Origin of the sequence: Actinocorallia sp. B10E7 (assembly GCF_039871655.1) — a bacterium.
GTDB lineage: Bacteria > Actinomycetota > Actinomycetes > Streptosporangiales > Streptosporangiaceae > Actinocorallia.
Window position 1 is genome coordinate 221,944 of the sequence record NZ_JBDPLZ010000003.1, and the last position, 442,208, is coordinate 664,151.

At 71.1% G+C, this 442,208-nt stretch carries 458 protein-coding genes, 7 pseudogenes and 1 riboswitch (2 of these 466 only partly in view); of the genes and pseudogenes, 230 read left to right on the forward strand and 235 right to left on the reverse strand.

Annotation, left to right across the window (positions count from 1 at the left end):
* Positions 1–467 carry the 3' portion of an XRE family transcriptional regulator gene (locus tag ABGB12_RS10840; RefSeq protein WP_347676561.1) on the forward strand. 103 nt of this gene lie to the left of the window's left edge, so 467 of the gene's 570 nt are visible here — the last part of the coding sequence; the start codon falls outside the window, past its left edge; its stop codon occupies positions 465–467.
* Positions 468–473: 6 nt separating this feature from the next.
* Here ABGB12_RS10840 and ABGB12_RS10845 read toward each other — a convergent pair whose 3' ends face one another.
* The 14 genes from ABGB12_RS10845 to ABGB12_RS10910 form a co-directional block, all read right to left on the reverse strand.
* The gene (locus tag ABGB12_RS10845) at positions 474–1,652 is read right to left on the reverse strand and encodes an FAD-binding oxidoreductase (protein ID WP_347676563.1); all 1,179 of its coding nucleotides are present in this window, start codon (positions 1,650–1,652) and stop codon (positions 474–476) included.
* Positions 1,649–2,965 carry an FMN-binding glutamate synthase family protein gene (locus ABGB12_RS10850; protein WP_347676565.1) on the reverse strand — a complete coding sequence of 439 codons (1,317 nt, stop codon included), beginning with the start codon at positions 2,963–2,965 and terminating at the stop codon, positions 1,649–1,651. Before ABGB12_RS10850 ends, ABGB12_RS10845 begins: the two co-directional genes overlap by 4 nt.
* A 16-nt stretch (positions 2,966–2,981) precedes the next feature.
* A complete protein-coding gene (locus ABGB12_RS10855) occupies positions 2,982–3,656 on the reverse strand; it encodes a hypothetical protein (RefSeq protein ID WP_347676567.1) in 675 nt (224 codons plus the stop codon).
* Positions 3,644–4,402 (reverse strand): hypothetical protein, encoded by a 759-nt coding sequence (locus ABGB12_RS10860; protein WP_347676569.1) that lies wholly within the window; start codon positions 4,400–4,402, stop codon positions 3,644–3,646. The genes ABGB12_RS10855 and ABGB12_RS10860 overlap by 13 nt, the downstream gene beginning before the upstream one ends.
* 12 nt (positions 4,403–4,414) lie before the next feature.
* A complete protein-coding gene (gene glnT / locus ABGB12_RS10865; RefSeq protein ID WP_347676571.1) occupies positions 4,415–5,737 on the reverse strand; it encodes a type III glutamate--ammonia ligase in 1,323 nt (440 codons plus the stop codon).
* A 166-nt stretch (positions 5,738–5,903) separates the two neighbouring features.
* Entirely contained in the window at positions 5,904–7,217 is a 1,314-nt protein-coding gene (locus tag ABGB12_RS10870) for an ammonium transporter (RefSeq protein WP_347676573.1), read from the reverse strand.
* A gap of 132 nt (positions 7,218–7,349) precedes the next feature.
* On the reverse strand, positions 7,350–8,117 hold the full coding sequence (locus ABGB12_RS10875; protein ID WP_347676575.1) for an enoyl-CoA hydratase: 768 nt from the start codon (positions 8,115–8,117) through the stop codon (positions 7,350–7,352).
* The gene (locus tag ABGB12_RS10880) at positions 8,110–10,347 is read right to left on the reverse strand and encodes an acyl-CoA dehydrogenase family protein (protein WP_347676576.1); all 2,238 of its coding nucleotides are present in this window, start codon (positions 10,345–10,347) and stop codon (positions 8,110–8,112) included. The genes ABGB12_RS10875 and ABGB12_RS10880 overlap by 8 nt, the downstream gene beginning before the upstream one ends.
* A 127-nt stretch (positions 10,348–10,474) precedes the next feature.
* On the reverse strand, positions 10,475–12,418 hold the full coding sequence (locus tag ABGB12_RS10885) for an acetoacetate--CoA ligase (protein ID WP_347676578.1): 1,944 nt from the start codon (positions 12,416–12,418) through the stop codon (positions 10,475–10,477).
* A gap of 125 nt (positions 12,419–12,543) precedes the next feature.
* Positions 12,544–13,311: an enoyl-CoA hydratase-related protein gene (locus ABGB12_RS10890; RefSeq protein WP_347676580.1), complete on the reverse strand. Its 768-nt coding sequence runs from the start codon at positions 13,309–13,311 to the stop codon at positions 12,544–12,546.
* Positions 13,308–14,450 (reverse strand): acyl-CoA dehydrogenase family protein, encoded by a 1,143-nt coding sequence (locus ABGB12_RS10895; RefSeq protein ID WP_347676582.1) that lies wholly within the window; start codon positions 14,448–14,450, stop codon positions 13,308–13,310. The genes ABGB12_RS10890 and ABGB12_RS10895 overlap by 4 nt, the downstream gene beginning before the upstream one ends.
* Positions 14,447–15,337 carry a hydroxymethylglutaryl-CoA lyase gene (locus ABGB12_RS10900; RefSeq protein WP_347676584.1) on the reverse strand — a complete coding sequence of 297 codons (891 nt, stop codon included), beginning with the start codon at positions 15,335–15,337 and terminating at the stop codon, positions 14,447–14,449. Before ABGB12_RS10900 ends, ABGB12_RS10895 begins: the two co-directional genes overlap by 4 nt.
* The gene (locus ABGB12_RS10905) at positions 15,334–17,271 is read right to left on the reverse strand and encodes a biotin carboxylase N-terminal domain-containing protein (RefSeq protein WP_347676586.1); all 1,938 of its coding nucleotides are present in this window, start codon (positions 17,269–17,271) and stop codon (positions 15,334–15,336) included. The genes ABGB12_RS10900 and ABGB12_RS10905 overlap by 4 nt, the downstream gene beginning before the upstream one ends.
* A 5-nt stretch (positions 17,272–17,276) precedes the next feature.
* Positions 17,277–18,836: a carboxyl transferase domain-containing protein gene (locus ABGB12_RS10910; protein ID WP_347676588.1), complete on the reverse strand. Its 1,560-nt coding sequence runs from the start codon at positions 18,834–18,836 to the stop codon at positions 17,277–17,279.
* A gap of 110 nt (positions 18,837–18,946) precedes the next feature.
* Between ABGB12_RS10910 and ABGB12_RS10915 the strand changes: the two genes are divergently transcribed.
* From ABGB12_RS10915 to ABGB12_RS10930, 4 genes are all read left to right on the forward strand, one after another.
* Entirely contained in the window at positions 18,947–19,507 is a 561-nt protein-coding gene (locus ABGB12_RS10915) for a TetR/AcrR family transcriptional regulator (protein WP_347676590.1), read from the forward strand.
* Positions 19,508–19,554: 47 nt separating this feature from the next.
* Positions 19,555–20,862, forward strand: a complete 1,308-nt coding sequence (locus ABGB12_RS10920; protein ID WP_347676592.1) for a serine/threonine-protein kinase — start codon at positions 19,555–19,557, stop codon at positions 20,860–20,862.
* A 22-nt stretch (positions 20,863–20,884) separates the two neighbouring features.
* Entirely contained in the window at positions 20,885–22,675 is a 1,791-nt protein-coding gene (gene glsA / locus ABGB12_RS10925; RefSeq protein ID WP_347676594.1) for a glutaminase A, read from the forward strand.
* Positions 22,676–22,837: 162 nt separating this feature from the next.
* Positions 22,838–23,218, forward strand: a complete 381-nt coding sequence (locus tag ABGB12_RS10930) for a signal peptidase I (RefSeq protein WP_347676596.1) — start codon at positions 22,838–22,840, stop codon at positions 23,216–23,218.
* Here the strand turns inward: ABGB12_RS10930 and ABGB12_RS10935 are convergent.
* Entirely contained in the window at positions 23,185–23,544 is a 360-nt protein-coding gene (locus ABGB12_RS10935; protein ID WP_347676598.1) for a hypothetical protein, read from the reverse strand. The two genes, ABGB12_RS10930 and ABGB12_RS10935, sit on opposite strands and share 34 nt — an antisense overlap.
* 25 nt (positions 23,545–23,569) lie before the next feature.
* Between ABGB12_RS10935 and ABGB12_RS10940 the strand changes: the two genes are divergently transcribed.
* Entirely contained in the window at positions 23,570–23,959 is a 390-nt protein-coding gene (locus ABGB12_RS10940; protein ID WP_347676600.1) for a YchJ family metal-binding protein, read from the forward strand.
* Here the strand turns inward: ABGB12_RS10940 and ABGB12_RS10945 are convergent.
* Entirely contained in the window at positions 23,941–24,927 is a 987-nt protein-coding gene (locus ABGB12_RS10945) for a reductase (protein ID WP_347676602.1), read from the reverse strand. The two genes, ABGB12_RS10940 and ABGB12_RS10945, sit on opposite strands and share 19 nt — an antisense overlap.
* Positions 24,928–25,283: 356 nt before the next feature.
* Positions 25,284–25,904 carry a TetR/AcrR family transcriptional regulator C-terminal domain-containing protein gene (locus ABGB12_RS10950; RefSeq protein WP_347676604.1) on the reverse strand — a complete coding sequence of 207 codons (621 nt, stop codon included), beginning with the start codon at positions 25,902–25,904 and terminating at the stop codon, positions 25,284–25,286.
* An 83-nt stretch (positions 25,905–25,987) separates the two neighbouring features.
* Here ABGB12_RS10950 and ABGB12_RS10955 point away from each other — a divergent pair, with 83 nt between their 5' ends.
* Positions 25,988–27,097 (forward strand): ferritin-like domain-containing protein, encoded by a 1,110-nt coding sequence (locus ABGB12_RS10955; protein ID WP_347676606.1) that lies wholly within the window; start codon positions 25,988–25,990, stop codon positions 27,095–27,097.
* A 68-nt stretch (positions 27,098–27,165) separates the two neighbouring features.
* Complete coding sequence (locus ABGB12_RS10960) at positions 27,166–27,978, forward strand: universal stress protein (RefSeq protein WP_347676608.1); 813 nt, start codon at positions 27,166–27,168, stop codon at positions 27,976–27,978.
* Positions 27,979–27,986: 8 nt separating this feature from the next.
* On the opposite strand, the gene ABGB12_RS10965 is transcribed toward ABGB12_RS10960, so the two are convergent.
* The gene (locus ABGB12_RS10965; protein WP_347677705.1) at positions 27,987–28,811 is read right to left on the reverse strand and encodes a helix-turn-helix transcriptional regulator; all 825 of its coding nucleotides are present in this window, start codon (positions 28,809–28,811) and stop codon (positions 27,987–27,989) included.
* A gap of 326 nt (positions 28,812–29,137) precedes the next feature.
* Complete coding sequence (locus tag ABGB12_RS10970) at positions 29,138–29,662, reverse strand: Lrp/AsnC family transcriptional regulator (RefSeq protein WP_347676610.1); 525 nt, start codon at positions 29,660–29,662, stop codon at positions 29,138–29,140.
* A 130-nt stretch (positions 29,663–29,792) separates the two neighbouring features.
* Between ABGB12_RS10970 and hppD the strand changes: the two genes are divergently transcribed.
* Genes hppD through fahA form a run of 3 tightly spaced genes read left to right on the forward strand, consistent with a single transcriptional unit; the run spans position 29,793 to position 33,261 of the window.
* Positions 29,793–30,959: a 4-hydroxyphenylpyruvate dioxygenase gene (hppD, locus tag ABGB12_RS10975; RefSeq protein WP_347676612.1), complete on the forward strand. Its 1,167-nt coding sequence runs from the start codon at positions 29,793–29,795 to the stop codon at positions 30,957–30,959.
* Positions 30,960–30,962: 3 nt separating this feature from the next.
* A complete protein-coding gene (locus ABGB12_RS10980; protein ID WP_347676614.1) occupies positions 30,963–32,132 on the forward strand; it encodes a homogentisate 1,2-dioxygenase in 1,170 nt (389 codons plus the stop codon).
* Positions 32,119–33,261, forward strand: a complete 1,143-nt coding sequence (fahA, locus tag ABGB12_RS10985) for a fumarylacetoacetase (protein WP_347676616.1) — start codon at positions 32,119–32,121, stop codon at positions 33,259–33,261. Before ABGB12_RS10980 ends, fahA begins: the two co-directional genes overlap by 14 nt.
* On the opposite strand, the gene ABGB12_RS10990 is transcribed toward fahA, so the two are convergent.
* Genes ABGB12_RS10990 through ABGB12_RS11000 form a run of 3 tightly spaced genes read right to left on the reverse strand, consistent with a single transcriptional unit; the run spans position 33,251 to position 34,616 of the window.
* Positions 33,251–33,544 carry a hypothetical protein gene (locus tag ABGB12_RS10990; RefSeq protein ID WP_347676618.1) on the reverse strand — a complete coding sequence of 98 codons (294 nt, stop codon included), beginning with the start codon at positions 33,542–33,544 and terminating at the stop codon, positions 33,251–33,253. The two genes, fahA and ABGB12_RS10990, sit on opposite strands and share 11 nt — an antisense overlap.
* 32 nt (positions 33,545–33,576) lie before the next feature.
* On the reverse strand, positions 33,577–34,032 hold the full coding sequence (locus tag ABGB12_RS10995; protein WP_347676620.1) for a PaaI family thioesterase: 456 nt from the start codon (positions 34,030–34,032) through the stop codon (positions 33,577–33,579).
* 38 nt (positions 34,033–34,070) lie between these two features.
* Positions 34,071–34,616 carry a TetR/AcrR family transcriptional regulator gene (locus tag ABGB12_RS11000; protein ID WP_347676622.1) on the reverse strand — a complete coding sequence of 182 codons (546 nt, stop codon included), beginning with the start codon at positions 34,614–34,616 and terminating at the stop codon, positions 34,071–34,073.
* A gap of 90 nt (positions 34,617–34,706) precedes the next feature.
* Here ABGB12_RS11000 and ABGB12_RS11005 point away from each other — a divergent pair, with 90 nt between their 5' ends.
* Positions 34,707–35,153, forward strand: a complete 447-nt coding sequence (locus ABGB12_RS11005; protein ID WP_347676624.1) for a nuclear transport factor 2 family protein — start codon at positions 34,707–34,709, stop codon at positions 35,151–35,153.
* Between the two features lies 1 nt (position 35,154).
* On the opposite strand, the gene ABGB12_RS11010 is transcribed toward ABGB12_RS11005, so the two are convergent.
* Together ABGB12_RS11010 and ABGB12_RS11015 are read right to left on the reverse strand one after the other, a co-directional pair.
* Entirely contained in the window at positions 35,155–36,171 is a 1,017-nt protein-coding gene (locus ABGB12_RS11010) for an acyl-CoA desaturase (protein WP_347676626.1), read from the reverse strand.
* Between the two features lie 140 nt (positions 36,172–36,311).
* Positions 36,312–36,800 carry a MarR family transcriptional regulator gene (locus ABGB12_RS11015; protein ID WP_347676628.1) on the reverse strand — a complete coding sequence of 163 codons (489 nt, stop codon included), beginning with the start codon at positions 36,798–36,800 and terminating at the stop codon, positions 36,312–36,314.
* Between the two features lie 130 nt (positions 36,801–36,930).
* On the opposite strand from ABGB12_RS11015, the gene icmF reads away from it, so the two are divergent.
* Both icmF and ABGB12_RS11025 read left to right on the forward strand, forming a co-directional pair.
* Complete coding sequence (gene icmF / locus ABGB12_RS11020; RefSeq protein ID WP_347676630.1) at positions 36,931–40,137, forward strand: fused isobutyryl-CoA mutase/GTPase IcmF; 3,207 nt, start codon at positions 36,931–36,933, stop codon at positions 40,135–40,137.
* A 74-nt stretch (positions 40,138–40,211) separates the two neighbouring features.
* Entirely contained in the window at positions 40,212–41,270 is a 1,059-nt protein-coding gene (locus ABGB12_RS11025; RefSeq protein ID WP_347676632.1) for an exo-alpha-sialidase, read from the forward strand.
* Positions 41,271–41,365: 95 nt separating this feature from the next.
* Here the strand turns inward: ABGB12_RS11025 and ABGB12_RS11030 are convergent, their stop codons facing one another.
* Positions 41,366–43,807, reverse strand: coding sequence for a PASTA domain-containing protein (locus tag ABGB12_RS11030; RefSeq protein ID WP_347676634.1), 2,442 nt, complete (start codon positions 43,805–43,807; stop codon positions 41,366–41,368).
* Between the two features lie 404 nt (positions 43,808–44,211).
* Between ABGB12_RS11030 and ABGB12_RS11035 the strand changes: the two genes are divergently transcribed.
* The 4 genes from ABGB12_RS11035 (at position 44,212) to ABGB12_RS11050 (ending at position 47,117) form a co-directional block, all read left to right on the forward strand.
* A complete protein-coding gene (locus tag ABGB12_RS11035) occupies positions 44,212–44,751 on the forward strand; it encodes a GNAT family protein (protein WP_347676636.1) in 540 nt (179 codons plus the stop codon).
* Positions 44,752–44,770: 19 nt separating this feature from the next.
* Entirely contained in the window at positions 44,771–45,184 is a 414-nt protein-coding gene (locus tag ABGB12_RS11040) for a PPOX class F420-dependent oxidoreductase (RefSeq protein WP_347676638.1), read from the forward strand.
* A gap of 79 nt (positions 45,185–45,263) precedes the next feature.
* Entirely contained in the window at positions 45,264–46,217 is a 954-nt protein-coding gene (locus ABGB12_RS11045) for an aldo/keto reductase (RefSeq protein ID WP_347676640.1), read from the forward strand.
* A gap of 36 nt (positions 46,218–46,253) precedes the next feature.
* Positions 46,254–47,117, forward strand: coding sequence for a DMT family transporter (locus tag ABGB12_RS11050; RefSeq protein ID WP_347676642.1), 864 nt, complete (start codon positions 46,254–46,256; stop codon positions 47,115–47,117).
* An 83-nt stretch (positions 47,118–47,200) separates the two neighbouring features.
* Here ABGB12_RS11050 and ABGB12_RS11055 read toward each other — a convergent pair whose 3' ends face one another.
* The gene (locus ABGB12_RS11055) at positions 47,201–47,803 is read right to left on the reverse strand and encodes a TetR family transcriptional regulator (protein WP_347676644.1); all 603 of its coding nucleotides are present in this window, start codon (positions 47,801–47,803) and stop codon (positions 47,201–47,203) included.
* 91 nt (positions 47,804–47,894) lie between these two features.
* Between ABGB12_RS11055 and ABGB12_RS11060 the strand changes: the two genes are divergently transcribed.
* Genes ABGB12_RS11060 through ABGB12_RS11070 form a run of 3 tightly spaced genes read left to right on the forward strand, consistent with a single transcriptional unit; the run spans position 47,895 to position 49,371 of the window.
* Positions 47,895–49,034, forward strand: a complete 1,140-nt coding sequence (locus tag ABGB12_RS11060) for an alkane 1-monooxygenase (protein WP_347676646.1) — start codon at positions 47,895–47,897, stop codon at positions 49,032–49,034.
* Positions 49,031–49,192 (forward strand): rubredoxin, encoded by a 162-nt coding sequence (locus tag ABGB12_RS11065; protein WP_347676648.1) that lies wholly within the window; start codon positions 49,031–49,033, stop codon positions 49,190–49,192. The genes ABGB12_RS11060 and ABGB12_RS11065 overlap by 4 nt, the downstream gene beginning before the upstream one ends.
* On the forward strand, positions 49,192–49,371 hold the full coding sequence (locus ABGB12_RS11070; protein WP_347676650.1) for a rubredoxin: 180 nt from the start codon (positions 49,192–49,194) through the stop codon (positions 49,369–49,371). The genes ABGB12_RS11065 and ABGB12_RS11070 overlap by 1 nt, the downstream gene beginning before the upstream one ends.
* A gap of 34 nt (positions 49,372–49,405) precedes the next feature.
* On the opposite strand, the gene ABGB12_RS11075 is transcribed toward ABGB12_RS11070, so the two are convergent.
* Positions 49,406–50,296 (reverse strand): hypothetical protein, encoded by an 891-nt coding sequence (locus ABGB12_RS11075; RefSeq protein WP_347676652.1) that lies wholly within the window; start codon positions 50,294–50,296, stop codon positions 49,406–49,408.
* Positions 50,297–50,437: 141 nt separating this feature from the next.
* On the opposite strand from ABGB12_RS11075, the gene ABGB12_RS11080 reads away from it, so the two are divergent.
* From ABGB12_RS11080 to ABGB12_RS11090, 3 genes are all read left to right on the forward strand, one after another.
* On the forward strand, positions 50,438–51,523 hold the full coding sequence (locus tag ABGB12_RS11080) for an RNA ligase (protein ID WP_347676654.1): 1,086 nt from the start codon (positions 50,438–50,440) through the stop codon (positions 51,521–51,523).
* A gap of 1 nt (position 51,524) precedes the next feature.
* A complete protein-coding gene (locus ABGB12_RS11085) occupies positions 51,525–52,427 on the forward strand; it encodes an AAA family ATPase (protein WP_347676656.1) in 903 nt (300 codons plus the stop codon).
* 71 nt (positions 52,428–52,498) lie between these two features.
* The gene (locus ABGB12_RS11090; RefSeq protein ID WP_347676658.1) at positions 52,499–53,644 is read left to right on the forward strand and encodes a phosphatidylinositol-specific phospholipase C1-like protein; all 1,146 of its coding nucleotides are present in this window, start codon (positions 52,499–52,501) and stop codon (positions 53,642–53,644) included.
* A 4-nt stretch (positions 53,645–53,648) separates the two neighbouring features.
* On the opposite strand, the gene ABGB12_RS11095 is transcribed toward ABGB12_RS11090, so the two are convergent.
* Entirely contained in the window at positions 53,649–54,722 is a 1,074-nt protein-coding gene (locus ABGB12_RS11095) for a hypothetical protein (protein ID WP_347676660.1), read from the reverse strand.
* Positions 54,723–54,903: 181 nt separating this feature from the next.
* Between ABGB12_RS11095 and ABGB12_RS11100 the strand changes: the two genes are divergently transcribed.
* Genes ABGB12_RS11100 through ABGB12_RS11110 form a run of 3 tightly spaced genes read left to right on the forward strand, consistent with a single transcriptional unit; the run spans position 54,904 to position 57,907 of the window.
* Positions 54,904–55,704: a maleylpyruvate isomerase family mycothiol-dependent enzyme gene (locus tag ABGB12_RS11100; RefSeq protein WP_347676662.1), complete on the forward strand. Its 801-nt coding sequence runs from the start codon at positions 54,904–54,906 to the stop codon at positions 55,702–55,704.
* Positions 55,701–56,873, forward strand: coding sequence for an acyl-CoA dehydrogenase family protein (locus tag ABGB12_RS11105; protein WP_347676664.1), 1,173 nt, complete (start codon positions 55,701–55,703; stop codon positions 56,871–56,873). The genes ABGB12_RS11100 and ABGB12_RS11105 overlap by 4 nt, the downstream gene beginning before the upstream one ends.
* The gene (locus ABGB12_RS11110) at positions 56,870–57,907 is read left to right on the forward strand and encodes an acyl-CoA dehydrogenase family protein (protein ID WP_347676666.1); all 1,038 of its coding nucleotides are present in this window, start codon (positions 56,870–56,872) and stop codon (positions 57,905–57,907) included. Before ABGB12_RS11105 ends, ABGB12_RS11110 begins: the two co-directional genes overlap by 4 nt.
* 27 nt (positions 57,908–57,934) lie before the next feature.
* Here the strand turns inward: ABGB12_RS11110 and ABGB12_RS11115 are convergent, their stop codons facing one another.
* Together ABGB12_RS11115 and ABGB12_RS11120 are read right to left on the reverse strand one after the other, a co-directional pair.
* Positions 57,935–58,903 carry a 2-oxoglutarate and iron-dependent oxygenase domain-containing protein gene (locus ABGB12_RS11115; protein ID WP_347676668.1) on the reverse strand — a complete coding sequence of 323 codons (969 nt, stop codon included), beginning with the start codon at positions 58,901–58,903 and terminating at the stop codon, positions 57,935–57,937.
* Positions 58,904–58,994: 91 nt separating this feature from the next.
* Complete coding sequence (locus ABGB12_RS11120; RefSeq protein ID WP_347676670.1) at positions 58,995–60,527, reverse strand: long-chain fatty acid--CoA ligase; 1,533 nt, start codon at positions 60,525–60,527, stop codon at positions 58,995–58,997.
* 147 nt (positions 60,528–60,674) lie between these two features.
* Here ABGB12_RS11120 and ABGB12_RS11125 point away from each other — a divergent pair, with 147 nt between their 5' ends.
* Entirely contained in the window at positions 60,675–61,319 is a 645-nt protein-coding gene (locus ABGB12_RS11125; RefSeq protein WP_347676672.1) for a TetR/AcrR family transcriptional regulator C-terminal domain-containing protein, read from the forward strand.
* Positions 61,320–61,321: 2 nt separating this feature from the next.
* Here the strand turns inward: ABGB12_RS11125 and ABGB12_RS11130 are convergent, their stop codons facing one another.
* Positions 61,322–62,617 carry a TIGR04013 family B12-binding domain/radical SAM domain-containing protein gene (locus tag ABGB12_RS11130; RefSeq protein ID WP_347676674.1) on the reverse strand — a complete coding sequence of 432 codons (1,296 nt, stop codon included), beginning with the start codon at positions 62,615–62,617 and terminating at the stop codon, positions 61,322–61,324.
* An 85-nt stretch (positions 62,618–62,702) separates the two neighbouring features.
* Here ABGB12_RS11130 and ABGB12_RS11135 point away from each other — a divergent pair, with 85 nt between their 5' ends.
* From ABGB12_RS11135 to ABGB12_RS11145, 3 genes are all read left to right on the forward strand, one after another.
* Complete coding sequence (locus tag ABGB12_RS11135) at positions 62,703–63,389, forward strand: MerR family transcriptional regulator (protein ID WP_347676676.1); 687 nt, start codon at positions 62,703–62,705, stop codon at positions 63,387–63,389.
* Between the two features lie 57 nt (positions 63,390–63,446).
* Positions 63,447–64,334, forward strand: a complete 888-nt coding sequence (locus ABGB12_RS11140) for an SDR family oxidoreductase (protein WP_347676678.1) — start codon at positions 63,447–63,449, stop codon at positions 64,332–64,334.
* An 87-nt stretch (positions 64,335–64,421) separates the two neighbouring features.
* A complete protein-coding gene (locus tag ABGB12_RS11145) occupies positions 64,422–65,708 on the forward strand; it encodes a lysine N(6)-hydroxylase/L-ornithine N(5)-oxygenase family protein (RefSeq protein ID WP_347676680.1) in 1,287 nt (428 codons plus the stop codon).
* A gap of 31 nt (positions 65,709–65,739) precedes the next feature.
* Here the strand turns inward: ABGB12_RS11145 and ABGB12_RS11150 are convergent, their stop codons facing one another.
* Both ABGB12_RS11150 and ABGB12_RS11155 read right to left on the reverse strand, forming a co-directional pair.
* Positions 65,740–66,291: a TetR family transcriptional regulator gene (locus tag ABGB12_RS11150; protein WP_347676682.1), complete on the reverse strand. Its 552-nt coding sequence runs from the start codon at positions 66,289–66,291 to the stop codon at positions 65,740–65,742.
* Positions 66,288–67,676, reverse strand: a complete 1,389-nt coding sequence (locus ABGB12_RS11155) for an MFS transporter (RefSeq protein WP_347676684.1) — start codon at positions 67,674–67,676, stop codon at positions 66,288–66,290. The genes ABGB12_RS11150 and ABGB12_RS11155 overlap by 4 nt, the downstream gene beginning before the upstream one ends.
* Before the next feature lie 91 nt (positions 67,677–67,767).
* Between ABGB12_RS11155 and sulP the strand changes: the two genes are divergently transcribed.
* The gene (sulP, locus tag ABGB12_RS11160) at positions 67,768–69,414 is read left to right on the forward strand and encodes a sulfate permease (RefSeq protein ID WP_347676686.1); all 1,647 of its coding nucleotides are present in this window, start codon (positions 67,768–67,770) and stop codon (positions 69,412–69,414) included.
* A gap of 4 nt (positions 69,415–69,418) precedes the next feature.
* On the opposite strand, the gene ppk2 is transcribed toward sulP, so the two are convergent.
* A complete protein-coding gene (gene ppk2 / locus ABGB12_RS11165; protein ID WP_347676688.1) occupies positions 69,419–70,213 on the reverse strand; it encodes a polyphosphate kinase 2 in 795 nt (264 codons plus the stop codon).
* Between the two features lie 257 nt (positions 70,214–70,470).
* Here ppk2 and ABGB12_RS11170 point away from each other — a divergent pair, with 257 nt between their 5' ends.
* From ABGB12_RS11170 to ABGB12_RS11200, 7 genes are all read left to right on the forward strand, one after another.
* Positions 70,471–71,085 carry a hypothetical protein gene (locus ABGB12_RS11170; protein WP_347676690.1) on the forward strand — a complete coding sequence of 205 codons (615 nt, stop codon included), beginning with the start codon at positions 70,471–70,473 and terminating at the stop codon, positions 71,083–71,085.
* 133 nt (positions 71,086–71,218) lie between these two features.
* Positions 71,219–71,824, forward strand: a complete 606-nt coding sequence (locus ABGB12_RS11175; protein WP_347676692.1) for a CDP-alcohol phosphatidyltransferase family protein — start codon at positions 71,219–71,221, stop codon at positions 71,822–71,824.
* Positions 71,821–74,319: a mannose-1-phosphate guanyltransferase gene (locus ABGB12_RS11180; protein WP_347676694.1), complete on the forward strand. Its 2,499-nt coding sequence runs from the start codon at positions 71,821–71,823 to the stop codon at positions 74,317–74,319. Before ABGB12_RS11175 ends, ABGB12_RS11180 begins: the two co-directional genes overlap by 4 nt.
* Positions 74,320–74,589: 270 nt before the next feature.
* Complete coding sequence (locus tag ABGB12_RS11185) at positions 74,590–75,117, forward strand: FHA domain-containing protein (RefSeq protein WP_347676696.1); 528 nt, start codon at positions 74,590–74,592, stop codon at positions 75,115–75,117.
* Entirely contained in the window at positions 75,114–75,776 is a 663-nt protein-coding gene (locus tag ABGB12_RS11190; RefSeq protein ID WP_347676698.1) for a MerR family transcriptional regulator, read from the forward strand. Before ABGB12_RS11185 ends, ABGB12_RS11190 begins: the two co-directional genes overlap by 4 nt.
* 54 nt (positions 75,777–75,830) lie before the next feature.
* Positions 75,831–76,301, forward strand: a complete 471-nt coding sequence (locus ABGB12_RS11195; protein ID WP_347676700.1) for a bifunctional nuclease family protein — start codon at positions 75,831–75,833, stop codon at positions 76,299–76,301.
* A 252-nt stretch (positions 76,302–76,553) separates the two neighbouring features.
* Positions 76,554–77,153, forward strand: a complete 600-nt coding sequence (locus ABGB12_RS11200; protein WP_347676702.1) for a MerR family transcriptional regulator — start codon at positions 76,554–76,556, stop codon at positions 77,151–77,153.
* Positions 77,154–77,235: 82 nt separating this feature from the next.
* Here ABGB12_RS11200 and ABGB12_RS11205 read toward each other — a convergent pair whose 3' ends face one another.
* On the reverse strand, positions 77,236–79,644 hold the full coding sequence (locus tag ABGB12_RS11205; RefSeq protein WP_347676704.1) for a lysylphosphatidylglycerol synthase transmembrane domain-containing protein: 2,409 nt from the start codon (positions 79,642–79,644) through the stop codon (positions 77,236–77,238).
* Between the two features lie 183 nt (positions 79,645–79,827).
* Positions 79,828–79,923, forward strand: a riboswitch (glycine riboswitch).
* A gap of 140 nt (positions 79,924–80,063) precedes the next feature.
* Here ABGB12_RS11205 and gcvP point away from each other — a divergent pair.
* From gcvP to ABGB12_RS11220, 3 genes are all read left to right on the forward strand, one after another.
* Entirely contained in the window at positions 80,064–82,934 is a 2,871-nt protein-coding gene (gene gcvP / locus ABGB12_RS11210) for an aminomethyl-transferring glycine dehydrogenase (RefSeq protein WP_347676706.1), read from the forward strand.
* A 105-nt stretch (positions 82,935–83,039) separates the two neighbouring features.
* Complete coding sequence (locus ABGB12_RS11215; RefSeq protein ID WP_347676708.1) at positions 83,040–83,822, forward strand: tetratricopeptide repeat protein; 783 nt, start codon at positions 83,040–83,042, stop codon at positions 83,820–83,822.
* Between the two features lie 79 nt (positions 83,823–83,901).
* A complete protein-coding gene (locus ABGB12_RS11220) occupies positions 83,902–84,459 on the forward strand; it encodes a flavin reductase family protein (protein ID WP_347676710.1) in 558 nt (185 codons plus the stop codon).
* Between the two features lie 161 nt (positions 84,460–84,620).
* Here ABGB12_RS11220 and ABGB12_RS11225 read toward each other — a convergent pair whose 3' ends face one another.
* Positions 84,621–85,574 carry an exonuclease domain-containing protein gene (locus tag ABGB12_RS11225; RefSeq protein ID WP_347676712.1) on the reverse strand — a complete coding sequence of 318 codons (954 nt, stop codon included), beginning with the start codon at positions 85,572–85,574 and terminating at the stop codon, positions 84,621–84,623.
* Positions 85,575–85,766: 192 nt separating this feature from the next.
* Here ABGB12_RS11225 and ABGB12_RS11230 point away from each other — a divergent pair, with 192 nt between their 5' ends.
* Positions 85,767–86,138, forward strand: a complete 372-nt coding sequence (locus ABGB12_RS11230) for a group 1 truncated hemoglobin (RefSeq protein ID WP_347676714.1) — start codon at positions 85,767–85,769, stop codon at positions 86,136–86,138.
* 41 nt (positions 86,139–86,179) lie between these two features.
* Here the strand turns inward: ABGB12_RS11230 and ABGB12_RS11235 are convergent, their stop codons facing one another.
* Together ABGB12_RS11235 and ABGB12_RS11240 are read right to left on the reverse strand one after the other, a co-directional pair.
* Complete coding sequence (locus ABGB12_RS11235; protein ID WP_347676716.1) at positions 86,180–87,442, reverse strand: isoprenylcysteine carboxylmethyltransferase family protein; 1,263 nt, start codon at positions 87,440–87,442, stop codon at positions 86,180–86,182.
* Positions 87,439–88,329 (reverse strand): hypothetical protein, encoded by an 891-nt coding sequence (locus ABGB12_RS11240; RefSeq protein WP_347676718.1) that lies wholly within the window; start codon positions 88,327–88,329, stop codon positions 87,439–87,441. The genes ABGB12_RS11235 and ABGB12_RS11240 overlap by 4 nt, the downstream gene beginning before the upstream one ends.
* Before the next feature lie 105 nt (positions 88,330–88,434).
* On the opposite strand from ABGB12_RS11240, the gene ABGB12_RS11245 reads away from it, so the two are divergent.
* The 3 genes from ABGB12_RS11245 (at position 88,435) to ABGB12_RS11255 (ending at position 90,531) form a co-directional block, all read left to right on the forward strand.
* Complete coding sequence (locus ABGB12_RS11245) at positions 88,435–89,058, forward strand: TetR family transcriptional regulator (RefSeq protein WP_347676720.1); 624 nt, start codon at positions 88,435–88,437, stop codon at positions 89,056–89,058.
* 107 nt (positions 89,059–89,165) lie between these two features.
* On the forward strand, positions 89,166–89,456 hold the full coding sequence (locus tag ABGB12_RS11250; protein WP_347676722.1) for a hypothetical protein: 291 nt from the start codon (positions 89,166–89,168) through the stop codon (positions 89,454–89,456).
* A 94-nt stretch (positions 89,457–89,550) separates the two neighbouring features.
* Complete coding sequence (locus ABGB12_RS11255; protein WP_347676723.1) at positions 89,551–90,531, forward strand: phosphotriesterase-related protein; 981 nt, start codon at positions 89,551–89,553, stop codon at positions 90,529–90,531.
* Between the two features lie 56 nt (positions 90,532–90,587).
* Here ABGB12_RS11255 and ABGB12_RS11260 read toward each other — a convergent pair whose 3' ends face one another.
* Together ABGB12_RS11260 and ABGB12_RS11265 are read right to left on the reverse strand one after the other, a co-directional pair.
* The gene (locus ABGB12_RS11260) at positions 90,588–91,214 is read right to left on the reverse strand and encodes a PaaI family thioesterase (RefSeq protein ID WP_347676724.1); all 627 of its coding nucleotides are present in this window, start codon (positions 91,212–91,214) and stop codon (positions 90,588–90,590) included.
* A 95-nt stretch (positions 91,215–91,309) separates the two neighbouring features.
* Entirely contained in the window at positions 91,310–92,539 is a 1,230-nt protein-coding gene (locus ABGB12_RS11265; protein WP_347676725.1) for a CoA transferase, read from the reverse strand.
* Positions 92,540–92,607: 68 nt separating this feature from the next.
* On the opposite strand from ABGB12_RS11265, the gene ABGB12_RS11270 reads away from it, so the two are divergent.
* Positions 92,608–93,660, forward strand: coding sequence for an enoyl-CoA hydratase/isomerase family protein (locus ABGB12_RS11270; RefSeq protein ID WP_347676726.1), 1,053 nt, complete (start codon positions 92,608–92,610; stop codon positions 93,658–93,660).
* A gap of 98 nt (positions 93,661–93,758) precedes the next feature.
* Positions 93,759–94,352, forward strand: a complete 594-nt coding sequence (locus ABGB12_RS11275; RefSeq protein WP_347676727.1) for an alpha/beta family hydrolase — start codon at positions 93,759–93,761, stop codon at positions 94,350–94,352.
* Positions 94,353–94,416: 64 nt separating this feature from the next.
* Here ABGB12_RS11275 and ABGB12_RS11280 read toward each other — a convergent pair whose 3' ends face one another.
* Positions 94,417–94,620 carry a DUF5999 family protein gene (locus ABGB12_RS11280; protein ID WP_347676728.1) on the reverse strand — a complete coding sequence of 68 codons (204 nt, stop codon included), beginning with the start codon at positions 94,618–94,620 and terminating at the stop codon, positions 94,417–94,419.
* A gap of 304 nt (positions 94,621–94,924) precedes the next feature.
* Here ABGB12_RS11280 and ABGB12_RS11285 point away from each other — a divergent pair, with 304 nt between their 5' ends.
* Genes ABGB12_RS11285 through ABGB12_RS11295 form a run of 3 tightly spaced genes read left to right on the forward strand, consistent with a single transcriptional unit; the run spans position 94,925 to position 97,508 of the window.
* Positions 94,925–95,635, forward strand: coding sequence for a (Fe-S)-binding protein (locus ABGB12_RS11285; protein WP_347676729.1), 711 nt, complete (start codon positions 94,925–94,927; stop codon positions 95,633–95,635).
* Entirely contained in the window at positions 95,632–96,894 is a 1,263-nt protein-coding gene (locus ABGB12_RS11290) for an LUD domain-containing protein (protein WP_347676730.1), read from the forward strand. Before ABGB12_RS11285 ends, ABGB12_RS11290 begins: the two co-directional genes overlap by 4 nt.
* Complete coding sequence (locus tag ABGB12_RS11295) at positions 96,891–97,508, forward strand: LUD domain-containing protein (RefSeq protein WP_347676732.1); 618 nt, start codon at positions 96,891–96,893, stop codon at positions 97,506–97,508. The genes ABGB12_RS11290 and ABGB12_RS11295 overlap by 4 nt, the downstream gene beginning before the upstream one ends.
* Before the next feature lie 6 nt (positions 97,509–97,514).
* Here ABGB12_RS11295 and ABGB12_RS11300 read toward each other — a convergent pair whose 3' ends face one another.
* Entirely contained in the window at positions 97,515–98,075 is a 561-nt protein-coding gene (locus tag ABGB12_RS11300) for a TetR/AcrR family transcriptional regulator C-terminal domain-containing protein (protein WP_347676734.1), read from the reverse strand.
* Positions 98,076–98,242: 167 nt separating this feature from the next.
* Here ABGB12_RS11300 and ABGB12_RS11305 point away from each other — a divergent pair, with 167 nt between their 5' ends.
* The 3 genes from ABGB12_RS11305 (at position 98,243) to ABGB12_RS11315 (ending at position 99,785) form a co-directional block, all read left to right on the forward strand.
* Positions 98,243–98,632 carry a plectin gene (locus tag ABGB12_RS11305; RefSeq protein WP_347676736.1) on the forward strand — a complete coding sequence of 130 codons (390 nt, stop codon included), beginning with the start codon at positions 98,243–98,245 and terminating at the stop codon, positions 98,630–98,632.
* Positions 98,633–98,810: 178 nt separating this feature from the next.
* On the forward strand, positions 98,811–99,464 hold the full coding sequence (locus tag ABGB12_RS11310; protein WP_347676738.1) for a hypothetical protein: 654 nt from the start codon (positions 98,811–98,813) through the stop codon (positions 99,462–99,464).
* A 72-nt stretch (positions 99,465–99,536) separates the two neighbouring features.
* Positions 99,537–99,785: a hypothetical protein gene (locus ABGB12_RS11315; protein WP_347676740.1), complete on the forward strand. Its 249-nt coding sequence runs from the start codon at positions 99,537–99,539 to the stop codon at positions 99,783–99,785.
* 20 nt (positions 99,786–99,805) lie between these two features.
* Here ABGB12_RS11315 and ABGB12_RS11320 read toward each other — a convergent pair whose 3' ends face one another.
* Positions 99,806–100,300: an NUDIX hydrolase gene (locus ABGB12_RS11320; protein WP_347676742.1), complete on the reverse strand. Its 495-nt coding sequence runs from the start codon at positions 100,298–100,300 to the stop codon at positions 99,806–99,808.
* 144 nt (positions 100,301–100,444) lie between these two features.
* On the opposite strand from ABGB12_RS11320, the gene ABGB12_RS11325 reads away from it, so the two are divergent.
* The 6 genes from ABGB12_RS11325 to ABGB12_RS11350 all read left to right on the forward strand — a co-directional run bounded on the left by ABGB12_RS11325 (position 100,445) and on the right by ABGB12_RS11350 (position 109,050).
* The gene (locus ABGB12_RS11325; RefSeq protein WP_347676744.1) at positions 100,445–102,568 is read left to right on the forward strand and encodes a molybdopterin-dependent oxidoreductase; all 2,124 of its coding nucleotides are present in this window, start codon (positions 100,445–100,447) and stop codon (positions 102,566–102,568) included.
* Positions 102,568–104,070: an FAD-dependent oxidoreductase gene (locus tag ABGB12_RS11330; protein WP_347676746.1), complete on the forward strand. Its 1,503-nt coding sequence runs from the start codon at positions 102,568–102,570 to the stop codon at positions 104,068–104,070. The genes ABGB12_RS11325 and ABGB12_RS11330 overlap by 1 nt, the downstream gene beginning before the upstream one ends.
* A gap of 187 nt (positions 104,071–104,257) precedes the next feature.
* Entirely contained in the window at positions 104,258–106,786 is a 2,529-nt protein-coding gene (gene nirB / locus ABGB12_RS11335) for a nitrite reductase large subunit NirB (protein ID WP_347676748.1), read from the forward strand.
* 2 nt (positions 106,787–106,788) lie between these two features.
* Positions 106,789–107,121, forward strand: a complete 333-nt coding sequence (nirD, locus tag ABGB12_RS11340; RefSeq protein ID WP_347676750.1) for a nitrite reductase small subunit NirD — start codon at positions 106,789–106,791, stop codon at positions 107,119–107,121.
* A 14-nt stretch (positions 107,122–107,135) separates the two neighbouring features.
* Positions 107,136–108,311 carry a uroporphyrinogen-III synthase gene (locus ABGB12_RS11345; protein WP_347677707.1) on the forward strand — a complete coding sequence of 392 codons (1,176 nt, stop codon included), beginning with the start codon at positions 107,136–107,138 and terminating at the stop codon, positions 108,309–108,311.
* A gap of 40 nt (positions 108,312–108,351) precedes the next feature.
* On the forward strand, positions 108,352–109,050 hold the full coding sequence (locus tag ABGB12_RS11350; protein ID WP_347676752.1) for a CbiX/SirB N-terminal domain-containing protein: 699 nt from the start codon (positions 108,352–108,354) through the stop codon (positions 109,048–109,050).
* A 7-nt stretch (positions 109,051–109,057) separates the two neighbouring features.
* On the opposite strand, the gene ABGB12_RS11355 is transcribed toward ABGB12_RS11350, so the two are convergent.
* From ABGB12_RS11355 to ABGB12_RS11365, 3 genes are all read right to left on the reverse strand, one after another.
* Positions 109,058–109,522 carry an SRPBCC family protein gene (locus ABGB12_RS11355; protein WP_347676754.1) on the reverse strand — a complete coding sequence of 155 codons (465 nt, stop codon included), beginning with the start codon at positions 109,520–109,522 and terminating at the stop codon, positions 109,058–109,060.
* Between the two features lie 73 nt (positions 109,523–109,595).
* The gene (locus ABGB12_RS11360; RefSeq protein WP_347676756.1) at positions 109,596–110,981 is read right to left on the reverse strand and encodes an RNA polymerase sigma factor; all 1,386 of its coding nucleotides are present in this window, start codon (positions 110,979–110,981) and stop codon (positions 109,596–109,598) included.
* Positions 110,982–111,272: 291 nt separating this feature from the next.
* Complete coding sequence (locus ABGB12_RS11365) at positions 111,273–112,418, reverse strand: AMP-binding protein (protein WP_347676758.1); 1,146 nt, start codon at positions 112,416–112,418, stop codon at positions 111,273–111,275.
* Between the two features lie 58 nt (positions 112,419–112,476).
* Between ABGB12_RS11365 and ABGB12_RS11370 the strand changes: the two genes are divergently transcribed.
* The 6 genes from ABGB12_RS11370 (at position 112,477) to ABGB12_RS11395 (ending at position 119,710) form a co-directional block, all read left to right on the forward strand.
* The gene (locus tag ABGB12_RS11370) at positions 112,477–113,376 is read left to right on the forward strand and encodes a 1,4-dihydroxy-2-naphthoyl-CoA synthase (protein WP_347676760.1); all 900 of its coding nucleotides are present in this window, start codon (positions 112,477–112,479) and stop codon (positions 113,374–113,376) included.
* Positions 113,376–114,293 (forward strand): o-succinylbenzoate synthase, encoded by a 918-nt coding sequence (locus ABGB12_RS11375; RefSeq protein ID WP_347676762.1) that lies wholly within the window; start codon positions 113,376–113,378, stop codon positions 114,291–114,293. The genes ABGB12_RS11370 and ABGB12_RS11375 overlap by 1 nt, the downstream gene beginning before the upstream one ends.
* Positions 114,290–115,957: a 2-succinyl-5-enolpyruvyl-6-hydroxy-3-cyclohexene-1-carboxylic-acid synthase gene (gene menD, locus ABGB12_RS11380; protein WP_347676764.1), complete on the forward strand. Its 1,668-nt coding sequence runs from the start codon at positions 114,290–114,292 to the stop codon at positions 115,955–115,957. The genes ABGB12_RS11375 and menD overlap by 4 nt, the downstream gene beginning before the upstream one ends.
* A 212-nt stretch (positions 115,958–116,169) precedes the next feature.
* A complete protein-coding gene (locus ABGB12_RS11385) occupies positions 116,170–117,516 on the forward strand; it encodes an NAD(P)-binding domain-containing protein (protein WP_347676766.1) in 1,347 nt (448 codons plus the stop codon).
* Complete coding sequence (locus tag ABGB12_RS11390) at positions 117,513–118,304, forward strand: SDR family oxidoreductase (protein WP_347676768.1); 792 nt, start codon at positions 117,513–117,515, stop codon at positions 118,302–118,304. Before ABGB12_RS11385 ends, ABGB12_RS11390 begins: the two co-directional genes overlap by 4 nt.
* Positions 118,301–119,710: an amidase gene (locus tag ABGB12_RS11395; protein WP_347676770.1), complete on the forward strand. Its 1,410-nt coding sequence runs from the start codon at positions 118,301–118,303 to the stop codon at positions 119,708–119,710. Before ABGB12_RS11390 ends, ABGB12_RS11395 begins: the two co-directional genes overlap by 4 nt.
* On the opposite strand, the gene ABGB12_RS11400 is transcribed toward ABGB12_RS11395, so the two are convergent.
* Both ABGB12_RS11400 and ABGB12_RS11405 read right to left on the reverse strand, forming a co-directional pair.
* The gene (locus tag ABGB12_RS11400) at positions 119,682–119,867 is read right to left on the reverse strand and encodes a hypothetical protein (RefSeq protein WP_347676772.1); all 186 of its coding nucleotides are present in this window, start codon (positions 119,865–119,867) and stop codon (positions 119,682–119,684) included. The genes ABGB12_RS11395 and ABGB12_RS11400 overlap by 29 nt on opposite strands.
* A gap of 108 nt (positions 119,868–119,975) precedes the next feature.
* Positions 119,976–120,374, reverse strand: coding sequence for a MerR family transcriptional regulator (locus tag ABGB12_RS11405; RefSeq protein ID WP_347677708.1), 399 nt, complete (start codon positions 120,372–120,374; stop codon positions 119,976–119,978).
* Positions 120,375–120,744: 370 nt separating this feature from the next.
* Here ABGB12_RS11405 and ABGB12_RS11410 point away from each other — a divergent pair, with 370 nt between their 5' ends.
* Both ABGB12_RS11410 and ABGB12_RS11415 read left to right on the forward strand, forming a co-directional pair.
* Positions 120,745–122,217, forward strand: coding sequence for a SulP family inorganic anion transporter (locus tag ABGB12_RS11410; protein WP_347677709.1), 1,473 nt, complete (start codon positions 120,745–120,747; stop codon positions 122,215–122,217).
* 339 nt (positions 122,218–122,556) lie between these two features.
* A complete protein-coding gene (locus tag ABGB12_RS11415; protein ID WP_347676774.1) occupies positions 122,557–123,594 on the forward strand; it encodes an alcohol dehydrogenase catalytic domain-containing protein in 1,038 nt (345 codons plus the stop codon).
* A gap of 130 nt (positions 123,595–123,724) precedes the next feature.
* On the opposite strand, the gene ABGB12_RS11420 is transcribed toward ABGB12_RS11415, so the two are convergent.
* A complete protein-coding gene (locus tag ABGB12_RS11420) occupies positions 123,725–124,654 on the reverse strand; it encodes a LysR family transcriptional regulator (protein WP_347676776.1) in 930 nt (309 codons plus the stop codon).
* 70 nt (positions 124,655–124,724) lie between these two features.
* Between ABGB12_RS11420 and ABGB12_RS11425 the strand changes: the two genes are divergently transcribed.
* The 4 genes from ABGB12_RS11425 (at position 124,725) to ABGB12_RS11440 (ending at position 128,431) form a co-directional block, all read left to right on the forward strand.
* On the forward strand, positions 124,725–125,579 hold the full coding sequence (locus ABGB12_RS11425; RefSeq protein WP_347676778.1) for a dihydrodipicolinate synthase family protein: 855 nt from the start codon (positions 124,725–124,727) through the stop codon (positions 125,577–125,579).
* 68 nt (positions 125,580–125,647) lie between these two features.
* Positions 125,648–126,553 (forward strand): aminoglycoside phosphotransferase family protein, encoded by a 906-nt coding sequence (locus ABGB12_RS11430; RefSeq protein WP_347676780.1) that lies wholly within the window; start codon positions 125,648–125,650, stop codon positions 126,551–126,553.
* 239 nt (positions 126,554–126,792) lie between these two features.
* Positions 126,793–127,644, forward strand: a complete 852-nt coding sequence (locus tag ABGB12_RS11435) for an alpha/beta fold hydrolase (protein ID WP_347676782.1) — start codon at positions 126,793–126,795, stop codon at positions 127,642–127,644.
* Between the two features lie 487 nt (positions 127,645–128,131).
* Positions 128,132–128,431 (forward strand): hypothetical protein, encoded by a 300-nt coding sequence (locus ABGB12_RS11440; RefSeq protein WP_347676784.1) that lies wholly within the window; start codon positions 128,132–128,134, stop codon positions 128,429–128,431.
* A gap of 306 nt (positions 128,432–128,737) precedes the next feature.
* On the opposite strand, the gene ABGB12_RS11445 is transcribed toward ABGB12_RS11440, so the two are convergent.
* Positions 128,738–129,325 carry a TetR/AcrR family transcriptional regulator gene (locus ABGB12_RS11445; protein WP_347676786.1) on the reverse strand — a complete coding sequence of 196 codons (588 nt, stop codon included), beginning with the start codon at positions 129,323–129,325 and terminating at the stop codon, positions 128,738–128,740.
* Positions 129,326–129,399: 74 nt separating this feature from the next.
* Between ABGB12_RS11445 and ABGB12_RS11450 the strand changes: the two genes are divergently transcribed.
* Positions 129,400–130,380, forward strand: a complete 981-nt coding sequence (locus ABGB12_RS11450) for a DsbA family protein (protein ID WP_347676788.1) — start codon at positions 129,400–129,402, stop codon at positions 130,378–130,380.
* A 6-nt stretch (positions 130,381–130,386) separates the two neighbouring features.
* Here the strand turns inward: ABGB12_RS11450 and ABGB12_RS11455 are convergent, their stop codons facing one another.
* On the reverse strand, positions 130,387–131,685 hold the full coding sequence (locus tag ABGB12_RS11455) for a deoxyribodipyrimidine photo-lyase (RefSeq protein WP_347676790.1): 1,299 nt from the start codon (positions 131,683–131,685) through the stop codon (positions 130,387–130,389).
* A 145-nt stretch (positions 131,686–131,830) separates the two neighbouring features.
* Here ABGB12_RS11455 and ABGB12_RS11460 point away from each other — a divergent pair, with 145 nt between their 5' ends.
* Entirely contained in the window at positions 131,831–132,790 is a 960-nt protein-coding gene (locus ABGB12_RS11460) for a DUF523 and DUF1722 domain-containing protein (protein ID WP_347676792.1), read from the forward strand.
* Positions 132,791–133,072: 282 nt separating this feature from the next.
* On the forward strand, positions 133,073–133,654 hold the full coding sequence (locus ABGB12_RS11465; protein WP_347676794.1) for a TMEM165/GDT1 family protein: 582 nt from the start codon (positions 133,073–133,075) through the stop codon (positions 133,652–133,654).
* An 85-nt stretch (positions 133,655–133,739) separates the two neighbouring features.
* Here ABGB12_RS11465 and ABGB12_RS11470 read toward each other — a convergent pair whose 3' ends face one another.
* The 3 genes from ABGB12_RS11470 to ABGB12_RS11480 form a co-directional block, all read right to left on the reverse strand.
* Positions 133,740–134,756, reverse strand: a complete 1,017-nt coding sequence (locus ABGB12_RS11470; RefSeq protein WP_347676796.1) for a tyrosine-type recombinase/integrase — start codon at positions 134,754–134,756, stop codon at positions 133,740–133,742.
* 33 nt (positions 134,757–134,789) lie between these two features.
* Entirely contained in the window at positions 134,790–135,341 is a 552-nt protein-coding gene (locus ABGB12_RS11475) for a PASTA domain-containing protein (protein WP_347676798.1), read from the reverse strand.
* Positions 135,342–135,430: 89 nt separating this feature from the next.
* A complete protein-coding gene (locus ABGB12_RS11480) occupies positions 135,431–135,856 on the reverse strand; it encodes a MarR family winged helix-turn-helix transcriptional regulator (RefSeq protein WP_347676800.1) in 426 nt (141 codons plus the stop codon).
* Positions 135,857–135,923: 67 nt separating this feature from the next.
* Between ABGB12_RS11480 and ABGB12_RS11485 the strand changes: the two genes are divergently transcribed.
* Complete coding sequence (locus ABGB12_RS11485) at positions 135,924–136,334, forward strand: PaaI family thioesterase (protein WP_347676802.1); 411 nt, start codon at positions 135,924–135,926, stop codon at positions 136,332–136,334.
* Between the two features lie 7 nt (positions 136,335–136,341).
* Here the strand turns inward: ABGB12_RS11485 and ABGB12_RS11490 are convergent, their stop codons facing one another.
* The 4 genes from ABGB12_RS11490 to ABGB12_RS11505 all read right to left on the reverse strand — a co-directional run bounded on the left by ABGB12_RS11490 (position 136,342) and on the right by ABGB12_RS11505 (position 139,289).
* A complete protein-coding gene (locus ABGB12_RS11490; protein WP_347676804.1) occupies positions 136,342–136,464 on the reverse strand; it encodes a hypothetical protein in 123 nt (40 codons plus the stop codon).
* A 618-nt stretch (positions 136,465–137,082) separates the two neighbouring features.
* The gene (locus tag ABGB12_RS11495) at positions 137,083–137,937 is read right to left on the reverse strand and encodes a hypothetical protein (RefSeq protein ID WP_347676806.1); all 855 of its coding nucleotides are present in this window, start codon (positions 137,935–137,937) and stop codon (positions 137,083–137,085) included.
* Positions 137,934–138,536 carry a hypothetical protein gene (locus ABGB12_RS11500; RefSeq protein WP_347676808.1) on the reverse strand — a complete coding sequence of 201 codons (603 nt, stop codon included), beginning with the start codon at positions 138,534–138,536 and terminating at the stop codon, positions 137,934–137,936. Before ABGB12_RS11500 ends, ABGB12_RS11495 begins: the two co-directional genes overlap by 4 nt.
* 114 nt (positions 138,537–138,650) lie before the next feature.
* Positions 138,651–139,289, reverse strand: a complete 639-nt coding sequence (locus tag ABGB12_RS11505) for a maleylpyruvate isomerase family mycothiol-dependent enzyme (protein ID WP_347676810.1) — start codon at positions 139,287–139,289, stop codon at positions 138,651–138,653.
* Between the two features lie 98 nt (positions 139,290–139,387).
* On the opposite strand from ABGB12_RS11505, the gene ABGB12_RS11510 reads away from it, so the two are divergent.
* A complete protein-coding gene (locus tag ABGB12_RS11510) occupies positions 139,388–139,828 on the forward strand; it encodes a MarR family transcriptional regulator (RefSeq protein WP_347676812.1) in 441 nt (146 codons plus the stop codon).
* A gap of 110 nt (positions 139,829–139,938) precedes the next feature.
* Here ABGB12_RS11510 and ABGB12_RS11515 read toward each other — a convergent pair.
* Positions 139,939–140,259, reverse strand: a pseudogene (locus tag ABGB12_RS11515) (transposase); the annotation flags it as partial.
* Between the two features lie 138 nt (positions 140,260–140,397).
* On the opposite strand from ABGB12_RS11515, the gene ABGB12_RS11520 reads away from it, so the two are divergent.
* Positions 140,398–140,850, forward strand: a complete 453-nt coding sequence (locus ABGB12_RS11520; protein WP_347676814.1) for a hypothetical protein — start codon at positions 140,398–140,400, stop codon at positions 140,848–140,850.
* A gap of 79 nt (positions 140,851–140,929) precedes the next feature.
* Here ABGB12_RS11520 and ABGB12_RS11525 read toward each other — a convergent pair.
* Positions 140,930–141,243: pseudogene (locus ABGB12_RS11525) on the reverse strand (Tn3 family transposase); the annotation flags it as partial.
* Positions 141,244–141,511: 268 nt separating this feature from the next.
* A complete protein-coding gene (locus ABGB12_RS11530; RefSeq protein ID WP_347676816.1) occupies positions 141,512–142,093 on the reverse strand; it encodes an XRE family transcriptional regulator in 582 nt (193 codons plus the stop codon).
* Positions 142,094–142,170: 77 nt separating this feature from the next.
* Here ABGB12_RS11530 and ABGB12_RS11535 point away from each other — a divergent pair, with 77 nt between their 5' ends.
* Together ABGB12_RS11535 and ABGB12_RS11540 are read left to right on the forward strand one after the other, a co-directional pair.
* Entirely contained in the window at positions 142,171–142,902 is a 732-nt protein-coding gene (locus tag ABGB12_RS11535) for an AzlC family ABC transporter permease (protein WP_347676818.1), read from the forward strand.
* A complete protein-coding gene (locus tag ABGB12_RS11540) occupies positions 142,899–143,219 on the forward strand; it encodes an AzlD domain-containing protein (RefSeq protein WP_347676820.1) in 321 nt (106 codons plus the stop codon). Before ABGB12_RS11535 ends, ABGB12_RS11540 begins: the two co-directional genes overlap by 4 nt.
* 303 nt (positions 143,220–143,522) lie before the next feature.
* Here the strand turns inward: ABGB12_RS11540 and ABGB12_RS11545 are convergent, their stop codons facing one another.
* The 7 genes from ABGB12_RS11545 to ABGB12_RS11575 all read right to left on the reverse strand — a co-directional run bounded on the left by ABGB12_RS11545 (position 143,523) and on the right by ABGB12_RS11575 (position 149,233).
* On the reverse strand, positions 143,523–144,173 hold the full coding sequence (locus tag ABGB12_RS11545) for a hypothetical protein (RefSeq protein ID WP_347676822.1): 651 nt from the start codon (positions 144,171–144,173) through the stop codon (positions 143,523–143,525).
* 11 nt (positions 144,174–144,184) lie between these two features.
* Positions 144,185–145,270, reverse strand: a complete 1,086-nt coding sequence (locus tag ABGB12_RS11550; protein ID WP_347676824.1) for a MerR family transcriptional regulator — start codon at positions 145,268–145,270, stop codon at positions 144,185–144,187.
* 120 nt (positions 145,271–145,390) lie between these two features.
* The gene (locus tag ABGB12_RS11555) at positions 145,391–145,882 is read right to left on the reverse strand and encodes a hypothetical protein (RefSeq protein WP_347676826.1); all 492 of its coding nucleotides are present in this window, start codon (positions 145,880–145,882) and stop codon (positions 145,391–145,393) included.
* 174 nt (positions 145,883–146,056) lie between these two features.
* Complete coding sequence (locus ABGB12_RS11560) at positions 146,057–146,893, reverse strand: aldo/keto reductase (RefSeq protein WP_347676828.1); 837 nt, start codon at positions 146,891–146,893, stop codon at positions 146,057–146,059.
* 172 nt (positions 146,894–147,065) lie between these two features.
* Entirely contained in the window at positions 147,066–147,695 is a 630-nt protein-coding gene (locus tag ABGB12_RS11565) for a dihydrofolate reductase family protein (RefSeq protein WP_347676830.1), read from the reverse strand.
* A 54-nt stretch (positions 147,696–147,749) separates the two neighbouring features.
* The gene (locus ABGB12_RS11570) at positions 147,750–148,331 is read right to left on the reverse strand and encodes a TetR family transcriptional regulator (protein WP_347676832.1); all 582 of its coding nucleotides are present in this window, start codon (positions 148,329–148,331) and stop codon (positions 147,750–147,752) included.
* Between the two features lie 95 nt (positions 148,332–148,426).
* The gene (locus tag ABGB12_RS11575; protein ID WP_347676834.1) at positions 148,427–149,233 is read right to left on the reverse strand and encodes a hypothetical protein; all 807 of its coding nucleotides are present in this window, start codon (positions 149,231–149,233) and stop codon (positions 148,427–148,429) included.
* Here ABGB12_RS11575 and ABGB12_RS11580 point away from each other — a divergent pair.
* On the forward strand, positions 149,208–149,654 hold the full coding sequence (locus tag ABGB12_RS11580; RefSeq protein WP_347676836.1) for a MarR family transcriptional regulator: 447 nt from the start codon (positions 149,208–149,210) through the stop codon (positions 149,652–149,654). The genes ABGB12_RS11575 and ABGB12_RS11580 overlap by 26 nt on opposite strands.
* A gap of 11 nt (positions 149,655–149,665) precedes the next feature.
* Here ABGB12_RS11580 and ABGB12_RS11585 read toward each other — a convergent pair whose 3' ends face one another.
* Positions 149,666–150,709, reverse strand: coding sequence for a TerC family protein (locus ABGB12_RS11585; protein ID WP_347676838.1), 1,044 nt, complete (start codon positions 150,707–150,709; stop codon positions 149,666–149,668).
* A gap of 187 nt (positions 150,710–150,896) precedes the next feature.
* On the opposite strand from ABGB12_RS11585, the gene ABGB12_RS11590 reads away from it, so the two are divergent.
* Positions 150,897–151,241 (forward strand): helix-turn-helix domain-containing protein, encoded by a 345-nt coding sequence (locus ABGB12_RS11590; protein ID WP_347676840.1) that lies wholly within the window; start codon positions 150,897–150,899, stop codon positions 151,239–151,241.
* A gap of 21 nt (positions 151,242–151,262) precedes the next feature.
* Here ABGB12_RS11590 and ABGB12_RS11595 read toward each other — a convergent pair whose 3' ends face one another.
* On the reverse strand, positions 151,263–152,363 hold the full coding sequence (locus ABGB12_RS11595; protein WP_347676842.1) for a winged helix DNA-binding domain-containing protein: 1,101 nt from the start codon (positions 152,361–152,363) through the stop codon (positions 151,263–151,265).
* Between the two features lie 169 nt (positions 152,364–152,532).
* Here ABGB12_RS11595 and ABGB12_RS11600 point away from each other — a divergent pair, with 169 nt between their 5' ends.
* Positions 152,533–153,321, forward strand: a complete 789-nt coding sequence (locus ABGB12_RS11600) for a DUF3152 domain-containing protein (RefSeq protein ID WP_347676844.1) — start codon at positions 152,533–152,535, stop codon at positions 153,319–153,321.
* A gap of 26 nt (positions 153,322–153,347) precedes the next feature.
* Here the strand turns inward: ABGB12_RS11600 and ABGB12_RS11605 are convergent, their stop codons facing one another.
* The 4 genes from ABGB12_RS11605 to ABGB12_RS11620 all read right to left on the reverse strand — a co-directional run bounded on the left by ABGB12_RS11605 (position 153,348) and on the right by ABGB12_RS11620 (position 157,354).
* The gene (locus tag ABGB12_RS11605) at positions 153,348–154,820 is read right to left on the reverse strand and encodes an SDR family oxidoreductase (RefSeq protein WP_347677710.1); all 1,473 of its coding nucleotides are present in this window, start codon (positions 154,818–154,820) and stop codon (positions 153,348–153,350) included.
* Positions 154,821–154,941: 121 nt separating this feature from the next.
* Entirely contained in the window at positions 154,942–155,583 is a 642-nt protein-coding gene (locus tag ABGB12_RS11610) for a DUF5701 family protein (protein WP_347676846.1), read from the reverse strand.
* A 44-nt stretch (positions 155,584–155,627) separates the two neighbouring features.
* Positions 155,628–156,419, reverse strand: a complete 792-nt coding sequence (locus ABGB12_RS11615) for an ABC transporter permease (RefSeq protein ID WP_347676848.1) — start codon at positions 156,417–156,419, stop codon at positions 155,628–155,630.
* Positions 156,416–157,354, reverse strand: a complete 939-nt coding sequence (locus ABGB12_RS11620) for an ATP-binding cassette domain-containing protein (RefSeq protein ID WP_347676850.1) — start codon at positions 157,352–157,354, stop codon at positions 156,416–156,418. The genes ABGB12_RS11615 and ABGB12_RS11620 overlap by 4 nt, the downstream gene beginning before the upstream one ends.
* A gap of 105 nt (positions 157,355–157,459) precedes the next feature.
* Between ABGB12_RS11620 and ABGB12_RS11625 the strand changes: the two genes are divergently transcribed.
* From ABGB12_RS11625 to ABGB12_RS11640, 4 genes are all read left to right on the forward strand, one after another.
* Complete coding sequence (locus tag ABGB12_RS11625; RefSeq protein WP_347676852.1) at positions 157,460–158,221, forward strand: TetR/AcrR family transcriptional regulator; 762 nt, start codon at positions 157,460–157,462, stop codon at positions 158,219–158,221.
* A gap of 531 nt (positions 158,222–158,752) precedes the next feature.
* Positions 158,753–160,033, forward strand: a complete 1,281-nt coding sequence (locus ABGB12_RS11630; RefSeq protein WP_347676853.1) for an MFS transporter — start codon at positions 158,753–158,755, stop codon at positions 160,031–160,033.
* A gap of 93 nt (positions 160,034–160,126) precedes the next feature.
* Positions 160,127–161,965: a RiPP maturation radical SAM C-methyltransferase gene (locus ABGB12_RS11635; protein WP_347676854.1), complete on the forward strand. Its 1,839-nt coding sequence runs from the start codon at positions 160,127–160,129 to the stop codon at positions 161,963–161,965.
* Positions 161,956–162,534 (forward strand): DUF5825 family protein, encoded by a 579-nt coding sequence (locus ABGB12_RS11640; RefSeq protein WP_347676856.1) that lies wholly within the window; start codon positions 161,956–161,958, stop codon positions 162,532–162,534. Before ABGB12_RS11635 ends, ABGB12_RS11640 begins: the two co-directional genes overlap by 10 nt.
* Before the next feature lie 37 nt (positions 162,535–162,571).
* Here the strand turns inward: ABGB12_RS11640 and ABGB12_RS11645 are convergent, their stop codons facing one another.
* On the reverse strand, positions 162,572–163,441 hold the full coding sequence (locus ABGB12_RS11645; protein WP_347676858.1) for a DUF72 domain-containing protein: 870 nt from the start codon (positions 163,439–163,441) through the stop codon (positions 162,572–162,574).
* Between the two features lie 533 nt (positions 163,442–163,974).
* Between ABGB12_RS11645 and ABGB12_RS11650 the strand changes: the two genes are divergently transcribed.
* Positions 163,975–164,499: a hypothetical protein gene (locus tag ABGB12_RS11650; RefSeq protein ID WP_347676860.1), complete on the forward strand. Its 525-nt coding sequence runs from the start codon at positions 163,975–163,977 to the stop codon at positions 164,497–164,499.
* A gap of 151 nt (positions 164,500–164,650) precedes the next feature.
* Here the strand turns inward: ABGB12_RS11650 and ABGB12_RS11655 are convergent.
* Positions 164,651–164,806, reverse strand: a pseudogene (locus tag ABGB12_RS11655) (iron chelate uptake ABC transporter family permease subunit); the annotation flags it as partial.
* 148 nt (positions 164,807–164,954) lie between these two features.
* Here ABGB12_RS11655 and ABGB12_RS11660 point away from each other — a divergent pair.
* Together ABGB12_RS11660 and ABGB12_RS11665 are read left to right on the forward strand one after the other, a co-directional pair.
* Positions 164,955–165,545, forward strand: a complete 591-nt coding sequence (locus ABGB12_RS11660) for a TetR family transcriptional regulator (RefSeq protein ID WP_347676862.1) — start codon at positions 164,955–164,957, stop codon at positions 165,543–165,545.
* Positions 165,546–165,598: 53 nt separating this feature from the next.
* Positions 165,599–166,315 (forward strand): maleylpyruvate isomerase family mycothiol-dependent enzyme, encoded by a 717-nt coding sequence (locus tag ABGB12_RS11665; protein ID WP_347676864.1) that lies wholly within the window; start codon positions 165,599–165,601, stop codon positions 166,313–166,315.
* On the opposite strand, the gene ABGB12_RS11670 is transcribed toward ABGB12_RS11665, so the two are convergent.
* The 3 genes from ABGB12_RS11670 to ABGB12_RS11680 form a co-directional block, all read right to left on the reverse strand.
* Positions 166,312–167,601, reverse strand: a complete 1,290-nt coding sequence (locus ABGB12_RS11670) for a phosphoribosyltransferase (protein ID WP_347676866.1) — start codon at positions 167,599–167,601, stop codon at positions 166,312–166,314. The genes ABGB12_RS11665 and ABGB12_RS11670 overlap by 4 nt on opposite strands.
* 14 nt (positions 167,602–167,615) lie before the next feature.
* On the reverse strand, positions 167,616–168,386 hold the full coding sequence (locus ABGB12_RS11675; RefSeq protein ID WP_347676868.1) for an HPF/RaiA family ribosome-associated protein: 771 nt from the start codon (positions 168,384–168,386) through the stop codon (positions 167,616–167,618).
* A 261-nt stretch (positions 168,387–168,647) separates the two neighbouring features.
* Positions 168,648–169,811, reverse strand: a complete 1,164-nt coding sequence (locus ABGB12_RS11680; protein WP_347676870.1) for an NADH:flavin oxidoreductase — start codon at positions 169,809–169,811, stop codon at positions 168,648–168,650.
* 148 nt (positions 169,812–169,959) lie between these two features.
* Between ABGB12_RS11680 and ABGB12_RS11685 the strand changes: the two genes are divergently transcribed.
* Positions 169,960–170,640 carry a TetR/AcrR family transcriptional regulator gene (locus ABGB12_RS11685; protein ID WP_347676872.1) on the forward strand — a complete coding sequence of 227 codons (681 nt, stop codon included), beginning with the start codon at positions 169,960–169,962 and terminating at the stop codon, positions 170,638–170,640.
* Here ABGB12_RS11685 and ABGB12_RS11690 read toward each other — a convergent pair.
* From ABGB12_RS11690 to ABGB12_RS11740, 11 genes and pseudogenes are all read right to left on the reverse strand, one after another.
* Positions 170,585–170,848: a glycosyltransferase family 9 protein gene (locus ABGB12_RS11690; protein ID WP_347676874.1), complete on the reverse strand. Its 264-nt coding sequence runs from the start codon at positions 170,846–170,848 to the stop codon at positions 170,585–170,587. The genes ABGB12_RS11685 and ABGB12_RS11690 overlap by 56 nt on opposite strands.
* Positions 170,849–171,037: 189 nt before the next feature.
* Positions 171,038–171,172, reverse strand: coding sequence for a hypothetical protein (locus ABGB12_RS11695; protein ID WP_347676876.1), 135 nt, complete (start codon positions 171,170–171,172; stop codon positions 171,038–171,040).
* Positions 171,169–172,674 (reverse strand): HAD-IIIA family hydrolase, encoded by a 1,506-nt coding sequence (locus tag ABGB12_RS11700; RefSeq protein WP_347676878.1) that lies wholly within the window; start codon positions 172,672–172,674, stop codon positions 171,169–171,171. Before ABGB12_RS11700 ends, ABGB12_RS11695 begins: the two co-directional genes overlap by 4 nt.
* A pseudogene (locus ABGB12_RS11705) lies at positions 172,671–173,042 on the reverse strand (carbamoyltransferase C-terminal domain-containing protein); the annotation flags it as partial. The gene ABGB12_RS11700 and the pseudogene ABGB12_RS11705, both read right to left, overlap by 4 nt.
* Before the next feature lie 172 nt (positions 173,043–173,214).
* Positions 173,215–174,171 carry a UDP-glucuronic acid decarboxylase family protein gene (locus ABGB12_RS11710; RefSeq protein ID WP_347676880.1) on the reverse strand — a complete coding sequence of 319 codons (957 nt, stop codon included), beginning with the start codon at positions 174,169–174,171 and terminating at the stop codon, positions 173,215–173,217.
* A complete protein-coding gene (locus ABGB12_RS11715) occupies positions 174,168–175,562 on the reverse strand; it encodes a PfkB family carbohydrate kinase (RefSeq protein ID WP_347676882.1) in 1,395 nt (464 codons plus the stop codon). The genes ABGB12_RS11710 and ABGB12_RS11715 overlap by 4 nt, the downstream gene beginning before the upstream one ends.
* On the reverse strand, positions 175,559–176,140 hold the full coding sequence (locus ABGB12_RS11720) for an SIS domain-containing protein (protein WP_347677711.1): 582 nt from the start codon (positions 176,138–176,140) through the stop codon (positions 175,559–175,561). Before ABGB12_RS11720 ends, ABGB12_RS11715 begins: the two co-directional genes overlap by 4 nt.
* Positions 176,137–176,262 carry a hypothetical protein gene (locus tag ABGB12_RS11725; protein ID WP_347677739.1) on the reverse strand — a complete coding sequence of 42 codons (126 nt, stop codon included), beginning with the start codon at positions 176,260–176,262 and terminating at the stop codon, positions 176,137–176,139. The genes ABGB12_RS11720 and ABGB12_RS11725 overlap by 4 nt, the downstream gene beginning before the upstream one ends.
* A gap of 521 nt (positions 176,263–176,783) precedes the next feature.
* Entirely contained in the window at positions 176,784–177,203 is a 420-nt protein-coding gene (locus tag ABGB12_RS11730) for a hypothetical protein (protein WP_347676884.1), read from the reverse strand.
* A gap of 120 nt (positions 177,204–177,323) precedes the next feature.
* Positions 177,324–177,623, reverse strand: coding sequence for a MerR family DNA-binding protein (locus ABGB12_RS11735; protein WP_347676886.1), 300 nt, complete (start codon positions 177,621–177,623; stop codon positions 177,324–177,326).
* A gap of 16 nt (positions 177,624–177,639) precedes the next feature.
* Positions 177,640–178,245: a TetR family transcriptional regulator gene (locus ABGB12_RS11740; protein WP_347676888.1), complete on the reverse strand. Its 606-nt coding sequence runs from the start codon at positions 178,243–178,245 to the stop codon at positions 177,640–177,642.
* A 125-nt stretch (positions 178,246–178,370) separates the two neighbouring features.
* Here ABGB12_RS11740 and ABGB12_RS11745 point away from each other — a divergent pair, with 125 nt between their 5' ends.
* The 17 genes from ABGB12_RS11745 to ABGB12_RS11825 all read left to right on the forward strand — a co-directional run bounded on the left by ABGB12_RS11745 (position 178,371) and on the right by ABGB12_RS11825 (position 196,919).
* Entirely contained in the window at positions 178,371–179,984 is a 1,614-nt protein-coding gene (locus ABGB12_RS11745) for an ABC transporter substrate-binding protein (protein WP_347676890.1), read from the forward strand.
* Between the two features lie 32 nt (positions 179,985–180,016).
* Positions 180,017–180,901 (forward strand): aspartate/glutamate racemase family protein, encoded by an 885-nt coding sequence (locus tag ABGB12_RS11750; RefSeq protein WP_347676892.1) that lies wholly within the window; start codon positions 180,017–180,019, stop codon positions 180,899–180,901.
* A 51-nt stretch (positions 180,902–180,952) separates the two neighbouring features.
* On the forward strand, positions 180,953–182,584 hold the full coding sequence (locus ABGB12_RS11755) for an acyl-CoA synthetase (RefSeq protein ID WP_347676894.1): 1,632 nt from the start codon (positions 180,953–180,955) through the stop codon (positions 182,582–182,584).
* Positions 182,581–183,537, forward strand: a complete 957-nt coding sequence (locus ABGB12_RS11760; RefSeq protein WP_347676896.1) for an ABC transporter permease — start codon at positions 182,581–182,583, stop codon at positions 183,535–183,537. The genes ABGB12_RS11755 and ABGB12_RS11760 overlap by 4 nt, the downstream gene beginning before the upstream one ends.
* A complete protein-coding gene (locus tag ABGB12_RS11765; protein WP_347676898.1) occupies positions 183,530–184,567 on the forward strand; it encodes an ABC transporter permease in 1,038 nt (345 codons plus the stop codon). The genes ABGB12_RS11760 and ABGB12_RS11765 overlap by 8 nt, the downstream gene beginning before the upstream one ends.
* On the forward strand, positions 184,564–185,571 hold the full coding sequence (locus ABGB12_RS11770) for an ABC transporter ATP-binding protein (protein ID WP_347676900.1): 1,008 nt from the start codon (positions 184,564–184,566) through the stop codon (positions 185,569–185,571). The genes ABGB12_RS11765 and ABGB12_RS11770 overlap by 4 nt, the downstream gene beginning before the upstream one ends.
* On the forward strand, positions 185,571–186,587 hold the full coding sequence (locus ABGB12_RS11775; RefSeq protein WP_347676902.1) for an oligopeptide/dipeptide ABC transporter ATP-binding protein: 1,017 nt from the start codon (positions 185,571–185,573) through the stop codon (positions 186,585–186,587). The genes ABGB12_RS11770 and ABGB12_RS11775 overlap by 1 nt, the downstream gene beginning before the upstream one ends.
* Complete coding sequence (locus tag ABGB12_RS11780) at positions 186,584–186,931, forward strand: hypothetical protein (RefSeq protein ID WP_347676904.1); 348 nt, start codon at positions 186,584–186,586, stop codon at positions 186,929–186,931. The genes ABGB12_RS11775 and ABGB12_RS11780 overlap by 4 nt, the downstream gene beginning before the upstream one ends.
* The gene (locus tag ABGB12_RS11785) at positions 186,865–188,025 is read left to right on the forward strand and encodes an amidase (protein ID WP_347676906.1); all 1,161 of its coding nucleotides are present in this window, start codon (positions 186,865–186,867) and stop codon (positions 188,023–188,025) included. The genes ABGB12_RS11780 and ABGB12_RS11785 overlap by 67 nt, the downstream gene beginning before the upstream one ends.
* Before the next feature lie 143 nt (positions 188,026–188,168).
* Positions 188,169–188,753, forward strand: a complete 585-nt coding sequence (locus ABGB12_RS11790; RefSeq protein WP_347676908.1) for a TetR/AcrR family transcriptional regulator — start codon at positions 188,169–188,171, stop codon at positions 188,751–188,753.
* Positions 188,754–188,933: 180 nt separating this feature from the next.
* The gene (locus tag ABGB12_RS11795) at positions 188,934–189,704 is read left to right on the forward strand and encodes a glucose 1-dehydrogenase (protein WP_347676910.1); all 771 of its coding nucleotides are present in this window, start codon (positions 188,934–188,936) and stop codon (positions 189,702–189,704) included.
* Positions 189,705–189,780: 76 nt separating this feature from the next.
* Complete coding sequence (locus ABGB12_RS11800) at positions 189,781–191,958, forward strand: acyl-CoA dehydrogenase (protein WP_347676912.1); 2,178 nt, start codon at positions 189,781–189,783, stop codon at positions 191,956–191,958.
* A gap of 37 nt (positions 191,959–191,995) precedes the next feature.
* A complete protein-coding gene (locus tag ABGB12_RS11805) occupies positions 191,996–192,868 on the forward strand; it encodes an enoyl-CoA hydratase/isomerase family protein (protein WP_347675228.1) in 873 nt (290 codons plus the stop codon).
* Between the two features lie 29 nt (positions 192,869–192,897).
* Positions 192,898–193,776: an SMP-30/gluconolactonase/LRE family protein gene (locus ABGB12_RS11810; RefSeq protein ID WP_347676914.1), complete on the forward strand. Its 879-nt coding sequence runs from the start codon at positions 192,898–192,900 to the stop codon at positions 193,774–193,776.
* 138 nt (positions 193,777–193,914) lie between these two features.
* Positions 193,915–195,117 carry an FAD-dependent oxidoreductase gene (locus tag ABGB12_RS11815; protein WP_347676916.1) on the forward strand — a complete coding sequence of 401 codons (1,203 nt, stop codon included), beginning with the start codon at positions 193,915–193,917 and terminating at the stop codon, positions 195,115–195,117.
* A gap of 83 nt (positions 195,118–195,200) precedes the next feature.
* Entirely contained in the window at positions 195,201–196,097 is an 897-nt protein-coding gene (locus ABGB12_RS11820) for an RNA polymerase sigma-70 factor (RefSeq protein WP_347676918.1), read from the forward strand.
* A 285-nt stretch (positions 196,098–196,382) separates the two neighbouring features.
* Complete coding sequence (locus ABGB12_RS11825; RefSeq protein ID WP_347676920.1) at positions 196,383–196,919, forward strand: AAA family ATPase; 537 nt, start codon at positions 196,383–196,385, stop codon at positions 196,917–196,919.
* Between the two features lie 134 nt (positions 196,920–197,053).
* Here ABGB12_RS11825 and ABGB12_RS11830 read toward each other — a convergent pair whose 3' ends face one another.
* Positions 197,054–197,854 (reverse strand): nucleotidyltransferase, encoded by an 801-nt coding sequence (locus ABGB12_RS11830; RefSeq protein ID WP_347676922.1) that lies wholly within the window; start codon positions 197,852–197,854, stop codon positions 197,054–197,056.
* Between the two features lie 323 nt (positions 197,855–198,177).
* Between ABGB12_RS11830 and ABGB12_RS11835 the strand changes: the two genes are divergently transcribed.
* Positions 198,178–199,425: a GNAT family N-acetyltransferase gene (locus ABGB12_RS11835; protein ID WP_347676924.1), complete on the forward strand. Its 1,248-nt coding sequence runs from the start codon at positions 198,178–198,180 to the stop codon at positions 199,423–199,425.
* A 12-nt stretch (positions 199,426–199,437) separates the two neighbouring features.
* Here ABGB12_RS11835 and ABGB12_RS11840 read toward each other — a convergent pair whose 3' ends face one another.
* The 3 genes from ABGB12_RS11840 to ABGB12_RS11850 form a co-directional block, all read right to left on the reverse strand.
* On the reverse strand, positions 199,438–199,809 hold the full coding sequence (locus ABGB12_RS11840; RefSeq protein WP_347676926.1) for a hypothetical protein: 372 nt from the start codon (positions 199,807–199,809) through the stop codon (positions 199,438–199,440).
* A gap of 330 nt (positions 199,810–200,139) precedes the next feature.
* A complete protein-coding gene (locus tag ABGB12_RS11845; RefSeq protein WP_347676928.1) occupies positions 200,140–200,922 on the reverse strand; it encodes an HAD-IIA family hydrolase in 783 nt (260 codons plus the stop codon).
* A gap of 162 nt (positions 200,923–201,084) precedes the next feature.
* Positions 201,085–201,675, reverse strand: coding sequence for a TetR/AcrR family transcriptional regulator (locus tag ABGB12_RS11850; protein WP_347676930.1), 591 nt, complete (start codon positions 201,673–201,675; stop codon positions 201,085–201,087).
* An 85-nt stretch (positions 201,676–201,760) separates the two neighbouring features.
* Here ABGB12_RS11850 and ABGB12_RS11855 point away from each other — a divergent pair, with 85 nt between their 5' ends.
* A complete protein-coding gene (locus ABGB12_RS11855; protein ID WP_347676932.1) occupies positions 201,761–202,225 on the forward strand; it encodes a flavodoxin family protein in 465 nt (154 codons plus the stop codon).
* Positions 202,225–203,253, forward strand: a complete 1,029-nt coding sequence (locus ABGB12_RS11860; protein WP_347676934.1) for a nitronate monooxygenase — start codon at positions 202,225–202,227, stop codon at positions 203,251–203,253. The genes ABGB12_RS11855 and ABGB12_RS11860 overlap by 1 nt, the downstream gene beginning before the upstream one ends.
* A 159-nt stretch (positions 203,254–203,412) precedes the next feature.
* Here the strand turns inward: ABGB12_RS11860 and ABGB12_RS11865 are convergent, their stop codons facing one another.
* Both ABGB12_RS11865 and ABGB12_RS11870 read right to left on the reverse strand, forming a co-directional pair.
* Positions 203,413–203,601 (reverse strand): hypothetical protein, encoded by a 189-nt coding sequence (locus ABGB12_RS11865; RefSeq protein ID WP_347676936.1) that lies wholly within the window; start codon positions 203,599–203,601, stop codon positions 203,413–203,415.
* 12 nt (positions 203,602–203,613) lie between these two features.
* Positions 203,614–204,240 carry a TetR/AcrR family transcriptional regulator gene (locus tag ABGB12_RS11870; protein ID WP_347676938.1) on the reverse strand — a complete coding sequence of 209 codons (627 nt, stop codon included), beginning with the start codon at positions 204,238–204,240 and terminating at the stop codon, positions 203,614–203,616.
* Between the two features lie 124 nt (positions 204,241–204,364).
* Between ABGB12_RS11870 and ABGB12_RS11875 the strand changes: the two genes are divergently transcribed.
* The gene (locus tag ABGB12_RS11875) at positions 204,365–205,555 is read left to right on the forward strand and encodes an aromatic ring-hydroxylating dioxygenase subunit alpha (protein WP_347676940.1); all 1,191 of its coding nucleotides are present in this window, start codon (positions 204,365–204,367) and stop codon (positions 205,553–205,555) included.
* A 157-nt stretch (positions 205,556–205,712) separates the two neighbouring features.
* Positions 205,713–206,171, forward strand: coding sequence for a nitroreductase family deazaflavin-dependent oxidoreductase (locus ABGB12_RS11880; RefSeq protein ID WP_347676942.1), 459 nt, complete (start codon positions 205,713–205,715; stop codon positions 206,169–206,171).
* 73 nt (positions 206,172–206,244) lie between these two features.
* Here the strand turns inward: ABGB12_RS11880 and ABGB12_RS11885 are convergent, their stop codons facing one another.
* Complete coding sequence (locus tag ABGB12_RS11885; RefSeq protein ID WP_347676944.1) at positions 206,245–207,204, reverse strand: SDR family NAD(P)-dependent oxidoreductase; 960 nt, start codon at positions 207,202–207,204, stop codon at positions 206,245–206,247.
* Between the two features lie 771 nt (positions 207,205–207,975).
* Between ABGB12_RS11885 and ABGB12_RS11890 the strand changes: the two genes are divergently transcribed.
* The gene (locus ABGB12_RS11890) at positions 207,976–208,554 is read left to right on the forward strand and encodes a hypothetical protein (protein WP_347676946.1); all 579 of its coding nucleotides are present in this window, start codon (positions 207,976–207,978) and stop codon (positions 208,552–208,554) included.
* A gap of 83 nt (positions 208,555–208,637) precedes the next feature.
* Here the strand turns inward: ABGB12_RS11890 and ABGB12_RS11895 are convergent, their stop codons facing one another.
* From ABGB12_RS11895 to ABGB12_RS11905, 3 genes are read right to left on the reverse strand one after another with little or no spacing between them, the layout of a single operon-like run.
* A complete protein-coding gene (locus ABGB12_RS11895) occupies positions 208,638–209,585 on the reverse strand; it encodes an acyl-CoA dehydrogenase family protein (protein WP_347676948.1) in 948 nt (315 codons plus the stop codon).
* The gene (locus tag ABGB12_RS11900; protein ID WP_347676950.1) at positions 209,582–210,754 is read right to left on the reverse strand and encodes an acyl-CoA dehydrogenase family protein; all 1,173 of its coding nucleotides are present in this window, start codon (positions 210,752–210,754) and stop codon (positions 209,582–209,584) included. The genes ABGB12_RS11895 and ABGB12_RS11900 overlap by 4 nt, the downstream gene beginning before the upstream one ends.
* Positions 210,755–210,784: 30 nt before the next feature.
* Positions 210,785–211,537, reverse strand: a complete 753-nt coding sequence (locus ABGB12_RS11905) for an SDR family oxidoreductase (RefSeq protein WP_347676952.1) — start codon at positions 211,535–211,537, stop codon at positions 210,785–210,787.
* A 174-nt stretch (positions 211,538–211,711) separates the two neighbouring features.
* Between ABGB12_RS11905 and ABGB12_RS11910 the strand changes: the two genes are divergently transcribed.
* Entirely contained in the window at positions 211,712–212,941 is a 1,230-nt protein-coding gene (locus ABGB12_RS11910) for an acetyl-CoA C-acetyltransferase (RefSeq protein ID WP_347676954.1), read from the forward strand.
* Between the two features lie 67 nt (positions 212,942–213,008).
* On the opposite strand, the gene ABGB12_RS11915 is transcribed toward ABGB12_RS11910, so the two are convergent.
* Positions 213,009–213,773: an FCD domain-containing protein gene (locus tag ABGB12_RS11915; RefSeq protein WP_347676956.1), complete on the reverse strand. Its 765-nt coding sequence runs from the start codon at positions 213,771–213,773 to the stop codon at positions 213,009–213,011.
* A gap of 296 nt (positions 213,774–214,069) precedes the next feature.
* Here ABGB12_RS11915 and ABGB12_RS11920 point away from each other — a divergent pair, with 296 nt between their 5' ends.
* Positions 214,070–214,501: a PPOX class F420-dependent oxidoreductase gene (locus ABGB12_RS11920; RefSeq protein ID WP_347676958.1), complete on the forward strand. Its 432-nt coding sequence runs from the start codon at positions 214,070–214,072 to the stop codon at positions 214,499–214,501.
* Positions 214,502–214,606: 105 nt separating this feature from the next.
* On the opposite strand, the gene ABGB12_RS11925 is transcribed toward ABGB12_RS11920, so the two are convergent.
* Both ABGB12_RS11925 and ABGB12_RS11930 read right to left on the reverse strand, forming a co-directional pair.
* On the reverse strand, positions 214,607–215,146 hold the full coding sequence (locus ABGB12_RS11925) for a hypothetical protein (protein WP_347676960.1): 540 nt from the start codon (positions 215,144–215,146) through the stop codon (positions 214,607–214,609).
* 56 nt (positions 215,147–215,202) lie between these two features.
* Positions 215,203–215,682: a MarR family transcriptional regulator gene (locus ABGB12_RS11930; protein WP_347676962.1), complete on the reverse strand. Its 480-nt coding sequence runs from the start codon at positions 215,680–215,682 to the stop codon at positions 215,203–215,205.
* A 40-nt stretch (positions 215,683–215,722) separates the two neighbouring features.
* On the opposite strand from ABGB12_RS11930, the gene ABGB12_RS11935 reads away from it, so the two are divergent.
* Positions 215,723–216,562 carry an alpha/beta hydrolase gene (locus ABGB12_RS11935; RefSeq protein WP_347676964.1) on the forward strand — a complete coding sequence of 280 codons (840 nt, stop codon included), beginning with the start codon at positions 215,723–215,725 and terminating at the stop codon, positions 216,560–216,562.
* A gap of 72 nt (positions 216,563–216,634) precedes the next feature.
* Here ABGB12_RS11935 and ABGB12_RS11940 read toward each other — a convergent pair whose 3' ends face one another.
* Positions 216,635–217,573: an NADP-dependent oxidoreductase gene (locus tag ABGB12_RS11940; protein WP_347676966.1), complete on the reverse strand. Its 939-nt coding sequence runs from the start codon at positions 217,571–217,573 to the stop codon at positions 216,635–216,637.
* A gap of 108 nt (positions 217,574–217,681) precedes the next feature.
* Between ABGB12_RS11940 and ABGB12_RS11945 the strand changes: the two genes are divergently transcribed.
* A complete protein-coding gene (locus ABGB12_RS11945; RefSeq protein ID WP_347676968.1) occupies positions 217,682–218,083 on the forward strand; it encodes a helix-turn-helix domain-containing protein in 402 nt (133 codons plus the stop codon).
* A gap of 151 nt (positions 218,084–218,234) precedes the next feature.
* Here the strand turns inward: ABGB12_RS11945 and ABGB12_RS11950 are convergent, their stop codons facing one another.
* The 5 genes from ABGB12_RS11950 to ABGB12_RS11970 all read right to left on the reverse strand — a co-directional run bounded on the left by ABGB12_RS11950 (position 218,235) and on the right by ABGB12_RS11970 (position 222,453).
* Positions 218,235–218,873 (reverse strand): hypothetical protein, encoded by a 639-nt coding sequence (locus ABGB12_RS11950; protein ID WP_347676970.1) that lies wholly within the window; start codon positions 218,871–218,873, stop codon positions 218,235–218,237.
* 148 nt (positions 218,874–219,021) lie between these two features.
* Entirely contained in the window at positions 219,022–220,023 is a 1,002-nt protein-coding gene (locus ABGB12_RS11955; RefSeq protein ID WP_347676972.1) for a hypothetical protein, read from the reverse strand.
* Between the two features lie 187 nt (positions 220,024–220,210).
* On the reverse strand, positions 220,211–220,585 hold the full coding sequence (locus ABGB12_RS11960) for a DUF1801 domain-containing protein (RefSeq protein ID WP_347676974.1): 375 nt from the start codon (positions 220,583–220,585) through the stop codon (positions 220,211–220,213).
* A 60-nt stretch (positions 220,586–220,645) separates the two neighbouring features.
* Positions 220,646–221,368 carry an ABC transporter ATP-binding protein gene (locus ABGB12_RS11965; RefSeq protein ID WP_347676976.1) on the reverse strand — a complete coding sequence of 241 codons (723 nt, stop codon included), beginning with the start codon at positions 221,366–221,368 and terminating at the stop codon, positions 220,646–220,648.
* Positions 221,365–222,453 carry an ABC transporter permease gene (locus tag ABGB12_RS11970; RefSeq protein WP_347676978.1) on the reverse strand — a complete coding sequence of 363 codons (1,089 nt, stop codon included), beginning with the start codon at positions 222,451–222,453 and terminating at the stop codon, positions 221,365–221,367. Before ABGB12_RS11970 ends, ABGB12_RS11965 begins: the two co-directional genes overlap by 4 nt.
* 170 nt (positions 222,454–222,623) lie before the next feature.
* On the opposite strand from ABGB12_RS11970, the gene ABGB12_RS11975 reads away from it, so the two are divergent.
* Both ABGB12_RS11975 and ABGB12_RS11980 read left to right on the forward strand, forming a co-directional pair.
* Complete coding sequence (locus ABGB12_RS11975; protein WP_347676980.1) at positions 222,624–223,820, forward strand: sensor histidine kinase; 1,197 nt, start codon at positions 222,624–222,626, stop codon at positions 223,818–223,820.
* Positions 223,817–224,452 carry a response regulator transcription factor gene (locus tag ABGB12_RS11980; RefSeq protein ID WP_347676982.1) on the forward strand — a complete coding sequence of 212 codons (636 nt, stop codon included), beginning with the start codon at positions 223,817–223,819 and terminating at the stop codon, positions 224,450–224,452. The genes ABGB12_RS11975 and ABGB12_RS11980 overlap by 4 nt, the downstream gene beginning before the upstream one ends.
* Positions 224,453–224,519: 67 nt before the next feature.
* Here ABGB12_RS11980 and ABGB12_RS11985 read toward each other — a convergent pair whose 3' ends face one another.
* Positions 224,520–224,933: a DUF6069 family protein gene (locus ABGB12_RS11985; protein ID WP_347676984.1), complete on the reverse strand. Its 414-nt coding sequence runs from the start codon at positions 224,931–224,933 to the stop codon at positions 224,520–224,522.
* 113 nt (positions 224,934–225,046) lie between these two features.
* On the opposite strand from ABGB12_RS11985, the gene ABGB12_RS11990 reads away from it, so the two are divergent.
* Entirely contained in the window at positions 225,047–225,523 is a 477-nt protein-coding gene (locus ABGB12_RS11990; RefSeq protein ID WP_347676986.1) for a MarR family transcriptional regulator, read from the forward strand.
* A gap of 33 nt (positions 225,524–225,556) precedes the next feature.
* Here the strand turns inward: ABGB12_RS11990 and ABGB12_RS11995 are convergent, their stop codons facing one another.
* Positions 225,557–226,045 carry a hypothetical protein gene (locus ABGB12_RS11995; protein ID WP_347676988.1) on the reverse strand — a complete coding sequence of 163 codons (489 nt, stop codon included), beginning with the start codon at positions 226,043–226,045 and terminating at the stop codon, positions 225,557–225,559.
* Between the two features lie 22 nt (positions 226,046–226,067).
* Entirely contained in the window at positions 226,068–226,559 is a 492-nt protein-coding gene (locus ABGB12_RS12000) for a hypothetical protein (protein ID WP_347676990.1), read from the reverse strand.
* 517 nt (positions 226,560–227,076) lie between these two features.
* On the opposite strand from ABGB12_RS12000, the gene ABGB12_RS12005 reads away from it, so the two are divergent.
* Entirely contained in the window at positions 227,077–227,952 is an 876-nt protein-coding gene (locus ABGB12_RS12005) for an SDR family NAD(P)-dependent oxidoreductase (protein ID WP_347676992.1), read from the forward strand.
* Positions 227,953–227,961: 9 nt separating this feature from the next.
* Positions 227,962–228,447: a MerR family transcriptional regulator gene (locus ABGB12_RS12010; RefSeq protein ID WP_347676994.1), complete on the forward strand. Its 486-nt coding sequence runs from the start codon at positions 227,962–227,964 to the stop codon at positions 228,445–228,447.
* Positions 228,448–228,753: 306 nt separating this feature from the next.
* Here the strand turns inward: ABGB12_RS12010 and ABGB12_RS12015 are convergent, their stop codons facing one another.
* The gene (locus ABGB12_RS12015) at positions 228,754–229,020 is read right to left on the reverse strand and encodes a hypothetical protein (protein ID WP_347677712.1); all 267 of its coding nucleotides are present in this window, start codon (positions 229,018–229,020) and stop codon (positions 228,754–228,756) included.
* Positions 229,021–229,089: 69 nt separating this feature from the next.
* Between ABGB12_RS12015 and ABGB12_RS12020 the strand changes: the two genes are divergently transcribed.
* A complete protein-coding gene (locus tag ABGB12_RS12020; RefSeq protein ID WP_347676996.1) occupies positions 229,090–229,320 on the forward strand; it encodes a hypothetical protein in 231 nt (76 codons plus the stop codon).
* Between the two features lie 168 nt (positions 229,321–229,488).
* On the opposite strand, the gene ABGB12_RS12025 is transcribed toward ABGB12_RS12020, so the two are convergent.
* Positions 229,489–229,836, reverse strand: coding sequence for an ArsR family transcriptional regulator (locus ABGB12_RS12025; RefSeq protein ID WP_347676998.1), 348 nt, complete (start codon positions 229,834–229,836; stop codon positions 229,489–229,491).
* Positions 229,837–229,890: 54 nt separating this feature from the next.
* Between ABGB12_RS12025 and ABGB12_RS12030 the strand changes: the two genes are divergently transcribed.
* Positions 229,891–230,646, forward strand: coding sequence for an SDR family oxidoreductase (locus ABGB12_RS12030; RefSeq protein WP_347677000.1), 756 nt, complete (start codon positions 229,891–229,893; stop codon positions 230,644–230,646).
* A 79-nt stretch (positions 230,647–230,725) separates the two neighbouring features.
* Here ABGB12_RS12030 and ABGB12_RS12035 read toward each other — a convergent pair whose 3' ends face one another.
* Positions 230,726–231,493, reverse strand: a complete 768-nt coding sequence (locus ABGB12_RS12035; protein ID WP_347677002.1) for an arylamine N-acetyltransferase — start codon at positions 231,491–231,493, stop codon at positions 230,726–230,728.
* Between the two features lie 124 nt (positions 231,494–231,617).
* Entirely contained in the window at positions 231,618–232,565 is a 948-nt protein-coding gene (locus tag ABGB12_RS12040; RefSeq protein ID WP_347677004.1) for a LysR family transcriptional regulator, read from the reverse strand.
* Positions 232,566–232,637: 72 nt separating this feature from the next.
* On the opposite strand from ABGB12_RS12040, the gene ABGB12_RS12045 reads away from it, so the two are divergent.
* Complete coding sequence (locus ABGB12_RS12045) at positions 232,638–233,045, forward strand: nuclear transport factor 2 family protein (RefSeq protein ID WP_347677006.1); 408 nt, start codon at positions 232,638–232,640, stop codon at positions 233,043–233,045.
* A gap of 93 nt (positions 233,046–233,138) precedes the next feature.
* Here ABGB12_RS12045 and ABGB12_RS12050 read toward each other — a convergent pair whose 3' ends face one another.
* The 4 genes from ABGB12_RS12050 to ABGB12_RS12065 form a co-directional block, all read right to left on the reverse strand.
* Positions 233,139–233,621: a VOC family protein gene (locus ABGB12_RS12050; RefSeq protein ID WP_347677008.1), complete on the reverse strand. Its 483-nt coding sequence runs from the start codon at positions 233,619–233,621 to the stop codon at positions 233,139–233,141.
* 116 nt (positions 233,622–233,737) lie between these two features.
* Positions 233,738–234,424 carry a hypothetical protein gene (locus ABGB12_RS12055; RefSeq protein ID WP_347677010.1) on the reverse strand — a complete coding sequence of 229 codons (687 nt, stop codon included), beginning with the start codon at positions 234,422–234,424 and terminating at the stop codon, positions 233,738–233,740.
* Positions 234,421–234,960: a helix-turn-helix domain-containing protein gene (locus tag ABGB12_RS12060; RefSeq protein ID WP_347677012.1), complete on the reverse strand. Its 540-nt coding sequence runs from the start codon at positions 234,958–234,960 to the stop codon at positions 234,421–234,423. Before ABGB12_RS12060 ends, ABGB12_RS12055 begins: the two co-directional genes overlap by 4 nt.
* Positions 234,961–235,048: 88 nt before the next feature.
* Entirely contained in the window at positions 235,049–236,605 is a 1,557-nt protein-coding gene (locus tag ABGB12_RS12065) for a long-chain-fatty-acid--CoA ligase (RefSeq protein WP_347677014.1), read from the reverse strand.
* A 618-nt stretch (positions 236,606–237,223) separates the two neighbouring features.
* Here ABGB12_RS12065 and ABGB12_RS12070 point away from each other — a divergent pair.
* From ABGB12_RS12070 to ABGB12_RS12085, 4 genes are all read left to right on the forward strand, one after another.
* The gene (locus ABGB12_RS12070; RefSeq protein WP_347677016.1) at positions 237,224–237,454 is read left to right on the forward strand and encodes a hypothetical protein; all 231 of its coding nucleotides are present in this window, start codon (positions 237,224–237,226) and stop codon (positions 237,452–237,454) included.
* Between the two features lie 208 nt (positions 237,455–237,662).
* Complete coding sequence (locus ABGB12_RS12075; protein WP_347677018.1) at positions 237,663–238,574, forward strand: hypothetical protein; 912 nt, start codon at positions 237,663–237,665, stop codon at positions 238,572–238,574.
* Between the two features lie 139 nt (positions 238,575–238,713).
* A complete protein-coding gene (locus tag ABGB12_RS12080) occupies positions 238,714–240,021 on the forward strand; it encodes a chitinase (RefSeq protein ID WP_347677020.1) in 1,308 nt (435 codons plus the stop codon).
* A gap of 97 nt (positions 240,022–240,118) precedes the next feature.
* Entirely contained in the window at positions 240,119–241,465 is a 1,347-nt protein-coding gene (locus ABGB12_RS12085) for a chitinase (protein ID WP_347677022.1), read from the forward strand.
* A gap of 21 nt (positions 241,466–241,486) precedes the next feature.
* Here the strand turns inward: ABGB12_RS12085 and fdhF are convergent, their stop codons facing one another.
* Both fdhF and ABGB12_RS12095 read right to left on the reverse strand, forming a co-directional pair.
* A complete protein-coding gene (gene fdhF / locus ABGB12_RS12090; protein ID WP_347677024.1) occupies positions 241,487–244,174 on the reverse strand; it encodes a formate dehydrogenase subunit alpha in 2,688 nt (895 codons plus the stop codon).
* Positions 244,171–245,877 carry an NADH-ubiquinone oxidoreductase-F iron-sulfur binding region domain-containing protein gene (locus ABGB12_RS12095; protein ID WP_347677026.1) on the reverse strand — a complete coding sequence of 569 codons (1,707 nt, stop codon included), beginning with the start codon at positions 245,875–245,877 and terminating at the stop codon, positions 244,171–244,173. The genes fdhF and ABGB12_RS12095 overlap by 4 nt, the downstream gene beginning before the upstream one ends.
* 298 nt (positions 245,878–246,175) lie before the next feature.
* Between ABGB12_RS12095 and ABGB12_RS12100 the strand changes: the two genes are divergently transcribed.
* From ABGB12_RS12100 to ABGB12_RS12110, 3 genes are read left to right on the forward strand one after another with little or no spacing between them, the layout of a single operon-like run.
* On the forward strand, positions 246,176–247,201 hold the full coding sequence (locus ABGB12_RS12100) for an EamA family transporter (protein WP_347677027.1): 1,026 nt from the start codon (positions 246,176–246,178) through the stop codon (positions 247,199–247,201).
* Entirely contained in the window at positions 247,198–247,548 is a 351-nt protein-coding gene (locus ABGB12_RS12105; RefSeq protein ID WP_347677029.1) for a YciI family protein, read from the forward strand. The genes ABGB12_RS12100 and ABGB12_RS12105 overlap by 4 nt, the downstream gene beginning before the upstream one ends.
* Positions 247,549–247,553: 5 nt before the next feature.
* Positions 247,554–248,807 (forward strand): RNA polymerase sigma factor, encoded by a 1,254-nt coding sequence (locus tag ABGB12_RS12110; protein WP_347677031.1) that lies wholly within the window; start codon positions 247,554–247,556, stop codon positions 248,805–248,807.
* 19 nt (positions 248,808–248,826) lie between these two features.
* Here ABGB12_RS12110 and ABGB12_RS12115 read toward each other — a convergent pair whose 3' ends face one another.
* Complete coding sequence (locus tag ABGB12_RS12115) at positions 248,827–249,894, reverse strand: hypothetical protein (RefSeq protein WP_347677033.1); 1,068 nt, start codon at positions 249,892–249,894, stop codon at positions 248,827–248,829.
* Between the two features lie 119 nt (positions 249,895–250,013).
* Here ABGB12_RS12115 and ABGB12_RS12120 point away from each other — a divergent pair, with 119 nt between their 5' ends.
* Positions 250,014–250,622, forward strand: a complete 609-nt coding sequence (locus ABGB12_RS12120; RefSeq protein WP_347677035.1) for a TetR/AcrR family transcriptional regulator — start codon at positions 250,014–250,016, stop codon at positions 250,620–250,622.
* Positions 250,623–250,728: 106 nt separating this feature from the next.
* Here ABGB12_RS12120 and ABGB12_RS12125 read toward each other — a convergent pair whose 3' ends face one another.
* The 4 genes from ABGB12_RS12125 to ABGB12_RS12140 form a co-directional block, all read right to left on the reverse strand.
* Positions 250,729–251,088, reverse strand: a complete 360-nt coding sequence (locus tag ABGB12_RS12125) for a hypothetical protein (protein ID WP_347677037.1) — start codon at positions 251,086–251,088, stop codon at positions 250,729–250,731.
* 323 nt (positions 251,089–251,411) lie between these two features.
* The gene (locus tag ABGB12_RS12130) at positions 251,412–251,708 is read right to left on the reverse strand and encodes a hypothetical protein (protein WP_347677039.1); all 297 of its coding nucleotides are present in this window, start codon (positions 251,706–251,708) and stop codon (positions 251,412–251,414) included.
* A gap of 185 nt (positions 251,709–251,893) precedes the next feature.
* Positions 251,894–252,691 carry an SDR family oxidoreductase gene (locus ABGB12_RS12135; protein ID WP_347677041.1) on the reverse strand — a complete coding sequence of 266 codons (798 nt, stop codon included), beginning with the start codon at positions 252,689–252,691 and terminating at the stop codon, positions 251,894–251,896.
* A gap of 37 nt (positions 252,692–252,728) precedes the next feature.
* Positions 252,729–253,298 (reverse strand): hypothetical protein, encoded by a 570-nt coding sequence (locus ABGB12_RS12140; RefSeq protein ID WP_347677043.1) that lies wholly within the window; start codon positions 253,296–253,298, stop codon positions 252,729–252,731.
* Positions 253,299–253,376: 78 nt separating this feature from the next.
* Between ABGB12_RS12140 and ABGB12_RS12145 the strand changes: the two genes are divergently transcribed.
* A complete protein-coding gene (locus tag ABGB12_RS12145) occupies positions 253,377–253,940 on the forward strand; it encodes a TetR/AcrR family transcriptional regulator (protein ID WP_347677045.1) in 564 nt (187 codons plus the stop codon).
* Positions 253,941–254,055: 115 nt separating this feature from the next.
* On the opposite strand, the gene ABGB12_RS12150 is transcribed toward ABGB12_RS12145, so the two are convergent.
* Both ABGB12_RS12150 and ABGB12_RS12155 read right to left on the reverse strand, forming a co-directional pair.
* The gene (locus ABGB12_RS12150; RefSeq protein ID WP_347677047.1) at positions 254,056–255,030 is read right to left on the reverse strand and encodes a TIGR03557 family F420-dependent LLM class oxidoreductase; all 975 of its coding nucleotides are present in this window, start codon (positions 255,028–255,030) and stop codon (positions 254,056–254,058) included.
* Positions 255,031–255,112: 82 nt separating this feature from the next.
* Entirely contained in the window at positions 255,113–255,943 is an 831-nt protein-coding gene (locus ABGB12_RS12155; protein WP_347677049.1) for an MBL fold metallo-hydrolase, read from the reverse strand.
* A gap of 156 nt (positions 255,944–256,099) precedes the next feature.
* On the opposite strand from ABGB12_RS12155, the gene ABGB12_RS12160 reads away from it, so the two are divergent.
* On the forward strand, positions 256,100–256,654 hold the full coding sequence (locus ABGB12_RS12160; RefSeq protein WP_347677051.1) for a GNAT family N-acetyltransferase: 555 nt from the start codon (positions 256,100–256,102) through the stop codon (positions 256,652–256,654).
* Positions 256,655–256,720: 66 nt separating this feature from the next.
* Here ABGB12_RS12160 and ABGB12_RS12165 read toward each other — a convergent pair whose 3' ends face one another.
* The gene (locus ABGB12_RS12165; protein WP_347677053.1) at positions 256,721–257,449 is read right to left on the reverse strand and encodes a Crp/Fnr family transcriptional regulator; all 729 of its coding nucleotides are present in this window, start codon (positions 257,447–257,449) and stop codon (positions 256,721–256,723) included.
* Between the two features lie 69 nt (positions 257,450–257,518).
* On the opposite strand from ABGB12_RS12165, the gene ABGB12_RS12170 reads away from it, so the two are divergent.
* Together ABGB12_RS12170 and ABGB12_RS12175 are read left to right on the forward strand one after the other, a co-directional pair.
* Positions 257,519–257,878, forward strand: a complete 360-nt coding sequence (locus ABGB12_RS12170; protein WP_347677055.1) for a DUF427 domain-containing protein — start codon at positions 257,519–257,521, stop codon at positions 257,876–257,878.
* Positions 257,875–258,249, forward strand: coding sequence for a hypothetical protein (locus ABGB12_RS12175; protein WP_347677057.1), 375 nt, complete (start codon positions 257,875–257,877; stop codon positions 258,247–258,249). The genes ABGB12_RS12170 and ABGB12_RS12175 overlap by 4 nt, the downstream gene beginning before the upstream one ends.
* A 16-nt stretch (positions 258,250–258,265) precedes the next feature.
* Here ABGB12_RS12175 and ABGB12_RS12180 read toward each other — a convergent pair whose 3' ends face one another.
* Positions 258,266–259,057 carry a class I SAM-dependent methyltransferase gene (locus tag ABGB12_RS12180; protein ID WP_347677059.1) on the reverse strand — a complete coding sequence of 264 codons (792 nt, stop codon included), beginning with the start codon at positions 259,055–259,057 and terminating at the stop codon, positions 258,266–258,268.
* On the reverse strand, positions 259,054–260,577 hold the full coding sequence (locus tag ABGB12_RS12185) for a radical SAM protein (protein WP_347677061.1): 1,524 nt from the start codon (positions 260,575–260,577) through the stop codon (positions 259,054–259,056). The genes ABGB12_RS12180 and ABGB12_RS12185 overlap by 4 nt, the downstream gene beginning before the upstream one ends.
* A 168-nt stretch (positions 260,578–260,745) precedes the next feature.
* Here ABGB12_RS12185 and ABGB12_RS12190 point away from each other — a divergent pair, with 168 nt between their 5' ends.
* The 3 genes from ABGB12_RS12190 to ABGB12_RS12200 all read left to right on the forward strand — a co-directional run bounded on the left by ABGB12_RS12190 (position 260,746) and on the right by ABGB12_RS12200 (position 263,570).
* Positions 260,746–262,122: an FAD-dependent oxidoreductase gene (locus ABGB12_RS12190; protein ID WP_347677063.1), complete on the forward strand. Its 1,377-nt coding sequence runs from the start codon at positions 260,746–260,748 to the stop codon at positions 262,120–262,122.
* Entirely contained in the window at positions 262,112–262,900 is a 789-nt protein-coding gene (locus ABGB12_RS12195; RefSeq protein WP_347677065.1) for a class I SAM-dependent methyltransferase, read from the forward strand. Before ABGB12_RS12190 ends, ABGB12_RS12195 begins: the two co-directional genes overlap by 11 nt.
* A 157-nt stretch (positions 262,901–263,057) precedes the next feature.
* A complete protein-coding gene (locus ABGB12_RS12200) occupies positions 263,058–263,570 on the forward strand; it encodes a hypothetical protein (protein WP_347677067.1) in 513 nt (170 codons plus the stop codon).
* Here the strand turns inward: ABGB12_RS12200 and ABGB12_RS12205 are convergent.
* A complete protein-coding gene (locus tag ABGB12_RS12205) occupies positions 263,492–264,733 on the reverse strand; it encodes a glycosyltransferase 87 family protein (RefSeq protein WP_347677069.1) in 1,242 nt (413 codons plus the stop codon). The genes ABGB12_RS12200 and ABGB12_RS12205 overlap by 79 nt on opposite strands.
* Before the next feature lie 200 nt (positions 264,734–264,933).
* Between ABGB12_RS12205 and ABGB12_RS12210 the strand changes: the two genes are divergently transcribed.
* Positions 264,934–266,100, forward strand: a complete 1,167-nt coding sequence (locus ABGB12_RS12210) for a histidine kinase (protein WP_347677071.1) — start codon at positions 264,934–264,936, stop codon at positions 266,098–266,100.
* Positions 266,097–266,759, forward strand: coding sequence for a response regulator transcription factor (locus ABGB12_RS12215; protein ID WP_347677073.1), 663 nt, complete (start codon positions 266,097–266,099; stop codon positions 266,757–266,759). The genes ABGB12_RS12210 and ABGB12_RS12215 overlap by 4 nt, the downstream gene beginning before the upstream one ends.
* Positions 266,760–266,772: 13 nt before the next feature.
* Here the strand turns inward: ABGB12_RS12215 and ABGB12_RS12220 are convergent, their stop codons facing one another.
* Both ABGB12_RS12220 and ABGB12_RS12225 read right to left on the reverse strand, forming a co-directional pair.
* Positions 266,773–268,071, reverse strand: a complete 1,299-nt coding sequence (locus ABGB12_RS12220; protein WP_347677075.1) for an erythromycin esterase family protein — start codon at positions 268,069–268,071, stop codon at positions 266,773–266,775.
* A 150-nt stretch (positions 268,072–268,221) separates the two neighbouring features.
* The gene (locus tag ABGB12_RS12225) at positions 268,222–269,235 is read right to left on the reverse strand and encodes a zinc-dependent alcohol dehydrogenase family protein (protein WP_347677077.1); all 1,014 of its coding nucleotides are present in this window, start codon (positions 269,233–269,235) and stop codon (positions 268,222–268,224) included.
* A 147-nt stretch (positions 269,236–269,382) separates the two neighbouring features.
* Here ABGB12_RS12225 and ABGB12_RS12230 point away from each other — a divergent pair, with 147 nt between their 5' ends.
* Both ABGB12_RS12230 and ABGB12_RS12235 read left to right on the forward strand, forming a co-directional pair.
* On the forward strand, positions 269,383–269,739 hold the full coding sequence (locus ABGB12_RS12230; RefSeq protein WP_347677079.1) for a helix-turn-helix transcriptional regulator: 357 nt from the start codon (positions 269,383–269,385) through the stop codon (positions 269,737–269,739).
* Positions 269,739–270,251 carry a DUF3995 domain-containing protein gene (locus ABGB12_RS12235; RefSeq protein ID WP_347677081.1) on the forward strand — a complete coding sequence of 171 codons (513 nt, stop codon included), beginning with the start codon at positions 269,739–269,741 and terminating at the stop codon, positions 270,249–270,251. The genes ABGB12_RS12230 and ABGB12_RS12235 overlap by 1 nt, the downstream gene beginning before the upstream one ends.
* 34 nt (positions 270,252–270,285) lie before the next feature.
* On the opposite strand, the gene ABGB12_RS12240 is transcribed toward ABGB12_RS12235, so the two are convergent.
* Positions 270,286–270,819: a DUF488 domain-containing protein gene (locus ABGB12_RS12240; RefSeq protein ID WP_347677083.1), complete on the reverse strand. Its 534-nt coding sequence runs from the start codon at positions 270,817–270,819 to the stop codon at positions 270,286–270,288.
* Between the two features lie 138 nt (positions 270,820–270,957).
* Between ABGB12_RS12240 and ABGB12_RS12245 the strand changes: the two genes are divergently transcribed.
* On the forward strand, positions 270,958–271,464 hold the full coding sequence (locus ABGB12_RS12245; protein ID WP_347677085.1) for a hypothetical protein: 507 nt from the start codon (positions 270,958–270,960) through the stop codon (positions 271,462–271,464).
* Between the two features lie 160 nt (positions 271,465–271,624).
* Positions 271,625–271,957 carry a YnfA family protein gene (locus ABGB12_RS12250; RefSeq protein WP_347677087.1) on the forward strand — a complete coding sequence of 111 codons (333 nt, stop codon included), beginning with the start codon at positions 271,625–271,627 and terminating at the stop codon, positions 271,955–271,957.
* Positions 271,958–272,011: 54 nt separating this feature from the next.
* Here ABGB12_RS12250 and ABGB12_RS12255 read toward each other — a convergent pair whose 3' ends face one another.
* Positions 272,012–272,587, reverse strand: a complete 576-nt coding sequence (locus tag ABGB12_RS12255) for a WHG domain-containing protein (protein ID WP_347677089.1) — start codon at positions 272,585–272,587, stop codon at positions 272,012–272,014.
* A gap of 65 nt (positions 272,588–272,652) precedes the next feature.
* Here ABGB12_RS12255 and ABGB12_RS12260 point away from each other — a divergent pair, with 65 nt between their 5' ends.
* Entirely contained in the window at positions 272,653–273,171 is a 519-nt protein-coding gene (locus ABGB12_RS12260; RefSeq protein WP_347677091.1) for an FBP domain-containing protein, read from the forward strand.
* Between the two features lie 179 nt (positions 273,172–273,350).
* A complete protein-coding gene (locus ABGB12_RS12265; RefSeq protein ID WP_347677093.1) occupies positions 273,351–273,833 on the forward strand; it encodes a hypothetical protein in 483 nt (160 codons plus the stop codon).
* Positions 273,834–273,962: 129 nt separating this feature from the next.
* Here the strand turns inward: ABGB12_RS12265 and ABGB12_RS12270 are convergent, their stop codons facing one another.
* Positions 273,963–275,204, reverse strand: coding sequence for a DNA-directed RNA polymerase subunit alpha C-terminal domain-containing protein (locus ABGB12_RS12270; RefSeq protein ID WP_347677095.1), 1,242 nt, complete (start codon positions 275,202–275,204; stop codon positions 273,963–273,965).
* A gap of 158 nt (positions 275,205–275,362) precedes the next feature.
* Complete coding sequence (locus ABGB12_RS12275; RefSeq protein ID WP_347677097.1) at positions 275,363–275,641, reverse strand: hypothetical protein; 279 nt, start codon at positions 275,639–275,641, stop codon at positions 275,363–275,365.
* Between the two features lie 4 nt (positions 275,642–275,645).
* Between ABGB12_RS12275 and ABGB12_RS12280 the strand changes: the two genes are divergently transcribed.
* Positions 275,646–275,831, forward strand: coding sequence for a hypothetical protein (locus ABGB12_RS12280; protein WP_347677099.1), 186 nt, complete (start codon positions 275,646–275,648; stop codon positions 275,829–275,831).
* 96 nt (positions 275,832–275,927) lie between these two features.
* Here ABGB12_RS12280 and ABGB12_RS12285 read toward each other — a convergent pair whose 3' ends face one another.
* On the reverse strand, positions 275,928–276,392 hold the full coding sequence (locus ABGB12_RS12285; RefSeq protein ID WP_347677101.1) for a MarR family transcriptional regulator: 465 nt from the start codon (positions 276,390–276,392) through the stop codon (positions 275,928–275,930).
* 96 nt (positions 276,393–276,488) lie between these two features.
* On the opposite strand from ABGB12_RS12285, the gene ABGB12_RS12290 reads away from it, so the two are divergent.
* A complete protein-coding gene (locus ABGB12_RS12290; RefSeq protein WP_347677103.1) occupies positions 276,489–276,923 on the forward strand; it encodes a VOC family protein in 435 nt (144 codons plus the stop codon).
* Positions 276,924–277,640: 717 nt separating this feature from the next.
* The gene (rox, locus tag ABGB12_RS12295; protein WP_347677105.1) at positions 277,641–279,074 is read left to right on the forward strand and encodes a rifampin monooxygenase; all 1,434 of its coding nucleotides are present in this window, start codon (positions 277,641–277,643) and stop codon (positions 279,072–279,074) included.
* Positions 279,075–279,192: 118 nt separating this feature from the next.
* On the opposite strand, the gene ABGB12_RS12300 is transcribed toward rox, so the two are convergent.
* From ABGB12_RS12300 to ABGB12_RS12335, 8 genes and pseudogenes are all read right to left on the reverse strand, one after another.
* On the reverse strand, positions 279,193–279,666 hold the full coding sequence (locus ABGB12_RS12300) for a carboxymuconolactone decarboxylase family protein (protein ID WP_347677107.1): 474 nt from the start codon (positions 279,664–279,666) through the stop codon (positions 279,193–279,195).
* Positions 279,667–279,742: 76 nt separating this feature from the next.
* Entirely contained in the window at positions 279,743–280,699 is a 957-nt protein-coding gene (gene sigJ, locus ABGB12_RS12305; protein ID WP_347677109.1) for an RNA polymerase sigma factor SigJ, read from the reverse strand.
* 350 nt (positions 280,700–281,049) lie between these two features.
* Positions 281,050–281,652, reverse strand: coding sequence for a TetR/AcrR family transcriptional regulator (locus ABGB12_RS12310; RefSeq protein ID WP_347677111.1), 603 nt, complete (start codon positions 281,650–281,652; stop codon positions 281,050–281,052).
* Positions 281,649–282,848 (reverse strand): cytochrome P450, encoded by a 1,200-nt coding sequence (locus ABGB12_RS12315; RefSeq protein ID WP_347677113.1) that lies wholly within the window; start codon positions 282,846–282,848, stop codon positions 281,649–281,651. The genes ABGB12_RS12310 and ABGB12_RS12315 overlap by 4 nt, the downstream gene beginning before the upstream one ends.
* A complete protein-coding gene (locus ABGB12_RS12320) occupies positions 282,845–283,105 on the reverse strand; it encodes a tryptophan synthase subunit alpha (protein ID WP_347677713.1) in 261 nt (86 codons plus the stop codon). Before ABGB12_RS12320 ends, ABGB12_RS12315 begins: the two co-directional genes overlap by 4 nt.
* Positions 283,105–283,293 (reverse strand): annotated as a pseudogene (locus tag ABGB12_RS12325) (pyridoxal-phosphate dependent enzyme); the annotation flags it as partial. The pseudogene ABGB12_RS12325 and the gene ABGB12_RS12320, both read right to left, overlap by 1 nt.
* Positions 283,294–283,507: 214 nt before the next feature.
* Positions 283,508–284,287 carry an ABC transporter permease gene (locus tag ABGB12_RS12330; protein ID WP_347677115.1) on the reverse strand — a complete coding sequence of 260 codons (780 nt, stop codon included), beginning with the start codon at positions 284,285–284,287 and terminating at the stop codon, positions 283,508–283,510.
* Positions 284,284–285,192: an ATP-binding cassette domain-containing protein gene (locus ABGB12_RS12335; protein ID WP_347677117.1), complete on the reverse strand. Its 909-nt coding sequence runs from the start codon at positions 285,190–285,192 to the stop codon at positions 284,284–284,286. Before ABGB12_RS12335 ends, ABGB12_RS12330 begins: the two co-directional genes overlap by 4 nt.
* A gap of 131 nt (positions 285,193–285,323) precedes the next feature.
* Here ABGB12_RS12335 and ABGB12_RS12340 point away from each other — a divergent pair, with 131 nt between their 5' ends.
* Both ABGB12_RS12340 and ABGB12_RS12345 read left to right on the forward strand, forming a co-directional pair.
* Complete coding sequence (locus ABGB12_RS12340; RefSeq protein ID WP_347677715.1) at positions 285,324–286,436, forward strand: histidine kinase; 1,113 nt, start codon at positions 285,324–285,326, stop codon at positions 286,434–286,436.
* Positions 286,433–287,104: a response regulator transcription factor gene (locus tag ABGB12_RS12345; protein ID WP_347677119.1), complete on the forward strand. Its 672-nt coding sequence runs from the start codon at positions 286,433–286,435 to the stop codon at positions 287,102–287,104. The genes ABGB12_RS12340 and ABGB12_RS12345 overlap by 4 nt, the downstream gene beginning before the upstream one ends.
* A gap of 114 nt (positions 287,105–287,218) precedes the next feature.
* On the opposite strand, the gene ABGB12_RS12350 is transcribed toward ABGB12_RS12345, so the two are convergent.
* Positions 287,219–287,782 carry a TetR/AcrR family transcriptional regulator gene (locus ABGB12_RS12350; protein ID WP_347677121.1) on the reverse strand — a complete coding sequence of 188 codons (564 nt, stop codon included), beginning with the start codon at positions 287,780–287,782 and terminating at the stop codon, positions 287,219–287,221.
* Positions 287,783–288,019: 237 nt separating this feature from the next.
* On the opposite strand from ABGB12_RS12350, the gene abc-f reads away from it, so the two are divergent.
* The 3 genes from abc-f to ABGB12_RS12365 all read left to right on the forward strand — a co-directional run bounded on the left by abc-f (position 288,020) and on the right by ABGB12_RS12365 (position 291,507).
* Positions 288,020–289,663: a ribosomal protection-like ABC-F family protein gene (abc-f, locus tag ABGB12_RS12355; RefSeq protein WP_347677123.1), complete on the forward strand. Its 1,644-nt coding sequence runs from the start codon at positions 288,020–288,022 to the stop codon at positions 289,661–289,663.
* 282 nt (positions 289,664–289,945) lie between these two features.
* Positions 289,946–290,353 (forward strand): YciI family protein, encoded by a 408-nt coding sequence (locus ABGB12_RS12360; RefSeq protein ID WP_347677125.1) that lies wholly within the window; start codon positions 289,946–289,948, stop codon positions 290,351–290,353.
* A gap of 8 nt (positions 290,354–290,361) precedes the next feature.
* Positions 290,362–291,507 carry a sigma-70 family RNA polymerase sigma factor gene (locus ABGB12_RS12365; RefSeq protein WP_347677717.1) on the forward strand — a complete coding sequence of 382 codons (1,146 nt, stop codon included), beginning with the start codon at positions 290,362–290,364 and terminating at the stop codon, positions 291,505–291,507.
* Between the two features lie 229 nt (positions 291,508–291,736).
* Here ABGB12_RS12365 and ABGB12_RS12370 read toward each other — a convergent pair whose 3' ends face one another.
* The 5 genes from ABGB12_RS12370 to ABGB12_RS12390 form a co-directional block, all read right to left on the reverse strand.
* Complete coding sequence (locus tag ABGB12_RS12370; protein WP_347677127.1) at positions 291,737–291,946, reverse strand: hypothetical protein; 210 nt, start codon at positions 291,944–291,946, stop codon at positions 291,737–291,739.
* Between the two features lie 528 nt (positions 291,947–292,474).
* On the reverse strand, positions 292,475–293,278 hold the full coding sequence (locus ABGB12_RS12375) for an ABC transporter permease (protein ID WP_347677129.1): 804 nt from the start codon (positions 293,276–293,278) through the stop codon (positions 292,475–292,477).
* Positions 293,278–294,249, reverse strand: a complete 972-nt coding sequence (locus ABGB12_RS12380; RefSeq protein ID WP_347677131.1) for an ATP-binding cassette domain-containing protein — start codon at positions 294,247–294,249, stop codon at positions 293,278–293,280. The genes ABGB12_RS12375 and ABGB12_RS12380 overlap by 1 nt, the downstream gene beginning before the upstream one ends.
* Before the next feature lie 29 nt (positions 294,250–294,278).
* Complete coding sequence (locus ABGB12_RS12385) at positions 294,279–295,121, reverse strand: DUF4097 family beta strand repeat-containing protein (protein ID WP_347677133.1); 843 nt, start codon at positions 295,119–295,121, stop codon at positions 294,279–294,281.
* 89 nt (positions 295,122–295,210) lie between these two features.
* Entirely contained in the window at positions 295,211–295,732 is a 522-nt protein-coding gene (locus ABGB12_RS12390; RefSeq protein WP_347677135.1) for a toxin-antitoxin system HicB family antitoxin, read from the reverse strand.
* A gap of 441 nt (positions 295,733–296,173) precedes the next feature.
* Between ABGB12_RS12390 and ABGB12_RS12395 the strand changes: the two genes are divergently transcribed.
* On the forward strand, positions 296,174–297,376 hold the full coding sequence (locus ABGB12_RS12395; RefSeq protein ID WP_347677137.1) for an erythromycin esterase family protein: 1,203 nt from the start codon (positions 296,174–296,176) through the stop codon (positions 297,374–297,376).
* A gap of 84 nt (positions 297,377–297,460) precedes the next feature.
* The gene (locus tag ABGB12_RS12400; protein WP_347677138.1) at positions 297,461–297,622 is read left to right on the forward strand and encodes a hypothetical protein; all 162 of its coding nucleotides are present in this window, start codon (positions 297,461–297,463) and stop codon (positions 297,620–297,622) included.
* 48 nt (positions 297,623–297,670) lie between these two features.
* Here the strand turns inward: ABGB12_RS12400 and ABGB12_RS12405 are convergent, their stop codons facing one another.
* Positions 297,671–298,789 carry a hypothetical protein gene (locus ABGB12_RS12405; protein ID WP_347677140.1) on the reverse strand — a complete coding sequence of 373 codons (1,119 nt, stop codon included), beginning with the start codon at positions 298,787–298,789 and terminating at the stop codon, positions 297,671–297,673.
* Between the two features lie 121 nt (positions 298,790–298,910).
* Between ABGB12_RS12405 and ABGB12_RS12410 the strand changes: the two genes are divergently transcribed.
* Positions 298,911–300,068, forward strand: a complete 1,158-nt coding sequence (locus tag ABGB12_RS12410; RefSeq protein ID WP_347677142.1) for a tyrosine-type recombinase/integrase — start codon at positions 298,911–298,913, stop codon at positions 300,066–300,068.
* 202 nt (positions 300,069–300,270) lie between these two features.
* Here the strand turns inward: ABGB12_RS12410 and ABGB12_RS12415 are convergent, their stop codons facing one another.
* The 4 genes from ABGB12_RS12415 to ABGB12_RS12430 form a co-directional block, all read right to left on the reverse strand.
* Positions 300,271–300,738, reverse strand: a complete 468-nt coding sequence (locus ABGB12_RS12415) for a hemerythrin domain-containing protein (protein WP_347677144.1) — start codon at positions 300,736–300,738, stop codon at positions 300,271–300,273.
* Positions 300,739–300,991: 253 nt separating this feature from the next.
* Positions 300,992–301,231, reverse strand: a complete 240-nt coding sequence (locus ABGB12_RS12420) for a hypothetical protein (RefSeq protein ID WP_347677146.1) — start codon at positions 301,229–301,231, stop codon at positions 300,992–300,994.
* 12 nt (positions 301,232–301,243) lie between these two features.
* A complete protein-coding gene (locus ABGB12_RS12425; protein WP_347677148.1) occupies positions 301,244–301,393 on the reverse strand; it encodes a helix-turn-helix domain-containing protein in 150 nt (49 codons plus the stop codon).
* 146 nt (positions 301,394–301,539) lie between these two features.
* The gene (locus ABGB12_RS12430) at positions 301,540–301,998 is read right to left on the reverse strand and encodes a DUF1801 domain-containing protein (RefSeq protein WP_347677150.1); all 459 of its coding nucleotides are present in this window, start codon (positions 301,996–301,998) and stop codon (positions 301,540–301,542) included.
* A gap of 244 nt (positions 301,999–302,242) precedes the next feature.
* Here ABGB12_RS12430 and ABGB12_RS12435 point away from each other — a divergent pair, with 244 nt between their 5' ends.
* A complete protein-coding gene (locus tag ABGB12_RS12435; RefSeq protein WP_347677152.1) occupies positions 302,243–302,398 on the forward strand; it encodes a hypothetical protein in 156 nt (51 codons plus the stop codon).
* A 391-nt stretch (positions 302,399–302,789) separates the two neighbouring features.
* A complete protein-coding gene (locus ABGB12_RS12440; RefSeq protein WP_347677154.1) occupies positions 302,790–303,455 on the forward strand; it encodes a VOC family protein in 666 nt (221 codons plus the stop codon).
* A gap of 34 nt (positions 303,456–303,489) precedes the next feature.
* Here ABGB12_RS12440 and ABGB12_RS12445 read toward each other — a convergent pair whose 3' ends face one another.
* Entirely contained in the window at positions 303,490–304,338 is an 849-nt protein-coding gene (locus ABGB12_RS12445) for an alpha/beta hydrolase (RefSeq protein ID WP_347677156.1), read from the reverse strand.
* 89 nt (positions 304,339–304,427) lie between these two features.
* Between ABGB12_RS12445 and ABGB12_RS12450 the strand changes: the two genes are divergently transcribed.
* From ABGB12_RS12450 to ABGB12_RS12460, 3 genes are all read left to right on the forward strand, one after another.
* A complete protein-coding gene (locus ABGB12_RS12450; protein ID WP_347677158.1) occupies positions 304,428–305,147 on the forward strand; it encodes a TetR/AcrR family transcriptional regulator in 720 nt (239 codons plus the stop codon).
* A gap of 117 nt (positions 305,148–305,264) precedes the next feature.
* Positions 305,265–307,481, forward strand: a complete 2,217-nt coding sequence (locus ABGB12_RS12455; protein WP_347677160.1) for an AAA family ATPase — start codon at positions 305,265–305,267, stop codon at positions 307,479–307,481.
* Positions 307,478–307,615, forward strand: a complete 138-nt coding sequence (locus ABGB12_RS12460) for a hypothetical protein (RefSeq protein WP_347677162.1) — start codon at positions 307,478–307,480, stop codon at positions 307,613–307,615. Before ABGB12_RS12455 ends, ABGB12_RS12460 begins: the two co-directional genes overlap by 4 nt.
* A 6-nt stretch (positions 307,616–307,621) precedes the next feature.
* On the opposite strand, the gene ABGB12_RS12465 is transcribed toward ABGB12_RS12460, so the two are convergent.
* A complete protein-coding gene (locus ABGB12_RS12465) occupies positions 307,622–307,963 on the reverse strand; it encodes a DUF1330 domain-containing protein (RefSeq protein ID WP_347677164.1) in 342 nt (113 codons plus the stop codon).
* 14 nt (positions 307,964–307,977) lie between these two features.
* Complete coding sequence (locus tag ABGB12_RS12470) at positions 307,978–308,346, reverse strand: nuclear transport factor 2 family protein (RefSeq protein WP_347677166.1); 369 nt, start codon at positions 308,344–308,346, stop codon at positions 307,978–307,980.
* 428 nt (positions 308,347–308,774) lie between these two features.
* Between ABGB12_RS12470 and ABGB12_RS12475 the strand changes: the two genes are divergently transcribed.
* Complete coding sequence (locus ABGB12_RS12475; protein WP_347677168.1) at positions 308,775–310,040, forward strand: beta-ketoacyl-[acyl-carrier-protein] synthase family protein; 1,266 nt, start codon at positions 308,775–308,777, stop codon at positions 310,038–310,040.
* 15 nt (positions 310,041–310,055) lie between these two features.
* On the opposite strand, the gene ABGB12_RS12480 is transcribed toward ABGB12_RS12475, so the two are convergent.
* The 6 genes from ABGB12_RS12480 to ABGB12_RS12505 all read right to left on the reverse strand — a co-directional run bounded on the left by ABGB12_RS12480 (position 310,056) and on the right by ABGB12_RS12505 (position 317,293).
* Positions 310,056–310,994 carry an alpha/beta hydrolase gene (locus ABGB12_RS12480; RefSeq protein ID WP_347677170.1) on the reverse strand — a complete coding sequence of 313 codons (939 nt, stop codon included), beginning with the start codon at positions 310,992–310,994 and terminating at the stop codon, positions 310,056–310,058.
* 88 nt (positions 310,995–311,082) lie between these two features.
* On the reverse strand, positions 311,083–311,532 hold the full coding sequence (locus ABGB12_RS12485; protein ID WP_347677172.1) for a DUF3592 domain-containing protein: 450 nt from the start codon (positions 311,530–311,532) through the stop codon (positions 311,083–311,085).
* Positions 311,533–311,662: 130 nt separating this feature from the next.
* The gene (locus ABGB12_RS12490; RefSeq protein WP_347677174.1) at positions 311,663–313,282 is read right to left on the reverse strand and encodes a bifunctional 3-(3-hydroxy-phenyl)propionate/3-hydroxycinnamic acid hydroxylase; all 1,620 of its coding nucleotides are present in this window, start codon (positions 313,280–313,282) and stop codon (positions 311,663–311,665) included.
* Positions 313,279–315,171 (reverse strand): acyl-CoA synthetase, encoded by a 1,893-nt coding sequence (locus tag ABGB12_RS12495; protein WP_347677176.1) that lies wholly within the window; start codon positions 315,169–315,171, stop codon positions 313,279–313,281. The genes ABGB12_RS12490 and ABGB12_RS12495 overlap by 4 nt, the downstream gene beginning before the upstream one ends.
* 20 nt (positions 315,172–315,191) lie before the next feature.
* Complete coding sequence (locus tag ABGB12_RS12500) at positions 315,192–316,307, reverse strand: 2,3-dihydroxybiphenyl 1,2-dioxygenase (protein WP_347677178.1); 1,116 nt, start codon at positions 316,305–316,307, stop codon at positions 315,192–315,194.
* A gap of 38 nt (positions 316,308–316,345) precedes the next feature.
* Entirely contained in the window at positions 316,346–317,293 is a 948-nt protein-coding gene (locus tag ABGB12_RS12505; protein ID WP_347677180.1) for a fumarylacetoacetate hydrolase family protein, read from the reverse strand.
* Positions 317,294–317,416: 123 nt separating this feature from the next.
* Between ABGB12_RS12505 and ABGB12_RS12510 the strand changes: the two genes are divergently transcribed.
* Positions 317,417–318,070 carry a helix-turn-helix domain-containing protein gene (locus ABGB12_RS12510; RefSeq protein ID WP_347677181.1) on the forward strand — a complete coding sequence of 218 codons (654 nt, stop codon included), beginning with the start codon at positions 317,417–317,419 and terminating at the stop codon, positions 318,068–318,070.
* Between the two features lie 120 nt (positions 318,071–318,190).
* Entirely contained in the window at positions 318,191–319,138 is a 948-nt protein-coding gene (locus ABGB12_RS12515; protein WP_347677182.1) for a hypothetical protein, read from the forward strand.
* A 93-nt stretch (positions 319,139–319,231) separates the two neighbouring features.
* Here the strand turns inward: ABGB12_RS12515 and ABGB12_RS12520 are convergent, their stop codons facing one another.
* The 3 genes from ABGB12_RS12520 to ABGB12_RS12530 form a co-directional block, all read right to left on the reverse strand.
* Positions 319,232–319,903 (reverse strand): hypothetical protein, encoded by a 672-nt coding sequence (locus tag ABGB12_RS12520; protein WP_347677183.1) that lies wholly within the window; start codon positions 319,901–319,903, stop codon positions 319,232–319,234.
* A gap of 219 nt (positions 319,904–320,122) precedes the next feature.
* The gene (locus tag ABGB12_RS12525) at positions 320,123–320,854 is read right to left on the reverse strand and encodes an HAD family hydrolase (protein WP_347677184.1); all 732 of its coding nucleotides are present in this window, start codon (positions 320,852–320,854) and stop codon (positions 320,123–320,125) included.
* A gap of 198 nt (positions 320,855–321,052) precedes the next feature.
* Positions 321,053–323,827 (reverse strand): AAA family ATPase, encoded by a 2,775-nt coding sequence (locus tag ABGB12_RS12530; protein ID WP_347677185.1) that lies wholly within the window; start codon positions 323,825–323,827, stop codon positions 321,053–321,055.
* A gap of 382 nt (positions 323,828–324,209) precedes the next feature.
* Between ABGB12_RS12530 and ABGB12_RS12535 the strand changes: the two genes are divergently transcribed.
* The 4 genes from ABGB12_RS12535 (at position 324,210) to ABGB12_RS12550 (ending at position 327,257) form a co-directional block, all read left to right on the forward strand.
* Complete coding sequence (locus tag ABGB12_RS12535) at positions 324,210–324,869, forward strand: alpha/beta fold hydrolase (RefSeq protein WP_347677186.1); 660 nt, start codon at positions 324,210–324,212, stop codon at positions 324,867–324,869.
* Between the two features lie 85 nt (positions 324,870–324,954).
* Positions 324,955–325,941 (forward strand): zinc-dependent alcohol dehydrogenase family protein, encoded by a 987-nt coding sequence (locus tag ABGB12_RS12540; RefSeq protein ID WP_347677188.1) that lies wholly within the window; start codon positions 324,955–324,957, stop codon positions 325,939–325,941.
* A gap of 320 nt (positions 325,942–326,261) precedes the next feature.
* Positions 326,262–326,450 (forward strand): hypothetical protein, encoded by a 189-nt coding sequence (locus ABGB12_RS12545; protein ID WP_347677190.1) that lies wholly within the window; start codon positions 326,262–326,264, stop codon positions 326,448–326,450.
* Positions 326,451–326,702: 252 nt separating this feature from the next.
* Complete coding sequence (locus ABGB12_RS12550; RefSeq protein ID WP_347677192.1) at positions 326,703–327,257, forward strand: hypothetical protein; 555 nt, start codon at positions 326,703–326,705, stop codon at positions 327,255–327,257.
* Between the two features lie 295 nt (positions 327,258–327,552).
* On the opposite strand, the gene ABGB12_RS12555 is transcribed toward ABGB12_RS12550, so the two are convergent.
* The 8 genes from ABGB12_RS12555 to ABGB12_RS12590 all read right to left on the reverse strand — a co-directional run bounded on the left by ABGB12_RS12555 (position 327,553) and on the right by ABGB12_RS12590 (position 333,750).
* Positions 327,553–328,287, reverse strand: a complete 735-nt coding sequence (locus ABGB12_RS12555; protein ID WP_347677194.1) for an alpha/beta hydrolase — start codon at positions 328,285–328,287, stop codon at positions 327,553–327,555.
* Positions 328,288–329,111: 824 nt separating this feature from the next.
* Positions 329,112–330,347 (reverse strand): sigma-70 family RNA polymerase sigma factor, encoded by a 1,236-nt coding sequence (locus tag ABGB12_RS12560; RefSeq protein ID WP_347677196.1) that lies wholly within the window; start codon positions 330,345–330,347, stop codon positions 329,112–329,114.
* The gene (locus ABGB12_RS12565; RefSeq protein ID WP_347677198.1) at positions 330,344–330,667 is read right to left on the reverse strand and encodes a YciI family protein; all 324 of its coding nucleotides are present in this window, start codon (positions 330,665–330,667) and stop codon (positions 330,344–330,346) included. Before ABGB12_RS12565 ends, ABGB12_RS12560 begins: the two co-directional genes overlap by 4 nt.
* A gap of 53 nt (positions 330,668–330,720) precedes the next feature.
* Complete coding sequence (locus ABGB12_RS12570) at positions 330,721–331,329, reverse strand: dihydrofolate reductase family protein (protein WP_347677200.1); 609 nt, start codon at positions 331,327–331,329, stop codon at positions 330,721–330,723.
* Between the two features lie 495 nt (positions 331,330–331,824).
* On the reverse strand, positions 331,825–332,232 hold the full coding sequence (locus ABGB12_RS12575; protein WP_347677202.1) for a hypothetical protein: 408 nt from the start codon (positions 332,230–332,232) through the stop codon (positions 331,825–331,827).
* Positions 332,232–332,408: a hypothetical protein gene (locus ABGB12_RS12580; protein ID WP_347677204.1), complete on the reverse strand. Its 177-nt coding sequence runs from the start codon at positions 332,406–332,408 to the stop codon at positions 332,232–332,234. Before ABGB12_RS12580 ends, ABGB12_RS12575 begins: the two co-directional genes overlap by 1 nt.
* A 182-nt stretch (positions 332,409–332,590) precedes the next feature.
* Positions 332,591–332,728 carry a hypothetical protein gene (locus ABGB12_RS12585; RefSeq protein WP_347677206.1) on the reverse strand — a complete coding sequence of 46 codons (138 nt, stop codon included), beginning with the start codon at positions 332,726–332,728 and terminating at the stop codon, positions 332,591–332,593.
* A gap of 179 nt (positions 332,729–332,907) precedes the next feature.
* A complete protein-coding gene (locus ABGB12_RS12590) occupies positions 332,908–333,750 on the reverse strand; it encodes a helix-turn-helix transcriptional regulator (protein WP_347677208.1) in 843 nt (280 codons plus the stop codon).
* 127 nt (positions 333,751–333,877) lie between these two features.
* On the opposite strand from ABGB12_RS12590, the gene ABGB12_RS12595 reads away from it, so the two are divergent.
* Positions 333,878–334,657: an NAD(P)H-dependent oxidoreductase gene (locus tag ABGB12_RS12595; protein ID WP_347677210.1), complete on the forward strand. Its 780-nt coding sequence runs from the start codon at positions 333,878–333,880 to the stop codon at positions 334,655–334,657.
* A gap of 250 nt (positions 334,658–334,907) precedes the next feature.
* Positions 334,908–335,693 (forward strand): DUF4184 family protein, encoded by a 786-nt coding sequence (locus ABGB12_RS12600; protein ID WP_347677212.1) that lies wholly within the window; start codon positions 334,908–334,910, stop codon positions 335,691–335,693.
* A gap of 9 nt (positions 335,694–335,702) precedes the next feature.
* Here the strand turns inward: ABGB12_RS12600 and ABGB12_RS12605 are convergent, their stop codons facing one another.
* Positions 335,703–336,689 carry a helix-turn-helix domain-containing protein gene (locus ABGB12_RS12605; protein ID WP_347677214.1) on the reverse strand — a complete coding sequence of 329 codons (987 nt, stop codon included), beginning with the start codon at positions 336,687–336,689 and terminating at the stop codon, positions 335,703–335,705.
* Between the two features lie 113 nt (positions 336,690–336,802).
* Here ABGB12_RS12605 and ABGB12_RS12610 point away from each other — a divergent pair, with 113 nt between their 5' ends.
* Positions 336,803–337,831 (forward strand): saccharopine dehydrogenase NADP-binding domain-containing protein, encoded by a 1,029-nt coding sequence (locus ABGB12_RS12610; protein ID WP_347677216.1) that lies wholly within the window; start codon positions 336,803–336,805, stop codon positions 337,829–337,831.
* A 50-nt stretch (positions 337,832–337,881) separates the two neighbouring features.
* On the opposite strand, the gene ABGB12_RS12615 is transcribed toward ABGB12_RS12610, so the two are convergent.
* Positions 337,882–338,637, reverse strand: a complete 756-nt coding sequence (locus ABGB12_RS12615; protein WP_347677719.1) for a helix-turn-helix domain-containing protein — start codon at positions 338,635–338,637, stop codon at positions 337,882–337,884.
* Between the two features lie 222 nt (positions 338,638–338,859).
* Here ABGB12_RS12615 and ABGB12_RS12620 point away from each other — a divergent pair, with 222 nt between their 5' ends.
* From ABGB12_RS12620 to ABGB12_RS12630, 3 genes are read left to right on the forward strand one after another with little or no spacing between them, the layout of a single operon-like run.
* Positions 338,860–339,522, forward strand: a complete 663-nt coding sequence (locus ABGB12_RS12620; RefSeq protein WP_347677218.1) for a DUF4097 family beta strand repeat-containing protein — start codon at positions 338,860–338,862, stop codon at positions 339,520–339,522.
* Between the two features lie 12 nt (positions 339,523–339,534).
* Entirely contained in the window at positions 339,535–339,663 is a 129-nt protein-coding gene (locus tag ABGB12_RS12625) for a hypothetical protein (protein ID WP_347677220.1), read from the forward strand.
* The gene (locus ABGB12_RS12630; protein WP_347677222.1) at positions 339,660–339,941 is read left to right on the forward strand and encodes a hypothetical protein; all 282 of its coding nucleotides are present in this window, start codon (positions 339,660–339,662) and stop codon (positions 339,939–339,941) included. The genes ABGB12_RS12625 and ABGB12_RS12630 overlap by 4 nt, the downstream gene beginning before the upstream one ends.
* Positions 339,942–340,176: 235 nt before the next feature.
* On the opposite strand, the gene ABGB12_RS12635 is transcribed toward ABGB12_RS12630, so the two are convergent.
* Complete coding sequence (locus ABGB12_RS12635; protein WP_347677224.1) at positions 340,177–340,716, reverse strand: helix-turn-helix domain-containing protein; 540 nt, start codon at positions 340,714–340,716, stop codon at positions 340,177–340,179.
* A 63-nt stretch (positions 340,717–340,779) separates the two neighbouring features.
* On the opposite strand from ABGB12_RS12635, the gene ABGB12_RS12640 reads away from it, so the two are divergent.
* From ABGB12_RS12640 to ABGB12_RS12655, 4 genes are all read left to right on the forward strand, one after another.
* Entirely contained in the window at positions 340,780–342,150 is a 1,371-nt protein-coding gene (locus tag ABGB12_RS12640; protein ID WP_347677226.1) for an erythromycin esterase family protein, read from the forward strand.
* A gap of 194 nt (positions 342,151–342,344) precedes the next feature.
* Positions 342,345–342,734, forward strand: a complete 390-nt coding sequence (locus ABGB12_RS12645; RefSeq protein WP_347677228.1) for a hypothetical protein — start codon at positions 342,345–342,347, stop codon at positions 342,732–342,734.
* Entirely contained in the window at positions 342,722–343,186 is a 465-nt protein-coding gene (locus ABGB12_RS12650) for a MerR family transcriptional regulator (protein WP_347677230.1), read from the forward strand. Before ABGB12_RS12645 ends, ABGB12_RS12650 begins: the two co-directional genes overlap by 13 nt.
* The gene (locus ABGB12_RS12655) at positions 343,183–343,479 is read left to right on the forward strand and encodes a hypothetical protein (RefSeq protein WP_347677232.1); all 297 of its coding nucleotides are present in this window, start codon (positions 343,183–343,185) and stop codon (positions 343,477–343,479) included. The genes ABGB12_RS12650 and ABGB12_RS12655 overlap by 4 nt, the downstream gene beginning before the upstream one ends.
* A gap of 31 nt (positions 343,480–343,510) precedes the next feature.
* Here ABGB12_RS12655 and ABGB12_RS12660 read toward each other — a convergent pair whose 3' ends face one another.
* Entirely contained in the window at positions 343,511–344,404 is an 894-nt protein-coding gene (locus ABGB12_RS12660) for a LysR family transcriptional regulator (RefSeq protein WP_347677234.1), read from the reverse strand.
* A 128-nt stretch (positions 344,405–344,532) separates the two neighbouring features.
* Between ABGB12_RS12660 and ABGB12_RS12665 the strand changes: the two genes are divergently transcribed.
* Positions 344,533–345,069: a DUF6817 domain-containing protein gene (locus tag ABGB12_RS12665; RefSeq protein ID WP_347677236.1), complete on the forward strand. Its 537-nt coding sequence runs from the start codon at positions 344,533–344,535 to the stop codon at positions 345,067–345,069.
* A gap of 104 nt (positions 345,070–345,173) precedes the next feature.
* Positions 345,174–345,380: a hypothetical protein gene (locus ABGB12_RS12670; RefSeq protein ID WP_347677238.1), complete on the forward strand. Its 207-nt coding sequence runs from the start codon at positions 345,174–345,176 to the stop codon at positions 345,378–345,380.
* Positions 345,381–345,403: 23 nt separating this feature from the next.
* Here the strand turns inward: ABGB12_RS12670 and ABGB12_RS12675 are convergent, their stop codons facing one another.
* A complete protein-coding gene (locus ABGB12_RS12675) occupies positions 345,404–345,538 on the reverse strand; it encodes a hypothetical protein (protein WP_347677240.1) in 135 nt (44 codons plus the stop codon).
* 182 nt (positions 345,539–345,720) lie between these two features.
* On the reverse strand, positions 345,721–346,083 hold the full coding sequence (locus ABGB12_RS12680) for a hypothetical protein (protein WP_347677242.1): 363 nt from the start codon (positions 346,081–346,083) through the stop codon (positions 345,721–345,723).
* Between the two features lie 255 nt (positions 346,084–346,338).
* On the opposite strand from ABGB12_RS12680, the gene ABGB12_RS12685 reads away from it, so the two are divergent.
* Complete coding sequence (locus tag ABGB12_RS12685; protein WP_347677244.1) at positions 346,339–347,346, forward strand: RNA polymerase subunit sigma-70; 1,008 nt, start codon at positions 346,339–346,341, stop codon at positions 347,344–347,346.
* A 326-nt stretch (positions 347,347–347,672) separates the two neighbouring features.
* On the opposite strand, the gene ABGB12_RS12690 is transcribed toward ABGB12_RS12685, so the two are convergent.
* On the reverse strand, positions 347,673–348,236 hold the full coding sequence (locus ABGB12_RS12690; protein ID WP_347677246.1) for a dihydrofolate reductase family protein: 564 nt from the start codon (positions 348,234–348,236) through the stop codon (positions 347,673–347,675).
* Between the two features lie 318 nt (positions 348,237–348,554).
* Here ABGB12_RS12690 and ABGB12_RS12695 point away from each other — a divergent pair, with 318 nt between their 5' ends.
* On the forward strand, positions 348,555–350,234 hold the full coding sequence (locus ABGB12_RS12695; protein ID WP_347677248.1) for a lamin tail domain-containing protein: 1,680 nt from the start codon (positions 348,555–348,557) through the stop codon (positions 350,232–350,234).
* A gap of 58 nt (positions 350,235–350,292) precedes the next feature.
* Positions 350,293–351,276: pseudogene (locus tag ABGB12_RS12700) on the forward strand (IS256 family transposase); the annotation flags it as partial.
* A 176-nt stretch (positions 351,277–351,452) separates the two neighbouring features.
* Here the strand turns inward: ABGB12_RS12700 and helR are convergent.
* A complete protein-coding gene (helR, locus tag ABGB12_RS12705) occupies positions 351,453–353,618 on the reverse strand; it encodes an RNA polymerase recycling motor ATPase HelR (RefSeq protein ID WP_347677250.1) in 2,166 nt (721 codons plus the stop codon).
* Positions 353,619–354,074: 456 nt separating this feature from the next.
* On the opposite strand from helR, the gene ABGB12_RS12710 reads away from it, so the two are divergent.
* Both ABGB12_RS12710 and ABGB12_RS12715 read left to right on the forward strand, forming a co-directional pair.
* Positions 354,075–354,755, forward strand: coding sequence for an HAD family hydrolase (locus ABGB12_RS12710; RefSeq protein WP_347677252.1), 681 nt, complete (start codon positions 354,075–354,077; stop codon positions 354,753–354,755).
* A gap of 66 nt (positions 354,756–354,821) precedes the next feature.
* A complete protein-coding gene (locus ABGB12_RS12715) occupies positions 354,822–355,676 on the forward strand; it encodes an SPFH domain-containing protein (protein ID WP_347677254.1) in 855 nt (284 codons plus the stop codon).
* Positions 355,677–355,841: 165 nt separating this feature from the next.
* On the opposite strand, the gene ABGB12_RS12720 is transcribed toward ABGB12_RS12715, so the two are convergent.
* The 3 genes from ABGB12_RS12720 to ABGB12_RS12730 all read right to left on the reverse strand — a co-directional run bounded on the left by ABGB12_RS12720 (position 355,842) and on the right by ABGB12_RS12730 (position 359,379).
* Positions 355,842–356,537, reverse strand: coding sequence for a DedA family protein (locus ABGB12_RS12720; protein WP_347677256.1), 696 nt, complete (start codon positions 356,535–356,537; stop codon positions 355,842–355,844).
* 152 nt (positions 356,538–356,689) lie between these two features.
* Positions 356,690–358,942, reverse strand: coding sequence for a protein translocase subunit SecD (gene secD, locus ABGB12_RS12725; protein ID WP_347677258.1), 2,253 nt, complete (start codon positions 358,940–358,942; stop codon positions 356,690–356,692).
* Positions 358,943–359,007: 65 nt separating this feature from the next.
* Positions 359,008–359,379 (reverse strand): hypothetical protein, encoded by a 372-nt coding sequence (locus ABGB12_RS12730; protein WP_347677260.1) that lies wholly within the window; start codon positions 359,377–359,379, stop codon positions 359,008–359,010.
* A 267-nt stretch (positions 359,380–359,646) separates the two neighbouring features.
* Here ABGB12_RS12730 and ABGB12_RS12735 point away from each other — a divergent pair, with 267 nt between their 5' ends.
* Positions 359,647–360,546 (forward strand): oxygenase MpaB family protein, encoded by a 900-nt coding sequence (locus tag ABGB12_RS12735; protein WP_347677262.1) that lies wholly within the window; start codon positions 359,647–359,649, stop codon positions 360,544–360,546.
* Here ABGB12_RS12735 and ABGB12_RS12740 read toward each other — a convergent pair.
* Together ABGB12_RS12740 and ABGB12_RS12745 are read right to left on the reverse strand one after the other, a co-directional pair.
* Positions 360,509–361,336, reverse strand: a complete 828-nt coding sequence (locus ABGB12_RS12740) for a putative protein N(5)-glutamine methyltransferase (RefSeq protein WP_347677264.1) — start codon at positions 361,334–361,336, stop codon at positions 360,509–360,511. The two genes, ABGB12_RS12735 and ABGB12_RS12740, sit on opposite strands and share 38 nt — an antisense overlap.
* A gap of 179 nt (positions 361,337–361,515) precedes the next feature.
* Positions 361,516–361,749 (reverse strand): DUF2630 family protein, encoded by a 234-nt coding sequence (locus tag ABGB12_RS12745; RefSeq protein WP_347677266.1) that lies wholly within the window; start codon positions 361,747–361,749, stop codon positions 361,516–361,518.
* A 196-nt stretch (positions 361,750–361,945) separates the two neighbouring features.
* On the opposite strand from ABGB12_RS12745, the gene ABGB12_RS12750 reads away from it, so the two are divergent.
* Positions 361,946–362,743, forward strand: coding sequence for a methylenetetrahydrofolate reductase (locus ABGB12_RS12750; RefSeq protein WP_347677268.1), 798 nt, complete (start codon positions 361,946–361,948; stop codon positions 362,741–362,743).
* Between the two features lie 200 nt (positions 362,744–362,943).
* On the opposite strand, the gene ABGB12_RS12755 is transcribed toward ABGB12_RS12750, so the two are convergent.
* The 4 genes from ABGB12_RS12755 to ABGB12_RS12770 form a co-directional block, all read right to left on the reverse strand.
* Positions 362,944–363,303, reverse strand: a complete 360-nt coding sequence (locus ABGB12_RS12755) for a hypothetical protein (RefSeq protein ID WP_347677270.1) — start codon at positions 363,301–363,303, stop codon at positions 362,944–362,946.
* 46 nt (positions 363,304–363,349) lie between these two features.
* Positions 363,350–364,129 (reverse strand): hypothetical protein, encoded by a 780-nt coding sequence (locus ABGB12_RS12760; RefSeq protein WP_347677272.1) that lies wholly within the window; start codon positions 364,127–364,129, stop codon positions 363,350–363,352.
* A gap of 325 nt (positions 364,130–364,454) precedes the next feature.
* Complete coding sequence (locus ABGB12_RS12765) at positions 364,455–365,288, reverse strand: class I SAM-dependent methyltransferase (RefSeq protein WP_347677274.1); 834 nt, start codon at positions 365,286–365,288, stop codon at positions 364,455–364,457.
* 72 nt (positions 365,289–365,360) lie between these two features.
* The gene (locus tag ABGB12_RS12770; protein ID WP_347677276.1) at positions 365,361–365,588 is read right to left on the reverse strand and encodes a hypothetical protein; all 228 of its coding nucleotides are present in this window, start codon (positions 365,586–365,588) and stop codon (positions 365,361–365,363) included.
* Between the two features lie 141 nt (positions 365,589–365,729).
* Here ABGB12_RS12770 and ABGB12_RS12775 point away from each other — a divergent pair, with 141 nt between their 5' ends.
* Positions 365,730–365,990 carry a hypothetical protein gene (locus tag ABGB12_RS12775; protein WP_347677741.1) on the forward strand — a complete coding sequence of 87 codons (261 nt, stop codon included), beginning with the start codon at positions 365,730–365,732 and terminating at the stop codon, positions 365,988–365,990.
* A 63-nt stretch (positions 365,991–366,053) separates the two neighbouring features.
* Here ABGB12_RS12775 and ABGB12_RS12780 read toward each other — a convergent pair.
* Positions 366,054–366,209 (reverse strand): annotated as a pseudogene (locus ABGB12_RS12780) (hypothetical protein); the annotation flags it as partial.
* 83 nt (positions 366,210–366,292) lie between these two features.
* Between ABGB12_RS12780 and ABGB12_RS12785 the strand changes: the two are divergent.
* The 3 genes from ABGB12_RS12785 to ABGB12_RS12795 are packed head-to-tail and all read left to right on the forward strand — an operon-like array spanning position 366,293 to position 369,398.
* Positions 366,293–366,820 (forward strand): PadR family transcriptional regulator, encoded by a 528-nt coding sequence (locus ABGB12_RS12785; RefSeq protein ID WP_347677278.1) that lies wholly within the window; start codon positions 366,293–366,295, stop codon positions 366,818–366,820.
* The gene (locus ABGB12_RS12790; RefSeq protein WP_347677280.1) at positions 366,817–367,563 is read left to right on the forward strand and encodes an ABC transporter ATP-binding protein; all 747 of its coding nucleotides are present in this window, start codon (positions 366,817–366,819) and stop codon (positions 367,561–367,563) included. The genes ABGB12_RS12785 and ABGB12_RS12790 overlap by 4 nt, the downstream gene beginning before the upstream one ends.
* 5 nt (positions 367,564–367,568) lie before the next feature.
* Complete coding sequence (locus ABGB12_RS12795) at positions 367,569–369,398, forward strand: FtsX-like permease family protein (protein ID WP_347677282.1); 1,830 nt, start codon at positions 367,569–367,571, stop codon at positions 369,396–369,398.
* An 82-nt stretch (positions 369,399–369,480) separates the two neighbouring features.
* Here ABGB12_RS12795 and ABGB12_RS12800 read toward each other — a convergent pair whose 3' ends face one another.
* Both ABGB12_RS12800 and ABGB12_RS12805 read right to left on the reverse strand, forming a co-directional pair.
* On the reverse strand, positions 369,481–370,128 hold the full coding sequence (locus tag ABGB12_RS12800; protein ID WP_347677284.1) for a response regulator transcription factor: 648 nt from the start codon (positions 370,126–370,128) through the stop codon (positions 369,481–369,483).
* Positions 370,125–371,273 (reverse strand): histidine kinase, encoded by a 1,149-nt coding sequence (locus ABGB12_RS12805; protein ID WP_347677286.1) that lies wholly within the window; start codon positions 371,271–371,273, stop codon positions 370,125–370,127. Before ABGB12_RS12805 ends, ABGB12_RS12800 begins: the two co-directional genes overlap by 4 nt.
* A 123-nt stretch (positions 371,274–371,396) precedes the next feature.
* Here ABGB12_RS12805 and ABGB12_RS12810 point away from each other — a divergent pair, with 123 nt between their 5' ends.
* From ABGB12_RS12810 to ABGB12_RS12820, 3 genes are all read left to right on the forward strand, one after another.
* Positions 371,397–372,308 carry an ATP-binding cassette domain-containing protein gene (locus tag ABGB12_RS12810; RefSeq protein ID WP_347677288.1) on the forward strand — a complete coding sequence of 304 codons (912 nt, stop codon included), beginning with the start codon at positions 371,397–371,399 and terminating at the stop codon, positions 372,306–372,308.
* The gene (locus tag ABGB12_RS12815; RefSeq protein ID WP_347677290.1) at positions 372,305–373,096 is read left to right on the forward strand and encodes a hypothetical protein; all 792 of its coding nucleotides are present in this window, start codon (positions 372,305–372,307) and stop codon (positions 373,094–373,096) included. The genes ABGB12_RS12810 and ABGB12_RS12815 overlap by 4 nt, the downstream gene beginning before the upstream one ends.
* Before the next feature lie 73 nt (positions 373,097–373,169).
* Positions 373,170–373,940, forward strand: a complete 771-nt coding sequence (locus ABGB12_RS12820) for a glucose 1-dehydrogenase (RefSeq protein ID WP_347677292.1) — start codon at positions 373,170–373,172, stop codon at positions 373,938–373,940.
* 2 nt (positions 373,941–373,942) lie between these two features.
* On the opposite strand, the gene ABGB12_RS12825 is transcribed toward ABGB12_RS12820, so the two are convergent.
* Complete coding sequence (locus tag ABGB12_RS12825; protein ID WP_347677294.1) at positions 373,943–374,593, reverse strand: response regulator transcription factor; 651 nt, start codon at positions 374,591–374,593, stop codon at positions 373,943–373,945.
* Complete coding sequence (locus tag ABGB12_RS12830) at positions 374,590–376,704, reverse strand: sensor histidine kinase (RefSeq protein WP_347677296.1); 2,115 nt, start codon at positions 376,702–376,704, stop codon at positions 374,590–374,592. Before ABGB12_RS12830 ends, ABGB12_RS12825 begins: the two co-directional genes overlap by 4 nt.
* Before the next feature lie 191 nt (positions 376,705–376,895).
* Between ABGB12_RS12830 and ABGB12_RS12835 the strand changes: the two genes are divergently transcribed.
* On the forward strand, positions 376,896–377,522 hold the full coding sequence (locus tag ABGB12_RS12835) for a hypothetical protein (protein ID WP_347677298.1): 627 nt from the start codon (positions 376,896–376,898) through the stop codon (positions 377,520–377,522).
* Between the two features lie 20 nt (positions 377,523–377,542).
* Here ABGB12_RS12835 and ABGB12_RS12840 read toward each other — a convergent pair whose 3' ends face one another.
* The gene (locus ABGB12_RS12840) at positions 377,543–378,295 is read right to left on the reverse strand and encodes a maleylpyruvate isomerase family mycothiol-dependent enzyme (RefSeq protein WP_347677300.1); all 753 of its coding nucleotides are present in this window, start codon (positions 378,293–378,295) and stop codon (positions 377,543–377,545) included.
* A gap of 265 nt (positions 378,296–378,560) precedes the next feature.
* On the opposite strand from ABGB12_RS12840, the gene ABGB12_RS12845 reads away from it, so the two are divergent.
* Positions 378,561–379,103 (forward strand): hypothetical protein, encoded by a 543-nt coding sequence (locus ABGB12_RS12845; protein ID WP_347677302.1) that lies wholly within the window; start codon positions 378,561–378,563, stop codon positions 379,101–379,103.
* 83 nt (positions 379,104–379,186) lie between these two features.
* On the opposite strand, the gene ABGB12_RS12850 is transcribed toward ABGB12_RS12845, so the two are convergent.
* The 4 genes from ABGB12_RS12850 to ABGB12_RS12865 form a co-directional block, all read right to left on the reverse strand.
* Positions 379,187–381,952, reverse strand: a complete 2,766-nt coding sequence (locus ABGB12_RS12850) for a hypothetical protein (protein ID WP_347677306.1) — start codon at positions 381,950–381,952, stop codon at positions 379,187–379,189.
* A 41-nt stretch (positions 381,953–381,993) separates the two neighbouring features.
* Entirely contained in the window at positions 381,994–382,434 is a 441-nt protein-coding gene (locus tag ABGB12_RS12855; protein WP_347677308.1) for an ATP-binding protein, read from the reverse strand.
* Positions 382,435–382,967: 533 nt separating this feature from the next.
* Positions 382,968–383,174, reverse strand: a complete 207-nt coding sequence (locus ABGB12_RS12860; protein ID WP_347677309.1) for a DUF3040 domain-containing protein — start codon at positions 383,172–383,174, stop codon at positions 382,968–382,970.
* Between the two features lie 77 nt (positions 383,175–383,251).
* Positions 383,252–384,838: a family 10 glycosylhydrolase gene (locus tag ABGB12_RS12865; protein ID WP_347677311.1), complete on the reverse strand. Its 1,587-nt coding sequence runs from the start codon at positions 384,836–384,838 to the stop codon at positions 383,252–383,254.
* 79 nt (positions 384,839–384,917) lie between these two features.
* On the opposite strand from ABGB12_RS12865, the gene ABGB12_RS12870 reads away from it, so the two are divergent.
* Both ABGB12_RS12870 and ABGB12_RS12875 read left to right on the forward strand, forming a co-directional pair.
* Complete coding sequence (locus ABGB12_RS12870; protein ID WP_347677313.1) at positions 384,918–385,409, forward strand: pyridoxamine 5'-phosphate oxidase family protein; 492 nt, start codon at positions 384,918–384,920, stop codon at positions 385,407–385,409.
* A gap of 133 nt (positions 385,410–385,542) precedes the next feature.
* The gene (locus ABGB12_RS12875; RefSeq protein WP_347677315.1) at positions 385,543–386,202 is read left to right on the forward strand and encodes a TetR/AcrR family transcriptional regulator; all 660 of its coding nucleotides are present in this window, start codon (positions 385,543–385,545) and stop codon (positions 386,200–386,202) included.
* Here ABGB12_RS12875 and ABGB12_RS12880 read toward each other — a convergent pair.
* Positions 386,184–387,419 carry an isochorismate synthase gene (locus ABGB12_RS12880; protein ID WP_347677317.1) on the reverse strand — a complete coding sequence of 412 codons (1,236 nt, stop codon included), beginning with the start codon at positions 387,417–387,419 and terminating at the stop codon, positions 386,184–386,186. The two genes, ABGB12_RS12875 and ABGB12_RS12880, sit on opposite strands and share 19 nt — an antisense overlap.
* 109 nt (positions 387,420–387,528) lie before the next feature.
* On the opposite strand from ABGB12_RS12880, the gene ABGB12_RS12885 reads away from it, so the two are divergent.
* Both ABGB12_RS12885 and ABGB12_RS12890 read left to right on the forward strand, forming a co-directional pair.
* The gene (locus tag ABGB12_RS12885; RefSeq protein ID WP_347677721.1) at positions 387,529–388,308 is read left to right on the forward strand and encodes a tyrosine-protein phosphatase; all 780 of its coding nucleotides are present in this window, start codon (positions 387,529–387,531) and stop codon (positions 388,306–388,308) included.
* Positions 388,309–388,524: 216 nt separating this feature from the next.
* Positions 388,525–390,285 (forward strand): hypothetical protein, encoded by a 1,761-nt coding sequence (locus ABGB12_RS12890; protein WP_347677319.1) that lies wholly within the window; start codon positions 388,525–388,527, stop codon positions 390,283–390,285.
* A gap of 131 nt (positions 390,286–390,416) precedes the next feature.
* Here ABGB12_RS12890 and ABGB12_RS12895 read toward each other — a convergent pair whose 3' ends face one another.
* From ABGB12_RS12895 to ABGB12_RS12910, 4 genes are all read right to left on the reverse strand, one after another.
* Complete coding sequence (locus ABGB12_RS12895) at positions 390,417–391,310, reverse strand: DMT family transporter (protein ID WP_347677321.1); 894 nt, start codon at positions 391,308–391,310, stop codon at positions 390,417–390,419.
* Positions 391,311–391,402: 92 nt separating this feature from the next.
* Positions 391,403–392,422: a Gfo/Idh/MocA family oxidoreductase gene (locus tag ABGB12_RS12900; protein ID WP_347677323.1), complete on the reverse strand. Its 1,020-nt coding sequence runs from the start codon at positions 392,420–392,422 to the stop codon at positions 391,403–391,405.
* Between the two features lie 75 nt (positions 392,423–392,497).
* Positions 392,498–393,418: an endonuclease/exonuclease/phosphatase family protein gene (locus ABGB12_RS12905; RefSeq protein ID WP_347677325.1), complete on the reverse strand. Its 921-nt coding sequence runs from the start codon at positions 393,416–393,418 to the stop codon at positions 392,498–392,500.
* Between the two features lie 100 nt (positions 393,419–393,518).
* On the reverse strand, positions 393,519–394,895 hold the full coding sequence (locus ABGB12_RS12910) for an MFS transporter (protein ID WP_347677327.1): 1,377 nt from the start codon (positions 394,893–394,895) through the stop codon (positions 393,519–393,521).
* A gap of 98 nt (positions 394,896–394,993) precedes the next feature.
* Here ABGB12_RS12910 and ABGB12_RS12915 point away from each other — a divergent pair, with 98 nt between their 5' ends.
* Genes ABGB12_RS12915 through ABGB12_RS12930 form a run of 4 tightly spaced genes read left to right on the forward strand, consistent with a single transcriptional unit; the run spans position 394,994 to position 397,984 of the window.
* The gene (locus ABGB12_RS12915; RefSeq protein ID WP_347677329.1) at positions 394,994–395,449 is read left to right on the forward strand and encodes a helix-turn-helix domain-containing protein; all 456 of its coding nucleotides are present in this window, start codon (positions 394,994–394,996) and stop codon (positions 395,447–395,449) included.
* A gap of 51 nt (positions 395,450–395,500) precedes the next feature.
* Complete coding sequence (locus ABGB12_RS12920) at positions 395,501–396,049, forward strand: NADAR family protein (protein WP_347677331.1); 549 nt, start codon at positions 395,501–395,503, stop codon at positions 396,047–396,049.
* A gap of 41 nt (positions 396,050–396,090) precedes the next feature.
* Positions 396,091–396,879, forward strand: coding sequence for an RNA ligase family protein (locus tag ABGB12_RS12925; protein WP_347677333.1), 789 nt, complete (start codon positions 396,091–396,093; stop codon positions 396,877–396,879).
* The gene (locus ABGB12_RS12930; RefSeq protein WP_347677335.1) at positions 396,863–397,984 is read left to right on the forward strand and encodes an AAA family ATPase; all 1,122 of its coding nucleotides are present in this window, start codon (positions 396,863–396,865) and stop codon (positions 397,982–397,984) included. Before ABGB12_RS12925 ends, ABGB12_RS12930 begins: the two co-directional genes overlap by 17 nt.
* A 7-nt stretch (positions 397,985–397,991) precedes the next feature.
* Here the strand turns inward: ABGB12_RS12930 and ABGB12_RS12935 are convergent, their stop codons facing one another.
* The 3 genes from ABGB12_RS12935 to ABGB12_RS12945 all read right to left on the reverse strand — a co-directional run bounded on the left by ABGB12_RS12935 (position 397,992) and on the right by ABGB12_RS12945 (position 399,910).
* Entirely contained in the window at positions 397,992–398,642 is a 651-nt protein-coding gene (locus ABGB12_RS12935) for a hypothetical protein (RefSeq protein WP_347677337.1), read from the reverse strand.
* Entirely contained in the window at positions 398,635–399,138 is a 504-nt protein-coding gene (locus tag ABGB12_RS12940) for a SigE family RNA polymerase sigma factor (RefSeq protein WP_347677339.1), read from the reverse strand. Before ABGB12_RS12940 ends, ABGB12_RS12935 begins: the two co-directional genes overlap by 8 nt.
* Positions 399,139–399,250: 112 nt before the next feature.
* Entirely contained in the window at positions 399,251–399,910 is a 660-nt protein-coding gene (locus ABGB12_RS12945; protein ID WP_347677341.1) for a 50S ribosomal protein L11 methyltransferase, read from the reverse strand.
* A 90-nt stretch (positions 399,911–400,000) separates the two neighbouring features.
* Here ABGB12_RS12945 and ABGB12_RS12950 point away from each other — a divergent pair, with 90 nt between their 5' ends.
* Complete coding sequence (locus ABGB12_RS12950; protein ID WP_347677343.1) at positions 400,001–401,140, forward strand: MFS transporter; 1,140 nt, start codon at positions 400,001–400,003, stop codon at positions 401,138–401,140.
* On the opposite strand, the gene ABGB12_RS12955 is transcribed toward ABGB12_RS12950, so the two are convergent.
* Entirely contained in the window at positions 401,137–402,246 is a 1,110-nt protein-coding gene (locus ABGB12_RS12955; protein WP_347677345.1) for a hypothetical protein, read from the reverse strand. The two genes, ABGB12_RS12950 and ABGB12_RS12955, sit on opposite strands and share 4 nt — an antisense overlap.
* A 142-nt stretch (positions 402,247–402,388) precedes the next feature.
* Between ABGB12_RS12955 and ABGB12_RS12960 the strand changes: the two genes are divergently transcribed.
* Positions 402,389–403,351, forward strand: a complete 963-nt coding sequence (locus tag ABGB12_RS12960; RefSeq protein ID WP_347677347.1) for a pirin family protein — start codon at positions 402,389–402,391, stop codon at positions 403,349–403,351.
* Positions 403,352–403,355: 4 nt separating this feature from the next.
* Here ABGB12_RS12960 and ABGB12_RS12965 read toward each other — a convergent pair whose 3' ends face one another.
* From ABGB12_RS12965 to ABGB12_RS12975, 3 genes are all read right to left on the reverse strand, one after another.
* Complete coding sequence (locus tag ABGB12_RS12965) at positions 403,356–404,306, reverse strand: hypothetical protein (protein WP_347677349.1); 951 nt, start codon at positions 404,304–404,306, stop codon at positions 403,356–403,358.
* Positions 404,307–404,447: 141 nt separating this feature from the next.
* Entirely contained in the window at positions 404,448–405,419 is a 972-nt protein-coding gene (locus ABGB12_RS12970; RefSeq protein ID WP_347677351.1) for a hypothetical protein, read from the reverse strand.
* 3 nt (positions 405,420–405,422) lie between these two features.
* Positions 405,423–406,262, reverse strand: a complete 840-nt coding sequence (locus ABGB12_RS12975) for a DUF4253 domain-containing protein (protein ID WP_347677353.1) — start codon at positions 406,260–406,262, stop codon at positions 405,423–405,425.
* Between the two features lie 119 nt (positions 406,263–406,381).
* Between ABGB12_RS12975 and ABGB12_RS12980 the strand changes: the two genes are divergently transcribed.
* Positions 406,382–407,170 (forward strand): type II CAAX endopeptidase family protein, encoded by a 789-nt coding sequence (locus ABGB12_RS12980; protein ID WP_347677355.1) that lies wholly within the window; start codon positions 406,382–406,384, stop codon positions 407,168–407,170.
* 58 nt (positions 407,171–407,228) lie between these two features.
* On the forward strand, positions 407,229–407,837 hold the full coding sequence (locus tag ABGB12_RS12985; protein ID WP_347677357.1) for a LysE family transporter: 609 nt from the start codon (positions 407,229–407,231) through the stop codon (positions 407,835–407,837).
* Positions 407,838–407,857: 20 nt separating this feature from the next.
* Here the strand turns inward: ABGB12_RS12985 and glpK are convergent, their stop codons facing one another.
* On the reverse strand, positions 407,858–409,333 hold the full coding sequence (glpK, locus tag ABGB12_RS12990) for a glycerol kinase GlpK (RefSeq protein WP_347677359.1): 1,476 nt from the start codon (positions 409,331–409,333) through the stop codon (positions 407,858–407,860).
* A 47-nt stretch (positions 409,334–409,380) separates the two neighbouring features.
* Positions 409,381–410,130 carry a hypothetical protein gene (locus ABGB12_RS12995; protein ID WP_347677361.1) on the reverse strand — a complete coding sequence of 250 codons (750 nt, stop codon included), beginning with the start codon at positions 410,128–410,130 and terminating at the stop codon, positions 409,381–409,383.
* A 123-nt stretch (positions 410,131–410,253) separates the two neighbouring features.
* On the opposite strand from ABGB12_RS12995, the gene ABGB12_RS13000 reads away from it, so the two are divergent.
* The 7 genes from ABGB12_RS13000 to ABGB12_RS13030 all read left to right on the forward strand — a co-directional run bounded on the left by ABGB12_RS13000 (position 410,254) and on the right by ABGB12_RS13030 (position 415,581).
* The gene (locus tag ABGB12_RS13000) at positions 410,254–411,234 is read left to right on the forward strand and encodes a MoxR family ATPase (protein ID WP_347677723.1); all 981 of its coding nucleotides are present in this window, start codon (positions 410,254–410,256) and stop codon (positions 411,232–411,234) included.
* The gene (locus ABGB12_RS13005; RefSeq protein ID WP_347677363.1) at positions 411,234–412,118 is read left to right on the forward strand and encodes a DUF58 domain-containing protein; all 885 of its coding nucleotides are present in this window, start codon (positions 411,234–411,236) and stop codon (positions 412,116–412,118) included. Before ABGB12_RS13000 ends, ABGB12_RS13005 begins: the two co-directional genes overlap by 1 nt.
* Positions 412,115–413,062, forward strand: coding sequence for a VWA domain-containing protein (locus ABGB12_RS13010; protein ID WP_347677365.1), 948 nt, complete (start codon positions 412,115–412,117; stop codon positions 413,060–413,062). Before ABGB12_RS13005 ends, ABGB12_RS13010 begins: the two co-directional genes overlap by 4 nt.
* 48 nt (positions 413,063–413,110) lie before the next feature.
* Entirely contained in the window at positions 413,111–413,710 is a 600-nt protein-coding gene (locus ABGB12_RS13015; protein ID WP_347677367.1) for a methyltransferase, read from the forward strand.
* On the forward strand, positions 413,703–414,260 hold the full coding sequence (locus ABGB12_RS13020) for a TrmH family RNA methyltransferase (RefSeq protein WP_347677369.1): 558 nt from the start codon (positions 413,703–413,705) through the stop codon (positions 414,258–414,260). Before ABGB12_RS13015 ends, ABGB12_RS13020 begins: the two co-directional genes overlap by 8 nt.
* A gap of 78 nt (positions 414,261–414,338) precedes the next feature.
* Positions 414,339–415,115, forward strand: a complete 777-nt coding sequence (locus ABGB12_RS13025; RefSeq protein WP_347677370.1) for a glycerophosphodiester phosphodiesterase family protein — start codon at positions 414,339–414,341, stop codon at positions 415,113–415,115.
* A gap of 121 nt (positions 415,116–415,236) precedes the next feature.
* On the forward strand, positions 415,237–415,581 hold the full coding sequence (locus tag ABGB12_RS13030) for an RNA polymerase-binding protein RbpA (protein WP_347677372.1): 345 nt from the start codon (positions 415,237–415,239) through the stop codon (positions 415,579–415,581).
* 77 nt (positions 415,582–415,658) lie between these two features.
* Here ABGB12_RS13030 and ABGB12_RS13035 read toward each other — a convergent pair whose 3' ends face one another.
* Positions 415,659–416,231: an FxsA family protein gene (locus ABGB12_RS13035; RefSeq protein WP_347677374.1), complete on the reverse strand. Its 573-nt coding sequence runs from the start codon at positions 416,229–416,231 to the stop codon at positions 415,659–415,661.
* Positions 416,232–416,508: 277 nt separating this feature from the next.
* Here ABGB12_RS13035 and lnt point away from each other — a divergent pair, with 277 nt between their 5' ends.
* The 3 genes from lnt (at position 416,509) to ABGB12_RS13050 (ending at position 420,098) form a co-directional block, all read left to right on the forward strand.
* A complete protein-coding gene (gene lnt, locus ABGB12_RS13040) occupies positions 416,509–418,125 on the forward strand; it encodes an apolipoprotein N-acyltransferase (protein ID WP_347677376.1) in 1,617 nt (538 codons plus the stop codon).
* Position 418,126: 1 nt separating this feature from the next.
* Entirely contained in the window at positions 418,127–418,858 is a 732-nt protein-coding gene (locus ABGB12_RS13045; RefSeq protein ID WP_347677378.1) for a polyprenol monophosphomannose synthase, read from the forward strand.
* A gap of 256 nt (positions 418,859–419,114) precedes the next feature.
* Positions 419,115–420,098, forward strand: coding sequence for a hypothetical protein (locus ABGB12_RS13050; RefSeq protein ID WP_347677380.1), 984 nt, complete (start codon positions 419,115–419,117; stop codon positions 420,096–420,098).
* Between the two features lie 141 nt (positions 420,099–420,239).
* Here ABGB12_RS13050 and ABGB12_RS13055 read toward each other — a convergent pair whose 3' ends face one another.
* The 8 genes from ABGB12_RS13055 to ABGB12_RS13090 form a co-directional block, all read right to left on the reverse strand.
* A complete protein-coding gene (locus ABGB12_RS13055) occupies positions 420,240–421,592 on the reverse strand; it encodes a VCBS repeat-containing protein (protein WP_347677382.1) in 1,353 nt (450 codons plus the stop codon).
* A 107-nt stretch (positions 421,593–421,699) separates the two neighbouring features.
* Complete coding sequence (locus ABGB12_RS13060; protein WP_347677384.1) at positions 421,700–422,101, reverse strand: hypothetical protein; 402 nt, start codon at positions 422,099–422,101, stop codon at positions 421,700–421,702.
* A gap of 122 nt (positions 422,102–422,223) precedes the next feature.
* Entirely contained in the window at positions 422,224–423,126 is a 903-nt protein-coding gene (locus ABGB12_RS13065; protein ID WP_347677386.1) for a carbohydrate ABC transporter permease, read from the reverse strand.
* Positions 423,127–423,137: 11 nt separating this feature from the next.
* Positions 423,138–424,145 (reverse strand): sugar ABC transporter permease, encoded by a 1,008-nt coding sequence (locus tag ABGB12_RS13070; protein WP_347677388.1) that lies wholly within the window; start codon positions 424,143–424,145, stop codon positions 423,138–423,140.
* Positions 424,146–424,177: 32 nt separating this feature from the next.
* Positions 424,178–425,626: an N-acetylglucosamine/diacetylchitobiose ABC transporter substrate-binding protein gene (gene ngcE / locus ABGB12_RS13075; protein ID WP_347677390.1), complete on the reverse strand. Its 1,449-nt coding sequence runs from the start codon at positions 425,624–425,626 to the stop codon at positions 424,178–424,180.
* 50 nt (positions 425,627–425,676) lie between these two features.
* Positions 425,677–426,867, reverse strand: a complete 1,191-nt coding sequence (locus ABGB12_RS13080) for an ROK family transcriptional regulator (protein WP_347677392.1) — start codon at positions 426,865–426,867, stop codon at positions 425,677–425,679.
* 331 nt (positions 426,868–427,198) lie between these two features.
* On the reverse strand, positions 427,199–428,545 hold the full coding sequence (locus ABGB12_RS13085) for a DUF2252 domain-containing protein (protein WP_347677394.1): 1,347 nt from the start codon (positions 428,543–428,545) through the stop codon (positions 427,199–427,201).
* A gap of 73 nt (positions 428,546–428,618) precedes the next feature.
* Positions 428,619–428,939 (reverse strand): MazG-like family protein, encoded by a 321-nt coding sequence (locus tag ABGB12_RS13090; protein ID WP_347677396.1) that lies wholly within the window; start codon positions 428,937–428,939, stop codon positions 428,619–428,621.
* 100 nt (positions 428,940–429,039) lie between these two features.
* Here ABGB12_RS13090 and ABGB12_RS13095 point away from each other — a divergent pair, with 100 nt between their 5' ends.
* Positions 429,040–430,245 carry an acyl-CoA dehydrogenase family protein gene (locus ABGB12_RS13095; RefSeq protein WP_347677398.1) on the forward strand — a complete coding sequence of 402 codons (1,206 nt, stop codon included), beginning with the start codon at positions 429,040–429,042 and terminating at the stop codon, positions 430,243–430,245.
* Positions 430,246–430,310: 65 nt separating this feature from the next.
* Entirely contained in the window at positions 430,311–430,850 is a 540-nt protein-coding gene (locus ABGB12_RS13100) for a DUF1707 and FHA domain-containing protein (protein WP_347677400.1), read from the forward strand.
* 16 nt (positions 430,851–430,866) lie between these two features.
* Here ABGB12_RS13100 and ABGB12_RS13105 read toward each other — a convergent pair whose 3' ends face one another.
* Both ABGB12_RS13105 and ABGB12_RS13110 read right to left on the reverse strand, forming a co-directional pair.
* Positions 430,867–431,307, reverse strand: coding sequence for an Lrp/AsnC family transcriptional regulator (locus ABGB12_RS13105; RefSeq protein WP_347677402.1), 441 nt, complete (start codon positions 431,305–431,307; stop codon positions 430,867–430,869).
* A gap of 10 nt (positions 431,308–431,317) precedes the next feature.
* Positions 431,318–432,346: a LacI family DNA-binding transcriptional regulator gene (locus ABGB12_RS13110; protein WP_347677404.1), complete on the reverse strand. Its 1,029-nt coding sequence runs from the start codon at positions 432,344–432,346 to the stop codon at positions 431,318–431,320.
* 223 nt (positions 432,347–432,569) lie between these two features.
* On the opposite strand from ABGB12_RS13110, the gene ugpC reads away from it, so the two are divergent.
* From ugpC to ABGB12_RS13130, 4 genes are all read left to right on the forward strand, one after another.
* The gene (ugpC, locus tag ABGB12_RS13115) at positions 432,570–433,829 is read left to right on the forward strand and encodes a sn-glycerol-3-phosphate ABC transporter ATP-binding protein UgpC (protein ID WP_347677406.1); all 1,260 of its coding nucleotides are present in this window, start codon (positions 432,570–432,572) and stop codon (positions 433,827–433,829) included.
* Positions 433,830–434,682: 853 nt separating this feature from the next.
* Positions 434,683–435,207: a hypothetical protein gene (locus tag ABGB12_RS13120; RefSeq protein ID WP_347677408.1), complete on the forward strand. Its 525-nt coding sequence runs from the start codon at positions 434,683–434,685 to the stop codon at positions 435,205–435,207.
* 87 nt (positions 435,208–435,294) lie between these two features.
* Positions 435,295–435,792, forward strand: coding sequence for a hypothetical protein (locus tag ABGB12_RS13125; RefSeq protein WP_347677410.1), 498 nt, complete (start codon positions 435,295–435,297; stop codon positions 435,790–435,792).
* A 97-nt stretch (positions 435,793–435,889) separates the two neighbouring features.
* Complete coding sequence (locus tag ABGB12_RS13130) at positions 435,890–436,114, forward strand: hypothetical protein (RefSeq protein WP_347677411.1); 225 nt, start codon at positions 435,890–435,892, stop codon at positions 436,112–436,114.
* A gap of 102 nt (positions 436,115–436,216) precedes the next feature.
* Here the strand turns inward: ABGB12_RS13130 and ABGB12_RS13135 are convergent, their stop codons facing one another.
* From ABGB12_RS13135 to ABGB12_RS13150, 4 genes are all read right to left on the reverse strand, one after another.
* The gene (locus ABGB12_RS13135; protein WP_347677413.1) at positions 436,217–437,059 is read right to left on the reverse strand and encodes a carbohydrate ABC transporter permease; all 843 of its coding nucleotides are present in this window, start codon (positions 437,057–437,059) and stop codon (positions 436,217–436,219) included.
* Positions 437,056–438,372 (reverse strand): sugar ABC transporter permease, encoded by a 1,317-nt coding sequence (locus ABGB12_RS13140; protein WP_347677415.1) that lies wholly within the window; start codon positions 438,370–438,372, stop codon positions 437,056–437,058. The genes ABGB12_RS13135 and ABGB12_RS13140 overlap by 4 nt, the downstream gene beginning before the upstream one ends.
* Positions 438,372–439,679, reverse strand: coding sequence for an ABC transporter substrate-binding protein (locus ABGB12_RS13145; RefSeq protein ID WP_347677417.1), 1,308 nt, complete (start codon positions 439,677–439,679; stop codon positions 438,372–438,374). Before ABGB12_RS13145 ends, ABGB12_RS13140 begins: the two co-directional genes overlap by 1 nt.
* Positions 439,680–439,851: 172 nt before the next feature.
* A complete protein-coding gene (locus ABGB12_RS13150) occupies positions 439,852–440,976 on the reverse strand; it encodes a Xaa-Pro peptidase family protein (RefSeq protein ID WP_347677419.1) in 1,125 nt (374 codons plus the stop codon).
* A 57-nt stretch (positions 440,977–441,033) separates the two neighbouring features.
* Between ABGB12_RS13150 and ABGB12_RS13155 the strand changes: the two genes are divergently transcribed.
* Together ABGB12_RS13155 and ABGB12_RS13160 are read left to right on the forward strand one after the other, a co-directional pair.
* Entirely contained in the window at positions 441,034–441,948 is a 915-nt protein-coding gene (locus tag ABGB12_RS13155; protein WP_347677421.1) for a 5'-3' exonuclease, read from the forward strand.
* A gap of 145 nt (positions 441,949–442,093) precedes the next feature.
* A protein-coding gene (locus ABGB12_RS13160) for a hypothetical protein (protein WP_347677423.1) crosses the window boundary here: on the forward strand, positions 442,094–442,208 show its start. 293 nt of this gene lie beyond the right edge of the window; only the first 115 of its 408 coding nucleotides appear in the window; it begins with the start codon at positions 442,094–442,096; its stop codon lies beyond the right edge, outside the window.

The window sequence follows — 442,208 nt, forward strand, 5'->3', positions numbered from 1 at the left end:
TGCTCTCCAAGATCGAGAACGCGCAGACGTCGTGCAGTCTCTCCACCCTGGGCAAACTGGCCGAGGCGCTGAACGTGCCGGTGACGGCGCTCTTCCGCGGTGTGGACGCCGAACGCGAGGCGGTGTTCGTCCCGGCCGGACACGGGGCGCGGATCTCCCGGCGGGGCAGCGACGTCGGCCACCTCTACCAGCTGCTCGGCTCGCTGCGCGGCGAGCACAAGCGCATCGAGCCGCTGCTGGTGACGCTCACCGAGGCCAGCGAGGTGTTCCCGCTCTTCCAGCACTCGGGCACCGAGTTCCTCTACATGCTCGAAGGCGTCATGGTCTACGGCCACGGCGACGCCCGCTACGAGATGAGGCCGGGGGACTCCCTCCAGTTCGACGGGGAGGGGCCCCACGGCCCGGTCGAGCTCGTGGAGCTCCCCATCGTCTTCCTGTCCGTCACCGCCTACGGCTCGGTCGGCTGAGTCCGGTCAGCGCATCTCGCCCGCGCCGACGTAGGGGTTGGAGCTGGTCAGGGGTTCTCCTTCGGCGAAGCGTTCGAAGCGGAAGTCCCGGGCGGGGACGAGGGGATCGCCGCTGTCGCCGTCGAGGACCAGGTCGGCGACGAGTTCCCCCACGGCGGGGGAGATCTTGAAGCCGTGCCCGGAGAAGCCCGCGGCCACGACGAGGCCGTCCACCGGCAGGGGGGCGATGATCGGGTTGAAGTCCGGGGTGACGTCGTAGCAGCCGGCGTAGTCGCCGACGAAGCCCGCGTTCTCCAGGCCGGGGAAGCGGTGGGCGAGGCGGGCGGCGGTGCGGTCGACGAAGGACGCCTCGGCGCGGTTGCCGTAGGAGTCGGGGTCGGCCCACTCCGGTTCGGACAGGTCGCTGTTGCCGAACAGGAGCCTGCCGCCCGTTTCGGCCCGGACGTACTGGAGCGAGACCAGGTCGGAGAAGACGGGGACGCCGCCGAGGTCCGTGCCGGGGTCGATGAGCATGATCTGCTCGCGCATCGCGCGGATCGGCAGGTCGATCCCGAGCGGGGCGGCCAGGGCGACCGACCACGGTCCGGCGGCCAGGACGACCGTCCCGGCGGACAGCTCCGTGCCGTCGGCCAGGCGCACTCCGGTGACCTTGCCGCCGTCGGCCGTCAGAGCCGCGACGGGCGTGCCCTGGCGGATGGCGGCTCCGTCGCGGCGCGCTGCCGCCGCGAACGCCTGGGCCGTCTGGTAGGCGTCGCCATGGCCGCCGCGCGGCTCATAGCCGAAGGCCGCGAAGTCGTCCAGGTACGCCGACGGCCACAGCTCGGCGACCTCGTCACGGCTGATCTCAAAGGACTCGATGCCCAGGCTCCGGTGCATCTGGAGGTTGGCGCGCAGCGCCGCGACGTTCTGCCCGCCCACGCCGACGACGTAGCCGCTCTGGCGGAAGCCGATGTCCACGCCCAGGATGTCCTCGGCGTTCTCGAACAGGGCGGTGCCCTTCCACGCCATCGCGGCCAGGGACGGCACGCCGTAGTGGCAGCGGACGATGCCGCTGGACTTGCCGGTGCCTCCCGAGCCGACGGTGTCGCGTTCCAGCACTGTCACCGAGACGCCCCGGGAGGCCAGGGAACGGGCGGCGGCCGTGCCCTCCAAGCCGCCGCCGACGATGATGACGTCCGGGTTCATACCGGCTGCCCCGGGATCCAGGACGTCCCGGCGAGCGGGACGCGGGCCATGGCGGCGGCCTCGACGGTGAGGGCCACCAGGTCCTCCGGCTCGAGGCGGTGCACGTCGGACTTGCCGCAGGCACGGGCCAGCATCGTGGTCTCCATGGCCAGCGACCGCAGGTAGTTCGCCACGCGCGTCGCGCCGAGCCCGGGGTCCAGGCGCCGGGAGAGCAGGTCGTCCTGGGTGGCGATGCCGACGGGGCAGGCGCCGGTGTGGCAGGCCGAGCAGTCGCCGGGGGCCACGCCGAGCCTGCGGTAGTCGGCGGTGACGTCGACCTTCGCGCCCGTCTCGTCCGGGTGGCCGCTGTCGTTGCAGCCGAGCGCGATGAGCGCGCCCACCCCGATCGAGACGGCGTCGGCGCCCAGGGCCAGGGCCTTGGCGACGTCCGCGCCGCTGCGGATGCCGCCGGAGACGATGAGCTGGACGTCCGCGCCGACCTCGGCGATCGCGTCGGCCGCCAGCCGGACGGCCGCCAGCGTGGGGATGCCGGTGTGCTCGATGAAGGCGTCCTGGGTGGCGGCGGTGCCGCCCTGCATGCCGTCGACGACCACGACGTCGGCTCCGGCGGCGATCGCGAGCTTCACGTCGTGCTCGGTGCGGGTCGCGCCGACCTTCACGTAGACGGGGATGCGCCAGTCGGTGGCCTCACGCAGTTCGAGGATCTTGATGGCGAGGTCATCGGGGCCGGTCCAGTCGGGGTGGCGGCTGGCCGAGCGCTGGTCGATGCCCTCCGGGAGGGTGCGCATCCGGGCCACGCGGGGGCCGACCTTCTGGCCGAGCAGCATGCCGCCGCCGCCCGGCTTGGCGCCCTGGCCGAGCACGACCTCCACGGCGTCCGCCTGGCGCAGGTCGTCGGGATCGAAGCCGTAGCGGGACGGAAGGCACTGGTAGACGAGGGTCTTGGACGAGGCCCGCTCCTCGGGCGTCATCCCGCCGTCGCCGGTCGTCGTGGACGTGCCGACCTCGCTCGCGGCCCGGCCGAGCGCGTCCTTGGCGGCGGCCGACAGGGCGCCGAACGACATGCCCGCGATGGTGATCGGGATGTCCAGCACGACCGGCTCGCTCGCGTTGCGGGCGCCCAGGACGGTCCTGGTCTCGCAGCGCTCCCGGTAGCCCTCCAGCGGGTAGCGGGAGGCGCTCGCGGTGAGCAGCAGCAGGTCGTCGAAGCTGGGCACGGCCCGCCGGGCGCCCAGGCCGCGGATCGCGTACCGGCCGAGGGAGGCGCGCTCCTGGATCTCGGCGATGACCGAGGGCGGGAAGGTGTGGTTCACGGGGTGGCTCCCTGGCTCAGTAGGCGTCGTGGTTCTGGGTGTCGAAGTGGTAGAGCGTCCGGGCCGAGGCGACCTTGGTGACGTTCTCCGGGTCGATGTGGTCGAACCCGCAGGTCTTCACCAGGTCCCGGACGGTCTTCACGTCGGTCTCGGTGAGCTCCTCGATCCGGGCGTCGGTGCCCAGGCTGGCGATCCGCCCCGCGACGTAGACGACCGCCTCGTACAGGGAGTCGCCCAGGCCGTCCCCGGCGTCGCCGCCGACGAGGATCGTCCCGGCCTGCGCCATGAAGCCGCAGTACGCGCCGACACTCCCGCCGACGGCCAGCGTCGCGCCCTTCAGCGAGATCGCGGCCCGCAGCGAGGCGTTGCCGTCCACGACGACGAGCCCGCCGCGGGCGGTGGCGGCGGCCGACTGGCTGGCGTCGCCCTTGACGTGGACGCGCCCGGACATCAGGTTCTCCCCGACACCCCAGCCGACCGGACCGTTCACGGTGATGTCGGCCTTCTTGCCCAGGCCGCCGATGTAGTACCCGGCGGGTCCGTCGATCGTCACCTTGACCTCGGCGTCCAGCCCGACGGCGAGGTTGTGCCGGCCGCGCGGGTCGGCGACGGTCGCCGCCGCCCCGTCCGGCAGGGCGCGCAGCGCCCGGTTGATCTCGCGGACCTCTCCCGTCAGGGTCAGCGCTTCCACAGGTGAACCTCCTCGGGGCCGGGCTCGAACACCCGGGCGTTCTCGAATCCGGGCAGGCCGACCAGCGCCCGGTACTCCGAGACCATCGCGACCCACCGGTCGGTCTCGGCGATGATCGCGGGCTTGCAGGCGACGGCGTCCCGGACGACGGCGAACTCGCTGTCGGTGGTGACCAGCAGCGTGTAGAAGCCGTCGAACACGTCGCAGACCAGGCGCAGCGCCTTCTCCAAGTCGTCGCCCAGGTCGAGGCGGTGGCCGACGAACCGGGCGGCGACCTCGGAGTCGTTGTCGGTCTCGAAGACGACGCCCTCGGCCTCCAGCGCGCGCCGGACCGTGGCGTGGTTGGCGAACGAGCCGTTGTGCACCAGGCACAGGCCGGGCCGTGGCGAGAACGGGTGGCTGCCCTCGGTGGTGACGGCCGACTCGGTGGCCATCCGGGTGTGCCCGACGGCCTGGTGGCCGCTCATCCCGGCCAGCCCGAACTCCTCGGCCAGCGCCACGGGGTCGCCGACGCCCTTGAGGACGGTCAGCCCGGTTGCATCCGTCTGGGGGGCGACCCCCAGGCCCCCGGGGGTCGGTCCGGCCGATCCTCGCTCCGCTCCGATCGTCCGGACCGGGCCGTAGACGCCGACTCCGGCGGAGTCGGGGCCGCGTTCGCGGACCTGGGCGAGCATGCCGGCGAGGAGTTCGCCGAGCCGCCCGCCGAGCCCGTCGTCCTTCAGGTGCAGGCCGACGATGCCGCACATGGGGTGCTCCTTTCAGAAGGCGGTCAGGTAGGTGTCGGTCTCCCAGGAGCTGACCTGGCTGTGCCAGGCGAGGAACTCCTCCCGCTTGACCTTCGCGTAGTAGGCGGCGACGTCCGGTCCCGCGGCGTCGAGCGCGCCCGTGACGACGGGGTCGGCCTCCAGCGCCTCGATCGCGTGCAGCAGGGTCGGCGGCAGGTCGGCGCTGCCGGAGCCGGGCTCGCCCGGGTCGGTGCCGGAGTCGAGGCCGTCCAGGCCCGCGGTGAGCAGCGCCGCCATCGCCAGGTAGGGGTTGGCCGAGCCGTCGGCCAGGCGCACCTCGACCCGGTCGCCGTCGGGCACCCGCACCAGGTGGGTGCGGTCGTTGCCGCCGTAGGTGGCCTTGCGCGGCGCCCAGGTCGCGCCGGACGCGGTCGTCGCGGCGGTGGTGCGCTTGAAGGAGTTGACGGTCGGGGTGACGACGGCCGACAGGGCGGGGGCGTGCGCGAGCAGCCCGGAGACGAACCGGTAGGCGACGGGGGAGAGGCCCAGTCCGCGCGGGTCGTCGGCGGACGGGAACAGAGGGGTCTCGCCCTCCCAAAGCGACATGTGCATGTGCAGGCCGGAGCCGGTGCGGTCGGTGAAAGGTTTGGGCATGAACGTGGCGGTCATGCCGCGCCGCTCGGCGAGCATCTGCACCAGGTACCGGAAGGCGATGAGCCGGTCCGCGGTGGCGAGGGCCTCGGCGTACTCGAAGTTCTGCTCGAACTGGCCGTTGCCGTCCTCGTGGTCGTTGGCGTAGTTCGTCCAGCCGAGGCCGTTGAGGACTGCGGAGACCTCGGTGAGGTGGTCGTACATCCGGGTCAGGTCACGGGCGTCGTAGCAGGGCCGGCCGGAGGTGTCCTTGTCGTCGGCGACCTCGATGCCGCCGGAGGGTTTGCGGCGGACCAGGAAGTATTCGGCCTCGGCGCCGACCATCGCGGTCATGCCGCGCTCGGCGAGGCGGGTCAGGACGGTCTTGAGGATGACGCGCGGCGCGTACTTCCACGGCTCGCCGCCGACGTGCGGGTCGCACTGGACCATGGCCAGGCCGGGCTTGATCTGGTGCAGCGGGGTGAAGGAGGAGGCGTCGGGGAGGGTGATGAGGTCGGGGTCGGACGGCCGCTGGCCGATCGCGCCGGCCGCGTAGCCCGCGAACCCGACGCCCTCGTCCTGCAGCATCTTCACGGCCGAAGCGGGGACGAGCTTGGCGCAGGGCTTGCCGGTCATGTCGACGAAGGTCGCCAGGACGAACCTGATCCCCTCCGCTTCGACCAGCTCGGCCAGCGTGGCCGTCCGGGGGGCCGCCGGAGTGCTCATCGATCACCTCTGTTCACTGTGATGAATCATCGTTACTTCACAGTGAACCAAGAGAACTTTGCCGGTGAACGGCTCCGGTGTAACGGTGCGGTTAAACGCGCCGAGTCCCCGCCCGGGGCGCTCCGGGCGGGGACTCGGGGTCCTGCGAGGGGGGTCTCGAAGAGGATTACGCCTCCGCGGCCTCCTTGACGGGCTCCTCCTCCTCGGAGACCTCGATGACGGCCTCCATGATCTCGATCTCGAGGTGGTCGTAGGCGAGCTCCTTGTGGAGGGCCAGGTCCACGCCGGAGGCCTCGACGCCGCCCTCCAGCCTCAGGCCCATCGTCTTGTCGAGGACGAAGGCGATGGCGAACGTCACCACGAAGGAGTAGGCGAGCACCGCGACGGCCGCGACCGCCTGGGTGCCCAGCAGCCCGAAGCCGCCGCCGTAGAACAGGCCGTCCTTGCCGTTGGGGGCGTCGGCGCTGGCCAGCAGGCCGATGAGCAGGGTGCCGACGACGCCGCCGACCAGGTGGACGCCGACCACGTCGAGGGCGTCGTCGTAGCCGAACTTGTACTTCAGGCCCACCGCCAGAGGGCAGACGAGACCGGCGACCGCGCCGAGGATCAGCGCGCCCACCGGGGTGACCGCGCCGCAGGACGGGGTGATGGCGACCAGGCCGGCGATCGCGCCGGACGCCGCGCCGAGGGTGGTGGCGTGACCGTCACGGAGCTTCTCGACCAGCATCCAGGCCAACATCGCCGCGCAGGTGGCGTTGAAGGTGGTCATCAGCACCACGCTGGCGGAGTTGCCGGCCGCCAGGGCCGACCCGCCGTTGAAGCCCATCCAGCCGAACCACAGGACGCCCGCGCCGAGCATCATCAGCGGCAGGTTGCCGGGACGGTGCGGCTGGGGGAAGTGGCCGCGCTTGCCGAGCACCAGGACGACCGCGAGCGCGGCGATGCCGGCGTTGATGTGGACCGCGGTACCGCCCGCGAAGTCGATCGCGCCGAGCGTGTTGGCGATCCAGCCGCCCTCGGCGGTGTCGGAGTCGAAGGCGAACACCCAGTGCGCGACCGGGAAGTACACCAGCAGAGCCCACAGGCCCGCCAGCGCCAGCCAGGCGCCGAACTTGATGCGGTCGGCGAGCGCGCCGGAGATCAGCGCGACGGTGATGCAGGCGAACAACGCCTGGAAGATGGCGAAGAGCATCGGAGGAATCGTCGCCTCCGTGTCCTCGGCCATGAGGTCGCCCAGGCCGATGTACTCGGTGACGTTCCCCAGCAGGCCGAGCCCGCCGTAGGAGTCACCGAAGGCCATCGAGTAGCCGACGACCGTCCACAGGACGCCCACGACGGCGACGGCGCCGAAGGTCATCATGATCATATTGAGAATGCTGCGGGTGCCCGCCATGCCGCCGTAGAAGAGCGCGAGACCGGGCACCATGAGGAGCACGGCTGCCGTGCTCGTCAGGATCCACGCTGTACTTCCAGTGTCCACACCGTCTCCTGTAAGTGTGCCGAGTTGCACAGCAGTAGACGGCCGGTGTGTTGCGTGATTCGGCGCACGCGGTGAACTCTGGGTTTCGAAGAGGGCTCCGGCCTGCCGAAGCCCCCCTCGAACCGTCGGTCCTCAGGGACGGCGGAAGGCCCGGGCCAGGTTCTCGCGGGTGGCCGGGCGGGTGGAGGAGTCGGCCTGCGCCCACGCCTCGAACGCCAGGGTCGCCTCGAAGCCCTGGGTCGCGGCGAGCCCGACCGCCGTCTTGATGTCGCGGGCCAGGCCGGACGGCACGGCGGCGAACCTGCGGGCCAGCTCCAGCGCGGCGGCCAGCGGGTCGTCGTGCAGCTCCAGCGCCAGACCGTGCCGGACGGCCTGCTCTCCGGCGAGAGTGCCGCCCTCCAGCAGGACGGCCAAGGCCCGCTGCCGGCCCAGCGCCTCCACCAGGAAGTAGGTGCAGCCGCCGCCGGGGTGCAGCCCGATCCGGCTGAACGTCGCGCTGAACTTCGCCCCGGGCGCGGCCAGCCGGATGTCGCAGGACATCGCCAGGTTCAGGCCCGCGCCGATCGCATGGCCCTGCACCGCCGCGATCGTCGGGACGGGCAGGTCCCGCACGGCCAGGAAGGCGTCGTACATGCGGGCGGCGTCGTCCCGGATCTCCCGTACCGGCAGGCCCTCCTCACCGAACAGCTCTCCCAGGTCGGCGCCGGAGCAGAACGACCGCCCCGCCCCGGTGACCACCAGGACCCGGGCGTCCCGGTCGGCCCTGACACGCGCGGCGCACTCGACGAGCTCGTCCCGCATCGCGAAGCTGATGGCGTTGTGCCGCGCGGGGTCGTCCAGCGTCAGCACCCGCACCCCGTCGTCGTGGCTCTCCAGCCGCAGGGTCTTCCACTCAGACATCTCGTTCTCCGATCTCACGCGTCTTCCCCGTCGGGGCGTCGGTCAGCTCCCACAGAGGGTCGGAGCTTTTCCGGGGGGCGACCCCCAGATCCCCGTGGGCCGGTTCGGCCGATCCTCGCTTCGCTCCGGTCGTCCGAGGTGTGCCGGTCTCTTCACGGAGGGCGCGGACCAGCAGGACGGCCCAGTGCCGGGACGGGGCCCACTCGTCGCGCCAGGACCACAGCCTGCGGGTGGCGTGGTGCAGCGGGTACTCGCGGGTGATCCCCATCGCGCCGTGCAGCTGGTGGGCGGCGGAGGCCACCTCTGAGGCCGCGTCGGCCAGCCAGAGCCGCAGCGTCGCCACCGACGGACCCGAGCCGGCGTCCGCCACCGCCCTCGCCAGGGCGGTCTCGGCGCCTTCGAGCCGGGCGGCGGCCCCGGCGAGGGCCAGCGAGACGGCCTGGAACGAGGCGAGGGGACGGCCGAACTGCTCGCGCGCCCCCGTGTACTCGACGGCCAGACGCAGCGCGGTGCGCAGGGCGCCGACGAGCTGCGCGGCCTGCAGCAGCGCGGCTCGCTCGACGATTCGCTCACGCGGGAGGGGACAGGCGATCCGATGCTCGGAGGGGACGCGGCAGCCGGACAGCAGCAGGGTGTCGCGGGGCTCGTCCGCCAGGTTCCGGCCGGGTTCGACGCTCCAGCCGGGGGTGCCGCGCTCCAGCAGGAGGAGTTCGCCGTCCGCCGGGATGACGATGAGGTCCGCCGCGGACGCCCAGGGCACCCGCTCGATCGTCCCCTCCAGCGTCTCGCCCGTGCTGAGGCCGGGTCCGGGCAGCGCGACCGTCGCGGTCAGGCCGTCCGGGACGGGCCGGCCGGCCTCGGCGAGGAGCCAGGAGGCCAGGGAGGTCTCCAGCAGGGGCGCCGAGACGCAGTGCTCGCCGACCGCCGCCAGCAGGGTCAGCAGGTCTTCCAGGGTGCCGCCGTCGCCGCCGATCCCTTCGGGCAGGCCGGCCTTCGCCCAGCCGAGCTCCCGGAGCTCGGCCCACACCGCCGGATCCGGGCCCGGCTCGCGGGCGGCCAGGACGGCCGAGGCCAGCTCGCCGAGTTCGGAACGCTTCGGGCGGGCCGAGGACAGTCCCTTGGCGACGATCGTGCCGAGGATCTCGGTCGTCCCGCCGCGCAGGCTGAAACCCGGTGCGGCGGGCACCGCCTGGGCCATCAGCCGTTCGAGTTCGTCCCCGCCGGGGTCGGGCGGTGTCCCGCGCACCCGCCGGACGGTCTCGGCGACGTCCTTCTCGAAGGCCGTGCCCAGGGCCTTCAGCAGGGCGGCCTCCCGGATCGGGGCGCGCCCGTGGTCCATCTCGGCGGCCACGCGCCGCGCCATCGCGCGCAGCACGCCGAGCCGGGCGGCCAGCTCCCCGGCGGACTGGACGGCCAGGGCGTCGTCCGGGTCGAGGCGGGAGACGAACGCCGCCAGCAGGGGATAGGTGCTGAGGACGCGTTCGGCCCCGCCCCGCTCGAAGGACAGCTGCTCGGTGACCTGCCTCCAGCCTTCGCCCTCGACGCCGAGGAGCTGGTCCTCGGGGATGAGGACGTCGTCGAAGAGGACCTCGTTGAAGTGGTGCTCTCCGGACAGGTCGTGGATCGGGCGGACGGTCACTCCCGGCGTCGCCAGGTCCAGGAGGAACTCGCTGAGGCCCTCGTGCTTGCGGCCGGTGGCCGAGGTGCGGGCCAGGAGGTAGGCGTGGGTGGAGCGGTGGGCGTGGCTCGTCCAGACCTTGCGCCCGTTGACGAGCCAGCCGCCGTCGACGCGGACGGCGGTGGTGCGCACCGACGCCAGGTCGCTGCCGGCCTCGGTCTCGCTCATCGCGACGCAGAAGGTGATCTCGCCCCGGACGATGCCGGGCAGGAAACGCTTCTTCAGCTCCTGTGAGCCGTGCCGCAGGATCGCGGGGCCGATCTGCCGGTCGGCCATCCAGTGCGCGGCCACGGGCGCGCCCGCCCGCAGCAGTTCCTCGGTGACGACGAGCCGGGCGAGGTTGGAGCGCTCCGACCCGCCGTACTCGCGGGGCCAGGTGAGGCCGATCCAGCCGCGTCCGGCCAGGGCGCGGGAGAAGGCGGGGTCGTGCTCGCGCAGCCAGGAGTCGCAGCGGGGCGTGAACCGCCCCGCGTCCAGCCACTCCTGGACGAATGCCCTGACCTCGTGTCTCAGCTCCCGCAGACCCTGGACCGAATCACGTTCTGTTCTCATGCGGAGAAGTCTGCCGCTTCCGGCAGGTAGCGGTCGAGTGAGGGGAGGCCGCCACGGTGATCGACCGCCGTGTCGGGGCCCGTTCCCCGCGGGATCCCGCGGGGAACGGTCGGCCCGTGCTCTGCTCTCATGCGCGGGAGTCCGTCGCTTCCGGCAGGTAGTGGTCGAGCACCGACGGGTCGGCCAGAGAGCCGCGGTTGACCGCCTTGGAAGGGTCGGCCCCCTGCAGGATCTTGCGGACCGGGACCTCCAGCTTCTTGCCCGACAGCGTGCGCGGCACCCCGGGGACCGGGATGAAGCGGTCGGGGACGTGCCTGGGCGACAGGTCGGTGCGCAGGGCCGTGCGCAGCCGGCCGAGCAGGTCCTCGGTCAGCTCCGCGCCCGGCGCGAGCTGCACGTACAGGATCAGTTCGCCCTCCGCGCCGAGTCTGCCGGTGTCGATGACCAGGCTGTCGGCGATCTCGTCGAACGACTCCACCACCCGGTAGAAGTCGCTCGTGCCCATGCGGATGCCGCCCCTGTTGAGGGTGGAGTCCGACCGGCCGTAGATGATGCAGCCCCCGTCGGGGAGCACCTTCACCCAGTCGCCGTGCCGCCACACGCCGGGGAAGTCCTCGAAGTAGGCCTCGCGGTACCGGGTGTCGCCCGGGTCGTTCCAGAACCCGACCGGCATGCACGGCATCGGCTCGGTCAGCACCAGTTCACCGACCTCGTCCACGACGGGGCGGCCCGCCTCGTCGAACGCCTCGATCTTCGCGCCGAGCGCCCGGCACTGGATCACCCCGGCGCGGACCGGCAGCAGCGGCACCGGCCCCACGAACCCCGAGCACACGTCCGTGCCGCCCGACAGGGAACCCAGCAGCACGTCCCGCTTGACCTCCTCGTACACCCAGGAGAACCCCTCCGGCGGCAGCGGCGATCCGGTCGAGCCGATCAGCCGCAGCGCCGACAGGTCGAGGCTCGCGCCCGGGGTGAGCCCCGCCTTGCGGGAGGCCATGATGTACGGGGCGCCCAGACCCAGATGGGTGGTGCCGGTCTCGGCGGCCAGCCGCCACAGCACGTCCCCGGTGGGGGCCCCGTCGAAGAGGACGATGGTCGCGCCGACCATCAGCCCGCTGACGAGGTAGTTCCACATCATCCAGCCGGTGGTGGTGAACCAGAGGAAGACGTCTTCCGGGCCGATGTCCTGGTGCAGGGCCAGCGACTTGACGTGCTCGAGCACCATCCCGCCGTGCCCGTGGACGATCGGCTTGGGCAGGCCCGTCGTCCCGGACGAGTACAGGATCCACAGCGGCTGGTCGAACGGCACCCGGTCGAAGGCGGGTTCGCCGTCCCGGAAGAGCTCCGGGTAGGGGAGCGCGCCCTCCACCGGGTCTGGAGAGACGACGTTGACGAGCACGGTGGTGCTCACCGACGGCAGCGCCGCCCGGATCTCCCCGAGCGTTCCGCGCCGGTCGAAGACCTTGCCGTTGTGGACGTAGCCGTCCACGGCCAGCAGCACCTTCGGCTCGATCTGCTGGAACCGGTCGATGACGCTCGGCGCCCCGAAGTCCGGCGAGCACGACGACCAGGCCGCGCCCAGGGAGGCCGCGGCGAGCATGACGACCAGGGCCTCGGGCCGGTTCGGCAGGTACCCGGCGACCCGGTCGCCCCGGCCGACGCCGAGCGCGGCGAGCCCGGCGCGGGCCCGGCCGACCTGCTCGGCGAGCTGCGCCCAGGTCAGCTCCAGCCCCGATCCGTCGTCGGTCCGGTAGACGACCGCCGTGCGGTCGGGCCGTTCGGCGGCGTGCCGCAGTATGTTCTCGGCGTAGTTCAGCCGCGCCGAGGGGAACCAGCGCAGCCCGTCCACCGGCATCGGCCCGCCCTCGCGCACCGGTCCGTCGCCCCGGTCGCCGACGATCCCGAAGTGGTCCCAGACCTTCTGCCAGAACCCGTCGAGATCCTCCACCGACCAGCGCCACAGCTCGTCGTAGTTCCGGGGGCTTCCCGGCGCCGCGCGCATGAACGCGCTGATCCGCGCCCGCTCCACGGTCTCCCGCGACGGCTCCCACAGGGTGGTGCCCTCCTGCACGGCGGCCTCCTCGCTGATCGGACGCCCGTCCGGGACGTCGTTCCTCGTGATCCCGATGATCCCGCTTTTTCGCGGTGGTCGCGGAGGGGCTGTGGACAGCGGGCGGCCCGGCGCCCTCCGGAGGTTCAGACGCCCGGCCAGTCCGGGCGCCGCTTCTCGTTGAACGCCGCGATGCCCTCGCGCCGGTCCCCCGACAGGGCGGTGGTGCGCCAGGCGGAGTCCTCGACGTCCAGGGCCGCGCCCAGGTCCAGCGGAGCGCCGTGGCGCAGGGCCCGCTTGGCGGCGCGGGTCGCGACCGGGGAATTGGCGGCGATGACGGCCGCCAGCTCCAGGGCCGTCTCGCGGTCCCGGCCCTCGGGCGCGGGACGGTCCACCAGTCCCAGGGAGACCGCCTCGTCGAACCCGACCTTGCGGCCGGTGAAGATGAGGTCGGCGGCCCTGGCCGCGCCTACCCTGCGCTGGAGCAGCTGGGTGCCGCCGCCGCCCGGGACCAGTCCGACGCCGACCTCGGGCAGCCCGAAGACGGCGGTGGGGTCGGCGACGACGAGGTCGCAGGACAGGGCGAACTCGGTGCCGCCGCCGAGTGCGAACCCGTGGACGGCGGCGACGACGGGCTGCGGCAGATTCAGGACGGAACCGAAGGCCGAACGGAAGACCGGGCGCTGGCGCATCAGGTCGTCATCGGTCATCGACGCGCGTTCCTTCAGGTCCGCGCCCACGCAGAAGGACCTCTCGGCGGAGGACGACAGGACGACGGCGCGGGCGTCGGAGCCGGCGACCTCCGCGCACGTCGCGGCCAGCTGCACGGCCATCCCGGTGGACAGCACGTTGTGCGCCTTCGGCCGGTCCAGGACGATCTCGGCGACGTGCCCGTGCCGGTTCAGGGTGATCACGAGAGCCCCAGCTGACGGGAGATGATCATGCGCTGGACCTCGGAGGTGCCCTCGCCGATCTCCAGGATCTTGGCGTCCCGGTAGAAGCGGCCGACCGGGAACTCGTTCATGAAGCCGTAGCCGCCGAAGATCTGCGTGGCGTCCCGGCTGTTGTCCATGGCCGCGTCGGAGGCGGTCAGCTTGGCGATCGCCGCCTCCTTCTTGAACGGCTCGCCGCGCAGCATCTTGGCCGCCGCCGCGTAGTAGGCGACGCGGGCGGTCCAGACCCTCCGCTCCATGTCGGCGATCTTGAACTGGATGGCCTGGTACTCGCCGATCGCCCGGCCGAACGCCTTGCGCTCCTTGACGTAGCGCAGGCACTCGTCGACGCAGCCCTGCGCCAGCCCGACCGACAGGGCCGCGATCGCGATGCGGCCCTCGTCCAGAATGCGCAGGAACTGGGCGTAGCCCCGGCCGCGCGGACCCACCAGGTTCTCCTCCGGGACCCGCACGTCGTCGAAGAACAGCTCGTGGGTGTCGGAGGCCAGCCAGCCGACCTTGGAGTACTCCGGCCCCACGGTGAAGCCGGGCGTGCCGTGCGGGACGATGATCGTGGAGATCTCGTTCTCGCCGGTCAGCGCGGTGACCGTGACGAACTCGCTGATGTCGGTGCCGGAGTTGGTGATGAAGCACTTCGAGCCGTTGATCACCCACTGGCCGTCCTCGAGCCGGGCCGTGGTGCGCATGCCGCCCGGCACGTCCGAGCCGCCGCCCGGCTCGGTCAGGCCGAACGCGGCCAGCCGCTCGCCGGTCACCAGCTTCGGCAGATAGCGGCGCTTCTGCTCCTCGGTGCCGAACCGGTAGATCGGCATCGCGCCCAGGGAGACCCCGGCCTCCAGGGTGATGGCGACCGAGGAGTCCACCCGGGCCAGTTCCTCCAGCGCCAGGCAGAGCGTGAAGTAGTCGCCGCCCATGCCGCCGTGCTCCTCGGAGAACGGCAGCCCGAACAGGCCCATCTTGCCCATGCCGGCGACGAGTTCGTAGGGGAACTCGCCCCGCTCGTAGTGGCCGCCGATCACCGGCGCGACGGCCTCGCGGGCGAAAGCCGCGACGCTCTCCTTCAGCGCCGTCTGCTCCTCGGTGAGGGTGAAGTCGATCATGAGTTGCTCCTTGCGGTGACGACGCGGGAAGGGGAGGGGCGGCCGAGTCGGGAGGCCATCCAGAGGCTGGTCTCGACGAGGGCGTCCAGGGACACCCCGTGGCGGACGCCGAGGCCGTCGAGCATCCACACCAGGTCTTCGGTGGCCAGGTTGCCGGTGGCGCTCTTGGCGTACGGGCAGCCGCCGAGCCCGCCGGTCGAGGCGTCCACGGTGGTGACACCCGCCTGCAGCGCGGCCAGGGTGTTGGCCAGCGCCTGCCCGTAGGTGTCGTGGAAGTGCACGGCGAGCCGCTCCGGGCCGCCGAACGCCGAGATGAGCTCCTGGACGTGCCCGGCGGTGCCGACGCCTATGGTGTCGCCGAGGCTGAGCTGGTAGCAGCCCATCTCCAGCAGGCGCTTCCCTGCCGCGACGACCTGCGGGATCGGGACGTCGCCCTCCCAGGGGTCGCCGAAGGCCATCGACAGGTACGCCCGCACCCGCAGGCCCTCGGCCAGCGCCCGGGAGACGACCGGCTCGAACATGGCGTACTGCTCGTCCATGGAGCGGTTGAGGTTCTTGCGGGCGAACGCCTCGGTGGCGCTGGCGAAGATCGCGATCTCCTCGACCCCGGCGGCCAGGGCGCGGCCCATGCCGCGCTCGTTGGGCACCAGCACCGGGTAGTTCACGCCGGGCCTGCGCTCCAGCCCCGCCATCAGCTCGTCCGCGTCGGCCAGCTGCGGCACCCACTTCGGGTGGACGAAGCTGGTCGCCTCGATGGTGGTCAGCCCCGCGTCGGCGAGCCTGCCGATGAACTCGGCCTTCACCTCCACGGGAACCGCGGTCTTCTCGTTCTGCAGGCCGTCGCGGGCGCCGACCTCGTAGATGGTCACCTGTTCGGGCAGGTTCATCGCACCTCCTCCTGGGGCGTGATCTCGGCCAGGACGGCGTCGAGCGCCACCTGCGCCCCGGCGCGGACCGGCAGCCGGGCGACGGTCCCGGCGACGGCCGCGACGACGGTGTGCTCCATCTTCATCGCCTCGACGATCACGACCGGCTGGCCTTCGGCCACCGGGTCGCCCTCGGCCACCTTGACGGCCAGGACGGTGCCGGGCATCGGGCTGCGCAGGACGCCTCCGGCCGCGGCGGACGTCCCGCCGCCCAGCAGCCGCTCCTGCTCCCGGACGGACCACGCGCGTCCGTCCGCGCCGATCCAGACGGCGCTGTCGGGGGCGGTGGCCCGGTGGTGGGGGTGGCGGCGCCCGTCGAGCAGCAGGGCGTTCGAAGAAAGGACGGCCCGCCGGGGAGCGCCGTCGCCGACGGCGACCTCCTCGCCCCGGGTCCGCACCTCGACCGGTTCGCCCCCGTCCACGACCAGCGTATGCGGGGTCCACGCGGCCTCTCCGAGCCGCCAGCCGTCCATGGCGTCCCAAGGATCGGTCCCGGACGGCGCGACCGCGCACATGCGCTCCAGCGCGGCGGCGGCCAGGACCCAGTCCGGGACGGAGGCCCCGGCGGTCAGCTCGGGGAGCACCCGCTCGACCAGACCGGTGTCCAACTCGCCGGAGACGACCTCGGGCCGCGCCAGCAGCCCCCGCAGGAACCCGACGTTGGTGTGCACGCCCAGCAGCGTGTAACCGGCCAGGGCCCGGTCCATCGCCCGCAGCGCCTCGGCCCGGTCCTTGCCGTGCACGATCACCTTGGCGATCATCGGGTCGTACCGGCTGCCGATCTCGTCGCCCGCGTCCACGCCGGAGTCCACCCGCGCCCCGGCGGGCTCGGCGAGCACGAGGATCCGCCCGCCGGTCGGCAGGAAGTTCCGGGCGGGGTCCTCGGCGTAGACACGGGCCTCGATCGCGTGGCCGTCGAGGGCGACGTCGTCCTGAGTGAACGGCAGCGGCTCGCCGGACGCCACCCGCAGCTGGAGCTCGACCAGGTCCAGTCCGGTCACCAGCTCGGTCACCGGGTGCTCGACCTGGAGCCGGGTGTTCATCTCCATGAAGTAGCGCTCGTCGGGCCGCTCGCCCGCGACGATGAACTCCACGGTGCCCGCACCGACGTAGCCGATGGAGCGGGCCGCGTTCACCGCGTGCGCGCCGATCTCCGCCCTCTGCCCGGCGTCGAGCAGGGGAGAGGGCGCCTCCTCCACGATCTTCTGGTGGCGGCGCTGGAGGCTGCACTCCCGCTCGCCCAGGTGCACGACGTTGCCGTGGCCGTCGGCGAAGACCTGCACCTCGATGTGGCGGGGTCCGTCGATGAACCGCTCGACCAGCAGGGTGTCGTCGCCGAACGCGCCGCGCGCCTCGCGCCGGGCCGAGGAGATCGCCCCGGCCAGCTCCTCGGCGGAGCGCACCAGGCGCATGCCCTTGCCCCCGCCGCCGGCGGACGGCTTGATCAGCACCGGCAGCCCGATCTCCAGGGCGGCTTCGGCGAGCACCTCGTCGCTCAGCCCCCGCTCGTCGCGGCCGGGAACGACGGGCACCCCGGCGGCGGCGACGGTCAGCTTCGCCTCGATCTTGTCGCCCATGGCGTCGATGGCCGAGGGCGGAGGGCCGACGAACACCAGCCCCGCCTCGGCGCAGGCGCGGGCGAACGCGGCGTTCTCGGCGAGGAACCCGTAACCGGGGTGCACGGCCTGCGCCCCGGTGGCCAGTGCCGCCTCGATGATCGCTGCGCCGTCCAGATAGGACGGGACCGGCACGGCCTCGTCGGCCTGGCGGACGTGGACGGAACCGGCGTCGTCGGGCGCGTACACGGCGACGGAGCGGACGCCGAGCCCGCGCAGGGTGCGCTGGACGCGGACGGCGACCTCGCCGCGGTTGGCGATGAGGACTGCGGTGAACATGGACCTCACATCCGGAAGACGCCGTAGCCGACGTCGGCGAGAGGGGCGTTGGCGGCGGCGGACAGGGCGAGGCCGAGGACCCGGCGGGTGTCCGCCGGGTCGATCACGCCGTCGTCCCACAGCCGCGCGGTGGAGTAGTACGGGTTCCCCTGTGTCTCGTACTGCTCCCGGATCGCGTCCGCGTCCGCGTCGCCGACGGTGGTGAGTACGGAGGCGGCCTGCTCGCCGCCCATCACCGAGATCCGGGCGTTCGGCCACATCCACAGGAACCGGGGCGAATAGGCGCGGCCGCACATGGCGTAGTTGCCCGCGCCGTAGGAGCCGCCGATGACCACGGTGAACTTCGGCACCCGGGCGCAGGAGACGGCGGTGACCATCTTGGCCCCGTGCTTGGCGATGCCGCCGTGCTCATAGTCGCGGCCGACCATGAAGCCGGAGATGTTCTGCAGGAAGACCAGCGGGATCGAACGGCGGTCGCACAGTTCGATGAAATGCGCGCCCTTCATCGCCGACTCGGCGAACAGGATGCCGTTGTTGGCGAGGATGCCGACCGGGTGGCCCTGAATATGGGCGAATCCGGTGACGAGTGTCGGCCCGTACTCCTTCTTGAACTCGGTGAACTCACTGCCGTCGACGACGCGGGCGATGACCTCGCGCACGTCGTAGGGAGTCCGCGGGTCCGGCGGGACGATCCCGTACAGCTCGGACGGGTCGTAGAGCGGTTCGACGGGCGTGCTCACGTCCCACGGCCGGGGGGCGCGCGGCCCGAGCGTCGCGACGATCTCGCGCAGGATGCGCAGGGCGTCGGCGTCGTCCTCGGCCAGGTGGTCGGTGACGCCGGAGATCCGGGAGTGAACCTCGCCTCCGCCGAGTTCCTCGGCCGTCACGACCTCGCCGGTCGCGGCCTTCACCAGCGGCGGGCCGCCCAGGAAGATCGTCCCCTGGTTCCGGACGATGACGTTCTCGTCGCTCATCGCCGGCACGTACGCCCCGCCCGCGGTGCACGAGCCCATGACGGCGGCCAACTGTGCCACGCCGAGGGCCGAGAGATTGGCCTGGTTGTAGAAGATCCGGCCGAAGTGCTCCCGGTCGGGGAAGACGTCGTCCTGCATCGGCAGGAACGCGCCGCCGGAGTCGACGAGGGCGATGGACGGCAGCCGGTTGTGCAGCGCCACCTCCTGGGCCCGCAGGTGCTTCTTCACGGTCATGGGGAAGTAGGTCCCGCCCTTGACCGTCGCGTCGTTGGCGATGATCACGCACTCGCGGCCCGAGACCCGGCCCACCCCCGTGATCATCCCGGCGCCGGGGGCGGCGTCCCCGTACAGCCCGTAGGCGGCCAGCGGCGACAGCTCCAGGAAGGGCGACCCCGGATCCAGCAGCCGGTCGACCCGCTCGCGGGGCAGGAGCTTGCCCCGCGACACGTGCCGTTCGCGGGCTCGGGCGGGGCCGCCCAAAGCCGCCGTCGCGAGCCGTTCCCGCAGCCGCGCGACGAGTTCGGCGTTCGCCGCGGCATTGCTCTTGTAGGGCTCGCTCGCGACGTCGGCGCGGCTCGGCAGTGCTCCCAATGCCCCTCCTCGGTCGATCCGGTGGTGGTCCGCCCGGAGGCGGCAGTCATGTTAATGAACGCTAACAACAGATGTTAATCATCATTAACACCGTCGTCTACACTGGGGGCATGGAGATCGATACCCGGGCGAGGCGGACCCAGATCCTCGCCGCGGCGGCCGGGCTGTTCGCCAGGCGCGGCTACCACGGGGTGTCCATCGGCGAACTCGGCGCGTCCGTCGGGCTCACCGGGCCCGCGCTCTACCGGCACTTCGCCGGCAAGGAGGCACTGCTGGCCGAGGTCCTGCTGGACATCAGCGCCCGGCTGCACGACGAGGGGTTCCGGCGCGCGGCCGTCGCCGCCGACCCGCTGGGCGCGCTCCTTGACTGGCACATCTCCTTCGCGCTCGACAACCCCGCGCTCATCACCGTGCACGAACGCGAGCTGGAGAACGTCCCAGAGGCCCCGCGCCGCGAGATCCGCCGCCTCCAGCGCGCCTACGTCGAGGAATGGGTGCGGGTGCTGTGCGAGCAGCGGCCGCGGCCGCGGGAGGAGGCCAGGGCCGCCGTCCACGCGGTGTTCGGCCTGCTCAACTCCACCCCGCACAGTGCCGGGGAGCTCGACCGCGAGGCCATGGCGCGGCTGCTGCGCCGGATGGCCGAGGCGGCGCTGCTGGCCGGCGCCGGGTGATCCAGATATTCCTCTCCGAAGGAGAGCTTCGCGGGTTATCTTGAGGCATGTCCGCTCCTCTGGGGCCAGGCGACCCCCGCCGGCTCAGCGAGTACGACCTGGTCCGCCGGCTCGGCGAAGGCGGCCAGGGCACGGTCTATCTCGGCGTCGGCCCCGACGGGGGCAAGGTCGCCGTCAAAGTACTCAAAGGGCACACCGATCCGGCCACCCAGCGGAGGTTGGCCCGCGAGTTCGAGGTCCTCAAGCGCGTCAACCCGTTCTGCACGGCGCGGCTGATCTCCTACGAGGAAGGCCACATCGTCAGCGAGTACGTCGACGGGCCGTCCCTGCAGGAGCGGGTGCAGGCGCAGGGGGCGCTGCGCGGGGGAGAGCTGGTCCGCCTGGCGATCGGGACGGCCTCGGCGCTGGCCGCCATCCACGACGCCGGGGTGGTGCACCGCGACTTCAAGCCCGCCAACGTGCTGCTGGGCCCGGACGGCCCCCGCGTCGTGGACTTCGGCATCGCCCGCCCGGTGGACGCCGGGAGTTCGGTGACGTCCTCCGTGGGAACGCCCGGCTACCTCGCCCCGGAACTGCTGCGCGGCGAGAGCGTCACGGCGGCGTCCGACCTGTTCTCCTGGGCCGCGACCATCGTCTACGCCGCCACCGGAGCCCACCCGTTCGGGGCCGAGAGCGTCGCGCTCATCTACCAGCGCATCCTCACCCACGAGCCGGACCTGAGCGCGGTTCCCCCCGAACTGCTGCCCCTGGTCCGCGCCTGCCTGGCCAAGGACCCGGCGGCCCGGCCCGACGCGCACGACGTCCTGGTCGGGCTGGTCTCACCGCAGACCGCAGGACGGCTGAGGGAGCCGACGGTCCCCGTGCCCGAGCGCGGGCCGCGTGTTCGGCGGCCGTCTCGTACGGCCTGGACGGCCGGAGGGGCCGGTGTGCTGGCCGTGCTGCTGGTCGCCGCCTTCCTGCTGTGGCCTCGGGGCGGTGACAAGCCGGACGAGAAAGGCTCCGCCGCGACCCCTCGGCCTTCCTCGACGGGTACGGCGCTCTCGGCCGGAGTGCCTTCGGCATACGCGGGGTCCTGGAGCGGCACCGCCCGCTCCAACGCCCCGGCCGATCCCAACCCGACGGAGATCACCCTCACGCTCGCGGCGGGCACGGCCGAGGCGACCTGGCGGGACGGCGGGGGCTGCGTGCAGCCGATGCGGTACCTGCGCGAGGAGGGCGGCTCGATCCTGTTCCAGCATCTGGCGGCCACCGGATGCAGCGGCGGGACGATCACGCTCACGCCGTCGGGCGACGTTCTGAGGTACCTGTGGAGCGACGGACAGGGCCTGACCTATTCCGGTGATCTCACTCGGTAACCTGCTTGGTTACCCTAACGGGGTGAACGCACCTTTTGTCAGTCCGATTCAGGATCTGCTGGACGACCTGCACGCCCGCCTCATCGAACTGCGCGCCGGTGAGGTCGCCACCTACATCCCGGAACTGGGCAAAGCCGACCCCGAATGGTTCGGCCTCGCCATCGCGACCCTCGACGGCACTCTCTACGAGGCCGGGGACAGCCAAGTGCCGTTCACCATCCAGTCGGTGTCCAAGCCGTTCGTCTACGCCCTGGCCCTGCAGGACCTCGGCCTGCCCGACGTGCTCAAGCAGGTCGGCGTCGAACCCACCGGCGACGCCTTCAACGCCGTCCGGCTCGAGCCGTCCACCGGCCGCCCCTACAACCCCATGGTCAACTCCGGTGCCATCGTCACCTCCACTCTCGTCGGCGGCGACACCTTCGAGGAGCGCAGGACGCGCATCCTCTCCGGCCTGTCGGCCTTCGCCGGACGGGAACTGGCCGTCGACCGCAAGGTGATGGAATCGGAGGCCGCCACCGGCGACCGCAACCGGGCCCTGGCCTACCTCATGCACGGCGCCGGCACCCTCACGTGCGACGTCGAGGAATCCCTGGAGCTGTACTTCGAGCAGTGCGCCGCGCTGGTGACCACCCGCGACCTGGCCGTCATGACCGCGACCCTGGCCGGAGGCGGCATCAACCCGCTGACCGGCGAGACCGTCGTGTCGGTGGAGGCCGCGGCCAAGGCGCTGACCGTCATGGCGACCTGCGGCACCTACGACTACGCGGGGGAGTGGCTGGTCCGCGCGGGGCTGCCCGCCAAGAGCGGCGTGTCCGGCGGCCTCATCGCCGCGCTGCCCTCCCAGCTCGGACTCGGCTTCTTCAGCCCGCGCCTGGACTCGCGAGGTAACAGCGTGCGCGGCGTCGCCGCCTGCGAGGAGCTGTCCGAGCGGTTCGGGCTGCACCTGATGCGCCCCGCCGAGCGCTCCGGCCCGGTCTTCCACCGCACCCTGCGCGGCGACACCGCGCACTCCTCCCGCGTGCGCGCCCACGACGAACGCACCGCCCTGACCCGCCTTGGCGGTGCCATCCGCGTCTACGTGCTCCGCGGCGACCTCGCCTTCAGCAGCGCCGAGGCGATCGTGCGCACCATCAGCGAGGACACCGACTCCGTCCGCTGGGTCGTCCTGGACCTCAAGCGCGCGGGCAGGGTCGCGTCCGTCGCCGAGGCACTGCTGGAAGGGCTGGCCGCCAAGCTGAAGGAACGCGGCATCACCACGGTCGTCGTCGACACCGAGAAGGGCGTCACCATCCCGTCGGCGGTCATCTCCGAGACCAGGGACGCCGCCCTGGAATGGTGCGAGGACGCCCTGCTGGAGTCCGCCGGCGCCTCCCGCATGACGGTGCCCCTGGCCGAACAGGACCTGCTGCGCAGCCTCGACCCGTTCCTGGTCACCGCCCTGGAGGCCTACCTGGAGCCGCGCGAGTACGCCACCGGCGAGCGCCTCATGGAGGACGTCGCCGCGCTGTGCTTCATCATCTCCGGCGGCCTGGCCCGCCAGATCACGATCGGAAACCCGCCGCGCCCCTTCCGGGAGACGTCCATGGGCCCCGGCACCGCCGTGGGACGCCTCGCCCTGATCGACGACGCCGAGCACACCCACCGCATCGTCGCCGAGTGCCCCACCTCCTGCCTGGTCCTCACCACCCAGTCCCTGGCCCGCCTGGAACGCGACTCCCCCCGCCTGGCCGACTCCCTGCGCTGGTCCATCGCCAACGCCATCGCCACCCGCCTCCGCCGCACCGACGCCGAGAACCACGCCCTCATCCACTGACGGACGTTCGCCTGGCGGCGTACTTCCGGTGGCTGAACGCGCGCTTACGCGCGCTGAACGATCCACTGACGGACGTCCGTCTGGCGGCGTACTTCCGGTGGCTGAACGCGCGCTTACGCGCGCTGAACGATCCACCGGCGATCTCGGTTAGTCTCGCTGGCCGTGACAGACGACATCTACGTGGGCAACGCCAACATCGACGCGCCCGAGGAGCGCGGCTGGCTCCTCGGGCACTTCATGCCCGAGGGCGACGCTCGGCACAGCACCGACGTGGAGATCAAGTGGGGCGTGCACCCGCCCGGCGACACGCGCGCCGCGTGGGTGCACGGCGAACACCGCACCGCCCTCCTGGTCCTGATCAGCGGCCGCTTCCGCATGGAGTTCCCCGGCCGCGACGTGGTGCTGAGCAAGCAGGGCGACTACGTCGTCTGGGGCCGGGGCGTCGACCACTCCTGGTACGCCGAGGAGGAGTCGGTCGTCCTCACCGTCCGCTGGCCGTCCATCCCCGGCTACAAGGTCGAGGCGGCCGAGACCGGGCCCTGACGGGAAGGGCGCAGCACGGCCACCGCCGCGAGCCCCAGCAGCGCGGCGGCGGGCACGACGATGGAGATCCGGAAGAACTCGCCCGCAGCCCCCGCGGCGGCGAAGCCCAGGCCCTGGAAGAACATCAGCCCTGTGGTCCGCAGGGCCAGGGCCCGCGAACGCAGGTGCTCGGGCGCGACCTGGAGCAGATGGCGGTCCTGGCCGAGGTGGTGGACGATGCCCGTCCCGGCCAGGAACAGCAGGAGCGCCGCAGGGGCGAAACCGGGCCGCAGCGCGTAGCCCGAGCAACGCCGGCACCGGCATGGCGACGCGCTGGTGAACGGCACGGGGAGTAAGAGGGAGAATGAAGGAATGTCTTCGAAGTGTCCGTGCGGGCTTTCCGAGCCCTACGAGCGGTGTTGCGGCCGGTTCCACAAAGGGGAGGGCTGCGCGCCCACGGCCGAGGCGCTGATGCGCTCGCGGTACAGCGCGTTCAACGTGGGCGACTCGGACTATTTGCTGCGGACGTGGCACCCCGTCACCCGGCCCGTCGACGCGGGGGCCGACCGGCGGACCAGGTGGACGGGGCTGGAGGTGCTGGAGACCGCCAAAGGCGGGCCGTTCGACACCGAGGGCACCGTCAGGTTCCGGGCCCATTACGTCGAGCGGGGACGCAGGGGGCAACTGGAGGAGAACAGCAGGTTCGTCCGGCACGGTGGCGACTGGGTGTACGTGGGGCCGGTTCAGGCTCCGCCGAGCTGAGCCAGCAGGACCTTCTCCTGGGCGGGTGCCAGCCCTACCCGACGGCCGAAGACGACGTCGGGCGCCGTCCAGCCGGACGAGTGCATCCAGGCCCAGGTGTCGGAGGCGGTCTCGGCGACGGGGCGGCAGGTCAGGCCGTGGGCCAGCGCCTTGGCGGGGTTCCCCTGGTGCATGGTGTCGTGGAGTTCGCCCGGCGGGAGCCAGATCGGAAGGTCCGACCACGGCTCCACGCCCGCGGCCTCGACCTGCTCGGGGGAGAGCCAGCGGAGGTCCGGTGAGGAGCCGGTGGCCTTGGCGCAGGCCTCCAGCAGTTCCCGCGTCGTGGTGTGGCCGGGCGGGCTGATCAGGTCGAAGGCGCCGCCGGTGGCGGGGTTGTCCAGCAGGAAGCGGGCCAGGTCCCGGCAGTCCAGGTACTGCAGGGGCAGGTCGGCGGGCCCCGGCGCGGGGACGGCGCCGCCCCGGGAGATCCGGTCGAGCCACCAGGGGAGCCGACCGACGTTCTCGTACGGGCCGAGGATGAGCCCGGCGCGGGCGAACAGGGCACGATCTCCGAAGGATTCGGCCACGGCCAGTTCTCCGCCGAGTTTGGCTTGCGGGTAGGGGACGTCGCCGGCGTCGGGTGAGGCGCCCTCGACGAGGGGCCCGCTCTCGTCGCCTCCAGAGGGCGCGGGCTGGGCGTAAACGGATCTGGACGAGACGTATGTGTAGTGGCCGGCCCGGCCGGCCAGCAGCCGTGCGCTCTCCCGGACGGCGCGGGGCGCGCCCTTCCAGGTGTCGACGACCAGGTCCCAGGTGCCGGTGGTGAGCGCGCTCAGATCGCCGAGCCGGTCGCCTGCCAGCGCGGTGGCTCCGGCGGGGGCGGGCCGGGTGCCCCGGTTGAACACGGTGACCTGCCACCCCCGGGCGAGCGCCTCTTGCGTCGTTGCCGCCCCGACGAACTGGGTGCCTCCCAGAATTAGAACTTTCATGACATATATCCTTATACTGGACAAATGGTCGTTTCAATGGAGATCGCGATGGGCGAACAGCAGTATCGGCGGTCGGGGTCAAGTGTCATTTGTCTCACCTTTTGAAACAGAAGTCGCACTTCGGGTGTAAAGCATGGAATTGTTAGCTCCCGTCCGGGTTGTCATTCTCCAGGAGGGACCCCCATGAAGAAGATCCTGATCCACCGGCCGGGAACTGTGAGCCTGCGCGGAGCCGCCAGCGCCAAGCATTCCGGCTGATTTTCCCCGCGGCGCGGACGGACCGGTCGTGGACCGCTCCAGTCGGAGGAGTGGAGGCCTGCGCCGGGGCCGTTCCCCGGCCCGTCCGCGCCGGACGTTCAGCGGGGCAGCGCGTCGATCGCGCTGATGAACAGCTCGAGCCCGAACTCGAAGTCCGACTCCGGGTCGTGCGCGGTGAGCTCCTTGGCCAGCGCCGTCACATGGGGGAACTTCACCGGGTCGAGTTCGGCGAACGCCGCCGCGGGGTCCGGCGGCAGGTAGTCCAGCATCTTCACCATGTCGGTCTCGCGCAGCTGGGCGCCCAGCGCGTAGGCGATGATCGCGCGCATGACCTTGACCGAGGTGGGCCCGTCGAAGCCGGCGGTGTCCGTGATGGCCAGGGCCCGCTCGACCGGCTTGATGCCGAACGGCAGTTCCACGCTGTGGGTGACGATGAGGTTCATGCAGGCCGGATACTCGCGCGCCACCCGGCGGAAGGCCCGGATGAGGGTGCGCGCCTGGGTCTTCCAGTCGACACCGGGGTCGTCGTCCAGCTCCAGCCCTGACATCACCCGGTAGGCGATGCCGTCCAGCAGGGCCGCCTTGTTGGGGACGTGGTTGTAGAGCGACATGACGGCGACGTCGAGCTCCGCGGCGACCGCCCGCATGGACAGCGCGGCTTCACCATGCCGTTCGACCAGTGCGATGGCGGCGTCGACGATCCGCTTCCTGGTGAGCAACCGTTGACACCTTTCAAACCCTGTGCGACTTTACGTACATCGTACGTTCTACGTACGTTGTACGTCACAGACGGGAGTACAGCGTGTCGACCCACGAGCTTTACACCACCCCTGTTTCCCGGGAGAACTGGAATGTGCCGCTGGCCGGCGACACCAGGTTCACCTGGGAATACGACGAAGGTCGCGACAAGCTCCTCAACCTGTACCAGAAGGGCAAGGACAAGCAGTGGGACGCCGTCAAGCGCATCGACTGGAGCCTTGACGTCGACCGGGACAACCCCCTCGGCCTTCCCGACCAGGCCAATGCCATCTACGGCACGCCTTATTGGGAGAAGATGAACGAGAAGGAGAGGGGACAGCTGCGCCTGCACCTCACCTCCTGGCAATTCTCCCAGTTCCTGCACGGCGAGCAGGGCGCGATGATCACCGGTGCGCGGATCGTGGAGACCGTCCCCGACCTCGACTCCAAGTTCTACTCCGCCACCCAGACCATGGACGAGGCCCGCCACGTCGAGCTGTTCGGCAAGTTCCTCCACGAGAAGCTCGAACTGGTCTACCCGATCAACGACCACCTCCAGACGCTGCTCAACGACACCCTCACCGACAGCCGCTGGGACATGCCCTACCTGGGCATGCAGGTGCTCATCGAGGGCCTGGCACTGGCGGCGTTCGGCCTGGTGCGGGACATGACCACGGTCGAGCTGCCCAAGCAGATGCTCACCTACGTCATGCAGGACGAGGCCCGCCACGTGGCCTTCGGACGGCTCGCGCTGCGCGACTACTACCGCCAGCTCACCGACGCCGAGCGCCGGGAACGGGAGGAGTTCGTCATCGAGGGCTGCTACCTCATGCGCGACCGCTTCCAGGCACTGGAGGTCTGGGAGAACTTCGGCATCCCCAAGGCCGAGGCAGGCCGCCTGGCGACGGAGTCGGAGTACATGAAGATCTTCCAGAGCCTCCTGTTCAGCCGGATCGTCCCGTGCGTGAAGGACATCGGGCTGTGGGGCGAACGCGTCCAGAAGGCCTATGCCGACATGGGCGTCCTGGACATGTCCAAGGCCGACCTGGAGGCGCTCATGGCCCAGGACGAGGAGCTCGCCGACAAGCTCGACGCCGAGCGGTTCGCGGCCGAGGAGACCGCGCGCCGCGAGGAGGTCGACGCGGTCATCGCCGAGGCGGCCGCCTCCTCCTGAACCGGCGGCCCGCCCCGATCGTCGTCGGTCTCCCCGCTGGGTAGGAGAGCGGGGAGACGGAGGCGCTGATGGAGGAGATCCTGGTCGGCGTGGACGGGTCGGAACCCGGAAACGCCGCGCTGGAATGGGCGGCGGTGCAGGCCGGACGGCGCGCGGCACGGCTGAGGCTGCTGCACGCGGCCGGCCCGGCCGACGGGTACGAGCTGATGGAGGACGCCGCCGCGCTGGCCCGCAGAGCCGCGGAACCGGCCGATCTCGTCACCGAGGTCCTCCCGGGACATCCGGGCCGGGTGCTGCTGGAGCGGGCCGCAGGAGCGGATCTGGTGGTGCTGGGCACGCACGGGCACGGTTCGGTGGCCAGCCTGATGGCCGGTTCCGTCGCGCTGGCAGTGGCGGGCTGCTGCCCCGTCCCGGCGGTGCTGGTCAAGACGGACGCCTCCGCGCTGCACGACGCGCCGGTCGTGGTGGGGGTGAGCGCCGAGCCGTCCGCCGCGGTGCTGGGGGCCGGCTGCCGGGAGGCCCGGCTGCGCGGCCTGGCCCCCCGTCTCGTCCACGCCTGGTTCCAGCCTCCGGTGGAGGGCTTCGGCGCCCCCGCCTGGGTCCCGCCTCTGGACACCGCTCCGCTCCTGGAGGGGGTGCGCGAGCACCTGTCCCGCGAGCTGGAGCCCTGGCTGTCCGGCCGGCCGGACGCGGCGCTGGTCGTCGCGCAGGGGTTCGCCCACGACGTGCTGCTGGAGGCGTCGGCAGAGGCCGGGCTGCTGGTGCTGGGACGGCACGAGCGGCCCGGCTGGCGACTGCGCGCGCTGGGCGCGACCACCCGGGACCTGATCAGGGACGCCCCCTGCCCGGTCATGGTGGTCGGGGAGCCGTCTCCCGCCTGAGGGGAGGCTCAGCCGGAGCGGCCCAGCACCCGGGAGAGCATCTCGCGGGAGTCGCCCGGCTGGGCGGCCTCCAGGGCGAGCCGGTTCATCACCTGGAGGTAGCGGTCGATGTCGGCCGGCTTGTCCAGGTACAGGGCGCTGGTGAGCTGCTCGAGGTAGACGATGTCGGGCAGCGTCTCCTCGGGGAAGCGCAGGAGGCTGAAGGCGCCGGAGACCGCCGCGTGCCCGCCCGCGTTGAAGGGCAGCACCTGGATGGTGACGTTGCGGCGTCCGCTGAGGTCGATGAGGTGCTCGACCTGTGTCCGCATGACGGACTTGCCGCCGATGGGGCGGCGCAGCGCGTTCTCGTCCACGACCGCCCACACGCGCAGGTCGCCCGCGAGGAGCCTGCGCTGCCGGCGCATCCGCAGCTGGACGCGCCGCTCGAGCTCCTCGCCGGAGATCTCGGGGAAGCCCAGCGGGATGAGCGCCCGCGCGTAGTCCTCGGTCTGCAGCAACCCGGGGATGAACTGCAGCTCGTAGGTGCGGATGATGGAGGCCGCGCCCTCGAGGCCCATGTAGACCTCGAACCAGCCGGGCAGCAGGTCGCTGTAGTTGTACCACCAGCCGGGCTCGTTGGCCTTGCCCACCAGGTCCAGGATCGGCGCGCGCTCGGCCTCGTCGATCACGCCGTAGAGGGTGAGGAGGTCGGCGACGTCGCGCTCCTTGAACCCCACCCTGCCGAGCTCCATACGGGAGATTTTGGAGTGGGAGGCGCGGATGGTGTAGCCGGCCTTCTCCGCGGAGATGCCCTTCTCCTCGCGCAGTCTCCGCAACTGGGCGCCGAGCATCATGCGCAGCACGGTGGGCCCGCCGTCGAGCGGAGAGGGATGGCCCTCCGGATGGTCCGGAAGACTCGCTGAAGCGTTCACACGAGACCTGCCTGATCGGGGGAATGCGTTGCTTTCCTACATGATCGTTACCCGCGAGGCAACCTTACCCGGCAGTTGTAAATGGAGCGTGACATTGAAGACTACCGAGACGTTACGTGAATCGCCAGAGCCCCAGGTCAGGTTCGATCTCACTGGTATCTCATACTGGTGAAGTATGGAATATGCCGTGGTCGTCGGTAAGGAGCCCCGACGGCGCTGTGGAAGCCGGGTGCAGGCGGCGACGCTCGTCACGGCCTGATCTCGCTGCGGTAGGAGGGGGCGCGGGACGGCTGGGGGCGCTCCACCGATTCCAGCAGGGGCAGGACGCGGGGTGCGACCACCTCCGACAGCGCGATGACGCTGGTGGTCCGCACCACGGCGGGGATGCGGTTGAGGTCCAGCAGAGCCTTCTGCAGCCCCTCGTGGGAGGGCGCCGCCAGTCGGCAGTGCAGGTCGTCCTGGCCGGTGGTGGCGTGGGCCTCCAGGACGGCGGGCAGGGCGCGCAGGCGGTCGGCGACCTCGGCCAAAGCGCCCTGGGAGATCTGCAGGGTCACGAACGCCAGGACCGGATAACCGGCCTTCGGGAGGTCGATCTGCGGGGCGTGGCCGCGGATCACGCCCGCCTCCTCCAGCCGTTCCAGCCGGGCCTGGACCGTCACCCGGGAGGTGCCGGTGATCCGGGACAGCTCCAGGAAGCCGGCGCGGGGGTGGTCGCTCAGCGCGCGCAGGAGCCGGATGTCGAGTTGGTCGAGAGTGACGGGCAGGTTGGGCATATTGGACACTTGACGACCACCTGAACCCTATTTTGCTTTCCATTCTGCACAGCTGATGTCAGACAGCTTGTCATCCTGGGTAGACAGGGGTCAAGGTGGGCCGCATCCGGTACGGAGAGGGAGGCGCACCATGACCCAGCTGAGCCGCTCTGCTGACGAGGACGTCCTCATCGGAGCCGTTCCCCACGACTTCTCCGCGGACCCCTTCCCGGTCAGGGGCCTGGACCACGTACGGTTCCTCGTCGGCAACGCGCGGCAGACCGCCCACTACTACTCCACCGCCTTCGGCATGAGCTGTGTCGCCTACCGGGGCCCGGAGACGGGCTGCCGCGACTACGCCGAATACGTCCTGGCCTCGGGCAGGGCCCGGTTCCGCATCACCGGAGAGGTCCACGCGGGCACCGAGGTGGGAGCCTCGGTCGCGGCGCACGGAGACGGCGTCAGCGACCTGGCGCTGGAGGTCTCCGACGTGGACGCCGCCGTCGAGCACGCCCGGAGCCAGGGCGCGCGGATCCTGGAGGAGCCCTACGAGCTCTCCGACGACCACGGCGTCGTCCGGCTGGCCGCTCTGGCGGCCTACGGCGACACTCGCCACACCCTGGTCGACCGGTCCCGCTACGAGGGTCCCTTCCTCCCCGGGTTCGTCGTGTCAGGACCGCTGTTCCAGGGGCTGACCGATCATACGAAGCACTACTTCCAGGCGATCGACCACTGCGTGGGCAACGTCGAGCTCGGCCGGATGGACGAGTGGGTGGACTTCTACCGCCGCGTCATGGGCTTCACCAACATGAAGGAGTTCGTCGGCGACGACATCGCCACCGAGTACTCGGCGCTGATGTCCAAGGTCGTGGCCAGCGGCGACCACCGGGTGAAGTTCCCTCTCAACGAGCCCGCCCTGAGCCGGCGCAAGTCCCAGATCGAGGAGTACCTGGAGTTCTACGGCGGGCCCGGCGTCCAGCACGTCGCCCTGGCGACCTCCGACATCGTGACGGCCGTCAGGGAGATGCGGGCGATGGGCGTGCAGTTCCTGGAGACGCCCGACGCCTACTACGACACCCTCGGTGAGTGGGTGGGTGACACCCGTGTGCCCGTCTCCACGCTGCGGGAGCTGCGGATCCTGGCGGACCGGGACGAGGACGGCTACCTCCTGCAGATCTTCACCAAGCCGGTCCAGGACCGGCCGACCGTCTTCTTCGAGCTCATCGAGCGGCATGGTTCGCTCGGCTTCGGGAAGGGCAACTTCAAGGCGCTCTTCGAGGCGATCGAACGGGAACAGGCGAGGCGGGGGAACCTCTGACCCATGGCGTACTACCGGCGGATCGGAGAGGTCCCGGACAAGCGGCACACCCAGCACCGCGGGCCGGACGGGACGCTTTACCGCGAGGAACTCGTGGGCGAGGAGGGTTTCAGCGCGGACTCCTCCCTGCTCTACCACCGGGGCAACCCCTCCGCGCTGTCGGACGCCCGCCCCTGGGATCCGCCCGCCGAGGGCTACCGCCGCAACCATCCGCTGCTGCCCCGGCACCTGCGCCCCTACGCGCTCTTCCCCGAGGGAGGGGAGGGGACGGACGCGGTGACGGGGCGGCGCGTCCTGCTCGGCAACGCCGACGTGCGGATCTCCTACGTCGTGGCGGACACCCCGTCACCCCTCTACAAGGACGCCGTCGGCGACCAGTGCGTGTACGTGGAGGAGGGCGAGGCGGTCGTCGAGACGGTGTTCGGCGCGCTGAACGTCTGGTCGGGCGACTACGTGATCCTTCCCAGGGGGACGATCCACCGCTGGCTCCCGTCCGGGCGGGTCCGGCTCTACTGCATCGAGGGGGCTGGCCACATCGGCCCGCCGAGCCGCTACCTGTCGCGTCAGGGCCAGTTCCTCGAACACGCCCCCTACTGCGAACGCGACCTGCGTGCCCCCGCCGAGCCGCTGCTGCGGGAAGGCCGGGACGTGGAGGTCCATCTCAGGCACCGGGGAGGCGGGACGGTCCACGTCCACTCCACCCATCCGTTCGACGTGGTCGGCTGGGACGGCTGCCTGTACCCCTACGCGTTCAGCATCCACGACTTCGAACCCGTCACGGGCCGCGTTCACCAGCCTCCTCCCGTCCACCAGGTCTTCGCGGGGCGTAACTTCGTGGTCTGCAACTTCGTGCCGCGCAAGGTCGACTACCACCCGTTGGCGGTCCCAGTCCCCTATTCGCATTCCAACGTCGACAGCGACGAGGTCATGTTCTATTGCGGAGGTGACTACGAGGCCCGCCGGGGCTCGGGCATCGAGCGGGGGTCGATCTCGCTGCACCCCGGAGGGCACACCCACGGCCCGCACCCGGGGGTGCCCGAGCGTAGTCTCGGCCTGGAATCCGTCGACGAGCTGGCGGTCATGGTCGACACCTTCGCCCCGCTGGAACTCGGCGAGGGCGGATCCGCCTGCGAGGACTCCGACTATGCCTGGACGTGGGATGTTCGACGCTGAGACCCTTCCCTACGGTGTGTTCACCACTCTCGACCGGCCCGGTGTCCGCCGGGTCGGCGTCGCGGCGGAGGACGGGATCCTCGACCTGTCGCAGGCGCACGTGCCGCACCCCGCGCTGTTCGCCTACGGCACGCTCGACCCGTTCCTGGTCGCGGGCCCCGAGGTGTGGGACGAGGTGCGCGAGGCGCTGCTCGGCGGGCTGCGCGGCCCGTACGTGCCGATGTCCGAGGCGACGCTGCACCTGCCGTTCTCCGTCGCCGACTACGTGGACTTCTATGCCTCCGAGCACCACGCCGCCAACGTGGGAAGGATCTTCCGGCCGGGAAGGCACCCGCTGACCCCGAACTGGATGCATCTGCCCATCGCCTACCACGGGCGGGCCGGCACGGTCGTCGTCTCCGGGACCGAGATCCACCGCCCGTCGGGGCAGTTCCGGCCGGAGGGCTCGGTGGAGCCGTTCTTCGGCCCGACCCGGCGGCTGGACTTCGAGGCCGAGCTGGGGTTCGTCGTCGGAGCCCCCAGCGCGATGGGCGCGCCGGTGCCCGTCTCGGACTTCGCACGGCATGTCTTCGGGGTCTGCGTGGTCAACGACTGGTCGGCCCGCGACCTGCAGTCCTGGGAGTACGTGCCGCTGGGGCCGTTCCTCGGCAAGTCGTTCGCGACCTCGGTCAGCCCGTGGGTCGTGCCGCTCGCGGCGCTGGACGGCTTCCGCGTCCCCGCCCCGTCGGGGGAGACCCCGCTGCTGCCCTATCTGCGCGAGACCGAGGACCGGGGCCTGGACCTGACCCTGGAGGTCGAGCTCAACGGCCAGGTGGTGTCGCGGCCGCCGTACTCCGCCATGCACTGGAGCCCGGCCCAGATGCTGGCCCACCTGACGGCGAACGGCGCCTGCCTGCGCCCCGGCGACCTGTTCGCCTCCGGGACGGTCAGCGGACCGGGCCCGGACGAGGCGGGTTCGCTCATCGAGCTGACCGCCGGGGGAGAGAAGGGCCTGGTCCTGCCCGACGGTTCGGTGCGCACCTGGCTGGAGGACGGCGACGAGGTGAGGATCTCCGCGGCCCTGCCGGACGGCCGGTTCCTGGGCTCGGTGAGCGGACGGATCGGCAGGTCCGCCCCGGTCACGGTCTGAGCGCGTCCTTCCGCCGCCTGGCCATCTGCTCCAGCGCCGCGACGCACGCCAGGACGATGCCGATGTCGTCGATGAGGACGGGGTCGGGCAGGAGGTCGACCGGGCTGAGCGCGTAGATCCAGGCGGCGTAGTAGGCGGCCTTGGCGGTGCCGGGGGAGCCCGGCGAGTGCACGAACCCCCGCAGCCTGCGCAGCCGTCTCAGCACCCGGACGACGACGTACAGGGTGACCAGCACGACGACGGCGCCGGCCGCGATGAGCCAGGGCAGGTTTCCGTCCAGCAAGATCGCCTCCTTCGAGGGCACCCGTGGAGGTTTTACCCAACCTTGGGGGGAATCACCCGGTAAACATGCCATCCTTCGGCGATCAGCTCGCCCTCGGAGTCGCGGACCTCGGCCTGGCAGAACACCGTGGACTTGCCGCGCCTGGTGATCCAGCCCTCGGCGATCAGATCGCGCTCCCGGGCCGCCCCCAGGTAGCGCAGCTGCATGTCGATGGTGAGCATGATCGGCACCTGCGGGTAGGCGCTGCCGACGGCGGGGACGACCACGGTGTCGATGAGGGTGGCGATCGCCCCGCCGTGCACGACCCCGGCCGGCTGGTTGAGCTCGGGCCGGTAGGGCAGGCGCATCCGCGCGTAGTCCGTCCGGACCTCCTCGATCAGCAGCCCCACGAAGCCGGCGAAGTACTTGGCGTTCCGCTCGCCGTTGAAGAAGCCCTTCCAGTGTTCTTCCTGGTTCCCGGGGAGGGGTTCGTGCAGATGCGCGCGCACCGTTCACCTTCTACATCATCAGTGACAGACCGGACAGGTCATACTCGCACGTCGGGCAGGGCCAGCCGCAGGGCGGCCCCCGCGGCGTTCGGACGGCCCAGCATCGCGGTCACCGTGGCGCCGTCCACCAGGATGAGCAGCTGGTCGGCCCGCAGGTCGGGATCGGGCGCCCCCTCCCGTACCGCCAGTTCCCGCAGGTAGGCGTGCAGCCGGTCCTTGTGGCGGCGGACCGGCCGGACGACCTGGTCGCCGAGCTCGCCGAAGGCGTTGAGGAACGCGCAGCCCCGGAAGTCCTCGGAGCCGAACCACTGCACCAGCCAGGCGAAGACCTCCAGGACGCCGCCGTCGCCGACGAACGTCCGCAACGAGGAGAGCCAGCGCTCGTCGCGCCGGTCGAGATAGGCGGCGACCAGGGCCTCCTTGGACGGGAAGCTCTGGTAGAGCCGTTTGAGCGACACCCCGGCGGCCGTGCGCAGCTCGTCCATGCCCACGGCCTGGATGCCGCGGGAGTAGAAGAGGCGCTCGGCGGCGTCCAGGACGCGCGTCTCGTGATCGCTGCCGCCGCTGATGTCCACAGGTTCCATGCGGATCGCCCTTGCACTGGAGAACGGTCGTTCTCTACTCTACCGGAGAACGACCGTTCTCCGTATCGTCCGCTGCCGAAGGGAAGACGCATGAAGCCCCCGTTCACCGAAGAGTCGGCCAGGGCCAAGGTCCAGGCCGCCGAGGACGCCTGGAACACCCGGGACCCCGAGCGGGTCTCGCTCGCCTACACCGAGGACACCGTCTGGCGGAACCGCTCGGAGTTCGTCACCGGCAGGACCGAGGTGGTGGGCCTCCTCACCCGCAAGTGGGAGAGGGAACTGGACTACGCCCTGCGCAAGGAGCTCTGGGCGTACGGCGACACCCGGATCGCCGTACGGTTCCAGTACGAGTGGCATGACGCCGAGGGCCGCTGGTGGCGCAGCCACGGCAACGAGCAGTGGGAGTTCGACGCCTCGGGTCTGATGCGGCGCAGGGAGGCGAGCATCAACGACGTGCCCATCCGCGAGGACGAGCGCCGGATCTTCGGGCCGCGCCCCGAGTCGGAGCGCGGCGTGGACGTGCTCCCGGTCCGCTGAGTCAGGCCACGGAGTCGAGGTAGCGCAGGGCCTGGGCGTAGGAGGCGACCAGACCCGTCTCGGTGTAGGGCAGTCCCAGCTCGGCGCAGTGGGCGCGGACCATGGGCTGCACCTCGCGCAGGGCGGGGCGGGGCAGGCCGGGGAAGAGGTGGTGTTCGACCTGGTAGTTGAGGCCGCCGAGGAGCCAGTCGGTGACCCGGCCGCCCCGGATGTTGCGGGAGGTGAGCACCTGGCGGCGCAGGTGGTCCCAGTCGTCGTCCGGGCCCGGCATCGGCATGCCCTTGTGGTTGGGCGCGAACGCGCAGCCCAGGTGGAACCCGAACAGGCCCTGGTGGGCGGCGATGAAGACCACCGCGACGGCCGGGGGCATCAGCAGGAAGGCCAGGGCCAGGTAGCCGACGAGGTGCAGGGCCAGCAGGACGCCTTCGACGCGGCGCTCACGCGGGTCGCGGTTCTTCAGGTCGCGGATGCTGGAGACCTGCAGGCTCAGCCCCTCCAGCAGCAGCATCGGGAAGAAGAGCCGGGCCTGGTTGCGGCTCAGCCAGCCCAGCACCCCGCTGCTGCGCTCCGCGGCCTGCTCGGGCGTCCACACCAGGGCGCCGGCCCCGACGTCGGGGTCCTTCTCGGCGTGGTTGGGGTGGGCGTGGTGCAGGTTGTGCTTGGCGTTCCACCAGCCGTGGCTCATCCCCAGCATGAGGTCGCCCAGCAGCAGGCCCAGCCTGCGGTTGGTCCTGGCGGACGAGGCGATCTGCTTGTGGCCGGCGTCGTGCCCGAGGAAGCCCGTCCTGGAGGAGAGGAGCGCGGCGGGGACGGCCAGCAGGACCGACCACCAGGAGCCGGTCAGGGCCACCCCGACCCAGACGGCGGCGGTGCCCAGCAGGTTCAGGGCGATCGAGGCGGTGTAGTAGCCGGTGCGGCGGCGCATCAGTCCGCTCTCGCGGACCCTTCGGGCCAGCGGGGTGAAGTCGCTGCCCCTGGCGGAAGCGGGGAGCACAGGGGGAAGCTCGGTCGTCGTCATGTTCCTCCTCGGGAGACCTGAAGTCCGACGTTACGGAGCCGAAGATCGCGGGCGGACCGGTCGTGAGAGCCAATCGAGGACTGGCTCTCAGGAGGGTGGACACCTCACTCTCAAGGACTAGGTCCTCGGGGGGTGGGGGTTCATTCGACGTCGTCGACCGAGGCACGCAGTGTGTGCAGGACGCTGGTGACGGCCCGCGCGTCCTCCTGGCTGAGCCCGGGCAGGGTGAAGCGGGCCCGGTGCATGGTCTCGGTGGCCTCCTCCGCCAGGGCGCGGCCCTCGGGGGTGAGGGAGGCCAGGACGACCCGGCGGTCGTGCGGGCTGGGGGAGCGGGTGACCAGGCCGCGCGCCTCCAGCCGGCTGATCACGTTGGTGACACTGGCGGGGTGGACCAGCAGGCGCTGTCCCATCTTGCCCATGGGCAGCGAGCCGGTGCTGCTGAAGGCCAGCAGGCGCAGCGCCTCGTAGGCGGCGAAGGTCAGGCCGTGCGGTTTGAGGATGTTCTCGATACGGCTGAGCAGCAGCTGCTGGGCGCGCATGACCGAGGTGACCGCGGCCATGTGGTCGGCCTGGTCGGGCCAGCGGGCGCTCCACTGTCGGTGCGCCTCGGCGAGGGGATCGAAGGTCACGGCTCCACCGTAGGGGAGGGGGCCGGTTGACGGCCCGCCTGTTCTAGAATTACTTTAGCTTCAAAATATTGGACTTCAAAGCTCTTGGCTTCCAAGTCCTTCGTCCAGACGGGAAACCGGAGGGTTCGCAATGGATCTGCACAGGCCGCGGCACCCGGTGCGGTTCGTGACGGCGGCGTCGTTGTTCGACGGGCACGACGCGTCGATCAACATCATGCGCCGCATCCTGCAGGCGCAGGGCGCCGAGGTGGTGCACCTCGGGCACGACCGCTCGGTACGGGAGGTCGTCGCGGCCGTCGTGGAGGAGGACGCCCAGGGTGTGGCCGTCAGCTCCTACCAGGGCGGGCACGTCGAGTACTTCGAGTACCTGGGGCGGGCGCTGAAGGAGGCGGGCGCCGACCACGCCAAGGTCTTCGGCGGCGGCGGAGGCGTGATCGTCCCGGCCGAGATCGAGCGGCTGGCCGCGGCCGGGGTGCGGATCTTCTCCCCCGAGGACGGGCAGCGCCTCGGCCTGCCCGGCATGATCAACGAACTGGTCAGGGACTGCGACGTCGACCTGGCCGAGCGGCCCGCGCCGGCCGAGGCGGTGCTGGCGGGCGAGCGCGCCGCGCTGGCCCGCACCATCACCTGCCTCCAGCAGGGGGCCCCGCTGGACCCGGCGCTGGCCGGGGCCGCCCGCAGGGTGCCGGTACTGGGCATCACCGGCACGGGCGGCTCGGGCAAGTCCTCGCTGACCGACGAGTTCCTGCGCCGGCTGCGCGTCGATCAGCAGGACAAGCTGCGCGTGGCGGTGCTGGCCGTCGACCCGACCCGGCGCCGCGGCGGCGGGGCGCTGCTGGGCGACCGCATCCGGATGAACTCCCTGGACGGCGACCGGGTCTTCTTCCGCTCGCTGGCGACCCGGGGCGGCCGGGAGCTGCCCGAGCACATCGAGGCGATCATCACCGCCTGCAAGGCCACGCATGATCTGGTGATCCTGGAGACCCCGGGCATCGGCCAGGGTGACGCCGCGATCGTCCCGTATGTGGACGTCTCGTTGTATGTGATGACGCCGGAGTTCGGCGCGGCCTCCCAGCTCGAGAAGATCGACATGCTGGACTTCGCCGACGTGGTGGCGGTCAACAAGTTCGAGCGCCGGGGCGCGGCGGACGCGCTGCGCGACGTCTCCCGCCAGATGATCCGCAACCGCGAGGCGTTCGGCTCCAGGCCGGAGGACATGCCGGTGTTCGGCACCAGCGCCGCGACCTTCGACGACGACGGGGTGACCGCCCTCTACCAGCATCTGCTGGGGCTGCTGGCCGGCAAGGGGCTGCCGGTGGAGGAGGGCGTGCTGCCCCGGGTGGAGGTCAAGGCCAGCACCCGGACCGCGCAGATCATCCCGCCCGCCCGCATCCGCTACCTGTCGGAGATCTCCGAGACCGTCCGCGGCTACCACGCCGAGACCGAACGGCAGGCCGAAGCCGTCCGCAAGATCCAGCACCTGGGCACCGCGCGGGCCGCGCTGGAGGCGGGCTCCGGCGACGCGGCCCGGCAGGTGGAGGCGCTGATCACCGAGGCCGAGCAGGACGTCTCGCCCGAAGCCACGGGCCTGCTGGCCGAGTGGCCCGAACGCGTCGCCTCCTACACCGGCGACGAGCACGTCTTCAAGGTGCGCGATCGGGAGGTGCGGGTGGCGCTGACCCGTGAATCCCTGTCGGGCAACAAGATCCCGCGGGTGGCGCTGCCGCGCTTGGCCGACCACGGGGACCTGCTGCGGTTCCTGCGCTCGGAGAACCTGCCGGGCTTCTTCCCTTTCACCGCCGGGGTGTTCCCCTTCAAGCGCGACGGCGAGGACCCGGCCCGGATGTTCGCCGGCGAGGGTGACCCGTTCCGCACCAACCGCCGCTTCAAGCTCCTGTCGGCCGACGCACCCGCCACCCGCCTGTCGACGGCGTTCGACTCCGTCACCCTGTACGGCCGCGACCCTGACGAGCGCCCCGACGTCTACGGCAAGGTCGGCACCTCGGGTGTCTCCGTGGCGACCCTGGAGGACATGAAGGCCCTCTACGCCGGGTTCGACCTGGCCTCGCCCACCACCTCGGTGTCGATGACCATCAACGGCCCGGCGCCGACGATCCTGGCGTTCTTCCTCAACACCGCGATCGACCAGGGCCTGGAGGCCTTCCGCACCGAGGAGGGGCGGGAGCCGTCGCAGGAGGAGGCGGCCCGGATCCGTGCGGGCGTGCTCCAGACGGTGCGCGGCACGGTGCAGGCCGACATCCTCAAGGAGGACCAGGGCCAGAACACCTGCATCTTCTCCACGGAGTTCTCCCTGCGCATGATGGGCGACATCCAGGAGTGGTTCATCGCCAACCGCGTGCGCAACTTCTACTCCGTCTCCATCTCCGGCTACCACATCGCTGAAGCCGGCGCCAATCCCATCAGCCAGCTCGCCTTCACCCTCGCCAACGGGTTCACCTACGTCGAGGCCTACCTCGCGCGCGGGATGGACATCGACGACTTCGCGCCGAACCTGTCGTTCTTCTTCTCCAACGGCATGGACCCCGAATACAGCGTGCTCGGCCGCGTCGCCAGAAGGATCTGGGCCGTCGCCATGCGGGAGCGCTACGGCGCCGATGAGCGCTCGCAGAAGCTGAAGTACCACATCCAGACCTCGGGCCGCTCCCTGCACGCCCAGGAGATGGACTTCAACGACATCCGCACCACCCTGCAGGCCCTCATCGCCCTCTACGACAACTGCAACAGCCTGCACACCAACGCCTACGACGAGGCCGTCACCACCCCGACCGCCGAATCGGTGCGCCGCGCCCTGGCCATCCAGCTGATCATCAACCGGGAATGGGGCCTGGCGATGAACGAGAACCCCCTGCAGGGGTCGTTCATCATCGACCAGCTCACCGACCTCGTCGAAGAAGCCGTCCTCACCGAATTCGACCGCATCAGCGAACGCGGAGGCGTCCTGGGCGCCATGGAGACCGGCTACCAGCGCGGCCGGATCCAGGACGAGTCGATGCTGTACGAGCAGCGCAAGCACGACGGGACACTGCCCATCATCGGCGTCAACACCTTCCGGTCCCCGGACACGCAGGCCTCTCCGCCCGTCATCGAACTGGCCCGCGCCACCGAGACCGAGAAGCGCTCGCAGCTCACCCGCGTCCGCGACTTCCAGGCCGGGAACCGGGCGGAGGCCGAGGCCGCGCTGGCGCGGCTGAAGCAGACCGTCCGCGAGGGCGGCAACGTGTTCGCCGAACTCATGGACACCGCCCGCGTCTGCTCCTTGCAGCAGATCACCGACGCGTTCTTCGAGGTCGGAGGCCAGTACCGGCGCAACGTCTGACTGCGGAAAGTGACGGACCGGAGGCGCTCGGCCAACTAGGCTCGGGCGGAAACGAACCCGTCCGGGAGGTCGCGATGTCCGTCCTGCTCGCCATCGGAACCGTCAAGGGCCTTTTCCTGGCCCGCAGTGAGAACCGGCGCACCTGGGAGGTGGAGGAGCCGAGGTTCCCGATGTCGGAGGTCTACAGCCTCTGCTTCGACGGGCCCCGGCTCCTGGCCGGGCTGAGCGACCCGGTCTACGGGCCCGTCGTGTCGGCGAGCGAGGACGGCGGCGCCACCTGGAACGAGCTCGGCCGTCCCGTCTTCCCCGAGGACACGGGCACCTCGCTGGAACGGGTGTGGCAGCTGGCGGTCGGGCCGTCCGGGCGACTCTACGCCGGCACCCAGCCGTCCGCCCTGTTCACCTCCGACGACGGGGGCCGGACGTTCGAACTCGTCAAGCCGTTGTGGGACCACCCGCACCGGCCGCGCTGGGAGGCGGGGTTCGGCGGGCAGGCCATCCACACGATCCTGCCGCACCCGGAGGATCCGTCCGAGGTGCTCGTGGCCATGTCCACGGGCGGGGTCTACCGCACCCGTGACGGCGGAGACTCCTGGACGGCGTCCAACACCGGCGTCCAGGCCGACTTCCTGCCCGACCCCCAGCCGGAGTTCGGGCAGTGCGTGCACAAGGTCGCGCGGGACTGCGGGGACCCGCGACGGCTCTACCTGCAGAACCACGGAGGCGTCTACCGCTCCGACGACGGCGGTTCCACCTGGGTGTCCATCGCCGACGGGCTGCCCGGCGACTTCGGGTTCGCCATGGTCGCCCACCCGCACCGCCCAGGGACGATCTACACCTTCCCCATCAACGGGGACGAGCGCGGACGCTATCCCTGCGATCACCGCTGCCGGGTGTTCCGCTCCCGCGACGCCGGAGCCTCCTGGGAGGCGCTCACCGAGGGCCTGCCCCAGGAGTCCTTCTACCCGTCGGTCCTGCGGGACGCCATGTGCGCGGACGACGCCGCCCCCGCCGGCGTCTACTTCGGCAGCCGGTCCGGCGAGGTCTTCGCCTCCGCCGACGAAGGCGGCTCCTGGACGACCGTCGCCGCGCACCTGCCCGACGTCTGCTGTGTGCGGGCGACGACCGTGTGACCCCGCACGCCGCCCGGCCCCTCGATCCTGCGGGGCCGGGCGGCGTGCGGGGTCTTGCGTGGGCCGGGTGAGCGGGAACCGCTCCCGGCCCCGCGTCATCCCGTGGGCTCGGTGGAGGGCGGGTCCGACGGCTTCGGTTCCGGCTCGGGCTTGGGGTCCGGCTTCTCCGTAGGGGGCGCGGCCAGGGCGAAGGTGACGGCCGTGCCCTTGGCCACGGCGGTGCCCGCGGCGGGCGACTGGCCCTTCACGGTGCAGCCCGAGCACTCGCCGCCGCTCGCACGGCCGGTCAGTCCCCTGGCCTGCAGCGCGGACCGGGCCTGCGCGGCGCTCATGCCCGACAGGTCCGGCACCACTACGGGGGCGGCCTTGGCGACGTCGACGGTCACCCGTGAACCGGGGGCGACCCTCGTCCCGGCGGCGGGGTCGGTGCCCAGCACGCTTCCCTCGGCGAGGTCGCTCTCCACCGGGTGCCGGACCGGCTCCAACCCGGCCCCGCTCAGCTGCCGCGCGGCGTCCTCCCAGCTCAGCCCGCGCACCGACGGCACCTGCACGCGGGGCGCCCTGGCCACGTAGACGGTCACCTTGCTGCCGGGGTCGGCCGGCTGCCCGGCCGCGGGGGACGAGGCGGCGACCCGGCCTTCGGGGACGTCCGTGGTCTCCCGCACCGCGCGGATCACTCCCAGGTCCGTCCGGCGCAGCGCGGCGGAGGCCTCGGCGGCGGTCAGCCCGGTGAGGTCGGGCACCAGCACCTGGTCGGGCTCCAGCGAGACGACGAGGGCCACGGTGGAGCCCGCGGTGACCGTCGTGCCCGAGCCCGGCGCGGTGGAGAGCACCAGCCCGGGCGGATGCTCCCTGGTCTTCTGCGGCCTCTGGGTGACCTTGAGCTTCAGCCGCCGCAGCGTGGCGACCGCCTCCTCGACCGGCTTGCCGGTCAGGTCCGGCAGCTTGACCTTGGCCGGGGGCGGCGCCTTGGCGATGGTGAGCAGCACCCTGCCGCCCTGGTCGACCAGGCGTCCGGTCGACGGGTCGGTGGCGATGACCATGCCCTGCTCCACCTCGTCGGTCTCCTTGACCGTCCAGGCGAAGGTGAGTTTGAGGGCCTTCAGCGCGCTGACGGCGTCCTCGTAGGTGAGTCCGCGCAGCGGCGGGACGCTCACCTGCTCGCCGGGCGGGACATCCGCGACGGTCAGGGTCACCGTGGAGCCGCGCGGCACCCGCGTCCCGGACTTGGGGTCGGCGGCGACGACGGTGCCGGGCGGCCGCTTGGAGCCCGAGCCCTCGATCCTGGCCACCAGCCCGGCCTGCCGGATGCGCTGCAGTGCGGTGATCTGGCCGAGCCCGACGACGTCGGGGACAGAGGTGGTCCGGCCGGCGGCGGGGGAGGGGACGACCACCGGCGGAGGCTTGACCTCGTCGGTGCTGGTGTACGTCGGTACGGGCTGGGACTGCCGCCCGGCCGACTCCGAACGGTTCACCGCGACCAGCGCCCCGCCCACCATGACACCGCTCACCAGGATGACGCCCGCGGCCTTGCCGAGGGCCGCGCGGGAGACCCTGGAAGGCTGGAAGCCCGGCAGGTTCGGGCGGATCCGGCGGTTCCTGAGCCTGGTCACCACGTGCGAGATCTGGCCGGGGCCGCCGATCTCGGGCAGCGTCCTGTCCTGCTCGGGAGTGCTCAGGACGGTGGAGACCGCGGTGGCCAGGAAGAACAGGGCGCGGCGCTCCCACTCCTTGCCGTAGGCGGCCTCGGCGACGACCTGGAGCTCCTCGACGAAGGCCACCGCGCTCTGCGGGCGTTCCTCCGGGTCCTTGGCCAGCCCGCGCCGGATCAGCCAGCGCACCGGCTCGGGCGCCTCCTTGTCGGGGATCGGCGCCTGCCGGTGCTTGAGGGCCAGAGCCTCCAGGGAGGGGGCGCGGAAGGGGCGGCGGCCGGTCACGCACTCGAAGAAGACGGCGGTGGCGGAGTAGATGTCCCCGGCGGGGGTGGCCGCGCCGTTCTCCCACTGCTCCGGCGGCATGTACGAGGGGGTGCCCGCGACTTGGGGCGTGCTGCCGGAGCGCACCGCGATGCCGAAGTCGACCAGCGTGGAGACGCCGGTCCTGGCGATGAGGACGTTCTCGGGTTTGTAGTCGCGGTGGACGACGCCCGCGGCGTGCGCGTCGGCCAGCCCCAGCAGGGAGCCTTTGAGGACGGCCAGCGCGGCCTCCGGGATGGCGGCCCCGTTGTGGTCCAGCACCTGCCGCAGGGACACCCCGTCGACCAGGTCCATGACGATGGCGGCCCCGTCGAGGGTCTCGACGTACTCGCGCAGCCGGACGACGTGCTGGGAGTCCAGGTCCGACAGCAGCCTGGCCTCGGCGCGGAACTCCGACCGGAACCGCTCGTCGGTCACCAGCGGTTCCGACAGGTACTTCACGGCGACTTGGTCCCCGTGCTCCTTGTGCTCGGCGAGTATCACCCGTCCGAAGGCACCCGAGCCCAGTTCCCCGAGCTCGGTATAACCCGGGATCTGCCAGCCCCGTGTAATCGTCGACATTCTAGCCTCCTTCTGCGACCTCTCAAAATAAGAGTCCGGGGATGGCGTTGGGACGAGCCTCGCGAAAGAAATACGGGATTCGTCTCCCTGTTTTCCTCTGTGACCTCGTCAGGCAACTATGTACCATGACGAAATGTATAAATCACAATTCATGCGATTTGAGCATGCTGTCTGACATGCTAGAACATGGTGTTATCGGACCTGTGATGGGTCTCCGGAGGTTCTCGTCGATATTTCTCGATTTATTGGTCTTTGGTTTTTATGATTTGCCGGAATTGGGGGCATTTTCCGTGTTCTGGATTTTTGCAAGAGGGAGGAGTGGGAAATATTAACTCTCGCGTGAAATCCATTGATCGTGGGACATCCGGGTGAAACGACCGGGCGGTGGTGGCACAATCACCCGGGTGGACAGGATCGAGCACACCGAGATCACCGCGGGCCTGTGGCACCTGAGGCCGCCCCGGGAGAGCGAAGCCGCGGACCTGCTGGACCTGGCGGCCGACCCGGGGGTGCGGCTGTACACCCCCAGGCTGAACAGCGTGACCACAGAGGAGCAGGCCCGCGAACAGCTGCTCCAGTGGACGGGCTGGGAGGACCGGATCGTCTTCTCGATCCTGGAGTCCACCACCGAGCGGTACGCCGGCCATGTCATGGTCTTCGACCTCGACGAGGAGAACTCCGCGGCCGAGATCGGCTACCGCGTCGCCCCCTGGGCGCGGGGCCGGGGGGCGGCGAGCACCGCGGTCCGCTGCGTCACCGGCTGGGTGTTCGCCACCCTCGGACTGGCCCGGCTGACCCTGATCCACTCGGTCGGCAACGACGCCTCCTGCAGGGTCGCCGAGAAGAACGGCTACCTGCTGGAGGGCGTGCAGCGCTCCCAGTTCCGGGGCGGGGACGGGCTGCTGCACGACACTCACCTGCACGCTCGGCTGGCCACCGACTGAACCGGCTTATGATGCGGTAATGGATCAATCACCGCTGGCGCGGCTCGCGAGCGAGAAGTACGTGCTGGTGACCACCTACCGCAAGGACGGCCGGGCGGTCCCCACTCCCGTCTGGGTCGTCAGGGACGGCGACGCGCTGGGGATCTGGACGGCGGCGGACTCCGGCAAGGTGAAGCGGATCCGCAACCGCTCCGATGTCCTGGTCGCCCCCTGCGACATGCGGGGAAACCCGACGGGGGACGCGCTGCCCGGCACCGCCGAGGTGTGCAGCGCGGAGGACAGCCAGGCCTACCGGACGCTGATCCGCAGCAAGTACGGGCTGATGGGAACGCTCACCCTGTTCGGCAGCCGGCTGAGGCGCGGCGACACGGGCACCGTGGGCGTCCGGATCCGGCTCGATGAGCCGGCGGAGGAGGCGGAAGGGCCCGCTTGAGGCCGAAGTCCCGGAGAAGCGCGGGAGAAGATCCGGTAACGACGGGAATGACACTCCTCCGGTCGTGGTTCGGGCGGTCATGACCTTGAAGCGCATCGGTGATTCCGACCTGCTCGTACACCCGCTCAACCTCGGCGGGAACGTCTTCGGCTGGACGGCGGACGAACAGGCCTCCTTCGCCGTCCTGGACTCCTACGCGGCGGCGGGCGGCAACTTCGTCGACACCGCCGACTCCTACGCGGCGTGGGTGCCGGGCAACTCCGGCGGCGAGTCCGAGCTGATCATCGGACGCTGGATGGCGGCGCGGGGCAACCGGGACGAGATCGTGGTGGCCACCAAGGTCGGCTCACATCCGGAGTTCAAGGGGCTGCGCTCCGAGACGATCCGGGCGGGGGCCGAGGCGTCGCTGCGGCGGCTCGGCACCGACCGCATCGACCTCTACTACACGCACTTCGACGACGAGAGCGTGCCGGTGGAGGACATCATCACCGCCTTGGACGGCCTGGTCAGGGAGGGGAAGGTCCGCCACATCGCCGTCTCGAACATCTCGCCCGAACGGTTGAGGGCGTCGCTGGAGTTCTCCGACCGGGAGGGCCTGGCCAAGTACATAGCGATCCAGCCGCACTACAACCTGGTGTCCCGGGAGACCTATGAGGGAGAGAAGGCGGAGCTGGCCGCCGAGCACGGCCTGTCCGCCATCCCTTACTACGCGCTGGCCATGGGCTTCCTCACCGGCAAGTACCGGCCGGGCGGCCCGGACGTCGGCAGCGCCCGCGCCCGGGGCGCCGTCCGGCACCTGGAGACGGCACGGGGAGCGAAGGTGCTGGAGGCCCTCGACGCGGCGGCCGCGGCCCACGGCGTCGAGGTGGCGACCGTGGCGCTGGCCTGGCTGGCCGCGCAGCCGACGGTCGTCGCCCCCCTGGCGAGCGCCCGCGTTCCCGAGCAGCTGCCGCCGCTCCTGGCCTTCGCCGACCTGGAGCTGACCCGCGAGGAGCTCACCGCCCTCACCGAGGCCTCCTCGGTCACCGGGTAGGAGCCGTAGTATTCACCCCCCCTTCTGAGGAGTCGGATGAGCCGCCGAGGCTGGGTCCTCTTCCTGGCGATGAGCGTGATCTGGGGCGTTCCCTATCTGTTCATCAAGGTGGCCGTGGAGGAGGTGTCGGCTTCGGTCCTGGTCTTCACTCGGACCGCTGTCGGCGCGCTCCTCCTGCTGCCGTTCGCCCTGCCCGGGATCCGCCGGGTCCCCTGGCGCCGGTACTGGCGCCCGGCCGCCGCCTTCGCGGCCTTGGAGATCGTCATCTCCTGGGTGCTGCTGGCCCACGCGGAGCAGGAGATCTCCAGTTCCTTCGCCGGCCTGCTGGTGGCCTTCACCCCCGTTCTCAGCGTCCTGCTGGCCAAGGCCACCGGCGGAGCCGAGCGCCTGAGCCCGCGCCGCTGGGCCGGGCTCGCCCTGGGCTTCGGCGGCGTCGCCCTGCTGGCAGCGCCGGGTCTGGCCGGGGGCGAGGCACTGGCCGTCGCCGAGATGCTGCTGGTCACGGTGTGCTACGCCACCGCCCCCCTCATCGTCTCCCGGTACCTGCAGGACGTGCCGTCGCTTCCGCTGACCGCCGTCTGCCTGACCGGCGGAGCCCTCTTCTACGCCCTTCCCGCCGCGCTGACCCGGCCCGCGCACGTCCCTTCCGGCGAGGCCCTGACCGCTCTGGCCGTGCTCGGCGTCGTCTGCACGGGACTGGCGTTCGTGGTGTTCCTGGCGCTCATCCGGGAGGTCGGCTCCTCCCGTTCCCTGGTCTTCACCTATGTGAACCCGGCCGTGGCGGTCGCCGCGGGCGTCGCCTTCCTGGACGAGCCCCTGACCCTGGGCATCGCCGTCGCCTTCGTCCTCATCCTCGCGGGCTCCCTCCTGGCGGCCGGCGCAGACCCCGGCGCCTCCTAAGGGGAGCTACCGGGTCGGCCGCGCGATGACTACACGCCCAAGCCCGCCTTCGAGGTCTACCGGCGGTTCGTCGCGGAGGCGTCCTAGGGTTCGCGGTCCTCGGGGAGGAGGGCTATGCGGGCCAGGGCCAGGGCGACGCGGTCGGCGGTGACGTCGGGCGGCGCGCTGGGCTGGACGATGTGGCTGACGGTGAGGCGCACGACCGTCTCGATCGCCAGGTCGCGGGGGTCCGGGGCGATGAAGGGCCAGGCCTTCGCGGCGTAGTCGCGCAGCATGGCGCTGGCGGTCTCCAGCAGGGGCTCCGACCGGGTCGTCAGATGGGCCAGGAGGTCGTCGTCTCCGCCGCGTGAGCTGGTGAGGATGCTCTTGAGGAGCGGGTTGTCCGCGGCCGCGGTGAGGGTGAAGTACACCGCGGCGCGGACGGCCTCGCGGGGGTCCTCGGGGTGGGCGTCCAACTGCTCGCCGATGCCGGTCAGAAAACGTTCGACCTCGCGCATGACGAGGGCCTGGCCGATGGCGTCCTTGGAGCCGTACTCGGTGTAGACCGTCTGCCGGCTGACGCCCGCGGCGGCGGCGATGTGCGCCATGCGCAGCCTGTCCCAGCCGTCCGCCGTCACCCGTTCGTAGGCGGCGTCGAGCAGCCGTTCTTTGAGGAGGGAGCGCACGGACTCCCGGTATTCGGTCATCGAAGGTGATCCTAACGGCTATTGACACTCAACCCAGTCTATGTCTAGTTTCTGGACAGTTCCTAGTGGAAGTGTCAAGTGGAGGTCGCTCATGGAGAGCAGCGAGACCCCCTGGGCGGACGGGAAGAAGTTCCTGTGGCTGCTCGGGCTGATCGTCCCGGCGTTCCCGTTCATCGCCTGGGGCCTGGTCGGGCTCACCGGCCTGGGGCTCTTCTGGTGGTCGGGCCTGATCCTGATGTTCGGGATCTTCCCCCTGCTGGACCAGCTGGTCGGCAAGGACGCCGCCAACCCGCCCGAGAGCGTGCTGGAGTGGCTGGAGGCGCAGCGCTACTACCGCTGGTGCACCTACCTGTTCCTGCCCCTGCAGTACGCGGGACTGGTGATGGCGTGCGCGGTGTGGACGTACGGAGACCTGTCGGCGGTGGACAAGCTCGGTCTCGCGCTCACCGTCGGAACCGTCGGCGGGATCGGCATCAACACAGCGCATGAGCTCGGTCACAAGAAGGAGTCGCTGGAACGCTGGCTGTCCAAGGTGGCACTCGCGCAGACCGCGTACGGACACTTCTACATCGAGCACAACCGGGGCCACCACGTGCGGGTCGCCACCCCGGAGGACCCGGCCAGCTCCCGTCTCGGAGAGTCGTTCTGGCGCTTCCTTCCGCGCAGCGTGTGGGGGAGCCTGAAGTCCGGCTGGCATCTGGAGAAGGCCCGTCTCGCCCGCACCGGCAAGGGTCCCTGGACGCTGCGCAACGACGTGCTCAACGCCTGGGTGATGACCGTCGTGCTGTTCGGCGCGCTCATCGCGGTGTTCGGCCCGGGCATCTGGGCGCTCCTGGCCGTCCAGGCGGTCTTCGGATTCTCGCTGCTGGAAGTGGTGAACTACCTGGAGCACTACGGACTGCTGCGGCAGAAGACCTCCGGCGGGCGGTACGAGCGCTGCACGCCCCAGCACAGCTGGAACAGCAACAACATCACCTCGAACGTCCTGCTGTACCACCTGCAGCGGCACAGCGACCACCACGCCAACCCCACCCGCCGCTATCAGGCGCTCCGCCACTTCGACGAGGCGCCCGAGCTGCCGTCGGGCTACGCCACGATGATCGTCCTGGCCTACGTTCCTCCGCTGTGGCGCCGCGTCATGGACAAGAGGGTCCTCGCCCACTACGGCGGCGACTTCGGGCGGGCCAACGTCCAGCCCGGGAAATACGATCGTTATGGAGTGGCCGCGTGAGCCTCTTTCAGTGCACTGTCTGCGCATATGTCTATGACGAGGTGAAGGGCGAGCCTCGTGAGGGTTTCCCCGCGGGAACGCCCTGGACGTCCGTACCCGATGATTGGTGCTGCCCGGACTGCGGTGTTCGGGAGAAGATCGACTTCGAGGAGCTGTGATGGTGTACAAGACCTGGGAATGCCTGGTCTGCGGCCTCATCTACGACGAGGAACAGGGCTGGCCGGACGAGGGCATCGCCCCGGGTACCCGCTGGGAGGACATCCCCGAGGACTGGCGCTGCCCCGACTGCGGCGCCGCCAAGGAGGACTTCGACATGGTCGAGGTCACCAAGGCCTGACAGGGTCGTCCGGCCCGTCCCCCCGGGGGTCGGATCAGGCGCCCTTGGGCCGGTGCTTCCCGGTGCTCGGGGGGTCCTCCGGCCGCCGCCGGATCCGCGCGCCGCGCCGGAACGCCAGCGCGGCGGCCAGGGCGCAGGCGGCCAGCAGGACCCCGAGCCAGATGCTCTGGCCCAGCGCCAGCGCCGGCGGCACCTCCTCGCCGACGAGCGTGGTCCCGGTGCCGGGCGGTGAGGAGGCCGGCTGCGCTGTGAAGGGGTACCCCGACGGGCTGGAACCGTCCGTCGGGGATGCGGAGGGCAGGCCGAGCGCGCCGGAGGGGTCGGCCACGGCCGGGGTCCGGGCGGACGCGGTCGTGGACGGCGCGGAGCCCTCGGGCGGACTCTCGGCGGCGGCGGAGGGCGGGGGAGCCGCCGTCGCGGACGGGGTCGTCCGCGTCGGACGCGGGGAGGCGGTCGGGGAAGGAGGGGGCGACGGAGACCCTGTCCTCCGGTCCGCCGGCGCGAACGTGATCTTCGTGTACTCCTCGGCGGACCGCGTGTCGCCCGCCCGGGCGAAGGCTCCGATGGTGAGGGTCAGCGGGGTGCTCCCCGCCGGGACCTCGACGGTGAAGGGCACCGTCGTCCCCCCGGCCTCCACGTCGCCGAGCTTGCAGTGGCCCTGCGAGGCGAGCGTGCAGACCGCTGAGATCCGCACCCCGGAGCGGGGCTCGGTGGAGAAGGACAACGTGGCGTTCTCCGCGGCGGTGCCGGTGGCCGCGACCCACGTCTGAGCCTCGACCCGGACGCCGCGCCGCGGCTGGCCGGTGGTGACGGTGGTGTGCACCACCAGGCCGCTGGAGGACGGCTCGACGGGGGCGGCCTGAGCCGTGGAGGCCGTGCTCATCAGGACGACGCCGAGAACGAGCGTCGCGGCGCCTGCGCGCATGGGGGTCGCCTTCCGGGCCGGGGAGGTGGCGTGATCTTACTCGATCGGCGGCCGGTGCCCGTGCGGGATTAATCGAGTGATCGGAAGGAGGCTTTTGCGGCACTATGGCGGGGTTCAAACCCCATACGAGAGGAACTCCCGGTGCGCCCCCACCTCAGCGATCTGTTCGACCCCGCTCGGCTGGCGGACGCGGTCGCGGGGGGATACGTCAGGGAGCAGACCCATCCGGAGCTGCCGCTGCGGATTCTCAACTACACCGAGAAGACCCAGTACGAGCGGGCCTGGACCGAGGTGACCAGGTTCTGCCGCGGTCTGGTGGTGGACGAGGCGGACAGGATCGTCGCCCGCCCCTATCCCAAGTTCTTCAACTACGGCGAGTACCCCGAGGGCGCCTTCGACCTCGACGCCCCCGCCGTCGTGGCGGACAAGGCAGACGGGAGCCTCGGCGTGCTGTACCCGACGCCGGACGGGTACGCGGTCGCCACCCGTGGCTCCTTCACCAGCGACCAGGCGCTGCACGCCACCGAGGTGTGGCGGGAGCGGTATGCCGACCGGATGAAGGTGCCCGAGGGCGTCACCTGCCTGTTCGAGATCATCTACCCGGCCAATCGGATCGTCTGCGACTACGGAGGCCTCGACGACCTGGTGCTGCTCGGCGGAGTGGACATCGCCACCGGCCGGCCCGCCGAGGTGGACGGCTGGCCGGGGCCGGCCGTGGAGAGGTTCGCCTACGGGACGCTGCGGGAGGCGCTGGCCGCGCCGCCCCGGCCGGGCGCCGAGGGCCTGATCGTGCGGCTGCCGGGCCGGGACGGCGCGGTCGACCTGATGGTCAAGCTCAAGCAGGACGACTACCTCGCGCTGCACCGCGTGATCACCGGCCTGAACGCCCGGGTCGTGTGGGAGCGGCTCGGTGCGGGCGAGGACACCGCCGCCATCTGCGAGGGACTGCCCGATGAGTTCCACGGCTGGGTACGCGACATGGCCCGCGGTCTGGCGGACCGGCAGCGGGAGCTGCTCGCGCGAATCGAGGCCGAGCACGCGGCGATCGTCGTGGCGCTGCCCGACGGGTGGGGCCGCAAGGACTACGCGGCGCTGGCCTCGCGCTCCCCCCTGCGGGGCTGGTTGTTCCAGGTCCTGGACGGCAAGGACCCGTCGGCGCGGATCTGGCACTCGCTCAAGCCCTCCGGGGACGACCGTCCCTTCACTCTCTCCGAGGACGTCTCCTGACATGCCGACTCTGCACATCACCCGCGGCCTGCCCGCTTCGGGGAAGACGACCTGGGCCCGTGCCTGGGTCGCCGAGGACCGGGAACGCCGTGTCCGGGTCAACCGCGACGAACTGCGCCGGATGCTCGACGAGGGCGCGTACATCAAGGGCGTGACGGAGCAGCGGGTCCTCGCCGTCCGGGACGAGGCCCTCAGCCGCCTGCTCGGGGGCGGCTACGACGTCGTCTGCGATGACACGAACCTGCCGCAGTGGAACGTCCGTGCGCTGGCGCGGCTGGCACTGCAGGCCGGGGCGGAGTTCGAAGTGCACGACTTCACGCACGTCCCGCTGGAGATGTGCCTGGAGCGTGACGCCGCACGTGCGGAGCCCGTCGGCGAGGAACGCATCCGTGACTTGCACCTGCGATTCCTGGCGGGTCGGAAACTGCCCTTGCCGCTGCCGGACGAACAGCCTCCGGTCGAGCTGGTGCCCTACGAACCTCGGCCGGGCACGCCGAAGGCCGTCCTGGTCGACATCGACGGAACCACCGCACTGATCTCCGGGCGCAGCCCGTACGACCACACCCGGGTGCACCAGGACTTGCCGAACACCCCCGTCATCGCCGTCATCCGCGCCATGCACGCGGCGGGACACCGGGTGGTGTTCCTGTCGGGACGCTCGGACAACTGCCGCGCGGAGACCGAAACGTGGTTGGAAAAGCATGTGGGCGTCCCGTTCGACGCACTGCACATGCGAGCGCATAAGGACAACCGCCGGGATTCCCTCGTCAAGGTGGAGCTCTTCGACGCCCATGTACGCGACGCCTATGACGTGACGTGCGTATTGGACGACCGTAATCAGGTGGTGGAAGCCTGGCGCGCTCTGGGGCTGACCGTCTTCCAGGTGGCCGAAGGCGATTTCTGATTTCGGCCGGGAAAGCGCCGGGTCCAGAAGGCCCTTGACGGCGTATATGGGATGCGATTCATTTCCGGATCATGATTGGTTGCTCGCTGCGTATCGCAGCCCTGGGCCTTCCGGTGCTCGCGCTCCTCACCGCGCTCGCCATGGTGCTGTCGTCCTGGCCCGCCTCACGTTCCGAAGCCGCGGTGCCTCAGCTGCGGCTCAACCAGATCCAGGTCATCGGAAGCCACAACAGCTACCACATCGAGCCGCCGCAGTCGGAGTACGGACCCATCTCCACGGTCGCCGGAAGCGTCGCGCAGGGGCTGCAGTACAGCCATGCCCCGCTGGACCAGCAGCTCGCCGGACAGCATGTGCGGCAGATCGAGCTCGACATCTACGCCGACCCCGAGGGCGGCGCGTACGCCAAGCCCGCGATCCGGCTGCTGACCGGGCAGAAGGCCGAGTACGACCCCCGGATGAAGGAGCCCGGTACGAAGGTGCTGCACATCGCGGGCATCGACTACCGCAGCAACTGCCTGTCGCTCGTGGAGTGCCTGCGGTCGGTGAAGCGGTGGTCCGACGGCAGCCCGTCCCACGTTCCGGTCGCGATCCTCCTGGAGTTCAAGGACCGCCTGGACATCCCCGTGAACGGGCTTCCTCCGATCCAGTTGGTGACGTGGACGAGGGAGCGCATGCTCGGCGTCGAGCAGGAGATCCTCTCGGTGTTCCCGAGGGAGCGGATCCTGGCGCCCGACGACGTGCGCAAGCCCGGTAAGACGCTGGAGGAGTCCGTCGTGCAGGACGGCTGGCCGCTGCTCGACGACGTGCGGGGCAAGGTGATGTTCCTGCAGGACAACAACGCAGCCCAGCGCACCCGTTACCTGGAGGGCAATCCGGCCCTCGAAGGCAGGCTCGTCTTCACCGCGTCCGCGCCAGGGCAGGCCGACGCGGCGTTCGTCCAGCGCAACGACGCGGCCTCCTCGTCCATCCCCGACCTGGTCAGCGAGGGATACATGGTGCGCACCCGCGCCGACGCCGACACCGCCGAGGCACGCTCCGGCTCCACCGCGCTGCGGGACAAGGCCCTCGCCGGCGGCGCGCAGTGGGTGAGCACCGACTATCCGGTGCCCGGCCTGGCGGCCAGGTTCAGCGGCTACTACGCCGCGCTGCCCGGTTTCGCCGACGCCCGCTGCAACCCCGTCAACGCGGCCGGCGTCTGCGCCGCGCTGCCCGGCTGAGCGGTCAGGGCCGGAGCGTGAGGAAGAGGAAGGCCGCGAAGATCACCAGGTGAAGGCCCGCCTGCAGGAGCGTGGACCGTCCCGGCACCACGGTGAGGGTCGAGACGCCCAGGATCAGGAGCAGCAGGATCAGCTGGGTGGAGCCCAGCCCGAGGATGAGCGGGCCCTCCACCCAGATCGAGACGATCGCGATCGCCGGGATGGTCAGCCCGATGCTGGCGGTGGCCGAGCCGAGCGCCAGGTTCAGGCTGGTCTGCAGCCGTTCGCGGCGTGCGGCGCGGACCGCCGCCAGCGTCTCGGGCAGCAGGACGAGCAGCGCGATGACCACTCCGACGACGCTGTGGGGCAGTCCGGCCCCGCGCACCGCGCTCTCGATCACGGGGGACTCGACCTTGGCCAGGCCGACCACCGCGACCAGCGCCAGCAGCAGCAGGCCGAGGCTGACCAGAGCGTCCCTCCTGGACGGCGGGTCGGCGTGGTCCTCCTCGGTCAGGATCTCTCCCTCCTTGGTGACCGGCAGGAAGTAGTCGCGGTGGCGGACGGTCTGGGTCAGCACGAACAGCAGGTACAGAACGAGGGAGGCCACCGCCGCGAACGCCAGCTGGGCCGGGGTGAAGCGGGGCCCCGGCTGGCCGGTGGTGAAGGACGGCAGCACCATCGTCAGGGTGACCAGGGAGGCCACGGTGGCCAGCATGCCCCCGGTCCCTTCGGCGTTGAAGACCGCGGTCCGGCCGCGGAGCGTGCCGAACATCAGGGACAGCCCCACCATGCCGGCGGTGCAGATCATGACGGCGGCGAAGACGGTGTCCCGGGCCAGGCTCGCCGCGTCCTCCCCGCCGGAGACCATCACACTGATGATCAGTGAGACCTCGATGACCGTCACCGCGACCGCCAGGACCAGCGCGCCGAACGGCTCGCCGATGCGGTGCGCGATCGTCTCGGCGTGGTGGACGGAGGCGAGCACCGCGCCGGCCAGCAGCGCCGCCAGCACGAGGATGACGGCCCCGGACAGGGTGCGCCCCCATGCCAGGACCAGCGAGCAGACGGCGAGGATCGGCATGACCGTGGTCCAGCGCAAGCGGCCCCCGTTCGGATCGCGTGTCGTCGTGCGGGCGTGACCGGGGGATGTTCCAGGCCCTACCCACCGTGACCTCCGGATGAACCGGCCGGGACGTTTGTGCGGAGGGAGCGCTGAGCGGTCAGGGGACGGTGGGCCCGCCCATTGCGTAAGTGACTCCTGACGTGGCAGGTTCGGGGGCATGCAACCTGGGTTCGAAGAGAACGTGGCGGCGTTCGAGCAGACCGTCCGGACCGTCATCGGTCTGGGAGAGGGGTTCACGGACGCCGAGTGGGAACTGCCGACGGACTGTCCCGGCTGGACGGTCAAGGACGTCGTCTCCCACCTCATCAGCGCCGAGGAGCTCTTCATGGGCGACCCGCTGCCGGACCACGACCTGCCCGACCTGCCGCACGTCCACAACGAGCTGGGGCGGATGGTGGAGATCGGGGTGGACGTGCGGCGTCCGCTGCCGGGCGCGGAGGTGCTGGAGCAGCTGAAGGCGGTCCTGGACCGGCGGCTCGCGACGCTGCGGGAGGTGGACCCCACGGCGGAGGCCCCCCAGCCCGACGGCAGGAAGGGGGACCACTCCCGGCTGATGATGTTCCGCGCCTTCGACTGCTGGATACACGAGCAGGACATCCGCCGCGCGACCGGACGCCCCGGCGGACTGGACTCGCCGGCCGGAGCCGCCACTTGGGCGGTGCTGCGCCCCGGCCTGCCCTTCGTCGTGGCCAAGCGGGCGGGGGCGGAGCCCGGACAGTCGGTGGCCTTCGAGATCACCGGGGCCCGCGCATACTCCGTGGCAGCCGTGGTGGACGAGAACGGACGGGGTTCCCTGGGCGATGTGCCCGCCGACCCCACGGCCCGGGTGAGGCTCGATTGGGAGGACTACGTGAGGTTGGCCGCGGGCCGGTGCGGGCCCCGAGAGGTGAAGGCGGTCATCGAAGGCGACCTGGAACTGGCCGGACGGGTCCTGGAGAACATGGCGGTGACCCCGTGACGCCGGAAGAGACGCGCGAACTCGTCGCGAAGTTCCGCCAGACGCACGACCACACCCGGATGGACCGGCTGGAGTACCTGCGGGCGAGGTTCGACGCGGGACTCGCCTGGGTGCACTTCCCCGAGGGGCTCGGCGGCCTCGGCCTGCCCCGCGAACTGCAGCGGGACGTGGAGAAGGCGTTCTCCGGCACCCCCGACAACCGGCCGAGCGGCAACGCGATCGGCCTGGGCATGGCCGCCCCGACCATCCTCGCGGTCGGCACCCCCGAGCAGAAGAAGCGCTGGCTGCGCCCGCTGTGGACGGGCGAGGAGATCTGGTGCCAGCTGTTCAGCGAACCCGGCGCGGGCTCGGACCTGGCGGGCCTGGCCACCCGCGCGGTCCGCGACGGCGACGGGTGGCTCGTCAACGGGCAGAAGGTGTGGACGTCCCTGGCGCACCAGGCCCGCTGGGCCCTGCTCGTCGCCCGGACCGACCCGTCCGTCCCCAAGCACAGGGGCCTGACCTACTTCGTGTGCGACATGACCGCGCCCGGTGTCGAGGTGCGCCCGCTGCGGCAGATCACCGGCGAGGCGGAGTTCAACGAGGTCTTCCTCACCGACGTGCGCGTCCCCGACGCGCACCGGCTCGGCGAGGTCGGTGACGGCTGGAAGGTCGCCAACACCACCTTGATGAGCGAGCGGGTCGCCATCGGCGGCCAGGCCGTCCCGCGCGAGTCCGGCGTCCTCAAGCTCATCGCCGAGGCCTGGCGCGAGAACCCCGAGGTGCGCGACCCCGGCCTGTACGACCGGCTGATGAGGCTGTGGGTCGAGGCCGAGGTCGCCCGCCTCACCGGGCAGCGGCTGCGCCAGCAGCTCGCCCAGGGCGAGCCGGGCCCCGAGGGCAGCGCGATGAAGTTGTCCTTCGCCAAGCTCAACCAGGAGCTCACCGGATTCGAACTGGAGCTCCTCGGCCCCGACGGCCTGCTCTACGACGACTGGACGATGCGCCGCCCCGAGACCGTGGACTTCGCCGGGCGTTCCCCCGGCTACCGCTACCTGCGCGCCAAGGGCAACTCGATCGAGGGCGGCACCTCGGAGATCCTGCGCAACATCATCGCCGAGCGGGTGCTCGGCCTGCCCGGCGAGCACCGGGTCGACAAGGACACCCCGTGGAAGGACCTGCCCCGGTGAGCGATCTGCTGTACGGCGAAGTCGAAGAGGAGCTGCGGGCCGGGGTCCGCGAGGTGCTGGAGGACCGGGCGGACCGGCAGCACGTCCTGGCCTGGACCGAGCGCGGGGAGTCCCACGACGCGGGCCTGTGGACGGTCCTGGGCAAGGAGCTCGGTGTGGCGGGCCTGCCCGTTCCCGAGGAGCTGGGCGGCGCCGGCGCGGGCTGGCGCGAGACCGCCGTCGTCGCCGAGGAACTGGGCCGTGCCGTCGCGCCGGTCCCGTTCCTGGGCTGCGCGGTGCTGGGCGTGGCGGCCCTGCTGGCCTCGGACGACCGCGACCTGCTCGCGGCCGTCGCGGGCGGCGAGACCGTCGCCACCCTGGCGGTGCCCTACGGCGCCCCGGAGAGGCCCGTGCGGGACGGCGGGGTCCGCGGCGTGGCCGACGCGCTGAGCGCCGACGTCCTGCTCCTGCCGCGGGAGGACGGCCTCTACGCGTACGACGCCTCGGACGTCGCCCGCACCCCCGTCACGACCTTCGACCGGACCCGCCCGCTGGCGGACCTGGACTTCGGCGGGGCGCAAGGCCGCAGGGTCGGCGGCCCCGAGGCGGTCGGGCGTGCCCTGACGGTCGGCGCGGCGATCCTCGCCTCCGAGCAGCTCGGCGTCGCCGAGCAGTGTCTGGAGAGCACCGTCGCCTACGCCAAGACCCGTTACCAGTTCGCCCGTCCCATCGGGTCCTACCAGGCGGTCAAGCACCGGCTGGCCGACCTGTGGGTCGCCGTCGCCCAGGCCAGGGCCGCCGCCCGCTACGCCGCCGACTGCGTCGCGAACGACGACCCCGACACCCCCGTGGCGGTGGCGATCGCCCAGTCGCACTGCTCGGAGGTCGCCGTCCGGGCCGCGGAGGACTGCGTCCAGCTCCACGGCGGCATCGGTTTCACCTGGGAGCATCCGGCGCACCTCTACCTGAAGCGCGCCAAGAGCCTCTCCCTGGCGTTCGGCGGTGCCCACCACCACCGCGCCGCCCTCGGCGGGCTGGTCGGCCTGACGCTCTGATCCGCGGGCTCCCCTCCCCGCCCCGGCTCAGCCGACGGTGATGGCCGCGAGCTTCTCGCCCAGGTAGTCGGCCGCGACGACGGGCGGATGGGCGACGCGGCCCAGCGGGGCGGGGAGCGACTCGATGACCGCGCCGGGGTCGGTCTCGTAGAAGTAGACGAGGGAGACGAGCTCCTCGTCCGGGGCCGAGGCGTCCGGAGGAAGGACGCGGTGGCGGTTGGACTTCCAGCGCTCGCCCGTCCAGCGGGCCAGCAGGTCGCCGATGTTGATGGTGAAGGAGCCGGGGACGAAGGGGGCGTCGACCCAGCCGTTCTCCTCGCTCCACACCTGCAGGCCGCCGGTGCCCGGTTCGCGGTCCAGGATCGTGACGGTGCCGAAGTCGGTGTGGGGGCCTATGCGGAACTGGCCGGGCTCCGGGACGCCGGTCACCGGGATCGGCGGGTACCAGTTGAGGTTCAGCGTGTAGGACGGGTGGCCGGTCCTGCTCGTGAAGAAGTCCGGCGGCAGCTCCAGCGCGGCGGCGCACAGCCGCAGCAACTCGTCGGCGAGGGCGCGCATCCGGCCGAGGTAGTCCTCCAGCAGGACCCGCAACCCGGGCGTCTCGGACGGATAGACATTGGGCTGGAACCACACTTCGTCGGTCTGCGGGTCGCCGGTGGGCCGGTCGGCGCCGACGGCGAAGCTCTCCTTGAGGTCCGGGGGAGTCTCGGTGCCCTCGGCGTACCCGTTGGCCTCCACTCCGGGCGGCAGCCAGCCACGCCCGCCGACGGTCACCGCGTACGGCTGCTTGACCTCGGCGGGCAGCGAGAAGAACCGCTTGGCCTCGGCCCGGATACCGGCCCGCAGCCCGTCCGGGACACCGTGCCCGGTGATGAGGAGGAACCCGATCTCGCGCAGCGCCTCGTCCACCTCGCGGGCGACCTTCGCGCGGTCGCCCGCGGCGCCGTGGAACCAGGGGGCGAGATCTATGACGGGTACCCGGGAAGACATGCTCATCCGTCCTGGATAACGCCCCCCGGCCCAGGGGGGAAGAGCGGAAACCGGGTGGCAACCGCGGTTTTGCCCGCCGGAAACATCAAAAGGGCCGTCAGGTGAAGCGGCGGCGCAGTTCGCGTTTGAGGACCTTGTGGCTGGGCCCCAGGGGCAGCTCGGAGATGAACTCGATCCGGCGCGGGTACTTGTGCCGGCCGAGCCTCTCCTGCGCGAAGGAGATGATCTCGTCCGCGTCGGGCATGGCGCCGGGCGCGGGGACGACGACCGCGCAGACCTCCTCGCCGGTCACCGGGTCGGGCAGCCCGATGACGGCCACCTCCGCGATCTCCGGGTGGGCCAGCAGCGCGTCCTCCACCTCGGTCGGGTACACGTTGAACCCGCTGCGGATGATCATGTCCTTGAGCCGGTCGACGATGGTCACGAAGCCCGAGGCGTCCTTGGTGCCCAGGTCGCCGGTGCGGAACCAGCCGTCCACCAGCGCCGCGGCCGTCGCGTCGGGGTTGTCCAGGTAGCCGGTGAAGACGTTGTGGCCGCGGATGACGATCTCGCCGAGGGCCCCGGGCGGCAGCAGTTCGATCGTGTCGAGCCGCCCGGGGTCGGCGATCTCCACCTCCACGCCCCAGATGGAGTGCCCGACGGTGCCCGCGCGGGTCCCGTAGGCGGGCTGGTTGACCGCGGCGGTGGGGGAGGTCTCCGACAGCCCGTACCCCTCGTACACAGGGGCGCCGAAGGCGTCGCCGAACGCCTCCAGGACGGTGCTGGGCAGGGCGGCGCCTCCGGAGACGCACAGTTCCAGCTCCGGCAGCCTGGAGGCGTTCTTGGCGGCCTCCACGAGCCCGAAGTACATCGTGGGCACCCCGTGGAAGATCGTCACGTTCTCGGCGATCATCAGCTCGATCGCCTGGGCGGGGTCGAAGCGGGGCATGAGCACCAGCGTTCCCAGTGCCCGCCAGGTGGAGTTGAGGCTGACCGTCTGGCCGAAGATGTGGAACATCGGGAGCGCGCCCAGGGCGACCTGCCCGGGTCGCACCGGGTGGGAGTCGAAGGCGTTGATCGTGGCGTTCATGACCAGGTTGAGGTGGCTGAGCACGGCGCCCTTGGGCCGTCCGGTGGTGCCGCTGGTGTAGAAGACGACGGCGGGATCCTCCGGGGCGCGTCCGACGAAGGTCGGCAGCGGCTCGAGGGCTCCGGCGAGGTCGGCCAGGCAGCCGTCCACTCCGGGGACCGGGGCGTCGCCCAGCGAGCACACCCGCACTCCGATGGCGCCGGAGGCCTGGGAGGCGACCTCGGCGAACAGCGGGTGGCACAGCAGCACCGACGCCCGGCTGTCGCGCAGCACGTGCTCCATCTCGAGCGCGGTGAGCAGCAGGTGGACGGGCACCACGACGGCTCCGGCGGCGAGGATGGCGTAGTAGGCCTGCGGGAACTCCACGGTGTTGGGGCACAGCAGCGCCACCCGGTCGCCGGGTTTCACGCCCAGCCGGACCAGGGCCGCGGCCTGGGCGCGGGCCCGCTCCCAGACCTCGGCGTAGGTGAGGCGCAGGTCGCCCTGGACCAGCGCGGTCTGCCGGGGGCGGCGGCGGGCGGATTCGGCCAGGACGCTGGCCAGGGAAAGCGTCGCGCTCATCTCGGCGTGCTCCTCCGTCGGGGTGGGCCCTACAAAAACTAGCGGTGCAAGTCACAACTGCGGCCGATGGTAGATCAAACAAACTAGCGCTGCAAGGTTTCTGGGCCTGCCAGAATGAATCCCTCGTCATCGCAGGAGGGAGAGGCCTTGGCCCGGCCACGTCAGCCGCTGCTCAGCCGCGAACGCATCATCGAGGTGGCGTTGGGCCTGCTGGACACCGAGGGACTGGAGGCGGTCTCCACCCGGAGACTCGCCGCCGAACTCGGCGTCAGCGGACCCTCGCTCTACAACCATGTGGCGACCAAGGACGAACTGCTCGACGCGGTCGCCGACACCGTGCTGACCGAGGTCGACCTGTCGATGTTCGCCGGGCTGAGCCCCGGAAGCCGCCCGGGCTGGCGCGACGCCCTGTACGCCTGGGCGCACTCCTACCGCGCGGCCTTGGCCGCCCACCCCAACGTCGTCCCCGTCATGGCCCGGGGCCCGGGCCGCCGCCGCCCCAACATGCTGCGCGTGGCCGACGCCGTCTTCGGCGGGCTGGTGGACGCGGGCTGGCCTCGCCGCGAGGCCACCCGCGTCGGCGCCCTCATGCGCTTCTTCATCATCGGCTCGGCCCTGGCGTCCTTCGCCGGCGGCTTCCCCGACGACGCCGCCGTCTACGCCGGCGAGTACCCGCACCTCGACCAGGCGCACCTGCTGGCCGACCGCCAGCAGGAGATCGACGAGTCGGCCTTCGAGACCGGCCTCCACGCCCTCCTGGACGGCCTGGAGGGTCGCTTCGCGAAGTTCTAGCGTCAGTCCCCGGTACGGCGGCGCCTGGCGCGGCGGGGATAGGCCTTGGCGGTCTCGGCGAGGCGGGTGGAGTGCTCGGCCTGCCGCCGCCAGTGGCCGTAGGCCTCGCCCCGCTGGGCCAGCCGGTCGAGCCTGCGCATGGTCTCCACCGGGATGAACGCCGGGTCGGCGTCCCGCCAGGGCGTGCCCGGGAGCGGCATGAACGTGTGGGTGTGGATGCGCGCGCCGAGCTCGACGAGGTCGTCGGCCAGACGCAGCGAGTCGGCCTGGTCGTCGGCGTCCTCGCCCGGCATGCCGAACATGAAGTCCACGTTCGGGCGGAAGCCGTGCTCGACGGCGATGCGCACCGCGTCGCGCACCGGGCCCGCGCCGTGGCCCCGCCCCGAGGCGGCCAGGATCCGGTCCGAGCCGGACTGTGCGCCGATGATGATGTTGTCGTTGGCCACGTACTTCTTGAGCATCCGCATCGACTCGGGGCTGACGTGCTCGGGCCGCACCTCGGACGGGAAGCTGCCGAAGAAGATCCGGCCGTTGCCGGGCAGCTCGTCCTTGACGCTCGACAGCAGCTCCTCGACGGCGTCCAGGTCCGGGTCGGGCCCCTGCGAGCCGTAGGAGAGCGAGGTCGGCGTGATGAACCGGACGTCCTTCAGCCCGAACTCCCGCATCCCCCGGACGTGCTCCACCACGCTCGCCACCGACCGGTGCCGGAACTGTCCGCCGAACATGAACGGCGTCTGGCAGAACCGGCAGGTGTACCGGCAGCCCCGCGTCAGCTCGATCGGCCCGACGTGGCGGCGCACCTGGGGGAAGGAGCGGTGGGCGTCCAGGGGCAGCTGCGGCGCGGGGCGGGTGCGCAGCGCGACCCCGTCGTGGTCGCGTACGGCCAGACCGGGCACCGTCGTCAGCTCCGAGCCCTCCCGCAGCGCGGCCACCAGCGAGACGATCGTCGATTCGCCCTCGCCGATGCCCGCCAGGTCCCAGCCGGAGTCCAGGACGTGCTGGGGCTCGGCGGTGGCGTGGACGCCCCCGGCGATGTGCAGCACGTGCGGACCGTCCGCCAGCGACCGCACCGTTGCCAGCTCGGCCGCCATGGCCTCGGCGTCGGGGGAGTAGAACGACCACAGCACCAGCACCCGGTCGGCCCGGCTCGCGGCGATCTCGGCCGCGGTCTCCTCGGGAGTAGTGCCGTAGCGCAGCTCGCACTCGGCGTCCGAGGCCTCCAGTGCCGCGAGCAACGCGTGCACCCCGTAGGTGACGGCCTTGCGGTAGCGCACCACCACGCTGACTTCCAGACTCACGCACGGCAGCGTACCGGCGCCGTGGGCCGTCCGTTCCGCCGGAACGAAGATCGGAGCCGCGGCGGGGGTCGGCTAGGGTCTGCGCGTGGACGAGTACCGCATAGAGGAGCTGGCACGGGAGGCCGGGGTGCCGGTCCGCACCCTTCGGTACTACCAGGAGCGGCGGCTGCTGCCGCCGCCGCGCAGGCAGGGCCGGGTGGGCTGGTACTCCGGGGCGCATCTGGAGCGGCTGCGGCTGATCACCCGGCTGCTGGAGCGCGGGTACCGGCTGGACGGCATCGAGGAGTTGCTGGCCGCGGCCGACGAGGGCCGCGAGGTGACCGAGCTGCTCGGCCTGGCCGCCGCGGCGGGGGAGCCGTGGGCGGAGGGGCGGCCCGCCGCGCTGACGGCCGGGGAGCTGGACGAGTTGCTCGGCGGGCAGCTGGACCCCGAGTTGCTGGCCGAGGCGGTCGAACTGGGATACATCCGGGTCGAGGGCGAGCGGTACGTGATCTCCAGTGCGCGGCTGCTGGAGGCGACGGTGGAGCTGGTGCGGGCGGGCATCCCGCTGCGCTCCGTGCTGGCGGTGAGCTGGGAGCTGGAGGCGGCCTTCGACCGCATGGCCTTCGCCGTCTTCCAGCTGGCGCGCACCCATCTGGTGGACTCCGAGGACGTGGCCGAGACCGTGGACCGGCTGCGGCCCGTGGTGCGCGCGGTCGCCGACGAGCATTTCGGGCGGGCCATGGATCGCCGGATCCGCGCGGAATTGGACAGGTGGTCTGGTTCGGAGTAGCCACATCGTCTACGCTCCCAACTGTCCCAGTTGGAACTGGAAGTATCAGGAGTGGTGATGACGGTAGCGGTGGTGACCGGGGCGGCCCGGGGCCTGGGTGAGCTCATGGCCAAGAAGCTGGCGAAGCGCGGGATCAAGGTCGCCCTGCTGGGCCTGGAGCCGGAGGAACTGGCCCGCGTCGCGGGGGAGTGCGGTGACGGCGCGGCCTGCTGGACGGTCGACGTCACCGACGACGCCGCGCTGGCCGCGGTGGCCGCCGAGGTCAAGGAGCACTACGGGCGGATCGACATCGTGGTGGCCAACGCCGGCATCGCCACCGGCGGGCCGGTGGAGTTCTCCGACCCCGCCACCTTCAACCGGGTGATCCAGGTGAACCTCATGGGCAGCGCCAGCACCGCCCGTGCGTTCCTGCCCGCGCTGCGCGAGTCCAAGGGGTACTTCTTCCAGATCGCCTCGCTGGCCGCGCTGTGCTCGGCCCCGATGATGGCCGCCTACTGCGCCAGCAAGTCCGGCGTGGAGGCGTTCGCGCACTCGCTGCGCGCCGAGGTCGCCGTCCACGGCGTCGGGGTGGGCGTGGGCTATCTGAGCTGGACCGACACCGACATGGTGCGCGGTGCCGACCAGGACGCCGCGCTGCGCGACATGCGCAACGGGCTGCCGTCTCCGGCGAACAAGACCTATCCGCTGGAGCCGACCGCCGATCGGCTCGTCAAGGGCCTCCTGCGCCGCCGTCCGCACGTCTACGGCCAGTGGTGGCTGCCGGCGATGAAGGTCGTCCGCCCCGTCCTGCCCGCCATCATCACCCGGCAGTCCATCAAGCTGCTGGAGGGATTCGAGGAGAGGTGGAAGGCGGCCGGCGCGAACACTCGTCTGGTGGGGGCGGGGGGCGCGGCTAACGCGGCTAACGCGGCTAACGCGGCTAACGCGGTGAACCGCGAAGAATGATCGCGCCTACTGGACGTGGAATGTAGGTAAGGCTTACCTTCGTAAGGCTTACCTAAGTTCTTCCAGTAGGTCCATGAAAGGGCGCCCATGTCCAGTACCGCAGCAGAGCACGTCCACGACCTGGTGGGGATCGGTTTCGGTCCCTCCAACCTCGCCCTGGCCATAGCGTTGCGGGAACAGGGCGTGGCGCTCGACGCGGTCTTCCTCGAGCGGCAGCACGAGTTCGGCTGGCACCGGGGCATGCTCATCGAGGGCACCACGATGCAGGTCTCCTTCCTCAAGGACCTGGCGACGATGCGCAACCCGTCCTCGGAGTACTCGTTCCTGAACTATCTGAAGGAACGCGGCAGGCTGGCCGACTTCATCAACCACAAGACGATGTTCCCCTCGCGGCTGGAGTTCCACGACTACCTGGAATGGGCGGCCCACCGCTTCACCGGCCAGGTGGAGTACGGCTCCGAGGTGGTCGCCGTCCGCCCAGTGCGTGAGGACGGGACGGTCGTCGCGTGCGACGTGGTGGTCCGGCAGGGCGAGGCCGTGACCACCCGCCGGGCCCGCAACCTCGTCATCGCCACCGGGCTCGAGCCGGTCGTGCCCGAGGGGCTGGAGCCCGGTGAGCGGGTCTGGCACAGCCACGAGCTGCTGCGGAGGCTGCCCGAGCTCGACTCCCCGCGCCGCCTGCTGGTGCTGGGCGCGGGCCAGAGCGGCGCGGAGGTCGTCGACCACCTGCACCAGCGCTACCCCGGAGCCGAGGTGTGCGCGGTGTTCGCCAAGTACGGCTACACCCCGGCCGACGACAGCTCCTTCGCCAACCGCATCTTCGACCCGGCGGCCGTCGACGAGTTCCACCACGCGCCCGAGGACGTGAAGCGCATGCTGCTGGACTACCACGGCTCCACCAACTACTCGGTGGTCGACCTGGAGCTCATCGACGAGCTGTACCGGCGCGTCTACCAGGAGAAGGTCCAGGGGGTCGAGCGGTTGCGCATCCTCAACGCCTCCCGGCTGGCGGAGCTCACCCGGCGCCCGGAGGGAGTGCGCGCGGTGGTCGAGCACCTGCCCACCGGGGAGCGCGTCGTCCTGGAGGCCGACGCCCTGGTGTGCGCCACCGGGTACCGCAGCCGCGACCCGCTGGCGCTGCTCGGCGAGCTGGCCGGGCACTGCGTCCGGCTGCCCGGAGGCGGGCCCGACGTCGGCCGCGACTACCGCATCGCCACCGGGCCCGAGGTCCGCTGCGGCATCTACCTGCAGGGCGCCACGGAGTGGACGCACGGGCTCAGCTCGACCCTGCTGTCGAACACCGCGGTGCGGGCGGGTGAGATCGTGCAGTCCCTCATCCGGGCCGAAGACGCCGAATACCTGGTGAGCGCCTGAGACGCCCGGGGCGGGCGGAGGACCGCGCCGGTCATCCGCCCCCGGCGGCGCCCTCGATGAGGGCCTGGATCCCGGGAGCGTAGAGGGCGACGATCCGCTCCACGTCGCCGGTGGCGGTCGCGCCGTCCCGGTGGATGCTGAGCACGGTGCTCAGGCCCAGGAACTGCGCGACGACGAGCTCCGCGCGCAGCCGGGCCTCGGGCCCCTCCATCAGCGCGGCGAGCCGGGCGGTGGCCTGCTCGCGGAAGCGCTCGGTCAGCAGGACGCGCTCGTCCCCGGCCGCGATGCCGAAGATGACGCGCAGCAGCGGGGGAGGCGCTCCGGCCCGGCGGGTGAGCAGCGCGGTCTCCACGAGGTGGCGGCCGAGCCGCTCCCGGGGCGCCGACAGCAGCATCTCGACGTCCGGGCCGAAGTCGGCCACCGCGTCGAAGAGCTGCTCCTTGCCGCCGAAGTGCTTGACGATGAGCGCCGCGCTCACCCCGGCCTCCGCGGCGATGCCGCGCAGCGTGACCGCCGCGTAGGGGCGCAGCGAGAAGGCGCGGCGCGCGGCGTTGAGGATGGCGGTCCTGCCGGAGTCGCTCATGCCGTCGCGGGAACGGGTGCGGGGGACCGGCGCGGGGCGGCCAGCGCGGTGGCGAGGGCCGCCACCGCCACGCTCGCGGCGATGAGGAAGACCAGCAGATAGGCGTGGAGGGTGGGCCGCCCGCCCGCGGTGTGGTGGGCGAGGACGGCGGTGGCCGCGGCGCTGGAGGCGGCCTGGCCGATCATGCGCATCAGCACGTTCTGCCCGTTGGCGGCGGCGGTCTCGGTGACCGGCACCGCCCGCATGATCAGCATCGGCAGGGCGGAGTAGGCAAGACCCGAGCCGATGGCGACGACGGTGGCTCCCACAATGACGGTCCAGAGTTCGTGGCTGGTGAAGAACCGGACGACATAGCCTACTGCGATCACCGCGGAGGCCAGGGCCACCGCGGTCCGCGGCCCCTTCCGGTCGGTGATGCGGGCGGAGACGGGCGAGAGCAGCGCCAGGCACAGCCCTCCGGGCAGCAGGCACAGGCCGGCGGCGACGATCGACAGCTCCAGCCCGTATCCGGTGCTCGCCGGCTCCTGGACGAGCTGGGCGGTGGCGAGCGTGTTGGCGTAGAAGGCGAAGCCGATGAAGAGCGCCACCAGGTGCGCGACGAGCGCCGCGGGCCGGGTCGCGGTCCGCAGGTCGACGAGCGGTTCGGGTACGCGCAGTTCGCGGCGGATCCACCAGGCCAGGGTCGCCAGCGCGAAGGCGGCCAGGCCGAGGGTGGGCGGCGCGGTCAGACCCCAGGACGGGCCCTTGCTGATGGCCAGCAGAAGGCAGACGAGGAAGGCGGAGAGTCCCGCAGCGCCCGGGATGTCGAACCTGCCGGGCGAGCGGACCGGGGACTCGGGAACGATCCAGCGGATGAGCGCGAACACCGCCAGCCCGGCCACGGCGCACGCCCAGAACAAGGCCCGCCAGCTGGCGTACTGCACGACCACCGCGGCGATCGGCAGGCCCACCGCGGCTCCGATCCCGATGGTCGCGCTCATGAGCGCCACCGCGGAGGCGACGCGCCCGGGCGGCAGTTCGTCGCGCAGGATGCTGATGGCCAGCGGCGTCACCGCCAGCCCCACTCCCTGCAGGAGCCGGCCGGCGATCAATGCGGGGAGGTGGGTGCCGGCCGTGCAGACCACCGATCCCGCGATGAGGAAGAGCAGGGACAGCAGCAGCACCCGGCGCTTGCCGTACATGTCGCCGGCCCTGCCGAACAGCGGGGTGCAGATCGCCCCGGACAGCAGGGTGGCGGTCACCGCCCAGCCCGCGTCGGCCGGAGGCGCTCCGGTGATGCCGGGCAGCAGCGGCAGCAGCGGCAGGATGATCGTCTGCATCAGGGCCACGACGACCCCGCTGGAGGCGAGGACCGCGGTGATGAGGGAGGGTGTACGACTGTTCACCCCGCGAGGGTAAACGTTTGTTCACCCCGGAGGGAAGCGCGGGTCCCGGTGGACGGCGATACGGCGCCCCGGCGACTGGCATCATCGACGGGTGTCGCGATGGTGGCGGGATTATCGGAAAGAGTGGGTTCACGGTGACCTGATGGGCGGCCTCACCGTGACCGCCTACCTGGTGCCGCAGGTCATGGCGTACGCCGCGGTGGCGGGGCTGCCGCCGGTCACGGGACTGTGGGCCATGCTGCCCGCCCTCGTCGCCTACGCGCTGCTCGGCTCCTCCGAGCGATTGTCGGTCGGGCCGGAGGCGACCACCGCGCTGATGACCGCGGTGGTCGTCGGGCCACTCTCCGGCGGCGACCCCGCCCGGCACGCGGGGCTCGCCGCGGCGCTGGCGCTGCTGGTCGGCCTGTTCGCCCTCCTCTCCCGGTTGCTGCGGCTGGGGGCCGTCGCCGACCTGCTGTCCCACCCCATCCTGGTCGGCTATCTCGCCGGGGTGGCGGTGCTGATGATCGTCGGCCAGCTGGAACGCACCACCGGGGTGCCGGTCGAGGGATCAGGGGTGGTCGCCGAGGTGGGCTCCTTCCTGAGCGGACTCGGCCAGTGGCGGCCCGGCACCCTGGTCCTGGCCGCGGCCTGCCTGCTGTTCCTGCTCGTTCTGCCGCGGCTGCGGCCGAACTGGCCGGGCCCGCTGCTGGTGGTGCTGCTGGCCACCGCGGCCGTCGCGTTCTTCGGGCTCGACAGGTACGGCATCGAGGTGGTGGGGAAGGTCCCCGAAGGGCTGCCGCTGCCCGCGCTGCCGGAGCTCTCCGACCTGGGGACGCTGGTCCCGGCGGCGCTGGGCATCCTCGTGGTCGGCTTCACGGACATGACGCTCACCGCCAGGGCGTTCGAGCGGCCCGGCGGACCCCGCGCCGACGGCAACGCCGAACTGCTCGCGCTGGGCGCCGCCAACCTGGGCGCCGGCCTGTTCCAGGGCTTCCCGGTGAGCAGCAGCGGCAGCCGCACCGCACTGGCCGTCGCGGCGGGCGCGCGCACCCAGTTGTTCTCCCTGGTGACCCTCGGCTGCGTCCTCGCCGTCCTGCTCGTCCTCAACCCGCTGCTGGCTCTCTTCCCCGGCGCGGCGCTGGGCGCGCTGGTGGTCTACGCGGCCCTGCGCCTGGTGGACGTGGCGGGGTTCCGCAGGCTCCTGGCGTTCCGCCGCACCGAGTTCCTGCTGGCGTTGTCGGCCACGTTCGGCGTCCTGCTGCTGGACGTCCTGTACGGCATCCTCGTGGCGGTGATGTTGTCGGTGCTGAACATGATGGCGCGGGTGGCCCGCCCGCACGCCGCCGTCCTGGGGCATGTCCCGGGGCTGGCCGGGATGCACGACATCGACGACTACCCCGACGCCGAGACCGTTCCCGGGCTGCTCGTCTACCGCTACGACTCGCCGCTGTTCTTCGCCAACGCCGAGGACTTCCGCCGCCGCTGCCTGGCCGCCGCCGACGAGCACGGGGAGGGGCTCCGCTGGTTCGTGCTCAACGCCGAGGCCGTCGTGGAGGCCGACAGCACCGCCCTGGCCGCGCTGGAGGAGGTGCACGACGAGCTGATCCGCAGGGGCGTCACGTTCGCGCTCTCGCACGTCAAGCAGGAGCTGCGGGGAGACCTGCGCCGGTTCGGGCTGCTGGACGTCCTGCACGAGGACCTGATCTTCCCGACCCTGCCCACGGCCGTCCAGGCCTTCCGCGAGCGGACGGCCTGATCGTTCAGCCGAGCCGGTCGGTGACGTCCGGGACCTGGTGGGAGACGCGCCGGGGCGGGCGCACGTACCCCGTGGCAGGCGGGCGCTCGGGCAGTTCGATGTGCGGGGGCTCCACCTCGTAGTAGGGGATCGTCGACAGCAGGTGGGTGATCATGTTGATCCTGGCCCGCCGCTTGTCGTCGCTGTCGACCTCGTACCAGGGGGCTTCGGGGATGTCGGTGTGCGTCATCATCTGGTCCTTGGCCCTGGAGTAGTCCTCCCACCGGGTGAGGGACCGCAGGTCCATGGGGGAGAGCTTCCAGCGCCGCATCGGGTCGTCGCGCCTGGCCCGGAACCGGCGTTCCTGCTCGGCGTCGCCGACCGAGAACCAGTACTTGCGCAACAGGACGCCGTCCTCGATCAGCAGCCGCTCGAATATCGGACACTGATGGAGGAATCGTGCATACTCCTCGGGGGTGCAGAAGTCCATGACGAACTCGACCCCCGCCCGGTTGTACCAGCTGCGGTCGAACAGCACGATCTCCCCGGCGGCGGGCAGTTCCGCGACGTAGCGCTGGAAGTACCACTGGGTGCGCTCGCGTTCGGTGGGCTTGGGCAGCGCCGCGATGCGCGCCACCCGGGGATTGAGGTACTCGGTGATCCGCTTGATGGCCCCGCCCTTGCCCGCGGCGTCCCGGCCCTCGAACACCACGACCAGCCGCTTCCCCTCGGCCTTGACCCATTCCTGAAGTTTGACCAGCTCAGCCTGCAGGACCAGAATCTCCCGCTCGTACACCTCACGTGACAGCTTCTTCGCCATCTGATCATTATGGACGCGGCCGCGATCCGGGCGGCGGGTCGCGGGTCCCGTCGCGAGGGCGGGGTAGGGGGCCACGGGGGTCCGAGGACGCGGGACGTATTCCCTCCCCGCTTTTTCTTTTCTATAGCAATAGATATCGGAATATTTTGAGCTTTGTATTTCACTGGTTGGAAATTGCCCGATATTTAACGGTTGGCGATGTGGGGATGGGCGGTGTCCCGGGGAGGCCCTGGAGGGTGGAAAGAGGGATGAAATTCGTGCGGTTTGCGGTGAGTCTGATGTTCTGCGGGTGTTCCGCCCTGGTCTTCGTGACCAGCGTCATCGGGATGGCCGTGCTCCCGCACACTCCTGGAGGACGCCCGCAGGAGGACCTGGTCGTGGGCTCGCTGTCGCCCGGCGACCACGCCGCGGTGATCCTGCTGTATCCGCTGCTGGTGGTGACGGGCCTGCTCAACGCCGGCCTGCTCGGCTGGGGCGGGGTGCGCGGCCTCCAGGCCGTGAACGACCCCGCTCTCTGGCGCGAACGCCAGGGGGCGGGCCTGACCGGACTGGCGATCGCGGGAGCGGCGGGGCTGATCTCGGCGATCGGCTCCCCGCCGGACGGCGTGGTGGTCCCGGACTCGCCCGTGCCCGCCGAGGCGACCGGCTACTCCATGCTGGTGTTCTTCAGCCTGGTGGGGATGGCGGTCCTGCTCTGCCTCATGTGCGAGGAGCGGGCCTCCTCCCGCCGCGCGGACCACGCGGAGGGCTTTGAGGAGGACGGTGGGAGGGGGCCGGAGACCCCGCCGGAGCGGTGGAAGGGCTTTCCCCTGAAAGAGGCCGGGCATGCGGACGGCGAGTTGATGTCCGTCGCAGGTGGTGCGTCCGGATAGCCACGCCGAAATAGAGAAATCCCGAAAATGTGAGCTGCGTCATAACCGAGCGGTACCTTCGGCTGGAGCGATCCACCGAGGGAGTTGCGATCTCCTGGCAGGTAAGGTCAACTCCCAGGAGGTGGAAGCCGCTTTGGCAGAGACGAAGGACCGGATCTGGACGGTGCCGAACGCCCTGAGCCTCGCGAGGCTCCTGGGGGTGCCGCTCTTCTTCTGGCTGGTCCTCTCCGGCCATGACGGCTGGGCGATCGGCCTGCTGATGCTGGCGGGCCTGTCGGACTGGGCGGACGGCAAGCTCGCCCGGGTCCTGGACCAGACCAGCCGGCTCGGGTCCATGCTCGACCCCGCGGCCGACCGCCTCTACATCCTGGCCACCCTGGTGGGCCTGACCGTCCGCGAGATCGTCCCCTGGTGGCTCACCGCCCTGCTCGTCGGCAGGGAGGTCTACATGGCGGGCCTGCTGGCCCTGCTCAAGAGATATGGCTGGAACGGCCTGCCGGTGCACTTCGTCGGCAAGGCCGCCACGTTGAACCTGCTCTACGCCTTCCCGCTGCTGCTGTGGGGATCCCACGACGGCGGCGTGGCGACCGCAGCCCGGGTCGTCGGGTGGGCGTTCGCCCTCTGGGGCGCGGCCCTCTACTGGTGGGCCGCGGTCCTCTACACCGTCCAGGCACGACAACTCATCCGAGCGCTGCCCCCCGGGGGCGCCGAGAACGAGGGAGTCGCATCCGCGCCATGAAGGCCGTAGTGATGGCCGGGGGCGAGGGGACGCGTCTGCGTCCCATGACCGCCAACCAGCCCAAGCCCCTGCTTCCCGTCATCAACCGCCCGATCATGGAGCACGTGCTCCGTCTTCTGAAGAGGCACGGCTTCACCGAGACCGTCGTCACCGTCCAGTTCCTCGCCTCGCTGATCCGCAACTACTTCGGCGACGGGGAAGAACTGGGCATGAGCCTGCAGTACGCCACCGAGGAGGTGCCCCTGGGCACCGCCGGAAGCGTCAAGAACGCCGAGGACGCCCTCCGCGACGACCGCTTCCTGGTGATCTCCGGCGACGCCCTGACCGACCTGGACCTCACCGACATGGTGCGCTTCCACAAGGAGAACGGCGCGATGGTCACCATCGGGCTCAAGCGGGTGCCCAACCCGCTGGAGTTCGGCATCATCATCGTCGACGACCAGGGCCGCATCCAGCGTTTCCTGGAGAAGCCGACCTGGGGCCAGGTGTTCTCCGACACCGTCAACACCGGCATCTACGTCATGGAGCCCGAGGTCCTCGAGCGCGTCGCCCCCGGCGAGAGCGTCGACTGGTCCTCCGACGTCTTCCCTCGGCTGCTGGCCGAGGGCGCCCCGCTCTTCGGCTACGTCGCCGACTGCTACTGGGAGGACGTCGGCACCCACGAGAGCTACCTCAAGGCCCAGGCCGACATGCTGTCGGGCAAGGTCGACCTGGAGATCGACGGCTTCGAGATGTCCCCGGGCGTCTGGGTCGCCGAGGGCGCGGAGGTCGACTCCTCGGCCGTCCTCAAGGGCCCCCTGTACATCGGCGACTACGCCAAGGTCGAGGCGGGCGCGGAACTGCGCGAGTACACCGTCCTGGGCAGCAACGTGGTCGTGAAGGAGGGGGCGTTCCTGCACCGGGCGGTGGTCCACGACAACGTGTACGTGGGCCCCTCCACCAACCTCCGCGGCTGCGTGGTGGGCAAGAACACCGACCTCATGGCCGGGGCCAGGATCGAGGAGAACGGCATCGTCGGCGACGAGTGCGTCATCGAGGCCGAGGCCTACGTCTCCAACGGGGTGAAGGTCTACCCCTTCAAGACCATCGAGGCCGGCGCGGTCGTCAACGCCTCGGTGATCTGGGAGTCGCGCGGCCAGCGCAACCTCTTCGGGCCCCGCGGCGTCTCCGGGCTGATCAACGTGGAGATCACCCCGGAACTCGTGGTCCGGCTGACCAGCGCCTACGCCACCACCTTGAAGAAGGGGGCGACGGTCATCACCGCCCGCGACGCCTCCCGCGCCGCGCGCACCCTCAAACGCGCGGCCATCGCCGCCCTCACCGCCAGCGCGATCAACGTCGAGGACCTGGAGGCGTGCGCGCTGCCGCTGGCCCGGTTCGAGACCGCCCGTGAGGACTGCGCGGGCGGCATCGTGATCCGCACCACCCCCGGCGACCCGCAGGGCGTGGACATCCTCTTCCTCGACGAGAACGGCGCCGACCTGTCCCAGGCGGCCCAGCGCAAGCTCGAGCGGGTCTTCGGCCGCCAGGAGTACCGCAGGGCCTTCCCGGGCGAGATCGCCGAACTGAGCTACCCCCAGCGGACCGTGGAGTCCTACAGCCGCGACCTGCTGGCCCGGATGGACATGTCCGGGGTCAGGGAGGCCGAGCTCAAGCTCGTCGTGGACTGCGCGGGGGGCGTCACCTCCCATGTGCTGCCCTGGCTGCTGGGCAAGGTCGGGGTGGAGGTCCTCACCCGCAACAACCGGCTCGACGAGGTCAACCCCACCGAGACCCCGGCCGAACGGGCCGGGGACCTGGCCGTGCTGGGCGAGCTGGTCTCCTCCTCCCGGGCCGCCTTCGGGGTGCGGTTCGACCCGGTGGGGGAGCGCATCTCCCTGGTCGACGAGAACGGCGAGCAGATCTCCGACGACCGGGCGCTGCTGGTCCTGCTCGACCTGGTCGCCGCCGAGCGCGGCGGGGGCCGGGTGGCGCTGCCGGTCACCACCACCAGGGTGGCCGAGGAGGTCTGCCGGCGGCACGGCGTCACGGTCGAGTGGACCTCCACCTCGCAGGACGTGCTGACCAGGGCCGCCGCCGACCCTGAGGTGATCTTCGCGGGCGACGGCCGGGGCGGGTTCGTCTTCCCCGAGTTCAGCCACACGGTGGACGGGATCGCGGCGTTCGTCCGGCTGATCGGGCTGGTGGCGCGGACCCGGATGACCCTCTCCCAGATCGACGAGCGCATCCCGCAGGCCCATCTGCTCAAGCGGTCGGTGCCGACCCCCTGGGCGGCCAAGGGGAGCGTCATGCGCCATGTGGTCGAGGCCGCCGCCGACCGCACCGTCGACACCACCGACGGGGTGAGGGTGGTGGAGAAGGACGGGCGCTGGGCGCTGGTGCTGCCCGACCCGGCCGAAGCGGTGACCCACCTGTGGGCGGAGGGGCCGGATCCGGAGAGCGCCGCCGCCCTTCTCGAGGAGTGGGCGGCGGTCGTGGAGGCGGCCGGATCCTGACACGATCCTCACTTCAGGGTGGCATCGGGGTGCCCGGAACATCCCGATGCCACCCGCCGACGGAGTGATTCGGCATGATGATTCGATCTTCCGCGCACCGACAGGGCCGTCAGCACGGTACGGTCTTCCTGACAGCCTTTTCCGGAAGTCGGTTCCGCTCGGCGGCATAGACCGTTGATCGGTGCGCCGGTAGCGTTGTCCAGACCGGAGTCAAGCAGAGCGGGGGCGTGTCCAGGGGGGCACGCCGATGGTAGGAGGCCGAGCCGATCGATGTCGAGCGTCTACTGCACGCAGTGCGGTCACGCCAATCCCGATGGCGCCCGCTTCTGCTCCAATTGCGGCACTCCTCTGGTCCGCAGCGCGCAGCCAGCTCCCGAGACCCCCGGTGAGTCGACCTCGACCATCTCGATCAGCGGGCTGACCGATGGGCTGGAGATTCCCGAGGCCGCAGAGGAGAGCTCTCCCGACCAGCTGAGCGTGGAGACGCTGCCTCCGGGCACGGCCCTGCTGGTGGTGCGGCGCGGTCCCAACGCGGGCAGCCGGTTCCTGCTGGACAAGGACAGGACCTCGGCCGGGCGCCACCCCGAGAGCGACATCTTCCTCGACGACGTCACCGTCTCGCGGCGGCACGCCGAGTTCGCTCGGCACGGGACGGGCTTCACCGTCCGGGACGTGGGCAGCCTGAACGGCACCTACGTCAACCGGGAGCGGATCGACCACGCGGCTCTGAACGGGGGCGACGAGGTGCAGATCGGCAAGTTCCGGCTCGTGTTCCTCACCAACCCCCAGCACGGGTGAGTGCGAACGCCGCCCGGGCGTACATGACCATCGGGGACGTCCTGGCCAGCCTGCAGGGTGAGTTCCCGGACATCACCCACTCCAAGATCCGCTTCCTGGAGGCGGAGGGGCTGATCGAACCCGAGCGCACGCCTTCGGGCTACCGCAAGTTCACTTCGGCGGACGTGGAGCGGCTGCGGTACATCCTGGCCGCCCAGCGTGACCGGTATCTGCCACTGCGGGTGATCAAGGAGCAGCTCGACAGCCGTCCGCCCCGCACCCTGGTGGCCGCCGACTCCCAGCCCGCCGCCGAGGTGGCGCTGACCCGGCGGCAACTGCTGGACGGCGCCGGGATCACCGAGGCGCAGCTGGAGGAGTTGGAGGCCTACGGGCTGGTCCGCCGCACGGGCCCGCACTACGACTCCGACGCGCTGACCGTGGCCAGGACCGCGGTCAGGCTGGCCGGGTACGGTTTCGAGGCCCGGCACCTGCGTGTGGTCAAGGCCGCCGCGGAGCGGGAGCTGGCATTGATCGAACAGACCATCGCGCCGCTGCTCAAACGGCGCGCGCCGGGAGCGCACGAGGCGGCGGGGAAGGCGGCCAGGGAACTGGGCGGGTTGACCCTGACACTGCACACCGCGCTGGTCTCGGCGGCGCTCAAGGACAGCCTGGGCGGCTAGTTTGCCTCCAAGGTGTAGTTTGGGCAGAGGACCGTCTTAAGGCGAGGAGCCGCTGTGAAGCAGATGGAGGTCGTCGGCGTACGGGTCGAGATGCCCTCCAACCAGCCGATCGTGCTGCTGAAGGAGGTCGAAGGCGACCGCTACCTGCCCATCTGGATCGGGGCGGTGGAGGCCACCGCGATCGCCTATGCCCAGCAGGGCATGCTGCCGGCGCGGCCGCTCACCCATGACCTGTTCAAGGAGGTCATCGAGGCGCTGGGCGCCACCCTGCGGACGGTGAACATCACCGCGCTGCGCGAGGGCATCTTCTTCGCAGACCTGGTGTTCTCCAACGGCGCCGAGGTCAGCGCGCGGCCGTCCGACTCGATAGCGCTGGCGCTGCGCACGGGTTCGAGTATCTTCGTCAGCGAGGAGGTCCTGGACGAGGCCGGGGTGGCGATCCCGGACGAACAGGAAGACGAAGTGGAGAAGTTCCGCGAGTTCCTCGACAATGTCTCCCCCGAGGACTTCGAAAGGGGAGGCTGACCTGCGGTTCTCCTCGAATCCCGAAGGTCTCGTCCGTTTCCGCCCCCGGTGACCGGGGGTAGGGGGGAGAAGGGGACGGCAGGCTGAGCCGTTTGCGCCTGTGAAGCCGGATTAATCCGCTCTGCGACGCGCCGACGGTGAACGTTGACCCTGCCCTGACCGGCACCTACCGTGCTGGTGGAGCACTCGTGGGGAAATTCCGGCAAACCCCCTTGCCGGATACCTGGGAGCTGACAGAAGCCGGAGGTCCGCGTGGCGGTGAGCAGCGGCGAGGACAAGGTGGACCGTGAGCGCCGGCTCGCCTCTCGGCAGGCCGGTGAGCAAGGCCTGCTTTTCGACAGCGCGGTGGCCATGCCTTCTGAGAACGTCGGCTACCGCGGCCCCACGGCCTGCGCGGCGGCCGGGATCACCTACCGCCAGCTCGACTACTGGGCCCGCACCGGGCTGGTCGAGCCGAGCATCCGCCCGGCGCACGGCTCCGGCAGTCAGCGCCTGTACGGCTTCCGCGACATCCTCGTCCTCAAGGTCGTCAAGCGACTGCTGGACGTTGGAGTCTCGCTCCAGCAGATCCGCGCCGCGGTCACCCACCTGCGGGACAGGGGAGTGGAGCACCTGGCCACCATCACCTTGATGAGCGACGGCGTCAGCGTCTACGAGTGCACCAGCGCCGACGAGGTCGTCGACCTGCTCCAGGGCGGCCAGGGCGTCTTCGGCATCGCTCTGGGCCGGGTCTGGCAGGAGGTGGAGGGCAGCCTGGCGAACCTGCCCGCCGAGAACGCCGAGCCCTACCTGGAGGCCCGCCCGGGCCGGGACGAGCTGTCCGCCCGCCGCCGCGTCCGCAAGACAGGCTGAGCGCGGACGGAGGAGTCCCTCTTCCGCCCGCGGACTTGCCTTACTACGTAAAGGCCGCGGGCGGCGGCATGCCGCCGCCCGCTCAGAGCGCTTCGCGCCGCTGGAGATAGGTGAAGGCGGCCCATCCCGGCAGCACCGGCAGCCAGAACGTCAGCAGCCGGAACAGCAGCACCGCCGAGGTCGCCGTCTCCGCCGACAGCCCCGCCACCGTCAGGCCCAGCGAGAGCGCGGCCTCGACCGCGCCCAGACCGCCCGGAGTGGGCGCCGCCGAACCCAGCGCGTTGCCGGTGAGGAACACCACCGCCACCGCCGTCCAGTCCAGCGAGGCGCCGAACGCCCGGATGGAGAAGTCAAGGCACAGCACGAACGAGACGGTCAGCAGCAGCGTGCCGCCCAGTCCCGTGGCGACCTTGCGGGGGTCCTGGAGCACGTCCAGCAGCCGGGGGACCACCCCGGAGAACATCTGCTTCAGCCTGCGGAGCACCAGCCGCCGGACCGGGCCGATCGCGGCCGCCACCACCGCGGCGGTGGCCACCGCCAGCAGCACCAGCACCACGGTGCGGGACGGGGCGAAGTCGGCGCCCATCCCGCCCGAGCCGGTGAGGAAGCCCAGGACGACCAGCAGCAGGATGTGCACGCCCAGGCCGATGAGCTGGGAGGCGCCCACGCTGGCCACGGCCGGCCCCGGCCGGATGCCCGTCCGCTGCAGGTACCGGGTGTTGATCGCCACCCCGGTGACCGCCGCGGGCGCGACGAGCTTGACGAACGAGGCGGCGAGCTGGACCAGGACCGTCCGGCCCAGGGGCAGCCGTTCGGGCACGAAACCGATGACCATCATCGCGGCCGCCACGAACGACATGCCGGACGCCAGCGCCGCCAGCGCCGCCCAGCGCCAGTCGGACCGGGTGATCAGCTGTCCGACGTCGACGTCGGACAGCTGGGACAGCAGGAAGTAGGCGCCGGCGGCCCCGGCGACGATGCTGATGATCGTGCGGGGCCGGAAGCGCTCGAGCCGGACGGGCGCGACCTCGGTCTCGGGCCAGAACCTGAGGATCTCCTCGCGCAGGGCGCTCAGCAGGTGCTTGTCGCGGCGCAGCGCCGTGCGGGTGCCGCGGGAGAGCGCGACCTTCTGCAGCAGCGGGACGATCGCGCCCAGCGCAGGGGCGCCGATGACCGAGGAGGCCAGGTGCACCGCCCGCTCCGCGCCCACCCGCAACGCCAGGGTGGTGAGCAGCTGTGCGTGGTCGAGGCGCAGCAGCAGGTCGCTCGCCGCGGTCTCGCTCCGGCTGAAGCCGACCAGCCAGGGCTCGCCCCCGGAGACCATGATCGCCATGTTGTCCAGGCTGCGGTGCGCGATCCGGCGGTGGTGCAGCAGCTCCAGCTGCCGCCACAGGCCGACCATCAGCTCGTCGGTGAGTTCCTCGTCGGGTAGGTCGGCCAGGAGGGCGCCGTCCAGGTGCTCGTAGGCCAGCAGAGACGCCTCTGTGCCGACCTCGGCGGTGGCCAGCAGCCGGGGGGTGCGGACCTGCGCGGTGAACGCCGCGTAGGCGGCCAGCGACTCCTGTTCCAGCGAGCGGCGCAGCGACCGCACGGCGCGGCGGGGCTGGTTGGCCCGCAGCCGCAGCCCGCGCCAGACCCGGTAGAGCAGGCCTGAGGACTGCTGGTCGCGGTCCAGGACGGTGACGTCCAGCCGCTGTCCCGGCAGCTCGACCAGGTAGCGGCGGTGGTCGAGGGTGCCGTCGTCGGCGCGGACCGCCCTGAGCGGATGGAAGCCGAGGCGGCGCAGCACCTCCACCACGGCGGTGCCGGCGGGCCGGGGATTGGGGGTGCCCAGGCCGTAGAGCGTCAGGTAGGCGACCAGGCTCCCGATGAGGAACGTCGCGACCATGCCCAGGGCGGTGGAGTAGCCGGCGACCAGGGAGGCCAGCGCGGCCAGCGCGAGCGTGCCCCACATGGCCAGCTGCCAGCGGGGCCGTCCGCCCAGGCGCACCGCGACGGCGTAGGCGATCACCGGGGTGAGATCGGACTGCAGCGGGGGAGTGCCGGCCCTGGTGAAGCCCAGGACGTCGGTCAGATGGCTGGGCCCGGCCGCGGCGGCCCAGCCCTCGATGGCGAAGTCCACGGCCAGCGCGGCCACCGCGGCGCACAGGCCGAGCAGCACGCGGATCACGTCCCGGCGCAGGATGCGGTCCAGGGCGAACGCGACCGGGACGGCCAGGACGCCGAAGCCGGCGGTGAGCCCGGCCAGGGTCAGCAGGAAGTGCGGCGCCTGCTCGGTGCCGCGGCTGATGTCGGTCTCCAGGCCGGTGGTGGTCTGGGTGGCCAGAGTGGGAAGCAGCAGGAGCAGGCCGAGGCCCGCCAAGCAGGCCAGGGCGCGGAACAGGGTGCTCGGGTTGCGGATCCGCCCGGGCAGGGAGGGTTCTTCGACCACCGCTCCCGGCACGGGGGACGGCAGGGGCTCCAGGGCCGCGTCGCCCTGTGTGCTCGTCACGCTTTACACCGTCCTCCTGGTTCCGGTAGTCCCCAAAGGTTAGTCCGTCCATGACACTGCGTGATCATGTCGGCCGCGGGGGGACTTTCGACGGGTCCCGGTGGTTCCGGAACAGCTAGATCCTCCCGTGCCGGGGCCGTCTGCGGGAGGGGGGCAGCCCACCGGATAGACTGATCGTGCTGTCGACCCCGTGCGGGAGAGACTCCGCGCAAGCCGGCGCGGAGCGCCGAAGGAGCAACCTCCCCGGAACCTCTCAGGCAAAAGGACCGCATGGACGAGGCGTCTCTGGAAAGCGGGCCGTGCGGCTCCACCGAAGGTGAAAACCCCGCCGGGGTGAAGCTCTCAGGTTCCATGACAGAGGGGGAACGAGGATCTCGGGATCCTTCTCTTTTCCCTTCCGCGCTCCAGGAGGCTCGTCCATGACCGCGCAGTTCGACTTCTCCGACCGTCATATCGGGCCGTCCGCCGACGAACAGGCCAGGATGCTCGCCGCCGTCGGGTTCGCCGATCTCGACGCCCTGAGCGAAGCGGCGGTGCCCGCCGCGATCCGCACCGGCCGCCCGCTGGACCTGCCGCCCGCGCTGAGCGAGACCGCCGCGCTGGCCAGGCTGCGGGAGCTGGCCTCCCGCAACACCGTGCTCACCTCGCTGATCGGCCTGGGGTACCACGGGACGGTCACCCCGGGCGTGGTCCTGCGCAACGTGCTGGAGAACCCAGGCTGGTACACCGCCTACACGCCCTACCAGCCGGAGATCTCCCAGGGCAGGCTCGAGGCGCTGCTGAACTTCCAGACCGTGGTCTCGGACCTGACCGGGGCGCCGGTGGCCAACGCGTCCATGCTGGACGAGGGCACGGCCGCGGCCGAGGCGATGGCGCTGGCGCTGCGGGCGACCCGCCGCAAGGAGCCCGGCGTGTTCGTGGTGGACGCCGACGCGCTGCCCCAGACGATCGAGGTGGTGCGGGCGCGGGCGCTGCCGCAGGGCATCCCGGTGGTCCTGGCCGATCTGGACGAGGGCCTTCCGGAAGGGGAGATCTTCGGGGTGCTGGCCCAGTACCCGGGCACGTCCGGGAAGATCCGCGACCTGCGGCCGGTGATCGAGGCGGCGCACGCCCGCGACGCCCAGGTGGTCGTGGCCGCCGACCTGCTGGCGCTGACGCTGCTGACCCCGCCCGGGGAGCTGGGCGCGGACATCGTCGTGGGCTCGGCGCAGCGGTTCGGGGTGCCCTTCGGGTTCGGCGGCCCGCACGCCGGCTACATGGCGGTCCGGCAGGGCCTGGAGCGGCAGCTGCCGGGACGGCTGGTCGGGGTCTCGGTCGACGCAGACGGGAACCAGGCCTACCGGCTGGCGCTGCAGACCCGCGAGCAGCACATCCGCCGCGAGAAGGCGACCTCCAACATCTGCACGGCGCAGGTGCTGCTGGCCGTCATGGCGTCCATGTACGCCGTCTACCACGGCCCCGAGGGCCTGACGCGGATCGCGCGGCGGGTGCACAGGATGGCCGCGACGTTCGCCGCGTCGATCAAGGCCCAGGAGGTCGAGGGGTTCGAGGTCGTCCACGAGCACTACTTCGACACCCTCACCATCCGGATCCCCGGCCACGCGCCGGCCACGGTGGAGGCGGCCCGACGGGCCGGGTTCAACATCCGCCTGGTGGACGACCGGACGATCGCGGTGGCGTTCGACGAGACCACCACCGAGGAGCACCTGCAGTCGCTGCTGGAGGCGATCGAGCAGCGCGGGTTCCGCCGCGCGGTCGCGCTCGCGGACCCGGCCGGGCAGGCGGAGGCGCTGCCGGAGGGCCTGCGCCGCGCCAGCACGTTCCTCAGCCACCCGGTGTTCCACTCCCACCGGTCCGAGACGGCGATGCTGCGCTACCTGCGCCGCCTGCAGGACAAGGACATCGCGCTCGACCGGTCGATGATCCCGCTGGGCTCCTGCACGATGAAGCTCAACGCGACCACCGAGATGGAGCCGATCACCTGGCCGGAGTTCGCGGACATCCACCCGTTCGCGCCGATCGAGCAGGCCGCCGGCTACGTCGAGCTGATCGGCGAGCTCGAGGCCTGGCTGGCGGAGATCACCGGATACGCGAAGGTGTCGGTGCAGCCGAACGCCGGGTCGCAGGGCGAGCTCGCCGGGCTGCTGGCGGTGCGGGCCTACCACGAGTCGCGTGGCGAGGGGCACCGGAACGTCTGCCTGATCCCGTCCTCGGCGCACGGCACCAACGCGGCCAGCGCGGCGATGGCCGGGATGAAGGTGGTCGTCGTCAAGTGTGACGACGAGGGCAACGTCTCCCTGGACGACCTGCACGCCAAGATCGAGAAGCACGCCGCCGACCTGTCGGTGATCATGGTGACGTACCCCTCGACGCACGGCGTGTACGAGGAGACGATCACCGAGGTCTGCGCCGCCGTGCACGCGGCGGGCGGCCAGGTGTACGTGGACGGCGCCAACCTCAACGCGCTGGTCGGGCTGGCCCGTCCCGGCGAGTTCGGCGCGGACGTCTCGCACCTGAACCTGCACAAGACGTTCTGCATCCCGCACGGCGGCGGCGGTCCGGGCGTCGGCCCGGTCGCGGTCGGCGCGCACCTGGCGCCGTTCCTGCCCAACCACCCGCTGCGGTCCGAGGCGGGCCCGGAGACGGGCGTCGGCCCGATCTCGGCGGCCCCGTGGGGTTCGGCGGGCATCCTGCCCATCCCGTGGACCTACATCGCGCTCATGGGCCCCGACGGGCTGCTGCGCGCCACCCAGGCGGCGATCCTGGCCGCCAACTACGTGGCCCGCAGGCTCGCCCCGCACTACCCGATCCTCTACACCGGGCGGAACGGGCTGGTCGCGCACGAGTGCATCGCCGACCTGCGGAAGATCACCAAGGAGACCGGGGTCACCGCCGAGGACGTCGCCAAGCGCCTCATCGACTACGGCTTCCACGCGCCGACCCTGTCCTTCCCGGTGTCCGGCACGCTGATGATCGAGCCGACCGAGAGCGAGGACCTGGCCGAGCTCGACCGGTTCTGCGACGCGATGATCGCGATCCGGGCGGAGATCGACCGGGTGGGTTCCGGTGAGTGGGACGCCCAGGACAACCCGCTGCGCAACGCCCCGCACACCGCGGAGATGCTGACGGTCGACGAGTGGAAGCAGGGCTACGGCCGCCAGGAGGCGGCCTACCCGGTCGCCTCCCTGCGGGAGAACAAGTACTGGCCGCCGGTCCGCCGGATCGACCAGGCCTTCGGCGACCGGAACCTGGTCTGTTCCTGCCCGCCGCCGGAGGCGTTCGAGGACTGAGCCGGACTTCGTCCCTCCTGAGCTGAAAAGGGCCGTGTCGTCGCCCCGACGGCGCCGCCCTTTTCAGTAGGGTCGAGATCACTTCTCGAAGGAGGACCCTCCGCCATGACCCTGGCTCAGGCCCGCCTGCTGGCGGAGTCCGGTGATCTGCCCGCGGCCGCGGAACTGTTCGCCGCGGCGCTGGACGACCCCGCGCCCTCCGGCCGCGCGCAGGCGGCGCTGGGACTCGCGGTGGTCCTGGAGGAGCTCGGCGAGCACGACGCGGCGCGCGACGCCGACTGGACCGCCATCGAGACGGGCGACCCGGAGTACGGGCCCCGCGCCGCCTATCACCTCGCGCTCTCCTGCGAGCGGGCCGGGGACAGGGAGGCGGCCGAGGAGGCATGGCACCTGGTGGTCTCCTCCGCGCATCCGTCCTACCTGCCCGCCGCCTGCCTGGCCCTGGCGCAGCTCGCCGACGACGGCGGCGACGTGGAGACCGCGGTCGGCTGGTGGGAGAAGGTCATCGCGACCGGCGACGGCCAGTACGCGCCGGTCGCCGCCCACGACCTGGCCCAGCGGCTGCTGGAGCTGGACCAGACGGCCCGGGCCCAGCAGGTCCTGGCGGGGGCGTTGCGCGCCACGCCCCCGGAGGGCTACGCCTATGCCCGGCTGGCCGTCGCGATGGGCCTGACCCATCTGGAGCAGGCGATCGGCGCGTTCACCGCCGCGATGAACTCCACGAACGCCCAGGATGTCGCGCCTCTGGCCGTCGAGCTGCTGGCCCGCACCCTTCCGCTGCGCGGGCGGGACGGTGAGGCGGCGGAGGTGTGGCGGCGGGGCCTGGCCGATCCGCTGCTGGCCGAGCAGGTCGCCGTCCGGCTGCACCGCGAACCGCCCGCGATCTGATTTATCTACTTTGCCGCCCTCCTGCCGTTGAGTGGGAGGAGGCTATGGATTTATGGGTCTGCGGCATTACTGTTTATTTATGAGCATTCAGGCTAACCTCGCGCCCGAGGGCGCGGCGCCCACGCCGCTGGAGATGCGCAGGGCGATGGGGAGTTTCGCCAGCGGCGTCACCATCGTCACCGGCCTGCACGAGGACGAACCCGTGGGCTTCGCCTGCCAGTCGTTCGCCTCCGTCTCCCTGGAACCGCCGCTGGTCCTCTTCTGCGCCGACCACCGGGGCCGCACCTGGCCGCGGATCCGGGAGGCCGGCCGGTTCACGGTGAACGTGCTCGGCGAGGACCAGCAGGACCTGTGCGCCCGCTTCGGCTCCAGCAAGGGCGCCAAGTACGAGGGCCTGGACTGGGAGACGTCGAGGTGGGGCACGCCCTCCCTGCCCGGGGTCCTGATGCGGGTCCACGCCGAGGTCCACCAGGTGACCGTCGCCGGCGACCACGACGTGGTGATCGGCAGGGTGCTCGAGCTGGAGACCCCCGACAGCGGCCGTCCGATGCTCTTCTTCCGCGGCCAGTTCGGCATCCAGGACGAGCAGAACTGGCACATCCCCGACATGTGGGGCTGGGGTGACAGCTGGGGCTGAACCCCCGCCCCGATGCCGCGGTTCGCTTCCGCCCGCCCGGCCCCTGACCGGCCAAGCCCGTCGGGATCGGCGGAGGCGGCTTCACCGAACACACCTGGGTGCGCATGACGAAGCCCCCGGCCGCTCACGATGAGCGGCCGGGGGCTTCGCCGTGCGGGAGGTCACTCGCTCCCGTCGCGGGGTCGACCGGGTCCCCGCGAGGAACGGGAGTCGGCCGGTTCGCCCGGCGCGATCTCGTCGAGCAGCTTGAGGAACGTGGGCTCGTCGATGACGGGGACTCCTTCGGTCCTGGCCCTCTCGGTCTTGCCCGTCGTGCCGAAGGGGTCGTTGGCGACCAGGACGCTGGTCTGGCGGCTGACGTTGTTCATGACGTTCAGGCCCGCGGCGGCGGCACGGGTGGCCAGTTCCAGCCGGGGGAGTTCGGTCTCCCCGGTGAAGGCGACCTTCATGCCCTGGACGAGCTTCGAGGCCAGTCTTCCGGGGTTGCGGTAGGGGCAGCGGGCTTTGGGGATGCTCACCGGGTAGCGGGAGTCCTGCCGAGGCGGGCACGCGGCGAAAGGCAGTTCCACCCCTCGCTGGAGCGCGGCCTCCAGCGAGCGGCGCAGCACTCCCGAGAGCATCAGCGTGTCGCCGAGCGCGTCGTGCGCTCGGTGGCGGGTCACGCCGTAGTAGTCGACGAGCGTGGTGAGCTGGAGGTCGGGGGTGGGCGGGACGAGCCGGCGGTTGAGCTCGAGCGTGCACAGCCGTCGCCGCACCGGCATGACGACCGCCGCGCGGGCGAACTCCCCGGCCAGGAAGTCGTAGTCGAACCGGGCGTTGTGCGCGACCATGACCCGCCCGTGCAGCATCTCGGCGACCCGGGAGGCCACCTTGTCGAACGTCGGGGCCCCGCGCAGCCGTTCCGTCGTCAGCCCGTGGATGTGCACCGGCCCGGGGTCGACGCCCGGGTCCAGCAGCGTGGTGTAACGCCTGACCTCCCGCCAGTTGTGGTCGACCGTCATCACCGCGAGCGAGAGCACCCTGTCGCGGCCGGGTCGCAGCCCCGACGTCTCCACGTCGACCAGCGCCCAATCCTGTACATAATCCCCAGAAAGGGACATTGGTCGATCTTCCACGCGTCTGATGTTAGCCACAGGAAGCTCACTTTCGCCCCCTCTCCGGGCCTGCGGCGGACTCGAAATTCACCACACCGGGGAAGGGGATGTGCGCGGAGCGTTGCACGGGTGTTCCGCGCGGGCCGCTTCCGTTTAACAGGGGCTTCCTACGTTCGGTCCAGCGGACGGAACCGATCAGGAAGCAGGACGGACATGAGCATCTACGACGCGATCGGCGGTTCGGCGGCGGTCGGCGCCGCGGTCGACGACTTCTACGTCCGGGTTCTGGGCGACCCGGAGCTCGAGGGGCTCTTCACCGGCACGGACCTTTCCCGTCTCAAGTCCCACCAGCGCGCGTTCATCGCCGCGGCCCTGGGCGGCCCGGAACTGTACAAGGGCCGGGACCTGGGCTCCGCGCACGCGCACCTGGGCCTCGAAGACCGACACTTCGACGCCGTCGTCGGCCACCTCGCCGCCACCCTCGCGTCGCTGGGCGTCCCGGAGGAGACGATCGGCGAGATCGCCTCCGCCCTCGCTCCGCTGCGCGCGGACATCGTCTCCGGCGGCGATCGCCTGGCGGGCTGACCCGAGGAGCGGCCCCTCGATCGCCGCGGCGGGGGAGGCCGTCACCGGCTCCCGCCGCCTTCCCGGCCCGTGCCCGCCTCGGTCAGGGAGGGGCCCGCGCCGAAGGCGTCCGCGCACAGCTGGGCGAAGTGGCTGATGCCGGGCAGGAGCAGGATCCAGCCGAGGAAGGCCCAGCCGAGGGTGAGATGCCCGGCGGCGTGCGCCCAGGCGGCGACGCCCTCGACGCGCAGGCCGTCGGCCCGTTCGTAGGTCATCCGGCGCAGGCCCGACGGGTGGTCCTCGGCGGGCCTGACGGCCAGGGCGGTCGGAGAGCGGCGGCGGAGCCAGGCGGCGACCGGATCGCAGCGGCCGCAGGAGTGCGCGATCCAGACGGCGGCGGATGGCATTCCGGGGTAGGGGCGGATGCGCGGGAACCAGGGCCGGACGGCCGAGCGGTAGCGGTTCCACGCACGGCCGTGCAGCTCGCGTAGCTGGACGTCCTCGTGCCAGGCGGCCAGGCCCGCACTGTAGGAGACGGCGACGACGGCGCCGAGGAGGAAGTACGGGTCCAGGAGGCCCAGAAGCAGATAGACGACGGTCATTCCCAGCTGCATCGGATTGCGGACGTAGGCGTACGGGCCGGTCGTCACCAGACGGGTCGGCGGATCGTAGGGCAGGGGAGTGCCCCGGCCGACGCGGGCGAACTCCCAGACCGCTGCGGCGGTCAGGGCCGCGGGCGCGAGCATCAGCTGCGCCACCAGGCCGAGTGCCCAGCCGGGACGGTCGGGAACCCGGCTCAGCAGGACCGGCAGGACGACCATGAGTCCCACCGACAGCACGGCCTGGAGCACCACGCGTGCCATGAGGCGACGGCCCGCGAGGGTCCACCGGGCCAGCAGGAGCCCTGGCACCAGGGACACGGCGACCGCGACCGCCTCCCCGGTCAGCCAGGAACCGTCCAGCACCAGGACCGGCCCGCCCAGCGGCATCACCGCCAGATCGATCCACACGGCGGCGCCGACCACCAGCGGTAGCGGCGGGCGGTGGCGCAGGGCCAGCACCGCGACCACGCCCCACAGCACCGCCCAGCCGAGCAGCAGGTCGACCGGAATCCCGGAGACGGTTCCGCCCTCGGCCTCGAACGACCACCACCCGACGTGCAGGGCCAGGGCGTTGACCCCCGCCAGCGCCAGGGCGTTCCAGCCGGCGCCGAGGATCAGGGCGGCGGTCTCCCGCCGTCCGGGCGGCCGGTACCAGAGCATCGCCACGGCCGCCAGGACGGGCGCGAACAGTGTGATCCCGCGGACCAGCGCCGGGTCGGTCATGGGGTGGCGCTGCCGGTGAAGGTCTCGGCCAGGTAGGCGGCGGCCTCCCGCATGCCGTACCGCTGGACGGGCCCGAAGTACCAGGCGGGGTCGAACGTCCGCCGGTACCGGAGGGTCACGCTCAGCCGGGTTCCCCGCCAGTGGAACTCGGCCTCGGTGAGGTCGAGCCAGCGGGCCAGCGTGGTGTCCCGGGTGATCGCGAAGACCGCGAGGCCGGGTTCGCGCCGCACGACCGTGAGGTCCATGGACCGGGGAGTCGGCCGTGCGCCGAGCCCCAGGGACGTGCGCGGGGTGAAGTCGATGTGCCGGACGTCGCCGGGTTCGAGCCCGGAGCCCTCGGCCCGCACCGGCCGGGGGAACTTCAGCCGCAGCAGCCTGGAGCGCACCGGGCCGAAGTCCGGCGCCACGGCGAGTGCTCGCTCCAGGTCGGTCCCGTCCGGCGCAGTGCGGGTGACCGTCACCTCGTTCCCGCGTGGAAGCGAGACGGCCGTGCCCTCGGCGCACAGCAGCAGCGGGACGATCAGCAGCGCCTGCATGCCCCTTCTGCGGCGGTCCCTGTCGATGGACACCCCCATGATCGTGCCGCACAGGTAGAACAGCGGAGCCGCGATGACCAGGCAGACGACCCCCTCGTCGAGCAGCGGTCCGGCCAGGGCGAGCCCGACGGTGATGGCGGCCGTGATCGTGCCGAGCGTGCTGCGCGGCCGGGCCGTGGCCACGACGGTGAGCGCTATGAGCGCGGGGATCCCCACGTAGAACAGCGCGGTCTGCTCCAGCTGCCCGGCTTTGAGGATCCGGTAGGCGAGCATCGCGGCGAACAGCGCGGCCACGACGCCCAGCAGGGTGCGCCGGGCGGAGAGCCGCCGCTCGGGATCGGGAACGACCATGGGGGGCACCTTCGTTCATCACTTAGTTTAATCGTTCGGTTTAATCGAGTGATTAAACCGTATGATGAACCAACCGGGGTCTGTCAACTGGGAGACTGGGGGACCGTGAGCAAGCAGAGCAGCGCGGAGACCAGGGAGCGCCTCATCGAGGCCGCCGCGCAGACCCTGCGCACCGAGGGGTACGCGGGCACCAGCGCCCGCACGATCGCCAAGGCCGCGGGCTGCAACTCGGCGCTGGTCTTCTACCACTTCGGCGGAGTCGACCCCCTGCTGCTGGCCGCGCTCGACCACTCCTCCGCCGAGCGCATGGCCGCGCACCGGGAGGCCGCCGCCAAGGCCAGGACCCTCGAGGAGCTCGTCGAGGCGGCGATCACCATCTACCGCACCGACCTCGAAGGCGGACACATCACCCTGTTCACCGAGCTGGTCGGCGCGAGCATCGCCCGCCCCGAACTCCGGCAGGAGATCGTGGCCCGGGCCGAACCGTGGATCGAGTTCGTCGAGCAGACCCTGGACCGGGTGATCGGAGGCTCCCCGCTGGCCATGCTGATGCCCCCGCGCGACCTGGCCTACGCGGCCGTCACCTTCTACCTGGGCGTCAACCTCTTCACCCACCTGGACGCCGACCGCACCCGCACCGAGGCCCTGTTCGGCCTCGCCGCCCGCGTGGCACCCCGGGCCAGGCTCCTCACCCTGAAACTCCCCCTCCGCCGCGGCAAGGAGTCCTGAGCCGGAGGGCGGTCCCGGCGGAGGAAAGAGAAGCCCTTGCGATCCGGTGGCGCCTACTGTGGAAAGCGTGGCCGGTGACCTCCACCCCCGAAGGGAGACCCCGATAGATGCCCGCCCTCACCTCGGCTGAACGCGAGTTCGTCGACCACTATCTGGCCGTCGTGGATCTGCTGGGCCGGATCAACCCGGCGAACGCCGAGGCCACCTACGGGGCGCTGCGGGCCGCGCAGGCGCTCGTCGGGGAGGCCGGAAGACTGCGCGACGCGCTGGAGACCATGCTCGAGCGAGGGGAGAAGGAGGTCTTCGGCGACGCCCTGATCCAGGTCATCAGGGAACTGGACGGCCAGCGCAGGACGGAACGCCTGGCGTTGCCGGACGAACACCCCTCATCCGGCTGATCTTTCCTGGCGGCGCGGCCTGCGGAAATGGTAGAACGGCAGCCCGCACGAGGCACCGGCCTCGATCGCAGACACCCGACGAGGAGTCCCGCCCATGGCCCAGGTGAACACCGTCCTCGGCCCCGTCGACGACGGGGAACTGGGGCGTACCTACGTCCACGAGCACATCTTCACGCTCACCGCTGACGTGCAGGACAACTACCCGGGGGAGTGGGGAAGCGAGGACGAGCGGGTGGCCGACGCGGTGGAGCGGCTGCGGGCGCTGGCCGCTCAGGGGGTGCGCACGATCATCGACCCGACCGTTGTCGGGCTCGGCCGTCATATCCCCCGCATCCAGCGGGTGGCCGCGCAGGTGCCCGAACTGAACATCATCGTGGCCACGGGCCTGTACACCTACAACGACATTCCGTTCTTCTTCCGCTACCGGGGGCCGGGGCTGAGCGAGGTCCTGGGGATGGACGTGCCCGACCCGATGGCCGACATGTTCGTCCGGGACCTCACCGAGGGGATCGCGGACACCGGGGTGAAGGCCGGGATGCTCAAGTGCGCCATCGACGAGGAGGGCATGACCCCGGGCGTCGAACGGGTGATGCGCGCCGTGGCCGCCGCCCACCGGCGGACGGGCGCCCCCGTCACCGTGCACACCCACCCCGGCAGCCGCAGCGGTCTGGAGGTCAAGCGGCTCCTGTGCGACGAGGAGGGCGTCGACCCCCGGAAAGTCGTGCTCGGGCACAGCGGCGACACCTCCGACTGCGACCACCTCGCCGAACTCGCCGACGCCGGCTTCCTGCTCGGCATGGACCGCTTCGGCCTCAACCTCGACACCACCTTCGAGGCCCGCGCCGAGACCGTGGTCGAGATGTGCCGCCGGGGCTACGCGGAGAGCATGGTCCTCTCCCACGACGCCTCCTGCTACATCGACTGGATCGACCCGGACGTCCTGCCCTTCCTCCCGCAGTGGAACTACCTGCACATCGAACAGGAGGTCCTCCCCTACCTCAGGGAGAAGGGCGTGACCGAGCAGCAGATCACCGCGATGCTCGTCGACAACCCCCGCCGGTTCCTTCGTCCCTGAACGGGCCCGTCCCGGCAGGACGGGCCGTTCTGATGTCCGGGCTCACCTCGGCGGGATCACTGCTGCCCGGCCCTGAGGGCGATGAAGAGCCCTTCCGCCTCGGCGCAGAGGGTCTCGCCGTGGTAGAGCGCGCCCTTGATGAAGCGCTTGCGCCCCTCCTCCCGGAGGAAGGAGACCTCGAAGCGCAGGTCGGCTTCGACGGGGGTGACGGACCGGTAGTCGACGTGGAGGTAGGCGGTCCGGGCGGGGACGCGGCCTCCGCTGTTGGACATGCGCCCCAGGACCGAGTCGAAGAACAGGGGGATGGCGCCGCCGTAGACGGCTCCGTTGCGGCCCAGGTAGTAGCGGCCGAACCGGATCCGCCCGCGCATGTGGTCGGGTCCGGAGGAGTCGAAGCGGATGACGGGGATGAGGGTCTGCGCGCGGCCCGGCACGTCGAGGCGTCCGACGATCTGCTCGCTCTCGGGCACCTGGTGGGCGCGGAGCTCGGCGTTGAAGAGCTCGATCTGGCGGAGCATCTCCTTGGTCAGCTCGGGGGGAGCGACCGAGCCGGTCATCAGGTCGTTGAACTCCCGCAGGGCCTCGGCGAGCCGGGGGAGGTCGGGCCCGCCGCGGTCGGCGGGCAGAGGGGTGAGGTTCCAGTTGGGGTTGCCTCTGACCCCGAGGTCGGACGTTTCTGCCATGGCAGATTCATATCTGACTCACCGGTAACTCCGCTGCGCCGGGGTCGGGCCGCGGCCGACGCGCCACTCGAAGGAGGCGGCGCCGTCGGAGCGGATCAGGGGAGGGGGATGCCCAGCTCGCGCAGGACATCCGAGGTGTCGGCGCCACTGCGCGGGGCGGGCCCGGCGGGGCCTTCGCGCGGGGCGGGATCGGCGACGGGGACGGGGCCTTCGTCGGTGTCGACGACCCAGCCGCCGGGGACGGCCCGCGCGGCGGCGCTCGGGACGGGCGGGCCGTCCGGGAGGGTCAGGGCGACCACGTCCGCCATCGACAGCTCCCACAGGACACCCGAGCCGTCGGTCGGAGCGGTGGCGGCCAGGACGGCGGCGGTCAGCCCGGTGAGGGGGTCGGCGAGCGCGTCGCCGCAGAAGACCGGTCCGGCCCCGTCCCAGGCGAGCAGCCCGGCGCAGGCGGCGACGTCGTCGCCGAACCCGACCCGGTCCTCGGCGCGGCCGTACGCGGTGATGGACACCCAGGTCTTCCCCGCGGCCACGGCCTCCCCGGCGTCCAGGCCCCACCGGGCCAGCGCCCGGGGGCGGGACGCCTCGATCACGATGTCGGCGGCTTGCACCAGCTCCGCCAGCGCGCGGCGGCCGGACGGCGTGGCCGGATCCAGGACCACCGACCGGTGCCCGGAGTGCAGCAGGTCGTAGAAGGCCTGGTCGCCCTGCCGGGCCCCGTCGGGCCGGGTCGGCGTCTCGACCTTGACGACCCGGGCCCCGGCCAGGCCCAGGAGGTGGGCGCACAGCGGACCCGCCCACAGGGCGCTGAAGTCGACCACCAGTGCCCCCTCGAGCGGCCGGGGTGCGCAGGGAGAGGGCACGCGGGGCCGCGGCGGTCGGCGGACGGGCCCCGCGGCGACGCCCAGCAGGGCGGCGCGTTCGGCCAGTTCGTCCCCGGAGTGCGAGGCCAGCCAGCGGGTGAGCACCGTCCACAGTTCCCCGCCGGGCTCGGCGAAGGCCAGCGCGCCGAGTAGGGTGGGATCGTCGGGGCGGGCGCAGGAGACCGCGGCCCAGCCGTCGGCGGTCGGCAGCAGTCGGCAGCTTCCCCCCGCGGAGATCGGCCCGTGCCGGGAATGCCGGGTATAGGCGGCGCGCTCCGACAGGAGCCGGGGCCCGTCCACCCGTACCGGACGGCCGGTCCGCGCGGTGAGATCCGCCAGCAGCGCCGAAAGCTCGGCGGCCCGCTGGGCGGCGGTGCCGGGCGGCACCAGCGGCGGTCCGCAGGGGCGGCCGGTCAGCGCCACCACTCCGCTGCGCGCCCAGGCCGCGGCCCGCGCCGTCATCGGCTGCTCCGCATGAGCCCGACGATACACTCACGACCACTGGAAGATCGCTAACGGCGGGAGCGCAGATGAACGGTCCTCTCCTTCTGTCCGTCGCCGATCTGGCCGACGGCGCGGCCCACACCCGTGTCCTCGGCCCGGACGCGGCGCCGATCGATCCCCTGATCGGGATCGAGCTCGGCTCCGTCCCGTCCGCCGCGACCCTCTCCCGCGCCGCCGAGCGCGCCAGGTCCCACGACCGGCTGCTGGTGGGGATCCACGACGGGACGGACCTGCCGGAGGCGGCCCGGACCCTGTCGGCCTACCTCGACCTCACCCTGATCACGTCCGGCCGGTCCCTGCCCCGCCCGTACGTCGGCGTCGACGATCCGAAGGCGGCGCTGGGCCGCCTTTGGGAGGCGGCGTCCGCCAATCCGCGGGCCGCCTTCACCCTCGGCGGGGTGCTGCGGGCGTCCGCCACGCTGCCCGTCGCCGAGGCCCTGGACGTGGAGTCCTTCGCCTACTCCACGCTGCTGGCCGGTTCGGAGTTCTCCTCCTGGCTCACCGGACGGGGAACCGTCGACGCGCCGCCGGAGGTGACGGAGCCGGTCCGGCTCTCCCGCGACGGCGATACCCTGCGCCTGACGCTCAACCGTCCCGAGCGCCGTAACGCCTACGGACGCCTCCTTCGCGACGCCCTGGTGGAGGGGCTGGCCATCGCCGAGGCCGACCCGTCGATCCGCCGGGTCCTGCTGGACGGCGCGGGCCCGGTGTTCTGCTCCGGCGGCGACCTGGCCGAGTTCGGGACCACCCCCGACCTCACCACCGCCCACCTCGTCCGCACCCGCGGGGGCGCGGCCCTGCCCCTGCATCGCCTGCGCGACCGCGTCACCGTCCGGGTCCACGGCACCTGTGTGGGCGCCGGCGTCGAACTCCCCGCCTTCGCCCGCACCCTCATCGCCGATCCCGGCACCACCTTCCGCCTTCCCGAGGTCGGCATGGGCCTGATCCCCGGGGCCGGCGGCACCGTCTCCCTGCCCCGCCGTGCCGGCCGCTGGCGCACCCTCTACCTGGCCCTCACCGGGCTGGAACTGGACGCCGCGACGGCTTTGTCCTGGGGCCTGGTCGACCGCCTGGCCTGACCGGCCCTGTCTCCGTCCGTCCGGCACGGAGCGGCGGCCCGCCGCTCCCCGGGGCACCCCGGATGCGTCCGCGCCCGGAGGGCTGGGAGCATGGACGCATGGAGATCGAGACCGTGGCGGGGCCGGCGGCGGTCGTGGTCGACGAGGCGGAGGGGGCGCGGCTGCTGGTCGTGCTCACGCACGGTTCCAACGGGAGCGTGGACGCGCCGGACCTGCTGGCGGTGCGGGAGGCCGCGCTGGGCCTGGGGGCGGTGGTGGCCCGGGTGACGCAGCCGTTCCGGCTGGCGGGCAGGCGGGCTCCGGGCAGCGCGGTCAAGCAGGACGCGGCCTGGATCGAGGTCGTCGAGTCGCTGCGGAAGCGCTACCCGGAGGTGCCGCTGGTGCAGGGCGGGCGGAGCAACGGCGCACGGGTGGCCTGCCGCACGGCGGCGCGCACCGGTGCGGCGGGGGTCCTGGCGCTGGCGTTCCCGCTGCATCCGCCCGGCAAGCCCGAGAAGAGCAGGGCGGATGAGCTGAGGGAGGCCGGTGCGCCGGTCGTGGTGGTCAACGGTGACCGCGACCCCTTCGGGGTGCCGGCGGAGCGGGACGCCACCGAGGTGGTGACGCTGCCGGGCGAACGGCACGACCTGGCGAAGGACCCCGCCCGGGTGGGGGCCGCCGTGGAGCCGTGGCTCCGGCGCTGGCGGGGCTGATCCGTACCCCGGCCGGGATCACCCGAACTGACTAGTCAGATCGGGCCCGGCCGTCGCCGCGGGCTCAGGCCGCGGCGTCGGCGTGCACGTCCGTCGGGCGGTGCGGCGCGATGATCCCCCCGTTGGGCAGCAGTTCACCGGTGTCCTCGAACACCACCACTCCGTTGCACAGGAGGCTCCACCCCTGTTCCGGGTGGCTGGCCAGGGTGCGGGCGGCGTCTCGGTCCGGGTCGGCGAACGAGGGACAGGACGGCTGGTGCGGGCACATCGGCGTGCCTCCGGTTCTCACACTCGATGGGTTTGTGTTCTCTGTCACGTTGGACGTGTACCAGTGTGCAACGGTTCGGGCTTTCAAGGACATAGTCCGATGGGACTGTTGTGGCGTGGTGTACGAACCAGTCGGCGAGCGGCGGATCGGCTCACCGGCCGATCGGCCCTGTGAGGTGGGCAAACGGGATAATTCACATTGAGTCGGGTCAGGGCCTCCTCATTACGGGGGAGATGGGATCGTCTCCCGGGAGACAGCCGCACCCGCGACCTACGATGGCCGTTCCCCACGAGGAAGGGCACGAGTGCGCGTCGCGTTGTTCGTCAGCTGTGTCAACGACGCCCTGTATCCGCGGACGGGCAGGGCCGTCGTGCGGTTGCTGGAACGTCTCGGACACGAGGTGGTCTTCGAGCCCGAGCAGACCTGCTGCGGGCAGACGCACTGGACCACCGGCTACCACCGGGAGGCCGAAGGACTCGCGGTGCGGTTCGCCGAGCTGTTCAGCCGCTACGAGACGGTCGTGACGCCCTCCGCGTCCTGCGCGGCCACCGTCCGCACCGTCCATCCGAGGCTGACGGGCGGCGCCCCGCCGCCGGTCCACGAGCTCACCGAGTTCCTCGTCGACGTCCTGGGCGTGACGGACGTCGGCGCCTGCTTCCCCCACCGGGTGGCCTACCACCCCACCTGCCATTCGCTGCGCGTGTCCCGGCTGGGCGACAGGCCGCTGCGGCTGCTGCGCGCCGTCCGGGGCCTGGAGCTGGCCGACCTGCCGGAGGCCGAGGAATGTTGCGGATTCGGCGGGGCGTTCGCGCTGAAGAACGCCGACACGTCGGTCGCGATGGCCGCGGACAAGGTCAGGCACGTGCGCGGGACCGGCGCCGACGTGGTGTGCGCGGTGGACGACTCCTGCCTGGCCCACATCGGCGGCATGCTCTCGCGGCTGCGCTCGGGGGTACGGGCCGTCCACCTGGCGCAGATCCTCGCCGCGACGGGAGCCGAGGGGGAGGAGCGATGACGCCCTTCACCCGCCCCGTGAAGTTCGCCGAGGCCGCGGGGGAGGCGCTGGCCGGACCCCGCCGCGATCCGCGTCCGGCCGCAGAGCGGCAGCGGCGGAGGGCCGAGGCGGTGGCGGAGCTGCCCGGCTGGGAGGACCTGCGCCGGGCCGGCGAGGAGCTGAAGGACCGCGCCCTGCTCGACCTCGGCACGCTGCTGGAACGGCTCGAGGACGCCGTCGTCCGGGCGGGAGGGAAGGTCCACTGGGCGCGGGACGCCGCCGAGGCCGCCCGCGTCGTCACCCGCCTGGTGCAGGCCGGAGGCCGGGAGGAGGTCGTCGAGCTCGCGTCGGCGGTCACCCGGGAGATCGGCCTGGCCGGGGCGCTCGCGGCCGCCGGGATCACCGTGCGCGGAGCGGAGCTCTCCCCGCGCGAACGCCTCCTCTCGGTGGAGACGGTCGTCTCGGGCGCACATTTCCTGGTGGCGGAGACCGGGACGGTGGTGGCGCTCGAGCCGGAGGAGGACGGGCGGATGTGCCTCGTCCTCCCCGAGACGCTGATCACCGTCGCGGGCATCGAGCAGGTCGTGCCGCGCCTGCGCGACCTCGAGGTGCTGCTGCAGCTCCTGGCACGGTCCTCGGGCGAGCGGATGAGCCCCCACACCGCCATGTGGGCCGGGACCACCGCGGGCGACGGGCCGCGGGAGTTCCACCTGGTCCTGCTGGACAACGGCCGCACCGCCGTGCTGAAGGACGAGGTGGGACGGGCGGCGCTGCGCTGCATCGGCTGCTCGGCCTGCCTGGACGTGTGCCCGGTCTACGGGCGGGTCGGCGCCCGCCCCTACGGCGATCTCCCCGGCCCGATCGGCGCGATCCTCACCCCGCAGCTGCGCGGGATCGAGCCCGCCTACGAGGCGTCCCTGCCGTTCGCCTCCACCCTGTGCGGGGCCTGCGCCGACGTGTGCCCGGTGCGCATCGACATCCCGGGTGTCCTGGTGCACCTGCGGGCCAAGGTCGTCGAGTCCCGCCGACGCCGTCCGGTGCCCACCCCCGAGCTGGCCCTGATGCGCGCCGCGGCCTGGACGATGTCCGACCGGCGCCGCTACGAGCGGGCCCTGGCCCGGCTCAACCGCTGGGGCGGGCTGCTGGCCAGGGGCGGAGGCGTCCGGGGTTTGTCTGGTTTGTCGGGTCTATCGATCCTGTCGGGCAGATGGACCGACGCACGGGACCTGCCCGTCCTTCCCCGCCGGACGTTCCGCGACTGGTGGAGGTCACGCCGGTGAACGCCCGCGAGGAGATCCTGCGCCGTGTCCGGGAGGCGCTGGGCCCGGCCTCCGGGGCCCCGACGCCCCGCGATCTTCCCCTGGACGGGCCCGCCCCGGCCGGCCCTCAGCCGGAGGCAGGGGACCTCGCGGCCCTGTTCGCGGAGCGGGCGGCCGAGCACGCGGGGGGAGGCACCACGGTGCGCCACGTGGGGGCGGACGGCCTGGGCACGGCCGTGGCCTCGGCGCTGTGGGCGCGCGGGGTCAAGCGCATCGCCGTCCCGGCCGATCTGCCGTTCGGCTGGCTGGCCGAGCTGCAGGGCGTCGAGGCGCTGGCCGACGCGCCCAGGCTGGAGACGGACGAGCTGGCCGAGACCGGCGGGGCGGTGACGGGCTGCGCGCTGGCCGTCGCCGAGACGGGGACGGTCGTGCTGGACGGCGGCAGGGCGCAGGGCAGGCGGGCGCTGAGCCTGGTGCCCGGCTACCACCTGTGCGTGGTGCACGCCGACCAGATCGTCGGCACCGTCCCCGAGGCCTTCGGGAGGCTGGGTCCGGACCGGCCGCTGACGTGGATCTCCGGCCCGTCCTCGGGTCGCGGCTCACGCGTCCTGGAACTGCTCATCGTGGAGGAATGAGCGGCTCTACAGCAGCGCCGTGAGCATTCCCGACAGCAGTACCTCGAGCCCGGCCTCGAACTGGCGGTCCCAGTCCACCGGGTAGGGCTGGGGGCTCTCCAGCCCCCGGACCTCCAGGGCGGCGTGGCCGATGAGGAAGGACAGCAGGGTGTGCGCGGCGGGCGCCGCGGCGGCCTCCAGGAAGCCGCCCAGCCGCAGCACCTCGGTCAGGGAGCGGGAGGTGGCGGCGAGCGCGGCGGGGTTGCGGCGGGTGACCAGCAGCGGCAGCACCCCGGCGTGCTCGACCAGCCGGGCCCGGTAGGCGTCGGCCCAGACGCGGATGCGGTCCCGCCAGTCCTCACCGGACAGGGGGCGGGTGTCGGCGGGCAGGACGGCCACGTGCGCGATCAGGCCGTCGAGCAGCTCCTCCTTGCCGCGAGGCAGGTGGTGGTAGATCGCCATCGCCTCGACCTGCAGGGAGTCGCCCAGCCGGCGCATGGTCAGCCGCCCCAGGCCCTGCCCGTCGACGATGTGCAGCGCGGCCCGGATGATGCGGTCGCGGGTGAGCGGTTCACGCAGGGTGTTCACGGTTGCCCCTCATCGGCTGTCCTGGTCGGCACCCTGTACCTTACTGCGTAAAGGCGCGCGGCGGAAACTCCTCGCACAGAAGCCGACACGAAACCTCCGGGCGGGGGTGCCGCTCGGCCCCGGGGAGCGTAGGCTGCGGGCCAGAACGTGAACGGAAGGGATTGAGAATGGTCTTCGGTCGACGCATCAGCCCGGAGGTCGCGGCGCAGTTCGCCGCCGACCGGGAGCTCGCCGCGAGCTATCCCGACCGGATCGCCGCGGTCGAGCGAGCCGAGGCCGCGCTGCGGGAGGCGCAGGCAGAGCACGAGGACCACGCCGAGACGCGGGTCCTGCACGGCGAGCTGGAGACGGCGCTGCGCGGCGCCATCGCCGCGGCCGAGGCCGCCGAACGGGTCGCGATGGGAGTGCGCACCTACGGTTCCACCAGGGCCGCCGAGATCTCTCGGCGCAAGGCGCGGGCGAAGGCCTCCGTCCGCCCCTACAGTGAGGAGCTGGACCGGCTGCGGACCGCCCGTGAGGCCCACAAGCTGAGCTTCCGGGCCCTCACCCGGGTCTAGTTCCGCGCCCTCTCGCGGGCGGGACGAGTGTGTTCCCGGCACGCTGTGCGCCGAGTGGCACAGCGGCCGGAACTCTGAGAATCTGACCTGCGCGCACGCGGAGGGTCGCGGAGGGTCACCAGCGTGACGAGGCACCCGGGCCGGCGGCACGGGCTCGGCGGGGGATGGGGGAGTGGACTTGGATCGCAGGCCGCCTGACGGGGACCGGGTGATGGAGTCCTACCGGGCGGGGGTCGCGGCCATCCGGTGGTTCGCCGCCCGCTGCCAGGACTGGGAAGCCCTCACCCCGTGCGCGGAGTGGCTGGCGATCGACCTGGCCGGGCACCTGCGCTGCGTCGCGGAGAACCAGCTGGAGTTCCTGCAGGACGCCCCCGACAGCCGGCTGGCCAAGCTCTTCGCCCAGGACATCGCGACCGCCGTCCTCATCCGCCAGCAGGCCCGCCAGAACGCCGCGGAACTGGCGGTCCTGCCGCCGGAGTCCGGGCGGGAGCGGATCATGTCGTTCACGGTGTCGGCCGACGCCTATCTGGACCTGATCCCCGACTTGTGGAACAAGACCCATCTGATCCACCGGGGCACCAAGTACACCGTCGGCGACCACGCGGGCTCGGCCAGCATCGAGTGGCACCTGCACGCCTGGGACCTGGCCAGGGCGATCGGCGAGGACTACCGGCCCGAGGACCCCGAGGTGCTGGTCGGTGCCTGGGCGTGGGGAGTGCCGCATCTGCCCCTGCGCCGGGAGGACGACCCGTGGATCCGGGTGCTGCGCTCCTCCGGGCGCTCCCAGGAGTGGAGCAGGGAGAACCCCGTCCGGGCGCGTCGCCGCGGGTGAGCCGGGGCCCCGCATGACCGGGACGCCCCCGGGGTAGACCGCTCGAGAGTCTTCTTCGGGGGGAGTTCCGTCATGGGCAGGTGCGAGGTCTGCGGCAACGACTACGAACTGGCGTTCGAGGTGCACACGCAGGGGGCGGTGCACGTGTTCGACAGCTTCGAGTGCGCCATCAGCCGGCTGGCGCCGATCTGCGAGCACTGCTCGTGCAGGGTGATCGGCCACGGGGTGGAGGTCAACCGGCACTGGTACTGCTCGGCGCACTGCGCCCGGGCCAGTGATCCGGCCGCCGCGGAACTGATCCGCGACCGCGCCCCGGCCTGACCGGGGCCCGGGAGCAGCGGTCAGGGGGTGCCGGGCCGGGGGGCGGGCACTCCCGGGTGCGTCCCGTCCTCCAGGTAGACGGGACGGTCGCCCGCGGCCAGGATGGACGCCAGGCGGCGGGCGATGTGCGGCGGGGCCAGGTCCGGGATCTGTGCCGGGGGGACCAGCCGGTGGTCGGAGAGCTCGTCGGGCGGCAGGACGATCCGGGCGACCTGCTCGGCGCTGATCCGGCCGGCGAAGACCCAGACGTTGGTGGCGTCGATCTCCCCTTCGGGCGGGGCCCAGTCGAAGCAGGCGATCCCGTCGAGACGGGGGACGAGCCCCAGCTCCTCGTGGCATTCGCGCAGGCAGGCGGTGAGGGGCGACTCGCCCTGCTCGATCACCCCGCCGGGCAGGAACCAGCCCGCCTTGTAGGTGGGTTTGACCAGCAGGACGCGGTCGAGTTCGTCGAGGAGAAGGGCGGAGGCCGCCCCCCGGGTGCGGGGAAGGGAAGCGAAGTACTCGGCGTCGGACATGTCTTGACCCTAGGACAGGAGCGAATCGAGCGCTGCTGGTCGGACCACTTGCTGACAATCAGTCGTGCCCCGGGTGAGCGCCAATTAACACCGCGGTCATGCAAGGGACGCGGGCCGGAAACGGCCCCCGAACACGATCGAGACATGGCCGCAAGCGAATTGGGTGCCACACCCACCCACTGTCCGTACTGCGCGTTGCAGTGCGGCATGTCGATCGCCGTCGGACCAGAGACCACCGTGATCACCCCGCGTGAGGACGTGCCCGCCAACGCGGGCGGCCTCTGCCAGAAGGGTTGGTCGGCGGGGGAGCTGCTGGACGTCCCGGACCGGGTGACCGCCCCGCTCATGCGGGTGCACGAGGGAGCCCCGCTGGAACCGGTGTCCTGGGAGACCGCGCTCGACGCGATCGCCTCCCGGATCAAGGCGCTGCAGGCGTCCCACGGCCCGGACGCCGTCGCGGTCTTCGGCGGCGGAGGGCTGACCAACGAGAAGGCCTACCAGCTCGGCAAGTTCGCCAGGATCGCCCTGCGGACCTCGCAGATCGACTACAACGGGCGTTTCTGCATGTCCTCGGCCGCCGCCGCGCTGAACCGGGCGTTCGGCATGGACCGCGGGCTGCCCGGCCCGATCACCGACGTGGGCGACGCCGACGTGGTGCTGATGGTCGGCGGGAACGTCGCCGAGACGATGCCCCCGTTCGTGCGCCACCTCAACCGGATGCGGGAGAACGGCGGCGCGCTGATCGTCGCCGACCCGCGCCGCACGGCCACGGCCAGGCAGGCCGACCTGCACCTGCAGCTGACCCCCGGCACCGATCTGGCGCTGGCCAACGGCATGCTGCACCTGGCGCTGGCCGAGGGTCTGCTGGACGAGTCCTACATCGAGGCCAGGACCAGCGGGTTCGATCGGCTGCGGACCGCGGTCAACTCCTACTGGCCCGAGCGGGTGGAGCGCATCACCGGGGTGCCGGTGGCGCACATGCGCGAGGCGGTGCGGATGCTCGCGACGGGCGGCCGCTCCCTGATCCTGACCGCGCGCGGGGCCGAGCAGCAGGCCCAGGGCGTCGACACCGTCACCGCGTTCATCAACCTGGCGCTGGCCCTGGGCCTGCCGGGGACCGAGGGCTCCGGGTACGGGTGCGTCACCGGCCAGGGCAACGGCCAGGGCGGCAGGGAGCACGGCCAGAAGGCCGACCAGCTCCCCGGCTACCGCAGGATCGACGACCCGGAGGCCAGGGCCCTGGTGGCGGAGGTGTGGGGGGTCTCACCCGAGATCATCCCCGGCCCCGGCCGGTCCGCCTATGAGCTGCTGACGGCTCTGGGCACTCCGGGAGGCCCCAAGGCGCTGCTGCTGTTCGGTTCCAACCCGGTGGTCTCCGCGCCGCGCGCGTCGGTCGTGGAGGAGCGGCTGAACGCGCTGGACCTGCTGGTGGTCTGCGACTTCGTGCTGTCGGAGACGGCGCGGCGCGCCGACATCGTCCTGCCCACCGCCCAGTGGGCCGAGGAGTCGGGGACGATGACCAACCTGGAGGGGCGGGTGCTGCGCCGCCGACGGGCGACGACGCCGCCCGAGGGCGTGCGGACCGACCTGGAGATCATTCGGGGGCTGGCCGTCCGGCTGGGGGCGCCCGGCACCTGGAGCACCGAGCCGGAGGAGGTCTTCGCCGAGCTCGGCAGGGCCAGCGCGGGCGGCATCGCCGACTACTCGGGCATCACCTACGAGCGCATCGAGCGGGAGGGCGGGGTGTTCTGGCCCTGCCCGTCCCCGGACCACCCGGGCACTCCGCGGCCGTTCCTCGATCGGTTCGCCACGCCCGACGGCCGGGCCAGGTTCATCGCGGTGGAGCACCGCGGTCCTGATGAGGACGTCGACACCGACTATCCGCTCTACCTGACCACCGGCCGGGTGCTGGCCCACTACCAGAGCGGCGCCCAGACCCGGAGGGTGCGGCAGCTGGTGGAGGCCTCGCCCGAGTCGTTCGTCGAGCTGCACCCCGACCTGGCCGAGCGGCTGGGCGTCGAGCCCGGCTCGCTGGTGCGGGTCTCCAGCAGGCGGGGGGTGTCGATCGCCCGGGCGCGGCTGACCGACACCATCCGCGACGACACCGTTTTCATGCCGTTCCACTGGGGCGGGGAGGGCCGGGCGAACACGCTCACCAACCCCGCGCTGGATCCGACGTCCCGCATGCCGGAGTTCAAGGTCTGCGCGGTGCGGGTGGAGCCCGCCGGTCCTCCCGCCCCCGACTCCCACCCCTTGGAAGGCGTCTGATGAGCATTGTCGTGGTCGGCAATGGGATGGCCGGATCGCGTCTGGTCACCGAGTTGCGAGCCAGGGACCGGAAGGTCCCGATCACCGTCTTCGGCGCCGAGCCGCAGCGGCCCTACAACCGGGTGCTGCTGTCGAACGTGCTGGCCGGGCACACCCGGCCCGACCACATCGAACTGGTCGACGAGGCCTGGTACGAGCGGCAGGATGTGGACGTCAGGGCCGGGGTGTCGGTCCTGTCGATCGACCGGGAGGCCCGGGTGGTGCTGGCCTCCGACGGCTCGGTGACCCCCTACGAGACCCTGGTGCTGGCCACCGGCAGCACCGCCTTCATACCGCCGATGCCCGTGCTGGGTCCCGACGGGCGGGAGGGCAGTGCGGCGGAGGGGCTGCCCTCGGGCGCCCTGGCCTTCCGGACGCTGGAGGACTGCCAGGAGATCATCGAGATGGCGCGCACCGCCCGCAGGGCGGTCGTGGTGGGCGGCGGGCTGCTGGGCATCGAGGCGGCCCGGGGCCTGGTCGGCAGGGGCCTGGAGGTGACGGTCCTGCACCTGGCCGGGCATCTGATGGAGCGGCAGCTCGACCCCGAGGGCGGCAGGGTGCTGGCGCGGACGCTGGACGGGCTGGGGATCGGCTCCCGGCTGAACGCCGCGGTCTCCGCCCTGCGGACGGCGGAGGGCCCGGACGGCGGGCCGGTCGTGTGCGGAGTGGAGCTGTCCCTGCCCGGCGGGGGCGGTGAGTTCGTCGAGGCCGATCTGGTGGTGCTCTCCTGCGGGGTGAAGCCCGAGGTGTCCCTGGCGCGTGACGCGGGCCTGGCCGTGGGCCGCGGGATCCTGGTGGACGACGAGCTGAGGTCGGTCGACGACCCGGACGTCCGGGCGATCGGCGAGTGCTGCGAGCACCGCGACGAGGTGTACGGGCTGGTCGCCCCGGCCTGGCAGCAGGCCGAGGTGCTCGCGGGCCTGCTGGCGGGGACCGAGCCCGCCGCCCGCTTCACCGGCGCCAAGCAGGTCACCCGGCTGAAGGCGGCGAGCATCGAGCTGGCCTCGATGGGCGAGACCCACCACGGCGACGAGGACGAGGACGTGGAGGTCCTGCGGTTCGCCGACTCCTCGCGCGGCACCTACAAGAAGGTGGTGATCAGGGACGGCCGGCTGATCGGCGCGATCCTGCTGGGGGACACCTCGACCGCGGGGACGCTCACACAGCTGTACGACCGCGCGTCCGCCCTGCCGTCGGAGCGGCTGAGCCTGCTGTTCGGCGGGATCGGCGGGATCGGCGGGGCGGCGAGCGCCGACACCCCGGTGCGGATGCCGGACGCGGCGACCGTCTGCCACTGCAACAACGTGTCCAAGGGCCGGATCCGGGCCTGCTGGCAGGACGGGGCCAGGACCGCCGAGGAGGTGGCCGAGGCGACCCGGGCGAGCACGGGCTGCGGTTCCTGCCGGGACGCGCTGGAGGGCATCGTCTCGTGGCTCCAGGAGCAGGAGTCGGTGGACGTCTGACCCTTTCGGACCGAAAACCCGGCGTGACTCGAAGTCGCGGCGGGTTTTACTTATTGGAGAAAAAAGTGCATATTGTCCGTTTATTGGTCACGCCATGACAACAGGGATGTCTCGACGTGAGCGTATTTTAACACAGGGGTGACAAAGGGGACGCGGACGCGAAACGCGCTCTTCCGAATATCGGCACATGGAAGTTGGAGGAGAGGCACCCCCTGAAAACCTGGTGGTGGTGGGCCACGGCCCGGCCGCGCACCGACTCGTCGAGGCGCTGCGCGAGCGTGACACCGCCGGCGCCTGGAAGATCACGGTCATCGGTGAGGAGTCGCGCACCGCGTACGACAGAGTCGCGCTGACCACCCACCTGGAAGGCGCGGAACTGGCCTACCCCCCGCACGGTGCCGAGGTCTCGGTGCTCACCGGAGAGCGGGCCGTGGAGATCGACCGGGAGACCAGGACCGTCGTCACCTCGCTCGGACGGACCGTCGAGTACGACGCGCTCGTCCTGGCCACCGGTTCGGCCCCGTTCGTCCCGCCGGTCGAGGGCAAGGACCTGCCCGGAGTCTTCGTCTACCGCACGATCGACGACCTCGACGCGATCCGCGACTACGCCGAAGGCCGCACCAGCGGCGCGGTGATCGGCGGCGGCCTGCTCGGCCTGGAGGCGGCCCGCGCCATCCAGGGCCTGGGCCTGGCCAGCAGCGTCGTGGAGGTGGCGCCCTGGCTGATGCCCCGCCAGCTGGACGAGGGCGGCGGCGCCATGCTGCGCCGCCACATCGAGGCCCTGGGCATGGCGGTGCACGCCGGCACCCCGATGACCCGCCTGGAGGCGGGCGGGGACGGCGCGGTGGCCAAGGTCGTCCTGCAGGACGGCACGGAGATCGACTCCCAGGTCGTGGTGTTCTCCGCCGGGATCCGCCCGCGCGACGAGCTGGCCCGCGGGTGCGGCCTGAAGGTCGGCGAGCGCGGCGGCATCGTCGTCGACGCGGCCTGCCGCACCGAGGACCCCGACATCTACGCCATCGGCGAGTGCGCGCTCATCGGCGGCATGGTCTACGGCCTGGTCGGCCCCTGCTTCACCATGGCCGAGGTGGTCGTCGACCACCTGCTGAACGGCGACAGCTCCGCGACGTTCGAGGGCGCCGACCTGTCCACCAAGCTCAAGCTGATGGGCGTGGACGTCGCCAGCTTCGGCGATCCCTTCGCCGACACCGCCGGGACGCCGGGCGCACTCGGAGTCACCTACACCGACCCCGTCGCCGGCGTCTACAAGAAGCTGATCGTCAGCGACGACGCCAGGACACTGCTCGGGGGTGTCCTGGTCGGCGACGCCGAGTCCTACTCCACGCTGCGCGCCTATGTCGGCGGGCAGCTGCCCGGAGCCCCGGAGCAGATGCTCTTCGGCGGCACCGAGGCCGCGGGCGGCGACCTGCCGGGCGCGACGGTGATCTGCTCGTGCAACAACGTCACCGCCGAGAAGATCCGCTGCGACATCGCCGAGCACGAGCTGCGCGACGTCCCCTCGGTCAAGGGCTGCACCCGCGCCGGGTCCAGCTGCGGAAGCTGCGTCCCGCTGGTCAAGAAGCTGCTGGACGCCGAGCTGGCCGCGGCCGGCATCGAGGTCAGCAAGGCGATCTGCGAGCACTTCGAGTACTCGCGGGCCGAGCTGTTCGACATCATCCGGGTCCGCCGGATCACCACGTTCAGCCGGCTCATCGCCGAGCACGGCACCGGGCGCGGCTGCGACATCTGCAAGCCCACGGTCGCCTCGATCCTGGCCAGCCTGGGCAACGGGCACGTCCTGAAGGGCGAACAGGCGGCGCTGCAGGACACCAATGACCACTTCCTGGCCAACATGCAGAAGAACGGCACCTACTCGGTGGTGCCGCGCATCCCCGGCGGGGAGATCACCCCGGACAAGCTCATCGTCATCGGCGAGGTCGCCCGCGACTTCGGCCTCTACACCAAGATCACGGGCGGGCAGCGCATCGACTTGTTCGGGGCCCGGGTCGAGCAGCTCCCGCGGATCTGGAAGCGGCTGGTGGACGCCGGCTTCGAGTCCGGCCACGCCTACGGCAAGTCGCTGCGGACGGTGAAGTCCTGCGTCGGCTCCACCTGGTGCCGCTACGGCGTCCAGGACTCCGTCGGCATGGCGATCAAGCTGGAGCTGCGCTACCGGGGCCTGCGCGCCCCGCACAAGCTCAAGTCCGCGGTCTCCGGCTGCGCCCGCGAGTGCGCCGAGGCCCAGTCCAAGGACTTCGGCATCATCGCCACGGAGAAGGGTTGGAACCTCTACCTGTCGGGCAACGGCGGTATGCGGCCCCGCCACGCCGACCTGTTCGCCACCGACCTGACCGACGAGCAGCTGATCACCTACATCGACCGGTTCCTGATGTTCTACATCCGGACCGCCGACCGGCTGCAGCGCACCTCGGTCTGGATGGAGTCGCTCGAGGGCGGCCTGGACTACCTGCGCGAGGTCATCGTCGACGACAGGCTGGGCATCTGCGCCGAGCTCGACGCCGCGATGGCCCGGCACGTGGAGACCTACTCCGACGAATGGGACGACACCCTGAAGGACCCCGAACTGCTGAGCCGGTTCGTCTCCTTCGTCAACGCCCCCGAGACCCCCGACCCGAGCATCTCGTTCGAGGTCGAGCGTGAACAGATCAAGCCGGTCCTGGTGGCCGGATCCAGCCTGGAGGTGATCAGCAAGTGACCATGACCGCCGTCGCTACCTGGGTGGACGTCTGCTCCTACACCGACCTCCTCCCCGAACGGGGAGCATGCGCGCTGGTGGGAGGTCGGCAGGTGGCCGTCTTCCGCACCTATGAGGGCGAGTTGTACGCGCTGTCGAACCTCGACCCGTTCAGCAACGCGTACGTGCTCTCGCGGGGCATCCTCGGCAGCCGCAACGGGGTGCCGACGGTGGCGTCCCCGATGTACAAGCAGGTCTTCGACCTCACGACGGGCCTGTGCCTGGACGACCCGGCCACGTCCGTCCCCACCTTTTCCATCAGGCTCAACGGCGACCGCGTGGAAGTGATGACGTGACGATTCAGGCGGGTGTGCTGAACAACAGTGAACCCTTGTCGGGGTTCGCCGTCGGGGTGACAGCGGCCCGCCGGCACGAGGAGCTGGCGGCTCTGCTGGAACGCCGGGGCGCGCGTGTCGTGCACGCCCCGGCGATCCGGCTGGTGCCGCTCCAGGACGATGCCGAACTGCTGCACGCCACCGAGGAATGCCTGAACCGTCCGCTGGACCATGTCGTCATCACCACCGGGATCGGTTTCCGCGCCTGGCTGGAGACCGCCGACGGATGGGGCCTGAGGGACGCGCTCATCGAGCGCCTGGGCCAGGTCAAGGTCATGGCTCGGGGCCCCAAGGCCAGGGGCGCGATCCGCTCTGCGGGCCTGCACGAGGAGTGGTCTCCGGAGTCCGAGAGCTGCGAGGAGGTGCTCAAGCACCTCCTGGAGTTCGAGCTCGAGGGCGCCCGCATCGCCGTGCAGCTGTACGGCGAGCCGCTCCCGGAGTTCACCGACGCGCTGCGGAGCCGCGGCGCGGAGGTGATCGAGGTGCCGGTCTACCGCTGGTCCAGGACCGACGACTCCACTCCGCTGCGCAGGCTGGTCGGCCAGGCCGTCGCCGGGACGGTCGACGCGATCACCTTCACCAGCGCTCCCGCGGTGAGCGCCACCCTGGCGGTGGCCGCCGAGGACGGGCTGGAGGACGCGCTGGTCGAGGCGCTGCGCACCCATGTGGTGGCGGCGTGCGTCGGCCCGGTCACCGCCTTCGCGCTCACCGAGCGCGGGGTGCCGACGGTCCAGCCGGAACGGGCCCGGATCGGGGCGCTGGTGCGCGCCCTGGTGGAGAACCTTCCGGTCCGCCGTTCCCGCAGGCTGCATGTGCGCGGCCACGCTCTGGAGCTGCGCGGCCACGCGGTCGTGCTGGACGGCCAGCTCAAGCCGATCGCGCCCGCCCCCATGGCGATCCTGCGGGCGCTGGCGCGCCGGCCGGGCCATGTGGTGTCGCGCGCCGAGCTGTGCGGGGTGCTGCCCTCCCGGGTGGTGGCCGCCGGGTCCGCGTGGTCCACCCGGGACAACGGGCGCCCGCAGGCCGACGAGCACGCGGTGGAGATGGCCGTGGCGCGGTTGCGCCGGGGCCTGGGCCGGACGGGCATCGTCGAGACGGTCGTCAAGCGCGGGTACCGGCTGGCCTGCGATCCGGTCCGCGAAGGCGTCTAGCGGGCCGCGAGGGAGCACAGGGCATCGGGGAGGTAGAGGCGTGACGGTTCTGCTCGGGGTGGCCCACGGCACCCGTGATCCAGCCGGGACCCGGGTCATACGGGAACTGTTGTCCCTGGTCCGCGCGGCCCGTCCGGAGCTGGCGGTCGGAGAGGCCTACGCGGAGGTGGCCGCCCCCTCGGTGGCCGAGGCGGTGCGGGAGCTGGGGTACAGGCCGATGGTGGCGGTGCCGCTGCTGCTCGGCCGCGGCTACCACGTCCAGGTGGACATCCCCGCACAGCTGGCCGAGGCGGGCGCGGACGCCGTGGTCTCGCGTCCCCTCGGCCCCCACCCGGAGCTGACGGGCGCACTGCTGGACCGGCTGGGCGACGCGGCGGAGGCCGGCGCGGTGGTGCTGGGCGCCGCCGGCTCGACCGATCCGCGGGGTGTCGCCGACGTGCGGGCCGCGGCGCGGCTGTTGGGCCGGGCGCTGGGCCGTCCGGTGCCGTTCGGTTTCGTGGGCGGCCCCGGCCCCGGCCCCGGCCCCGCCCTGGCGGACGTCGTGGCCGAGGCCAGACGCGGCGGTGCGCGGAGCGTGGCGGTGGCGTCCTACCTGCTGGCGCCGGGGTTCTTCCAGCGCCGCGTGGAGGCGGCGGGGGCGGACTTCACGTCCCGCCCGCTGGGCGCCCACCAGGGGCTGGCGCGGTTGATCCTGCGCCGGTACGACGAGGTGGGTTTCGGGGTCCGCGGGGTGGCCTGAGCGGCGCTCAGCCGACGGCCTCCAGCCCTCCGGGGCGTTCCCTCAGGGCGAGCCGGTCGAGTGACGCCAGGGCCGCCCTGGTCTGTTTGCGGGCCTCGGCTCCGGCGACCCGCACCAGTACGCCCGCGGCGCGTCCGCCGGTCACCTCGTACCGGCAGGTCACGAGGGTTCCGGTGCCCTGCGGCTCGAGCCGCAGGACCGTCCTCAGCCGGGCGTTGGCGGTGAGGGGGGTGTTCATGACGACGAGGCGGCCGGGCCGCACGTCCTCGAACGTCCAGTGGAGTTCGCCGGCCATGCCCAGGATGGTGACGCACTGGACGAAGGTGCCGCCCGTCCGGGGCGGTGCCTCCGGGGGTTCGGGAAAGGAGTCGTGGACGGCCAGCCACTCGGGATAGGCGTCGAACCGCTGCAGGAGGCGCCACAGGCCCTCCGGGGGAGCGGTGAGTTCTGCGGAGACGGTGAGGGTCGCCATCAACACTCCGGGATGGTGGGGATGCCCCCCTCATGCCCGGTGACGGCGGCCCTCAAGCGTCGGATCTTTCGGATCAGACGGCGAAGTCCAGCAGGGGCTGGGCGTTGCTGGGGTGGCGCAGCTTGGACAGCGACTCCTTCTCCAGCTGGCGGATGCGCTCGCGGGTCAGGCCGAGGTGCTTGCCGATCTCGTCCAGGGTGCGCGGGGTGCCGTCGTAGAGCCCGAACCGCATCGCCATGATCTTGGCTTCGCGGGGCGAGAGCACCGACAGGGCCCGGCGCAGCTGGTCGGCCATGAGCTGGCGGTCGACCAGTTCGGAGGCCTCGGGGCTGTCGGTGTCCTCGATGAGGTCGCCGATGCGGGTCTCGCCGTCCTCGCCGATGGTGGAGTCCAGGCTGATCGGCTGGCGGCTGGTGCGCAGCAGCTCCCTGACCTGCTCTGGGCTCTTGCCCATCTCGACGGCGAGTTCCTCGGGAGTGGGTTCGCGGCCGAGCTTCTGGTGCATGTCGCGTTCGATGCGGCTGAGCTTGCTGAGCATCTCCAGGACGTGGACGGGCAGCCGGATGGTGCGGGCGGAGTCGGCGAAGCCGCGCTGGATGGCCTGGCGGATCCACCACATGGCGTAGGTGGAGAACTTGTAGCCCTTGGAGTAGTCGAACTTCTCCACGGCGCGGATCAGGCCGAGGTTGCCCTCCTGGACGACGTCCAGCAGGGACAGGCCGCGGTCGGAGTACTTCTTGGCCACGGAGACGACCAGGCGGAGGTTGGCTTCGAGCATGTGGGCCTTGGCGCGGTGGCCGTCCTCGACCAGCCACTCCAGCTCCTCGCGGAAGTCGGCGGGCAGGTCCGGCTCGTTCTCCAGCTTGTACTCGGCGTACAGGCCGGCCTCGATGCGCTTGGAGAGGTCGACCTCCTGCTCGGCGGTGAGCAGCTGGCGGCGGCCGATGGCCTTGAGGTAGGTGTGGACGGAGTCGCCCATCACCGAGCTGTTGTCGTCGAGGTCGCGGGTGCTGACCTCTTCGACCTCCTCCTCGACGGCGGCGGGGTCGAAACCGGTGTCGTCGTCGTCCAGCGCGATCTTGTCGGGCGCCGTCTGCACGACGGTGGCCCGCCCCGCGGGCTCCTGGGGGGCGGCGGGCTCGGCCTGCGCGGTGGCCCTGGTCTGCTCGGCGGAGGCGTTGGAGGTGCCGGCCTTCTTGTCGGTGGCCGCGGTGGCCTTACCGGCGGGGGACTTGCGCGTCCGCGAGGGGGCCTGGGCGGTGTCGGCGAGGCTGACGCCGTGCTCGGTGAGCTGCTTGATCAGGGAACGTCCTTGGGCGGGGGTGATCCCGGCCTCCTCGAACGCCTCACGGACTTCGGCGAGGGAGAGGGTGCCACGGGAACGGCCCAGCGCCAGCAGGTCGTCGAGGTGCTTGCCGCCCTGTTCGATGGGCGAGTTCGCTGCGGGCTTGCGGGGCATGGGGACCGGCCCTCCCTTCTGAAGACTGGCAGATGGCCATGCTGAGCCATTTAATGCGCACTATCCGAAACGAAGAGACATGTCCAGAATGTTCCCGAGTAGCGGAACTCCCGGCCCTCGATCTCCGGTCCGAGCTGGGCGGGGGCGCCGCCCTCCCCGTCGGGCGCAGGCCTGTGGCGGGGAGGGGTTTCGGACGGCCAGGGCCGCTCCTGACGGCGTCTGACACTGGGAAGACGTGCGGGAGGGCCGGGAGGTTCACCTCGTTGGCGGCGTTCTAGCTCACAACTAGACTTACTTTGTAAAGGTCCCGGGCCGCGACGACATCCGCAACCGCTCCCGGTCCGGCTTGCCCGAGGGCAGCAGCGGCAAGGCCTCCCGCAGTTCCAGCTCCCTGGGAGCTGCGGGAGCCGGCAGCTCGGCGCGCACCCACTCCCGCACCTCCCGCAGGGAGAGAGGCGCGTCGGCGACGACGACGGCCGTCACACGCTGGCCCCACTCGGGATCGTCGCGGCCCACGACCACCACGTCCCGGACCGCCGGGTGACGCGAGATCAGCTCGGCGACCTCACCCGCGACGACCTTCTCCCCGCCGGTGTTGATCACATCGTCGGCCCGGCCGCGCACCCGCAGCAGGCCCCGCTCGTCGAAGGCCCCGAGATCGTTGGTGACGAACCACTCGCCGGTGCGGGCGGGCTCGTGCCGGTATCCGGAGAACAGGACGGGACCGGCCAGCCGGATCCTGCCGTCCCCGCCCAGGGAGACCCGCACGCCCTCCAGCGGCAGGCCGTCGTAGACGCAGCCGCCGCTGGTCTCGCTCATGCCGTAGGTGGTGAAGATCCGCGCGCCCCGGGCGCGGGCCCGCTCCAGCAGCGCGGTGGGGGCCGCCGCGCCGCCCAGCAGGATCGAGGCGTACCCCGCCAGGTCGGCTCCGGCGTCCAGCAGCCGGCCGAGCTGGGTGGGGACGAGCGAGACGTGCACCCCTCCGGCGCGGGCGGCCGCCTGGAGCTCGAACCCCGGATGGATCACCGGCTCGGTCCCGGCCGTCAGCGCCCGCACCAGGACCTGGATCCCGGCGATGTGGCCGGTGGGCAGGCAGCACAGCCACGGCGCGTCCGGGTGCCCGACCCGCTCGAGGGTGGCGCGGGCCGAGGCGACCAGGGCGGCGGCCGGAAGCTCGACGATCTTGGGGGTGCCGGTGGAGCCCGAGGTGGCGATCAGCACCGCGGCCTCGGTGGGCAGGCCGCCCGGCAGCGGGTGCAGGCCGTGCTCGTCCAGCAGGGCGTCCGGCCGCGCGGCCTCCAGAAGCCGTTTCAGCGCGGTGTCGGGCAGGCCGGGGGAGAGGGGGAACAAGGCGGGCCCCGTGCCGTCCAGAGCCGCGGAGAGCGCCTCCAGCAGGCGGGGGCCGGGCGGCAGGACGGCGGCGTGAACGGATCTCATGGCTTGATCAGCCTACCCGTGGCAGAAGACGGCCCTCGGAGGCGATTGAATAGGGCGCATGGTCTCCCAGCTTTTCGACGCGAACAGGTGGAAGGAAGTCGAAGGTTTCGACTTCACCGACATCACCTACCACCGGGCGGTGGACCAGGGCACGGTCCGCATCGCCTTCAACCGTCCCGAGGTGCTCAACGCTTTCCGCCCCCACACGGTGGACGAGCTGTACCGTGCTCTCGACCACGCGCGCCTGACCGGCGACGTCGGCGTCATCCTGCTCACCGGCAACGGCCCCTCTCCCAAGGACGGCAAGTGGTCGTTCTGCTCCGGAGGCGACCAGCGCATCCGCGGCAAGGACGGCTACAAGTACTCCGAGACCGAGACCGCCGAGGGCATCGACCCGGCGCGGGCGGGCCGGCTGCACATCCTGGAGGTGCAGCGGCTGATCCGCTTCATGGGCAAGATCGTCATCTGCGTGGTGCCGGGATGGGCCGCGGGCGGCGGGCACAGCCTGCACGTGGTCTGCGATCTGACGATCGCCTCCCGCGAGCACGCGAGGTTCAAGCAGACCGACGCGGACGTGGCCAGCTTCGACGGCGGCTTCGGCTCGGCGTACCTGGCCCGCCAGGTCGGCCAGAAGTTCGCGAGGGAGATCTTCTTCCTGGGCGACACCTACTCGGCCGAGGACGCTCACCGCATGGGCATGGTCAACGCGGTGGTGCCGCACGAGGAGTTGGAGAACACCGCCCTGGAGTGGGCGGCGAAGATCAACGGCAAGTCGCCGACGGCCCAGCGCATGCTGAAGTTCTCCTTCAACCTCATCGACGACGGCCTGGTGGGCCAGCAGGTGTTCGCGGGCGAGGCCACGCGGCTGGCCTACGGCACCGCCGAGGCGGCCGAAGGCCGTGACCAGTTCCTGGAGAAGCGCGACCCCGACTGGTCGCCCTACCCCTGGTACAGCTGATGCGGGCGTTCTCCATCCCGATGCGGACCCGGTTCCGGGGGCTGACGCGCAGGGACGGCGCGCTCGTCCGGGGACCGGCGGGGTGGGGGGAGTTCTCGCCGTTCGCCGAGTACGGCCCCGCGGAGGCCGCACGCTGGCTGGCCGCGGCCCGCGAGGCCGCGTTCGAGGGCTGGCCCGCGCCGCTGCGGGACCGGATTCCGGTGAACGTGACGGTCCCCGCGGTGGGGCCGGAGCAGGCGCACCGGATCGTGAAGGCCGGCGGCTGCCGGACGGCGAAGGTGAAGGTCGCCGAGCGCGGTCAGAGTGACGCCGACGACCTGGCGCGCGTCGAGGCGGTCCGGGACGCCATCGGGCCCGGCGGCCGGGTGCGGATCGATGTGAACGGCGGATGGGACGTCGAGCACGCCGTACGGATGATCCGGCTGCTGGACGGGTTCGATCTGGAGTACGTCGAGCAGCCGTGCGCGACGGTGGAGGAGCTGGCGTTGGTGCGCCGGCGCGTGGAGGTCCCGGTGGCGGCGGACGAGTCGATCCGCCGGGCCGAGGACCCCTACAGGGTCCGTGACGCCGAGGCCGCCGACGTCGCGGTGCTGAAGGTCCAGCCGCTGGGCGGGGTCCGCCCGGCGCTGAGGATCGCCGAGGAGATCGGCCTGCCGGTCGTGGTGTCCAGCGCGGTGGAGACCTCGGTGGGCCTGGCCGCGGGCCTGGCGCTGGCCGCCGCGCTGCCGGACCTGCCGTACGCGTGCGGGCTGGCGACGCTGCAGCTGCTGGAAGGCGATGTGGTCGCCGATCCTCTGGTGGTGGAGGACGGGTGCATCGCGGTGCGTCGTCCCCGGGTGAGGGAAGAGGAGCTGGCACGTTTCGAGGTGGATCCCGGGGCGTGGCGGCGGCGAGCTGAAGAAGCGGGGAGTGCATGAATCCGGCGACCGCGCTGGCGACGGTGCTGGTGGATGAGCTGTTGTGCGGCGGGATGACGGACGCCGTGCTGGCGCCGGGGTCGAGGTCGGCTCCGCTGGCGTTGGCGCTGGAGGCGGCCGAGCGGTCCGGGCGGGTCCGGCTGCACGTGCGCGTCGACGAGCGGTCCGCGTCGTTCCTGGCGTTGGGCCTGGCCAAGCGCACGGGGCGTCCGGTGGTGCTGGTGTGCACGTCGGGGACGGCCGCGGCGAACTTCCACCCGGCGGTGATCGAGGCATCGGAGACGGGGGTGCCGCTGCTGGTACTGACCGCCGACCGTCCTCCGGAGCTGCGGGGGACCGGCGCCAACCAGACGATCGACCAGGTGAAGCTGTACGGTTCGGCGGTCCGCTGGACGTGCGAGGTGGGAACACCGGAGGAGCGGCCGGGCATGGTCGCCTACTGGCGGTCGATGGCCGGCCGCGCGTACGCGGCGTCGCTGACCCCGGATCCGGGGCCGGTGCATCTGAACGTGGCGTTCCGCGAGCCGCTCATCCCGGGCGGCGACGAGCCGTGGTGCGAGCCGCTGGAGGGGGATCCCGAGGGCGGGCCGTGGACGAAGGTCCGGGCGTCGATGCCGGGGACGGCTCTGCGGGTTCCGGCGACGCGGCGGGGTGTGCTGGTCGTGGGGGACGGGGCCGCGAACGTCAAACGGTATGTGGCGGCGGCGTCGATGGCCGGGTGGCCGGTGCTCTCGGAGCCGATCGGCAACGGCCGTTACGGCGACAACGCGATGTCGTCGTACCACTTCCTGCTGGGGGTCCAGGAGTTCGTGGAGCGGCACCAGCCGGAGGTCGTGGTGACGCTCGGCAAGCCGGGGCTGTCCAAGCCGCTGCTGGGGATGCTGAGTCGGGCGCAGCAGCACATCGTGGTGAGCCCGACGCTGGCGCGCTGGCCCGACCCGGTGCGTTCGGCCACGCAGGTCGCCCAGGAGGTGGAGATCCCGGTCGTGTCGGGGGACGACGGGTGGCTGAAGTCCTGGAAGGCGGCCGACCAGGCGGCCTCGGCGGCGGTGGACCTGGTGCTGGACGAGGGCGACGAGGTGACCGAGCCGCGGCTGGCGCGGGATCTGGCGGCCGTGCTTCCCGGCGGGTCGCTGCTGTTCGCCTCGGCGTCGATGCCGGTGCGGGACCTGGACCAGACGATGCGGCCGCGCCGGGGTCTGCGGATCATGGCGAACCGGGGTGCGTCGGGGATCGACGGGCTGGTGTCGACGGCGATGGGGATGGCGCTGGGGCACAGCGGGCGCTCGTACGCGCTGCTGGGGGACCTGGCGTTCCTGCACGACCAGAACGGGTTGATGACGGGTCCCACGGAGGCGGTTGCGGATCTGGCGCTGGTGGTCGTCAACAACGACGGCGGGGGGATCTTCTCGCTGTTGCCGCAGGCGTCGTTGCGGGGTTCGTTCGAGCGGGTCTTCGGGACGCCGCACCAGGTGGAGCTGGCGCACATCGCGGCGGCGCACGGGATCCCGTACAAGCGGCTGGAGTCGGCGTCGGGGCTGGGCCGGGCGCTGGCGGGCGAGGGCCTGCGGATCGTGGAGGCGCGGACGGACCGGGAGTTGAACGCCGCGCTGCACGTCCGGATGCGCCAGGCGGCGCACGAAGCGGTCAAGAGCGCCCTGTAGTCATCGGTGTCTCGCGGTCTTCTCATCGGTGTTCCGGTCTTACCTTACTACGTAAAGGCCCCGGGTGGGTTGCACCCACTTCCTTCTCCTCAAAGGACTGAAGACTCAACAACCAAGAAGTGGATTCGCGAGATCTTCTCATGTTGAGGGGGTTCGGCTCTTCCGATGAACCACCTCGGACCGGTTCAATGCGGTCAGAGGAAAGGAGCACGATGACCGGGACTGCTGACCGGGTGTGCGTGATCGGCGCGGGTCCCGCGGGACTGTCGACGGCGCGGGCGCTGAGACGGCTGGGCGTCGCCTACGACCAGTACGAGCGCCACACCGACGTCGGAGGTGTCTGGGACCTCGACAATCCGGGCACCCCGATGTACGAGTCGGCGCACTTCATCTCGTCCCGACGGACGTCGGGTTTCTTCGGCTTCCCGATGCCGGAGTCCTATCCGGACTACCCCGGTCACCGGCGGATCCTCGCCTACACCCGCGGGTTCGCGGAGGCGTACGGCCTGCGCGAGCACATCCGCTTCGGCACGGCCGTCACCCGCGTCGAGAAGGACGGCGACGGGTGGACGGTCGAGCTCGGCGATGGGAGCAGGCATCCGTACCGGGCCGTGGTGTGCGCGACCGGCGTCACCTGGACGCCCCGCGTTCCCCGCCACGAAGGCGATTTCACCGGTGAGATCCGGCATTCGGTGACCTATCGCGAGCCGGCCGAGTTCCGCGGCAAACGGGTTCTCATCGTCGGCCTGGGCAACTCGGGCGCCGACATCGCGTGCGACGCGGCTGCCAACGCCGACGCCGCGTTCGTCAGCGTCCGGCGCGGCTACCACGTCATTCCCAAGCATTTGTTCGGTGTTCCGACCGACGAGTTCGCCGAGAGCGGTCCGCAGTTGCCGCTGAAGCTGGAGCAGCCGGTCTTCAAGGTGCTGCTGCGGTTGCTGCAGGGTGATCTGACCCGGTTGGGCCTGCCGAAGCCCGACCATCGGTTGTTCGAGTCGCATCCGCTGCTCAATGATCAGCTCGTTCACCATCTGCGGCATGGTGACGTGGCGGTCAAGGCTGATGTGGCCCGGTTCGATGGGCCTCGGGTGTGTTTCACCGACGGTACGAGCGAGGAGGTCGACCTGGTGCTGTACGCCACCGGGTACGACTGGTCCATTCCGTATGTTCCTGAGAAGTACTTTCGGTGGCGGGATGGTCGGCCGGAGCTTTATCTGACCGCTTTCAACCGTGAGCACCGCAATCTGTTCGGTGTCGGGTATCTGGAGGTGAACTCCAGTGCGTACACGCTGTTCGACCACGTCAGCGATCTGGTCGCGCAGTACCTCCATGACCAGGAGCACGATCCCGGTCGTGCCGCCCGGTTCGAGGAGATGATCGAGCGGGACGAGCCGGAGTTGGGCGGAGGCATTCGTTTCGTGGATTCGGCGCGGCATCGTTCGTATGTCGATGCCAAGGCGTTCCGCGGGTATCTGGCGCGGGTGCGTGGGCGGATGGGCTGGCGGGGGCTGACGCCGGGCATGTTCGACGGCCTTCTGGTGGATGGGGCGGGGCGTTGAAGGTCGCGGTGGTCACGGGGGCGGCGGGGTCGATCGGCGCGGCGGTCTGCTTGAGGCTGGTCGAGCGCGGGTTTCGGGTCTTCGCGGTCGATGTGGACGAAGAAGGGCTGGCGCGGTTGCCGGAGGCGGTGACCGCGGTGCGGTGTGATCTGACGGATCTGGCGTCGTATGACTTGGTGGCGTCCGTCGTCAAGGAGGGTGCCGGGCGCTGTGACGTTTTGGTGAACAACGCCGGGATCGTTGTGACGACGCCGTTCGAGGAGGCCACGGCGCAGGAGCTTCTGAGGGAGCAGCAGCTCAATCTTCAGGCACCCATGTTGCTCACGAGGGCGTTGTTTCCGCTGTTGCAGGAGGCGAGGGGGCAGGTGGTCTCCGTGGTGTCGTTGGGGGCGCTGCTTCCGTTGGCGCAGAGTCCGGGTTACAGCGCGTCGAAGTTCGGTCTGCGGGGCTTTCTGCTGGGGCTGGCCATGCGGGAGAAGGAGACGGGGGTTGGGGTCAGCATCGTCAATCCCAGTGCGGTCGATACCCCGATGTTGCGGCATGAGGCGGCGACGGGTGGTTCTCCGCTGAATTTCCTGGGGCGGCCGATGGAGGCGGGTGCGGTCGCGGAGGTGGTCGTGGGGCGGTTGCGCAGGCCCCGGTTGGAGACGAATCTGCCGGCGTCGGATGGGTGGCTGGTGAAGACGGCGATGCTCTTCCCGGCGTTGGTGCGCCGGGCGCGGCCGGTTCTGGAGTGGGTCGCTCGGCCTGCTTTGAGGAAGTATCAGCGGAGGCATGGGATTTCATGAGTACTGGACGGACCGTTCATTCTTTTACCGACGATGCGCTCGGGGATTTGGACGCGGTGGGGTTGGCCGCGGAGATCCGGTCGGGTGGTGTGGGCCGTGAGGAGGTCGTCGAGGCGGCGATCGCGCGGGCGGAGCGGGTCAACGGGGATCTCAACGCGGTGCAGGCGGACTGTTTCGAGAGGGCCAGGCGGGTCGCGGGGCGCGCGCCGGGCGGGGTGTTCTCGGGGGTTCCGTCGTTCGTGAAGGACAACACCGATGTGGTGGGGCTTCCGACGTGTCACGGGTCGGCGGCGTTCGATCCTCGTCCGGCGAAGAGGACGGGGCCGCCGGCTGCGCAGTTCCTGGCTCAGGGGTTCGTGCTGCTGGGCAAGTCGACGATGCCGGAGTTCGGGTTGACCGCGAGCACCGAGTATGTGGGGCGTCCTCCGACGCGCAATCCGTGGAACACCGCGTATTCGGCGGGTGCGTCTTCGGGTGGTGCGGGTGCGCTGGTCGCTTCGGGGGTGGTGCCGATCGCGCACGGCAATGATGGTGGTGGTTCAATCCGTATTCCGGCGGCGGTGAACGGGCTGGTGGGGTTGAAGACGACGCGTTGTCGGCTGCTGGATCAGCCGGGGGCGCGGAGTTTGCCGGTCAATCTGGTGTCGGAGGGGGTGTTGAGCCGGACGGTTCGGGATACGGCGCATTATTTGGCGGCGGCTGAGCAGTACCGGTTGAACAGGGCGTTGCGTCCGGTCGGGCTGGTGGAGGGTCCGGGTGGGCGGCGGCGGATCGGGGTGGTCCGGTACGACGTGCTGGGTCGTCCGGTGCATCAGGAGACCGGTGCGGTGCTGGATTCGGCGGTCAAGGCGCTGGCGGGGCTGGGTCATGAGGTGCGTGAGGTCCGGTTGGATCTGGACGCGCGGTTCGTGGAGGATTTCAAGCTTTATTGGGCTTTGTTCGCGGTGGTGTTGTCGGCGGCGTCCAAGGCGGGGCACGGCAGCGCGTTCCGTCCCCGTGATCTGGATCCGTTCACCAAGGGGCTGGCGGGGATGGTCCGGCGGGCGCCCTGGGCGGTCGTGCCGGCGGTGCGGCGGCTGCGTGGTGCGACGGCGCTGTACGACGCGCATTTCGCGGAGGTGGATGTGCTGTTGAGTCCGGTGTTGTCGCATCCGGCGCCGCTGCTGGGTGAGTTGGCTCCGGACCAGCCGTTCGAGGAGACCTTCGCCAAGCTCGTCGACTACGTGGGGTTCACGCCGATCAACAACATCGGCGGTGGCCCTGGTATCTCCGTTCCGCACGGTCTTTTCTCCAACGGGCTGCCGGGCTCGGTCCAGCTTTCGGCGGCGCGCGGTGGTGAGCGGACCCTGCTGGAGTTGGCGTATGAGTTGGAGGAGGTCAGTCCGTTCCCGCGGATCGGCCGGTAGTGGTTTCGGGGTCGTTCGGCGCTGGTCGGGGCGCCGGGCGGCCGCCGGGCGTCCAGCGGTGGACGTCGATCGAACCGTAGCGGCCGTCCGTCAGGATCGAGCAGGCGGCCTCGGGGGAGGGGGCGCGCAGGAGGGCGGCCGTGCAGAAGAAGTCCATTTCCCAGTCATAGCAGGGTGTGGCCGGTAGCTTTTATCGCCATGACCGCCCTGGATGTACTCTTCGACGTCTGATCGACCGGCTTCGGGGAACCGCGGGCCGGGTGGTTCAGGCGTGGGTTGCGGGGGCGGCCTGCTCCAGGCGGGCGCGCAGGGTGGCGGCGAAGTCCTCGGCTCGATCCAGCTGCACCCGCAACTCTTCCACGCGCCGGTAGGTGGCCTGCTCGTAGCCGCGCACGCGCTCCAGCAGCTCCGCCCGGTCGGCGTCCGTCACGTCCTCGCCGGAGTCGAGGCGGTCGGTGGCCTCCAGCAGGTCGCGCATCTGCTCCAGGGTGAACCCGAGCGGTTTCATGCGACGGATGACCATCAGCCGTTCCACGTCGCGTTCGGTGTAGAGGCGGAAGCCGCCCTGGGAGCGGGCGGAGGGGACGACCAGACCGGTCTCCTCGTAGTGCCGGATGGTGCGCAAGGACAGCTCCGTGCGCGCGGCGACCTCGCCGATCTGCATGTGCCCGCCGTCCAACGCCCTCGTCCCTTCCTTGCTCCGGCCGTGCCCTGCTCCGGCTCCTCCTGGGGCCGCCCACAGACTCTACCCTAACGTTAGGGTAGAGTCTGCGGTGGCGGAAACGCGTGCGGGTTTCCGATCCCGCCGTGGCACCCCACCCCCGGTTGAGGCCCTGGCCGCGCTCGGCGTGGCCACCGGGCTCCTCCGCCCCTCCCTGACGCGGCCCCCACCGGCGGAGCCGCCCTCCTCCCTCGGGGTGCCCACCGGCGTCCCCGGACGTCTTCCGCACCCGCCCTGGCCGCGGGTGCCTGAACACGACAGGTCTTCTTCTCCTTTGTCCTCTTCTGCTTCCGCTCTGTCCCCGGCCGCGCGCCTGCGCGGCCTGAAGCCCGACTGGCTGTCCGATCCGAAGGTGTGGCGCACCGAGGTGCTGGCCGGTCTGGTGGTCGCGCTCGCGCTGATCCCCGAGGCGATCTCGTTCTCGATCATCGCCGGAGTAGACCCCGCGGTCGGGCTGTTCGCCTCCTTCACCATGGCCGTCGTCATCGCCGTCGTCGGCGGGCGGCGGGCGATGATCTCGGCGGCCACCGGTGCGATCGCCCTGGTCATCGCCCCCCTCAACCACGAGCACGGCCTCGGCTACCTCGTCGCCGCGGTCATCCTCGCCGGCGTCTTCCAGATCGCGCTGGGCGCGGTGGGGGTGGCCAAGCTGATGCGGTTCATCCCCCGCTCGGTGATGGTCGGCTTCGTCAACTCCCTGGCCATCCTCATCTTCATGGCGCAGGTCCCCGAGATGAGCGGCGTGCCGTGGCCGGTCTATCCGCTCATCGCGGGCGGCCTGCTGCTCATGGTGTTCTTCCCGAAGGTCACCACGGTGGTGCCCGCGCCGCTGGTGTCGATCGTCGTCCTCACCGCCATCACGATCGGCGCCGGGATCGCGGTCCCGACCGTCGGCGACAAGGGAGAGCTGCCCTCGGCCCTGCCGGCCCCCGGCCTGCCGGACGTGCCGTTCACCCTCGACACCCTGAAGATCATCGCTCCCTACGCGTTCGCCATGGCGTTGGTCGGGCTGATGGAGTCGCTCATGACGGCCAAGCTCGTCGACGACATCACCGACACCCGTTCCAGCAAGACCCGCGAGTCCATCGGCCAGGGCGTGGCCAACATCGTCACCGGGTTCTTCGGCGGGATGGGCGGCTGCGCCATGATCGGCCAGACCATGATCAACGTGAAGGTCTCCGGCGCCCGCACCCGCCTGTCGACCTTCCTGGCCGGAATCTTCCTGATGGTGTTGTGCATCGCCTTCGGTCCGATCGTCTCCGACATCCCCATGGCCGCCCTCGTCGCCGTCATGGTCATGGTGTCGGTCGCCACGTTCGACTGGCACTCCATCGCGCCCAAGACCTTGAAGCGCATGCCCGCCGGGGAACTGACCGTCATGGCCGTCACCGTCGCCATCGTGGTCGCCACCCACAATCTGGCCATCGGTGTGATCGTCGGCTCGCTGACCGCGATGGTGATCTTCGCCAAGCGTGTGGCGCACCTGGTCGACGTCACCTCGGTGGCCGACCCCGACGGCGGACGTGTCGTCTACGCCGTCACCGGCGAGCTGTTCTTCGCCTCCAGCAACGACCTCGTCACCCGCTTCGACTACACCGGCGACGCCGAGCACGTCGCCATCGATCTGACCGACGCCCATATCTGGGACGCCTCGACCGTCGCGTCCCTGGACGCCATCGAGACCAAGTACGCCCAGCGCGGCAAGACCGTCGAGATCGTCGGCCTCAACCCGCCCAGCGCCAAGATGCACGGCACCCTCAGCGGGGAGCTGTCCGGCAGCCACTGACGAAGGCCGGCTTATGGCTACTGGCCGTTCTGATGTGGGGTCGTAGGTGTGTCGTTGAGGTCAGCATCGACGCCAGGAAGGAGGTCTTGGGCGGTGGCGGCGAATTCGTCGAAGGACCAGGCGGTGTCGCCGGACAGCTCCCCGCCTCGTCGCTTACATGCTTCAGGCCTTCGCCGCCCCCCGGCCCGGCCCCCTCCCGCCCCCACCCGACCCCGACGCCCTCGCCCACGCCATGCGCAATCTGGGCTGCACCCAGACCACCTGATTCCGGGATCCGCGGTCATGGCCGGATCGGCTGGGTAGGGCCCTGACCAGCGGCGATTGCGGAGGATTGGCGATATGCGAGCAACGTTCATGTACGGCGCGGGGGACGTGCGGATCGACACGGTCCCCGACCCGGTGGTCCAGGAGCCGACGGACGCCCTGGTGCGGGTGGTGGCCGCCTGCATCTGCGGATCGGACCTGCACCCCTACCACTCGATGCCGGCCTCGGCCGAGGGGACGCCCATGGGGCATGAGTTCATCGGTGTCGTGGAGGAGACCGGCTCGGAGGTGTCGACCGTGAGGAGGGGCGATCTGGTGATCGCGCCGTTCGCGTGGTCGGACGGCACGTGCGAGTTCTGCCGGGAGGGGCTGCAGACGTCCTGCCTGCACGGCGGGTTCTGGGCGGCGGGCGGGACCGGCGGCGGCCAGGCCGAGGCGGTCCGGGTTCCGCTGGCGGACGGGACGCTGGTCAAGGCGCCCGTCGGCGAGGACTCGGAACTCCTTCCCGGGCTGCTGACGCTGTCGGACGTGTACGGGACGGGCTACCACGCCGCCAGGCGCGCGAACGTCGTCCCGGGCGATTCGGTCGTGGTGATCGGGGACGGCGCGGTCGGGCTGCTGGCGGTGCTGTCGGCCCGGCAGTTGGGCGCCGAGCGGATCGTGCTGATGGGGCGGCATGAGGACCGCACGGATCTGGGTGTGGAGTTCGGCGCCACCGACGTGGTCGCCGAGCGCGGTGAGGAGGGGATCGAGAAGGTCCGCGAGCTGACCGGCGGCCACGGCGCTCGCAAGGTGCTGGAGGCGGTCGGCCACATGCCCGCCTACGAACAGGCCGTCGGCGTGGTCCGCCCCGGCGGGGTGATCTCCCGGGTCGGGGTGCCGCAGTACAGCGACGCGCCGGTCGGCTTCTCCAGCCTGTTCGGCCCCAACATCACCCTGACCGGCGGCCCCGCCCCGGTCCGCGCCTACATCGAGGAGCTGATGCCCGCCATCCTGGACGGCACGGTCCAACCCGGCAAGGTCTTCGACCGCACCATCAGCCTGGAGGAGATCCCCGACGGCTACCGCGCCATGGACCGGCGCGAGGCCCTCAAAGTCCTCATCCGCCCGTAGGACGCGCATCGGACAGACACCACCGGGCGCCGGACTGCTTCAGCAACTTTGAAACAGACCTTAGAGAAGACGCAGGTCAGGGATAGGTTCTCTGGATTCTCCGCGCTTGCCACCGGGCTCGTGGCCGGGCTCAGTGGGAACCCGGCGGGCCGCCGGTCCGGGTCTTCGGCAGGTGGTCCTCGGTCGCGGCGCGGAGGGCGCGGACGCATGCGGCGACGGCGGGGTGCTCGCCGGCTCCGCGACGGTAGGCGATCTTGGTTCTGCGTCGTGTCGGCAGCGGCACGAGGCGTACGCCGTCGGGGAGTCGGCCGGTGCCGAGTTGCGGTACCAGGGCGACGCCCTGGCCGGCCGCGACCAGGGTCAGCACGGCGGTGAAGTCGTCCACATGGTGGCGTATCCGCGGTGTGAATCCCGCGGCCTGGCAGGCGCGTACGGCCACGGTGCGGCAGAGGGTGCCCGGTGAGGCCGCGATCCAGTCCGCGTCCCGGAACCCGCCGACCGGGTCCGCGGGCGCTGCGGCGTCCGCTGTGGCGGGGACCGCGAGGAAGACCGTCTCCTCCAGCAGGGGCGTCGAGTCGAGCGTGGGGTCGGGTTCGACGGGCGCCAGGTCGTAGTCGTGCAGCAGCGCCACGTCGAGCCGCCGTTCCCGCAGCGCTTCGGGGGCCGCGGCCGGGTCCAGTTCGGTGACCATCAGGTCGAGTCCCGGGTGGTCACGGCCCAGCGAGACCAGCGCCGCAGGCAGCAGGGTGTGCACGGCGGTCGGGAACGCTCCGATGTGCACGGTCCCGCTCAGGCCGGTCCGGGCTGCGGCGAGGGCTGCCGAGGCCGCCTCCAGTGCGGCGAGCACGGTCTCGGTGTGCTCGACCAGTGCGACGCCCGCCGGGGTGAGGGCGACTCCGCGGCCGGTCCGCTCCAGCAGCGCCACCCCTGCCTCGCGTTGCAGGGCCGAGAGCTGCTGGGACACGGCCGACGGCGTGTAGGTGTGGGCCTGGGCCACTGCGGCGATGGTGCCGAGCCTGGCCAGATCGCGGAGCAGCCGCAGGCGGCGGACATCAAGCATGAGCTCAGCTTACGTATCGCTTCATGAATCGGAACTGGATCTTCACATTCGGTCCCGCGACGATGGTTCCATGACACTCGACGGTCTCTACGTCCCATTGATCACTCCGTTCGAGGCCTCCGGCGAGGTGGCCCTGGACGCCCTGGAGCTGCTCGCCCGGCGGCTGCTCGCCGACGGCGCGACGGGCCTGGTCGCGCTCGGCACCACGGGGGAGCCCGGCTCGCTCACGGACGCGGAGAAGCGGGCCGTGATCGAGGTGGCGGCCCGGGTCTGCCGGGAGCGGTCGGCGCCGCTCGTGGTGGGCGCCGCCACGGCCGGGGAGCTGCGGCGGCTGGGCGGGCACCCGGAGGTCGTCGCCGCGCTGAGCGTGGTGCCCCCGTTCGTCCGCCCCGGTGAGGAGGGCGTCGTCGCGCACTTCGCGCATCTGGCCGAGCTGAGCCCGGTGCCCCTCGTCGTCTACGACATTCCGTACCGCACGGGCCAGTACCTGTCGGCAGGGGCGCTGCGGAGGCTCGCGGCGATCCCCGGCGTCGCCGGAGTGAAGTCCTCACCCGGCGGGATCAACGACGACACCATCGAGCTGCTGGCCGATCCGCCTCGCGGGTTCGCGATCCTCGGCGGCGACGATCCGTACATCTCGCCGATGCTGGCGCTCGGCGCGCACGGCGGCGTCCTGGCCTCGGCGCTGGTCGCCACAGCCGACTTCGCGCGGCTCATCACCGCGTGGCGGGCCGGCGACGTGTCCGGGGCGCGCGCCCTCGGACACCGCCTGGCGCGGCTGTCGCTCCGGCTGTTCACGGAACCGAACCCCACGGTGGTCAAGGCGGTGCTGCACGCGCGGGGCGCCATCCCCACCCCCGATGTGCGGCTGCCGCTGCTGGCCGCCTCCCCGGCCGCGGTGGCAGCGGCGATCGGCTCGTCCTGAGCGGGAGGTCCGCGGAAACGGCGTGAAATCGCGGGCGGTCCTCTCCGGCGGGGAGGCAGGATGCGGGGATGACTTTCGAAGAAGGGGAAGCGGTCTTCGTCTCGCCGGGGGAGCGTGAGCGGCTCGTCGTGCGGTTCGGGCCCGAGGTGCTCTCCTGGTGTGAGGAACTGCCCGCTTTGGTGAAGGCGCTCACGGACCGCTGGGGTCTGGAGGTCATCGGGTCGGGCGGGGGCGGCACCTCGCGGGTGTTCCGCTGCATGCGGCGTGATGGCCGAGCACCGGTGTGGTTGAAACTCACTCCGGATCCCGTGATCGCCGGGGAAGAAGCCGAGGCCTTGCAAGCTTGGGCGGGACGGCCGTCGGTGGTCCGCCTGCAGGCGCAGGACGTGGATTCGGGCGCGCTGCTGCTGCAGGACGTGGCACCGGGGGTCCCCGCGCGGCGCCTGGCGTGGCGGCCGTCGCAGGCGGCCGCGCTGCTGCGGGATCTGCGTCACCCGCCTTTGCCCGTGCGGCCGCGCTCGGTGCTGCGTCCGCTGTCGGATCGTGTCGGGTTCCTCTTCGAGTTGACGGCCCGGAGGCTGCACGCCCTCGGCATGGACGACCTGCTGCCCCCGCCGGCCGTCGAGCGGGCCAGAAAGTCGGCTCTGCGTCTGGCGGGCAGCGGCCCGGTGTCCCTGGTGCACGGTGACCTTCACACCGCCAACGTGCTCTCGGGTCCCGCGTCCCGTCTGGTGGCGATCGACCCGCGTCCGGCCTGGGGCGACCCCGATTTCGACGCGGTGGACTGGGTGCTGGAAGGCGCCGTCTGCCTGGAAGAGCTCCAGCGGCGGATCGAGGAGCTGGCGGCCCTGGTTCCCGGGCTCTCCCGCGACCGCCTGCTGGCCTGGTGCCGAGCGCTCGCCGTCCTCCTGGCGGTTCCCGCGCTCCACACGCGGCGGGACGACCCGCACATCCGTTTCCTTCTGGGCCTGTGAGCGGGGCTTCACCTCTTGGGCGTTCTCATCTCATGGGGAGCCGGGTCCGCGGCCCCTCTGGCGTGGTTCGAGGAGGCCGGCCGGAATACGCCCGGCTGATCGCCGCCCAAGGCGGGATCGACCTCGTCCAGGTCCTGCCACAGACGCCGGCGATCCGGGTTCCGGCTCGGCATCCATCGCAGGGGCGCTGAGCGGGATGATCCACCGCTGAAAATTATAACGTGTTCTAGCATGGCGGGATGGATGTGTCTTACGAGGGGACGAAGAGGCAAATCGCCACCGACAAGGGCGTGCTGCGCTATCACGAGGCGGGCGAAGGGCCACCGCTCCTGCTTCTGCACGGCTCGGGCATCGGGGTCAGCGGCTGGCGGAACTACCGGGGAAACCTGGACGTCTTCGCCGAGCACTTTCACTGCTACATCCTTGAATTCCCCGGCTTCGGAGTGAGCGACCCCGTCGACGGGCACCCTGTGCCGACGGCCGCATCGTCGGTGGTCCGCTTCATGGACGCCCTCGGAATCGGATCGGCCGCGATGATCGGCAATTCGATGGGCGGAGTCGTCGGCATCAACGTGGCCATCAAGCATCCCGAGCGAGTGGGCAAGCTCGTCACCATCGGCGGCGTGGGACCGAACATCTTCAGCCAGCATCCGAGCGAGGGCACACGCCTGCTGCAGGAGTTCGCGGACGGGCCCAGCCGCGACAAGCTGGTCCGCTGGCTCGAGTGCATGGTCTACGACCGCGACATGATCACCGAGGAGCGCATCAAGGAACGCTGGCAGGCGGCCAACGACCCCGAGTCGCACAAGACCCTGGCCGCAATGTACGGCTCCGCAGCGTTCGCGGCCCAGCAGCAGGCCATGGCCGCTTCCGGCGCGCCGCCGTACTGGTCGATGCTGGGCAAAGTGCAGTGCCCGACCCTGCTGACATGGGGCCGCGACGACCGACAGTGCCCACCGGACATGCCGCTGCTCCCGATGCGACTGATCCCTCATGCCGAGCTGCACATTTTCCCCAATTGCGGGCACTGGGTGATGGTCGAGGCTAAACAGGCATTCGAGCGGATCACCCTCGAGTTCCTGCTCCGATGAGCCGACGGCCTGGCCATGAAGGTGAGATCTCACCGACAAGGCCAGGCATCATCCTGGACCCCGCGGCCCTGAACGCGCAGCTCGCGTTCGCAGAGCTCCTCGCAGAACCCCAGGCGTCAGCTCGAACCAGGACGCCGGTAGGCCGTTACGGCGGTCGCGCCTGTGGAGTTGCACGACGGAAGGCCGTACGACGTCGCGTGGATCGCGGTTGCCGTGGCGGAGACAGCCCAGCCCGCGAGCGTCGGGGCCGAAGACTCCTTCGGCGACCTCGATTCAAGCGGGAGGCTTGCAGGGCTGCTCCAGTTCCAAGGATGTGGAACGAGCTGCCCTGAGCATCCTCATCCACTTCGCCCCTGGTGTGTCGATCCTTAGCAGCACCCAGTCCTTAAGCGGAGAACTACTCCCATCTGAAATGCACCGGCCGCACATAGACGATAATGTCTATATGATGCTCGAAGCGTGACCAACTAGACGTGAAGGACTTTGCATGGCATCGCAGGACTCTTCTGCCGGGGGCTGGGGATGTGCCGGAATCCTCCTGTTGGTGGCGCTCGGGTTCGGGCTGTTCGGCTTCAGCGAGATCCGATCCGGCGGCAGCTGCGCGGGCAAGACCATGACGGCCGACGATACGTGCTCAACCACCGTGAACGGCGAGATAACCACCCGGAACGCCGGCGAGCAGGCCTCGGAGAACCGCCGAATGGGCTGGATCATGCTCGGCATCGGCGGTGTGGCCGGGGTCGCCTGCGTTCTCCTCGTCTCAAGCGTCTGGTCCGACCGCAGGTAGCCTCGGTTTTCGTCGGGCAACCAGACGAACATCCGCCCTCCGCTACCTCGTCCCCCAAGCACCAGCCCCGGTCATCGCCCGCATGCTCGGCTCCACCGACCAGCAGACCACCCGCACCGCCGCTGACGCCGGCGCACCCTGGAGCCCCTACGCACCCGGCGAACATCACAGACAGTGACGCCCGGCGGAGAACACAGACCACCCGATCACCGGGCCTTACCAGGGCGGCGACCCTTGAGTGCGCGTTCGGGAGCGGAGTCGTCTCGGCGCGCCCTGCGGCTTCTGGGCGCCGTCACCCGCGGCCGGTCACGGCGGGGTGTTCGTGGCGGGGGCGCCGGCCGGGCGGAAGAGGCGCCAGAAGGCCAGGGCGATGTCGTGCGGGGGGTCGGCGGGGCGTTCGGTGAGCCAGTGGGCGATGACGCCGGTGAGGGCTCCGGCGAGGTAGGCGGCGTGGACGTCGACGGGGACGCCGGGGGGGCAGGGCGGGCGGTGGCCCTGGGTGAAGCGGTCGGTGAGGGCGGTGGTGACGCCGTGGCGGATGCGGGTGATGAAGCGGGCGCTGCCCTGGGTGCCGAGCATGCGCTGGTAGAGGGCGGCGTTGGCGGCGACGTGGCCGAAGAGGTCGAGCAGGGGCGCGGGGGCGTGGTCGCGGGGGGCGTCCAGGGGGCACAGGGCGGCGGCGTGGGCGAGGTGGGTGACGGCGTCCTCCATGGCGTCGGTGAGGAGGCTGTCGAGGTCGGGGTAGTGCTGGTAGACGGTGGCGCGGTTGACCTCGGCCTGGCGGGCGACGGCGGCCATGGTGAGGGCGGCGGGGTCGCGGCGGGCGGCGAGGTGGAGGATCGCGGCGCGTAGGCGGGTGCGGGTGCGCTGTGCGCGGGGGTCGTCCGGGTTCACGGCAGAACTCTACGACAGCCGTCGCTTAAATGACATGTGTTGCTTAAGCGACGGCTGTCGCTTAATGTGCGGTCATGCGTATCGAGATCTGGGCGGACGTGGTCTGCCCGTGGGCCTACATCGGCAAGCGGCGCCTGGAGCGCGCCCTGTCCCGCGAGCCGGGCGAGCGGGCCGAGGTGGTGTGGCGGCCCTTCCGCATCGACCCGTCCGCCCCGGCGCAGGCCGTCCCGCTGACGGAGGCCCTGTCGGACCCGGTGGCCGGCGAGGCGCTCGCCGCCTGCGCTCCTGGGCTCTCACCGGAGGACAACCGCTCCCGGGTCGCGCTGATCGCCGCGGAGGAGGGCCTGGGGCCGCGGTGGGGCGCGGCGTGGCGGGCCGACAGCCACGCCGCCCACCGGCTGATCGCCCTGGCGTTCCAGGAGGACGGGTCGCGGCTGCAGGACGCCGTCGTCGAGGCGATCCTCAAGGCCCACTTCATCGACGCGCTCGACATCAGTTCCACGGACGTGCTGGGACGCCTCGCGGGCGAGGCGGGATTCACCGCGGGGGAGCACCTGCTGGCCGAGGGCGCCGGTGGCGGCCTGGTGCGGGAGCTGGTGCTCACCGGCAAGGCCATGGGGGTCAGGACCTCGCCCACGATCGTGGTGCACGGCAGGGCCCTGGCGGGAGCGCAGCCGCCGGAGACGATCGGGGAGTTCATCCGCCACGCCGCGCGGCAGGAGCACCGGCGGCTGCCCGAGGAGGTCGAGCGGCTGCGGCACGCCGAGTCGCTGCTGGACCAGCGGGACCCGCTGGGGGCCCTGGTGCTGCTGCGCCCCCTGCTGGAGGACCACGGCACCGACCGGGGCGTCCGGATGCTCGCGGCCCGCGCCTACTACGCCTCGGCGCAGCTCGGCCGGGCGACCGAGGCCCTGCAGGACCTGGTGGCCCGGTCGCCGGACGACTCCTACGCCCGCTATCTGCTCGGCCGCACCCTGCAGCGGCGCGGACGGGACGAGGAGGCGGCGGTGCACCTGTCGCTGGCCACCGTCATGACACCGGGGTACGCCGGCTGAACCCCGTCAAAGGCCGCGCCGGCCCAGGGAGTCGGGGTCGATCAGGGGCGGCGGGTAGCGCAGGACGCGGCGCAGGGAGGGCTCGGCCTCCCACGGCCGGTGGACGGCCGGGCCCCGCAGCGCCCGCAGCTCGGGCAGCCAGCGGCGCGTGTAGGAGCCGTCGGGGTCGAAGCGGGCGGCCTGGCGCAGGGGGTTGAGGGTGCGGGGGCGCGGGTCGTTGCCCGTCCCGGCCAGGCGCTGCCAGTTGGCGGCGTTGTTGGGGATGTCGCCGTCGGCGAGCCAGTGGCGGAAGTGGCGGTAGCCGTGGCGCCAGTCCAGGCGCAGGGTGCGGGTGAGGAATGACGCGGTGATCATGCGGGCGCGGTTGTGCATGAACCCCTCGTGGTGGAGCTGGCGCAGGGCGGCGTCGATGATGGGCAGGCCGGTCGCGGCGCCGCGCCACGCCTCCAGCGCGTCGGGGTCGTCACCGAACCCGGCCCTGGCGGGGCGGTAGTCGCGCCAGGCCAGGTCGGGGAAGGCGGCGGCGAGCTGGTAGTGGAAGTCGCGCCAGGCGAGCTGGCGGGTGAAGGGCTCGCAGGCGGCGGTGGCGTGCAGGACCTCCCGCGGGGAGAGGGTGCCGAAGCGCAGGTGGGCGCTGAGGCGGGAGGTCCCGTCATGGGCGAGCAGGTCGCGTTCGGTCGCGTAGTCGGCCAGCCCGCCGGCGGCCCAGGCCTCCAGGCGGCGGCGCCCCTGGCTCTCCCCGCCGGGCAGGAGCGCCGGTGAGCAGCCCGCGAAGGACGGTTCGGGCGGCGCGCCGGGATCGAGGTCCGGGGGCAGGACGATCCGGCCGGGCGGCGGCAGGAGGGGACGCGGCCGCGCGGCGCTCCAGGCCTTCCAGTACGGGGTGAAGACCCGGTAGAGGTCGCCGCCCGAGGAAGGGGTGAGGTCTCCGGGGGGTATGACGGTCAGGCCGGGCAGGGCCGTGACCCGCAGGGGCAGTTCCCGTAGTGCGGCCAGGCGGCGGCGGGCCAGGGCGGAGTGGTCGTCGGCCAGGAAGAGGGAGCGCGCGCCGGTGAGGCGGGCGATCCGGCCCGCCTCGGCGGCGGGGTCGCCGCGGCGGATGAGGAGGTCGCCGCCCAGGGCGCGCAGGGCGCGGCGCAGATCGGTGAGGCTGTCGGCCAGGAAGCGCAGCCGGTTGGGCACGGCCATCGGCCCGGCGAGGATCGACTCGTCCCAGACGAACAGCGGGACGGTCCGCTCGGCGGCGGTGAGGGCGGCGTGCAGGGCCGGGTTGTCGTGGACCCGCAGGTCGCGGGTGAAGAGCATGATCGAGGTGTTCAGGCGCCATCCCCCCTTCCGGCGCTCACCGTAGTGGCCGTTCGGGCCGGCGTGCCGGGGAGCGCGCTCGTTTTTGGAGTCTGTTGGTGGAGGTGCGCCCGGGCCGGGGCTATGAAGGCTGGAGGGGGGAGCGATGGTGGAGGTTCGGCCGCGGGTGGGGGTCTCGGGGTGCCTGCTGGGCAGCCCCGTGCGCTACAACGGCGGGCACAGCCGGTGCCGGTTCCTCACCGACGAGCTGGCGGAGTACGTGCAGTGGGCGCAGACCTGCCCCGAGGCGGAGATCGGGCTGGGAGTGCCGCGGCCGATGGTGCGGCTGCTCAGCGACGGGCGACTGGTCGCCAAGGACGGCCCGGCCGACCACTCCCGGGCGGTGGCGGAGCTGGCCGAGCGGTCGTCACCGGGGTGGGGGGAGCTGGACGGGTTCGTGGTCAAGGCCCGGTCGCCTTCGTGCGGGCTGTTCGGGGTGCCGCGCTACAGCGCGGGCCTGCCCGGGGAGCGCACCGACGGCCAGCCCGTGGATCATCGGGGGCGGGGGGCGTTCACCGCGGCCCTGACGGCCGCCTGCCCTGATCTTCCGGTGGAGGAGGACGGGCGGCTGAACGATCCGGGGCTGCGTGAGCACTTCGTGGAGCGGCTGTTCGCCCACGCCCGGTTGCGGGGGCTGTTGTCGGGCGGGTGGAGCGCGGGCGACCTGGTGGCCTTCCACAGCCGCCACGAGCTGCAGATCATGGCGCATGATCCGCAGGGGTGCCGGGAGAGCGGCGGGATCGTGGCGCGGGCGGGCGCCTCCCGGGAGGAGACAGCCCGGCAGTACCGGCGGGTGTTCGCGCGGGCGCTGGCCGTCCGCCCTTCCCGGGGGCGGCACGTCGACGCGTTGCAGCACGTGTTCGGCCTGCTGTCGGCCCGGCTGAACCGGCCGTGCCGCCTCGACCTGCTGGAGACGATCAGCGCGTTCGAGGCGGGGCTGGTGCCGTTGAGCCTGCCGGTGGCGCTGCTGCGCCACCATGCCGTGAGCCGGGAGCTGCCGTATGTGGCGGGCCAGACGTATCTGGATCCCTACCCGCGGGAGCTGAGGCTGAGGCACTACCTGTGAGGGGTTCTCGGTGTGGCCTCGGCGGGCCCATGGGGTAGCCTTGCGGAAGCGAAGGGGAGTAGTCCCGCCCTGCCGGTTGATCGACATACTGGACGTCTTCGGATGTCCCGGTCGCCGGGTCGCGGCCCTGAACGGGGTGCGCGGCGGACGAGACCTTCGGCCAAGGCATGAACGGCGCCCGGGTGCGGGTGCCGTCCGTCATGCCGGGCCGAGCGGTCCTGTCCGGTGAAACGGGCGACTTCGTGGATCTGCGGGCCCGGCCCGAGCAGAGAGCCACCCGGCATGTCCCTCGACCCCCTGGCGATCATCACGGCCTTCGGGCTGATCTTCCTCGCCGAACTCCCCGACAAGACGATGTTCGCCTCCCTGGCCATGGGCACGCGCATGCGGCCCCTGTACGTGTGGCTCGGGGCCTCCACCGCGTTCCTCGCGCACGTCGCCATCGCCGTCGGCGTCGGCGGGCTGATCGGCCTGCTGCCGAACACGGCGGTCAAACTCCTCTCCGCCTCGCTCTTCGCCTTCGGCGCGTTCATGCTGCTGCGCGGCGGGGACGACGACGGCGAGGAGGGCGGCGGCAGGGCCATCACCGGCTTCTGGCCCGTGTACTCCACCGCGTTCACCGCCGTGTTCATCAGCGAATGGGGCGACCTCACCCAGATCACCACCGCGAACCTCTCCGCGTCCAACGGGCTGCTGTCCACCGCGATCGGTTCGGCCGCCGCGCTCATGTCCGTCTCCGCGCTGGCCCTGCTGGCCGGTCAGCTCATCGTCCAGCGCGTCCCCTTGAAGACCGTCCAGCGGATCGGCGGGCTGTGCATGGCGGGCCTGGCGGTGTGGTCCCTCATCGAGGCCTTCACCGGCTGAGCAGGCTCGGGCTCCGGGCGGACGGCCGTCACCCGCGGTGGCTCCGGCCGCCGGAGGCCTGCCCGGGAGCGGCGGCCCGGGGGTCTCAGGGCGGCAGGAGGGGGTGGACGCGCATGGCGGCCTCCAGCTCGCCGGGCAGGGCGTCGCGGTAGCGGGTGAGGGTGGACAGGTCGGAGTGGCCCAGGACGCGGCGGACCGCGTCCAGGTCGGTGGCCGCGGCCAGCAGGTGGGTGGCGGTGGTGTGGCGCAGGCCGTGGGGGGTGACGGCGCGGCGCTCGGCAGGGGAGACGCGGCTCAGGACGCGGTCGATGACGGGCTGGACGTCGCCGCGGGCCAGGCGCCGGCCGCGCCAGGACAGCAGCAGCGCGCGTTCCTCCCGGCCCCGGTCCAGGCGGGGGCGGCCTTCGGCGAGATAGGCGTCCAGGAGCGCGGCGACCGGTGCGGGCAGCGGCAGGTCCCGGGTGCGGCCGCCCTTGCCGAGGATCCGCCAGTAGCGGACGCCGTCGCTGGTGAAGAAGTGCTCCAGGTCCGCGCCGACCAGTTCCGACACGCGGGGGCCGAGGGTGGCGAGCATGACCACGACGAGGGCGTCGCGCAGCTCGGTGCGCTGGTCGTCGCGGCGGGCGGAGTCCGGTGGGGCGTCGGCCAGGGAGCGGGCGGCGGTGATGAGGCCGCCGGCCTGCTCGCGGGTCAGGGCGCGGCGCTCGGTGCGCAGCCCGCCGCGCTCGCGGGCGTGGACGGTGGCGGTCGGCATCGGGTCGAGCTGCACCCACCCGGCCAGGACGGCGTGGCGGAAGAACGCGGTCAGGGAGCGGCGGAAACGCGCCTGGGAGGCCGCGCTCTGCGGGGCGGAGGTGGGGGTGCGGCGGCGCCCGTCGGGTTTGCCGGCGAAGGCCAGCAGGACCTCGTCGAGGTCCTCGCCCGTCAGCTCGTCCAGCACGCGGTGCGGGCCCGCCAGCCCGCAGAACGTCAGGACGTCGCGGACGTAGATCTCGGCGGTGCCCGGCGACAGCTGCCCGGTGGTGGTCTTGGCCCGGATGAGGTCGGCGTAGCGGGTCGTGGAGTCCTCGACGGTCAGGGGAACGAGCCGGGTGGGGCGCATGAAAGGAATGTAACCGAGGGCGGTGACAAGTGGTCAGTGGTTGTTCCAGGGCTTGTCGGGGCGGCCGGTCCGGCAGCGCTTCTGCGGGACGAACAGGGCGACCCGTCCGCCCGGGGACCACTTCTGCCCGGCGGCCGGCTGCTGCGAGGCGACCCGGCCGGTGGGGGTGCCTTCCTGGCAGATCACCTGATGGCCGTAGCCGGCGGCGGCGAGTTTCACGGCGGCCTGCTCGACGCTCAGGCCGACGACGCCGGGAACGACGCCGGCGGCCGGTGCGGGCTTGGCGGGGGCGGCGGCCGGGGTCGCCGTGGCGGCCGTCTTGTCCCGGACGGGCGCGGGGCTCGCCGGAGCGGTGGACGGCGCGGGCGGCGTGGTGACGACCTTGGCGGAGAGCTCCGTGCTGGGGGATTCCTCGGGGGAGGCGGAGGTCGTCGCGGGCGCCAGGGTGCGGACCGCGTCGCCGTCGGGCGCGCCGGATTCGCCGTCGGAGCCCAGCAGCGCCACCGACAGGCCGACCGCGGCCAGGACCGCGACCGCGCCCACGGCTTTCACGGTGACGGGCCGCCGACGTGCGTGTGTTCCCACGGAAATCACCCCCGGCGCAAAATCTTAGGGCCACGGATGAGGCAGAAAAGACGAAATGTCTGCTCTGTTACGTCGGGGGCTCGTGTTCTTCAGACGTCGTCGTAGGCGAGGGCGTGCAGGGCCGTGAGGGTCTGGGCGAAGCCCCGCTCTCCGAGGCGGGCGTGCAGTTCGGCGTTGAAGCGGTCGATCTCCGGCCGGGCGGCGCACAGGGCTTCCCGCCCGGTGTCGGTCAGCTCCAGGACCACGGCCCGGTGCTCGCTGGGATGGGCTCCGCGGGCGAGCAGGCCGGCGGCGGCCAGGCGGGCGACGAGGGCGGTGACCGCCGACTCGCGCAGGCCCAGGACGCCGGCGAGCTGCCGCTGGGTGAGGCCCGGCCGCTCGTCGACCGCGAACAGCGCGCCGATCTGGGCGGTGGTGACCCCGGCCGCGGCCAGGCAGCGGCGGTCGGCGTCCAGGCGCAACCGGTGGGCGGCGCGCTGGAGCAGGAAGAAGAGGCGCTGGTCGGGCTCGGGCATGGATCGATGTTGACAGACGCCGCCGGCGGAGGCCATCCTCACTTCACATATGAAGTGAGGATGTGACATGGATATCCCCGACCTGGAACTGGCCCAGAAGATCCTGGCCGCCCAGCCCTTCAGCGTGCTGCTCGGCACCCGCATCACGGAGTTCGCCGACGGCCGGGCGACCCTCGAGCTGGACATCCGCGACGAACTGCGCCAGCAGAACGGGTTCCTGCACGGCGGCGTGCTCGGCTACGCGGCCGACAACGCCCTGACCTTCGCCGCCGGCACCGTCGCCGGAGACCGGCTCCTGACCTCCGGGTTCACCATCGACTACCTGCGCCCCGCCGACGGCCGGACCCTGCGCGCCCACGCCCGGGTCGTGCGCGCCGGACGCACCCGCGTGGTCTGCCGCTGCGACCTGTTCACCGTCGACGCCCAGGGCGCGCAGACCCTGTGCGCGGCGGCCCAGGGCAGCATCGCCGTCTCCTGAACCTCCCTCACCCGGACGGGGCCACCAGTCCCGCCCCATGGGCGAGGACGACGAGCAGCACACGGTCACGGGCGTCGAGGTCGGCCGGCAGCCGGTCGAACAGGTCTTGGCGGTGGTGACGCCGATGCACAGCCGCTCGGCGATCGCAGCCGGGCGCACGGGCCTACACGGCCGGGGCACCTTCACGCGCGCCCAGGCGGCCGTGCGGGCCGTAGACCGAGACTCACGGTTCGGCCGCTGTTCAAGCCCCGGCACCGCCCCCCGTCCTGCGGCCTTCGGCCCGGACGGCGAGACGCTCCCCACCGGGAGCCAGGACCAGAGCGTGATCCTGTGGGACGTCGCCACAGGACGGTCGAAGGCCGATCCGCTCGGCGTGGACCGTCCCGTCAAGGCCGTTGCGTTCAGCCCGGACGGCGCGACCTTGGCGACCGGAGGCAACGAAGGTCATCCCGCAATACCTCCGGGGCGGTTGACGTCGGCGTCTCGGAGCAGGGGCGCCATCGGAGCGCGGCAGAGCGGAGGCCGTATGGGGCGCGGCGTTCGAACGGATCTCCTCCCGGCTGGTCGAGCGCTTGCGTCTGATGAAAGATTCCTCGTCCGGTGAAAGTCGGGCGCAGGCGAGGCCGCCGCGAGGAGCGGATGCCCTGTCGCCTCCGGGGGAATGCGTTCTGAGTGAGCGTCGAGGAGCTGAGCTGGAACATTGCTCCGCGGGGCGGCGAGACCTTCAGGAAGGTACCTGACGGGTCAGTCAGCGCTGCGAGAACTCGAAGCGGGCCGGGGACTTGTCCGAGATCGGCATGACGGTGCTCGTCCGGCGAGTCCAGGCGTCGGAGATCAGGAAGTACTGGCCGCCGACATGGTCCAGCAGGCGGAGCCCGGTGTAGCGGAACAGGAATGGTGTGTCCTGCTTCGTCTTGGGGTCGGGTGGCGGCAGCGGCGTCTCCACGACGCCGGGCGCGCCCAGGTGCAGCCGGGTCGGCGAGTAGATCGCCACCCGGGTCAGCGACCCCGGCGTGACGCCGTCGGCGAGCCGGGTGCCGAGGACCGTCGCGTAGTTCGAGGTCCCGGTGAACAACGACACCGCCACGATCACCGTGACGAACCCTTTCAGCATCGGGTCACGCGGGTTCGGGGCCTCGGGGTCGGCGCGCAGCCGAGAGGCGTAGAACGCCAGCAGCACCCCGGCGCCGAGCGTGAACGGGAACGCGATGAAGACCTGTGCCCGCAGTGCCGGGACGTAGCCGAGCAGCCAGGCCAGCAGCGGAAGCACCAGCCAGGCCAGCGACAGCAGGAGCAGCACGATCCGCGTCGTGCGGCCGGGCGTCTCCAGCGCGCCGGTCAGCCACCGGTCCAGCGCCAGCCAGCCGAACCCCGCGACGCTGATCACCAGCAGCAGCACCAGAACCGGCCCGACGCTGCGCAGCACGTACTCGCGCGTCGACATCCCGAGAACGCTCTCGTCGATCCCGAGCCGTTTGGCCATCACCTCGCTGCGCTGCCAGCCGAAGTACACGAGCAGCGCGGTGATGACCGTCGCGTTGGCGACGATCGCGCCCAGCCACCGCAGCGCCGGCGGCCCGGCGGCCTCGGGCTCCTCATTCATCCCGCCGACGTCTCCACCGGAACCTCCGGCGTCTCCACAGGTTCCGGCGCGGTCGTCTCCGGTGCGGGAGTCTCGGTCTCGGCCGGGACGGTTTCAGACTCCACCGGATCGGGGTCTTCGGGAGGGTTCGGAGGGCAGGTGCCGTAGGCCGATCTGGGCTTGTGCTCCAGGACATGCGCGGCAGCGCGGTACAGCTCGCACATGTATCCCGTGGGTGGCTGGATGACGCCGGGGAACAGTTTGAGGGCGGTCGCGTAGTCAGCGGAGCACAGCGCGATGCCGACTCGGAGCAGCCGTGCCTGGTCGGGCTTGATGGCTGGGAGGGGATCGTTCTGATCTGCGTTCAGAGAGTCGCGGGCGCTACCGCAGTCCTTCACCTGCAGCAGATCGTAGACCCTGCTTGGGCCGGGGACGGTCGAGGTGTCGCCCACCGGGAGATCGAAGGGCGAGTAGCTCTGCCCGCCGTCGTCGTCATCATTGTTGTTGTGCTGCTGGGTGCCGGGCGGTGGGGGGTCGTCGGACGGCGCTTCGACCGCGCCGCTGTTGCACGCCGCGACGGCCACGAGCAACACGAGCCACAGCCGAGAGGTCCTGGGCATGCGTCTTATGCTGAGCGCCGCCGCAAGTGAGCCCTTAACGATATGCATGTTCCCTCCAGATAGGTATTTGCCCGGGCTGTCCGGCATTCGATCGGCATGCACGGCTGTGCTCGGTCATGGGTTGTGGGCTGCGTGATGGAGGACGTCGGTTCCCGGACCGGCGAGCCTGGGCAGAGCGGCGTGGCGGCCGGAGACCAGCAGCAGGAGAGCGGAGATCGGCCCCTGTATCTCGATCCCCTCTCCCGCCGACCAGTCGACGTCCGTGGCCGTCAGCCGGAAGCCGCGCAGCCTCCTGCGGGCGTGGAACGGGAACCCCATCCGCCAGGTGTGTTCGGCCGAGACACGCGCCGCCTCCAGCGGCATGGCCCGCTCGACGCCCAGCGGGATCGCGAGATCCTGCCCGTGCACGAGGACGTCCATCAGGGCGTCGGCGAGCTTCTGGCCCGGCGCCAGCCGCCTCGTCCCCACTGCCGCCCTCAGTTCCGCGACGAGTTCCTCCCGGGGGAGCTCCGCCTTGCGCCGTGCGGTGTTGTCGACCAGCCGGTTGAAGCGGCCGCCGGCGCGGGCGGCCTCGACCAGGAGGGTTCTCAGGGGCATCCGCGGTCCGATGCTCAGATGGGCGGCCACCTCCCGCACCGTCCATCCTTCGCACAGCGAGGGGACGGCCCACTGCTCCTCGTCCAGCCCTTCGAGCAGGTCGGCCAGACCGGCCCGCTCCTCATCGATGATCTGCCAGACCGCTGCCCCGTCCATGCCGCTCCGCCCTGACGAGTTGGTACGATTCCCTGACCGATTTAATCAGCCTCTCTGTCTAAATTAATCAGAGTCTCTGACTAACGTCAAGGAGTGCCGTGCCCGAGGAGCCCAGCATCGGAGTCCTGCTCTTCATCCCCTACCGAGCCATGGAGGAGCGCGTCTTCGCCGCCCTGGACGCGGCCGGACACGAGATCACCCGGGCGCAGATGAAGCTCCTGCAGCGCATCGACGAAGACGGCTCCCGCCTCAGCGCGCTGGCCGAGTCCGCCCAGGTGACCAAGCAGACCGCCGGCTACCTGGTCGACCAGCTGGAGCGCACCGGCTACGTGGAACGCGCGCCCGACCCGACCGACGCCCGCGCCCGCCTGGTCCGCCTGACCGAGCGCGCCCGCGCCCTCCACCCCGTGGCCCGCCGGGCCGAGGCCGAGACCGAGGCCGAATGGCTGGCCCACCTCGGCAAACGCCGCATGGACCAGCTCCGCGACGCCCTGACCCGCCTCCGCGAGATCACCGACCCCTACCTGGAGCGGCCATAGAGGTCCAGCCCCACTGTCGGCCCATCGCACCGCGGGAGCGGAGCCGACCGGGAGCGTTCTGGCGCCGCTGACGAAAGGACAGGGCGGCGAGTGCGGTGGCGAACAGCGTCCATCTTGTCGACCCAACGGGTCGAGACGCTCAGCAGGTAGGCGGTCGCCACCACCGAGACCAAGGCCTGCTCGGCCCGTCGGCGGCGGTCCAGCAGTCACTCGGGGAGGTAGGAGCCCGACCGCAGTTTCGGGATCGCCAACCCCACCGTTTCCGCCCGCGTGTCCCACTCCCGCACCCGGTAGCCGTTGCGCGAGTCGACCCGCTCCTGGCTGCGCTCGCCGTAGCCGGCTCCGCAGGCGGCGTCGGCCTCGGCCGACATCAAAGCGTTCGCCATGGTCTGCACCATGACCCGCAACAGATCCGGCTCACACGCCCCGATCTGCTCGTCCGGCCACGCAGGAACACCATGGAGCCGCTACGCCCCCGGCAACCATCACAAAACGTGACGTTCAGGCGGAAAACACAGACCATTCGACCGCTGGTCCTCGCCCGGGTCCCTGCCTCCATAATGCAGATCATGGATCTACGCCCGGAGTTGCTCCCTCCACCCGCGAACGAACAACGACTCCAGGCGATCAGCCGTGAGATCGAACGGATCTGCGACCTCATCCAGCACGGCGAACCCACCGACGAAGCGATCACGCTCTTCAACCAATCGACCGGCCACCACTACGGCCTGCAAGACTTCGCCGAATACCAGGGATCCCGCGACCTCGCCGATTTCGCGCTGGAGGCGGCACGGCCGACACACCCGCGAGTCCCGGACATCACCCGCCACGAACTCGTTGAGATCGTCAACAGAATTCTGGCCGTTGACCCGGAAACCGACTACTACCTACGTCTTCTCGAAGCCAACCTGGCATATCCCAACATCTCCGGGCTCATCTTCCACCCACCCGCAGAACTCCAGGACGCCTCGGCCGAGCAGATCATCGACATCGCATTGAGCTACCACCCAATCGCGTTGTGATCAACCACCACGCCCTCAGTGGCCATCACAGAAAGTGACGCCCCGAGGAGGGATACAGACCACTCGATCACCGCTCCTTACCAGAGCTGCACCCCTTGACGGCGTTGAGCAGGGTGATGCCGCGTTTGTGGCCGAAATACTTCGGTGAGGGGCCGGCGTTGATGGTCTGCACCGGTACGACGAACCGCAGCCCATCGACCGAGGCGAGCAGCCGCCGCCCCATGAGGCCACGATCGGGATCGTCCGCTGGGTCTCGATGAGGATCGCGTTGGCCGCGGCGTGGGTCTCGGCGCGCACGTGGTTCTGGTCGACGTGCGACAGTCGGCCGCGGGTCAGGGCCTCATCGCCGTCCTTGATGACCGGGGTGAGGCCGACGTTGCAGGCCTCGGCAATCCCGAATCAGCACGCCGCACCTGGCCGGCCACCGTCGCGTGCAGCCGCTCAACGGCACCGAAAACTACGGCCAGCCCACCAACAAGTAACCCAAAGCATCCAAGTCGGTGCAAAACCTGCCATCACCGCGACAACACATCATGATCATTCTCGGCGATAACGGCTGCCTGCAGGTTCCTCAACCCCGAGTACGGCGGCGCCGCGTGCCTGTGGCGGCCGTGGGGGCTTGCGGGAGCGGGGCGCCGGGGCTCTGGGCGCCGCCGTTCGCTCAGGGTTGTTCCATGGCGAAGACCGCGGCGGTGCCGGGGGTGAGGGCGGCGAAGGTGTGGGGGGCGTCGCCGGGGTAGGTGAGGTAGTCGCCCGGGTGGAGCTCGACGGGGGAGTCCAGGGGGCCGGCCAGGGCGCGCCCGGCGCTGAGGACGACGTGCTCGACGGTGCCCTGCTGGTGGGGGCGGGAGTCGAGGGAGGCTCCGGGCTCCGCGGTGATGCGGTAGAGGTCGCGGCGCGCTCCGGGCGGGCAGGAGGCCAGCAGGGTGGCGGTGTAGTCCGCCTCCTGGGAGCGGGTGGCGGGGCCCTCGCCCGCGCGGATGAGACGGGTGCGGGGGCGGGCCGGCTCGACCAGGCGGCTGAAGGGCACCCCGAGCGCCATGCCCAGCGCCCACAGCGTCTCCACACTGGGGTTGCCCGAGCCCGACTCCAGTTGGGAGAGGGTGGACTTGGCCAGTCCGGCGCGGCGGGCCAGTTCGGTGAGGGTCAGTCCGGCGCGTTCGCGTTCGCGGCGGATCGCCACGGCGATCGTCTGGATCAGAGCGGCGGGGGAGGAGTCCGCGGCCGGAGGGCTGTGCGTCACGAGGCAGCTCCAGGTTCGCTTCGAAAGTCCGTCCGTTCGATTTGACGAACACGGCTCTGGTGTTCATCTTAGTGGACATGAGTTCGTTCTGGCGAACACCCGGTCGGGCCACCCTCCGCGACATCGCGCTGGTCTGCGTCGCCGACGCCCTGGTCGGCGCGTCCTTCGGCGCCATCACCGTCTCCGGCGGCCTGCCCTGGTGGGTGCCGGTCGCCATGTCCCTGCTGGTGTTCGCCGGAGGCGCCCAGTTCGCAGCCGTCGGCGTGGCCCTCGCCGGAGGCGCCCCCCTGGCCGCCGTCACCACCGGGCTGATCCTCAACGCCCGCCACCTGCCCTTCGGCCTGGCCGTCGCCGACGTCCTGACCGGCCCGCGCTGGGCCCGCCTGCTCGGCTCCCACCTCATGACCGACGAGACCGTCGCCTTCACCCTGCGCCACGAGGACCCCGCGCGCCGCCGCGCCACCTACTGGCTGTGCGGGCTCGCCCTGTTCGCGGTGTGGAACGTCTCGGTCCTCCTGGGGGTCCTGGCCGCCCACACCGTCGGCGACGTGAACGCCCTCGGCCTGGACGCGGCCTTCCCCGCCGTCCTCCTGGCACTCCTCCTGCCCGCGCTGAAGGACCGCCCCACCCGACGCGCCGCCCTGCTCGGCGCCCTCATCGCCGTGGCCGCCACCCCCTTCCTGCCCCCCGGAGTCCCCGTCCTCCTGGCCCTCCTGGCCCTCACCCCCTTCCCGACCCGCCTCTGGCGGGCCCGACGGCACGACGAACAAGACCACGACCGCCACACGCTTTCGGAGAAGGAACCATGACCGCGACGCTGCCGATGGCCGCGATCCTCCTGCTGGCAGCCGGAACCTACGCCTTCCGCCTGGCCGGCCCCCTCCTGCACGAACGCCTCGGCCCCGCCGACAGGCTCGCGCGCCCCCTGGCCATGGCCGCCACCGTCCTCCTCCTGGCGCTCGTGGCCACCTCCGCCCTCACCGAAAGCCAGGGCTTCGCCGGCTGGTCCCGCCCCGCCGGAGTACTCGCCGCCGCCCTGCTGGCCCTGCGCCGCGTCCCCTTCCCCGCCGTCGTCCTCGCCGCGGCCGCCACCACCGCCCTCCTGCGCCTGTGCGGGATCCCCTGACCCCGTCCGAACACCCGGGCAACCGGCACGATCCGCGCAGGCCGGCCGCCGGGTTTCCCCAAGGCGCCCCGGCGAGCCGGGCCCGCGCCGGGCCTCGACGGTGCGAGCGGCACCCGGCCGGCCGTGCCCTGGGAGACACGCTTGAGGCGGCTTCGCCTCGGACACGGCCGAGCGGTCGCTACCGCCGCTGCTCGGCGGGCGACACTAGGCCGGAATCAGCTTCGTCGGGTCTGCGGCCGATGCTCAGAGACCCTTCGCATCCCATGCTCAGCGGAGCTCCGGGCCGGGAACGGCGGGCGCGGATCAGGGGGCGGTCGAGGCGGCGATGGCCTGGCTGAGGATCTCCTGCTCGGGATCGGGGAGGGTGCGGGAGGCGTGGAGCATGTGCAGGGCCGTGGACAGGCGGAGCCTGTCGTCGGGGGTGCCGAGGTCGCCGAGGCAGGGGAGCAGGACCAAGGCCAGGGACCTGAGATCGCGGAGTTCGCACAGGCGGTTCAGCAGGCCGGTCAGGAGGTCGCCGGCGGGATGGGGCGGGAGGCCGCCGGTGGAGCGCAGGCCTTCGGCCACCGACAGGCGGATCCACTCGGCGTACTGGCCCGCCGGGAGGTCCCGCAGTCGGGCGGCGGCCGCGACGAAGTGCTCGCGGGCCTGGCCGGGGGAGCCGAGGTCCCGGTGGGCCCTGGCCATGTTCAGGTGCAGGGAGGCGTAGAAGCCCTCGACGCGCTCGTCGCCCACCCGGTCCGCGCGTTCCAGGCACTCCCGGTTCCAGTGCAGGGTCTCCTGGGCGTTCGGCTGGTGGCGGGCGAGGTAGTGGGCGGCGACGCAGGCCTCGTAGTCGTCCTCGGCGCTCTCCCAGGCCTGCTGGAAAAGGGTACGGGCCTTGGCGTCGCGGCCCTCGGCCTCGGCCCGCATGCCCTGCGAGCACAACCTGACGACGGGATTGTCGGGATTCATGGGTTCTCTTTTTAGGCGAGGGAGGAGAAGACGGGCATGACCAGGGTGGTGAAACTGCCCTGGTCGGCGGAGCGGACCACCACGGGCGCGTTCGGCGAGGAGACCTCCAGCAGCACGTCGGGTCCCACGCCGGCCTCCAGCGCGGGCAGCAGGACCGCCGGGTCGAAGGAGATCCGCGCCGGCGGGCCCGTGCACACGGCGGGCAGTTCGGCGTCGGCCCGGCCGGGACGGCCGACCGCCAGCCCGTTCCCGCCGGTGCGCAGCAGGACGGGCCCGTCATCGCCCGGTTCGGCGAGCGCGGCGGCCAGGGCGCCGCGGGCCGTGATGACGCGGTGCCGGGCGGGCGGCATCTCATCCAGGATCATCCGGTAGGAGGGAAACACCTCCTCGGTGGCGGGCAGCTTCCGCCGTCCGGAGCCGTCATGCGGCCGCGAGGCGTCGAGCAGCCACGCCTGCCTTCCGTCCACCTCGATTCCGACCTCGTCCAGGGGGAGCGCCCACGAGGCGGCCTCGCGCATGTCCTCCACGGGCACCGGCACCCGGCACGGGCCGCCGGACGCCGAATCCGCCCGCAGCGTCCGCACGGCCAGCCGGTAGCGGTCCGTGGCGGCCAGCCGCACCTCCTGGCCGTCGAGTTCCAGCAGGACGCACCCCAGCACGGGGAACTCCTCCCGGCAGTCCCCGCGGGCCGCCGCGGCCGCGACCTGGCGGACGGCACCGGCGAGTTCGGCGCCGCCCACCCTCGCCCGCGCGGCGTCCGGCCCGCCCGCAAGCCCGCCGAGGAGCTCCTCGACCACCGCCCGGGCGGCTTCCGCGGCCTCCCGCGTCCTCCTGGCGTGCCGCTCCAGGACGGCTCGCGCCTCCTCCCTCGCCCCGTCGAGCACCACCGACGCCTCCGGCAGCGGCACCCCCGCGTCCCGCAGCCGACGCACCAGCACGGCGCGCCTCTCCTGCCCCGGCGCGTAGTACCGGTAGCCCGTCGCCTCGTCCACACGGGCCGGGCGCAGCAGCCCGCAGTCGTCGTAGAACCGCAACGCGCTCGGCGCCAGTCCCACCCGCCGCGCGAACACCCCGATGCTCATCAGCACGTCGTCCATGGACGTGATTGTGGGCGTTCGACCAGCTTGAAGGTCAAATAAACGGCCAGCCGCGTGAAGGCGCGCCGTCGCCGGAGGCCGGCTGGGCGACGGCCCTCATGCGCGGCTGACCGCGCGTCGTCAGCGGCAGGCCAGGCGGGACTTGTAGAGGCGGCCGTTCCATCCCGAGTCCTGACCGTTGGCCTCGGCGTCGGAATAGAAGGCGATGACGCTGATGCACAGACCCCGGCCCTTCCACCGGCCGTTGACCTTGACCGGGCCCGCGTAGCGGCGGAAGTCGCCCTGGTCGCGGTCGATGTTGTTCTTCTGGCGGTCCTCGGCCCAGCGGGCGTTCTTGATCTCCAGGTACATCGGGACCTTGGCGTTGTAGCGGGGCTTGCCGGGGCGCTTCACCATGACCGCGCAGTTCCAGCCCGACTTGGGGTTGTAGTACAGCTTGACGTCGCTGCGGTAGTAGGTCTTCCCGGTCAACAGATCCTTCAGCGGGACCGGGATGGTCTTCACGAGCCTGCCCGCGCATCCGTATCCGCCCGCGTGGGCCGCCGGTGCGACGGCGGTGGCGCCGAGCACCGAGGCGGCCGCGACGAGCACCGCAGCAGTACGCTTGAGCATCCGAGCCCCTTTCAACTATGCGGAATCAGGACATTCTGCCATCAAGATCGCGACCGCACGGGCGATTCGCGAAACAAGATCGAAGTTCTCGGTCAGGGGAGGCGCGACGAGCAGGTCGGCGCGGTGGAGGCCGTCCCGGCCTCCGCCCTCACCCTCGGTGAGACCGCCGGCGGTTCAGGGGGCCGCAAGCCGGTCGAGACGGTCGTACTGCTCCCCGCTCAGGCGCAGGCCGGACGCGGCGACGTTCTCCTCCAGGTGCGCGATCCTGGAGGTGCCGGGGATGGGGAGCACGACGGGGGAGCGCTCCAGCAGCCACGCCAGCGCGACCTGCGCGGCCGTGGCCCCCACCTCGGCGGCGACGGCGGCGATCTCACCCGCGCCCTGGGAGGCCGCCGGGTGGACGGGGCGCCAGGGCAGGAAGGCTATCCCCGCCGCCTCGCAGGCCTCCAGCACCGCCTCGTACTCGCGGTCGAGCACGTTGTAGCGGTTCTGCACGCCGGCCACCTCGACGATCCCGCGCGCCTCCTCCAGCTGGGCGACGGTGACCTCCGACAGGCCGACATGGCCGATCTTGCCCTCGTCCTGGAGCTCGCGCAGAGTCCCCGCCTGGTCGGCCAGCGGCACCTTCGGATCGACGCGGTGCAACTGCAGCAGCTCCAGCCGCTCCAGCCGCAGCCGACGCAGGCCCTCCTCGACCTGCCCGCGCAGGAACTCCGGCCGCCCGCACAGCTCGATCTCCTGCCCGGGCCGTCCCCGCGCGACTCCGACCTTGGTCGCCACGAGCAGCTCCTCCGGATACGGGTACAGCGCCTCGGCCAGCAGCTCCTCGTTGGCGCCCCACCCGTACAGGTGCGCGGTGTCGATCAGCGTCACCCCCAGTTCCACGGCACGCCTGGCCACCGCGACGCAGGACCGGCGCTCCTGCTCGGAGCCGGGACGCAGGTGCATCGCTCCGAACCCGAGCCGCCCCACCGCGCGCTCGCCCCCGATACGGAATGTGTCCGACGCCAACCGCCTCGCCCCCCTCGTCTCCGGACGGCCTCCCGCCCGAACGATCATTTCATGATCTTCCGGATTTCCCAGGCGATTTCCGGCGCCACCGCTCCGGGACCGGACCCACACAGGGACGGCGGGCAGGGGAGGAGGGCCGGGTCCGCGGCCCTCCTCCTGGGCGCGGCCGTGGTCAGGCCGGGCCGGCGGTCGAGGAGGACCGCGTCGCGCCGGGGTTCCGGTCGTAGGTGAGGAAGACCGCTCCGCCCTTGAGGACGGTGTGGTCGGTGAGCTCCCAGGCGTGTGGCGCGAAGGCCGCGGTCCGTCCGAAGAGAGGGATGCCGGAGCCGATGGTGAGCGGGCTGAGCTTGACGATCACGCGGTCGATCTCGTCGTGGAGCGCGCCGGCCAGCCCACCGCCGCCGACGAGCCAGATGTCCTTGCCGTCCCGGTGCTTCAGCTCCCGCACCTTCGCCGCCGGGTCACCGTCGACGAGTTCGACGCCGGGGTCCGGGCTCTGGGTCAGGGTCCGGGAGAAGACCAGGTGCTCCAGGTGGGGGTAGGCGTCGGTCACGCCGGCCGCCAGGCCGACCTCATAGCTCTTGCGGCCTTCGATGACCGTGCCGAAGCGGACGCCTTCGGCGGTGATGCCGAGCGCGGCCCGGGCCGGCCCCGGCAGGGTCTCGGGGTACTCCTCGATGAGGTGCTGGATGTAGTCCTCCGACGGGGACCAGAAGCCGCCGGGGCCGGTGGGGTCCGAACCGTCGGGACCGGCGATGAAACCGTCGAGCGTGGAAGCGATGAAGTACACGAGCTTGCGCAAAAGGGATCCTCCGTTGATCGGTTGCGGTGGGGGGTGCCGGACGTCACCGGGACGTCAGGCGGAGAAGGGCGCGACGATGCGCTCCACCGCCCGCGTGACCAGTTCGTCGCGCTCGGCTTCCGTGAAGACGTCCGGCAGTGTGAGCTGCTCGACGACCAGCCAGTTCATGGCCAGGTACATCAGCAGGACGGCGGTCGCGCCGCCGGGCAGGCCCCCGGCCTCGTGCCGGGTGATGTTCTCGTCGATGTCGGCGCGGACCCGCTCGGTGAGCAGCGTTCGCAGTTCCGGCCTTCTGGTGGCCTCCAGCCGGAGCTCCAGCAGCGCCAGGTGCCCGGATCGGAAGGCGGTGATCCTGCCGAGGCTCTCCCGGAGCATCGCGCCGTACGACGCGGCGTCCCGGGCCCGGTCGAACATCTCGGTGAGCGCGCCCTCTTCGGGCGTGAGCCGCTCGTAGACGCGGGCGCCGGCCTGGACGAGAAGGTCGTCGCGGTTGCGGAAGTAGTTGGACGTGGTGCCGATGGGCACCGCCGCCTCCTTGTCGACGGCTCGCTGGGTCAGGCCGCGCGCCCCCTCGCGGGCGAGGACCTCGATGGCGCCGTCGAGCAGCGCGGCCCGGCGGGCCGGGTTCTGGCGCATCTCGCACCCCTTCCTCTGAAGCACCCCAAGCAAACCACTCCAATTGGAGTACGTCAAGTGGAGTGGTTTGCTTAGGGTGGGCGGACTCGGGCGCGTCACCGGGACGGTCGGCGGCGCGGTGACGGTGAACAGCGGCGTCGCCCCGGCAGCAGCGTGCCGACCGCCGCGATGACCAGGCCGAGCCCGGCCGCCATGAGGAAGACCAGGTCGTAGCCGGCGGCGAGGGCGGCGGGCGAGGAACCCCCGCCCGCCTGCGACGCGGCTCTGGCGCCGGCGGTCGCCGCGGCCATGAGGGTGGGGAAGGTGAGCCCGATGCCGGTCGCGATGAGCAGTGTGGGACCGAGCACGCCGGCGACGAAGCCGCTGTCGGCGTGGGCCTGGGCGAGCCAGCCGAAGCCGCCCAGGAAGCAGACGCCGCCGGCCGGCAGCAGGAGGCGCGCGCCGATTCGCGGCAGCAGCGGGGCGGCCCATCGCGCGATCACCATGAACGTCACCGCCGCGGGCGTCTGCCCGAGCCCGGCTTGAAGCGCGCTGTAGCCCAGGACGTTCTGCAGGAAGAGCGACGTGAAGTACCACATCGCGATGGGGATCGCGCCGAACAGCAGCAGCATGCCGTTGCCGACGGCCACCCCCCGGCTCCTGAACAGCCGCAGGGGCATCATCGGCCGGGCGGCGAAACGCGCCTCCACCGCGATGAAGACGACGAGAAGAAGCAGGCCCGCCACGGCCGGCCCGACGACCGGCGCCGACGTCCAGCCGTGATCGGCGCTCTGCATGACCCCGTAGACCAGCGCGGCCAGCCCTGCCGTCCCGGTGACCGCGCCCGCGAGGTCGAGCGGCTCCCGCCGGCCGGTGCGCGTGCCGGCCGGCGCCGCCATGGCCACGGCCATCAGCCAGGCCATCCGCCTGCTGAGCCTGCGCCACCGGGCCAGGGCCGCCGCGCTGCTGGCCCCGCTCGGCCTGCACCCCGGGCAGGAGGCGCTCCTGCTCGAACTCGCCCGGACCGGCCCGAGGATCCAAGCCCAGCTCAGCGAGGCGCTCGGCTGCGAGCCGCCCAGCGTCACGCTGATGGCCCGCAAGCTCGAAGCCGCCGGTCACATCCGCCGGACCCCCGCCCCCTCCGACAAGCGCGCCAGCATCGTGGAACTCACGGACAGCGGCAGGGCGCTGGTCGAGCGGATCAAGCAGCTTTGGTGCGCCCTGGCGGCGGAGACCGTGGCCGGACTGCCCGCCCAGGCGGCGGCGGAGCTACCCGGCGTCCTCAGGACTTTGGCCGACAACGTGGACGCCAGAGTCCGCCACCCGCGCGATGCCGGCCTGTGAAGTCACTCTGGTCATGGCGTGTCCGTGTCGTGCGGGGCTCCGGGCCGGCGGGAGGCGACGGCGGCGCGGCGGGCGTCGCCTTCCCCGGGCTCGCTGGGCCGTCCCCTGACGCCGGGGGACGGAGGCCGGTCGCGGGTGGCGATCAGTGACCAGGCGATGGAGACGGTGATGGTGACGGTGATGACGCCCAGGGTGAGCGGGATGGGCAGCTTGCCGACGGGAGTCTCGGACAGGATGAGCTTGACACCGGCGAAGGCGAGCAGGACCGCGAGCCCGTAGTGGAGGTAGGCGAAGCGGCGCAGGAGTCCGGCCAGGCAGAAGTACAGGCTCCGCAGGCCCAGGACGGCGAAGGCGTTGGCGGTCCACACCAGGAAGGTGTTGGTGGTGATGGCCAGGACGGCGGCGACGGAGTCGACGGCGAAGATCAGGTCGGTGGCCTCGACGGCGACCAGGACCACCAGCAGCAGGGTCGCGATCCGCTTGCCGTCGACGCGGATGAAGAACCTGTCGCCGTGGAACTTCGGGTCGGTCGGGATGAGCCTCTTGACCAGGCGGACGATGGGATTGCGGTCGGGGTGGACCTCTTCGTCCTTGGAGACGGCCATCTTCCAGCCGGTCCAGATCAGGAACGCGCCGAAGAGGTAGGCGGTCCAGAAGAACGCCTCGAGCAGTTCGACGCCGACGAAGATGAACACCAGCCGTGCGGCCAGGGCGCCGATGACGCCCCAGAACAGGACTTTGTGCTGGTAGGCGTCGGGGACGGCGAAGAAGGAGAAGACCAGCGCGAAGACGAAGACGTTGTCGATCGACAGGGCCTTTTCGATCAGGTAGCCGGCGTAGTAGGTGGAGGACGCCTCCCCGCCTTGCCAGGCCAGAAGGACGAGGCCGAAGCCGAGGCCGATGGCGATCCAGACGCCGCTCCAGATCGTGGCCTCGCGGAAACCGATCACGTGGCTGTCGCGATGGGCGATCAGATCGACGGCGAGCATGACGCCGATGCCGAGGGTGACCGCGGCCCAGGCCCACAGCGGGACGGCGAACGACAGGTCATTCATCGCGGAACGTTTCCTCTCCGGGGACGCGGTCGGATCATGACGGCTCCCGCCTTCCTTATCGGGAGAAATCCCCTCAAGCGTCACCCTCAGCAGCAACACCCGTCAACAGTTACGCGAAAACTTTTTCGCTAATTTGTATTCGCCAGATCAGATGAACATGCGAAGCGAAGTTCGTATGATGGAGGCCATGAGCACCTCACCGGCACGCGGCGATCAATGGACGTTCCTCACCAACCACGCACGGGTGCTGCTGCGGATCGCCCGCGACCCGCAGGTGCGCCTGCGGGACGTCGCCGCCGGCATCGGCATCACCGAGCGGGCGGTGCAGATCATCGTCGCCGACCTGGAAGCGGCCGGATACCTCACCCGCACCCGGGTCGGCCGCCGCAACCGCTACACCATCGACCCCACCGCCGCCCTGCGCCACCCCTCGGAGGCCGACCACCCCGTCGGCGACCTCCTCGGCCCCTTCCTCCACCGCGAGGACGCATCCGCCCCCGAAGCGCCCGAACCGCGAACAGCCGACGCCTGAAAGACCCTCAGGCGAAAGGCATCACCACGGGTCGGTGAAGACGACGTCGTGGGCGTCGCCGGGAGCCAGCAGGCCCAGCAGCGCCTCGGCCTCGGCGGCGACGGCGTCCCGCGCGGACGGGGAAAGGGGGGAGAAGGGGGTGATGTCCAGGCGGGCGGCGCCCCGGGCACGGGAAGGCGACCAGGTGGCGCCGACAACGCCGTCGACCAGGACGGTGCCGGGGATCGGGCCGTGCGGGGGCCACGCGCGGGCCGTCTGGACGGGATCCAGGACGCCGGTGCGGGAGCGGTCGGCAAAGGAGATGAACAGATTGTCGAAATCGGGGAGGAAACGGACGGGCGCCGGGAAGTCCTCGGGCGGACGGGGCGCGTCGGGCAGGTCGTAGAGGGTCAGGCCGTCCTCGGTCCGGAAGGTGCGCAGGTCCATGCGGTCCAGGACCTCGCGCAGGCGGGTCAGGCCGCAGTGGGCCTGCACGTCCTTGACGGTGGCGGGACCGAACGCCGCCAGATAGCGGGCGACGAACCCCTCCAACGAGGGGGAGGAGGCCAGGGGAGAGCCGAGCCAGCGCTCGGCGGTGGTGTGGGCGACCGGGCCGCTGCGACCCCAAAGGCCGCGCGGCGGGACCTGCACCAGCGGGAGCCTGGCGCGCACCAGCTGGGACAGCGACTGCGGGGTGCCGTCGGGGAAACGGGCGTGCAGCTCCCGGCCGAGCTCGGCGAACGTCAGAGGCCTCACCTCCAGCAGCTCCCGCCCCGCCGCGGCCACCGCCTCCAGATCGACGTTCTTCCAATGGCGGCCGAACGCGCTGCGGGTGACGCGGAAGATGAAGTCGTCGTGCAGCGGCCGCCAGGCCAGGCAGTCCTCGGCCGTCACCAGGTGGATCGTCCCGCGCATCAGCGCGATGCGCACCAGCTCCCGCTTCTCCAGCAGCCCCGCCGCGTCCTGCGGATCGAAGCCGGCGATCCGCGACCACAACGCGAAGTACCACGAGTGCGGCGTCTGCGCCTGCAGCCCGCCGACGCGCGCCACCGCCTCCGACACGCCCACCCCGGCGCGCTCCAGCAGCAGCTGCCGCGCCAGCGTCGCCCTCCCCAGCGCACGAGCGGTCAACACCTCACCCATGGACCCCACCCCCGCCTCCGAGAAAGCCCCGCCTGCGGTAACGCTACCCCTCACCCCGGACACTTTCCCGCCTCCCGAACCCGCCACCCGCCCGCCGGACGGCACGAAAGACAGGCCACAAACGCCAACCCTTCATCACCCTCAGCGAGAAAACGATTACCGTACGGATATGGGCTCACACAGACGGACCCCTTCACGCCTACGACGCCACGCCGGCACCGCGCTGGCCGTCGCGGCGACCTCCGCCCTCACCCTCATCGCCCGCGCCGCCCCCACCCCGGTGCCGCTCCCCACGCCGGCGCCCCCGACGGCCTCACCCCGGCCCCCCGTCAGGCCGCTGGTCGTCAACGGACGCCTCCAGCCCGCACCCCGCGCCGTCCCCCTCCGTGCCTCGGGCGGCTACCTCCCGGCGCCCGGCACCGACGAACCCCTCCACCACCGCCACCGCACCACCCGCTACCTCGTCGAAGTCGAGAAGGGACTGCCCTTCACCCCCGAGGAGTTCGCCCGCGACGTCCACCGCATCCTCACCGACCCGCGCGGCTGGCCCACCGGCTTCCTGCGCGTGGACCGCGGACCCGTCGACCTGCGCGTCTCCCTGACCAGCCCCGCCCACACCCGCCGCCACTGCCGCCCCCTGACCGTCGGGCTGCGGCTGTCGTGCTGGCAGGGCGGCCGCGCCGTCATCAACGCCGCCCGCTGGGCCCGCGGAGCCGCCTCCTACGGACACGACCTGGCCACCTACCGCGAATACCTCATCAACCACGAGGTCGGGCACGCCCTCGGCCACGGCCACCGCACCTGCCCCGGACCCGGACGGCCCGCCCCCGTCATGGTCCAGCAGAGCATCTCCCTGTACGGGTGCAGCCCCAACCCTTGGCCGCGCCGCCACATCGTCCCCCGGATCGACCACTCCCACAGCGCCTTCGCCTCCATGCTGCGCCCCCTGCTTCCCTGAGGAGCGGAAGACCCGCCGGACGTCGCTCAAGAACCCGGGAGGCCCGACTCGGCCAGGGCCCTGCCCGCGAGGTTACGGGCCATGCGGCCGAAGACCAGGGCGTGGAAAGGAGCGATGCACCACCAGTACAGATGGCCCAGCAGGCCGTGCGGATGGAACAGCGCACGCTGGCGCAGCACCGTGCGGCCGCCCTCCTCGCCGACCGTCCACTCCAGCCACGCCAACCCCGGCAGCCGCATCTCCGCCCGCAACCGCAAAAGGCCCTCGGCGGGGGAGACCTCCTCCACCCGCCAGAAGTCCAGCGCGTCACCCGGCCTCAGCCGGTGGGGATCCCGCCGGCCCCGCCGCAGCCCCACACCCCCGAAGACCCGGTCGACGAACCCGCGCAGCCGCCACGCCACCGGCAGCGAATACCAGCCGTTCTCCCCGCCGACCCCCTCCACCAGCCGCCACACCGCCTCCCGCGGAGCCGCCGTCCGCACCGTCCGGTCATCGACGTACAGGCTGCCGCCCGCCCAGCCCGGGTCGGTCGGCAGCGGATCGCTGGGCCGGCCCGGGACCGAGGCCGACGACCAGCGCGTGGCCACCTCCGCCTCCCGCACCCGCCGCAGCGCCAGCGCCACCGCCTCCTCGAACCCCAGCAACCCCCCGGGCGGATCGGGGACCAGCACCGCCAGGTCGCGCTCGGCGCACACCACCTCGGTGCGCAGCGACTCCACCAGCGGACGCGCCAGCCCCGCGGGCACCGGCGTCACCAGCCCCACCCACTGGCTCGACAACCCCGGCGAGAGCACCGGCAGCGGGATGACGACCCGGTGGGGCAGGCCCGCCACGGCCGCGTACCGCTCGATCATCTCCCGGTACGTCAGCACGTCCGGGCCCCCGATGTCGAACGTCCGGTTGAACTCCCCGGGCAGCGACGCGCAGGCCGTCAGATACCGCAGCACGTCCCGGATCGCGATCGGCTGGATCCGCGTGTTCACCCACCGGGGCGTCACCATCACCGGCAGCCGCTCGGTCAGGTACCGCAACATCTCGAACGACGCCGACCCCGACCCGATGATCACCGCGGCCCGCAGCACCATCGCCGGGACCGGCCCCTCCAGCAGGATCCGCCCCACCTCGCCCCGCGACCGCAGATGCGGCGACAGCGTGCCGCCCGAGGCCAGCCCGCCCAGATACACGATCCGCCCGACCCCCGCCCGCGCCGCGGCCCGCGCGAACGTCCGCGCCGCCCGCCGGTCCGCCTCCGCGAAGTCCACGCCGCCGCCCAATCCGTGGACCAGGTAGTAGGCGACGTCCACCCCCTCCAGCGCCCGCCCGATCGCGTCGGCGTCCAGCACGTCGGCCACCGCGGTCTCCACCCGCCCCGCCCACGGATGCCCCCGCAGGCTCCCGGCCCGCCGCGTCACGCACCGCACCCGGTGCCCGGCCTCCAACAGCTCCGGCACCAGCCGGCCCCCGACATACCCGCTGGCCCCCGTCACCAGCACCTTCACCCCGCCGTCCACGCGCAGCCCCCGTTCCCTCACCGCAACGCACCGACATACCACGCTATGTAACCGGCGCCGGAAACCCGCCGCCGGGTTCCCGCGGGGGAGAGGCCGACGGGCCCCGACCCTAGACCGCCCTGCTCCCGGCGGAGGCCATCCCCAGCCACGTGTGCGGATTGCCCTCCCAGCACCAGCCGAGCTTCGGCGCGTTCCGGCTGATCCAGATCGCCGGGACCCGGCGGTCCCCGCACCGAGAACCGCCCAGAGAGAAACACTTGTTCTTGACCAGCACCTCGGGGAACTGGGTGAGCAGCGCGACCCCCTCCTCGATGGTCAGCGGACTCCGGCCCCTGCGCGCGATGACGGCCATCGCGTCCTCGGGCACCGCGCCGCAGAACTCCTCCCCGCGCTCGACGTCCAGCAGCAGGTAGGCCGACCAGCCGGGAAGCTCCACCCCCTCGGCCGCGACGAACCGCTCGAGGGAGCCCGGCTCGAAGGTACGGTCGACGAACCCCGGCTTCTTCCCGCCGCGCACAGTGGTGAGCGGCATCGCCGCCTCGATCGGCACGACCTGCCGGGTGACCACCAGCAGGAACGGCACCCGCCCCGCCGCGAGGTCACACCCCTCGGTGCCGCGTGCCGCGGCGCGGGCACGCAGCGGCGCGAGGAGCGAACGGAACTCCTCCACTCCGAGCCCTGCCGCGGCCGGATACCCCAGCTCCACGAGGTTGCGCACCTGCCGGTCGAACTCGACGCCTTCCGAAGCCATCTTCCTTCTTTCTCGAACGCGTTACCGGGGGAGAAGGGACACCGTCAGTCGCCCAGCCGCTGGTAGCGGCGGACGGACAGCGGCAGGAACACCGCCGTGATCGCCAACGGCCACAACACGGCCAGGAGAAGGCCGTGCTCGGCCGTCCGGGAACCGGAGACGACACCGGGGTTGCCGAACAGCTCACGCGTCGCGGTGACGGTCGCCGACAACGGGTTGGCCTCGGCCAGGAACGCCAGCCAGCCCGGCATGTCGGAAGGGGAGGTGAAGGCGTTGGACAAGAACCCCACCGGCCACACCAGGATCTGCAGCGCCACCACCGCCTCGGGACGCGCCAGCCGCACCCCCAGGTAGACGCCGAGCCACAGGAACGCGAACCGCAGCCACAGCAGCAGCGCCACCGCCGCCACGACCCCGCCGAACCCCTCGTGCCAGCGCCAGCCCACCAGCAGGCCGCACCCCATCATCACCAGCAGGCCCAGCGCCGAGTTCAGCAGGTCCGCGGCCGCCCGCCCGACCACGACCGCGCCCGGCGTCATCGGCAACGTCCTGAACCTGTCGGTGACGCCCTTGGCCACGTCCGAGGCCACGGCCGAGAACGTCCCCTCGATCCCGAACACCATCGACATCGCGAACATGCCGGGCAGCAGGAACTCCCGGTAGCCGCCTCCGCCCGGCACCTGGATCCCGCCGCCCAGCAGGTACCCGAACATCACCACCATCAGCACCGGGAACAGCAGCCCGACGACCACCTGGGCCGGCCGTCGCGCCCAGTGCAGCAGCGCCCGGCGGGTGAGCGTCCACCCGTCGGCCATCACCCACCCGACACTCGTCACGCCTTCTCCTTCACGTCGGTCAGGTGCAGGAACACCTCGTCCAGGGTGGGGCGGCGGACCGCGACGTCCTCGACGCCGACCCCCGCGTCCTCCAGGGCGCGCAGCACCCCGGTCAGCGCGCCGATCCGGTCGTCGACCGGGACGCCGATGCGGCGCGCGTCGCGGTCCAGGGCGGGGGAGCGCCCGGTGACCGCCTCCACCTTCCGCGCCGCCCGCTCCAGATCGGGGGAGTCGCGGACGACCAGGTCCAGCCGGTCCCCGCCGACCAGGTCCTTCAGCTCCCCGGAGGTTCCCTCGGCGACGACCCGGCCCCGGTCCACGACGCTGATGCGGTCGGCCAGCCGGTCTGCCTCCTCCAGGTACTGGGTGGTGAGCAGGACCGTCGCGCCCCCCTCCACCAGGGAGCGCACCGACGCCCACACCTCGGCGCGGGCCGCCGGGTCCAGGCCCGTGGTCGGCTCGTCCAGGAACAGCACCCTGGGGGAGCGGATCAGGCACACCGCGAGGTCCAGGCGGCGGCGCATCCCGCCCGAGTACCCCGACACCGGACGCGACCCGGTCTCGGCCAGGCCGAAGCGCTCCAGCAGCTCGGCGGCGCGCAGCCGGGCCGCGCGGGCGCCCAGGTGGTGCAGCCGCCCGAACAGCTCGAGGTTCTGGCGGCCCGACAGGACCTCGTCCAGGGCGGCGTGCTGGCCCAGCAGCCCGATCGCCGCCCTGACCGCGGACGGCTCGGCGGCGACGTCGTGCCCGGCGACGCGGGCGGTGCCGCCGTCGGGGCGCAGCAGCGTGGTCAGGACCCGGACGGCGGTGGTCTTGCCCGCTCCGTTGGGGCCGAGCAGCCCGTGGACCGTGCCCGCCGGGACGGCCAGGTCGAAACCGTCCAGGGCGCGTGTGCCGCCGAAGGCCTTGGTGAGGTTCCGCGTGTGGATCTCCATGCCCCCCCTTATTCGGTATGGTGTACGGAGTTGTTTCCGGAGAGAACCGTACAGCATACGGAGTTAATTCCGTACAGCCTACGAAGAAAGTGTGAGGTGCGCCACATGGCCGAACGCAAACGGCCCGACCCCGGACGCGTCCTGGCCCTCCTGTGGGGCACCGCCACCACCCCGACACCCGCCCGCGGCCCCAGACCCAAGGTCACCCTCGACCAGATCATTCGCGCCGGCACCGACCTCGCCGACGCCGAAGGACTCGACGCCCTGTCCATGCGCCGCGTCGCCGAGCGCCTCGGCGTCGGCACCATGTCCCTCTACACCTACGTGCCCGGCCGCACCGAACTACTGCACCTGATGTACGACCGCGCCGTCGGCCCGACCCCGCCGCCGCCCCAGGGCGCCACCTGGCGCCAGGCCCTGCGCCACTACGCCCGCCTCGGCCGCGACCTCTACCGCGACCACCCCTGGACACTGTCCGTCGCCACACCCGGCCTGATGCTGATGAGCCCCAACAGCACCGCCCGCGCCGACGCCGTCTACGCCGCCCTCGCCCCCCTCGGCCTGTCCGCCGAGCAGCAGGCCGCCATCGCAGGCAGCGTCGACGCCTACGTGCGCGGCGCCTGCCAGGGGAGCGGCGTCAGCCTCACCAGCGCCGGCCTCGACGGCGGCTTCACCGACACCGACGACTACGAGCGCTGGTGGACCGAGGCCACCCCGCACCTGATCGAACTCGTCACCCGCGAACGTTTCCCCCACCTGTACGCCGTCTGGGAGGCCGGCGCCTTCGAGGACTTCGGCGACGCCTCCTTCGACTACGGGCTCGACCGCCTCCTGGACGGCATCGAACGCCACCTCGACGGAACCTGAGGCGGGGGAGCGGGCGGGAAGGGAACCCGGGGGCCCCGCGCCGGGCGCGGAGCCCCCGCGATGCCTGTCGATGCGGTAAGCGGCCGCATACTGCGGTTTCCACCATTCCCGATCACCGATGGGGCGGAAGCGTTCCCCTGCACAGCGTCGGACGCGAGCGTTGCGCGGCGGTCAGAACCCGGTGAACAGGCTGTGACAACTACTTGGCACTCGTGGCATCCGATCTGTCACTGCCCAGGATCGATCAATACTCGGCGGAGAAGACCCGAGCCGAGGCCGGCGACCAGTACCGGCTGCGCATATGCCGTTCGAGGAGCCCCCGGAGGTCACGGCCCGCTGCGGCGTCGTCCATAAGCCCCGAATCAGTCTTACTTAACATAATGTGCATTATCCACCTGGGGGAGAAGGGGCCGACCACAAGCGGACGGCCACTCCAGGCCGGACGGCGGGCCCTTGGCGGCGGCACGCCCAGGACTCTAATCTTGCGGAAATCGCGCCCAGCACAGCTTCCACTCGCCCCCGGTCGGAGCCATGCGGAACACCCGTGACACCCGCGCCCTGCGAGTCCCCGACTTTCGCAGGCTGCTGGCCGCCGACAGCGCGGCCCAGCTGGGCGGAGCGGTCTCCACGGTGGCGATCCCCCTCGTGGCGGTGATCGCGCTCGACGCCACCGCCGTGCAGACCGGACTGCTGGTGGCGGCCGAGCGGGCCGCTTTCCTCATCCTCAGCCTGCCCGCCGGCGCGCTGGCCGACCGGCTGCCCCGGCGGCCGATGATGATCACAGCCGACCTGACCCGGGCCGCGCTGCTGGCGACCGTCCCACTGGCGTGGTGGCTCGACGGGCTCACCCTCGCCCACCTTTACACGGTGGCCTTCGGAACCGGAGCGGCCACGGTCTTCTTCGACCTCGCCTACCAGAGCCTGCTGCCCACCATCGTCGGCCGGCAACTGCTCATGGACGGCAACAGCAAACTCGAAGCGGTCCGCAGCGGCTCGGAGGTGGCCGGACCGGTCGTCGGCGGCTGGGCCGTCCAACTGGTCGGCGCGCCCGCCACGGTCATCGGCTCGGCCCTCGGCCACCTCGGATCGGCACTCTGGCTGGCCCGCATCCGCACCCCCGAACCCCCGCGCCGACCGAGCGGACCGCACGAGGACCGCGGCGGGATGACCGAAGAGATCCGCGAGGGATTCCGGTTCGTGCTGAGCCACCCGATCCTCCGGGCCGTGCTGGCCTGCATGACCCTCGCGAACTTCAGCGCCAGCATGCTGCTGGCCGTCCAGACCATCTTCCTGGTCCGGGTGGTGGGCGTCACACCCGGCCTCTACGGCACGCTCCTGGCGGCCGGAGCGCTGGGCGGCCTCGCCGCGGTCGCGGCGGTCGGACGGGCGGCGGCACTCGTCGGCTCGGCACGGCTGATCTGGGTGGCCCTGCTGGTGGCCGCCCCCGGAGCCCTGCTGATCCCGCTGACCGCCCCCGGCTGGCGGGTCTCCCTCTTCGCCGCGGGAATCTTCATCGACGCGTTCGGCGTCGTCCTCTACAGCATCTCCCAGGTCAGCTACCGGCAGGCCGTCACCCCCGACCACCTGCTCGGCCGGATGAACGCCACCCTGCGGACCGTGGCGTTCGGAGCGCTCCCGCTCGGCGGCCTGGCCGGCGGGCTGCTCGGCCACTCCACAGGCGTGCACACCACCGTGTGGATCGCCTCGATCGGTTCGGCGCTCAGCGTCGTGCCCCTGCTCCTCTCCCCGCTCCGCCGGCTCCGGGACCTCCCCGCGGCCGCTCCACCCGCAACCGACAGGAGTCCACAATGAACGAGACCACCCGACCCGACCGCACTGAAGACATCATCGTCGAGGTCTTCGAGGAGACCGACGTCGTCAACCGCCGCATCCACTTCTGACGGCGTGCGCGTCGTCCTGGTGACGATGCCGTGGGCGGTGGTGGAGTTCCCCTCCATCGCCCACGGCATCCTCAAACGCCGACTCGCCGACACCCTGCCGCAGGCGGAGGTCGAGGTCCTCTACGCCAACCTCGAGTACGCGACATGGGCGGCCGAGGAGCACGGCATCACCGCGGCGGACTACAAGTACTTCGTCGACTCCTACGCGCTCGGCTTCGGCGACTGGGTGTTCGCCGCCTCGCTGCACGGCACCGACCGCTGGCGCGTCGAGGAGTTCACCGACCTGGCCGCCGGACAGATCCCGAGCCGTCTCCTCGCGCTGGGAACCCGCCTGCAGGAGGCGACACCCGCCTTCGTCGACGCGCTGGCCCGCCGCCTGGTCGCGACCGAACCGACGGTGGTCGCCTTCACCTCGACGTTCCAGCAGAACGCGGCGTCCCTGGCACTGGCCCGCCGGATCAAAGACCTCGCGCCGCGGACCGTGACCGTGTTCGGCGGCGCCAACTGCGACGGCGTCCAGGGCGCGGCCCTGCACCGCGCCTTCCCCTTCGTCGACTTCGTGGTCCGCGGCGAAGGCGAGATCGCCTTCCCCGAACTGCTGCGCCGCCTGGGCACCGGCGAGCCGCTCACCGACATCCCCGGCCTGTGCCTGCGGGAAGGCACCCGCACGATCGCCGTGGAGATGCAGAGCCGCCCCCTGCCCCCCGGCCAGATGGTCACACCCGACTACGACGACTACTTCCCCCAGTGGAACGCCTCACGGGCCGCCGCCTGGTCCCCGCCGGTCCTGGTCGTCGAGGCCGCCCGCGGCTGCTGGTGGGGCGAGAAGCACCACTGCACGTTCTGCGGCCTGAACGGCTCCCTCATCCAGTTCCGCAGCAAGAGCCCGGCCATCTTCTACGACGAGATCATCGACATGGCGGGCCGCTACCGCATCCTGGACTTCCTCGTCGTCGACAACATCCTCGACATGGCCTACCTCGGCTCCCTCCTCCCCAGGCTGGCCTCCTCCGGCCACGACCTGCGCTTCCACTACGAGATCAAGGCGAACCTGCGGCTCGACCAGCTCCGCACCCTGGCCGCCGCGGGCCTGGTCGCGGTCCAGCCCGGCATCGAAAGCCTCAGCACGCGAGTGCTGAAGCTGATGGACAAGGGCGTGACAGGCTGCCAGAACGTCGCCCACCTCCGCGACGCCGCCACCGCCGGAGTCACGCCCGTCTGGAACTACCTGTACGGCTTCCCCGGCGAGACCGACGCCGACTACGACGGCATCATCGACCAGCTGCCCCGCCTGCACCACCTGATGCCGCCCACCGGAGTCAACCGCATCATGATCGAGCGCTTCAGCCCCTACTTCGACGACCCTTCACTGGGTTTCGCCGAACGCCGCCCCGATCCCCGCTACGCCCTGATCTACGACCTGCCGCCCGCCGAACTGGAGGACTTCGCGTACGTCTTCGACGTCCCACCCGCGGGCGTCGGCCCGCAGACCGTCAAACGCCTGGAGGAGGCCGTCACCGAGTGGGCGCGCGAAGCCCCCGCCAGCCGCCTCACCCACTGCGATCTGGGCGAGAGCATCGTCCTGGTCAACACCCGGGCCGCCTACCCCTGGACCGTGCACACGCTGAGCACGCCCGCCGAGCTCGCCCTGTTCCGGCTCCTGGACCGCCCGCACACACCCGAGTCCCTGGCCCGCAAGCTCCCCGACGCCCCCGTAGCCGCGCTCCTGGCCGATTGGCACGCCCTCGGCCTGCTGTTCGAGGACGACGGCCGTGTCGTGCACGTCGTGCCGGAGTCCGTCAACGAGGAACTCCTGCGCCGGGGAGCGGCCCGGTGGATCTGACTCTGGCCCGCGACCATTCCCCCGAAGCCGCCGCCCTCCCCGGCATGTCCCTGGGCACGGTCCCGCTCACCGACGGCCTGTCGGCCGAGGCGCTGTTCGCCGACGGCTGCCGCAGGGTCGTCTTCCCCGCCCCGATCGCGCCGCTGACCGACGCGGCGGTGGCCTTGCGCGCACTGCGGCTCATCCGGGACCTGACGTCCCGCGCCATCGCCGTCACCTGGCGGCTGTCCTTCGAGGAAGTCGAGGACTGGCGGGACCTGGCCCACCTGTTCCCCCCGCGGAACGCCCCGGACGGCTGGCGCTCGGACTACCAGTTCGGCCACCTGGCGGAGCGCCGCGGCCCCGGCCTGCTCCAGATCCGCGACCGCCGCCGTCCCGGCCTGCGCCGCTACACGCTCACCGATCCGTCCGACCTGGCCGCCGTCGCAGCCCTCACCCCGGGTTGCGCCGCCACGGCCGTCCCGGAGACGGCCCGTGACCGACTGGCCGCCCTCCGCCTGGTCCTCCCCGTGGGGAACGGCCTCCTGTGGCTCCCTTACCGGATGCGCCGCTGGCCGGACGTGCGCTGAGGCGGGACGATCCAGCGGCGAAGCACCAGGAAGGCGCTCACGCCAGCAGCCGCGCCATCCGCTCCGCATTGCGCTGCGAATGGTCGGCGCAGCAGTTGTTGAACACCACGTGTGTCGTCTTCGCGCGGCCGGCCAGCTCCCTGATCCGCACCGCCCACGACCGCAACTCGTCCTCGCTGTAGAGATAGGCGAACTTGTCGTACACGCTATTGCTGTCCCATTTATCGCTATGGCCGTGGAACCGCACCACCGCCAGATCCGACGTCGCCTCCAGCACCGGCGGCACCGACGAACGGTGCCCCTGCGGCATGTCCACACCCACGTACGCCACATCGTTGCGCCGCAGGAACTCCAGCGTCGCCTCCCGCTCGCCCGGCGCCAGCCACGTCTCGTTGCGGAACTCCACGCACACCCGCACCGGAGCGCACCGCTCCTTGACTCTCAGCACGTACGCGCGGCTGCGCTCGCCGGCGGTGAACCACGGCGGGAACTGGAACAGCAGCGCACCCAACTTGCCCGCCTCATACAGCGGCCGCAAAGCGCCCAGGAACCGCTCCCACACCTCCTCGACCACCTCGTCCGCGACATCCTTGGCGTACACGCTCGCCCGCGCCGAAACCCTCCCGCGCAGATCCGAATACAGCGAAGCGACCCGCGTGGGGTGCCCGGTGAGCAGGGAGAACGCCTTGACGTTGAAGGTGAAGCGCTCGGGAGTGCGATCCCGCCATTGGAGGGCCGTGCGTTCGGCGGGCGGCGCGTAGTACGTCGCGTCGACCTCCACCAGCGGGAACCTCGAGGCGTAGAACCGCAGGCGGTCCTCCGCCGTCCTGGCCTCCGGCGGATACCAGCCCGACGCCAGCAGGGTCTTGTCCGTCCAGGACGCGGTGCCGACCAGGATCTCCCCCATGCCGTCCACCCTAAGACCGCGTCAGGCCCTTCCCCGGTCCGCTCGCCGCGGGACGAACGACATGTAAGACAAACCAGACAGAAGATGGATTCTGTCTGGTTTTGCCGGTGTGGCTTGCGGGGCGTGTGGGGCCTGTTGGGCAGAATGGTGTTTCACACGCGTTTCAGCTGTCACGATCCGGCCATCTTCCTCTTCCTTACAGATATTGACTGGCCAGTAGAGGCTGCCTAATTTTCCTTCTGGAATTCACACCTCGAAGAAGGGCTTCGCAAGGTGACACGACCGCGACACCGCCCTCCCCTGCCGGCACGCCCGAAGGCGACCGCGAACACGATCGTCGCGGAGTCCCCTCACCGCGTGCCGCGAACGGAGATGGCAGGACCCGGAGGGATCGCGGTCCCCTGATCGGGCCGGCCTCCCGGGCCGGCTCCGCAAGACGGGTCCCAGCCTAGACGGAGGGGCCCTCCCCCACGGCCGTACCCGGCCATCCCATCCCGCGCGCTCCCGCGCGCCGTTCTCCCTGGAGGAGACCCATGTCCCGTACCAAGACGCTGGCGCTGGCCACGGCCACCGCCGCCGCGGCCGCTCTGGCCATCGCCTCCCCCGCTTCGGCCTGGACGGGCGGCGCCATCACGGCGAACCTTTCCAGCCCGCTGACGGTCAACTCGAGCATCGGCACCGCCACCTGCACCTCCTCGACGCTGAACGGCTCGGTCACCGCCGACGAGGTGCTGACCGTCAGCTCGGCCTCGATCGGCGGCTGCACCGGTACCTTCTCCATCTCCGTGACCCCCACCAACCTGCCGTGGGGCGGCACCCTGGGGGCCAACTCGGTGAGCATCACCGGCTTCCAGGTGAGCGCCAACGTGGGTGTCTTCGGCGGCATCACCTGCATCTACGGCGGCAGCCTCAACGGCTCCGTCACCGGCAGCGCCCCGACCCTGCAGGCGTCCTTCTCCAACGTGACCGTCAACAAGGTCTCCTCGGGCAGCCACTGGTTCTGCCCGGGCAGCGCCACCATCAGCGGCGGCTACACCATCACCGGCCCCGGCCTGTGATCCACGGGGCCGGCCGGCCCGACACCGGCTGATCCCGTAGTCCCGTGCCGCGGCTCCGTCCGCGGTGCGGGGCCTTTCCGGCGTGAACCGGGTTCTGCCCGTGAAGGTCCCGGTGCCCGTCGTCTTGCGCGGCTCAGAGCGCGCCGCGGCGTCACTCGCGCAGCAGCAGGTAGCCGAGGTAGCCGCCGCCCAGCGCCATCGTGTAGATGCCGACGGGCAGGGTGGTGAACAGCGGGAGCTGCTGGGCGGCCAAGTCCGCCAGGGACAGCAGGAACGCCCCTGACAGCGCCGACAGTGTGAGGAACGGTGCGGTCAGGAGCACCGTGGGCCAACCGTGGGCCAGATGTTGGTTAGATAAGGCTAACCTATATCCCCTTTGTGTGTTCGGCGGGTATGTCGAATGCTCCCGGAGCGGCTGTTGTGCGTAGGGTTGCGCTGATTCGGGAGGAGGACCGGTGCCCAAGCTGGTCGATCACGCCGAGCGTCGCCGCCACATCGCCGAGGCATTGCTGGCGGTGGCGAGCACGCGCGGCCTGCACGCGGCGACCATGCGCGAGGTGGCCGCCGAGGCCGGCGTGTCGCTGCGGCTGGTGCAGTACTACTTTCACAGCAAGGACGAGTTGCTGGCCGGGGCGCTGGAGCATCTGGCCGTGCGCATCGGGGAGCGGGTGCGCGAGCGCACCGCCGGGGCGCGGGGGCCGTACGAGCTGCTGGCCGGGGCGCTGGCGGCGGTGCTGCCGGCGGACGAGGACGGGCGGCGCGTCATCCTCACCTACCACGCCTACTACACCTACGCTCTCTCCCGGGGGGAGCCGCCGGCGCGCGGCGCCCGGGACGCGGCGGCGCTGGAGGGGCTGCTGGCCGGGTATGTGGCGCAGGCCCAGGCCGAGGGGCTGGTGGACGGCGCTCTGGACGCGGGCGCGCTGGCCGCCGAGTTGCTCGCGCTGGCCAACGGGCTGGGGATCAGCGTTCTGACGGGCCAGCGGGACGGGGCCGGGGCTTTGGAGGTGCTGGCCGGTCGTCTGGATCGCCTCTTCCGTTCGTGATACACAGGTATCATCAAGTTTTGATACGCAGGTATCACATCCTTGGAGGATCCATGACCGCCCTGCCGGATCTTCGGGCCCAGACCGACGCGCTGGTCGGCCTGCTGAACGGAGCCGACCTCTCCCTGCCCGTCCCCACCTGCCCCGGATGGACCCTGGCCGACCTGGCCGTGCACGTTGGCGACGGCCAGCACTGGGCCGCCGAACTCGTCTGCACCGGCACCCCGCCGCCCCAGCCGCGGGGAACCGCCCCCGAGGACCTCGAGGCGTGGCTGCGGCACGGCACCGACCTGCTGATCGAGGCCGTGGCCAAGGACCCCGACGCCCAGGTGTGGACGTTCCTGGGGCCCCGCCCCGCCCGGTTCTGGGGCAGGCGCATGCGCAACGACCTGCTCGTCCACCGCGCCGACGCCGCCCTGGCCCTGGGACGGGAGTTCCAGGCGGAGGCCGCGACCGCGGCCGACGCCCTCAGCGAGGGGCTCGACCTCATCGCCGCCAGCGCCACCAGCGGCCTGTCCCCCGCCCTGGCCATGCTGCGCGGCCGCGGCGTACTGAAGTTCGTCTCCACCGACGCGCCCGGCGTCTGGACCGTGCGCCGCGAGCCCGAGGCCGTCACCTGGACGGCTGAGGACGGCCCGGCCGACGTCACCGTCAGCGGCGGTGCCGTCGACCTCCTGCTGGTCTTCAGCCGCCGGTCCTCACCCGGACGGGTCCGGGTGAGCGGCGACGAGGAGCTGCTGCGCCACTGGCTCGAGCACAGCGCCTTCTAAGACGTCCGCCGGCGCAGGCGGTCGTGGAACCAGCGGGCCGCCAGGTCCGCCACCTCCTCCAGGGCGCCCGGCTCCTCGAACAGGTGCGTGGCGCCCGGCACGATCTCCAGGCGTTTCTCGCACGTCAACCGCTCCAGCGCCTGCTCGTTGAGGTCCAGTACCGGCAGGTCCGCGCCGCCCACGATCAGCAGCGTCGGCGCCTGCACCCGCGGCAGTACCGGCATCGCCAGGTCCGGGCGGCCTCCCCGGGAGACGACGGCGCCCACCGGGCTGCCCGGCTCCGTGGCGGCGATCAGGGCCGCGGCCGCGCCCGTGCTGGCGCCGAAGTACCCCACCGGCAGGTCCCTGATCTCCGGCACGTCCGACAGCCAGCGGGTGGTGTCGGACAGGCGTTCGGCCAGCAGCGGGATGTCGAACACGTGTGCCCGGTCGGTCTCCTCCCGGCGGGTCAGCAGGTCGAACAGCAGGGTGCCCAGCCCCTCTCCGTTGAGGGCGCGGGCGACCTGGTGGTTGCGGGGGCTGTGGCGGCTGCTGCCGCTGCCGTGGGCGAACAGCACGATCGCCTGCGCGGCGGGCGGCAGCGTCAGGTGCCCGGCCAGTTCCACCGGGCCCGCCTGGATGCGCACCTCCCGGTCCACCACCGGCGCGGCCGGCTCGCGTGACTGCTTGAGCAGCGTGACGACCTCCTCGTCGCTGGTCTGGGTGAAGTCCGCGTAGAACTGGCCGACGGCGAAGAAGTCGCGCGGGGTGTCGGGGCAGACGACCTCGTCGGCGACCTCCCCGAGGCCGCTGACGGCCTCGGGCGAGCCGACCGGGACGGCCACCACGACGTGCTGGGCGTGGCGGGCCCGGGCGACCAGGCAGGCCGCGCGGGCGGTGGATCCGGTGGCGGCGCCGTCGTCGACGATGACGACGGTGCGTCCCCGCAGGTCCAGTGGTTCCTTGCCGCCTCGGAAGCGGGCGGCTCGGTCGGTGAGGATGGCGTGCTCGCGGCGTTCCTCGTCGCTCAGCTCGGTGTCGCTGACGTGGCCCCGGCTCAGGACGTCGGGGTTCAGGACGCGGACGCCGCCCTCGCCGATCGCGCCCATCGCCAGTTCCGGCTGCCCGGGGGTGCCGAGCTTGCGTACGACGATGACGTCCAGTGGGGCGCGCAGCGCCTGGGCGACTTCGAAGGCGACGGGGACGCCGCCGCGCGGCAGGCCCAGGATGAGCGGGTTCCGGTCGCGCAGGTGCTCCAGGTGCCCCGCCAGCAGTTCTCCGGCCTGCCTGCGGTCCGTGTAGATCATGGTGGGCTCCGGTATCATCCGGCGGGTGTGATGAGGCCGTAGTGGCCGTCGTAGCGGTGGTAGAGGACGTTGCCGCGGCCGGTCTGGGCGTCGGCGAAGAACACGAAGGGCAGGCCTGTGGTCTCCAGGCGTTCCACGGCTTCCTCGGCGGTGATGCGGGGTGCCGGGTGGGGGCTGACGGTCAGGTCCACCGCTGTGTCGTCCTTGCGCGGCCTGGGGTCGATCTGGGCCATGCGGTAGCCGTCGGCGTGCCGGTACAGGACGCTGTCCTGGCCGGTGGCCACGTCGGTGAACAGGTGGAAGTCGTAGTCGAGCGACTCCATGTCGAAGGCCGCCTCGTCGGGGGTGGCCGAGGACAGTTCGTAGGCCTTGTGGCGGATGATCTGGCGTTCCTCCGGCGGGCGCGGGTAGTAGGCGGGCCGGTGGGCGGGTTCGGTGTTGTGCCGCCACTCCCCCGGTTGGGGCTGCCCGCCGCGCACGGCCTCCCAGTTGCGGGAGACCCGGCGCAGGCGCTCGGCCAGCAGGTCCTCCAGCGTGTCCACGGCCTCGCTCATGGTGGCGGCGGCGGTCTGCACCCGCACGGTGCGGCCGTTGACGTCGAGGTTGGCCTGCGCGAGCGCCGGGCGGACCGTGGCGGCTCCCATGGTCAGGCGGACCCGGGCGGCCAGGACCGGTTCGGGGGCGCGGGCGCTCAGCCGTTCGATCTTCTCTCGGGCCCGGTCCTGCAGTTCCTGCGGGACTGCTCCGCCGGCCTGGATCTTCACCTGCGAGACGGTGCGGGTCATGGATGTGTTCCCCCCTGCCGGTGCGGCTCTGCGGAGCCGCGTGTGGGCTTTTCTCCACGGTGGCGCAGGGCCGCGGGCGGTGACAGGGGTCCAAAGTCCCTGCTGATCCGGTTTTCGGGCGGGACGGGGAGAAGCGGTCAATTCCCGGTCAACGGCCTGCCACACGGCGGCATGGCTTCTTTTCGCGGGCTTTCGCGGGGCGTGTGGCCGCGCCGTGGGCCCGGCCGGTCCCGGAGGGGCCGGGACCGGGCGCGGGCGTTCTCAGGCCAGGACGCAGTGGGTCTTGGTGAAGATCGTCGGCATGCACTTGTTGCAGTGGGTGCACAGGGAGGGGGTGGCCGGGTTCTCCCGCATGCGGTTGAGCAGGTCGGGCTCGCGCAGCAGGGCGCGGGCCATGGCGACGAACTCGAATCCCTCGGCCATCGCGCGGTCCATGGTGGCGCGCTCGGAGATGCCGCCCAGCAGGATCAGCGGCAGCTCCAGCTCCCTGCGGAACAGCAGCGCCTTGTCCAGGAGGAAGGCCTCCCGGTAGGGGTATTCGCGGATGAACTTCTTGCCCGTCATCTTCATGCCCAGCTTCAGAGGCTGGGGGAGCGTCTCGGCGAACTCCTTGACGGGGGCCTCGCCGCGGAAGAGGTACATCGGGTTGAGCAGGGAGCTTCCCGCGGTCAGCTCCAGGGCGTCCAGGGAGCCGTCGCGCTCCAGCCACTGGGCGACCTGCAGGCTCTCCTCCACCTGGAAGCCGCCGCGCACGCCGTCCTCCATGTTGAGCTTGGCCAGGATCGCGATCCGGTCGCCGACGGCCTCGCGCACCGCGCGGGCGATGCCCAGCGCGACCTTGGCGCGGTTGGCCAGGGAGCCTCCGTACTCGTCCTTGCGCTTGTTCAGCAGCGGGCTGAGGAACGAGCTGGCCATGTAGTTGTGGCCGAAGTGGATCTCCACGGCGTCGAAGCCCGCCTCGGCGGCCAGCAGGGCGGCCTCGGCGTGCGCCTTGGTGACCCGTTCGATGTCGGCGTGGGTGGCCTTGCGGATCTTCTGCATCGACAGCGGGCTGAAGGAGGCCGACGCGGCCAGCGCGTGCACTCCGTTGGACCTGCCGTTGGCGACCGGCCCGGCGTGTCCTATCTGCGCGGAGATCGCGGCGCCCTCGGCGTGCACGGCGTCGGTCAAGCGGCGCAGGCCAGGCAGCGCTTCGGGCCGCATCCAGATCTGGTCGTGTTCGGTGCGGCCCTCGGGGGCCACCGCGCAGTAGGCCACGGTCGTCATGCCCACGCCGCCGGCGGCGTGGGCGCGGTGGAACTCGATCAGATCGTCGCCGACCAGTGCGCCGGGGGCCATGTGCTCGAAGGTCGCGGCCTTGATGACGCGGTTGCGCAGGGTCAGGGGGCCGAGCCGGGCCGGGCTGAAGACATCGGGGGCTGTCATGTGCTGCTCCAGGTCAGAGGGTGGTCGGCGTGGGCTGGGAGGCGGTGCCGGCGAAGGTTCCCCTCGCTGGTTCTCCTCGGATCGAGTGAGATACAGGACAGATTCAATCACTGATTGAATGCTGTTTGAAGACTATAGGATCGGCGATATGCCCGGCGACGAACACTCCACCCGCGACCGTCTGCTCTCGGCGGCCGAACGGCTCTTCCTGAGCAGAGCCCCCGAGCAGGTCTCCGTCCGGGCCATCAACGCCGAGGCGGGCCTCAACCCCGGCGCGGTCCACTACCATTTCGGCTCCCGCGAAGGGCTGATCGCCGCGCTCCTGGAACGGGAGCTGGCGCCGCTGTGGGCCGACCGCCTGGAGGACCTGGCCCGCCACGACGGCGCCTCCTTCGAGGTCGCCGAACTGGTCGCCGCGATCGTCCGGCCCTTCGAGGAGCTGTCGCGCACCGAGAAGGGCCGCATGCTGTGCCACCTGCTGGCACGCTCGGCGCTGCCCGACGGCCGCGTCCCCACCTCCTCCCCCTGGTTCGGCCCCGCCCCGTTCGAGCTCATGCTCGGCCGCGCCATGCCGCACCTGACGCCCCGCGAGCTCGGCCAGCGCTGGCGCCTGGCCTTCACCCTCCTGCTGGAGATCTACGGACGCCCCCTGTCCTCCCGCCCCGCCACCGAGGGCGCCCCGCCCGACACCGCCACCGTCATCGCCTTCCTCACCGCCGGGCTGACCGCGCCCCCCGTCGGTCAGGCCGCCCCGCGCCCTGACCCCGGAGACCTCACCGGACCGCCACGTCTGCCGCAGCCGCGTCGAGCACCTCCCTGGGGCCGATGAGCAGCAGCCGCCGATCCGGGCTGCGGCCGTGGGGGTCGCCGGGGCGAACGCCCGTGCCGTGCCAGATCACCCGGTGGCGCCGGTCGGCGGGAGGACCCCACAGGCGGGGGGAGACCGGCCCGTACAGGGTCACCGACGGGCGGGCGTAGGCGAACGCCAGATGCGCCAGGCCGGTGTCGCCGCTGACGACCAGACGAGCCCCCGCCACCAGCGCCGCCAGGCTCTCCCGTGGGCAGCAGCCGGTCCACGGCCCCCGTCAGCGGCGCCAGCGGCGCCAGCGCGCCCGGCGCCGCCAGCACGATCTCCCGCCCCGGATGGGCGGCCCGCAGCGCCCGGTAGGCCGGAACCCCCGTCAGGAAGTCCCCCGGCCCCAGCGCCCGCAGGACCAGGACCGCGCTCACCGCGCCACGGCCTCGAGCAGGACCCGGTCCCAGTCGGCCGGGAAACGCCCCAGCCCGTACCGGTCCAGGGCCGCCTCCCGTGCGGCCTCCCCCGGATCGTGCTCGGCCGGCTGCTCCAGCCCGCCGCTCACCGCCACAGCCGTCCTCCCGCGGCCTCCCCCAGCGCGAAGCGGACCGCGGTCATCAGGTCCGGGGCGCACCGCGCCCCCTCCAGCTCCTCCCTGCGGGTCTGCGCGGTGGGCACCAGCACCGACCTCGCCCCCGCCGCGCGCGCCGCACGCACGTCCGAGCCGATGTCCCCGACGACCACGCAGTCGCGCACGTCCACTCCCAGCTCGGCGGCGGCCTGCGTGACCAGGCCCGGTGCGGGCTTGCGGCACGCGCAGCCCTCGTCCCGGCCGTGGGGGCAGGTCTTCCACACCTCGAACGGGCCCAGCAGCTCCCGCACCCTGCGGTTGACCGCCTCCAGGTCCCGTCCGGACAAGCGGCCCATGGCCAGCCCCGACTGGTTGCTGACCACCCCCAGCCGCAGGCCCCGGCTGCGGGCCAGGTCCAGCGCCTCGCGCACCCCCGGCAGCGGCTCCACCAGATCGGGGTCGCCGTTGTAGGGGACGTCGTGGACGAGGGTGCCGTCCCGGTCCAGCAGCAGCGCCTTGGCCGGGCCGGGCCACGGGCGGGCCGAGCGGTGGCGGGCCACGCCCCGCACCCAGTGCCAGCTGGCCGCCGGCGGGATGAGCAGGCTGGTGCCCAGCATCAGCGACACCTCGCGCAGGTCGCGCGGGCCCGGCAGGATCCGGGCCGCCGCGAACTCCCCGACCCCGGCCAGCGCCCCCAGCGCCGCCAGCCCCGCCAGACGCCGCCGCCCCGCCAGGGCCGCGCCCGCGGCCAGCGCCCCGGCCGCGGTCACCGCCAGATGGCGCGGCCTGCGCCCCACCCGCTCCCCGGCCCTGCGGTGCCAGCCGCGCCCGTGCAGGACCCGCATCAGCGCGTCGTCGGCGTTGCCCGCCTGGGCGCGCAGGCAGGCCGTCACCGGGGCGGGACGCACCGGATGCAGACAGCGGCGCTCGCCTTCGGCCAGCTCCCACCCGTCGGCCTGCAGGCGCAGCGCCAGGTCGGCGTCCTCGCGGAACGCGCGCGGGAACCGCTCGTCGAAACCGCCCGACTCCACCAGCGCCTCACGGCGGTAGGCCATGTCCGCGGTGATCCACCGGGCCCGGGCCAGGCCCGCCGTCGCCCGCTCCCAGTCGGTGGGCGCACGGTCCGCGGGCAGCGGCACGCTGATGCGCCCCTGCACCCCGGCGACCCGGTCCGCGGCCCGCTTCAGGTCCATGGCCAGCGCCGCGTACCAGTCCTCCTCCACCAGGACGTCGTCGTCGAGGAACACCACCCACGGCGTGCGGGTCCTGCGCCACCCGGTGTTGCGGGCGGCGGCGGGGCCGCGTCCCCGGCTGGCCACCACCCGCACCAGGCAGGCCAGTTCGCCGGGCACCCGCACCATCGGCCCGCCGGCGGGCCGGTCGTCGACCAGCACGATCTCCTGCGGCTGCGGGCCCCAGGAGCGGGTCAGGGAGGTCAGGCAGCCTCGCAGCGACTTGCGCACCAGGGTCGGGATGACGATGCTGTAGCCGTTCATCGCCGCACCGCGAAGGATCCCAGGGCCAGCAGGTCGATGGGAGTGGAGCCGAAGCACTCCAGAGCGTCTCGCATGTCGTCCACCATGGGCCTTCCTGCTGTGTTGAGGCTGGTGTTGACCAGCACGGGCAATCCGGTCCGCCGTTCGAACGCGCGCAGCAGCCGGGCGACCAGCGGCTCGCAGGCCGGGTCGACGGTCTGCACGCGGGCGGTGCCGTCCACGTGCACCACGGCGGGGATCCGGTCCTGCCAGGCGGGTGCGACGTCGTGGACGAACAGCATGTAGGGGCTGGGCAGCGGACCGCGCAGGAAGATCTCCGGCGCGCGGTCGGCCAGGACCATCGGGGCGACGGGCCGGAACCGCTCGCGGGCCGCCGGCACCGGCTGCTCCCACGCCGAGAACGGCACCGGCCGTTTGCCGTGCTTGCGGCGGTTGAACCGCTCCTCCTCGGCCGCCGCGACCGGGCGGCCGTCGACGACCGGCGCCGCCGGGTCGTGGAAGATCGTGTTGATTCCCAGGACTCGCATTCCTGTCCCCTCCTCACACCCGCGCCAGCTGCTCGGCGAACCACTCGATGGTGCGTTTCAGGCCCTCCTCGGGCGGGACGCGCGGCGTCCACCCCAGCAGCCGGCGCGCCAGGCCCACGTCCGGGCAGCGCACGCTGGGGTCGTCGGCGGGGCGCGGCACGAACTCGATCGGCGAGCGCGAACCGCTCAGCCTGCGGATCGTCTGGGCCAGGCGCAGGACGGTGGTCTCGGCCCCGTTGCCGATGTTGACCGGCCCCGGAGCGTCGTTGAAGGCCATCGCCAGGACGCCTGCGACGGTGTCGTCGACGTAGCAGATCGAGCGGGTCTGCGAGCCGTCCCCCGCCACCGTCAGCGGTTCCCCGGCCAGGGCCTGGCGGATGAAGGTGGGGATGGCGCGGCCGTCGTGCAGGCGCATCCTCGGCCCATAGGTGTTGAAGATCCGCACGATGCCGGTGTCGACGTCCCGGCTGTTGCGGTAGGCGGTCGTGAGCGCCTCGGCGTACCGTTTGGCCTCGTCGTAGACGCTGCGCGGCCCCACGGGGTTGACGTTGCCCCAGTAGTCCTCGCGCTGGGGGTGGCGCAGCGGGTCGCCGTAGACCTCGCTGGTGGAGGCCAGCACGAACCGGGCGCCCTTCTCGCGGGCCATGCCCAGGGCGTGCATCGTGCCGACCGCTCCGACCTTCAGGGTCTCCACCGGCAGTTTCATGTAGTCCACCGGGGAGGCGGCCGAGGCGAGGTGCAGGATCAGATCGACCGGCCCGGACACGTGCACGAAGTCCGTCACGTCGCACTCCACGACGTGGAAGCCGGGCCGTCCCAGCAGATGGGTGAGGTTGTGCGGGGTGCCGGTGAGGAAGTTGTCCATGCACGTCACCGACGCCCCGCGTTCCAGCAGCCGCTCGCACAGGTGCGAGCCCAGGAATCCGGCGCCTCCGGTGACGACGGCCCGCCGGATGGTCCGTCCGCTCATGCGTGCTCTCCTCCCGCGGCGTGGGCGCGCCGCACCAGATGGGTGGTGGATCGCCCTTCCAGATACGGCAGCAGCAGGACCTGGCCGCCGTGGCGGCGCACCAGCGGCGCCTCGGGCAGCTCCATCGGCCCGTAGTCGCCGCCCTTGACCCACAGGTCGGGGCGCAGCCGCTCCAGCAGCGCCATCGGCGTCTCCTCGTCGAAGGCCATGACGGCGTCGACGCAGCCCAGCGCGGACAGCACCCTGATGCGGTCCCGCTGGCCCATCACGGGCCGGCCCGGCCCCTTGAGGGCGCGGACGGAGGCGTCGGAGTTCAGGCACACCACCAGCAGGTCCCCCAGCCGGGCCGCCTGGTGCAGCAGGCTGATGTGGCCGGGGTGCAGCAGGTCGAAGCAGCCGCCGGTCGCCACGACCGTGCCGCCCTGCAGGCGGGCGCGGCGCACCAGCTCCCACGGGTCGTCGGCCGGGACGTTCTCGCGGCGGCCCGCCGGGGCGCCGGTGACGAACACCGAGGCGTGGTGGACGCCCTGCTCGACGGCCTCGGTCAGCAGCGCCCCCTCGGCCAGGGAGACCGCCGCCGCGGCGGCGAAGCAGTCGCCCGCGCCGCAGGTGTCGGGCTGGCCGGGCACATGCGGGGCGGGGACGAGGACGGGCGGCTGGTCGCCCGTCGACAGCAGCACGCCGTGCTCGCCCAGCGTCACGCCCACCCCGGCGGCCCGCCAGCGGGAGCGCAGCGCCGCGGCGTCCGTGGCGGCCTGGGCGTAGCCCCCGGGACGGGCGGTGGGAGCCGTGGCGGCCAGGACGCGGGCCTCCTGCCGGTTGGGCGTCACCAGACGCGCCCCCCGGACGGGCACCGCGCCGCGCGGATGCGGATCCCACACCACGGGCGCCTCGGCGGGCAGGACCTCCAGCAGCGCCCGCAGCACCGGATGGGCGGCCACGCCGCGCCCGTAGTCCGACACCAGCACCGCGCCGGCCTCCCGGACGGCCTCGGCGGCGGCGTCGGGCAGGCCGGTGCGCCCGTGCAGGCGCCCGTCCCCGCGATCGACGCGGACCAGGGGGCGGCCGTAGGTCATCAAGCGCGTCTTGCGGACCGTGCGCCCGGTCAGCGCCAAGCGCACCACCCGCACCCCTTGTCCTTCCAGCAGGTCCAACAGGGTCAGCGCGTCAGGGTCGTCGGTGTCGGCCAGCGCCGTCACCAGGACCACCTCGCGCGCCGAGGCCAGGCGGGCGGCCTGCCCGGCGGCCAGCCCCGCGCCGCCGGGCCGGGGGCGTTCAGCGGCCAGGTCCACCACGGGCACGGGCGCGTTCGGGGCCAGGCGCTCAGAGGTCCCCTGCAGGTCCACGTCCAGCAGCGTGTCGCCGACGACGACCAGCGGTCCGGCCCTCATGCGCGCACCACCACCCGGTGCGGGGAGAGCACGCGCTCGTCCACGACCGCGCACAGCAGGTGCACCACCGCCAGGTGGACCTCCTGGACGGTCGCCGTCGCCGGGGCGTCCACGCTCAGCGACTCCTGGCAGGCGGCGGCCAGCGGATTGGGCGCGGGCCCGGTCAGCGCCCAGGTGTGCAACCCTGCCCGGGCCGCGGTGTGCACCGCGCAGATGACGTTGCGGCTGGTGCCGCTGGTCGACAGCGCCAGCAGGATGTCGCCGGGGCGCCCGTGCGCGCGGACCTGCCTGGCGTACAGCTCCTCGGCGCCGTAGTCGTTGACGATCGCGGTGACCGCCGAGGCGTCGGTGTGCAGGGACAACGCCGAGAACGGGCGCCGCTCCCCCTGGTAGCGGCCGACGAGTTCGGCGGTCAGGTGCTGGGCCTGGGCGGCGCTGCCGCCGTTGCCGCAGGCCAGCAGCCGTCCGCCGGCCTGCAGCGTCTCGGCCAGGCGCCGCCCCCACCGCAGCAGCAGCGGGGTCTGGCCGCGGACCTGGGCCAGCGCGCTCTCCAGACGGGTCAGATGGTTGTCGATCATGACCTGGCCTCCCCGATCGGCACGGTGACCCGGGCGGCCACCCGGGCGTAGACGGCTTCGGTCCCCTCCGCGACGCGCTCCCAGGGGTAGAGGGCGCGGACCCGGCGGCTGACGCTCAGCACCCTGGACCGTCCACTCCGTGGAAACCGGTTCGGGGGGACCGGCGTCCACGTGTTCCACGGTGAAACCCCGGGTGTGGACGTTCTGTCCTCCCGCGTCCTCCCCGCCCAGAACTGCCAGCGGGCTGGCGTGTTCGGAGACCATGTGAATGAGCAAAGCTCCTCCTCGAGAGTCCGCAGGCGCCATACCCGAGTAGAATCCGAATTCGGCTTACTCAAACACATCAGGCCGGTAACGCCCTTTTTGTAGACATCGACACTCGCCATCCATCCTTCCCGGACATTAATTACAAAACACGGGAATAACAGTAAAGAAGACTTACCGTCTTTTCTCCTGTTTTAATGATCGGAAATTTATTCATCCAGCGTTTAAGTCGAAGGCGCAGGTGGAGGTGTAGAGATCTGCAAACTTCTCTAAGATCACCAAGGGCGTCACTTCGGTCTTCGTCCAAGAATCCGCATGACGGACCGGCGCGAGAACGGCCGCCATCCAGACCCCGAAGGCCGCCGAGACCGGCGGGAGTTCAGCGGTCCTGCAGGTCGTCCAGCATCAGACCGAGCCCGATGGACAGCAGCCACAGGTCCTTGGCGAGCGACAGGCCCGCCTGGGTGGGGCGCAGGCCGCCCTCCTCCCGCATGCCCGGGGTGCGCAGGTACAGGCCGGTCAGACCGCCGGCGAACCCGGTGAGAGCCGCTCCCGCCACCAGCGAGGGGACGAACGGAGCCAAGAGCACCGCGCCGAGGGCGATCTCACCGGCCGACAGCAGCCGGACGAACTCCCGCGGATCCCGGTCCTTGAGAAAGGGATAGGCGCCCGCCGCCATGGCGTGCACGCCTTCGGCCGTCTGCTCGTCGGCTCCTCGTTTGCCGATCCCGGAATTGAGGATGAACAGTCCGGTGACCAGCCGGGCGGGGATCTGATGCAGGCGTACCGGGATTCTCATGCTTCCTCACAGCGGCAGAAGGTGACGATCCTGACAGATCTCCTTCCCTGCCCTCTCATCCCACATCCCACGCGGAACCCAGTCTTGACCGCCGCCCCCCGCAAACAATCTCTTTCCTTTTCAGAAAGGGAACTGCCGCGAGCCCGCGCGGTGCCCGGAGCGGAAGACCGGGGTGAAGGGAATCGGGCAGCGCCCGGCCCGGGCGCACTCCACCAGGTCCGCACAACCCGCCTCGATCGTCCGCCGCAGCGCGTCGGAGATCACCGTCAGGTCCGCGACGCGCTCCTCGACCTCGATCAGCTTCACCCGGGCCCGCTCGCCAGCCCGCCGTCGCGGCGGCGGCGGCGGCCGCCCGCGGCCCCCCAGCAGGTCGGCGACCTCCTCCAGCGTGAACCTCAGCCGCTGCGCCGCCTTGACCACGCACCGGCGGCGTCGGCTACCCGCGCTCGAACAAGGTGCCGAGCGCGGTGAACGCCTCGATGTAGTGCTCCGCCGGTGAGCGCACGGCGCCCTCCTCCAGCCAGCGCTCGGTGGCCAGCCTCGTGGCGCACAGCACGGTCCCCGCGGTGAGCCGTGCGGTGAGGTTCCTGTCGCCGGCTCCGGTGCAGCGGGCTTCGAGGGCGGGGGCCAGCGCCCGCTCCCAGGTGAGCTGTTCGGCGTTGGCCAAGGTGTGGACGGCGGGTGCCTCGGTCCGGATGCGCGCCTCGAGCCGGGTGACCTCGCGATAGCGGCTCCAGTCGGTGGTGATGTCGACGAACGCGTTGCACAGCGCGGTGAAGGGATCCTCCTCCGCGGGGCGCGCCTCGAGCGCGGTCAGCACCGCGTCGATCCACCCGTGGTGCAGGCCCGCTATGAAGCAGGCCTCCTTGGAGTCGAAGTAGCGGAAGAACGTCGAGCGGCTGATGTCGGCGCGTTCGCAGATGTCCTCCACCCGCACCGCGCGCATGCCGTGCTCGGCGACGAGCTTCACGGCGGCCTGAGCCGCCGCCAGGTACATGTGCCGCTTCTTGCGCTCGCGCAGTGAGCCTTTGATCGTGTCCACGCCTGAGATTGTAAGCATTGACACTAAGTCCCAATTGGTGCAAAGTCTCAGCCCAATGAGACGGAGGTCACTGGCCGCTTTGCCGGTGATCGTCCGTTCACCCCTCCGAGATGGAGCAGGAACGCATGAAGCACCTCACGCACTGGACCCGGCTGACCGGACTCCTCCTGGCCGGCTCTCTGGTCGCCACGGGCTGCGCCGACTCGTCGACCGACGGCGGTGACGGCGCCGGTGAGCTCGGCAAGAACGAGATCTACACCACCGGCCTCCTCCGGCAGTCCGACGCGGGCACGCCCGTCCAGGGCGGCGTCCTCACCGTGGCCGAGTACAGCGAGGCGCGGACCCTCGACCCGACCCAGGGCTACGCCAACGGCTCCGTCGGCGGCAGCGCGCTCGCGGCCGTCTACGACGCCCTCATGCGCTACGACTTCAAGGACCGCAGCTGGAAGCCCAAGCTCGCGGAGTCCCTCGCCAGCGACGACAACGTCACCTGGACGCTCAAGCTGCGCGAGGGCGTGAAGTTCGCCGACGGCACGCCCTACGACGCCGACGCCGTCATCGGCAGCCTGAGCCATTACATGAAGAAGTACGGCTACCAGTCGACCACGATGCTGGCCAACCAGACGAAGATGAAGAAGATCGACGACCGCACCGTCGAATTCACCAACGCCGGCCCGTGGGCGACCTTCCCGGCGATGCTCGCCGGCGGCCCCGGCATGATCATGGCGCCCTCGGCGTACAAGGACCCCAAGGCGTTCAAGCCCGTCGGCGCAGGCCCCTTCGAACTCGAGGCCTACAAGCCCGGCGAGGAGCTCGTGCTCAAGAGCCGGGCCGACTACTGGGACGGCAAGCCCCACCTGGAGAAGCTGCGCTTCGTGTGGCTCGGCGCCGACGACGCCAAGCTCGAGTCGCTGAAGTCCGGCGGGGTCGACTCGGCCTACCTCCGCAACGCCCAGACCACCGAGAAGGCGATCAAGGACGGCGCCGGCGGCATGATGTTCGTGGTCGGCGCGGGCAGCCAGATCACCATCAACACGCGCAAGGACCGGCCGGGCGCCGACAAGCGGGTCCGCCAGGCCATCCAGCTCGCCTTCGACAACAAGGCCTACGCCGAGCGCGCGCTGCAGGGCGCGGGCATCCCGAGCAAGAGCCTGTTCGCGGACAGCTCACCGTGGTCCACCGGCGTGAAGTACCCCGAAGTCGACCGCGAGGCCGCCAAGAAGCTCGTCACCGAGGCCAAGGCCGACGGCTGGGACGGCAAGGTCAGCTACCTCGCCGGCGGAGACCCCGCCTCCCAGCAGGCCGCCGTGCAGGTGGAGGCCCAGCTCGAGGCCGTGGGCTTCGACGTGACGATCGAGGGCAGCGCGAACATCGCCGACGGCACCAAGCGCCTCTACATCGACCACGACTTCGACCTGGCGCTCAGCGCGGCGAACGTGGGCGACGCCGACCCCTACAGCTCCCTGTACGAGGTCTACGCCTCGACCGGCACGACCAACCTCACCGGCTACGCCAACCCGGAGATGGACAAGCTGCTCGCCGAGCTGCGCGAGAACGGCGCCGACCCGGCCGCCGCCAAGAAGGCCCTCACCGGCATCGAGACGCTGATCCGCGACGACGCCCCCGTCGTCCAGGTGGCGCCGTCCGGCAACTTCCTGCCCTGGTCGAAGAACGTGCACGGCATCGTGCCGACCGTCCAGGAGATGGTCTTCTACGACAAGGCGTGGAAGAAGCAGTGACCGCCGACCCCTCACCCACCCCAGGAGGAGCGATGGGAATCCGCATCCACGTCCAGAGCATCTACACGCCCAGCATGCCGGGGTTCGGCGACGGCGGCTACGACGCCATCAACGATGGCGTCATGCGGCTGTACCGGCAGGTGCTGCGCCCCGACACCGAGGTGAGGCCGCAGTTCCTGCCCCGCTCGACCTACTACACCTCCCACGTCTACCTCGAGATGATCAACAACATCGAGGTGGTGCGCGGCGTCATCCAGGGCGAGCAGGACGGCTACGACGTCGCGTTCGTGCGCTGCGGCAACGACCCGGGCATCCGGGAGGCCCGCGAGATGGTGCGCTACCCCGTCGTCGGCATGACCGAGGCCGCGATGGCCTACGCCATGCAGCTCGGCTCGAAGTTCGCGCTGATCGGCGTCGACGAGAAGTCCGCGCCGATCGTGGAGCGCAACCTGCGCCTCTACGGCCTGGAGAACCGCGCCATCGCCGACCCCGCCCGCGTGCCGAAGGCCGAGGGCTGGGACGAGGGCCTCCACCACGCGCCCCGCTGGTTCACCGACACCGACTACGTCTTCGACAAGGTCGTGCCGGCGTTCGAGGAGTGCGCCAGGGGCGCGATCGAGGACGGCGCCGAGGTGATCGTGACCTCCTGCGCCCTCTACTCCGCCTTCACCCTCGCCGGCTACAACAAGGTCTCCGGCACCGAGGTGCCCGTGCTCGAGAGCGTCGCCGTCGGCATCAAGCAGGCCGAGATGATGGGCGACCTCCACAGGTCGCTGGGACTGACCACGAGCAAGCACCGCACCTACTTCAACTACCTCCAGCCGGAGATGCGCGACCAGCTGATGGCGCCGTTCTTCCCCGACCTCGCCGAGAAGGCCGCCGCGGCCCGGCAGGCCGAAGCCGACAAGTCCGCCTGACCCGGACGCATCTCCCCTACCGGCCTCATCCCCCGAGAAAGCAAGCTGCTCATGGGACTCAATCTCGCCACCGTCTTCGAAGCCGTCGCCCGGACGGTGCCCGACCGCCCCGCCATCTCCTGCGGTGACGTCACCCTCACCTACGCCGAGCTCGACCGGCGCGCCAACCGGCTGGCCCGCCACCTCATGGTCAACGGCATCGAGCCCGGCCAGCACGTCGGCGTCTACCTGCTCAACGGCGTGGAGTACGTCGAGGCGATGCTGGGCTGCTTCAAGGCTCGCGCGGTGCCGATCAACATCAACTACCGCTACACCGAGCACGAGCTGCTCTACCTGTTCGGCAACGCCCAGCTGCACGCCGTGGTCGCGGGCGCCGAGTACACCCCGCGGGTCGCGGCCGTGGCCGACCAGTGCGACAGGCTGCACCACGTGCTGGTCGTCGACGACGGCTCCGGCGTCCAGCCGGACCGGTGGCCCGGCGGCGTCACCGCGGCGCAGTACGAGGAGGCGCTCGCCGCCCACGACGGCTCCATGGGCCCGCGCGACGACCTCGGCCCCGACGACACGTTCGTGATCTACACCGGCGGCACGACCGGCATGCCCAAGGGCGTGGTGTGGCGGCACGAGGACTTCCACTTCGCGGCGCTGCTGGGCGGCAACCCCTACGGCGACCCCTACCGCTCGGTGGAGGAGGTCGTGGCCGCGCTCGACGGCGGCATTCCGCTGACCTACCTGATCAGCATGCCGCTCATGCACGGCGCGGCGTCGTACACGCTGTTCATGGGCCTGTTCGGCGGCGCCCACCTGGCGCTGCTGCGCACCTACGACCCGGTCGCGGTGCTGCGCGAGGTCGAGCGCCACAAGGTGCAGATCATCGGCCTGGTCGGCGACGCCCAGGCCCGGCCGCTGGCCGACGCGCTGCGCGAGCACAAGGACGAGTACGACCTCTCCTCGCTGTTCATCATCGGCTCCGGCGGGGCGATCCTGTCGGCGAGCACGCAGGCCGCCCTGCTCGAGCAGCTGCCCAACGTGATGATCCGCAACAGCTTCGGGGCCTCGGAGTCCGGCGCCGACGGCGTCGTCACCACCGGCGCGGACGGCAGGATGCGGCTGCAGCCCTCACCGGCCGTGCGGGTGATCGACGAGGACCTGCGCGACGTCGCCCCCGGGTCCGGCGAGCTCGGCCGGCTGGCCCGCAGCGGGCACGTGCCGCTGGCCTACTACAACGACCCCGACAAGACCCGGGAGACCTTCCCCGTCATCGACGGGGTGCGGTGGGTCGTCCTCGGCGACCTCGCCGAGGTCGAGGAGGACGGCTCGATCGTGGTGCACGGCCGCGGGTCGGGCTGCATCAACTCCGGCGGCGAGAAGGTCTTCCCCGAAGAGGTCGAGCAGACCCTCAAGTCGCACCCCGCCGTGATGGACGTGCTGGTCGCGGGTGTCCCGGACGAGAGGTTCGGCCAGCGCGTCGGGGCCGTGGTGGAGCTGCGCGAGGACGCCGAGGGCGTGGACGTCGAGAGCCTGCGGACGTGGTGCCGGGGACAGCTGGCCGGCTACAAGGTGCCCGCCCGCGTCGAGATCGTCGACCACGTCGTGCGCTCCCCGAGCGGCAAGGCGGACTACCGCTGGGCCGGCCGCGTCCTGGCGCCGGAGCCCGCTGACACCGGGACGGGCAAGCCGTGAATCCGCGTGCTGGACTGAACCGGCTCGGCGAGCTGGCCGCGGTCCTGCTGCTCGTCAGCTTCGGGGTGTTCTTCATGGTCACCCTGGTGCCGGGCGACCCCGCGGTCGCGATCCTGGGCAGCGGCAAGCCGCCGGAGATGTACGAGGCCCTGCGCGAGGAGCTCGGCCTCGACCAGTCCGTCCTCACGCGCTACTTCGACTGGCTGGGCGGCGTCCTGACCGGCGACCTCGGGCACTCGATCGTGCCGCCGCAGAGCGCGGTGTCCGACCGCATCCTCTCCGCGCTCCCGGTGAGCCTCGAGCTGGCCTTCCTCGGCCTGGTCGTGGCCGTCGTGCTGGCCGTCCCGCTGGCGATGTGGGCCGCGGCCAAGCCCGGAGGCACGGTCGACAGGCTGGTCGGCGCGAGCACGTTCGGTCTGCTGTCGGTGCCGTCGTTCCTCGCCGGCCTCCTGCTGATCATGCTCTTCGTCAACGAGCTCGGGCTCTTCCCGCGCTCGCAGTGGGTGCGGATGGGCGATTCCTTCACCGGCAACCTCGAGCATGCCTTCCTGCCGGTCCTGGTGATCGCGCTCAGCGAGGTCGCCGTCTTCACCCGCGTCCTGCGCAACGACCTGGTGGTGACGCTGCAGGAGGACTTCGTCCTGGCGTCGCGGGCCAAGGGCATGCCGCCGTGGCGGGTGATGGTCGGCGACGCCCTGCGCCCGTCCTCGTTCACCCTGGTGACCCTGCTCGGTATCAGCACCGGCCGCCTGATCGGCAGCACCGTGATCGTCGAGTACCTCTTCTCCCTGCCCGGGATGGGCTCGCTCGTGGTGACCTCCGCCCAGAACGGGGACTTCCCGGTCGTGCAGGGCGCGGTACTGGTGATCGCGTTCATCTACGTGGTCGTCAACACCGGGATCGACCTCTCCTACGGCCTGATCGACCCGAGGACCCGCCGTGTTCATGACTGACTCCTCCCCCCTGCGCGGCACGCCGCTGACGCGCGGGCAGATGACGCGCCGCGGCCTGGGGCGGCTCGCCCTGGGCGCGGCCCTCATCGCCGCCGTCCTCACGGTGGTCGAGGGCGTCCTCGGTCCGCTCGCGTTCCTCGCCGGGCTCGTGCTGGTCTGCACCGGCGCCGGCCGGCTCCTGTGGGCCTGGCGGCGCAGCAAGGTCGACCTGCTGTCGTGGCTGGCCCTGGCCTGGGTGGTCGGGCTGGGCGTCGTGGCGCTGCTCGCCCCGTGGCTGCCGCTGCCGGAGGGCCGCAACGCGACGGTCGCGCTGTCCGAGCCGATCTACCTCGAGCCGCTGAAGTTCTCCGACCACCCGCTCGGCACCAACGGGGCAGGTCTCGACATGCTCTCGCGCGCGGTCTTCGGCGCCCGGGCGTCGCTGATCATCTCGTTGACGGCCATCGTCATCGGCGTCGTGGTGGGCGGGCTCATCGGGGTCGTGGCCGGCTACGTCCGCAAAGGCACCGACCGCGGGATCGGGATCGTGACCAACGCGTTCCTCGCCGTGCCCCCGCTGATCCTGCTGGTGGCGCTCGCCGCGATCCTCGACCCCACGATGCGCAACATCGCCCTCGCGCTGTCCGTGCTCACCATCCCGAGCATGGTCCGCGTCGCGCGCGCCAACGCGATCGCCTTCGCCCAGCGCGAGTTCGTGCTGGCCGCCCGGGCGATCGGGGCGTCGCGGGCGCGGGTGATGCTGCGCGAACTGGTGCCCAACGTGGCCCTGCCGCTGATGTCGATGGCCATGGTGAGCATCTCGGCGCTGATCGTCGCCGAGTCGTCGTTGTCGTTCCTGGGTCTGGGCATCCCGCAGCCCGAGCCCACGTGGGGCAACATGATCTCCGAGGCGCAGTCCGGCACCACGATGTACGACCATCCGTTCATCGTGATCGTCCCCGGCGTCTTCCTGTTCCTGACCGTCTTCTCGTTCAACCTGCTGGGCGAGGAGGCCCAGCGGCGTTGGGACCCCAGGAGTGTGAAGCTGTGACCGCCGCATCTCTGCTGGAGGTCACCGACCTCCGGACGACGTTCCACACTCCGCGCGGCGACGTCACCGCCGTCGACGGGGTCTCCCTGACCCTGCGCGCCGGGGAGACGCTCGGCGTCGTCGGGGAGTCGGGTTCCGGCAAGTCGGTGCTGGGCCGCTCCCTGATGGGATTGATCGGCCAGGGGCCCACGACCACGATCAGCGGTCGGGTCACGCTGGCGGGCCACGACGTCCACGCCCTGCCGGCGCGCGAGCGCCGACGGCTGTGGGGTCCGACGGTCGCGATGGTCTTCCAGGACCCGATGACCTCGCTCAACCCGGTCAAGAAGATCGGCACCCACCTCGTCGAGGCGCTGCGCCTGCACCTTCGGCTCGACCGCAAGGCCGCCCGGGAGCGTTCCGTCGACCTGCTGCGCCAGGTCGGCATTCCCGAGCCCGCCCGGCGGCTCGACCAGTACCCCCACGAGCTGTCCGGCGGCATGCGTCAGCGCGTCGTCATCGCGATGGCGCTGGCGTGCGACCCCAAGCTGCTCATCGCCGACGAGCCCACCACCGCGCTCGACGTCACGGTGCAGAAGCAGATCCTCGACCTGCTCGCCCGGCTGGCCCGCGAACGGCAGATGGCGATCATCCTGGTCAGCCACGACCTCGGCGCGGTCGCCGGCCGCACCGACCGGGTGGCGGTGATGTACGCCGGACGGGTCGTGGAGACCTCCCGCACACTCGAGGTCTTCACCCGTCCGATACACCCCTATTCGGAGGCTCTGCTGGCCTCGATCCCACGGCTCGACGCCGCTCCCCACACACGTCTGCGGACCATCGAGGGTCGGCCGCCGGACCTGGTGTCCCCGCCGCCGGGGTGCCGGTTCGCGCCCCGCTGCACCCGGGCCGAGGACGTCTGCCGCACCGAGGCGCCGCGACTGCGCGGTCCGAGGCCCGCCGCCCCGCGGCACACGGCGGCCTGCCATCTGCCGCCGGCCGCCACCGCTCACGAGGAGGACTGATGGCTGGAAGCGGGAAGGCCCACCTGCGGCCCGGGCGCGACGCCGTCCTCGAGGTCGAGGATCTGGTCGTGGAGTTCCCGGTCGGCCGCGGCCAGGTCGTGCACGCCGTCTCCGGGCTCGACCTCGACCTGCTGCCCGGAGAGACGCTGGGCATCCTCGGCGAGTCGGGCTGCGGCAAGTCGACCGCCGGCCGCGCGATCATGCAGCTGCCGGCGCCGACCTCGGGCTCGGTGCGCTTCGACGGGGCGGAGCTGACCGGCCTGGGCGGCGGTGCCCTGCGCCGCGGGCGGGCGCGTCTGCAGATGATCATGCAGGATCCGATCTCGTCGCTGAACCCTCGCCGCAAGGTCAAGGATCTCGTCGCCGAGGGATTGTCGGTGTGGGGCTTCGACCCGGCCGACCACGAGGGGAAGAACAAGGAGACCGTGGTCCGCGAGCTGCTCGCCGCGGTCGGGCTGGAACCCGACGTGGTGTGGGACCGCCGGCCCCACGAGCTGTCCGGCGGCCAGTGCCAGCGGGTGTGCATCGCCCGCGCGCTGATGTTGCGGCCCAGGGTGCTCATCTGCGACGAGCCGGTCTCCAGCCTCGATGTGTCCGTCCAGGCCCAGATCCTCAACCTGCTGGAGGAGACCAAGGAGCGGTTCGGCCTCAGCATGGTGTTCATCGCCCACGACGTCTCGGTCGTGAAGAACATCAGCGACCGGGTCATGGTGCTCTACCTCGGCAAGGTCTGCGAGGTGCTGCCTTCGGAGGGCATGCACCTGCAGGCGGTGCACCCCTACACCCGGATGCTGCTCGCCTCGATCCCCGGCGAGGAGACCGAGGCCGACGCGGAGGCGTCGTCCGGCCCGGGCGCCCGGGCCGCCGAGCTGCCCTCCCCGCTGAACCCGCCGTCGGGCTGCCGCTTCCGCACCCGCTGTCCCCTGGCCACCGACCTGTGCGCCGCCGAGGAGCCCGTGCTGCGGGAACTCGCCTCCGGGCACGCCGTGGCCTGTCACCACGTGGAGTCGCCATGACCGTCTTCCAGGACCTGGACGCCACCGCGCTCGCCGCGGAGATCCGCGCGGGCCGCCTGTCGGCCGAGGAGGCCGTCCTGGCCTCGATCGAGCGCATCGAACAGCTCGATCCGGCTCTCAACGCCGTCGTGGCCGTCCGCTTCGACGAGGCGCTGGCCGAGGTCGACGCGGGGTTGCCCGACGGCCCGCTCACCGGCGTCCCGACGCTGGTGAAGTCCCTGGGTGCGGACGTGGCCGGGCTTCCACCACCCGCGGCTCCCGGCTGTGGGCCGACGACGTGCAGCACGCCGACTCCGAGCTGGTCCGCCGCTACCGGCGGGCGGGCCTGGTGGTGCTCGGCATGACCAACACCCCCGAGCTCGGCAAGAACGCGTCCACCGATCCCGACCTCCACGGCTCCACGCCCAATCCGCGCTCGCCCCGGCACACCGTCGGCGGGTCCAGCGGCGGGTCGGCGGCGGCGGTGGCGTCCGGGATGGTGCCGGTCGCCCACGCCAACGACGGCGGCGGCTCCATCAGGATCCCCGCGGTCGTCAACGGGCTTTTCGGCCTCAAACCGTCCCGCGGCCGGGTCTCGCCCGCGCCCTACCCCTCGTCCTTCGCCGCCCCCAACGGCGTCCAGCACGCCCTCACGCGCACGGTCCGCGACAGCGCCCTGCTCCTCGACGTGGCCGCCGGCTCGCTGGCCGGCGACGTGTTCGGCTTCGGGGCCCGCGATGACGCGCTGCGCACCGGTCCGGGTGGGGGCGGGCCGTTCAGCGAGGCCGTGCGGCGCGAGCCCGGGCGGCTGCGCGTCGGGCTGATCGAGAGCCTCCGCAACGGCCCCGACGTCGACCCCGAATGCCTCGCCGCCGTGCGCGGCGCCGCCGGCCTGCTGGAGTCGCTCGGCCACGAGGTGTCGCCGGTGGCGGCGCCGTGGGACAGCACGCACGTCGCGGCCACGTCCGGCCTGCTGATGGGCGTCTCGCTCGTCGGCGCGGTCGACGACCGCCTCGCCCGGCTCGGACGGGAGCTGCGCGAGGACGACCTCGAACCGTTCACCCGGGTGCTGCTCGACCACTACCGCGCGACCACCGGGCCCCGGCTGCACGAGGCGCTCGAGGCGGTCCAGCTGATCGCCTGGCAGGTCGGCTCCGCCTTCGACGACGTCGACGTGCTGCTCTCGCCGGTGATGTGCGTGCCGACCCCCGAGATCGGCTTCTGGGACACCCGGCGGCCCGAGACCATGTACGAGCGGGGCGTGCTGTCCTCGGCGTTCACGACTGTGTTCAACCTCTCCGGCATGCCGGCCATGGCGGTTCCCCACGGCACGGACTCCCGCGGCCTGCCCATCGGCTTCCAGGCCGCCGCGCCGCTGGGCCGCGAGGACGTGCTCCTGTCGCTGGCCGCGCAGGTCGAGCGGGCCGCCCCCTGGCCGTTGCTGGCCGACCTCGCCTGATCGGGTCAGGAACCGCCCATCATTCACCCAAGACGGAGGCGGGGAGCGCTCAGGCGGGTGGGCTGCGGGGACATGCCTGAATATGAGGGTGGTACGCCCGGTCCGGGGTCTTTACGCCGCTCGCGAGGGGAGGCCGTGTGGACATGCCACACGATGACACCGCAGAGAGGATCATCGAGATCGCGTCCCGGTTCTTCTCCGATCTCGGTTATGACGGGACCAGCCTCCAGATGATCGCGGACGCCGTCGGCATGCCCCCGGAGAGAATCCAGAAAATGGTGGGCAACAAGAAGGAGCTGTACATCCGGGTCGCGGAGGTCAACCAGAAAAGGCAGTTCGAGGCCCTGGAGGACCTGGCCCGGGACCACACCCCGGACGCGGCGGGGATCAAGCGAATCGCCGACCTCTACCTCCAGTACGTCATCGATCATCCCGAGCATTCGATGCTCTGGATACAGCGGTGGCTGTCGGACGCCGCCGATCTCGCCGAGATGGAGCACCTCTTCAGAGCTCCGATCGTCACCGCGGTCAATCGCCTGGTGTCCACCTCCTTCAAGCCGGGGGTGGATCCGGTGTACGCCATGTGGATGGTGATCTGGTCCATCGAGAGCTTTCTGCACGGCGGCATCGTCGAGGAGGACGGAGAGACGCACAGGGCCGACGACCCACGGAGCAGGGAGCGCTTCCTGCGGCACCTCCACGCCTACATAGACCTGGTGGCCCGCTGAGCGCGGAGCCGATCGACCGGTAGAGGCCGGTGCGCCCCCATCGCCTCACCCACAATGAATATATTGACACTATGTCGCAATTGATGCAGAGTCTCTGCTGAGCGCGGCGCCGGTTCTCCGACGCGCCCGACGAGGGAGCAACGCTCCGATCAACCCATCCCGCCTGCTGAGGAGACCCCCATGGACGCTGAACGCTTGAAGTCGCTTTTCGACCTGTCGGGGCGGGTCGCCGTCGTCACCGGCGGCACGCGGGGCATCGGACGGGCGATCGCCGAGGGCTTCGCCGCCGCCGGAGCGAGCGTCGTGGTGGCCAGCCGCAAGCCCGAGGCCTGCGCCGAGACCGAAGCGCACCTCAAGGCGATGGGCGGATCCGCCCTCGGCGTCCCCACCCACCTGGGCGACCTCGACTCCCTGGACTCCCTCGTGACGCGCACCACCGAGACCTTCGGCGGGCTCGACATCCTGGTCAACAACGCCGCCAACCCGCTGGCGCTGCCGATCGGGTCGTTCACCCCCGAGGCGTTCGCCAAGTCCCAGGACGTCAACGTCCGCGGCCCGGTCTTCCTGGTGCAGCGGGCGCTGGAGCACCTCACCGCCAGCCCGCACGCCTCGGTCATCAACGTCATCTCCGCAGGCGCGTTCATCTTCTCCCCGTACCTGTCGATGTACGCCGCGGCCAAGGCGGCGATGATGTCCTACACGCGTTCGATGGCCGCCGAGTTCGCCCACCTGGGCATCCGCGTCAACGCGCTGGCGCCGGGCACCGTGGACACCGACATGGTCCGCAACAACTCGCCCGAGGCGCAGGAGCACATGGCAGCGGCCAGCCTGCAGAAGCGCATGGCGCACCCGGACGAGATGGTCGGCCCCGCGCTGTTCCTGGCCTCCGACGCCTCCAGCTTCGTCACCGGACAGGCAGTGATCGCCGACGGCGGCCTGGTGGCCCGCTGACCGCGGGCACCTGCGACAAGACACCACCGCCGGCCCGACCCGCCGGTACGACACAGAAAGCGATGTGAAGTAAGCGATGGGTATCGCTCTCAGCGAAGAACACCGGGAACTGGCCGCCACCACGCGCGCCTTCCTGAGCGCGCAGGGCGCACGTGAGGCGTGCCGGGCGCTGCTGGAGGCCGAGGAGGAGACGCTTCCGGGCTTCTGGAAGGCGTTCGCGGAGCTCGGACTGCTCGGCGTGCACCTGCCCGAGGAGTCCGGCGGCGGCGGATTCGGGCTGCCGGAGCTGGTGGTGGTACTCGAAGAGCTCGGCCGCGCGGTCGCCCCCGGCCCGGTGCTCCCGACCACCGCGGCCTCCGCGGTGATCGCGGCCAAGGGCGGCCAGGAGCTCCGCGCCCGGCTGCTGCCCCCGCTGGCCGAGGGGACGACGGTCGGGGCCGTCGGGCTCAGCGGCGCCGACCTGGCGCTCGAGCGGGACGCGGCGGGCACCCGGACCCTGACCGGCCGGTCCGGGGTCGTCCTGGGCGGTGCCGCGGCCCGGCACATCCTCGTCGCGGTCGGCGACGACATGGTGGTGGTCCCGGTGGACGCGGCCGGGGTGACCGCCGAGATCCCGGCGCCGCTGGACTGGTCGCGCCGCTCGGCCCGGTTCCGTTTCGACGGCGTCGCCGTCGCCGACGACGCGATGCTGCCCGGCGCCCGCCCCTACGCCGAGGCGGTGCTCCGGACGCTGGCGGCGGCCGAGGCGACCGGCGGCGCGCAGGAGTGCCTGGAGGCCGCGACCGGCTACGCCAAGGTCCGCGAGCAGTTCGGCCGCACCATCGGGACGTTCCAGGCGGTGAAGCACCACCTGGCGAACATGCTGGTGTCCGCCGAGACCGCCACCGCGGCGGTGTGGGACGCCGCACGCGCCGCCGAAGGGCCCGAAGAGGAGTTCGCGCTGGCCGCCGCGGCCGCCGCGACCATCGCGATGCCCGCCTTCGCCGACAACGCCGACCTCAACATCCAGATCCACGGCGGGATCGGCTACACCTGGGAGCACGACGCCCACCTGCTGTCGCGCCGCGCCGCGTCCCTGAAGGCGGTCCTCTCCCCGGCGGCCTCCGCCGCCGACGTCACCCGGCTCAGCATGGCCGGCGTCACCCGCGCCGTCTCCCTCGACCTGCCGCCCGAGGCCGAGCTGGCCCGCCCCGGGATCCGCGCGTTCGCGCGGGAACTGGCGGCGCTGCCGGCCGAGGAGCAGCGCGAGAGACTCGTCGACACCGGCCACCTGCAGCCGCACTGGCCGGCGCCGTGGGGCATCGGTGCCGACGCCGGGCTCCAGCTCGTCATCGAGGAGGAGTTCCGGGACGCCGGCGTCACGGTCCCCAACCTCATGATCACCGGATGGGTGGTGCTGACCCTCATCCAGAACGGCACCGAGGAGCAGGTCTCCCGCTGGGCCCGCCACGCCCTGCGCGGCGAGCACATCTGGTGCCAGCTGTTCAGCGAGCCCGACGCCGGCTCGGACGCGGCCGCGGTGCGCACCCGCGGGCAGCGCGTCGAGGGCGGCTGGAAGGTCAACGGCCAGAAGATCTGGACCAGCAACGCGCACAAGTCCCGCTACGGCCTGGCCACCGTGCGCACCGACTCCTCGGCCGGCAAGCACGCCGGGATCACCACCATGGTCATCGACATGCAGGCCCCGGGCGTCGAGGTGCGGCCGCTGCGCCACATCACCGGGGAGCTCTACTTCAGCGAGGTGTTCTTCACCGACCTGTTCGTCCCCGACGCCGACGTGGTGGGCGAGCCCGGCCAGGGCTGGAAGGTCGCACGCGCCACCCTGGGCAACGAGCGGGTCAGTCTGGGCGGCGGCGTCGGCGGCGTGGACGCCGCGCAGCTCTTCGAGGCCTACCGGCACCTGCCCGGCCGGATCCCCGCCGCGGAGGTCCGCCTGGGCCGGCACGCCGCGGAGGAGATCACTCTCGGGCTGCTGAACCTGCGCCGCGCGGTCCGCGCCGTGGACGGCGGCGGGCCCGGCCCCGAAGGCAACATCACCAAACTCGCGGGCGCCGAACACGGCCAGCGCACCGCCGCCCTGTTCGCCGAACTCGTCGGCGAGGACCTGGCCTTCGCCGAGGGGTTCGGCGGCGACGCCTCCAGGTTCCTGCTCGGCACCCGGGCGCTGACCATCGCCGGAGGCACCTCCGAGATCAGCCGCAACCAGATCGCCGAACGCATCCTCGGCCTGCCGCGCGACCCCCTCGCCGGCTGACCCGACGACAGTACTCACACCTCGTGAAGGAATCTTCATGCTGATCAACGGCGACGCCTACCTGCGCGACACCCCCGCCTCGGGCAAGACGGTGCGCGTGGAGGAGCCCGCACCCGGCGTCCGGCTGCTCACCCTCGACCGGCCCGAGCGGCTCAACGCCATGTCCGGCGAACTCATCAAGGACCTGCACCACGCCCTCGACGCCATCGCCCTGGACGACACCTGCCGCGTCGTCATCCTCACCGGTGCCGGACGCGCGTTCTGCGCCGGCCTGGACCTGCACGACCCGCCGCGCCGCCACACCTCCGAGCCGGCCTCCGAAGAAGAAGCCGCCCGGCGCAAGAGCCCCCAAGCCGCCATGCACGTCCAGCAGGCCATCGCCTCCCTCGTCCCCAAACTCCGCAACCTGCGCCAACCCGTCATCTCCGCCGTCAACGGCCCCGCCTCCGGCGGCGGCCTCGCCCTCGCCCTGGCCAGCGACATCCGCATCGCCTCCACCACCGCCAAATTCAACGCCGCGTTCGTCCGCATCGGCCTGTCCGGCTGCGACATCGGCGTCAGCTGGCTCCTGCCCCGCCTCATCGGCGCCGGCCCCTCCCACGAACTCCTCCTCACCGGCCGATTCGTCCACGCCGACGAAGCCCTGCGCCTCGGCCTGGTCAACCGCGTCGTCGACGACGGCAAAACCCTCGAAGCCGCCCTGGAGACCGCCGCCCTCATCTGCGCCAACAGCCCCATGGGCGTGTGGATGACCAAAGAAGTCGCCTGGAGCCAACTGGAGGTCTCCAGCCTCCAAGCCGGCATCGACCTGGAGAACCGCACCCAGATCCTCACCTCCCACACCCGCGACATGACCGAACAGATCACCTCCTTCCTGCAACGCCGCCCGGCGGACTACACCGACTCCTGACGTCCCCACCCCACCCCCCGGAGGTCACCATGAGTACTTCTTCGACTTCGACCTCTTCGGTAGAGGTCTTCGACGACCGCCTCTTCTTCCCCGAGTCCCCCCGGTGGCACGACGGCGCCCTGTGGGTCTCCGACATCCAGCACCGGACGGTCTTCCGCTACGACCCGGACGGGCGGCGCGTGCCCGTCGCCGCCTTCGCCGCGGACCAGAGCGGCATCGGCTTCGACGCGGCGGGCCGCCTGTTCGCCGTCTCGATGCCCGACTGCCGTCTGCTCACCGTGGCCGAGGACGGCATCCACCAGGTCGCCGACCTCACGCCGCTGAACCCCGTCCTGTGCAACGACCTCGCCGTCGCGAGCGACGGGACGGCGTACGTGACCCAGATCGGCTTCGACATGTGGGGCGGCGGGCAGTTCCAGCTCTCCAGGGTCATCCGCGTGCGGCCCGACGGGACGGCCGAGGAGATCGGCCCGCCGATGGCCGCCCCCAACGGCGTCGTCCTGTCCACGGACGAGCAGACCCTCTACGTCAGCGAGTCGGGCGGCGGCAAGATCCAGGCCCTGAGCACCGCCGCGGACCCCGCGGACCCCGGGAAGGTCTTCGCCGAGCTGGCCCCCGCGGTCGGCAGCGCCCTGCCGGTGTCCACCCCCGACGGGATCTGCCTCGACTCCGCCGGCGGGATCTGGGCCGCGGACCCCACCGGCCACCGCGTCGTCCGCATCGACGCCGCAGGCACGCTCACCGACCAGATCGACCTCGGCGACGACCAGCCGCTCGCCGTGGCGCTGGGCGGCGACGAGGGGCGCACCCTCTTCATCTGCGTCGTCAAGGACTCGAACCCGCACTCCCCACGCGTGAACCCCACCGGCCGGATCCTGACCACCCGGGTGCCGGTTCCCGGCCTGTGACGCTCGGACGGCGCCGGTGAATCCCTCCGGCATCTTCCGAAGGTTCTGCCGTCGGATGTGTTCTGAGCCACACCGTGTCACAAGTTCCCTCCGCCCGGCGCCTTGTGTGCGAAACCCCGAGCGAACGGAGCAGAGACCATGGCGAAGCACACCGGCGGCCGGACGGAAGTCATCGTGATCGGCGGCGGATACGCCGGAGTCCTCGCGGCCAACCGCCTGACCCGCCGCGACGACGTGGCCGTGACCCTCGTCAACCCGCGCCCGGCCTTCGTCGAGCGCCTGCGCCTGCACCAGCTGGTGGCGGGGTCCGACGACGCGGTCGTCGACTACAAGGACGTCCTGAGCGAACGCGTCGAGCTCGTGGTCGACACCGCGACCGGGATCGACCGGGAGGCGCGCACCGTCTCGCTGGCCGGCGGCGGCACCGTCGGGTACGACCACCTGATCTACGCGGTGGGCAGCCGCAGCGGCGCACCGCAGGTGCCCGGCGCGGACAGGTTCGCCTACCCGATCGCGACCCTGGAGGAGGCCGAGCGGCTGCGCAGGGCCGTGGCCGCCGCGCCCGCCACCGCGGCGCTGACGGTCGTAGGCGGCGGCGCCACCGGCATCGAGACCGCGGCCGAGCTCGCCGAGGCGGGCCGTAACGTCACCCTCGTCTGCGGAGGACAGCTCGGCCCCTACCTCCACCCGAACGGCCGCCGCTTCGTCGCCAAGCGGCTGGCGGCCCTCGGCGTGACCGTCCTGGAGGGCCCCGGCACCAGGGCGGCGTCCGTGACGGCCGACGCCGTGCGCCTCGCCGACGGCCGCGAGGTGCGCGGCCACCTGACCATCTGGGCCGCCGGCTTCGGTGTTCCCGACCTGGCCGCCCGCAGCGGCCTCAGCACCGACGAGGCGGGCCGCCTCCTCACCGACGAGACCCTGACCAGCATCGACGACGACCGCATCGTCGCCGCCGGGGACGCGGCCTCGCCCTCGGGCCTGGCTTACCGGATGGGATGCCAGGCCGCCGTCCAACTCGGCCCGCACGCCGCCGACGCCGTGCTCCGCCGGATCGAGGGCGAGCGGCCCGAAGCCATCAGCATCGCTTTCGCCGGGCTGTGCGTCAGCCTCGGCCGCGGCGCCGGCATCTTCCAGTTCGCGCGCAAGGACGACACCGCCATCCGGTTCTACGTCGGCGGCCGCCCGGGCGCGCGCCTGAAGGAGTTCGTCGTCTCCCACACCATCAAGCAGCTCTCCAACGAGGCGCACAAGCCCGGCGCACGCGTCCTGAAGGCCAAGGACGACGCCCGGCAGCAGCGCGTCCAGGCCGCGTGCGCGAGCCGGCCCGCGCACGTGTCGTAGCTCCTGGAGCGGGCGGCCTGGGCGCCGCCCGCCCCCCCATGCTCGAAACGCCCTTGTACGGACCGCCATGGAAGGATTCGAGGATGCGAGACCACGCCGCGGACCCGGCGACCGAGGCCTTCGTCGCCCACCGCAACCTGCTCTTCACCGTCGCCTACGAGATCCTCGGCTCGGCGGCCGACGCCGAGGACGTCCTGCAGGAGACCTGGCTGCGCTGGGCCGAGGTCGATCTGGCGCAGGTCCGCGACCAGCGCGCGTTCCTCGTGCGCGTCACGACCCGGCGGGCGCTCGACCGGCTGCGCGCCCTGCGGCGCCGCAAGGAGACCTACGTCGGCCCCTGGCTGCCCGAGCCGCTGCTCACCGCGCCGGACGTCGCCGAGAACGCCGAGCTCGCCGAGAGCCTGTCCATGGCCGTGATGCTCGTCCTGGAGACCCTCTCGCCCACCGAGCGTGCCGTGTTCGTCCTGCGCGAGGTCTTCGACGTCGGCTACGACGAGATCGCGGAGGCGGTCGGCAAGACCCCCGCCGCGGTCCGCCAGATCGCCCACCGCTCCCGCAAGCACGTCGACGCCCGCCGCCCTCGCGAAGCGGTCTCCCCGCGCCAGGCCCAAGCCGCCCTCGCATCGTTCCAGCACGCCGTGGAGACCGGCGACCTGCAGGGCGTGCTCGACGTGCTCGCCCCCGACGTCGTCCTGATCAGCGACGGCGGCGGCGTCAGGAGCGCCGCGCTACGGCCCGTCGTGGGCCTCGCGAAGGTGGTCCGCCTCCTCCTTGCCGGCCTCGGCGGCAAGGAAGGCACGCTCACCAGCGAGCCCACCACCGTCAACGGCGATCCGGCGCTCCTCCTGCGCGTCGACGGCGAGCTCGACAGCGTCATGGCGATCCGTGTCGAGGACGGCCTCGTCACCGGCATCTACTTCGTCCGCAACCCCGACAAACTCACCCACATCGCCACCCCCATACCACTCACCCTGAACTGACACCAGAAACGCGGCGGCCCCCACCCCGAGAAAAAGGGAAGGGGGCCGCAGCCGTCACCACTTGAAGGCCCTCCGCTCCCGAACGCGTCGCCCGGCCTCAAAGTAGGAATTGATCTCGGGGTTAGCGCGTCCGCGGTGGGTGTGGGGCAATTGCATCCGACGCGAACACGGCGCTTATGGCATGGTGCCTGGAGCTGGACCTGCGGTGAGCGCGTTCAGCAGAAAGCGAGACTCGCCGAAAGGCGGCAGAGGCAGAAAAGGCGGGCCGAGGGCCAGAATGTCGGCATGGCAGACGCAACGGTGGTCCTGATCTGCGGGCCGGCGGGAGTGGGCAAATCCTCGACCGCCTACGAACTATCACGGCAACTCGCACAGGCCGACATCGCACACGCCCTGATCGAGACCGACGAACTCGACCGTGTGCACCCCTGGCCACCCACAGGCCTGGACACCGCCGAGCTCTCCAAACGCAACCTCCAAGCCCTGTGGACCAACTACCAGGCCCTCGGCCACACCCGGCTGATCCTCACAGGCGTCTTCGTCGATCTCACCGAACCCCTCGGCTGGATACGCCAGGTCCTCCCCAGAGCGGGAATCGTGCTGGTCCGCCTCACAGCCGACGCCCCCACCCTCCGGGCCCGGGTCCACAAGCGCGAACTCGGCCCAGAAGCAGAAAAGCAATGGCAGAGGACTCTGGCGCAGCTCGACTCACTCGACGCAACGGCCGGACTCGAAACACTCAGGATCGACACGACCGGCAGAACCCCCACCGACATCGCCTCCGAGATCACCGAGCACTGGCGTGCCTCCTGGGGCCTGTGAGCCGACACCACCGAGCACCTCACTCCACCCGTTGACGACACAGATGGATACGGCAGCCTGCCGGTAAGGTCGGCGTCGACGCGTGTGTATCGAGGGACTGGGACACCCGGTCTTCGACTGCGGGGTTGTCAGGCCTATGGGATCTTCTGTCCGTGGACGGCGTCGTGCTCGGCGGCCAGCCAGGGGCCGAGGTCGTCGAGGAGCATGCCGAGGGTGGCCGGATCTCCTGCCGGAATGCGGGCTGTCGCCGCGGCGAGGCGCATCTGGTCGGCGCGTTCGGGGTAGTAGGCGGCGAAGATCTCGGCGGCGCGGGTGAGGTCACTGGTCCAGCCGCCCCAGCGTGGCATGACCAGGGTGAAGCCGGCCCGGACGATGAGGCGGGCAACGTCGCGGCTGAGCTCCCCGCGTTCGGCGTCCGAGGTGTAAAGGGGCGCGTACTCGCGCCGTACCCACAGCACCTCGCCCAGACCGCCGATCCCCTCGCGGGCGAGCAGTGATATGGGCCGGTAGCGGGGCAGTATCGTTGCCAGGTCATCGCCGAACAGCGGAGTGCACAGGCAGGCGACGAACCAGCCGAAGCCATGGTGTTCCAAGTCGCTCAGCACCTCGCCTGTATCGGACAGCACGATGCCGACCCCGTCGATCTGGGGGAAGGAGGCATCGAGGTGGGCCTCTATCCCGTCGGCGTCGACCCGGTCGGCGATGCCGAACTCGTGGTGCAGGACCAGCAGCACGTTGAGGTCGGAGACGCCGGGGACCGCGGTGCCGCGCGGGACGCTGCCGTGGAGGTAGGCGCTGTGCAGCCGTGTGCGGCCGAAGAACGTGGTGATCTCCTCGCGGGCGGCCTCGACCACGGCCGTGAACTCCTTTTGCACAAGGCTCAGGGAGCCCTCCCGTGCGATGAACCCGTCGGCGTCCAGCCCCTTATCGCCCATGCCGGTCATGAAAGCACTGTGCCGTACCTCCCACCCCGTCGGCGAACGATTATCCGATCTTGGATCGTGCCATGATCATTGATGACCGCTGTCCGCAGGTTCCTCAACCCCGGCCCTTGGTCAGGAGGCTTTCGCGCCGCCGGCAGGGAGCGCGGCCGCGAGCTGGTCGGCGCGCGCATAGGTCGGGAAATCGGTTCGTTCCAGCGGTCCTCGCCTCCCCGGAGGAGACCAGGTTCTGAGAGGTGCGCCGTCGAAAACCTTTTTCGCTCCTCCCGCGGGCGGCATAGCGTGAGCGGTACCGACCGCCGGGAGAAAGGAAACAGATGGGCGTGGAGATCCGCCTGGTCGAGCAGAGCGACGAGGATCTGGCCCGGTGGTGGCGGGCCCGCAGCATCGGGTACCTGACCGACCCGCAGGCCGGCGAGCAGGAGCTGGCCTACCTGCGGGAGGCCCTGGACCCCTCCCGCACGTGGGGGGCCTTCGAGGACGGCCGGTGCGTGGCGACCTTCCGCGGTTTCGTCCAGGAGGTGACCGTGCCGGGAGGTCCTCTCTTCGCCTCCGCCGCGGTCAGCGGGGTGACGGTCTCCCCCACGCACCGGCGCCGCGGGCTGCTCACCCGCATGATGGAGCCCTATCTGCGCCGGGCCAAGGAGAGCGGCGAGGCGATGTCCTCCCTGATCGCGGCCGAGTACCCCATCTACGGGCGGTTCGGGTACGGACCCGCGACCTGGCTCACCGACTTCCGCGTCGACACGCTGAGGGCCGCACGACCGGGCCTGCCCGCGGAACCCGACGACAGGGGCCGGGTGGTGCTGGCCGACCTGGAGCGGGTCCGGCGGGAAGGGCCGGAGCTGCACGAGCGGGTCCGCCGGATCCGGCACGGGATGGTGACCCGGCCGCCGGTGTGGTGGAAGAAGGCGACCGGCGAGTACCGGCTGGCGGAGAGCGCCTGGCAGGAGCCGTACTGCGCGCTGTACCTGGCGGCGGATGGAACCGTCGACGGGCTGGTCTCCTACACCGCCCGGGACACTTGGAGGAACGGCGTCCCCGACTGCGTCCTGGACGTCAAGGACCTGCTGGCGGCCACTCCCGCCGCCGAACGGGCACTGTGGCACTACCTGTGCTCGGTCGACTGGGTGACGGGGATCAACGCCCCCTCGCGCGCTCCCGACGACCTGCTGCCGCTGCTGGTCGGAGACGCCCGGGCCGTCACGCCCACGGCCTGCTCCGACCACCTGTGGCTACGGCCCCTGGACGTCCCCGCCATGCTGACCGCCCGCTCCTACCAGGCCGAGGGGAGCCTCGTCCTGGACGTCCACGACAAGGACGGCCTGGCCGCGGGCCGGTTCCTGCTGGAGGCCGGGCCTGAAGGCGCCTCCTGCGTCCCGACCGACCGGACCGCCGACCTCGTGCTCCCGGCGGCCGCGCTGGGCAGCCTCTACCTGGGGGACGAGTCGGCCGTCAGGCTGGCGGCGCTGGGCAGGCTCGAGGAGGAGCGCCCGGGGGCGGCGACCACGGCCGACACGCTGCTGCGCACGTCCCGCCGCCCCTGGTGCCCCGACATCTTCTGAGCGCGAGCGCAGTCAGACCTCGGCGTTCTCCTCGATGCGCTTGAGGTGGTGGCGGGCCAGCGCCAGGTTGGCCCGCTCCCGGTCCAGTGCCATGTACATGAACAGGCCCTGGCCGTTGCGCCCCGACAGCGGGCGGATGATGTGGTACTGCCGGGACAGGGTGATGAGGATGTCCTCGATGGTGTCGTTCAGCGCCAGCTGCTCGATCGTGCGCATCTTGGCGCGCACGACCTCGGTGTTGCCCGCGGCGGCGATCTGCAGGTCCAGCGCCTTGGTGTTGCCCATGACACCCAGTGCCATACCGCTGCCGTAGTCGACGATCGCCGCGCCGATGGCGCCGTCGATCGCCATCATCTCCTTGAGGGACTGCTCGATATTGGACATCGGTCATCCTTTCACCGGTCATCTCGGACAGGAGGTCGGGAGGCGACCGGCCCGCGTACGGCCGGGACGCGGCCGAACGGGCCCGTCCGAGCTCCCGCGCGAGCTCGGACGGGGTCCTGCGACCGTCGGTGTTCGGCGGGGGCGGCCCCGCCGGTGAGGCGGAGTGCGCCTATCGCCGCCACTCCCCTCCCGAATCCGGACTGTTCAGATTCAGGAGGCTATAGCGCCAAGAAAGGTTAGACCGGCCATTTGCCGAGAAGCGTTATTAAGTACTAACAAGTACTTTTATCCCGGCACTTTTATGAAGAAATCTTCTACCGAGAAGAAGGATCATTCCACCAGCTCGACCAGGTCCGCCACCGAGTCGAAGACATAGGACGGCCGATAGGGGAAACGCTCGATCTCGTGTCTGCGGGTCACCCCCGACAGCACCAGCACCGTCTCCATGCCCGCCTCCATTCCCGAGACCACGTCGGTGTCCATCCGGTCCCCGATCATCACGGCCGCCTCACTGTGCCCGCCCATCTGGCGGATGGCGCTGCGCATCATCAGCGGGTTGGGCTTGCCCACGAAGTAGGGCAGCACCCCGGTCGCCTTCGTGATCATCGCGGCGACCGCGCCGCACGCCGGCAGCGAACCCTCCTGCGAGGGGCCGACGGGGTCGGGGTTGGTGCAGATGAACCGGGCGCCCCGCTCGATCAGCCGCACCGCCCGGGTGATCTGGTCGAAGCTGTAGTTGCGGGTCTCCCCCAGCACCACGTACTCGGGGTTCAGGTCGGTCAGGATGTAGCCGACCTGGTGCAGCGCCGTCGTCAGCCCCGCCTCTCCGATGACGTAGGCGGTGCCGTGGGGCCGCTGGTCGGCCAGGAACTTGGCCGTGGCCAGCGCCGACGTCCAGATCCACTCCGGCTTGACGTCCAGGCCCGCCGCGGCCAGCCGGGCCGACAGATCGCGCGGGGTGTACAGCGAGTTGTTCGTCAGCACCAGCAGCCGCCTGCCGGAAGAGACGATCTTGGACAGGAAGGCCTCGGCGCCGGCGACGGGCGTCCCCTCGTGCACCAGGACCCCGTCCATGTCCGACAGCCAGTACTCGATCGTCTTCAGCTCCCTCATGCCTGCATTCTCGCAGCCCACGCCCTGCGGCTTGAGGTGACGCGAGGCCGGGCCTTGAGGCCCGGCCTTCATCCATGACCGCCCGACCGGGGGTGCGCTGCTGGATGGATTCTCCAGTGGCAGCGTGTGGCCGCAGGCGTCGGTGGCGGACTCGGCCGGTCCTCAGGCGGCGCCCAGGAGGAGTTTCACCTGGGAGAAGAGCGGTTGAAGGATGCCGGGGTCGTTCGTGACCTTGGCGAACAGGACCATGCCTTCAAGGTGGGCGATCACCGAGCGGGCCAGGTCCCGGCCCGACGCGGCGATCTCGCCGGACGCCGCCGCATCGTCCAGAAGCAATGCGACGAGGGAGATCTGCTCGTTGAAGATGTCGTCCAGCTTGGCCTGGACGACATGGTCTTGGGCGCTGAGCTCCAGGGCGAGATTGCCGATCAGGCAGCCGTTCACCACGCCGGTCCTGGCCTTGGCCTCGCATTGAGCGTCGCTCTGCACAGTCAGCAGCGACTGGAGGCGGTCGAGCGCGGAGCCGTCTCCCCGGAGCACGGCCAGCCAGTTCTCGCGCTGCCTCGCCCAGTAGACATCCAGGACCTCGAGGGTCAGGGCCTGTTTCGATGCGAAGAAGTGGTAGAAGCTGCCCTTCTTGACATCGGCTGCGGCGCAGATGTCGGCCACGCCGAGCGCCGCGTAGCCGCGAGCCTGTATGAGTTCGATGGTCGTGGTCACCAGCCGGTCGCGCGCGTCACTCGTTCTGCCCATGACCACCATCCTAGACGACCGGTCAACTTGCTAAATAGTTGACCGGTCGTCTAGAATCTCCTCGCCTTGACAGGAAGGAAAGACCATGAGCATCAAGGTTGTGATCGCTTTCCACAGCGGCTACGGGCACACCGCACGCCAGGCGGCGGCCGTGGCCGCGGGAGTGGACTCGGTCGACGGCGCCGAAGCCGAACTGCGCGACGTGACCGTCCTCGACCAGTCCCTCTGGGACACCCTGGCCGCGGCGGACGCGATCGTCTTCGGCTCGCCCACCTATTTCGGCAGCACCTCGTCGTCCTTCCAGGCGTTCGCCGAGGCGGCGGCACCGATCTGGCAGGCGCAGGGATGGAAGGACAAGCTCGCCGCCGGCTTCCCCAACTCGGCCGGCGCGAACGGCAACAAGGACAACGTGCTGACGAGTATGGTCGTCCTCGCCGCGCAGCACGGCATGACCTGGGTGCCGCTCGGTCTGCCGCCGGGATGGATCTACTCGTCGCGGGGCTCCTGCGAGGAGCTCAACCGGCTCGGCGGCTTCCTCGGCGCGTCCTGATGAACACCCTCACGCGCCTGCTCGGCGTCCGCTTCCCGATCATCCAGGGCCCGTTCGGCGGTGGATACTCCACCGTCCGCCTCGCCGCCGCGGTCTCAGAGGCCGGAGGCCTCGGCTCGTTCGGCGCCCATGTCCTGACCCCGCCCCAGATCACCGACCTGGTCGGTGAGCTCCGCAAGGCGACGTCCCGGCCCTTCGCCGTCAACCTCTGGGTTCCGCAGGAAGGCGAGCCTTCGGACTTCGCGCCGCAGGACGTCGCCCGCCTCCAGCCGTACTACGACCGGCTGGGGGTCGCCGCTCCTTCAGAGTCCTACCGCGGTCCGACGTTCGACGACCAGGTCCGCGCGCTCCTCGACGCCGCTCCGCCGGTCATCAGCTTCGTCATGGGCGTCCCGCCGTCCGGCGTCATGACCGAGGCCAGGCAGCGGGGGATCATCACGATCGGCACCGCGACCACCCGCCAGGAGGCGGTGGCTCTGGAGAAGGCCGGCCTGGACGCGGTCGTCGCCTCAGGCAGCGACGCCGGAGGCCACCGCGGCTCCTGGCTCCGTCCGGTCACCGAATCCCTGGTCGGCACGTTCTCCCTCATCCCGCAGATCGCCGACGCCGTCGGCATCCCGGTCATCGCTGCGGGAGGCATCGCCGACCCTCGCGGCGTCCGCGCCGCGCTGGCCCTCGGCGCCGACGGAGTCCAGGTCGGCACCGGCTTCCTGGCCACCGACGAATCCGGCGCGAGCCAGATCCACAAGGAATCGCTCCCTGCGGCCGAGTCCACCCTCCTGACCCGCCTGTTCTCCGGGCGCCCCGCACGCGCGATCCCGAACCGCTTCACCCGGGAGATGGCCGATCACGAATCGTCCGTGCCCGGCTACCCCGTTCAGAACGCCCTGATGCTCCCGATCCGCCAAGCCTCCGGCGCCGCCGCCGACCCCGACTACGTCAATCTCTGGTCGGGCCAGGCCGGCTCCCTGGTCCGTTCCCGACCGGCCGCCGACTACCTGGCCGAACTCACCGCAGGCCTCCAGTAGCGGCCCCCCGGGAACGGTCACCGAATCCCTTCGGACGCCCACGAAAGTTCGTCTCTGGATCGGCCCCGGGATCAGCCCGCAGACGTCGAGGTCCACCACGTCACGCTCGACCTCGCCCGCTGGTCGCGCGGCCACCGCGACCTGCTGGCCGACCTGTGATCACAGCTCGTCGGGGGCCGGGATGGTCAGGCGGGAGACGGCCTCCTGGCGGACCCGCTCGGGCCGCCGGTCGTAGCGGGAGGTGGTGACCGGGGAGGCGTGCCCGGCCAGCACCTGGACGGTGGCCAGATCGGCGCCGGTGTCGAGCAGGTCGCCGATGAAGGTGCGGCGGAAACAGGGGGCCCGCAACTCATGGCATTGCTATGGCGCGGAGTTCTCTGGGACTGATGGCCAGCGGGCGTCGAGGAGGAAGCGGGCGAACCAGCGGCGGAGGTAGGCGCGGAATTCGTCGGGCGTGCGTGACGGACCGGTGTCGATGACGAAGGACTGCAGGAGGCGGAGCATGAGTTCGACGAGTTCGTCGAGGTCGGTGTCGGTATAGCCGCGCTCGGTCCAGTCGATGGTGAAGCGGGTGAGGATGGTGCGGCCGAAGGCCATCGCGGTGGGTGAGGTGATGCCCTGGGTGAAGGTGCCGGTGTGGCCGCTGGCCAGCAGGATCCCCAGGTACGGTTCGTGCGGCAGCCGGTCGAGGGTGTAGTAGAAGCCCTCGGCCAGAATCTCGGCGTCCTCCTCCAGCGGCGCGACGTGGGCGGCGAGGGCGTCGAGGAAGCCGCCGACGGCGTGCTGGGCGGTGGCCACGAGGAGTTCCTCGGTGCCGGCGAAGTAGAAGTAGACCGTCTGCCGGGTGACGCCCAGATCCTTGGCGACGTCGGCCAGCCGTGTCCTGGATCCGTACCGGTCGATGCACCGCATCGCCGCGCCGATGATCCTCTCCCTGGCTTCGGCGTCATCGCACGGCGGGGCACCCCGCCACCCATGGGTTCTCACCATCCCGCCGTACCCGCAGACGTCTCGACCATGTTCATGCCGACCAGGGTGGCACGGATCGGATCGATCAGCGATCTCCCGCTCCCCTTGACTAGACGACTCAACATATATGTATGGTCGTCCTATGACTTTGATCGCCACACCCCCGGGGCAGACCCCCACCCCGCTGGACGCGTCACTGACCGAGCGCGCCCTGGACCTCGCGGTGCGCAAGACCACGCAGATGGCGGCCGACACCCTGGCGGTACCGCTGTCCTACTACCGCGACCCCGACCTGTACGAGCGCGAACTCGCGATCCTCAAGCGCACCCCGCTCGCCATCGGACAGAGCGCCCAGCTCACCGAGCCGCACGCCTACTTCGTCCGCACGGTCCTAGGCGTCTCGCTGCTCGTCACCCGCGACGCCGACGGCCAGGCCCACGTCTTCCTCAACTACTGCCGCCACCGCGGCGCCCGTCCCGCGCAGGGCGAAGGCACCTCCCGCCGTTTCACCTGCCCCTACCACGCCTGGTCCTACGACACGAAAGGCTGCCTGGCGTCCTTCCCCGGCCGCGACGGATTCCCCGGCATGGACAAGAGCGACTACGGCCTCGTCGAACTCCCCTCGGAGGAACGCCACGGGTTCGTGTGGGCGGTCCTGACCGCCGGCGCGCCCCTGGACCTGGACGCTCACCTCGGCCCCCTGGACGCCGAGCTCGCCCAGTGGGGATACGCCGACTACGGCTACCTGACCGCACGCGAGTTCACCTCCGGCGTGAGCTGGAAGGGCGCCCTGGAAGCGTTCGCCGAGGGCTACCACTTCCCCTTCGTCCACGGCCAGAGCGTGATCGGCCAGAACACCCTGCCTAACACCTCGATCCATGACGTGTTCGGCCGCCACCACCGGATGAGCTTCCCCTTCAACTGGATCACCGCCCTCACCGGCGACCCCGACGCCGACCGCAGCCCGAGCGCGAACATGGGCGTCATCTACTGGATCTTCCCGAACCTCATCCTGGCCAACAGCATGATCGGCGTGGAGATCATCGACCTGCTCCCGCACGACGGGCCGACCACCTGCACGGTCCGACACAGCTGGATGGGCATCACCCCCGCCGCGGACGACGCGACCCTGGCCATGTACCAGGACGTGTACGAGAACGTCCACGCCGCCGTCCGCGACGAGGACTTCCTCATGTTGCCCAGCTGCGGCGACGGGGTGCGCAACGGCCAGCACGACCACATGCTCATCGGCCGCAACGAGATCGGCGTCCAGCACATGATCCACACCATGGCCGACGTCCTCGACATCGACCTCGGCACCGAACGCCCTTGAGGCTTTCGGCTCCCGCGTGGAACGCCCTGAGGCCGACTTCAGTTCGCCGCGGACCTCGCGAACACCCACTTCCAGCAAGTGCCAGCACGAAGGGACTCCCACCCCGATGGGCCGATTCTCTCTTCCCGACGAAGCTCCCCAGGGCCTCGACTCCCCGATGACCGCACGCGCGATCAAGGTCATGTCCCGCGTCCAGGTGAAGCTCTTCAAGCTCACCAACGGACGCGTCGGCAGCAGATGGCGGGTCGGCGCCGGATTCAACAAACCCGTCCCGACCCTTCTCCTGGAGCACCGGGGACGCAAGTCCGGACGGCTGTTCACCACCCCGCTGCTGTTCCTCGCCGACGGGACGGACCTTGTCGTCGTCGCCTCGCAAGGCGGCCTGCCGAAGAACCCGCAGTGGTACCACAACCTCACCGCGAACCCGGAGACCAAGGTCCACCTCCGCGGACGTCGCGATATCGCCGTCGTGGCACGCGAGGCGACCGGGCGGGAACGCGCCGTCCTGTGGCCCCGCTTGGTCGAGCTCTACGCGGACTTCGCGAAATACGCTGCTTGGGCGGATCGGGAGATTCCCGTCGTCATCCTCACGCCTCGCACCGGTGGCGCCTCATGAGCGAGATACCGCCGGCGACCAATAGGAGTTCCGGGCCTGCTCCTGGTACCGCGACCACCGGCACGGCCTCCTTTCACGGTTGACGGGCACGGAAGTGCACCTGGCTGGCGTCGTAAACGAAGTCCATCCCACGATCATCATCGCACCGCCGCCCGACCTGTGAATCTCGCGCCGACAGGATGCAAAGGGCGGCGACCAGGGATCCGCCCGCGACCTCCTGAACAACGCTCCGGCCCTCGCCGACCAGGCCACGGCCGTCGGCTTCGGCGTGCTCCCAAAGCCGTCGCGCCAGCTCCGGGTCCTCCGAAGCCTTGGACCTGCCGACCGGTTTGGGGTGGCCCCGGATCTCACCGAGTCCGTCCGGGCCGACGTAGCCCCCCGGCTGCAGATCCTGGGTGGCCGCGTACAGGGCGGGCAGCGCGGCGCGGTCCGCCGGCTGGGCGACGCGCGAGACGAAGGGGCTCAGCAGCCGCTTGAACACGGGATTCTCGACCGGGCTGCCCAGGTTGGTGTCGGCCCAGCCCGGGTGGGCGAGCTGGACGTCGACGCCGCGCCCCTTCTTCTCCAGGCGCCGGGAGAGCTTGGCTCCCCACAGCATGTCGGCGAGCTTCGACTGGCCGTAGGCCGCGGACCTCGTCCATTTGCGGGTGCGGAAGTCGGGGTCGTCGAAGTGGATCTTCGCCCTCTTGTGGATCATCGAGCCGAGGATCACCACCCGCTTCCGGACCCTCGGCAGCACCAGGCCGGTGAACAGGAACGGGCCGAGGAAGTTGACGGCGAGATGCATCTCGAAGCCGTCGATGGTCTCGATCCGCCGGGGTGGGGACGTCCCGGCGTTGTTGACCAGCACGTCGACGTCACCGGCCCGGGCCGCGGCGGCACGAACACCGCCGAGTTCCGCGAGACCGAGTTCCAGGACCTCGGCGTCGCCGAACTCCCGCGCGATCTGCGTGCCACGGGCAACGTCCCGCACCGCCAGGATCACGGGTGCGCCTTTGGCCGCTGCCTCACGCCTGTGCCCGTAGCCCGGCAAGCCCTTCGGCCCGGGTCCTGACCGCTTGTAGCAGACCGGGATAGACCCTGGGACAGGGTCAGGTCGCGAGGCTGAGCGTCTGATCTGAGCTGGATACCAGCGGGCGAAGTCAGCGGCCAGGTCGTGGCTGATGACGTGGTTGACGGTGGCTTCGGCGGCGGCGCTGGAGATCGCCTCAACCTCAGGTGGTGATACCGGCCGGTAGAGGACGGGTATCCGGCGGTCGTGGTGAGGTGTCCGGAGCGCGTACCGGTGCGGCTGGGCGCGGCGTCGTCTCGTGGGTGGGAACGGCGGTGGAGGAGTCAGCTGTGAGGAATCCTGTCAATGATCTTCCATCTGTCGGTGGGGGATTCACGGCCGAGAATGTAGCCGTAGTCGGCGACCGTCCCGGTCGTGTTCCTGCGGCACTCCTGTCGGTCCGGAAACCGCCGGGGACCGGGGAACAACGGGCGGTCGGGGTCTGTTGTGAAAGAGGTGGCCGGTGTGCTCGGTGTCCCCGGGCCTCACCTATCGCCTTCGCGGAATACCGTTCGGCTGGAGCCGCGTTGCGCTTATCGCCGAGAGGCGACCCCACACACCGCGCCACCGACATGAGCGGCGCCTCGTCCGGGTCCCCCGGTGCGAGGCGCCGTTCCTTCTTCCCGGCCCGGCAAACGTGAAACTATGTCACCTTCCGGCCAAAGCTGAGGAACTTTCGCCTATTGACGCATGGTTTGTCGCTTTTTACGTTCACGGTGACCCTTCATCCACCCCCGAAGGAGACCACCCCCCATGAACACCCTCCGCACGCTCACCGCCACGGCGGCCGCGGGCGCCACCGTCCTGGCACTCGCCAGCCCGGCCTCGGCGCTCTACGCCGGCAACATCCAGGCGACCCTGCTGGGCACGATGAGCACCTCGCTCGGCGCCGGCTGCTCCACCTCCACCCTGAGCGGCAGCCTCGCCTCCGGCGGTGGGCTGACCATCTCCGGCGCGACCTTCGGCTCCTGCTCGGGCGCGACCGTCACCGCCCAGAACCTGTCGTGGACCGGCAGCATCACCGCCCCGGGCACCCCTCCCGCCGACGGCAAGGTGACCATCAACGGCTTCAAGATCAAGGCCGTGGCCATCATCGGCACCTGCTACTACGGCGGAAACCTCTCCGCCACGGCCTTCAACGGCACCAACCCCAACCGCCCCGTCACCAGCAACAACCAGTTCCAGATCTACCTGAACAACGCCAGCGCCAGCAAGCAGTCCGGCAGCAGCTTCCTGTGCCCCGGCAGCGCCAGCGTCACCGCGGCCTACCAGGTCCTGGGCGAGAGCAGCCCCGGCTCCGGCACCTACAACCAGACGATCAGCCTGCCCTGATCCCCGTCCCCGATCCGTGAAGAAGGCCCGTCTTCGCTCTCCCGACAAGAGCGAAGACGGGCCTTACGTCCGGGTTCTCGGCGTCAGCCGATCAACGCGGAGGCCACGGCCCTGCGGTGGTGGGACGCGTCCCCCCACGCGGAGGCCAGGCTCCACGCCCGGCGCAGCCAGTGGTGCAGATCGAGCTCCATCGTGTAGCCGATCGCGCCGTGTACCTGCAGGGCGACCTTGGCCGCGTGCAAGGCGGCGTCCGAGGCCAGCGCCTTGGCCGCCGAGGCGTCCAGCGAGCTCGTCTCCACGCCGTACGCCAGGTTGTAACCGGCCTTGTACGCCGCGGGACGCGCGAACTCCACGTCCACCAGCGCGTTGGCGATCTGGTGCTGCAGCCCCTGGAAGGAGCCGATGGGACGCCCGTACTGAGTGCGTTCACCGGCATAACGCACCGTCAGGTCGATGAGCTTGCGGGCCACGCCCACCAGGTAGACGGCGGTCAGAGCCGCGCCGCGGTCGTAGGCCTCGACGGCGAGGTCACCGTCGGCCACCGGGACGGCGTCTTCGGCGGGCCGCACCGCCGACAGGCGGCGCAGCGGGTCCATGGACTTCTGGGCCGTCAGCGAACCGGGCTCAGGCTCCACCGCGTACCAGGCCCGCCCGTCACCGACCAGGACCAACCCGGCCCGGTCGGCGTGCGGAACGTAGGGGCCCGGAGCCGCGACGACCAGCGCCTCGCCCGAGGCCAGCGGGGGCAGCCACCTGTCGGCCAGCTCCCCGCCGACACCCGCCAGCAGCTTGGCGGCCACCGCGGTCTCCACCAGCGGCTCGCCCAGCGCGGCGCGTCCGGCCTGCTCCAGGACCGCCAGCAGGTCGACCTCGTCGCCTCCGGCGCCCTCGTGCTCCTCGGGGACGAGCACCGCGGGCACGCCCAGCTCGGCCAGGCGCTCCCACAGGTCCTCGGCGCCGCCGTGCGCCTCCAGAAGAGCGGCGACCGCGTCGCCGAACTGCTTGTGCTCGGGGGTCAGGCCCAGTCTCATCGCTTGCTCCTCGGTTCTCTCGGCAGGCCCAGGACCCGCTCGGCGATGATGTTCCGCTGCACCTCGTTGGTGCCGCCGTAGATCGGGCCCGCCAGGGCGAACAGGAACCCGTCGGCCCACCGGCCGTCCGACACGGCCTCCGGGGCGCCCTCGACCAGCTCGCCGGCCGGGCCGAGCAGCCGCAGCGCGGTCTCGTGCAGCCGCAGGTCCATCTCCGACCAGAAGATCTTGTTGATGCTGGACTCGGGGCCGATGCTCTCCCCGTCCAGGATCCGGGTCAGGGTCTGGAACGTGTAGGCCTGGTAGGCCTGCGTCTTGATCCAGGCGTCGGCGACGTCCTCGCGCAGCCGGTCGTCCAGCGGGCCGGCCTGGCGGGCCAGGTCCACCAGGCGGTCGGCGGCGGCCAGGAAGCGGCCCGGCGAACGAAGGGTCAGGCCGCGCTCGGAACCGGTGGTGGACATCGCCACCTTCCAGCCCTGGCCGACCTCTCCCAGCACCTGGTCGTCGGGGACGAACACCTTGTCCAGGAACACCTCGGCGAACCCGGCGTAGCCGTCCAGCTGGTGGATGCCGCGAACCGTCACGCCCGGGGCGTCCAGCGGGAGCAGGAAGTAGGTCAAGCCGTGGTGGCGCACGGAGTCCGGGTCGGTGCGCACCAGCGCGAACAGCCAGTGGCCGTGCACCGCGCGCGAGCTCCACGTCTTCTGGCCGCTCACCAGCCAACCGCCGTCGACCCGCTCGGCGCGGCTGCGCACGTTCGCCAGGTCGCTGCCGGCCTCCGGCTCCGACCAGCCCTGCGCCCAGACCTCCTCGCCGCGCGCCATCGGCGGCAGGAAACGCGCCTTCTGCTCGGGGGTGCCGAACTCGAACAGGGAGGGTGCCAGCAGGTAGATGCCGTTCTGGCCGACCCGGCCCGGCGCGCCCGCCCGGTAGTACTCCTCCTCGAAGATCAGCCACTCGGTGAGGGACGCCTCGCGGCCCCCGTACTCCACGGGCCAGGTCACGACGGACAGGCCCGCCGAGTGCAGGCGGTCCTCCCACTCCTGGTGGGCGGCGAAGCCCTCGGCGGTGTCGAAGGAGGGAAGCGGCTCGGCCGGAACGTTGGCCTCCAGCCACTCGCGCACCTCGGCGCGGAACTTCTCCTCTTCAGGGGTGAAATCCAGATCCATCAGCGGTTCCCCTCGGTCATCGGTTCTCTCTCACGGGTGCTGGTTGCTGACCGACACGACCTCGCCGGTCATGTACGACGACAGGTCGCTCGCCAGGAAGAGCACCACGTTGGCCACTTCCTCGGGGCTGGCTGCCCGCCCGAAGGCCTCCTTGGCGGTCAGCTCCTTCAGCAGCTCGGCGCTGACGGTCTTCTCCAGGAAGGGGTGCATGGCCAGGCTGGGCGCCACGGCGTTGACGCGGATCCCGGCCGGGGCCGCCTCCATCGCCACGCAGCGGGTGAAGGCCATGACGCCGGCCTTGGCGGCGGCGTAGTGGGCCTGGCGCTCCTGGGCGCGCCAGCCGGAGACCGAGGCCAGGTTGACGATGACGCCGGACTCGCGCGGCAGCATGTGACGCAGCACGGCGCGGGTGACGCGGAACACACTGGTGAGGCTGATGTCGATGACCCTGTCCCACTCCGCGTCGGTCATGTCCACCACGGTCTGGTCGCCGCCCATGCCGGCGTTGTTGACCAGCACGTCGATGTGTCCGGCCCGCTCCACGGCCTGCTCGACCAGGGAGTCGACCTGCGCGGTGTCGCTGACGTCGCAGGGGATCGCGATCGGCTCGGCGCCGGTGGCCTCGGCCAGCCGCTCGGCCGCCTCGTTCAGGCGGCGCTCGTGGATGTCGCTGATGACCGGCCGGGCGCCCTCCTGGGCGCACTTCAGGGCGGTGGCGTAACCCAGCCCTGCCCCCGCCGCGGCGGTGACCAGCACGACCTTGCCGGTGAGCATCCCACTCATCGGTATCCCCCACTTCATGTCCGGTGGAGCCCCTCCAAGATGAGGGTGCCCTCCTACGGCGGCCGATCCGGTCTGTCCGTCTTCAGGGGATCTAGAGGGTTCCGCCACCTTTGGCTCGTCTTTCTTTTAGAAGATAGCTATCTTCATAGAAACAAGCAACACAGGAGGAGCACCATGACCGAGGCAGTGATCGTCGCCACCGCCCGATCCCCGATCGGCCGGGCCTACAAGGGCTCGCTGAAGGACCTGCGCGCCGACGAGCTCGCCGCGCGGATGATCACCGCGGCGCTGGCCAAGGTGCCGCAGGTCTCGCCCGACGACATCGACGACCTGATCCTGGGCTGCGGCTCGCCCGGCGGCCAGCAGGGCTTCAACATGGCCCGCGTCGTGTCCGTGCTGCTCGGCTACGACCAGGTGCCCGGCGTCACCGTCACCCGCTACTGCTCCTCGTCACTGCAGACCACCCGGATGGCCCTGCACTCGATCAAGGCCGGCGAGGCGGACATCGTCATCTCCGCCGGCACCGAATCGGTGAGCAACTACGCCAAGGGCACCAGCGACCGGCCCCCGGTCGACGCCGGCACCGCCGCCGACTTCGGCTGGCACCACCCGGCCTTCGCCGACGCCCGCGCCCGCACCGGCGCGGGCAAGTGGGACGACCCCCGCCAGGCCGGGGAGCTGCCCGACGTCTACATCGCGATGGGCCGCACCGCCGAGAACGTCGCCGGACTGCGCGGCGTCTCCCGCGCCGAGCAGGACGAGTTCGCGCTGCGCTCCCAGACCCTGGCCGCGCAGGCCATCGCGTCGGGCTTCTACGAGCGCGACATCACCCCCGTCGAGCTGCCCGACGGCACCCTCGTCACCGCCGACGACTGCCCGCGGTCCTCCACCACCGCCGAGTCCCTGGCCGGGCTCAAGCCGGTGTTCAGCGAGGACGGCACCGTCACCGCCGGCAACTGCTGCCCCCTCAACGACGGCGCCGCGGCTCTGGTGATCATGAGCGACACCAAGGCGGCCGAGCTGGGGATCACCCCGCTGGCCCGGATCGTCTCCACCGGCGTGTCGGCGCTCTCCCCCGAGATCATGGGGCTCGGCCCGGTAGAGGCCTCCCGCCGCGCCCTGGCCCGCGCCGGCCTGACCGTCTCCGACCTGGACCTGGTCGAGATCAACGAGGCGTTCGCCGCCCAGGTCGTCCCGTCCTACCAAGAACTGGGCGTCGACCTCGACAAGGTCAACGTGCACGGCGGCGCCATCGCCCTGGGCCACCCCTTCGGCCAGACCGGCGCCCGCCTGACCGGCACCCTGCTCAACGGCCTGCGCGAGAAGGACGGCACCTTCGGTCTGGAGACCATGTGCGTCGGCGGCGGCCAGGGCATGGCCATGGTCGTGGAACGCCTCAGCTGACCGCCCGGCCGGGCCCGGCCACCGGGCCCGGCCACCGGGCCCGGCCACCGGGCCCGGCCGCGCCTCGTCAGGGCAGGCGGCCCTTCAGGGAGTGGGAGGAGACCACGGCCTCGCCGGGGGCGAGCCCGTAGCGCATGGTGTTGTCCAGGTGCACCCGGGCGAACGCCTCGAGCTGCTCGGCCTCGCCCTGCTCGATCAGCCGCATGATGCGCTCGTGGGCGCGGATGCCGGTCTCGCGGCGCGCCACGTCGGGGAAGTCGCCCGCCTCCAGGGCCCGGGACGCCCAGGACCGCTCCTGGGAGGCCCACAGCGACTCCAGCGTCCCGGCGATGAGGATCAGGGTCTGGTTGCCGCACAGCTGGACCAGCGCCTCGTGGAACCGGCGGGTGATCCGGGTGAACTCCACCTCGTCGTCGACGGCCTCGAGCGTCTGCTCGTGGATCAGCCGCAGTTGCGGCAGCACCTCGGTGGCCCGGTCCTCCCGCAGCGCGCACAGCGAGACGCAGACCGGCTCGAGCCGCTTGAGCGCCTCGCCCACGTCGGCGTAGGAGATCTGCTGGAACTGCATGACCAGGCCGATCATGTAGGCGGCGTTGGCGGCGGTCGGCACGTGCACGACCGACCCGCCCTTGTTGCCGCGCTGCACCGTGATCAGCCCCTCGGCCTCCAGGATGCCCAGCGCCTCGCGCAGCGAGGGCCTGCTGACCTGGAACTCCCGCAGCAGCTCATCCTGGGCGGGCAGCTCGTCCCCGTCCCGCAGCGACCCGCTCAGGATGCGGTCCCGCAAGATGGCGGCGACCATCTCCGCCAGTCGCGGTTGCCTGAGCTGCACGGTCCACTCCCGGGGTGAGAACGTTCGACGGGACGGGGCTTTTCCGTGGGAGAGCCTGGAGCCGCACCCGGTGCGGCACCTTTGCTCGCCGTCACCGCCCCTATCCGATCGAAAGTATACTATGAATACTATCTTCTACAAGAAAGACCCGGCTGGGACGGCCCGTAGCCGCAGGCCCCACCGTATTGGCGTTACATCCAGCGCTCTGGACGGCGTCCGGCTCCGCCGCGATACCGGCGGCGGTGACGGCCCGCAGGCCGAGGAATAGCGGAGTCCGGCCGCGGGTTGGCCCGGGCATGACCGCCACATCATTCGAACCGCGCGCGCTGCTCGCGGAAAGCAGGCTCGGCATCCTCGCGACGATCAAGTCCGACGGCCGTCCCCAGCTCTCTCCCGTCATGCCCTTCTACGACCAGGAGGCCGGCGTCATCTACGTTTCGATGACCGAGGGACGGGCCAAGACGGCGAACCTGCGCAGGGACCCGCGAGCCACGCTGGAGGTCACCAGCCCCGACGGCCTGGCGTGGGCCACCGCCGAGGGCACCGCGACCCTCATCGGGCCGGGAACCGACCCCCGCGGCCCCGAGGTCCAGGCACTCGTGGACTACTACCGCCTCGCAGCCGGAGAACACCCGGACTGGGACGAGTACCGGTCGGCGATGGTGTCCGACCGCCGGGTGCTCATGACGATGACGGTCGACCACGTGTACGGCGCCGACATCCACTGACGGCACTCCGAAGAAGCCTCGCATGCCCCGCCGCCGGGCCGTCCTCTCGGGATGCGCCCGGCCCGGCGTTCACTGCGGCGGCTCGTCACCCGTCGTCGGGGCTTGTCAGTACATGTGGCTCGGCCATGTGTCAGGGTCGTCCGGATCCAGGACGCTGACGCCATCAGCCAGCCAGGGAAATGCGATCGCCAGTTCATGGCCGTCGACCTTCCATCGCAGCCCCACCCATCGCCCGGCATCCACTGCCAAGACGGCTGCGATGAACTCGGCGGGAGGCCGGTAACCGTGCGCGGCCACGTAGTGGACGATCAGGTTCGGTGCCGCGTAGACGACATCATGATGCCCGGGGATGCGGATCTCCGAAGTTCCGAGGAGGGGTAGGCGCTGCGGCTCGTCGCAGAGATCGCATTCGTGTATCCCCAGGCGGGGGTTCACCTGCTGGATCGCTGTGATGTCCGCCAGGGTGCCGACCAGTTCTGCGGGCACCGGACCCATCTCGTAGGGATGTCCGCGCTCCAGCCATCCGACGTTGAGCCGCTTGTACACCGCGGGGAACACGAGACAGTACTCGGTCGGCACCGTCGGGTTATAGAAGAGATCGTCGCAGTCCAGGTAGAGGTACTCGGTGAGGTCATCGAAGTGCACGGACGAATCTTTCCTTACCGCCCACCGAGTGGGAGAACGGATGGCAAAGGCCCGCGTCAGGCGTCGTGAGGCGGTTCTGCGGCGATCGCGTCGCGCACCGCGGTCAGGAAGCGTTCGACCGTGTGGAGTTCGGACGGGGTGAAGCCGTCGGAGGCCTCGACGATCCGGTTGATGAGAGGTCCGAAGAACGACCAGCCGAGGGCGACGGCGGCGTCGTCCACCTCCAGGAGCACACGACGGCGGTCGTCGGGGTCGGCGGCGCGCCGGACGAGGCCGAGCCGCACGAGCCGGTCGACCAGGGCGGTGACGGCGGACGACCCCATGGCGAGCCGGTCGCCGAGCCTGCCGGGGGTGGCCGTGATGCCGGCGCGTTCGGCGTCGAGCAGGTGGATCAGGGCGCGCAGGTCGGTGGGGTGCAGTCCGTGCAGCGTGGCGAAGCGGTCGCTGACGAGGCCGAGTTCGACCGTAACGGCGCGGAGCAGGTGCACCAGCGGCATCCGCGGGTCGTCGGCGGCGGGATGGTCGACTTCTCTCACTCATCGAGTATATCGTTCGGTGAGATAAAGGAGGATGGTTATGACAGATGCGTTTTTCGCCGCCTATGAGGTGCTTCTGCGCAGGTGGCCCGCCGACGTGGAATCGTTCGACCTCCCCTCCCCCTACGGACGGACCCGAGTACACGCGTGCGGCCGGCGTGACGCTCCTCCGCTACTGCTCATCCCGGGAGGCGGCTCCACGTCGACGGTCTGGTCCCTGATGGCCGAGCCGCTGGCCCGCTCACACCGGGTGTACGCGGTGGACCTGCTGGGCGACGCCGGCCACAGCGTGGCGCAGGGCCGGCCGATGCGGACCGTCACGGACGCCATGAGCTGGCTCGACGCCGTCATCGACCGGCTCGAGGTGCCTGCGACGCATGTGTGCGGCCACTCCTACGGAGGCTGGCTCGCGCTGGCCTACGCCATGCACGCACCGCACCGCGTGGACCGGCTCATACTGCTGGACCCCACTGACTGCTTCGTCGGCATGAGCCCCCGGTACCTGCTGCGCGCGTTGCCTTCGCTGCTCATGCCCTCACCGGCGCGGGTCCGTTCTTTCCTGCGGTGGGAGACCGCCGGCTCGCCCGTCGACCAGGACTGGCTGGAAGTCGCGGCACTGGCGGCGCAATTGCCGCAGCCGCACATCGTGATGCCCAAGCGGCCCGACCCCGACGACCTGCGGCGGGTCGCCGCGCCCGCGCTGGTCCTGCTCGCCGAGCGCAGCCGCTGCCACGACATCAGCAAGGTCGCCGCGGCCGCAAGCCAGTCGCTGCCCGCCGCGACGGTCGCCGTCGTCCCCGGCGCCTCGCATCACGGCATGCCGACCGGCGACCCGCATGGCCTCGCGCAGAGAATGCTGGACTTCCTGGCCAAAGGCTGAACGCGGACAGGCCCGCGAGGAAGATCGGAACGGCCGGTAGCGACAACCTGACGGCAACCCGACCCAGCGGAGTCAGCGCACGAGGACCAAGCGGCCCCGGAGCCCGCCCTCGGCGAGGCGGGCATGAGCGTGGGCGGCCTTGTCCAGGGGCAGGGTTTCGGCGACGCGGAGAGTGAGGTCGCCGGCGGCGGCGAGGGCGGAGAGCTCGGCGAGGCCGCGGGCATCGGCGTTGATCCAGATGCCGGCGACGCGCGTGGCGCGTAGCGGGACCGGGGCGGTGCCGCCGACGACGGAGGCGAACGCGCCGCGGTTGCGGACGGCCGGCAGGGCGCGGACGCCCAGGCCGGCGGCATCCAGGGCTCCGTCGACGCCGCCGGGGACGAGGGCGCGGACGGCGGCGGCGAGGTCCGGGGTCGTGCGCGGGACGAACCAGGTGGCGCCCAGGCCGCGGACCAGTCCCTCGTCGGCGGGGCCGGCGAGGGCGACGACGCGAAGGGAGCGCCGTGCCGCGAGTTCGGCGGCGAATCCGCCGACCCCGCCCGCCGCGCCCGTCACCAGGAGCGTGCCGCCGGGCGGCAGGCCGAGGAAGTCCAGGGCCTGCAGCGCGGTGAGCCCGTTCAACGGCAGCGTCGCGGCCCTTGCGGCGGTGACTCCGGCCGGGGCGGGCGCGACGGCCGCGGCGTCCAGCACGACCTGGTCGGCGTGGGTGCCGAGCGGCACGTCCAGCCGGTCGGACAGCCCGATGACGCGGTCGCCCGGACGGTACCCGGCGGTGCCGGGGCCGACGGCGTCGATGACCCCGGCGACGTCCCAGCCGAGCCCGATGACGTCGCGTGCCTCCATCAGCCCGGCCTCGGCCAGCAGCCCGCCGCGCGTTACCAGGTCGACCGGGTTGACGGCCGCCGCCTCCATCCTGATCCGTACCTGCCCCGGCCCCGGCTCGGGCGTCGCGACGTCCGCGATCTCGATGACCTCCGGCCCGCCGAACGAACGGATGACGACGGCTCTCATGTTCTGCCTCCTCGGTGAGTCGTTCTCGACACGGCCAACCTAGGAAGAGTTACTCTCTTTTAGTAAGTAGGCACCTGAAAGTATGTAACCCACCCGAAAGCGAGTGCTATGGCGACGAAGACCGCCGCGCAGCGCCAGGCCGAGGCCCGTGCCGCCTATGACGCCTACCTGGCCGAGTGTCCCGCCCGTGCCCTTCTGGACCGCATCAGCGACAAATGGGTCAGTCTCCTGCTGAACGCCCTCGCCGACGGCCCCCAGCGCTACCGCGAGCTGGAACGCCGAGTCGCCAGCATCAGCCAGAAGATGCTCACCCAGACCCTCCGCAACCTGGAGCGCGACGGCCTGGTCACCCGGACCGTCACCCCGTCGGTCCCCGTCCGCGTCGACTACGCGCTCACCCCGCTCGGCCACAGCCTCGTCCCCGTCATGCAGGCCATCAAGACCTGGGCCGAGCACCACATGGACGAGGTCCTGGCCGCCCGGACCGCCTACGACTCCCCCGAGCCTTAGCCCTTCCTCCGCTCGACGCGGAGTGTCCACGTCACGTCCCCGGTGACGGTGACCTTCGGGACGGCGACCGCCGTGGCGTCCACGGGCCCCTCGAACGCCGTCGCGGCTCTCGCGCTCGAGATCCACGAAGAAGTTCTGATCCCCTGAGGGTTCATTCCCCCGAGGGTTCCCGCCTGGTGCTCATGTCGGCGGTGACCTGCCGGGCCCGATCGAGGTTGTTGTGCAGCGCCTCCGCGAGTTCCGCGGCTCTGAGTAGGTGTCCTCGGGTGGTGCTGGCGGCCGAGGCGGGGTCGCCGGCGAACGGGCCGTGCCCGACCTCCAGCCGCCCCGCGGCTTTCTCCTCGGTGATGTGCCGCGCCAGCTGGTGGATCACCTGCTCCAGCCTCCTGGCGGCGGTCTTCAGCTCCCCCAGCAGCCCGTGCACGTCCGCGGGCTCCTCCACCCCGCCGCTTGCGGGCTGGGTCGCGTATGCCAGCACCCGCATGACCTCGGCCAGGTGCGCGGCGGCGTGGCGGGTGCTGTCGGGGGTGTGGGGGCCGTGCGGGTCCACCAGGTCCATCAGTCGGTTCCCTTCTTCCAGGCAGAGCCGCTCCAGCGGCTTCTCCAGGCCGGGCCGGGCCGTCTCGGCTTCCACGGCGACCTTCTCCTTACGGAGTCGGCCGTCCGGGGTGTAGTGGTCGGGCGGCCGCCGCGGGATCTCCTCCAGGTGGGCGTTGACCTGGCCGGCGTCGAGCGGCTGGGTGACGGCGAACGCCAGCACGCGGGGTCCGCTCGAGGCCGCAGATCCCACGCACCCACACATCACGGGCGTCGTCCCACATGCCAGGAGAGCGCAACCAGGGGCCGGTTCTGTCACAGGCCCGCGCCGATAAACACGCCGGTCTCGGTGTCCAGCTCGAACGTCACCCGCCGTTCCTGGACGGAGGGCCGGAAAGACGTCAGGAGAACCGGACCTCGCGGAGCGCCTCGCGTGCCACGTGCGCCATTTCCTCAACGGGGTTCCCGGTGGGCCCGTCGACACGGTACGTGATCATGGCGATGACGTTGTTCTCCCGGGCCAGGAACCGTACCGGCCGCCACTCGGCCCCGACCCGCTCGTCGGTCTTGCAGGACTCGTCGCCAATTTCCATGAACGACGACCAGCAGACGCCGTCCTGTCTCAGAGCGAGGTCGGCATAACGTTCGCGGGCTCTTTCCACCGAGCCGTCCCCGTCGACGAAGCCTGGTTCCTCCAGCATCAAACGGACGGCCAGGCTGCGGTCGTCGGTGTCCCAGCGGCATGAGCGGTCCCTGCCCGACGCGTCCGTCCGCTTGCGGGGTTCGGCGCCGGGCACGAGCCGGACCGCGGTGCTCCGATCGACGACGGAGCACGCGTCAGGGAGGCTGGAGGCCTCCTGCTCGCCCGGCCACCAGGCCTGCTCCCACGGGCTCGTCGCGAGGAACATGGTGAGCGGCTGTGCCACCACGCCGGCCGCCGCGGCGATCAGAAGGATCTTCATGAGCCGGGCGTTGGCGGAGACGGGGCGGGCGGACACACGTTCCCGGTGCTCCCCGGCCCGGGCGTAGATCGGCTCGAGCCTGCCCGCCAGTTCCTCCTCGGTGGTGCGGATCCCGGCGATAGGCGCCGGAAGGACGACCGATCGGCCTTCCTTCGGCCGCAACATGGTCCAGTAGCCCGCCCAGCCCAGCGGCGCGGACGCGAAGAAGATCTGATCGATCTCCTCCCAGGCGAACTGCTGCTGGGACCTGCCGAGCCGTCTGGTCACCCCGCCCGCGTCGACCCGGGTACTCCCCAGGTAGGACGGCAGCGCCAGCGCCGACACCCCGAAGAGCACCGCCCACAGCAGAATCGCGGAGTCGACCCTGCCCGCGCCACGCACCCCGATCGTGGCGAGGCCCAGGCCGAGCACCAGCGAGCCGCAGACCACGAACACGGACATCCACACGAGGAACCGTCTGCGCGAGGGTCGCAGAAGGAGTGGATCATCCGTCTCGTTCACGGAGATACCCTAGCCAAGCCCTCATTTCCGAGATCATCCGAGTTCGGTGAACTACGGCGCGCCACCGTCCACCTGACCGCCGGACAGCCCGGCGATGGCGGGCGGGAAGGCCGCCCGTGGGAGGCCGTTATGCGGTGGATCTGTTCTGTTCCAACTCCAGTGCCTGCTTCAGCCAGCCGGTGAACAGTTCGGGGGCGATGTCGGCCGCGGTGCGGAGTTTCACGCCGGCCATCTCCCGTGCGCCCGCACTGAGCCGTCCCGACGGATCCGTGATCGACTGGCCGCGCCAGAAACCGAAGGCCACATGTCCCGGGTACGCCTTGAAATAGCAGACCGGTGACTTGCCCGGGGCCGGCCCCAGGCTCCACACGGGGTGGCCATGCCAGAGCGCGCCGGTCCCGGGGAGGACCGCTTCGATCAGCGGCAGCAGTCTGCCGGTGATCTCACGCTGGGCCTCGGGCAGGGAGTCGAGGTACTCGTCCATGGTGGTGAACTTGGCCATGTTGGAATCCTTTCGCCGGTCCTGCCCGTACGTCGCCTCAGTGATGTGACAGGGAACGCCTCATCCCGCGCGCTCCTCGGCCGACCGTCCCTCTGGATTCTCAGGCGGCGGTGCGGGCAGGCGGAGACGTCCGTCGTGGACCTCGGCTATCCGGTCGACCTCGGTGAGGTGGGTGCGGTCGTGGGTGACCAGGACGGTGGCGGTGGCCCGCTGACGGGTGAGGCGGACGATCAGGTCGATGACGGCGGCGCCGCGTTCGTGGTCGAGGGCACTGGTGGGCTCGTCGACCAGCAGGACGGTGGGATCGTTCATCAGGGAGCGGGCGATGTTGACGCGCTGGCGCTGGCCGCCGGAGAGCTGGTGGGGACGCCGGTCGGCCAGGTCGGCGAGGCCGACGGCGTCGAGGAGTTCCATGGCGCGGGGCCGGGCTCCGGCCGGGGATCGGCCGTCGAGCCATGCCATGACCTGGAGCTGCTCGGCCGCGGTGAGGGAGGGCAGCAGGTCGGGTTGCTGGAAGACGATGCCGATCTTGCGGCGGCGCAGGCCGGTGAGCTCTCCGCGGGTCATGCCGGTGGTGGCGGTGCCGTCGATGGTGACGGTGCCGGCGTCCGGGGAGATGAGGGTGGCGGCGACGGCGAGCAGGCTGGACTTGCCGGAGCCGGAGGGCCCGACGACGGCGGTGAGGCCGCCCTTGGGGACGTGCAGGGTGACACGGTCGAGGGCGGTGAGACGGCCGCCGCCGTCGGGGTAGGTGAGGGTGATCTCTCGCAGGTCGAGGCTCATCGCACGCTCCCCAGGGCGGTCAGCGGGTCGACGGAGGTGATGCGGCGGACGGCCAGGACGGCCCCGAGCGCGCCGAGCAGGATCATGACGGACGCTGGGACGAGGACGGTGGCGGGGGTGAGGAGGAAGGGCACGTCAGAGCCGGAGACGGCGGCGCCGATGCCGGCGGCGACGGCGGTGCCGGTCAGGGTGCCGACGGTGAGGAGGACGAGGGCCTGGCCGAGGGCGTCGCGCAGCAGAACGGCGGTGGAGGCGCCCAAAGCCTTGAGGATGGCGACGTCGCCGCTGCGCTGGATGGTCCACACGGTGAAGAAGGCGCCGATGACCAGGGCGGAGATCGCGAACAGGAACCCGCGCATCAGTTGCAGGGAGCCGTTTTCGGAGGTGTAGGAGCCGATCGCCGACAGCGAGTCGTCCTTGGAGACCGTCCTGGTGCCCGCGGCCCGGTCGGCGGCATCGAGGTCGATGCCGGAGGCGGTGTCCAGGGCGATGACGGTGGCCGTGGTCCCCTCGGGTCTGCTGGTGGGCGGGACGGTCTTGTCCCAGACGTTCAGGCTGGTCCAGACGACCGGGGTGTGGCTGAAGGAGGCGTCGCCGTTCACGGCGGCCACGGCCAGCCGCTGCCCGGCGAGGGTGAAGGTGTCGCCGGGCTTCAGGCCGAGGCCGTCGGCGGCTGTGATCGACAGCACCGCCGCGTGGTCGTCGATCCGATCACCGTCCGGAGCCAGCGCGGAGCCCGGCTGGACGCCGAAGATGGAGACTCCGAGGCCCTTGCCGCCGACGGTGGCCTTGGCGGCGGAGATGCCCAGCGGTTCTGCGCTGGCGACGCCCGGAACATCGGTCCACCGCCGCCACTGGTCCTGGGTGACGGTGGAGTCGAAGTAGGACAGGTCCTGTCCGTCTCCGGGCGCGTCGAAGGCGATCCTGTCGGCGGGCAGGCCGGTGATCGCGGAGACGTTCTGCCGGCCCAGGCCGGCGGTCAGGCCGGACAGCAGCCCGACCAGCAGGGTGATGAGCACGATGACGGTCCCCATCAAGGCGAACCGCCCTTTGGCGAATCTCAGGTCCCTCCAGGCGACGAACACGTCCTCGGCCTGCCTTTCATGGGTGGAAACGGGGTGCCTCCACCGTCGTCTCCCGGCTCCTGCCCGGGCATCCGGCCTTGGAGGGGACTTCGCGGGCCGAAGGGCGGTACCCGGGTTCTATCTTTCGGTTGACGCGTACTGGGGGAACGGGTCCGTAGGCTGGACCGATCGTGAGTACGTCGACTTCCACCGCCCGGGCCCTGACCTGGTGCCTGCACCTTCTCGTCGTCGGGCTGCTGACCCTGACCGCGGGCCGGGCCGTGACCGACGCCCTGCCGCACGCGGGCGCCATCGTCGCGGCGGCGGTGGCGCTGGGACTGGTGTACGCGGTCGGGCCGCTTCTGCCCGCCGTCGGCCGCTCCCGCCGGGCGGCCGCGCTGTGGCTGGCCTCCGCGGGGGCCGTCTGGCTGGTATTGCTGGCCCTGTCGGCCGACGCAGTGTGGTTGGCCTTCCCGCTGTACCTCCTCGAGCTCCACCTGCTGTCCCGCCGCGGCGGGCTGATCGCGGTCATCGGCACCGCGCTCGCCGCGATCGCGGCCTTCGCCGTCCACCGGGGCGCTTTCACGGCGGCCGCCTGGATCGGCCCGGCCCTGGGCGCCGCGGTGTCGGTGGCGGTGGTGTGGGGCTACCAGACCCTGTACCGGGAGAGTGAACGGCGCAGGCTGCTGATCGAGGAGCTGACCGCCACCCGCGCCGACCTGGCCGCCGCCCAGCACACCGCCGGTGTCCTGGAAGAGCGCGAACGCCTCGCCCGCGAGATCCACGACACCCTCGCCCAAGGCCTGTCCAGCATCCAGCTGTTGCTGCGCGCCGCCGAACGCGCCCTGCCCGGCCAGACCCGGACCGCCGCAGACTACGTCGTCCAGGCCCGCCGGACCGCAGTGGACAACCTCGCCGAGGCCCGCCGCTTCGTCGCGGCCCTGGCCCCGCCCTCCCTGGAAGGCACCACCCTGGCCGACGCGCTAGAACGGCTGTGCGCCACCACCTCCGACCGCCACCGGCTCACCGCGCGCTTCCACCTCGCCGGCGGGCCCATCCTGTTGCCCACCGCTCATGAGGTCGCCCTGCTGCGCGTCGCCCAGTCCGCCCTGGCCAACACCGTTCGCCACGCCCGCGCCACGGCCGTCGACGTCACCCTGAGTTACCTCGGCGACCGGGTGGCCGTGGACATCGTCGACGACGGCACCGGATTCGACCCCGCCGCGATGCCCGACCCCGATCCCGAGAACGGCGGTTTCGGCCTGACGGCCATGCGCGCCCGCGTGCACGCCCTGGGAGGCACCCTCACCGTCGAATCCGCTCCGGGTCGGGGAACCGTCCTGGCCGCCGGGCTCCCCACCCGCTCCGCCGACGGGACCAAGCCGTGACCGGACTCCCCATCCGCCTGCTGCTGGCCGACGACCACCCCGTCGTGCGCGCCGGTCTGCGCGCCGTCCTGGAGACCGAACCCGGCATGATCGTGGCGGCTGAGGCGGCCACCGCGGAGGAGGCCGTCACCCGCGCCGCCGAGGCGGACATCGACGTCGTGCTGATGGATCTGCGGTTCGGCGGGGGAATGAGCGGTGCCGAGGCGACGGCCGCCATCACCGTCCGTCCCGGCGCGCCCCGCGTCGTGATCGTCACCACGTACGACACCGACGCCGACATCCTGCCCGCCATCGAGGCCGGCGCCACCGGCTACATCCTCAAAGACGCCCCGCCCGAGGAGTTGGCGACCGCCGTACGCACCGCCGCCGCGGGCCGCACGGCTCTCGCCCCAGCCGTCGCAGACCGGCTCATGAACCGTCTGCGCGCTCCCCACAGCTCCCTGACGCGGCGTGAGATCGAGGTCCTCGCCCTGGTCGCCGACGGCCTGTCCAACCAGCACATCGGCTGGCGGCTCCATCTCACGGAGGGCACCGTCAAATCCCACCTGGCCCGCATCTACACCAAACTCGGCGTCAGCTCCCGCACCGCCGCCGTCGCCGCCGCCATCGACCTCGGCCTCATCCGCCGCTGAAACCCGTCGGGGTCTTCGGCGCGCCTTCGGCCCGGCGCGAAGCGCAAAGGGCACCGCGGGCCGCGACTCACCGCCTGCGGTAGGCGGGGATGAGGATCGCGGCGGCCGCCAGATGCAGGCAGACCAGGGCGACGCGGTTGCCGGGTCCGAGGCCGGGCGAGAACAGCGGCGCGAACAGGGAGAGGACCAGGACCAGGAGGGCGACGACCGTCCAGGCGGTGCGGCCGTGGCGGTGGAGGCGTTCCAGGACGGCCAGCAGAGCCCAGCCCGCCAGGGAGATCACTGCCACCGAGATGGCCACCGCCGGGAGGGCGAGCGCGCTGGTCGCGGTGGTGCCGGGCCCGTCGGGGATACGCAGGTCGGATTCGAGGAAGACGTCGGCCACGATCCAGATCAGGACGTCGGCCAGGACCGCGGCGATGACGGCCGAGCCCCGGAGCAAGGCGGTGCCGCCGGAGCGGACGGCAGAGGGGGTGGACATGGGTTTGTGTCTCCTTCAGCAGGGGAATGCTTTGAACATGTACATGACTTTCGCATACGAATGCTGGATGTCAAGCCCTGCTTCGCCCACCCATATGCCGATAGCATCGAAACGTGAGTGGTCAGGAACTCAGCCCGGTGGAGGCGGTGGTGCTCGACGCCGTCGAGTCCGCGATGATCCGCATCCGCCGCAGGCAGTCACGCCGCAGCCTCGCCCGGACGGTCCTGCAGTCCCTGGACGTCCCGATGGACCTCAACACCCTCACCGTCATCGATGCGATCGACGAGGCCCGGGACCCGCAGGACGTGACGGTCGGTTTCGTCGCCGACCGGCTGGCCGTCGATCCCTCTCGCGCCAGCCGGATCGTGGCCGAGGCGGTCAAGGCGGGCTTCGTCCGCCGGGTCGCCTCCCAGGAGGACGGCCGCCGCAGCTGCCTGGAGCTCACCCCCGCCGGGCGCCTGGCCATCGACACCGCCCACCGCACCCGCCAGACGTTCTACGCGGGCCTGCTCGAGGACTGGAGCCCCGAGGACAGGAAGGAGTTCGCCCGCCTGCTCACCCGCTTCGCCCGCGCCCTGGACGAAGAGTGAGAGCCCGCCCTTGGAAGAGGGCGGGGAGGGGCGTCAGCCCTGGCGCAGCGCCCACCGCTGCCCGCCTCCGACGGGCTCCTCATCCACGAGCACGGTCAGCGGATAGTCCCCCATCCAGCTCAGCAGGGCGAACCCCACGTCCAGCGAGATGGTCACCTCATCGGCGCCCGTCCGGAGGATCGTCCAGACGGGGTCGGAGATCTCACAGGAGCGCGTCGCCACGTGCGGCGGGTAGACCGCCGCCAGTGACGGGGCGAGGCAGTTTCCGGTCACCGCGTGCCTGACGGCGTATCCTTCGCCGTTGTCCGCGATCCTCCATCTGGTGTCGCATGCCCCGACCGACACCATCGCCTGGTCCCCGTCGTCACTGTGCAGGCATTTGCCGCCGGAGGCGACGAGCTCGTAGACCCCCGGCGCGATCCTCGCCTCCGGTTCCACCGGGGCAGAAGCCCCGGAGACGAACACCACGGGCACGAGGAAGGCGGCCGACGCCGACAGCGCCCGCCCTGGACGACCGAACATGAAACCTCTTTCCTTGATGCCGTCAAAGCCTTTTGAGCACCCACCGCTGGTTACCGGTCTGGCTTTGGGGCAGCAGGAAGACCGGCTCCTTGTCGCTGAGCCAGGAGAGCGAGGAGTAGTAGTCGGGCCGCGTGATCCGCACCTGCTCCCGGCCGTCCTCGGAGCCGAGCCCGGTGATGGCCCACCGTTCGTCGAGGTCGCCGCAGTCCCGGACGCCCACCCGCTGCGGATAGATCCTCAGCACCGAGGGCGCCAGGCATCCGCCCGTGACCGCATGCTTGATCACATACCCGCCCTCTGTGGCCTCCACCTGCCACCCGCTCCTTTCACAGGGTCCGAGCCACAACGAGACGTCCTTCTCCCCCGTCCCGCCCAGGCACTGCCCCTCGGGCGTGGCGATCTGGTAGACCCCCGGCTCGACCTCCCCCGTCCCGGCCGAAGCCCCGGACGTACCGACCGGCACGGAGCCGACGATCCCCAGGGTCGCGGCGGCGCAGGCCAGACGAACACGCATGAAGACCCCCTCCAGTGAAGTCACGTGGAGTAATCGATCATGACACAGCGTGCCCGATGGTGTCGCCAAGGCGACTTGGAGCCGGAGCCGAGGCCGACTGGGATGAGTCCGGTCGGCAACGTCGGCCGAGTACCGAGGTCGTTGTTTCCCGGCGGCCGGAGGCCTCCGGCCGCCCTCCCTCCTGACTCGATCGAAAAGGCGCACGCCATCCGGTCCCTCGCCGTAGCTCGGGACGTCGGGGCCGTCACGACCCACTTTGGGGCTGGGGACACGTTCGGGAGCGGAGGGCCGGGAAACCCCAGGGTCCGCGGCGAACTGAAGGATCCTCAGCGAACCGAGGGCGGCTTTGGTCCGTGGTGGGCGTATCCGGCCTTGGGTTCGCGGCGAACCCAAGAGACGACGTACGGCTCGGCACGCCGACCGGGGGCAGTGAACGCATCGGCAGGCAGACCGTCGACGAGCAGCGGCGGACGCCGCGCTTGCGTTCGAGCGCGCTCGAACTCCTAGCGTCGCCGGCATGACATCTCAACCAGGGTCTCAGCGGACATGGATCATCACCGGCGCGTCGGCGGGCTTCGGCCGTGCCATCGCCGAGTGCGCGGTCGGGCGGGGCGACAACGTGGTGCTGGCCGTGCGGCGGCCCGGGTCGGTGGCCGACCTCGCGGACGCCCACCGCGACCAGGTGCTGGTCGCCGAACTCGACGTGCGTGACACCGGGCGCGCCGGGGACGTCGTACGGTCGGCGGCCGACCGGTTCGATCGGGTGGACGTGCTGGTGAACAACGCCGGCCGCGGGGTCGTCGGCGCGGCCGAGGAGGTCGGCGAAGAGGAGCTTCGTGCGTCTTTGGAACTACACCTGCTGGGTCCGGCGGCGCTCGTGCGGGCCGTCCTGCCGTACTTTCGCGAGCAGGGGTCGGGCACGATCGTGCAGATGAGCAGCCAGGGCGGGCGCATCTCCTTCCCCGGTGTCGGCGCGTACTCGGCCGGCAAGTTCGCGCTCGAAGGCTGGTCGGAGGCGCTGGCCGGCGAGGTCGCGCCGTTCGGGGTCCGGGTGATGATCGTCGAGCCGAGCCGGTTCCGCACCTCGTTCAACGCGCCCGACGTGCTCGGGTTCGCCGACGCCGGCGCCGCGTACACCGGGCTGCTGGGGGCCGTCCGCAACGACATGGCGAGCGCCGACGGGATTCAGGAGGGCGATCCAGTACGGGCCGCGGAGATCATCGTGGACCTGGTCGCCGGTGACGAGCTGCCGCTGCGCCTTCCGCTCGGGCGTGAGGCGGTCGAGCGCATCGGAAGGTCCTACCGGCAGAACCTGGAGGAGCTCGAACGTTGGGCCCCTACCGCGCGTGCCGCCGACTTCCCCGGCGCCCCCGCATCCGCCCGGCCGATCTAGAGTGTCGCCATGGCCACGGACGATCTGATGTCGAAGGCGCTCGCCGCCCTCGACGAGGTCGACGGCCCGATGTCGGTCGAGGTAATCCACCGCCTCGTCGACGTCAGCGCCGCCACCGACCCCATGACCATCACGGAGGCCGCCGACCTGCTCGACATGTCGCCGCACACGCTGCGCTACTACGAGCGGATCGGGCTGGTCGAGGTGGGCCGCGACGCCAGCGGCCACCGCAGCTACGACGCGGAGGCGGTACGGAGACTGGTGTTCCTGACCCGCATGCGCCTGTCCGGGATGGCCATCCGCGACCTTCAGCACTACGTGCGGCTGGCCGACGAGGGCGACGACACCGTCCCCGAGCGCCTTGACCTGCTGCTCGAACACCGCGACACGATCCGCCGGCAGCTCAAGGAGCTGACCCTGTCGCTGGCGGCGACCGAATACAAGATCGCCACTTACGGCGGCCACACCGGCCCGTCGTCAGTGGGGAAGGCCTGACCCGTCGGCACCGAACCGCGCCGAATGGGTCCACCGCGCCCAGTCGGCACGGTCACCCTCGTCTTCATCACTTGGGCGAAGACATCGGCGACGAAGAGGAACCTTCACGCTTCCTGAAGTCCCCTCATCCCGTGCTCCCGCAATCGGGGAGCAGAAAGAAGACCAGGTCACAGGCGAGAAGGGGTACAGCCGGACCGCCAGTGGACGCGGGAACTGCGAGGTTATTTCTCATACGGCAGGTACCGCCCTCGCGGTTCTTCGCACCGCTCCCCTGAAGCTGCCTCTGTACGGCCGGCGGTCGTGGAGTCAGGAGAGGGCCGGGCCCAGGGAGGCGACGGCGGCGGAGAGGCGGGCGGGGTCGTGGCCTGCGCGTTCGCGGACGCGCAGGCCGAGAACGGTGGTGAACAGGAGTTCCGCGGCGGCGTCGAGGTCGAGGCCGGCGGCCAGTTCGCCGCGGCGGCGGGCCTCGCGCAGGAGGGTGCGCAAGGCGTCGAGGGTGACGTCGAAGGCGGCCTCGGTGCGGGCGGCGATCTCGGCGTCGACGGTGCCGAGTTCGGTGGCGGTGTTCACGATGAAACAGCCTTTGCCCGGCCCGTCGGCGGGACGATCATCCTCCTCTCATGGGGCCTGGCCTACGGCGGCGTGTCGGTCGGCCTGCAGACCTGGATGATCAAGGTAGCGCCGCAGGCGGTGGAGGCCGCGTCCGCCCTGTGGGTCGCGGTGTTCAACCTGTCCATCGGCCTCGGCGCGCTGCTCGGCGGCGTCATCGTCGACTCCCTCGCCCTCCATGGTGTTCTCTGGCTCGGCGCCGCCTGCGCCCTCACCGCCGCCCTCGCCATCTGGACGGCCCGCGCCCACGAGTCCTTGAACTGACGGACGCCCCGTCCCGCCCGGAGCCCTTCAGGGATTCAGGCCGTGGGAGGGGTTGCGTTGACGTACAACCGGCTTCCGGCGGAATCAGGGTGTTGCCACCTACCGCAACGGGCGACCCGCGTCGACCTTGAGGACGTCGTTGTGCATCTGCCGGTCATTCCGCCCTTCTCAGGAAGCGGTGTCGTTCAGGCCGACTTGGAGGCCCACGTCGTCGGCGTGGGCGGCGTTGAGGACGGCGTCCAGCAGGCCGGGGAACCGCGATTCGAGGTCGGCGCGGCGCAGCTCCACGTAGCAGCGGGTGCCTTCCTGGCGGGTGCGGGTGACGCCTGCGTCGCGGAGGATCCGCAGGTGGTGACTGAGGGTGGATTTCGCGACGGGTGCACGGAGCTGGCCCCAGCCTCGTTCGCGGCCGTCGGACAGCACCCGGACGAGCCCTACCCGGATGGGGTCGCTGAGGGCTCCCATGACCGCGATGAGGGTCATCTCGTGGGGTTCGGGATGCCGCGCCTGTTTCATGAGGACAATGGTAGCTTGTTCGATGTTTTACGAACTTCGAACAAAGGAGGGTATATGCCTGACGGCTCGCTGGAGGGAAAGACCGTCATCGTCACCGGCGCCGGATCGGGGATCGGGCGTGCCACCGCACTGGCGTTCGCCAGGGCGGGAGCCCGGGTGCTCGGGGTGGGCCGCCGCAAGGAGGCGCTGGATACGACCGCCGGGCTGCATCCCGCGATCGCCGTGCACGCCGCTGATGTGTGCGCCCCCGGAGCACCCGAGGAGGTCGTCGAAGCCGCTGCCGCACTCTGCGGCGGGGTGGACGTACTGGTGAACAATGCGGGAGCCACCCGGATGATGCCGCTGGAAGAGGCCACCGCCGAAGGCATCGCGGAGTTGTTCGCGCTCAACGTCACCGCCCCCGGCCTCCTGGCCCGTGCCGCTCTCCCCCACCTGCGCCGGGCCAAGGGCACGATCGTCAACGTGTCCAGCACCTACGGCCATCGTCCTCTGCCGGGCGCGGCCCACTACGCCGCGTCCAAGGCCGCGCTGGAACATCTCACCCGCAGCTGGGCTCTGGAACTGGCCGCTGACGGCGTCCGGGTCAACGCTCTGGCTCCCGGGCCCACCGAGAGCGAGGCCCTGTCCGTCGCGGGGCTGCCGGCCGGTGAGGTCGAACGCATCAAGCGTGAGGAGAGGAAGGCCATTCCCCTGGGGCGACGTGGTGAACCGGAGGAGGTGGCCGCCTGGATCCTGCGTCTGGCCGATCCCGGCACCACCTGGATGACCGGTCAGGTGCTCACGCTCGACGGCGGACTCGAGCTCGTTTGACCTCTCTTCGGAGCCGAGAAGGGGAACGACACCCTGACGGCGAGCCCGTCGAAGACCGCGCCAGGGCCGCGAGCGGCGGTCAGGTTCTGCGCGGTACCGGCACGCGGCCGAGGACGAGGCCGAAGTGGTCTCGGTAGGCGGCGAGGACGGAGGCGTCGTCGGGGAGGACGGTCTCGGTGCGGGCGTCGCCTTCGGCGGTGATCAGTTTGGTGCCGCTGAGGGTGACGCGGCCGGTGGCGGTGCGGATGCTGCAGACGGGGGAACGGGTGAAGTGCGAGTCGGGGGACGTGCGGTGCCACCAGCAGGCGGCTCTGAAATCCTCGAGTTCGGCGGGGCGAGGGTCGATGAGGAGGGAGTCCTCGGAGTCGTGGACCTCCAGGAAGCCGCCGCTCTCGGCGACGCGGTAGACACCGGAGGGGTCGTGTTGCGGAGTCCGCGCGTTCAGGCGCAGCGGCCCGTCGGTGAAGTGTCCGAAGCCGACGTCGGCCAGCCACGGCTCGTCCAGGTCGACGCGCAGGGTCAGGTGGTCGTAGGGGATGCCGAGGGTGCCGTCGGAGCCGCGTACCCGGCCCGCCAGCAGCGTCACCTCGTATCCGAGGGCGCGCAGGAGGGCTGAGAACAGGCCGTTCAACTCGTAGCAGAAGCCTCCGCGGCGCCGCTGGACGATCTTCTCGTAGAGGGCGGCCTCCTCCAGGACGATCGGCTCGTCCAGATGGATGCTCAGATTCTCGAAGGGCACCGCCCGCAGGTGGGCGTACTGCAGGACGCGCAGTCCTTCGAGGTCGGGCTTGTCCGGCCTGTCCGCGCCGATCCTCGCCAGGTACCGCCCGATCTGTTCCTCGTTCACGCCATCCAGTGTGCCCCAGGACAAAAACCATGAGACGGACATCAGACGGCGAGTCGATCTTCTATCGCCGAGTTCACGGCGGGCCGGACGCCCTGACTCGCGGTAGCTAGGGGAATCCCAGGCCTCATCCATGGGATCTACCTGCCGTACCACCGTGGCGAAGCCGAAAACGTACGCTGGCCGACGTCTCGGCTGCGGCGTCGAGGAGCGTGTCGGTGAAGGCGCGCCGGTCGTGGTCGTCCGCCATGTCGCGGCGGTAGGCCACAGCGGTGGTGCGGATCGCCGCGGGATGATCGATGCGCACGACCTCGATCGACGCCGGCAGTGCCGGCACGGCGAGACCGGGAACGACCGTGACGCCCAGCCCGGCAGAGACCAGGCCGAGTTTGGCGACCCAGTCACGGGCGACGAAAGCGACGTCGGGCTTGTGCTCGGCGTCCATCCACGCTCCGAGAAGAGTCGAGTCCGGTTCGGTGCTGCCCACGATCCAGCGTTCTCCGCGGAGCATCGAGGTCGTGACGCTCGCCAGGCCGACGAAAGGGTGTTCTCGTGGGGTCGCGACGAGCAGCGGGTCGTCGAGCAGGGGGGTGGTCTCGACACCGACCGGCAGGCGGTCGGGCGGGGTCACCACCGCCAAGTCGAGGCGTCCCTTGCTGAGAGACGTCAGAAGGCTGCGGCTGATCCCTTCGCGCAGCGGCACGCGGGTGTGCGGGTGCGTCCGGACGAAGCCGGCGATCGCCCGGGGTACCAGATCCGCCATGGCGGTAGAGAACGCTCCGACCTGCAGCCGACCCGGTGAGCGTGCGCCGAGGTCGCGCAGATCCTCTCGCGTGGCGGCCAGCTCACCGAGAACCGCCTCGGCGTGCCGGACGACGATCCTGCCGGCGGCGGTCATCCGCACGCCGCGTGCCTGGCGCTCGAACAGCGGTCGGCCGGCGGCCTGCTCCATCAGCGCGATCTGACGCGAGACGGCCGACTGCGTGTAGCCCAACCGCTCGGCCGCCATGGAAAAGGAGCCGCAGCGGGCCGCCTCGCGGACGACGCGCAGACCCAGCAGCGTGAACTCAGCCATGCGAAAACATGATACCGGTCATGCGAGATCATCGTTTGTCGCATGTCTTGCGGCTGCCTAACCTCTCATCACATGGATATCGACCAGAACAAGCAGTTCGTCCAGCGCATCTTCGAGCACATGGCTGAAGGGAACGTTCGCGCGATGAGCGACGCCCTGGCCGACGATTGCCGATGGGTGTTCCCGGGGAACTGGTCATGGGCCGGAGAGTGGGCCTCGAAGCCGGTGGTGGTGAACGGGCTGCTGCGCCCGCTCATGGCACAGTTCGCAGGTGACTATCGCAGCGAAGCGGACCTCATCCTCGCCGACGGCGACCGTGTCATGGTGCAAGCCCGAGGCTACGCCACGACGATGAACGGAGAGCCGTACCACCAGACGTACTGCTACATCTTCCGCGTCGCTGACGGACGCATCACCGAGGTGGTCGAGCACTGCGACACGGCGCTCGTCGAACGGGTCCTCGACCGCATACCCAGATGACCGTTGAGTCCGGAGTCAAGGAACCCGCGGACAGCCGCCATCACTGAGAATGATCTTGAGGGTCGGCTTGCGCTCCTCGGATCCTGACGGACGTCAACGGCTCGAGAGCTTGATCGCCTCGAGGAAGTAGCCGAGTTCGGCGACCGTGTCGTAGAAGACGTATCCGCCGTCCCTGGCAGGCCCGTACCCGAGCAGGGACTGCACCGCCGGGTACCCCGCGCTCTCCATCGCCCGGGTGGAGTCCTCCAGGGAGTCCACGAAGACGGCCAGGTGGTGTACCCCGTGGCCGCGCGTGCCGAGCCATTCGCTGTAGACGCTGGGCCCTTGCAGCGACTGGATCAGCTCGATCTCCGGATCGGTTCCTCCGAAGGCCAGCCGGGCAGAGAAACGTCCGGGTTCACCCCGGTAGGTCGAGCCCGGCATCGGGTCGGAGGGCTCGACCATCCGCCACCGTCCCGGCGAGCAGAACGCGCTGTAGGACGCCAGCGCCGCATCCATGTCCGGCACGATGATCCCGATCTGCCCTACGCGTCGCCCTTCCAGGATCGGCACGCCGCTCGGAGGACGGACCGTCATCTCGTTCATCCCGCATCAGCCCATTCCCAGGAAGATCAGGTTGAACGGCACGATATCCGTCCTCCGGGCCCGCTGTCACCGACCGCCTTCCGCGGGAAGACGATCCGAGCCGCAGGTCAGAGCACCAGGAAGGCCCCGAGGGCGAAGACCGTCGTGCTGAGTGCGACGAAGAGTCCCTCGGCCAGCGGCAACGAGACGCGGGTCAGCCGGACGATGCCGAGGTTGACCGCGGAGTGCAGCGGGACGGTGGCCAGGACGATCCAGGGCTGCCACACCAGGAGAAGAGTGAAGCCGATGTGCAGGAGGGTCGCGCCGATCCGCTCGAGGAAGGCCCACACAGGGCCGTCGGCGCGCAGGGTGCCCTGGGCCTCGAGGAGCGCGCGGGCCTCCACGGCCTGAGGGTCGTTCCGCCCCAGCAGGGAGCGGATGACCAGCGCGTTGACGACGGTGTAGACGATCTCGACGGCGCCCCAGCCGAACCCCGCCCACAGCGCTTCCTCGGCTCCCGACAGCAGGAGGACGACGAGGGCGAGGCGGACGAGTTCCTCGCACGGGCCTGAGGCCGAGGCGACGATCAGCGCGGCGCGTTCCCCGGGCTGCTTGGCGACGGCGGCCGCGACGGGGCCGCGCAGCATGAGCGCCACCAGCCAGCCGGCGGCGCCGAGGCCGATCGCGGTCCAGTCCGGGGCGCCCTTCCACCAGCCGAGGGCGAGGGCGAACAGCGGCAGGAGCACCAGGAGGACGGGGACGGTCAGCAGGGCCGAGCGCTGCAGCGTCCTGATGCCGGCGGTCTGAGCGGTCATGGGTCTTCTCGTCCTTCCAGGGGCATGGTGATGCGGGCGAACGCGCGGCGGCGCCGACCGGGGGCCGGAGGGTTGGCGGCGGCGCGGGCGACGACCTCCCCGAGTTCCGCCATGAAGGCGGTGAACTCCTCATCGGTGAGGTTCAGCGCGAACGTGCGGTAGCCGACTCCGTCGGCGACCAGGTCGGTCTCGGGCAGGCTCAGGTAGCGGGTGAACTCGCCCTGGAGTGCCGCCAGGAACGTCGCGAAGTACCGCAGGTGTTCTTCGGGCGTGGCTCCTTCGAGGTCGGCTCCGGTCAGCGAGGCGGAGTCGGCGGGCAGGCTGTAGACCCGTTCGATGGCTCCTCTCACCCGGTTCTCCCGCTCGACGACGAGGATCCCGTTCTCGGCGAGCGTGCCCAGATGGCGGTAGAGGGTGGCCTGCGGGACGTCCGGCAGCCGTTCGGCCAGCTGCCGGGTGGTCAGCGTGCCGGAGCCGAGGAACGCCTGCACGATCCGCAGCCGGATCGGGTGGAGGACCACATCAACCTTTCTCACAATCGAGAACGATAACGTTCTCGATTGTGAGAATGCAAGCCGGAAGAAAAGACCGCCCCGGAATCCGGGGCGGTCCCACGTCGTCGGCTCAGCCGGAGTGCGCCGCGCGCAGCTCGTGCTTGAGCACCTTCCCCGAGGCGTTACGCGGCAGTTCCGCGACCTCGACGACGGCCGTCGGCTTCTTGTAGGAGGCCAGCCGGTCCTTGCACCACTCGGACAGCTCCTCCACCGTCGGGGCCTGCGACCCCGGCGCCGGGACGATCACCGCGAGCGGAGTCTCCCCCCAGCGCTCGTGCGGCACGCCGACCACCGCGACCTCGGCGACGGCCGGATGCGCGGCCAGGGCGTTCTCCACCTCGGCGCAGTAGATGTTCTCCCCGCCCGAGATGATCATGTCCTTCTTGCGGTCGACGACGTAGATGAAGCCCTCCTCGTCGGCCCGCACCAGGTCGCCGGAGTGGAACCAGCCGCCCTCGAACGCCTCCGCGGTGGCCTCCGGGTTGTTCCAGTACCCCGACATCGTGGACGGCCCCCGGTAGACGATCTCGCCGACCTCGCCGGGCGCGACGTCCTTCATGCCGCCGTCCACGATCCGCGCCGCGACCGTCGCCACCGGCCTGCCCACCGAACCGATCTTGCGCAGCGCGTCCTGCGCCTCCAGCGCGCAGGTGACCGGGGACATCTCGGTCTGCCCGAACACCGCGACGTTCGAGGCGTGCGGGAACACCTCGGCCATGCGCTCCAGCAGCGTCACCGTCGCGGGCGCCGCGCCCCAGCTGATCGTCCGCAGCGAGCGGGCCCGCTCGGAGGCCGACGGCTCGGCGCACAACACCTGCCACTGCGCCGGGACGAGGAACGCGCTGGTGATCCCCTCGGACTCGATCAGCCCGAGGGTCGCGGCGGCGTCGAACTGCCCACTCGGCAGGACCACCGTGGTGGCGCCGACCATCAGCATCGGGGCCACCGAACCGATCGCCCCGATGTGGAACAGCGGGGACGCGCACAGGTTGATCTCGTCGTCGCCGAACAGCCGCCACGCGCGGATGAGGGTGAACGACTGCATGAGCAGGTTCAGGTGCGAGAGCATCGCGCCCTTGGGGCGCCCCGTCGTCCCCGACGTGTACATGATCAGCGCGGTGTCCCGCTCGTCGATCCGCGCCGAAGGCGGCTCGGCTCCCTCGGCCAGCACGTCCTCGTACCGTTCGGCGTCCGGTCCCGCCTCGGCCGCGGCCTCTCCCGTCACCAGGCAGGCGAGCGCGCCCTCGCCGATCGAGCGCACCGTGGCCGCGAGCGGGGCGAGCCCGCTGTCGGCGACCATCACCCGGGCGCCGCTGTCGGCGACGATGTAGGACGCCTCTGCCGCCGACAGGCGGAAGTTCACCGGGACCGCGATCGCGCCCAGCAGGTTCACCGCGACGACGGTCTCGACGAACTCCGGCCGGTTGGTCATCAGCACCACGACGCGGTCGCCCTGCCGCACCCCCCGCGCGTGCAGCCCGCCGGCCAGGGCCTGGACCCTCCGGTGCAGTTCCGCCCAGGTCGTAGAGGCCCCTTCGAACCGCAACGCGACCCCGTCCGGACGCGCGTGGGCGTGCCGCGCCACATGGTCCACCCAGTGGGCTCCGCCCCATCCGCTCACCGACATCAAGCCTCCTCCACGCATAAGTGGAAACTTACACTCTGCCCGTCCTCGACCACGGCGCGGCTTGCTTCGGGCGTTGTCCACAGCTTCGGCAGGGTCCCGAGAGACTTCCACCTCAGCCCGTGATCACAGGACTCCGAGTCGTGGGCCCGGTGATTTTTTCGTGGACCTGGTCGGTAGTTGTGGTCCTGGTCAGTGGTCCTGGTTACCGGGGGATCCCTCATGCCTTTCCGAATCACCGAGGGATCCCTCACACCTTTTTCGGGGGGATCTTGGGTTATCCACAGCCACGTCGCTCTTCTTCGCCCTCGGCTTGCGGACGGGAGGAATGTCCACCCCTGGGGGACCGTCACCTCCTGCTCGTTTGGGTCGAGGTAAGCAGCACGCAGGAGCAGGTCGTCCGGAGTCGTCATCCTGTACTCCGCTGCACGCCCCTCTCCCCCAGCGCGACCCGGTGCCTTGTGCGGCTTCACCAGTTCAAGGAGGCCAAGGGAGCGGAGCCTGCCGATGCAAACGCGAACGGTTCCTCTTTAAACTTCTTGAGCAGTGTAGGCCAACCCAACATGTGGCATAGGCCTACTTATGAGTTGGCATACATGCAGCCGGGCCCGCGAGAACAAAGTGCCCCAAGAAGCCATCGCCATCGAGCTCGAGCTCACCCGAGAACAGGTGCGCCGGTTCCAGCGCGAATACGAGCACACTTTGCACACCGGTCGGCTCACAGCCCCCGAGCGGTTCGACACGGCACGCCGCATCATCATCGACAGAGCCCGCCTACTCGACGTCGACCAGCTCTTCGAGATCGTGGATCAACTGCACAAGCAGGTGCATGCCAAGATCGAAGAATCCTGACCGGTATGCCCGCTCATCATCCCTCTGCTCACCGGCTCCATCATCTGCGGCTACAGCGGCAGCCTCTCCAAACTCGCCGGGTTCAGCTTCCTCTGCCCGGCTTCTGGCTCTGGCGGCTCGACGGCCCTCGGGATCTCCCAGGGGGCCGTTCGCGCGTCCGAGACAAGGTCAGGCCCGTGACGCATCCCATCTCTGGCATCATTCCCAGGTGAGTCTTTTCGGGTGGGAGATTCTGCCTTTCAAAGGCATAGGGGGACTGCTCGCCAAGCCCATCCTGTTCGGCAGGACCAGGCGGGAGATCACCCGGCAGTTCTCCCGGGCGTTCGGGGACGCGGTGGGAGAGGTCAGGACGTTCCGCAAGGCTGTCTGGGCGACCGGCGTGTGCGACCACTACATCGAGGGCGACCTGATCCTCTTCTACGACGACCTGGACCGACTGTTCTACCTGGAGCTCCACGACGTCGCCCCGGCCCACTACGACGACGTCCTGCTGACCGGCCGCCCCTACGGGAAGGTCGTCGCGGACCTGCGGGAGCGCGGGCACCGGGTGGTCGACGGCGAGGCCGGCTGCGAGGTGCCCGAGGCCGGGTTCAACCTCACCGCGGCGGACCCGGAGGACGACTCCCTGGGCGTGCAGTCGATCGGGGTGTTCCTGCGCAGCCCCTCGGAGGGCGTGCTCAGGATGTCCCGGGAGCCCGGCGTCGAGCCGATCACCGAGCACGTCCTGGTGTCCGGCGAGGGCACGCCTACGGTGCGGCTCGGGCAGGACAGGTGGGAGCTGCGCGAGCGGCTGGGGCCCGCGCTGCAGAGCGTCCCCTCCTACGGCGGGGCGGCCCAGGACTGGTACTTCGACCACGGGCTGATCCTGACCTTCGATGAGGACGAGCGGCTGAAGACGCTGGTCATCGGCTATGTGGGGGCCAAGGGCACCGCGCGCTTCGGCGATGTCCGGCTGCTGGGCCGCCCCTATGCCGAGGTCGCCGCCGACCTGGAGGCCCGGGGCGTCCGGGTAGAGCCGGGAGAGCTGTGCGGCGTCGTGCCCGAGCACGGTTTCACGCTGTCGCTGCTGGGACGCAAGAACCCGGTGCTGCCGGTCTCCGCCGTCGTGTTCCGGCGCTGAACCCGCCGCACCGGCGGCCGAGAAGCCCGAAGCCAAGGGCTTTTCATAACGTAATGATCTTTAGTGTCGTTTTGGCCTTACGCCTGATGGGTAGTGTTTTACGCTTGGGCGGATTTTTCCCCCGTGACTGAGGAGCCGCATGAGGCGCGTTGATCTGGGCATCGGAATCGTTGCCGGGGTCGTGGCCGTGGGCATCGGAACGGGAGCCCTCGTGGCGACCCGGTCGGACGGAGAGAAGCCGAAGACGCCGGCGACGGCATCGCCGAAGGACACCGAGCCGGCCGGCGCGCCGGAGCAACTCGCGAAGAACCGGGACCTCTCCCCTCCCGCCGAACCCGTCGAGACGACCGCCGACGACTCGAGCGTGTCGCTGAAGTGGGGTGCCTCCGGCGGGGACGTCACCGGCTACCGGGTGTACGACGGGACGAAGCTCCTGGCGGCCGGGAACGGCAACGAGTTGCAGGTCAAAGGCCTGAAGCCCTGCTCGGCGTACAAGCTGGCCGTGTCCGCCTTCAACGCGAAGGGCGAATCCAGGCCCACGACCCTCCAGGTGCGGACCGGTGGCTGCGAGAGAGCCGCGCGGAACCCCGTGGCGACGACCTACCTGCACCTGGGCTGGGGGCGTCCGCCGCGGGTGAAGAAGGTCATGAAGGCGACCGGGCTCAAGACGTTCACCATGTCCTTCATCCTCTCCGACGGCGGATGCGCCCCCGCCTGGGACGGCGGGCGCCCGCTCAAGGGAGGCGTCGACGCCAGGACCATCGCGGCGGTCAAGGCGGCGGGCGGGAACGTCCACATCTCCTTCGGCGGCTGGTCGGGACGCAAGCTCGGCCCCGCCTGCTCCAGCCCGCAGGCCTACGCGGCCGCGGTCCAGAAGGTCGTCGACGCCTACCGGCCGACCGCGCTCGACTTCGACATGGAGAGCGACGAGCTGAGGAACGCCGCCGTCCAGGACCGCATCCTGCGCGGCATGAAGATCGTGAAGCGGAAGAACCCCGGCATCCGGCTCATCGTCACGATGAGCACCGGCAAGAACGGCCCGGACCGCTGGGGCGTGCGGCTCATCCGGCAGGCCAAAACGTTCGGCGTGGACATCGACAACTACACGATCATGCCGTTCAACTTCGGCGGCTCCAACGTGCGCACGGACACCGTCCGCGCCGCCCAGGGCCTCAAGCGCGCGCTGAAGGCCGCGCGGGGCTGGAGCGACAGCACCGCCTACAGCCGGATGGGCATCTCCGGCATGAACGGCCACTCCGACGAGAAGGAGGTCACGACCCTCGCCAGTTGGAAGGCGATCCGCGACTGGTCCTCCTCCCACGGCCTGGGCCGCCTGGCGTTCTGGTCGGTCAACCGCGACCGCCCCTGCCCCGGCGACGTCAGGACCAACTGCAGCGGCGTCCCCCAGGACCCCTGGCAGTTCACCCGCATCACCGCCGGCTTCTGAGCAGATCGAGAACTCCGAACGCCGCGGGCACTGCCGGAAAAGAACGTGTGCTCTAGGCTTATGGGGCTCTTTTCCCTTCTGGCCGAGGAGTCGTCGTATGAGGCGCGTTGATCTGGGCATCGGCATCGTCGCCGGGGTCGTGGCCGGAGGTATCGGAGCCGGGGCCGTCGCGGTGCTCGCCGCCGACGGGAGCAAGCAGCGTGAGCGGCACTCGGCCTCGTGGACTCCGAAGCCGGAACCGGAGCCGTCCTCGGCGGCCACGGAGCAGTCCGCCTTGCCGAAGCAGCTCGAGAAGACCCGGGTTCCGAAGGTTCCGGCCGAGCCCACGACGGCCGTCGACGTCTCGAGCGTGTCGCTGAAGTGGGGTGCCTCCGGCGGGGACGTCACCGGCTACCGGGTGTACGACGGGACGAAGCTCCTGGCGGCCGGGAACGGGAACAAGCTTCGGATCAAAGGCCTGAAGGCGTGCCGGTCGTACCGGCTGGAGGTCGTGGCCTTCAACGCGCAAGGGGAGTCCAAGCGCAGGACCCTCCAGGTGAAGACGCGTGGCTGCACTCGCACTCCCTCGGCTGCGGGGAGCCCGACGGCCACCGCGTACCTCCACCTGGGCTGGGGACGTCCGCCAGAGGTCGAGACGGTGATGAAAGAGACCGGGATCAGGTCTTTCACCATGGCCTTCGTCCTTTCCGGCGGCGGATGCGATCCGGCTTGGGACGGCGACCGCCCGCTCCGGGGAGGCGTCGACGCCCGGACGATCTCGCGGATCAAGGCGGCGGGCGGGAACGTCCAGATCTCCTTCGGCGGCTGGTCGGGACGCAAGCTCGGCCCCGCCTGCTCCAGCCCGGAGGAGTACGCGGCCGCGGTCCAGAAGGTCATCGACGCCCACCGTCCGGCGGCGGTCGACTTCGACCTGGAGAACGACGACGAGCTGAAGAACGCCGCCGTCCAGGACCGCATCCTGCGCGGTCTGAAGATCGTAAAGCGGGACAACCCCGGCGTCCAGGTCATCGTCACGATGAGCACTGACAAGAACGGCCCGGACGGCTGGGGCGTGCGGCTCATCCGGCAGGCCAAAACGTTCGGCGTGGACATCGACAACTACACGATCATGCCGTTCAACTTCGGCGGCTCCGACCTGCACGCCGACACCGTCAGCGCCGCCGAAGGCCTCAAGCGCGAGCTGGTCTCCGTATGGGGCTGGAGCGACAGCACCGCCTACAGCCGGATGGGCATCTCCGGCATGAACGGGCACTCCGACCAGAAGGAGATCACCACTCCCGCCACCTGGAAGGCGATCCGCGACTGGTCCTCCTCCCGCGGCCTGGGCCGCCTGGCGTTCTGGTCGGTCAACCGCGACCGCCCCTGCCCCGGCGACGTCAGGACCAACTGCAGCGGCGTCCCCCAGGACCCCTGGCAGTTCACCCGCATCACCGCCGGCTTCTGACCGGATCCACCGGCATCCGCTTCATTCGCGCGCTGCGCGTACCGCCACAGCGGTGACCTTGTACTCGGGGCAGCCCGTCGAGGTGTCGGTGTACGCGGAGGTGAGGCGGTTGGCCTGCGCGTCGGGGAAGTGGAACGAGGTGAAGAGCTCGCCCGGGTTCACCTCGTCGGTGATCCGGGCGGGAAGCCGTATCGTCGCCCGGCGGCTGGCCACCTCCAGCAGGTCGCCTTGGGCGATGCCGAGAGCGGTCGCGTCCGCGTGGCTGATGTCGAGTGTCTCGGTCGGCAGCAGGTCCGAGTTTGGGGTGCGGCGGGTCATCGATCCGGTGTTGTAGTGGACGAGGCGGCGTCCGGTGACCAGGACATAGGGGAAGTCTCCGTCCGGTGACTCCCCCGGGGGCAGGTAGGGGCGGGCGGCCAGCGCCGCGCGGCCGTCGGGGGTGGCGAACCGGTCCAGGTGGAGGACGGCCCGGCCGGGGTCCTGGGCGTCCTGGCAGGGCCAGTGCAGGGGGCCGTCGCGGTCGAGCCGGTCGTGGGACATGCCCGCGAAGAGAGGCGTCAGCCCGGCGCATTCGGCGAAGGCCTCCGCGGGTGACGGGCATCCCAAGGACTCCCCCATGCGCTCCGAGAGCAGGTGCAGGATCTCGAAGTCGGCGCGGGCCTGGCCGGGAGGCTTCACCGCGGAGCGTACGCGCTGCACACGCCGGTCGAAGTTGACGAAGGTGCCGTCCTTCTCCAGGAAGGAAGCCGCGGGGAACACCACGTCGGCGTGCTCGGCGGTGGACGACAGGAACAGGTCGTGGACGACTACCAGCTCGCACGCCTTCAGCGCGGCGACGACATGGGTGGTGTCGGGGTCGGAGGAGGCGATGTCCTCGCCGATCACGTACAGCGCCTTGAGGTCACCGCGGACCGCGGCGTCGAACATCTGCGGAATGCGCAGCCCGGTCTCTTCCGGCACCGGACGGCCCCAGGCGGCGGAGAACCGCTCGCGGACCGCCGGGGAGGCGAGTTGCTGGTAGCCGGGCAGGAGATCCGGGAGCGCCCCCATATCGGAGGCTCCCTGGACGTTGTTCTGGCCGCGCAGCGGCAGCACGCCGCAGCAGCCGGGGGTGCCGACCGCGCCCTTGAGGATGGCGAGGTTCGCCAGGGTCCGCACCCCGTCGGTGCCGTGGAGGTGCTCGGTGACGCCCAACCCGTAGATGATCACGGGGTTCTCGGCCTGCCCGTACAACCGTGCGGCGGCCTCCAAGTCCTCGACGGGCACTCCGGCGATCCGCGCCGTCTCCTGCGGGAGATGTTCCTCCAGCACGGCCGACAGCTCGGCGAACCCCGAGGCCCGCGCGGCGAGGAACTCCTCGTCGGTGTGCCCCCCGTCGATGAGGAGCCGGGCGAGCCCGTTGAAGACCGCCACGTTGGAGCCGGGCCGGTTGCGCACATGCACGTCGGCCAACGCGGCCAGCTCGGTGCGGCGCGGGTCGATCACGACGAGCCGGGCCCCGCCCAGGACCCGCTGTTTGATGCGTGCTCCGACGACCGGATGGGCTTCGGTGGGGTTGGCTCCGGCCAGGAGCACGCAGTCCGCCCGGTCCACGTCCTCCAGCGGGTTGGTGCCGCCCGCCAGCCCGAACGAGGCGGTCAGGCCGGCCGCCGAGGGCGCGTGGCACAGCCGCGAGCAGTTGTCGACGTTGTTGCAGCCCAGGACGGTGCGGGCGAACTTCTGGGCGAGGTAGTTCTCCTCGTTGGTCATCCTGGCGGAGGAGATGACACCGATCGCGCCGCCGCCGTAGGAATCCCTGAGGGCGGCCAGACGGTCCGCGGTGAAGGCGAGCGCCTCCTGCCAGGTGACGGGTTCCAGCGGCGATCCGCGTCCGCCGCGACGCAGCAGCGGGCTGGTGAGCCGTTCCGGTGACCGGGCGAACCCGTGGGAGAAACGTCCCTTCACGCACGCGTGGCCACGGTTGACCGGGCCGTCCGCCGGGGTGACGACGGACACGGCCTCATCGCGGACATGGACACGCAGTGCGCAGCCCACCCCGCAGAATCCGCACGTCGTCGTGACGCTCCGTTCCATGGGCCTCGGATCCAGGAGGCCCGGCTCCGAAAGGGCACCTGTGGGGCAGGTGTCCACGCATCCGCCGCAGCCGACGCAGGGAGAAGACACCCACGGCTCGCCGGCCCCCGCCATGACGGACGTCTCGAAGCCCCGTCCCGCGAGCTCCAGCGCGAACGTCCCCTGCACCTCCGCGCACATCCGCACACAGCGTCCGCAAGCGATGCACAGATCGCCGTCGAACTTCACATACGGGTGCGAGTGGTCGAGGCCGCGGTGATGGACGGCACCGCTGAAAGCGCTGCGGGTCACGCCGAGATCCTGGCAGGCCCGTACCAGCTCGCTGCGGTCGGCGGGGAGGTCCGACGCCCGCTCCGGCAGTTCGGAGACGATCAGTTCCAGCGCGCCGCGTGCCGCCTCCCTGGCCCGGTGGTCGAAGGGGTCGACGGTCATGCCTTCGACGGCGGGTGTCGTGCAGGCCGCGACCACGCCTCCCGGAACCGCCGCCACCAAACAGACCCGGCAGGAGCCCTGCGGCGACAGGCGGTCGTCCTGGCAGAGCGCGGGCAGCGACACTCCCGCCGTACGCACCGCCGCCAGCACGGTGGTCCCCTCGGCCACCTCGACCCACCGGCCCGCGACGCGCACCAAGGTCATCTCGGCCCCAGCCCGAGTTCCTCGCGGTAAACGCGCAGCAGGCTGCGAACGGAGCCTGGAACTCCGCGGCCGAACGCGCACAGGCTCGCCGTCTCCATGACGTCCATCAGCCGTTCCAGCAGGGCGGGGACCTCGGGGCCATCGTCCGTTCCGAACCGTTCCGCCAGCTCCGATCCGCGCAGCGAACCCACGCGGCACGGTGCGCAGGCGCCGCAGCTCTCCGACGCCGCGAAGGCCCACACGTGGCGCAGCAGGGCTCGCGCCGAAATCGAGGTGTCGATGGCGACGAGGCTTCCGTGGCCCAAAGGGACACCACGGCCCGCCAGAGCGCCGGTCAGCAAGGGGGTGTCAAGGGCGTCCGGGGCCAGGAAGCCGCCCAGCGGCCCGCCGACCTGCAACGCCCTCAGCGTGCCGTCGTGCAGACCGCCGCCCAGCTCGTCGACGATCGTGGTCAGCGGTGTTCCGAACTCCACCTCGTAGACGCCGGGGCGGTGGAAGCGCTCGTTGAGGCAGACGAGTTTGGTCCCCGCTTCCTCCGCGTGTCCGAGGTCCGCGTACGCCTCGCCGCCGTGCCGCATGATCCAGGGCACGGCGGCGAGGGTCTCCACGTTGTTCACCGCGGTGGGCCGCCCGAAGAGGCCTCGGAAGACGGGGTAGGGCGGTCGGCTCCGCGCGCTGCCCCGCAGCCCTTCCAGCGCGTGCAGCAGCGCCGTTTCCTCCCCCGCGACGTAGGAGCCGGCTCCTTCGACGATCTCGACGTCGAAGGCGACGCCGGAGCCGTGGACGTCGGGGCCCAGATGCCCTGCCTCCCGTGCCTCCTGCACCGCGGCTTTCATCCGGGCGAAGGCCCCGGGGTACTCCGAGCGGACCAGGACCACCCCGTGGGCGGCACCGATCGCGAGCGCGGCCAGCGCCAGTCCTTCCAGCACCCGATGCGGGTCCTGCTCCATCAGGAGCCGGTCGCAGAAGGACCCCGGATCGCCTTCGTCGCCGTTGGCCACCACGAAACGCGGGGCCGTTCCGGTGGCGGCGGCCGACCATTTGGCCGCGACCGGGAACCGGGCGCCTCCGCGTCCGCGCAGCCCCGCTCGTGCCACCTCGTCGATCACCCGTTCGCGGGCTCGGGCTCCGTCCGCCACGGCTGTGGGCCAGGCCGTCCATGGCGGTTCTCCGCCGGCCAGGCCCGCCAGGGTCACCGGCCGCCGGGCATCGACGTGGAACGGCACGGGGGGCGCGCTGTCCGGCAGTGTCTCCGGGCGGGGCAGGGCGGCGCCCGGCGGGGGCGTCAGCAGCCCGCCCAGGTCTTCTCCCGTCCGGGGCAGCTCGCCGTCCAGGGCGGTCGGTGAGGCGTAGCAGAAGCCCAGGCAGTGCACTCGCCGCAGAGAGAAGGCCCCCTCCGGGGCCGCCGCCAGAAGCTCGTCCAGCCGCTCGACGTGCCGGCCACCCGTGGCGGCAAAACATGAAGTCCCCTCGCATACACGGATGTGCCGTTCCCGGGTCTCCCCATGGGCGAAGTCCGCGTAGAACGAGGCGGCACCCGCCACCGCGGCCACCGGGCGGTTCAGCGAGCCCGCGACCCGGCGCACGTCTTCGGCCCGCACCGGGCCTCCACCCGCCCGCGCGCGCAGAGCGTCGAGCGTCCCGAGCCCGCCCTCTCCGAACCGGACGGCCCACTCGACGAAACCCTCGCGAGGGACGGTCATAGCCCCCTGCCTTCCCAGCCGCCTCCCTGCTCAACCAGCGAACAAAACCATCAATTGGTGAATATCAAGCGCGGAAGGGTGGGACCGTCCCGTGGAGCGCCCACCCCGGAGAGGGATGTTCTGTACGATCGACGGGTGAACTTCCACCTGAACGGCGTCCTGCCGCCGCCCGTGCGCCTCTGAACGAGCGCACGCTGAAAGCCTGATCTCTCGCCCGCGATCACGTCCGCGGGCCCGTCCGTCGTGCGCTCGTCCTCGATCAATTCCTTTCGGATATCGACGACGGAAGTTCACGACTGTGCAGAATCAGATCTCTGGGGCGGCGCCCATCCTCATCGCCTCGGTGTTGTGGGGCACCACCGGCACCGCCAGTTCCCTCGCCCCCTCCGGAGCTCCGGCGGCGGCCATCGGCTCGGCAGGCCTGGCGTTCGGCGGGCTGCTGCTGTTCCTGTCCACACGCGGCGCCCGTACGCTGCACGCCGCGTGCACCGGAGCCGAACGGTGGCTGCTCCTGCTGGGGGCCATCGCGGTGGCCGGATATCCGGTCACCTTCTACCCGGCCGTGGCGCGCACCGGCGTGGCCGTGGCCACTGTGATCGCGCTGGGCAGCGCCCCGGTCTTCACCGGGCTGCTGGCCTGGATCATCGGACGGAGCCGTCCCGCGACCCGTTGGCTGTGCGCCACCGCTGGAGCCGTGCTCGGCTGCGCCGCACTGGTCCTGGGGCCCGAACTCACCGACGGCGCGGCCCCCCTGGACACCGCCGGTGTCCTCCTGGCGGCTCTGGCGGGACTCTCCTACGCCGTCTACGCCCTCATCAGCGGAAGACTCATCGCACACGGCCACGCCTCCGGATCGGTGCTGGGCGCGATGTTCGGCGGCGCGGCCTTGCTCGTCCTGCCGGTGCTGCTGTCCACCGACACGCATTGGCTCCTCACCTGGCGCGGCACGGCCGTGGCCCTGCACCTGGCGTTCTTCACCACCTTCGTGGCCTACCGCCTCTTCGGCCACGGCCTGCGCCGCACCTCCGCGCAGACCGCCACCACCCTGACACTGGCCGAACCCGCCGTGGCCGCGCTGCTGGGAGTGGCCGTCCTCGGCGAACAGCTGCCCCTTCTCTCCTGGTCCGGCCTGGTCGTCCTCGCCCTGGCCCTCGTCCTCCTCACCACTCCCACCCGCCCCCGCCGTCCGGCCGCCATCGTCGTGGAGGACGGGCCCGACCAGAGAAATCGCGGAAGGATGTCGATGCGGCCGTGTCCCGTTCGTCGTCAGGGTGTGCGGCGGACGGCCGCCGCGGACACGAGGCGTGAAGGAGCCCGACAGTGAAGTACATGCTGCTCATCAACAGTGGTGCGGTCGACGAGAACGGCGGGGCCGAGGGGTGCAGCGTCGAGGACTGGATCGCCTACGACAAGACCGTGCGGGACGCGGGGATCCTCGTCTCGTCGGAGTCGCTGGCGGACCTGGTCACCGCCACGACGGTCCGGGTGGGCCCCGACGGGGAGCGCACGGTCACCGACGGACCGTTCGCGGAGACCCGTGAGGTGCTCGGCGGCTTCTACGTCATCGACGTCCCGGACCTGGACGCCGCACTGGACTGGGCGGCCCGATGCCCAGGTTCGCGCGGTGGCGGGGCGGTCGTGGTGCGGCCGGTCGCCGACTTCGGGGCCTGACGGCGATGCGGGAACGGTCGACCGCCGTTGACCTGGCCGTGGAGGCGGTGTTCCGGGAGGAGCACGGGCTTCTGCTCGCCTCCCTCGTCAGCCGCTTCGGTGACCTCGACCTGGCCGAGGAGGTGGCCTCCGAGGCGATCGAGGCGGCGCTGGTGCGCTGGCCCCTGGACGGGGTGCCCTCCAGGCCCGGGGCGTGGCTGCTGACGACGGCCCGGCGCAAGGCGGTCGACCGGCTGCGGCGGGACCGGGCGTACGCCGCCCGGCTCGCCGTCCTGCAGGCGGACGCGGAACGGGCCGGCCCCGTCCCGTCCGCGGACGCCGTCGGCGAGCTCCCCGACGAGCGGCTGCAGCTGTTCTTCACCTGCGCGCACCCCGCTCTCCCGGCCGAGGCGCGCGGGGCGCTGATCCTGCGCTGCCTGGCCGGGCTGACCACGCCGGAGGTCGCGCGGGCCCATCTCGTCCCACCGACGACGATGGCCCAGCGGATCGTGCGGGCCAAGAGAAAGATCCGCGAGGCCCGGATCCCGTTCCGGGTGCCCGGTCCCGACGAACTGCCCGGACGTCTGCCCGGCGTGCTGCAGGTCCTCTATTCGATCTTCACGGAGGGGTACGCGGCCAGTTCCGGCACCCGGTTGCAGCGGCCCGGCCTGGCGGAGGAGGCCATCCGGCTGGCGCGGGTCCTGCGCCGGCTGCTGCCCGCCGAACGTGAGGTCACCGGCCTGCTGGCCCTGATGCTCCTCGTCCACGCGCGGCGTGCCGCCCGCACCGGTCCGGACGGCGGCCTGGTGCTGCTCGAGGACCAGGACCGCACCCGATGGGACCGGACCATGATCGAGGAAGGGCTCGCCCTGGTGCCGCCGGCGCTGGCCGGCGGCCCGCCCGGCCCGTACGGAGTGCAGGCCGCGATCGCCGCGCTGCACGACGAGGCACCGGACCTCGCCGCCACCGACTGGCCGCAGATCGTGGCGCTCTACGACGTGCTGCTCGCACTCACCCCGTCCCCCGTCGTCGCGCTCAACCGCGCCGTGGCGGTGGCCATGCGCGACGGACCGGAAGCGGGCCTGACGCTGCTCGATGAACTCGCCGGCGACGAGCGGCTGCGCACCCACCATCCCTATCCGGCCGCACGCGGGGAACTGCTGCACCGCCTCGGCCGCCTGCCGGAGGCCGCGGCCGCCTACCGCCGCGCGCTGGAACTCGCCGGCACCGAACCCGAACGCGCCTACCTGCGGCGCAGACTCCACGAAGTCGAGTCCTGAACGCCCGACCCGCTGGGAGCTACAGCCGGGGCGGAAGATTCTCATCCTCCTGCCGGTGGGCAGCCTCTCGGGTTTCCTCTCCTGAGGCTCCGTGTCCGGCGCTGAGCAGCCGGCGCCGGGCCCAGGCGAGGAGCGCCAGCACGCCCAGCATCAGAGCGGCGTTGGCGGCGTACTTGGCGGGGTAGGAGACCTCGCCCAAAGGCTGGACGAGGAAGGAGAGACTCGCGTTGGCCACGAGGGCGGCGCCCCCGACGGCCAACACGTGGTCCCGCCCCCACCGCGCTCGAGCGGACCACCACACCAGCAGGCCACCGGACAGAAACAGCGTCGCTGCCTTCAAAGCGATCCCCGGCCAGGTCGCGGGCAGCAGGTGATAGGCGGTCAGCAGGACCGTGCCGAGGACTCCGACCCGCCATGCTGCCGGTACCCGTCCGGGACGTCGCACGCGGCGGCGCGGAATCGCGAAGGCCGCCACGATCAGGACGAGGGCGAGTGCGGCGGTGGTGCCGAGCTGGGCCGGGGTGGCCATGAAGTGCTCGGTGTGCTCGTGGAAGAACACCAGGACCGCCAAGGCGTACAGCGCGACCATCACGCTCGTGCCGACCTTGCCCAGCCACGGCCGGTCGGCGATCCGCGGAACGCAGGACTCGACCACGGCGATCGGCGCGGCGAAGCTCCAGATCGCGTGGCCCGCGATGAAGGTCAGCGCGTGGTTGGCGCTGATACCCAGGCCTGGAATGAGGGTGGGCAGCCGTTCCTGGTCCCAGAAGGGATCGTCGATGAAGGCGGGGTTGAACAGGCTCTGGTCGATCAGCCCGGCCTGGATCAGGCCGAACGCCGCGCCCAGCAGCAGGATCGACGGCCATCCGCGACCGGTCCGCCGAACCGCCTCGCGGATCATCACCGCGACCGTGCCGTAGAGCGGAGCGAGGAAGAGCAGTCCGACCAGCAGCTCCAGCGGTCGGCTCATGATTTCGAGATAGCCGATGAGGTACTCGGCGCAGATCGGGGACAGCACCAGCAGTCCCAGCGCGGGCGCGAGTCCGCGCCTCAGTGACGGTCCCAGAACGGTTCGGCCGGTGTCCATGGTGTTCCTCTTCGTACCGGAGGGAGGGACTCCATCATAAACCGAGTGCTCGGTCTATTATTAGGCCCGGGACCGATAAAGTGGTGTCGGCCCATGAGGATCCAGCCAGGAAGGACATGATGAGAACGGTCGACCCGGCCAAACACCAGGCCCGTCGGCGGCACATCGTGAACGCCGCGGCCGAGCTGTTCGCGGCCAAGGGCTTCGAGCGCACCACGACCGCCGAGATCTGCAGGGCCGCGGGCACGAGCGCGGGCAACCTGTTCCACTACTTCCCCAACAAGCGGGCCATCTTCCTCGCCGTGTTCGAGGACGACGGGGACGACAAGGCCGAACGCCTGGCACAGGCGCGGTCCGGCGACGACCCGTGGGCGGCCCTGCTCGAGGTGGTCGACCTCCTCGCCGCCCCCGCGACGGAGCCGATCGTTCCTCCGCTGGTGATGGAGGCGATGGTCCAGGCCTACCGAGACCCCGAGGTCGAGGCGGCGCTGAGCCGCGACAACGCCGTGGAGCACGCCGCGATCGCCGCGTTGCTGTCAAAAGCCACCGACGCCGGCCAGATCGACCCCGGCCTGGATCCGAACGACACCGCGACCTGGATCCAGGCCCTGATCGCCTCGCTCTACACCAGCGCGGCCACCGACCCGACGTTCAAGCCGGCCGAGCAGCTCACCACCCTTCACCTCATCCTGCACCGATTCCTCCGGCCCGAGCCGAGCAGCCCTTAGAGGGTGTTATGCAGGTGTTTATGCCGGTACGGGCTGTTGTGTTGGTGAGAGTTGTGTTGCGTGCCATTGGTGCTGTTCGGGGCGAAGAATCCCGGTTGGCGAGGCCTCAGCCGACGAGGCGTTTGAGTTTGGCTCGGGTGCCTTCGGTGTGCTCGGGCTCATCGGGCAGGCCGAGAGCACGGCAGACGTCTTTGGTGCGCAAGCCCTCGGAAGTGCCGGCGAGGATGGCCGGGATCTGCTGGTAGACGGCCGGAAGGTCGGCGGCTGCCTCCGGCGGGGTCTGCTCGTCGAGCTCGGTGAGGGTCTGGCGGGTGGCCTCCAGCCGCGTCAGGAGCTGCCGGGCCTCCTGCAGCCGGCCAGCGAGGTCGGCGATGGCCTCCTCGAGCCGGTCGACCTCGGCCCGTGCGGTGCGGGTGCGCTCGTCCAGCTGCCGCAGCAGCGCTTGGGGCAGCAGCGGGCTGGTCATGCGGCCAAGTCCCACGAGGACGGGCGGGGGCTCTCCAGGTGGGCGTGGTGGTGCGGGTGATTTGGCGGGAGAGGTTGTCGGTCATCGCCCAGTAGACGGAGACCGGGACAAACCGTGGGAACCGCAGGTAGAACTGATGTCCTGGACGGGCCTGCCCGGTGGATGGCAAGGCGGCTCGGTGCGCATCACTCCAGCCGAGCGCTACATGAAGACAACGCCGGTCGTCCATTCCCACGGTTTCTCCCGGTCTCCGTGAAACTGGGGCAACATCACTGGAACCGTTACGCTCCTGGCGACCACGGAACGACGAACTGATCTTCCCTCTACTCCTCGGCGAAGGGCTCGTCGCTCCAGCGGAACCACACCTGATCGTCCTGGATGTGAAGCAGGAACTCCGCTACCAGCCCATGCGGCGCGACCAGCTCCACAGCCCCGGTGATCTGCTCATAGACCGCTTCCCAGACCTCGTAGTCATCATCGATTCGATCAAGAAGTTCCAGTTCTTGAGCGAACAACGGGCTCAATTCGGGAAACCCAGGCCCCGCCGCGAAGCGCCCGTTGAGCCAGGGCCGATCCACCGACTCGATGGTGATCTCACCGACCAGCTCGTCCTGGCGCATGAGCCGCCAGACGCTCCCTTCAAAGGGCGGATCCGTGAACTACGAGATCCCGACGCCACCGACGACGAAGAGGACTGAGTCATGTCGCGCGTCCGGGCGGTGCAGAGGCGCCCGTACAGGTGGTCGACCTCGTGGCCGACCAGGCGCGGGCGGGCCAGATCGTCGCTGAAACCCGAGGTGAGGGTTCAGCTGTTCTTGAAGGGGTTGAGGGTCTTTCCGGCGAGGTAGCCCAGGCGGATGGGCAGGGGCTTCATGGCGACGGCGGAGATCTTGTTGACGAGGCCGGGGACGCACACGGGTTTGCCCTTCATGACGGCGGTCCAGCCTTCGGTGACGACGGCCTCGGGGTGCTGCCACAGGATGCGGGGCAGGTGGTTGGCCTTGTCGCGGGTGCCCATGACGTCGTGGAATTCGGTGTGGGTGAAGCCGGGGCACAGGGCGGTGACGTGGATGCCGTGCGGTTTGAGTTCCATGTCGAGGGCTTGGGAGGTGTTGAGGACGTAGGACTTGATGCCGGTGTAGAGCAGGCTGGCGGCGGGCGGGGCGAACGCGGCGACCGAGGACAGGTTGACGATGCGGCCCCAGCGGCGTTTCTTCATGCCGGGGATGACCAGGTGGGCCAGCTCGGTCTGGGCGGTCACCATCAGCTGGATCTCTCCGGCCAGGGTGTCCCAGGGAGTGTCGGCGAACGCGGTCTTTCCCGACAGTCCGGCATTGTTGATCAGGACGTCGATCTCCAGGCCCTGCTGGTCGGCGTAGGCGAGGATCGCCGCCGGGGTGGCGGGGTCGGTGAGGTCGGCGGCGAACACTTCGTAGCGCCCACCGTGCCGTTCGGTCAGCTGCGCGGCGAGGTCCTGGAGCCGGTCGGCGCGGCGGGCGACCAGGAGCAGCTGGTAGCCGCGGGCGGCCAGGTGGCGGGCGAACGTCGCGCCGATGCCGGCGGACGCGCCGGTGATCAGCGCGGTGCGGGGGGATGTGGTCATGAGGTCCTTCGTTCGGGCGGGGCAGGCAAGGTGGGGGTTAGGCGGGCGGGCCGGGCAGCTCGCGCGGGCCGGGCGTGAAGGCGGACCGGGCGTTACCGACGTCGCCCCGGTAGGGGCCGACCGGGCCGGTCAGCAGGAAGGGCCGGGGGACGCGGCGCTGAGCGTCGGTGAATCCCCAGGTGCCCATGCCCAGGTAGACGCCGGGTGCGGCACGCCGTACCTCATCCACCATGTGGATCATCCCGCACATCGAGACGTAAGCGCGGTACAAGAGCGTGTAGGCCGGAGCACCGTCGTAGCGGGACGGGGCCAGGAGCGTGCGCATCGGATACCGCTGCCGGACCCGGCCGAACTGGTCGAAGGTGTTGTAGCCGCGCCCGCCGTCCTCATCGACGGGCCGGAAGCCCTTGCACAGCCACGTCCCGAGCGGGTTCTCCACGGCCGCTTTTCCGGTCACCACGGCGAACAGGTTGGGCTGGGCCAGCAGAGCGGCGGTGTACTCGCCGTTCATCTCGCCGATCGCGGGGGCATCCAGAGTGGTGAACAGGGTCAGCAGGCCGCTGGTGTCCAGCCGGCGCAGCTCAGCGGCCGCGCTCTCGGTCTCCAAAGGAACCCACCTCATCTCTTGAATGGTCCTCAAGAAACGTAGCGCCTTCTTGAGCGGTGTTCAAGATAGAGTGGAGGGGTGCCCAGGAACCGACGCCCGCAGGATCGCGAGGAGAAGCGCGAGGAGATCATCGCCGCCGCGCAGCGCCTGTTCGTCGACGACGGCTATGAGTCGGCGTCCATGGGGCAGATCGCCAAGAGCGCAGGCGTCACCGTCAACACGATCTACTGGTATTTCCGTGACAAGGACGAGCTGCTCATCGCCGTCCTGGACCGCCTGCTGGCCGAGGCGCTCGCCACCTACGCGGAGATCGACGGCCTGCCGCTGAACGATCGGCTGCTGTGGGTGGTCGACCAGCTGGAACGGCTGCACGGGCTCGTCAACACCGTGCACACCCGCGCCCCGGTCTCCCCCGCCATCGACACATGGCACGCCGGATTCCACCAGCTGGCCGACACCCTGTTCGTCGACGGCCTCCGCACGGCCGGCGCCGCCGAGACCGACCTCGCCGCCATGACCGCGATCGGCACCTTCGTCATCGAAGGCCTCCTCACCCACCAACGCGACGAGGCGGGCAAGCGGGCGGTCATCGACCTGCTCGTCCACAGCCTCACCGCCGCCACCCGAACAGGGTCAGGCTGACCGGCAGCGGCGCTCTACGACACAGAATCTCAATTACCTGTCACACTGGCTCCTCTCGTGATGCCACGGCCCAGCTCGCGGCGGTGTCGGCGGTGTCGGCCCTTCGACCGGCAGATCAGGCGGGTTGGGGTGTGAGTTCTCTCAGCCGTCCGTCGAGTTCGGAGCGGTAGAAGTCCATGAATCCGTCAGGGTCGGGACCGGCGTTCTGCATCACCAGGTGGTCGAACCCGGCGTCGACGAACGGCTGGGTGACCTCGAGGTACCTGGACGGGTCGGGGCCGCAGGCGAACTTCTCCAGGATGTCCTCCTCGCGCACGGTGGTGCTGGCCGCTTCGAAGTTGGCCGGGTTGGGCAGCTCGCTCATCACCTTCCATCCGGTCAGCGCCCAGCGGGAGCTCTCCCACGCCGACCGCGCGGCGGTGTGCTCGTCGGGTGCCCAGGCCATGGGGACCTCGGCGAAGAGCGGTCCGTCACCCCCGGCTTCGCGGAACTCCTTGACGAGCTTCTCCTTGGGCTCGGTGGAGAACATCCCGTCTCCGAACTCGGCGGCGAGCCTGGCCGCCCGAGCCCCGCCCGCGGCCACCGCGATCGGGGGGAGCTCCTCGGGCAGGTCGAACACCCGGGCGTCCTCGAGCTGCAGGTACTTGCCCTGGTAGGAGCGGTAGCCGCCCTGCCACAGCAGCCGGATGATCTCCAATGCCTCCCGCAGCATCTCGTGGCGGTCCTGCACCGACTGCGGGAAGCCCGGCCCGACGACGTGCTCGTTCAACCGCTCCCCCGAGCCGATCCCCAGGGTGAAGCGCCCGTCGGACAGCAGCGCCAGCGTCGCCGCGGCCTGCGCGATGATCGCCGGGTGGTAGCGGACGGTCGGACAGGTCACCCCGGTCGCCAGAGCGATCCGCTCGGTCTTCGCGGCGATGGCGCCCAGCACCGACCAGGCGAACGGCGAGTGCCCCTGGTCGTGCAGCCACGGGTGGTAGTGGTCGCTGATCTCGACGAAGTCGAATCCGGCCTCCTCGGCCTTCACCGCCTGTCGCACCAGCTCCTTGGGCCCGAACTCCTCCGCCATGAGCTTGTACCCGATCCGCATCTACGCCCCCGTGATCGCATTTTGTCCCTTTTGGTCCTTCTGCCCTGTTCGCCACGACCCGAACACCGGCTCCGGCAAACCCTCAGCCGCGGACTCCGCGGACCGCCTGCTGCCGGGTGATCAGATGGGTCCCGCCGCGCTCGACACGCCGGAGCCTGCCGTGCAGGCCGCGGCGGCCCAGCTCCTTCTCGAAGTCCGACAAGGGCGACTTGAACACCGTGTAGTCGTCGTAATGGACGGGGACGACGGTGGCGCAGCCGACCGTCTCCAGCCACCGCGCGCCCTGCTCACCGTCCATGGTGACGGTGAGCAGGCCGAGCAGCCGGGTCCCGCCCAGGTGGACGATCCCGGCGTCGATGTGCGGGTGGCGCCGGTGGATCTCGGCGAGCTCGCCGTACATGAGGGTGTCGCCGCTGATGTAAACGCGCAGCTCCGGATCGCCGCCACGCGGCCCGAACTCCAGCAGGGACCCCATGACGGGCGGCAGCAGCCGGCGCATCGCCCCTGGCGCGTGCCGACCGGGCATGGCGGTGACGCGGATCTGGTGGTCCTGCTTGGTGAGGGTCTGCGACCCCCAGGTCCGCAACCCCTCGGCCTGCCGGAAACCCCGGCCGCGCAGGGTGCGGGAGGCGGCCGGGGTCGTCAGGACGGGCAGCCGCCGGTCCAGATGGCGTTCGGCCACGCTGTCCCAGTGGTCGCCGTGCAGATGGGAGAGGATCACGCCGTCGAGCTCGGGGAGGTCCTCCACGGAGATGGCCGGATCCTTCAGCCGCCTGCTGCTCAATCCGTACCCCAGATAAGCGCGCTGCCCTCGTCTGATGAAGTTCGGGTCGGTGAGCAGCGTGAAAGGCCCGTACCGGATGACCGTCGTGGCGTTTCCGACGAAGGTCAGCGTGGCGGCGTCCCCGGACATGAATTCCCCCTTGAATTCCCCCTTTCTGCTGATTACCCCCTGACCTGGCGGTCATGCGCTCCACCTGGCAGAGTGCCATCTCGGCCCGCCTCCTCTCCGACGGCTGAAGGCTCAGCCGTATGGTGGACGGAGATCAAGGGAAGGAAGTGACGCCAGGTGGGGTCCGGCGAAGAGACGCTGACGGCGGTGGAGGTCGGTTTGCGGGAGGCGGTCCCCGGGGACGCGCCCGCGGTGGTCGCGCTGGTGGAGTCCGCCTATCGCGGGGATGCCAGCCGGACGGGCTGGACGACCGAGGCCGACCTGCTCGACGGGCAGCGGACCGACACGGCGGCCGTACTGGAGATCATCGAGGCCGAGGACAGCAGGGTGCTGCTGGTCGAGCGGGACGGTGTGACGACAGCCTGCTGCCAGCTGGAGCGACGGGGCGAGATCGCCTATTTCGGGATGTTCGCGGTCCGCCCCTCACTGCAGGGCTCCGGCCTGGGGCGTCATGTCCTGGCCTTGGCCGAGCGCGAGGCCCGTGCCTTCTGGGGCGTCCGTGAGATGCAGATGACGGTCATCTCCGTCCGCGCCGAACTCATCGCCTGGTACGAGCGCCGCGGCTACCGCCGAACCGGTGAGAGCCGTCCTTTCCCCTACGGGGATGAGCGCTTCGGTGTTCCCCGTCGCCCCGATCTGGAGTTCATCGTCCTCACCAAGCCCCTCGACTGATCGGCGCGACGCCCTGGCCCGGTACGAGGCTCAGTCGGGCACCGCAGGGAAAAGGGGCGGCGGATCTCATCCGGTTCGGTCGGCGAGGGTCTCGGGTGCGGTGATCTCTATGGCGGCATAGCGGATGGTGATGACGCCGTCGCGTTCGAGCTCCTTGAGGATCTTGTTGAGGGAGGGGCGCCGGACGCCGAGCATGGCGGCGAGGGTGCTTTGCGGGAGGGGGACCTGGCCGTCGATGGCCTCGTCGAGGAGTAGTCGGGCGGTCTGCTGGGTGAGGGTGCGGCCGAGAAGGTTGAGGATGCGGTGCTGGCTGGTGGCCAGGCGCATGGCGATGCTGGACAGCCAGCGGCGGGCGATGTGGGGGCGGGTGGCGAGGACGCGTTCGAAGTCGGCGCTGTCGAGGATGAGGCAGGTGGTCTCGTCGAGGGCGCGGGCGGTGTACGGAAGGGGCATGGCGAGCAGGTGCTGGATGTCGCCGTCGACGTCGCCGGGGCGCAGGATGCCGATGACGGTGCGGCGGGTGCCGGAGCCCACCGATAGCTCGATGCGGCCGTGCCGCAGGATCCACACGTGGTCGGGGATCTGCCCGGAGGGAAAGATCCTGGTGCCGGGCGGGTAGGTACGGGTGCGGAGGACCTGGGCCAGGGTTGCGAGGTCCTCGGGGGTGAGAGGGGCGGCTTCGCCGCGGCCGACGCAGCGGGCGATCCAGGCGGCCTCACGGATCTGGGCGTCGTGCGCAGGCCCGCCGAGAAGGCGGGCTGCTTGGTCGATGCCGGGCAGTTTGGACAGGTCCATGACTCAGATGGTGTCACCTTGCTGACATTGTGTCCGGTGGCCCCGGCTGAGGAGGAGTTCACTGGGGACATGACGATCAGAGCCGTGTGGCGAGGGCAGGTGCTGGCCGAGAGCGAGAAGACGCTCCGGCTGGAGGGCAACCACTATTTTCCGGTCGAGTCGCTGAACCGGGAGTTCTTCGTCGAGAGCGCCACGACGAGCGTGTGTCCGTGGAAGGGCCGGGCGCGGTACTTCGATGTGGTGGTCGACGGGCAGGTGAACCGGGACGCGGCGTGGTACTACCCGGAGCCGAGCCGGGCCGCCGCGCAGATCAAGGGGCGGGTGGCGTTCTGGCACGGCGTCCGGGTGGAGAGGGCCGAGGACGCACCGGGAGCCGAGCGGCCGGGGATGATGGCCCGACTGCGCGGTCTGCTGGGAGACGGCCGGTGAGCGGGACGCCGGTCCGGCGGCGGACACGGTCGGACGAGCTGCCGGCGTGGCGGATCGGGATCGTCTCAGGCCTGGTCGGAATCCTGTGCTGTGTGGGGCCGACGGTGCTGGCGCTGCTCGGAGTGGTGAGCGCCGGCACGGCGTACGCGTGGGCGAATGATCTTTATGGCGATTACGCATGGTGGTTCCGTCTCGGCGGGGTCGCCGTGCTCGTCGGCTTGGGGTGGTGGGCGTTGCGGCGCCGCGGCCTGTGCTCGGTCGGCGGGGTCAGGCGGGCGAGGTGGCGGCTGCTGGCCGCGGCCGCAGTGGCGGTCGGGACTTACGCGGTGCTGTACGCGGTGACGACCTGGCTCGGAACCCTCGCCGTGTAGCCGGTCCGCGGGCGGGTCAGGCCGGCTGCTGCTTCTCGGCGATGAGAAGGCAGTAGCCGGCGCTCTGCTCTCGGACCGCTCGCCGGGCGAGGGCGGTCATCTCCAGCACGGTGGGGACGTCGACGCCGTCGAGGGCGGCGGGCCGGGTGATGCGCAGCGCCCTGAGCCGGGCCTCGATGAGGTCGATCATGCCGGCGAGGGCCTCGTCGTGCTGTTCGGCGACCGTCGTGCGCAGCCCTGCCCCGTCGAGGATCTCGGTGTATTCGGCGGTGGGCCGGGCGTCGGCGATGCAGGCGACCCACCCCGCGAGGCCGACCAGCCGTTCGTCGAGTTCGGCCGGGTCGAGGGTGACGTCGGTGAGGCCGACCCTGCCGCCTGGACGCAACACCCGGGCGATCTCGGCGGCGGCGGTGGGTTTGTCGGGGAAGGTGCAGAACGCACATTCGCAGATCACGGCGTCGAAGAGGCCGTCGTCGAACGGGAGCCGTTCGGCGTCGCCGAGGTGGAAGCGGACCCGGTCGGCGAGACCGGCGGCCTCGGCCGCCGCCTGGGCCTTGGCGACGTTGGCGGGGCCGAGGTCCACCCCGTCGACGTGGACGCCGTGCTCGCGGGCCAGCAGCAGCGCGGTGCCGCCGGGTCCACAGGCCAGGTCCAGGACCTGGTGGCGCGGGCCGAGTTCGAGCCGGTCGGCCAGACGTCGCGTCAACGCCTTGCCGCCCGGGTGGTAGGAGTCACCCAGGAGCAGCGCGACGGCGTTGTGCTGGTAGAGGGCGGTACAGCAGCTCTTGACGTTCTCCGGTGCGGTCATGACAGGCGCTTTCCCGTGTTGGTGGCGTCTCTGTCCTCTTTCTGCGCTGCGTTCCTGGCGATTTTGGAGCCATGGGGCGAGCTCTCCAGGAGCGGCAGGAGGGGTGTGGCATTGGGGACGGTGTCGGCGACGGGGACGCCGGTGAGCTGAGCGCGGACCTGCTCTCGGTAGCCGACGGAGTTGTAGGCGCAGAACGGGATGAGCCTGCCGTCCGGGGTGATCTGCTCGACGCAGCACTTCATCAGCTGCCGGACGTTCAACGTGTAGGGGTCCTGGAAGTCCTGCATCACGATCATGAACGCCTTGCCGGACAGCTCCGGGAGGTCCGGTGGCAGGTCGACCCCGCAGGACTCGCAGTCCAGTGCCTCCAGGCTCGCGTTGACGGCGGCCGAGCCGGGGACGGCCGAGGCGCTCCACAACTTCTCCAGCGCGGTGCGGATCTCCGGGTCGGGAAGGGCGCGGTTGGAGACGTAGTCCAGGTATTCCGCGGGATCCAGCAGCCGGGTCACGGGCACGACGTCGTCGCCGTCGGTGATCGCGTAGGTGATGGACCGGCAGGTGGGGAAGCAGCACGGGACCGGGAAGAAGTCCGAGGGGGTGAACCATCCGGGTCGCTGGTCGCACAGCAGCGCGATCACGTCGGAGTTGGTGAGCCGGGTCAGCGGGTCGAACTCCAGATGCCGTCCGGCGTGGGTGACGGGCTGGAACACCACCCCGCCGACCGCCGGGTGGGCGATGCCGTGCGCGACGATCGCGCCGACCTCGTGTTCGTTCAGGTCCTTCTCGATCGCGGCGGCGAGCATGACCTTCAGCCCGGCCGCCGCGCAGTTGTCCAGCGCGCGTTGCTTGATCTCGCGCAGGTCCCGGCCGCGGATCCGCCGGTGGGTGGTCTCGTCGAACCCGTCGAACTGCAGGTAGATCGTCACCTCGTGCTCGGCGAGCCGGGGCGCGAACGTGCGGTCGGTGGCCAGGCGGATGCCGTTGGTGTTGAGCAGCACGTTGCGGATCGGCCGCTTGCGGGCGGCGGCGATGAAATCGAGGATCTTCGGATGGATGCTGGGCTCCCCGCCGGAGAACATCACCACCTCCGGCGCCCCTTCGGCGGCGACGTAGGCGTCCAGCATGGTCTCGCACTGCTCGAGCGTGATGGCGAACCCGTCCGGCTGGTGTCCGGAGTCGGCGAAGCAGATCGGGCAGTCCAGGTTGCAGTTCGAATTCACTTCGATGAGCCCGAGACAGGCGTGCTGCTTGTGCTCCGGGCACAGCCCGCAGTCCAGCGGGCAGCCGTCCTTCACCTCGGTCTGGAACTCCAACGGCAGCGTGCCCGGCTTGTTGAACCGGGACGAGCCCATGTACGCGTCGGCGTCGCCGTACACGAGCGCCTCGAACTCCCCGTGCTCTCCGCAGCGTTTGCGCAGGTAGACCTTGCCGCCACGCAGGTTCACCTGCGCGTCCACCACGACCTTGCACACCGGGCAGATCGACTTGGTGTACTCGACGAACACCTCATCGCGATCCATGCACCACACCCTTCACCTGTGTTCTCTCCTGCCCCCATCGTGGAGAGCGGGAACCCTTCGGTCGAGAGAACTGTCAGCATGCTGACTGTCTTCGGGGAGACGCCGCACCGCCGGTGATCTCATGGGAGGGGACGCGGCCGCGGGGAACGGGACGGAGCGGAGACCGAGATGAAACCGGATACGGGACGTCATGACCTGGTGGTTGTCGGCGGCGGCGCCGCCGGGCTCGCCGCCGCGCGCACCGGGGTGTCCCGGGGCGCGCGGACACTGCTGGTGTCGGACGGGCCGATCGGCGGGGACTGCACGTTCACCGGTTGCGTGCCGTCTAAGACGCTGATCGAGCACGCGGCCCGCCGGGCCGGTTTCGGCGAGGCCATGGCGGCGGTCCGCGCGGCGGTCGCCCGGATCGCCGCGACCGAAAGCCCTCGCGCGCTGGCGGACGAAGGCATCCAGACGCTCGCAGGCCGCGCCGAGCTGAGCGGTCCCGGCCGGATCCAGGTCGGCGGACGCCGGATCGAGGCCGCCGGAATCGTGATCGCCACGGGTGCCCGGCCCGCCGTGCCGCCGATCCCCGGGCTGGCCGAGACGCCGTACCTGACGAGCGAGAACGTCTTCGACCTGACCGGGGCGCCCTCCTCGCTGGCCGTGCTCGGAGGCGGCGCGATCGGCTGCGAGTTGGCCCAGGCGTTCGCCCGCCTCGGGGTGCGGGTCACCCTGATCGAGGCCCGGGACCGGCTGCTGCCCGGCGAGGACCCCGAGGCGTCCCGGATCATCGAGGACGCCTTCGCCCGCGAATCCATCACCGTCCGCACCGGCGGCAGAGTGACGGCGGTCAAAGCGACGTCCGGCAGGGTGCGACTCGAATTCGAGCGGGGAGCTCCGGCCGAAGCCGAGCGGCTGCTGGTGGCCGGCGGCCGAACCCCCTCCACCGGCGGGCTCACGGGGCTGCCCGTCGACGAGCGCGGCCACCTCGTGGTGGACGGCCGCCTGGAGACCGGCATGCCCGGCGTGTACGCGGCCGGGGACGTCACGGGACTGCTGCCGTTCACCCACGCCGCCTACGCGATGGGACGCATCGCCGCGTCCAACGCGCTGGGCGGGCGCCGCAAGGAGTCCTTCACCACGAAGGGCATCCCCCGGGTGGTCTTCACCGACCCGGAAGTCGCCCAGGTCGGGCTGACCGAACGGCAGGCCGCCGCCTCGAAGGGCGCACGGGTGGCGTACCTGCCGATGGACGAGGTGGACCGGGCGATCACCGCGGGGGCCACCGACGGGTTCGTCAAGCTCATCGCGGGGCCGCGGCCACTGCTCGGCGGGCTCGGCGGCGGCCGTCTCCTCGGAGCGACGATCGTCGCCGCACGCGCGGGCGAGATGATCCACGAAGGCGCGCTGGCGATCCGCACCGGCATGTTCACCGGACGGCTCGCCCAGACCGTCCACGCCTACCCGACCTGGTCGACCGCGATCCAGCAGGCCGCCGCCCAGTTCTTCGGGGTCTACGGCCACCGCACCGCCCACCCCGCCGCAGACGGGGATGTCCCGTGACGGGCGCGGCATGAACCCGGTCGGCCCGTCGTGGCGGCGCTACCTGGCCGGATTCCACAATGAGCACGCCGGGATCACCGAACGGGTGCTGCGTCACAGCAGGTCCCGCGGGATCGATCCCTACGACTGGCTGCTGGAGGCGGTACCGCCTACGGGACGGGTACTCGATCTCGCGTGCGGGAGCGCACCGCTGTGGCCCGCTCTGCGTGGCCGCGGCTATCTGGGAGTGGACTCCTCGGCGGGGGAACTCGTCGCGGCCCGGCGGACGGGCGCCTGGCCGCTCGTCCGCGCGGACGCATCAGCGCTTCCCCTGGCCGACGGCGGCTTCGACGTGGTGGTCTGCTCGATGGCGCTGATGCTGTTCGAACCTCTCGCCCCGGTCCTGGCGGAGATCGCCAGGGTGCTGGCGCCAGGCGGCGTGCTCGTCGCCACCGTCCCGGACCGGGGGCCGCTGAAGTGGCGGGATCTGTGGGTGGTGGCCGGTCTGCTGGGCGCTGTCGGTGCCGGGTTGCGTTATCCGGGCGATGAGGCGGTGGCCCGGTTGCCGGAACTGCTCGCCGAGAGCGGCCTGAGGCCGGACGGCGACGAACGGCGCCGCTTCGGGTACCGGCCGGGCTCGCCCGACGACGCCGCGGCCCTGGCCGACTCCCTGTACCTGCCGGGCCTGCCGCCGTCCCGCCGCCGCCGGGTCCGCCACTACCTGGGAGGGCTGGCCCGGGTGGGAGCCGAGGTGCCGATTCCGATCCGCCGCATCATCGCGCGGCGAGTCGGCGACTGACAGTGTCAGCCCCCTGACATTGCCTCCCTGAAGAGACGGCCGACCCCGTCTACTGGATTCGACGGAAGAAGCCCGCAGAGCAGGGATGACGGGATCGGACACCGTCCGATCCCGTCCACGCGGGCGTCGATCAGATCCGAAACGAGGGAGACCGATGATGACCGCTGAAGCGCTGCCCGCCCGCCTGATCCGCGGAGCCGTCGGCGGGATCGCGTCCGGCATGGTGTTCGCCGGGGCGACCATGTGGTTCGCCACCACCATGCCCGACGGCAAAGCCGAGATGCCGCTCCGGATGATCTCCACGATCGTCAAGGGCGCCCAGTCGATGCAGGAGGGAACCACCAGCGTCCCGCTCGGCCTGGTCGTTCACATGATCCTTTCGGTCGCGTTCGGCGTCGGGTTCGCGTTGCTCGTGCCGTACCTGCGCACCAACGGGACCGTCGCCCTGGCGGGCACCCTGTACGGAGCCGCCCTGTACGTGGTGAACTTCCTGGTCCTCGCACCGGTCGTGTTCACCGTGTTCCAGGACGCCAACCAGCCGTTCGAGCTGCTCGCCCACATCGTGTTCGGCACCCTGCTGTCGTTCTTCTTCTACGGCTCGGGCCGCCGCCGCGACGAGGGCTTCGTCTCGATCAGCACCGAGACGACGGCTCCGGCCGGGATGCGCTGACGGCGACGTGCGGCGGAGAACGCTGCCTCCATGGCCGCCTTCTCCGCCGTTTCGTGGTGCTGTACGGCTGGATGAGCAGACGACGAGGCACGGGGGCGCAGGAGGGCGGCCATGAAGAGGAGGAAGGCCAGGGCTGCCAGCAGGTAGGCGTTGGCGGCGGCCGTCAGCACGCCGTGGAATCCGTATTCGTCAGGTCCGCCGTCGTGCGGGGTCCACCACGGCGGAGTCAGGAGGAACAGGAGGAAACCACCTAGGGCGAGGGCTCGGTCGCCGGTGCGGACGAGCACTGCGAGCGCAGGTACGGCCCACACCCAGTGGTGGCTCCAGGAGATCGGGGACATGAGGAGGCCGGTCACACCGGTCACCGCCGCCGCTGCCAGCCAGTCGCCTCGGCGGGCCCAGAGGGCGGCCAGCGTCAGGCCCAGGATTCCGAACACGACCGGGACCGCCTGGTACCAGGCGCCGATGTGGTCGACGCCGCCGAGGATCCGGGCGAGGGCCCCGTAGGGCGACTGGTTGCTGATGTAGGGGACGCCCACACGCGAGGTGTCGTAGAAGGTGTGCAGCCAGTACAGCCTCGAGGCGTCCGGGGTGATGAGGTGGGCGGTGGCGGTGCACAGGACGAAGGTGCCCGCGGCCGTCATCGCCGCTCTGACGCGTCCGGCCGCCAGAAGCAGGACGATGAAAACGGCCGGCGTGAGCTTGACCGCCGCCGCGATCCCGATCCCGATTCCTGCTCGGCGGCCCGTGGAGACGCGCTGGACGTCGGCCAGGACCAAGGCCAGCAGGAACAGGTTGACCTGTCCGAGGAACAGCGAGTGCCATACCGGTTCGAGCAGCAGCCCCAGCGCCACCGCCGCGGCGACCGCCGATCTGGTCGGACGGCGTCCGGCCAGCCTCAGCGCGGAAACGCACGCCCAGGCGAACGCCGCGACCGAAGCCAGTTGCCACACCATCCGGGCCGCGGTCAGCGGCAAAGCGGCCATGGGGGCGAACAGCACGGCCATGAAGGGCGTGTTGGTGAACCAGAGACCGGAGTGCCGTTCGCTGTAGAGGCTGGTCCCGTCCGTCACCGCCTGGCCGCCCAGCCAGTAGATGTAGTGGTCCAGGGAACGGTACGCGGCGGAGAAGACCACGATTCCCACGATCTCGATGGCCGGCAACCAATAAAGGGCATGCGTCATCCGGTGTTTCACGGCACCGCTTTCCGTCGCTCGAAGAACCAGGACGGGTCAGAACGGTGTCGCGAAAGGCACCTTTCAGGCATCGGACCACGGGTCACATTCGACGGGGAGGCCGGTAGCCCGTGGGCTTACGTCCGCGGGCCGATGCCGCCGCCGGGTCCCGTCGCTACGATCGGCGCATGATCCCCTCCGTGCCCCGTCTCCCGTTGTCCCGCCGTGTGATCACGGCCGTGGCGACGGTCCTGGCGTGGGGCGGAGGCCTGCTGTATCCGCCGGTCCTCTTCTTTTCGGTGGCCCAGGGCAGGCAGGGCTTCGGCGTCGTGGAAATCCTCCCGGCCGCGTTGTTGACCCTGCTGGTGGCGTCGCTGGTACGGCGCAGGCCGCTGCCGGCGCTGTTGCTGCTGACGGTCGGCTGGTCGGCCGCGATGGCGGAGATGCCGAAGCCGGAAGTGGGGATCCTCTACGCGGCGATCACGGACACGGCCGTCGGATACATCGCCAAGACCAGCTCACGTCGTACCTCCCTCGCCGCCCTGGCGATGGTGCTCCTCGCGCAGGTGACCTGCTGCACGCTCGTGATCACGCCGGTGGCACTGCCCAGCACCCTCGGGCTGCTCGTTCTGGCCTCCGTGGTCGCCTGGCTGATCGGCGGGTCGATCCGGCAGAGCCGTCTGCACGCCGCGCAGCTGGCCGAGCAGACAGCGGCCCAGGCCGTCATCGCCGAACGGCTGAGGATCGCCCGCGAGCTGCACGACATGGTCGCCCACAGCATCGGCATCATCGCCATCCAGGCCGGGGTCGGCAGCCGGGTCATCGACACCCAGCCCGCGGAGGCCCGCAACGCGCTGAGCGCCATCGAGGCCACCAGCCGCGAGACGCTGTCGGGGCTGCGGCGGATGCTCGGCGCCCTGCGCCGCACCGATCCCTCGAACCCCGCGGCACCGCGTGGTCCCGCTCCGGGGCTGGCCGATCTCGACCAGCTCGTCCGGACCACCGGGGACGCCGGCGTCCGGGTCGACATGCGGTGGCGGGGCGAGCGGCGCCCGCTGCCAGCAGAGGTCGACCTGTCGGCGTTCCGCATCGTCCAGGAGGCGGTCACCAACGTGGTGCGTCACGCGGGCACCGGACACTGCCGGGTGTCGATCGGCTATCAGGAGGAGGAACTGGTCGTGGAAGTCGTCGACGACGGCGCCGGTTCCGACCCCGTTGACGCGGGCACCGGGTACGGGCTGGTCGGGATGCGGGAGCGGGTCGGCCTGCTGAACGGCAGCCTCACCGCTGGGCCGCGCTCCGAAGGCGGTTTCCGCGTCGAGGCCAGGCTGCCGCTGCCCGAGGCGGCGCGGTGACGGTCCGGATCTTGCTCGCCGACGACCAGCCTCTCATCCGCGCCGGGCTGCGCGTGCTGTGCGCCGACACCGACGACCTGGCCGTCGTCGGCGAGGCGGGGACAGGAGACGAGGCGATCAGCCTGGTGCGGGAGACGCGGCCCGACGTCGTGGTGATGGACATCCGCATGCCCGGCACGGACGGCATCGAGGCCGCTCGGGCCATCACCGCGGACGGCGGTGCGACCCGGGTGCTCATGCTCACCACGTTCGACGACGACGAGTACGTGTACGCCTCGCTGCGGGCGGGCGCGAGCGGCTTCCTGGTGAAGGACATGGCATTGGAGGACATCCTCTCCGCGATCCGCGTGGTCGCCGCCGGGGACGCGTTGATCGCGCCGAGCGTGACCCGCCGCCTGATCGAGGAGTTCGCCGCCCGCCCCTCCCCCGCCCCGTCCACCGCGCGGAGGGTTCCGGACGGCATCACCGAACGCGAACGGGAGGTGCTGACGCTCGTGGGACGCGGCCTGTCCAACGGCGAGATAGCCGCCGAGCTGTCGATCAGCGTGGCCACCGCCAAGGCCCACGTGGCGCGCCTGTTCACCAAGCTCGACGCCCGCGACCGCGTCCACCTGGTCATCCTCGCCTACGAGGCCGGCCTGGTGGCCCCTTCCAGCTGACCAGAAGGATCGCTCACAGCGCGCTGGGGAACGTCTCGGGTTCGGTGTCGTCGGGCGGTTCGCCGTGCAGGGGGTGCAGGGCGCTGGTCTCGTCCAGCCAGAGGAACGCGTCGTAGCGGCGGCCCGGTGTGGTGGTGACGTAGTTGCGCAGGCGGTCGCGTTCGGGGTGGTAGACCACGCCGATGGCCCGGTGCTCCACCGGGTGGTCGTACCAGCCGGGACGGTCCGGGCCCGGCGGGGGCACGATGAAGAGCGCGCGGTCCAGGCCCGTGGCGTGCAGGAGGTCCTCCAGCGAACCGGTGCGGGCGGGCGGCACCGGCATGGTCTCGGCGGGTGCGTCCCATTCCCGGCCCGCGATCACGGTGCCCCGGTGGGTGCCGAAGCCGACCAGGACCACCGCCTCCTCGCCGTGCCGCTCCCTGACCAGTTCCCCGAGGTTGGTCATCCCGACTGCGGCCATATCGGTGGCCCGGGCGTCACCGATATGGGTGTTGTGCGCCCAGACGACGGATTTCGCTTCGCCGTCGGTGTCGCCGTAGAAACCGGTCAGCCGGTCGAGGGTGTCGGCCATGTGGATGTCGCGCAGGTTCCACGAGTCCGGACCGCCGCGCACCATGGCCCGGTAGTACCCCTCGGCACCGGCCACCACCTCGGCGTTCTGTCGGGCGCCGAAGCCCTCCTCGTCCGCGGAGGCCGTCCTCCGGACCGTCGTGAGCAGGCCGACGACCTCGTCCTCACAGGAGGCGGGGATCGTGCGGGTGGCCAGGCCGTACAGCTGCGGGTCGTGGCCGTAGGCCTCGAAGCAGTGCAGCGCGCGCAGGATCGTCTCGGTCTGTTCGGGGAAGTGGCGCAGCGCGTAGCGGCGCACGGCCAGCAGCGAGTCCCAGAGGCTGTAGACGTCCAGGCCGTGGAAACCGACGCGCCGCTCCGGCGGAAGCGCGTCGTTCCAGCCGCGCAGCCACCGGCAGAACTCCGCCACCTCCTGGTTGGCCCACATGAACGTGGGCCAGCGGGTGAAGCCGTACACGGCCTCGTCGGTGGATCCTCCCCCGGTGACCGCCCGGTGGATCCGGTCGCAGTCCGGCCAGTCGCCTTCGACTCCGACGAACCGGAAGCCCTTCTCGGTGATCAGCCGACGGGTCAGCGCGGCCCGCCAGGTGTAGAAGTCGTACGTGCCGTGGCTGGCTTCGCCGATCAGGACGTGGCGGGCGTCGCCGATCCGTTCCAGCAGCGGGTCGAGGTCGGCGGGCAGGTCCAGCGGCAGTGCCGACCGCCGGATCTCCGCGGGCCCCGTCACGGCTTCAGCGGACACGGCGGACGCCTCCCGAATCCGCCTTTGGGATCATGTTCCCCTCGCCTCCTTCGGAGCTGTCCCGGGTCTGCCTTCCGGTACTCAAAGGCGATATGCCCGTTCTGACATTAAGGAACAATCTCCTTCCTCTTCTTGGCCTGTGTTTTCCGGTCACATGGGTCGCGGGTGATGGTCGACGGTGACGACGATCTTGCCTATCTGGTCACCCGCCTCCATGTAACGGTGTGCTTCGGCGATCTCTTCCAGGCCGAAGACGCGGCCCACGACGGGCTCGAAGGCACCGGTGCCCAGGCCGGAGGAGACGAACGCCTCGGCTCGGCGCAGCCGCCGCCGGTCGGTGGTCGTCTCGTGGACGGTGTAGGTGCGCATGTTGAGCGCGGGCATGCCGAGTTCGAATCCCGGGTAGGGAGTCGCCTCGCCGCTCAGCGCCCCGTACTCGATGAGCGTGCCGCCGGGGGCGACCACTTTGGCCAGGTCGATGACGCCGGGGCCGGCGACGGCGTCGAAGACGAGCTCGGCGCCCCGCCCCGAGGTCAGGTCGAGCACCCGCTCGACGACGTCCTCCTCGCCGGTGACGATCACTTCGGCGGCCCCGGCTTCGAGCAGCGCCTTCTTCTTGGCGCCGGTGCGGGTGGTGGCGATGGGCACCGCTCCGACGCGCCGGGCGGTCCGGATCGCGGCCAGACCCACGCTGCTGGAAGCGGCGGTCAGCACGACCGCGTCCCCCGCACGCATCCCGCCGACCTCCACCAGCGCCCCATAGGCCGTCAGGTACGGCATCCACACCGCCGCGGCCTCGATCGCGCCGAGACCGCCGGGGCGGTGGAGCACCGCGGACGCGGGGACGATCGCGCGCTCGGCGTAGACGCCGTAGTCGTTCATGGAGAACGCGGGCACCACGCTGACCGGCCGGCCGACCTCGAATCCCGTCACGTGCGCGCCGACGGCCTCGACCACTCCGGCGGCCTCGGCGCCGAGGCGGGCGGGGAACTCCTTGACCGGCTGGATGTAGTGGCCGCCGCGGAACAACACCTCGGCGCGGTTGACGCCGATCGCGTCCACCCGGACCAGCAGTTCGCCGGGACCGGGTTCGCCGACCTCCACGTCCTCCAGCCGCAGCACATCCGGTCCTCCGTATTCGTGGAACCGCACCGTCTTGACCATGACGCGTCGCCCTTTCCGATCGGTGGTGGCGGCGCACCGGCCGCGCCGCCGCCCCTCACCCAAACCGAAAGTACGATGGATGTCAAACTTCGATGTCCATCGTACTTTGACGGGTGTCGTACGATGTGCTCGGGAGGTCGACGGACGATGGCAGCGGTACGGCGAAGCGAGCGGGAACGCATCCCCCCTCACCCGGACGTCCGGGAGATCAGCCTGCAACAGGTGCTCGAGGCCCTGGTCGACCCGGTACGCCGACGAATCGTCGGCGAGTTGTACACCACCGGCGAGGACCGCGCCTGCGGCACGTTCGACCTGTCGGTCAGCAAGTCCACCGCCACCCACCACTTCAACGTGCTACGTGAGGCCGGTCTCATCCGCCAGCACTACGTCGGCACCTCACGCATGAACACGCTGCGCCGCGACGAGATCGACGAGGCGTTCCCAGGACTCCTTCAGGCACTGATGACGCGACACGAAGCCGCGGACCGGGCGGTACCCGGATAATGAGGCTTCGGGGGGTACTGCCGGGGTCCTGGAGCGGGTATGCGGCTGCGGGCTGCGCGTTCGTGTTCGCGGTGCCGAGCTTCTACTGGGGGTTCGGCGGCGAGTTCGGAGCCGACACGATCGGCCGGTGGGCCGTGGACCTCTCGTGGCGCGACGATCCGCCGGCCATGGCGGCCGTGCTGCTGACCGGATGCCTGAAGGTGCTCGGCGGGCTGCTCGCGCTCGCGCTGGTCCGGCCCGCCTGGCCGCGGCCGCCCCGGTGGATGATGCTCACGGCCGGCTACGGAGCCGCGGCCCTGCTCGTCTCCTACGGGGGGATCTACGAACTGCTCCAGGCGCTGGTCGCCGTCCGCGCCATCGAGGTCCCGGCCGACTTCGACTGGTATGCCTTCTGGTGGCACCTCTACCTGTGGAGCCCCTGGTTCCTCGTCTGGGGAATCCTGCTCGGTCTGGCGGCCCTGCACTACCAGTCCAGCACGGCGGGCCGCGGCCACGCCAGTGCGACGGCCTGACCCGGCACCGGCCGACCAGGCGGGTGCCCGCGTATCACTCCCCGTCGTAGACGAGCAGTCCGTTCTCCTGCAGCCGCGCCCCGGAGGTGGGCTGGTGCTCGGTAAGGCGACCATCGTGGGCCAGGTGCAGGACGGGCCTGCCGCGGGCCAGGACCGCGAAGTCCGCGATGAGCCGACGGTGGCAGCGCCACCACACCGACTCGCTGCACATCACGGCCGTTCGGGTCCGGCCGGCTTCGCGCAGCAGGTCGTCCATGGCCGCGAGGAAGTCGGGAGTGCGGGTGTGACCGGCGTAGCCGCGGAAGGACGCGTTGCGCCAAAAGGTGTCGGGGGCGTTCGGCGCGGCCCGGCGGAAGCCGCCGAGCCTTTTCTCCCACCGGTAGCCGATTCCCTCCGCGGGCAGCCATTCCCGCAGGACGTCGCGGTGCGCGGCCGGGTTGCGTCGGCTGCCGGGCACGGTGCGCACGTCCACCACGGATCGCACCCCGGCGCCGTGAAGGAGCCGGGCCAGTTCCTCCCGCCCCGCGGTACCGTGGCCGAAGGTCAGCAGCGGCTGCACATCATCCATCCTTCCAAGATGGAGCGGCCCTGAACTCGCGGCCGACCATCCAGGACGTGAGAACGGCTGTCACCGGAATACGGCGGAAGGGGCCGCGTTCTGTCTCGGGCGACCTATGGTGATCACCATGTCCGATCATCACTGCCGGTGAGGTCTTCGATGTGGTTGGTCCTGTTCGCGGGGTTCCTAGCCGGTGCCGCCGTCGCGCTGGCCCTGGTGGTACGCGGCATCATGCTGGGTGTCCGGAGGGGCCGGCGCTCACGAAGCGAGCTCCTCAGAGCGGTCGCGTCGATGGCCTTCGGAGCGGCGCTCGGCATGTACGCGTGGGGAATGGGCTGTCTGTCCTTGCCCGTGATGGACGCTGAGAGCGGGGGTACCGACTCCGCTCCTCCCGGCCCATGCCGTGAGGTCGGAATGGACAAGGCGACGCACGTCAAGAACTACGGGGTCGGCCTTCTACCGCTCAGATTCGAGTGCGAGCTGGATGAAGGCGGCAGCTATACCGTTCCCTCGGCCGTGCCTGCGTACGTCAATTCGAGCACGGCGGTGTTCATCCTGATGGCAGTGGCCGCAGCTGTCGGTTCCGCGGCGGTCAAAGACCGTAAGGAGCCGGCGGACCTCGATGAAGGAGCAAACGGATCTCCACCCGGGTGAGGGTCCGGCCCGGATCCGAGGCCGCGCTCGCTCTCTGCCGTGACATCAAGTCCGTCGCGGCCCCTTTCCGCTGTATTCCGGTGGCACCCCGGGAACGGCTGCCGATGCGCCACGACGGCACATGCCCGAACAGGACAAAGAGATCGGTAAGGTGCCGATTATGACGATCGTCCGGTCCTTGGTCCTGTTCGCTCTCGCCGCCATCGCCGAGATCGGCGGCGCCTGGCTGGTCTGGCAGGGCGTACGCGAGCACAAGGGCCTGTGGTGGATCGGTGCCGGAGTCGTCGTCCTGGGCGTTTACGGGTTCGTCGCCACACTCCAGCCGGACGCGAACTTCGGCCGGATCCTGGCGGCTTACGGCGGAGTGTTCGTCGCCGGATCGCTCGCCTGGGGCATGGTGATGGACGGATTCCGCCCCGACCGATGGGACGTGGCCGGAGCCCTGATCTGCCTGGCCGGCGTCGCGGTCATCATGTACGCGCCCCGCGCCTGAGATCCTCGGCCCCGACCGGACCGGGCACCGGCCTGCGCTCGCGGAAGGCGCGGGTCATGCCGGTTTCCTCGATCGGCTTCTGAGGGCGAGGTCGAGGGTGTCCAGAGTCCAGGCCCAGGAGGCGTCGGCCTCGCGCGGGGTGTGGCGGAAGCCGCCCGCCATCTCCAGGCTCACATACCCGTGGAAGGCGCCGCCCAGGAAGCGCACCGCGTCGGTCTGGTCGGGCTCGGGCAGCTCGTAGCCGCGCAGGATCGCCCGCATCATCTCCGAGTGCCTGGGGCCCGCGCTACCGGCCGCGGTCTGCGGGTCGAGCTCGAACCGGGCCGCGGCGTACCGGCCCGGGTACTCCTTGGCGTAGTCGCGGTAGGCGTCGGCGAACGCCACCAGCGCGTCCTTGCCCGAGCGGCCGGCCAGCGCGGCGGCGGCCCTGTCGGCCATCTCCTCCAAGGCGAGCAGCGCCACCCGCACCTTCAGCTCCCGCGCGTTCTCGATGTGCGCGTACAGGCTCGGGTCCTTGACGCCGAGCCTTCGCGCGACCGCCGAGACGGTCAACTTGTCGAAGCCGATCTCGTCAGCCAGCTCCGCCGCCGTCCGGGTGATGCGTTCACCGGTGATGCCCGCGCCTGCCATGGGATTCCAAACTAATTGAATAAGGAATTTGCCTAATTGAATTAGGAGAACTAACCTCAGCCTACATGAGAGCGATCACCGAGAACGACATCCGCAGGTCGTTCGTCAACTGCTCCAAAGGCGAGGCCAAGCGTCTGGGCGTCCCCAGAGACCTCGAGGAGCGGCCCTGGGGCGACCTCGACTTCCTCGGGTGGCGTGATCCCGGCGCCCCCGAACGCGGCTACCTGGTCGTCGAACGCGACGACGGCGGCCTGGTCGGGATCGTGCTCCGGGCTGCACCCGGGGCCTCGCGCGGCTTCACCTCACGCAGCATGTGCTCGTTGTGCCTGACCACCCACAGCGGCGGTGGCGTGGCCCTGATGACCGCGCGCCGCACCGGCGAGGCCGGACGCCAGGGCAACACGGTCGGCCAGTACCTGTGCACCGACTTGGCCTGCTCCCTCTACACCAGAGGCAAGAAGCAGACGACCGCGGGAGGAACCCTCGAAGAGACCCTCTCCTCGGAGGAGAAGACCGCCCGCATGAGACTCAACCTGGCCGCCTTCATCGACAAAGTGACCACTCCCCCGTCCGAAGGCGAGTGATCCCCGGCTCACGCCGCTCGGACGAGTATCACGCGCGCGGACAGAACCGCGAGGCCACCGCGTGATGGAAAAGGCTCACTGCTTCAACGGTGCCAGACCCCGCCCCTGCATCAGGAACACACCACCGCTCCCGAGCACGCCGCCGTGCTCACGAGGCGTATGCGGCCGCCGCCAGCGGGATGGCTGGAAAGATAGGGATTATGCAAGAAGGGGAAGATTCGACACAAGAGCGTGTCGAGAAGCTGATGCGGGATCCGGCGCTGCGCCGGGAATGGCTCCGGCAGAAGAACATGATGTGTGTCGGACTGATCGGAATCGGCACCATCATGGTGCAGCCGTTCCTGTCCGACCTGTCGACGTCGGCCACCCCGCCCGGCAAGGTCTGCCTGATCTCCTTCGCGGTGGCCATTCCTCTTCTGGCCGCCCTGATCATGGTCAACTGGCAGGAGATCTTCCGCGGTCGGGAGACCAGATCCCGGACGGTCCTCGTCGCGTGGCCGGTCGCACAGGCGGCCTCCTTCGTGGGAGTGGTCGCCGGCTTCTGGCACATCTGGTGGGTCGCCGGTGTGGTGATGCTGCTCTTCGGACTGATCGCGGTCGGGGTGCATTCGGCCGGCTACACGCGCCTGGAACTCGACGGGGAATCCGGCGGTCCCGAATGATGCCGTCGTGTCCATGATCCGGGTGCGGGGCTTCGATACGACCGGCCCGGTTCGCATAGTTCAAGGGCCTTTGGCTTTGTAGGCGGCAGGCCGCGTCCTTTCTTGCCGACGCCCCGTGACGGGGCCTGGTCAGGAAGGCGGCGCGGGGAGGGGCCACAGCAGCACTGCGCCGTCTTGGCCGGCGGTGGCGAGAAGGTCGCCGCCGGGGTGGAAGGCCACCGCGTTGGTGGACCAGGTGTGTCCTATGAAAAGGGCCTGGAGCCGACGGGTGGCGAGGTCCCACAGCCGCACCGTGCAGTCCAGGCCGGCGGTGGCCAGCAGGTGTCCCTCGGGGTGGAAGGCCACCGTGTTGGCGCCCTGGCCGTGGCCGGGCAGGACGCCGACCTCCTGGCCTGCCCTGGTGTCCCACAGCCGTACCGTCCCGTCCCAGCTTGCGGTCGCCAGGAGCTCGCCGTCAGGATGGAAGGCCAGCTCCTTGATGCCCTCGGTGTGGCCGGTGAGCACAGCTAGGGAATCGCCGTCGAGGCTCCACAGCCGTACCGTGCCGTCTCCGTAGCCGGTGGCCAGGAAGTCGCCGCCGGGGTGGAAGGCCGCCGAGTGGATGGTGCTGTCATGGCCGTCGAACAGGGTGATGAGCCTTCTGTTGGAGACCTCCCACAGCCTCACCCCGGTGTCCCACCCGGCGGTGGCCAGCAGGTGTCCCTCGGGGTGGAAGGCCACCGTGTAGACGTTCCTGATGTGGCCGGACAGAGGGTTGCCGACAGGCTCTCCCGTGGCGGTGTCCCACAACCGCGCCGAGTCGTCCGAGCTCGCGGTGGCCAGCAGATGCCCGTCCGGGTGGAAAGCCACCCCCCACACCTTGTCGGTGTGGCCGGTGAGCGGGACGCCGACGGGTTCACCGGTGACGGTGTCCCAGAGCCGTGCCGTCCGCGAGGCTTCGAAGTCGTCCCATGACCCTTGGCTCTTATCGGCTTCGAGAACGGCGGCGAGAGGGTTGGCGGGGTCGCCGACGACCTTGCCGGTGGAACCGTCTCGCAGGCAGGACTTCTCCTCCCAGCCGGCGGTCGCGAGAAGACGGCCGCCGGGATGGAAGGCCACCGCGCGGACGGACACCCGGTAGTCGTGCCTGATGAAGGCGACGTGCTTGGGAACGTCGTCGGACGGGTCGACCCGCAGCGAGAGATCGATGGCGGCGAGCTCCCTTTTGAGCTCCTCTACGAGTTCCGGGGTGCTTCCCTCGAGTTCCAGCAGATCCCGCTCGCTACGGACGACCAGTTCGCCGATGGTGTAGATCCCCGCGCGCCTGAGACAGTTGTACGTCCGGACATGAACGCCGAAGTAGCTGATGGGCAGCGGCCAGTCAATCGGCACAAAGGGACGACACAACGAGTCGTCATCCGAGAGCCAGGACTTTCGTAGGGCCATGGTGACCTTCCTCAGAGCATCGTCTCCCAAGATCTTTCACCTACCAGACGTTCTTCACGGGCCTCCGGTTCGCGACCGACTGCCGGCCGGTCGGGAAGCAGAGTTCATTGCTCCTCCTTGTTGTCGGCGGGAAGAAAGACGATGTCGAGGTCGAGGAGCCGGTCCGGGTCGGCGTCGATGGCGATGCGGGTGATCTTCCCGTCGCTGATCGTGAACTCGAAAACGGCCTTCGGTCGGCCGCGGTACGACCAGACGGCCGCCGGAGCGCCGTCGACCAGGGCGAGCCGGGCGGCCTGAGCCCGTCCGGCGAAGAAAGCCGCCACCTCGTGGGCGCCGCGGACCTCGCCGACCACGGCGTCCGGATCGAGCAGCGAAGACGGCACCTCGGTGTTCCTGCAGGCCAACGGCGACATCCTGTCGACCGCCGAGAAGCTGGTCTATCGCAACGTCTACATCTTCAAGGTCGACATCTCCGACGGCCAGATCGTCAAGGTGTGGGAGTACGCCGACCCCGTCGCCTACGCCAACCTGGGGATCACCGGCTCCGAGGCCGAGTCCGCCGCCAAGGGCTGACCTGGCTCTCCGAACGGGGCGCGGTGACCAGGCCGCCGAAGCAGAGCGGGCCGGGCGATCATGACGCCCGGCCCGCCCGCCGTCATCCCGGCGGCCTCAGGCTTCGCCAAGAGCGGCCGCCATCTTGTCGAGGTCGACCAGCAGAGCCTCCAGGCGGGCGGCGGGGACCGCGGCGATCATCCGCCGCTCCACCTCGTACACCGCGGCCCTCGCGGCCCGCAGGCGTGCCAGCCCCTGGTCGGTGAGGTGGACCGGCAGCGCCCGTCCGTGCTCGGCGGCCGCCGGGCGCGTCACCAGCCCGGCCTGCTGCAGGCCGCGCAGCACCACCGCCGAGGACTGGCGTGTGACGAACGTCCCGCGCGCCAGATCCGAACCGGAGATCCCCGGCCGCTCGTCCAGCAGCTCCAGGCACGAATACTGCGGCACCGTCAGATCGTGCTCGCGCAGCGCCTGCTCCATCGCCGTGCGCAGCGCCGCGGCCGCCCGCTTCAGCCGGTAGCCCACGTGCTCGGTGACGTCCTTGGCCTCATGCGGCGGCTCGGGCCGCCTTCCCTCACCCATGTCAGCATTTTGACATAGAGGGGGAGCTGGACATACCGTCGAGCATGTCAAAGTCCTGACATCGAAACTCGATCATCCAGCATCTCGGGAGCACCCATGACCAGCACCGCCACCGTGACCGGACCCGACTTCCTCGCCCTCCAGGTTCGCGACGTCGAAGCCGCCGCCGCCTTCTTCGAGCAGCACCTCGGCCTGACCCGCGCCCCCGCCGCGCCCCCGCACGCCGTCGTCTTCGACACCCGGCCCATCCCCTTCGCCGTCCGCGAGCCCCTGCCCGGCACCGACCTCGACAGCGGCCGGCCCGGCCTCGGCATCGCCCTCTGGCTCGCCACCGACGACGCCCAGGCCCTGCACGACCACCTCTCCGCCGCAGGCGTCCCCATTCTCACCCCGCCGCAGAACGGCCCTTTCGGCCGCATGTTCACCTTCACCGGCCCCGAGGGCTACACCCTCACCGCCACGGCGGCTGACCCACCCCGCGCGAACCGGCCAGGACACAGCTCCGACGGAATCCGGGTCTCGCAGAAATGACCAGTTCTGCGAGACTTGAGACTGTGGATCCGACGCCCGAGGAGGCCGCCGCGGCAGTCGAGCGCTACGACTGCCCGAACTGCGACGCGATGGCGCCCTCGCCGTGCCCGTCCCCGGCGGGCGCAGGCCCGGCGCAACCTGGCAGGCGCTGCCTCCGGTGACGCCGGCCGAGGTCGCGCCGACGGCACCGCCGATCCGAATCGGATACGCGCGCTACTCCACCAAGGACCAAGGACTCGAAAGCCAGACCGCCAACCCCGCCTAGCCCCTCGCTCCCCGAGCGCCCACCGGCTAGCGCCGGTTTCTGCACTCAGACTCCTCGAAGGCCTGCTTCGGCTTACGCCTCCTGACCCGTAGACCTCACACAGGGTCCCCGGACGCGCCGCACCCGGCGAGGCCGGGGATCCGCCCGGGCGGGCACCGCGCTCGTCCACAACGGACGAGAAAAGGCAAAGGCAAGGAGATAAACCACTCCTTGCCACTCCTAACATATAGCGCACCTGGGGGCTTGCGGCAAGACCCTGGTCGTGCTGCAGAATCATCGGCCGGGGCCAGAACCTACGGGGATCAAGGGTTCGCGAAATACGTGTTCTTTGTTGATCGACGTATAAATCGCGCGGAATGTCGAACCGGCGGTGGAACTCGCGATGCGGGTGTGCGCCGCCGGACCGCACGGAGCAGCTGGCCGAAACGCGGCTTTGTCGAATGGGGGGTTTCATGATCGACGTGATCGTTGTCGGCGGCGGACCGGTGGGTTTGATGCTGGCGAGCGAGTTGCGGCTGCACGGCGTGCACACGCTCGTGCTGGAGAAGCTGACCGAGCCGACCGGGCAGTCCCGCGGGCAGGGCCTGCACGCGCGCAGCGTCGAGATGATGGACCAGCGCGGCCTGCTGGACAGGTTCCTCGCGGTCAGTGAGAAGTTCCAGGTCGGCGGCCTTTTCGGCGGCATCATGAAGCCGTGGCCGGACCTGCTGGACACGGCGCACCCGTACGGACTCGCGACCCCGCAGCCGGTCACCGAGCGGCTGCTCAACGAGCACGCCCTCGAACTCGGCACCGAGATCCGGCGCGGACGCGAAGTGGTCGGGCTGAGCCAGACCGAGGACGGGGTGACCGTCGAGCTGGCCGACGGCACGCATCTGCGCTCGCGCTACCTCGTCGGATGCGACGGTGGCCGCAGTACGGTGCGCAAGCTGCTCGGCGTCGGCTTCCCCGGCGAGCCCGCCAAGGTCGAGACGCTGCTGGGCGAGATGCAGGTGACCGAGGACCCGGTGACGGTCGCCGCCACCGTCGAGGAAGTCCGCAAGACCCAGCTGCGGTTCGGCGCCAGCCCCCTCGGGGACGGGATGTACCGTGTCGTCGTGCCCGCCGAGGGGGTGGCCGAGGACCGCACGGCCCCGCCGACCCTCGAGGAGTTCAAGCAGCAGCTGCGGGTCTTCGCGGGCACCGACTTCGGCGCGCGCTCACCGCGCTGGCTCTCCCGGTTCAGCGACGCCACCCGGCTGGCCGAACGCTACCGGGTCGGCCGGGTGCTGCTGGCCGGCGACGCGGCGCACATCCACCCGCCGACCGGCGGGCAGGGGCTCAACCTCGGCATCCAGGACGCGTTCAACCTCGGCTGGAAACTGGCAGCCGAGGTCAACGGCTGGGCACCGGAAGGACTGCTGAACAGCTACCACACCGAACGGCACCCGGTGGCCGCCGCCGTGCTGGACAACACCCGCGCGCAGATCACGCTGCTGGGGACCGATCCTGGTCCGACCGCGCTGCGGGAGCTGTTCTCGAAGCTGATGGACTTCGAGGAGGTGAACCGGTACGTGACCGGGATGATCACCGCGGTCGGGGTCCGCTACGACCTCGGCGAGGGCCACGAACTGCTCGGTCGGCGGCTGCGGGACGTGAAGTTGAAGCAGGGCCGCCTCTACGAACTGATGCACGGCGGCCGCGGACTGCTGCTCGACCAGACCGGCCGGCTCTCGGTGGAAGGCTGGGCGGATCGGGTCGACCATGTGGTCGATGTCATCGACGCCGCCGAGGAACTGGATGTGCCCGCGGTGCTGCTGCGGCCGGACGGCCACGTGGCGTGGGTCGGTGAAGACCAGCAGGATCTGCTCGGCCGACTGCCCAAGTGGTTCGGCGCCGCCGGCTGAGCGCACGGTCGCGATTCGAAAGGCGGGAGACCCGCCTCCGGCCGGGCTCGGCGGGTCAGACCCGGTGGGATCGGACTGCCGGGGTTCGTCCCACCGGGCCTGACGCGCAGCGGCACCTCTATCCGAACTGGCCGGGCTGGTAGTCGCCGGCGGGCTGCTGGATGATGACGTTGATGCGGTTCCAGGCGTTGATGAGGGCGATGAGGGATACCAGGGCGGCGAGCTGCTCCTCGTCGTAGTGCTTGGCCGCGTCGGCCCAGGCCTCGTCGGTGACGCCCCCGGCGGCGTCGGCGAGGCGGGTGCCCTGCTCGGTCAGTTCCAGGGCGGCCCGCTCGGCTTCGGTGAAGACCGTGGCCTCCCGCCAGGCCGCGACCAGGTTGAGGCGCGTCTGGGTCTCCCCGGCGTGCGCGGCGTCCTTGGTGTGCATGTCGAGGCAGAAGCCGCAGCCGTTGATCTGGCTGGCACGGATCTCCACCAGGTGCCGGGTCGCGGCCGGCAGCGTCGAGTCCGCCACGACCTTGCCCGCCGAGACGATGTACTTCGCGACCTTGGCCGCGACCGGGTTGCCAGCGTAGGCGAAACGTGCGTCCATGCTGATCTCCTTTTCGTGTCCGTTCTCATACCCACCGACGAAACAGCCCGGCGAAGTGTGAGCCGCCCGAAGCGGTCTACGTCTCCCGCCTGTCTCGGCCTGCCGTCCAGGGCCGCAGCTTGTCGGGGTTGCGTACTGCCCAGATGTGTTTGATCCGGTCGTCTGCGATCTCGAACGCGTACACCGTCACGGTGACGCCTTCTTGCTGGAACACCAGACCGGGTCGGCCGTTGACCGTACGCTCCAGGATCGTCACGTCGTCGGGTGCCCTGCCGGCGATGTCGAGGCAGTGGCGTGCGATCCGCGCGGCGCCTTCGATCGGGTGGAGCGCGGCGCTGGCCAGGCCGCCACCGTCGGCGATCGTTGTGGCGTCGGGGTCGAGGAGGGCGATGAGGGCGTCGATGTCCTTGGCCTCCCATGCGCGCTTGAAGTCCCTGACGATGTCGGCCTGCCGGGTCGCCGGGATGGCGCGAGCCTGCGAGGCGTGGATGCGGCGGCGGGCCGAGGAGGCCAGCTGGCGGCATGCCGCCGGGGTGCGGCCGACGATCTCTGCCACTTCGGGGAAGGAATAGCGGAAGACATCGTGGAGGATGAACGCGACGCGCTCTGCCGGTGTCATCGCTTCGAGCACGACGAGAAAAGCCATGTTGACCGACTCATCGAGAGTGACCCGATCGGCCGGGTCGACCGTGGCGCCGTCCGACCGACCGCTGATCCACTCCGTATGGTCGGGCAGCGGCTCGGGAACCCATGGGCCCACGTAGCGCTCACGCCGGACTCGTGCCGAGCCGAGCAAATCCAGGCAGATGCGGCTGGCGACCGTCGTCAGCCAGGCGCCGGGGGATGCGATGGCTTCCTGCTGCCGCCGCGACATGGCGTACCAGCGGGCGTAGGTCTCTTGCACCGCGTCCTCGGCCTCGGCCAGGGAACCGAGCAGCCGGTAGGCGAGATTGAGAAGCTGACGCCGCTCGCCCATGATCGCGCTCAGCCCCGGGTCAGACCGGTCGTGCCCTGGCTCCGATGGGGTGATCATGGTGTCGCCGTCTCCTTTGGCCGCGTCCGCTCTCACCAGTTCGACGAGACAGCGCACCGGATCGTGAGGCCCGACGCACCGCTTCAAAATTCTGAGGTCGTGCGGCAGCCCGGCGAAGGAGTCATTGCATGTGCTGCGACGGAACCCGCACTACGCCCGGGAGTCAGTGACCGCCGCGCCGTGAAGTGACGAGACCGGATTCGTAGGCGAACACCACGAGCTGATCGCGGTCCCTGGCATGCAGCACCGAGTCGTTGATGGCGCGGATCGCGATCGTCTTCCTCTTACTCAGACCAGAAGACCGCCCGCATGCAGCTCAACCTGGCCGGGTGGCCGACCGCGGTCGGCCGTCAGACGGGCGGGGCGCACCCGTGGTCGTCCCGGGTCGTCCTGCCGACGGGCGCCAGCAGGACGGGAACGACGAACCGCTCGACCATCTGGCGTTCATCGCCTGGATCCCGGCCGGGCGTGGACAGCAGCGAGAGGATGACCCGCAGCAGCCAGCGGGCGCGCTCCTGGGTGTCCGAATCCTCCGGGTCGCCGAGGAACGCGGCGCACAGGCTCTGCAGGACGGGGGAAGCGTCGGCCAGGCCGGCGGTGTGCGCGCTGTCCGCGCCGGTGAACCAGGGGGCCAGGACCGGATTCTCCCGCACCGCGGCCAGCGCGGCCTGGACCGCCTCCACCAGGCGTTCGCGCGGGTCGGTGAGATGCTGGAGGCGGCGGGCGACGTCGTCCACGACACGGTGGGTCTGGCGGTGCATGTACGCCACCTGCAGGGCTTGGCGGCTCTCGAAGTAGCGGTACAGCGTGGCGCGCGAACATCCGGCGGCCCGCGCGATGTGGCTCATCTCGGTGGCCTCGACTCCGCGTTCGGCGAAGACCCCGCCCGCAGCGTCGAGGATGCGTTCCGCGGCCAGGCCGGTGCGCTCCTCCCGCAACCATGGCCGGTTCATGCCGACGCTCCCGGGCGGAACGGCAGGGACTGGAAGCGGCGGACGAAGTGGCCGGGGGCGAAGACGCCGCGTTCGACGTCCGCTTCGAAGTGCGGATAGCGGGACAGGAGTTCCTCCAGCGCGATCCGGGCCTGAAGACGTGCCGCCGACGCGCCGAGGCAGTGGTGCGCGCCGTGACCGAAACTCAGGGTGCGGCGTGGCCTGCGGGTGATGTCGAGGCTCCCTGCGTCGGGGCCGAACTCGCGCGGGTCCCGGTTGGCCGAGCCGTACAGGAGCAGCACTTTGCGTCCGGCCGGAAGGACCTTGCCGTGCAGTTCCACGTCGCGGGTGGCGGTACGGGCCAGCCCCTGGACGGGACTGGTCAGGCGCAGAAGCTCGTCGATCGCGTCGGGGATGAGGCCCGGGTCGTCCACCAGCGCGGCCCGCTGGTCGGGGTGGGCGGACAGCAGCCCGCATCCGGCGCTGAGCAGGCCGGTGGTGGTGTCGTTGCCTCCGGCGACCATGGTGAACGCGAATCCGAGGATGCGCAGCGGGCCCAGGGGGTCCTCCTCGCCGAAGACGGCGTTCAACGCGGAGATCGTGTCGTCGCCGGGCTCGGCACGCCGCCGCTCGATGAGCTCGCTGAAGTAGGCGAACAGCTCCGCCACCGCCTCTCCGGCCGACAGCGCGTTCCCGTAGGCGTTGGCGGCGACGATCTCCTCGGTCCACCGGTCGAACCTGGACCTGTCGGCCTCCGGTACGCCCAGGTAGCGGGCGACGACGAAGCTCGGCAGCGGTTTGAACAGTTCCGCGACGATGTCGACCTCGTCCTTGCCGGCGATCGCGTCCAGCCGTTCACGGACGAACGCCCGTGTCTCCGGTTCGATCTCGGCGACCCTGCGGGGGGTGAATCCCCGGCTGACCAGCCTGCGGAACTCGGTGTGCTCGGGCGGGTCCAGCATCACCATCGGCGCCGCCTCGCCGAGCCCGATCCTCTCCCTCTCCCCGTAGGTGAAGGTCAGCCCCTCGGCCGAGGAGAACGTCTCCGTGTCCCGGGTGGCCTCCCAAACGTCCGCGAACCGGGACAGCACCCAGAAGTCCCCTTGCTCGACGTGGTGCAGGGGGTCGTGGTCGCGCAGGGCGGCGTACATGCCGAACGGATCGCGCCAGGAGCCGCTCGTCGCCGGCTCGTATCCTTGGAACATCTCCACGTTCATGTCGCTAATATGAGACATATCAAGCCTCGCGTCAAGAAAAGGACACCGGACGTGCAGCCGAGACCGAGCGCACCCGGAGTGCGGTGCGGCAGCCCGACCTCGACGATGTCGGCGCCGGCGTCGAGGACTGTGATGATCGCTTCGATGGCCGTATCGACGGTCGGGAAGCCCACCGGGAGGTAGGCGATGAGCACGGCCCGGCTCTCGGCCTTGGCCTGGGCGAAGACGTCGGTCAGCAGCTGGATGTTCCCGCTCAGATGACGCACTCGAGACCGGACAGTGCGCAGGCGGTGGTGGTCTCCACCCCGTGCGAACCGGCGCCGGTCTCCGCGATCACCCTGGACTTGCCCATCCGCTTGGTGAGCAGAGCCTGGCCGAGCACATTGTTGATCTTGTGGGAGCCGGTGTGGTTCAGATCCTCACGTTTGAGGAACACGCGGGCGCCCAGCCCTTTTCGCCGGGCCTGCGGCCCGCGGAGGAGAAACGTTCTTCCTCAGACGCCCTGCGCCATGCGCGGCGCGCGAAGCCATCGCATCCCGTTGACCTGGCCGGGATCGGAGCCGACCGCATACCGGACCCGCCGACCGTGCACCCGCCGCGCAGGCGCCCGGCAGCCGCGAGGGCGGCAACAGACATGCCCGAAGCCTACCGCGATCTGATCAACCGTCCCGCCGCTCCGCCAGCAGCAGCACCGGGGCCAGTACGAGGGCGGCGTAAGCGGCCAGGAGCAGAGCTGCCACGGGCATTCCCGGCTGCGGATCCGGCTGGAGCGTCGTCAGCGATTCGGCGAGCCCGATGAAGGTGTAGCGGACGGCGTTCTCCTGCAGCGAGGTGGGGAACACCGCGGGCAGGGCGTTCATCACCACGAACGTCACCACCATGAACACCGTGATCGCCGCCCCTGTCCTGCGCACCGCCGCGCCGACCGCGAACCCGAACACCGCGATGAAGACCGTGTAGGCGACGCTGCCGAGCAGGGCCTTCCAAGCGCCGCCGTCGCCCAGCCCGATCCCGAGCCCGTCCGGGTAGAGGGCCTGGGTCAGGAAGAACGTCCCGAACGTGAGCACAGACGACACCACCGTGACGACCGCGACCAGCACCACCAGCTTCACCGCCAAGAGCCGCCGCCGCTGCGGGACGGCCAGCAGCGAGCTGTGGATCTGCCCCGTCGAGTACTCCGACGTCACCGTCAGCACTCCCAGCACCCCGAACACGAACTGCGCCAGCAGTACGGCGGTCAGTGGTTCGAGCGGGTCGAACCCGTCCTCGGCCAGCCATGCCTTGGGCAGCGCCGCGGCTTCGACGGGATCGACCGCCGACGCCGCCAGCGCCCCGAACACCGGCACGATCACCGCCGCCGCACCCAGGCACCACCACGTCGACCGCACCGACCAGAGCTTGAGCCACTCCGACCGCACGATGTACCGGATATCCGTCATGACTGCCCTTCCAGAGCGCGGTATTCGACTGCTTCGCCGGTGAGGTCCAGGTAGGCCTCCTCGAGGGAGGCTCGGTGTTCGGCGAGGTGGACGATCGGGATGCCGGCTCCGAGGAGGAGTTCTCCGGCGCGGGTCGCGTCGATGCCCTTGACGAGCAGGGCGCCGCCGTCGACGGTGACGTCTCCGCCGGCTCGTGCGAGCAGCCCGACCGCCGCGCCCGTCTTCGCCTCGGGTACCCGGAGCTCGATGGACGCCGTCGCCACCAGGTCGCCGATGGGTGCGTCGGCCAGGAGCCTGCCGCGGCCGATCACGATCAGGTGATCGGCGGTGTTCTGCATCTCGGCCATCAAGTGGGACGAGACGAAGACCGTCCGTCCCTCGGCGGCCAGGTCCCGCATCAGGGTGCGGACCCACTGGACGCCCTCCGCGTCCAGGCCGTTGGCCGGTTCGTCGAACAGCAGGACGCCGGGGTCGCCGAGCAGCGCCGCGGCGATGCCGAGCCGCTGGCGCATGCCCAGGCTGAACCCGCGGATCCGGCGGCCCGCCACCGTGGCCAGCCCAGTCAGCTCCAGGCAGGCGTCCACCCGGCGATCCCCGATGCCGTTGGCCGCCGCGATCACCCGCAGATGGTTTCGGGCGGTCCGCCCGGGATGCGCCCTTGAAGCGTCCAGCAGCGCCCCGACCCGGGTGAGCGGCCGGTCGAGCTCGCGCAGTGGCCTCCCGCCGATCAGGACGCGGCCCTCGTCCGCCCGCTCGAGCCCGAGGACGAGCCGCATCGTGGTGCTCTTGCCCGCGCCGTTCGGCCCGAGGAACCCGGTGACGCGTCCCGGACGGACCGTGAAGGTGAGCCCGTCGACGGCCACGGTCCTGCCGTAGCGTTTGACCAGACCTGTGACTTCGATCATCTTGTGCCTCCCGGGCTCCACGGTCGCCGATCGGGCGGGCGGGCCGCTTCCGCCCACGGTGCCGATCACGCTTCGGACCGTGGGGGGAAGCAGCGGGACGAACCGTGTCATACGGTCGTGTCGTGAACGCGATGCGCCCGTGGCACTGGACGGCCCTGGACGCCCTCGCCATCCTGCTGCTGGCCGGGCTCGCCGCAGACGGCGACGGCGAGCCCGGCCTGTTCCTGCCCCTGCTCCTGGTCACGGCGCCGGTCCTGCTCCGCCGCAGGTACCCGGTGCCCGTCCTGATCTGGACGAATGCCATCACCTACCTGTTCGTCCTCGAACTGGAAGCCACCCTGCAACCCGCCGCCTGGATGCTGGCCTCCTACTCGGCCGCCGTCCGGTCCAGACGCGCGGCCGTCCTCACCGCCGCCGGCACCTGGCTGCTGGCCCAGGGGATCGTCCTCGGACAGGACGGCATGACCCCGCTCGAGCTCGTCGTGGTCCCGCTGATCGTCGCGCTGCCGCCGTGCGTGCTGGCCGACGCCGTCCGCCAGCGCCGCGCGTGGATGGACGCCTTCGCCGACCAGCAGCGCCGCCGCGCCGACGCCGAAGCCGAGGCCCGGATCGCCGCGGAACGCCTGACGATCGCCCGCGAACTGCACGACGTCGTCGCCCACGGGGTGACCCTGATGACCGTCCAGGCCGGCATCGCGCGCCTGCGCTCCGCCCCCGACGACCCGCTCCACGAGGTCGTCGAGACGATCGAGCGGACCGGCCGCTCCTCCCTCGCGGAGATGCGCCGTCTGATGAGCCTCCTGCGCGGCGACGACGCCGACGGCCTCGCCCCCCAACCCGGCCTGGACGAGCTGGGCGGCCTGGTCGCCGCGGCGTCCGCGGCGGGCCTGCGCACCGAACTGGCGATCCACGGCGCCCCGCGTCCGCTGGCCGCAGGAGCCGGCCTTGCCGCCTACCGGATCGTCCAGGAGGCCCTGACCAACGCCGTGAAGCACGCCGCCACCAGATCGGCGACCATCGACGTCACCCATGAGGCCGACGGCGTCCGCCTGCGGGTGCGCAACCCAGGACCGGTCGTTGTGCGGGGCGAGGGCCAGGGCATCCCCGGCATGAAGGAACGAGCCCGCCTCTACGGCGGCACGGTGAGCGCCGAGCCCGTGTCCCCGGACGGCTGGCAGGTGGAGGCCCGGCTCCCCTACGCCCCCGAAGAAACGACCCTCACACCGGACGAGGACCGTCGATGATCCGAGTCATGCTCGCCGATGACCAGGCCCTCCTTCGGGTCTCGCTCTCGGCCCTCCTGAACACAGAACCGGGCATGCGGGTCGTGGGCGCCGCGGAGAACGGCGCCGAGGCGATGGACCTGGCCGCCGCCCTCCGCCCCGACGTGGTGCTGATGGACGTGCGCATGCCGGGAGTGAACGGCATAGACGCCACCCGGAAGATCACCGAAGACCCGTCCATCCGCGTCATCATCCTGACCTCGTTCGACCTGGACGAGTACGTCTTCGCCGGCCTCCGCGCAGGCGCCAGCGGCTTCCTCCTGAAGGACTCGCCCCCCGAAGACCTCCTGACGGCGATCCGCGTGGTCGCGGCCGGCGAGGCCCTGCTGACCCCGGCGGCGACCCGCCGCCTGATCGAACGCTTCACCGCCACGCCCCCGTCACCCGCCGACCGCCTCCCCGAATCCACCCCGTCCCGCAGGATCCTCGCCTCCCTCACCGACCGGGAACGAGACGTCCTGGTCCGGGTGGCCCGAGGCATGTCCAACGCCGAAATAGCCGCCGACCTGGTCCTGGCCACCAGCACGATCAAAACCCACCTGACCAACCTGCTCGCCAAGACAGAAGCCCGGGACCGAGCCCAACTGGTCATCTTCGCCTACGAATCCGGCCTGGCCACCGCGCCCTGAAGCCGTGCGCTCAGACACCGCCCGGACAGCGCGTACGTCGTTCCGCCCTCGGCGGCGACGGCTCGACTCGGAACTCTCTGCTGCCCGGTTCAGGCTGCGTCGGGGAAGCCTCGCTCAGATGTCGCCCGCCGGCGGGGGCTCGGCGAAGGCGCCGGCGGCCGCGGCGAGGGCGGCGGTCCTGGCCGCGTGGCCGGGCAATCGAGGGTCGGGCGACGTACGGAGAAGCACCAGGTGGTGGTACAGCGGCGCGGTGGCGGCGATGAGCAGTCGCCGGGCGTCGGTGCGCGGCGGGAGTTCGCCGCGCCGGACAGCCCGGCTGACGACGATCTCACAGCGGGTGTAGCGGTCCTCCCAGAGCCGTTGCTGGGCGTGGGCGGCTTTCTCGGAGCGGAATGAGGCGGCGATCAGGGCTGCCATGATCGACGGCTGTGCGGTCATGGCCGCTTGGATCTCGTCGTTCAGTGCCGCCAGGTCGTCTTCCAGCGAGCCGGTGTCCGTCGGCTCCCAGTCGTCGCCGCTCGCCGCGTCGAAAACGTCGGCGAGCAGGCCGCCGACGTCCCCCCAGCGTCGGTACACCGTTGCGCGGTGCACGCCGGCGCGGGCGGCGACGGCGTCCATGGTGAGCCCGTCATAACCGTGTTCGCCGAGCTCCGCGCGGACCGCGTCGAGTACTTGCATACGAATACGGGCGGTACGGCCACCGGGTCTGCGTCGGGTCGACGGCCGGATGCCCTCGGGTCCTGGAACTGCGGGAGTCATCGCTGGTAATCCGTTTGCTCATCGGGGCGGCGTTATGGCAGCATCTTAATGCATCATTTGTCGCACTAATGGAGTCATCGATGCTCTTCCGAAGCGTTCACCCGGCCGCGCGGCCCTTGACGGCCGCCCCGTCCCCGAATGCTTCGGAGCACCCGCATGCCCACACAGATCGCCGCGCTCGCCGTCAGCAAGTCCTTCAACGGCAGGCTCGTCCTTGACTCGGTGACCTGCTCGCTCGCCGCGGGCGAGCGCACCGGGATCATCGGTGAGAACGGATCCGGCAAGACCACACTGCTGCGCCTGCTCGCCGGGCGTGAACGGCCCGATCAGGGTGAGGTCGTCGTCCAGGCCGACGGCGGCGTCGGCTATCTCGCCCAAGACGAGCGGTTGGAGCCGCAGGCGACCGTCCAGCAGATCATCGATCGGGCCCTGAGCGATCTACGTGCCGTCGAGGAGCGGATGCGCCGTCTGGAGGCCGCGATGGCCGACGGCGACGAGTCGGGCATGACCGAGTACGGCGACCTGATGACGGTCTTTGAGTTGCGCGGCGGCTACGACGCCGATGCCCGCGTGGAACGTGCTCTGCACGGCCTCGGCCTGGGGCTTGTGGGCCGTGACCGTACCGTGGGCGGTCTCTCCGGCGGAGAACAGGTCAGGTTGCGGCTGGCGGCCGTCCTGGCGGCCGCGCCGGAGGTGCTGCTGCTGGACGAACCGACCAACCATCTCGACGAGGACGCCCTGAGCTGGCTGGAAGAACATCTGCGCACCCGGCGAGGCACCACGGTGGCTGTCTCCCACGACCGGGTCTTCCTCGAACGTGTCGCCACCAGCCTGCTGGAGGTGGACGCGGACCGGCACCGCGTCGTCCGGTACGGCAACGGCTACGCCGGCTACCTCGCCGAGAAGGCGGCTGCCCGGCAGCGCTGGGCCCAGGAGCACGAGCAGTGGCGGGCCGACATCGACCGGCTCCGCGAGGCCGCCGCGACCACCGCCCGCCGGGTGGCCCCCGGCCGTCCTATGAAGGACGGCAACAAGATGGCCTACGACCGGGCGGGCGGCAGGGTGCAGCAGTCGCTGGCCAGCCGGGTGCGCAATGCCGAGGAACGGCTACGCCGCCTGCTCGCCGACCCTGTCCCGCCCCCGCCGGAGCCGCTGCGCTTCACCCCCGTGCTGCGGGCCCGCCACCTGGAGGGCGTGGTACTCGACGCGGCTGACATCTCCGTCACCGACCGGCTCGACCGCATGAGCCTCACCATCAAGGCGGGCGAGCACCTGCTGGTCACGGGGCCGAACGGAGCGGGCAAGAGCACCCTGCTCCGCGTCCTGGCCGGGGAAATCGTCCCCGACAGCGGGAACGTCACCCACCGCGGCAGGATCGGCTACCTCCCGCAAGAGCCGCGACCCGGGGAACCGGACGAGACCGTGCTCGCCGCCTTCGCCCGTGGACGGGCAGGGGAAGCCGCCGGGCACGCCGAACGGCTGCTGTCCCTCGGCCTGTTCGACCGCGACCAGATCTCGGTGCCGGTCGGCCGACTGTCCACCGGACAGCTGCAGCGCCTCGCCCTGGCGCGCTTGCTCAGCGAGCCGTCAGACGTCCTGCTGCTCGACGAACCCACCAACCATGTGTCGCCCGTCCTCGTCGAGGAGCTGGAAGCCGCCCTGTCCGGGTACGACGGCGCCGTCGTCATCGTCAGCCACGATCGCCGGCTGCGCCGGCGCTGGTGGGGCACCCGTCTGGACATGCAGGCGACTCCGACGTCCGCGTCGGCCGCGGAGCGGTCATCGCCTCCGGCTTCGTAGTCGTCGACGACGTCCCCGACTACGGCATCGCCGGAGGCAAGGTCACTTGACGTCCGCTGGGGGCGGTCTATCCGGGTACGGGATGTTGGAGGCCATCGCCCGCAACAAGGTCAACCTGAAGCGCATCGAGACCCACCGGCCGGACATGCTCCGCGTCACCGAATCGCTCATCCACGAGAGCCCAAAAAAAGTCGGATGGCGATGTCGAGAAGCCGTGTCCGGCTCCGTCCCCGGGGTGAACGCGGCCACAATGGCTCGCACGAGACACCGAGGAGAACCACGATGGCCAAGTACCTGCTGCTGAAGCACTACCGCGGCGCTCCGGCTCCGGTCAACGACGTGCCGATGGACCAGTGGAGCCCGGAGGAGATCTCGGCACATGTGCAGTACATGAACGACTTCGCGGCCAGGCTGGAGAAGACAGGCGAGTTCGTCGACGGTCAGGCGCTCGCCCCCGAGGGAGCGTGGGTCCGCTACGACGGTGAGGGACGCCCGCCGGTCACCGACGGACCGTTCGCGGAGACCAAGGACCTCATCGCAGGCTGGATGATCATCGACGTCGACGGCTACGAGCGCGCCGTCGAGCTGGCCGGGGAGTTGTCGGCCGCCCCTGGGGCGGGCGGCAAGCCGATCCACGAGTGGCTGGAGGTGCGCCCGTTCCTGGCCGCGCCGCCCACCATCACGGAGTGACGTCACCGGTGGACGAGGTCCTGCTCAGGAGCCTCACACCGAGCGTGCTCACCGTCCTCGTCCGCCGCGGAGCCGACTTCGCGGCGGCCGAGGACGCCGTGCAGGACGCTCTGGTCGAGGCGCTCCGGGTCTGGGCGGCCGATCCGCCGCAGGACGCCAAGGGCTGGCTGGTCACCGTGGCCTGGCGCAAGTTCCTCGACGCGACGCGCGCCGACGCCGCCCGCCGCCGGCGTGAGGACCGCGTCGAGGAGGAGCCGGCGCCCGGGCCGGCGTCCGCGGTGGACGACACGCTCCAGCTCTACTTTCTGTGCGCCCACCCGTCGCTGACCCCGGCATCGGCGGTCGCGCTCACGCTGCGCGCCGTCGGCGGGCTGACCACCCGCCAGATCGCCGAGGCCTACCTGGTACCCGAGGGGACCATGGCGCAGCGCATCAGCCGGGCCAAGCGCACCGTCTCCGGCGTGCGCTTCGACCGGCCCGGCGACGTCGCCACCGTGCTGCGCGTCCTCTACCTCGTCTTCAACGAGGGCTACTCCGGCGACGTCGACCTCGCCGCCGAGGCCATCCGGCTCACCCGGCAGCTCGCGGCCCGCGTCGACCACCCCGAGGTGGCCGGGCTGCTCGCCCTCATGCTGCTCCACCACGCCCGGCGTGCCGCCCGGACCGCGTCCGACGGCAGCCTGGTGCCGCTCGCCGAGCAGGACCGAGGCCGGTGGGACACCGCGTTGATCGCCGAGGGCGTCGAGATCCTCCAGGCGGCCCTCGCCCGCGACCGGCTGGGCGAGTTCCAGGCCCAGGCCGCCATCGCGGCACTCCACGCTGACGCGCCCACCGCCGAGGAGACCGACTGGGTGCAGATCGTCGAGTGGTACGACGAGCTCACGCGCCTGACCGACAACCCGGTCGTCCGGCTCAACCGCGCGGTCGCCGTCGGGGAGGCCGACGGACCGCGCGCCGGCCTGGCGGCGCTCGCTGCGCTGGACGCCTCACTGCCCCGCCACGCAGCGGTGGCGGCGTACCTCCACGAGCGCGACGGCGACCTGGCGACGGCGGCACGGCTGTACGCCGAGGCGGCCCACAAGGCACCCAACCTCGCCGAGCGCGACCATCTGACGCGCCAGGCCGCCCGGCTCAACGCCCGCCGATGTCGCTGACGGGTCGCGCTCGGATTTTCCCGCGGCACTGGGCGCGCCCCCGTGGCCAGCGCTGTGGTTCCGCACTGGCCCTGACCAAAAGATCGACGGCTGCTTCCGCCTATCGCCGCGATAAGGGCCGGCCACTGCCCCTACCGCTTGACCGCCTGGCACTGTGAGATCTCTGGAGAAGGCCCGGCCGTCTTGAGGGTGCGGGCGGCCTCGAGCAGACGTGCCGATCATTCCTGTTTCAGTCGGGCACGAATTCGATCTCCGGATAGCGCGGGGAGGTGCCGGTCCACAGGCCGGTGTCGTGGCGCTGCAGGTGCAGGTCGAAGAACGCGGTCGGGTAGGCGCGCTGGGCGGCGACGGCACGGGCGGCGTTGATGGTACCGATGCCGTCGTTCAGCGCTGCGGCCACCGGCGGGGAGAGCGGGAAGGCGTCGATGAGCTGCGGCACCAGGACGGCCAGGTCGGTGAAGGTCTGATGGCCGGACCCGCGCAGCAGCAGCTGGCGGCGCCGCCGCGCAGGCGGGACCAGAACAGCGACCAGGAGGGGTCGGAGTCTCGGCTGTGCCCGGCACTGGCCATCAGCAGGAAAGGACGGTCCGTTCCTCTCCGCGCCGCCGAGCCCCCGACGCTGCCGTCCAGGTCGGCTCCCGCGCGGATCCGCACATCCCGCGCCATCGCCTCGGCGGTCGTCGCGCGCGATCGACCATCCGCAACGCCACCGTCCCGACGCGACCACTGCGACGCCCCTGCGCTCATAGCATCCCTTCTCGGCGGTTCCAGCACTGCCCGCCGACGCTGACACAGCGCCACACCACCGGGAAAGGGCACCAGACCCCAACTCGGGGAACCACCGGGGACATCCCCGATAAGGCTCGTGTCATGAAGTACAAGCGTTCGCGTTAGCACCGCTCTTACCGACACCCCGACACGCTGAAGGCGCCCTCCGGGTGGGGGCGCCTTCGCGTCACATCGGTGATCAGCTGCTGACCGCCTTCTTGTAGAGGCGGGTCGCCAGCGGGATGAACACGATGAGCATGACGGCGATCCAGAGCAGTGATGCCGGGATGGCGTGCTGCATGGGCCAGGCGTCGGAGGTCTGCAGTGCGGTGCTGGTGTTGCCGAAGAGTTCGCGTGCGGCTTGGGTGAAGGTGGAGACGGGGTTCCACTCGGCGAGGACACGCAGCGGCGTGGGCAGTTCGGAGCTGTCGAGAAAGGCGCTGGAGACGAAGACCAGCGGGAGCGAGACCAGGTTGGCGATGCTGCTGAAGCTCTCCGGAGTGCGCAGAGCCAGCGCCACGGTCGCGCTCAGCCAGGAGAACGCGTAGGCGAACAGCAGCAGCAGCCCGAAGCCGAGGACGGCCTCGCCGGGCGAGGTGTGCACCCGCCAGCCGACGATCAGTCCCATCACCGCCATGACGACCAGACTGGCGAGGTTCAGCAGCAGGTCACTGACGGTCTGGCCGACCAGCACCGCGGACGGGGCCATCGGCAGCGAGCGGAACCGGTCGAAGATGCCCTTCTGCAGGTCGAGGGTGAGCGTGTAGCCGGTGATCTGGGCGCTGATGATGACGGCCTGGACGAAGATGCCGGGGAGCAGATACTCCCGGTAGGAGACTCCCGGGACCTCGATGGCGCTGCCGAAGACGTAGGCGAACAGCAGCACGAGCACGATGGGGAGCGTGATGGTGCCGACCAGTATTTCCGGCGACCGCTTGATCTTCAGGGTGTTGCGTTTGGTGATGGTCCAGCCGTCGACGATCGGGAGGGCGAGCGCGTTCATCAGGAGGCCTCCTGGAGCTGCGGGTCGGTGCCGGACGCCTGGCGTCCGGTCAGGGCGAGGTAGACGTCGTCGAGGGTGGGCCGCCGCAGTCCGGCGTCCCGCACCCGGACTCCGGCGTCGGCCAGCCAGCCGAGGACCAGGCGGAGCGACTCGGGGCCGTCGATGACCGAAACGATGATCTGGAGTGATTCCGGCACGGTCCGGATGGTGCCGACGGGGAACCGGGCGAGGGTCTGCCGGGCGGTCTCCAGGTCGGCGGCGTCGGCGACGGTCAGCTCGATGCGGTTGCCGCCGACCTGGTTCTTGAGCTCGTCGGCGGTGCCCTGAGCGATGGCGCGGCCTTGGTCGATCACCAGGATCTGGTCGGCGAGGTGGTCGGCCTCCTCCATGTACTGAGTGGTCAGCAGCAGCGTGCTGCCGCCCGCGACGAGTTCGGAGATGGTGTCCCACAGCGCGGCGCGGGCGCGGGGGTCCAGGCCGGTGGTGGGTTCGTCGAGGAACAGCACCGGAGGGTCGGCGACCAGCGCGCCGGCGAGGTCGATGCGGCGGCGCATGCCGCCGGAGTAGCCCTTCACGGGCCGGTCGGCGGCGTCGGCGAGGTCGAAGCGCTCGAGCAGTTCGCGGGCGCGGGCCTTGCTGCGCTTGGCGCTCAGGTGGTAGAGGCGTCCGACCATCTCCAGGTTCTCGGCGCCGGTGAGATGCTCGTCGACGGCGGCGTACTGGCCGGACAGCCCGATGCTCGCGCGCAGCCGCCGGGCGTCACGGATGATGTCGTATCCGGCGACGGTGGCGCGGCCGGCGTCGGGGCGCAGCAGCGTGGTCAGGATCCGCACCGTCGTGGTCTTTCCGCAGCCGTTCGGGCCGAGCAGGGCGAGCACCGTCCCTTGCGGGACGCTGAAGCTCAGCCCGTCCAGGGCCTTCACCTCGCCGTATCTCTTGACCAGTCCTTCGGCTGTGATCGCGTCGCTCATGAGGGGGCTCCTTACAGGGGTAGGTGGGGTCAGGAACGACGGACGTCGATGTCGCCCCAGTTGGTGTGCGCGCGCACCTCGACGACCGAGTCGCTGGTCTCGGGGCCGTCGGCGGCGGTCAGGGTGTTGCGCACCACGCCGTTCTTGGAGCGCAGGTCCAGCAGGGCGGCCGTGCCCTCGGGGATGCCGATGCCGACCTTGCCGTAGCCGCCCTCCAGGTGGACGGTGCCGCTCACCGCCGCGTCGATCCGGATCCGGCCGTGCGCGGTCTTGACGGTGAGGCCGCCCAGCACGCGGCCGACGCTGACGTCGCCGGTGGCTACCTTCACCTGCAGATCGCCGATCACCTCGCCGAGGGTGACGGCGCCGGTGGAGGACTTCACCGTGCCGGGGCCGACGACGGTTCCGATCTGAACCGACCCGCTGGAGGCGGTCACCTCGACGGGTCCGGTCGCCCTGTCCACCCAGATCTCGCCGTTGGACGTCTTGGCCTCCAGCGGGCCGGTCTCCTCCAAGCGCACGTCACCGTCCGAACGCAGAACGGTCTCGCCGAGCCGGCCGGTGGCGATGAACTCCGCGGCGCCTCTGCCCTCGACACGAGAGGCGGTCGGCAGGTCGACGACCACCTCGACGGAGCCGCGCCAGGGCAGCACGGACGCCAAGGGATTCGGTTTGGGGCCCTTGACCAGCAGCCGTCCGCCGGCGAATTCGACGACCGTCCGCTCGGCGGCCTGCACGCTCGCCTCGTTGGACGGGTCGCTGGGCCGCACCTCCACCACGGTGTCGGCGCGGTCGCTGGCGTGGATCTGGACCTGGCCGACGTAGATGTCGATGTCGGCGATGATCGGTTCGGGAGTGTCGAAAGCAGGCATGGCGGAGCCCTCCTCATGGGTCCTGGGCGATATCCCGGCCTCGGGGCCGGGCGATGAGTGGTGACGGGTGATGGAGGCGGCTACACCGGCTAGCGCACCCAGCCGGTGTAGCCGCGACCGCTGTGCGGCTGCTGCGGCCGGTCGACGGGGCGAGGTCCAGCGCCGGGCTCGAACGCGGCGGAAATGGCGCGAACCAGCCAAGCGTTGACCGAGATCCCCTGCCGGCCGGCCGCCTCCTCCACCCGCAGCTTGAGGTGCTCGGGCAACCGCAGGGTCATCCGCGCGGTGCCGCCCTCCTCGGTGATCGGAGGTCCGGCGGGCGGCACGGTCTCCGGCCCGCCGACCGCGCCCTCCGAAGACGGCTCCGGCTGCGGCGGCGCCACCACGAACACCGGGTCGCCGCCGCGCAGCCGCACGTCGACCGAGCCCGGTGCGAGCTCACGGGTGATCTCGTCCGCCGCGGCCGACAGCGCCTCCAGCAGGGTGAGCCTGGCGGTCGCTTCGAGAACGCCGGTGAGGCGCTCGGCCAGCGCGCGGGCGTCCGGGCCGCCAACCTCGGCGGCGACGGCGAGCTCGCGGCGGAGGTTCTCCACGTACGGCATCAGGTCCATGCCGCAACTATGACGCCATTACGACGTCATGTCAAGCAGTTAATGACGTCACTTTGCATCGAGTCGACGTCAAGTGGCAGCACGACCGCCCGGGTGCGCCGCGCTCCTTCCCCCCTTTGGACGAAGGCCCAACACATCCGTGCGGGATGTCGTTCCCTGGCGTCCGAAGAGAGCCGTCCAAGGCCTTCATGAGTTGCGCGACGCGGGTCTTGCCGGCGAGGGCGAAGGGCATCGACGGAGGACGTCGATCAAAACGGGCGTGGCACGCTGACGGGCTTGCTCGATCACCGCGTCCCCCACAGTGGGGTCATCGCCGTCCGCGGGCTCCTCGGCCCCCGGCACCTCTCAAGCCGGGAGGTCCTCATTTGAGGGTTTTGCCTCGAAGTCCTGCCAATATCGCGGATAAGTTTCAACCGTCGCTTCAACGATACCGTTGAGGGAATGACTGCTGCTATCAAAGACGCCGTCCATGTCGTCGACGCCGCCACCGTCATGGGGTTGCTCCCGGCCCGGCCGCGGCTGCTCGCCGTGGGTGAGCCCACCCACGGCGAGGACGTTCTGCTCGAGCTGCGAAACGATCTCTTCCGGCAACTCGTCGAGCAGGAGGGCTACCGGACGATCGCGATCGAGAGCGACTGCATGATGGGCCTGGTCGTGGACGACTACGTCACGTCGGGCACCGGCGTCCTCGACGACGTCATGGAGCGCGGGTTCAGCCACGGGTTCGGCGCGTCCGCGGCCAACCGCGAACTCGTGCGCTGGATGCGCGCGTACAACGACGGCCGACCCGCGTCCGAACGGCTGCGCTTCGCCGGTTTCGACGGCCCGCTGGAGATCACCGGCGCCGCGAGCCCCCGGCAGGCCCTCACCGCACTCCACACCTACCTCGCGGCCGGGGTGGACGCCGGCCTGCTCCCCTGCACCGCGGAAACGCTCGAGCGCCTGCTCGGCACCGACGACCGGTGGACCGATCCCGCCGCGATGATGGACCCGTCCCGGTCCGCGGGGCAGACGCCCGAGGCCAAAGAGCTGAGGCTGCTCGCCGACGATCTGGTGGCCCTGCTCGACGCGCAGACGCCACAGCTGATCGCGGCGTCCTCACGGGAGGATTGGCACCGGGCACGCCTGTACGGCCGTACCGCCACCGGCCTGCTGCGCTACCACTTCTGGATGGCCGACACGTCACCGAGCCGCATGGCGAGACTGCTCGGCGTGCGGGATTCGATGATGGCCGCCAATCTGCTCGCCATCGCCGAGCGGGGCCCGGCGCTGGTGAACGCCCACAACGGCCATCTCCAGCGGGACAAGAGCACGATGCGGATGGGCGGTCTGCCGGTGGAATGGTGGAGCGCCGGCGCGATCGTGAGCGCCCGGCTGGGCGAAGAGTACGCCTTCCTGGCCACGGCCCTCGGCACGATCCGCCACCAGGGAGTGGACGCCCCTCCCCCGGACACCGTCGAGGGGTCGCTGTACGCGCTCCCGCAGCAGCGTTGCCTGGTCGACACTCGCCGGTTGGCCGCCGCGTTCGCCGACGCGACGCCCGCCCCCCGCGTGTCCCCCTGGTACGGCTACTCCCCGCTGGACCCTGCGCACCTGGCCGGCATCGACGGGCTCCTGTTCGTCAAGGACACCCGGCGAAGCTAGGGCTTGAGCAGCAACCGAACCGTGATTCTCGAGCCATGGCCTGGATGGGCCCGCCAGGCTCGATGTCGGCACCGTCCCCCCGAGGTGGATCCTCGGGGGACGGCGCCGCTGACCTCCCAGAAGATCAGTGTGGTCGTCATGCGTCTGGCCGTGCTCGTCGGCTTCCCCGCCTGGGGGCGGCTGACGGCACGCCCGCGGACTCTCCCTCCTGCTTTGCGTGTCGTGGCCGATGAGCAGCTCGGCTGAGCGAGCGCTCTACATCCGGGGCACCGAAGTACGGGGGTGCATCGGCGGTCATTGCGGCTGTGCGTCCGCTCGGTCCTCGCTCTCGGGGCTGTCGGTGCTGGAGAGCGCCGCGGCCAGATCCGCCTCGGCTCGGGCTGCGCGTTCGCGTTGCGTGGTGCTCTCGGTGCGGGCGGCGGCCAGGTCCGCCTCCAGCCGCGCCTGCACAGCCTGCGAGGAGGCGAGCTCGGTGCGGGCGGCGGCCAGGTCGCGGCCGGTCCGCTCGTTCTCGCTCCGCAGAGCCGAGAGCTGTCCTTGGAGCTCCTGACGTTGGCCGGCCGCTGCCTGCTCGGCCTGCTGTGCGGCGCGTTCGGCGGCTTCGGCGCGCATCTGCTGGGTGCGGATCTCTCCAGTGGCGGTCGCGAGCGCTTCGCGGGTGGCGGCCAGGTCCGCTTGAGCGCGGGCCAGGTCGGTGCGGAGTGTTTCGATCTGCTCGTCTCGGGCCTGGAGAGAGGCGCGCAGGCGGGTCAGGGTTTCTGCATGAGCCTGGCGGGCGGCGTGCAGTTCGGTGGCCGTGGCGTCCCGGGCGGCCTCGGCGTCGGCTTGGGCCTGCTGGGCGGTCTGGCGGGCCTGCCGGTGGGCCTCGATCGCCTCGGCCGCATCCGCGCGCGCCTGTTCGGCGGCTTGGCGGACGGCGGCGGCCTGGGCCTCGGCGGCCTGTCGGGCCTTCCGAGCGGCCGAGGCCGCCTGTTCGGCTTGGGCCTGGGCGGCTTCGGCGGCCTCGGCGCGGGCGTCGGCTTCGGCGGCGGCCTGCCGTGCGGTGCGGGTCTCGGCTTCTGCCCGCTCGACGCGGGCGAGCGCGCCGCTCTGGGCTTTGTCGAGGAAGCCGGTGAGCTCGGTGAGCTGCGTCTGCAGGGCGGCGATGGCGGCGGGGACGTGCTGGGCGAGCGCTTCGGCCTGCTTGAGGGGTTCGTCGACGAGGGCGGCATCAGCGGCGCGGCGCTCCCGGCTGGCCTGGTCGGCGTGGGCCTTGCTGCAGTACTTGGGCGGGCGGCCGCGGCCGGCGGGCGGCAGCGGCAGTTCGCAGCCGTCCAGGGCGCACACGCCCCGCGGCCGGGGAACGGCCGCGCTCGGCGGCGGGCTGGTCGGGGCGTCGGAAGGGCCCGCTGGGGCGGGTGTCGGGATGTCCACCCACCACACCTTACACTTTCGCGTATCGAATACGCGCAACCATTATCGCGACACGCGTAATGCGAAAATAGGAATCCCAGGCTGTTTCACATAATTAGCATTATGTGAAACGATGTGGCGCGTGGACGAACCCCTCTCCGGCACCCTGCTCACCCCTGCCGCAGCCGCCTCGCGCGCGAAAATCGCCGTCACCGCCGACGGCCGCACCGTCGATGTGCCCGCGCCGATGGCCGCCAGCGTCGGCGACATCGCCGGCCTGTCCCCCAAGCGCAAGCGCGGCGACGGCGGCGAGGTGCCCGGAGCGGACGTGGACCTCGTCGACGCCCTGCCCCGCGACCTCGTCTGGCCGACCGTCGCCGCCTGGCTAACGACAGGCAAATCGGTCGCTACCCGGCGTGCCCGGCTGGCCGACCTGGCGGCGTTCCTGCGCTGGCTGGACGCCCACGCGCCCGGGCTGGCGCTGCTGGCCGTCACCGAGGACACCGTCACCGGCTACCGCGAGAGCATCGCCGCCGGTACCGCCCGCGCCGGCGTCAAGATCCCTGGCAAGCCCCTGGCCGCGGCCTCGGTCGCACGGCGGCTGTCGTCACTCGCGAGCTTCTACGCTTATGCGGTGCGCCGCGCGGGCCTGACCCGCAACCCGGCTGATGCCGCCTTGGTCGAGCGGCCCGAAGTCTCCGGCGCGGGCAAGACCCCGGCTCGCACCCGCACCGAGGCCCAAAACCTGCTGGCGGCCGCCGAGAGCCGGTCCTTCGCCGAGCAGCACCCGATGGACGCGGCCGCGGTCGCCCTGCTGCTGATGTGCGCGCTGCGCGTCGGGGAACTCGCGTCGCTCACCGCCGGGCAGGTACGGATCGACGCCGGACACACTGTGCTGGTCTTCACCCGCAAGGGCGGCAAGACCGACCGCGTCCCCGTTCCACCCGACGCGCTCGCCCTGCTCCGACCGCTGCTGGACGGCCGTCCCAAGGACGCTCTGGTCTTCGCCCATGAAGACGGACGTCCCTGGAATCGGTGGCGTTTCACCACTGCCCTACGCCGCACCGCCCACGCCGCCGGCATCGACCCAGCCCGGCTGACACCGCACACCGCCCGCACCACCGCGGCCACCGAACTCCTCGACGAAGGCGTCCCCATCGAAGTCGTCCAGACCCTCCTCGGCCACGCATCCCCCGTCACCACCCAGCGCTACGACCGCGGCACCCGACGCCTGTCCGGACACGGCGCTTACCGCCTCGCCGCTCTGTTCACCGACCACACTCCCTCGTCCGGTCAGTGAGAAGTAAATTCTGACAGTTCGAGGGCCGTGGTGACTTCGTCGCATGTCGAGCATTAATCCACCGATTCGTGCCCAGGAGAGGCAATCCCTCGGAACCGTGGAGACCACCGCCCGTGAACAGGCGGCGCGAACGCGCCGCGATCGCCGAGAATCGTCTCGCTCCCCCGCCCTGACCCGCAGGCCGGCGGACCGACATCCGCGATCAGAGCGGTCCGAGGAGGTCTCGGGGGTCGGCGTCGAGTTCCAGCGTCGACAGGATGCCGAGCAGTTGGCGTTCCTCGTACTGGAAGTGCGACTCCATGATCGCGGAAAGGCCGTCCAGATGGAACGACAGCTCACTCGCCGGAGCGGCCGAGGTGAGCGCACGATCGAACTGGCCGAGCAGTGACGCGAGCATCTCGTGGTCCTGCTCGAGCTTCGCGATCGTGGGGCGCAGCACCGGATATCGCGCGGACAACTCGGGGAAGAGCCCGACGTCTTCACTCGTGTGGTGCCCGTCGAGCGCGGTGCAGAACCCCTTGCAGTACAGCAAGAGGTCGGCGCGCGCCGACGCGGTGTCTCCGGCGGCCAGGGAGTCGCGTGCGAGTCGCAGCGCTTGACGCAGCCGCTGATGAGCGGCCTGCAGTTCACGGTTCCAGGCTATGAGCCTGTTCTTCTCGCCCTCACCCACGAGTGAGGAACAGGGAAAGGGTCATCGTGACCACCTTCCGGGTCCGGCGCCTCCATGCCTGACGCGGTCCGCCACCGGCACGCGACGCTGCCCGCAGCATAGCCGACGATCACCCAGATGCCTCTCCGGGTTCACAAACCACTCATGAGACCGCGGGCCGTCACCGCGGACCAGGGCGGCGCCCACGACAGCGTTTGCCAGGGCGCGCCGAGCCTGCGTCCGCCCGGGACGGGAACCTCCAGCGGATACGGAATCAGGCGTGATCGATCATGTCGGGCTCGATGACCTCCTCGGTTGGACTCAGCACGTCGCGAGTTCTCGAGGAAGAGGCGGCCAGGATCGCACCTGAGCGCAGGTAGCGCACCAGGAGCTCTTCGTCGTCCTCGCCTCGGTCCCGAACGGCGGCGCTGAGAGACGGCCCATCCGGCCGCCCATACGGTAGCTCGCTGAACTCGCCGAGGAACCGGTCCTCGCACTCGTGGAGATCGGGCATGTCACTGCTCTTTCAAAGCGAGGCTGGGCGGTGGGCCGGCTGCGCTATCCAGAACCGGTAGACGGTGGCGCGGCCGATGGAGAACACCTCCATCAGCTCGGCGATGGTGTAGTCGCCGGTGGCGTGCATGCGCACCGACTCGGCCTGCTGGCGGGCGGTCAAGCGTCGACACGGCCCGCTGCCCGTCCACGCCCACCAAGAAGTGGGGGAACGGGGTGGCGCTCCCCGGCGGCCTGGCCACGGACCTGTTCGGGGGCTTGGCGCTGAGCGCCGGGTTGCAGGCCAGGCTTCTCGCAGCTCAGACGACGTCAGCTCAGCGCCTTCGTGACGAGCTCGGCGATCGCCTTTTCGGCGGCTTCGGTCAGCTCCGACAGGGCGTAGGAGGTAGGCCAGAGGCCGCTGTCGTCGTCGAGGTTCGCCTCCGTGCTGAAGCCGAACGTGGAGTAGCGTGCTTTGTCGCCCTGCCCGCTGCGGAAGAAACACACCACCTTCCCTGCCTTGGCCCACGCCGGCTGGCCGTACCAGAGCTTCGGCGCCAGCTCTGGGGCCGTGGCCGTGACAATGGCGTGTACCCCCTCGGCCATCTCACGGTCCGGCGAAGCCATCGCGGCGATCTTCGCCAGCATGGCCTCTTCATCGGCGGCGGCCTTCTTCGCTCCTTTGCCGCCGCGCGTTTCCGTCCTCAACTCCTCCGCGCGCGCCTTCATCGCGGCGCGCTCCTGCTCGCTGAACCCCTGCTGCGTCTCCTTGCCGGACGTGCTGCTCATCGTCTCTCGCTCCTCACTCGCCTCCGGAATCGTGCGCTCCCACGCTAACCAGATCCGTGAGAGCGGGGCTTCTCGATTCCTGACCGATCGGGATGGGTCCACGCGTCACCCAGGCCGCCGCGGAAAACGCGGAGAACGGGTGGCCGAACCAGATCTCCGGAAAGCCTCCACGGCCGCGATTCTGCTGGCCTTCGAGTGGGGCTCCAGGGCGGAGACACAGGCTCGGAGGGGACATCACCAGGTAGTGGAAGGGGACGGTCGGGCGAACAGCCGTGCCGTCGAGGCCTTCCTGACCTCCGCGCGCGGCGGCTACCCGGGCGACCTGCTGTCCATCCTGGACCCCGACGTCTTCCAGCGCATGGCGACACCCGCCTTCCTCCTGTTCCTCCCGGTCTCGTAGCCCGCCTCGCCGGGCCACGCCCGCGGGAGCCCGAGGAACTGCCGACCGATCAGGCCGTGCCTGATCTCCGACGCGCCGCCGGAGATGGTCAGCGCCTGTGACCACAGGAACGCCTCGTACCACCGCTGGAGGACTTCCTGCCCTGATCCCTCGATGTACGCGGGGCCGGCATCCCGCGTGATCCGGTGGACTGGGATTCCCCTCCTAACAGGGAAGGGTCATCGTGACCACCTTCCGGGTCCGGCACCTCCATGCCTGACGCGGTCCGCCACCACGGGCGGACAGGACCGGAACACATGTTCCAGAGCCGTCGACGTCCATTCCGTCGGGAGAACCGTGCTGCCGTCCGAGCCGTATAGGAGACGGCCCCGATCATTTGCGATGATGAGATATGGCTCACGCACGATTCAAAGACCTGGTCATAGACGCGGTCGATCCGGCCGGGTTGGGAGCTTTCTGGGCGGCTGCGATCGGGCTGGACAGGGTTTCCCTCGATGACGGGGATACGAAGCTCCTCGGGCCCACTCCGCAACACACGATCTGGATCAACCGGGCTCCCGAGCCCAAGACCGTCAAGCACCGGGTGCATCTCGACCTGTATGCGCGATCGATCGCCGAGTTGGAGGAGATCGGTGCGCGAAAGGCCGAGGAGATGCCCGAGTGGACGGTCATGAAGGACGTGGAGGGCGGTGAATTCTGCGCGTTCCTGCGTGATGAGCCGCCTCAAGACAGAATTCACGGCCTTGTGGTCGACTGCGCTGATCGGCGTGCGCAGGCCGACTGGTGGGGGCGGGTCTACGGGGCCGACGTCGTGCATCATGACGGGTGGTCGACGGTCGAGCACGTACCCGGCATGCCCTTCCGCACGTTCGACTTCGTCGAGGTTCCCGAACCGAAGAGCGTCAAGAACCGCATCCACTGGGACGTGCAAGGCGACGTCGCCGAACTCGTCGCCGCAGGAGCCCGCGTTCTACGGGAACGCGATGAGGAGATCTCCTGGACGGTCATGGCCGACCCCGAGGGCAACGAGTTCTGCGTCTTCGCCCCGGAGGCGTGAGGGGCTCGACGGCCGGGATTGCTCGGCTCCGGGCTCATAGACCAGAGGAGTCCCAGAAGTCGGCGAGGACGGTGTTGAGCTTTTCCGGTACGTCCACATGCGGATAGTGGGAGGTGCCGGATATCGACATGTGGCGGGCGGCGATGCGTTCGGCGGTGATGCGTGCGCACGCCGTGATCGGGGCGCCGCCGCGTTCGCGGTAGGGCGCCGGTGCGGTCTCCCAGGTGCCGGAGAGCACCAGCTTGGGGAACGCGGCCGCCCGCAGAGCGGGCAGCGGGATCCCGGCCTCCCAGCACACGCGTTCGCGCAGGACGGTGGCGGCGGCGCGCAGCCGCTGCTCGGTCGCTTCCAGCGGGGGCAGGTCGGCCGACTCGGCGGCGGCCCGCAGCCACTGTTCCGGCGTCAGCTCGGGGAACTCGGCGTAGGCGGCGCGGTTGTCGCGCAGTGCGGCCGCCACGGCCGGGTCGTCGGCCGCGGCCTGGTAGCAGCCCGGCTCGATGAGGGTCAGCGACCGCACCGCCTCGGGCCGCCGGGCCGCGGCGATCATGACACCGACACCGCCATAGGAGTGGCCGACCAGGTGCGCGCCCTCGCCGAGCAGCTCGGCGATGTCGTCCGCGTCGGCCAGGTAGTCGCTGGAGAACCGCTCTCCCGCGTCCGGGCTGCCGCCGTACCCGCGCCGGTCCATCAGCAGCAGCTGAAAACGGTCGGCCAGTGGCCGCTGCGCCGCGAACCCGTACACAGGGTCGTCGCCCCAGGTGGTGGAGCCGTGGACGAAGATCACAGGAGGTGCGCTGTTCGCCGCGCCCCATGTGGTCACGTGTGCCCGGCCCGGCAGCGATCCGTTCGCTCGGAACACGGGGGTGGTGGAGGAAGGGAACATGCGCACTCGCTCCTATACGTCGTTCAACGTCATCAAACGATGTATAAGGAAGATGAACAGGGGTCGTCAAGCCGGATACGGTGAGGCCCGTGTCGTCTTCAGATTCCTCCGACGGATCGGTGTGGCTACGCCCGGAGCGGCCGCCGCGCGACCGCAGGCTCACCCGAAGCCGGATAGTCGAGGTGGCCATCGCCGTACTGGACGCCGACGGGCACCGCGGGCTGTCGATGCGCCAGGTCGCCGCCCGGCTGGGGGTGACCGCCGGATCCCTGTACTGGTACGTGCGCACCAAGGACGACCTGCTGGAACTGGCGCTGGACCACGTCCTGGGAGAGGTGCGCGCCGACCCGGACGAACCGGACTGGCGGCGTGCCCTGGCCGCGCTGGCCCGCAGCGACCGCGCGATGCTGCTGCGGCACCGGTGGGTGCTGTCAGAGCTGACCGTTCGGCCCAACCTCGGACCGAACGCGCTGGCCCTGACCGAGACCGGTCTGCGGCTGCTGGACCGGGCCGGGTTCGCCGACGCGGACCTGGACGCCGCGATGGCGGCGGTCCACGACCACGTGGTCGGCTCGGTCATCGCCGAACTGGCCTGGCGCGACACGCTGGCGCGTATGCGGGAGGCCGACCGTGACTGGAGCGAACAGGCCGCCGACTACCTGCGCGAGATCAGCGAACGCCACCCGTTCCTGGCTCGCCGGATGGCAGCCACGGACAAGGTCGACGTGGAAGACGAGAGCGAACGGCGCTTTGAGTTCGCCTTGCAATGCCTGATGGACGGGCTGGCCGCGCGCAAGAGCGTCCGGTGAGGGCGATCAGGCGGATGAGAAAGACGACGTCGTGCCCGCTCACCACGCGCTGATCCCACGTTCGGACGCACCGATCGGCCGTACGGGACGTTCTCGGATGAATGTCAGGATGGGCTCATGGGCGAGGGGGAGCTGTACGGGAGGAAGCCCGAAGAGGACGCGATCGGTGAACTGCTGGCGGGCGCCCGGGCGGGCACCAGTTCGTCGCTGGTGCTGCGCGGTGAGCCGGGCATCGGCAAGACGGCGTTGCTCGACCACGCCGCCGCGTCGGCCGAGGGCCTGCGGCTGGTCCGCGGTACGGGGGTCGAGTTCGAGGCGGAGCTGCCGTTCTCGGGGTTGCAGTTGTTGCTGCGCCCGGCGCTCGGGTCCCTCGCCGCGTTGCCCGGCCCGCAGCGCGAGGCTCTGGAGGCGGCGTTCGGGCTCGGGCCCGCGGCCGGCTCCGAGCCGATGCTGGTGGGGCCGGCGGTGGTCTCCCTGCTGGCGGAGCACGCGGGCGAGACGGGGCTGCTGTGCCTCGTCGACGACGCGCAGTGGCTCGACCGGGCGTCTCGGGACGCGCTCCTGTTCGCCGCCCGGCGTCTGCACGCCGAGGGTGTGGTCATGATCTTCGCCGTCCGGGACGGTGAGGGATCCTTCCCCGCCCCCGGCCTTGCGGAGCTGCGCCTGTCCGGACTGGCCCCGGAAGCGGCCGCGGCCCTGCTCGACCGGCATCCGCTCGCGCCCGCCGTGCGCTACCGCTTGCTCGCCGAGGCCGGAGGCAACCCGCTGGCTCTGCTGGAGCTGCCCATCGCCCTGGCCGCCGAAGGCGCCAGCGCGTTCTCCCCGGGAGCGCTCCCCCTCACCAGCCGCCTGCGACTGGCCTTCCACGGCCAGGTCAGCCGGATGCCGGAAGCCTGCCAGACCCTGCTCCTGGTGGCGGCGGCCGACGAGGCCGGCGAGCTCGCCGCGATCCTGGATGCCGCCGCCGCGCTGGGGGCGGCCGTCGAGGACCTGGCCCCCGCCGAACAGGCCGGCCTGGTGCTCGGAGGTGACGCCGACGGCACCACGATCCGCTTCCGCCATCCTCTGATCCGCGCCGCCGTCTACCAGCGGGCGCCGCTCGGACAGCGCCTCGCCGTCCACCGCGCGCTCGCCGCCGCCCTCGGCTCGCCCGAGCACGCCGACCGCCGGGCCTGGCACCTGGCGGCTGCCGCCACCGGAGCCGACGAGGAGGCCGCCGCGGCACTGGAGCACACCGCCGCCGGCGCCCGCGAACGCAGCGGCCACGAGGCGGCCGCGGCGGCGTACGAAAGGGCTGCCCGCCTGAGCGTCGAACCCGCCGCCAGAGCCCGCCGCGAAGCTTTGGCGGCGGAGGCGGCGCTGGAGGCGGGCGATCTGAAGCGTGCCAGATCCCTCGGGCGCCGCGCGGCCCGGCGGCTGGACGAGTCCCCGGCGGCGAACGCGCGGATCGCCCAAGTGCGGGCACTCGCGGACTTCTGGCAGGGCTCCTACGCCGCGGCCCACCGGTTGCTGATCGACGGCGCCGGGCTCGTCGTCGACACCGACCCGAGCCAGGCCGCCGTGCTGCTGATCCAGGCCGTTCACACCTCCTGGTACCTGGGTGAACGGCAGCTCTCGGCGACACTGGACCGGCTGACCGCGCTGCCGCTGGACGATGCGGATCCCCTCGCACCGGTGGGGCCCTACCTCACCCACCTCGACCGGGGCCGTTCCGAGCGGCCTCCGCCGCTGAACGACGCCCTCGCGGCGGTGCGGCGGCGGGGCCGAGTCCCCGACCAGGTATCGATGATCCTCTGCGGAGCGGCGCTCGCGTTGGGCCAGGACACCGTCGCCTACGAACTGGCGACCGCGCTCGCCGACGAACACCGCGCCCGGGGCGGCGCCGGGCGGCTGCCGACGGTGCTGTTCTTCGTGGTCGAGGGCGAGGTGTTCACCGGACGGCACCTGGACGCGCTCGCCACGGCGACCGAAGCCCTGGAGCTCGCCCGCGACACCGGCCAGCAGCAGTGGGTCAGCCAGTTCAGCAGCGTGCTCGCCTACCTCGACGCTGCCAAGGGAGAGGAGGCCGCCTGCCGACGCAACGCCGAAGAGGGGCTGGCCGGAGCCACCGCCGGCGCCGTCTCCCCCGGCGCACCATGGGCGCACTGGTCGCTCGGGCTGCTGGACCTCGGCCTCGGCCGCGCCGAGGCGGCGCTCGCCCGCTTCGAGCGCCTGACCCGCGAGCCGATGCGCCATCACATCTGCGCCACCCGGCCCGTTCCCGAATCGCTCCGGGCGCCGAATGGCCGGACCTCGACGTCCACGAGACCTACGGTGAGGCGTATTTCGTCGTGAGCGGCGAAGTCATCGAGGGCGACCGCACCCACGGCCCTGGCACCTACGTCGCCTTCGGTCCGAAGACGAGCCACCGGCCCCGTACGGAGACCGGTGCGCGCGCCTTCGGGTTCAACTACGACGTCACCGCCTGACGAGCGTCAGAGCCCCTTCCTGAGTTCGGCGGCCTTCGCGGCCGCGGCATGTCCGGGCCCGACACCTTCGACGATGATCACCTCGCCCTCCAGATGGTCGGCTCGCAGCGGCAGGATCGCCTGGTAGGCGGCCGACCCGTACCAGTTCCGAGCGTTCTCCCCCGACGGGAACTCGAGCATGACGACGCTCCCGGGCCACGTGCCCTCGCGGACGTCCACCGCTCCCCCGTGGACGATGAAGCGGCCGGAGAACGGGTCCATCGTCGCCTGGATTCTCTCCATGTACTCAAGTACCTCCGGGTGGAGCTTCTCCGGATCACGAAGATGTGCGATCACATAGGCGGTCATGGTTCCTCCTCGGTTCAGACTCCGGCCGGCACCTTGTCGAGGAAGCCGAGCACCTGGCTGATCCGCCCGTCGTCACCGATCGCCGCGACGTCGAAGCCGATGACGACCGGCTCGGCGCCCTCAGGCCCCAGGTGCCAGGTGAACCGCGCGATGTCGTGGTGGGCGTCCACGGCGCCGCCGAGGCTGAAGACCAGCCCGCCGAACTGCCCCTGGACCGCCGCGATGGTGGCGTCGAGCCCGTCCCTGCCCCGAACGGAGACCAGCGGGTCGGTGTACGCCGCGTCCTCGGCGAAGACCTCCGCCAGAACCGCCCTCCGCGTGGTGGCGTCGGTCTCGTTCCACGCGGCGAGGTAGCGCTGGACCAGCTCATTCATGTCGCTCATGTCTCTCTCCTCAGTGGTCGTGCTCTCTTGTGACCACCAAATTAGGGAGACGGGAACGACGGGGAATCTGACGTGCTTAAGTACTTCCGCCCACGCTTTCAAGTACGCGGCCGGCTCGCCGCGTCCATACGAGCCCGGCTGACGGGCCGGGAACGGTGCGTGCGGGCGCGCCTGTGCGGTCGGTGATCTCGTCTCGCCCGACACGCTCGGTGCCTCGGGGCGGTCCGGCGTGGGGAGAAAGCGGAAATCGTTCACGGTGAGGCATAAGCGCCATCAGTTTTGTGGGAATCCGCACTTACCCGATGGGGCCATTTAGTGCAGGGTTGTCGCTGAACTTCGCATTAATACGCCTGGGTGTGGTTCGTCCCAACGAAACCGCACCCGGACCGTACCTCTGAAGACCCCCGCGCAAGAGGAGATCAAGACCCATGGGCGAGACCCGTGTCGCCGTCACCGGCCTGGGTGCCAGCACCCCGTTGGGGGGAGACGTCGCCTCGACCTGGGCGGCCGCGCTGGCCGGCGAGTCCGGGGTGAGTACCCTCCCCTGGGAAGGCCTGGACGAACTGCCCGTGCGCTTCGCGGGCCAGGCCGCCGTGGAACCCGCGGCGTCCGGGATTCTGTCCGAAGAGCAGCTGCGCGAGATAGACCGCAGCCAGCTGTTCGCGATGATCGCCGCACGGGAGGCGATGCGGGACGCCGGATACCGGTACGGAGAGGACGGCGGACCGACCGTCGACCCCGACCGGCTCGGCGTGGTGCTGTCCTCGGGGATCGGCGGCCTGCACAGCACGGCCAAGAACTACGGCGCTCTCCTGAACGAGGGATGGCAGCGGGTCGCCCCGCTCGCCGCGCCGATGCAGATGCCCAACGGCCCGGCCGCCCGGGTGAGCCTGGAGTACCAGGCGACCGCGGGCGTCCACGCGCTCGTGTCCGCGTGCTCCTCCAGCAACGAGGCGATCGGCTACGCCATCGACATGATCCGCGCCGGCCGGGCCGACGTGGTCATCGCGGGCGGCGCCGAAGCGTGCATCCACCCGCTGCCGATGGTGTCCTTCGCCGCGATGCGCGCCATGTCCACCCGCAACGACGAGCCCGAGCGCGCCTCCCGCCCGTTCGACAGGGACCGGGACGGGTTCGTGCTCGGCGAGGGCGCGGCGCTGCTGATCCTGGAGTCCGAGGAGCACGCGCGGGCGCGCGGCGCCCGCATCCACGCCTACGCCTCGGGCGTCGGCTACTCCGCCGACGGCCACGACATGGTCCAGCCGCCCCAGGACGGGCGCGGCCTGGCCAAGGCCATGACCCGCTGCCTCACGCACGCCGGCCTGCGCCCCGAGCAGGTCCTCCACATCAACGCGCACGCCACCGCCACCCCGCAGGGCGACATCGCCGAGATCAACGCCATCAAGGGCGCCTTCGGCGGCCACGCCCGCAATCTGGCCATCACCGCGTCCAAGTCGATGACCGGGCACCTCCTCGGCGGGGCCGGCGCGCTCGGCTCCCTGCTCACCGTCCTGGCCCTGCGCGAGGGCCTCGTGCCCGCGGTCGCCAATCTCGACAACCTCGACGAGGCCGTCGACCTCGACATCGTCACCGGCGAACCCCGCAAGATCCCCGACGGCCCGGCGGCCGCTCTCAACAACTCGGTCGGCTTCGGCGGCCACAACGTCAGCGTCGCCTTCGAACGCGCCCTCTGACGGGGGCCCACGCTTTCATCCGGCTTCGATCCCCTGGAGGAAGCGCAGGAGCACCTCGTTGACCTCCTCGGGGCGCTCCTGCTGGATCCAGTGGCCCGCTCCGTCCAGGACGACGTGCTCCCGCAGGTCGGTCAGGACGGTCGTCAGCCTGTCGGCCTTCATGAACTCGGCGACGAGGTCATCCGAACCTGTGAGGAAGAGGGAGGGGCAGTCGATGGTGCGCTCGGCGAACGGTTCGGTCAGCCGCCAGTTGCGGTCCATGTTGCGGTAGTAGTTCAGTCCGCCGGTGAACCCCGTGCGTTCGAAGGCCCGGGCGAAGACTTCGAACTCTTCCTCGGTCATCCAGGGCCGCGGCGGAAGGCTCTCTCCGGAGCCGGCCGACCATGCGGAGGCGCGGATGTCGTCCGACAACAGGGTGCGGCGGACATCGCCGTCCAGGACGGGGTCGGCGACGCCGGGCTCCTGGAACCAGGAGATGTAGAAGCCGTCGCCGAGGCGCTTGCGGAGGATGCCGATCGGCGGCACGGGCGGGCGCGGGGTGACCGGCACGCTCAGTCCGGCCACGGCGCGGACCCGCTCGGGGTGGATCAGGGCCAGGTTCCAGACGATCGAGGCGCCCCAGTCGTGCCCCACGAAGACCGCGTCCCGCGCGCCGACGTCGTCCAGGAGACCCACCAGGTCGCCGACGATCGTGAGGATGTCGTAGGCGCCGGTCTCGGCCGGGCGCGAACTGCCGCCGTAACCGCGCATGTCCGGGGTGAGGGTCCGGTAGCCCGCCTCCGCGAGGGCGAAGACCTGGTGCCGCCAGGAGAAGCCGAGTTCCGGGAAGCCATGGCACAGGACGACCAGCGGTCCCTCTCCGTGCTCGACCACCTTGAGTTCGATGCCGTTGACGGCCACCTGCCTCGACGGTAGCCGCTCCCAGTCGGAGACCGCGGTGAATCGTGTCCTCATGTCCCCGAAGCTATCGGACGTGAGGTGAGGCTCGAGAAGACGTCCTCGGCCTCACCGGAATACCGCGAAGCACCACGTGCGGCCGGGATCAGTGCAGAAGGACCCGGACCATTCCGTAGAGGCAGAGCCCCATCGGAACCCCCAAGAAGATCATGAGGGCGATGGCGCACCCGATTCCCTCCTCCTGGGACGCGTCGTCTCGCCGGTCGATCACCGCACGGGTGGGATCCGCGGGGTCGTACTTGATGCGGGCGGTCCCGCCGCGCACGGATGAGGGATCCTTCACCGGAAGCCACACGGTGACCTCCCGGCCCTCGATCGTGAAGAACCGCACCCGCACGGAAGTCTGCAGCTCTTCCTCCTTGGTGACCTTCTCCGTCCTCTTCTCCAGCACCCGTCCGGGCTCGGGCGCCACCGTCGAGATCCGCCGTGCCCGCCTCTTTCGCACCAGATCGCCTATCAGCCCGGCCAGCGGATATCCGAAGGCCGCAGCTCCGAGCCCCAGAAGCACCACGGCCATCACCACGGGAACATTCATGCCGCAACGTTAGAAACCCCAAGGTCCCGAAGAAGAGGGACCTGTGTCCCCACCTCGCCCCTTCCCGACAATCCACACGGCCCCCACGTCGACCTCTTCCTCTGGAGGAACGGGCGCACCGTGTCGCTGATCATGGTGTGGTTTTCCCGGGGAAGGCGGGGATGAGGTCCAGCCAGCTCGGCGTGGATGGGCCCGCCGGGCCGGTGGGGGGAAGGGTGGTCAGGACGGTCCGGTCGGGGCGGATCACCGCGACATGGGCGCCTGCGCGGTGCAGCCAGGAGGCCAGGACGTCTTCATGCCCGGTCAGCCGCCTCCCGTCGGGAAACCGGATGTCGGTGCCTGCGCCGCCCGTGTGCACGAGGGCGGCGTTCAGGGTCGCGGCCAGGCGGATGAGGGCGGGTGGTGCCGGGGTGCGGGTGATGATGGCGAAGCCGTGGCCCAGGAGGTCGTCGAACCGGTGTTCCGTGCCGTCGATGGTGAGCCGAGGTTGGGGCATGAGGGCGCCGGCCAGCCGTGGCCCGCGAAGCATGGGGCCGTTCACCAGGGGGCCGGGGCGCAGCCGGGGCGAGACGCTGCGCAGCATCGCGCTCTTCAGGGCGGGAAGGCGGACCGCTTGGGAGAGGAAGAGGCGACGCAGGGCGGCGGCGCGGTCCTGGCCGCCGGTCATGGCCCAGCCGGTGGCGACGGCCAGGCGGATCATGTGGGTGACGTGCGGTCGGCGTTCGCTTTCGTAGGTGTCCAGGAACCGTTCGTGGCGCACCGGGTCCGCGCCTGCGACGGCGAGTTTCCAGGCGAGGTTGGCCGCGTCGCGCAGGCCGGCGCACATGCCCTGGCCGATGAACGGCGGGGTGAGGTGAGCCGCGTCGCCCAGCAGGAACAGGCGGCCGGCCCGCCACCGGTCGGCGACGCGGGCCTTGAAGGTGTAGGAGGCGCTGCGGATGACATGCACCTCCTCGGCGGGAACGTTCCCGGTCCAGGGCGCCAGCAGGCGGGCCAGGGCCTGGGGGGAGGTCAGCTCCTCGGCGGTCTCGCCGGGGCGTATGCGGAACTCCCATCGGTAGCGTTCGGGGCCGATGCGCATGAACGTGGCGGCCCGGCGGGGGTCGCAGATCTGGTCGACGCCGTCCCAGACGTCCAGCTGTCGAGCGCAGCGTACGTCGACCACCAGCCACTGCTCGGTGAAGCGCAGATCGCGCATCGTGGCGCCGATGGCGCGGCGCACCAGACTGTTGGCTCCGTCGCAGCCCAGCACCACCTGTGCGGTGACGGTCTCGGTGCGGCCGTCGGCCAGGTGGCGGATGCGCACCCGAGCGGGCCTCGTGCGGTCGCCGGGGTCGATGTGCTCGGCTTCGGCCTCGGTGAGCAGTTCGGCCTGCGGGTGGCGGGCGAGGCCGGCGCGCAGGAGGCGTTCGAGGTCGGGCTGGTCGAACAGGTTGGCCTGGGGCCAGCCGTGCTCGCTGACCAGCCGGTCGCGGCGGAACTCGGCGATGGTGCGCATCCGTTCGTCCACCAGGCGCATCCCCCGGGCGGGCCTGCTGATGGCGGTGAAGCCGTCGGCGACGCCGACGTGCTGGAGGATCCGCAGGGCCTCGTCGTCCAGGTGCACGGCGCGCGGCAGCGGATAGACATCGGGGTGGCGTTCGACGACCAGGCTGCGGATGCCGTGCCGGGCCAGGAGCGCGGCGCAGGTCAGCCCCGTGGGTCCGGCGCCGATGATCAGGACCGGTGCCGGACCGGAGGAGGTGCTCATGAGGCGATCTCGTGGGTGAAGGAGTAACGGTCGAGTTCGGCCGACAGCAGGCCATACCGGTCCGCATCACCGTCGGCCGGACGGATGATGGCGTGCGGGCGGCCGTCGCGCAGGTCGACCTCCACCTGCCCGGCCAGCCCTGCCCGGTCGAGCTCACCCGCGACGAGGCGGTGGACGGCGTCCTGGACCAGTGCGGGCTTGTAGATCTTGCCGACGGCGGTGGTCGGCAGGGCGGCCACGATGTGCACCGCCTTGGGCGCGGCGGCGGGCTCGGGCGCGTGGGCGCGGGCCCAGGCCAGTAGTTCCTCCTCGCTCGCCCGGGCGTCTTCGGTCAGGACGAGGTAGGCGGCGGGCACCTCACCGGAATGCGGATCGGGTGCGCCGATCACCGCGGCGGCGCTCACTTCGGGATGGGCGAGCAGGGACTCCTCGACGAGCACGGGGTCGATGTTGTGGCCGCCGCGGATGATGAGGTCCTTGGCCCGGCCGGTGAGGTAGAGGTAGCCGTCTTCGTCGACCTTGCCGAGGTCGCCGGTGAGCAGCCACCCGTCGAGGATCTTGCCCGTCGGGTCGGGGGCGGGGCCGTCGGGTCCGGGTCGTAGGTAGCCGGGGAAGACACTGGGTCCCTTGATGGCCAGGACACCGGTCCGGCCGGGCGGGCAGTCGGCCACGGGACGCTCGTCGGCGTCGACGGTGACGGCTTTGACCTGCTGGTAGGGCAGTCTCAGCCCGACCGAGCCCTCTCGGGGCGCGAAGGCCGGAGTGGCCGCGGTCGCGCAGGTCGCCTCGGTCAGCCCGTAGCCCTCCAGCATCGGGACCTTGGCGGCGGTCTCGAAGGTGGAGCGGACCTTCTTGGGCAGGGGCGCGGCTCCGACGGCTCCGGCGCGCAGGCTGGAGAGGTCGACGCCTTCGGGTACCGCGGGGAGGTTGGCGTAGACGGTGGGGACGCCGGAGAAGCTGGTGACCTTGTAGTGCTCGATGATGTGCCAGAAGTCGGCCATCAGCGTCTTGTCGCGGTAGCCCAGCGGCCCGAGTGAGACGATGGGCCGTCCGTGCAGGAAGGGGCCCAGGCCGGTGACGTGGACGGCGTTGACGTGGAACAGCGGCAGGCCCGACAGTCCGACGGCGTCGTCCAGGTAGGCGCCCGAGCAGCCCAGCGCCCAGGCCATGTAGGTCTCCATGGCGTGGGTGTGCGGTGCGACCTTGGGCACCCCGGTCGTACCGCCGGTGTGGAAATAGGCGGCCAGGTCCTCTGGTTTTGGACGGTGCTCCGTGAGCAGCCGGTCGGCCGACTGGGCGGCGGCCAGCGCGTCGAAGTCGACTTCTTCGACGGTGAGCCCGTTCTGCGGGCCGGGCGGGGAGCCGACCGCGAGCAGGGCGCGCAGGCCTGGCAGCCGGGAGGCGATCCGTCTGGCCTTGTCCCACAGCTCCGGTGACAGGCCGGGCCCGGGGGCCAGCAGCAGATCCGCACCGGTCAGGGTGAGGATCTCCACCAGGTGGTCCTCGGCGAGCATCGGGTTCACCGGACCCGCGATCCCGACGGCTTGGGCGCCCAGCAGCGCCGCGTACGTGGCACCCAGGTTGGGCAGCATCAGCGCGACGACACCGCCCTCGCCCAAGCCGAGCGACAGGTAGGCGTTGGCGGCCTGGTGCACCCGCTGCAGCAGCGTGCCGTAGCTCCAGCAGGGCGCCTGCCTCCAGGGAAGGCCGTCTTCGCCGAGCAGGTACAGGGCGGGCCGGTCCGCATGCGCGGTCGCCGAGCGGACGAGCAGCTCATAGGTGCTGGCGGGCAGGCCGCGTTCGTGCAGCGGGACCCGCTCGATGACGGGCACGTCCTCGGCAAGCAGGACGAGAGGACGATCACCTTGGGTGTGGGGGGCGGGAGCCATCAAAATCTCCTCGAGACGGTTCAGGAACTCATGGCCTTGGCCAGGGCCAGCAGGCGGGGCAGGTCGATCTCGTTGTCGGCGCGCAGGGCCGAGACGGCTTCCCGCAGCAGGGCCGGCGAGGGGCGGCTGCCCAGGAAGTCGGCGGTGGCGGGAGGGCCCCACTGCGCCAGGCCGGAGGTGTTCATGGGCGCCCAGCCGGGCTCCATGGAGGAGTCGAAGAGGTCGCCGTCGGTGAAGTGCTCCAGCAGCAACCGGTCCGGGTCACGCCAGTAGTCGAAGATCTGGCTGCCCTGGATGTGCCGGCCGATCCCCCAGGAACGCCGGTAGCCGCGGTCCTTGAGGTGTTCGCCGCCCGCGGCCAGGGCGTCGAGGTCGGCGACCTGGTAGGCCGAGTGCACGTATCCGGTGGACGGGCCCAGGTGCATCGCCAGGGTGTGGTGGTCGGCCGGTTCCGGGCCGCGGTCACAGCGGATGAACGCCATGGTCGGGCCGCGGTCGCGCTGGCCGTCCAGGTAGAGGAAGTCACTGACGATGAGGCCCAGGTGGTGCAGGAACCAATCCAGGTCACGGAGGAAGACGGTGGTGGACAGCACCACGTGGCCCAGCCGCTCCACCTTCGCGGGTTCGCGGGGCGGGCGCTGGGTGTCGTTGATCCGGGTGATCAGTCCGCCGCTGTTGAACGCCAGCGGCCGCTGCGGCTCCAGCCCGCCATGTTCGGGAGCACCGTAGACGACCCGGACCTTCAGCCCGGAAGGGGTGGCGGTGGTGACGCACCTGCCGCCGCCCTCCAGGGCGGCCACGCGCCCGTCAGCGGCTGCGGCCAACCGGTCCAGGTCACCGTCCGCGGCGGCCTGGAACACCGGTCCGACGAACCGCGAGGCACTCCCCTTGCGGATCACCAGGCAGTCGGTGCCGGCCAGCGCGCCGCGCAACCGCAACTCGGTGGGAGTACGGACGGTGACGGTGAACCCGAAGTCGCGGGCGAACCTCTCCGCCCGCTCCAGATCGGGTTTGACGAACTCCAGCCACGCCAGGTCGACGACCTTGATCACCGGGTCGCCCGCACGTCCGGGATGCTCGCCGCGCAACGCACCTTGGTCGCTGTGGAGGTTCTTGTGGGGATCGGAGTGCATCATTCTCGCTCCTTGGCTCGGTCCGGCCGGGTTCGTGCCGGTCAAGAGGCGGCGGAAGCGACCGGGGTGCGCTGTTCACCCAGGTCGAGCAGGCCGTCGCCGGTGCGGATCCGGGCGGTGACCAGGTCGCCGTCCTTGAGGTAGGAGGGGTTGGCCTCCTGGCGCTGGAAGAACGCCTTCCATTTGAGGTGGGCGGGCAGGAGCGCGCCGATCTTCTCCATCAGCGCCCCGGGCGAGCGCAGGGCCGTCCCGCCGGGGGTGCCGGTCAGCAGCACGTCGCCCGGCTCCAGCACCTGGAAGCGCGACAGCAGCGTCAAGGCCTCCGCCGGGGCTGTGATCATGTCGGCGGCGGCCATGTCCTGGCGCTTGTCCCCGTTGACCTCCAGGGTGAGCCGCAGTTCCTTCAGCCGGGCCAGCTCGGCGGCGTCGGTCAGCACCAGGCGCGGGCCCAGCGGGGTGAACGTCGGGTAGGACTTGCTCTCGTAGAACTGGGTCTTGGGCAGCTGCAGATCCCGGGCGCTGACGTCGTTGGCGATGACCAGCCCGGCCACGAACTCCGCCAGGTTCTCCTCACTCACCACCGTCCCGATCGGGATCGGGGTGCCGATCACCAGACCGAGCTCCACCTCGTAGTCCAGCAACCGCACGCCCTGCGGGCGCAGGATCGTGTCGTACGGGCCGGTGATCGACCCCGAGGTCTTGCGGAAGAACGTCGGCGGCACCCGGTCGGGATCGAAGCCCGAGTCGACGGCGTGGGAGCGGTAGTTGACCATCTGAGCCACCACCCGGCACGGCGCGGTCACCGGAGACAGCGGCTCCTCCTCCTGCAGCGGCCGCCCCGCCCCGCCCCCGCCGTCGGCGGCGGCCCGGATCGCGGCGCGGTCGGCCAGCAACTGCGCCGTGGTGGTCGCGGACGTCGCCACGGGCGCCGGACCTGCGGGCGTCTCCACCCACCAGCCGCTCGCCGTCCTGATCACCGTGATGCTCATCCGCGCTCCTCCATCTGTGCCCGACACGATTTCTGATGACATCATCAGCACTGAGGAATCAATCTGTCAACCATCATCATTAATGATGATTTCATCAGGATCGATGTCGGATATCATCCGGGAGTGAGCACGGCAGACGAGACCACCTCCGCCCCTCCCAGGGAGAACCGGCTGGACCGCCGTAAGGCGCGCACCAGAGCCGCACTCATCGGCGCGGCGCGGCGGATGCTGGCCGAGCAGGGCCGCCCGGAGGCGAGCATCCAGGAGATCACCGACGCCGCCGACGTCGGCTTCGGCTCCTTCTACAACCACTTCGACAGCAAGGCCGCCCTGTTCGACGCCGCGATCGCCGAGACGCTGGCCGAGCACGCCCGGCTGATCGAGCAGGCGACCGCCCACCTGACCGACCCGGCCGAGGTCTTCGCCGCCTCCGTGCGCCTGACCGGACGGCTGCGCCGCACCCACCTCCAAATGGCGCGGATCCTGCTGCACACCGGCCTGCCCCACCTCACCGACACCGAAGGCATGGCCGTCAGCGCCCTGCGCGACCTGCGCGCCGCCGCCACCGCCGGCCGCCTGGACATCGACGACGTCCATGTGGCACTCGCCTGCACCGGCGGCGCGCTCCTGGGCCTGCTCCAGCTCCTGGAGAACCGCCCCGACCTCGACCCCGACACCGCCACCGACCAGCTGGCGGCCAACCTGCTGCGCATGTTCGGCCTCGGCCGCGAGGAAGCCCATCGCATCGCCGCCCGGCCGTTGCCCGACCTGCCCTGAGAAAACCCAGACGACCCACCCGGTACACGCCGCTACCCGCAGCGCCGAGCGCCGGCTGAGGACATCGAGCTCGCCTTCGAACTGGTGGAACGCGGTATCGATCACACGAAAGGGCAGTGCATGCGCGCACGGGGCATCACCTACGACACCGGTTTCCTTCCCGGAGCGTCCCTCTCCCGCAAGGCTTTCGACCCCGAGACGGTCCGGCACGACATGGCGGCGATCTCAGGCGATCTGCACTGCGACGCCGTACGCGTCACCGGCCGTGACCCCGAGCGACTCAGCATCGCCGCCCGGCACGCCGCCGACGTCGGCCTTGAAGTCTGGTTCTCCCCCTTTCCCGTCGACCTCCCCGCCGATCGGCTGCTCCCGTTCTTCGCCGACTGCGCCCGTCGAGCCGAGGACGTACGACAGGCCGGAACAGAGGTGGTGTTCGTCGCCGGATGCGAGATCAGCGCTTTCTGCCCCGGTTTCATCCCAGGTGACACCTACGGCGACCGCCTGCGGCAGATGGCGACCGCCGACCTGCAGTGGTGGAACTCCCTCGGCCCGGTGCAGGAACGCCTCAACGACTTCTTGACCCGAGTGGCCGAGGTCGCCCGTTCCCATTTCAGCGGGTGCATCACCTACGCTTCGGCGCCCTGGGAGTCCGTCGACTGGCGCCCGTTCGACTTCGTCGGCATCGACGCCTACCGGGCCGCCTACAACGCCGACACGTTCCGATCCGAGCTGCGCGGACACCTCGCCCATGGCAGGCCCGTCGCGGTGACCGAGTACGGAACCTGCGCCTACCGGGGCGCCGGTGAACGTGGTGGAGCGGCCTGGGAAGTGCCGCAGGACGCGGTACCGGACGAGGACGAGCAGGTGCGCTACCTGACCGAACTGCTGGACGTCTTCGAAGAAGAAGGAGTGGACACCGCGCTCTGGTTCACCTTCGCCGCCTACAACAGGCCCGGAGCCGAGGACATCGGCTCCTACGGCGTGGTCCGGATGCTCGACGAGACCCGCTGGGAGCCGAAGAAGGTCTTCCACGCGATGGCGTCCCGTTACCGTGGGCAGCGCCCCTGACACGTTGGCCCGTCGCCACCGCAGGCCTCATCGCCCTCGCCCTCAAGACCGTCTCGGCGCAGCCCTCACCCGAAGAAGAATTTCGCCACGCGGTCACACGGTGAGGGTGGTGTCTTCTTCGCTGCCGGGCAGTATCAGCCAGCCCTCGCGAAGGGTCGCGGGCTCGGCGCCCGGATCGGGGTCACCGGCCAACTCCAGTCCGACGTGCTCGGAGAGGACTGCGCCGGCGGCGTAGACCTTGCGGAAGCTGGTCAGGCGGCTCCCCCGGACGATCGCGCTGCCCTGTGGGCCGGTGACGGTCACGGTGGTGCTGTCTCCTTCGCGTTGCACCGTGGCGCCGGCGGCCCGCGCCAGCTCCACCAGCAGGCCGACGCACCGCTGGATCTTGCGGCGTTGTTTCTCTCCCTCGACCGGGGACGGCACTCCCGCCTTGACCTGCTGCCAGGTCCGGAACCGGTGCAGGGTGCTGTAGGCGACGACCGCCTCCCCATTGGGGACGAGCACCAACCGGTACCCCTTCAGGCCCGCGGTCAGAAGGCCGCCCGGCGCCACGTCCCACAGCGTGCGCTCGTCGGCCAGCATGTCGCCCAGCAGCTCACGGATCTGCTCCCGCGCCTGCCGGTGCGTGCTGCCGGTGGCCTCGGGGTGGTGCTCCACGTAGTGTCCGGCCGCGGTCCGGGTGATGTCGACGTTCCGGGGGTCGATCCGGTCGATGAGGGCTTCGGTCTCGGGGTCGAGGAAGTCGTCGTCGGCGAGGTCGGTCATGGGTCCTCGTGCCTCTCTTGTCGTACCGGCCCGGAAAGAGGGGGCGTCCTGCCGAGGATAGGGAAGAGCGCCGGAGCCTCGCGGTGGGGACACGGACGATCGAAAACCTCACCGGCGAACGCCTCGACGCACCCTGGCCGAAGAAAGAACCCAGCCGCCACCGCGACGGCCCCTGGTGCGAACAAGACCGCTGGCTTCCCCGCCCTTCGTGAGAGCCGGTCAGACGTTCGTGTGTGACAGGTGGTCGGGGAGGTCGGTGAGGCGTTCGATGCGGAGCACCGTCTTGTCTGCCGTCGGGGATGGTCCGCCGGTGACGAAGTCGATGCCGCGGTCCAGCCAGATGCCGGTGAGCCCGGCGAAGACAGCCGCGTTCGCGTCGCTTTCCAGCATGTCGCCCACGTTGACCGCCTGTGCGGGGTCTGTGCGCATCCATCGGCAGGCGGTGGTGTAGGCGGCGGGCTTGGCCGCGCCGAGCTCAGTCGGGGTCAGGACGGCTTCGAAGTATTCCAGGAGACCGAAGCGGGCGAGCTTGGCGCGCTGCTGCCCGGGGTCCCCGTTGGTGAGAACAGCCAGGCGCGGTCCTCGGGGGAGCCGTTTCAGGTTCTCCAGGCAGGGTCGGACATCGGGATAGGTCTGCCAGGATTCTTCGAACGCGGTGAGGTAGCGGTCGGTGATCCAAGCGTCCAGAAGGCGGGGGCTTTGGGGAACCGGCTCACCGAGCGCGGGCAGGAAGGAGCGGAGCCTGCGTCGGTGATGTTCGGCGAAGGAACACTGACCGGCCAGGTATTCCCGCATGTGGCGTGCTTCCAGTGCCCACCACAGTGCCGCCAGTTCCTGCGGTGGAGCCGTCGCGTTCGGCGCGGCCTGGACGATCTGGCCGATCGCCTCCCAGACCGCGCTTCGATGATCGACCAGGGTGCCGTCCAGATCGAAGAAGACCACATCCGCCACAGAACGATCATCTCGTGGCGCTCGCCCCCGACGCCAGAGGGGCCGCAGCACCACATCCCGCCGCCCGGCCGACCACCCGCCGGAACGCCGAGCAACCTGTCGGCCCGCTGACGGTGCCAGTCCGCATCGCCTGGACCCACGCCGACGTGGTGAACCCGGCCCTGCCGGCCTTCCTCAAGGCGTGACCCGGCGGCCTCTTCAAGGACCGCCTTCCCCTTCGCCCAGGTCGGTCAGCGCGTCGCGGAGCGCGGCGCGCGAGCCGATGCCGAGTTTGGGGAACACCCGGTAGAGGTGCGCGCCGACGGTCCGCGGTGACAGTGATAGTCGCTCGCCGATCTGCCGGTTGGTCAGACCGGTCGCCGCCAGGTGGGCGATCTGCCGTTCCTGGGGGGTGAGCATCGATCCCGGCCCCTCGGCGGCCGCACGCCGGTTCCGGCCGGTGGCGCGCAGCGCGGCCTCGGCTAGCTCGGCCCATGGTGTCGCGCCGAGGCCGGTGAACAGTTTCCCGGCGCGTTCCAGGTGAGGACGGGCGGCCCGCATCGCGCGGTCCCTCCGCAGGCGCTCCCCGTAGGCGAGTTCGAGGCGGGCCAGCGGGAACGGCCATCGCGTCGGCTCGGGGTCGGAGACGAGCGGCTCGAACAGATCGGGATAGGCGTCGTCGTCCGCGACCAGGGCGGCCGAGGCGTCGCACAGGAAGCGCAGCCGCGGCGAGATGCGGGGCAGGCCGGCCTCCGTCGCGGCACGAACGTGTGCGCGTGCCTCATCGACGTGCCCGCTGCGCACGGCCGCCTCGACGGCGTCCATGACCGTCCAGACCGTGACCTGCTCGTGCGGTGGAAAGGTGCCCAGCGGGCAGATCGAGGTGTAGTGCTCGTACGCGTCCTGGTAGCGCCCCTGGGTGAGCGCGACCAGGCCCTCGATGTTGGCCGTGAAGGTCCGTACGGCCAGGGCGTTGCGCGGGATCGCCCACTGGTGCATCCGGGCGCGGGCACGGGCGATGTAGTCGAGATCGGCCCGGGCGGCGGCCAGCAGCATCCGGGGGTTCCGCGCTCCCCACACCAGCATCTCGTAGCCGTGCTCCTGGCACAGGGCGATGCCCTCGTCGGCGCGGGCGCCCGCCTCCTCCCAGCGGCCTTCGAGGAAGGCGCCGACCGCCAGCATGATCAGGGCTTGGACGGCGAGCGCGACGGCGCCTCCGCTGCGGCCCTCGGCGGCCGCGCGTTCCAGTGCGGCCCGGGGGAGCCGGTCGACGTACTGGCCCGCGAGGGCGGCCGTGACGACCCGTATCGGATTGGTCTCGCCGTCCAGGTCCGCGACCAGCGCGTCCAGTTCGCGCAGGTGCTCCGGCGTGGACCGGACGGGATCGCCGAACGTCACCGCCGTGAGCCTGAACGGTGCGGTGAGCAGCGGCGCCAGCCGGGCGACCGCGTCGTCGAACGGCCTCCACAGCTCCCGCCGGCCGCCGAAGGTGCAGATCATCATCAGCGTCCGCAGCGCCTCCTCCAGGTCCGCGGCGCGTTGCGGGACGGGGTCGGTGTGGGCCAGGGCGCCGACGAGCATCTTGTGCGCGGTGTCGATGTCGCCTTCGCTGTTGAGCAGGTGGGCCGCTGCGGCGTTCGACGCCTGCAGCGTGTCCGTCACCTTGGGATCCGTCGTCCGAGCCCGCTCCAGGAGTGCTCGGGCACCTGCGAGCGTGCCGGCGAAGTTGGCGCCGATGTAGGCGGCACGGGCCAGCCTGCGGGCCCGCTCGGCCGGGTCGAGGGTCAGATCGGCGGCGCGCAGCAGCACTGACACCGCCTGCACCGTGTCACCGCGTTCGAGCGCGGCGACCGCGACCTTGACGAGCAGGTAGGCGATCTTGTCGTCGGGTCCCAGGGTCGACTCGGCCAGGTGCAGCGACCGTAGGTCCGGGTCCGCCGCCAGCTGCGCGAGCCGGTGGTGGGCGGCCCGCCGCTCGGGCGCGGCGGCCAGATCCACGACCGCGGACCGGATGAGCGGGTGCGCGAAGAGCAGCCGGCCGGCCCGCCGATCCACGAGGACCAGCCCGCTCGTCTCGGCCGGGGCCAGATCGTCCGCGGACGCGGCGACGACCTCCATCAGACGCGTGCCGTCCCCGCCGCTCAGCGCGGCGAGCAGCAACAGCCGGCGGGTCGGTGCGGGCAGCGCGGAGACTCGGCTCTCGAACAGCCACCTCAGCCGGACGTTCAGCGGCAGGGTGGTCGGCAGGAAGTCGGCTCCGGTCTCCTGCGCCGAGGTCAGCGAGCGGGGCAGCTCGATGAGGGCCAGGGGGTTGCCTCCGGCGTCGGCGAGGATCCGGTGCCGGACCGACGAGTGCAGGTTCGGATGGTGATGGCGAAGCAGGCTGAGGGCGGCGTCGTCGTCCAGCGGCGTCAGGGCCAGTTCGGGTACCGACTCGCGGTCGAAGAAGCTCTCATGCCCTGTGCGCTGCGCCAGGAGCAGGCCGACCCTGAGCCCGCCGATCCTGCGGGCCACCAGGCTGAGGATCACCACGCTCGCACGGTCGACCCACTGCAGATCGTCGACCACCAGCACCAGCGGTGCCGTCGACGAGAGGTGACGCAACCAGTCGAGCAGCGCGCTGGTCAGCACCAGGCGGCTGGGAGGTTCTCCGCGTTCGAGACCGAGCGCGGTCGCCAGCGCGGCGCGGTGCGGCTCGGGCAGCTCCGGCAGGCCTTCCACGGCGGGCAGCAGGAGCTGGTGAAGCCCGGCGAAGCTCAGCTCGGTCTCGTACTCGGAGCCGGAGGCCCGGAGCACGCGGGCGCCCATGGAAACGGCCTGCCGCGCGGCCGCGTTGAGCAGTTCGGTCTTGCCCATGCCCGGGTCGCCGGTGAGCAGCTGCGCGCCGCCTTTCCGGACGGCGGTCCGCAGGAACGAGGTGAGCGCCGCCGCCTCCGCCGCCCGGCCCACGATGAGGCGCCGAACCGCGTCGTCGGGGGACTCGTGCTCGGCCACGAAGTACCTCCCACGTAGTCGGGCCGCGGTCCCGGCGCGCGCACATGGCCCGAGAGGGCGGGAACCCGACCGCCGCCAGCGTATATCGGAACCGCCCGTAGGCATGATCTCCGCTGTGATCTCCGGATCGTCGAAGCCGGTACGGACTCGGGCCCGGCCGCATGACCACGCCGTCGCCGGCCGACGGACGAGGGGATGGAGAGGTCGTTCGACTGATGTTGTGCCGCACGCGTCCGGGGACCCTGGTCCTCACGGCGAGGCGGTTCTCGCCGTGAGGACCAGGGTCCTTCTGCCGACATCGGTGTGTCCCCGTACCGGGGGCGTTTCCCTCGGCCCGAGCGAAAGAGTCAATGTGAACGACAGTGACGTTAGTTTCCCGACGATGCTCCTGGTTCACGGTGCGTGGCATGGTTCGTGGTGCTGGGACCGGCTGAGGCCTGCTCTCGGCGCCGACGGCTGGTCGACGCGGACCGTCGACCTGCCCAGCGCCGGAGGGGACGCCGGAGTGCACGAAGACGCCCAGGCGGTGCTCGGGGAACTCGACCGCATCGACGGTCCCGTCGTGATCGTCGCGCATTCCTACGGCGGGATCCCCGTCACCCAGGCCGCCGCCAAGGCCGCCGGCGTGTCGCGGATCGTCTATCTGGCGGCCTACCAGCTCGATGCCGGTGAGAGCCTGCTCGGGTTTCACGGTGCGCCGGTCCCTGACGAGCCCGCCGGTCTCCGCCCCGTGCCGGACGATCCGCTACCGATGTTCTACGGGGACGTGCCCGACGCCGAGGCCCGGGACGCGGCCCTGCGGCTGGTCCCGCAGAGCACGAGATCGTTCGCCGAGCCGCTGACGGAGGCGGCGTGGCGCACCGTCCCGTCGGCGTACATCGTCTGCGAGCACGACCGGGCGCTGCCGCCGCGGGATCAGGAGGCGCTCGCCGCGCGCTCCGAAGAGGCGCACCGCCTCGCGAGCGGCCACTCCCCGTTCCTGTCGATGCCGCAGGAACTGGCCTCCCTCCTCGCGAAGATCGCCCTCGGATCGGCCGGCTGAGTCTCGACCGCACCGACCCGGTCTTCGGGCACGACGCCCTTCTCCCTCTCATCATCGAGTCAGAACCGAAAGACGAGGTGACGCCATGCGCGCAGTGCTGCTCAAAGAGTTCGGTGGCCCGCTGGTCCTGGACGAGATCGACGAACCCGCGGCCGGTCGCGGGCAGGTACTCGTGAAGGTCGCGGCGAGCGGGGTCAACCCCTTGGACACCAAGATCCGGGCGGGGAGGGCCGACCATGCCCGCAACCGCCTGCCCGGCGTACTCGGCCTGGACCTCGCCGGCGTCGTGGCGGAGATCGGTCCGGAGGTCACCGGCTTCGCCCCGGGCGACGAAGTGTACGGACTGACCGGCGGCGTCGGTGACCTGCAGGGGTCGCTCGCCGAATACGCGGCCGTGGACGCCCGGCTGCTCGCCCGCAAACCGGACTCGCTGAGCCTGCGCGAGGCGGCCGCGCTGCCGCTCTCCGTCATCACCGCCTGGGAAGCGCTGGTGGATCGGGCTCACGTGAGCGCCGGCCACCGGGTGCTGATCCACGGGGGCGCCGGCGGCGTGGGGCGGGTGGCCGTTCAGATCTCCCGTGCGATCGGTGCCGAGGTCTTCGCCACCGGATCGTCCGGGAGCCTGGAGGCGATCAGACGGCTCGGGGCCACTCCGATCGACTACACCACCACGCAGGTGGAGGACTACGTCGCCGAGCACACCGGCGGCGAGGGCTTCGACGTGGTCTTCGACACCGTCGGCGGCGCCACCCTCGACCTGTCCTTCACCGCGGTCCGCACCCACACCGGCCACGTCGTCAGCGCACTGGGCTGGGGCACCCACAGCCTCGCGCCGCTGTCGTTCCGCGGAGCCGGCTACTCCGGGGTCTTCACGCTGCTGCCCATGCTGACGGGCCGGGGCCGTGAGCATCACGGAGAGATCCTGCGCGAAGCGGCCGTCCTCGCGGACGCCGGGGCGTTGAAGCCGCTGCTCGATCACCGGCGGTTCGCCCTCGCCTCCGTCGTGGACGCTCACGCGCTGGTCGAGCACGGCACCGCCACCGGCAAGGTCGTGATCGACGTCGGTGAATGATCTCGTGCCCTCGGCGGGTCGTTCAACGCTGGTGACGCGCGCTGGTGCGGGCGGCTCAGCGTCCTGGTACCGGGGCCGATCGGGGTCGGTCCGGCGTTCTGGTCGTAGCGCGCCGCCAGCGGTGCGACGCCAGCGCGGCCGGCCCTGCGTCGACGGTGTTGAGCAGGACGTCGTCCGCGGAGGACACCCGGCCGGCCCCACCCGGAACCCCGCATCGGCTCGGATCAACCAGAAATACGAGACTGTATATATAGGCTGGGAGGACGTTCGCGTGACCGGCGAAGCCCAGGTTCCGATCTCTCGGCGCACGTGGAGGGCCCATGCACGTCCTGGCGGCACTGTCTCAGACCCCGTCGGCCGAACCCCCTGATGACGCCATTCCCGCAGTCTTCTTGGTGCTGATGGGGGTGGGCGTCCTGCTCATCCTGGTGACCGTCATCGCACTCTGCCGCAGCTCCGTCTTCATCCCTTACGACCCAGAAGCGCGCGACCGCGAGTGGCCCACGTGAGGATGGCCAGGCCACGGGGCCGGGTCGAGCAGCTCCCGGCACGGCGGCGTGCCGAAAAAGGAACGTTCGGGTCATGTCTTGACATCGGAGTGCGCGAAACGGTCTTCTAGTCCTACGTTGCGAAACCGCGTTTCCTTCACCGAAACGTCGGGAGTGCGTTCGATCGTATGCGGACCGATGGGTGCGATCGGGGGCCCGCGGCGCGCTTCCGTGCACGTCACCGTGACCTGCACGCGACGGAAGGAGCGGTTCATGTCGACCAGCCCGATGAAGGCGAAGGGCCGCAGGGCACTGCGCAGTCTCACCCTCGGCTCCACCGCGATCGCCCTGGCCACCGTGGGGCTCGGCAGCACCCCCGCCTCGGCCGCTACCGGGACCGTGGCTTACAGCTGCTCCATCTTCTCTACCAAATTCGACTACAACGCCCGGGTCACCATGAAAGGTCCGGCTAAGCCCTCCGTGGGCGACACGGTGAAGATCACCGCGGACTTCTCGGCGCTGCCCGGAGTGTCACCGGTCACCGTCGACTCGTGGAAGACCACCGGCAAGTTCACCGTGTCGGGTGCCCAGAAGACCTCCATCAGCGCGACGGGGCCGAAGAAGACCGGCCCGATCAAGCCCAAGGGCAAGATCCCGATCGGGAAGCTGACCGGCAAGGTGAAGTTGAAGAAGGCGGGGAAGATCTCGCTGACCACGGGCACGCTCAAGATCACTGCGGTGGCGTACGGCTCGTCCGTGACGATGCCCTGCACACCCAAGAAGAACAAGCCCCTGCCCAAGCTGCTGAAACTGACCGTCAAGCGCTAAGGCGTGCCTCAAAGTTCTTGCGGAAGAATTTTGGTTACTCACTGCACTCACTTAGGTGTCCTGTGTAGTGTTCGTGGTGGGGCTGCAAGGAGCCCCGGCCGGGTCAACCGTCATCCGCCCCCTCCTATACCGGGAGAGAGAGGCACGGACGGCAGCCGCTCGAACCTGCGGGCGGCCTCTGCCCGGCCGATTCCGGAACGCCAGTGGCGCCGACCCCGGACCGGGGGCCCGCAAGGGACCCCGCCGGACAGACGCCACCGGCCACCGGGCTGTTTCAGCAACTTTGAAACAGGCCTTAGCTCAGGTGCCGGGTGAAGAACCGGGCCGCGGCGTCCCCCGCGAACTGCGGGACGCCGGTGTGCCCGCCCATGTTGGCGTGCAATGTCTTCTCCTTGGAGCCGAAGGCGTCGAACAGGTCCAGGGCCGCCTGCCGGTCGTTGTCTTCGTCGTCCCACTGCAGCAGGACGTGCAGCGGGATGGTGACCTGCCGGGCCTCCTCGAACATGGAGCGGGGCACGAAACTCCCGGCGAACAGAACGGCGGCCGAGATGCGCGGCTCGACCACCGCCAGCCGGACGCCGATGGAGATCACTCCTCCCGAGTACCCGACCGGACCGCCGATCTCGGGCAGCGAAAGGAGGGCGTCCAGGGCGGCCTGCCATTCCGGTACCGCCTTGTCGACCAGCGGGAGGACGAGCCGGTCGACGATCTCGTCGGTGACCGGCTCGCCGGCCTCCAGCGTCCTGTGCAGGTCGGCGCGGGCCTGCTCCACGGCGGCGAAGCGGGGCCGGTCACCGCTCCCGGGGAGCTCGATGGTGGCCGCGGCGAAGCCGTCCGCCGCGGACTGCCGGGCCCGGGCCACCAGTCGGGGGTACATCTTGCGCAGTCCGAGCGGGGGGTGGCCGAGCAGGATCAGCGGGACCGGTGCGGATGCGGATGCGGGTGTCCACAGGATGCCGGGGATCTCGCCGAGGGTGAATTCGCGTTCGAGGACGCCGTCGTCGAAGCGCTGCTCGGAGGTGAATTGCATGGTCGTGCCTTTCGGGAGTGCTCTGAACGGCGCTCCCGGACGACCTATCGTCCGACCGTGACCCCGGAGGGGAGCACCCATGTCGATACTGCGTTCACGGGTACCACCTCCTCGTTCTCCGGCACGGCCTCCGGCAAAGTAGCAGTGGTCGCCGTGATCCGCCAACGGGTTTTTGCGGAGGCTCCGTGGGCCGAATGCCACGGAGCCACTCGCCTCAAGACCAAAGCCGTGTAGTCAAGCGCTTCGGGCCTGTGACGTGATCGCAGCGTGGCGAAAGAGGACGCCCCGGCCCCGGAGTTGCCGGTCACCCTCGACATGCCGGACAAGATTGCCGACTTCCTCCGTGCCGGCCCGGAACTCCTATAGCTACGGCCTGGTGCAAAGTAGCGGTCTTCTCGCAGGTCGGATGGGCGGCTTTGTTAATGAGTGCGGGAGCCACGTGCCGCTGAGATTGAGAGCCAGGTGGCCCGGCGGCTCCGTCGGCCCAAGTCCGACGGTCCGTCGCCGCACTCTGAGCTCAGCCCCGGCTGGAGCCGCAGATCCCTGGATGCGGCACCATGCCCTCCAGGCCGCTCGGCCCGCGAGGAGGATCGGACCGGATTTTGGCGGTGGTCCGTTGACACACGACCGTCACCTACCTGAAGGTTTGCCGTAGCCCTCCCACCATGAGTCTTCTGACCTGGACAAGCACCAAACCCGTGTACTCCATTGCACGGCTCTTACAGACAATCTGACTTCGCCCGCTGGTACCCCACCTCAGACCAGACACTCAGCCTCGCGGCCTGACCCATTCCCACGGTTTCTCCCAGTCTCCTCTGCTGGCGCTACCGCAGTTGGTCGCGGCGGCGGGTCAGGTAGGCGGTCTCGGCGGTGTTGCCCGCCAGTTCTATGGCCTTGTCGTAGGCCGTGCGTGACTGCTGGCTTTGGCCCAGCCTGCGCAGCAGGTCGGCGCGGGTGGCGTGGTAGGCGTGATAGCCGGCCAGCTTGTCCTCAAGGCGGTCGACTGCTGCCAGTGCCACCTGCGGGCCGTCGAGTTCGGCGATCGCGATGGCCCTGTTGAGGGCGATGATCGGTGAGGGGTCGAGGCGGACGAGTTGGTCGTAGAGGGCGAGGACCTGCGACCAGTCGGTGTCGCGTATGTCGCGGGCGGAGGTGTGCACGGCGTTGATCGCGGCGAGGATCTGGTAGCGGCCCGGAGCGAGTCCGGCGGTGGCAGCGGCGAGGCGCTCGCGCACCAGCCGGTGGCCTTCGGCGATCAGCGCCGCGTCCCAGGCCCCACGGTCCTGCTCGACGAGCGTGACCAGTTCGCCGCCGGCCGAGACACGGGCGGTGCGGCGGGCCTCGGTGAGCAGCATCAGCGCCAGCAGCCCGGCCACCTCGCCGTCGTCCGGTAGGAGGGCACGGATCAGGCGGGTGAGCCGGATCGCCTCGGCGGTCAGATCGTGCCGTAGGGGATCGGTGTCGGGTCCGGTCGCCAGGTAGCCCTCGTTGAACACCAGGTACAGCACGGCGAGCACGCCGGAGACTCGCGTCGGCAGATCCTCGGCGGACGGCACGCGGTAAGGGATGCAAGCCGCCTTGATCTTGGCCTTCGCGCGGGTGATCCTCCGTTCCAAGGTGGTCTCCCGCACCAGGAAGGCGCGGGCGATCTCGGGCACGGTCAGACCGCCGACCATGCGCAGCGTCAGCGCCACGCGGGTCTGCATCGCCAGCGCCGGGTGACAGCAGGTGAAGATCAGACGGAGCCGGTCGTCGTCGATGGCGCCGACAGGCTCGGGCGGGTCGTCGTCGTACAACAGCTGAGCCTCCTTGTGCTTGTCGTCGCGCTTGTTCTCGCGCCGGATCCGGTCGATGGCCTTGCGGTTGGCGGTGGTGGTCAGCCAGGCGCCGGGGTTGGGCGGTACGCCATCGGCCGGCCACCGCTCGACGGCGGTCGCGAACGCCTCGGCGGCCGCCTCCTCGGCGATGTCGAGGTCACCGAAGCGCCTGGTGAGGGAGGCGACCACCCGGGCCCACTCCTCGTGGTGGGTCCGGGTGATCGCCTCCTCGAGGTCGTTCACTGGAACGGCCGCACCTCGATCTTCCGATCGCAGACCTTCGACGCCTCGGCGGCGAGCTTGAGCGCCACGTCCAGATCGGGGGCCTCCCACATCCAGACGCCGGCGAGGTACTCCTTCGACTCCACGAAAGGCCCGTCGCTGAACACCGCCTGCTCGCCTCGGTTGTCGATGACCGTGGCCGAGTCGGTGTCCGCGAGTCCGCCCGCGAAGACCCAGTAGCCCTCGGCGATCAGTCGTTCGTTGAACGCGCTGATGGCAGGCTGCCTGTCCGTGCTGCCGGGATTGCTCTTGTCATCGATCACGGAAACCAGGTACCGCATCTGAAGATCATCTCCTGTGGTGTCAAGACAGCGTGGTTCGGTGGTCAGGGGCTTCAGGCCGTTGCATACCGCGGACGCCAGGCCGGCCGGTAGGCCTGGATCGTCACGCCCTTGGAGTCGACGCGCGACTCGATCAGGTCGAGCGCAAGATCCGGACCGGTCTCCGGGAACAGTCTCGCGCCCTGGCCGAGGATCACCGGGACCACGATCAGAATCATTTCGTCGACCAGATCGTTCTCCAGCAGCCACCGGGTCAAGGCGCCACTGCCGTGCACCTGCAGCTCACCCCCGGGCTTGGCCTTCAGCTCACCGACGGCCGCCGCGAGGTCACCGCGGAGAACGGTCGTGTTCTCCCAGCGCGGCGCGGTGAGCGTGGTCGAGGCAACGTACTTGGGGGCCTCGTTCAAGGCCACGCCGATGGGATGTGCACGCATCTGGCCGATTGATCCCCAGGAGCCGGCGAACAACTCGTAGGTGCGCCGGCCGAACAGGAACGCCTCGGCGCGCTGGTAGGTCTGCGTGATGAACGTCCTGGTCTCGTCGTCACCCGCCCCCCGGGCCCATCCGCCGCGCTCGAATCCGTTCCTGCGGTCATCCGACGTGGCGCCGTTTCCCTGCATCACTCCATCGAGGGTGACCTGGGTCATGGTCGTCAGCTTCATGATCGCGGTCCCTTTGCCTTGGCGCCGCCCCTTGTGGGCGGCCTCATCCCTGCCACGAACATCACCGCCCCGATCCGACACCGCCTCCCGGATTTTTTTGAACGACTTTCGGGACGCCGGTCGTCAGAGATCCGAACACCGCGGACCGCCCCCTGGTCCTTGTCGGCCTGTCGGTAACGAAGCTGTCATGAAGTACACGCGTTGACGCTCGCCCAGGTCAGCGCCTGGGCGAACGAGCCAGACCTGTTGTGATGGCTCGGCTCCACGAGGCACAATGCCGCTGCCTGAAGGACATCAGCCGGCCGGTGGGCATCCATCAGCTGCCTGACCAGGTCCTCGCTCCACGTGATGCCCGCACCCAGATGACGCACCAAGGTCAAGGACCGGACGAATACGCGACAGTTGAATACGCGACTCCGCCAGTCGCTGGCCTCGGTGAGAACGGCGGAGGTCCGGCAGAAGACGTCTCTACCTGGCCTCCGCCATGCCGGGGGTTCATTCCCCCGCAGGCTCCCGCCTGGTGCTCATGTCGGCGGTGACCTGCCGGGCCCGATCGAGGTTGTTGTGCAGCGCCTCCGCGAGTTCCGCGGCTCTGAGTAGGTGTCCTCGGGTGGTGCTGGCGGCCGAGGCGGGGTCGCCGGCGAACGGGCCGTGCCCGACCTCCAGCCGCCCCGCGGCTTTCTCCTCGGTGATGTGCCGCGCCAGCTGGTGGATCACCTGCTCCAGCCTCCTGGCGGCGGTCTTCAGCTCCCCCAGCAGCTCGTGCACGTCTGCGGGCTCCTCCACCCCGCCGCTTGCGGGCTGGGTCGCGTATGCCAGCACCCGCATGACCTCGGCCAGGTGCGCGGCGGCGTGGCGGGTGCTGTCGGGGGTGTGGGGACCGTGCGGGTCCACCAGGTCCATCAGTCGTTCTCCTCTTCCAGGCAGAGCCGCTCCAGCGGCTTCTCGAGGCCGCAGATCCCACGCACCCACACATCACGGGCGTCGTCCCACATGCCAGGAGAGCGCAACCGGGGGCCGGTTCTGTCACAGGCCCGCGCCGACAACATGCCGGTCTCGGTGTCCAGCTCGAACGTCACCCGCCGCTCCTGGGCGGCCCTCCGCTCCCGAAGCCGGCCCAGACATCCGAGCTGAGGCCGTGGTGGCGGAGCTTGGGAAGCAGCTCCGAGTATCTGATCTCGTCTCGTCTGGAGTTCGCCGGCCTGCTGACGGCCGCGCGGCCGGTTCATCTCATCGATCGGGCGCTCGACGACCCAGCCGGTCACCTGGTGGTCTCGACCTTGTGCCGCAACTCCGGGAACAGGAAGAACGTCTTCAACATCTTGGCCTTGGCCAAGGCTCGCCGACAACTCGCCCACGACGGGGTGCTCGCCCAGATCCGGGAGGAGTTGACTGGCAAGGAGCGGGAGGGCTCCCTTCCCGATGCCCGGACGCCACTCCGCGCCCGAACTCCAGGCGAAATCCCGGACACGCCTGCCTCACAGCCCTCGGCCACTACATCCGCCTCGGCGCAGACGCCGCCGAACGCATCACTCGCGAAGACGACCCCGCCGACCGCCGCCGCTGACCCCAACGGGCTTATTTCGTTACCGGCAGGCCTTTCACTGTGGGATGTCCATCACCACTGAGCGCGCCCAGCAGGCGCAGCCCGTCCTCGGTGGGGCTCCCGGGTGCCGCGGACAGCACCAGCAGCTCCATGCCCGATTCGTCCGGCAGTGCGAAGTTCTCCTGGTGCAGTTCCAGCAGTCCGACCAGCGGGTGCCGGTACGCCTTGCGTCCATGCTTGCGGGCGCGAACGTCCGCGCGGGCCCAGAGGCGGCGGAAGCGCTTGCTGCCCATCGCCAACTCGCCGATAAGCGAGGCCAGGCGCGAGTCGTCGGGGTACTTCCCGGCCGCCAGGCGCAGGTGCCCGACCACGTCGAGGGTGCATTTCTCCCAGTCAGCGTACAGGCCGCGCTCGTCCTCATCGAGGAAGATGTGCCGGGCGGTGTTCAAACCCGGCATCTCCCGGCCGTAGAGGAGCCCGGCGAGGCGGTTCCCGGCGGCCACGTCCAGCCGGCGGTCCATGATCAGGGCGGGCGCGTCGGCGACCAGGTCGAGTACGCGCAGCAGCTCCGGCCGCAGGCGCCCGCTGGGCGACTTCGCGCGGCGGCGGCGCTGGCGAGCGAGCCGGTACAGGTGCCCGCGTTCGGTCTCATCGAGGCCGAGGACGCGGGCGAGCGCGTCGAGGACCTGTTCGGAGGGCTGGGTGGCGCGGCCCTGCTCCAGGCGTACGTAGTAGTCGACGCTGACCCCGGACAGGTGCGCGACCTCTTCGCGGCGCAGCCCTTCGACGCGGCGGCGGCTGTCGGTGGGGATGCCGACGGTGGAAGGGCCGACCCGGGAGCGCCGGGTGCGCAGGAAGCCCGCAAGATCGTCCATGCCCCCAGTATGGCTCCGGTAACGCATGTGAAGGTGGTCCTGCCAATACCAGGAAGTCCCGTCCCTGAACGACGCGGCCTCGGCGGCCGAGCATCTATGGCGACACACCTCGTTGAAGGGAACAGCCATGAAGACGCTCATCGTCTACGCCCACCCTGAGCCGCGTTCGCTGAACGGCTCACTGAAGGACCTCGCCGTGTCCACTCTCGAAGCCACCGGGCACGAGGTGCGGGTGAGTGACCTGTACGCGATGAACTGGAAGGCCGTGGTGGACGCGGCGGACTTCGGCGAGCACGCCACGAGCCCGCTGCAGGTGGCGGCGAGTTCGGGCGGGGCGTACGACGCCGGCGCGCTCACGCCCGACGTGGCGGCCGAGCAGGAGAAGCTGCTGTGGGCCGACACGGTGGTCTTCCAGTTCCCGATGTGGTGGTACACGATGCCGGCGATCCTCAAAGGTTGGGTGGACCGGGTGTTCTCCTTCCACTTCGCGTACGGCGTCGGAGTGCACGACGAGACCCGGTACGGCGAGCGTTTCGGTGAGGGGACGCTGCAGGGGCGGCGGGCGATCCTGTCGGTGACCGTCGGGGGCCCGGAGTCCCAATACACCGATCGCGGGATCAACGGCCCGATCGAGGACCTGCTGTTCCCGATCCACCATGGAATCCTGTACTACCCGGGCCTGGAGGTGCTGCCGCCGTTCGTGCTGTACGGAACCGGCAAGATCACCGACGGCGACTTCGAGGACGCCGCAAAGGCATGGAAGGAGCGGCTGCTGTCACTGGAGACGACCGAGCCGATCGCGTTCCGGCGCCAGAACTTCGGTGACTACGAGATCCCATCACTGCGGTTGAAGGAGGGCCTGGAAGTGCCGGGCCGCAAGGGTTTCGGCCTACACGTGCGGGGTTAGCCGCCGACGAGGGGCAGGACGAGACCACCCGCTGGAAGTACTGCCTGGGTATGGAGCCGACCGACCCGGGTTTCGATCATTCATGACGCTGCGGCAGCGGGCCGGCGTGCTCCTGGGGTGCCGTCCGGTCAGAGCCCCGGCCGGACGGCTCCGACTCGGCCTGCGCGGACGCTCTGCTTTTCGGCTCGTCGCACGGCCCTGAGCGGAGGACCGTGATGCGGGGCACGGCGAGGGATGATCTCATGGGGCGGTGCCTCTGACGTTCCCCTCGCATGCCGCGGTCGTGCTGCCGGTGAAGACGCGGTGGCCCCGCCGGTTCGACGGGGTCGCGCTCGTCGTCGGGTCGGCGGCGCCGGACCTGCCCTACGTGCTGGGCAAGCCGTTGCTCACCTATGGGCACACCTGGGTGGGGCTGGTGGTGTGGGGTGTGCCGCTGAGTGTGGTCGCGGCGCTGCTCGTACGGTGTGCGGCGCCCGCCGTCGCCGTGCACCTGCCGGGCTGGTGCCGGGACTACGGCGTGCTCGGCCGGGTGCGCCACCGCTGGTATGTGACGGTGTGGTCCGCGCTGGCCGGCGCGGTCAGCCACCGGTTGTCGGACGAGGTCACCCACGACGGGATACCGGGAACCTCGCTGGGGTTCGCCGTGCTCGGCGAGCCGGTGGTGGACGGCGTGCCGTGGTGGTTCGTGCTGCACGGGGCGTCCACGGTGCTCGGCCTGGCCGGATGGGTGTGGGCGAGCGTCCACATCGGACGGCGGGGGCTGCTGCGCGAGTGGCACGGGCCGCCGCCGGAGATCGTCCGGCGGCCCGTGCGGTTCTGGACGGTCCTGGCCGGGACGCTGGCGGCCGGGAGCGCCGCCTCGGCGCTGCTGCCCGACGGCGACGTCCCGGTCGTCTTCATCATCCGGGTGCTGGGTGTGTTCGCGGTCGCGGCCATGGCGGCGGCGCTGGCCGTCGAACTCGGCGGGGAGCGCACGAAGGACGCCGGCGGCGATCGCGGAGAATCCAACGCGGTTGCCTTTGACCTGCGGGGGTAGAGCATGTCCTCACGGCCGGGTGGCGGTCGACCTTGCCGAGGCCCGGGACTGAGAGCGGGTCCGCGAGCGGAAGGTACGGCGGTAGGTGTCCGGAGGCACGCCGACCGTGCGGTTGAAGTGCCGGCGCAATGTCGTGGCGGTGCCCATGCCGGTGACCGCCGCGATGGTGTCGACGCTGTCGTCGGTGGTCTCCAGCAGTTCCTGGGCGTGGCGGATCCGCTGGGTCAGCAGCCATTGCAGCGGGGTGGTACCGGTCACCGACCTGAAGTGGCGGTTCAGGTTGCGTGAGCTCATCCGCGCCTGGCGGGCCAGGTCTTCCACGGTCAGCGGACGGTCCAGCCGCTCGATCACCCAGGGGAGCAGTTCGGCGAGCGGGTGGTTGTCCGGGGCGGGCACGGGGGTGGTGACGAACTGGGCCTGGCCGCCGTCCCGGTGCGGCGGCACGACCAGGCGTCGGGCGACCGCGTTGGCGGTCGAGGATCCGTGGTCGAGGCGGACCAGGTGCAGGCACAGGTCCATGGCGGCGGCTTTGCCGGCGGAGGTGAGCACGCTGCCGTTGTCCACGTACAGGACGTCGGGGTCCACCTCCACCTGGGGGTAGCGGGCGGCCAGGGCTCGGGTGTGCGCCCAGTGCGTGGTCGCGCGCTTGCCGTCCAGCAGGCCGGCGGCGGCCAGCACGAACGCGCCCGTGCAGAGGGAGGCCACGCGCGCGCCGGCCTCGTGGGCCGCGCGCACCGCGTCGACCAGGTCGGCGGGCGGGTCCGCATCGATGTCGGCCCAGCCCGGGACGATCACGGTGTGGGCGCGCGGGAGGTGGTCGAGGCCGTGGTCGGGTTCCAGCCGGAACCGGTCGACCCGCACGGCGCCCGGACCGCAGACGGCGACGCTGTACCAGGGGTCGGCCAGGCCGGTCGGGCCGGCCCCGAAGACCTCGTAGGCCAAGGACAGCTCGAAGTGCAGCATTCCGTCGGTGACGGCCAGTGCGACAATGCCCATGTCCGGAATTGTACGGGTAATGGCATTCCAGACACTCGCCGAGATCACCGGCCCTTGCCAGGATGATCACGACAGATCGCAGCAGCGGATCATTCGAGTCGAGGGGAGAACCCGTGGGATCAGGGCTCATGGTGGCGGTGTTCGGCGCGTACGGGCACACCGGGCGCTTCGTGGTGGCGCACCTGCGGGACCGCGGGTTCGTTCCGGTCCTGTCCGGGCGCGACGCGGACAAGCTGAAGGTGCTGGCGTACGAATCCGGGTCGAAGGCCCGTCCGGCATCGGTCGACGACCCGGCCTCGCTCGACCGCGCGCTGGCGGGTACGGCGGCCGTGATCAACTGTGCCGGGCCCTTCGCCACGACGGCCGCCCCCGTGATCGAGGCGGCACTGCGCGCCGGGATCCCGTATGTGGACGTGGCGGCCGAGATCGAGGCCAACGTCGACACGTTCACGCGCTTCACGGACCGCGCCCGCGACGCGGGAGCGGTGATCGTCCCTGCGATGGCCTTCTACGGCGGCCTCGGCGACCTGCTGACCACCGCCGCCATGGGCGACTGGACGGCGGCCGACGAGGCGCACATCGCGTACGGGCTGAGCGGTTGGCACCCCACTCCCGGGACGCGTGCCGCGGGCGCGGTCTCCCGGCGGCGGCGGAACGGCCGACGCGTCCGTTACACCAACGGCCGGCTGGAGTACCGCCATGACGACCCGCCGACCCTGGAGTGGTCCTTCCCCGACCCGATGGGGCCCCGGACCGTCATCGGGGAGTTCACGATGGCCGACGTCGTCACCGTTCCCAGCCACCTGTCCATCCCCGAAGTGCGCACCTACATGACGGTCGAGGCGGCCAGGGACCTCTCGGCCCCGGACACCCCGGCGCCGGCCCCGGCCGACGAGCTGGGGCGGTCGGCCCAGACCTTCCTCGTCGACGTCGTCGTGCGCTCCGGCGGCAGTGAACGGCGCGCCGTGGCGAGGGGGCGGGACATCTACGCCGTCACCGCGCCGCTCGCGGTGGAGGCGGTCGACCGCATACTCACGGGACGGACCAGGACGGTCGGTGTCGCCTCCGCCGGCGAGGTCTTCGACGCGCCCGACTTTCTCCGCGCGCTGTCCTCGCACCTTTCCCTGGACCTGCGTCCGTAGCAGCACGTCCGGCGCTCGTCCCCCATGGCCCCTCCGGCCATCGGACCCGGCTATCCGCGATCTGAATTCGGCTCGGCGGTGCCGCCTGAGGCCGCCTCGGCTTTCGTGTGGAGGACCTCGCGCGCCTGTTCGGCGGCGCGGACGGTGCTCTCGCTGACGAAGTCGAGGAAGCGGGCGATGTTCTCCAGGCGGGCGGCGGCCGGGGTGCCGGGGCCGAGGACGCCGACGCCCTGCCGTGCGGTCTCGACGATCTGGGTGAGGGCCCGGGCGCTGGCGATCATCGATTGGTACCAGACGTCGTCGTCGACGACGTAGCGGTCGCGGCGGCGTTCGTCGCGTTCCCTGCGGATGAGGCCCTGCTCGTCGAGGAACGCGACCGCCTTGGAGACGGACGCCGGGCTGACCTGGAGGCGCTGGACGAGTTCGGACGCGGTGAGGCTGCCCGCGTCGGCGAGGGTCAGGCAGGCCAGCACCCGGGCCGTCATCTTGGGCATGCCCGATTGCATGAGGACGGTGGTGAACGTCTCCTCGTACTCGCGCACGGCCTCGGCGTCGCGTCCGCGGGCCTGCGCGGGCGCCTGCGGCCCCCGAGACGCGGCCTGCCCGCGCCTGCGGGTGCGGCGTTCGGTGGCGCGGTGGGCCAGGTCGGCGCGGTAGCCGGTGGGGCCGCCGTTGCGCATCACCTCACGCGTGATCGTCGAGGTCGGACGGTCGAGGCGTCTGGCGATCTCCGCGTAGGCGAGGCCGTCGGCCAGCCCCAGCGCGATCTGCTGGCGTTCCTGCTGAGTGAGCCTGCCTCCCGGCATCGCGACCTCCTCGGTGCTCCCTGATACTCCCACCATAGCGTTCACCCTCAATCTATTGCAACGACCGGATAGCCGCTGTTGCGTTATGTTCTAGAGTCATTGCAACAATATTCATGCATCTAACTGCGTTAAAGCTGATTGAGTGCAACGAAGTTGTTGCCGGATTTCTGAATGCAACGTAGCGTTTCTCTTGTCGGAAACAACGAGGCACAGGAGAGCGCCATGCAGCAGTTCGACACCCCCGCCCCGATCACCGCCGTCCTGGACGTCCCTGCGGGGAGTGTGCGGTTCATCGCTGCCGACCGGGCCGACACCGTGGTCGAGGTCCGGCCCGCGGACGCCTCCAAGGGCCGCGATGTGAAGGCGGCGGAGCGGACCGAGGTCGCATACGCCGACGGCGTCCTGCGGATCGGGACCCCGGTGAGGAACCAGTACCTCGGTTCCTCCGGATCCCTCGAGGTGACCGTCCGGCTGCCCGCCGGCTCCCGGGTCGAGGCGAAGGCGGCCGGCGCCGGGTTCCGGGCCGTCGGCCGGTTCGGCGACGTCGCCTTCGAGGGCGCGTACGGCCAGGTCAAGATCGACGAGGCTGCGGGGGTCCGCCTCACCGCGACCGACGGCGATGTCGAGGTGGGCCGGTTGGGGGGCTCCGCGCAGATCAGCACCGCTAAGGGCGACATCCGCATCGCCGAGGCCGCGGGCGGCACGGTCGTGCTGCACACCCAGGCCGGCTCGATCTCGGTCGGCGCCGCTCCCGGTGTCTCGGCCTGTCTGGACGCCGGCACCGGCCACGGCCGCATCAGCAACGGCCTCAGGAACGACGGCGCCGCCCGGCTCGACATCCGTGCCACCACCGCCTGCGGCGACATCACCGCCCGCAGCCTCTGAGGAGCACCGATCATGACGAATCTGGCCATCGCAGCTCAGGGGCTGCGCGAGTCCTACGGCGACAAGGTCGTACTCGACACCCCCGACCTCGACGACGTCTTCCTCGCCCTGACCGGCCGGCACGGGGAGGCCTCCCGATGAGCGCTCTCGCCCTGGCCGCGCGTGATTCGGCCACCATGGTCCGGCGTCAGCTCAAGCGCCTGGTCCGCTACCCGTCCATGACCGTGCAGCTGGTCATCACCCCCGTCATCATCCTGTTCCTGTTCGTCTATGTCCTGGGCGGCACGCTGGGCGGCGGCCGCCTGGTGCGTCGGCATCACCGTCGTCTCCTACCTGTGGGCCGACGACATCTTCGACAAGACCTGACCGTGAACCGGCTGGACAGGGCCGCCAGACCCCAACGGGCCTGGCGGCCCTGAGCCTTTCCGCCCGTTACCGGTCGCGGGGATCGTGCTCGCACCGGACGAGGTCGGCGCGTTCGAGAGGATGCCGTCGCAGATTGCTGGAGGACCCGGCTCTCGGGCCGGGTCCAGATGCGAGGCCCGAGAAGGAGGGCCCTCCAGGCGCATGGAGGTGTTCGACCGCACCCAGCTGGCGGCGGAGACGGTTCCGATCGAAGGGGTCGTGCAGAAGGCGCGGCAGGACGCGGTCCGGTCACCGCTCGGTGTTCGGGGTGGGTCGTCCGGTGGGGAAGAGGATGAGGCTCATGAGGTGGGGGACCCGGCCGGGGGCGGGCGTGTTGGCGGTGCGGGATGCCAGGACGGCGAGGAGTTCCCGGGTCAGGTCGGCGAGCTCCTGGGGGGTGAGCCATACGACGCCCTGCCGGTAGCCGACGCCGTCGGAGGAAGGGTCGGCGCCTTGCTCGCCGAGGTAGGCGTTGAATTCGGCCAGGAGGGCGGCCATGGCGGCGGTGAACCCTCGCCGGTGGTCCTCGATCGTCATCGCCGCGCCGTCCAGAGGGGTCTGCTCGCCGCGCAGCCGGTAGGTACGCTCCACGGCGCCGCGCACGCGCTGCTCGCCCGCGACCTCGAGAACGCCGGCGTCGGCCAGCACGGCAACATGCCGGTACACGGAGGTCTTCGGGACATCGGCCAGATGAGCGCCCAGCTCGGCGGTGGTGCGGGAGCGTCCGCCGGACAGGGCGTGCACGATGCGCAGGCGCACCGGGTGCAGCAGCAGGTCGGTCTGGTCCATACAACGACGATCCCACATCTGGTACCTTTCCCAAAATTGGAACCAATGTTTGGGAGGCCCAGAATGACCACCGCGACGGCACACCTCAGCACGCGGGCGGTACGGCCCTTGCATACGCTCGACCCCGCCGCACCGCCGGACGATCTCGGCTGGCTGGACGAGGCGATCGGCGACGCCCGCGTCGTGGCGATCGGCGAGAGCGCCCACTACAACCGGGAGTCCTTCCAGCTGCGCGACCGCCTCCTGCGCCACCTGGCCGAGCGGCACGGCTTCGGCGCCTTCGCGATGGAGACCGGCTTCGTGGAGGCCCGGCTCGTCGACGCGTGGGTGCGCGGAGCACCGGGGGACGCCGGCCGGGTGGCGGCGCACGGCCTGACGTCCCTGATGGGGATGTGGACGGAGATGGTCGACCATCTGGAGGCGATGCGCCGCCGCAACACCGACTCTTCTCGGCCCGTCTCCTTCTACGGAATCGACCTGCCCGGCTCCAATGCCTCACTGCTGCCCGGCCTCGACGCCGTCACCGCCTACCTCGCCGAAGCCGACCCCGACTACCGCCCCGACCCGGCACTGCGGCAGACCGCCGCGACTTTCGCCGCCGGCTCGGTGTTCTCCGCGCAGGCCGCGCTTGCCGCCTATGTGGGGCTCGCCGACTCGGCCAAGGACGCGCTCACCGCAGGGCTGGCCGACCTGTCCGCCCGGATGACCGGACGGCGCCTGGAGTACCGGCGGCGTACCGGCGGCGAGGCCTACGAGCGGGCCCTGCGCACCCTGCACGTCACGGCCGCGCTCGACACGACCATCCGGGCGATGCTCCGCGGCGACCAGCAGGCCGCCCTCTACGACCGGGACGCCGCCATCGCCGACACCGTCCAGTGGATCCTCGACCGCGAAGACCGGATCGTGCTCGCCGCCCACAACGGCCACGTCCAGCGGTGGCCCACCGGCTTCCCCGGCGTCCCGCCCGCCACCCCGATGGGCATGCACCTGGCCGAACGCCTCGGCCCGGACTACCTTCCCATCGGCATGACCAGCGGCCAAGGCCAGATGCTCAACGTCGGCCCCGACTTCGCCACCGGCATCCTCTTCGCCCCCATGGACCCGCCCCGCCCCGGCAGCCTCGACGCCCTCCTGCACGCCAGCCACGACGGCCCCTTCGCCACCGACCTGCGCCACCTCGACCCCGCCGACACCACCGCCATCCGCACCGCCACCGCCCACCGCACCGGCAACGGCCCCCACTACGCCGACATCGACCCCCTCCAAGCCTTCGACCTCCTCATCCACCTCCCCCACCTGACCCCCGCCACCCCCGCCCCCACCGCACTCGCCCACACTCCGACCGACGTCCAAAAACCGTTCACCCACTGGACCAGCACGACCCGACGCCACAGCCCACAAGACAATCCGACCCGCATCAATGAACGGCGATGACGTCCGCCGTCCCCAGGCGCCAGGTAAGTCTTGATCTTGCCCGATGCCCGCACTGTGGGGTGTCCGGCTCAGTACTGTTCCCGACACCCCGCCGGTGCCGTTCCAGGACTCAGGGGTTGCATCCTGTACTCGGGTACAGGCTTACCTTCGGGGCGAAGGCCGCCGAGGGCGGTCCCGAAGGACGGGGATGAGTGATGTGCGGACCTGGATGCGGGTACGGCCCGGCCGGTCAGGCGAGCGAGCCGGTGGAGGTGCCGATCGCGTGCACGCTGCCGGCCGGGGAGATGAAGGCGCGGCTGGGTGAGTTCGAGCAGCTGTTCGCCCAGGCGCTGACGGGCTGGCGGCGTGAGCCGCTGGTGCTGCGGCTGGAGCTGCGCGGCGGGGTGGAGGAGCGGGCTCGGGCGCTGCTGGCGGCCGAAGCCGAGTGCTGCGCGTTCCTGGGCTTTGAGGTGGAGGGCGGCCAGGAGGGCCTGCTGGTGACGGTGACGGCACCGCCGGAGGCGGGCGCCGCCCTGGACGGTCTCCAGGAACTCGCAGAAGGCCGGGCGTCGGCGGCGCAGGTGGCGGCCGGGTGGCCGCGGTGAGCGGCTACGAGGGGCTGCGGTCGGGGGAACTGGCAGCGGCCGCAGGGGTGAACGCCCAGACGCTGCGCTACTACGAGCGGCGCGGCCTGCTCGCCGAGCCGGAACGCACCTTGGGTGGGCACCGCCTGTACCCGGCCGAAGCGGTCACGGTGCTGCGGGTGATCAAAGCGGCGCAGCGGCTGGGGTTCACGCTGGAGGAGGTCTCCGACCTGCTGGAAACCGCCGGGCACCGGCACCGCGGTGACGGCCTGGCCGAGCGCGCCCGCCTCAAGCTGATCGAGGTCGAAGAGCGCATCGCCGACCTGACCGTGATCGAACAGGCACTGCGGCAGACCATCGAGGCGGGCTGCGCCGACCTGGTCGAATGCGCCCAGGCCGGCTGCTGCCCGATCCCCTTCACCCCCCTGGCCGACCTGCGCCGCACCCCCGAGGCCCTGGAGGAACGCCCGTGAGCAGGAAACCGACGTCGTCGAAGACCAGGGCGGGACTGGGGGTGCTGGCGGCGGTGGCATGCGCGGCGTGTTGCGCGCTGCCGGTCCTGATCGCCGCCGGAGCGCTGTCCGGCGCCGGCGCCGCCGTGCTCGCCGACAAGATGCCGATGATCGCCGCCGTCCTGGCGGCGGCCGCCGTCGCGGTCTTCGCCTTCGCGGCTTGGCGGCGCCGGCGCGGTCCCGGGTGCGGCAGCGACGGCTGCGGCACGCCGGGCAAGGGCACGGCCTGCTCATGCGCGGACGCCCGCACCTGACCGGCAGGTCAGCTCCCCCGCCAACGGCCGGTCAGGGTGTGGGTTCGCCGGTCAGGTGGCGGGTGACCAGGGCGGCGAACTCCGCGGCGGGAGGACTGAGGGTGTGCCAGCGGCGGGCGGCCCAGCCGACCGCGAGCGGGGTGAGGTCGGGGATGGGGATGGCGCGCAGGGGTGCGCCGACGTCCAGGCGGGGAAGGGAGGGCAGGACGGCGTGGCCGATGCCCAGTTCGGCCAGCAGGACCGCGGTGTCCCAGTCGGCGGTTCCCACGGGGGTGGGCGGGCGCACGCCGAGCCGGATGAAGTCCTCCTCCAGGCGCCGGTGGGAGACCGAGTTGTCCGGGTGGGCGATGTAACGGATCGCGGTGAGCGTGGCGGGGTCGATCGAGTCCCGCTCCGCCAGGGGGTCGTCGGCGTGCACGACCAGCACCCAGGGCAGGTCGACGACCGGGCGCTGCTCGATGCCGGGCAGCGGATCGCCGAAGGTGATCCACGCCAGGTCGGCCCAGCCGCCGTGGAGGAGTTCGATGCAGCGGCGGGCCGAGTGGGAGGAGCGGAACTCCAGGGTCGTCTCCGGGTGGCGGCCGCGGAAGAGGGGGATCGTGCCGGCCATGAAGTGCCGGACCGTGACCCCGCCCGTGGTGATCCGCACCGTGCCGCTACGCCCGTCGCGCAACTCCCCCAGGTGGCGCAGCGCGGCGTCGAGGGAACTGATCCCACCCTGCGCCGCCTCGTAGAGCACCCGCCCGGCCCTGGTCGGGACAACGCCCCTCGCGTGCCGTTCGACCAGGGCCACTCCGGTCTCCCGCTCCAGCCTCTTCACGTGCTGGCTGACCGCCGACTGCGTACACGCCAGGTCACGCGCCACCGCGCTGAGGTTCCCGGCCTCGCACACGGCGACGAACACCCGCAGATCGTCCAGCGTCACGGAACCCAAGTTATTCCTGGGAGATCTCCAAGAAAACCCCAGGATTGACTGGGGTCTGCGGCCGGAACACGATGGAGGCCGGCAAGCCCCACGACACGGCGGCAACCCGCCCACCGAGGAGACACGCCATGGACGACGGCGTCATCGCGCTGCTGTCGGCACGCGGAGCGGAGCGGATCATCCACCCGGGCGGGACGCTGCAGGCCCATCTGCTCCGGGTCGCCGAACGCCTGGGAAGCTGGGGCGCCCGTCCCGCGCTGCGCCGGGCCGGACTCGCCCACGCCTTCTACGGCACCGACGGATTCCCCACCGCGCTGGGCGACCCGTCCCACCGCGAAGAACTCATAGCGCTCACGGGACCTGAGACCGAGGCGCTGGTCTACCTGTACGGCAGCTGCGACCGGACGTTCACCCATCCCCGCCTGGCCGTGGACGGGGTGTTCCGGGACCGTTTCACCGGACGGGAGCTGCATCCCCCGCAGTCGGCGCTCCGCGACTTCGCCGAGATCAGCGTGGCCAACGAACTGGACATCGCCGAACTCGACCCGGCCTTCCACGCCCGTTACGGGCCGCGACTGCGCGCCCTGTTCACCGCCTGGGGTCGGCTCCTGAGCGCACCGGCACGCCGGGACGTGGACCGGATCCTCCCCCGGGCCTCGTCCTGACCTTCGCCTGCCGTCCGATGAGGCCCCCTTTCAACAGGATCTAGCAAGGGATCCCGGCCGTTCACGGCCGGGAGGAATCGCCCCCACGGGGCGGGTACGACGTCGTGGAGATGATGCTGGCCGACCAGGACAGCTGGGACCGCTACGCAGCGGCCCAGTGGCTCAACCTGCGCCGCTGGCTCGACCAGAACCCCGACGACGAACTGGCGCCCGAGGTACGGGAGGAACTCACCAACGAGCCCGCCCGCTACGCGCGCTACACGCGTGAGTATCTCGGCTGGGAAGTCTTCGCCCTCATGGAGTCTCCGTAATAAACGGCGAGAATCCAACGAACCTACTGCCCGGAGAACCGCTGCGCGGTGCTCGGCTCACCGAGCGGAAGGTCAAGGCCCTGGCGGCGGCGGTACGCCGCCTGCACGCCGCGGTGCCGCCGGACGTCCTGGCCGCGCTCCCGCTCCGGCCAGGCCACCAGTGCGAGGTCATCGCCTGGATCCGTGCGCGGACGGCCGCGGCCTCGCATGCCCCGCTGCCCGGTGTGGTGCGCCGGGCTCTGGGAAGCGGGCCGGCGTGGCTGGCCGGCTCGGGCCTGGAGGGCACGGGGTGGCCGGATGTCGCGCCGGTTTTCGGACCCGGAGACGGCAACATCGCCAACTACCTGTGGGACGGCCATCGCGTCCGGGTGGTGGGCTTCGAGGAGTTCGGCCGCAGCGACCGGGCCTTCGAACTGGCCGAGATCACCGAGCATGTGGCCGGCTGGGTGGAGCACCCCTGGATGTCGGGCTCTTCCTGGAGCAGCTCGACCTCACGGCGGCCGAGGCCGCCCGGCTGCAGGACTGCCGCAGGCTCCTGGCACTTGTCTGGCTGTTCCTGCTGGCCTTCGACAAGGGACGAAATCCTACGGGCACCGACGAACGGCAGGCCGAACGCCTGAACCGCCTGCTCACATGAGCAGGCCGCGGGCAGGAAAGCCGCGCCACCGCCACGGTCGGAATCCCTGCGGGTCAGCGTCAACATCGTTGGATTCACAGCCGTTACTCAGCTGGCCCCCAAGGGATGATGAAGGCCCGCCTGCGTTCGCTGCCTGGCGGGAAGCGATGGCGGAGGCACTGGACGAGCTCGCGTGTGCCCGACCCGAACACGTCCCCTGGATCGACCCCGACCCATCCGGCCTGACGAACGGCCTGGTGTCAGCGGCTTCACCGATCAGAAATCTTCCGCCACGTCGTCAGTTCTGGTAGCCCCTCGCCACCCGCGGAAGGATTGACGACCATGACCGAGGCCAGACTGCCAGGCGCCGACAAGGCCGCGTTCATCGCGGCGGCCCGCTCAAATGACACAGCACAGTTCGCGCTCATCACGGAGCGCTACCGGCGTGAGCTGCAGGTGCACTGCTACCGGATGCTCGCGAACTACGAGGACGCCCAGGACATGACGCAGGAGACGTTCCTGCGGGCGTGGAACAAGCGGGAGTCGTTCAAAGGCCACGCTGCGCTGCGGACCTGGCTGTACCGGATCGCGACGAACGCCTGCCTCGACTTCCTGGACAAGCGCGACGACCGCACACCCGTGCCTGCCGAGCTGCCGGGCGCGGGCTCGGAAGTGCGCTACCTGCAGCCCTACCCGGACCGGATGCTCCCGGAGGACCCGCAGGAATCGGTGGTGGCGCGGGAGACGATCGAGCTGGCGTTCATCGTCGCCGTCCAGCACCTGCCGCCGCGGCAGCGGGCGGTGTTCATCTTGCGCGACGTCCTCGGCTGGCCGGCGTCGAAGGCCGCCGACGCCCTCGAGCTGACCGTCGCATCGGTGACCAGCGCACTGCAGCGGGCGCGTGTGACGATGCGCGAGCAGCTGCCCGACCGCCGCCTCGACTGGCGGAGCCCCGCCACGCACGAGCTGTCGAAGGACGAGCGCGGCCTGGTGAAGTCGTATATCGACGCCCATGAGCGCAACGACCTCGACGGGCTGATGGCCCTGCTGCGCGACGATCTGCGCTTCGCGATGCTGCCCGAGCCGGGCACCTTGATCGTCACGGCCAAGGACGCGGTGGACGGCTGGGTCTCCAATGGGCTCTTCCAGCGCGGCTACGACGACTGGCGCTGCATCGCCACGACGGTCAACCGCATGCCTGCCGCCGTGCTGTACCTCCGCACCCCCGACGACCCGGAATACCGTTTGTTCACCATCGCGGTCCTGCGCATCGTCGACGGGAAGATCGCCGAGCTCACCGGATTCGACGCCACCGACAAACCATGGCTGGGCCTGCCCCCGACGCTGTGATCAGACAAGTCCCCATCGCCGACGAGTCCAGCGCATGGGTCGGCGTCACCGAAGTCACCGCGGAATGAGCACCCCGACCAGCTGAACACCAATGCGGCAACGCGAACACCACCGCCCCGCCGGCGTTGCCGGCGGGGCATCTTCATGCCCGAAGAACATCGTCACGTTCAACGAGGCCGTCGTCCTCCTCTTCAGCGAGTCGGTCAACAGCTCATTCGGAACGCAAGGAAGGGCCCGGGGAAGGGTTCCCTCATAGCCGAGGGTCACGGTGAGCACGCCAGGAAGGATTTCGATCTGGCCTTACGAGCCGAGCATTTGGCCCGTGCTCATCGCCTCGTCTCGTATCGGGTCAGCACCACGCCGCCGGGAAATGTCCGCGTCTCGACCAGGTTCAGGTTCACCCGGTCGTCCAGCGCGGTGAAGAACGGCGTGCCGCCGCCCACCAGGACCGGGTGGGTGACCAGCGCGTACTCGTCGATCAGCCCGGCCCGCATGGCCGCCCCGGCGAGCGTCGCGCCGCCGATGTCCATCGGGCCGCCGTCCTCGGCCCTGAGCCGGGCGATCTCGGCGACCGCGTCGCCGGTGACCAGGCGGGCGTTCCAGTCGACCGCGCTGGTCGTCGAGGAGAACACCACCTTCGGCATGTCCCGCCAGCGGCGCGCGAACTCGATCTCCGCCGGTGTGGCGCCAGGCCGCTGGTCGGCGGTCGGCCAGTGGGAACTCATCGTCTCCCACAGTTTGCGCCCGTACAGCGCCAGGCCCGTCGCCCCCACCCGGTCGGACCACCACTGGAACAGCTCGTCGCTCGGCACGCTCCAGCCGAGGTCGTCGCCGGGCGCGGCGATGTAGCCGTCCAGGCTCAGGTTCATGCCGAAGATCAGTTTCCGCATCGTGCCAGCCTCCCGTGAGTCGATCTCACACGTACAGACGGGCGCGGCGCGCAAACCTCATCGGTGCGCGATCGGCCCGCGACCCGCATCAGAACGGCCAGTCACGATAAGAGCCGCCCACCAGGCTCCTTCACGTGACTGGCCGTTCCATTGCTGCTCAAGCCCCGAGTCGGTGCCCCCACTGTTCACATAAGCGTCGTTTCGAATTCAGCAGCCGCTTTCGGGTGCCTTTGGGTCGAGACGGACACTCAGCCGGGCTCGCGCTTCGGGGGAAGACGGGACCCAGTCCAGCATGCCGACTCGAAGGGTTGCTTGTTCATGACCAGTCTCCGTGCGCTCTTGGGGGCGATCATCGTCTTCGTGGCGTTGCCGATCGGTTTCGCCCCGGCGGCGCATGCCGCCGCCGTGCCGTCGCAGGGTTCCGCCACTCAGCTCGACATCGGTAACTGGAACGTCGAGTGGTTCGGTGACACGGGCTTCGGCCCGACCGACGAGGCGCTGCAGCAGGCCAACGTTCGCGACGTCATGGCCGGCGCCGACATGGATGTCTGGGGCCTGTCCGAGGTCGTCAGCACCTCCGCGTTCAACACCCTTGTCTCCGGTATGCCCGGCTTCACCGGAGTCCTGGCGAACGATCCGATCGTGACGAACGGGCCGCAGTACTACTCGGACTTCAGCAACGCCGAGCAGAAGGTCGCGCTCGTCTGGCGCAGCAGCATGGCCAGCCTGGTGAGCGCGAAGGTCATCCTGACGGACCAGAACAGCAACTTCGCGGGCCGCCCGCCGGTCGAGTTCACGCTGCGCGGCACCTTCGACGGCGCGACCCGCGACCTCGTCTTCATCGTCCTGCACGCCAAGGCCGGCTCCACCCAGGACGCGTGGAACCTGCGCAACCCCGCATCCCAGGCCTTCAAGTCCTACCTCGACTCGACCTACCCGACGCAGGACGTCTTCGTGATCGGCGACTGGAACGACGACGTCGACACCTCCATCACGACCGGGAACGCGTCGCCGTACGCCAACTTCGTGAACGACACGGCGCGTTACAGCTTCCCGACGCGGGCACTGTCCCTGGCCGGAGTCGCGTCGACCACCGGCTACCCGGACTTCATCGACCACCAGCTCAACACCAACGAGGTCAACGCGAAGTACGTCGCGGGCTCGGCGACCGCGTTCCAGCCCCAGGCGTACGTTCCGAACTACGCGACCACGACCAGCGATCACTACCCGGTGCTGGCCCGGTACAACTTCACCCTCGGCGGCGGAGGCGCCAACCAGCAGCCCACGGCCGCGTTCACGCACTCCTGCACCAACCTCACGTGCGCCTTCACCGACGGCAGCACCGACCCTGACGGCACGATCACGGGCCGCAGCTGGACCTTCGGCAACGGCCAGACCTCGACCGCCACGAACCCCTCGGTCACCTACGCCGCGGCGGGCACCTACCCGGTGAGCCTCACCGTGACCGACAACGGCGGCGCCACGCACACCACGACTCAGAACGTCACGGTCACCGCGGGCAGCGGCGGCCCGGCCAACGTCATCATCAACGAGGTCCTCGCCAACGAGCCGGGCAGCAGCACCGCCGGCGAGGCCGTCGAGATCGTGAACATCGGAGGCACCGCGATCTCCATCGCGGGCTGGACGGTCCGGGACGCCACGGCCGTGCGGCACACCTTCGCGGCCGGAACGACGCTGCAGCCCGGCAAGGCGATCACCGTGTTCGGGGGAGCCTCCAGCATCCCCGGCGGCATTGTGGCCGTGGCGGCGAGCACCGGTGGCCTCAACCTGGCCAACAGCGGCGACCAGGTGACCCTCCGGGACGCGGCCGGTGCGACGATCCAGTCGATGAGCTACACCTCGAGCCAGGCGAGCTCCGACGGCGTCTCGATCAACCGGAGCCCTGACGGCTCGGCGACCGGCGCCTGGGTCAAGCACAACACGATCAGCTCCCTGACCCGGTCCCCCGGCCAGCACGCCGACGGAACGGCGTACTGAGCCAACACCGACACCCGCCCGCCAGGGATCGTGGCACCGCGCGGCGCCACGATCCCCCCGCCGCTGCCACCACGATCGCAACGGCACCCGGTCCAAGACGGTCGTCACGGATGTGGGGCCGGTGGAGATCGAGGTGCCGCGAGACCGGGACTCCAGCTTCGAACCGCAGATCGTCCGCAAGCGGCAGCGGCGCTCGAACGGTGTGGACGATCTGGTCCTGTCGTTGTCGGCCAAGGGCCTCACCCACGGGGAGATCTCCGCCCACCTGGCCGAGGTCTATGGCACCGAGGTCTCCAAGGCCACGATCACCGCCATCACCGACCGGGTTCTGGACGGCATGGCCGCATGGCAGAACCGGCCGCTGGACGCCGTCTACGCGGTGCTGTTCATCGACGCCGTCCATGTGAAGATCCGGGACGGCAAGGTCGCCAACCGGCCGATCTATCTGGTCATCGGGGTCACCGCCGAAGGCTGCCGCGACATCCTGGGCCTGTGGACCGGCGACGGCAGTGAGGGCGCCAAGTTCTGGGCGCATGTGCTGACCGAGGTCAAGAACCGGGGCGTGCAGGATGCGCTGATGGTCGTCTGCGACGGCCTCAAAGGCCTGCCCGAGCAGGTCAACGCCACCTGGCCGCAGGCGGTCGTCCAAACCTGCGTGGTGCACCTGCTGCGAGGCACCTTCCGTTACGTGCCGCGCCAGCACTGGCAAAAGCTCGCCGATGCACTCAAACCCATCTACACCGCCCTGACCGAGGCCGCCGCCCTCGAGCGGTGGCTGGAGGTCGCCGAGTCCTGGGGCTCCCGTTATCCGGCGATCGTCCGGCTCTGGGAGAACGCCTAGAGCGAGTTCGTACCCTTCCTTGGCTTCGACCCCGAGATCCGGCGGATCGTCTGCACCACCAACGCCATCGAAAGCGTCAACGCCCGCATCCGCAGAGCAGTGCGGTCCCGCGGCCACTTCCCCAACGAGACCGCTGCTCTCAAATGCGTCTACCTGGCGGTCATGAGCCTGGATCCCACCGGCGCCGGCCAGGCCCGCTGGACCAAACGCTTAACTAAACACTCCCCGTTCGGGAGCGGAGGGCCGGAAAGACGTGCCCGCAGGAGTACCCAGGAAGATCCTGTCCCCACCGGACGGTTGATCGAGGAGCGATTCGCCTATCTGGACATCCCCTCCGTGGTCGGTTCAGACGAGCCCGCCCGCCGCTACGGGGGCCCTCAGGAGGTCGTGAGGATGACGAGCTGGCGGGTCGCCCGGGTCATCGCGACATAGCGGTCGACCGCTCCTTCGATGCCGTCGCCGAACGTCTCCGGGTCGATGAGGACGACCAGGTCGAACTCCAGGCCCTTGGACAGCTCCGGGGTCAGCGACCGGACGCGGGACGTCGCCCGGAACGTGGGGTCGCCGATGACGCAGGCGGTCCCGTCGGCGTTCTCGGCGAGCCAGGTGTCGAGGATCCGGCCCAGATCCGCCACGGCTCCGTGGACGACGGGGACGCCGCTGCTGCGGATGGAGGTCGGCACGTTGGCGTCCGGGAGCACGGCCCGGATGACCGGCTCGGCTTCCGCCATGACCTCCTCCGGAGTCCGGTAATTGACGCTCAGGGAGGCCTGGGTGATCCGGTCGAGCCCGACCCGCTCGAGCCGCTCCCGCCACGACTCGGTGAACCCGTGCCTGGCCTGAGCGCGGTCCCCGACGATGGTGAAGCTCCGGGACGGGCAGCGCAGCAGCAGCATCTGCCACTGCGCGTCGGTCAGCTCCTGGGCCTCGTCCACGACGATGTGCGCGAACGGCCCGGCCAGCAGATCCGGGTCGGCGTCGGGCAGGACGGTCTCGTCGACGAGGCTGACCTGGGCGTCCTGGCCGCGCAGCATCGTCACCAGGCTCTCACCGTCCTCCTCCGGGTCGACCCTCTCGGCGGCTTCGATGAGAGTGTCGAGGACCTGGGCCATGTGCTCGCGCTGGGCGGCGAGGGCGGCGTCCTGCCGGCGTTTGCGCCGGGAGGCCTCGGGGTCGCCGAGCCGCTGGCGTGCGGCGTCCAGGAGCGGCAGATCCGACACCGTCCAGGCGTGGGCGTCCTGCCGCTGGAGCGTACGGATCTCCTCGGGGCCGAGCCAGGGAGCACACATCCTCAGGTAGGCGGGCACCGACCACAGGTCCGCGACGACGTCGGCCGCCTCGAGCAGCGGCCACGCCCTGTTGAGGGCCATGAGCAGGTCCCTGTTGCGCAGCAGCGACTTGCGCAGCAGGCCGGGCGGGGCGTCGCCCTCGTGCTTGTCCATCAGGATCGTGAGCAGTTCCTCCCAGATCCGGTCGCGTGCCTCGTTGTGCGCGGTACCGGGGTCCGGCGCTTCGAACGCCTCGGCCCAATCATCGACGCTCAGCCAGATGTCGGACCAGGGAGTCGTGACCGTCATGCCCTCGGTGGGCTGCTTCTCGTAGAATCTGACGGCCGTCTCGATCGCCTTCACCAGGTCCGCGGACGACTTCAGCCGCGCCACGTCCGGGTCGGTCTCGACCGCCGCCGCCGCTCCCTCGGCGACGAGGTCCCGCAGGGTGCAGGTCTGCACGCCCTCCTCGCCGAGGCTGGGCAGGACGTCGGCGACGTAGGCCAGGTAGGGCTGGTGCGGGCCGACGAACAGCACGCCGCCCCGGTGGTGGCCGAGGCGGGGATCGGAGTACAGGAGGTAGGCGGAGCGGTGCAGGGCGACGACGGTCTTACCCGTTCCCGGACCGCCGTCGACGACCAGCGCACCGCGCGACCCCGCCCGGATGATGGCGTCCTGGTCGGCCTGGATGGTGCCGAGCACGTCCCGCATCCGGGCCGAGCGGTGAGTGCTCAAGCTGGCGATGAAAGCGGACTGGTCGTCGAGCGCGGCGTGCCCCTCCAGCCCGTCGGAGGTGAACACCTCGTCCCAGTAGTCGCTGATCCGGCCGCGGGTCCAGCGGTACCTGCGGCGGCTCGCCAGGCCCATCGGGTTGGCGTGGGTCGCTCCGAAGAACGGCTCGGCCGCCGGGGAGCGCCAGTCGAGCAGCAGCCGGCGGCCCGCGCTGTCGGTGAGGCCGAGCCGCCCGACGTACACCGGCTCGGGGTCGTCCTCGCTGACGAAATGCCCCAGGCACAGGTCCAGACCGAAGCGGCGCAGGGTGCGCAGGCGGGCGCTCAGCCGGTGGATCTCCATGTCCCGGTCCATCGCCGCCCGACCCGCGCCGCCGGGCGCCCTGCGCTCGGCGCCGAGGCGGTCGGACAGGTCGGCGATCGACCGCTCGAGGCACTCCGCGATGGCCGCGAAGTGCCGCTCGTCACCGGAGATCAACGCCGGGTCGGCCTTGGGGGCGAGGTGGTCGGGAAGGTCGAACGCGCTGGCGGTCAGCGGATTCACTTCATCGGCTCCGATCTGGGGTTCGTTCTCGGCGCTCACGAGCGCGGCTGGACTCTGTCGTGCGTGAGGAGGAGGGAGTCGTTTGCGACCATGGCGCGCGGTAAGGCGTCTGGACCGGCGTGACGAGCCCGGTGGCCATGATGTTCCGGCCACGGCTGACGATTCTGCGGCACGACCCGGGTCTTGCCGCAAGCCCCCGGGTGCGCTATACGTTGGGAGTGGAAAGGAGCGGGTACTCCCCTTTCCCCTGATCGTCCACCGCGAACGGACGACCTCGCGCCGGGGGTTCACCGGCAGAGACCGCGACGAACCGCCGGTGATCAGTGCCCGCCCGGCAGTTCTCCGCTGAGGGCGCCGCGGGCAACTCTACCCCCGGCTTCCGAAGAGCCATGGCGTCCCGGCGTCCGGTGAACGGCTTCCCCGGGGGCGTCCGAGCAGGCGGGATATCCTCAAAGCATGATCAAAGCGGTGCTGTGGGACGTGGACGACACCCTCTTCGACCACTCGGGGACCGAACGCGCCGCGGCCCTGCAGTACTTCACCGCCGAAGGGCTCGACGCCGACGAGACCGCCCTCAGACGGTGGCGGCGGATCACCGACGAGGAGTACGCCCGGTTCACCGCCGGTGAGCTGACCTTCGCCGGGCAGCGGCGCGAACGGGTGCGGCGCCTGCTGCGGCAAGAGCTGTCCGACTCGGAGGCCGATGCCTGGTTCGACCGCTATCTGGTTCTGTTCGAAGCCGCGTGGAGCGCCTTCTCCGACGTCGAGGACGTCTTCGAGGCCCTGGCCGCGCCGCCCTACCGGCACGGGATCCTGTCGAACTCCACCAACGCCGTGCAGGAGCGCAAGCTGACCATGCTCGGCCTGCGCCACCGGTTCGAGTTCGTCGTCTGCTCCGACGAACTCGGCTGCTCCAAACCCGACCCCCGCGCCTTCCTCGAGGCCTGCTCGGTGCTGGGGCTGCCCGCCGGGCACGTCGCCTACGTGGGAGACCGCCTCGACCTGGACGCCTTGGGCGCGCAGGCCGCCGGCCTGACCGGCATCTGGCTGAACCGCACCGGCTCCGCCGTCCCCGTACCCGACGGAATCCACCACATCACCACCCTCGCCGAACTGCCCGGCGTTCTCCGCGGCTGAACGAACCACCGCCCACTCGTGGGAGCCTGCTGGCACCGGTATCACACCCCCCACGGGAGAGCCCCAGTGAAACACCTCAAGTACCTCGCCCTGGTGGCGGCCCTCATCGTCGTCGCGGTCTCCGCCTCGAGCTGCTCGGTGTCCGTGCCGCCCGACAAGGCGGGCCTGGAGTACAACGCCGGCCCGTTCTCCTCCACCGAGTTCGACGCCTGCGGCAACGGCCGCATCTGGCACGGGCCCGGCGACAAGGTGTTCAGCTACCCCATCGGGCAGCGCACCTACAGGTTCGGTGAGGACGGCGACACCGACGCCCTCAAGGTCGTCTCCCAGGACAACCTCGAGCTGACCGTCGAGGGCGTGGCGACCTTCAGCCTCAACGGGTCCTGCAAAACCCTGCGCAAGTTCCACGAGGAGATCGGCCTGAAGTACGAGGCCTACGAGGACGACGGGTGGTCGAAGATGCTCGGCACCTACATCGGCGCCCCGCTCGACCGGGCCCTCGACCAGGTGTCCAAGAAGTACAAGTGGATCGACCTGTACTCCAACCCCGAGGTGAAGAAGTCCTGGGAGAACGAGGTCGGCACCGCGGTCGCCGCCCAGGTCAACGCGACCGCCGGGGACAGCTACTTCTGCTCGCCCGCCTACACCGACAAGGGCGAGTGCGGGTCGTTCCTGCTCACCCTGCAGCAGCCGACCCCGCCGGAGAACGTCCGCAACTCCCTGGCCGCCGCCCAGCAGGCCGTCCAGGACGACCAGACGCAGACGAACCGCAACAAGCAGATCAAGACGGAGCTCAAGGCGCTGCGGGACCTGGTGAAGGTCCTCGGCCCGAACGGGGCGATCCTGTACCAGGCCATCAAGGACGGCCGGATCAAGGTCGTGCCGGTCCCCGCGGGAGGCAACATCAACGTCGCCGAATGACCGCCCCCGGCCCGCCGCGCGGCTTCGCCCCCTGAGCCGCCCTCCCGCTCCGGGAGGGCGGCGCACCTGAAAGCGCGGATCAGCGCGTCCCGCCTCACCGGGGCGGCCGGCACTGCCCCGATCGCGGGCGGGCCTCGGCGGTGAGGACCGTGGCGGTCAGCTCGCTCAGCGGTCGCCGCCGGTGCGGGTGGGCTCCCTGCCTCCGGCGGCCCGGCCGCCGCCGGAGGGAGGCAGGGGGTCGCGGTGCAGGCGGGTGACGACGAACTTCACGAACCACAGGACGCACAGGGCCAGGACGCCGTACACGGCCCAGTTGGCGAACTCCTCGGCGTTGTGCCACTTCTCGCGCAGGGTGTAGCCGGCGAGGACGAAGACGCTGTTCCACAGGGCGCTGCCGAGAGTGGTGTAGAGGCTGAAGCGCATCAGGGGCATGCGTTCGATGCCCGCGGGGACGGACACGAGGCTGCGGACGACGGGGACCATCCGGCCGAAGAGGACGGCCTTGCCACCGTGGCGGGCGAACCAGCGGGTGGCCTTGTCGAGCTCTCCGGAGTCGACCAGGGGCAGGCGGTCGGCCAGGCGGTAGGCGCGCTCGTGGCCGAGGAAGGCGCCCAGGGAGTACAGGGCGAGCGCTCCGAAGAGGGAGCCGAGGGTGGCGGCGACGATGACGAGGACGACGTCGAGTCGGCCTTCGCTGGCGGTGAACCCGGCCAGGGGGAGGATGAGCTCGCTGGGCAGCGGGGGGAAGAGGTTCTCCAGGGAGATCAGCAGCCCCACCCCGAACTCGCCGAGGGACTCCATCACGTCCTCGGCCCAGCCCGCTATCCCGTTCAGCTCGCTCTGCCCCTGTGCCACGTTCATGCAGGCGAAGGTACCCGTCTGCCAGGGGAACACGCGAAACACGAGATCGGCTGGAATATGACAATGACCATGTTTCACCCGGCGTTCCAGTCAGAAAAGAGAGATTCCTCCCAGGACGCGGGCCCCGCCCCTCCAGCGGGGCCCGCACCGGTTCAGGCGGGCTGCCGCACCGCCGCCTCGGACTTGTCCCCGCTGGGACGCGGCCCCTCCCTGTGCAGCACGACCGCCAGCGGAGAAGCGGTGAACACCGAGGAATAAGTACCGACCAGCACACCGATCAGCAGCGCCAGCGCGAAGTCCCTCAGAGTGCTGCCCCCCAGGAACAGCAGCGCCGCCAGAATGAACACCGCCCCCATACCGGTGTTGATCGTACGGGGAATCGTCTGGTAGATCGCGGTACTGGTGAGCCGGGCGAAGGACCTGCCCCCGGTCGCGGTCAGCTCCCTGACCCGGTCGAAGACGACCACGGAGTCATTGACGGAGTAACCGATGACGGTCAGCAGCGCCGCCAGGAAGACACCGTCGAGGCTCTTGCCCAGCCAGGCGAAGACCCCCACCAAGATCAACACATCGTGGGCCATCGCGACCACCGCCGCCACCGCGAAACTCCAGCGGAACCGGAACGCCAGATAGGCCATCTGCATCAACAACGCCGCGATCAGCGCGATGATCGCCGAGCGGCGCAGCTCATCGCCGAGGCTGGGCCCGATCAACTCGTCCCTGACCTTGCTCAGATCCCCGGCCAGACCACCCAGTGCCTGGGTGACACGGGCCTCCTCCGCGTTGCTCAACGGCCCCGTCCGCACGGTCAGCTCCCCCTCACCGGAGGCGTTGACCACCGCGCGCGGCTGCCCGGCCTCGACCAGCAGAGCACGGGCCCGGTCGACGTCCACGGGAACCGACGAGGAGTACTCGATCAGCCTCCCGCCGGTGAACTCCACCCCCAGATTCAACCCGCGCACCACGATGCCCGAACCCGCCACGACCACGGCCAGCAGCGAGAGCGCCAGCCACCGCCTGGCATAGCGCATCAGATGCGGATCACGCCGCTGCAGCCATTCGCGAACCCGGCCCGGCCGGGCGATACCGGTGATGGCGGGACGCCTCTGCACGGCGCGGCGCGAGAACACCACCTCGGCCAGCGCACGGGTGATCACCAAGGCGCTGAACATCGACGCCAGCACACCGATGGCCAGAGTGACACCGAACCCGCGCACCGGACCCGAAGCCAGGAAGAACAGCAGCGCCGCCGCGACCAAAGTGGTGACGTTGGAGTCGGCGATGGCACTGAAGGCATTGCGGAAACCCGCGGCCAACGAGGTGCGCAGGGTGGTGCGCGGCTCCTGGTACTCCTCACGGGCACGTTCGAAGACCAGCACATTGGCGTCGACCGCCATACCGATCGCCAGAACGAAACCGGCCAGCCCCGGCAGGGTCAAGGTGGCGCCCAACCCGGCCAGCACCGCATAGGAGATCAGCCCGTAGCAGGCCAGCGCCACAGCGGCCAGCAACCCCAGCAGCCGGTAGATGATGATGATGAACAACGAGGTCAGCATCGTGCCGATGATCGCGGCCTGAGCGCTGGCGGAGATCGCCTCGGCGCCCAAGGTCGGGCCGACGGTCCGCTGCTCGATCACCGTCACGGGCACCGGCAGCGCGCCACCCCTGATGAGCAGCGCCAACTCCTCCGCGCTCTCGAACGTGAAGTCCCCGGTGATCTGAGTCGACCCGCCGGTGATACCGACCCCGCAGGGGACCGACTCGACGACCTGCGGCGAGGAGATGACCTTCCCGTCCAGCACGATCGCCACCCTCCGCCGAGGATCACCCCCCGGCTGACAGGCCGCGTCACCGGTCAGCTTCGCCCACTTGGCCTCCCCCTGGCCCTTGAAGTCGACGTTGACGAACCAGCCTGGCCCCGACTGCGGATTGCTGCCTGGCGAGGCCCCACCCACGTCCGCACCGGTCAGCCCCGCCGGACCCAGCCGCAGCTTCTGCCCGTCCTCGTCGGGCACCACCAGCTCACCGGCCTTCGGCCCGGTCTGCTCCTCTGCGTACCCCAGGACGGGATGGAAACTCAGTTCGGCCATCCGGCCCAGGACGTCCACGGCCTTCTGCGGATCCTGCAGGCCGGGCAACTCCACGATGATCCGGTTGTCACCGGACCTCACCAGCTGCGGCTCGGCCACACCGAGCGCGTCCACACGACGCCTCAGCGTCTCCACGGTGGTGTCGGTGACCTCCGAGGTCGCCTTCACCGTGGCCGAGTCGCGGGTCTCCAGCACGATCTGCGTGCCGCCCCGCAGGTCCAGCCCCAGCCGGACGGGTGTCGTCACCGTGATGTAAGCGGCCAGGGCCAGGACGGCGAGCGCCAGCAGCGCCCGTATCCGTGTCGCACGTGTCAAAGGAACTCCAACAGGCATGGCACGGCCCGCCGGGGGGCCGCGTAACGAGAAGAAAGGGGGAAACGTCAGATGCCTGAGGAGAACGGCGGGGCCCGCCCGGCCCGCGACACCGCGAACCAGGCACCCACCGACCCACGCCACGCGCGGTCCTCGACCCGCGCCACCGGACAGGGCCGACGCAGAATCACCGCATGGGGAACGACGGCCGACACGGCCGGCTGCTCGGGCTGCACCCCCCGGAAGATCCGGGGCGGCACCGAGCAGTCCTGGTCCGCGGCCGCCTGCGAGACGGCCTGCGCCAGCCCGCCATGGCCCGCCGCCGAGGCCGGCCGGGAGGCCGGAGCCAGCCCCAGCATCCCCAGCACGGCCAGCAGGACCACCAGCCGCAGAGACCGCTCTGCCCGCACCGGGGAAGCCGCGACGGCACACACGGCCATGTCCGCCCCCTCGCCCGCCGGAAACCCAGAAGTGATCAGCCTACCCGCGCCGACCCGGCACCACCCGGGGACGCGGCGCAGCCCCCTCATCCCCTTCCCCGACACCTCCTGCGCCATCCCCGGCCACGGCCGGTTCAACCGATGCTTCTTCGGAGCGCAGGCGGGGAGCGTCGAGGCGGAGGCTGTGCCCGGGCCCTACTCTCCGACCTCTGGACACTTGAGACAAATCCGTGCCATTGTTTCATGCCGAAGGAAAAGGGAGCGGGCATGGCGACCTCGGAGCCGTCCGGAGACGGGAGCGAAGCACCGGAGGCCGGTGCGGTGCCACTGGGCCCGAATTCGCTGCTGTGGCGGATCGCGGGCGACCTGCGGGCGGCCGCTCCAGGCGGGGCGACCGGACTGTTGCAGCTGATGTATCCCCCGCTGGGGACGGCGGTGGCCGAGCAGTCAGGGTTCTTCGACGACCCGTTCGGCCGGATCTGGAGATCGGTCCCGCAGATCTGGGCGACGATCTTCGAACCCGACGGCCCCGACCGCGCCCGCCGCATCCGCGACCTGCACAAGGACATCAAGGGCGTGGACTCCTCGGGCCGCCGCTTCCACGCCCTTGACCCCGAGACCTTCTGGTGGGCGCACGCCACGTTCACGTGGCACATGTTCCGTACCGCCGAACTGTTCTTCCCGGCCGACTGGCTGAGCGACGCCGACAAGGAGCAACTGTACGCCGAGACCGTCACCTGGTACGCGGGCTACGGGGTGACGATGCGGCCGGTGCCGGCCGACTACGCCGCATTCCAGCAGGCGTTCGAGGCGTTCTGCGCCGAACGGCTGGAGCTGACCGCTCCCGCCGAGCAGTCGATTCACATCGCCCGCACCGTCGGGATCGGGAAGGTGCCGTTCATCCCGTCCGTTCTGATCCGGGCCCAGCGGCCGCTGCTGCGGCGCTTCGGCACGCTGATCGCCGTCGGGTGCCTGCCCGAGCAGGTCAGGAGGAGATTCGGGATCGCCTGGAGCCAGGCCGAGCAGCGCCGCTTCGATCGGATGGCCGCGGCCCTGCGCGTTCTCACCCCGCTGATCCCTCCTCACCTCAACCGCTGGTGCCTGCTCACCACGATGCGTCTCATCGGCGTCAAGACCCGCAAAGAACGCTACGTGCCCCATTCCTGAGCAGCGGCCTGGAACCCACCACCACGCACGAACCCCACTCCTCCGAACCCACGGACCTCGCGACAAGGCCATCACCGGAGAAGACCTCCAAAGCCCGGTCGGCCTGGCGCTCACTGACCTCCACCAGCAGATGGCCTCCCGGCACCAACCAACCCGACGCCTCCCCGCTCACCCGGCGCAGGACCTCCAAACCGTCCACGCCACCGTCGAGCGCCACCTTCGGCTCGTACAACCGAGCCTCCGTCGGCAACGAACACACCGCACCACTCGGTACATACGGAACATTCGCCAGCAGGATCTCGACCCGGCCCCGCAACACCCCCGGCAACGCACCGTACAGATCACCCTCATACACCCGGCCACCCACCCGACCCACATTGCGCCACGCACACCGCACCGCCGTCGGCTCCACATCCGCGGCGTGCAACTCGACCCCCGAAACGGCCTCCGCCAACGCGACGCCCAGCGCACCCGAACCACAACAAAGATCGACGACCACGGCGCCCGGACGAGCCAGTACGACCGCCTCATCGACCAGGAACTCCGAACGGCGGCGAGGAACGAACACCCCCGGATCCACCTCGACCCGCAGACCACGGAACTCCGCCCAGCCCACGACCTGCTCCAACGGCAGACCCTCGACCCGGAGCCGGATCAGGCCCTCCAACCCGGCCTCATCACCGGCCGCCGAGACGAGCAGCTCCGCCTCGTCCTCGGCGAAGACACAACCGGCCGCACGCAACCGCGCGACGACACGGGACAGAGCAGCAGAAGAAAGAGGAACAGCCACGAGAACGCCTTCCGAAAAGGGGCGTCCTCCCTGTCACCCGAGCCGGCGGACTCCACGGCCGTCAGGTGAGAACACCCCGCTCCAACCAGCAGTAATGGGTCTCACCTCCTCGCACGTCCCGCCTGAGAGCACCCACCCTACCGGAAGAGATCATCGGCACGGCGGGCTTTCCCCACGTCCTACTGCTTGTAGTTCTCCACCTCGTCCACCGGACGGGCCAGGATGTGCTCGGCGCCGCTCCCGGCCCCGGCATCACGGGCCGCCCGTCGCTGGCGCAGGAGATCCCAGCAGACGTCCAACTGCTCCTCGATCCCCTTCACCAGCGACGCCCTATCGGGATCGTCCGACTCGCGCAGTCGATGCTCCTCATCGATCATCCGCCTGATCCGATCCATGATCTGCTCATCGCTCATGGAACACCTCATGCCCCGACGGCCTCCGGACAAGCTCTTTCGTTGATGAGTCTTTAGTCCTTTTTATGGTTTTTTGTGGGGTTACCCACCTGACGCCTTTACGTAGTAAGGTAAGAAAGGAACCTGCGGACAACCGATCGCGCCGAGATTGATCATGGCTCTGCGAGCCCGGTGGTCGGCCGTCTAGGGTGATGGCATGACACGTGGGTTCGAGGTGGTGTGTGAGATCGAGCCGCCGACCCGGCCGGATCTCCGGCGGGTGCGGCACCAGATCGGGGTACTGGACGCCGTCGCGGACGCGTTCTTGATCCCCGACAACCACATCGGGCGGGCGACGGTGTCGAGTGTGGCGGTCGCGCACGAGGTGCAGGCGATGGGAGCGACCGGGATCGCCTGCCTGAACGCCCGCGACCGCAACCTGCTCGGCTTCCAGCGGGACCTGCTGACCGCCGCCGCCTACGGCGTCCAGCGGTTCCTGTTCGTCTACGGCGACAAGCCCGCCTCCGGCAACCGCACCGGCGAACTCACCGTCCGGTCCATGCTCGACCAGGCCCGCGCCGCGACCTCCGACCCCGTCTTCGCAGGGCATCCGCGGTTCCAGATCGGTGTCGCCTCCGGCATGCGGCCCCTGCCCGCCTGGAAGCAGCAGGCCGACTTCGTGTTCGCCCAGGTCAGCTACAGCCTGGATGACCTGCTGCGGTGGCGTGAGACCGTCACCATCGACGTACCCGTCTACGCCGGAGTGATGGTCCTGGCCAGCGCGACCATGGCCCGCAACCTCGCCGCCACCATCCCCGACATCACCATCCCCGACGCACTCGTCCAAGCCGTGGAACACGATCCCGACGCCGGCATCGCCGCCGCCTGCGAACACGTCCTGGCCATCCGCGACAGCGGCGCCTTCGACGGCGTCCACCTCGTCCCCGTCAGCCGATACCGCCAGACCGCCGCCCGCCTCGAACCCCTCCTCCGCAAGCCTCCCGGGAGTCCCTGATGACCTCCAAGGCGCGGACGGGCTTCGCGGCGGGGTGTCGGGATGAGAGTTAATCCCGACACCCTTCGAGAGCACCGCAACGCGATCATTACCTACCTGGCGGTTGGAGACACGTTCGGGAGCGGAGGTCCTAGCTGGAACGGCTGCGGACACCGTGGCGCCGACGCACAGCCGTTGGCCTTGGTCGGTGCCAGGCGGGTTCAGGTACAGCCCTCGATCCCTTCTTCCAGCAGATAAGTGTCCTTCTCCTCGATCCAATGGCCACCGTCGAGAGCTTCGAGGCTCACCCCGCTATGGCCGCCGAAGGGCCAGCCGTAGTAGACGTTCTGGTACTTCTGGCGAGTTCCCTCGCCGGTCACCTGGAAGGGCTTGGCGCCATTGCCGACGAGCTGGGAGGTGGGCTTGCCGTCCACGATGAGGTCGAACCCGAACTGGAGGTCGCCGAAGCGGGGTGGCCCGCCGGGGCCATCTTCGAGGCGCCGGGCGACCGGCTCTCCCTGATCCAGCTCGAACCCCATGGTCAGGACGGCGTCGCCGCCTTGGTTCGTGCCCCTGAACAACGTGCCTTCGTACAACGGCTGTGTGCAGGCGGCCGTGCCAGAACTCTTACCAGCCTGCTGCGGTCAGGGCGGCGGCCAGCCGAGGGGCGATCACGTCGGTGGTGGCCAGTGCGGCGATGTGGTCCAGGCCTTCGAACTCGATGACCTCGAAGCCCGCGTGGCGCAGCTGCTCGGTGTGTTCGGTGACGCGGCGGGCGATGGCGCTTCCGCCGGTGTAGTCGTACATGCGGCATTCGGGTTCGCTGTCCCGAGAGCCGTACCACAGGATTTTCGGGCCCTTGAGGGCCTGGAGCGCCGGGATGTCGTCGCGTTCGGCCCACGCGCGGTACAGCAGGATGCCCAGGTGCTGCTCGTTCGCCTTGTCCTGGCGTCCGGCCTGAAGGAAGGCGGTGCGGGCTCCTTCGACGTAGCCGAGCCAGTAGCCGTGGTCGCTCAGCAGCGGAAATCCGCCGATCATGAGGCCGGCCGCCCGGGCGGTGGCAGGGGCCAGGAATCCCGCCAGGGCGGCCATGCCCGAATAGCCGGCCAGGACGAAGTCGCCCACGCCCGCGGCGTCCGCCACGGTGTGCAGGTCGGCGATCTCCAACTCCAGCGGGTAGGTGCTCCAGGCGGTCGGGTCCCAGGGTCCGCCGGCCTCTTCCTCGGTCTCCATCGCACCGACGACCTGCCGGGGTTTGTAGCGCACCACCCGATATCCGTGCGTGGCCAGGGCGGAGGCCAGCGCGGAGTGCTCGGCGCGCATCCGCGAGGGGAAGACGATGCCGGGCCCTTCCCCCTGCGCCTCGTACCACAGCGTGTATCCGTCGTCGGTCACGGTCGTGGCCATCACGCTCCTGTTCACTCGGCCCGGTATCGCGATGATGATCTCGAATGTCCGCCTCGACCGGGTCGGGGAACACGCGGCGTCCGGCAAGCCGTCGCTGGCCGCAAACGGCCATGGTGCCCCATGCGCCACGACGAACGGTCCGCGTGAAGCGCGGCCGCCGTCGCGCCGACGCTCCAGCCGCCCGGCCGAGCGCCATCCCAGATACCGGGCCGCCTGCTGAAGGTTGTCTTGGGAGAGATACGCACCACCTACGGCCTGTTGTGCGCTCACAGTGAGCGACAGTTCTGATGTTCCGTCTGTCTGTAAGGGTGGCGGGGCCGGGCGGCTACTCAGTGGCCGTTCGAGGTGATTTTGCTCGGAGCGAGTAGAGGATCGGGAGGTAGGTGTCGCCGAACGGGAACCGGCAGGTGCCGTCGGGTCCTTGGGGCAGGATGCGACGGCCGGGGAATTCGGCCTCGGTGTGTTCGCCGAGGCGGTCGATGATCAGTCCCGCTCCGGCGGCAGCTGTCACGATCTCGCCCACCGAGTGCGGGTACTGGACCACCTCCTGCGGGGCCATCGGCAGGTCCGGGTCCGCATACGTGCCCGCTACGACCTCACGTTGGGGCTGTCCTCCGCCGTAGGGCCAGTCGGCCACGAGCGGCTCGTAGGTGGCCAGGGTCTGGTAGGCGGGATGCAGGTCGACCAGCACCAGCCTTCCACCCGGCCGCAGCGCCATCGCCGCACCGCGCATCCACGCGTCAAGGTCCCCGATCCAGCACAGCACCCCGTAGGTGGCGATCACGAGGTCGAACCCGCCCGCCAGGTCGGACGGCAGGTTCTGCGTGTCCGCCTCGACGAAATCGGCGGTCAGCCCGGCGAGCTCGGCCAGCTCGCGTGCCCGGACGATCGCCGTCGACGAGAAATCCACCCCGGTGACCCTGGCACCCAGACGGGCCCAGTTGAGGGTGTCCATGCCGAAGTGGCACTGCAGATGCAGCACGTCCTGGCCGGTCACATCACCGGCCAGTTCCAGCTCGATCCCGTAGAGCGTCTGCCGGCCCGCCAGGAACGAATCGACGTCGTAGAGCGTGTCGTTGGGGGTCGTGCCATGCGCCTGGGCACGGGCATCCCAGAAGGCGCGGTTCACGGCGAGCCCGTCGGGAGAGTTTCCGTTCATGTCCGCAGTGTGGCAGGCCGCCGTGGGTCCCGCGCAGCCTCACCTCACCCGACTGCGCGTCTTGATGCCTGCTCAGCGACGCAGCGGTGGCGGCGATGTTGAAGACGCGCATGAGGTGGACGGGGTCGGCGGTGTGCTTGGCGGGCGTTCCCCCTCAGTAAGAACGACTTGTCTCGGCAGCATCGCCAGCCGGTCCCCGCTGGCCTTGCGGCGCGCGGGGCTGATCAACCTGGTCGCCATGAGCAGCGCGAACAGATCGAGGGCGTCGTCGATCGCCTCGGCCTCCAACGACCGGGTCACCGCCACCAGAGTCGCCGTCCGCCGCGGCTCGTGCAGCCTGGCCAGCAGCGGAGTCTTGCCGCCCGCCCATACCGGGCCAGGGTCTTCATCCGCCGGACCGGCACCTTGGACACTTCCACCCGGCCCAACTCGAACCTGGCGATGTCATCCACCCGCTTCAACGCCCGCACCAACTCCGAGAACCGCGCCCCCTCCGGAACCTCCAACAGCCCGAACAACGCCCGCGGCAACCCCGAATCCGCACGAGATGCCTGCCGCGCCACCGTCGCGAACAACCGCTCATCGGCCTCTTCCCGGACCGTGCCGACCAGTCGCTCCAACACCGTCACCCCCGGCAGCAGGACCCGGTTGCGCCACAACCACGCCGTCGGCCCCTCTGCGTGCGTCCACGCCCGCCTGTGAAGGAACGTCAAGAACAGCCCCTTGTACCGGACCGGGCAGATCTGGATCGCCCCCCAGACGATGCGCATCCTGACGCGAACGCGAGATCACGTTCCGATCGAACGCATCCAAGAAGAAGAACTTCTCCAGATCCGACAGCGACGGCAGCTCCTCGAGGCTCCCATACACAGCCCTCTGCTCATCAGACAAGAACTCCGCAGGTTCCTCGACCCCGTTCACACCGGGTAGGCCCTGTCCGCCCGGCTTGACACCCCGTGGGAGATAACCGTTAGATATAGGCTAACGGTTATCTGGAGGGGATCGTGCAGCAAGAAGTGGTGCTGGCGATGCTGGCCAAGGAGCCCTCGCACGGGTACCAGCTGCGTGCGCGGTTGCGTGACGCGCTCGGCCCTCTCGGTGAGGCGATGAACGCCGGGCACATCTACGTCACACTGACCCGGCTGGAGAAGGCCGGCCTGCTGGCGGTCGAGAGGTCCGCCGGGGGCGCCGACCGGCCGGATCGCAAGGTGTACACGCTCACTCCCGACGGCCAACAGCGAGTCGCCGAGTGGATCGCCGAGGTGAGTTGGCCGAGACCCGACCTCGCGGAGTTCCATCTCAAGCTGATCGCGGCCGCGTCGGGCGGGCTGGCCGACCCCCTCGCCATCGTCGACGCCCAGCGCCGCGAACTGCTGCGCCGACTGCGTGACACCCAGCTCGCCGCCATGGCCGAGCCGGACGGCTCGAACGCGGCTCTGTTGTTGGAGGGCATCGCGCTCCGGCTTCAGGCGGACCTGCGATGGCTCGAGGCATGTGAGAAGAACTGGACCAAGCGGAGGAACGGATCATGAGTAACGCCGTCGGCACGTCCGTGCTCTGCGCCCGCGGGTTGCACAAGAGGCACGGTGAGGGGGAAGGGTCGGTGCGTGCCGTCGACGGGGTCGATCTCGACATCGGCGCGGGAGAGACGGTGGCGGTGATGGGGCCCAGCGGCTGCGGGAAGTCCACGCTGCTGCACCTGCTCGGGGGGCTGGATCGGCCATCGGGTGGAGAGGTGTGGCTGAACGGCCGCCGCATCGACGACATCAGCGAAAAGGCCTTGGCCAGGGTGCGGCGGACCGATGTCAGCTATGTCTTCCAGTCCTTCCACCTGATGGAGGAGCTCACCGCCGTCGAGAACGTCGAGATGTCAGCGCTGCTCGCCGGACGCTCGCCGCGGACCGCACGGCGGCGAGCGGAGGAGCTGCTGGATCGGCTCGGGATCGCCGACCGGTCGAAATCCCTGCCCTCCGCGCTCTCCGGCGGCCAGCGGCAGCGGGTCGCGGTCGCCCGGGCGCTGTGCAACGAACCGCTGGTCGTCCTCGCCGACGAACCGACCGGAAACCTCGACAGCACCGCCACCCTGGACGTCCTCCGGCTCTTCAAGGACCTGCACGAATCCGGGCAGACGCTGGTCGTCGTCACGCACGACGCGCGGATCGCGGCCACCGCGGACCGGATGTTCTCGATGCGCGACGGCGTGCTCGTGGACGAGACCCGGCTGACCGGTGGCACCACCGGTCAGCTCGGGGCGCTCATCGGACTGGAGGACTGACCGGAATGGGGCGAATCCTCCTTGTGGTCCGCCTGGCCCTGCGCGACCTCCGCCGGCGTCGCACCGAGGCCGCGTTGCTGCTGACCGCCATTCTGGCCGCTACCACGACGCTGACGCTCGGGCTCGTCCTGCGCGACGCGGCCGGCGACCCGTACGAGAGCACGCGGGCGACGACCAAAGGCCCCGACGTGGTCGCCAACGTCGCCAAGGCCGCCGACCTCGCCGACCTTGAGAAACTGGCCACCGCCTCCGGCGTGACCGAACACAGCGGACCGTACCCCGTCGTCGCGGAGAAGATCGAGGCGTCAGGCCGGACGTCGGACGTACAGGTCGAAGGGCGCGACGCCGCTGTCGCGGCGGTCGATCAGCCCGCGGTGACGCGGGGCGGTTGGGTCAGCGATGGCGGCGCGGTACTCGAAGCCGCCTTCGCCGACTCGCTCGACGTGGGCGTGGGCGACTCGGTCACCCTGGGCGGCAGGTCGTTCAAGGTCGTCGGCGTCGCGGTCACGGCCGCCATGCCGCCCTATCCCGGAGCGTCCTGCATCGTCTCGGCCGGCTGCGTCAACGGCGTCATCCCCAAGGACCGGAACCTGCCGGCGGGGTTGCTGCACAATCCCGGGCTGGTCTGGCTCACCCAGGCGGATGCGCGGAGCCTCGCTCCGGACCAAGGCACCCTGTCCTACGTGATGAACCTGAAGCTGGCCGACCCGAACGACGCCCAGGCGTTCGCCGACCGGAACGGCGGCCCCGCCGACACTGTGATCATGCGGACCTGGCAGAACATCCTCGCCGACGCCACCGACCTGGCCCGGGACTCCCAGATCCTGCTGCTGATCGGCTCCTGGCTGCTCGGCCTGCTCGCCGTGGCCGGCCTCGCGGTACTGGTCGGCGGCCGGATGGCCGATCAGACCCGACGCGTCGGACTCCTCAAAGCGGTAGGCGGCACCCCTGGTCTGGTCGCCGCCGTGCTGCTCGCGGAGTATCTCCTCGTGGCCGTCGTCGCCGCGGCGGCCGGGCTGGCGATCGGAGCGCTGACCGCTCCATTGCTCACCGAGTCCAGTGCCGGCCTCGTCGGCAGCGCGGGGACGGCGTCGTTGACCTGGTCGACGATCGGTCTGGTGACGGCCGTGGCACTCGGCGTCGCGATGGTGGCGACCGCTGTTCCGGCCGTGCGCGCGGCCCGTTCCAGCACCGTCAGCGCACTGGCCGACGCAGCACGCCCTCCTCACCGCACCGGTTGGCTGATCGCTCTCTCGAATCGGCTGCCCGTCCCGCTGCTGCTCGCTCTGCGGATCGCAGCCCGCCGGCCGCGACGTGTGGTGCTGAGCGTGGTCAGCATCGGGGTCACGGTCAGCGGGATCTACGTCCTGCTGGTGCTCGACGCCTTCCTCGAAACCCAGCCGGGCTCCGGCGGATACAGCGAGGACCAGGTGGCGACGTTGCGGCACGTGCTCCTGCTCTGGACGGTCATCCTGCTCGCACTGGCGGCGGTCAACGCCATCGTCATCACCTGGGCGACGGTGCTCGACAACCGGCGTTCCTCCGCGCTGGCCCGCGCCCTCGGCGCGACCCCTGGTCAAGTGAGTGCGGCGCTGGCGGCCGCTCAGGTGCTCCCCGCGCTCGCCGGCGCCATCGTGGGTGTTCTCCCGGGAGGCTTCGCACTGTTCCACGCGATCAACGCGATCACCGGCGGCGACAGCGGCAGGGCCACGCTTCCCCCGCTCTGGCAGCTGCTCACCCTGGTGCCGGCGACCGTGCTCGTGGTGGCGGCGCTCACCGCGGTCCCCGCCCGCCTCGGCGGCCGCCGTCCCGTGGCCGAGACACTCCAAGCCTGACTTGCTCGATGCTCCAGATGCCCTGCGCGAGTGGCTGCGGCGGGCCCTCAGGCCGCTCGGGAAATCGATGGCCGCGCAGACCTCAGGGGGCCAGGCCGGATTCGTAGGCGCGGATGACCAGGTGCACGCGGTCACGGGCTTGGAGCTTGGAGAGCAGACGGGTCACGTAGGCCTTGACGGTGGCGACACTGATGTGGAGGCATTCGGCGATCTCGGGGTTGGAGAGGCCGGTGCCGATGAGGACGAGGACCTCACGTTCACGGTCGGTGAGACCGGCGACCGGCTTCGGCCTGCGGGGCGGTGACGCGGGGCGGGTGGCGAACTCGGCGATCAGGCGGCGGGTGACGCTCGGGGCGATCAGGGCGTCGCCCGCGGCGACCACACGGATCGCGTTGAGGATTTCCGGGAGCGCCATGTCCTTGACCAGGAAGCCGGATGCTCCCGCCCGCAGCGCGCCGTACACGTGGTCATCCTCGTCGAACGTCGTCAGCACGACGACCCGGGACGGGCCGCCGGCAGCCGCGATGATCCGTGTCGCCTCGATACCGTCCATGCGGGGCATGCGGATGTCCATCACGACGACGTCGGGCAGCAACTCCCCGGCCAACCGGACGGCTTGCTCCCCGGTTTCGGCCTCGCCTGCGACCTCGAGGTCGGCGGCGTCCGCTATCACCATCCGGAGCCCGGCCCTGATCAGCGGCTGGTCGTCGGCCAGCAGGACACGGATCATGGCACCGGGAGGATGGCGGCCACGCGGAAGCCACCACTGGGACGGGGCCCGGCGGAGAACTCGCCGTTCAGCAGGCTCACACGTTCGCGCATCCCGACGATGCCGTAGCCCGTGCCGCCGTCGCCGCCCCGGCCGGAGTCGACGACCTCGATGGCCAGCTCGCCGTCGCGTTGCTCGATCAAGACGCTGCAGCGCGGGGTCCGCGCGTGGCGGACGACGTTGGTCACCGATTCCTGGATGATGCGGAACGCCGACAGGTCGATCTCGGCGGGCAGCGCGCGCCGCCGTCCCCGCCAGCGCACGTCGACCTGGACACCCGCGGCCGCGGTGGACGCGGCGAGCCTCTTCACGTCGGCCAGCCCTGGAGCGGGTGCGGCCGACGGCTCGGCCTGGCGCAGCGCCCCGAGCATCCGGCGCAGCCCCGCCAGTGTCTCGCGGCTGGCGTTCTCGACGGCGTCCAGTGCTTCGCGTGCCTGCTCGGGACGGGTGCCGATCACCATCTTCGCCGCTCCGGACTGAATCGCGATGATCCCGATGGTGTGCGCGACCTGGTCGTGCAGCTCACGTGCGATCCGCAGCCGTTCATCGGTGATCGCCTGCTCCTGCAGCGTCCTGGTGTGTTCACGTTCCTGCCGCACCGAGACCCCCGCCAGCCAGACGACGACGGCCGTCAGAGCGACGACCAGCAGTTCCGACGTCCCGATCACGAACCCGAGCGCCAGCCGTACCCCGGCGAAGACCGCCAACGTCCCCACCGCGAGCAGCAGGGCGACGGCCGAGTCCTGCCGCGAGCGCCTGACGGCGGTGAACGCCAGCGCGACCTCGACCGGCAGGAACTCGGCGAACGTGATCTCCGAGGAGTTGAGCGCCATCGCGATCGTCACCGCCCCCGCCAGCAGCAAGGCCAGCGACGTCGACCAGCGGCGGCCGAGCAGCGCGCATCCGGCCATGGTGAGGGGCACGGCGATCAGCAGCGTCACCAGGTTGGAGGGCGGCAGGTCCGCGATGCTCCCGCCGGGCCCGAACTCGTCGTACTCGCCCGGCAGCCGGATCCCGCCGATCCAGATGTGGGCGAGCGCCGCGCACCAGGCAAGGGCCGCCCAGATCCCGGGCGGCACACGTCTGAGCAGGGGCCGAGCGTCCATGCCCGTGATCGTATGCGCGCGGGTCCGCCCCGCGCATCGGCCCGCGGTCGTACACCCGGGGTAGATGCGGTGTGGACGACGGTCCGATGTGTCCCGGCTTCGCGCTCGGGCAGCGTGGACGGCATGATCGAAGCGCATGAACTGACCAAGAGATACGGACGGACGACGGCCGTCGACGGTCTGAGCTTCCGTGTGCGGCCCGGGGTCGTCACCGGCTTCCTGGGCCCCAACGGATCCGGGAAGACCACCACGCTGCGGACGGCTCTCGGCTTGAACAGGCCCACGGCCGGCAGTGTCACGATCGGCGGGCGGCCGTTTCGGGAGCGCAGGCGGGGGATGCGGCACGCCGGAGCTCTGCTCGACGCCCAGGACGTTCATCCCGGGCGCAGCGCGTACGCCCATCTTCGGGCGCTGGCCTGCGCGAACTCGATCCCGCGCGGCAGAGTCACCGAGGTGCTCGAGGAGGTGGGTCTCGCGGCCGTCGCCCGACGCCGTGTCGGCGGGTACTCGCTGGGGATGAAGCAGCGGCTGGGGATCGCGGGCGCGCTGCTCGGCGACCCGCCCGTGCTGCTGTTCGACGAGCCGCTCAACGGCCTCGACCCCGAAGGAGTGCTCTGGTCGCGCGGGCTCTTCCACCGGCTCGCCGCCGAGGGCCGCACGGTGTTCGTCTCCAGCCATCTGATGTCGGAGATGGAGCAGACCGCCGATCACCTCATCGTGATCGGGCGCGGGCGGCTGATCGCCGACGAGCCGCTGGCCCGGTTCGCGGCCCGCGGCACCCGGCCGAGCGTCACCGTCCGTACGCCCGACCCCGGCGCGCTGGCACGGGCCCTGCGGTCCGAGGGCGCCGCGCTGGAAACACGGGGGGACGGCTCATGCACGGTGACCGGCCTCAGCACGGACCGGATCGCCGAGATCGCCCTCGATCATCGGATCGTCCTGCACGAGCTCGTTCCCCGCGGCTCCTCGCTCGAGGAGGCCTTCCTCGAACTCACCGCGGACAGCTCCGACCACCGGGCGGGAGAGAGCGGATGAATCGCCTCATCGCCGCCGAGTGGATCAAGTTGTGGTCCCTCCGGTCGACCTCTCTCGTCCTGCTGTCGGGCGCGCTGGTGATCATCGGGATCACCGCGAACTCGGCCCGCTCCAACGTCGATCTCATCCGTCGCTCCGGCAGCGAGGAGCAGCGGTCGTTCATCGACCCGATGCACGCGGCCTTCATGCCCGACGCCTTCCAGATCCTCATGCTGATCGCGGGCAGCGTCGGAGCCATCACGATCTTCGGCGAGTACACCAGCGGGCTGATCCGGACGACCTTCGCCGCGATCCCGGCCCGCCACGAGGTCGCCGCAGCCAAGATCATCTTGATCGCGGCGGTCATGTCGGTCCTCGGGGCCGCGGTCGCGGCCGCGTCCTTCGGGATCACCCAGGCGATCTACGGCCAGGAAGGCGTCGGGATGCCGTTCGGCGCGCCTGGAACGGCACGGGCCATCGCCGCCTCGGCGCTGCTGGCACCGCTGAGCGCGCTGGTCGGCATGGCGCTGGGCGCGATGATCCGGCACGCGACCGGAACGATGGTCTCGCTCGTCGGGCTGCTCTTCCTGCTCCCGGCGCTGGTGCGCGGGGAGACCTACCGCTGGGTCGCCGAGATCGGCAACGCCATGCCGATCTCCGCATGGAGCGCCCTCACGGACAATCCCGCCCGCCCCGACCACCCGGCGAAGTACCCGGTGACGCTCGCCGAGGCCTGGACCGTCTTCGGCGCTTGGGCTCTGGTCGCGGTGGTCGTCACCGTGCTCGTCGTTCGCCGGAGGGACGTTTGAGCAACAGGCCCGGCGCCTTTACCTAGTAAGGTTCAGGGAGTCCGATCCCCCGCCTTGATCTGGAGAAGAGTCGATGGGCTATCTGCAGGAGATGTTCGGTCTGGACGGGCGAGTGGCCCTGGTGACCGGGGGGAGCTCCGGGATCGGCCGGGGCATGGCCGTCGCGTTGGGACGGGCCGGGGCGAAGGTCGTGGTGGTCGCCCGGAGCGAGGACGCGCTGCGCGACACCGTCGCCGAACTGCGGTCCCATGGCTGCGACGCCGCTTACGTCAGCGCGGACCTCGGACGCGGGGACGAGATCCGGGAGGCCTCGGAGCGGGCCGTCGAGGCGTTCGGGGAGATCGACATCCTGGTGAACTCCGCCGGGGTCAATCCCCGCCCCCACATGGACGTGCTCACCGAAGACGAGTGGGACCTGGCGATGGACGTCAACCTGCGGGCGCCGTTCCTGCTGGGGCAGCGGTTCGGGCCGAGAATGGCCGGACGTGGATGGGGACGCATCATCAACGTCGGATCCCAGCAAGCGTTCCGGGCGTTCTTCAACAGCGGCGCGTACGGGGCGTCCAAGGGAGGCCTCATCGCTCTCACGCGGTCGCAGGCCGAGGCCTGGTCGCCTTCGGGGGTGCGGGCGAACACCATCGTGCCCGGGTTCGTCATCTCCCCGCTGACCGCTCAGGCGTCCGCCGATCCGGAGTTCTGCGCGCGGATGGAGGCCCGCACCATGATCGGCAGGAACGGACTGCCCGCCGACTTCGCGGGAGCCGCCGTCTTCCTGGCCTCCCCCGCCGCCGATTACATCACCGGGCAGTGCCTGTTCGTCGACGGAGGATTCTCCAGCCACTGACGTCAGCGGCCCAGGCCGGCCTCGCGGGCGCGGACGATCGCCTGGGCGCGGTCGGCCACCTGCAACTTGGCGAAGACGTTCGAGACGTTGTTGCGGACGGTCTTGGGCGACAGGTACAGGCGGGCCGCGATCTGCGGGTTGGACAGGCCCGCGGCGATGAGGTCGAGCACCTCCCGCTCCCTGGCCGTCAGCGCCGGGAACGGTTCCTCCATCGGCTGGCGGGTGCCCGCCAGCAGGGTGAAGTAGCGGGTGACGCGGGCGGCCAGGGCCGGGCCGAAGATGACCTCGCCGTGCGCTACCGCGGTGATGGCCCGCAGGATCTCCTCCTGGTCGGCGCCCTTCACCAGGTAGCCGCGCGCGCCCGCCAGCATCGCAGCGAAGACGCTCTCGTCGTCCTCGTGCATGGTCAGGACCAGGACTCCGGGAGGGGACTCCCCCGCGACGATCCGGCGGGTCGCCTCGATGCCGTCCAGGCGCGGCATCTGCAGGTCCATCACCACCACGTCGGGGCGCAGCTCACCGGCCCGCTCCACCGCCTCCCGGCCGTCGCGGGCCGTCCCGACGACCTCGACCTCGCCGGTGGAGGAGAGCATCAGGCTCAGGCCGTCCCGATACACCGGATGGTCGTCGGCGATGAGGACGCGAGGGGTCATACCGCTCCTTTCGCTGCGGGTACACGGTCCATGATGACAGGGATGAGGGCCTCGACCACGGTTCCTCCCCCCGGGCCGGGACCGATCGAGCAGTGCCCTCCCAGCTCCTGCGCCCGCTCCCGCATCGCCACCAGCCCCACCCCGACCAGCGCCCCCGGCCGCACGCCCAGCCCGTCATCGCGGATCTCCAACCGGACGGCGCTCTCACCGGCCTCCAGCCGCACCGTGCAGCGGTCGGCCTCGGCATGCCGGACGACGTTGTTCAGCGCCTCGCCGACGATCCGGAAGACCGCCACCTCCACCGCGGCGGGCAGATCGGCCAGGCAGCCCTCCGCCGACACCCGGACCGACGGACGCCCGCCGCCGAACCTCGCCGCCTGCTGCTCGATCGCGCCGAGCAGACCGAACTGGTCCAGGGCCGGAGGGCGCAGGTCGTGCACCAGGCGCCGCACGTCGGCCAGCACCGCCGACAGGTCGCGGGAGACCTCCACCAGCGTCCGGTCGGCGGCGGAGGGATCGCGGGGGGCCAGGTTCCGCGCCGCCTGGATCTTCAGGCCCGCCGCCGCCAACGCCGGGCCCAGCCCGTCGTGCAGGTCGCGGCGCAGCCTGCGGCGCTCCTCCTCGACCCCCGTCACCAACTGCTCCCTGCTGCGCTGCAGCTCCTCGGTGAGAGCGGTCGCGCGGGCGGCCGCCGCGGCCTGCCGGACGACGTCGGCCAGCAGGCGCTGGTCCAGCTCCGACCCGCGCGAGCCGGGGCGGGGCACCAGCGCCAGCCTCCCGATCGGGACGTCCCGGTAGGCGAACGGCAGGAGCACCACGTCCTCGCGTGCCGTCCCCTCCTCCACGATCACCGTCGTGCCGTCGGGGCGGTCCAACTCCACCCGCACGTAGGGCGAACGGAACACCGAGGCCACGCCCCTCGCGGTCTCCTGCAGCAGTTCGTCCGGGCCCGGAGACTCCTCGAGCCTGCGGGCCAGCACCGACACCACGTCATACGGATCGGCACGGCCTTTGAGGATGCGGTCGACCAGCCGCTGCAGCCGCACTCGCAGCGGCGAGTACAGCACCGCCACCACCCCGGCGGCCAGGACTCCCGCCAGACGGTCCTCCACCAGGGCGTTCGCGGCGACGAACACCGCCAGGTCGACCGCGACGACGACCGCCGCCAGCGCGCCGTACAGGAGGGTCGTGCCGATGAGCTGGTCGATGTCGTACAGCCGGTACCGGGTCACCGCGACGATCACCGCGGCGGCCAGGAAGACGTTCTCCAGGATGAAGACGACCTCGACCGACCAGCTGAAAGCACCTTCCGGATAGCCGAACATCCGCTGCAACAGCATGGTGCCCAGCATCGCCACGACCGTGGCCAGCCCGGCGAAGAGCATCCAGCGCAGCTGCGCCCTGCGTTCGGTGTCGGCGCCGCGGAACCGGCTGAAGAAGACCGCCACCGAGAACACCAGCGAGAGGCTCGCGCCGACCTGGAACACCGCCGGACCCGCCTCGACCCAGAACTCCCTCAGCCACCCCGGCTGCCACACGTCCAGGGTGAACCGCGCCAGCTGCGGGATGAGCGGCTCTCCGACGGAGAACACCGACCACGGCACCAGCAGGATGTAAAGGATCGCGACGGACATGCAGGCGAGCGCGACGAGCGCGGGGATCCGCCACCGGCCCGTCGGCGGCCTTCCCGTGGGGAACAGCACCAGCAGGGCCGGGATGACGACGTGGATGACCGGCCCGAACCTGGAGCCGGTGAAGACGAACAGGCCGGTCAGCGGCAGCGTCCCGTCATGGGCCAGCAGCGAGTACGGGGCGTAGACCGCGCCGAAGGCCGCCAGCAGCGAGCTCGTCCCGCCGAGGACCAGCAGCCAGGCCAGCCAGTGCCGGGGCAGCCGGACGGCCAGCAGCGCGCCCGGCAGCAGCAGCGCCAGGCCCGCGCCCGAGGAGCCCCAGTGGATCCAGTCGAGCGGGTAGGGCACCGGGCCTTCCGGGACGATCTGCGACAGCCGGGCCGCGGCCGCGGCCAGCGCGGCACCGCACAGCGCCAGCAGCAGCGCCGTGGCGCGCAGGACTCGGTCCAGCACCGGGTTCCGGGGGGCGGGGGTTCTCACCCTACCACCGTGCCATGCCGGAAAGCCCCCGGTCTCGTGATCGGTGTCCCTTTCCCCCGGGACACGGTGTCCCTGATGTCCTCTCCCCGATCAGGGACCGCGACGGGCAAGACGGTACCTGGCCGCCCGGGACTCCGGGTCGGGACGGTGGAGACCGGACGGCAGGGCGCCGTCCGGAAGGAGGAAACCCCATGTCCATCCGTGTGGAACGCAGCGAGGTCCATCCGTCGAAAACCATGCCGGGGCGCGGGCCCGCCGCCTGGCACACCCGGCTCGCCGGGCTCGCCCTGGTCGTCGGGCCGCTGGTCTGGGCGTCGTCGTTCATCACGAAGCCCGAAGGGATGAAGGACGACGAGGTCTACGCCTACGACATGATCACATCGGTCTTCTACCTGCTGGGGCTGTTCGGGCTCGCCTCGGTGGTGCTGGCCGCCCGCGCCACCGGGGACCGCAAGGGCAAAGCCTTCCCGATCATCCCGATGGTGCTCTTCCCGGTCGCGATGGCCAGCAGCCTCGGCACGGCGCCCTATGAGACCTACAAGGAGGTGCCCGCCTGGGCGACGATCACCGATCCGGCCTGGCCGCTGTCGCAGATCGCGATGTTCGCCTCGGCCGTCGCCGTCATCAAGGTCGGCCGCTGGCGGGGGCCCGCGCGGTGGCTGCCGCTCGCCGGCTCGTTGTGGCTGGTGGTCGCCATGGTCGCCAAGATCGCCTTCGGCGACAAGGTGATGGCGTACGCGTTCACCGGCTGGATGCTCGTCACCTACACGGCGCTGGGCGTGGTGTTCCTGCTGCGGCCGGAGGCGGCCCGCTCCTGAGGAGCCGGAACCTCCCGCGGTCAGAAGCGCGAGGCCCGCGTCCAGCGGGCGAGGAGATCCAGGTCGCCGAAGGTCTCCAGGCCCTCGGCCTCGCGGCGGCCGAGGGTGAACAGCAGCAGGTCCGCGATGGGGGCGCGGACCGCGACGTCGCCCTTGCCGTGACCCCGCTCCCAGCGGTAGCCGTCCCTCCCCAGGAGGATCATCCACTCTCCGTCCGCGTCGGTGGCGTGCAGGTGGACGGTGCCCGGCCCGGCCTCGCCCGCCGCGGCGACGGCCGGGCCCGAGTTGCGGCCGTAGGAGATGTTCTCGAGGAACTCGTCGATCGCGTCGACGGAGTGGATGGGGTCGATGACCGGGGGAATCCCGGCGGCCCGCTCGGCGTCGACGCGGTGCGCCATCGTCTCGTGGAACTGGCGGCGCGACCAGAAGCGCATGTGCTGGTCCCGGCCCCACGCCCAGACGGGCGCGTCCCCGGGCACCGCGCGCAGCGCCACGAGGAGCGCCAGGCCGCCCTCGGCGAGCCAGCCGGGATAGTCGGCCCAGTGCGCCGGGTATTCCACGGGAACCTCCCGGAAGGGGATCCGGTCCGTCGCGGCGGTCTGCACGACCCGGGTCGCCCAGCGGTGGACCACCCCGACGTGCTGGGCGAGGTCCAGCGCCGTCCAGTCGTCGCAGCCGGGGACGGACGCCCCGGGCTCGGCCGCGCCGAGCGCGGCGGTCAGCCGGACCAGCTCGGGCTCCAGCAGGTCGCAGTAAACACGGTGATCCATCATGGCCGCACCCTAACCGCGCCTGATCCGCCGCGCATCAACCGGATCCGCCGCGCATCGCGGGGTGTTCCGAGGATCGTGCGCGGGTTCCGGCTTCTCGCCCCGCCATGTCGGGCACTTCCCTAGAGTGGCGTTCGTCATAAGCCGAGCGGCCACGCCGACGTCAAGGGCCTTCACAGCGGGCCCGGGCATCCGGGCCCCACCCCCGGTACGGCAGGATGTCCCCCTGCAGCGAGTGCTGTCCCGGGGGCCAGAAGGGAACCGACCAGTGAATCGCAGACTGCTGCGCGTGGGCGTGCGGCTGCACCCGGACAAGGGGATGTTCCGGGTGCACGATCTGGGCGCCGACCCGACGGGGATACAGTCCCCGCCCCCGCCCGGCACCGAGCTGGTCAGCGTCGGCTACGACCAGATGTGGATCGGCAGCCTCCAGGACGACGTCGAGATCACCCTCCTCCTGGAGGAGTGGGACGCCGAACCTCCCTCCTCCCCCGGCCCGTGGGAGCAGGAGGCCTTCAGCGAGCTCTACCTGCGCGGCGCCGTGGCCGTCGCCACCGCCACCGGCGAACCCGTCCTGCACGGCGTGCGGCTGGCCGCCGGCGTGGGCCGCTACCGCCTGGCCGTCCGCGCCCGCCACCGCGCCGAGATCGCCCGCCTCTACGACGGCCTCCTCGACCGCTTCCGCGACGGTTTCAACACCGAGTTCCAGGCCGCCCTCCGCGAACTCCAGGGCGTCGAGCACTACCTCGTCCAGCTCTGGCCCGTCCAGCCGCCCGCTCCCCCGCGCGTCATCTCCGACCTGCCCATCTGACCCGCCTCCGCCCGCCCGCGAGCCGCCGGGCCGCTCATCTCTCCGGCGGCGTGCCCCGCCCCGAGGGACGGGGCTCGGGCGGGTCAGCGCGGGAGTTCGTCGGCGAGGCCCTCCAGGTCGGCGGGAGTGAGGGTGAAGCCGCGTTCGCCCATGACGGCGACGGTGGCGTCGGCGGTGCCCAGGTGGCGGGTGCAGGCGCGGTCCAGGTAGGCCTCGACCAGGCGGGCGTTGACGAGGCGGCCCCGGCCGGGGAGGGAGCCCAGGTCCCGGTGGACCGTCGGCCAGGCGTCGTCGGAGATGCCCACGAAGCGTTCCTCGGCCAGCAGGCGCAGGAGAGCGGCGCGGTGGGCGGGAACGCTCAGGTCGGGGAGGCGGACGGTGCGGAAGTCGGTGACGAGTTCGGGGTGCGCCGAGGAGAGGGCGTCGAAGCGGTCGGGGGCGCAGCCCGCGACCAGGGTGGTCTCGGTGACGCCCTCGGCCCGGACCCGGTAGAGCGCGCGGGCGTAGGCGTCGCCCTGGCCGTCCTCCAGGATGAGCTGGTCGAGGTCCTCCACCAGGACGGTGTGGCCAGAGTGCTCGCGCAGCAGGGCGGCGAGCCCCTCGGGACCGCGTTCCCTGATCTGCTCCAGATGGAGGGTGCGGACCTGGTTGCCGCTGAAGCCGACCTCGGCCAGCGCCCGGGCGATCATGCGGGCCAGGCGGCGCTGGCCGGTCGAGGGCTCACCGACCAGGAGGACGGCGGGAGCGGAGGCGCTGGAGACCTCCTGGCCGCGGAGCTGCTGGGCCCACTTGCCGCGCCGGCGCACCTCGGTCAGCATGCGCTCGGCGTCGTCGGGGCCGCACAGGAACCTGACGCCGTAGGCCTCCACCACGCGCGGGCCGCCCTCCTGCGCGGACGGGGCCGGGGAGGGCCGCGGCGCCGACGGCCGGCTCACCGGCATGGGCGGCGGCGTCCGGGTGGCGAACGTGGGCATGTAGGGGGACGTCTCGCCGGACGGCTCCTGCGCAGCGGACGGCGGCGTGTACGGGGCCGTGGCCTCGCCGGGGTAGGGAGGCGGCGCCGGGGCCGCGGGCGGCTGCCCGAACGGCCCGGGCGCGGGCTGGCCGAACTGGGCCGCGGGCGGCTGGCCGTAGGCGTCGGGGGCCGGCTGGGCGGGCGGGTATCCGGGGGCGGAAGGGCTCGCGGTGCCGTAGGGCGGGGGTGGCTGGAGGCCCGGCTGGGGGACCTCGGGGGCGTACTCGCCGAACGGGTCGTGCACCGGAGCGGGCTGCGCCTGCTGGTCGGCGCCCTGGGCCGCGGGCGGCTCGGCGAGTGCCGGCTGCGGGAACCGCGGAGGGGAGCTCGCCGCGCCCTGGCGGGTGGCGAACGGGTCGTCGTCCGGGGGCGGCGGCGCGGGAGACGGGAGGGGAGCGGGCGCGGGAGGCGGCGCGGCCTCCGCGGCGGGCTGGGCCGCGCTGCGCTCGTCGGCCAGGTGCTTGCGCGCGGCGTTGATGATCTCCCAGGCGCTGAGTTCGCCGGTGCCCTTGGGCCGGCTGAGCGCGGGGGTGCCGAGCTCGGCGGCGCAGGCGGCGGGGACGATGAACTCCAGGTGCTGGGGGGCGGTCTGGGCCAGCCGGCACGCGGTCATGGCCAGGGCGTGGCTGGTGGCCAGCAGCGCGCGGACCTGGGCGGGGTCGGTGCTGCTGAGCTTGGGCGGCAGCCGCACCCCCTGGGGGAACAGCTCGCGCAGCGGGTGCTGGGCCTGGCCGAGCACCTCCTGGACGGTGCGGGCGCTCTCGGGGTCCAGCCAGGGCAGCACGGCGGGCACCGCGTGCGGGACCGTCTGCAGGTCGGCGGCCATGATGGCGGCGGCGGCCCGGCGCAGGTCGGTCGGGTTGGGCGGGATGCCCTCGGTCAGCTCGCCGAACAGCACGGCCAGGTCGTACAGGGCCAGTCGCAGGTACTCGCCCGGCGAGGCCTCCCGCACGATGGGCGCCGCGTACTCGGCGGGGCAGCGCCGCAGCCATTCCCTGGCGACGGTCTGCGCCCCGTAGGGGATGGCCTGCAGGTCGGCCTGGACGTACTGGAGCGTGGTCGCGCAGACGGCGGCCAGCGCGGACGCGCCCGGCTGGAACGCCGGGTCGGTGGCGAGCGCGGAGGCGGCCTCTCCCATCATCCGGACGAGGAACGCGGCGCCGACCGGGTCTCCGGCGGACAGCCGGTCGGTGTAGTACCCCGCCAGCCGCATCAGGTCCGGCGCGATCATCCAGCGCAGGTGCTCGGCCTGCACGGTCAGGTAGGGCGCGAACATGGCGACGAGGGGGTGCTCGCCGAGCACCACGGGCGTGCCGGAGCTGAAGAGGATCGCCCCCCACAGCGCGGCGACGGTGGTGGGGGTACCCGGCTGGAACGCCGGGTCCTGCATGGCGAACTGCTGCGGGTCGACCGCGATCGCGGTGATCAGCGTCTGCTGCACCCGGGCCACCAGATCGGCTGAGGGACCTTCGCCCAGCAGCCCGGCGGTGGCCATGGGGCCCGCACCGACGTCCGGCCCGGTCGGCACCAGCTGGGGCGGCACCGGCGGGTTGCCGACGCCGGGCGGGGCGGGCGCCAGGATCCGGCGGGCCGCCTGGTCGGCGGGCGGCGGCGAGGGGTGCCAGTGGGCGTCCAGCCCGCAGCGGTACCACCGCCCCCAGGCGCCGAACAGCCACCACTCTCCGGGCCCGGCCAGCAGCCGGGAGGCGACCTGCTCGGCCCGCTGCGGCGGCGCCGCGGTCTGCCACCACTGCGAGGAGGTCATCGCCCGGACGTCGGCCTCGGCCTTGGCGAAGGGATCATCGGCGGGGGTTCCGGAGGTCTGCCAGTTCACACGCCGATCCTAGTCGCCTTCGGTGACGTTCGGCCGGGTGATCAAGCCCCGGCCAGGCCGGTCAGCCAGCGGGTGAACCACACGGTCTTGCCCGACTCCTGGCTGCTGCAGCCGGAGTCGGCGGCCAGCATCGCCACCAGGAACAGGCCGCGGCCGTCCTCGGCGTCGACGGGGCGTTCGACCTCGGGCGCGGGCGGCGGCTCGAGGGGGCTGTCGTCGGTGATCTCGCCGCGCAGCAGCAGCCCGTCGAGCAGCAGCCTCAGCCGGATCGCCCCCTTGCCGTGCACGACGGCGTTGGCGACGAGTTCGTCCACCATCAGCACGATGTCGTCGACGTCGGAGGGGTCGGCGAGCCGCCAGGAGGAGAGCTCGGTGCGGATGAGCGCGCGGGCCTGCCCCGGCGCCCGCAGATCCGAGGGAAGTTCCCAGGCCGCGGTGCGGGCGCCGGACGAGTCGACCAACCCTAGTCCCGGTGCGTCCACTGCCCGTCTCCTCCCGATCGACGTGCGTTGCGGTGGCGGATGAGGGCCCCCGGCCCTCTCCCGGGAATGTTCCCCGTCAGCCTCCGGCGAAGTGCGGGGCGGTGAGGTCTGGCCGAAACGGCACTGTTGTATGACGCGTCCGTTCCCGGCCCGTCGGGGGAACAGGGTTCCGCCATCGGCCACTCCTCACAGCAGATCAGTCAATACGCCCATAACCTGGGACGCATGGACTCCCAGTGTGGAGTACGTGACACGCGTCACATTAAGCCGGGTCTCCGGTGACACGGTGAAAAACCTCTCGGCGGAGATGGAGGAGGCACCCCCCGGAGACCGTTAAGGTGGAGAACGCCGGTGTGGCCAGTGTCCCCGGGCCGCATCTGAAGCCTTCACGGAATACCGTCCGGCTGGAGCCGTGTTGTGCCGTCCGCCGAGAGGCGACCACCACACCGGCCTTGACTTTCACCCCGTACGCGGGGCAGGCGAACAACCCCGGTGCCGTCACCGGGGTCGGGCCGAAGTCGGCCGGGCGGCCGCTACTGCGACAGCAGTATCGCCACGGCCGCCGCCAGCGCGGCCACCACGCCGAACACCACGACGAGCACCGCCGCGATGATGCGCCGCCTGGGTGTGCCCTCCGGCCCGCCGAAACTCTCCAGCCGCTGCGCCAGCGCCGGGTCGTCCTGGCTGAGCCGGGATGCGATCTCGGTGAGGATGCGCTCCTCGTCCATCGACAAGGCCATGCCGTACCTCCGGGGGGTCACCTTGCCCCGTTCTTTTCCCCGATCAAGACTCTTTCTATCCTCCGCCCCAGGCCCAATCAGGGAGCCGTGACGGAGGCGCGGGACGGGCCGCTCTCCTGGTGCGTGCGGTCCAGCGCCGTCACGCGGTAGGTGTACGTCTGCCCGGCCTTGGCGGTGGTGTCCACGATGGACGTACCGCGGGTGGTGGTGAGCAGTTCGGACGCCTTGACCGCGGCGCATCCCTCCCCCTTGCCGTTGCTGCGGTACACCGCGTAGGACGTCGCCCGGCCCTTCCACGACAGTGTCACCTTGCCACCCGAACGCTTGGCCTTCAAACCGGTGGGAGCGGCGGGCCTCTGCCCGCCCTCGGACGGCGGGATCAGCGCCGGGGTCCTGTAGTGGTCGCGCAGCAGGGCCGACACGAAGCCCTTCTTGTCGGAGGTGTAGTCGGCCGCGCTGAAGAAGACGTCACCGCGCACCTCCGGGTACTTGCGGTTGAGGGTGAGGTGCCGGCTGATCTGGTCGGGCCCGGTCGCGAACGAGGACTCCCCCATCCGGTATCCGGCCTGCCCGATGAGCAGCTGCACCCCGGTGCCGCGCACAAGCCTCGACCACCAGGCCACGAGCGTGGCGTAGTCGGCGCGCGGATCGCCGATGGCCCAGTACAGCTGTGGCAGCACGTAGTCCAGCCAGCCCTCCTTCACCCACTTGCGGGTGTCGCCGTAGATCTGGGCGTAGGAGTCCAGGCCGTTGGTGTCCGAGCCTTCCGGGTGGTTGCTCTTGTTGCGCCAGATCCCGAACGGGCTGATGCCGAACTTCACCCACGGCTTGGCGTCCTCGATCTGCGTGGACAGCCGCTTGACGAGCTTGTTGACGTTGTCGCGCCGCCAGTCGCCCTTGTTCTTGAAGCCCTGGCCGTACTTCTTGTACGTCCCCGAGTCGGGGAAGTCCCCGCCGGAGGGGTAGGGGTAGAAGTAGTCGTCGAAGTGCACTCCGTCGATGTCGTACTTCTCCACCACCTCCATGACGGCGTCGCTCGCCAGGTCCTGCACCTGCGGCAGGCCCGGGTCGTACCACAGGTACTTGCCGTACTTCACCGCCCAGGACGGGTTCCTGCGCGCCGGGCTGGTGGGGGCCAGCTTGCGCCGGTCGTTGTCCTCGCCGACCCGGTAGGGGTTGAACCAGGCGTGGAACTCCAGGTCGCGCGCGTGCGCCTCGTCGATGAGGAACTTCAGCGGGTTCCAGCCCGGGTCCTTGCCGGGGGTGCCGGTCAGCCACACCGACCAGGGCTCGTGGGACGAGGGGTAGAACGCGTCGCCGGCCGGGCGGATCTGCATGAAGACGGTGTTGAGCTTCTTGGCCTTCGCCGAGTCCAGCAGCGCCCGGTAGGAGGCCTTCTTCTTCTCCACCGGGGCCTCGGGGTCTCCCGGCCAGTCCCCGCCGTACACCGAGGAGATCCACATGCCGCGCACCTGCCGGGCGGGACCGTCGCCCGCGGGCTTGACCGCCGGGCACTCGGCGTCCGCCGAGGACAGGCCCATCTGAGCCTGCGGCATCCCGGCCGAAGCGTTCGGCACCGGGGCCGTCTCCGCTTCCCCGCTCGCACATCCGGTCGCCAGGACCAGCCCCGTCAGTCCGGCCACGGCACTCAGCGCTCTTCGCATTTTCCGGAGGCTACCCGTTTCCCTGACGTGACCGGGCCGTGACCCGGTTTTTGTCATACCTCCCTGCGACGATCGGAGGATGACCGACTGGAACGATGTGACGGAGACCGCGCCCGATTTCGCCGAGGAGGTTCAGGCGCTCTTCGACGCGCACAAGCACAAGACCATGGCCACCCTGCGCAAGGACGGCTCGCCCCGCATCAGCGGGATCGAGATGGCGTTCGTCGGGGGCCGGGTGGTCCTCGGCATGATGCCGCAGTCGCTGAAGGCCCGGGACGTCCGCCGCGACGGCCGGGTGGCGATCCACTCCGCCTCCGTGGAGCCCGACCCCGAGGACCCGGCGGGCTGGCCGGGCGACGCCAAGATCTCGGGCCTCGCGAACGAGGTGACGGACCGGGACGAGGCGGACGCCATCCTGCGCGCGATGGGCACTCCCGAGGAGCTGCTGGGCAGCCCGGTGTTCCGGGTGGAGCCGCGCGAGGTCGTCCTGACCAGGGTGGCCGAGAGCGGAGACCACCTGGACGTCCTGCTGTGGAAGGACGGCGCGCTCACCGCCAAGACCGCGAAGTGAGTCCCCGGCGTTCGGCGAGGGGGCGCCCCTCCCCCGCCGAACGTCTGGCGGACGGCGGGAGCGCCTTCTACTATGGCCGTGCACTGAAGGCCTCCACGGCGCGAGCGAGGCTCCCCGAGCAGACAAGGCGAGCATGACCAGCACCGATCACCGCCCGCGCCGCATGTCTCCCGAAGAGCGCAGACAGGCCCTCATCGACTCGGCCCTGGAGCTGTTCGGCCGGAACGGCCCCGACCGCCTCACGATGGAGGACGTCGCCGCGCACGCCGAGGTCTCCCGTGCCCTGGTCTACCGCTACTTCTCCAACATCGAGGAGATCCGCGTCGCCGCGCTCAGGGCCGCGGTGGACGACCTGGTGGCGCGCCTCTCCCGGCAGCGGGACGGCGATCTGCTCTCCCAGCTCCAGGAGACGCTGGAGGAGTTCGTCTCCTTCGCCGAGGAGCGCGCCGCCGGGTACATCGCCCTGCTGCGCAACGGCTCGGTCATCGCCACCTCCGAGACCGCGGCCCTGGTCGACGAGGCCAGGCACGCGGTGGTCGACCAGGTGCTCGCCCGGCTGGAGGTCGCGACCCCCTCGCCGTTCCTCCTGCTCACCCTTCGCTGCTGGGTGGCCGCCTGCGAGGGAGCCGTGCTCACCTGGCTGCAGGAGCGCACCCTCGGCCGGGAGTCCCTGGTGCCGTGGCTCTCCGGCCAGCTGGTGGGGATGATCGGCGCCACCGCCGACCACGACCCGGAGGTCGCGGTGATCCTGCCCCTGCTGGAGCCGGGGTCGGCTCAGCCCTCCAGCGCGTAGCGCATCGCCCGGAACTTCGTCCTGGTCTCGGCGAGTTCGGCCGGAGCGGTGGAGTCGGCGACGATGCCGCAGCCGGCGAACAGCCTGGCCTCGTCGCCGTCGAGCTGGGCGCAGCGCAGCGCGATGCCCCACTCGCCGTCGCCCCGGGAGTCGACCCAGCCGACCGGGCCGGCGTAACGGGAGCGGTCCATCTCCTCGAGTTCGCGGATGAGCTCCATCGCCTCGCCGGTGGGGGTGCCGCACACCGCGGGCGTCGGGTGCAGGGCGCCCAGCACGTCCAGCACGGAGCGCTCCTCGGCCAGCCTGCCGCGGACGGGCGTGGCCAGATGCTGGAGGTTGGCCAGGCGCAGCAGTTCGGGGACCCGCGGGACGTCCAGCTCGACGCACAGCGGGCGCAGCGCCTCCCGGACCATCTCCGCCGCGTAGGCGTGCTCGCCCCTGTCCTTGCCGGAGCGCAGCAGCGCCTGACCCAGCTCCCTGTCCTCGGCCTCGTCGCCGCCGCGCGGGGTGGTGCCGGCCAGCACCAGGGACTCGATCGCCCCGCCGATCCGGCGCACCAGCAGTTCGGGGGTGGCGCCGACCAGGCCGTCCACCGCGAAGGTGTAGCACTCGGGGTAGCGCTCGGCCAGCCGCCGCAGCAGCACCCGGGCGTCGATCGGGCCGGACGCCCGCACCCGCAGGTCGCGGGCGAGGACGACCTTGCCGAGGACGCCGCCGCGGATGCGCCGCACGGCGCTCTCCACGGCCCGGCCCCACCGCTCCTCGCTCAGCGAGCCGGCGTGCCACTCCAGCCCGGTGGGCTCCTCGGCGGGGCGCATGAGCGTCAGCGGGTCGACGTCGTCGCCGATCGTGGTGTGCCAGGCCAGCCCGTCCCGCCAGCCGAGCACCACCTGGGGAACGATGAGTACCGATTCATCGTTTTTGGGGTCGAACCCGAAGCTTCCGAAGGCGACCGGACCCGAGCCGGGAATCCCCACCCGGTCGTCCACCCGGGCGTTCTGGAACAGTGCCGTCAGCCTGCGGCGGGCCCAGCCGAACCTGTCGTCGCCGCCGGGGACGTCGATGCGCGCGGCCTCTCCCCAGCCGACCATTCCCGAGTCGTGCCGGACCCAGGCGAGGGCCGAGGGGTGCGGCAGCCGGGCGATGAGGTCGACGGGGCCGGCCGTCGGCACCGTGCGGACGGTCAGCTGTTCGGAGGCTCCCAGCGCGACGCTCACCTTGCACACACTACAGAAGAGTTGAACCTGTTCAAACAGCAGGTACCGCTGTTCATCCCGTGATTTACGCGATATACCTCCTTTGCCCGAGGGTAGGCTCACGATCGTGATGGAGCAGACCCGCTGGATTTCCCTCGAAGGTGCCGTCAACGTCCGCGACCTGGGCGGCCTCCCCACCACGGACGGACGCGCCACGCGTTTCGGCCGGGTGCTGCGCTCGGACAACCTGCAGGGCCTCACCGCGAGCGACGTGGCCCTGCTGTCGGAGGAACTCGGCGTCGGCCATGTGATCGACCTGCGCAGCCTCGCCGAGGTCCAACGCGAGGGGCCCGGCCCGCTCACCCGACTGCCCGGGATGACGATCCACCACCTGTCCCTGTTCGTGGAGACGCAGATCGCCGCCGGAGTCGAGGTCGACAAGGCGCTGCCCTGGCAGAGCCGGACCGTCCAGGAGGACCCCGAGCACAAATCTGTCGGTTTCTACCACGGCTACCTGCGCGACAGGGCTGATTCGATCGTCTCCGCACTGCGCGTCATGGCGCACGAGGAGGGCGCCTCGATCGTGCACTGCGCGGCCGGCAAGGACCGCACCGGCGTGGTCAGCGCGCTGGCCCTGGAGGTGGCGGGCGTGGCCCGCGAGGCGATCATCGCCGACTACGCGCTGACCGCCGAACGCCTCGACGCGATCCTGCACCGCCTGCTGAGCAGCGAGACCTACCACGCCGACCTGCGCGACCGCCCCACCGACAGCCACCTCCCCCACGCCTTCATCATGGAGCGCTTCCTGCACGGCCTGGACCGCCTCCATGGCGGGGTCCTGAACTGGCTCGCCGCCAACGGCTGGAACGACGACGACACCGGAGCGCTGCGTTCCCGTCTGGTGCGCTGAGACCCGGCGCCTTTACGCAGTAAGGTAACCCTCGGGAGGCGAAGGCCTCGCCGGGGGTTCATTCATTGGCATGCGGAACGCCTCTACCGCAGGGTGCCGACCGCCCGTGGCGAAGGACACAGATCCCCTACCCCACGAATGAGACATTGATGAATGACACATAAGCCAGTGGGGTATTAGGGTGCGGTGCTGTCACCCCCCTTCGAGGAGTCGTTCATGGGAGTTCTCGCCGAAGAGCTGAAACCGGCCGGAGGCGCGGCGCTCGACCAGGTGCTGATCGCCAGCGGCGTCGCCCTGGTGCTGACCGTCGTGCTGCTCGCCCTGGGCTACGGGCACCGCACCGGACGGCTGCGGGTGCTCGACACCCTGGCCGCGCTGGGCGCCAAGGGCATCGGACGGGGGCTGCCCGGCTGGGCTTCGCTTCCGTCCGTCGTCGCCATGTTCTCCCTCATCACCGCGTTGCTCGGGATGTACTGGGATATCTCCCTGCACATCACCCACGGCCGGGATGAGGGCCCGCTCGCCAACATCGCCCACTACCCCATCCTCATCGGGCTGTTCGGCATCTTCGCCGCCGGAGTCCTCGCCCTGACCATGCCGGTCGGGGAGAAGCCCGGCCCCGGCCCGGTGCGCATCACCCGAACCTGGTACGTCCCGGCGGGCGGCACACTCGTCGCGGGCGCCGGCTTCTACGCCCTGCTCGGATTCCCGCTGGACGACGTCTGGCACCGGATCTTCGGCCAGGACGTCACCCTGTGGGGCCCCACCCACCTGATGCTCATCGGCGGCGCCGGCCTGTCCCTCGTCGGCATGCTCGTCCTCGAGCGCGAGGGCCGCGCCGCAGCCGGAGACACCTCCCCCTCCCCCGCCCTGTCCTACCTGCGCCGCGCCATGACCTGCGGCGGCCTCCTCATCGGGCTCTCGGTCTTCCAGGCCGAGTTCGACTTCGGCGTCCCGCAGTTCCGGCTGGTCAACCAGCCGTTCCTCATCGCGCTGGCCGCCGGGTGCGCCCTGGTCGCCGCACGGCTCTGGGTCGGCCGGGGCGGCGCGGTCCTGGCCGCCGTCTTCTACATGCTGGTCCGCGGCGGCGTCTCGCTGGTCGTCGGCCCGGTCATCGGCGAGCTCAACGCCGCCGTCCCCATGTACCTGGCCGAAGCGGTGCTCGTCGAACTCGTCGCGCTCGCGCTGATCAGGCGTCCGCTGGCCTTCGGAGTGGTCTCCGGGTTCGTGGTCGGCACCGCCGGCTTCGCGGCGGAGTACGCCTGGACGCAGGTGGCCTTCCGGCTGCCCTGGACCCCCGACATCCTGGTCGAGGGCGTCCTGATGGCCCTGGCGGGCGGGCTGTCCGGCGCGGTCCTGGGCGTCCTGCTGGCCGAGGGTCTGGCCGGGCGGCTCCCCCGCCCCGCCGTCAGCCGCGGCCTGTTCGCCGCCTCGCTCGTCCTCATCGGCGCCGCGGTCGCCAACTGCCTGGTCTTCACCGTTCCGAAGGACCTTCAGGTCTCGGCCGCCCTGTCCCCCGACGGGAACGCCACCTTCACCCTGAGCCGTCCGCTGGACGACCCCGCCTGGATCCAGGTCACCGCCTGGCAGGGCGGCGGCCTGCACGTCGACCGGCTCGAGCGGACCGGCCCGGCGACCTACCGCACGACCGAGCCGATGCCCTTGGACGGCACCTGGAAGACCCTCGTGCGCATCCATGACGGGCGCGTGCTCGCCGCCATCCCCGTCTACCTGCCGGAGGACCCGGCGATCGGCGCGAAGGCGCTGCCCGCCGAGCCTCGGTTCACCCGCGACGTCCAGGGCGAGCAGCCCATCCTGCAGCGCGAGCTCAAGCAGGACGTGCCCGGCTGGATGTGGGCCGCGGCCTCCCTGGTGGTGCTGCTGTGCACCCTGATCCTGGTGCTGGCCCTCGGCTGGGGGGTCTCCCGGATCTCCGGTGCCCTGGGGAGCCGTGCGGCCGTACGGTCGGGCGCATGATCCTCGCCCACCACGCCGCCGTCGAGGCGATCGCCCTCTTCGTCCCCGCCCTGGCCATCGTCGGGGTCATCGCCGGGGCGGTCATCCTGGACCGCAGGCGCGCGGCCGAGGACGAAGAGGGCGACGAGGACTCAACGGCGGCGGGAGAGGGCGACCCCGGCCAGGCAGACGACGCCGCCGGCGAGGGCGAGCGGGGCGGGGACCTCCGACAGCAGGACCCAGGCCAGGACGACGGCCAGCGGCGGGACGAGGTAGGTGGTGACGCCGAGGCGTCCGGCGTCCATCCGGGCCAGGGCGTAACCCCAGGTGCTGAAGGCCAGGGCCGTGGGGACGAGTCCGAGGTAGAACAGGCCGCCGAGCGCTCCGGCTGATGCCCGGGCCGCCTCCTCGGCCAGGGCCGGCGCGTACGGCAGGCAGGCGACCGCGGCGATCACGCAGCCCAGCCAGGTCACCTGCAGGGAGGGGAGCCTCCGCAGCACCGGTTTCTGCGCCACCACCCCGATCGCGTAGGCGACGGCGGCCGCCACGCCGAGGACGATGCCGAGGAGGTCGGCGTCGTCCCGGCCCGCCGTCGCCACGCCGATCAGCGCCGCTCCGGCGAACGCGACCCCGGCTCCGGCGAGCAGCCAGCGGGGATAGCCCTCGTTCAGGAGCGTCCCGGCCAGCAGGGCGATGAGGATCGGCCCGATGTTGACGAGCATCGCGGCGGTCCCCGCGTCGATGCGCTGCTCGGACGCGTTCAGCGCCACGTTGTAGACGCCGAACCAGACCACCCCGTAGACCAGGAGCAGCGTCCATTCCCGGCGGGTCGGCCGCACCCAGTTCCGGCGCACCGCCAGCGTCCCGCCGAGTACGAGGACGGCCACGCCCAGCCTGCCGAGGGTGAGGGGACCGGGTCCGAAGTCGTCACCGAGGCCGCGGATCGCGACGAACGCCGACGCCCAGGCCACGACGGTGAAGGCCACCGCTCCCAGGGCGAGCCCGCTCCCCTCCGCGCGGCCGTTCTCTTCTGATCGTCTTGTCATGGTCACGATCCGACAGTAGACCCGCTGTCGAACCTTTTTTCGAGGCCGAACGGTGGACCTGGGAGGTCTCCGAACGAGACGTCCGAAAGCCGCTAACGTCCCGCCGCGGAACGCAGAGCGGCCTCGATGACCTCCAGTCCCGCGATGGCGTCCTCGATCGGCACGGGAGGCGGGCCCTCGTGCTCGAGCGCGTTCACCACGCCCGCGTAGAACTCCTGCCAGACGCCGAGTTCCGTGCGGACGGGCCGGGCCTGGCCCGGCACCCCCAGGAACCCGTAGGTCTCCGGCGGCATCTGCCCCCAGCCGTGCTCGCGCGGAGTGCGGCCCGCTCGCAGCGCCTCCTCCTGGATGTCCATGCCGTGCGTGACGTAGGCGGCCTTGTCCCCCAGCACGCGGAACCGGGGCCCGAGGTCGGCGGCGGTCGCGCTCATCCACAGGTGGGACCGGACGCCGTTCTCGTGGGTCAGCGCCAGGAAGGCGTCGTCCGGGGTGACCGCGCCCGGCCGCCGGGTGTCGAGTTCGGCGTAGACGTGGGTGGGCGGACCGAACAGGCAGATCGCCTGGTCGATGAGGTGGGTGCCGAGGTCGTACACGATGTTCCCCGCGTCGGCGGGGTCGGCCGACTCCTTCCAGGACTCCCGCACCTGGGGCCGCCATCGTTCGAACCTGGACTCGAACCGCCTGATCCCGCCGAGCGCGCCCTCGGCGATGAGCCGCCGGAGTGTGCGGAAGTCCCCGTCCCAGCGGCGGTTGTGGTACGGGAACACCGGCGGCCCGATCTCGGCCAGCCGTCTGGCCTGCTCGGAGTTCACCGCGATCGGCTTGTCGATCACCACGGGCAGCCCGGCCTCCAGCGCCCGGGTCGCCAGCGGGACATGGGTGCGGTTCGGGGTGGCGATCACCATGAGGTCGTAGTGCGAAGGGTCGTCGAACACGGGCGCCGGATCCGGCAGCACCGCCACACCGGGGTAGCGCCGTCGCACCTCTTCCTGCCGTTCCGGATTGCCCGTCACCACCGCCCTCAGCACCATGCCGGGCACCGAGGTGATCAGCGGGGCGTGGAAGACCGAACCGCCGGTCCCGTAGCCGAGGAGCACCACTCGCAACGTCATGCCTCGATCATGGCAAACCGCTCGGAGCCGACCGGAATCCGGGGTCTCACCAGGCATGTCCCGCCTGGAGGCGGCTCAGGGAAGCCGGAGTTCGGCGTACACGGCGCGGTGGTCGCTGGCCGGCAGGTCGTGCACCGAGTAGTCCAGGACGGAGATCCTGCGGTCGGCGAAGACGTGGTCGATGACGATGCCGGGGGTCGACCACGCGGCGGCGGGCCAGGTGGGGCGCAGTCCCGCGCCGCGCACCTCGGCCGCGTCGCGGTAGCCGGTGGACAGCACGTCGCGCAGGCTCTCGTGGTCGAGGGTGGCGTTGAAGTCCCCGGCCAGGATCCGGGGCGTGTCCCCGGGGGTGGCGGCGGGCAGTTCGGCCTGGCCCGCGCGCCAGCACCGGTCGAGGGCCGGGCGCAGGGGGGCGCAGGTGTGCACGGCCACGAACTCGATCGGCCGCGCCGCGCCGGGGACGTCCATCGCCGCCCGGACCGCTCCCGCCGGGGCGGGACCGGCCTGGAAGGGGTGGCGCGAGTACAGCGTGGTGTCGTGCGTGCCGTTCGCGGTGTGCGGGAGCAGGTCGAGGATGCCCTTCTCCTCCAGCGCCCGGCGGGCCCCGGGTGGCAGTTCCTGGATCGACAGCACGTCGATCCGCATCTTCCGCACCAGGTCCAGCACCCGGTCGGGCGGGGTGAGGCCGAACCGGACGTTGGCGCTGAGCACCCTCAGCACGGGTCCCTTCGCCGGGGGCTGCCCCTCCTCCAGCAGCCGGGGCGCCACCAGCGCGCCGAGCGCCACCGCGACGGCCAGCCCGGCCGCCGCCGCGCCCCGGCTGCGCAGCAGCAGCGCCACGACCGGGACCGCCAGCGCCGCGCCCGCCACGTAGGGGGTGAAGGAGACCACCTGGATCCACCGGAAACCCGCGTCGAGCCCGGAGATCCGCATCATCGTCCAGGTCAGGAAGGGCGAGACCAACGCCCAGGCGACGGCCGTTCTCCACCAGCCCATGATCGTCCTCCCGAACGGCGGCGAGGGGCGCCCGGGGCCCCGGCGGCGCGACCGGGAAGAGTCTAGGCGATCTTCAGCGGTGGACGCGGGTGAAACCGGCTCATCCGTTCCTCGGGCGGGTGGTGAGCGTCAGGGCCGCCGCGCCGGTGGCGGCGGTGGCCGCGGTGATGAACAGCCAGCCGTGGTCGAAGTCGCCGGTGCCGGGCGCCGTGCCCAGGACCGCGACGAGGGCGGCCACTCCCAGGACCGAGCCGATCTGCCTGGCCATGGTGACGACGGCCGAACCGGTGGCGAACGAACCCGCGGGCAGGACCGAGACCGCCGCGCTGACCAGTGTCGGCAGGGTGAGGCCGACCCCGACCCCGGTCAGCAGCATGCCGGGCAGGAACGCGGTGAGGTAGGCCGGGTCGGGGGTCAGCGCGGCGAACCACCACAGGTTGCCGGCGGCGAAGACGACACAACCCAGGGCGGCGACCGCTCCCGGGCCGATCCTGCGGACCAGGGGCGCGGCGCCCAGGGCCAGGCCCGGCACCATCAGCGGACCGGGGGCGATGGCCCAGCCGGTGCGCAGGGCCGACCAGCCCCAGCCGGTCTGCGCCCACAGGACCGAGGCCAGCAGCATGGCGGCGAAGGCCACGGAGAACAGCAGGTTCGCCAGGGTGGCCGGGGCGAAGGAGGGGGTGCGCAGCAGCGCCGGGGGGACGACCGGCGCGGGGTGGCGGGCCGAGCGCGCCGCGAACCAGCAGGCCAGGACGGCCGAGGCCGCCAGGACCCCCAGGGTGGAGGCGGAGGTCCAGCCCCAGTCCTCGGCCTTGACCAGCCCTAGGGCCAGCAGGGCGATCGCGGCGGTGAGGACGCCCGCGCCGGTCAGATCCGGGCGGGGGCCTCCGGCCGGAGGCGCGGCGGGCAGGACGCGGGGACCGGCCAGCAGGACGAGCAGGCCGACGGGCAGGTTCACCAGGAAGACCCAGCGCCAGTCCAGCGCGGTCAACAGCCCGCCCGCGACCGGGCCGAGCGCGGCGGCCAGGCCGGCGACGGCGGTCCATCCCCGGACCGCGCCGACCCTCCGGTCGGGCGGCGCGGCGGCCAGCAGCAGCCCCAGGGAGGCCGGGGTGAGCAGGGCCGCCCCGGCGGCCTGCAGGACCCGGGCCGCGACCAGGGCCCATACGCCGGGGGCGAGCGCCGCGAGCGCCGAGGCGAGGGTGAAGACCGCGACGCCCCACAGGTAGGCGCGGCGGGGGCCGGTGCGGTCGGCCAGCCCGCCGGCCGGGACGAGCAGCGCGGCGAAGACCACCGCGTAGGCGTTGAGGATCCAGGACAGCCGGGACAGCGGGGCGTCCTCGAAGTGCTCGCCGACGACGGGCAGCGCGACGTTCACGATGAACAGGTCGAGGTTGGACATCGCGACCCCTGCGGCGGCGAGGGCGAAGACCGGACCGAGCCGGACGGCCGCGGCGGAGGGTGCGGAGGATTTCAAAGCGGGTCCTTCCCGGAGGGCGGCACTAGGTTGGATTTTCCAACTTAGTGATGGCGGCACGGTAGACCCAGTGGGTTGGATATGGCAACCTTGTAGGCATGAACACCGGCAGGCCCTGTTCCATCGCCGACGCGCTGCGGATCGTCGGGGAGCGCTGGGCGCTGCTGGCCATCCGCGAGATCTCCTTCGGCAACCGCCGGTTCGACGAGATCGCCCGCAACACCGGGGCGTCCCGCGACATCCTCACCACCCGGCTGCGCTCCCTGGAGGCCGCGGGCGTCATCACCCGCCGCCGCTACTCCGACCGTCCGCCCCGCTTCGAGTACCACCTCACCGAGGCGGGCCGCGACCTGCGCATGATCCTGAACCTGCTGCGCGAGTGGGGCGACCGCTGGCTGGCCGACGAGCCCCCCGTCGCCGCCGCGCACACCTGCGGCCACCCCCTGGACCTCGTCTTCACCTGCCGCCACTGCGGAGCCGAGGTGCGCCCCGAGGACATCCGCCTCACCGTCAACTCCCCCGACTGGGAACTGAGCGGCCCCACCTCGTCCTGAACGGCGCCCCGTCGCCCCTCTCGGACCGCGCGCAGACCTTAGAGTGCGGGCATGGAGCCGCGCAGCGTCGAAGACCTCCTCCGTCTGCGGAGCGATGGAGCCGTCCCGAAGTACCTGTTCTTCTGGGGGCACCGGCCTACCGGGAGCGGTAAGCACGTGCTGAGCCAGTGGTTCGAGCGCGACTTCGAGGATCCCGCGCACGGCGGAAGGGTCTACCGCAGCGCGGAGCACTACATGATGGCCGCCAAGGCGCGCCTGTTCGGCGACACCGAGCGCGAGGAGCTGATCCTGGCGGCCGGGCACCCGGGCGAGGCCAAGCGGCTGGGACGCGAGATCCAGGAGTTCGACGAGGAGCGGTGGGCGGCGCACCGGTTCGAGTTCGTCGTGCAGGGCAATGTCGCGAAGTTCGGCGGCGACCCCGGCCTGCGGGGATACCTGCTGGGCACCGGGGAGCGCGTGCTGGTGGAGGCGAGCCCGCTCGACCGGATCTGGGGCATCGGGCTGGCCGCCGACGACGAGCGCGCCGCCGACCCCGCCCGATGGGACGGCCTCAACCTGCTGGGGTTCGCGTTGATGGAGGCCCGGGCCCGGCTGCGGTAAACCATTCGACGGAGCCGGACGGCACCGCGTAAAACGATGGCATGATCCGCAAATACCCCCGCACTCCGCACCTGCAGGGGTCCAGGCTCCAGCCGGGCGACCACGATCTGGCCGCGGTGCCGTTCCGCGAGGTGGCCGGGCGGCACCTGGTGGTGGAGGAGAAGCTCGACGGGGCCAACTGCGGCGTCGGCTTCGGGCCGGACGGCGAGCTGCGGCTGCAGTCACGCGGCCACTACCTGACCGGCGGCCCGAGGGAACGGCAGTTCGCGCCCTTCAAGGCCTGGGCGTCGGCCGTCGCGCACCTGCTGTGGCCGGTGCTGGGCCACAGGTACATCATGTACGGCGAGTGGATGTACGCCAAGCACACCGTCTTCTACGACGCCCTCCCCCACTATTTCTGCGAGTTCGACGTCTACGACCGGCACGAGGACGTCTTTCTCTCCACCGCCGCGCGCCGTGAACTGCTCGCGGGCACCCCCGTCCACTCGGTGCCGGTACTGCACGAAGGCCCCGTCTCCAGGCTGGAGAAGCTGACGTCGCTCGTCGGCCCGTCCACCTGCCGGACCGCACGCTGGCGGGAGTCCCTGGACGAGGCCGCGCTCGCCGCGGGCCTCGACCCCGACCGGGTACGGGCCGAGACCGACGCCTCCGACGAGATGGAGGGGCTCTACCTCAAGCTCGAGGAGGAGGGGCGGACCGTCGCCCGATTCAAGTGGGTGCGTTCGAGTTTCCTCACCGCGATCCTCGACGCCGGAGGCCACTGGCAGGACCGGCCGATCGTCGCGAACGGACTGGCCGACCCGGAGGCGCTGTATGCGGGCGTTCGCTGAACTGTGCCCCCGCCCCCCGCACTGGCGGGTCGACTGGGAGTCCGTCCGGGCCGCCTTCCCCTGGATCCGGGACCTGGCGGGCGTCGCGCAGGACCCGGTGCACCACGCCGAGGGGGACGTCGAGACGCACACGCGGATGGTGTGCGAGGCGCTGGCCGCGCTGCCCCGCTGGCGGGACCGCCCGGAGGAGCAGCGCACCAGGCTCTTCGCCGCGGCGCTCCTGCACGACGTGGCCAAACCCCGCTGCACCCGCGAGGAGGACGGACGCGTCACCGCGCACGGCCATTCCCGCCAGGGCGACCTGATGGCCCGTCGGATCCTGTGGGAGCTCGGCGCTCCGATCGCCTGGCGCGAACATGTGGCCGCGCTCGTCCGCCATCACCAGATGCCCTTCTGGGGGTTGGAACGCCCCGACCTCCAAAGAACCGTCTTCCAGGTGAGCCTGCTGGCCTCCAACGCCGACCTCGCCCTGCTCGCCGAGGCCGACCTGCGCGGCCGGGAGTGCGGCGACCTCGCCGAGGTGCTGGAGAACGTCGCCCTGTACGAGGAGTACTGCGCCGAGCAGGACTGCCTGGACGGGCCCAGAGCCTTCCCCTCCGACCACGCGCGTTTCCAGTACTTCCGCACTCCCGGCCGTGACCCGTCCTACGACGCCTACGACGACACCCGCCTGACGGTCACCGTGCTGTCGGGGCTGCCCGGAGCGGGCAAGGACACCTGGATCGCCGAACGCCTGCCGGGCCTGCCCGTCGTCAGCCTCGACGAGCTGCGCGCCGAACTGGGCGTCTCCCCCGGCGCCGATCAGCGGCCGGTCGCCGCGGCCGCCTTCGAGCGGGCCAGGGGGCATCTGCGGGCGGGCAGCCCGTTCGTCTGGAACGCCACCAACGTGTCACGGCAGATGCGGGAACGCTGCATCGGCCTCGCGGCCGGTTACCGCGCCCGGATCGAACTGGTCTCCCTGGAGGCGGCCCCCGCCGTCCTGCGCGCCCGCAACCGGGCCCGGCCCTCGCCCGTCCCGGACGAGGTCATCACCCGCCTGGCCTCCCGCTGGGAGGTCCCGGACCCGACCGAGGCGCACACCGTCACCTGGCTCGACCGGACGTGAACAAGGGTCAGGGCCCGCCCACGACCCGCCAGCGGCCCTGGCGGAGCTCCAGGCGCAGCAGCTCGCCCGAGACGGGAACCCGCGCCTTCTCCCCCTCGATCCGGGCCTCGCCCAGCCGCAGAGGCTCCAGGAGGTTCAGGGCGGCGGTGTCCTGGACGAACCTCACCGACGGCATCCGCGCGGCGAGGTCCCGTTTGAGGTCTCGGTCGAGCGGACGGTCGGCGCACTCGCCGCGCAGCGGGCAGATCCTGTCCAGGATCCGCAGGGGACGGGAGCGTTGCGCGACGCCGGTCTTCGTCTCCAGGAAGGCGTCGATCGCCGCCTCGTAGACGGCGGCGTCCGGCCTTGAGCTGTCTTCGGCCTGGCTCTGGCCGGCGGCCTTCTCCTCCATCAGGTCCGGGCGGTCCTGGTCCTCGAGCGGCGCGCTCGCCGGGGCGGGCCTTTGCGCCGCACTGTCCATCGTCGACGCGTCCTGGCGGTACAGCACGAACGGGATCGCGACCGTCACGGCCGCGGCCAGGGCGAGGCCCCCTGCCGCGGTCTTCCAGCGGCGGCGGGTCCGGGCACGGCGGGCCTGGGCGACGACCTCGTCGGCGAGGCCTGGACGCGGGACCGGCGCCTCCTCGGCCAGCAGGCCGAGCAGTTCCCTGTCATCCACGGGTCTCCCCCTCCACGGCCACCCCGTAGGCCTCCCGCAGCTTCTCCAGCCCCCGCAACGTCTGGCTGCGGACGGTCCCCGCCGAGCACCCGAGCAGCTCGGCGACCTCGGCGACCTCCAGGCCCACCCAGTGCCGCAGCACCACCGCGGCCCGCTGCCGGGCGGGCAGACCCGCCAGCGCGGACCGCAGCCGGACGTTCCCGTCGACCCCGGCGTAGGGGTCGGCGCCGTCGGCGGTCTCGGGCAGCGCCTCGACCGCCGTCTCGTGCCTGCGGTGGGCGCGCCGCCGTTCGTCGGCGGCCACCGTGACCAGGACGCGCCGCACGTAGGCCTCGGGATTGCTCTCGATGCTCCGCCACCGAAGATACGCCTTGACCAGCGCGTTCTGCACCAGGTCCTCGGCGCCGGCCCGGTCGGCGGTCAGCAGGTAAGCGAGCCGGAGCAGCCCGGCGGAGCGTTCGGCGACGAACCGCCGGAACGCCTCCTCCTCGGCCAAACGGCACCTCCGATGAAAACGGCAGCGACGGCGACGACAGCGGGAACGCCGGAAAGATGAGGGCGACCAGCATCACACGCTTCGACCGCGAGTTCCAACGGGGCCGGGAGCGTCAGCGGGCGGGGACCTGCCAGACGGTGGTGCGCCTGCGCCGGGAGCCCTCGGCCGTCCGGCTCACCGGGACGTCGTAGCGGGCCAGCGCGGTGAACGCGCCGCGCGGCAGGTACCGCCGCCCCGGATCGCCGACCAGCACCAGGGCGCCCGATTCGGCGGCCCTGCGCAGGAACGGCTCGACACGGCGGGACACCGCCTTGTCGTAGAAGACGTCCCCGGCCAGCACGACGTCGTGGTCGATCCGGGGGGAGTCCAGGAGGTCCTCGCACACCGCGGTGACGGACACGCCGTTGGCGTCGGCGTTCGCGTTGATCGCGGCGACCGCGTAGGGGTCGACCTCGCTGGCGGTCACCCCGCTCGCGCCGGCGAGCGCCGCGGCGAGGGCGACGACGCCCGAGCCGCTGGCCACGTCCAGCACGCTGCGGCCGCGCACCAACTCGGGTGAGTCCAGCACGTGGCGGGCCAGGGCCAGGCCGCCGGTCCAGGCGAAGGACCAGAACGGCAGGCCGGTGTCCTCGGTGTGCTCCCAGAGGCCGTACGGGTCGTCGGCCTGGTGGAGTCGGAGTTCGGGCAGGTACGGAACTGTTCTCAGCCGCGTGTGGTCACGAACGAACGCCTCTTCTGGCGCCTTGCAGAGCGGCGGGGGGTCGGGCTGCACCTTGATGACCTTAATCCGCTCATCCTTACAACGCCATTTCCCCCGGTCAGCAGACCTTGAGTAAACAAAGTCACCCGTTAAGTTAGGCAGATGGCACGAACCTCCGGCCGGCGGCTTCCGATCGCCGTGGTGTTCGCCGTCCACGGCGCGGTGGGCGGAGCCTTCGCCACCCGCATCCCCTGGATCCAGGAGCGCGTCGAGACCGGGGCGGGCGGGCTGGGGCTGGCGCTGCTCGCCCCCGCCGTCGGGACGCTCCTGGCGATGCCCGTCGCGGGCAGGCTCATCCACCGGATCGGCGGGCGCACCGCCACCCGCCTGCTGCTGGCGGGCTGGTGCCTGGCCCTGGTGCTGCCGCCGCTGGCCCCCGGCCTGGCGGTGCTGTGGCCGGTCCTGCTGGTCTACGGGGCCCTGGGCGGACTGGCCGACGTGGCGATGAACGCCCAGGGCGTGCAGATCGAGGAGACGCTGGGCCGCCCCATCATGTCCGGGCTGCACGGGATGTGGAGCGTCGGGGCGCTGGCCGGTGCGGGAACGGGCGTGCTGGCCGCCCACGCCGGGATCGACGCCCGGCCGCATCTGGCCGTCACCGCCCTGGTCCTGCTGGGTTGCGGGCTGCTCGTCTCCTCGTTCCTTCCCGCCTCCCGGCCGGGCCTGGACTCGGTGGCGCCGCCGCACTTCGCGCTCCCGGGACGGGAGGTGCTCGGCATCGGCCTGGTCGGAGCCTGCGCGGTGCTCGCCGAGGGCGCGGCCGCCGACTGGAGCGCGGTCTATCTGCGGGACGTCGCGGGGGCCGGACAGGGTGTCGCGGCGGTGTCCTACACCGCGTTCGCGCTCACGATGGCGCTGGCCCGGCTGGGCGGGGACGCCGTGGTGGCACGGCTGGGCCCGGTCCGCACGGTGCGGCTCGGCGGCGTGCTGGCGCTGCTCGGCGGGCTCGCGGTCGTCCTGGCCCGCGACCCCCTCCCGGCGATCGCCGGGTTCGGGCTCATCGGTCTCGGCGTCGCGGTGGTGATCCCGCTGGCGTTCACCGCCGGGGGCAGGGCCGCCGCCGATCCCGGCCAGGGCGTCGCGGGGATCGCCACCCTCACCTACTCCTGCCTGCTGGTCGCCCCCGCGGCCATCGGCGGGATCGCCTCGCTGACCTCGCTTCCCGTCTCCTTCGCGCTGGTCACCGCGGGACTGGCGGTGATGACCGCCTCCGCCGGGTTCCTGCGCCCCGCCTCCGTCTAAGACGTCCGGCGGAAGGCGCGGACGCGGGTGCTCCTGGCCGCGCTGACCACGATCCTGGGCACGGCGGCGGGGGCGAGCCGGAACGACACCCGGACGGCGAGGCCGGCGGCGGCGTCCTGCGCCGGGGCTGCGAGCAGGCGGGCGATCCGGTTCCCGGCGGCCGGGTCCGGCGGGGGCGGCGGCTCCTCGCCGAGCAGCGCGCCGACCGCGCGGGTCCAGGACAGGCGGACGGACTCGCGGGCGATGTCGCGCGTCAGGTCGCGCAGGGCGGCTCGGACGACCTCCTCGGCCATGCCGGTCAGCTCCCTGCCCAGGTCGGTGCGCGCCGCCCAGCCCGCGGCGCCGAGCGCGCTCCTGGCCGTCAGCTCGGGCACGCCGAGCCGTTCGACGGCCGCGGCCACCTCCCCGGCGGTGCGTGCGGCGAGCCGGGCCGACTCGCTGCGGGCCGCGCTCCGGCTCCAGCCGACCGCTGCGGCCGGGAGCGGGCCGAGCTCCACGGCGGCCGAGCCGAGCCCGGACAGGCCGGTCCTGACCGTCCCGGCCAGGTCCGAGGCGGTCTGCCTAGCCGTCTCCTCGGCGATCTCCAGGGCGAGTTCGGGGCCGAGCTCCATGATCACGTCCAGCATGACGTCGGCGACGACGTCGACGACCGGGTCGAGCGCCACTCCGGCGGCGGCCCGGGCCAGACCGGTGCCCGCGGCCCGTTCGGTCAGCCCCACCAGGCTCTCGGTGGTGGCGCGGGCGAGGGGATTGCGCAGGGCGAGCCGCCGCGCGGCGCGGGACCACGGGTGGTCGGCGGCGCGGCCCGCCACGTCCAGGGCCGCGGCGGTCACCGGGTTGCCCTCGGCCGCGGCGGCGAGCTCGCCCGCGAGCCGGTCGGTGAGGGAGGCCGCGACACGCGACGCCGTGTACCGGGCGGCCTGTTCGATCGGCTCCCGGACGGCCGGCTGCTCCAGGGCCCGCTCGAGTCCCGTCCTGGCCAGATGGACCACCACGTCGCGGCCCAGCTCCCGGACGGGCGCGGTCACCAGCAGGCCGAGCCCGGCCAGATCCCACAGTTCGGCGGCCAGCCCCGAAGCGGGCTCCGCCACGGGCTCCTCGTCCACCGCCGCTCCACCACCGCCGTCTCCGCTGTTCCCGCACTCCCGGTCAGACTCACGGTAACCGCTACCCCGCCCCCGGTCACCATGGAACTCCCCGTCCTTCCGGTGGAGATCGACTTTCTCCCCGGCGAGTACGGTGAGGAATATGAGCGATCTCGAGACCCGTCCGGTGCCCGGCGTGATCGGCGGCACCGCCGCCGCGTCCGCCCGACCCGTGCTGGAGCAGCTGCCCGTCAAGGAGGTACGGCTCGGGGAGAGCAAGGCCCTGCGGTTGCTGCCGACGCTGGGGCGGCGGATGGTCGGGGCCTGGTGCTTCCTCGACCACTACGGGCCCGACGACATCGCGGACGCGCCCGGCATGCAGGTCGCCCCGCACCCGCACATCGGGCTGCAGACGGTCAGCTGGCTGCACGCCGGGAACGTCCTGCACCGCGACAGCCTCGGCAGCCTGCAGACCATCCGGCCGGGCGAACTCGGCCTGATGACGGCGGGCCGGGGCATCGCGCACTCGGAGGAGTCGCCCGTCCCGCACGACCCGGTCCTGCACGGGGCGCAGCTGTGGGTGGCCCTGCCCGACGGCCACCGGCACACCGCCCCGGACTTCTCCCACCACGCCGACCTCCCGGTGATCACCGCGCCGGGGGTGCGGGCGACGGTCTTCCTCGGCGAGCTGGACGGCGTGCTGTCCCCCGGCCGGGTCTTCAGCCCGATCACCGGCGCGGACCTGAGCCTGGACTCCGGGGCGCGCACGGGCCTGCCGCTGGAGCCCGACTTCGAGTACGCGGTGCTCACCATGTCCGGCGACGTCCGGGTGGCGGACGCCGAGGCCCCCGTCGGCCGGCTGGTCTACCTGGGCAGCGGGCGCGACGTCCTGCCGCTGGAGGCCCTCTCCCCCGCCCGGGTCCTCCTGCTGGGCGGAGTGCCGTTCGAGGAGAGGCTGGTCATGTGGTGGAACTTCGTGGCCCGCACCGGCGAGGAGATCGCGGCCGCGCGTGAGGCCTGGATGACGGGCGACTCCCTGGGCGTCGTCCACGGCTACAGCGGGCCGCGCATCCCGGCCCCGGAACTGCCGCCCGTCCCGTTGAAGTCCCGCGGCCGGGAGAGATGAGACGCTAGGCGGGCGGCCCGTCCCCGGCTGACGGCTCGCGGACGGTCAACCGCGCGACGGCCGCCACCACGAGCGCGCCACCCAGCATCACGAGCAGGGTCCCCCCGGCGAGGATGTGCCCGCCCAGCTCAATGGCCTCGTAATAGTGGTCTTCGAAGAGCGTCGGGGACAGCATCTTCTGTTTCAGCTTGAGCAGAAGGTGCCCACTGAACGCTTCGCCGCTGAACAGGTGGTCCACGCCGAGTATGAGTGCCGTAACGCCGCACACCAGGGGCGCGGCGGGCGAGAGGCGCCGGAACGCCGCCAGCCAGCCGAACAGGATGGCCGCCACCGCCGTCAGCCCGACCCTCATCACGGTGTCCAGCACGTCAGGCATGACCCAGACTCGCGAATCGAAGGAACAGCCAAAGGCGGCCACCAGCACCACCAACCCCACCACGGCGCTGGGAAGCGGTCTCCACGGCGAGCGGCGGGACGTACGCGACCCCCAGAGCACGGCGGCCAGCAGCGTTCCTCCCACGAGCAGGCACATCCCCTGGCCGAGGTAGATCTCCGTGCCCTCCCGCAACTGCCGGGAGGAGACCTCCGGGCCTCCGGGCAACGGCAGGAACCGGGCCAGGGCACCGATGTCCTCTCGACGGACCAGCGCGTAGGCGCCCACGGCGGCCAGCGGCAGCCCGGCCGCGACTCCCAGCGCCGGCAGCCGCCTCGACGCCGCGAGAGCCGCGCCGAGCGCCAGCGCGCAGAGCACCGACGCGACCACCGCGCGGACGCTCCAGTTCGGCGGATTCAAGGCGCGCAGTATCTCGGCGGGATCACCGGACGCCCAGTCCCCGGACGCTCCATAGGAGTTCCCCTCACGCCACCAGTACAGCTGACCGAGCGAAGGCAAGTACCACAACGCGAAGAGGGCCGGCAGGCCCGAGGCCGCACCGAGGAGCCTGTAACGCAGCAAGATCTTTCCTTCCGCCGGGAATGCCCTGCAGAAAGAATGAACGGCCCCGCCGCCCAGGCGCATGGGACCGGAGTCCCGTACGGTCACGTCCTGGGCCGCCGCCCGGCCCGCCGGAGTCCGCGGCCGGGAGGCCGGGACGCCTCAGCGAGCGGCCTGCCTCTGGCGGGCCGCCCGTCCCGTCCCACCCGTCCGCCCCCGGCGCGCGGCCGGGACGGGGCGGGCGGGCCGCTTGGAGGAGGTGACCCGACCACGGTCCTTCACCCGTCCCAGCGCCGCGACCACGAGCGCGGCGCCCATCACCAGCATCGGGATCGCGGACGCGAACACGGAGCCGCGCAGCAGCAGCATGTGCTCGCCGCTGTCGAGCGACCGGGGCAGCACCACGTTGACGATCCCGGTCAGGACGCCCTTCTCCAGGACATGTGTGAGCCCGAGCGCGAAGACCGGCAGACCGCACGCCAGGGCCGCGACGGCGGGCAGTCGCCGTGCCCCCGCCGCGCAGCCGAGCAGGAGCGCGGCAAGGGCCGTCAGCGCGGGCCGTGCCTCGGTGTACCTGGTACCGCCTTCGATCACGCATCCCCAGGCGAACGCCATCACCGCCAGCCCCGCCAGGGCGCCGAGCGGCGCGCTCAGCGGCGGGCGGCGTGACGGGAGAAGACCGCACAACGCGGCGGCGAGAAGGGCGCCTCCCGCCAGCAGGCACGATCCCTGGCCGAGGTGGCTCATGGTCCCCGAGCGCAGCTGCTCGGCCGTGACGTCGGGGCCGGGCAGCGACAGGAACCCCAGCTTCTCGACCAGGGCCCGCGGATGGTCCACCGAGAGCATCCCGTACACGCCCGCGACGGTCAGCGGCACGCCCGCGACGAACCCGAACACCGGCCGCCGCACCGACACCACGAGACAGACGCCGAGGACCAGCGCGCAGGCCGCCAGCGCGACCAGGGTGTGCGGCGTCCAGTCCGGCGGGCCCGGGAACCCCGGTATCTCCCGCCGGTCGCCGTCCGCCCCGTAGCGGGTCTGCTCCCGCCACCAGTACAGCTCACCGAGCGAAGGCAGGTACCACAGCAGCAGGAGCGCGGGGAGGGCGGCCAGGACACCGGAGAGCCGGGACATCAGTCAATCCCACCAGAAGGACCAGGCGTTGCGGCCGACGAGCTCCGCGGCGTAGGCCTCGAGGCTGCCGGCGCCCTGCGCGATGACGTCGGGGCAGAACGCCCAGTGCTCGGCGGCGATGTGCACGGCGTGCTCCAGTTCGCGGGGCGGCGCCGAGACGCTGAACTCCAGGGTGTTGAACCCCACCCGCACCAGCCTGACCCCGAACCTGTCCTCCCAGCTGCGCACGACGGCCGCCAGCGGAGCCGTCCACTGGTTGTGGTTGAGCGCGCCCTGCCAGCCCATGACGGCCAGCGCGTCGGCGCTGCGCGAGGCGGCCACCAGGCCCAGCAGCGTGGTCAGGCCGTCGGCGATCTGCCCGGCGTACCAGTCGGCGGCCTCCTGCGGCTCGGCCATCGGCTCGCCGGGCGGGGCCAGGCCCGGGCAGTACTTGCCGAACGGCGCCAGGTCGTCGAAGTCGTCGCCGTAGCGCAGCCTCGGCTCGATCATGTCCTGCCAGACCTCGGCCATGAAGAGCGCCGGGTCGTACACATCGATCTCCGACTCCGGCTCGGGCGCGACCTGGCCGGCCGACCACGGCTGGGCCGACTCGTCCAGCAGCAGCGGCCACAGCCCCGAATAGGGGTGCTCGGCGGCCAGCGCGCGCCAGACGTCCGCGGTGACCGGCGCGTCGCTCAGCCAGAACGCGGGCCGCGTCACCGGGTGGTCCCTGCGGTAGCTGCGGTCGGGCCACACCACCGCCCCGTCGGGCAGGGGCACGTTGAGCGTACGACCGTTGCCGCCGTCGGCGAACAGCCGGTAAACACCCGCCGGCAGCGCCCTGCCGCGCCGGTGATCGTCCATGATCGACCACTCCGATTTTGCCCGTACCTAAGTTAGGATCTTGGCGTATTCCAGGACCTTACTGCCACCCCTGTGTCCGGTTTGACACCCTCGGTCGCCGACATGCGACGATCGGTGCCGTGACCCGTGAGATCCCGCTCTCCCCCACCCTGCCGTCCCGCCGCGTCCTGGGCCAGGAGGTCTGGCTGGTTCTCGCGCTCTCGCTGGGCGCTTCGGGCGTGGCGGCGGTCATCTCCTTCCTGGGATCGGTGACCGCCTCCAGGGCACTGAACGAGCAGACGGCCTCCCTGGTCACCGACTCCGCGCCGGGCCGCCCCTGGCTCGGACTGGCCTGGCAGCTGTTCTCCATCGCCTCGGCGCTGGTACCGGTCGCGCTGGTGGCGCACCTGCTGGGGCGCTCGGGCGAGCCGATGGGCCGCGCCCTCGGCGTGGACTGGCGGCCGCGCGCCCGCGACCTGGGGTACGGCGCCGCCGTCGCGGCGTTCATCGGCGGATCCGGGCTGGTGCTCTACCTGCTGGCCCGGGCTTTCGGCGCCAACCTCACCGTCGTGCCCACGACGCTGGGGGACGTGTGGTGGCGGATCCCGGTACTGGTGCTGTCGGCGGTCGAGAACGCGGTCGTCGAGGAGGTCATCATCCTCGGCTACCTGCTGCACCGGCTCGGCCAGTTCGGCTGGCCGGACTGGAAGGCGGACCTGACCAGCGCCGCGCTCCGCGCCTCCTACCACCTGTACCAGGGCATCGGCGGGCTGGTCGGCAACTTCGTGATGGGCCTGATCTTCGCCCGGCTGTACCGCCGGTGGGGCCGGGTGATGCCGCTGCTGGTGGCGCACGCCCTCATCGACATCGTGGCGTTCGTCGGCTGGGTGCTGCTCGCCGGGAGGGTCGGCTGGCTGCCCACCCGCTGACCTCCCTCGCGGGAAACCCTTTGCCCAGGTCACCGGTCATGGGCCAGACTCACCCGGCATGGTGGAAGCACTGGTCTCCGGCCTGCTGGCCGGTTACGGGGTGGCGGTCCCGCTCGGCGCGATCGGCGCGCTGATCATGGGATTGAGCGCCCGCACCTCCCTGCGGGTGGGCGCGGCGGCCGCCGCGGGAGTCGCCACCGCCGACGGGCTGTACGCGCTGGCGGCGGTACTCGGCGGGGCCGGCCTGAGCACGCTGATCGCCCCGATCGCCGGCCCCCTGCGCCTGCTCGCGGCACTGGTCCTGCTCGGCATGGCGGCCTGGACCGCCCACGGCGCCTTCCAGGAGAGCGCGGGGCGCGACGTCCCCCGCCTCGACCGCTCCGGCCGCGCCTACCTGGCGCTGCTCGGCCTCACCATGCTCAACCCGATGACCGTCGTCTACTTCGCCGCGCTGGTGCTGGGCCGCCAGGCCGAGGACGAGCTCACCGGATCAGGCGAGGCGGTCTTCGTCCTCGCCGTGTTCGCCGCCTCGCTGAGCTGGCAGCTCCTGCTGGCCTGCGGGGGCGCGCTGCTGGGCCGCGCCCTCAGCGGCCCGCGCGCCCGCACCCTCACCTCGCTGGCCGCGGCGCTCATCATCGCGGTGCTGGCCGTGGGCCTGATCGTCTGACTCCGGCTGCTCCGCCGGGGTCACTCCTCCCAGCCGAAGGTCCGGTTCACCGCCCTGCGCCAGCGGGTGTGCTCGGACTCCCGCTCCTGAGCCGTCATGGCGGGCGTCCAGCGGCCGTCCTCCTTCCACTGGGCGCGCAGCTCCTCCTTTCCGCTCCAGAAGCCGACGGCCAGGCCCGCCGCGTAGGCGGCGCCGAGCGCGGTGGTCTCCTTGATCCGCGGACGCACCACCGGGACACCCAGGACGTCCGCCTGGATCTGCATGAACAGCTCGTCGACGACCATGCCGCCGTCGGCCTTCAGGCAGTCCAGCACGATCCCCGTGTCGGCGTTCATCGCGTCGACGATCTCGCGGGTCTGCCAGGCGGTGGCCTCCAGTACCGCCCGTGCCAGATGCCCGCGGTTGACGAACCGGGTGAGGCCGACGATCACGCCGCGCGCGTCCGACCGCCAGTAGGGCGCGAACAGCCCGGAGAAGGCCGGCACGAAGTAGCAGCCGCCGTTGTCGTCCACGGTGCGGGCCAGCGTCTCGATCTCGTCCGCCGAGGAGATCATGCCGAGGTTGTCGCGCAGCCACTGCACCAGCGCCCCGGCGATCGCGATGGAGCCCTCCAGCGCGTAGGAGGCCGGTTCGTCGCCGATGCGGTAGCCGACGGTCGTCAGCAGCCCGTGCTGAGAGGCGACCGGCTGCGTCCCGGTGTTGAGCAGCAGGAACGCTCCGGTCCCGTAGGTGTTCTTGGCGTCGCCCTCATCGAAGCAGCACTGGCCGAACAGCGCCGCCTGCTGGTCGCCCAGCGCCGAGGCCACGGGCACGCCCTCCAGCACGCCGCTGCCGGTGCCGTAGACCTCCGCGGACGAGCGGATCCGCGGGAGCATGCCCGCCGGGACGCCGAACGCCTCCAGGGTGTGCGGGTCCCAGTCCAGGGTCCGCAGGTTCATGAGCATGGTGCGCGAGGCGTTGGTGACGTCCGTGACGTGCTCTCCGGTGAGCTTCCAGATCAGCCACGAGTCGATCGTGCCGAACAGCACCTCGCCGCGTTCGGCGCGCTCGCGCAGGCCCGGCACCTCCTCCAGCAGCCAGCGCAGCTTGGGGCCGGAGAAGTAGGTGGCCAGCGGCAGCCCGCAGGAGTCCAGGAAGCGGTTCCGGCCGACGGCCCCCTCCAGCTCCCGGCAGACGCGGTCGGTGCGGGTGTCCTGCCAGACGATCGCGTTGTGCACGGGCTCGCCCGTCGCCGCGTCCCACACCACGGTGGTCTCGCGCTGGTTGGTGATGCCCACGGCCGCCAGGTCGGACACGCTCAGCCCGCCGCGCTCCAGCGCCCGGGCCACGACCGTCTCCACCGACGTCCAGATCTCCACCGGATCGTGCTCGACCCAGCCGGGGCGGGGCAGGATCTGGGTGAACTCCTCCTGCGCGTCGGCCACCACCCGGCCCGTCTCGTCGAACACCAGACAGCGGCTGGAGGTCGTGCCCTGGTCGATCGCGGCGATGTACACGGCGGTGGTCCTTCCGGCGGTCGGCGTCCTCGCTTATCTAACCGCGATCACAGCGGATTATCCCCGCCGTCGTCCGGCCAGGGTGTGGGTCCGGTGCCCTGGCCGGGCCCCGGCAGGGTGGGGATCGGGGTCGAGCCGGACGGGTCGGGCGTGGGGGTCCCCGAACTCCCGGACGGGGTCGGCGAGGGGGAGGGAGAGGCCGGCTCGGTGGTGGTGAGGGTCGGCACCGGCTCGGCCGGCAGCGGTTCCGGCTGGGAGCGCAGCAGCCAGACCAGCAGGACCACGATCCCGACGAGCAGCAGCGCCAGGACCAGCAGGGCCAGCACGACCAGCGCCCGGCTCGCCGCCGAGGAGAGCGTGCCGTCGGTGCTCCAGTTCCCCGTTCCCGGGGAGCCGGTGAAGGTGGGGTACTCGGCCTTCGTCGCGTTCTTCCCCGCCTCGCCCGCGCGCCGGCCGGTGGGGAAGGCCGGGTCCTCGCCCCGTCCGGCCCAGTGGTGCAGGAACTGCGGGCCCTTCGCCTCGTCCCGCAGCAGCACCGGCTCCAGCAGCCCGGCCAGGTTCCCGGTGCCGATCGCCCACGGCCCCTGGTCCTCGGTGTCGGCGGCGCTCACCTCCGGACCCGACTCCCGTACCGCGGCGGCGAACCTGTCGCGGGCCGCCGGGTCGGAGGCCGCTCCCCTGGTCAGCAGCGCCACCTGGACCTGACGCCCCGCCGGGTCGAGCGCGGCGTACACGATACCGGCGGGCGAGGACAGGATCCTGGCCGTCAGCCGGAATGGGCCGAGTGGGGCGGTCATGCCCGCACCCTACTGCGATCTCTCTCCTCGTGTCGGCTCCGGACCGAGGGGTAATTCACGTAGGGTCGGACAACAAAGTTCGGAATTCGGGGTGAAGGGGCGAGTGTGACTGTCGCCGATGACATGAAACAGGCCTCGGTGCTGCTCGAGCGCGCCCTGGCCGAGGTGAAGAAGGTCATCGTCGGGCAGGAGCACATGGTCGAGCGGCTCGTGGTGGCCCTGCTCGCCGGAGGCCACTGCCTGGTGGAGGGCGTCCCCGGCGTCGCCAAGACCCTGGCGGTCAGCTCGCTGGCCCAGGTCACCGGCGGCACCTTCGCCCGGGTGCAGTTCACCCCCGACCTGGTGCCCTCCGACATCGTCGGCACCCGCATCTACCGCCCCTCCAGCGAGTCCTTCGACGTCGAGCTCGGGCCGGTGTTCGCCAACTTCGTGCTGGCCGACGAGATCAACCGCGCGCCCGCCAAGGTGCAGTCGGCGCTGCTGGAGGTCATGGCGGAACGGCAGGTGTCGCTGGCCGGGCGGACGTTCCCGCTGCCCAGGCCGTTCATCGTGCTGGCCACCCAGAACCCGATCGAGTCCGAGGGCGTCTACCCGCTGCCCGAGGCGCAGCGCGACCGCTTCCTCATGCGCATCAACGTGTCCTACCCCGACGCCCGCGACGAGCTGCTCATCCTGCGCCGGATGAGCGCCACGCCCCCGGTCCCCGAGCAGGTGCTCGACCCGGACCTGCTGCAGGACCTGCAGGGCACCGCCTCCCGGGTGGCGGTGCACGAGCTGGTCGCCGACTACATCGTCCGGCTGGTCATGGCCACCCGCGAGCCGGCCGCCTACCGCATGCCCGACCTGGGCCCGCTGATCGAGATCGGCGCCAGCCCTCGCGCCACCCTCGGCCTGGTCTCCTCCTCCCGCGCGCTGGCCCTGCTGCGCGGCCGGGACTTCGTGCTGCCCGAGGACGTGCACGACGTGGCCCGCGACGTGCTCACCCACCGGCTGGTGCTGTCGTTCGACGCGGTCGCCGACGGGGTCTCCCCCGGCGAGCTCATCGCCCGCATCCTGGCCTGCGTGCCGCCTCCGCGCGTCGTCTGGAACCACGGCCCCGTCTGATGCGCATTCCCGAGGACAGGCTCCGCAGGCTGGAGCTGAAGGTGACCGGAAGGCTCGACGGGCTGCTGGGCGGCGAGCACCTGGGGCTGCTGCCGGGGCCCGGCAGCGAGCTGGCCGAGGCCCGCGCCTACCAGCCGGGAGAGGACGACGTCCGGCACATGGACTGGTCGGTGACGGCCCGCACCGCCGTCCCGCACGTACGGGACCTCATCGCCGACCACGAGCTGGAGGCCTGGGCGCTGGTCGACCTGACGGCCAGCATGGACTTCGGCACCGCCGACTACGCCAAACGCGAGCTGGCCGTCGCCGCGCTGGCCGCCGTCGGGTTCACCGCGACCCGGCTGGGCGACCGGGTCGGCGCCTACCTCATGCAGCGGGACGGGCTGCGCCGCCGTCCCGCCCGCACCGGCAGGACCGGGCTGTACTCGCTGCTGCGCGAGGTCGAGCGCACCGAGATCGGCCGCGGCTCGATGGGCCTGGCCGCCGCGATCACCTCGCTCGACCGGGGCCAGCGCCGCCGCGGCCTGCGGGTGGTCATCAGCGACTTCCTCGACACCTCGGCGTGGGAGGGGCCGATGCGCCGCATGGCGGCCCGGCACCAGACCCTCGCCGTCGAGATCATCGACCCCCGGGAGCTGGACCTGCCCTCCGGGGGCGGCCTGGTCGAGCTGACCGATCCCGAGACCGGGACGATCCAGGAGATCATGCTCACCCCCAGGGTCGCCGCCGCCTACCGGGAGGCCGCGTCCGCGCAGCGGGCCGCGAACGCGGCGGCGCTGCGCCGCGCCGGAGCCGCCCATCTGGTGCTGCGCACCGACCGCGACTGGGTCATCGACATCGCGCGGTTCGCGCTGCGCCGCCGCCGCCTCGGGAGCCGCACATGACCTTCCTCTCCCCCCAATGGCTGCTCCTGCTGCCGCTGGTGCCGGTCTTCCTGCTGCTGTACGTGCTGCGGCAGCGCAGCACCAAGCGGTTCGCCGTGCCCTTCACCAACCTGCCGACGCTCTCGCAGGTGGCGCCCAAGCGCCCGGCCTGGCGGCGGCACCTGGTGGCAGGCCTGTTCCTGGTCACGCTCGCGCTGCTGGTGGTGGGCACCGCCCAGCCCGCGGCCCCGGTCAAGGTGCCGCGGGAACGGGCGACGATCATGGTCGCCGTCGACGTGTCGCTGTCGATGGAGGCCACCGACGTGGCTCCGTCGCGGTTCGAGGCGGCCAAGGCCTCGGCCAAGTCGTTCATCGAGGGCCTGCCGGAGCGCTTCAACGTGGGGGTCGTGGCGTTCGCCGGCACCGCCACCGTCGTCGCCCCGCCCACCTCCGACCGGGGCTCGGCGCTGCGCTCGGTGGACAACCTCGTGCTGGACCGCCGCACCGCCATCGGCGAGGCCGTGTTCGCCTCCCTGCAGGCCATCCGGTCGTTCGACTCCAGCAGCGGCGAAGATCCGCCGCCCGCCCACATCGTGCTGCTGTCCGACGGCGACAACACCTACGGCCGGACCATCAGCGAGGCGGTCGGCGCGGCCCGCGACGCCAAGGTCCCGGTCTCCACGATCGCCTTCGGCACCCCCTACGGCACCGTCACGATCGAGGGCGAGACCACCACCGTGGACGTCAACAAGGTGGTCCTGCGGGCCCTGGCCGAGCAGACCGACGGCCGCGCCTATGAGGCCGAGGACTCCGAGCAGCTCTCGGAGGTCTACCAGAGCATCGGCACCTCGCTGGGCTTCCGGGTGGTGGACAAGGAGGTCACCTCGACCTTCACCCTCCTGGCCGCCCTGCTCGCCATGGCCACCGGGGCATTGTCCCTCCTCTGGTTCTCCCGGCTCCCCTGAGCCGCTCACGGACCTCCGGCCTCCCCGCGGCCACTAGGCTGAATGGCCGTGGGGGATCACTACTTCTCGGCCGAACCCGGGGCCGTCAGCAAGCCGGGGACGGTCGACCTGGTGCTGCGCGACCTGCACCTGCGGCTGGAGACCGACCGGGGGATGTTCTCCCCCGACCGGATCGACGCGGGGACGCGGATCCTGCTGGACAGCGTCCCCGCGCCGCCCGAGCACGGGAACCTGCTGGACCTGGGGTGCGGGTACGGGCCGATCGCGCTGACCCTCGCCAGCCGGGCGCCGGAGGCGACCGTCTACGGAGTGGACGTGAACCTGCGCGCGCTGGAGCTGGCCAGGCGGAACGCCCGGAGCGCGGGCCTGGACAATGTGAGGTTCGTGACGGCCGACGAGATCCCGGCCGAGACGACCTTCGCGGCGATCTGGTCCAATCCCCCGATCCGCATCGGTAAGCAGGCCCTGCACGAGCTGCTGCTGGCCTGGCTGCCCCGGCTCGAGCCCGGCGGGCTCGCCCACCTCGTCGTCCAGAAGCACCTGGGCAGCGACTCCCTGCAACGCTGGCTCACCGCCTCCGGCCTGCCCGCCACCCGGCTGGCCTCCCGTTCGTCCTATCGCATCCTGGAGGTCCAGGCCCGTGTCTGAGCCCGCCCACTCCGCCGCCCGCAGGCAGCTGCGGCCCACCGACGTCAAGCGGCTCAACCGCACCTGGCGGCGCAACACCACCGGACGGCTCGGGCTGCTGGTGGAGTCGGTCACCCAGCCCTTCAACATCGGCTCGATCTTCCGCACCTCGGCGGTGTTCGGCGTCGACCACCTGTGGCTGGCGGGCAACGCCACCGAGCCGACCCACCCCAACGCCCAGAAGACCGCGCTGGGCACCGACCGGCTGGTGCCCTGGAGCCACGCGGGCCCGCCCGCCGAGGCGGTCCGGCAGGCCCGCAAGGAGGGGTTCAGGGTCGTCGCGCTGGAGCTGACCACCGACGCCGTGCCGCTGCACGAGGCGCCCCTGGAGGGCGACGTCTGCCTGGCCGTCGGCGGCGAGGACCACGGCTGCTCCCCCGCCCTGCTGGCGGCCTGCGACGCCGTCGCCTACATCCCGCAGACCGGCCGGGTCGGCTCGCTCAACGTCGCGGTGGCCACGGCCGTGGCGCTGGCCGAGATCCGCCGCAGGGAATGGGCCGCCCAGGGCTGACCCCCCCTGGGCGCGACCGGGATCACACCTTCCCGCGGATCCCGCGCTCTCCTCTCCGGCTGGCCCATACTGGGTAGGGTGCGGTACACGTTCCTCGACCACGACGGTCCTCTGGCCTTCGCCCACCGGGGCGGCGCCCTGGGCGCGCCCGAGAACACCATGGCCGCCTTCCAGCGGGCGGTCGACCTGGGTTACCGCTACATCGAGACCGACGCCCAGGCCACCGCGGACGGCGTCCTGCTGGCCTTCCACGACCCCCACCTCGGCCGGGTCACCGACCGGCGCGGCCCGATCGCCCGGCTGCCCTACCGGAAGGTGAGCACCGCGCGGGTCGCCGGCACCGAGCCGATCCCGCTGATCGAGGAGATGCTGGGCAGCTTCCCCGACACCCGGTTCAACATCGACATCAAGGACGAGCCGGCGATCGGCCCCCTGGTGCGGGTGCTGCACCGCACCAGGGCCTGGGACAGGGTGTGCATCACCTCGTTCTCCACCCGGCGGCTGGCCCGGCTGCGGGTCAGGGCCGCGCTGTTCACCACGGAGCCGGTCTGCACCGCGCTGGGCCCCCGCGGGGTGGCCGCGGTCCGGCTCGGCGGCGCGGCGGCCCGGGCCGCCGCCGCGGGCGTCGCCTGCGCCCAGATCCCGCACAGCCTGGGCCCGCTGCCCTTCGCCACCGCCTCCTACATCGCCCAGGCCCATTCCCTCGGCCTGGTGGTGCACGCCTGGACGGTCAACGACCTCCCCACCATGGAGCGGCTGCTGGACGCCGGGGTCGACGGGATCATGACCGACGACCTGGAGGGGCTGCGCGACGTGATGGCCGGACGCGGCCTGTGGCAGGCCGCCGTCCGCTGACCGGACACGCTCGGACGCGCCGTCAACTCGCAGGGTTGGAAGCGCTTCCAGGCGGGAATCTTGTGACGAGATCCAGCGTTGGTCAAATCAGGACCGCAAGCCGTCTGGGAGGCGTTTTTCGATGGCAGAGCGCGCACTTCGCGGCACGAGGCTCGGGGCGACGAGCTATGAGAACGACCGGAACACCGATCTGGCGCCCCGCCAGGAGGTGTCTTACACCTGCCCGAAGGGCCACCAGTTCACCGTCACCCTCGCCACCGAGGTGGAGGTGCCGATGACGTGGGACTGCAGGAGCTGCGGCGTCCCCGCCCTGCTGATGGACGGCGAGGTACCGGTGGCCAAGAAGGGAAAGCCCCCGCGTACCCACTGGGACATGCTGCTGGAGCGGCGTTCCATCGAGGATCTCGAGGAGGTGCTCGCCGAACGCCTCGCGATCCTTCGTGCGGGACGGCGCAAGAGCGCCTGACACGCGAGTGGGGCGGGAAGGGCCTTTCGGAGGCTCTTTCCCGCCCCTCGTCGTCTCCCGTCCCGCCGGCGCCCCTCTCAGGGCTCCAGCCGCCGCCCCTCCCGGCCGTCGCCCTCCGCGTGGCCTCCCGTGTTCCCGCCGTCCTCGCCGCCGTCCTTGATGACCTCTCCTCTGATCACGCCGGGGCCCGACGCGTCCTCCCGCCTTGCCGCTCCGGGCCGCTGCGGGTGCTCGGCGAACGGGCCGAAGGACCCTCCGGGAAAGCCGGTCGGGGACAGGCCGGCGCCCGACGCCCGGCGTTCCGCCCAGGCCAGCACCCGCCCGCGCACCAGCGGACGGGTGAAGGGCAACAGCAGCGCCAGCGCCGGAAGGTCGGTCAGGAAGCCGGGGAGTGCCAGCAGCACCCCGCCCAGCAGGATCAGCGCGGCGTCGGCCGAACCGCGCTCGGGCGTCCGCCCCGAGGCCAGGGCCTCGTTCAGCCGCCGCCAGGCCCGGCGTCCCTCGTGCTTGACGATCCAGGAGCCCAGCAGCGCCTGGGCGAGCAGCAGCAGCGCCACGCCCCAGCCGCCGATCATCCGCCCCACCTGGATCATCACCATGATCTCCAGCACGGGCAGGGCCAAAAGGACGAGAGGAACCAGCGGGCGCATACCTCCATCATCGCCGATCCGGTGACCCGCTCGATCGTCCTTGACCGGGCTCTCCTCCGCTTTCCCGGCCTCTGTTGACAAAGCCTCATGTTCCGATAGGTTTGGCCGTCTGGTCTAGCACCGGATCAACTGGGCCCGGGCACCCTATAGACAACGGACGCTCTGTTCTCACCGCCTGTGGGTACGCGCCCGGCCCGACGGGTGTCCGGGCCCCTCCCGGTTACCGGTAACGTCTCACCATCGGATGAATCCGGGTGGACGGCTGGAGAGACGTTTGATGCAGGACACGGCGGCGGATACGCCCGTCGAGGGCACCGATCCCGCCTCATCCTCCCCCCAGGCCCCTGCGAGGCGCCCCCGTCGGCTGCTTCGCGTCGCGGCCGCGGCGGTCGCGGGCCTGATCATGTACCTGGCCTTCCCCCCGAACGTGCTGGGCCCCGACGAGGGCAGCGCCTCCGGCCTGTGGCCGCTGGCCCCTGTGGGAGTGGCTCTGCTCACCCTGGCGCTGCGCGGCCTGGGCGCCTGGTCGGCCGCACTCGCCGGCCTGGTCTGCGGGCTCTTCTTCTTCGTCCCGATCCTGCCGGGGCTGCGGCCCATCGGGACCGACGCCTGGCTGGGCCTGAGCCTCACCGAGGCCGTCTACTTCGCGCCGATGGCCGCCGCGATGGCCCTGGTCTCCCGCACCCGGTCGTGGCCGCTCTGGATCGCCGCGCTGTGGGTGACCCAGGAGTTCGTGCGCGGCAGGTTCCCGCTGGGCGGCTTCCCCTGGGCCCGGCTGGCCTTCTCCCAGACCGACACCCCGCTGACCGCCTACGCCGCGCTCGGCGGCGCCCCGCTGACGAGCTTCGCCACCGCGCTGATCGGCACCCTGCTCGCCTACGCGATCCTGCAGCACCGCCGACGGGCCACCGCCCTCGGCCTGGCCGGAGCTCTGGCCGTCCCGCTGGCCGGGGTGCTGGTCCCCACGGGCCAGGGAAGCACCCGCACGGGCGAGAAGGAGGCGGTCGTGGCGGTGATCCAGGGAAACGTGCCGCGTTCCGGCATGGACTTCCTGGGCCAGCGCCAGGCCGTCCTGAACAACCATGTGGCGCGGACCAGGGAGCTTGCCGCCCAGGTCAGGGCGGGGCAGGTGCCCAGACCCGACCTCGTGGTCTGGCCGGAGAACTCCAGCGACCTGGACCCGTACCGCGACGCCGAGGCCTACGAGGTGATCGACGAGGCGGTCAAGGACGTGGGCGTGCCCGTCCTGGTGGGCGCGCTGACCCTCACGCCGGACGGCGAGGAGGTGGAGAACCGGGGCATCGTCTGGGACCCGGAGAACGGCCCCGGCGACTATTACACCAAGCGGCATCCCGTGCCCTTCGGGGAGTACGTCCCCTTCCGCGATCTCCTGACCGCGGCCGTCTCCCGGCTCGAGCGCGTCTCCCGCGACTTCGCGCGCGGCACGCAGGACAACCGGCTGCGGCTCGGCCCGGCCGTCGTCGGCGACGTGATCTGCTTCGAGGTGGCCTACGACGGCATCGTCCGGGACGCCGCGAACGGCAGCGGGATCCTGGTCGTCCAGACCAACAACGCCACCTACGGGCGCACCAGCCTCCCCTGGCAGCAGCTGGCCATGTCCCGGCTGCGCGCCGTGGAGCACGACCGCCCCGTCCTGGTCGCGGCCACCAGCGGGATCAGCGCGATCGTCGCCCCCGACGGGCGGCTGGTCAAGCAGTCCCGCGAGTTCACCCCCGACATCCAGGTCGCCTCGGTGCCGGTCCGCACCTCCGCCACGATCAGTGATCGCCTCGGAGGGCTCCCCGAATGGCTTCTGGCGCTGGTGGGCATCATCGGCATAGGGGTCGCGGTACAGGCCCGACGGCGTGCCGCCCCGGACACCCTGGAGGGCTGAGATGAACTCCCTGGACTCCGTCGTCGTGATCATTCCGACCTTCAACGAGCGCCAGAACCTTCCCCTGGTCGTCTCCCGGGTCCGCGCCGCGGCCCCCTCCGCGGAAGTCCTGGTGGTCGACGACAACAGCCCCGACGGCACCGGGAAGCTCGCCGACGAGCTGGCCGCGTCCGACGAGCGGGTCCACGTGCTGCACCGCACCGCCAAGAACGGGCTCGGCGCCGCCTACCTCGCCGGTTTCGCCTGGGCCCTCGACCGCGGGTTCGACGTCATGGTCGAGATGGACGCCGACGGCTCCCACCAGCCCGAGCAGCTGCCCTCGCTATTGTCGGCCCTGACCGGGGCCGACCTGGTGATCGGGGCCCGGTGGGTGCCCGGCGGGCGGGTGGAGAACTGGCCCAGACACCGCGAGGCGCTCTCCCGCGGCGCCAACGTCTACGCCCGGCTGATGCTCGGCATCCCGCTGCACGACGCCACGGGCGGCTACCGGGCCTTCCGCCGCGAGACCCTGGAGAAGCTCGACCTCCAGGGGGTCGACTCCCGCGGCTACTGCTTTCAGATCGATCTGGCCCTGCGCTCCCTGCGGGCGGGCCTGCGCGTGGTCGAGGTGCCCATCACCTTCGTCGAGCGCATGCACGGCTCCAGCAAGATGAGCCAGGACGTCATCGTCGAGTCGATGATCAGGGTCGCCCGGTGGGGGATCCGGGACAGGCTGCGCGCTCTGCGCCGCTGAGTCCCGCCGGCACGTATGGCGAAGTGCCGCGCGCGAGGGTGCGGTCCATGGCGAACGCCTTGATGTCGCCGAGACCGACGCCGTCTGCGGGTCCCGGCGCGCTCAAACCATGATCGGCGACCGTTTCCGGCCAGACCATGGGGCGGCATTTTGTCCTACTGTGCGAAACGCGGTTTCCATTAAGGAGACCGCGTGCCCCCGGATCACCCATCCGCCGGGCGCACCGGTCATGGTCTCCTACACCCCGGGAGAGACAGTGAAGGTCATCTTCAACAGGCGGCCCCGCCGCATCGTCGCCACCCTCGTCGCCGCCGTGGGGTCCCTCGTGGGATCCGTCGTCGGTGTGCCGGCCGCGCACGCCGCGACTTCCTGCTCGAACTACTCCTCCGCCACCAGCACCTGCGTCAACCAGTCGATCAGCATCGGCGGCACGTCCTACAGCACCGACTGGTACTTCCCCAACACCACGCCGACCGCGCTCATGCTCGCCGAGCACGGCTTCAGCCGCGGCTGCGGCAACCTGCGCGGGACCAGCAAGGCCATCGCCGAGAAGGGCGTTGCGGTCCTGTGCATCAACGCGAGCATGACAGGCGGCAACCCGACCCTCGCCGCCACCGTCGGGGACGCCCTCTCGGCCCGCACCATCACCCCGCCCAGCGGCCATGCCCTACCCGTGAACTACATCGTCGGCGGCCACTCCGCCGGCGGCCACTTCGCCTCGGCCGTGGGCAAGCGCCTGGCCGACAACGGTTACGCCGCCTTCAAGGGCGCCATCCTCTTCGATCCGGTCGCGGCCAACAGCAGCTTCACCACCAACCTCCAGGCGATCTCCAACGGCGCCACCCGCCCCGTGCTCAGCATCGCCGCCCGCCCCGCCACCATCAACAGCTCCAACAACTCCTTCGGGGCCCTCGCCTCCCTCGGTGCCGGCTTCGTCGGCATCCAGCTCCTGTGGACCGGTTACTCCGGCACCTCCGGCACCGGCGCCAGCTGCCACGTGGACGTCGAGGGCGAGAACACCAACTGGCTCGGCACCCTCGCAGCCGGCTGCTCCCCCACCACCACCAACACCGCCCGCTTGCGTGACTTCGCCTCCACCTGGGCCAAGGACCTCGCCACCGGCGCCCACACCACCACCCACTACTGCACCGACTCCGACACCCTGGCCACCTGCGGCGCCACCACCTACTCCCTCGTCGGCGGCACCCTCCCCCTCGCCGCCGTCATCCCCAACAGCTGATCCCCACGAGGAGGCCCGCCCCAGGCGGGCCTCCTCCTTCAAGCCCGCCGCAGGCCTGCGCTAGTCGCATTACGACCGAACCCTGACGCTTTCCGCGAGCGCCGCCGCCCCCGGAGTCCCGGGGGCGGCGGCGCGGCCGGATCAGCCCCGGGCGGGGAACCTCCCGCCGCCCGAGCGGGTGAACACCACGACGGAGTTCAGTTCGTACACCGAGAAGGCCAGGTCGTTGCGGCGGTCCCGGTCGAGGTCTGCGACGATCGCGCCGCCGGCCTGGCCGTGGCCCTCGGCCAGGACGTGCGTGGTGAAGGAGCCGTCGCCGCGCTGCTCCAGCCAGAACAGGCGCGGGTCGCCGTCGCCGGAGACCGCGATGTCGATGTCGCCGTCCCCGTCGATGTCGCCGTCCCCGATGACACCGGGGGCGGCCTGGCCCGGCCGGGGCCGGGCGGTGATGCCCTCGGAGATCGCGGTCGGCGTCCAGGCTTGGCGCGGGTCCTTCGGCACCGCGTAGGTGACGACCTGGGACGCCGGATCCGAGGAGCCGGGCGGGAACGCGGTGTTGGTGTGGTTGGAGGCCACCCACACGTTCTTGCGGTCGCCCCGGAGGTTGCGGACCAGCTTGATCTGGATGGACCGGCCCTGGGTCGTGTCGATCGTGTGCGTCGTGTACTTCCCGCGGCCGAGGTTCTCCAGCCAGACGTAGGAGGCGCCGGTCTGGAAGTACTGGGCGCTGGCGACGTCGAGGTCGCCGTCGCGGTCGACGTCGGCGACCTCGGGAAGGGCGCCGCCGCCCGGGCCGAGGGTGACGGGCTCGGCGGCGAAGCCTCCTCCGCGCTTGCCCCTGAACACCTGCACCCAGGCGTTGGCGGGGGCCCGGCCCTCCATCATCGCCACCGGGGCCGGGAAGGACTCGCCGATCGTGACGAGGTCGAGCCGTCCGTCGCGGTCGAAGTCCACGGGCACCGCGCCGTGGTAGAAGAGCGGCTGCGTGCCGGGGGAGACGAGGTCGTGCCGCTTCCAGTCCTTGCGGGTCTGCTCCCACCAGGTGAGCGAGCCGCACAGGGCGGGCGCGCACTGGAAGAAGCCTCCGGGGACGGCGATGTCGGCGTCGCCGTCGCGGTCGAAGTCGGCGACGGCGGGTTCGTTCGGGTAGGCGATGCCCGCCTCGGGGCCGAAGACGCGCTCCTTGCCCCAGGTGTCGATGTCACGGCCGATCTTGTAGACGGCCATCTCTCCGAACGGGGCGGGGCCTCCGGGCACGATCGTGCCGAAGCCCGTGGCGACGATCTCGGGGCGGCGGTCGCCGGACACGTCCGAGGCGACGGAGAAGGCCGCGCCCTGGAGGGCTCCGTCCACCACGTGCCGGGTGAAGGAGGCGGGCTTGGGCGGGTCGGTGGGCTTGAGGGCCGCGCGGGATCCTCCGGCCGAGGCCGGGAGTGCCGCACCGCAGGCGAGCCCCACCGCGAGCGGCAGGGCGAGACGGCGAACAGGGCGCATGGGCGCCACCTCCATGGGGATGGGAGAACTCGCCCCTGAATACCACATGTTCCATCATGCGGAATAGCGTTTCTCTTGCGGTAACAGCCGGTCGGCGGGCGAGAGCGTCAGCCATCGGTCACCTCGCACCGGCACCGCCCCGCCGCGGCCGGCGCGTAGCCGTGGTCGCGCATCAGCCGCGAGTGGGCCCGCCCGTAGATCGTTCGCGCCCGGCAGTCCTCGGAGTGACCGGCGGCGATGTGCCGCCGCCGGGCTTCGTGCCAGCAGGCAGAGGCTTTGAAGTGCTCGTGGTTCCAGTTCCCCTGGAAGCCGTTGACGGACGCCGAGTCGTAGATCGCAGCCCTCGTCTCGCGCTCGAGCTCGGCGTCGTCCACGCTGCGCAACCATCGTGCCCAAGCCAACAAGCCGGGCTTGTGGCGGTCGGCGGAGCACTCGAACTGGCCGGCCGCGACGAGCCCGACGAGGCTGACGAGAACTTCGTCGCCGGGTTCGAGGTCCGGTTGATTCATGGGGGCCTCCTTCCGCCATTGTGGCGGGTCGGAACGGTGCGGGGCCCGCGCTTCACAGGTCGGACGCATGGGCGAAGGGCCGCCGTTCCCCTGGCAGGCTCGGCGGCCGTGGCGTTCCGCCGCTACTTGACGGCGCCGGCGGTCAGGCCCGCCTGGATCTGCCGCTGGAAGATCACGTAGACGATGACGACCGGGACGATCGCCATGCTCAGCGCGGCCATCAGGCCAGGCCAGTCGGCCTCGTAGCCGGCGCTGGTGCTGATGTTGGCGATGCCCTGGGTGAGCATCCACTTGTCCTGGTCGGCGGGCATGAGGACCAGCGGCAGCAGGTACTGGTTCCACTGGCCGATCACGTTGAAGATCGTGATGGAGACCAGGCCCGGCCTCGCCATCGGCAGCATGATCTGGAAGAACGTGCGGGTGTTGCCGCAGCCGTCGATGAACGCCGCCTCGGCGACCGAGGTCGGCAGCGTCCTGAAGAACGCCGACAGGAAGAAGACGGTGAACGGCAGCGAGTAGGCGACGTACACCAGGATCAGGCCGTGGAAGGTGTTGAGCATCCCGAGGTTCTGGACCACCTTGAACAGCGGGACCAGCGCCAGGAAGACCGGGAAGGTCATGCCCGACACGAACATCAGGTAGATCAGCCTGTTGCCGCGGAAGGTGTAACGGGACAGGACGTAGGCGGCCATCGAGCCCAGGAGCATGGTCAGGAAGGTGCTCGCGCCGACCACCAGGACGGTGTTGAGGAGGTACCGCCCGATGTCGGCCTTGCCCCAGGCCCGCGTCCAGGCGTCCAGGTGCCAGGTCTGCGGCAGCGTCCAGGCGTCGCCGAAGATCTCGTCGTTGGTCTTGAAGGCCGCCACGAACGTCCAGACCAGCGGGACGATCACCAGCAGCGCCCAGACCGCCAGCGCCAGATGGGACAGGCCGGTGAACGCGCCGGTGACGGCCCGGCGGCCGGGACGGGCCGCGGCGCGGGCCGGACGGGCCGCCGCGGTCTTGCCTGCGGTCTCAGTCGTCATCGTCGCCGCCTTTAGAACTCGACGCGCTCGCGGCGGGTGACCCGCAGGGTGAGCGCCGCGAAGGTGATGGTCATGAAGAACAGCACCACGCCCATCGCCGAGGCGTAGCCGAACTTCGAGTAGGTGAAGGCGTTCCGGTAGATCTCCAGCGCCACGACGGTGGTGGAGTTGTCCGGTCCGCCGCGGTCCACCGAGAGCACCTGCACGATCGCGAACATGTCGAACGCGATGATGCCCAGGTAGACCCAGCCGACCTGCAGGCTGTCCCACAGCAGCGGGAGCGTGACGCGGAAGAAGAGGGTGAACCGCCCCGCCCCGTCCAGGGCGGCCGCCTCGAAGAGCTCCCTGGGGATGGAGGCCATTCCGGCCGAGAAGAGCACGACGTAGAAGCCGACGCTCTGCCAGACCACCACCGCGATGATCGACCACAGGGCCAGGTCCGGGTCGTTCAGCCACTGCACGGGGGCGATGCCGACCTCGTCCAGCAGACCGTTGACCATGCCGCTGGAGGTCGGCCGGTAGACCGACTGGAACAGGACGCCGACGATCGCGACGGCCAGCACCTGCGGCAGGAAGAAGACCACCTTGTAGAAGGCCGAGCCTCTGACCCCGCCGGCGCCCCCGCCCTTCCCCTTCCCGCCGACGTTCAGCAGGAAGGAGAAGAACAGGGCGATGGCGAGGGTGGCCGACGGCAGGGCGATCAGGATCCACAGGTGGTGCCACAACGCCGAGATGAAGGCGTCGTCCTCGAGCAGGGCCTTGAAATTGTCGAACCCGATGTAGTCGGGGGTCTTGAGCCCCCGCCAGTCGGTCAGCGCGATCTGGAAGGCCTGGAGATAGGGGCCGATCACGAAGACCGCGTACAGGAGGACGGGCGCCGCCAGGAATCCGATGATGAACGGGTACTGGCTGCGGCGTTTCCGGCCGCCGAGGAGCCGGCCCTTCCGCGGGCTTCTCTTCTCAGGCGCCGGTCCGAGGCCCGGCGCTTCGCTGATCTCGATGTCACTGCCCTGCCGCATGGCCAGGTGCCTCCGGTGTCGCCGGGCGAAGGTCAGACGGTCCGCTTCTGGATGTCGTCGCCCGCGTTCTTCTTCGCCTTGTCCGCGGCCTTCTGCATCGCGTCGCAGAACTTCTGGGCGTCGATGCGGCCGAACATCAGGTTGTTGGTCTGCCGGCGCAGCTCGGTCTCGAGTTCCTTGTACCAGTTCTCGAAGAGGCTGTTGGTGACGATATTGTCACCGGCGGCCTTCTGCGCGGCGGCGACCGAGGACAGGCCCGGGGACATGGTCAGGCCGTCGGTGGCGTCCTTGACGATGGTCAGGGAGCCGGACTTCTCGGTGAAGCCCTTCGCGCCGGCCTTCGAGAGCATGATGCGGAAGTACTCCAGGCCGCCCTGCGGGTTGGCGCCCTTGGCCGAGACGAAGTAGAACTCGCCCGCCGCGACGCGCAGCGCCTCGTAGGGCATCTTGTCGGCGGCGGTGACCGACGGGGTCGGGGCGATCGCGTACTTGAAGGAGGCGGGGGTGGACTTGGCCTGCTCGTTCTCCAGCCAGGAGCCGGACGGGTAGAAGGCGATCTTTCCCTTGTTCTGCTCGGTCTGGACCTCGGTGTGGATGAGGCCCTCGAAGGATTTGTCGGAGTACTTCGCGTTGATCTCCGCCCAGGCCGCGGCCGCCTGCTTGACCGCGTCGTTCTGCCAGGCGCCGTCCTCGAGGTTGTCGATGGCGATGAGCACCTCGTTGCCGCCGACCTTCGCGGCGGAGATGAGGATCATCCAGTAGGCGTAGTAGGAGGCGTTCTTGCCCGCGTAGGCGAAGGGGGTGATGCCCTTGGCCTTGATCTGCTCGGCGAGGGTCTTGAACTCGTCGAACGTCCTGGGCGGGGTCCAGCCGTTGGCCGCGAACAGCTCCGAGTCGTACCACAGGCCGTAGGTGGAGGACACGTACGGCATCAGGAGGGGCTTGCCGAGGACCTCTCCGGTGGCGGGGGCCGAGGCCAGGACGGTCTCGCGGACCTTCTTCTTCGGGTCGTCCAGGGAGGGGGCGTCCCACAGCGCGGTGAGGTCCTGCAGGTGGCCGGCCTCGGCGAGGGCGCCGCTGTCCATCAGGTCCGAGCCCGCGTTGGCGACGACGTCGGGGACGTTGCTCCCGCTGGAGAAGCGCGGCTGCAGCGTCTTGTTGATCTCGACGATGCCCTCGTGGGCGATCTTCGCGTTCGGGAAGGCCTTCACGTACATCGGCTCGTGGACCTGGGTGGCGTAGTCGTCACCCAGGCCGCCCTTGAAGATCACGACGCTGAGCGGCTTGGCGCCGTCCACGCCGAAGGGGTTCGCGGCGTCCTCGCCGGTGACGTCGTTGCCGGTGGTCTCGTCGCTGCCGCCGCTGGTGGCGCAGGCGCTGAGCAGGCTCAGGCCGGGAACGGCGGCGGCGGCGAGGCCGAGGCGCCTGAGGATGTCGCGCCGGTCCATTCCTGCGGTCCCCCGCGGGTCCTGCTGGGCCATGTGAACACTCCTTGGGATGAGGGTTTTCTTCAGGGGTCGGGACCGCCCGGTCAGGGGGGCACCATGGAGCCGAAGAGCTCTTCTCGGGTGAGTTCCAGGCCGTGTTCCACGGCCCCGGTGAGGACGGGGTTGCCTTCGATCGCCGACAGCCGCAGCGGCGGTCGCGGGATCGTCATGCGGTGGACCTCGTGTTCGATCAGCTCGCGCAGGGGTTCTCCTCCCGCGAGCATGATGTCGCCGGTGAGGACGACGAGTTCGGGATCCAGGACGGAGGTCACCGCGGCCACGCCGGTGGCGACGCGGATCGCCACGTCGCGCAGGGCGTCCCGGGCCGCGGGTTCGGCGGTCTTCGACGCGGCGGCGCGGACCGCGGCCGCGGCGTTCGCTCCGCGGAAGCCGTGGGAGCGCAGGACCGTCCGCACCGCCGGGCCGCCCGCCAGGGCCTGCAGTCCGTGGTCGGCGAACCGGCCGGTCTCGCGGGCGGTGAGCGCGCCGGGGACCGGCAGGTAGCCGACTTCACCGGCCCCGCCGCCGGCGCCCCGGTGCAGCCTGCCGCCCAGGACCAGCGCCATGCCGATGCCCGCGCCCACCCAGAGCACCACGAAGTTCTCGTAGCCCTGGGCGGCGCCGTGCGCGGCCTCGGCCAGCGCGGCGAGGTTGACGTCGTTCTCTATCTCGATCCGGGTGCCGACCTCGGCCTCGACGTCGCCTGCCAGGTCGGTGAAGTGCCAGCCGGGCAGGTGCCGCGAGTAGTTCAGGCGTCCGGTGGCCGGGTCGACCACGCCCTGGACGCCGACCACGATCCGGGACAGTTCGGCCGAGACGATCCCGGCGGCGCCGCAGGCTCCGGCGACCGCGTTGCAGATCTCCTTCGCGGCCTTGGCGCCGGACCGGGAGGGCGCGGGCAGCCGGTACTCCCCGGCGATCCCGCCGGCCAGGTCGGCCACCACGGTCTGGATGCGGCCGGGGGTGATGTCCAGCCCGCAGACGAACGCCGCCCGCGGGTTGATGGCGTACTCCTCTGCGGTCCTTCCCAGGCTGCCGCCGCGCCTTCCGTGCAGGACGACCAGGCCCGCCTCGCGCAGCCGGGTGAGCAGCTGGGATGCGGTGGGCTTGGACAGCCCGATGAGGTCGCCCAGTTCCGGCCGGGTCAGCGGGCCGTGCTCCAGCAGGGCGCGCAGCGCGGCCCGGTCGTTGATGGCTCTCAGCAGCTGAGGGGTGCCCGGGATGTGCTCCGCCATGACCACCCTCTCGATTGCTCGTTCCGGACGAGATAATTATTAGGAAACTGTCCTAATGAATGGGAAAGTAAGGATGTGGGGAGGGTCACGTCAACCCCGCTCCGGACGAACCCACCGCTTCGCAACCAATCTGTGATCGCCCTCCCCGAGGAGGGCCCGAGGGTTCTCTTCCTGCCCGCGCGAACCCTGAAACGAGCGGGGCGGCGGCCGGGCCCGGACAGGGAGAAGGCCCCGCTCGCCGGGCGAGCGGGGCCTTCGACGGCGTCGGAGGACGCCTGCGGGATGCGGATTCGGTTCGGGGATGTTCCTTACTCAGGGCCGATCCGGCGACTCACTCCGACGGCTGGAGCCCCGGGATGAGCCCCTCACGGAAGGCGTCGACGAAGAGCCTGTGGTCCTCGCGGACCACGGCGGCGTACCCGTGCCCGAACGCGACCATGGCGGCGACGAAGTCCGACTCGTCCGGACCGATCACCGCGTCGATGGCGTCCTCCACCTGGAACGGCACCAGGGTGTGGTCGGAGTCGCCGTCGGAGACGCAGTGGATCTTCGCGGTGGCCCGGCCCAGGTCGGCCAGCAGGGTGATCATCTCGTCGGGCTCGGTCATCCCCGACCAGTCCAGGTCCGCCTCGTAGGGCGAGAGCTCCTGCACCACGAAGCCCACGCCGTCGATCTCCGCGTGGCCCAGCCACGGGTCGGCGTTGGCCTGCAGCGCCCGCCGGGAGACGGCGGTGCGGTGGCCGTGGTGGCGGAAGTAGGAGGCGATCTCGGGATCGGCGACCACCCGGGACGGCGCGGCGACGTTGCCCTGCTTGACCGACAGGATGACGTCGTTCTCCAGGGCCTGGCTGTGGCCCTCCACGAGGATGTTGTAGGCGGTCAGGCCGGCCGAGCCGATGCCGAACCCGGAGGCGCCCACCACGTCCTTGATCTTGTAGCTGAGGCTGCCGGAGAACCGCTTCTCCTGCGGGATGGTCTCCAGGTACCGCGCGTAGGCGGCCTCGACCTCGGCCCGCTCGGCGTCGTCCAGTTCCCGGATGCCGGGCCCGCGCCGCATTCGGCGCTCGTGCTGGTCGACGACGGTCAGGGCCGACAGCAGCTCCACACGGGTGGACGACAGCGCCTCGATCAGGACGTCCCGGACGTGGCCGGTGGCGGTGTCGAGGGTCAGCGCCCAGGTCTCGTCGGGCTCCGAGTGCACGTAGAAGCGCACCTGGTCGACGTAGGCCCGCACATAGGACTCGATCATGCGGGTGATGTCGGCGTCGGAGATCGCCTTGGTCCAGGCCATGAGCGCGACGCTGGCCACCAGCCGTTTGACGTCCCAGGTGAAGTGCCCGACGTAGGCCTCGTCGAAGTCGTTGACGTCGAAGACGAACACCCCGTTGTCGCTCATGTAGGTGCCGAAGTTCTGCGCGTGCAGGTCGCCCTGGATCCAGACCCGGCCGGTGCGCTCGTCGGCCCAGGGGTCGGTGTCGTGGACGACGTCGGCGTAGAAGATCGGCGCGCTGCCCCGGTAGAAGGCGAAGGGGTCGGAGGCCATCTTCCGGAACCGGCGCCGGAACTCGGCGGGGCTGCGTTCCATCAGCGGGGCGAACGCCTCCACCAGCACGTCCACGAGCTGGGTCTGGCGCTCCTTGGCGTCCTTCTCCCGGAGAGCTGCCACAAGGTCGGTCATATGATCGGGGTTCCTTTCAAGCTTTGCCTCGATCATCCCGCTTCCAGGTGACCTGCGTCAGACGAACTCCTGTTCAGGAGGCGTCCAGATAGCGGGCGTCCACCTTCTCGATCTTGGATCGCAGCGCGAGCTCGGGATCGGGGCTGAAGGAGCACAGGGCGATCATCGCGGTGATCACCACGTCGCACAGCTCCTCGGCGACGTCCTCCCTGGTGTGGGTGACGCCCTTGCGGGGGTTCTGCCCGACCATGCCGATGTAGGCCTCGGTGACCTCGCCGACCTCCTCGGAGAGCTTCATCAGGCGCAGCGCCAGCTCGTGCTCGGAGGTTCCGTTGACCTCGTCCAGATGGGCGGAGAACCTCCGGACGCTGGGCCAGGGATCGAAGTCGGTCATGGAGGAGACCTTAGCCCCGCCCTGCGGGTAAGCGAGTACTTCCTGGTCTGCTATCTAATGGGGCCTGGCATTATCCCCTGAGGCCCCGGAGGGCGAGCAGATGATCGAGTGGTCCGAGGAAGATCTGATGATCCGCGACGCGGTGCGCGACTGGATCACCAAGGAGGTGCGCCCGCACCTGGACGAGCTGGACTCCGGGGAGCTGCTGCCCTACGGGATCATCCGCAGCCTGTACAAGACCTTCGGCATGGCCGACCTGGCCGCCTCCCAGTTCGACAAGGCCATCGCCCGGGAGAAGGCCGGCGAGGCGCCCAAGCCCAAGAAGGAGGGCAAGGGCGACGCCAACGCGGCCATGTCCATGCTGCCCATCATCGAGCTGTGCAAGGTCGCCCCCGGCCTGGTCACCGCGATGGGCGTGTCGCTCGGCCTGGCCGCCGGCACCATCATGAAGCGCGGCACGACCGAGCAGAAGGAACGCTGGGGCCGCGACCTGCTGACCTTCGAGAAGGTCGGCGCGTGGGCGATCACCGAGCCGGACTCCGGCTCCGACGCCTTCGGCGGAATGAAGGCCTCGGCCAAGGCCGACGGCGACGGCTGGATCCTCAACGGCAACAAGACCTTCATCACCAACGGCCCCAACGCCGACACGATCGTCTTCTACGCCAAGCTCGACGACGGCCGCCCCGTGCGCGAGCGCGAGATCCTGTGCTTCGTCCTCGACAGCGGCATGCCGGGCCTGGAGCAGAGCAAGCCGCTGCGCAAGATGGGCTGCCACTCCTCCCCCACCGGCGAGCTCTTCCTGCAGGACGTCCGGGTCGGCCCGGACCGGCTGCTGTCGGGCGGCGGCAGCGGCAAGGAGTCGGCCAAGCAGAACTTCACCGCCGAGCGCTCGGGCGTGGCGGCGATGGCGCTGGGCGTCATCGAGGAGTGCCTGCGCCTGTCGATCGACTACGCCAAGTCCCGGATCGCCTGGGGCAAGCCGATCGGCGACTACCAGCTCATCCAGCTCAAGCTGGCCAAGATGGAGGTCGCCCGCCTCAACGTGCAGAACCTGGTGTTCCGCTACATCGAGATGCAGAAGACCGGCCGCAGCATGACCCTGGCCGAGGCCAGCGCGATGAAGCTGTACTCCGCCCAGGCCGCCGCCGAGGTCTCCATGGAGGCCGTCCAGCTGTTCGGCGGCAACGGCTACATGTCGGAGTTCCGCGTGGAGCAGCTCGCCCGTGACGCCAAGGTCTTCCAGATCTACGCCGGCACCGACGAGCTCCAGATCACCCACATCGCCCGGGATCTCCTCAACCGCTGACGGACGGCGGCGCGGGCGGGCCCTTCCGCTGGACATGGATCAAGTTGATCTGAATACTCACGTCTATGGACGGACCGCCCGCATTCCCGGTACGGGCCTCCGACGCGCAGCGCGATCGGATCATCGAGGAGCTGCGCGATCGGGTCGTCGAAGGCCGGATGTCCCCGGAGACCTACGAGTACCGCGTGGGGCAGGCGCTGCGCGCCCGCAACGAGGCCGAACTGCAGGACCTCCTGCGGGACCTGCCGCCGCGCGGCAGGCTGATCCGGCGGGTCGCCGGGGCGGTCTCCTCGCTCTCCGCGGCGACCTCGCGCCTGGAGTCGGCCTGGCGCGCCCCCCGCCTGCCGCGGTTCCTGCTGCCGCCGCGGCAGCAGCCGCGCGTGCTGGTGGGGCGGGCGCCCGGCTGCCAGTTCGTGCTCACCGATCTGACGGTCTCCCGGTTCCACGCCGAGATCCAGGTGTGCGAGGACGGCTGGATGCTCAGCGACCTGGGCTCGATGAACGGCACCAAGGTCAACGGCCATAGGCTGACCGGACCCGCCGTGATCCGCCCCGGCGACCAGGTCGCCTTCGGCGACTGCACGTTCGTGGCGGCAGCCCCCTGAGGGCCGCCTCACGGCCTCAGAGCTTGGGCGGACGGCCCTCGTAGGGCGTGCTCAGCACGATCGTGGTGCGGGTGTTGACGTTGGCGGCCGAGCGGATGCGCTGGAGGAGCTCCTCCAGGTCGCTGGGCTTGCCGACCCGGACCTTGAGGATGTAGTTCTCCTCGCCCGCCACCGAGTGGCAGGCCTCGATCTCCTCCAGGTGCGCCAGCCGTTCGGGGGCGTCGTCCGGTGCGGCGGGATCGATCGGTTTGATCGAGATGAAAGCGGTCAGCGGCAGCCCGATCTGCTCGGGGTCCAGCTGCGCGCTGAACCCCTTGATCGCGCCGCGCTTCTCCAGCCGCCGTACGCGCTGGTGCACGGCGGACACCGAAAGGCCGGTCTCCTTCGCCAGGTCGGTGAAGCTCATGCGCCCGTCCCGGGCCAGCAGGAGCAGGATCTGGCGGTCTGTGTCCTCCACAGGGAGAAATCTACCGTGAGCGCCCTGTTCGCGGAGAACCGGTAATAGGACCGCAACTTGCCCGCACCATGAGCTCCGTCGCCAGTACCACCGGACGGCCCGGCGCGCGGGACGGAGCGCGCAGCAGCAGTTCGCAGGCCCGGTACCCCATGTCGCGGGCAGGGTGGGCCACGGCGGTCAGCGGCGGGTCGCACAGCTCCGACCAGGGCACGTCCTCGACGATGGCGATGGAGACGTCGGCGGGGACGCGAAGGGTCAGCTCGCGGGCCGCCAGCACCGCGGCCTCGCCGAGCCTGTGGCCGCCGGCGACGACGGCGGTGAGGTCGGGGCGGCGCTGGAAGAGGCTCGCGGCGGCGGCGTAGGCGCTGTCCGCGGTCGGCCTGGCCCGGGCGAAGAGGTCCTCCTCGGTGGCGATCCCGAGGTCGGCGAGGGCGGCGCGGAAGGCCTCCTCGCGCTGGGCGAGGCCGTCCGCGGCCCGTCCGCCCAGGAAGCCGATGCGGCGGTGGCCCAGGCCCGCCAGGTACTCCACCACCGAGCGCACTCCCCCGGCCTCGTCGGCCAGGACGCCGGGCACCGCGGGCAGGCCCGGTACCGTGCGCCCGACGAAGACCACGGACAGGCCGAGCCGGATGAGCGCCTGCCAGACGGCCGGGTCCCGCTGGACGGGCATCGCGATGACGCCCTCGACCCGCTGCTCGGCGAGTCGCTCGAGCGCCTCGGCCTCCGCTTCGGGGTCCTCGCGGGTGGCGTCGAGGATGACATGGGCGCCCTGGGTGCGGGCGCAGGCCAGGACCCCGGCGGTCAACTCGGCGCAGAACGGGTCGGCGGCGTCGGTGACGAGCAGGCCCATGCCGCCGGTGCGCCGGGTCTTCAGACCGCGCCCCAGTGCGCTGGGGCGGTACTCCAGGGCGCTCGCGGCGGCCAGGACGCGCTGCCTGGTGGCCTCGCTGACCGGACCGGAGCCCGACAGCACCCGGGAGACCGTCGCGATCCCCACGCCGGCGGCCGCCGCCACGTCCTTGATGGTCACCCCGCCCATCGGCCCTCCTCCCGGTCGCGGGCATCCTGCCACGCCACCCGTTTTGGAAACGTTTCCATTCTAGACGGCCGCCGAGCACCTTCGCGATCCCCCGCCCTGGGGCTGGACAAGTCACGCCAACAGGCTGCACAGTAGGCATTGAGCGGACAGTGGTAGCGCTCCCACGCGCCCTCCCTCGTTCCGCACTCGAGACTGAAAACGTTTCCACTCAGAGGGGAAGACGATGGCCGAGATCGTCCTGGACGGCATCGACAAGATCTACTCGGGCGGGGTCAAGGCCGTCGACAGTCTGAGCCTGCACATCGCCGACGGCGAATTCATGGTGCTGGTCGGCCCGTCCGGCTGCGGCAAGTCCACCGCGCTGCGGATGATCGCCGGCCTGGAGGACATCTCCGGCGGCACCCTGCGGATCGGCGACCGGGTCGTCAACGACCTGGCGCCCAAGGACCGCGACATCGCGATGGTCTTCCAGAACTACGCCCTCTACCCGCACATGACCGTCGAGCAGAACCTCGCCTTCGGCCTGAAGCTGCGCGGCACCCCCAAGGACGAGATCAAGAAGCGGGTCGCCGAGGCCGCCAAGATGCTCGGCCTCGAGCCCTACCTCAAGCGCAAGCCCGCCGCCCTGTCCGGCGGCCAGCGCCAGCGGGTGGCGATGGGCCGGGCGATCGTGCGCGAGCCGCAGGCCTTCCTCATGGACGAGCCGCTGTCCAACCTCGACGCCAAGCTCCGCGTGTCCATGCGCGCCTCCCTCAGCCAGCTGCACGAGCGGCTGGGCGTCACCACCATCTACGTCACCCACGACCAGGTCGAGGCGATGACGCTGGGCGACCGCGTCGCGGTGCTGCGCGACGGCAAGCTCCAGCAGGTCGACACCCCTCAGCGCCTGTTCGACCACCCGGTGAACCTGTTCGTCGCCGGGTTCATCGGCTCCCCGTCGATGAACTTCGTCGACGCCGAGCTGACCGGCGAGGTGTCCGAGGCGTTCGTGGAGTTCGCCGGGTACCGCCTGCCCGTCCCCGCCGACATCTTCGAGGCCAAGCCGCAACTGGCGGACTACCTGGGCCGCCGCCTCATCGCGGGCATCCGTCCCTCGGACTTCGAGGACGCCGAGCACGCCAAGCCCGAGTGGACCCGCATCGCGGTCAAGGCGGGGGTGACCGAGGAGCTCGGCTCCGAGATCAACGTGATCTTCCCGATCGACGCGCCGCCCGTCGCCCACAAGGACACCGCGGACCTGGCCAGCGACGCCACCGACGGCGAGGCCGAGGACGTCACGCTGCCGCTGCTGGAGGACAAGGCGCTGTGGACCGCCCGGGTCAACGCCCGCTCCCGCGTGCGCCCCGGCCAGGAGCTGGAGCTGGGCATCGACACCCACCGCCTGCACTTCTTCGACGCGGCCACCGGCTTGGCCGTCGGCCACCCCGACGCCGACGACACCGCCCGCCGCCTCGGCGTCTCCCCCGCCGCCGCCAAGGCCTGAGTCGACTTCCATGACGGCCCCGCCCAGGGCGGGGCCGTCACGTGTCCGGACGTGCTTCCGGCTACGAGCCGACCCCTGAGAAAGATCCAAGAAGGTTTCGATTTCGTTGCGCGGGCGCAACCCCGGCCGCCCCGGCCCGCAGGACCTCCCCGATCCGCCCGAACAGCAGCCCGGTCTGGATGCTCTTCGACCTTGATGGTCGGTGTGTTTGGAAACCAGGTCTTGTAGCAGCGATCGCACCAGCCGCGGGTCTCCGCGAGACGGACGGAGCGCTTCAGGCGGAGAGGGCCTGACGTCGGCGGTTCCGGTGGCGGGAGGGTCTGCTGGTAGGAGCTCCTGCCAATGGGGCAGTCGGCACCGAGCCGCTTCCAAGGCGCCCTCGTCTCCCCGCAGCAGATCGCCCGGGTCGTCCAGCGCTGCCGCAACCGACTCCCCTACCAGGAACCAGCCGATCCTCGACGCGCTCACCAACGCGGGCGGGCCCCTCGGACGGGAGGACCTACCGGGGACGGCGGGCGAGAGCCGCGCCACCGTCTACCGGCGCATGGCCGTCCTCGTCCAGGCCCGGCGGGTGGTGCGGGCCCCCCGCCACGGCTGGGCTCTGCCACCGACGTCAACTTCCTGAGGAGCTCGATGTTGGCGACGGCATGACGCTGTCGCCATCCGGCCACCGCGAGAACACCCTCGCACCTTGACCACCCGCGAGGCACTGCTCACTCTGAGGTTCCCAGACGGCCGACCTCCACTGTGTTCTCCCCGCCCACCCGACAGGGGCGGACAGAGCCGGCTCCACGACACGGACGCGGCCGTGGACCGGGCGTGCTTCGGCATGCCCCCGAATGAGCGAGGAGCCATGTCCTCTGTCTCTCGTGCCACGTTCGCCGCGGCCACAGCGGTCACCGCGGTCGCCATCACCGCGTCCCCGGCCGCAGCTTGGGCCGGCGGCCCCGTCTCAGCCAACGCAGGCACCCCGATAAGTATCCAGATGGGGACGTACCCTCTCATCACCTGTCCCTTTTCCGCCCTCAACGGCACCATCAACGCCGGCGGCATGCTGAACATCACCACAGCGACCTTCAACGCCTGCACGTTCTCCGGTTCGCCGCCCGTCACCGTCACCGCCCATTACCTGCCCTGGAGCGGATTGCTCAACGGCGGCTCCGCAACCCTCAACGGGGTCAGGTTGTCCCTCCTCATCGATGTCGGCAACCCCATCCTGTGCGGCTACAGCGGCAACCTCACGGGTACCTACACCGGCACCGCTTCCCCGGTAACGGCCTCCTTCTCCAACACCTTCACCAAAGTCACCGGCCCTCTCTTCTGCTCGAGCACCATCACTTTCTCCTCCACCTACGTCCTCACCGGTTCTGGCCTCTGACCTCCATGGTCTTCTCACTCGCTGAGCTCTCCCCTCACGTCCGACGAGAGCAGGCAGAACCACCTCTACAAGCAGGAGCGAGGAACCATGTCCCGTATCTCTCATGCCGCAGTCACCGCAGCCACAGCACTCGCCGCAGTCACCGTCGCGGCCTCCCCGGCCTCAGCCTGGACCGGCGGCTCCACCTCGGCCGGCCTGTCATCCCCGATAGAGATGCTGGTGGGGACAGCCCGCACTACCTGCCTCTCCTCCACCCTCAGCGGAACCATCACCGCCTCCGGTGCGCTCTCCATCACCTCAGCGCTCTTCGCCAACTGCATGCATGCCATAGGCTCCATCACCGTCTTCGCCCAGAACCTGCCGTGGAGCAGCTACCTCAGCGGAGGGCTCACCGCCCTCGCCGGCGTCAGACTGAACATCGCCACCTGCATCTACGGCGGTAACCTCACCGGCACCTACACCGGCAGCGCTTCCCCGGTAGCGGCTTCCTTCTCCGGCACTCTCACCAAAGTCTCCGGGCCCCTCTACTGCCCGAACACCACCACTTTCTCCTCCGCTTATGTCTTCACCGGCCCTGGTCTCTAGCCTCGGGCCAGCTCACTTCCGGTGAGCTTCCCCCATTCGACGGCCAGGCCGCCTCGCGGCGATCGACGACGGAATCGTGGGACGAACCCGTGCCGGGTTGGGCGAGCGGCACCGCGCGATGGTCGATGTGGGTGTCGGGTGCGGGCTGCGGCAGGGTGAGCTGTTCGGCCTGGCGGTCGACGACGTGGAGTGGGCGTCCGCGCGGCGGGCCGCGGTCGATGCGTTCTTCGCGGGCAGGCTCGACGCGGACGATGACGCAAAGGCCTTGGAAATGACTTCGATCTTGAAAGAGGCTGCTGAGAAGGGTGCTTCAGAGGGGTGATCCAGGCCGTCCGGGCGGCGGCAGCCGCCCCTTGGAGCGCTGCGTGTGATCAAGCCGGAAGGCGCCGGCGCGACCCGGAGGCGGGTAGCGACGGCGCCTTCCTCATTTGACCGATCCCGCAAGAACTCCCTGTACGAAGTACCTCTGGAAGCCGAAGAAGACGGCCAGGGGCACGATCAGGGACAGGAACGAGCCGGCGGAGATCACGTCGACGCTCGAGCCGAACGAGCGGGTCTGCTGCTGCAGGGCCACCGTCAGGGGCTGGGAGTCGCGGTCGGCGAAGATCAGGGCGATGAGCAGGTCGTTCCAGACCCACAGGAACTGGAAGATGCCCAGGGAGGCGATGGCGGGCAGGCCGAGGGGCAGGATGACCCGGAAGAAGATCGTCCAGTCGCGGCCGCCGTCGATGCGGGCGGCCTCCAGCAGGGAGGCGGGGATGGCGGCGAAGAAGTTGCGCAGCAGGAAGATGGCGAACGGCAGGCCGAACGCCACGTGGAACAGCACCACGCCGACGACCGAGCCCATGATCCCGATCTCGCCGAACAGCTCGGCCAGCGGGATCAGGCCGATCTGCACCGGGACGACCAGCAGTCCGACCACGCCGAGGAACAGCCAGTCCCGGCCGGGGAACTCCAGCCAGGCGAAGGCGTAGGCCGCCAGGGCGGCGATCGTCACCACCAGCAGCGTGGACGGCACCGCGATGAGGACGGTGTTGACGAACCCGTCCAGGATCGTGTCGTTCTTCAGCAGGTTCGCGTAGTTGTCCAGGGTGAGCTGCGCCGGCCTGGCGAACACCGTCCACCAGCCGCCGGAGTTGTTGTCGGTCACCGACCTCAGCGAGGTGAGGAACAGGCCGAAGGTCGGCACCAGCCACACCAGCGCGACCACCACGAGGAAGACCCGCAGGAAGCCGCGGCCGACGAGCCGCACCAGCCTGGCGCTCATGTGTTCTCCCTCCGGAAGCGGCGGATATTGAAGATCATCGCGGGCAGCACCAGCAGGAACAGCACGATCGCGATCGCGCTGCCCAGGCCCTGGTCGGAGTCGCTGCCCCCGAACGAGCGCACGTACATCTGCAGGGCCAGCACGCTGGCGTCCTGCTGCACCGGCCCCGGCGCCAGCACGTACACCAGGTCGAAGATCTTCATCACGTTGATGACGAGGGTGACCACCACGACGATGAGCACCGGCGCCAGCATCGGCACCGTGATCTTGCGGAAGACCTGGAACTCGCTCGCCCCGTCGGTGCGGGCCGCCTCCAGCACGTCGCGGTCGATGGCCGCCAGGCCCGCGCCGATCAGCACCATCGCGAAGCCCGCCCACATCCAGACGTAGGCGCCGATGATGGACGGGGTGACCAGGCCGGGACCGAGCCACTCGACGCCGCCGTAGCGGGGCGCGAAGTTCTCCGCGGGCAACCGGACCACCGCGTCGCCCGAGACCCCCTCCAGCCGGAACGTGCCGTCCGGTCCGGTCTCGGCCGAGGCCACCACCTTCCCGCCGACGACCGCCTGGACCACGACGTCCTTCATGCCCTTCTCGCCGGGGTCGATCCGGCCGGGCTCCCCCGCCCCTCCCGGGGCGAAGTCCACCCAGACGGTCCCGGTCAGCGCGCCGGGCACCGGCGCGGCGGGCACGGCGTCCCGCAACCCCGCCTGTGTCTCGGGGCTGACGGCGACCAGCGGCAGCAGCGCGGCCCCGCCCGCCCTGACCTGCGCCTCGGCTCCCCCGCCGACCGCCTTCAGCGGCCCGTTCTCCCGGGGCCTGGCGCCCGGATAGGGCGAGGGCGGCTCCCACGTGTCGTGGACGCCGGTGGCCACGGCGTTGAGCACGCCCTTCTCCGGCGCGTGGTCGTAGACCAGGGTGAAGATGACGCCGGCGGCCAGGAAGGAGATGGCCATCGGCATGAACATGATCGTCTTGAACGCCGTGCCCCACCGGACGCGCTCGGTGAGCACCGCGAAGATCAGGCCGAGGACGGTGATGACCGCCGGGGCGACCACCACCCAGACGACGTTGTTGCGCAACGCGGTGTAGGTCGCCTCGTCGGTGAACATCTCCGCGTAGTTGCCGAGGCCGACGAAGTCCGTCCCGTCGGCGTCGAAGAGGCTGCGCCACGCGGTGTACCCGATCGGGTAGACCACCAGCAGGCCCAGCAGCACCAGGGCCGGGAGCAGGAAGCCCGCACGGATGAGGCCCGCCCGGCCGCGAGTCGCGGCCGGGCGGGCGGGCGCCCCCTTGGTCGTGGGGCTCGCCATCACTCGTAGGCCTTGGCCGCGGCCTTCTCCAGCGCCTCGGCGGTCGCGGTGACATCGGGGTTCTTCAGGAAGTCCTGCAGGATCTTCCACTCGCCCGCGCCCTTGGTCCCGCCGAAGGAGGCGGGGGCCAGGTCGGACATGTCGAAGCGGACGTTGTCGCCGGCGTCGATGAGGGACTTGGCGATGGACCTCTGGATGTCGTCGGGGTAGACCGACAGCTCCAGGTTCTTGTTCGGGGAGACCATGCCGCCGCTCTCGGCCCACAGCTTCGCGGCCTCGGGCGAGGCCAGGTACTTCACCAGCTCCTGGGCGCCCTTGCTGTCCTTGAGGATGACGGCCGCGTCACCGCCGCTGACGACCGGGGCCGTGCCGCTGACCGACGGGAACGGGAAGAACTTCGCGTCGGTGCCGACCTTGGCCTCGGTGTTCTCGCCGATGACGCCGGAGACGAAGTCGCCCTCGTAGACCATCGCCGCCTTCGCCGGGTCCTTGAAGGTGTTGACGACCGAGGTGGGGAAGTCCGTGGACAGAGCTCCCTGCTGGCCGCCGCTGACGAACTCCTTCTTGCCCCAGAGCATCGCGAGCGTCGTCAAGGCCGCCTTGACGGTGTCGTCGGTCCACGGGATCTCGTGCTTGGCCAGCTTGTCGTAATTCTCCGGGCCCGCCTGCGAGAGGTAGACGTTCTCGAACCAGTCGGTCAGCGTCCAGCCGTCCGCGCCGGCGATCGACAGCGGCGCGACCCCGGAGTCAGCGATCGTCTGGGAGATCTTGACCCAGTCGTCCCAGGTGCCGGGCGGCTGGACCCCGGCGTCCTCGAACGCCTTGGGCCGGTACCAGACCGTCGACTTGTTGGCGGCCTTGAAGTAGACGGCGTACTGGGTGCCGTCGACGGTGCCGAGCTTCTTCCAGATGGGGGAGAAGTTCTCGTCCGTCGCCTTCTGGGTCTCCGCCGAGAGCGGGACCAGCCAGTTCTTCTTGGCGAAGTCGTTGATGGCGCCCTGGTTGGGCATCATCGCGACGTCCGGCTGGCCGCCACCGGGGATCTTGGACGACAGGACGGTGACGAGGGTGTCGCCGTTGGAGGTGAAGTTGACCTTGGCTCCGGTCTCGGCGGCGAAGCCGTCGAGCACCTTCTGGAAGTTGGCCTGTTCACCGCCACCGGCCGACCATGGGCCCGCCACCTCGAGGGTGACGCCCTTGAGGTCGGCGGCAGGGGTCTCCTCACCTCCTTCGTCGCCACAGGCCGCGGCGGCCGACAGGACGAGACCGGCGACGAGAGACACGCCGATGAAACGGGGGGTGCGCATGCTCTTGCTCCTCGGGTTCGAAAAGGTTTCGGCTCCGTACCCTCCCTACCGGCGGGTCACACGATGTCTCCCGATCGCCCCCTCATTCGTGAGGAGATCGTTACGGAAGTGATCTAGAGGAGCGGCGGGCGCCCGCGGCGCAAGTGCCCACCGCAACAAAAACCCTCCCGTCTCAGGCCTCCACGACGATGAGCTCGCGGGAGGTGGCGTTCATCCGCTCGGCCCCGTCCTCGGTGCACACCACGATGTCCTCGATGCGGGCGCCGTGCGCGCCGGGGTAGATGCCCGGCTCGACGGAGAAGGCCATGCCCGGCTCCAGCGGCTCGGTGTTCCCCGCGACGATGTAGGGGTCCTCGTGGGTCTGCAGGCCGATGCCGTGGCCGGTGCGGTGCACGAAGTACTCCCCGTATCCGGCCTTGGCGATGAGGTCGCGGGCCGCGGCGTCCACCGCCTCGGGCGTCACTCCCGGCCGCACCGCGCGGACCGCCGCCTCCTGCGCCTCCAGGAGCACCCCGTAGTACTCCTGGAACTCCGCGGGCGGGGCGCCCACGGCATAGGTGCGGGTGGAGTCGGAGCAGTAGCCGCTGGGCATCGTCCCGCCGATGTCCACCACGACCGGGTCGCCCGCCTCGATGACGCGGTCGGACAACTCGTGGTGGGGGCTCGCGCCGTTGGGCCCGGAGCCGACGATGACGAAGTCGACGCTCACATGCCCCTCGGCCAGGATCGCCTCGGCGATGTCCCGGCCGACCTCCCGTTCGGTGCGGCCGGGCCGCAGGAACCCCGGCACCATCGCGTGCACCCGGTCGATGGCGGCGCCCGCCTCGCGCAGCGCCTCGACCTCCGCGGTGCTCTTGCGCATCCGCAGCCGCCGCATCACCCCGCCCGCCGCGACCTGCCGCACCCCGGGCATCGCGTCCCGCAGCCGCAGCACCATCGCCGCCCACATCTGGTCGGCGACGGCGACCGCCCCGGTGCCGGGCAGCCGCGCGGCGACCAGCGCGTACGGGTCCTCGGTCTCCTCCCACGGCACGAACTCCAGCCCCAGCCGGCCGGCCGGGGAGGCCTGCGCCGCGGGCAGCTCCAGCCGGGGCACCACCAGGAACGGGCCGCCCTCCGCCGGGACGGCCAGGCAGGTCAGCCGCTCCAGGGCATGCGCGTCGTAGCCGCTGACGTACCGCAGGTCGGGTCCCGGGGTGAGCAGCACCGCGCCGAGCCCCTCGTCCGCCACGGCCTCGCGCACCGCGGCCAGGCGTTCCGGCGGGTAGAGCCGCCGCATCATGTCGTCGTCGATCATCCCCCCAAGCTAACCGACGTCCCTGCGATGATCAGCCGATCCGGTTAGGGTGGGCGCATGCCCGCCGGACGCCTGATGCTGCTGGACACCCCCTCGCTGTACTTCCGCGCCTTCTTCGGGGTGCCCGAGTCGGTGAAGGCCACCGACGGGACGCCGGTGAACGCCGTGCGCGGGCTTCTGGACATGATCGCCCGGCTGGTCTCCGAGCGCCGTCCCGAACGGCTGGTGTGCTGTTTCGACGCCGACTGGCGGCCGGAGTTCCGGGTCGCGGCGATCCCCTCCTACAAGGCCCACCGGGTCGCCGCGCAGACTCCCGAGGGCTCCGTCGAGGAGACCCCCGACACGCTCCTCCCGCAGCTGCCCGTCATCGACGCGGTCCTGGACGCGCTGGGGCTGGCGCGTGCGGCCGTGCCCGGCTATGAGGCCGACGACGTCATCGGCACGCTCGCCACGAGGGACGCGGGCCCGGTGGACGTGGTGACGGGCGACCGCGACCTCTTCCAGCTCGTCGACGCCGCACGCGACGTCCGGATCCTCTACACCGCCAAGGGCATCCGGAACCTGGAGGTCTTCGGCGAGCAGGAGGTCGCCGCCAAGTACGGCATCCCCGGACGGGCCTACGCCGACTTCGCGATCCTGCGCGGCGACCCCAGCGACGGGCTTCCGGGCGTCCCGGGCATCGGGGAGAAGACCGCCGCCGCGCTGATCTCCCGCTTCGGGTCGCTGGCCGGTGTCCTGGAGGCGCTGGACGCCGGGATCACCGAGGGCTTCCCCGCCGGGAGCCGCAAGAGGCTGGAGGCGGGACGCGCATACCTGGGCCCGGCCGAGCTGGTGTGCCGGGTGGCCGAAGACCTGCCGATCGAGGTGGACGACGCGCTGCCGCCGGTGCCCCGGGACCCGGCGGAGCTGGAATCTCTGGCCACCCGCTGGAACCTGGCGTCCCCGGTGAAGAGGCTTCTCTCCGTCCTGTGACGGTCCGTCTCGACGACGGCCCGGCTTTGTGTCGCCCCCTGTGTCATCGGGCACAGGTCCTCGGGGCAGCCAGGCGCAACCTTTCTTCAGGAAACGGTGTTCCCTTGCAAGGGAACACCCCCTGAGAAGCGCCCGGAGGGGCACGATGACCGTACTCCACAGCCCTGAGACCTTCACCCGCACCGACGTCTCCCCCGCCGAACTGGCCCGGGCCGTCCAGCGGTCCAACCACGACACCGCGCTGGCCGGCTGGGCGGTCA

Bases quoted from the DNA above. Each gene is read 5' to 3' on its own strand.
- ABGB12_RS10845 (WP_347676563.1), bottom strand. From the start codon at position 1,652: ATGAACCCGGACGTCATCATCGTCGGCGGCGGCTTGGAGGGCACGGCC.
- ABGB12_RS10860 (WP_347676569.1), bottom strand. From the start codon at position 4,402: ATGTGCGGCATCGTCGGCCTGCACCTGAAGGACGACGGGCTCGGCGGG.
- glnT (WP_347676571.1), bottom strand. From the start codon at position 5,737: ATGAGCACTCCGGCGGCCCCCCGGACGGCCACGCTGGCCGAGCTGGTC.
- ABGB12_RS10875 (WP_347676575.1), bottom strand. From the start codon at position 8,117: ATGTCTGAGTGGAAGACCCTGCGGCTGGAGAGCCACGACGACGGGGTG.
- ABGB12_RS10880 (WP_347676576.1), bottom strand. From the start codon at position 10,347: ATGAGAACAGAACGTGATTCGGTCCAGGGTCTGCGGGAGCTGAGACAC.
- ABGB12_RS10895 (WP_347676582.1), bottom strand. From the start codon at position 14,450: ATGATCGACTTCACCCTCACCGAGGAGCAGACGGCGCTGAAGGAGAGC.
- ABGB12_RS10900 (WP_347676584.1), bottom strand. From the start codon at position 15,337: ATGAACCTGCCCGAACAGGTGACCATCTACGAGGTCGGCGCCCGCGAC.
- ABGB12_RS10905 (WP_347676586.1), bottom strand. From the start codon at position 17,271: ATGTTCACCGCAGTCCTCATCGCCAACCGCGGCGAGGTCGCCGTCCGC.
- ABGB12_RS10915 (WP_347676590.1), top strand. From the start codon at position 18,947: ATGGAGATCGATACCCGGGCGAGGCGGACCCAGATCCTCGCCGCGGCG.
- ABGB12_RS10920 (WP_347676592.1), top strand. From the start codon at position 19,555: ATGTCCGCTCCTCTGGGGCCAGGCGACCCCCGCCGGCTCAGCGAGTAC.
- ABGB12_RS10940 (WP_347676600.1), top strand. From the start codon at position 23,570: ATGTCTTCGAAGTGTCCGTGCGGGCTTTCCGAGCCCTACGAGCGGTGT.
- ABGB12_RS10945 (WP_347676602.1), bottom strand. From the start codon at position 24,927: ATGAAAGTTCTAATTCTGGGAGGCACCCAGTTCGTCGGGGCGGCAACG.
- ABGB12_RS10960 (WP_347676608.1), top strand. From the start codon at position 27,166: ATGGAGGAGATCCTGGTCGGCGTGGACGGGTCGGAACCCGGAAACGCC.
- ABGB12_RS10965 (WP_347677705.1), bottom strand. From the start codon at position 28,811: ATGATGCTCGGCGCCCAGTTGCGGAGACTGCGCGAGGAGAAGGGCATC.
- ABGB12_RS10970 (WP_347676610.1), bottom strand. From the start codon at position 29,662: ATGCCCAACCTGCCCGTCACTCTCGACCAACTCGACATCCGGCTCCTG.
- hppD (WP_347676612.1), top strand. From the start codon at position 29,793: ATGACCCAGCTGAGCCGCTCTGCTGACGAGGACGTCCTCATCGGAGCC.
- ABGB12_RS10980 (WP_347676614.1), top strand. From the start codon at position 30,963: ATGGCGTACTACCGGCGGATCGGAGAGGTCCCGGACAAGCGGCACACC.
- fahA (WP_347676616.1), top strand. From the start codon at position 32,119: ATGTTCGACGCTGAGACCCTTCCCTACGGTGTGTTCACCACTCTCGAC.
- ABGB12_RS11000 (WP_347676622.1), bottom strand. From the start codon at position 34,616: ATGGAACCTGTGGACATCAGCGGCGGCAGCGATCACGAGACGCGCGTC.
- ABGB12_RS11005 (WP_347676624.1), top strand. From the start codon at position 34,707: ATGAAGCCCCCGTTCACCGAAGAGTCGGCCAGGGCCAAGGTCCAGGCC.
- ABGB12_RS11010 (WP_347676626.1), bottom strand. From the start codon at position 36,171: ATGACGACGACCGAGCTTCCCCCTGTGCTCCCCGCTTCCGCCAGGGGC.
- icmF (WP_347676630.1), top strand. From the start codon at position 36,931: ATGGATCTGCACAGGCCGCGGCACCCGGTGCGGTTCGTGACGGCGGCG.
- ABGB12_RS11025 (WP_347676632.1), top strand. From the start codon at position 40,212: ATGTCCGTCCTGCTCGCCATCGGAACCGTCAAGGGCCTTTTCCTGGCC.
- ABGB12_RS11030 (WP_347676634.1), bottom strand. From the start codon at position 43,807: ATGTCGACGATTACACGGGGCTGGCAGATCCCGGGTTATACCGAGCTC.
- ABGB12_RS11040 (WP_347676638.1), top strand. From the start codon at position 44,771: ATGGATCAATCACCGCTGGCGCGGCTCGCGAGCGAGAAGTACGTGCTG.
- ABGB12_RS11045 (WP_347676640.1), top strand. From the start codon at position 45,264: ATGACCTTGAAGCGCATCGGTGATTCCGACCTGCTCGTACACCCGCTC.
- ABGB12_RS11050 (WP_347676642.1), top strand. From the start codon at position 46,254: ATGAGCCGCCGAGGCTGGGTCCTCTTCCTGGCGATGAGCGTGATCTGG.
- ABGB12_RS11055 (WP_347676644.1), bottom strand. From the start codon at position 47,803: ATGACCGAATACCGGGAGTCCGTGCGCTCCCTCCTCAAAGAACGGCTG.
- ABGB12_RS11060 (WP_347676646.1), top strand. From the start codon at position 47,895: ATGGAGAGCAGCGAGACCCCCTGGGCGGACGGGAAGAAGTTCCTGTGG.
- ABGB12_RS11070 (WP_347676650.1), top strand. From the start codon at position 49,192: ATGGTGTACAAGACCTGGGAATGCCTGGTCTGCGGCCTCATCTACGAC.
- ABGB12_RS11075 (WP_347676652.1), bottom strand. From the start codon at position 50,296: ATGCGCGCAGGCGCCGCGACGCTCGTTCTCGGCGTCGTCCTGATGAGC.
- ABGB12_RS11085 (WP_347676656.1), top strand. From the start codon at position 51,525: ATGCCGACTCTGCACATCACCCGCGGCCTGCCCGCTTCGGGGAAGACG.
- ABGB12_RS11090 (WP_347676658.1), top strand. From the start codon at position 52,499: ATGATTGGTTGCTCGCTGCGTATCGCAGCCCTGGGCCTTCCGGTGCTC.
- ABGB12_RS11100 (WP_347676662.1), top strand. From the start codon at position 54,904: ATGCAACCTGGGTTCGAAGAGAACGTGGCGGCGTTCGAGCAGACCGTC.
- ABGB12_RS11115 (WP_347676668.1), bottom strand. From the start codon at position 58,903: ATGAGCATGTCTTCCCGGGTACCCGTCATAGATCTCGCCCCCTGGTTC.
- ABGB12_RS11120 (WP_347676670.1), bottom strand. From the start codon at position 60,527: ATGAGCGCGACGCTTTCCCTGGCCAGCGTCCTGGCCGAATCCGCCCGC.
- ABGB12_RS11140 (WP_347676678.1), top strand. From the start codon at position 63,447: ATGACGGTAGCGGTGGTGACCGGGGCGGCCCGGGGCCTGGGTGAGCTC.
- ABGB12_RS11145 (WP_347676680.1), top strand. From the start codon at position 64,422: ATGTCCAGTACCGCAGCAGAGCACGTCCACGACCTGGTGGGGATCGGT.
- ABGB12_RS11150 (WP_347676682.1), bottom strand. From the start codon at position 66,291: ATGAGCGACTCCGGCAGGACCGCCATCCTCAACGCCGCGCGCCGCGCC.
- ppk2 (WP_347676688.1), bottom strand. From the start codon at position 70,213: ATGGCGAAGAAGCTGTCACGTGAGGTGTACGAGCGGGAGATTCTGGTC.
- ABGB12_RS11180 (WP_347676694.1), top strand. From the start codon at position 71,821: ATGAAGGCCGTAGTGATGGCCGGGGGCGAGGGGACGCGTCTGCGTCCC.
- ABGB12_RS11185 (WP_347676696.1), top strand. From the start codon at position 74,590: ATGTCGAGCGTCTACTGCACGCAGTGCGGTCACGCCAATCCCGATGGC.
- gcvP (WP_347676706.1), top strand. From the start codon at position 80,064: ATGACCGCGCAGTTCGACTTCTCCGACCGTCATATCGGGCCGTCCGCC.
- ABGB12_RS11215 (WP_347676708.1), top strand. From the start codon at position 83,040: ATGACCCTGGCTCAGGCCCGCCTGCTGGCGGAGTCCGGTGATCTGCCC.
- ABGB12_RS11220 (WP_347676710.1), top strand. From the start codon at position 83,902: ATGAGCATTCAGGCTAACCTCGCGCCCGAGGGCGCGGCGCCCACGCCG.
- ABGB12_RS11230 (WP_347676714.1), top strand. From the start codon at position 85,767: ATGAGCATCTACGACGCGATCGGCGGTTCGGCGGCGGTCGGCGCCGCG.
- ABGB12_RS11235 (WP_347676716.1), bottom strand. From the start codon at position 87,442: ATGACCGACCCGGCGCTGGTCCGCGGGATCACACTGTTCGCGCCCGTC.
- ABGB12_RS11240 (WP_347676718.1), bottom strand. From the start codon at position 88,329: ATGGTCGTTCCCGATCCCGAGCGGCGGCTCTCCGCCCGGCGCACCCTG.
- ABGB12_RS11250 (WP_347676722.1), top strand. From the start codon at position 89,166: ATGCCCGCCCTCACCTCGGCTGAACGCGAGTTCGTCGACCACTATCTG.
- ABGB12_RS11255 (WP_347676723.1), top strand. From the start codon at position 89,551: ATGGCCCAGGTGAACACCGTCCTCGGCCCCGTCGACGACGGGGAACTG.
- ABGB12_RS11260 (WP_347676724.1), bottom strand. From the start codon at position 91,214: ATGGCAGAAACGTCCGACCTCGGGGTCAGAGGCAACCCCAACTGGAAC.
- ABGB12_RS11265 (WP_347676725.1), bottom strand. From the start codon at position 92,539: ATGACGGCGCGGGCCGCGGCCTGGGCGCGCAGCGGAGTGGTGGCGCTG.
- ABGB12_RS11270 (WP_347676726.1), top strand. From the start codon at position 92,608: ATGAACGGTCCTCTCCTTCTGTCCGTCGCCGATCTGGCCGACGGCGCG.
- ABGB12_RS11275 (WP_347676727.1), top strand. From the start codon at position 93,759: ATGGAGATCGAGACCGTGGCGGGGCCGGCGGCGGTCGTGGTCGACGAG.
- ABGB12_RS11280 (WP_347676728.1), bottom strand. From the start codon at position 94,620: ATGTGCCCGCACCAGCCGTCCTGTCCCTCGTTCGCCGACCCGGACCGA.
- ABGB12_RS11290 (WP_347676730.1), top strand. From the start codon at position 95,632: ATGACGCCCTTCACCCGCCCCGTGAAGTTCGCCGAGGCCGCGGGGGAG.
- ABGB12_RS11305 (WP_347676736.1), top strand. From the start codon at position 98,243: ATGGTCTTCGGTCGACGCATCAGCCCGGAGGTCGCGGCGCAGTTCGCC.
- ABGB12_RS11315 (WP_347676740.1), top strand. From the start codon at position 99,537: ATGGGCAGGTGCGAGGTCTGCGGCAACGACTACGAACTGGCGTTCGAG.
- ABGB12_RS11320 (WP_347676742.1), bottom strand. From the start codon at position 100,300: ATGTCCGACGCCGAGTACTTCGCTTCCCTTCCCCGCACCCGGGGGGCG.
- ABGB12_RS11325 (WP_347676744.1), top strand. From the start codon at position 100,445: ATGGCCGCAAGCGAATTGGGTGCCACACCCACCCACTGTCCGTACTGC.
- ABGB12_RS11330 (WP_347676746.1), top strand. From the start codon at position 102,568: ATGAGCATTGTCGTGGTCGGCAATGGGATGGCCGGATCGCGTCTGGTC.
- nirB (WP_347676748.1), top strand. From the start codon at position 104,258: ATGGAAGTTGGAGGAGAGGCACCCCCTGAAAACCTGGTGGTGGTGGGC.
- nirD (WP_347676750.1), top strand. From the start codon at position 106,789: ATGACCGCCGTCGCTACCTGGGTGGACGTCTGCTCCTACACCGACCTC.
- ABGB12_RS11355 (WP_347676754.1), bottom strand. From the start codon at position 109,522: ATGGCGACCCTCACCGTCTCCGCAGAACTCACCGCTCCCCCGGAGGGC.
- ABGB12_RS11360 (WP_347676756.1), bottom strand. From the start codon at position 110,981: ATGCCCCGCAAGCCCGCAGCGAACTCGCCCATCGAACAGGGCGGCAAG.
- ABGB12_RS11365 (WP_347676758.1), bottom strand. From the start codon at position 112,418: ATGAGATCCGTTCACGCCGCCGTCCTGCCGCCCGGCCCCCGCCTGCTG.
- ABGB12_RS11370 (WP_347676760.1), top strand. From the start codon at position 112,477: ATGGTCTCCCAGCTTTTCGACGCGAACAGGTGGAAGGAAGTCGAAGGT.
- ABGB12_RS11375 (WP_347676762.1), top strand. From the start codon at position 113,376: ATGCGGGCGTTCTCCATCCCGATGCGGACCCGGTTCCGGGGGCTGACG.
- menD (WP_347676764.1), top strand. From the start codon at position 114,290: ATGAATCCGGCGACCGCGCTGGCGACGGTGCTGGTGGATGAGCTGTTG.
- ABGB12_RS11385 (WP_347676766.1), top strand. From the start codon at position 116,170: ATGACCGGGACTGCTGACCGGGTGTGCGTGATCGGCGCGGGTCCCGCG.
- ABGB12_RS11395 (WP_347676770.1), top strand. From the start codon at position 118,301: ATGAGTACTGGACGGACCGTTCATTCTTTTACCGACGATGCGCTCGGG.
- ABGB12_RS11400 (WP_347676772.1), bottom strand. From the start codon at position 119,867: ATGGACTTCTTCTGCACGGCCGCCCTCCTGCGCGCCCCCTCCCCCGAG.
- ABGB12_RS11405 (WP_347677708.1), bottom strand. From the start codon at position 120,374: ATGCAGATCGGCGAGGTCGCCGCGCGCACGGAGCTGTCCTTGCGCACC.
- ABGB12_RS11415 (WP_347676774.1), top strand. From the start codon at position 122,557: ATGCGAGCAACGTTCATGTACGGCGCGGGGGACGTGCGGATCGACACG.
- ABGB12_RS11420 (WP_347676776.1), bottom strand. From the start codon at position 124,654: ATGCTTGATGTCCGCCGCCTGCGGCTGCTCCGCGATCTGGCCAGGCTC.
- ABGB12_RS11425 (WP_347676778.1), top strand. From the start codon at position 124,725: ATGACACTCGACGGTCTCTACGTCCCATTGATCACTCCGTTCGAGGCC.
- ABGB12_RS11430 (WP_347676780.1), top strand. From the start codon at position 125,648: ATGACTTTCGAAGAAGGGGAAGCGGTCTTCGTCTCGCCGGGGGAGCGT.
- ABGB12_RS11435 (WP_347676782.1), top strand. From the start codon at position 126,793: ATGGATGTGTCTTACGAGGGGACGAAGAGGCAAATCGCCACCGACAAG.
- ABGB12_RS11440 (WP_347676784.1), top strand. From the start codon at position 128,132: ATGGCATCGCAGGACTCTTCTGCCGGGGGCTGGGGATGTGCCGGAATC.
- ABGB12_RS11450 (WP_347676788.1), top strand. From the start codon at position 129,400: ATGCGTATCGAGATCTGGGCGGACGTGGTCTGCCCGTGGGCCTACATC.
- ABGB12_RS11455 (WP_347676790.1), bottom strand. From the start codon at position 131,685: ATGCTCTTCACCCGCGACCTGCGGGTCCACGACAACCCGGCCCTGCAC.
- ABGB12_RS11460 (WP_347676792.1), top strand. From the start codon at position 131,831: ATGGTGGAGGTTCGGCCGCGGGTGGGGGTCTCGGGGTGCCTGCTGGGC.
- ABGB12_RS11465 (WP_347676794.1), top strand. From the start codon at position 133,073: ATGTCCCTCGACCCCCTGGCGATCATCACGGCCTTCGGGCTGATCTTC.
- ABGB12_RS11470 (WP_347676796.1), bottom strand. From the start codon at position 134,756: ATGCGCCCCACCCGGCTCGTTCCCCTGACCGTCGAGGACTCCACGACC.
- ABGB12_RS11480 (WP_347676800.1), bottom strand. From the start codon at position 135,856: ATGCCCGAGCCCGACCAGCGCCTCTTCTTCCTGCTCCAGCGCGCCGCC.
- ABGB12_RS11485 (WP_347676802.1), top strand. From the start codon at position 135,924: ATGGATATCCCCGACCTGGAACTGGCCCAGAAGATCCTGGCCGCCCAG.
- ABGB12_RS11495 (WP_347676806.1), bottom strand. From the start codon at position 137,937: ATGAATGAGGAGCCCGAGGCCGCCGGGCCGCCGGCGCTGCGGTGGCTG.
- ABGB12_RS11500 (WP_347676808.1), bottom strand. From the start codon at position 138,536: ATGCCCAGGACCTCTCGGCTGTGGCTCGTGTTGCTCGTGGCCGTCGCG.
- ABGB12_RS11505 (WP_347676810.1), bottom strand. From the start codon at position 139,289: ATGGACGGGGCAGCGGTCTGGCAGATCATCGATGAGGAGCGGGCCGGT.
- ABGB12_RS11520 (WP_347676814.1), top strand. From the start codon at position 140,398: ATGGATCTACGCCCGGAGTTGCTCCCTCCACCCGCGAACGAACAACGA.
- ABGB12_RS11535 (WP_347676818.1), top strand. From the start codon at position 142,171: ATGAGTTCGTTCTGGCGAACACCCGGTCGGGCCACCCTCCGCGACATC.
- ABGB12_RS11540 (WP_347676820.1), top strand. From the start codon at position 142,899: ATGACCGCGACGCTGCCGATGGCCGCGATCCTCCTGCTGGCAGCCGGA.
- ABGB12_RS11545 (WP_347676822.1), bottom strand. From the start codon at position 144,173: ATGAATCCCGACAATCCCGTCGTCAGGTTGTGCTCGCAGGGCATGCGG.
- ABGB12_RS11550 (WP_347676824.1), bottom strand. From the start codon at position 145,270: ATGGACGACGTGCTGATGAGCATCGGGGTGTTCGCGCGGCGGGTGGGA.
- ABGB12_RS11555 (WP_347676826.1), bottom strand. From the start codon at position 145,882: ATGCTCAAGCGTACTGCTGCGGTGCTCGTCGCGGCCGCCTCGGTGCTC.
- ABGB12_RS11570 (WP_347676832.1), bottom strand. From the start codon at position 148,331: ATGCGCCAGAACCCGGCCCGCCGGGCCGCGCTGCTCGACGGCGCCATC.
- ABGB12_RS11580 (WP_347676836.1), top strand. From the start codon at position 149,208: ATGGCCACGGCCATCAGCCAGGCCATCCGCCTGCTGAGCCTGCGCCAC.
- ABGB12_RS11575 (WP_347676834.1), bottom strand. From the start codon at position 149,233: ATGGCCTGGCTGATGGCCGTGGCCATGGCGGCGCCGGCCGGCACGCGC.
- ABGB12_RS11585 (WP_347676838.1), bottom strand. From the start codon at position 150,709: ATGAATGACCTGTCGTTCGCCGTCCCGCTGTGGGCCTGGGCCGCGGTC.
- ABGB12_RS11590 (WP_347676840.1), top strand. From the start codon at position 150,897: ATGAGCACCTCACCGGCACGCGGCGATCAATGGACGTTCCTCACCAAC.
- ABGB12_RS11595 (WP_347676842.1), bottom strand. From the start codon at position 152,363: ATGGGTGAGGTGTTGACCGCTCGTGCGCTGGGGAGGGCGACGCTGGCG.
- ABGB12_RS11600 (WP_347676844.1), top strand. From the start codon at position 152,533: ATGGGCTCACACAGACGGACCCCTTCACGCCTACGACGCCACGCCGGC.
- ABGB12_RS11610 (WP_347676846.1), bottom strand. From the start codon at position 155,583: ATGGCTTCGGAAGGCGTCGAGTTCGACCGGCAGGTGCGCAACCTCGTG.
- ABGB12_RS11620 (WP_347676850.1), bottom strand. From the start codon at position 157,354: ATGGAGATCCACACGCGGAACCTCACCAAGGCCTTCGGCGGCACACGC.
- ABGB12_RS11625 (WP_347676852.1), top strand. From the start codon at position 157,460: ATGGCCGAACGCAAACGGCCCGACCCCGGACGCGTCCTGGCCCTCCTG.
- ABGB12_RS11630 (WP_347676853.1), top strand. From the start codon at position 158,753: ATGCGGAACACCCGTGACACCCGCGCCCTGCGAGTCCCCGACTTTCGC.
- ABGB12_RS11645 (WP_347676858.1), bottom strand. From the start codon at position 163,441: ATGGGGGAGATCCTGGTCGGCACCGCGTCCTGGACGGACAAGACCCTG.
- ABGB12_RS11650 (WP_347676860.1), top strand. From the start codon at position 163,975: ATGTCCCGTACCAAGACGCTGGCGCTGGCCACGGCCACCGCCGCCGCG.
- ABGB12_RS11665 (WP_347676864.1), top strand. From the start codon at position 165,599: ATGACCGCCCTGCCGGATCTTCGGGCCCAGACCGACGCGCTGGTCGGC.
- ABGB12_RS11670 (WP_347676866.1), bottom strand. From the start codon at position 167,601: ATGATCTACACGGACCGCAGGCAGGCCGGAGAACTGCTGGCGGGGCAC.
- ABGB12_RS11675 (WP_347676868.1), bottom strand. From the start codon at position 168,386: ATGACCCGCACCGTCTCGCAGGTGAAGATCCAGGCCGGCGGAGCAGTC.
- ABGB12_RS11680 (WP_347676870.1), bottom strand. From the start codon at position 169,811: ATGACAGCCCCCGATGTCTTCAGCCCGGCCCGGCTCGGCCCCCTGACC.
- ABGB12_RS11685 (WP_347676872.1), top strand. From the start codon at position 169,960: ATGCCCGGCGACGAACACTCCACCCGCGACCGTCTGCTCTCGGCGGCC.
- ABGB12_RS11700 (WP_347676878.1), bottom strand. From the start codon at position 172,674: ATGAACGGCTACAGCATCGTCATCCCGACCCTGGTGCGCAAGTCGCTG.
- ABGB12_RS11710 (WP_347676880.1), bottom strand. From the start codon at position 174,171: ATGAGCGGACGGACCATCCGGCGGGCCGTCGTCACCGGAGGCGCCGGA.
- ABGB12_RS11715 (WP_347676882.1), bottom strand. From the start codon at position 175,562: ATGAGGGCCGGACCGCTGGTCGTCGTCGGCGACACGCTGCTGGACGTG.
- ABGB12_RS11720 (WP_347677711.1), bottom strand. From the start codon at position 176,140: ATGATCGACAACCATCTGACCCGTCTGGAGAGCGCGCTGGCCCAGGTC.
- ABGB12_RS11730 (WP_347676884.1), bottom strand. From the start codon at position 177,203: ATGAGAATCCCGGTACGCCTGCATCAGATCCCCGCCCGGCTGGTCACC.
- ABGB12_RS11745 (WP_347676890.1), top strand. From the start codon at position 178,371: ATGAAGCACCTCACGCACTGGACCCGGCTGACCGGACTCCTCCTGGCC.
- ABGB12_RS11750 (WP_347676892.1), top strand. From the start codon at position 180,017: ATGGGAATCCGCATCCACGTCCAGAGCATCTACACGCCCAGCATGCCG.
- ABGB12_RS11755 (WP_347676894.1), top strand. From the start codon at position 180,953: ATGGGACTCAATCTCGCCACCGTCTTCGAAGCCGTCGCCCGGACGGTG.
- ABGB12_RS11765 (WP_347676898.1), top strand. From the start codon at position 183,530: ATGACTGACTCCTCCCCCCTGCGCGGCACGCCGCTGACGCGCGGGCAG.
- ABGB12_RS11775 (WP_347676902.1), top strand. From the start codon at position 185,571: ATGGCTGGAAGCGGGAAGGCCCACCTGCGGCCCGGGCGCGACGCCGTC.
- ABGB12_RS11780 (WP_347676904.1), top strand. From the start codon at position 186,584: ATGACCGTCTTCCAGGACCTGGACGCCACCGCGCTCGCCGCGGAGATC.
- ABGB12_RS11790 (WP_347676908.1), top strand. From the start codon at position 188,169: ATGCCACACGATGACACCGCAGAGAGGATCATCGAGATCGCGTCCCGG.
- ABGB12_RS11795 (WP_347676910.1), top strand. From the start codon at position 188,934: ATGGACGCTGAACGCTTGAAGTCGCTTTTCGACCTGTCGGGGCGGGTC.
- ABGB12_RS11800 (WP_347676912.1), top strand. From the start codon at position 189,781: ATGGGTATCGCTCTCAGCGAAGAACACCGGGAACTGGCCGCCACCACG.
- ABGB12_RS11805 (WP_347675228.1), top strand. From the start codon at position 191,996: ATGCTGATCAACGGCGACGCCTACCTGCGCGACACCCCCGCCTCGGGC.
- ABGB12_RS11810 (WP_347676914.1), top strand. From the start codon at position 192,898: ATGAGTACTTCTTCGACTTCGACCTCTTCGGTAGAGGTCTTCGACGAC.
- ABGB12_RS11815 (WP_347676916.1), top strand. From the start codon at position 193,915: ATGGCGAAGCACACCGGCGGCCGGACGGAAGTCATCGTGATCGGCGGC.
- ABGB12_RS11820 (WP_347676918.1), top strand. From the start codon at position 195,201: ATGCGAGACCACGCCGCGGACCCGGCGACCGAGGCCTTCGTCGCCCAC.
- ABGB12_RS11825 (WP_347676920.1), top strand. From the start codon at position 196,383: ATGGCAGACGCAACGGTGGTCCTGATCTGCGGGCCGGCGGGAGTGGGC.
- ABGB12_RS11830 (WP_347676922.1), bottom strand. From the start codon at position 197,854: ATGGGCGATAAGGGGCTGGACGCCGACGGGTTCATCGCACGGGAGGGC.
- ABGB12_RS11835 (WP_347676924.1), top strand. From the start codon at position 198,178: ATGGGCGTGGAGATCCGCCTGGTCGAGCAGAGCGACGAGGATCTGGCC.
- ABGB12_RS11840 (WP_347676926.1), bottom strand. From the start codon at position 199,809: ATGTCCAATATCGAGCAGTCCCTCAAGGAGATGATGGCGATCGACGGC.
- ABGB12_RS11845 (WP_347676928.1), bottom strand. From the start codon at position 200,922: ATGAGGGAGCTGAAGACGATCGAGTACTGGCTGTCGGACATGGACGGG.
- ABGB12_RS11850 (WP_347676930.1), bottom strand. From the start codon at position 201,675: ATGGGCAGAACGAGTGACGCGCGCGACCGGCTGGTGACCACGACCATC.
- ABGB12_RS11855 (WP_347676932.1), top strand. From the start codon at position 201,761: ATGAGCATCAAGGTTGTGATCGCTTTCCACAGCGGCTACGGGCACACC.
- ABGB12_RS11860 (WP_347676934.1), top strand. From the start codon at position 202,225: ATGAACACCCTCACGCGCCTGCTCGGCGTCCGCTTCCCGATCATCCAG.
- ABGB12_RS11875 (WP_347676940.1), top strand. From the start codon at position 204,365: ATGACTTTGATCGCCACACCCCCGGGGCAGACCCCCACCCCGCTGGAC.
- ABGB12_RS11880 (WP_347676942.1), top strand. From the start codon at position 205,713: ATGACCGCACGCGCGATCAAGGTCATGTCCCGCGTCCAGGTGAAGCTC.
- ABGB12_RS11890 (WP_347676946.1), top strand. From the start codon at position 207,976: ATGAACACCCTCCGCACGCTCACCGCCACGGCGGCCGCGGGCGCCACC.
- ABGB12_RS11895 (WP_347676948.1), bottom strand. From the start codon at position 209,585: ATGAGACTGGGCCTGACCCCCGAGCACAAGCAGTTCGGCGACGCGGTC.
- ABGB12_RS11900 (WP_347676950.1), bottom strand. From the start codon at position 210,754: ATGGATCTGGATTTCACCCCTGAAGAGGAGAAGTTCCGCGCCGAGGTG.
- ABGB12_RS11905 (WP_347676952.1), bottom strand. From the start codon at position 211,537: ATGAGTGGGATGCTCACCGGCAAGGTCGTGCTGGTCACCGCCGCGGCG.
- ABGB12_RS11910 (WP_347676954.1), top strand. From the start codon at position 211,712: ATGACCGAGGCAGTGATCGTCGCCACCGCCCGATCCCCGATCGGCCGG.
- ABGB12_RS11920 (WP_347676958.1), top strand. From the start codon at position 214,070: ATGACCGCCACATCATTCGAACCGCGCGCGCTGCTCGCGGAAAGCAGG.
- ABGB12_RS11935 (WP_347676964.1), top strand. From the start codon at position 215,723: ATGACAGATGCGTTTTTCGCCGCCTATGAGGTGCTTCTGCGCAGGTGG.
- ABGB12_RS11940 (WP_347676966.1), bottom strand. From the start codon at position 217,573: ATGAGAGCCGTCGTCATCCGTTCGTTCGGCGGGCCGGAGGTCATCGAG.
- ABGB12_RS11945 (WP_347676968.1), top strand. From the start codon at position 217,682: ATGGCGACGAAGACCGCCGCGCAGCGCCAGGCCGAGGCCCGTGCCGCC.
- ABGB12_RS11955 (WP_347676972.1), bottom strand. From the start codon at position 220,023: ATGTCCGTGTTCGTGGTCTGCGGCTCGCTGGTGCTCGGCCTGGGCCTC.
- ABGB12_RS11960 (WP_347676974.1), bottom strand. From the start codon at position 220,585: ATGGCCAAGTTCACCACCATGGACGAGTACCTCGACTCCCTGCCCGAG.
- ABGB12_RS11965 (WP_347676976.1), bottom strand. From the start codon at position 221,368: ATGAGCCTCGACCTGCGAGAGATCACCCTCACCTACCCCGACGGCGGC.
- ABGB12_RS11985 (WP_347676984.1), bottom strand. From the start codon at position 224,933: ATGTCCACCCCCTCTGCCGTCCGCTCCGGCGGCACCGCCTTGCTCCGG.
- ABGB12_RS11995 (WP_347676988.1), bottom strand. From the start codon at position 226,045: ATGTTCGGTCGTCCAGGGCGGGCGCTGTCGGCGTCGGCCGCCTTCCTC.
- ABGB12_RS12000 (WP_347676990.1), bottom strand. From the start codon at position 226,559: ATGCGTGTTCGTCTGGCCTGCGCCGCCGCGACCCTGGGGATCGTCGGC.
- ABGB12_RS12005 (WP_347676992.1), top strand. From the start codon at position 227,077: ATGACATCTCAACCAGGGTCTCAGCGGACATGGATCATCACCGGCGCG.
- ABGB12_RS12010 (WP_347676994.1), top strand. From the start codon at position 227,962: ATGGCCACGGACGATCTGATGTCGAAGGCGCTCGCCGCCCTCGACGAG.
- ABGB12_RS12025 (WP_347676998.1), bottom strand. From the start codon at position 229,836: ATGAAACAGGCGCGGCATCCCGAACCCCACGAGATGACCCTCATCGCG.
- ABGB12_RS12030 (WP_347677000.1), top strand. From the start codon at position 229,891: ATGCCTGACGGCTCGCTGGAGGGAAAGACCGTCATCGTCACCGGCGCC.
- ABGB12_RS12040 (WP_347677004.1), bottom strand. From the start codon at position 232,565: ATGGCTGAGTTCACGCTGCTGGGTCTGCGCGTCGTCCGCGAGGCGGCC.
- ABGB12_RS12045 (WP_347677006.1), top strand. From the start codon at position 232,638: ATGGATATCGACCAGAACAAGCAGTTCGTCCAGCGCATCTTCGAGCAC.
- ABGB12_RS12050 (WP_347677008.1), bottom strand. From the start codon at position 233,621: ATGACGGTCCGTCCTCCGAGCGGCGTGCCGATCCTGGAAGGGCGACGC.
- ABGB12_RS12055 (WP_347677010.1), bottom strand. From the start codon at position 234,424: ATGACCGCTCAGACCGCCGGCATCAGGACGCTGCAGCGCTCGGCCCTG.
- ABGB12_RS12065 (WP_347677014.1), bottom strand. From the start codon at position 236,605: ATGTCGGTGAGCGGATGGGGCGGAGCCCACTGGGTGGACCATGTGGCG.
- ABGB12_RS12080 (WP_347677020.1), top strand. From the start codon at position 238,714: ATGAGGCGCGTTGATCTGGGCATCGGAATCGTTGCCGGGGTCGTGGCC.
- ABGB12_RS12085 (WP_347677022.1), top strand. From the start codon at position 240,119: ATGAGGCGCGTTGATCTGGGCATCGGCATCGTCGCCGGGGTCGTGGCC.
- fdhF (WP_347677024.1), bottom strand. From the start codon at position 244,174: ATGACCTTGGTGCGCGTCGCGGGCCGGTGGGTCGAGGTGGCCGAGGGG.
- ABGB12_RS12095 (WP_347677026.1), bottom strand. From the start codon at position 245,877: ATGACCGTCCCTCGCGAGGGTTTCGTCGAGTGGGCCGTCCGGTTCGGA.
- ABGB12_RS12110 (WP_347677031.1), top strand. From the start codon at position 247,554: ATGCGGGAACGGTCGACCGCCGTTGACCTGGCCGTGGAGGCGGTGTTC.
- ABGB12_RS12115 (WP_347677033.1), bottom strand. From the start codon at position 249,894: ATGGACACCGGCCGAACCGTTCTGGGACCGTCACTGAGGCGCGGACTC.
- ABGB12_RS12120 (WP_347677035.1), top strand. From the start codon at position 250,014: ATGAGAACGGTCGACCCGGCCAAACACCAGGCCCGTCGGCGGCACATC.
- ABGB12_RS12125 (WP_347677037.1), bottom strand. From the start codon at position 251,088: ATGACCAGCCCGCTGCTGCCCCAAGCGCTGCTGCGGCAGCTGGACGAG.
- ABGB12_RS12130 (WP_347677039.1), bottom strand. From the start codon at position 251,708: ATGCGCCAGGACGAGCTGGTCGGTGAGATCACCATCGAGTCGGTGGAT.
- ABGB12_RS12135 (WP_347677041.1), bottom strand. From the start codon at position 252,691: ATGACCACATCCCCCCGCACCGCGCTGATCACCGGCGCGTCCGCCGGC.
- ABGB12_RS12150 (WP_347677047.1), bottom strand. From the start codon at position 255,030: ATGCGGATCGGGTACAAGCTCATGGCGGAGGAGTTCGGGCCCAAGGAG.
- ABGB12_RS12155 (WP_347677049.1), bottom strand. From the start codon at position 255,943: ATGTCCGGGGACGCCGCCACGCTGACCTTCGTCGGAAACGCCACGACG.
- ABGB12_RS12165 (WP_347677053.1), bottom strand. From the start codon at position 257,449: ATGGACCTGTCCAAACTGCCCGGCATCGACCAAGCAGCCCGCCTTCTC.
- ABGB12_RS12170 (WP_347677055.1), top strand. From the start codon at position 257,519: ATGACGATCAGAGCCGTGTGGCGAGGGCAGGTGCTGGCCGAGAGCGAG.
- ABGB12_RS12180 (WP_347677059.1), bottom strand. From the start codon at position 259,057: ATGACCGCACCGGAGAACGTCAAGAGCTGCTGTACCGCCCTCTACCAG.
- ABGB12_RS12185 (WP_347677061.1), bottom strand. From the start codon at position 260,577: ATGGATCGCGATGAGGTGTTCGTCGAGTACACCAAGTCGATCTGCCCG.
- ABGB12_RS12190 (WP_347677063.1), top strand. From the start codon at position 260,746: ATGAAACCGGATACGGGACGTCATGACCTGGTGGTTGTCGGCGGCGGC.
- ABGB12_RS12195 (WP_347677065.1), top strand. From the start codon at position 262,112: ATGTCCCGTGACGGGCGCGGCATGAACCCGGTCGGCCCGTCGTGGCGG.
- ABGB12_RS12200 (WP_347677067.1), top strand. From the start codon at position 263,058: ATGACCGCTGAAGCGCTGCCCGCCCGCCTGATCCGCGGAGCCGTCGGC.
- ABGB12_RS12210 (WP_347677071.1), top strand. From the start codon at position 264,934: ATGATCCCCTCCGTGCCCCGTCTCCCGTTGTCCCGCCGTGTGATCACG.
- ABGB12_RS12225 (WP_347677077.1), bottom strand. From the start codon at position 269,235: ATGGTCAAGACGGTGCGGTTCCACGAATACGGAGGACCGGATGTGCTG.
- ABGB12_RS12230 (WP_347677079.1), top strand. From the start codon at position 269,383: ATGGCAGCGGTACGGCGAAGCGAGCGGGAACGCATCCCCCCTCACCCG.
- ABGB12_RS12235 (WP_347677081.1), top strand. From the start codon at position 269,739: ATGAGGCTTCGGGGGGTACTGCCGGGGTCCTGGAGCGGGTATGCGGCT.
- ABGB12_RS12240 (WP_347677083.1), bottom strand. From the start codon at position 270,819: ATGGATGATGTGCAGCCGCTGCTGACCTTCGGCCACGGTACCGCGGGG.
- ABGB12_RS12250 (WP_347677087.1), top strand. From the start codon at position 271,625: ATGACGATCGTCCGGTCCTTGGTCCTGTTCGCTCTCGCCGCCATCGCC.
- ABGB12_RS12255 (WP_347677089.1), bottom strand. From the start codon at position 272,587: ATGGCAGGCGCGGGCATCACCGGTGAACGCATCACCCGGACGGCGGCG.
- ABGB12_RS12260 (WP_347677091.1), top strand. From the start codon at position 272,653: ATGAGAGCGATCACCGAGAACGACATCCGCAGGTCGTTCGTCAACTGC.
- ABGB12_RS12265 (WP_347677093.1), top strand. From the start codon at position 273,351: ATGGCTGGAAAGATAGGGATTATGCAAGAAGGGGAAGATTCGACACAA.
- ABGB12_RS12285 (WP_347677101.1), bottom strand. From the start codon at position 276,392: ATGGGTGAGGGAAGGCGGCCCGAGCCGCCGCATGAGGCCAAGGACGTC.
- ABGB12_RS12290 (WP_347677103.1), top strand. From the start codon at position 276,489: ATGACCAGCACCGCCACCGTGACCGGACCCGACTTCCTCGCCCTCCAG.
- rox (WP_347677105.1), top strand. From the start codon at position 277,641: ATGATCGACGTGATCGTTGTCGGCGGCGGACCGGTGGGTTTGATGCTG.
- ABGB12_RS12300 (WP_347677107.1), bottom strand. From the start codon at position 279,666: ATGGACGCACGTTTCGCCTACGCTGGCAACCCGGTCGCGGCCAAGGTC.
- sigJ (WP_347677109.1), bottom strand. From the start codon at position 280,699: ATGATCACCCCATCGGAGCCAGGGCACGACCGGTCTGACCCGGGGCTG.
- ABGB12_RS12310 (WP_347677111.1), bottom strand. From the start codon at position 281,652: ATGAACCGGCCATGGTTGCGGGAGGAGCGCACCGGCCTGGCCGCGGAA.
- ABGB12_RS12315 (WP_347677113.1), bottom strand. From the start codon at position 282,848: ATGAACGTGGAGATGTTCCAAGGATACGAGCCGGCGACGAGCGGCTCC.
- ABGB12_RS12330 (WP_347677115.1), bottom strand. From the start codon at position 284,287: ATGACGGATATCCGGTACATCGTGCGGTCGGAGTGGCTCAAGCTCTGG.
- ABGB12_RS12335 (WP_347677117.1), bottom strand. From the start codon at position 285,192: ATGATCGAAGTCACAGGTCTGGTCAAACGCTACGGCAGGACCGTGGCC.
- ABGB12_RS12340 (WP_347677715.1), top strand. From the start codon at position 285,324: ATGCGCCCGTGGCACTGGACGGCCCTGGACGCCCTCGCCATCCTGCTG.
- ABGB12_RS12345 (WP_347677119.1), top strand. From the start codon at position 286,433: ATGATCCGAGTCATGCTCGCCGATGACCAGGCCCTCCTTCGGGTCTCG.
- ABGB12_RS12350 (WP_347677121.1), bottom strand. From the start codon at position 287,782: ATGCAAGTACTCGACGCGGTCCGCGCGGAGCTCGGCGAACACGGTTAT.
- abc-f (WP_347677123.1), top strand. From the start codon at position 288,020: ATGCCCACACAGATCGCCGCGCTCGCCGTCAGCAAGTCCTTCAACGGC.
- ABGB12_RS12360 (WP_347677125.1), top strand. From the start codon at position 289,946: ATGGCCAAGTACCTGCTGCTGAAGCACTACCGCGGCGCTCCGGCTCCG.
- ABGB12_RS12375 (WP_347677129.1), bottom strand. From the start codon at position 293,278: ATGAACGCGCTCGCCCTCCCGATCGTCGACGGCTGGACCATCACCAAA.
- ABGB12_RS12380 (WP_347677131.1), bottom strand. From the start codon at position 294,249: ATGAGCGACGCGATCACAGCCGAAGGACTGGTCAAGAGATACGGCGAG.
- ABGB12_RS12385 (WP_347677133.1), bottom strand. From the start codon at position 295,121: ATGCCTGCTTTCGACACTCCCGAACCGATCATCGCCGACATCGACATC.
- ABGB12_RS12390 (WP_347677135.1), bottom strand. From the start codon at position 295,732: ATGGACCTGATGCCGTACGTGGAGAACCTCCGCCGCGAGCTCGCCGTC.
- ABGB12_RS12395 (WP_347677137.1), top strand. From the start codon at position 296,174: ATGACTGCTGCTATCAAAGACGCCGTCCATGTCGTCGACGCCGCCACC.
- ABGB12_RS12420 (WP_347677146.1), bottom strand. From the start codon at position 301,231: ATGCCCGATCTCCACGAGTGCGAGGACCGGTTCCTCGGCGAGTTCAGC.
- ABGB12_RS12430 (WP_347677150.1), bottom strand. From the start codon at position 301,998: ATGAGCAGCACGTCCGGCAAGGAGACGCAGCAGGGGTTCAGCGAGCAG.
- ABGB12_RS12440 (WP_347677154.1), top strand. From the start codon at position 302,790: ATGGCTCACGCACGATTCAAAGACCTGGTCATAGACGCGGTCGATCCG.
- ABGB12_RS12445 (WP_347677156.1), bottom strand. From the start codon at position 304,338: ATGTTCCCTTCCTCCACCACCCCCGTGTTCCGAGCGAACGGATCGCTG.
- ABGB12_RS12455 (WP_347677160.1), top strand. From the start codon at position 305,265: ATGGGCGAGGGGGAGCTGTACGGGAGGAAGCCCGAAGAGGACGCGATC.
- ABGB12_RS12465 (WP_347677164.1), bottom strand. From the start codon at position 307,963: ATGACCGCCTATGTGATCGCACATCTTCGTGATCCGGAGAAGCTCCAC.
- ABGB12_RS12470 (WP_347677166.1), bottom strand. From the start codon at position 308,346: ATGAGCGACATGAATGAGCTGGTCCAGCGCTACCTCGCCGCGTGGAAC.
- ABGB12_RS12475 (WP_347677168.1), top strand. From the start codon at position 308,775: ATGGGCGAGACCCGTGTCGCCGTCACCGGCCTGGGTGCCAGCACCCCG.
- ABGB12_RS12480 (WP_347677170.1), bottom strand. From the start codon at position 310,994: ATGAGGACACGATTCACCGCGGTCTCCGACTGGGAGCGGCTACCGTCG.
- ABGB12_RS12485 (WP_347677172.1), bottom strand. From the start codon at position 311,532: ATGAATGTTCCCGTGGTGATGGCCGTGGTGCTTCTGGGGCTCGGAGCT.
- ABGB12_RS12490 (WP_347677174.1), bottom strand. From the start codon at position 313,282: ATGAGCACCTCCTCCGGTCCGGCACCGGTCCTGATCATCGGCGCCGGA.
- ABGB12_RS12495 (WP_347677176.1), bottom strand. From the start codon at position 315,171: ATGGCTCCCGCCCCCCACACCCAAGGTGATCGTCCTCTCGTCCTGCTT.
- ABGB12_RS12500 (WP_347677178.1), bottom strand. From the start codon at position 316,307: ATGATGCACTCCGATCCCCACAAGAACCTCCACAGCGACCAAGGTGCG.
- ABGB12_RS12505 (WP_347677180.1), bottom strand. From the start codon at position 317,293: ATGAGCATCACGGTGATCAGGACGGCGAGCGGCTGGTGGGTGGAGACG.
- ABGB12_RS12515 (WP_347677182.1), top strand. From the start codon at position 318,191: ATGCGCGCACGGGGCATCACCTACGACACCGGTTTCCTTCCCGGAGCG.
- ABGB12_RS12520 (WP_347677183.1), bottom strand. From the start codon at position 319,903: ATGACCGACCTCGCCGACGACGACTTCCTCGACCCCGAGACCGAAGCC.
- ABGB12_RS12535 (WP_347677186.1), top strand. From the start codon at position 324,210: ATGCTCCTGGTTCACGGTGCGTGGCATGGTTCGTGGTGCTGGGACCGG.
- ABGB12_RS12540 (WP_347677188.1), top strand. From the start codon at position 324,955: ATGCGCGCAGTGCTGCTCAAAGAGTTCGGTGGCCCGCTGGTCCTGGAC.
- ABGB12_RS12545 (WP_347677190.1), top strand. From the start codon at position 326,262: ATGCACGTCCTGGCGGCACTGTCTCAGACCCCGTCGGCCGAACCCCCT.
- ABGB12_RS12550 (WP_347677192.1), top strand. From the start codon at position 326,703: ATGTCGACCAGCCCGATGAAGGCGAAGGGCCGCAGGGCACTGCGCAGT.
- ABGB12_RS12555 (WP_347677194.1), bottom strand. From the start codon at position 328,287: ATGCAATTCACCTCCGAGCAGCGCTTCGACGACGGCGTCCTCGAACGC.
- ABGB12_RS12565 (WP_347677198.1), bottom strand. From the start codon at position 330,667: ATGCGGTACCTGGTTTCCGTGATCGATGACAAGAGCAATCCCGGCAGC.
- ABGB12_RS12570 (WP_347677200.1), bottom strand. From the start codon at position 331,329: ATGAAGCTGACGACCATGACCCAGGTCACCCTCGATGGAGTGATGCAG.
- ABGB12_RS12575 (WP_347677202.1), bottom strand. From the start codon at position 332,232: ATGGACCTGGTGGACCCGCACGGTCCCCACACCCCCGACAGCACCCGC.
- ABGB12_RS12590 (WP_347677208.1), bottom strand. From the start codon at position 333,750: ATGGACGATCTTGCGGGCTTCCTGCGCACCCGGCGCTCCCGGGTCGGC.
- ABGB12_RS12595 (WP_347677210.1), top strand. From the start codon at position 333,878: ATGAAGACGCTCATCGTCTACGCCCACCCTGAGCCGCGTTCGCTGAAC.
- ABGB12_RS12605 (WP_347677214.1), bottom strand. From the start codon at position 336,689: ATGGGCATTGTCGCACTGGCCGTCACCGACGGAATGCTGCACTTCGAG.
- ABGB12_RS12615 (WP_347677719.1), bottom strand. From the start codon at position 338,637: ATGCCGGGAGGCAGGCTCACTCAGCAGGAACGCCAGCAGATCGCGCTG.
- ABGB12_RS12620 (WP_347677218.1), top strand. From the start codon at position 338,860: ATGCAGCAGTTCGACACCCCCGCCCCGATCACCGCCGTCCTGGACGTC.
- ABGB12_RS12625 (WP_347677220.1), top strand. From the start codon at position 339,535: ATGACGAATCTGGCCATCGCAGCTCAGGGGCTGCGCGAGTCCTACGGC.
- ABGB12_RS12630 (WP_347677222.1), top strand. From the start codon at position 339,660: ATGAGCGCTCTCGCCCTGGCCGCGCGTGATTCGGCCACCATGGTCCGG.
- ABGB12_RS12635 (WP_347677224.1), bottom strand. From the start codon at position 340,716: ATGGACCAGACCGACCTGCTGCTGCACCCGGTGCGCCTGCGCATCGTG.
- ABGB12_RS12640 (WP_347677226.1), top strand. From the start codon at position 340,780: ATGACCACCGCGACGGCACACCTCAGCACGCGGGCGGTACGGCCCTTG.
- ABGB12_RS12645 (WP_347677228.1), top strand. From the start codon at position 342,345: ATGTGCGGACCTGGATGCGGGTACGGCCCGGCCGGTCAGGCGAGCGAG.
- ABGB12_RS12665 (WP_347677236.1), top strand. From the start codon at position 344,533: ATGGACGACGGCGTCATCGCGCTGCTGTCGGCACGCGGAGCGGAGCGG.
- ABGB12_RS12680 (WP_347677242.1), bottom strand. From the start codon at position 346,083: ATGTTGACGCTGACCCGCAGGGATTCCGACCGTGGCGGTGGCGCGGCT.
- ABGB12_RS12685 (WP_347677244.1), top strand. From the start codon at position 346,339: ATGACCGAGGCCAGACTGCCAGGCGCCGACAAGGCCGCGTTCATCGCG.
- ABGB12_RS12690 (WP_347677246.1), bottom strand. From the start codon at position 348,236: ATGCGGAAACTGATCTTCGGCATGAACCTGAGCCTGGACGGCTACATC.
- ABGB12_RS12695 (WP_347677248.1), top strand. From the start codon at position 348,555: ATGACCAGTCTCCGTGCGCTCTTGGGGGCGATCATCGTCTTCGTGGCG.
- ABGB12_RS12710 (WP_347677252.1), top strand. From the start codon at position 354,075: ATGATCAAAGCGGTGCTGTGGGACGTGGACGACACCCTCTTCGACCAC.
- ABGB12_RS12720 (WP_347677256.1), bottom strand. From the start codon at position 356,537: ATGAACGTGGCACAGGGGCAGAGCGAGCTGAACGGGATAGCGGGCTGG.
- ABGB12_RS12730 (WP_347677260.1), bottom strand. From the start codon at position 359,379: ATGGCCGTGTGTGCCGTCGCGGCTTCCCCGGTGCGGGCAGAGCGGTCT.
- ABGB12_RS12735 (WP_347677262.1), top strand. From the start codon at position 359,647: ATGGCGACCTCGGAGCCGTCCGGAGACGGGAGCGAAGCACCGGAGGCC.
- ABGB12_RS12745 (WP_347677266.1), bottom strand. From the start codon at position 361,749: ATGAGCGATGAGCAGATCATGGATCGGATCAGGCGGATGATCGATGAG.
- ABGB12_RS12750 (WP_347677268.1), top strand. From the start codon at position 361,946: ATGACACGTGGGTTCGAGGTGGTGTGTGAGATCGAGCCGCCGACCCGG.
- ABGB12_RS12760 (WP_347677272.1), bottom strand. From the start codon at position 364,129: ATGGCCACGACCGTGACCGACGACGGATACACGCTGTGGTACGAGGCG.
- ABGB12_RS12765 (WP_347677274.1), bottom strand. From the start codon at position 365,288: ATGAACGGAAACTCTCCCGACGGGCTCGCCGTGAACCGCGCCTTCTGG.
- ABGB12_RS12775 (WP_347677741.1), top strand. From the start codon at position 365,730: ATGTCATCCACCCGCTTCAACGCCCGCACCAACTCCGAGAACCGCGCC.
- ABGB12_RS12790 (WP_347677280.1), top strand. From the start codon at position 366,817: ATGAGTAACGCCGTCGGCACGTCCGTGCTCTGCGCCCGCGGGTTGCAC.
- ABGB12_RS12795 (WP_347677282.1), top strand. From the start codon at position 367,569: ATGGGGCGAATCCTCCTTGTGGTCCGCCTGGCCCTGCGCGACCTCCGC.
- ABGB12_RS12800 (WP_347677284.1), bottom strand. From the start codon at position 370,128: ATGATCCGTGTCCTGCTGGCCGACGACCAGCCGCTGATCAGGGCCGGG.
- ABGB12_RS12805 (WP_347677286.1), bottom strand. From the start codon at position 371,273: ATGGACGCTCGGCCCCTGCTCAGACGTGTGCCGCCCGGGATCTGGGCG.
- ABGB12_RS12810 (WP_347677288.1), top strand. From the start codon at position 371,397: ATGATCGAAGCGCATGAACTGACCAAGAGATACGGACGGACGACGGCC.
- ABGB12_RS12815 (WP_347677290.1), top strand. From the start codon at position 372,305: ATGAATCGCCTCATCGCCGCCGAGTGGATCAAGTTGTGGTCCCTCCGG.
- ABGB12_RS12820 (WP_347677292.1), top strand. From the start codon at position 373,170: ATGGGCTATCTGCAGGAGATGTTCGGTCTGGACGGGCGAGTGGCCCTG.
- ABGB12_RS12825 (WP_347677294.1), bottom strand. From the start codon at position 374,593: ATGACCCCTCGCGTCCTCATCGCCGACGACCATCCGGTGTATCGGGAC.
- ABGB12_RS12835 (WP_347677298.1), top strand. From the start codon at position 376,896: ATGTCCATCCGTGTGGAACGCAGCGAGGTCCATCCGTCGAAAACCATG.
- ABGB12_RS12840 (WP_347677300.1), bottom strand. From the start codon at position 378,295: ATGATGGATCACCGTGTTTACTGCGACCTGCTGGAGCCCGAGCTGGTC.
- ABGB12_RS12860 (WP_347677309.1), bottom strand. From the start codon at position 383,174: ATGGCCTTGTCGATGGACGAGGAGCGCATCCTCACCGAGATCGCATCC.
- ABGB12_RS12865 (WP_347677311.1), bottom strand. From the start codon at position 384,838: ATGCGAAGAGCGCTGAGTGCCGTGGCCGGACTGACGGGGCTGGTCCTG.
- ABGB12_RS12870 (WP_347677313.1), top strand. From the start codon at position 384,918: ATGACCGACTGGAACGATGTGACGGAGACCGCGCCCGATTTCGCCGAG.
- ABGB12_RS12875 (WP_347677315.1), top strand. From the start codon at position 385,543: ATGACCAGCACCGATCACCGCCCGCGCCGCATGTCTCCCGAAGAGCGC.
- ABGB12_RS12885 (WP_347677721.1), top strand. From the start codon at position 387,529: ATGGAGCAGACCCGCTGGATTTCCCTCGAAGGTGCCGTCAACGTCCGC.
- ABGB12_RS12890 (WP_347677319.1), top strand. From the start codon at position 388,525: ATGGGAGTTCTCGCCGAAGAGCTGAAACCGGCCGGAGGCGCGGCGCTC.
- ABGB12_RS12895 (WP_347677321.1), bottom strand. From the start codon at position 391,310: ATGACAAGACGATCAGAAGAGAACGGCCGCGCGGAGGGGAGCGGGCTC.
- ABGB12_RS12900 (WP_347677323.1), bottom strand. From the start codon at position 392,422: ATGACGTTGCGAGTGGTGCTCCTCGGCTACGGGACCGGCGGTTCGGTC.
- ABGB12_RS12905 (WP_347677325.1), bottom strand. From the start codon at position 393,418: ATGGGCTGGTGGAGAACGGCCGTCGCCTGGGCGTTGGTCTCGCCCTTC.
- ABGB12_RS12915 (WP_347677329.1), top strand. From the start codon at position 394,994: ATGAACACCGGCAGGCCCTGTTCCATCGCCGACGCGCTGCGGATCGTC.
- ABGB12_RS12920 (WP_347677331.1), top strand. From the start codon at position 395,501: ATGGAGCCGCGCAGCGTCGAAGACCTCCTCCGTCTGCGGAGCGATGGA.
- ABGB12_RS12925 (WP_347677333.1), top strand. From the start codon at position 396,091: ATGATCCGCAAATACCCCCGCACTCCGCACCTGCAGGGGTCCAGGCTC.
- ABGB12_RS12930 (WP_347677335.1), top strand. From the start codon at position 396,863: ATGCGGGCGTTCGCTGAACTGTGCCCCCGCCCCCCGCACTGGCGGGTC.
- ABGB12_RS12950 (WP_347677343.1), top strand. From the start codon at position 400,001: ATGGCACGAACCTCCGGCCGGCGGCTTCCGATCGCCGTGGTGTTCGCC.
- ABGB12_RS12960 (WP_347677347.1), top strand. From the start codon at position 402,389: ATGAGCGATCTCGAGACCCGTCCGGTGCCCGGCGTGATCGGCGGCACC.
- ABGB12_RS12970 (WP_347677351.1), bottom strand. From the start codon at position 405,419: ATGTCCCGGCTCTCCGGTGTCCTGGCCGCCCTCCCCGCGCTCCTGCTG.
- ABGB12_RS12975 (WP_347677353.1), bottom strand. From the start codon at position 406,262: ATGGACGATCACCGGCGCGGCAGGGCGCTGCCGGCGGGTGTTTACCGG.
- ABGB12_RS12985 (WP_347677357.1), top strand. From the start codon at position 407,229: ATGGTGGAAGCACTGGTCTCCGGCCTGCTGGCCGGTTACGGGGTGGCG.
- ABGB12_RS12995 (WP_347677361.1), bottom strand. From the start codon at position 410,130: ATGACCGCCCCACTCGGCCCATTCCGGCTGACGGCCAGGATCCTGTCC.
- ABGB12_RS13000 (WP_347677723.1), top strand. From the start codon at position 410,254: ATGAAACAGGCCTCGGTGCTGCTCGAGCGCGCCCTGGCCGAGGTGAAG.
- ABGB12_RS13005 (WP_347677363.1), top strand. From the start codon at position 411,234: ATGCGCATTCCCGAGGACAGGCTCCGCAGGCTGGAGCTGAAGGTGACC.
- ABGB12_RS13010 (WP_347677365.1), top strand. From the start codon at position 412,115: ATGACCTTCCTCTCCCCCCAATGGCTGCTCCTGCTGCCGCTGGTGCCG.
- ABGB12_RS13030 (WP_347677372.1), top strand. From the start codon at position 415,237: ATGGCAGAGCGCGCACTTCGCGGCACGAGGCTCGGGGCGACGAGCTAT.
- ABGB12_RS13035 (WP_347677374.1), bottom strand. From the start codon at position 416,231: ATGCGCCCGCTGGTTCCTCTCGTCCTTTTGGCCCTGCCCGTGCTGGAG.
- lnt (WP_347677376.1), top strand. From the start codon at position 416,509: ATGCAGGACACGGCGGCGGATACGCCCGTCGAGGGCACCGATCCCGCC.
- ABGB12_RS13045 (WP_347677378.1), top strand. From the start codon at position 418,127: ATGAACTCCCTGGACTCCGTCGTCGTGATCATTCCGACCTTCAACGAG.
- ABGB12_RS13055 (WP_347677382.1), bottom strand. From the start codon at position 421,592: ATGCGCCCTGTTCGCCGTCTCGCCCTGCCGCTCGCGGTGGGGCTCGCC.
- ABGB12_RS13060 (WP_347677384.1), bottom strand. From the start codon at position 422,101: ATGAATCAACCGGACCTCGAACCCGGCGACGAAGTTCTCGTCAGCCTC.
- ABGB12_RS13065 (WP_347677386.1), bottom strand. From the start codon at position 423,126: ATGACGACTGAGACCGCAGGCAAGACCGCGGCGGCCCGTCCGGCCCGC.
- ABGB12_RS13070 (WP_347677388.1), bottom strand. From the start codon at position 424,145: ATGCGGCAGGGCAGTGACATCGAGATCAGCGAAGCGCCGGGCCTCGGA.
- ngcE (WP_347677390.1), bottom strand. From the start codon at position 425,626: ATGGCCCAGCAGGACCCGCGGGGGACCGCAGGAATGGACCGGCGCGAC.
- ABGB12_RS13080 (WP_347677392.1), bottom strand. From the start codon at position 426,867: ATGGCGGAGCACATCCCGGGCACCCCTCAGCTGCTGAGAGCCATCAAC.
- ABGB12_RS13085 (WP_347677394.1), bottom strand. From the start codon at position 428,545: ATGACCGACCTTGTGGCAGCTCTCCGGGAGAAGGACGCCAAGGAGCGC.
- ABGB12_RS13090 (WP_347677396.1), bottom strand. From the start codon at position 428,939: ATGACCGACTTCGATCCCTGGCCCAGCGTCCGGAGGTTCTCCGCCCAT.
- ABGB12_RS13095 (WP_347677398.1), top strand. From the start codon at position 429,040: ATGATCGAGTGGTCCGAGGAAGATCTGATGATCCGCGACGCGGTGCGC.
- ABGB12_RS13100 (WP_347677400.1), top strand. From the start codon at position 430,311: ATGGACGGACCGCCCGCATTCCCGGTACGGGCCTCCGACGCGCAGCGC.
- ABGB12_RS13110 (WP_347677404.1), bottom strand. From the start codon at position 432,346: ATGGGCGGGGTGACCATCAAGGACGTGGCGGCGGCCGCCGGCGTGGGG.
- ugpC (WP_347677406.1), top strand. From the start codon at position 432,570: ATGGCCGAGATCGTCCTGGACGGCATCGACAAGATCTACTCGGGCGGG.
- ABGB12_RS13120 (WP_347677408.1), top strand. From the start codon at position 434,683: ATGTCCTCTGTCTCTCGTGCCACGTTCGCCGCGGCCACAGCGGTCACC.
- ABGB12_RS13125 (WP_347677410.1), top strand. From the start codon at position 435,295: ATGTCCCGTATCTCTCATGCCGCAGTCACCGCAGCCACAGCACTCGCC.
- ABGB12_RS13135 (WP_347677413.1), bottom strand. From the start codon at position 437,059: ATGAGCGCCAGGCTGGTGCGGCTCGTCGGCCGCGGCTTCCTGCGGGTC.
- ABGB12_RS13140 (WP_347677415.1), bottom strand. From the start codon at position 438,372: ATGGCGAGCCCCACGACCAAGGGGGCGCCCGCCCGCCCGGCCGCGACT.
- ABGB12_RS13145 (WP_347677417.1), bottom strand. From the start codon at position 439,679: ATGCGCACCCCCCGTTTCATCGGCGTGTCTCTCGTCGCCGGTCTCGTC.
- ABGB12_RS13150 (WP_347677419.1), bottom strand. From the start codon at position 440,976: ATGATCGACGACGACATGATGCGGCGGCTCTACCCGCCGGAACGCCTG.
- ABGB12_RS13155 (WP_347677421.1), top strand. From the start codon at position 441,034: ATGCCCGCCGGACGCCTGATGCTGCTGGACACCCCCTCGCTGTACTTC.